407 protein-coding genes, 3 rRNA genes, 5 pseudogenes and 1 riboswitch (2 of these 416 only partly in view) are annotated in these 461,373 nt (G+C 47.8%); of the genes and pseudogenes, 193 read left to right on the top strand and 222 right to left on the bottom strand.

Features of this window, described 5'->3' with window-relative positions:
* The 4 genes from AOA63_RS07180 to AOA63_RS07165 all read left to right on the top strand — a co-directional run.
* Positions 1-745, top strand: the 3' portion of a protein-coding gene (locus tag AOA63_RS07180) for an adenosylhomocysteinase (protein WP_053959066.1). It extends 494 nt beyond the left edge of the window; the window shows 745 of its 1,239 coding nt (coding positions 495-1,239); its start codon lies off the left edge, out of view; its stop codon occupies positions 743-745.
* Positions 746-950: 205 nt separating this feature from the next.
* Complete coding sequence (locus AOA63_RS07175) at positions 951-2,192, top strand: amidohydrolase (RefSeq protein WP_242848290.1); 1,242 nt, start codon at positions 951-953, stop codon at positions 2,190-2,192.
* A gap of 69 nt (positions 2,193-2,261) precedes the next feature.
* On the top strand, positions 2,262-2,672 hold the full coding sequence (locus AOA63_RS07170; RefSeq protein WP_053959064.1) for a PaaI family thioesterase: 411 nt from the start codon (positions 2,262-2,264) through the stop codon (positions 2,670-2,672).
* Positions 2,669-3,661, top strand: a complete 993-nt coding sequence (locus tag AOA63_RS07165; protein ID WP_053959063.1) for a hypothetical protein — start codon at positions 2,669-2,671, stop codon at positions 3,659-3,661. The genes AOA63_RS07170 and AOA63_RS07165 overlap by 4 nt, the downstream gene beginning before the upstream one ends.
* Here the strand turns inward: AOA63_RS07165 and AOA63_RS07160 are convergent.
* Positions 3,658-3,984, bottom strand: coding sequence for a hypothetical protein (locus AOA63_RS07160; protein ID WP_053959062.1), 327 nt, complete (start codon positions 3,982-3,984; stop codon positions 3,658-3,660). The genes AOA63_RS07165 and AOA63_RS07160 overlap by 4 nt on opposite strands.
* Positions 3,985-4,099: 115 nt before the next feature.
* On the opposite strand from AOA63_RS07160, the gene AOA63_RS07155 reads away from it, so the two are divergent.
* Entirely contained in the window at positions 4,100-6,826 is a 2,727-nt protein-coding gene (locus AOA63_RS07155) for a helicase C-terminal domain-containing protein (RefSeq protein WP_053959061.1), read from the top strand.
* Positions 6,795-7,577 (top strand): 5'/3'-nucleotidase SurE, encoded by a 783-nt coding sequence (surE, locus tag AOA63_RS07150; protein ID WP_053959060.1) that lies wholly within the window; start codon positions 6,795-6,797, stop codon positions 7,575-7,577. Before AOA63_RS07155 ends, surE begins: the two co-directional genes overlap by 32 nt.
* Here the strand turns inward: surE and AOA63_RS07145 are convergent.
* Positions 7,567-8,055 carry a hypothetical protein gene (locus AOA63_RS07145; protein WP_053959059.1) on the bottom strand — a complete coding sequence of 163 codons (489 nt, stop codon included), beginning with the start codon at positions 8,053-8,055 and terminating at the stop codon, positions 7,567-7,569. The two genes, surE and AOA63_RS07145, sit on opposite strands and share 11 nt — an antisense overlap.
* 339 nt (positions 8,056-8,394) lie before the next feature.
* Here AOA63_RS07145 and AOA63_RS07135 point away from each other — a divergent pair, with 339 nt between their 5' ends.
* From AOA63_RS07135 to AOA63_RS07125, 3 genes are all read left to right on the top strand, one after another.
* A complete protein-coding gene (locus AOA63_RS07135) occupies positions 8,395-8,616 on the top strand; it encodes an alpha/beta-type small acid-soluble spore protein (protein ID WP_053959057.1) in 222 nt (73 codons plus the stop codon).
* A 147-nt stretch (positions 8,617-8,763) separates the two neighbouring features.
* A complete protein-coding gene (locus AOA63_RS07130) occupies positions 8,764-9,120 on the top strand; it encodes a TIGR04086 family membrane protein (RefSeq protein ID WP_053959056.1) in 357 nt (118 codons plus the stop codon).
* A gap of 75 nt (positions 9,121-9,195) precedes the next feature.
* On the top strand, positions 9,196-10,566 hold the full coding sequence (locus AOA63_RS07125; RefSeq protein ID WP_053959055.1) for a peptidoglycan-binding protein: 1,371 nt from the start codon (positions 9,196-9,198) through the stop codon (positions 10,564-10,566).
* A 68-nt stretch (positions 10,567-10,634) separates the two neighbouring features.
* Here AOA63_RS07125 and AOA63_RS07120 read toward each other — a convergent pair whose 3' ends face one another.
* Positions 10,635-10,856, bottom strand: a complete 222-nt coding sequence (locus tag AOA63_RS07120; protein ID WP_020373090.1) for an alpha/beta-type small acid-soluble spore protein — start codon at positions 10,854-10,856, stop codon at positions 10,635-10,637.
* A gap of 205 nt (positions 10,857-11,061) precedes the next feature.
* Here AOA63_RS07120 and AOA63_RS07115 point away from each other — a divergent pair, with 205 nt between their 5' ends.
* The 8 genes from AOA63_RS07115 to AOA63_RS07080 all read left to right on the top strand — a co-directional run bounded on the left by AOA63_RS07115 (position 11,062) and on the right by AOA63_RS07080 (position 19,102).
* Positions 11,062-11,256 (top strand): DUF4264 family protein, encoded by a 195-nt coding sequence (locus AOA63_RS07115; RefSeq protein ID WP_020373089.1) that lies wholly within the window; start codon positions 11,062-11,064, stop codon positions 11,254-11,256.
* On the top strand, positions 11,240-11,653 hold the full coding sequence (locus tag AOA63_RS07110; protein WP_053959054.1) for an NUDIX hydrolase: 414 nt from the start codon (positions 11,240-11,242) through the stop codon (positions 11,651-11,653). Before AOA63_RS07115 ends, AOA63_RS07110 begins: the two co-directional genes overlap by 17 nt.
* The gene (locus AOA63_RS07105; protein WP_053959053.1) at positions 11,650-12,432 is read left to right on the top strand and encodes a tetratricopeptide repeat protein; all 783 of its coding nucleotides are present in this window, start codon (positions 11,650-11,652) and stop codon (positions 12,430-12,432) included. Before AOA63_RS07110 ends, AOA63_RS07105 begins: the two co-directional genes overlap by 4 nt.
* A 35-nt stretch (positions 12,433-12,467) precedes the next feature.
* Positions 12,468-13,709, top strand: a complete 1,242-nt coding sequence (gene hflX, locus AOA63_RS07100) for a GTPase HflX (protein WP_053959052.1) — start codon at positions 12,468-12,470, stop codon at positions 13,707-13,709.
* Positions 13,710-13,999: 290 nt separating this feature from the next.
* A complete protein-coding gene (miaB, locus tag AOA63_RS07095) occupies positions 14,000-15,388 on the top strand; it encodes a tRNA (N6-isopentenyl adenosine(37)-C2)-methylthiotransferase MiaB (protein ID WP_053959051.1) in 1,389 nt (462 codons plus the stop codon).
* Positions 15,389-15,393: 5 nt separating this feature from the next.
* Complete coding sequence (locus AOA63_RS07090) at positions 15,394-17,019, top strand: sensor histidine kinase (RefSeq protein WP_053959050.1); 1,626 nt, start codon at positions 15,394-15,396, stop codon at positions 17,017-17,019.
* Positions 17,003-17,725: a response regulator transcription factor gene (locus AOA63_RS07085; protein ID WP_053959049.1), complete on the top strand. Its 723-nt coding sequence runs from the start codon at positions 17,003-17,005 to the stop codon at positions 17,723-17,725. Before AOA63_RS07090 ends, AOA63_RS07085 begins: the two co-directional genes overlap by 17 nt.
* A 231-nt stretch (positions 17,726-17,956) precedes the next feature.
* Positions 17,957-19,102, top strand: a complete 1,146-nt coding sequence (locus AOA63_RS07080; RefSeq protein WP_053959048.1) for a universal stress protein — start codon at positions 17,957-17,959, stop codon at positions 19,100-19,102.
* 47 nt (positions 19,103-19,149) lie between these two features.
* Here AOA63_RS07080 and AOA63_RS07075 read toward each other — a convergent pair whose 3' ends face one another.
* On the bottom strand, positions 19,150-20,340 hold the full coding sequence (locus tag AOA63_RS07075; RefSeq protein WP_053959047.1) for a glycosyl hydrolase family 18 protein: 1,191 nt from the start codon (positions 20,338-20,340) through the stop codon (positions 19,150-19,152).
* 190 nt (positions 20,341-20,530) lie between these two features.
* Between AOA63_RS07075 and AOA63_RS07070 the strand changes: the two genes are divergently transcribed.
* From AOA63_RS07070 to AOA63_RS06895, 36 genes and pseudogenes are all read left to right on the top strand, one after another.
* Positions 20,531-20,989: a hypothetical protein gene (locus AOA63_RS07070; RefSeq protein WP_053959046.1), complete on the top strand. Its 459-nt coding sequence runs from the start codon at positions 20,531-20,533 to the stop codon at positions 20,987-20,989.
* A 136-nt stretch (positions 20,990-21,125) separates the two neighbouring features.
* Entirely contained in the window at positions 21,126-21,851 is a 726-nt protein-coding gene (gene rpsB / locus AOA63_RS07065; protein WP_020373079.1) for a 30S ribosomal protein S2, read from the top strand.
* 67 nt (positions 21,852-21,918) lie between these two features.
* Positions 21,919-22,530 (top strand): translation elongation factor Ts, encoded by a 612-nt coding sequence (gene tsf / locus AOA63_RS07060; RefSeq protein ID WP_053959045.1) that lies wholly within the window; start codon positions 21,919-21,921, stop codon positions 22,528-22,530.
* Between the two features lie 53 nt (positions 22,531-22,583).
* The gene (pyrH, locus tag AOA63_RS07055) at positions 22,584-23,315 is read left to right on the top strand and encodes a UMP kinase (protein ID WP_053959044.1); all 732 of its coding nucleotides are present in this window, start codon (positions 22,584-22,586) and stop codon (positions 23,313-23,315) included.
* The gene (gene frr / locus AOA63_RS07050) at positions 23,308-23,865 is read left to right on the top strand and encodes a ribosome recycling factor (RefSeq protein WP_053959043.1); all 558 of its coding nucleotides are present in this window, start codon (positions 23,308-23,310) and stop codon (positions 23,863-23,865) included. Before pyrH ends, frr begins: the two co-directional genes overlap by 8 nt.
* 37 nt (positions 23,866-23,902) lie before the next feature.
* The gene (locus tag AOA63_RS07045; RefSeq protein ID WP_053959042.1) at positions 23,903-24,661 is read left to right on the top strand and encodes an isoprenyl transferase; all 759 of its coding nucleotides are present in this window, start codon (positions 23,903-23,905) and stop codon (positions 24,659-24,661) included.
* Positions 24,662-24,673: 12 nt separating this feature from the next.
* Complete coding sequence (locus AOA63_RS07040; protein ID WP_053959041.1) at positions 24,674-25,456, top strand: phosphatidate cytidylyltransferase; 783 nt, start codon at positions 24,674-24,676, stop codon at positions 25,454-25,456.
* Between the two features lie 18 nt (positions 25,457-25,474).
* The gene (ytvI, locus tag AOA63_RS07035; RefSeq protein WP_053959040.1) at positions 25,475-26,509 is read left to right on the top strand and encodes a sporulation integral membrane protein YtvI; all 1,035 of its coding nucleotides are present in this window, start codon (positions 25,475-25,477) and stop codon (positions 26,507-26,509) included.
* Between the two features lie 37 nt (positions 26,510-26,546).
* Complete coding sequence (dxr, locus tag AOA63_RS07030) at positions 26,547-27,701, top strand: 1-deoxy-D-xylulose-5-phosphate reductoisomerase (RefSeq protein ID WP_053959039.1); 1,155 nt, start codon at positions 26,547-26,549, stop codon at positions 27,699-27,701.
* Between the two features lie 30 nt (positions 27,702-27,731).
* On the top strand, positions 27,732-28,754 hold the full coding sequence (rseP, locus tag AOA63_RS07025) for an RIP metalloprotease RseP (protein ID WP_053959038.1): 1,023 nt from the start codon (positions 27,732-27,734) through the stop codon (positions 28,752-28,754).
* 81 nt (positions 28,755-28,835) lie between these two features.
* A complete protein-coding gene (gene ispG, locus AOA63_RS07020) occupies positions 28,836-29,927 on the top strand; it encodes a flavodoxin-dependent (E)-4-hydroxy-3-methylbut-2-enyl-diphosphate synthase (protein ID WP_053959037.1) in 1,092 nt (363 codons plus the stop codon).
* Positions 29,887-31,317: a proline--tRNA ligase gene (proS, locus tag AOA63_RS07015; protein WP_242848289.1), complete on the top strand. Its 1,431-nt coding sequence runs from the start codon at positions 29,887-29,889 to the stop codon at positions 31,315-31,317. The genes ispG and proS overlap by 41 nt, the downstream gene beginning before the upstream one ends.
* A gap of 26 nt (positions 31,318-31,343) precedes the next feature.
* Positions 31,344-31,985, top strand: a complete 642-nt coding sequence (locus AOA63_RS07010; protein WP_053959035.1) for a glycosyltransferase family 2 protein — start codon at positions 31,344-31,346, stop codon at positions 31,983-31,985.
* Between the two features lie 90 nt (positions 31,986-32,075).
* Positions 32,076-36,233: a PolC-type DNA polymerase III gene (locus tag AOA63_RS07005; protein WP_053959034.1), complete on the top strand. Its 4,158-nt coding sequence runs from the start codon at positions 32,076-32,078 to the stop codon at positions 36,231-36,233.
* Complete coding sequence (locus AOA63_RS07000; protein WP_053959033.1) at positions 36,220-37,404, top strand: MFS transporter; 1,185 nt, start codon at positions 36,220-36,222, stop codon at positions 37,402-37,404. The genes AOA63_RS07005 and AOA63_RS07000 overlap by 14 nt, the downstream gene beginning before the upstream one ends.
* 557 nt (positions 37,405-37,961) lie before the next feature.
* Positions 37,962-39,014, top strand: coding sequence for a transcription termination factor NusA (gene nusA, locus AOA63_RS06990; protein WP_053959031.1), 1,053 nt, complete (start codon positions 37,962-37,964; stop codon positions 39,012-39,014).
* Complete coding sequence (rnpM, locus tag AOA63_RS06985; protein WP_053959030.1) at positions 39,014-39,292, top strand: RNase P modulator RnpM; 279 nt, start codon at positions 39,014-39,016, stop codon at positions 39,290-39,292. The genes nusA and rnpM overlap by 1 nt, the downstream gene beginning before the upstream one ends.
* Positions 39,285-39,536, top strand: a pseudogene (locus AOA63_RS20570) (L7Ae/L30e/S12e/Gadd45 family ribosomal protein); the annotation flags it as partial. The gene rnpM and the pseudogene AOA63_RS20570, both read left to right, overlap by 8 nt.
* Before the next feature lie 64 nt (positions 39,537-39,600).
* Complete coding sequence (gene infB, locus AOA63_RS06980) at positions 39,601-42,261, top strand: translation initiation factor IF-2 (protein ID WP_053959029.1); 2,661 nt, start codon at positions 39,601-39,603, stop codon at positions 42,259-42,261.
* Between the two features lie 16 nt (positions 42,262-42,277).
* Positions 42,278-42,628, top strand: coding sequence for a 30S ribosome-binding factor RbfA (gene rbfA / locus AOA63_RS06975; protein WP_053959028.1), 351 nt, complete (start codon positions 42,278-42,280; stop codon positions 42,626-42,628).
* 31 nt (positions 42,629-42,659) lie between these two features.
* On the top strand, positions 42,660-43,526 hold the full coding sequence (gene truB / locus AOA63_RS06970; protein ID WP_053959027.1) for a tRNA pseudouridine(55) synthase TruB: 867 nt from the start codon (positions 42,660-42,662) through the stop codon (positions 43,524-43,526).
* Between the two features lie 3 nt (positions 43,527-43,529).
* Positions 43,530-44,453, top strand: coding sequence for a riboflavin biosynthesis protein RibF (gene ribF, locus AOA63_RS06965; RefSeq protein ID WP_053959026.1), 924 nt, complete (start codon positions 43,530-43,532; stop codon positions 44,451-44,453).
* 48 nt (positions 44,454-44,501) lie between these two features.
* Entirely contained in the window at positions 44,502-44,705 is a 204-nt protein-coding gene (locus AOA63_RS06960) for a hypothetical protein (RefSeq protein ID WP_037913452.1), read from the top strand.
* 27 nt (positions 44,706-44,732) lie between these two features.
* Positions 44,733-45,002 carry a 30S ribosomal protein S15 gene (gene rpsO, locus AOA63_RS06955; RefSeq protein ID WP_053959025.1) on the top strand — a complete coding sequence of 90 codons (270 nt, stop codon included), beginning with the start codon at positions 44,733-44,735 and terminating at the stop codon, positions 45,000-45,002.
* 81 nt (positions 45,003-45,083) lie between these two features.
* The gene (locus AOA63_RS06950) at positions 45,084-47,285 is read left to right on the top strand and encodes a polyribonucleotide nucleotidyltransferase (protein ID WP_053959024.1); all 2,202 of its coding nucleotides are present in this window, start codon (positions 45,084-45,086) and stop codon (positions 47,283-47,285) included.
* Positions 47,282-48,121, top strand: coding sequence for a deoxyribonuclease IV (locus AOA63_RS06945; protein ID WP_053959023.1), 840 nt, complete (start codon positions 47,282-47,284; stop codon positions 48,119-48,121). Before AOA63_RS06950 ends, AOA63_RS06945 begins: the two co-directional genes overlap by 4 nt.
* Before the next feature lie 126 nt (positions 48,122-48,247).
* Complete coding sequence (locus AOA63_RS06940; RefSeq protein WP_053959022.1) at positions 48,248-48,991, top strand: polysaccharide deacetylase family protein; 744 nt, start codon at positions 48,248-48,250, stop codon at positions 48,989-48,991.
* Between the two features lie 53 nt (positions 48,992-49,044).
* On the top strand, positions 49,045-50,358 hold the full coding sequence (locus AOA63_RS06935; RefSeq protein ID WP_139061515.1) for a M16 family metallopeptidase: 1,314 nt from the start codon (positions 49,045-49,047) through the stop codon (positions 50,356-50,358).
* Between the two features lie 23 nt (positions 50,359-50,381).
* On the top strand, positions 50,382-50,639 hold the full coding sequence (locus AOA63_RS06930) for a YlmC/YmxH family sporulation protein (protein ID WP_053959020.1): 258 nt from the start codon (positions 50,382-50,384) through the stop codon (positions 50,637-50,639).
* A gap of 71 nt (positions 50,640-50,710) precedes the next feature.
* Positions 50,711-51,187, top strand: coding sequence for a general stress protein (locus AOA63_RS06925; RefSeq protein ID WP_053959019.1), 477 nt, complete (start codon positions 50,711-50,713; stop codon positions 51,185-51,187).
* A gap of 244 nt (positions 51,188-51,431) precedes the next feature.
* On the top strand, positions 51,432-52,307 hold the full coding sequence (locus AOA63_RS06920; RefSeq protein ID WP_053959018.1) for a dipicolinate synthase subunit DpsA: 876 nt from the start codon (positions 51,432-51,434) through the stop codon (positions 52,305-52,307).
* Complete coding sequence (locus AOA63_RS06915) at positions 52,304-52,903, top strand: dipicolinate synthase subunit B (protein ID WP_053959017.1); 600 nt, start codon at positions 52,304-52,306, stop codon at positions 52,901-52,903. The genes AOA63_RS06920 and AOA63_RS06915 overlap by 4 nt, the downstream gene beginning before the upstream one ends.
* Positions 52,904-52,925: 22 nt before the next feature.
* Positions 52,926-53,927, top strand: coding sequence for an aspartate-semialdehyde dehydrogenase (locus AOA63_RS06910; protein WP_053959016.1), 1,002 nt, complete (start codon positions 52,926-52,928; stop codon positions 53,925-53,927).
* A 12-nt stretch (positions 53,928-53,939) separates the two neighbouring features.
* Positions 53,940-55,175: an aspartate kinase gene (gene dapG / locus AOA63_RS06905; RefSeq protein ID WP_053959015.1), complete on the top strand. Its 1,236-nt coding sequence runs from the start codon at positions 53,940-53,942 to the stop codon at positions 55,173-55,175.
* Complete coding sequence (gene dapA, locus AOA63_RS06900) at positions 55,172-56,086, top strand: 4-hydroxy-tetrahydrodipicolinate synthase (RefSeq protein WP_053959014.1); 915 nt, start codon at positions 55,172-55,174, stop codon at positions 56,084-56,086. Before dapG ends, dapA begins: the two co-directional genes overlap by 4 nt.
* 262 nt (positions 56,087-56,348) lie before the next feature.
* Positions 56,349-58,028, top strand: a complete 1,680-nt coding sequence (locus tag AOA63_RS06895) for a ribonuclease J (protein ID WP_053959013.1) — start codon at positions 56,349-56,351, stop codon at positions 58,026-58,028.
* Between the two features lie 224 nt (positions 58,029-58,252).
* Here AOA63_RS06895 and AOA63_RS06890 read toward each other — a convergent pair whose 3' ends face one another.
* The 3 genes from AOA63_RS06890 to AOA63_RS19315 all read right to left on the bottom strand — a co-directional run bounded on the left by AOA63_RS06890 (position 58,253) and on the right by AOA63_RS19315 (position 59,531).
* Entirely contained in the window at positions 58,253-58,726 is a 474-nt protein-coding gene (locus AOA63_RS06890; protein ID WP_053959012.1) for a hypothetical protein, read from the bottom strand.
* Positions 58,723-59,088 (bottom strand): YtrH family sporulation protein, encoded by a 366-nt coding sequence (locus tag AOA63_RS06885; protein ID WP_171822640.1) that lies wholly within the window; start codon positions 59,086-59,088, stop codon positions 58,723-58,725. The genes AOA63_RS06890 and AOA63_RS06885 overlap by 4 nt, the downstream gene beginning before the upstream one ends.
* 143 nt (positions 59,089-59,231) lie before the next feature.
* Positions 59,232-59,531: a hypothetical protein gene (locus AOA63_RS19315; protein WP_139061514.1), complete on the bottom strand. Its 300-nt coding sequence runs from the start codon at positions 59,529-59,531 to the stop codon at positions 59,232-59,234.
* A 359-nt stretch (positions 59,532-59,890) separates the two neighbouring features.
* Between AOA63_RS19315 and AOA63_RS06875 the strand changes: the two genes are divergently transcribed.
* The 4 genes from AOA63_RS06875 to AOA63_RS06860 all read left to right on the top strand — a co-directional run bounded on the left by AOA63_RS06875 (position 59,891) and on the right by AOA63_RS06860 (position 63,968).
* Complete coding sequence (locus tag AOA63_RS06875; protein ID WP_242848370.1) at positions 59,891-60,649, top strand: ClpP family protease; 759 nt, start codon at positions 59,891-59,893, stop codon at positions 60,647-60,649.
* A 5-nt stretch (positions 60,650-60,654) separates the two neighbouring features.
* Positions 60,655-60,867, top strand: coding sequence for a YlzJ-like family protein (locus AOA63_RS06870; protein ID WP_053959009.1), 213 nt, complete (start codon positions 60,655-60,657; stop codon positions 60,865-60,867).
* A 134-nt stretch (positions 60,868-61,001) separates the two neighbouring features.
* Positions 61,002-61,781, top strand: coding sequence for an undecaprenyl-diphosphate phosphatase (locus tag AOA63_RS06865; RefSeq protein ID WP_053959008.1), 780 nt, complete (start codon positions 61,002-61,004; stop codon positions 61,779-61,781).
* Positions 61,782-63,968: an FtsK/SpoIIIE family DNA translocase gene (locus AOA63_RS06860; protein WP_053959007.1), complete on the top strand. Its 2,187-nt coding sequence runs from the start codon at positions 61,782-61,784 to the stop codon at positions 63,966-63,968.
* 1,228 nt (positions 63,969-65,196) lie between these two features.
* Here the strand turns inward: AOA63_RS06860 and AOA63_RS06850 are convergent.
* Positions 65,197-65,811 carry a hypothetical protein gene (locus tag AOA63_RS06850; protein WP_053959005.1) on the bottom strand — a complete coding sequence of 205 codons (615 nt, stop codon included), beginning with the start codon at positions 65,809-65,811 and terminating at the stop codon, positions 65,197-65,199.
* Positions 65,812-66,381: 570 nt separating this feature from the next.
* Here AOA63_RS06850 and AOA63_RS06845 point away from each other — a divergent pair.
* The 4 genes from AOA63_RS06845 (at position 66,382) to AOA63_RS06830 (ending at position 71,393) form a co-directional block, all read left to right on the top strand.
* Positions 66,382-66,597, top strand: coding sequence for a hypothetical protein (locus AOA63_RS06845; protein ID WP_053959004.1), 216 nt, complete (start codon positions 66,382-66,384; stop codon positions 66,595-66,597).
* A gap of 454 nt (positions 66,598-67,051) precedes the next feature.
* Positions 67,052-68,191: a YeaH/YhbH family protein gene (locus tag AOA63_RS06840; protein ID WP_053959003.1), complete on the top strand. Its 1,140-nt coding sequence runs from the start codon at positions 67,052-67,054 to the stop codon at positions 68,189-68,191.
* A 1-nt stretch (position 68,192) separates the two neighbouring features.
* Positions 68,193-69,473: a SpoVR family protein gene (locus tag AOA63_RS06835; RefSeq protein ID WP_053959002.1), complete on the top strand. Its 1,281-nt coding sequence runs from the start codon at positions 68,193-68,195 to the stop codon at positions 69,471-69,473.
* Positions 69,474-69,497: 24 nt separating this feature from the next.
* The gene (locus AOA63_RS06830; protein WP_053959001.1) at positions 69,498-71,393 is read left to right on the top strand and encodes a PrkA family serine protein kinase; all 1,896 of its coding nucleotides are present in this window, start codon (positions 69,498-69,500) and stop codon (positions 71,391-71,393) included.
* Between the two features lie 17 nt (positions 71,394-71,410).
* On the opposite strand, the gene AOA63_RS06825 is transcribed toward AOA63_RS06830, so the two are convergent.
* The 6 genes from AOA63_RS06825 to AOA63_RS19310 all read right to left on the bottom strand — a co-directional run bounded on the left by AOA63_RS06825 (position 71,411) and on the right by AOA63_RS19310 (position 76,943).
* Positions 71,411-71,602: a hypothetical protein gene (locus AOA63_RS06825; RefSeq protein WP_053959000.1), complete on the bottom strand. Its 192-nt coding sequence runs from the start codon at positions 71,600-71,602 to the stop codon at positions 71,411-71,413.
* 573 nt (positions 71,603-72,175) lie between these two features.
* Entirely contained in the window at positions 72,176-72,925 is a 750-nt protein-coding gene (locus AOA63_RS06820) for a PspA/IM30 family protein (protein ID WP_053958999.1), read from the bottom strand.
* A gap of 211 nt (positions 72,926-73,136) precedes the next feature.
* Positions 73,137-73,787: a hypothetical protein gene (locus tag AOA63_RS06815; RefSeq protein ID WP_053958998.1), complete on the bottom strand. Its 651-nt coding sequence runs from the start codon at positions 73,785-73,787 to the stop codon at positions 73,137-73,139.
* 16 nt (positions 73,788-73,803) lie between these two features.
* A complete protein-coding gene (locus AOA63_RS06810; protein ID WP_053958997.1) occupies positions 73,804-76,032 on the bottom strand; it encodes a glycosyl hydrolase family 18 protein in 2,229 nt (742 codons plus the stop codon).
* Between the two features lie 417 nt (positions 76,033-76,449).
* Entirely contained in the window at positions 76,450-76,686 is a 237-nt protein-coding gene (locus AOA63_RS06805; protein WP_053958996.1) for an AbrB/MazE/SpoVT family DNA-binding domain-containing protein, read from the bottom strand.
* Between the two features lie 11 nt (positions 76,687-76,697).
* Entirely contained in the window at positions 76,698-76,943 is a 246-nt protein-coding gene (locus AOA63_RS19310) for a hypothetical protein (RefSeq protein WP_139061513.1), read from the bottom strand.
* A gap of 720 nt (positions 76,944-77,663) precedes the next feature.
* On the opposite strand from AOA63_RS19310, the gene AOA63_RS20565 reads away from it, so the two are divergent.
* Positions 77,664-78,479: an MFS transporter gene (locus AOA63_RS20565; protein WP_082343811.1), complete on the top strand. Its 816-nt coding sequence runs from the start codon at positions 77,664-77,666 to the stop codon at positions 78,477-78,479.
* Between the two features lie 9 nt (positions 78,480-78,488).
* On the opposite strand, the gene AOA63_RS06795 is transcribed toward AOA63_RS20565, so the two are convergent.
* Positions 78,489-79,343: an SPL family radical SAM protein gene (locus AOA63_RS06795; protein ID WP_053958994.1), complete on the bottom strand. Its 855-nt coding sequence runs from the start codon at positions 79,341-79,343 to the stop codon at positions 78,489-78,491.
* Positions 79,344-79,568: 225 nt separating this feature from the next.
* On the opposite strand from AOA63_RS06795, the pseudogene AOA63_RS20190 reads away from it, so the two are divergent.
* A pseudogene (locus AOA63_RS20190) lies at positions 79,569-80,467 on the top strand (IS3 family transposase); the annotation flags it as partial.
* Positions 80,468-81,103: 636 nt separating this feature from the next.
* On the opposite strand, the gene AOA63_RS06780 reads toward AOA63_RS20190, so the two are convergent.
* From AOA63_RS06780 to AOA63_RS06770, 3 genes are read right to left on the bottom strand one after another with little or no spacing between them, the layout of a single operon-like run.
* Positions 81,104-83,173 carry an ABC transporter ATP-binding protein/permease gene (locus tag AOA63_RS06780; protein ID WP_242848287.1) on the bottom strand — a complete coding sequence of 690 codons (2,070 nt, stop codon included), beginning with the start codon at positions 83,171-83,173 and terminating at the stop codon, positions 81,104-81,106.
* The gene (locus AOA63_RS06775) at positions 83,118-83,573 is read right to left on the bottom strand and encodes a hypothetical protein (RefSeq protein WP_053958991.1); all 456 of its coding nucleotides are present in this window, start codon (positions 83,571-83,573) and stop codon (positions 83,118-83,120) included. The genes AOA63_RS06780 and AOA63_RS06775 overlap by 56 nt, the downstream gene beginning before the upstream one ends.
* Positions 83,574-83,629: 56 nt before the next feature.
* Positions 83,630-85,594, bottom strand: coding sequence for a glycoside hydrolase family 15 protein (locus AOA63_RS06770; RefSeq protein ID WP_053958990.1), 1,965 nt, complete (start codon positions 85,592-85,594; stop codon positions 83,630-83,632).
* A 436-nt stretch (positions 85,595-86,030) separates the two neighbouring features.
* Here AOA63_RS06770 and AOA63_RS06765 point away from each other — a divergent pair, with 436 nt between their 5' ends.
* A complete protein-coding gene (locus AOA63_RS06765; RefSeq protein ID WP_053958989.1) occupies positions 86,031-86,981 on the top strand; it encodes an NAD(P)H-dependent flavin oxidoreductase in 951 nt (316 codons plus the stop codon).
* Between the two features lie 37 nt (positions 86,982-87,018).
* Here AOA63_RS06765 and AOA63_RS06760 read toward each other — a convergent pair whose 3' ends face one another.
* The 3 genes from AOA63_RS06760 to AOA63_RS06750 form a co-directional block, all read right to left on the bottom strand.
* On the bottom strand, positions 87,019-87,279 hold the full coding sequence (locus AOA63_RS06760; protein ID WP_053958988.1) for a hypothetical protein: 261 nt from the start codon (positions 87,277-87,279) through the stop codon (positions 87,019-87,021).
* Positions 87,280-87,521: 242 nt separating this feature from the next.
* Positions 87,522-88,802: an adenylosuccinate synthase gene (locus AOA63_RS06755; RefSeq protein ID WP_053958987.1), complete on the bottom strand. Its 1,281-nt coding sequence runs from the start codon at positions 88,800-88,802 to the stop codon at positions 87,522-87,524.
* A gap of 254 nt (positions 88,803-89,056) precedes the next feature.
* A complete protein-coding gene (locus tag AOA63_RS06750) occupies positions 89,057-90,250 on the bottom strand; it encodes a CaiB/BaiF CoA transferase family protein (protein ID WP_242848286.1) in 1,194 nt (397 codons plus the stop codon).
* A gap of 270 nt (positions 90,251-90,520) precedes the next feature.
* Here AOA63_RS06750 and AOA63_RS06745 point away from each other — a divergent pair, with 270 nt between their 5' ends.
* Positions 90,521-91,579 (top strand): hypothetical protein, encoded by a 1,059-nt coding sequence (locus AOA63_RS06745; protein WP_053958985.1) that lies wholly within the window; start codon positions 90,521-90,523, stop codon positions 91,577-91,579.
* Positions 91,580-91,688: 109 nt separating this feature from the next.
* Here the strand turns inward: AOA63_RS06745 and AOA63_RS06740 are convergent, their stop codons facing one another.
* The gene (locus AOA63_RS06740) at positions 91,689-92,585 is read right to left on the bottom strand and encodes a dihydrodipicolinate synthase family protein (protein WP_053958984.1); all 897 of its coding nucleotides are present in this window, start codon (positions 92,583-92,585) and stop codon (positions 91,689-91,691) included.
* Between the two features lie 83 nt (positions 92,586-92,668).
* On the bottom strand, positions 92,669-93,868 hold the full coding sequence (locus AOA63_RS06735) for a four-carbon acid sugar kinase family protein (RefSeq protein WP_053958983.1): 1,200 nt from the start codon (positions 93,866-93,868) through the stop codon (positions 92,669-92,671).
* A gap of 210 nt (positions 93,869-94,078) precedes the next feature.
* Between AOA63_RS06735 and AOA63_RS20560 the strand changes: the two are divergent.
* Positions 94,079-94,138: pseudogene (locus AOA63_RS20560) on the top strand (hypothetical protein); the annotation flags it as partial.
* 21 nt (positions 94,139-94,159) lie between these two features.
* On the opposite strand, the gene AOA63_RS06730 reads toward AOA63_RS20560, so the two are convergent.
* From AOA63_RS06730 to AOA63_RS19730, 3 genes are all read right to left on the bottom strand, one after another.
* A complete protein-coding gene (locus AOA63_RS06730) occupies positions 94,160-96,670 on the bottom strand; it encodes an FAD-binding oxidoreductase (protein WP_053958982.1) in 2,511 nt (836 codons plus the stop codon).
* 1,174 nt (positions 96,671-97,844) lie between these two features.
* Positions 97,845-98,192: a PucR family transcriptional regulator gene (locus AOA63_RS06720; protein WP_053958980.1), complete on the bottom strand. Its 348-nt coding sequence runs from the start codon at positions 98,190-98,192 to the stop codon at positions 97,845-97,847.
* Between the two features lie 24 nt (positions 98,193-98,216).
* Complete coding sequence (locus AOA63_RS19730; protein ID WP_171822637.1) at positions 98,217-98,369, bottom strand: hypothetical protein; 153 nt, start codon at positions 98,367-98,369, stop codon at positions 98,217-98,219.
* Between the two features lie 761 nt (positions 98,370-99,130).
* Here AOA63_RS19730 and AOA63_RS06715 point away from each other — a divergent pair.
* From AOA63_RS06715 to AOA63_RS06685, 7 genes are all read left to right on the top strand, one after another.
* Complete coding sequence (locus AOA63_RS06715) at positions 99,131-99,340, top strand: hypothetical protein (RefSeq protein ID WP_053958979.1); 210 nt, start codon at positions 99,131-99,133, stop codon at positions 99,338-99,340.
* 279 nt (positions 99,341-99,619) lie between these two features.
* Positions 99,620-100,426 (top strand): IclR family transcriptional regulator, encoded by an 807-nt coding sequence (locus tag AOA63_RS06710; protein ID WP_053958978.1) that lies wholly within the window; start codon positions 99,620-99,622, stop codon positions 100,424-100,426.
* A gap of 473 nt (positions 100,427-100,899) precedes the next feature.
* A complete protein-coding gene (gcl, locus tag AOA63_RS06705; protein ID WP_053958977.1) occupies positions 100,900-102,648 on the top strand; it encodes a glyoxylate carboligase in 1,749 nt (582 codons plus the stop codon).
* A 12-nt stretch (positions 102,649-102,660) separates the two neighbouring features.
* The gene (gene hyi, locus AOA63_RS06700; RefSeq protein WP_053958976.1) at positions 102,661-103,455 is read left to right on the top strand and encodes a hydroxypyruvate isomerase; all 795 of its coding nucleotides are present in this window, start codon (positions 102,661-102,663) and stop codon (positions 103,453-103,455) included.
* An 11-nt stretch (positions 103,456-103,466) separates the two neighbouring features.
* The gene (locus tag AOA63_RS06695) at positions 103,467-104,357 is read left to right on the top strand and encodes a 2-hydroxy-3-oxopropionate reductase (protein WP_053958975.1); all 891 of its coding nucleotides are present in this window, start codon (positions 103,467-103,469) and stop codon (positions 104,355-104,357) included.
* Positions 104,358-104,569: 212 nt separating this feature from the next.
* Positions 104,570-104,719 carry a hypothetical protein gene (locus AOA63_RS19725; RefSeq protein WP_171822636.1) on the top strand — a complete coding sequence of 50 codons (150 nt, stop codon included), beginning with the start codon at positions 104,570-104,572 and terminating at the stop codon, positions 104,717-104,719.
* Between the two features lie 342 nt (positions 104,720-105,061).
* The gene (locus AOA63_RS06685) at positions 105,062-106,057 is read left to right on the top strand and encodes a pirin family protein (protein ID WP_053958973.1); all 996 of its coding nucleotides are present in this window, start codon (positions 105,062-105,064) and stop codon (positions 106,055-106,057) included.
* A gap of 35 nt (positions 106,058-106,092) precedes the next feature.
* Here AOA63_RS06685 and AOA63_RS06680 read toward each other — a convergent pair whose 3' ends face one another.
* The 3 genes from AOA63_RS06680 to AOA63_RS06670 all read right to left on the bottom strand — a co-directional run bounded on the left by AOA63_RS06680 (position 106,093) and on the right by AOA63_RS06670 (position 111,353).
* Positions 106,093-106,743 (bottom strand): hypothetical protein, encoded by a 651-nt coding sequence (locus AOA63_RS06680; protein WP_053958972.1) that lies wholly within the window; start codon positions 106,741-106,743, stop codon positions 106,093-106,095.
* 66 nt (positions 106,744-106,809) lie between these two features.
* Entirely contained in the window at positions 106,810-107,814 is a 1,005-nt protein-coding gene (locus tag AOA63_RS06675; protein ID WP_053958971.1) for a hypothetical protein, read from the bottom strand.
* Positions 107,815-108,755: 941 nt separating this feature from the next.
* Entirely contained in the window at positions 108,756-111,353 is a 2,598-nt protein-coding gene (locus tag AOA63_RS06670) for a DEAD/DEAH box helicase (protein ID WP_053958970.1), read from the bottom strand.
* Positions 111,354-111,546: 193 nt separating this feature from the next.
* Here AOA63_RS06670 and AOA63_RS06665 point away from each other — a divergent pair, with 193 nt between their 5' ends.
* Positions 111,547-111,732, top strand: coding sequence for a hypothetical protein (locus tag AOA63_RS06665; RefSeq protein WP_053958969.1), 186 nt, complete (start codon positions 111,547-111,549; stop codon positions 111,730-111,732).
* A 665-nt stretch (positions 111,733-112,397) separates the two neighbouring features.
* Positions 112,398-112,643, top strand: a complete 246-nt coding sequence (locus tag AOA63_RS20555) for an alpha/beta fold hydrolase (RefSeq protein ID WP_171822635.1) — start codon at positions 112,398-112,400, stop codon at positions 112,641-112,643.
* A gap of 451 nt (positions 112,644-113,094) precedes the next feature.
* Here the strand turns inward: AOA63_RS20555 and AOA63_RS06655 are convergent, their stop codons facing one another.
* Both AOA63_RS06655 and AOA63_RS06650 read right to left on the bottom strand, forming a co-directional pair.
* Positions 113,095-114,996 (bottom strand): S9 family peptidase, encoded by a 1,902-nt coding sequence (locus AOA63_RS06655; protein ID WP_082343807.1) that lies wholly within the window; start codon positions 114,994-114,996, stop codon positions 113,095-113,097.
* A gap of 97 nt (positions 114,997-115,093) precedes the next feature.
* The gene (locus tag AOA63_RS06650) at positions 115,094-115,438 is read right to left on the bottom strand and encodes a c-type cytochrome (RefSeq protein WP_053958966.1); all 345 of its coding nucleotides are present in this window, start codon (positions 115,436-115,438) and stop codon (positions 115,094-115,096) included.
* Positions 115,439-115,706: 268 nt separating this feature from the next.
* On the opposite strand from AOA63_RS06650, the gene AOA63_RS06645 reads away from it, so the two are divergent.
* From AOA63_RS06645 to AOA63_RS06635, 3 genes are read left to right on the top strand one after another with little or no spacing between them, the layout of a single operon-like run.
* Positions 115,707-116,951 carry a metal-dependent hydrolase family protein gene (locus AOA63_RS06645; protein ID WP_053958965.1) on the top strand — a complete coding sequence of 415 codons (1,245 nt, stop codon included), beginning with the start codon at positions 115,707-115,709 and terminating at the stop codon, positions 116,949-116,951.
* Positions 116,948-118,138 (top strand): M20 metallopeptidase family protein, encoded by a 1,191-nt coding sequence (locus tag AOA63_RS06640; protein WP_053958964.1) that lies wholly within the window; start codon positions 116,948-116,950, stop codon positions 118,136-118,138. Before AOA63_RS06645 ends, AOA63_RS06640 begins: the two co-directional genes overlap by 4 nt.
* A 23-nt stretch (positions 118,139-118,161) precedes the next feature.
* Positions 118,162-119,394, top strand: coding sequence for an MFS transporter (locus tag AOA63_RS06635; RefSeq protein ID WP_053958963.1), 1,233 nt, complete (start codon positions 118,162-118,164; stop codon positions 119,392-119,394).
* A 48-nt stretch (positions 119,395-119,442) separates the two neighbouring features.
* On the opposite strand, the gene AOA63_RS06630 is transcribed toward AOA63_RS06635, so the two are convergent.
* The 3 genes from AOA63_RS06630 to AOA63_RS06620 all read right to left on the bottom strand — a co-directional run bounded on the left by AOA63_RS06630 (position 119,443) and on the right by AOA63_RS06620 (position 121,992).
* The gene (locus tag AOA63_RS06630; RefSeq protein ID WP_053958962.1) at positions 119,443-119,880 is read right to left on the bottom strand and encodes a DUF1992 domain-containing protein; all 438 of its coding nucleotides are present in this window, start codon (positions 119,878-119,880) and stop codon (positions 119,443-119,445) included.
* Positions 119,881-120,037: 157 nt separating this feature from the next.
* Positions 120,038-121,333, bottom strand: a complete 1,296-nt coding sequence (locus AOA63_RS06625) for a PQQ-binding-like beta-propeller repeat protein (protein WP_053958961.1) — start codon at positions 121,331-121,333, stop codon at positions 120,038-120,040.
* Between the two features lie 167 nt (positions 121,334-121,500).
* Positions 121,501-121,992 carry a GNAT family N-acetyltransferase gene (locus tag AOA63_RS06620; protein ID WP_206742816.1) on the bottom strand — a complete coding sequence of 164 codons (492 nt, stop codon included), beginning with the start codon at positions 121,990-121,992 and terminating at the stop codon, positions 121,501-121,503.
* Positions 121,993-122,208: 216 nt separating this feature from the next.
* Between AOA63_RS06620 and AOA63_RS06615 the strand changes: the two genes are divergently transcribed.
* Together AOA63_RS06615 and AOA63_RS06610 are read left to right on the top strand one after the other, a co-directional pair.
* Positions 122,209-123,378: an MFS transporter gene (locus AOA63_RS06615; RefSeq protein ID WP_053958959.1), complete on the top strand. Its 1,170-nt coding sequence runs from the start codon at positions 122,209-122,211 to the stop codon at positions 123,376-123,378.
* Positions 123,379-123,492: 114 nt separating this feature from the next.
* On the top strand, positions 123,493-124,368 hold the full coding sequence (locus AOA63_RS06610) for a MurR/RpiR family transcriptional regulator (protein WP_242848285.1): 876 nt from the start codon (positions 123,493-123,495) through the stop codon (positions 124,366-124,368).
* Between the two features lie 53 nt (positions 124,369-124,421).
* Here the strand turns inward: AOA63_RS06610 and AOA63_RS06605 are convergent, their stop codons facing one another.
* The 4 genes from AOA63_RS06605 to AOA63_RS06590 all read right to left on the bottom strand — a co-directional run bounded on the left by AOA63_RS06605 (position 124,422) and on the right by AOA63_RS06590 (position 128,939).
* A complete protein-coding gene (locus tag AOA63_RS06605; protein WP_053958958.1) occupies positions 124,422-125,774 on the bottom strand; it encodes an aminopeptidase C in 1,353 nt (450 codons plus the stop codon).
* 102 nt (positions 125,775-125,876) lie between these two features.
* On the bottom strand, positions 125,877-126,359 hold the full coding sequence (locus tag AOA63_RS06600; protein ID WP_053958957.1) for a flavin reductase family protein: 483 nt from the start codon (positions 126,357-126,359) through the stop codon (positions 125,877-125,879).
* A gap of 272 nt (positions 126,360-126,631) precedes the next feature.
* Positions 126,632-126,991, bottom strand: coding sequence for a hypothetical protein (locus AOA63_RS06595; protein ID WP_053958956.1), 360 nt, complete (start codon positions 126,989-126,991; stop codon positions 126,632-126,634).
* Positions 126,992-127,172: 181 nt separating this feature from the next.
* Positions 127,173-128,939: a proton-conducting transporter membrane subunit gene (locus AOA63_RS06590; RefSeq protein ID WP_053958955.1), complete on the bottom strand. Its 1,767-nt coding sequence runs from the start codon at positions 128,937-128,939 to the stop codon at positions 127,173-127,175.
* A gap of 167 nt (positions 128,940-129,106) precedes the next feature.
* Here AOA63_RS06590 and AOA63_RS06585 point away from each other — a divergent pair, with 167 nt between their 5' ends.
* The gene (locus AOA63_RS06585; RefSeq protein ID WP_171822633.1) at positions 129,107-132,283 is read left to right on the top strand and encodes a DUF2309 domain-containing protein; all 3,177 of its coding nucleotides are present in this window, start codon (positions 129,107-129,109) and stop codon (positions 132,281-132,283) included.
* Positions 132,284-132,575: 292 nt separating this feature from the next.
* Here the strand turns inward: AOA63_RS06585 and AOA63_RS06580 are convergent, their stop codons facing one another.
* Complete coding sequence (locus AOA63_RS06580; RefSeq protein ID WP_053958953.1) at positions 132,576-132,902, bottom strand: helix-turn-helix transcriptional regulator; 327 nt, start codon at positions 132,900-132,902, stop codon at positions 132,576-132,578.
* 283 nt (positions 132,903-133,185) lie between these two features.
* Here AOA63_RS06580 and AOA63_RS06575 point away from each other — a divergent pair, with 283 nt between their 5' ends.
* The 4 genes from AOA63_RS06575 to msrA all read left to right on the top strand — a co-directional run bounded on the left by AOA63_RS06575 (position 133,186) and on the right by msrA (position 137,924).
* On the top strand, positions 133,186-134,313 hold the full coding sequence (locus AOA63_RS06575; RefSeq protein WP_206742815.1) for an FAD-dependent oxidoreductase: 1,128 nt from the start codon (positions 133,186-133,188) through the stop codon (positions 134,311-134,313).
* A 231-nt stretch (positions 134,314-134,544) separates the two neighbouring features.
* Positions 134,545-136,209: an IS1634 family transposase gene (locus AOA63_RS06570; protein WP_053960636.1), complete on the top strand. Its 1,665-nt coding sequence runs from the start codon at positions 134,545-134,547 to the stop codon at positions 136,207-136,209.
* A 419-nt stretch (positions 136,210-136,628) separates the two neighbouring features.
* Positions 136,629-137,258, top strand: a complete 630-nt coding sequence (locus AOA63_RS06565) for a DUF4268 domain-containing protein (protein ID WP_053958951.1) — start codon at positions 136,629-136,631, stop codon at positions 137,256-137,258.
* A gap of 114 nt (positions 137,259-137,372) precedes the next feature.
* A complete protein-coding gene (gene msrA, locus AOA63_RS06560) occupies positions 137,373-137,924 on the top strand; it encodes a peptide-methionine (S)-S-oxide reductase MsrA (protein WP_053958950.1) in 552 nt (183 codons plus the stop codon).
* A gap of 1 nt (position 137,925) precedes the next feature.
* Here the strand turns inward: msrA and AOA63_RS06555 are convergent, their stop codons facing one another.
* Both AOA63_RS06555 and AOA63_RS06550 read right to left on the bottom strand, forming a co-directional pair.
* Complete coding sequence (locus AOA63_RS06555; protein ID WP_082343802.1) at positions 137,926-139,212, bottom strand: NAD(P)/FAD-dependent oxidoreductase; 1,287 nt, start codon at positions 139,210-139,212, stop codon at positions 137,926-137,928.
* 291 nt (positions 139,213-139,503) lie between these two features.
* Positions 139,504-140,070: a hypothetical protein gene (locus tag AOA63_RS06550; RefSeq protein WP_053958949.1), complete on the bottom strand. Its 567-nt coding sequence runs from the start codon at positions 140,068-140,070 to the stop codon at positions 139,504-139,506.
* A 260-nt stretch (positions 140,071-140,330) separates the two neighbouring features.
* On the opposite strand from AOA63_RS06550, the gene AOA63_RS06545 reads away from it, so the two are divergent.
* Both AOA63_RS06545 and AOA63_RS19720 read left to right on the top strand, forming a co-directional pair.
* Complete coding sequence (locus AOA63_RS06545; protein ID WP_053958948.1) at positions 140,331-142,430, top strand: FUSC family protein; 2,100 nt, start codon at positions 140,331-140,333, stop codon at positions 142,428-142,430.
* Between the two features lie 150 nt (positions 142,431-142,580).
* Positions 142,581-142,721: a hypothetical protein gene (locus tag AOA63_RS19720; RefSeq protein WP_171822631.1), complete on the top strand. Its 141-nt coding sequence runs from the start codon at positions 142,581-142,583 to the stop codon at positions 142,719-142,721.
* A 201-nt stretch (positions 142,722-142,922) separates the two neighbouring features.
* On the opposite strand, the gene AOA63_RS20180 is transcribed toward AOA63_RS19720, so the two are convergent.
* Positions 142,923-143,870: a glycosyltransferase family 2 protein gene (locus AOA63_RS20180; RefSeq protein WP_053958947.1), complete on the bottom strand. Its 948-nt coding sequence runs from the start codon at positions 143,868-143,870 to the stop codon at positions 142,923-142,925.
* Between the two features lie 23 nt (positions 143,871-143,893).
* On the bottom strand, positions 143,894-144,976 hold the full coding sequence (locus AOA63_RS20175) for a glycosyltransferase family 4 protein (RefSeq protein WP_053958946.1): 1,083 nt from the start codon (positions 144,974-144,976) through the stop codon (positions 143,894-143,896).
* A 173-nt stretch (positions 144,977-145,149) separates the two neighbouring features.
* On the opposite strand from AOA63_RS20175, the gene AOA63_RS06530 reads away from it, so the two are divergent.
* Genes AOA63_RS06530 through AOA63_RS06510 form a run of 5 tightly spaced genes read left to right on the top strand, consistent with a single transcriptional unit; the run spans position 145,150 to position 149,775 of the window.
* Positions 145,150-145,968 carry a DeoR/GlpR family DNA-binding transcription regulator gene (locus AOA63_RS06530; RefSeq protein WP_053958945.1) on the top strand — a complete coding sequence of 273 codons (819 nt, stop codon included), beginning with the start codon at positions 145,150-145,152 and terminating at the stop codon, positions 145,966-145,968.
* 14 nt (positions 145,969-145,982) lie between these two features.
* On the top strand, positions 145,983-146,729 hold the full coding sequence (locus AOA63_RS06525; protein WP_053958944.1) for a hypothetical protein: 747 nt from the start codon (positions 145,983-145,985) through the stop codon (positions 146,727-146,729).
* Positions 146,730-146,782: 53 nt separating this feature from the next.
* Positions 146,783-147,679 (top strand): galactose-1-phosphate uridylyltransferase, encoded by an 897-nt coding sequence (locus tag AOA63_RS06520; protein ID WP_053958943.1) that lies wholly within the window; start codon positions 146,783-146,785, stop codon positions 147,677-147,679.
* Positions 147,680-148,825: a galactokinase gene (locus AOA63_RS06515; RefSeq protein ID WP_053958942.1), complete on the top strand. Its 1,146-nt coding sequence runs from the start codon at positions 147,680-147,682 to the stop codon at positions 148,823-148,825. It begins immediately after the preceding gene.
* Between the two features lie 23 nt (positions 148,826-148,848).
* The gene (locus tag AOA63_RS06510) at positions 148,849-149,775 is read left to right on the top strand and encodes an aldose 1-epimerase (RefSeq protein ID WP_053958941.1); all 927 of its coding nucleotides are present in this window, start codon (positions 148,849-148,851) and stop codon (positions 149,773-149,775) included.
* A gap of 70 nt (positions 149,776-149,845) precedes the next feature.
* Here AOA63_RS06510 and AOA63_RS06505 read toward each other — a convergent pair whose 3' ends face one another.
* Positions 149,846-152,914, bottom strand: a complete 3,069-nt coding sequence (locus tag AOA63_RS06505; protein ID WP_278277064.1) for an efflux RND transporter permease subunit — start codon at positions 152,912-152,914, stop codon at positions 149,846-149,848.
* A 279-nt stretch (positions 152,915-153,193) separates the two neighbouring features.
* On the opposite strand from AOA63_RS06505, the gene AOA63_RS06500 reads away from it, so the two are divergent.
* The 3 genes from AOA63_RS06500 (at position 153,194) to AOA63_RS06490 (ending at position 156,605) form a co-directional block, all read left to right on the top strand.
* Positions 153,194-154,561 (top strand): CCA tRNA nucleotidyltransferase, encoded by a 1,368-nt coding sequence (locus tag AOA63_RS06500; RefSeq protein WP_053958939.1) that lies wholly within the window; start codon positions 153,194-153,196, stop codon positions 154,559-154,561.
* Positions 154,562-154,625: 64 nt separating this feature from the next.
* Positions 154,626-155,480, top strand: a complete 855-nt coding sequence (locus AOA63_RS06495; protein WP_053958938.1) for a dioxygenase family protein — start codon at positions 154,626-154,628, stop codon at positions 155,478-155,480.
* A 210-nt stretch (positions 155,481-155,690) separates the two neighbouring features.
* Entirely contained in the window at positions 155,691-156,605 is a 915-nt protein-coding gene (locus tag AOA63_RS06490; RefSeq protein WP_053958937.1) for a GNAT family N-acetyltransferase, read from the top strand.
* A 25-nt stretch (positions 156,606-156,630) separates the two neighbouring features.
* Here AOA63_RS06490 and acnA read toward each other — a convergent pair whose 3' ends face one another.
* The gene (gene acnA / locus AOA63_RS06485) at positions 156,631-159,336 is read right to left on the bottom strand and encodes an aconitate hydratase AcnA (RefSeq protein ID WP_082343798.1); all 2,706 of its coding nucleotides are present in this window, start codon (positions 159,334-159,336) and stop codon (positions 156,631-156,633) included.
* Positions 159,337-159,475: 139 nt separating this feature from the next.
* Here acnA and AOA63_RS06480 point away from each other — a divergent pair, with 139 nt between their 5' ends.
* The 5 genes from AOA63_RS06480 (at position 159,476) to AOA63_RS06460 (ending at position 164,494) form a co-directional block, all read left to right on the top strand.
* Positions 159,476-161,047: a peptide chain release factor 3 gene (locus AOA63_RS06480; protein WP_082343797.1), complete on the top strand. Its 1,572-nt coding sequence runs from the start codon at positions 159,476-159,478 to the stop codon at positions 161,045-161,047.
* Positions 161,048-161,080: 33 nt separating this feature from the next.
* Complete coding sequence (locus AOA63_RS06475) at positions 161,081-162,034, top strand: aldo/keto reductase family protein (protein WP_053958935.1); 954 nt, start codon at positions 161,081-161,083, stop codon at positions 162,032-162,034.
* A 443-nt stretch (positions 162,035-162,477) separates the two neighbouring features.
* Positions 162,478-162,981, top strand: coding sequence for an AAA family ATPase (locus AOA63_RS06470; RefSeq protein WP_053958934.1), 504 nt, complete (start codon positions 162,478-162,480; stop codon positions 162,979-162,981).
* Positions 162,957-163,406 carry an RNA-guided endonuclease TnpB family protein gene (locus AOA63_RS20550; protein ID WP_082343796.1) on the top strand — a complete coding sequence of 150 codons (450 nt, stop codon included), beginning with the start codon at positions 162,957-162,959 and terminating at the stop codon, positions 163,404-163,406. The genes AOA63_RS06470 and AOA63_RS20550 overlap by 25 nt, the downstream gene beginning before the upstream one ends.
* Positions 163,407-163,693: 287 nt before the next feature.
* Positions 163,694-164,494, top strand: coding sequence for a CPBP family intramembrane glutamic endopeptidase (locus AOA63_RS06460; protein ID WP_053958932.1), 801 nt, complete (start codon positions 163,694-163,696; stop codon positions 164,492-164,494).
* Here AOA63_RS06460 and AOA63_RS06455 read toward each other — a convergent pair.
* Positions 164,458-164,853, bottom strand: coding sequence for a MaoC/PaaZ C-terminal domain-containing protein (locus AOA63_RS06455; protein WP_053958931.1), 396 nt, complete (start codon positions 164,851-164,853; stop codon positions 164,458-164,460). The two genes, AOA63_RS06460 and AOA63_RS06455, sit on opposite strands and share 37 nt — an antisense overlap.
* Positions 164,853-165,284: an FAS1-like dehydratase domain-containing protein gene (locus AOA63_RS06450; protein WP_053958930.1), complete on the bottom strand. Its 432-nt coding sequence runs from the start codon at positions 165,282-165,284 to the stop codon at positions 164,853-164,855. The genes AOA63_RS06455 and AOA63_RS06450 overlap by 1 nt, the downstream gene beginning before the upstream one ends.
* 317 nt (positions 165,285-165,601) lie before the next feature.
* Between AOA63_RS06450 and AOA63_RS06440 the strand changes: the two genes are divergently transcribed.
* Positions 165,602-166,951 (top strand): amidase, encoded by a 1,350-nt coding sequence (locus AOA63_RS06440; protein ID WP_082343794.1) that lies wholly within the window; start codon positions 165,602-165,604, stop codon positions 166,949-166,951.
* Between the two features lie 29 nt (positions 166,952-166,980).
* A complete protein-coding gene (locus tag AOA63_RS06435) occupies positions 166,981-168,105 on the top strand; it encodes an FUSC family protein (RefSeq protein WP_053958927.1) in 1,125 nt (374 codons plus the stop codon).
* A gap of 16 nt (positions 168,106-168,121) precedes the next feature.
* Here AOA63_RS06435 and AOA63_RS06430 read toward each other — a convergent pair whose 3' ends face one another.
* A complete protein-coding gene (locus AOA63_RS06430) occupies positions 168,122-168,613 on the bottom strand; it encodes an inorganic diphosphatase (protein WP_242848284.1) in 492 nt (163 codons plus the stop codon).
* A gap of 218 nt (positions 168,614-168,831) precedes the next feature.
* On the opposite strand from AOA63_RS06430, the gene AOA63_RS06425 reads away from it, so the two are divergent.
* Complete coding sequence (locus AOA63_RS06425; protein WP_053958925.1) at positions 168,832-170,046, top strand: DUF445 domain-containing protein; 1,215 nt, start codon at positions 168,832-168,834, stop codon at positions 170,044-170,046.
* Here the strand turns inward: AOA63_RS06425 and AOA63_RS06420 are convergent.
* Entirely contained in the window at positions 170,034-170,879 is an 846-nt protein-coding gene (locus AOA63_RS06420; RefSeq protein WP_053958924.1) for a YihY/virulence factor BrkB family protein, read from the bottom strand. The two genes, AOA63_RS06425 and AOA63_RS06420, sit on opposite strands and share 13 nt — an antisense overlap.
* Positions 170,880-170,968: 89 nt before the next feature.
* Here AOA63_RS06420 and AOA63_RS06415 point away from each other — a divergent pair, with 89 nt between their 5' ends.
* Together AOA63_RS06415 and AOA63_RS06410 are read left to right on the top strand one after the other, a co-directional pair.
* Complete coding sequence (locus AOA63_RS06415; protein WP_053958923.1) at positions 170,969-171,796, top strand: sulfite exporter TauE/SafE family protein; 828 nt, start codon at positions 170,969-170,971, stop codon at positions 171,794-171,796.
* A complete protein-coding gene (locus AOA63_RS06410) occupies positions 171,780-172,100 on the top strand; it encodes a HesB/IscA family protein (protein ID WP_053958922.1) in 321 nt (106 codons plus the stop codon). The genes AOA63_RS06415 and AOA63_RS06410 overlap by 17 nt, the downstream gene beginning before the upstream one ends.
* A 31-nt stretch (positions 172,101-172,131) precedes the next feature.
* Here the strand turns inward: AOA63_RS06410 and AOA63_RS06405 are convergent, their stop codons facing one another.
* From AOA63_RS06405 to AOA63_RS06395, 3 genes are all read right to left on the bottom strand, one after another.
* Positions 172,132-173,364: a hypothetical protein gene (locus tag AOA63_RS06405; RefSeq protein WP_053958921.1), complete on the bottom strand. Its 1,233-nt coding sequence runs from the start codon at positions 173,362-173,364 to the stop codon at positions 172,132-172,134.
* Entirely contained in the window at positions 173,357-174,142 is a 786-nt protein-coding gene (locus AOA63_RS06400) for a hypothetical protein (protein ID WP_206742812.1), read from the bottom strand. Before AOA63_RS06400 ends, AOA63_RS06405 begins: the two co-directional genes overlap by 8 nt.
* 121 nt (positions 174,143-174,263) lie before the next feature.
* Positions 174,264-175,106: a damage-control phosphatase ARMT1 family protein gene (locus AOA63_RS06395; protein ID WP_053958919.1), complete on the bottom strand. Its 843-nt coding sequence runs from the start codon at positions 175,104-175,106 to the stop codon at positions 174,264-174,266.
* A 137-nt stretch (positions 175,107-175,243) separates the two neighbouring features.
* Here AOA63_RS06395 and AOA63_RS06390 point away from each other — a divergent pair, with 137 nt between their 5' ends.
* Positions 175,244-175,876 (top strand): SOS response-associated peptidase, encoded by a 633-nt coding sequence (locus AOA63_RS06390; RefSeq protein ID WP_053958918.1) that lies wholly within the window; start codon positions 175,244-175,246, stop codon positions 175,874-175,876.
* Here AOA63_RS06390 and AOA63_RS06385 read toward each other — a convergent pair.
* The 3 genes from AOA63_RS06385 to AOA63_RS06375 are packed head-to-tail and all read right to left on the bottom strand — an operon-like array spanning position 175,841 to position 178,255.
* Complete coding sequence (locus tag AOA63_RS06385) at positions 175,841-176,326, bottom strand: low molecular weight protein-tyrosine-phosphatase (RefSeq protein WP_053958917.1); 486 nt, start codon at positions 176,324-176,326, stop codon at positions 175,841-175,843. The genes AOA63_RS06390 and AOA63_RS06385 overlap by 36 nt on opposite strands.
* 21 nt (positions 176,327-176,347) lie before the next feature.
* Positions 176,348-177,031, bottom strand: a complete 684-nt coding sequence (locus AOA63_RS06380; RefSeq protein ID WP_278276942.1) for a peptidylprolyl isomerase — start codon at positions 177,029-177,031, stop codon at positions 176,348-176,350.
* A 48-nt stretch (positions 177,032-177,079) separates the two neighbouring features.
* Entirely contained in the window at positions 177,080-178,255 is a 1,176-nt protein-coding gene (locus AOA63_RS06375) for an MFS transporter (RefSeq protein WP_053958915.1), read from the bottom strand.
* A gap of 197 nt (positions 178,256-178,452) precedes the next feature.
* Between AOA63_RS06375 and AOA63_RS06370 the strand changes: the two genes are divergently transcribed.
* Positions 178,453-179,445 (top strand): NAD(P)H-quinone oxidoreductase, encoded by a 993-nt coding sequence (locus AOA63_RS06370; RefSeq protein WP_053958914.1) that lies wholly within the window; start codon positions 178,453-178,455, stop codon positions 179,443-179,445.
* On the opposite strand, the gene AOA63_RS06365 is transcribed toward AOA63_RS06370, so the two are convergent.
* The 3 genes from AOA63_RS06365 to AOA63_RS06355 all read right to left on the bottom strand — a co-directional run bounded on the left by AOA63_RS06365 (position 179,420) and on the right by AOA63_RS06355 (position 181,977).
* Positions 179,420-180,307, bottom strand: coding sequence for a DHHA1 domain-containing protein (locus tag AOA63_RS06365; protein WP_053958913.1), 888 nt, complete (start codon positions 180,305-180,307; stop codon positions 179,420-179,422). The genes AOA63_RS06370 and AOA63_RS06365 overlap by 26 nt on opposite strands.
* A gap of 31 nt (positions 180,308-180,338) precedes the next feature.
* Complete coding sequence (locus tag AOA63_RS06360) at positions 180,339-180,638, bottom strand: hypothetical protein (RefSeq protein WP_053958912.1); 300 nt, start codon at positions 180,636-180,638, stop codon at positions 180,339-180,341.
* An 88-nt stretch (positions 180,639-180,726) separates the two neighbouring features.
* Positions 180,727-181,977 carry an MFS transporter gene (locus tag AOA63_RS06355; protein WP_053958911.1) on the bottom strand — a complete coding sequence of 417 codons (1,251 nt, stop codon included), beginning with the start codon at positions 181,975-181,977 and terminating at the stop codon, positions 180,727-180,729.
* A 137-nt stretch (positions 181,978-182,114) separates the two neighbouring features.
* On the opposite strand from AOA63_RS06355, the gene AOA63_RS06350 reads away from it, so the two are divergent.
* From AOA63_RS06350 to AOA63_RS06335, 4 genes are all read left to right on the top strand, one after another.
* Positions 182,115-183,071, top strand: a complete 957-nt coding sequence (locus AOA63_RS06350; RefSeq protein WP_053958910.1) for a PLP-dependent cysteine synthase family protein — start codon at positions 182,115-182,117, stop codon at positions 183,069-183,071.
* A 100-nt stretch (positions 183,072-183,171) separates the two neighbouring features.
* Positions 183,172-183,522 (top strand): rhodanese-like domain-containing protein, encoded by a 351-nt coding sequence (locus tag AOA63_RS06345; RefSeq protein ID WP_053958909.1) that lies wholly within the window; start codon positions 183,172-183,174, stop codon positions 183,520-183,522.
* A 44-nt stretch (positions 183,523-183,566) separates the two neighbouring features.
* Positions 183,567-183,857 (top strand): hypothetical protein, encoded by a 291-nt coding sequence (locus AOA63_RS06340; protein WP_053958908.1) that lies wholly within the window; start codon positions 183,567-183,569, stop codon positions 183,855-183,857.
* A complete protein-coding gene (locus AOA63_RS06335; RefSeq protein ID WP_053958907.1) occupies positions 183,857-184,762 on the top strand; it encodes a DMT family transporter in 906 nt (301 codons plus the stop codon). Before AOA63_RS06340 ends, AOA63_RS06335 begins: the two co-directional genes overlap by 1 nt.
* Here AOA63_RS06335 and AOA63_RS18870 read toward each other — a convergent pair.
* From AOA63_RS18870 to AOA63_RS06325, 3 genes and pseudogenes are all read right to left on the bottom strand, one after another.
* Positions 184,731-184,946, bottom strand: a pseudogene (locus AOA63_RS18870) (thioredoxin family protein); the annotation flags it as partial. The gene AOA63_RS06335 and the pseudogene AOA63_RS18870 sit on opposite strands and share 32 nt — an antisense overlap.
* 15 nt (positions 184,947-184,961) lie before the next feature.
* Positions 184,962-185,369 carry a hypothetical protein gene (locus tag AOA63_RS06330; protein WP_053958906.1) on the bottom strand — a complete coding sequence of 136 codons (408 nt, stop codon included), beginning with the start codon at positions 185,367-185,369 and terminating at the stop codon, positions 184,962-184,964.
* 69 nt (positions 185,370-185,438) lie between these two features.
* The gene (locus AOA63_RS06325; RefSeq protein WP_053958905.1) at positions 185,439-186,227 is read right to left on the bottom strand and encodes a helix-turn-helix domain-containing protein; all 789 of its coding nucleotides are present in this window, start codon (positions 186,225-186,227) and stop codon (positions 185,439-185,441) included.
* Positions 186,228-186,350: 123 nt separating this feature from the next.
* On the opposite strand from AOA63_RS06325, the gene AOA63_RS19710 reads away from it, so the two are divergent.
* Together AOA63_RS19710 and AOA63_RS06315 are read left to right on the top strand one after the other, a co-directional pair.
* Complete coding sequence (locus tag AOA63_RS19710) at positions 186,351-186,581, top strand: hypothetical protein (RefSeq protein WP_053958904.1); 231 nt, start codon at positions 186,351-186,353, stop codon at positions 186,579-186,581.
* A gap of 75 nt (positions 186,582-186,656) precedes the next feature.
* Positions 186,657-187,733 (top strand): 2-hydroxyacid dehydrogenase, encoded by a 1,077-nt coding sequence (locus tag AOA63_RS06315; RefSeq protein WP_053958903.1) that lies wholly within the window; start codon positions 186,657-186,659, stop codon positions 187,731-187,733.
* On the opposite strand, the gene AOA63_RS18865 is transcribed toward AOA63_RS06315, so the two are convergent.
* The gene (locus AOA63_RS18865) at positions 187,651-188,034 is read right to left on the bottom strand and encodes a hypothetical protein (RefSeq protein WP_082343789.1); all 384 of its coding nucleotides are present in this window, start codon (positions 188,032-188,034) and stop codon (positions 187,651-187,653) included. The two genes, AOA63_RS06315 and AOA63_RS18865, sit on opposite strands and share 83 nt — an antisense overlap.
* A 205-nt stretch (positions 188,035-188,239) precedes the next feature.
* Between AOA63_RS18865 and AOA63_RS06310 the strand changes: the two genes are divergently transcribed.
* The 3 genes from AOA63_RS06310 to AOA63_RS06300 all read left to right on the top strand — a co-directional run bounded on the left by AOA63_RS06310 (position 188,240) and on the right by AOA63_RS06300 (position 192,104).
* Positions 188,240-189,880, top strand: a complete 1,641-nt coding sequence (locus AOA63_RS06310; RefSeq protein ID WP_171822627.1) for a formate--tetrahydrofolate ligase — start codon at positions 188,240-188,242, stop codon at positions 189,878-189,880.
* A 6-nt stretch (positions 189,881-189,886) separates the two neighbouring features.
* Positions 189,887-190,636, top strand: coding sequence for an HAD-IA family hydrolase (locus tag AOA63_RS06305; protein WP_053958902.1), 750 nt, complete (start codon positions 189,887-189,889; stop codon positions 190,634-190,636).
* Positions 190,637-190,802: 166 nt separating this feature from the next.
* Positions 190,803-192,104: an MFS transporter gene (locus AOA63_RS06300; RefSeq protein ID WP_053958901.1), complete on the top strand. Its 1,302-nt coding sequence runs from the start codon at positions 190,803-190,805 to the stop codon at positions 192,102-192,104.
* Positions 192,105-192,128: 24 nt separating this feature from the next.
* On the opposite strand, the gene AOA63_RS06295 is transcribed toward AOA63_RS06300, so the two are convergent.
* The 3 genes from AOA63_RS06295 to AOA63_RS06285 all read right to left on the bottom strand — a co-directional run bounded on the left by AOA63_RS06295 (position 192,129) and on the right by AOA63_RS06285 (position 196,051).
* Entirely contained in the window at positions 192,129-193,562 is a 1,434-nt protein-coding gene (locus AOA63_RS06295) for an APC family permease (protein WP_053958900.1), read from the bottom strand.
* Positions 193,563-194,315: 753 nt separating this feature from the next.
* On the bottom strand, positions 194,316-194,693 hold the full coding sequence (locus AOA63_RS06290; protein ID WP_053958899.1) for a hypothetical protein: 378 nt from the start codon (positions 194,691-194,693) through the stop codon (positions 194,316-194,318).
* A 704-nt stretch (positions 194,694-195,397) separates the two neighbouring features.
* Positions 195,398-196,051 (bottom strand): hypothetical protein, encoded by a 654-nt coding sequence (locus AOA63_RS06285; protein ID WP_053958898.1) that lies wholly within the window; start codon positions 196,049-196,051, stop codon positions 195,398-195,400.
* 376 nt (positions 196,052-196,427) lie between these two features.
* Between AOA63_RS06285 and AOA63_RS06280 the strand changes: the two genes are divergently transcribed.
* Genes AOA63_RS06280 through AOA63_RS06270 form a run of 3 tightly spaced genes read left to right on the top strand, consistent with a single transcriptional unit; the run spans position 196,428 to position 199,056 of the window.
* Positions 196,428-196,862, top strand: coding sequence for a MarR family winged helix-turn-helix transcriptional regulator (locus tag AOA63_RS06280; protein WP_053958897.1), 435 nt, complete (start codon positions 196,428-196,430; stop codon positions 196,860-196,862).
* Complete coding sequence (locus AOA63_RS18860) at positions 196,862-197,830, top strand: arsinothricin resistance N-acetyltransferase ArsN1 family A (RefSeq protein WP_242848368.1); 969 nt, start codon at positions 196,862-196,864, stop codon at positions 197,828-197,830. Before AOA63_RS06280 ends, AOA63_RS18860 begins: the two co-directional genes overlap by 1 nt.
* The gene (locus tag AOA63_RS06270) at positions 197,827-199,056 is read left to right on the top strand and encodes a hypothetical protein (protein ID WP_053958896.1); all 1,230 of its coding nucleotides are present in this window, start codon (positions 197,827-197,829) and stop codon (positions 199,054-199,056) included. Before AOA63_RS18860 ends, AOA63_RS06270 begins: the two co-directional genes overlap by 4 nt.
* A gap of 91 nt (positions 199,057-199,147) precedes the next feature.
* Here the strand turns inward: AOA63_RS06270 and AOA63_RS06265 are convergent, their stop codons facing one another.
* Positions 199,148-199,429: a hypothetical protein gene (locus AOA63_RS06265; RefSeq protein ID WP_053958895.1), complete on the bottom strand. Its 282-nt coding sequence runs from the start codon at positions 199,427-199,429 to the stop codon at positions 199,148-199,150.
* Between the two features lie 344 nt (positions 199,430-199,773).
* Between AOA63_RS06265 and AOA63_RS06260 the strand changes: the two genes are divergently transcribed.
* A complete protein-coding gene (locus AOA63_RS06260) occupies positions 199,774-200,487 on the top strand; it encodes an MBL fold metallo-hydrolase (RefSeq protein WP_053958894.1) in 714 nt (237 codons plus the stop codon).
* A gap of 101 nt (positions 200,488-200,588) precedes the next feature.
* Here AOA63_RS06260 and AOA63_RS06255 read toward each other — a convergent pair whose 3' ends face one another.
* From AOA63_RS06255 to AOA63_RS06240, 4 genes are all read right to left on the bottom strand, one after another.
* Positions 200,589-201,290, bottom strand: coding sequence for a class I SAM-dependent methyltransferase (locus AOA63_RS06255; RefSeq protein WP_053958893.1), 702 nt, complete (start codon positions 201,288-201,290; stop codon positions 200,589-200,591).
* A 47-nt stretch (positions 201,291-201,337) separates the two neighbouring features.
* Positions 201,338-202,465: a cysteine desulfurase family protein gene (locus tag AOA63_RS06250; protein WP_053958892.1), complete on the bottom strand. Its 1,128-nt coding sequence runs from the start codon at positions 202,463-202,465 to the stop codon at positions 201,338-201,340.
* Between the two features lie 536 nt (positions 202,466-203,001).
* Positions 203,002-203,217 carry a hypothetical protein gene (locus tag AOA63_RS06245; RefSeq protein WP_053958891.1) on the bottom strand — a complete coding sequence of 72 codons (216 nt, stop codon included), beginning with the start codon at positions 203,215-203,217 and terminating at the stop codon, positions 203,002-203,004.
* Between the two features lie 570 nt (positions 203,218-203,787).
* Complete coding sequence (locus AOA63_RS06240; protein WP_053958890.1) at positions 203,788-204,690, bottom strand: DMT family transporter; 903 nt, start codon at positions 204,688-204,690, stop codon at positions 203,788-203,790.
* 174 nt (positions 204,691-204,864) lie between these two features.
* Here AOA63_RS06240 and AOA63_RS06235 point away from each other — a divergent pair, with 174 nt between their 5' ends.
* Together AOA63_RS06235 and AOA63_RS06230 are read left to right on the top strand one after the other, a co-directional pair.
* Positions 204,865-205,443 (top strand): CGNR zinc finger domain-containing protein, encoded by a 579-nt coding sequence (locus AOA63_RS06235; protein ID WP_053958889.1) that lies wholly within the window; start codon positions 204,865-204,867, stop codon positions 205,441-205,443.
* A gap of 38 nt (positions 205,444-205,481) precedes the next feature.
* Positions 205,482-206,360: a DMT family transporter gene (locus tag AOA63_RS06230; protein WP_053958888.1), complete on the top strand. Its 879-nt coding sequence runs from the start codon at positions 205,482-205,484 to the stop codon at positions 206,358-206,360.
* Between the two features lie 51 nt (positions 206,361-206,411).
* Here the strand turns inward: AOA63_RS06230 and rrf are convergent.
* From rrf to AOA63_RS06205, 6 genes are all read right to left on the bottom strand, one after another.
* A 5S ribosomal RNA gene (gene rrf, locus AOA63_RS20545) occupies positions 206,412-206,527 on the bottom strand.
* A 35-nt stretch (positions 206,528-206,562) separates the two neighbouring features.
* Positions 206,563-209,466: ribosomal RNA gene (locus AOA63_RS06225) — 23S ribosomal RNA — on the bottom strand.
* Positions 209,467-209,551: 85 nt separating this feature from the next.
* A 16S ribosomal RNA gene (locus AOA63_RS06220) occupies positions 209,552-211,069 on the bottom strand.
* The 16S, 23S and 5S rRNA genes sit together here, the layout of an rRNA operon.
* A 364-nt stretch (positions 211,070-211,433) precedes the next feature.
* Positions 211,434-212,867, bottom strand: a complete 1,434-nt coding sequence (locus AOA63_RS06215; protein WP_053958887.1) for an NCS1 family nucleobase:cation symporter-1 — start codon at positions 212,865-212,867, stop codon at positions 211,434-211,436.
* Between the two features lie 172 nt (positions 212,868-213,039).
* Entirely contained in the window at positions 213,040-213,276 is a 237-nt protein-coding gene (locus AOA63_RS06210; protein WP_139061508.1) for a hypothetical protein, read from the bottom strand.
* Positions 213,277-213,453: 177 nt separating this feature from the next.
* A complete protein-coding gene (locus AOA63_RS06205; protein ID WP_053958885.1) occupies positions 213,454-214,158 on the bottom strand; it encodes a uracil-DNA glycosylase in 705 nt (234 codons plus the stop codon).
* Between the two features lie 81 nt (positions 214,159-214,239).
* Here AOA63_RS06205 and AOA63_RS06200 point away from each other — a divergent pair, with 81 nt between their 5' ends.
* Both AOA63_RS06200 and AOA63_RS06195 read left to right on the top strand, forming a co-directional pair.
* A complete protein-coding gene (locus AOA63_RS06200; protein WP_053958884.1) occupies positions 214,240-215,016 on the top strand; it encodes a TatD family hydrolase in 777 nt (258 codons plus the stop codon).
* 227 nt (positions 215,017-215,243) lie between these two features.
* The gene (locus tag AOA63_RS06195) at positions 215,244-215,825 is read left to right on the top strand and encodes a DNA-3-methyladenine glycosylase I (RefSeq protein ID WP_053958883.1); all 582 of its coding nucleotides are present in this window, start codon (positions 215,244-215,246) and stop codon (positions 215,823-215,825) included.
* 37 nt (positions 215,826-215,862) lie between these two features.
* Here the strand turns inward: AOA63_RS06195 and AOA63_RS06190 are convergent, their stop codons facing one another.
* Positions 215,863-217,359, bottom strand: coding sequence for a hypothetical protein (locus AOA63_RS06190; RefSeq protein ID WP_053958882.1), 1,497 nt, complete (start codon positions 217,357-217,359; stop codon positions 215,863-215,865).
* 503 nt (positions 217,360-217,862) lie between these two features.
* Between AOA63_RS06190 and AOA63_RS06180 the strand changes: the two genes are divergently transcribed.
* Positions 217,863-218,231 (top strand): SPW repeat domain-containing protein, encoded by a 369-nt coding sequence (locus AOA63_RS06180; protein WP_082343786.1) that lies wholly within the window; start codon positions 217,863-217,865, stop codon positions 218,229-218,231.
* Between the two features lie 131 nt (positions 218,232-218,362).
* On the opposite strand, the gene AOA63_RS06175 is transcribed toward AOA63_RS06180, so the two are convergent.
* A complete protein-coding gene (locus AOA63_RS06175; RefSeq protein WP_053958880.1) occupies positions 218,363-219,601 on the bottom strand; it encodes an MFS transporter in 1,239 nt (412 codons plus the stop codon).
* A 258-nt stretch (positions 219,602-219,859) separates the two neighbouring features.
* Here AOA63_RS06175 and AOA63_RS06170 point away from each other — a divergent pair, with 258 nt between their 5' ends.
* Both AOA63_RS06170 and AOA63_RS06165 read left to right on the top strand, forming a co-directional pair.
* Positions 219,860-220,264, top strand: a complete 405-nt coding sequence (locus tag AOA63_RS06170) for a hypothetical protein (protein WP_053958879.1) — start codon at positions 219,860-219,862, stop codon at positions 220,262-220,264.
* 142 nt (positions 220,265-220,406) lie between these two features.
* Positions 220,407-221,858, top strand: a complete 1,452-nt coding sequence (locus tag AOA63_RS06165; protein WP_197648380.1) for a purine-cytosine permease family protein — start codon at positions 220,407-220,409, stop codon at positions 221,856-221,858.
* An 84-nt stretch (positions 221,859-221,942) separates the two neighbouring features.
* On the opposite strand, the gene AOA63_RS06160 is transcribed toward AOA63_RS06165, so the two are convergent.
* A complete protein-coding gene (locus AOA63_RS06160; protein ID WP_053958878.1) occupies positions 221,943-222,218 on the bottom strand; it encodes a hypothetical protein in 276 nt (91 codons plus the stop codon).
* 382 nt (positions 222,219-222,600) lie between these two features.
* Here AOA63_RS06160 and AOA63_RS06155 point away from each other — a divergent pair, with 382 nt between their 5' ends.
* From AOA63_RS06155 to AOA63_RS06145, 3 genes are all read left to right on the top strand, one after another.
* Complete coding sequence (locus AOA63_RS06155; RefSeq protein ID WP_053958877.1) at positions 222,601-224,658, top strand: S9 family peptidase; 2,058 nt, start codon at positions 222,601-222,603, stop codon at positions 224,656-224,658.
* A gap of 205 nt (positions 224,659-224,863) precedes the next feature.
* A complete protein-coding gene (locus tag AOA63_RS06150; RefSeq protein WP_053958876.1) occupies positions 224,864-225,820 on the top strand; it encodes an aromatic ring-hydroxylating oxygenase subunit alpha in 957 nt (318 codons plus the stop codon).
* Positions 225,821-226,251: 431 nt separating this feature from the next.
* Entirely contained in the window at positions 226,252-226,833 is a 582-nt protein-coding gene (locus AOA63_RS06145) for a metallopeptidase TldD-related protein (RefSeq protein ID WP_082343785.1), read from the top strand.
* Here AOA63_RS06145 and AOA63_RS06140 read toward each other — a convergent pair.
* The 3 genes and pseudogenes from AOA63_RS06140 to AOA63_RS06130 all read right to left on the bottom strand — a co-directional run bounded on the left by AOA63_RS06140 (position 226,824) and on the right by AOA63_RS06130 (position 230,710).
* Positions 226,824-227,990 (bottom strand): RNA-guided endonuclease InsQ/TnpB family protein, encoded by a 1,167-nt coding sequence (locus AOA63_RS06140; protein ID WP_053958874.1) that lies wholly within the window; start codon positions 227,988-227,990, stop codon positions 226,824-226,826. The genes AOA63_RS06145 and AOA63_RS06140 overlap by 10 nt on opposite strands.
* Positions 227,956-228,610, bottom strand: a pseudogene (locus tag AOA63_RS06135) (IS607 family transposase). Before AOA63_RS06135 ends, AOA63_RS06140 begins: the two are co-directional and overlap by 35 nt.
* A gap of 375 nt (positions 228,611-228,985) precedes the next feature.
* Positions 228,986-230,710, bottom strand: coding sequence for a peptide ABC transporter substrate-binding protein (locus tag AOA63_RS06130; protein WP_053958873.1), 1,725 nt, complete (start codon positions 230,708-230,710; stop codon positions 228,986-228,988).
* A 370-nt stretch (positions 230,711-231,080) separates the two neighbouring features.
* Between AOA63_RS06130 and AOA63_RS06125 the strand changes: the two genes are divergently transcribed.
* Both AOA63_RS06125 and AOA63_RS06120 read left to right on the top strand, forming a co-directional pair.
* Positions 231,081-232,265 (top strand): 5'-methylthioadenosine/S-adenosylhomocysteine nucleosidase, encoded by a 1,185-nt coding sequence (locus AOA63_RS06125; protein WP_053958872.1) that lies wholly within the window; start codon positions 231,081-231,083, stop codon positions 232,263-232,265.
* A gap of 282 nt (positions 232,266-232,547) precedes the next feature.
* Entirely contained in the window at positions 232,548-232,799 is a 252-nt protein-coding gene (locus AOA63_RS06120; RefSeq protein WP_053958871.1) for a hypothetical protein, read from the top strand.
* Between the two features lie 45 nt (positions 232,800-232,844).
* Here AOA63_RS06120 and AOA63_RS06115 read toward each other — a convergent pair whose 3' ends face one another.
* The 4 genes from AOA63_RS06115 to AOA63_RS06100 all read right to left on the bottom strand — a co-directional run bounded on the left by AOA63_RS06115 (position 232,845) and on the right by AOA63_RS06100 (position 238,512).
* Positions 232,845-234,032 carry an MFS transporter gene (locus tag AOA63_RS06115; RefSeq protein ID WP_053958870.1) on the bottom strand — a complete coding sequence of 396 codons (1,188 nt, stop codon included), beginning with the start codon at positions 234,030-234,032 and terminating at the stop codon, positions 232,845-232,847.
* Positions 234,033-234,238: 206 nt separating this feature from the next.
* Complete coding sequence (locus tag AOA63_RS06110) at positions 234,239-235,681, bottom strand: FAD-linked oxidase C-terminal domain-containing protein (protein ID WP_139061507.1); 1,443 nt, start codon at positions 235,679-235,681, stop codon at positions 234,239-234,241.
* Between the two features lie 183 nt (positions 235,682-235,864).
* The gene (locus AOA63_RS06105) at positions 235,865-237,202 is read right to left on the bottom strand and encodes a (Fe-S)-binding protein (RefSeq protein WP_053958868.1); all 1,338 of its coding nucleotides are present in this window, start codon (positions 237,200-237,202) and stop codon (positions 235,865-235,867) included.
* A 2-nt stretch (positions 237,203-237,204) separates the two neighbouring features.
* Positions 237,205-238,512 (bottom strand): FAD-binding oxidoreductase, encoded by a 1,308-nt coding sequence (locus AOA63_RS06100; RefSeq protein WP_171822625.1) that lies wholly within the window; start codon positions 238,510-238,512, stop codon positions 237,205-237,207.
* A gap of 758 nt (positions 238,513-239,270) precedes the next feature.
* On the opposite strand from AOA63_RS06100, the gene AOA63_RS06090 reads away from it, so the two are divergent.
* Both AOA63_RS06090 and AOA63_RS06085 read left to right on the top strand, forming a co-directional pair.
* Positions 239,271-241,004 (top strand): ABC transporter ATP-binding protein, encoded by a 1,734-nt coding sequence (locus AOA63_RS06090; protein WP_053958865.1) that lies wholly within the window; start codon positions 239,271-239,273, stop codon positions 241,002-241,004.
* On the top strand, positions 241,004-242,911 hold the full coding sequence (locus AOA63_RS06085) for an ABC transporter ATP-binding protein (RefSeq protein WP_053958864.1): 1,908 nt from the start codon (positions 241,004-241,006) through the stop codon (positions 242,909-242,911). The genes AOA63_RS06090 and AOA63_RS06085 overlap by 1 nt, the downstream gene beginning before the upstream one ends.
* Here AOA63_RS06085 and AOA63_RS06080 read toward each other — a convergent pair.
* From AOA63_RS06080 to AOA63_RS06060, 5 genes are all read right to left on the bottom strand, one after another.
* A complete protein-coding gene (locus tag AOA63_RS06080) occupies positions 242,908-244,872 on the bottom strand; it encodes an acetate--CoA ligase (RefSeq protein ID WP_053958863.1) in 1,965 nt (654 codons plus the stop codon). The genes AOA63_RS06085 and AOA63_RS06080 overlap by 4 nt on opposite strands.
* 251 nt (positions 244,873-245,123) lie before the next feature.
* Positions 245,124-248,636 carry an AAA family ATPase gene (locus tag AOA63_RS06075; RefSeq protein WP_053958862.1) on the bottom strand — a complete coding sequence of 1,171 codons (3,513 nt, stop codon included), beginning with the start codon at positions 248,634-248,636 and terminating at the stop codon, positions 245,124-245,126.
* Position 248,637: 1 nt separating this feature from the next.
* Entirely contained in the window at positions 248,638-249,894 is a 1,257-nt protein-coding gene (locus AOA63_RS06070) for a metallophosphoesterase family protein (RefSeq protein WP_053958861.1), read from the bottom strand.
* A 173-nt stretch (positions 249,895-250,067) separates the two neighbouring features.
* Complete coding sequence (locus AOA63_RS06065) at positions 250,068-250,643, bottom strand: O-methyltransferase (protein ID WP_053958860.1); 576 nt, start codon at positions 250,641-250,643, stop codon at positions 250,068-250,070.
* Positions 250,644-250,778: 135 nt separating this feature from the next.
* The gene (locus AOA63_RS06060; RefSeq protein ID WP_053958859.1) at positions 250,779-251,036 is read right to left on the bottom strand and encodes a hypothetical protein; all 258 of its coding nucleotides are present in this window, start codon (positions 251,034-251,036) and stop codon (positions 250,779-250,781) included.
* Between the two features lie 123 nt (positions 251,037-251,159).
* Here AOA63_RS06060 and AOA63_RS06055 point away from each other — a divergent pair, with 123 nt between their 5' ends.
* The 3 genes from AOA63_RS06055 to AOA63_RS06045 all read left to right on the top strand — a co-directional run bounded on the left by AOA63_RS06055 (position 251,160) and on the right by AOA63_RS06045 (position 252,820).
* Complete coding sequence (locus AOA63_RS06055) at positions 251,160-251,891, top strand: alpha/beta hydrolase (RefSeq protein WP_082343783.1); 732 nt, start codon at positions 251,160-251,162, stop codon at positions 251,889-251,891.
* Positions 251,891-252,301 (top strand): VOC family protein, encoded by a 411-nt coding sequence (locus AOA63_RS06050; RefSeq protein ID WP_053958857.1) that lies wholly within the window; start codon positions 251,891-251,893, stop codon positions 252,299-252,301. Before AOA63_RS06055 ends, AOA63_RS06050 begins: the two co-directional genes overlap by 1 nt.
* A 135-nt stretch (positions 252,302-252,436) precedes the next feature.
* Positions 252,437-252,820 (top strand): DUF302 domain-containing protein, encoded by a 384-nt coding sequence (locus AOA63_RS06045; RefSeq protein ID WP_053958856.1) that lies wholly within the window; start codon positions 252,437-252,439, stop codon positions 252,818-252,820.
* 17 nt (positions 252,821-252,837) lie between these two features.
* Here AOA63_RS06045 and AOA63_RS06040 read toward each other — a convergent pair whose 3' ends face one another.
* The 8 genes from AOA63_RS06040 to bioA all read right to left on the bottom strand — a co-directional run bounded on the left by AOA63_RS06040 (position 252,838) and on the right by bioA (position 261,541).
* Entirely contained in the window at positions 252,838-253,086 is a 249-nt protein-coding gene (locus AOA63_RS06040) for an SHOCT domain-containing protein (protein ID WP_082343782.1), read from the bottom strand.
* 113 nt (positions 253,087-253,199) lie between these two features.
* Complete coding sequence (locus AOA63_RS06035; RefSeq protein ID WP_053958854.1) at positions 253,200-254,909, bottom strand: peptide ABC transporter substrate-binding protein; 1,710 nt, start codon at positions 254,907-254,909, stop codon at positions 253,200-253,202.
* A gap of 290 nt (positions 254,910-255,199) precedes the next feature.
* The gene (locus AOA63_RS06030; protein WP_053958853.1) at positions 255,200-256,594 is read right to left on the bottom strand and encodes a hypothetical protein; all 1,395 of its coding nucleotides are present in this window, start codon (positions 256,592-256,594) and stop codon (positions 255,200-255,202) included.
* A 402-nt stretch (positions 256,595-256,996) separates the two neighbouring features.
* Positions 256,997-257,449 (bottom strand): PaaI family thioesterase, encoded by a 453-nt coding sequence (locus AOA63_RS06025; protein WP_053958852.1) that lies wholly within the window; start codon positions 257,447-257,449, stop codon positions 256,997-256,999.
* 181 nt (positions 257,450-257,630) lie between these two features.
* Positions 257,631-258,056 (bottom strand): GNAT family acetyltransferase, encoded by a 426-nt coding sequence (locus tag AOA63_RS06020; protein ID WP_053958851.1) that lies wholly within the window; start codon positions 258,054-258,056, stop codon positions 257,631-257,633.
* A gap of 222 nt (positions 258,057-258,278) precedes the next feature.
* The gene (bioB, locus tag AOA63_RS06015; protein WP_053958850.1) at positions 258,279-259,280 is read right to left on the bottom strand and encodes a biotin synthase BioB; all 1,002 of its coding nucleotides are present in this window, start codon (positions 259,278-259,280) and stop codon (positions 258,279-258,281) included.
* A gap of 165 nt (positions 259,281-259,445) precedes the next feature.
* On the bottom strand, positions 259,446-260,168 hold the full coding sequence (bioD, locus tag AOA63_RS06010; protein ID WP_053958849.1) for a dethiobiotin synthase: 723 nt from the start codon (positions 260,166-260,168) through the stop codon (positions 259,446-259,448).
* Positions 260,165-261,541, bottom strand: coding sequence for an adenosylmethionine--8-amino-7-oxononanoate transaminase (gene bioA / locus AOA63_RS06005; RefSeq protein ID WP_053958848.1), 1,377 nt, complete (start codon positions 261,539-261,541; stop codon positions 260,165-260,167). The genes bioD and bioA overlap by 4 nt, the downstream gene beginning before the upstream one ends.
* Positions 261,542-261,790: 249 nt before the next feature.
* Between bioA and AOA63_RS06000 the strand changes: the two genes are divergently transcribed.
* Positions 261,791-262,741, top strand: a complete 951-nt coding sequence (locus AOA63_RS06000; protein WP_053958847.1) for a nucleoside hydrolase — start codon at positions 261,791-261,793, stop codon at positions 262,739-262,741.
* Positions 262,742-262,860: 119 nt separating this feature from the next.
* On the opposite strand, the gene AOA63_RS05995 is transcribed toward AOA63_RS06000, so the two are convergent.
* Positions 262,861-263,103: a hypothetical protein gene (locus AOA63_RS05995; protein WP_053958846.1), complete on the bottom strand. Its 243-nt coding sequence runs from the start codon at positions 263,101-263,103 to the stop codon at positions 262,861-262,863.
* A gap of 157 nt (positions 263,104-263,260) precedes the next feature.
* Between AOA63_RS05995 and AOA63_RS05990 the strand changes: the two genes are divergently transcribed.
* Positions 263,261-263,698 (top strand): DUF1284 domain-containing protein, encoded by a 438-nt coding sequence (locus tag AOA63_RS05990; RefSeq protein ID WP_278276933.1) that lies wholly within the window; start codon positions 263,261-263,263, stop codon positions 263,696-263,698.
* Between the two features lie 62 nt (positions 263,699-263,760).
* Here the strand turns inward: AOA63_RS05990 and AOA63_RS05985 are convergent, their stop codons facing one another.
* The 8 genes from AOA63_RS05985 to AOA63_RS05950 form a co-directional block, all read right to left on the bottom strand.
* A complete protein-coding gene (locus AOA63_RS05985; RefSeq protein WP_053958845.1) occupies positions 263,761-264,174 on the bottom strand; it encodes an NADH-quinone oxidoreductase subunit B family protein in 414 nt (137 codons plus the stop codon).
* A gap of 10 nt (positions 264,175-264,184) precedes the next feature.
* The gene (locus tag AOA63_RS05980) at positions 264,185-265,636 is read right to left on the bottom strand and encodes an NADH-quinone oxidoreductase subunit C (RefSeq protein ID WP_082343781.1); all 1,452 of its coding nucleotides are present in this window, start codon (positions 265,634-265,636) and stop codon (positions 264,185-264,187) included.
* A complete protein-coding gene (locus tag AOA63_RS05975) occupies positions 265,633-266,985 on the bottom strand; it encodes a proton-conducting transporter membrane subunit (RefSeq protein WP_053958844.1) in 1,353 nt (450 codons plus the stop codon). The genes AOA63_RS05980 and AOA63_RS05975 overlap by 4 nt, the downstream gene beginning before the upstream one ends.
* Before the next feature lie 6 nt (positions 266,986-266,991).
* The gene (locus AOA63_RS05970; protein ID WP_053958843.1) at positions 266,992-267,612 is read right to left on the bottom strand and encodes a hypothetical protein; all 621 of its coding nucleotides are present in this window, start codon (positions 267,610-267,612) and stop codon (positions 266,992-266,994) included.
* 3 nt (positions 267,613-267,615) lie between these two features.
* Complete coding sequence (locus AOA63_RS05965; protein WP_053958842.1) at positions 267,616-268,533, bottom strand: respiratory chain complex I subunit 1 family protein; 918 nt, start codon at positions 268,531-268,533, stop codon at positions 267,616-267,618.
* A gap of 41 nt (positions 268,534-268,574) precedes the next feature.
* The gene (locus AOA63_RS05960; protein WP_242848366.1) at positions 268,575-270,458 is read right to left on the bottom strand and encodes a proton-conducting transporter membrane subunit; all 1,884 of its coding nucleotides are present in this window, start codon (positions 270,456-270,458) and stop codon (positions 268,575-268,577) included.
* Positions 270,459-270,515: 57 nt separating this feature from the next.
* Positions 270,516-270,845 carry an ArsR/SmtB family transcription factor gene (locus AOA63_RS05955; RefSeq protein WP_053958840.1) on the bottom strand — a complete coding sequence of 110 codons (330 nt, stop codon included), beginning with the start codon at positions 270,843-270,845 and terminating at the stop codon, positions 270,516-270,518.
* A gap of 158 nt (positions 270,846-271,003) precedes the next feature.
* Positions 271,004-272,443, bottom strand: a complete 1,440-nt coding sequence (locus AOA63_RS05950) for a bifunctional metallophosphatase/5'-nucleotidase (protein ID WP_053958839.1) — start codon at positions 272,441-272,443, stop codon at positions 271,004-271,006.
* 235 nt (positions 272,444-272,678) lie between these two features.
* Between AOA63_RS05950 and AOA63_RS05945 the strand changes: the two genes are divergently transcribed.
* Positions 272,679-273,821 (top strand): PucR family transcriptional regulator, encoded by a 1,143-nt coding sequence (locus tag AOA63_RS05945; RefSeq protein ID WP_053958838.1) that lies wholly within the window; start codon positions 272,679-272,681, stop codon positions 273,819-273,821.
* 85 nt (positions 273,822-273,906) lie between these two features.
* Here the strand turns inward: AOA63_RS05945 and AOA63_RS05940 are convergent, their stop codons facing one another.
* The gene (locus tag AOA63_RS05940; protein WP_053958837.1) at positions 273,907-274,797 is read right to left on the bottom strand and encodes a proline iminopeptidase-family hydrolase; all 891 of its coding nucleotides are present in this window, start codon (positions 274,795-274,797) and stop codon (positions 273,907-273,909) included.
* A 247-nt stretch (positions 274,798-275,044) separates the two neighbouring features.
* On the opposite strand from AOA63_RS05940, the gene AOA63_RS05935 reads away from it, so the two are divergent.
* A complete protein-coding gene (locus tag AOA63_RS05935; protein WP_053958836.1) occupies positions 275,045-276,517 on the top strand; it encodes an NCS1 family nucleobase:cation symporter-1 in 1,473 nt (490 codons plus the stop codon).
* Between the two features lie 68 nt (positions 276,518-276,585).
* On the opposite strand, the gene AOA63_RS05930 is transcribed toward AOA63_RS05935, so the two are convergent.
* Both AOA63_RS05930 and AOA63_RS05925 read right to left on the bottom strand, forming a co-directional pair.
* A complete protein-coding gene (locus tag AOA63_RS05930) occupies positions 276,586-278,325 on the bottom strand; it encodes a peptide ABC transporter substrate-binding protein (RefSeq protein ID WP_053958835.1) in 1,740 nt (579 codons plus the stop codon).
* A 121-nt stretch (positions 278,326-278,446) separates the two neighbouring features.
* Entirely contained in the window at positions 278,447-278,818 is a 372-nt protein-coding gene (locus tag AOA63_RS05925) for a VOC family protein (protein WP_053958834.1), read from the bottom strand.
* 352 nt (positions 278,819-279,170) lie between these two features.
* Here AOA63_RS05925 and AOA63_RS05920 point away from each other — a divergent pair, with 352 nt between their 5' ends.
* Positions 279,171-279,818: a peroxiredoxin gene (locus AOA63_RS05920; RefSeq protein ID WP_082343779.1), complete on the top strand. Its 648-nt coding sequence runs from the start codon at positions 279,171-279,173 to the stop codon at positions 279,816-279,818.
* A gap of 42 nt (positions 279,819-279,860) precedes the next feature.
* On the opposite strand, the gene AOA63_RS05915 is transcribed toward AOA63_RS05920, so the two are convergent.
* Together AOA63_RS05915 and AOA63_RS05910 are read right to left on the bottom strand one after the other, a co-directional pair.
* Positions 279,861-280,622 carry a hypothetical protein gene (locus tag AOA63_RS05915; RefSeq protein ID WP_053958833.1) on the bottom strand — a complete coding sequence of 254 codons (762 nt, stop codon included), beginning with the start codon at positions 280,620-280,622 and terminating at the stop codon, positions 279,861-279,863.
* Positions 280,623-280,687: 65 nt separating this feature from the next.
* Complete coding sequence (locus AOA63_RS05910; RefSeq protein WP_053958832.1) at positions 280,688-281,995, bottom strand: PQQ-binding-like beta-propeller repeat protein; 1,308 nt, start codon at positions 281,993-281,995, stop codon at positions 280,688-280,690.
* A gap of 163 nt (positions 281,996-282,158) precedes the next feature.
* Here AOA63_RS05910 and AOA63_RS05905 point away from each other — a divergent pair, with 163 nt between their 5' ends.
* Together AOA63_RS05905 and codA are read left to right on the top strand one after the other, a co-directional pair.
* Positions 282,159-283,712, top strand: coding sequence for a glycosyltransferase family 39 protein (locus AOA63_RS05905; RefSeq protein ID WP_053958831.1), 1,554 nt, complete (start codon positions 282,159-282,161; stop codon positions 283,710-283,712).
* A 130-nt stretch (positions 283,713-283,842) separates the two neighbouring features.
* Complete coding sequence (gene codA, locus AOA63_RS05900) at positions 283,843-285,138, top strand: cytosine deaminase (protein WP_139061505.1); 1,296 nt, start codon at positions 283,843-283,845, stop codon at positions 285,136-285,138.
* A gap of 159 nt (positions 285,139-285,297) precedes the next feature.
* On the opposite strand, the gene AOA63_RS05895 is transcribed toward codA, so the two are convergent.
* A complete protein-coding gene (locus tag AOA63_RS05895; RefSeq protein ID WP_053958829.1) occupies positions 285,298-285,504 on the bottom strand; it encodes a YgaP family membrane protein in 207 nt (68 codons plus the stop codon).
* A gap of 216 nt (positions 285,505-285,720) precedes the next feature.
* Here AOA63_RS05895 and AOA63_RS05890 point away from each other — a divergent pair, with 216 nt between their 5' ends.
* Together AOA63_RS05890 and AOA63_RS05885 are read left to right on the top strand one after the other, a co-directional pair.
* Positions 285,721-286,080, top strand: coding sequence for a hypothetical protein (locus AOA63_RS05890; protein WP_053958828.1), 360 nt, complete (start codon positions 285,721-285,723; stop codon positions 286,078-286,080).
* Between the two features lie 347 nt (positions 286,081-286,427).
* The gene (locus tag AOA63_RS05885) at positions 286,428-287,612 is read left to right on the top strand and encodes a transglutaminase-like domain-containing protein (protein WP_053958827.1); all 1,185 of its coding nucleotides are present in this window, start codon (positions 286,428-286,430) and stop codon (positions 287,610-287,612) included.
* 102 nt (positions 287,613-287,714) lie between these two features.
* Here the strand turns inward: AOA63_RS05885 and AOA63_RS05880 are convergent, their stop codons facing one another.
* Genes AOA63_RS05880 through AOA63_RS05870 form a run of 3 tightly spaced genes read right to left on the bottom strand, consistent with a single transcriptional unit; the run spans position 287,715 to position 290,154 of the window.
* Complete coding sequence (locus tag AOA63_RS05880) at positions 287,715-288,059, bottom strand: DsrE family protein (RefSeq protein WP_053958826.1); 345 nt, start codon at positions 288,057-288,059, stop codon at positions 287,715-287,717.
* 29 nt (positions 288,060-288,088) lie between these two features.
* Positions 288,089-289,339 (bottom strand): MFS transporter, encoded by a 1,251-nt coding sequence (locus tag AOA63_RS05875; RefSeq protein ID WP_053958825.1) that lies wholly within the window; start codon positions 289,337-289,339, stop codon positions 288,089-288,091.
* Positions 289,336-290,154 carry an MBL fold metallo-hydrolase gene (locus AOA63_RS05870; RefSeq protein WP_082343778.1) on the bottom strand — a complete coding sequence of 273 codons (819 nt, stop codon included), beginning with the start codon at positions 290,152-290,154 and terminating at the stop codon, positions 289,336-289,338. Before AOA63_RS05870 ends, AOA63_RS05875 begins: the two co-directional genes overlap by 4 nt.
* Before the next feature lie 129 nt (positions 290,155-290,283).
* Here AOA63_RS05870 and AOA63_RS05865 point away from each other — a divergent pair, with 129 nt between their 5' ends.
* Positions 290,284-290,631, top strand: coding sequence for an ArsR/SmtB family transcription factor (locus AOA63_RS05865; RefSeq protein ID WP_051351013.1), 348 nt, complete (start codon positions 290,284-290,286; stop codon positions 290,629-290,631).
* A 36-nt stretch (positions 290,632-290,667) separates the two neighbouring features.
* Here AOA63_RS05865 and AOA63_RS05860 read toward each other — a convergent pair whose 3' ends face one another.
* Complete coding sequence (locus AOA63_RS05860) at positions 290,668-291,921, bottom strand: MFS transporter (RefSeq protein ID WP_053958824.1); 1,254 nt, start codon at positions 291,919-291,921, stop codon at positions 290,668-290,670.
* A gap of 189 nt (positions 291,922-292,110) precedes the next feature.
* On the opposite strand from AOA63_RS05860, the gene AOA63_RS05855 reads away from it, so the two are divergent.
* Positions 292,111-292,386 (top strand): 4a-hydroxytetrahydrobiopterin dehydratase, encoded by a 276-nt coding sequence (locus AOA63_RS05855; RefSeq protein ID WP_053958823.1) that lies wholly within the window; start codon positions 292,111-292,113, stop codon positions 292,384-292,386.
* Between the two features lie 13 nt (positions 292,387-292,399).
* Here the strand turns inward: AOA63_RS05855 and AOA63_RS05850 are convergent, their stop codons facing one another.
* On the bottom strand, positions 292,400-292,978 hold the full coding sequence (locus AOA63_RS05850; RefSeq protein WP_053958822.1) for a 2'-5' RNA ligase family protein: 579 nt from the start codon (positions 292,976-292,978) through the stop codon (positions 292,400-292,402).
* Positions 292,979-293,344: 366 nt separating this feature from the next.
* On the opposite strand from AOA63_RS05850, the gene AOA63_RS05845 reads away from it, so the two are divergent.
* From AOA63_RS05845 to AOA63_RS05835, 3 genes are all read left to right on the top strand, one after another.
* Complete coding sequence (locus AOA63_RS05845) at positions 293,345-294,550, top strand: multidrug efflux MFS transporter (RefSeq protein ID WP_053958821.1); 1,206 nt, start codon at positions 293,345-293,347, stop codon at positions 294,548-294,550.
* Positions 294,551-294,638: 88 nt separating this feature from the next.
* A complete protein-coding gene (locus tag AOA63_RS05840; RefSeq protein ID WP_053958820.1) occupies positions 294,639-295,163 on the top strand; it encodes an RNA polymerase sigma factor in 525 nt (174 codons plus the stop codon).
* Positions 295,160-296,641, top strand: coding sequence for a hypothetical protein (locus AOA63_RS05835; protein ID WP_053958819.1), 1,482 nt, complete (start codon positions 295,160-295,162; stop codon positions 296,639-296,641). The genes AOA63_RS05840 and AOA63_RS05835 overlap by 4 nt, the downstream gene beginning before the upstream one ends.
* Before the next feature lie 61 nt (positions 296,642-296,702).
* Here the strand turns inward: AOA63_RS05835 and AOA63_RS05830 are convergent, their stop codons facing one another.
* From AOA63_RS05830 to AOA63_RS05810, 5 genes are all read right to left on the bottom strand, one after another.
* On the bottom strand, positions 296,703-297,845 hold the full coding sequence (locus AOA63_RS05830) for a thiolase family protein (protein ID WP_053958818.1): 1,143 nt from the start codon (positions 297,843-297,845) through the stop codon (positions 296,703-296,705).
* Between the two features lie 38 nt (positions 297,846-297,883).
* Positions 297,884-298,207, bottom strand: coding sequence for an SCP2 sterol-binding domain-containing protein (locus AOA63_RS05825; RefSeq protein ID WP_053958817.1), 324 nt, complete (start codon positions 298,205-298,207; stop codon positions 297,884-297,886).
* A gap of 50 nt (positions 298,208-298,257) precedes the next feature.
* Positions 298,258-299,397, bottom strand: coding sequence for an acyl-CoA dehydrogenase family protein (locus AOA63_RS05820; protein WP_053958816.1), 1,140 nt, complete (start codon positions 299,395-299,397; stop codon positions 298,258-298,260).
* A 70-nt stretch (positions 299,398-299,467) separates the two neighbouring features.
* Positions 299,468-301,141: a DUF885 domain-containing protein gene (locus AOA63_RS05815; protein WP_053958815.1), complete on the bottom strand. Its 1,674-nt coding sequence runs from the start codon at positions 301,139-301,141 to the stop codon at positions 299,468-299,470.
* A gap of 52 nt (positions 301,142-301,193) precedes the next feature.
* A complete protein-coding gene (locus AOA63_RS05810) occupies positions 301,194-302,231 on the bottom strand; it encodes a CPBP family intramembrane glutamic endopeptidase (RefSeq protein WP_082343775.1) in 1,038 nt (345 codons plus the stop codon).
* 17 nt (positions 302,232-302,248) lie between these two features.
* On the opposite strand from AOA63_RS05810, the gene lexA reads away from it, so the two are divergent.
* Positions 302,249-302,839 carry a transcriptional repressor LexA gene (gene lexA / locus AOA63_RS05805; protein ID WP_053958813.1) on the top strand — a complete coding sequence of 197 codons (591 nt, stop codon included), beginning with the start codon at positions 302,249-302,251 and terminating at the stop codon, positions 302,837-302,839.
* Here lexA and AOA63_RS05800 read toward each other — a convergent pair.
* From AOA63_RS05800 to AOA63_RS05785, 4 genes are all read right to left on the bottom strand, one after another.
* Positions 302,804-304,021: a methionine gamma-lyase family protein gene (locus tag AOA63_RS05800; protein ID WP_053958812.1), complete on the bottom strand. Its 1,218-nt coding sequence runs from the start codon at positions 304,019-304,021 to the stop codon at positions 302,804-302,806. The genes lexA and AOA63_RS05800 overlap by 36 nt on opposite strands.
* Positions 304,022-304,108: 87 nt before the next feature.
* Complete coding sequence (locus AOA63_RS05795) at positions 304,109-304,720, bottom strand: GTPase domain-containing protein (RefSeq protein WP_053958811.1); 612 nt, start codon at positions 304,718-304,720, stop codon at positions 304,109-304,111.
* Positions 304,720-305,754 (bottom strand): AAA family ATPase, encoded by a 1,035-nt coding sequence (locus AOA63_RS05790; RefSeq protein WP_431607693.1) that lies wholly within the window; start codon positions 305,752-305,754, stop codon positions 304,720-304,722. The genes AOA63_RS05795 and AOA63_RS05790 overlap by 1 nt, the downstream gene beginning before the upstream one ends.
* A 162-nt stretch (positions 305,755-305,916) precedes the next feature.
* Positions 305,917-307,929 (bottom strand): prolyl oligopeptidase family serine peptidase, encoded by a 2,013-nt coding sequence (locus AOA63_RS05785; protein ID WP_053958810.1) that lies wholly within the window; start codon positions 307,927-307,929, stop codon positions 305,917-305,919.
* Here AOA63_RS05785 and AOA63_RS05780 point away from each other — a divergent pair.
* Together AOA63_RS05780 and AOA63_RS05775 are read left to right on the top strand one after the other, a co-directional pair.
* Positions 307,900-309,198: an MFS transporter gene (locus tag AOA63_RS05780; RefSeq protein WP_082343774.1), complete on the top strand. Its 1,299-nt coding sequence runs from the start codon at positions 307,900-307,902 to the stop codon at positions 309,196-309,198. The genes AOA63_RS05785 and AOA63_RS05780 overlap by 30 nt on opposite strands.
* 70 nt (positions 309,199-309,268) lie before the next feature.
* Positions 309,269-310,213, top strand: a complete 945-nt coding sequence (locus AOA63_RS05775; RefSeq protein WP_053958808.1) for a LysM peptidoglycan-binding domain-containing protein — start codon at positions 309,269-309,271, stop codon at positions 310,211-310,213.
* Here AOA63_RS05775 and miaA read toward each other — a convergent pair.
* Genes miaA through AOA63_RS05755 form a run of 4 tightly spaced genes read right to left on the bottom strand, consistent with a single transcriptional unit; the run spans position 310,210 to position 316,175 of the window.
* Positions 310,210-311,157 (bottom strand): tRNA (adenosine(37)-N6)-dimethylallyltransferase MiaA, encoded by a 948-nt coding sequence (gene miaA / locus AOA63_RS05770; RefSeq protein WP_053958807.1) that lies wholly within the window; start codon positions 311,155-311,157, stop codon positions 310,210-310,212. The genes AOA63_RS05775 and miaA overlap by 4 nt on opposite strands.
* Positions 311,141-312,868 (bottom strand): DNA mismatch repair endonuclease MutL, encoded by a 1,728-nt coding sequence (gene mutL, locus AOA63_RS05765; protein ID WP_053958806.1) that lies wholly within the window; start codon positions 312,866-312,868, stop codon positions 311,141-311,143. Before mutL ends, miaA begins: the two co-directional genes overlap by 17 nt.
* Complete coding sequence (gene mutS / locus AOA63_RS05760; protein WP_053958805.1) at positions 312,865-315,423, bottom strand: DNA mismatch repair protein MutS; 2,559 nt, start codon at positions 315,421-315,423, stop codon at positions 312,865-312,867. Before mutS ends, mutL begins: the two co-directional genes overlap by 4 nt.
* A complete protein-coding gene (locus AOA63_RS05755; RefSeq protein ID WP_053958804.1) occupies positions 315,420-316,175 on the bottom strand; it encodes a hypothetical protein in 756 nt (251 codons plus the stop codon). Before AOA63_RS05755 ends, mutS begins: the two co-directional genes overlap by 4 nt.
* 80 nt (positions 316,176-316,255) lie before the next feature.
* On the opposite strand from AOA63_RS05755, the gene AOA63_RS05750 reads away from it, so the two are divergent.
* From AOA63_RS05750 to AOA63_RS05740, 3 genes are all read left to right on the top strand, one after another.
* Positions 316,256-316,783 (top strand): transcription repressor NadR, encoded by a 528-nt coding sequence (locus AOA63_RS05750; protein WP_053958803.1) that lies wholly within the window; start codon positions 316,256-316,258, stop codon positions 316,781-316,783.
* Positions 316,784-316,833: 50 nt separating this feature from the next.
* Positions 316,834-318,069, top strand: a complete 1,236-nt coding sequence (locus AOA63_RS05745) for a D-alanyl-D-alanine carboxypeptidase family protein (RefSeq protein WP_242848283.1) — start codon at positions 316,834-316,836, stop codon at positions 318,067-318,069.
* A 113-nt stretch (positions 318,070-318,182) separates the two neighbouring features.
* The gene (locus AOA63_RS05740) at positions 318,183-318,779 is read left to right on the top strand and encodes a DedA family protein (RefSeq protein WP_082343773.1); all 597 of its coding nucleotides are present in this window, start codon (positions 318,183-318,185) and stop codon (positions 318,777-318,779) included.
* Here AOA63_RS05740 and AOA63_RS05735 read toward each other — a convergent pair.
* From AOA63_RS05735 to rimO, 16 genes are all read right to left on the bottom strand, one after another.
* Positions 318,718-319,317: a hypothetical protein gene (locus AOA63_RS05735; RefSeq protein ID WP_053958802.1), complete on the bottom strand. Its 600-nt coding sequence runs from the start codon at positions 319,315-319,317 to the stop codon at positions 318,718-318,720. The two genes, AOA63_RS05740 and AOA63_RS05735, sit on opposite strands and share 62 nt — an antisense overlap.
* Positions 319,318-319,326: 9 nt before the next feature.
* Positions 319,327-320,406: a glycosyl hydrolase family 18 protein gene (locus tag AOA63_RS05730; RefSeq protein ID WP_053958801.1), complete on the bottom strand. Its 1,080-nt coding sequence runs from the start codon at positions 320,404-320,406 to the stop codon at positions 319,327-319,329.
* A 61-nt stretch (positions 320,407-320,467) separates the two neighbouring features.
* Positions 320,468-320,686, bottom strand: a complete 219-nt coding sequence (locus AOA63_RS05725; protein WP_053958800.1) for a hypothetical protein — start codon at positions 320,684-320,686, stop codon at positions 320,468-320,470.
* Between the two features lie 148 nt (positions 320,687-320,834).
* The gene (locus AOA63_RS05720; RefSeq protein ID WP_053958799.1) at positions 320,835-322,301 is read right to left on the bottom strand and encodes a leucyl aminopeptidase; all 1,467 of its coding nucleotides are present in this window, start codon (positions 322,299-322,301) and stop codon (positions 320,835-320,837) included.
* 11 nt (positions 322,302-322,312) lie between these two features.
* Complete coding sequence (locus AOA63_RS05715; protein ID WP_171822624.1) at positions 322,313-323,293, bottom strand: dipeptidase; 981 nt, start codon at positions 323,291-323,293, stop codon at positions 322,313-322,315.
* A 13-nt stretch (positions 323,294-323,306) separates the two neighbouring features.
* Positions 323,307-324,086: a TIGR00282 family metallophosphoesterase gene (locus tag AOA63_RS05710; RefSeq protein ID WP_053958798.1), complete on the bottom strand. Its 780-nt coding sequence runs from the start codon at positions 324,084-324,086 to the stop codon at positions 323,307-323,309.
* A gap of 41 nt (positions 324,087-324,127) precedes the next feature.
* Positions 324,128-324,640, bottom strand: a complete 513-nt coding sequence (locus AOA63_RS05705; protein WP_053958797.1) for a hypothetical protein — start codon at positions 324,638-324,640, stop codon at positions 324,128-324,130.
* A 110-nt stretch (positions 324,641-324,750) separates the two neighbouring features.
* A complete protein-coding gene (locus AOA63_RS05700) occupies positions 324,751-325,041 on the bottom strand; it encodes a YfhL family 4Fe-4S dicluster ferredoxin (RefSeq protein ID WP_053958796.1) in 291 nt (96 codons plus the stop codon).
* Positions 325,042-325,043: 2 nt separating this feature from the next.
* The gene (locus AOA63_RS05695) at positions 325,044-325,517 is read right to left on the bottom strand and encodes a regulatory protein RecX (protein ID WP_053958795.1); all 474 of its coding nucleotides are present in this window, start codon (positions 325,515-325,517) and stop codon (positions 325,044-325,046) included.
* Entirely contained in the window at positions 325,498-326,535 is a 1,038-nt protein-coding gene (recA, locus tag AOA63_RS05690; RefSeq protein ID WP_020374861.1) for a recombinase RecA, read from the bottom strand. The genes AOA63_RS05695 and recA overlap by 20 nt, the downstream gene beginning before the upstream one ends.
* Positions 326,536-326,609: 74 nt before the next feature.
* On the bottom strand, positions 326,610-328,196 hold the full coding sequence (locus AOA63_RS05685) for a DEAD/DEAH box helicase (RefSeq protein ID WP_053958794.1): 1,587 nt from the start codon (positions 328,194-328,196) through the stop codon (positions 326,610-326,612).
* An 11-nt stretch (positions 328,197-328,207) separates the two neighbouring features.
* Positions 328,208-329,479 carry a CinA family nicotinamide mononucleotide deamidase-related protein gene (locus AOA63_RS05680; RefSeq protein WP_053958793.1) on the bottom strand — a complete coding sequence of 424 codons (1,272 nt, stop codon included), beginning with the start codon at positions 329,477-329,479 and terminating at the stop codon, positions 328,208-328,210.
* A gap of 133 nt (positions 329,480-329,612) precedes the next feature.
* The gene (locus tag AOA63_RS05675) at positions 329,613-331,082 is read right to left on the bottom strand and encodes an AAA family ATPase (protein ID WP_053958792.1); all 1,470 of its coding nucleotides are present in this window, start codon (positions 331,080-331,082) and stop codon (positions 329,613-329,615) included.
* Positions 331,079-331,600 carry a hypothetical protein gene (locus tag AOA63_RS05670; protein ID WP_053958791.1) on the bottom strand — a complete coding sequence of 174 codons (522 nt, stop codon included), beginning with the start codon at positions 331,598-331,600 and terminating at the stop codon, positions 331,079-331,081. Before AOA63_RS05670 ends, AOA63_RS05675 begins: the two co-directional genes overlap by 4 nt.
* Before the next feature lie 139 nt (positions 331,601-331,739).
* Entirely contained in the window at positions 331,740-332,246 is a 507-nt protein-coding gene (pgsA, locus tag AOA63_RS05665; RefSeq protein WP_053958790.1) for a CDP-diacylglycerol--glycerol-3-phosphate 3-phosphatidyltransferase, read from the bottom strand.
* On the bottom strand, positions 332,243-333,559 hold the full coding sequence (rimO, locus tag AOA63_RS05660) for a 30S ribosomal protein S12 methylthiotransferase RimO (protein ID WP_242848282.1): 1,317 nt from the start codon (positions 333,557-333,559) through the stop codon (positions 332,243-332,245). The genes pgsA and rimO overlap by 4 nt, the downstream gene beginning before the upstream one ends.
* A 132-nt stretch (positions 333,560-333,691) precedes the next feature.
* On the opposite strand from rimO, the gene AOA63_RS05655 reads away from it, so the two are divergent.
* Positions 333,692-334,480, top strand: coding sequence for a polysaccharide deacetylase family protein (locus AOA63_RS05655; RefSeq protein ID WP_242848281.1), 789 nt, complete (start codon positions 333,692-333,694; stop codon positions 334,478-334,480).
* Here AOA63_RS05655 and AOA63_RS05650 read toward each other — a convergent pair.
* The 4 genes from AOA63_RS05650 to AOA63_RS05635 all read right to left on the bottom strand — a co-directional run bounded on the left by AOA63_RS05650 (position 334,464) and on the right by AOA63_RS05635 (position 339,143).
* Positions 334,464-335,633: a D-alanyl-D-alanine carboxypeptidase family protein gene (locus tag AOA63_RS05650; protein WP_053958788.1), complete on the bottom strand. Its 1,170-nt coding sequence runs from the start codon at positions 335,631-335,633 to the stop codon at positions 334,464-334,466. The two genes, AOA63_RS05655 and AOA63_RS05650, sit on opposite strands and share 17 nt — an antisense overlap.
* A 58-nt stretch (positions 335,634-335,691) precedes the next feature.
* Positions 335,692-336,585 carry a helix-turn-helix domain-containing protein gene (locus AOA63_RS05645; RefSeq protein WP_053958787.1) on the bottom strand — a complete coding sequence of 298 codons (894 nt, stop codon included), beginning with the start codon at positions 336,583-336,585 and terminating at the stop codon, positions 335,692-335,694.
* Positions 336,586-336,666: 81 nt separating this feature from the next.
* Positions 336,667-337,959, bottom strand: coding sequence for an asparagine--tRNA ligase (gene asnS / locus AOA63_RS05640; RefSeq protein ID WP_053958786.1), 1,293 nt, complete (start codon positions 337,957-337,959; stop codon positions 336,667-336,669).
* Between the two features lie 5 nt (positions 337,960-337,964).
* Positions 337,965-339,143, bottom strand: coding sequence for an acyl-CoA dehydrogenase family protein (locus AOA63_RS05635; protein ID WP_053958785.1), 1,179 nt, complete (start codon positions 339,141-339,143; stop codon positions 337,965-337,967).
* 263 nt (positions 339,144-339,406) lie between these two features.
* On the opposite strand from AOA63_RS05635, the gene AOA63_RS05630 reads away from it, so the two are divergent.
* Entirely contained in the window at positions 339,407-340,024 is a 618-nt protein-coding gene (locus AOA63_RS05630) for an LON peptidase substrate-binding domain-containing protein (RefSeq protein WP_053958784.1), read from the top strand.
* A gap of 13 nt (positions 340,025-340,037) precedes the next feature.
* On the opposite strand, the gene AOA63_RS05625 is transcribed toward AOA63_RS05630, so the two are convergent.
* Complete coding sequence (locus AOA63_RS05625; protein ID WP_053958783.1) at positions 340,038-341,402, bottom strand: hypothetical protein; 1,365 nt, start codon at positions 341,400-341,402, stop codon at positions 340,038-340,040.
* A gap of 139 nt (positions 341,403-341,541) precedes the next feature.
* Between AOA63_RS05625 and AOA63_RS20355 the strand changes: the two genes are divergently transcribed.
* On the top strand, positions 341,542-343,335 hold the full coding sequence (locus AOA63_RS20355; RefSeq protein WP_053958782.1) for a peptidoglycan-binding protein: 1,794 nt from the start codon (positions 341,542-341,544) through the stop codon (positions 343,333-343,335).
* A gap of 20 nt (positions 343,336-343,355) precedes the next feature.
* Here AOA63_RS20355 and AOA63_RS05615 read toward each other — a convergent pair whose 3' ends face one another.
* Complete coding sequence (locus tag AOA63_RS05615) at positions 343,356-344,129, bottom strand: ABC transporter permease (protein WP_053958781.1); 774 nt, start codon at positions 344,127-344,129, stop codon at positions 343,356-343,358.
* The gene (locus tag AOA63_RS05610; protein ID WP_082343770.1) at positions 344,130-344,852 is read right to left on the bottom strand and encodes an ABC transporter ATP-binding protein; all 723 of its coding nucleotides are present in this window, start codon (positions 344,850-344,852) and stop codon (positions 344,130-344,132) included.
* 173 nt (positions 344,853-345,025) lie between these two features.
* On the opposite strand from AOA63_RS05610, the gene AOA63_RS05605 reads away from it, so the two are divergent.
* On the top strand, positions 345,026-345,421 hold the full coding sequence (locus tag AOA63_RS05605) for a DUF2250 domain-containing protein (RefSeq protein ID WP_053958779.1): 396 nt from the start codon (positions 345,026-345,028) through the stop codon (positions 345,419-345,421).
* On the opposite strand, the gene AOA63_RS05600 is transcribed toward AOA63_RS05605, so the two are convergent.
* Positions 345,405-346,169 (bottom strand): DUF3050 domain-containing protein, encoded by a 765-nt coding sequence (locus AOA63_RS05600; protein ID WP_242848280.1) that lies wholly within the window; start codon positions 346,167-346,169, stop codon positions 345,405-345,407. The two genes, AOA63_RS05605 and AOA63_RS05600, sit on opposite strands and share 17 nt — an antisense overlap.
* 69 nt (positions 346,170-346,238) lie before the next feature.
* Between AOA63_RS05600 and AOA63_RS05595 the strand changes: the two genes are divergently transcribed.
* Together AOA63_RS05595 and AOA63_RS05590 are read left to right on the top strand one after the other, a co-directional pair.
* Positions 346,239-346,970 carry a 2OG-Fe(II) oxygenase gene (locus AOA63_RS05595; protein WP_053958778.1) on the top strand — a complete coding sequence of 244 codons (732 nt, stop codon included), beginning with the start codon at positions 346,239-346,241 and terminating at the stop codon, positions 346,968-346,970.
* Between the two features lie 13 nt (positions 346,971-346,983).
* A complete protein-coding gene (locus AOA63_RS05590) occupies positions 346,984-347,784 on the top strand; it encodes a TrmB family transcriptional regulator (RefSeq protein ID WP_206742811.1) in 801 nt (266 codons plus the stop codon).
* Here the strand turns inward: AOA63_RS05590 and AOA63_RS05585 are convergent.
* From AOA63_RS05585 to AOA63_RS05570, 4 genes are all read right to left on the bottom strand, one after another.
* Positions 347,781-348,782 carry a G1 family glutamic endopeptidase gene (locus AOA63_RS05585; RefSeq protein WP_053958776.1) on the bottom strand — a complete coding sequence of 334 codons (1,002 nt, stop codon included), beginning with the start codon at positions 348,780-348,782 and terminating at the stop codon, positions 347,781-347,783. The genes AOA63_RS05590 and AOA63_RS05585 overlap by 4 nt on opposite strands.
* 110 nt (positions 348,783-348,892) lie before the next feature.
* Positions 348,893-349,897: an alpha/beta hydrolase-fold protein gene (locus AOA63_RS05580; protein WP_053958775.1), complete on the bottom strand. Its 1,005-nt coding sequence runs from the start codon at positions 349,895-349,897 to the stop codon at positions 348,893-348,895.
* Positions 349,887-350,342: a tetratricopeptide repeat protein gene (locus tag AOA63_RS05575; protein WP_053958774.1), complete on the bottom strand. Its 456-nt coding sequence runs from the start codon at positions 350,340-350,342 to the stop codon at positions 349,887-349,889. The genes AOA63_RS05580 and AOA63_RS05575 overlap by 11 nt, the downstream gene beginning before the upstream one ends.
* Before the next feature lie 32 nt (positions 350,343-350,374).
* Positions 350,375-350,755: a hypothetical protein gene (locus tag AOA63_RS05570; RefSeq protein ID WP_053958773.1), complete on the bottom strand. Its 381-nt coding sequence runs from the start codon at positions 350,753-350,755 to the stop codon at positions 350,375-350,377.
* A gap of 223 nt (positions 350,756-350,978) precedes the next feature.
* Here AOA63_RS05570 and AOA63_RS05565 point away from each other — a divergent pair, with 223 nt between their 5' ends.
* On the top strand, positions 350,979-351,902 hold the full coding sequence (locus AOA63_RS05565) for a ribokinase (RefSeq protein WP_053958772.1): 924 nt from the start codon (positions 350,979-350,981) through the stop codon (positions 351,900-351,902).
* Here AOA63_RS05565 and AOA63_RS05560 read toward each other — a convergent pair.
* Positions 351,899-352,555, bottom strand: coding sequence for a DedA family protein (locus AOA63_RS05560; RefSeq protein WP_053958771.1), 657 nt, complete (start codon positions 352,553-352,555; stop codon positions 351,899-351,901). The two genes, AOA63_RS05565 and AOA63_RS05560, sit on opposite strands and share 4 nt — an antisense overlap.
* 163 nt (positions 352,556-352,718) lie before the next feature.
* On the opposite strand from AOA63_RS05560, the gene AOA63_RS05555 reads away from it, so the two are divergent.
* Positions 352,719-353,222: a GNAT family N-acetyltransferase gene (locus tag AOA63_RS05555; protein ID WP_053958770.1), complete on the top strand. Its 504-nt coding sequence runs from the start codon at positions 352,719-352,721 to the stop codon at positions 353,220-353,222.
* Between the two features lie 168 nt (positions 353,223-353,390).
* On the opposite strand, the gene AOA63_RS05550 is transcribed toward AOA63_RS05555, so the two are convergent.
* On the bottom strand, positions 353,391-353,597 hold the full coding sequence (locus AOA63_RS05550) for a heavy-metal-associated domain-containing protein (protein ID WP_053958769.1): 207 nt from the start codon (positions 353,595-353,597) through the stop codon (positions 353,391-353,393).
* A gap of 67 nt (positions 353,598-353,664) precedes the next feature.
* Positions 353,665-356,091, bottom strand: a complete 2,427-nt coding sequence (locus AOA63_RS05545) for a heavy metal translocating P-type ATPase (protein WP_053958768.1) — start codon at positions 356,089-356,091, stop codon at positions 353,665-353,667.
* Between the two features lie 272 nt (positions 356,092-356,363).
* On the opposite strand from AOA63_RS05545, the gene AOA63_RS05540 reads away from it, so the two are divergent.
* Positions 356,364-357,941, top strand: coding sequence for a long-chain-fatty-acid--CoA ligase (locus AOA63_RS05540; protein WP_053958767.1), 1,578 nt, complete (start codon positions 356,364-356,366; stop codon positions 357,939-357,941).
* A gap of 305 nt (positions 357,942-358,246) precedes the next feature.
* On the opposite strand, the gene murI is transcribed toward AOA63_RS05540, so the two are convergent.
* The 3 genes from murI to AOA63_RS05525 form a co-directional block, all read right to left on the bottom strand.
* Positions 358,247-359,086, bottom strand: a complete 840-nt coding sequence (gene murI, locus AOA63_RS05535) for a glutamate racemase (RefSeq protein ID WP_053958766.1) — start codon at positions 359,084-359,086, stop codon at positions 358,247-358,249.
* Positions 359,087-359,162: 76 nt separating this feature from the next.
* A complete protein-coding gene (locus AOA63_RS05530; RefSeq protein ID WP_053958765.1) occupies positions 359,163-360,419 on the bottom strand; it encodes an MFS transporter in 1,257 nt (418 codons plus the stop codon).
* A gap of 277 nt (positions 360,420-360,696) precedes the next feature.
* Positions 360,697-362,232, bottom strand: a complete 1,536-nt coding sequence (locus AOA63_RS05525) for a PQQ-like beta-propeller repeat protein (RefSeq protein ID WP_053958764.1) — start codon at positions 362,230-362,232, stop codon at positions 360,697-360,699.
* Between the two features lie 275 nt (positions 362,233-362,507).
* On the opposite strand from AOA63_RS05525, the gene AOA63_RS05520 reads away from it, so the two are divergent.
* Entirely contained in the window at positions 362,508-363,479 is a 972-nt protein-coding gene (locus tag AOA63_RS05520; protein WP_053958763.1) for a LuxR C-terminal-related transcriptional regulator, read from the top strand.
* Positions 363,480-363,542: 63 nt separating this feature from the next.
* Positions 363,543-364,502: a potassium channel family protein gene (locus tag AOA63_RS05515; RefSeq protein WP_053958762.1), complete on the top strand. Its 960-nt coding sequence runs from the start codon at positions 363,543-363,545 to the stop codon at positions 364,500-364,502.
* A gap of 16 nt (positions 364,503-364,518) precedes the next feature.
* Here the strand turns inward: AOA63_RS05515 and AOA63_RS05510 are convergent, their stop codons facing one another.
* The 4 genes from AOA63_RS05510 to dinB all read right to left on the bottom strand — a co-directional run bounded on the left by AOA63_RS05510 (position 364,519) and on the right by dinB (position 369,444).
* On the bottom strand, positions 364,519-365,802 hold the full coding sequence (locus AOA63_RS05510; protein WP_053958761.1) for an MFS transporter: 1,284 nt from the start codon (positions 365,800-365,802) through the stop codon (positions 364,519-364,521).
* Complete coding sequence (locus AOA63_RS05505; protein WP_206742810.1) at positions 365,799-366,476, bottom strand: ArsR/SmtB family transcription factor; 678 nt, start codon at positions 366,474-366,476, stop codon at positions 365,799-365,801. The genes AOA63_RS05510 and AOA63_RS05505 overlap by 4 nt, the downstream gene beginning before the upstream one ends.
* A 609-nt stretch (positions 366,477-367,085) precedes the next feature.
* The gene (locus AOA63_RS05500; RefSeq protein ID WP_053958759.1) at positions 367,086-368,021 is read right to left on the bottom strand and encodes a nucleoside hydrolase; all 936 of its coding nucleotides are present in this window, start codon (positions 368,019-368,021) and stop codon (positions 367,086-367,088) included.
* Positions 368,022-368,343: 322 nt separating this feature from the next.
* Positions 368,344-369,444, bottom strand: coding sequence for a DNA polymerase IV (dinB, locus tag AOA63_RS05495; RefSeq protein ID WP_053958758.1), 1,101 nt, complete (start codon positions 369,442-369,444; stop codon positions 368,344-368,346).
* A gap of 210 nt (positions 369,445-369,654) precedes the next feature.
* On the opposite strand from dinB, the gene AOA63_RS05490 reads away from it, so the two are divergent.
* Positions 369,655-370,107: a YbjQ family protein gene (locus AOA63_RS05490; protein WP_053958757.1), complete on the top strand. Its 453-nt coding sequence runs from the start codon at positions 369,655-369,657 to the stop codon at positions 370,105-370,107.
* A 78-nt stretch (positions 370,108-370,185) separates the two neighbouring features.
* Here the strand turns inward: AOA63_RS05490 and AOA63_RS05485 are convergent, their stop codons facing one another.
* The 5 genes from AOA63_RS05485 to AOA63_RS05465 form a co-directional block, all read right to left on the bottom strand.
* A complete protein-coding gene (locus AOA63_RS05485) occupies positions 370,186-371,904 on the bottom strand; it encodes an ABC1 kinase family protein (RefSeq protein WP_053958756.1) in 1,719 nt (572 codons plus the stop codon).
* Between the two features lie 48 nt (positions 371,905-371,952).
* Positions 371,953-372,162 (bottom strand): hypothetical protein, encoded by a 210-nt coding sequence (locus tag AOA63_RS05480; RefSeq protein ID WP_053958755.1) that lies wholly within the window; start codon positions 372,160-372,162, stop codon positions 371,953-371,955.
* A gap of 121 nt (positions 372,163-372,283) precedes the next feature.
* Positions 372,284-374,332, bottom strand: a complete 2,049-nt coding sequence (locus AOA63_RS05475; protein WP_053958754.1) for a UvrD-helicase domain-containing protein — start codon at positions 374,330-374,332, stop codon at positions 372,284-372,286.
* A 178-nt stretch (positions 374,333-374,510) separates the two neighbouring features.
* Positions 374,511-374,801, bottom strand: coding sequence for a hypothetical protein (locus AOA63_RS05470; RefSeq protein ID WP_139061502.1), 291 nt, complete (start codon positions 374,799-374,801; stop codon positions 374,511-374,513).
* 140 nt (positions 374,802-374,941) lie between these two features.
* A complete protein-coding gene (locus AOA63_RS05465; protein WP_053958752.1) occupies positions 374,942-376,540 on the bottom strand; it encodes a DHA2 family efflux MFS transporter permease subunit in 1,599 nt (532 codons plus the stop codon).
* A gap of 303 nt (positions 376,541-376,843) precedes the next feature.
* Here AOA63_RS05465 and AOA63_RS05460 point away from each other — a divergent pair, with 303 nt between their 5' ends.
* Positions 376,844-377,035, top strand: coding sequence for a hypothetical protein (locus AOA63_RS05460; RefSeq protein ID WP_053958751.1), 192 nt, complete (start codon positions 376,844-376,846; stop codon positions 377,033-377,035).
* A gap of 134 nt (positions 377,036-377,169) precedes the next feature.
* Here AOA63_RS05460 and AOA63_RS05455 read toward each other — a convergent pair whose 3' ends face one another.
* From AOA63_RS05455 to AOA63_RS05415, 9 genes are all read right to left on the bottom strand, one after another.
* The gene (locus AOA63_RS05455; protein ID WP_053958750.1) at positions 377,170-378,363 is read right to left on the bottom strand and encodes an MFS transporter; all 1,194 of its coding nucleotides are present in this window, start codon (positions 378,361-378,363) and stop codon (positions 377,170-377,172) included.
* A gap of 734 nt (positions 378,364-379,097) precedes the next feature.
* Entirely contained in the window at positions 379,098-381,620 is a 2,523-nt protein-coding gene (locus AOA63_RS05450; RefSeq protein ID WP_053958749.1) for an adenosylcobalamin-dependent ribonucleoside-diphosphate reductase, read from the bottom strand.
* Positions 381,621-381,623: 3 nt separating this feature from the next.
* Positions 381,624-382,094 (bottom strand): transcriptional regulator NrdR, encoded by a 471-nt coding sequence (gene nrdR, locus AOA63_RS05445; RefSeq protein ID WP_053958748.1) that lies wholly within the window; start codon positions 382,092-382,094, stop codon positions 381,624-381,626.
* A gap of 269 nt (positions 382,095-382,363) precedes the next feature.
* On the bottom strand, positions 382,364-383,305 hold the full coding sequence (locus AOA63_RS05440) for a DMT family transporter (RefSeq protein WP_053958747.1): 942 nt from the start codon (positions 383,303-383,305) through the stop codon (positions 382,364-382,366).
* A gap of 65 nt (positions 383,306-383,370) precedes the next feature.
* Positions 383,371-383,562 carry a hypothetical protein gene (locus tag AOA63_RS05435; protein WP_053958746.1) on the bottom strand — a complete coding sequence of 64 codons (192 nt, stop codon included), beginning with the start codon at positions 383,560-383,562 and terminating at the stop codon, positions 383,371-383,373.
* Positions 383,563-383,614: 52 nt separating this feature from the next.
* On the bottom strand, positions 383,615-386,254 hold the full coding sequence (locus AOA63_RS05430) for a PQQ-binding-like beta-propeller repeat protein (RefSeq protein ID WP_053958745.1): 2,640 nt from the start codon (positions 386,252-386,254) through the stop codon (positions 383,615-383,617).
* Between the two features lie 196 nt (positions 386,255-386,450).
* A complete protein-coding gene (locus AOA63_RS05425) occupies positions 386,451-387,110 on the bottom strand; it encodes a hypothetical protein (RefSeq protein WP_053958744.1) in 660 nt (219 codons plus the stop codon).
* A gap of 123 nt (positions 387,111-387,233) precedes the next feature.
* On the bottom strand, positions 387,234-387,635 hold the full coding sequence (locus AOA63_RS05420; protein ID WP_053958743.1) for a CoA-binding protein: 402 nt from the start codon (positions 387,633-387,635) through the stop codon (positions 387,234-387,236).
* A gap of 44 nt (positions 387,636-387,679) precedes the next feature.
* A complete protein-coding gene (locus tag AOA63_RS05415; RefSeq protein ID WP_082343761.1) occupies positions 387,680-388,585 on the bottom strand; it encodes a branched-chain amino acid transaminase in 906 nt (301 codons plus the stop codon).
* Positions 388,586-388,802: 217 nt separating this feature from the next.
* On the opposite strand from AOA63_RS05415, the gene AOA63_RS05410 reads away from it, so the two are divergent.
* Both AOA63_RS05410 and AOA63_RS05405 read left to right on the top strand, forming a co-directional pair.
* Positions 388,803-389,408, top strand: coding sequence for a hypothetical protein (locus tag AOA63_RS05410; protein WP_053958741.1), 606 nt, complete (start codon positions 388,803-388,805; stop codon positions 389,406-389,408).
* 70 nt (positions 389,409-389,478) lie between these two features.
* The gene (locus AOA63_RS05405) at positions 389,479-390,549 is read left to right on the top strand and encodes a glycosyltransferase (RefSeq protein ID WP_053958740.1); all 1,071 of its coding nucleotides are present in this window, start codon (positions 389,479-389,481) and stop codon (positions 390,547-390,549) included.
* Here the strand turns inward: AOA63_RS05405 and galE are convergent.
* From galE to AOA63_RS05365, 8 genes are all read right to left on the bottom strand, one after another.
* Entirely contained in the window at positions 390,527-391,504 is a 978-nt protein-coding gene (gene galE, locus AOA63_RS05400; RefSeq protein WP_053958739.1) for a UDP-glucose 4-epimerase GalE, read from the bottom strand. The two genes, AOA63_RS05405 and galE, sit on opposite strands and share 23 nt — an antisense overlap.
* Positions 391,505-391,566: 62 nt before the next feature.
* Complete coding sequence (locus tag AOA63_RS05395) at positions 391,567-392,319, bottom strand: VIT1/CCC1 transporter family protein (RefSeq protein WP_053958738.1); 753 nt, start codon at positions 392,317-392,319, stop codon at positions 391,567-391,569.
* A 1,219-nt stretch (positions 392,320-393,538) separates the two neighbouring features.
* Positions 393,539-394,126 carry an NUDIX hydrolase gene (locus AOA63_RS05390; protein WP_082343760.1) on the bottom strand — a complete coding sequence of 196 codons (588 nt, stop codon included), beginning with the start codon at positions 394,124-394,126 and terminating at the stop codon, positions 393,539-393,541.
* On the bottom strand, positions 394,119-395,396 hold the full coding sequence (locus tag AOA63_RS05385) for a (Fe-S)-binding protein (RefSeq protein ID WP_053958737.1): 1,278 nt from the start codon (positions 395,394-395,396) through the stop codon (positions 394,119-394,121). Before AOA63_RS05385 ends, AOA63_RS05390 begins: the two co-directional genes overlap by 8 nt.
* A 6-nt stretch (positions 395,397-395,402) precedes the next feature.
* Entirely contained in the window at positions 395,403-397,991 is a 2,589-nt protein-coding gene (locus tag AOA63_RS05380; protein ID WP_053958736.1) for an FAD-binding oxidoreductase, read from the bottom strand.
* A gap of 292 nt (positions 397,992-398,283) precedes the next feature.
* Positions 398,284-398,877 carry a peptide deformylase gene (gene def / locus AOA63_RS05375; protein WP_053958735.1) on the bottom strand — a complete coding sequence of 198 codons (594 nt, stop codon included), beginning with the start codon at positions 398,875-398,877 and terminating at the stop codon, positions 398,284-398,286.
* A 34-nt stretch (positions 398,878-398,911) separates the two neighbouring features.
* Positions 398,912-399,244 carry a toprim domain-containing protein gene (locus AOA63_RS05370; protein WP_020374788.1) on the bottom strand — a complete coding sequence of 111 codons (333 nt, stop codon included), beginning with the start codon at positions 399,242-399,244 and terminating at the stop codon, positions 398,912-398,914.
* A 44-nt stretch (positions 399,245-399,288) separates the two neighbouring features.
* Positions 399,289-400,398 (bottom strand): glycerate kinase, encoded by a 1,110-nt coding sequence (locus AOA63_RS05365; RefSeq protein WP_053958734.1) that lies wholly within the window; start codon positions 400,396-400,398, stop codon positions 399,289-399,291.
* 166 nt (positions 400,399-400,564) lie between these two features.
* Here AOA63_RS05365 and AOA63_RS05360 point away from each other — a divergent pair, with 166 nt between their 5' ends.
* Positions 400,565-401,440 (top strand): aldo/keto reductase, encoded by an 876-nt coding sequence (locus AOA63_RS05360; RefSeq protein WP_171822620.1) that lies wholly within the window; start codon positions 400,565-400,567, stop codon positions 401,438-401,440.
* A gap of 105 nt (positions 401,441-401,545) precedes the next feature.
* On the opposite strand, the gene AOA63_RS05355 is transcribed toward AOA63_RS05360, so the two are convergent.
* The 4 genes from AOA63_RS05355 to AOA63_RS05340 all read right to left on the bottom strand — a co-directional run bounded on the left by AOA63_RS05355 (position 401,546) and on the right by AOA63_RS05340 (position 406,217).
* On the bottom strand, positions 401,546-401,914 hold the full coding sequence (locus tag AOA63_RS05355) for a PadR family transcriptional regulator (protein ID WP_242848279.1): 369 nt from the start codon (positions 401,912-401,914) through the stop codon (positions 401,546-401,548).
* Positions 401,915-402,009: 95 nt separating this feature from the next.
* Entirely contained in the window at positions 402,010-403,200 is a 1,191-nt protein-coding gene (locus tag AOA63_RS05350; protein ID WP_053958732.1) for an acyl-CoA dehydrogenase family protein, read from the bottom strand.
* Positions 403,201-403,304: 104 nt separating this feature from the next.
* Positions 403,305-404,660, bottom strand: coding sequence for a 4-aminobutyrate--2-oxoglutarate transaminase (gabT, locus tag AOA63_RS05345; RefSeq protein WP_053958731.1), 1,356 nt, complete (start codon positions 404,658-404,660; stop codon positions 403,305-403,307).
* A gap of 75 nt (positions 404,661-404,735) precedes the next feature.
* Entirely contained in the window at positions 404,736-406,217 is a 1,482-nt protein-coding gene (locus AOA63_RS05340) for an aldehyde dehydrogenase family protein (protein ID WP_171822619.1), read from the bottom strand.
* Between the two features lie 199 nt (positions 406,218-406,416).
* On the opposite strand from AOA63_RS05340, the gene AOA63_RS05335 reads away from it, so the two are divergent.
* Positions 406,417-406,725, top strand: a complete 309-nt coding sequence (locus AOA63_RS05335) for a rhodanese-like domain-containing protein (protein WP_171822618.1) — start codon at positions 406,417-406,419, stop codon at positions 406,723-406,725.
* Between the two features lie 346 nt (positions 406,726-407,071).
* Here AOA63_RS05335 and AOA63_RS05330 read toward each other — a convergent pair whose 3' ends face one another.
* Together AOA63_RS05330 and AOA63_RS05325 are read right to left on the bottom strand one after the other, a co-directional pair.
* Entirely contained in the window at positions 407,072-408,067 is a 996-nt protein-coding gene (locus tag AOA63_RS05330; RefSeq protein WP_053958728.1) for a heavy metal-binding domain-containing protein, read from the bottom strand.
* Between the two features lie 32 nt (positions 408,068-408,099).
* Complete coding sequence (locus tag AOA63_RS05325) at positions 408,100-408,906, bottom strand: heavy metal-binding domain-containing protein (RefSeq protein ID WP_053958727.1); 807 nt, start codon at positions 408,904-408,906, stop codon at positions 408,100-408,102.
* 142 nt (positions 408,907-409,048) lie between these two features.
* Here AOA63_RS05325 and hemQ point away from each other — a divergent pair, with 142 nt between their 5' ends.
* Positions 409,049-409,792: a hydrogen peroxide-dependent heme synthase gene (gene hemQ / locus AOA63_RS05320; RefSeq protein ID WP_053958726.1), complete on the top strand. Its 744-nt coding sequence runs from the start codon at positions 409,049-409,051 to the stop codon at positions 409,790-409,792.
* Positions 409,793-409,907: 115 nt separating this feature from the next.
* On the opposite strand, the gene AOA63_RS05315 is transcribed toward hemQ, so the two are convergent.
* Complete coding sequence (locus tag AOA63_RS05315) at positions 409,908-410,108, bottom strand: hypothetical protein (RefSeq protein ID WP_053958725.1); 201 nt, start codon at positions 410,106-410,108, stop codon at positions 409,908-409,910.
* A 53-nt stretch (positions 410,109-410,161) separates the two neighbouring features.
* On the opposite strand from AOA63_RS05315, the gene thrC reads away from it, so the two are divergent.
* Entirely contained in the window at positions 410,162-411,187 is a 1,026-nt protein-coding gene (gene thrC, locus AOA63_RS05310; RefSeq protein ID WP_053958724.1) for a threonine synthase, read from the top strand.
* 18 nt (positions 411,188-411,205) lie between these two features.
* Positions 411,206-412,144, top strand: a complete 939-nt coding sequence (thrB, locus tag AOA63_RS05305; protein WP_053958723.1) for a homoserine kinase — start codon at positions 411,206-411,208, stop codon at positions 412,142-412,144.
* On the opposite strand, the gene AOA63_RS05300 is transcribed toward thrB, so the two are convergent.
* Positions 412,113-413,120 (bottom strand): glycosyltransferase, encoded by a 1,008-nt coding sequence (locus tag AOA63_RS05300; protein ID WP_053958722.1) that lies wholly within the window; start codon positions 413,118-413,120, stop codon positions 412,113-412,115. The genes thrB and AOA63_RS05300 overlap by 32 nt on opposite strands.
* 11 nt (positions 413,121-413,131) lie before the next feature.
* Complete coding sequence (locus AOA63_RS05295; protein WP_053958721.1) at positions 413,132-414,190, bottom strand: glycosyltransferase; 1,059 nt, start codon at positions 414,188-414,190, stop codon at positions 413,132-413,134.
* A 426-nt stretch (positions 414,191-414,616) separates the two neighbouring features.
* On the opposite strand from AOA63_RS05295, the gene AOA63_RS05290 reads away from it, so the two are divergent.
* The 5 genes from AOA63_RS05290 (at position 414,617) to AOA63_RS05270 (ending at position 422,402) form a co-directional block, all read left to right on the top strand.
* Entirely contained in the window at positions 414,617-418,903 is a 4,287-nt protein-coding gene (locus AOA63_RS05290) for a glutamate synthase-related protein (protein ID WP_053958720.1), read from the top strand.
* A gap of 205 nt (positions 418,904-419,108) precedes the next feature.
* Positions 419,109-420,080, top strand: coding sequence for an SPL family radical SAM protein (locus tag AOA63_RS05285; RefSeq protein WP_053958719.1), 972 nt, complete (start codon positions 419,109-419,111; stop codon positions 420,078-420,080).
* Positions 420,081-420,300: 220 nt separating this feature from the next.
* On the top strand, positions 420,301-421,395 hold the full coding sequence (locus tag AOA63_RS05280; protein WP_053958718.1) for an NAD(P)/FAD-dependent oxidoreductase: 1,095 nt from the start codon (positions 420,301-420,303) through the stop codon (positions 421,393-421,395).
* A 295-nt stretch (positions 421,396-421,690) separates the two neighbouring features.
* Positions 421,691-421,993 carry an RRXRR domain-containing protein gene (locus tag AOA63_RS05275; RefSeq protein WP_053958717.1) on the top strand — a complete coding sequence of 101 codons (303 nt, stop codon included), beginning with the start codon at positions 421,691-421,693 and terminating at the stop codon, positions 421,991-421,993.
* Between the two features lie 61 nt (positions 421,994-422,054).
* Positions 422,055-422,402: a hypothetical protein gene (locus tag AOA63_RS05270; protein ID WP_053958716.1), complete on the top strand. Its 348-nt coding sequence runs from the start codon at positions 422,055-422,057 to the stop codon at positions 422,400-422,402.
* Position 422,403: 1 nt separating this feature from the next.
* Here the strand turns inward: AOA63_RS05270 and AOA63_RS05265 are convergent, their stop codons facing one another.
* Positions 422,404-423,864: a beta-N-acetylglucosaminidase domain-containing protein gene (locus tag AOA63_RS05265; RefSeq protein WP_053958715.1), complete on the bottom strand. Its 1,461-nt coding sequence runs from the start codon at positions 423,862-423,864 to the stop codon at positions 422,404-422,406.
* Between the two features lie 152 nt (positions 423,865-424,016).
* Between AOA63_RS05265 and AOA63_RS05260 the strand changes: the two genes are divergently transcribed.
* Complete coding sequence (locus AOA63_RS05260; RefSeq protein ID WP_053958714.1) at positions 424,017-425,315, top strand: sugar transferase; 1,299 nt, start codon at positions 424,017-424,019, stop codon at positions 425,313-425,315.
* 31 nt (positions 425,316-425,346) lie between these two features.
* Here AOA63_RS05260 and AOA63_RS05255 read toward each other — a convergent pair whose 3' ends face one another.
* The 4 genes from AOA63_RS05255 to AOA63_RS05235 all read right to left on the bottom strand — a co-directional run bounded on the left by AOA63_RS05255 (position 425,347) and on the right by AOA63_RS05235 (position 429,190).
* Entirely contained in the window at positions 425,347-426,642 is a 1,296-nt protein-coding gene (locus tag AOA63_RS05255) for an O-antigen ligase family protein (RefSeq protein WP_053958713.1), read from the bottom strand.
* A 119-nt stretch (positions 426,643-426,761) separates the two neighbouring features.
* Positions 426,762-427,541 carry a sulfite exporter TauE/SafE family protein gene (locus AOA63_RS05250; protein ID WP_053958712.1) on the bottom strand — a complete coding sequence of 260 codons (780 nt, stop codon included), beginning with the start codon at positions 427,539-427,541 and terminating at the stop codon, positions 426,762-426,764.
* A 367-nt stretch (positions 427,542-427,908) separates the two neighbouring features.
* On the bottom strand, positions 427,909-428,280 hold the full coding sequence (locus AOA63_RS05240) for a hypothetical protein (protein WP_139061501.1): 372 nt from the start codon (positions 428,278-428,280) through the stop codon (positions 427,909-427,911).
* A gap of 7 nt (positions 428,281-428,287) precedes the next feature.
* A complete protein-coding gene (locus AOA63_RS05235; RefSeq protein ID WP_053958709.1) occupies positions 428,288-429,190 on the bottom strand; it encodes a glycosyltransferase in 903 nt (300 codons plus the stop codon).
* A 193-nt stretch (positions 429,191-429,383) separates the two neighbouring features.
* On the opposite strand from AOA63_RS05235, the gene AOA63_RS05230 reads away from it, so the two are divergent.
* Positions 429,384-430,307: a LysR family transcriptional regulator gene (locus AOA63_RS05230; protein WP_053958708.1), complete on the top strand. Its 924-nt coding sequence runs from the start codon at positions 429,384-429,386 to the stop codon at positions 430,305-430,307.
* Here the strand turns inward: AOA63_RS05230 and AOA63_RS05225 are convergent.
* Together AOA63_RS05225 and AOA63_RS19700 are read right to left on the bottom strand one after the other, a co-directional pair.
* Positions 430,286-430,585, bottom strand: coding sequence for a hypothetical protein (locus tag AOA63_RS05225; RefSeq protein WP_053958707.1), 300 nt, complete (start codon positions 430,583-430,585; stop codon positions 430,286-430,288). The two genes, AOA63_RS05230 and AOA63_RS05225, sit on opposite strands and share 22 nt — an antisense overlap.
* A 116-nt stretch (positions 430,586-430,701) precedes the next feature.
* Positions 430,702-430,839 (bottom strand): hypothetical protein, encoded by a 138-nt coding sequence (locus tag AOA63_RS19700; protein ID WP_158026915.1) that lies wholly within the window; start codon positions 430,837-430,839, stop codon positions 430,702-430,704.
* Between the two features lie 271 nt (positions 430,840-431,110).
* On the opposite strand from AOA63_RS19700, the gene AOA63_RS05220 reads away from it, so the two are divergent.
* Both AOA63_RS05220 and AOA63_RS05215 read left to right on the top strand, forming a co-directional pair.
* On the top strand, positions 431,111-431,437 hold the full coding sequence (locus tag AOA63_RS05220) for a hypothetical protein (RefSeq protein WP_020374758.1): 327 nt from the start codon (positions 431,111-431,113) through the stop codon (positions 431,435-431,437).
* 110 nt (positions 431,438-431,547) lie between these two features.
* Complete coding sequence (locus AOA63_RS05215) at positions 431,548-432,945, top strand: FAD-dependent thymidylate synthase (protein ID WP_053958706.1); 1,398 nt, start codon at positions 431,548-431,550, stop codon at positions 432,943-432,945.
* On the opposite strand, the gene glgB is transcribed toward AOA63_RS05215, so the two are convergent.
* The 8 genes from glgB to AOA63_RS05180 form a co-directional block, all read right to left on the bottom strand.
* Positions 432,926-434,812, bottom strand: coding sequence for a 1,4-alpha-glucan branching protein GlgB (gene glgB / locus AOA63_RS05210; protein WP_053958705.1), 1,887 nt, complete (start codon positions 434,810-434,812; stop codon positions 432,926-432,928). The genes AOA63_RS05215 and glgB overlap by 20 nt on opposite strands.
* 274 nt (positions 434,813-435,086) lie before the next feature.
* Positions 435,087-438,332, bottom strand: coding sequence for a maltose alpha-D-glucosyltransferase (treS, locus tag AOA63_RS05205; RefSeq protein ID WP_053958704.1), 3,246 nt, complete (start codon positions 438,330-438,332; stop codon positions 435,087-435,089).
* Positions 438,332-440,314 carry an alpha-1,4-glucan--maltose-1-phosphate maltosyltransferase gene (locus AOA63_RS05200; RefSeq protein WP_053958703.1) on the bottom strand — a complete coding sequence of 661 codons (1,983 nt, stop codon included), beginning with the start codon at positions 440,312-440,314 and terminating at the stop codon, positions 438,332-438,334. Before AOA63_RS05200 ends, treS begins: the two co-directional genes overlap by 1 nt.
* Before the next feature lie 66 nt (positions 440,315-440,380).
* Positions 440,381-442,600 carry a DUF3536 domain-containing protein gene (locus AOA63_RS05195; protein WP_171822616.1) on the bottom strand — a complete coding sequence of 740 codons (2,220 nt, stop codon included), beginning with the start codon at positions 442,598-442,600 and terminating at the stop codon, positions 440,381-440,383.
* 260 nt (positions 442,601-442,860) lie between these two features.
* Positions 442,861-444,213: a cobyrinate a,c-diamide synthase gene (locus AOA63_RS05190; protein ID WP_053958701.1), complete on the bottom strand. Its 1,353-nt coding sequence runs from the start codon at positions 444,211-444,213 to the stop codon at positions 442,861-442,863.
* 219 nt (positions 444,214-444,432) lie between these two features.
* On the bottom strand, positions 444,433-445,092 hold the full coding sequence (locus AOA63_RS05185; RefSeq protein ID WP_053958700.1) for an SDR family oxidoreductase: 660 nt from the start codon (positions 445,090-445,092) through the stop codon (positions 444,433-444,435).
* A 216-nt stretch (positions 445,093-445,308) separates the two neighbouring features.
* Positions 445,309-445,485, bottom strand: coding sequence for a hypothetical protein (locus AOA63_RS19695; RefSeq protein ID WP_158026916.1), 177 nt, complete (start codon positions 445,483-445,485; stop codon positions 445,309-445,311).
* 130 nt (positions 445,486-445,615) lie between these two features.
* Complete coding sequence (locus AOA63_RS05180; RefSeq protein WP_053958699.1) at positions 445,616-446,722, bottom strand: AI-2E family transporter; 1,107 nt, start codon at positions 446,720-446,722, stop codon at positions 445,616-445,618.
* A 300-nt stretch (positions 446,723-447,022) separates the two neighbouring features.
* Between AOA63_RS05180 and murJ the strand changes: the two genes are divergently transcribed.
* Genes murJ through otsB form a run of 3 tightly spaced genes read left to right on the top strand, consistent with a single transcriptional unit; the run spans position 447,023 to position 450,834 of the window.
* Positions 447,023-448,510, top strand: coding sequence for a murein biosynthesis integral membrane protein MurJ (murJ, locus tag AOA63_RS05175; RefSeq protein WP_242848278.1), 1,488 nt, complete (start codon positions 447,023-447,025; stop codon positions 448,508-448,510).
* A 58-nt stretch (positions 448,511-448,568) separates the two neighbouring features.
* Positions 448,569-450,017: an alpha,alpha-trehalose-phosphate synthase (UDP-forming) gene (locus AOA63_RS05170; RefSeq protein WP_053958697.1), complete on the top strand. Its 1,449-nt coding sequence runs from the start codon at positions 448,569-448,571 to the stop codon at positions 450,015-450,017.
* Complete coding sequence (gene otsB / locus AOA63_RS05165; RefSeq protein WP_053958696.1) at positions 450,010-450,834, top strand: trehalose-phosphatase; 825 nt, start codon at positions 450,010-450,012, stop codon at positions 450,832-450,834. Before AOA63_RS05170 ends, otsB begins: the two co-directional genes overlap by 8 nt.
* Here the strand turns inward: otsB and AOA63_RS05160 are convergent.
* Genes AOA63_RS05160 through AOA63_RS05150 form a run of 3 tightly spaced genes read right to left on the bottom strand, consistent with a single transcriptional unit; the run spans position 450,776 to position 454,642 of the window.
* On the bottom strand, positions 450,776-452,668 hold the full coding sequence (locus AOA63_RS05160; RefSeq protein WP_053958695.1) for a bifunctional homocysteine S-methyltransferase/methylenetetrahydrofolate reductase: 1,893 nt from the start codon (positions 452,666-452,668) through the stop codon (positions 450,776-450,778). The two genes, otsB and AOA63_RS05160, sit on opposite strands and share 59 nt — an antisense overlap.
* On the bottom strand, positions 452,665-453,651 hold the full coding sequence (locus AOA63_RS05155; RefSeq protein WP_053958694.1) for a methionine synthase: 987 nt from the start codon (positions 453,649-453,651) through the stop codon (positions 452,665-452,667). Before AOA63_RS05155 ends, AOA63_RS05160 begins: the two co-directional genes overlap by 4 nt.
* 22 nt (positions 453,652-453,673) lie before the next feature.
* A complete protein-coding gene (locus tag AOA63_RS05150; protein WP_053958693.1) occupies positions 453,674-454,642 on the bottom strand; it encodes a synthase in 969 nt (322 codons plus the stop codon).
* Between the two features lie 145 nt (positions 454,643-454,787).
* Positions 454,788-454,890: riboswitch (SAM riboswitch) on the bottom strand.
* Positions 454,891-455,015: 125 nt separating this feature from the next.
* Here AOA63_RS05150 and AOA63_RS05145 point away from each other — a divergent pair.
* Positions 455,016-455,306: a hypothetical protein gene (locus AOA63_RS05145; RefSeq protein WP_053958692.1), complete on the top strand. Its 291-nt coding sequence runs from the start codon at positions 455,016-455,018 to the stop codon at positions 455,304-455,306.
* Positions 455,307-455,400: 94 nt separating this feature from the next.
* On the opposite strand, the gene AOA63_RS05140 is transcribed toward AOA63_RS05145, so the two are convergent.
* Positions 455,401-456,063, bottom strand: a complete 663-nt coding sequence (locus AOA63_RS05140) for a Bax inhibitor-1 family protein (protein WP_053958691.1) — start codon at positions 456,061-456,063, stop codon at positions 455,401-455,403.
* A gap of 221 nt (positions 456,064-456,284) precedes the next feature.
* Between AOA63_RS05140 and AOA63_RS05135 the strand changes: the two genes are divergently transcribed.
* The 3 genes from AOA63_RS05135 (at position 456,285) to AOA63_RS05125 (ending at position 459,076) form a co-directional block, all read left to right on the top strand.
* The gene (locus AOA63_RS05135; protein WP_053958690.1) at positions 456,285-456,677 is read left to right on the top strand and encodes a hypothetical protein; all 393 of its coding nucleotides are present in this window, start codon (positions 456,285-456,287) and stop codon (positions 456,675-456,677) included.
* A gap of 47 nt (positions 456,678-456,724) precedes the next feature.
* Positions 456,725-457,879 carry a trans-sulfuration enzyme family protein gene (locus AOA63_RS05130; RefSeq protein WP_053958689.1) on the top strand — a complete coding sequence of 385 codons (1,155 nt, stop codon included), beginning with the start codon at positions 456,725-456,727 and terminating at the stop codon, positions 457,877-457,879.
* A 72-nt stretch (positions 457,880-457,951) separates the two neighbouring features.
* The gene (locus AOA63_RS05125; RefSeq protein ID WP_171822615.1) at positions 457,952-459,076 is read left to right on the top strand and encodes a trans-sulfuration enzyme family protein; all 1,125 of its coding nucleotides are present in this window, start codon (positions 457,952-457,954) and stop codon (positions 459,074-459,076) included.
* Between the two features lie 45 nt (positions 459,077-459,121).
* Here the strand turns inward: AOA63_RS05125 and AOA63_RS05120 are convergent, their stop codons facing one another.
* The gene (locus AOA63_RS05120) at positions 459,122-460,657 is read right to left on the bottom strand and encodes a class I adenylate-forming enzyme family protein (protein WP_053958687.1); all 1,536 of its coding nucleotides are present in this window, start codon (positions 460,655-460,657) and stop codon (positions 459,122-459,124) included.
* 34 nt (positions 460,658-460,691) lie between these two features.
* Positions 460,692-461,373, bottom strand: partial view of a lipopolysaccharide biosynthesis protein gene (locus AOA63_RS05115; RefSeq protein ID WP_053958686.1) — the 3' portion only. Its footprint extends 521 nt past the window's final position; only the last 682 of its 1,203 coding nucleotides appear in the window; the start codon falls outside the window, past its right edge — the gene reads right to left on this strand; it ends in the stop codon at positions 460,692-460,694.

The raw sequence follows: 461,373 nt of genomic DNA, 5'->3' as shown, positions 1-461,373 counted from the left end.
GCTTCTTTACCCGATGATAGCCGTCAATGATGCCGATATGAAACATCTTTTCGATAACCAGTATGGAACTGGTCAATCAACATGGGACGGGATTATGCGTACCACCAACTTGTTGATTGCCGGGACGACTGTTGTTGTGGCGGGATATGGTTGGTGTGGACGTGGGGTAGCAGAGCGAGCCAGAGGGCTTGGAGCGCGAGTCATTGTCACAGAAGTTAATCCGGTGCGGGCTAATGAAGCCCTAATGGATGGACATCAAGTGATGACGATGGACCAAGCCGCGTCCTATGGAGACTTTTTTGTGACGGTTACAGGAAATCGTGATGTTATTCGTCCCGAACATTTTGTCAAAATGAAAGATGGCGCGGTCTTAGCAAATGCGGGTCATTTTGATGTAGAGGTTGATGTCAAAGGTCTACGCGCTATGGCTACCGAGGTCATTCCCGGTCGCAATGAAAATGTTGAAGGTTTTGTATTACCCACAAAGCAGACCCTTTGGCTTCTGGCTCAAGGGCGGCTGGTGAATCTGGCGGCTGGGGATGGACATCCCGTGGAAATTATGGATTTAACCTTTGGCCTTCAAGCTTTATCGCTGGAATATTTGTTAAACCATCCTTTAGAACCTGGGGTTTATCCCGTAGACCCGGCGGTCGATAGATGGGTTGCTGAAATTCGCTTAAAGGCGTTAGGTATTGAAATTGATACGTTAACTCCAGAACAACAACAATATATGGCCTCTTGGTAATAAGAATGGAAGAGGTACGGTTTGGTGCAAAGCATCCATCACCATTTTTGCTCAATCGTGCAGCGGGCGACGAGTATGGCGTGGGTGGGTTCCATTGATCACATAGGAAGGAGGGCGGTGGCGGTCTTTCCTGGTCCGAAGGTCCCGGTTTCCGCACCGCAAATATCTGATGAGATACCGAATTGAGACAGATACGGTCCTAACCATGGACGACGCATTTCGCATTTTTCGACCTGGACAACTTACCTGGGAAGATGGGAGGATTGTAAGTGTTGGCCCGGTAGAAGATGATGCGACTTCGGTGGATCAACTCATTCATGTAACCGGAGGCATTTTGCTGCCTGGTTTTTATAATGGCCACAATCATGCTGCCATGACATTGTTTCGAGGCCTAGCCGACGATAGCCCTATTTTCGAATGGCTTGAAAAACATATTTGGCCCGTAGAAGCTAAACTGACGGCCGAGGACATTTATATTGGCACGTTGCTGGCAGCGGTAGAAATGATCAAATCGGGCACGGTGGGCTATGCCGATATGTATTTCGAAATGGACGCGGTCGCCAAGGCTACAGTGGAAAGTGGCTTGAGAGGTTGGCTTAGCCGTGGACTTATCGGTCAAGATGACGAAGACGACAAACTAAACGACGCCATTGCATTTGCCACCCGTTGGAAAGAACATCCCTTGATTACACCGATGCTCGGTCCTCACGCTCCCTATACATGTTCGCCAAAATTTTTAGAGCGCGTTGCTGAGAAGGCAAAGGCACATCAATTAGGTATTCATATCCATTTGTCAGAGAGCCTGGATGAGGTGGCCCAAATCCGAAATCGATTCGGTGTCACGCCCATTCAATTAGCTGCCCAAACAGGGATTTTTGAAAACCGAACGCTTATTGCCCACGGCGTTCACATCGAGCCGGAAGATATTCCGTTTCTTGAACCAATGCAAGGTGGAGTCATTTCCTGTCCCGTGAGCAATGCGAAATTGGGAAATGGGATAATGCCCTACAATTTACTACAACAAGCGGGGATTGCGGTAGGGTTGGGAACAGACGGCGCCGCCTCGACGAATTCATTAGATATGTTTTTGGAAATGAAGGCCATGGCATGGATGCAAAAAGTGCGGGAAGGGAAACCGGAAAGTTTTCAGGCACAAACAGCTCTGATGCTGGCAACGCGGGGCAGTGCCAGGGTATTGGGGTTTCCTGGGGGAATATTGGAATCGGGGAGGCCAGCCGACTTCATCGTTGTGGATAATACCGCTCCTTATATGACGCCCGACATTGATACAACGGCCAATCTCGTCTATGCGGCGACAGGACATGATGTTCTCTATACGATTGTCAATGGTCAAATCCTTCTGGCTGAGGGGATGTTAACGACACTCGATGAACGTGCGATTCGTGCCGAGGTACAAAATCGAGTGGCCAGGCTTTTATCCATTTAGCGATTTGGTGAATCTTATGTGACATACGTGACTAAAGTGGATTTTACAGTCAAATGAGGTGTCTAAGCCATGGATGAATGGCAGAATAATCCTTGCTTTGTATGTGGTAACCAAAATGATCAGGGGATGCATGTGCATTTTACCTATCTACCCCATGAACATCTGGTTCGCGCCGAGGTCGTGGTAACGGAATCGTGGCAAGGCTTCAAAGGGATTGTTCATGGCGGGATTATTGCTGGACTTCTTGACGATGCGATGTGGCATATCCTGTGGAATGAAACGCATGTGGTGTCTATGACAGCGGACTTGAGAGTCCGTTACCGCAAACCGCTCTCTATTAATACCCCTTTGCTGGTAATAGGGAAATTAGTCGAATCAACACGGCGGCTTATGCGCGCCCAGGCTTTTATTGAACAAAATCAAGAGGTTATGGCCAGTTCCGAAGGTATTTTTCTTCCGGCCAAGGGTCTTCCTGAATGATTGATCCGTTTAATTTTTATGAGTACTCACTGTTGATTTACCAATTGGCCCGTGATGTTCCCGAATCAAGGCTTCTTCTTCATTTGCTCGACACAGCGCAACAAGAATCGGTGGACATTATCTTATCAGCACGATCCTTGTTAGCACCTGACACGATTGGGTATCCCTTGGAGGAAGGCTATTATGGCCGGGTCTTGCTACTTTGGGGAACGTGGGGGAAAGATTTGGGTGCGGATATTCTCCATCTTTGGGATGGGCGCGCCGAGCCCCTATGGCGACCAGAACGTGCGGCCGAAGATGTTGGTGGACCGTCTTTTATTCTGAATTCAACGACTGATTTCGAAGATCTTCCCATGGAATTTTGCGAAAAGACAGGACTCATGGGTTTGAACGTTTGGCCAAATTATTATTCTTTTAAGGGACATTTGGGCCTTTTTCCCTGGAGCCGTCCCAAAACATATGACCTCCTTAGAGAACGTCTGGCGCTTTGGGACCGTTGGATACAAAAAAAGCCTGTGGTGGCCATTGGTACCAATCTATGGTCTGTCGGGAGCGAAAAGGTCATAAGGATGGACCTTCCATTACGGACAATCCGCACGCAAGTCTTAGTTCCGCAACCTTTAACTTTCCAACACCTGGCGCACGACAAACGGCTCATCACAGAGGCATTGATAGAAGGCCGCGTTGATGTGATGTTCTCCCGCGTCGGATGGGAGAAAGGGTTTCGTTACTGGATTGAGCAGGGACAGCAAAGATATCCGATGGGCCGTGAAATGCTATGGCAACCCGGCCAAAAGTTAAAAGCGATCAGTCCTGTTCCATCCCAGTGGAAGATTTTCTGTAATGGCCAGGTGGAATATGAAGGCACAGGACTGGTCCAGGAATATTCAGTCCGTCAGCCGGGAACTTGGCGTGTTGAAGTTTACCGTGGACATCATCAGCCGTGGTTGGTTAGCAATCCTGTCTACATTCGAGCGTCAGAAGTCTAAAGTTGCCCGCCGAATTCCTGGATGGTGTGGGCCACATGATCGCGGTCACTTGCAGGCACTACCGCGGTTAAAATCCATGCTCCAACACTTAACCCCTGCTGAGACCATGCGCCAGATGCTGTCCATTTATCATCGAGGCGGCCAATGTCATAGCCATAACGGCCCCAATCAACCAACGGTGCATGATTTAAGATTTCATTTCCCATGTCTGAGGGCACTGCATCAATTTGGATCACGTCAAATCCTTGATGACGTAGGGCGTCTTGACATCTTTGAGCCTGTTCCAGAGAACGAAAAAAGGCTAAAATGTTTTTCTCTTCCATCGAAGAACCTCCTATCAACGGTGATGGAGGTAGTGTTGCTGATTTTGCGAAGGACTATGACCATGGGTGTGCTAGAATAATATTATGTAATGTGCGGATAGAGAAATGAGGCGTTATGCGAACAGATTTCGTCATTGTAGACCTCGAAACCACAGGCTTAAATCCTGAATCGGATCAAGTGATTCAAATTGCGATGCTACGGGAAATAAACGGTCAGACAGATACCCTGGCTTTTTTTATTAATCCGAATAGATCGATTCCCGCATTTGTAAGGCGGTTAACAGGGTTTGACACCATGGACTTTTCACAATTTCCGACGTTGGATGAAGTTATTGAGGAGATTCGAGACTTTATCGGCGATCGATTAGTGGTAGGACATCAAATTGGTTTTGATCTGGCTTTTCTCAAACGAGCGGGACTGTATATCGAAGCCTGTCTCGATACTTTAGAATGGGCTCGAATTGCGTTGCCAACGGAACCGTCTTACCGCCTTGAAAATTTAGTTCCAGAGGAAGGGCATTTTCATGATGCTCGTAATGATGTTCAAGCAACTTATCGCCTGTTATACCGCATTCGCACTGCGTTAAGTCATCTACCCGAAACAACACAACGAGATTTACGCTATTTACTAGGGAACGAATGGGATTGGTGGCAAGTGGAGGTTCTACCCAATACTCGCCCCTCACCTTTAGATCAGCCCCACGGGGAACCAAATACTGGGCGCGAGCTTGTGCCTTTCCCTCACGGATGGCAATCCCAAAGCTGGCTCAAAAACCCTACAAATATCGGGAAAAATTTTGAAGAATTTGAACAGCGTCCTTCTCAAGAATCTATGATGGCTGCAGTCGAGCAAGCTTACCAAGATCAGTCCATTTTGCTGGTCGAAGCAGGCACGGGAACTGGCAAGAGTCTGGCTTATCTCATTCCTGCTGTACTGGTGTCTTTGAAACAAGGAGAACGCACGGTCATTGCGACGCATACCTTAGCGCTGCAAGAGCAGTTGTGGAATAAAGATTTGCCGATGGCCCAACAGGATTTGCCGGTCAATGTAGCGTTAGTCAAAGGGCGTGGGCAGTATGTCTGTTTGCTGAAGTCTGATGAAATACGGCAAACCACGACAGTTCTCAATGAAAGCCGTGAGCGACGTATCGCTATTGCGCGGTTATTGACCTTTATTGCGCAAACGGACCGCGGCGATTACGACGCATTTAATCCGTTTTCACGAGAAGCCAAAGAGTTATGGCAAGACGTGATGGCTGATCGCCACGCGTGCGCTGGTCCTCGTTGTCCCTATGCGGGTCCATGTTTTATGCGCCAGGCCCGTCGAAAAGCGGAGGAAAGCCATGTTGTTATTGTCAATCACGCCTTACTAGCGTCTCATATGGCCAATCCAGTCGTTCTTCCGGAATTCGATCATGTGATTATTGACGAAGCCCATCACTTTGCCGATGTCGTCGAGCGGACTTTTGGGATGGAATTTGTGATGGCGGATTTTAGGCGGACATTAGCCGAAAACACGGCAAGAAATGGTCTCTTTGATCATTTGAAGACGCACCCCGACTTATTTAGTCCCATAGAATATTTGCGAGCGCAAAGTATCACTTTGCTTGAGCGTTTGGAAGTTTTAGAGAGCATGTTCATTGCGGAAACTCCTGCCAGTGATTATAACCGGCAAGCCGTGCGAGTCACTACAGAGAAGTTCGAATCATGGCAGGGAACTGAACTGGAAAAAGCGATGGGGTTGACCCGTGAGGCCATGGCGAATGTCGCACAGGCGTCACGAGATATTTGGAGTGCTGCCGAAGCGATATTTGGGGATGTGATTAAAAACGACCCTACCTGGTTACGTTTTGAGAAGTGGGCAGACGATATGTCATCGTATAGTCTGAATCTCGATCAATGGGGAGCCCCGACTCCGCAGCAGGTGAGCTGGTGGGAAGCCACACATTTAGACGCTAATCCGCAAATAACGTTGCGCTTTGGACCGGTCGATGTCGCTCCATTAGTCCATGAGACGTTATGGAGTCAAATCAAAACCGGTGTGCTGACTTCCGCGACTTTAAGTGTGGCAGGGGATTTTGATTACATGGCACGAAGTCTGGGTATTCCAAAGGAACGCATGCGCACTTTGCGATTGCCTTCGCCCTTTAATGTGCGTGCGAATAGTGTATTGGCTATTCCGTCGGATGTTCCTGATGTAAATCGCGTTGAACATCTCAAAGAGTTGGCCGAATTTCTTATAGAGGTCGTACCGCGGATTAATGGCAGGACGTTGGTTTTGACGACCTCGCACCGGAGTTTACGGGTACTGGCGGATAAAATACGTCCGGTCCTTGATCCTTTAGGTATCGTGACATTGGCCCAAGGGATTGATGGACCGAGTGTGCGATTAGTCGACCAATTTAAGCAATCGTCCCGGGCAGTTCTTCTGGGCGCTGCAGGATTGTGGGAAGGCGTAGATGTACCCGGCGCGGATCTTTCTTTGGTGGTGATGGCGCGCTTACCATTCGCGGCTCCGGGCGATCCTCTAGAGGAAGCCCGCTTGGAACGTATTGCTCAAAGAGGTCAATCTGCATTTTATCAAAGGACATTGCCCCAAGCCGTTTTGCGGTTTCAGCAAGGTTTTGGCCGGCTTTTACGCACCAAACATGATCGCGGAGCCGTTGTGGTCTATGATCCACGCATTATCCGCAGTCGGTATGGCGCCAAATTTATTCAGGCATTGGCGGGACCAACGATTTTAGTTCAGCCGGCTCATCAAGTACGCCAAGTGATTCAGAAGTTTATTGTTAAGGGAGGCCATGACGTTAATGAAACGCCAACAAATTTTAATTACGAATGATGATGGTATTAACGCGTTAGGTTTATCTCTTCTTGCTGGAACCATGAGTGAGGTAGCAGACGTTTATGTGGTCTCACCAGAATTAGAACGTAGTGCCATGGGTCATGCTATTACGATGCACAAGCCACTCCATGCCACTCCCGTGAGCTTTCTTACGGGTGTTCAGAGGGCATGGCGTATTAACGGAACCCCTTCAGATTGTGTGAAATTGGGCATAGAAATGTTGCTGCCGGAAAAACCGGACTTGTTATTATCAGGAATTAATCACGGGTCGAATTTAGGACGCGATATCTATTATTCGGGAACCGTCTCCGCGGCAATGGAAGGCATGTTTCTAGGCGTTCCGTCTATGGCATTGTCTTATAATGGAGAGGATGAAGAAGGACTACAATGGGCAGCGGAGTTTACCAAGAAGTGGGTCTTCAGCGAAAACTTTGAGCGACCTCCCAAAGGCATCTTATACAATGTGAATTTTCCTAGTATATCTCAAGGGATCCCGTCACAGCTAGCCTGGGTCAGGTTGGGGCGTCGTGAATACGCTAATGACTTCCACAAGCGGGTGGATCCCCGAGGGCGAGAATATTTTTGGCTTGCTGGCCACGTTCAAGATGTGACAGAGGATACAGGCACAGACGTTGGGGCATTGGCGGCAGGGTTCATTACGGTTACGCCGCTGCACATGGATGCTACAGCATATCACTTGTTGCCCGAAAATAACCGCATTGAAGTTCCATCATGGCCTAAGTTGTAGGTTTGTTCCAAGACTCAAGGCTTTGCGCCATAAGTAAAAAGGTATGCTCTGACTCGGAATGACCGTCGTACCACGAAATGATTTGCATGTGAAGACAAAAGGATGGCGACTCGTACCGGACAATTAATCCCGGGACAAATAATTTCTCGATGATATCATGTTCATGAACTTGTTCCTTGTCGATATGTACTTGACCACCGGGAAGAAGCTGCCACTGCCGGGTGAGCCATTCGGAAAATGCTGCTATGGATTGGTGTGCCGGTACCTCAATATGTTGCCAGCTTCGGGGTGATCCGCATGGCGTCACAATCAAGTGAAAACTGGCCGCCGTGGCAGGAGTACTAGGCAAGTGAAAATGGCGGCGACGACTTGCGCAAGCTTGTAAATGGCGAACCATTCCGGATTCAGGTCGCACTAATCCGCAGAAATGACACCGACCTAAGGAATCCGCGGCAATTTGAAGACGTGACTCGGACATCAAAATCTCCCCGGCTTAAAGACTTCGCTGTCATTCGAGTGTACCGCCTCAGGACAGATTCTGTCTAGCTCTTTCCTCTCCTCGTAAGAGAAATCGAAGAAGTCGAAGGAGGGGAAGAAGTATCTTACCGCGTTACGTCCATGAGAACAAATCGAGCGAGACAGAACCTCTTTGAGGAACATCATCTCTTGTCGAGGATTGCTTGTTCCATTATGGGTCTCCCAACGTCCTCAGTGCACGGCCAATATCGATCGACGGGAACTTGCCGTAATCAGTGAGAGTTTGGTAAAAGGTGACGCCATAGCATCTCCGATTAAGGAAACAATATAACCGGAGGAGGTGGTGCAGACGAGTTCCGATAACCGCCCGGAAGAACCTGAATCCGAAGAAGCCCTCGATCAGTTGAAGTTTGAAGTGGCCGAGGATCTGGGGCTCGATGATGATATCAAAAAACGCGGTTGGGCCAATATGACAACGCGTGAAGTCGGAAAAATCGGTGGCAATATGGTACGACGTCTCGTCCAAAAAGCCGAGAAGGATTTATCTCATCATGAACCGTAGCCGAACAACATTATTGCCAGCCGCTCTATCCCTGTTGATAGAGCGGCTTTTTTATCCGAATAGCGGTCTGTTTTCTTTGGCTAAATATGTCATTGAAAGAGGCACAAGCGCGTAAAGTGAACTAGCACATGAGAGGAGACAAAATCGATGAGTGTATCAGTGATTTTACGCGGGTTCATGGCAGGAGCTTTGGCAGCGGCTTTGATCGCCTTTATTTTAGCCTTAATTGATTTTAATACGGTGTTAAGCAGCGGCATCGTTTCTGTGGCCTTATGGACAGGGACGTTAATGGTTTCTGCCATTAGCGGGTGGGTTGCGGGGAGAGGAGCAGATCAGGCGGGCTGGATTCATGGCATGTTGGCGTCCCTGACGGTATTTCTCGTGGGAAAAGTTATCGCCGAAAATTTGCATATGGGTGCTGGCAATCATTTATGGATCGGAATGGCTGTTTCCATGATTGTCGGAATGATTGGCGGCATGTGGGGAGCCAACACGCAATACTGAGAAGATCATGATCAACAACAAATGAATAAATTTCGCCAAATGGTGCATTCTGGAAGTTAAGGAGGAGTGGACCAGATGGCGGGAATTACGTCAAATCTCATTGCGAGTGCGCTATCGTTGTCCTTGCTGTCACCGGGCAATCTCAAAACAACGCAAATGAATAACCCGGTGGCCGTGGCGTCTCTCCAAGCTGATCTCGATGCCTTGGGGTTCAATGCGGGTCCGATTGATGGCCAGATGTCGACGCGGACCTATCAAGCGATGGCAGAGTTCGTGACACAGTTTGGGCAAAGTCCGTCTCAATCGTTGGGACAGCAAGTTTCGCAGATTGTCAAATCTTTGCCGAATTTGGGAACGGAATTGTCCGGAACCAGTATTTTGGCCATGCAGACGTGGTTAAGCCGGTGGCATCTTTACCACGGCCCCTTAAATGGTCAGTCATCTTCTGGATTCATGCAAGCCATTCGGCAATTCGAACGGAAGACGGGAATTCCGGTGACAAACCAATTGGATGGCATAACCCTTGCAAGCCTTGCGCATTTGGCAGTGATCACTCAAGCAGTCCACCATCATTGGACATATGTGGCTGAAAAGGGCGACCAAATGCGCCAGTTGGCATGGGCTGCTGGTCTTCCCTTATCGCAATTTGAATCCCTAAATACTCTTCATGGCAGCTTATTATGGGTTGGACAAGTGGTAAATTTTTCATCCTCATCACTGTCCAGGAAATCCCACTTCAGTTCCCCAGACCTTCATCAGCATCTCGGAACGACGGCGCCTGACAACGGGACAAGCTCAGCCCAAGGGCACAATTCTTCTCACCCTGTCTCATCGACACCGTCACAAAACATCTTTACCCCGGCCCCATCTTCCGCTATCTTTAGTAACATTCAGCCCATTGCTGCCTTTGTGGTCTATAATCCCTCACGCAAGGTGTTAACGGCATTACTGCAAGCACAAAAACGTTTTCCGCATGATTTGATTGACGTGGCTGTTACCGGCTTATGGGCAGTGAACCATCCCCAGAGCATGAAGTCATTGGCTCAAAGTGGTAATGAAATTATCATCAGTGGATATACCGGGATCTCTTTGAATCAATTGCCAGCGTGGGGTGTGCGCCAAGAAATAACGTGGGCAAAACGTGCAATGCTAACGACAGCAGGCATCGCTCCGGTGTTTGTGAGTCAGCCAATTTCCTTTAATCAATCGACTACAAGCCTCATCGATGGCCTGAACATGATCGGTATGTCACCGAATGTGATGATGCCGTCCTCTTCGTGGTCTACCAACCTAGCGACGTCGATGTTGCTATCTCATGTGAATCAAATTGTGGGAACGACGGATTATCCCCAAAGCGTTGAACAGTGGGATAACTTTTTTAAAGCTCTTCAATCGCGCCATTTTGTGTTTTTGAACTTAGGCCAAATTTGGGCGAATGGAGCATAAAATTTGTAGGCCGACGACATATTACTCCCAGATGGGTTATCCATCTGGGAGTCATGCATGGGAGCTGTTCAGTTGCTGTCTTCCAATGCTTTTTCGGCTTCACGGATCATGACTTTAACCATGTTTCCGCCGATTTTTCCGCCAATTCGTCCTAATTGGCGAGTCGGCATGTCAGCCCATCCTTTAACGGCGATTTCGTGACTGAGACCGAGATCGCTCGCGATTTCATATTTGAATTGATCGCGGACACTTTCCGGTAACAATGATGGACCGCGCTTGCGTCGGGCCATAATAATCGCCTCCTCACGGGAATATTAGATTTTTGGGTTGCAAATCTAGTGTGGCGTAAAAAGCTTCGGGGCATGTTAGGAGGTTCATGACACTCCAAGACAGATTTGGTGAGGATATAAACTGTCATGGTCTTCTGATGCGAGGTGACAAAGGAAACTGCTATAATATCAAGACAACAGATCCTTGTGAGTGGGGGCGGTACAAATGAAGGTGTCAGCGGATCACGAAAAATTAGTTATGCTAGGGCAACGCCGGTTTAATGGTTTTACCCCTTATCAAGTCGTGACATTTCTCAATCAAATTTTAAAAGAGCGTGGTGTGATTTTCGGTTTACGTCAGTTGGGCGACGACAACGAATTAACCATTTACGACATCTCGGATAATGCCAAAGAACCCTAAAATTGGTGTGGCAGCAGTTATCAAAAATGCACAAGGCGAGCTTCTGGCCATTCGTCGCGGCCATGAGCCCGAACAGGGACGCTGGGCATTACCCGGTGGGCATTTAGAATGGGGAGAGACGCTCGTCGAGGCTGTCCAGCGTGAAGTGCACGAAGAGGTGGGCATAGACGTTTACCCGGAGCGTCTTCTTTATGTTGCCGAGATTAGGTTGCCCGAAGCTCATTTTGTTGTTCTGGATTTTGCAGCCCGAATTATTGGTTCGGACCATGTGAGATCGCAATCGGATGCCCTAGAAGCGCAGTGGATCAATCTGGCCTATTTAGACCAGATTGAGTGGGCACAAGGGATGAAATCTTTTTTTCAGGATGATACGGTGCGAGCTTATTTATGCATATGATAAAGAAAGCTATCGGCGTTGGGTTTCCATTATTACTACTTCCGTGGCTTAGTGCATGTGGAACGGACGCGTATTTAGTTCCCCCCCAAGCCCGAAACGCGCCTAAAGAGATTCTCATGGACCAACAAGCCGTGGAACAGCGGATGCAAAGTATCCAATTTAATTTGACGCGGGCTATCACGACCGAAGAAAGTGCGGTAATTCAAGATCCAACATACGCTGAAGGCTACAGTCGCTTAGCCCAGTTATTTTGGCAGAATCATGAACCGCAAGCGGCTTTAGTTGAAGCACAAAAGGCCTGTCAGCTTCAACCTAGTAACGTGACGTATTGGAATAATTTGGGGCAATTAGCCCTTAATACACATCATCTTAGAACGGCATCCACAGCATTTCATGAGGCGTTATCACACGATCCGACGAACTGGACGGCGTATGTGGGCCTTGGGCAAGTGGCGATTGCACAGCACCAGCCAAATCTTGCTCATGTCGATGCAACAAAAGCCTTAGAATTTGGCGGACCACAAGGTCCCGTATTTGATCTTGATGGACAAGTTAATCAACTTAAGGGTAACTGGAATAATGCGGCAACGTTTTACCGCGATGCTATTGCTGCTAATCCCAATTGGTGGCAAGGTTATTATGACTTGGCGGTGGTTGAAATTCATTGGGGTGAGATTTCGTTAGCTGAACAGAATCTACGGCAGGCATTAACGGATAATCCGGGAAGTTCTTCGGCATGGCTGTTGTTGCAGTCTTTGCCTCAAACGAACAAATCGTAGAATGCACAATGCCGTCTCACGGGGGGGAGGATGCGATGCAATCCGAACGAGTTATTCTTGTAGGTACCTCCGAAAAGGGAGAAGCGGCTAGAATCCGGGGATTACAAGAGTTAGACGAATTAGCGCTGCTCGTGGCTCAGGCTGGTGGTGAAGTCACATATAAATATTTACAATCCCGTGATAATCCCGATGACGGGTTAGGACCTGGAGCTCTTCACGACATTGCGGCTAAAGTGGAAGAACTCCAAAGTCCTGTGGTGGTGTCCAACGATGATCTTGCGCCGTCGCGATTGCACCAATGGGCACGCATTTTGGGCCCTGATGTCCGGATTATCGACCGCACCCAAGTAATATTGGACATTTTTGCTCAGCGTGCGCAGTCTCGGGAGGGACGTATTCAGGTTGAATTGGCGCAACTAAAATATTTACTTCCGAGGCTCCGGCAAAGTGGGAGAACACCGTCACGGGCAGGGGCCGGGATAGGTACCCGCGGTCCGGGAGAAACGCATTTGGAAATGGACCGAAGGAAAATCCGAACACGGATCAAAAATTTAGAAGAGTCGATTGCGATTTTGCAGCGGGAGCGCACAGCTCGCCGGCGAAGACGCCAATATCACCGTGTGCCTTTAATTACCATGGTGGGTTACACGAATGTGGGCAAATCCACCTTATTTGAACGGATGACGCGCCGTGCTCAACTGGCCCAAGATGCGTTGTTCGTAACGTTAGATCCCAGTGTCCACCGCATTTTGATCCCAGGTACTGGACCTGCTCTCTTAACCGATACCGTCGGATTTGTCCAACGTTTACCTCATACGTTAGTGGCCGCATTTCGCGCGACCCTTGATGAAGTTGTGGAAGCTGATGTGCTGTTAGAGGTCCTTGACGCATCCGTGCCGACATTAGATCAGCAGCAAGACGCCATCGAACAAGTTTTAGAGGAGATAGGGGCCCAGCACATTAAGCGCGTTAAGGTATACAACCAATGGGATAAGTTGCCACCTGATACAATAAGGCCCCAAGATGGTGTCGCCATTTCTGCACGTTATGATACCAATTTTACTGATTTATATACCGCGATAGGCCGGGCACTGACAGATTTTTACGTAGAGCGCTGGATTTTTGTGCGATGGGACGATGCGATGAAATGGCAGAGAATTTATCAAGATGTGCAAATCGTTCAGCGCCAAGACACTGAAGACGGGGCACGCTTATTGGTCCGGGCTCCTTCACATTTACTTCCTCTACTAAGTGGGGCGATGGAAGAAAGCCCCTAATGCTAAAGACGGCGGAAGGCGTTTAGACTATATCGCACACAGTATAGGGAGTATTTAATGAGTTCTGGGAGTTCTTTTGTTCCAGCAAGCTTATACTATCCGTGCTATAATTAAAAAATTGGTTGAGACTTGTGATGACAACAGGGATACTGGTTAGGTTGTCATAGCGTGAATATGATTGACCCGGATTATAGACGAAAGGAGGCAGCCTGGTACGTATTATGGCATCCTCACTGCCAGTGGCAAATAGGAATCCATAAATACGGGTGGAGTATACCAGGACAGTTCACATGAATTCCCAAACATTTTATATTAAAACCTACGGCTGCCAAATGAATGAGCGCGACTCCGAAATAATGGCAGGGCAACTCCGTCAAATGGGTTACCAACCTGTCAACGATGAAAAATCGGCCGAATTGATCATCGTCAATACGTGCGCCGTACGCGGAAGTGCGGAAGAACATGCCCTGGGATATATTGGTCAGCTCAAACAACTCAAAGACCAAAATCCTGCTATGCGTCTTGCAGTAGCAGGATGTATGTCGCAAGAACCAGGAACTATCGCCTGGTTAAAAAAGCATGCAGCGCATGTAGATTTGGTTTTCGGCACGCACAATTTGCACGAACTGCCGAAATTGCTGGATGAAGTGGAACAAAGCGATGAAATGGTGATAGATGTTTGGAAGAGTGCTGGGGAAGTTGTGGAACATTTGCCCTCTCAGCGGGCGGATGGGGTCCAAGCGTTTGTCAATATTATTTATGGGTGTGATAAATTTTGCACCTATTGTATTGTGCCATTTACACGCGGAAAAGAACGTTCCCGCGAGATTCCAGCTATTGTCAATGAGGTAAAGGCGTTAGCCAAAGAGGGATACCAAGATATTACGGTTTTGGGGCAAAATGTGAACTCCTATGGTCATGATCTGACGCCAGCGGTTGATTTAGCGGATTTGCTGGTCGAACTAGAAAAGATTGACGGCGTACGGTGGCTAAGATACACAACGTCCCATCCACGAGACTTTAGCCAAAAACTCATCGACACGATTGCACAAAGCCAAAAAATTACACATCATGTTCATCTTCCTGTACAATCAGGATCCAATCCGATCTTAAAGCGGATGAACCGTAAATATACGCGTGAACAATATTTGGACTTGATTGAGCGCGTCAAACGTGCCATTCCCGATGCTGTCTTGACGACCGATATTATTGTAGGGTTTCCCGGTGAGACAGAGGAAGATTTCGAGGCGACGATGGACTTAGTCCGGCAGGTACGATATGATGCCGCGTTTACATTCCTCTATTCTCCACGTGAGGGAACGCCAGCAGCCCGGTGGGAAGGGCGAGATCCGGTGCCGAATCCTGTAAAGAAGGAACGGTTGAATCGTTTGATGTCACTTCAATATCAAATCAGTTTGGAAGCGAACCAACAGCTCATTGGACGCACGGAACTGGTGTTGATTGAAGGACTGAGCAAGAAGAATCCCAATGTCTGGGCTGGCCGGACTCACACTAACAAAGTGGTGTTGATTGATCGCGATCCAGCGGTAGACCTGATTGATCGTTTTGTACCCGTACGGATTTCTCAGGCCAAGACATTTTATTTAACCGGAGAAGTGGTGGGTGCTCCCGTCTCGGATCCGTCCCCTCGCCGCCGTGTCGAACTGCCATTGGTCTAAACCCCATGCGTCACCGTTATCTTTGGGTCATTATTGGGCTAGCGGCGTTAGTCGCTATAATTGTCGGGATAAGTTTTTTCCGCCAGGCGTACTTACAGGTGCGCCAGGCTTTTTTTGCTTTGCAGCTGCTAACCGAAGTGCAAACAGATCTCCTAGCTCATCATAGTGCCCAAGCGGCTCGTCTTTTTGTAAATGCTGAAAGTTTATTGCGAGTTCCCATTCACCCTTTAACCTTTGCACAATTACAAACCACTCTCACTGTGGCTTATGAACGGCTTAGCCCGTTAACTTTAAGCCTTAACCCGAGCATGATTATGGTCTTTATTGGTCTCACCGGATTTGTGATTTTTGTGTTTTGGATAGAAGAACGCCGCATTGATCGTTTGCAAGAGGACAAAAGACATTTATACTCCCAGTGGATGGCCATCACGACGGCATGGACGGGTTATCGATTTCTTACACATCCAGAGGAACTGTTCGCACGTATCTTGGAACAGGTTAAGAAAGAAATGGGTTTAGATGGTGTAGAAATTTGGCAATGGCGTAGTGATCCTCAAAATGCTCTGACGGTGCTAGTCGCAACGGGATCGAGTATCTTGAGCGATGCCTTGCCGATTCCTCAAGCATTCCTTGAACCGTCGTTGGGATTATTGGGCACAGTGATCCAAGATCAAAATCCGGCATATTCCGGCGAAGCGTCAGAATTAAAGGCAATTTTTCCAGGACTTAGAGTTCCCAATATGGCAATATTGCCGTTATATCTGCAAGAAAACATTTGGGGTTTTTTCGTACTCTGGGGTCCTGAACATGCCTGGTATTTCCGACATCAAGATGTGTTAAAAATTATTGCCATGCAAATCAGTACAATTTTGACTAATACCGTATTGGAAGAACAAGCGAGACGGGCGGAAGTCTACCAACAAATGGCCAGGGGGCGTTCCGAATTACTCGCCAATGTGTCGCATGAATTGCGTACACCCTTGGGATTGATTAAAGGCTATGCGGAAACCTTGCTGAGTTTATTCGAGCGGTTACAGCCCGAAGAGCGACAAGAATTTTTATTAACGATCCTCGAGGAAAGCCAACAATTGGAACAGTTAATCGATAATTTGCTGAATATGTCCCAAATTGAAGAGCAAGGGATTACCCTAAATCTCCGCCGTTTTGCCTTGAAACCTTGGATCGAAGGGCTCTTACGCCGCATTATGCCGCAAGATCGTCAACGCATTCATATTTCCGTGCAAGATACGATAGTTTTCGGTGACCCTGAGCGTTTATTTGAAGCATTGATCAATATCGTGGAAAATAGCTTGAAATATTCATCTGGAAAAATCTTTATTATGAGTGGAATATCTAACGGATGGTGGACAGTGCGCGTGCGTGATGAAGGTCCTGGCGTTGCCGCCTCGGATTTGGAACGGATTTTCCAGCGGTTTTATCGGAGTTCGGGGGCTGCTCAATCCGATAAACGCGGATCAGGGCTAGGGCTCAGCATTGTGAAACGGATTGTCGAGGCACATCATGGACGTATTTGGGCGGAAAATGTTCGCCCTCAAGGTTTTTTAGTGGGAATTGAATTACCCCTTCAAGACGGCGCGAAAGGAGGGTCAGATAATGGCTACCCGTCCTGATATGACGTATCGGATTTTGGTGGTGGAAGACGAACCCAAATATCTTCGGCTGATGAGTACGCATTTGCGGTTGTCGGGATACCGCGTGTTGCAATCGCGCAATGGGTGGGATGCTTTGCATCAAGTGTTTACAGAAGAGCCGCATTTAGTGGTGTTAGATTTGCGGTTGCCAGAAATGGATGGATTTGAGGTTTGCAAACGCATTCGGAAAATGGGCACTGTTCCTATCCTGGTGCTGACGGCTCTTAATACCGATGAGGACATGATTCGTGCATTGGACTTAGGAGCCGATGACTATGTCACCAAACCGTTTTCGCCAGAAACCGTGTTAGCAAGGATACGAGCTTTATTGCGGCGTAGCTACGAATCAGCCATGGACATACCGTTGCCAGAATGTGGCAGGCTCCGTTTAGACGAAGAATATCACAATCTATTGGTTGATGATCGGACCATTCATTTGACGCCCACTGAGTGGAAACTGTTGAAGGAATTCATGATGCATTGTGGTAAAGTGTTGACACATGACCATCTTCTAGGGGCTGTGTGGGGACCGGAATATCAAGGAGACCATGAATATTTGCGCGTTTATGTGCGTAAATTGCGGTCTTACATCGAACCTAATCCCCGGCTGCCTGTATACCTAGTGACACAAGCAGGAATTGGTTATGTATTGTATCCCTCCCCTCATGGCCAAATTAGGGAATAGAGAGGACATTGTCGTGGTCTAAGATGTGGCCAGAATGTTATAATCCCCGGTAGATAACCTACCGGACCGGGACAGGTCAGGATCCATGGATTGTGGTGATTCAATAGGTTTCACGCTCGCAGACGAGAATGAAGACTCCGACATCAGGAATATCACAAGGTCCGGCTACGGCCCCTCCGCATTATTGGGCTTAGCCGAGAAACCCTTATGCAGAAAGGGCGGTAGAGGACAATGGCCTCTACATATAAACGCAGAACACCAGAAGAGATATTGGAAGATATTCGCCGGATGTCACGGGGAAAGCATCGTATCTATCTTGGTGCGGCTCCGGGAGTTGGCAAAACCTATACCATGTTAAGTGACGCGCACATTGCGAAAGAACAAGGCATTGATGTCGTCATTGGGGTTATTGATACGCATGGTCGAGAGGAAACCGCCGAGTTGACACGCGGACTCGAAGCGGTTCCGTTGGCCACCTGCACCTACAAGGGCCTCGAGGTGGGAGAACTCGATGTCGGGGCGGTCATGGCGCGGGGACCCGACGTCGTGTTGGTAGATGAATTAGCTCACACCAATGCGGATAATTGTAAAAACCGAAAACGCTATCAAGACGTCGAAGACTTGCTGGCTGCTGGAATCAATGTCTGGTCGACATTAAATATTCAACATCTCGAATCTCTTAATGATACCGTGCGGCAGATTACAGGCGTTAGGGTTCGGGAAACCGTGCCCGATTCCATCGTACGAGAAGCTAACGAGATAAGGCTTGTGGATCTGACTCCAGAAGCATTGATTGAACGCTTGAAGCGGGGAAAAGTGTACCAAGGACGACGAATTGATCAAGCCTTACAAAATTTTTTCCGAACGGGCAATATTACGGCGTTACGGGAACTCGCGCTACGGGTGGTTGCTGATGATACCGATGATCGCCTTGAAACTTATATGAACCGACATGCGATTGAAGGGCCATGGCCTACCCATGATCGGATTATGGTCGCTGTGACTCCTTCTCCCAACGGGGCCCGGCTGTTACGGCGGGGATACCGAATTGCTCAACGGTTAAAGGCAGAATTTTATGTGGTGATTGTTCGTCCCGCAGACGGTCGAGCATTTTCGGCATCCGATGAACAAACGTTACAAGCACATATTAATTTGGCCAAACAATTGGGTGCGCAAGTGGTGGAGTTGCGTGACAACAATGTTCCCCGGGCGCTCGTGAACTTTGCCCGGGAACATCATGTGACGGAAATCGTTATGGGAGAATCGTTGAGAACCAGGTGGCAAGAAGTCTTTAGGGGATCTGTCATCAACGAGGTTTTGCGTCAAACCAGCAATATTGATATCTTAGTGGTCGGCCACGAACGGGACCGCGACTAAGAGAAGGGCGCACATTATGAACCATCCCGCCCAAGGCGGGATGGGACTTACGTTTTATTTCGATGTTGGGGTGAGGCTTGTTTACTGCTTGAAGCCGTTGTGCCACTTTTTGTGGGAGCAGGCTGTTTGAGGGCTTTTGCGACCCGGTTCCACCATTTTGCGTCTTCGTATCCCACTCTCCAGAACGCGACCCCTCCCAAATGGTCTTGTTCCGCCAACTTAATCCGGTCCACAGCAGCCCGGTCATTGACAAACCAAATAGTGTAGGACACGCCCTTGGATGTGTAATGGTCATAAGCTTCCTTGTAGGTGGGATTCCAGGTGTAGGCGCCGTATTTGTGTTGGTACATCACTTTTAACGGGATCGTTGTTGCCTTAGTGGATCCGGCTTTCCATAAGTAGCCATAATTAGCAATCCCCAGATATAGTTTGGAGGGTTTGACTCCCGCCTTGAGCGCCAGGTTAATGCTTTGTTTGACCCAGTTAAAGGGACTAACGGGCCCTGGCGGCGTGCCATTGCCATGTAAGTCATATGCCATGAGCACCATGCTGTTAACATCTTTGTCTAACGCTCCCAAATCATAGGCTCCAGATTGTCCGGTGCCGGCCGTTAAGGGAATCACCGACATGGATATGACCTTATTCGCGGGCATTTTTTTATGCAACTCGTTCATAAAATCCACGAGAAGTGGGCGATCAGTCGGCTTCAATTTTTGAAAATCGATTTGGACGCCAGCGTAATTCTTGGATGTGACTAAATGGACAATTTGGTCAATCGCCTTCGTGCGCAAGCTTTGGGAAGCCAGCATACCATCAGTGCCCAGATAATTGTTGAACAGTGGCATGAGCGGCAAATGCGCCTGTTTTGCCAACGTGGCGGCATTGCCTTCCGGTTTGGCTATCACTGTTCCGGTAGCACTGACTTCATACCAAAACGGTGAAAGATAGGTGACAAGTCCCGGATGCGCTTTGACAAACGTGAAGGGATCGGGATGGACGTGGGTCATGGTTTGGTCATAAAAAGCAATGACCTTGAGTTGCCCTGTTGATGGTTTACCATGGGTCGTCGTTGTTGTTTTCTTCACCGTTTGTGTTGCTTTATTCGCGGCTTTTCGTGTAGATTGCGTGGTGTGCTTTGCCGGAGCGGGTTTTTGCGGTTCTGCATACAAACTGCACCCGCCAATCAATATTGTGGCGAAACTTAATGTGGTAAGCAACTTTAAATTGTGGACTTTCAACGTTTTAAACCTCCTCGTACACATGAACTTTGTCTGCGACAAAACTGATGGTTCAACGTGATGGACACGTTTTGATGCGTTATTTGATCACCTGACCGAACAATTGCAGTCATATTATGACGAGAAAGGGATTAAGCCATACTGGAAGTGTGAGGATATTGATCGTGTGGGACCGGGGAGGAACAGAGTTTTGACGTGGCTAAAAGGCATGCTTGTTGGCGGCGGAGCCGTGCTTGCATTCGAAATGCTGTGGTTGAGTGTCGTGGGAATATCGGTCGTTGTGCCTCCAAGCACGGTCTCTGCCGTGGTCCTAGGGACTATGAGTCAGGTCAAACGCGAGGGTTTAACAGCGAATCTTGAAGAGCAGATTAGGCCGTTGCTGAATCGTAGTATGATCCGCTTGGTGCACACGGTGAATATCCAGGTTGACGGTATTCCCTTAGGGATCAATCCTAACAATGAGGAGCAATTGCAACAGCAATTGATGCATGATATGAACACCTCTATGATGAATTATCTTCAGCGTCAAATGGGTTCAGGGCAATTGAGTCAGAATATCACACGGTTCGTTTTAACACACCCGCAAAAACTCGATGTCAGCGTTTCGTTCGGCCCTATCAGTATTCCTATACAGGTGACGATTCCTTAACGGCCATAGGCTTGCTGGGATCGGGTGATTGTGATATAATTCGCTAGGATTTTTTACCACACACGCAGTTCGTTTCCCTGGTGCTTAAGGTTCGAGTGATAGCGACTGCGGAGGACAAACCAGGAGGTATTAACCAATGGCTGTAATTTCCATGAAGCAACTGCTTGAAGCGGGTGTGCATTTTGGCCACCAAACCCGGCGTTGGAACCCTAAAATGAAACCCTACATTTTTACGGAGCGAAACGGTATTTACATCATCGACTTGCAAAAGACTGTACGGAAAGTTGATGATGCATACAATTTTGTTCGTCAAATTGGCGCGAGCGGTGGACGAATGCTGTTCATTGGAACGAAAAAACAAGCGCAAGAAGCCGTAGCAGAAGAAGCTCAACGTTCCGGTGATTTTTATGTGAATCAACGTTGGTTAGGCGGTATGCTCACGAATTTTGATACGATTAAAAAACGCGTCAAGCGTCTTGCTGAGCTGAAAGAACAAGAGGCTAGCGGGCAATGGGAACGCCTACCGAAAAAAGAAGTTAGCATTCTGATGCGGCAAAAAGAAAAGCTAGAAAAGTATTTGGGTGGCATTGAAGGAATGACCCAACTCCCCGCTGCGGTATTTGTGGTCGATCCCCGTAAAGAGCACATTGCCGTCACTGAGGCCAGAAAACTTGGAATCCCTATTGTGGGAATTGTGGACACAAATTGTGACCCTGATGAAATTGATTACATTATTCCCGGCAATGACGATGCGATTCGGGCCGTAAGGCTGTTAACGAGCAAGATTGCTGATGCTTTAATCGAAGGGCGACAAGGTGGCGTAACCGAAGAACAGCAAGAAGAGGTTGTTGAGGCCCAATAACTCGGTACAATTCCACTGTTATACGAGGGCGACCGTGAGGTCGCTCTCATTACGAGGAGGATTTTTTGTGATATCCGCGAATGACGTGAAGAAGCTTCGTGAAATGACGGGTGCTGGCATGATGGAATGTAAAAAGGCACTCGAACAAGCAAATGGGGACTTTGAACGGGCGATAGACATTTTGCGTGAACGGGGATTAGCCCAAGCCGCCAAGAAAGCTGGTCGAGAAGCCAATGAAGGCTTAATCGAAAGCTATATTCACTTACAAGGCCGCATTGGTGTCTTGCTTGAGATCAATTGTGAGACAGACTTTGTTGCTAACACGGCGGATTTCCATACATTGGCTCATGATATCGCGATGCATATCGCAGCAGCCAATCCCCGTTATGTGAGCCGGGAACAAGTGCCTCCGGAAGAAATTGAGCATGAACGCCAAGTCCTCAGCGCCCAAGCACAAAATGAGGGGAAACCGCCTGCTATTGTGGAAAAAATGGTAGCCGGACGCATCGAGAAGTTCTATAAGGAAGTATGCTTGTTGGACCAACCCTTTATTAAAAATCCGGACATCACCGTCGATCAATTATTAAAGGAGCACATCGCTCGACTTGGCGAGCAAATTGTTGTGAGACGTTTTGCCCGGTTTGAACGTGGGGAAGAATTGCCTGTCACACTGGCTTAACCAAAATGAAGGGCACATTGTGCCCTTCAAGTACGCTCAAGGGAGGAGCAATAATGTCCGAACAGCCAAAATATCGCCGCATCGTCCTCAAACTGTCCGGGGAAGCACTTGCAGGATCTGCCGGATACGGGATTGACCCCACGGTCGTGGATAGTATTGCCCGCCAAATCAAGGACGTGTTAAGTTTAGGTGTACAGACTGCGGTTGTTGTTGGTGGCGGTAATATCTGGCGGGGACAATCGGGATCTTCAAAGGGTATGGACCGCGCCACAGCAGATTATATGGGCATGCTGGCAACGGTTATCAATGCCCTGGCCTTGATGGATGCGTTAGAAAAACACGGCGTTCCTGTACGCGTGCAAACAGCCATTGAGATGAAAGAGGTTGCGGAGCCCTACATTCGCCGTCGCGCCATTAACCATTTAGAAAAAAACCGGGTGGTGATTTTTGCTGCGGGGAATGGGAATCCGTATTTCTCTACGGATACGACTGCAGCGTTACGGGCCGCAGAAATTGAAGCTGATGTCATGTTAAAGGCCACGAAAGAAGCGGGAGTTTATGATGCCGATCCGCGTACCAATCCCCAAGCGAAAAAATTGGACGAAATCGGCTATCTTGATGTGCTAAAAGAAAACCTTCGTGTGATGGATGCCACAGCGACATCATTGTGTATGGACAATAACATACCCATCGTCGTCTTCAACATGAATCAATACGGCAACATCCGGAAGGTAGTGCTGGGTGAACCGATTGGCACGTTTGTAAGGAGCGATCATCATGCTTAAGGATATTTTGAGTGATGCCGAGAATAAAATGAAAAAGGCTGTCGAGGTTTTTGAGCGAGATTTGAATTCCATGCGAGCCGGACGGGCCCATCCGGGTCTTTTAGAAAAGGTCCCGGTTGATTATTATGGAGCCATTACGCCATTACAACATCTCGCAGGAATTTCTGTTCCCGAATCCCGCACACTGATTGTTCAGCCCTTTGACCGGAATGCCATTCCGGCGATTGAAAAAGCTATTATGAAAGCCGATTTAGGAGTATCGGTCCGCGTCGATGGAGCGGTACTGCGGGTCAGTGTTCCGATGTTGACAGAGGAGCGTCGAAAAGATCTAGTTAAACAATTGCGTAAACGGCTCGAAGAAGAGAAAGTGGCCATTCGCAATATTCGCCGGGAAGCTTTGGATGCCCTTAAATCTGAACAAAAAGAGCACATCATTACCGAGGACGATGAACGACGGGGACAAAATGATGTGCAGAAACTGACCGACCGGTACATTAAAGAGCTGGAAGGCGTTGCAGAAGGACGCGAACGGGAAATTTTAACGCCCTGAGTTCTCACAATACCATGTCGCGCTTTTGGGAGGCCTGATGGACACAGATGCTCGACAACACCTTATGTTGGATTCACAAAATTCCGCTCAATACGGCAAGTTGCCCCGCCACATTGCCATTATCATGGACGGAAACGGCCGTTGGGCTCAACAAAGAGGTCTAAATCGTGCCGAAGGACATCGTGCCGGTGTAAAGGCGTTGAAGCCCATTGTCAAAGAGTGCGCTGCAATGGGCATCGAAGTCTTGACAGTCTATGCTTTTTCTACCGAGAATTGGTCCAGGCCTCAAGTCGAAGTCGAGGCTCTATGGGATTTATTAGTGGAATATTTGCGGTCTGAAACGGCCGAGCTGAAGGCTGAAGGGGTTCGTATCCAGACGATTGGGAATGTTGGAGCTTTGCCGGTACGGGCTCAGAAAGCCATTGATGCAGCTATGCGCGAAACCGCCGCTGAGACACGAATGGTCTTAAATTTAGCCTTAAATTATGGTGGGCGGGATGAATTGGTTCGCGCGGTCAATCGCTGGCTTGATGAGCATCGTCCTTTGTCTCCGGACAGCTATATGACAGCCAATGCGATTGCCGCTCACTTAGATACCGCAGGTTTACCGGATCCGGATCTATTGATTCGTTCGAGTGGAGAACTTCGCATTTCCAATTTTCTTTTATGGCAGCTTGCTTATGCGGAGATCTACGTCACGGAGACGTTGTGGCCAGATTTCAACCCGATGGAGCTCCATAAGGCGATTCGTGCCTACCAAAAACGCGATCGGCGTTTTGGCGGCCTTCGGGAATAAGGAGTAACGGGTGTGCTGGGACTTCGAATACTAACCGCGACATTTGGAATTCCCGTCATCATTCTCTTGGTGTATTTGGGAGGATGGTTTTTGGTGGCGGGTGTTGCCATTTTAGCGGCAATTGGTGTTGTAGAAATTCACCGAATGTTTCATTCCCGTGGCATTGTATTTTATCCCTGGCTGGCCATTTTATGGATTTGGTCTCTACTCACGGCAGTGGGGCTAGGTAAGCCTTTAATGTCGGTATTGGTTTTAGGGGTGGCTGTTGTTGCCGTTGTGGCCTTATTAAGTTCACCACAGGAAAGTCTGCAAGGAGCTGTTACCACGACGTGGGTGGCCCTGTATGTCGGGCTGTTTTTTGCGTTCCTTCCTCTGATTCGCGAGATGGTTCATGGACAATTCTTGGCGTATACATTTTTTGCTGTGATTTGGACGACGGACACCATGGCCTTCTTTGTGGGCCGCCGCTTTGGCAAACACAAATTAATGCCACGTGTCAGTCCGGGAAAGACATGGGAAGGAACGGTCGGAGGCACCGTGGGCGGTACCGTGGTGGCCATTGGCGCCTTTTATCTAATGCATACCCAGGTGGTAGACGGGTTGGTATTTGGCCTGGTGATCAGTGTCATGGGACAAATCGGCGATTTGTTGGAATCTGCCATTAAAAGGTACAGTGGGGTAAAAGATTCGGGAGGTTTATTACCAGGGCATGGGGGCGTACTCGACCGTTTTGATTCATCTTTGCTAACCTTACCCATTGCCTATTATTTGTTGCGAGGCTTGGGCATACATTAGCTGCATGGAGGCAGGCTAATGCGCAACTATATCAAACGGATGATCATCTGGATCGTCATGTGTGGCACAGTGTATGCGTTCTGGCGATGGTATAGTGGTCTTCTTATGCCATTTGTCCTCGCGGTTTTGTTGGCAGTGTGGTTAGATCCCATTGTGGGTAAACTGGAGCATTGGGGCCTTTCACGAAGTATAGCAGCACTTTTAGCTGTCATATCTTCGATTTTGGGATTGTTTGTGATCCTGACTGTGCTGGCGACCGTATTGGTGACGGAATTGAAGCAACTTATGAGAACGTTACCTGCGGTTGTGACCACAATCGAGCAGACTTTATACGTATTCGTTGACAAATTGGGACAGGTTCGACAGCCCTTTGGCCCAGGCCGTGAGGGGTGGCAAATGCAAATGGAAACCGTATCGCGTTTAGTCGAATCGATTCTTCGCATGGTAGCAAATTTTCTCGTCCATTTGCCGGATACCATGTTAATGTTAATGGTAGCCGTAATGGCAGCCTTTTTTATTATGCGCGATAAGGAGCGAGTAGCTCAGTATGTTGTAGCGTGGTTTCCGCCGCCTTGGCGTCCTTATGTGGCATCGATGCGCATGGATATCACTTCGGGTACTTTGGGTTTTCTCAAAGCACAACTTATGCTCGTGAGTTTGACTGCTCTAGGCACGATGACTGGGTTGTTGTTACTAGGAATGCATTATGCTGTGTTGATTGGCATTGTGGCTGGCGTTCTCGATTTTATTCCTTATATGGGTCCCACAACAATTTTGATTCCTTGGGCCCTGGTTCAACTGGTTACGGGTCACCCGGTAACCACGGCAAAGATTGTTATCGTGATGTTAGCGGTGGCATTGGTTAGGCAAATTGCTGAACCTCGCCTCGTGGGCCAGAATATGGGCCTTCACCCGCTTGTAGCCATACTCGCATTGTACTTGGGGGTCCAATTCTTCGGGGCGTCTGGCTTTTTAGTCGGACCGATCTCGGCAGTCATCATCAAGGTGATGGCACAAGTCTTTGATCCTCCCGCTCTTGATAGCAAAAGCTAACGAGAAGGAGAAAAATGCCAGGAAAGATGAGGCGATTATGACACAAATCATTGTTTTGGGGGCAACCGGTTCTGTCGGAGAAACAGCTTTTCGGGTTCTCCAGCACGATGCCGACCGTATTCGCGTCGATGGCCTAGTTGCGCACACCAATTTTGAGCGTTTGTGGGAAATGGGTACAACCCTTCATGCCAACTGGGTGGGACTAACAGATACAAAGGCCGCCTTGAAACTTCGATCCCAAAAGACATCCGGGGGGCCGCGTATCATAGCTGGATTCGATGCGATTTTGGAAGAAATTGCTTCATCCCCGGCAGACAAAGTCATTGGGGCCATGACGGGTTTTGCCGGGCTTTTGCCAACATTAACAGCCATTCGCCACGGCAAGGACATCTTACTGGCAAACAAAGAAACGATGGTGGCGGCTGGGGATTTGGTCCGGCAAGCCGCGAAGACAAGTGGTAGTCACATCATTCCGGTGGATAGTGAACACTCTGCGATTTTTCAATGTCTCGCCTTAGACCAGCCATTACGTCGTATCGTACTCACATGCTCAGGAGGTCCTTTTCGGGGACGAACTCGAAAGGATTTGGTTAATGTCCGCGTCGAAGATGCGCTCAAACATCCTAATTGGGCCATGGGTGCAAAAATCACCGTCGATTCCGCGACACTGATGAATAAAGGGTTAGAGATTATTGAAGCCCATCACTTATTTGATGTGACATATGATCAAATAGACGTGGTTATTCATCCCCAAAGTGTCGTGCATTCCCTTGTGGAGTTTGTTGATGGCGCAACGATGGCCCAGTTGGGATGGCCGGACATGGCGGTTCCTGTGCAAGTTGCACTCAGCTGGCCGGAGCGCTGGCCCCTTCCTCAACAACCGTTAGACTTGATCCGTCAGCCCTTAACATTTGAGCCGCCGGATACCGAGACGTTTGAATCCTTGCGGATTGCCCGCGAAGCGGGAAGAATGGGGGGACTTGTACCCACCGTTCTCAATGCCGCCAATGAAGTCGCGGTATCCCTCTTTTTATCGCGGGAAATCGGCTTTTTATCCATTATTGACATCATTAAAGAGGTTTTGCAGGATTTCCGGGATAACCGGCCGGTGGTAACCCTTGAGGATATTCTGGATGCCGACCAATGGGCCCGACAAGATGCTGCGCGGGTCGCTCGACGCTATCAGCAATAAGCACTGTACCACCCTAAGGGAGGGAAGCCGATGACGACAGTAATCGCCATAATTCTAGTCTTTGGTGTGCTGGTTGCCGTACATGAGTTGGGACACTTTTTAGTGGCCAAGGCCTTTGGTATGCGCGTTAATGAGTATTCTTTAGGTTTTGGCCCATCGTTGTATAAGCATAAGTGGGGAGAAACGCAATATGCCTTGCGCATCATTCCTTTAGGAGGATATGTGCGTCTTGCCGGCATGGAAGGGGATAAGACGGGCGATCCTCGTGAATTTCCCAATCGGCCTTTATGGCAGAGATTTTTAGTGGTGTTGGCGGGCCCTTTTATGAATCTGATTTTGGCTGCGGTATTGTATGCGATCAGCTTTGGACCTGTTGGTATTCCCACTGCGACCACCACGGTCCAGCAGGCATTGCCGCATTATCCGGCTTATGAGGCTGGCATCCGGCCCGGCGATAAAATTGTCAATATTGACGGCACTCCGGTGACCAATTGGGAAGAACTTGCTTCGGCCATCGTGGCTCATCATAATCACGTCATGGACGTGACGGTTGTCCGCCACGGTCACCGTCAAACGTTTCCCATGAAGACGCGCTATGATAAAACCCTGCATCAGTATGTTATCGGGATAAAACCGACAGTCATCACTATTCATCTCAATCCCTTTAAAGCTTTAGTTGCCGGGGTAACTCAAACCATCCAGCTGACCGGGGCCTGGTTCCTTGCATTGTTCCGTTTATTAAGCGGTCACGGTCCGTTCGACTTAACAGGCCCAGTAGGGATTGCCGAACTGGTGGGTCAAGCAGCACAATCGGGATTGGTGCAGCTTTTGCTGCTATCCGCTGCACTGTCGGCCAACTTGGGCCTCTTTAATATCTTGCCAATTCCCGTTTTAGATGGGAGCCGTCTATTTTTAATGGCCGTTGAGGGAATCAGGCACAAGGCTATGGATCCTGACCGGGAGAACATGATTCACTTTGTGGGATTTGTGCTTCTAATGGCGTTGGTCCTGGTTGTGACCTTTCATGATATCGAACATTTATTCCATGCTTGAACGCATCGGGTCGTGTTAAGATAAAATAAGAGGAATTGGAGCGATAAAGGAGGTGTGCCCGAATTTTGATTTCGGGCCCATATGAGCAAAGTTGTTCGAGTACGTGATGTCATCATCGGTGGCGGGGCCCCAGTTGTTGTGCAAGGCATGACCAAAACCGACACGAGAAATGTAAAAGCCACGCTGGATGAAATTTATCGATATGTGGACGTAGGATGTGAAATTGTTCGGGTCGCTGTGCCAGATCATGAGGCAGCTGAAGCTGTTAAAGAGATTGTGGCCCATTCACCGATTCCCGTTGTTGCTGATATTCATTTTGATTATCGACTGGCTCTGGAAGTCATTAAAGCCGGGGTCGATAAATTGCGTTTGAATCCGGGAAATATTGGCGGGCGTGATCGCGTCGAACAAGTGGTCCGGGCGGCCAAAGAACGCATGATTCCCATTCGCATTGGTGTGAATTCCGGTTCCATCGAAAAACATCTGTTGCAGGATTATGGTCGAACTGCCGAGACGCTGGTGAAATCTGCAGCAAGCCACATTCAAATTTTAAATGATCTGGATTATGACAACATCGTGGTGTCACTCAAGGCGTCTGACGTGCCGACTATGGTAGCGGCCTACCGTTTGATGGCGAAAACCTATGATTATCCCCTTCACTTAGGTGTCACCGAAGCCGGTACGCTGTTTCAAGGCACGATTAAATCAGCCATTGGCATTGGGACCTTATTAGCCGAGGGCATTGGGGATACCATTCGAGTCTCCTTGACTGCGCCAGGTGAAGAAGAAATTCGCGTCGCCTGGGAAATTCTTAAAAGCTTGAAATTGCGGGACCGTGGAGCGAATATTGTCGCTTGTCCGACCTGTGGGCGCTTACAATTTGACATGTGGCCGGTGACCAATGAGCTCGAACGACGGCTCGCGACGATTGCCGAACCCATTACGGTGGCGGTTATGGGCTGCGCGGTGAACGGGCCCGGTGAAGCCCGTGAAGCCGATGTCGGTCTTGCCGGCGGAAAGAATATGGGGTTGATTTTCCGGCATGGAGAAATCGTGCGCCGAGTTGATCAAAAAGATATGGTAGAAGAATTATGGAAAGAAATTTTGGATGCAGCTGAGGAGGTTCGTGCGGGTGGACAAAGTTCTGAAGGAAATCACCCCCAAGTCAAGTGATTTTTCCCAATGGTATGTGGATGTTATAAGAAAAGCCGACATGGTTGATTATGCGCCCATGAAGGGCTTTATGGTCATGAAGCCCTATAGTTATCGCATTTGGGAGTTTATTCAAGAGGCAATGGACCGCCGATTTAAGGAAACCGGTCACGAGAATGCCTATTTCCCGCTCTTGATTCCGGAACATCTCTTAGCCAAGGAAGCCGAACATATCGAAGGATTTTCCGCAGAAGTGGCTTGGGTCACAATGGGGGGACGTGAAGTCTTGCCCGAGAGGTTGGCCGTGAGACCCACTTCAGAAACCATTATTGGCGCGATGTACTCCCAGTGGATTCATTCCTACCGGGATTTGCCGGTGTTAATTAACCAATGGGCCAATGTTCTACGCTGGGAAAAGTCGACCCGCCCCTTTTTACGTACGACTGAATTTTTGTGGCAAGAGGGACATACAGTACACCGTACTGCTGATGAAGCCTTACGAGAAACCTTGCAACAATTGGAAATTTACCGAGAGGTTATTGAGGAATATTTAGCCATCCCTGTGATTCAAGGAGTCAAGAGTGCAGGGGAACGCTTTGCCGGAGCTGTTGATACCTATACCTTGGAATCGTTAATGGGGGATGGACGGGCCCTTCAGACTGCCACGTCGCACTTTCTCGGCCAGCATTTTTCCAAGGCGTTCGACATTCAATTTTTGGATGAAGATGGTGTCCTGAAATATGGATGGACAACATCATGGGGGAGCTCTACCCGTATGATCGGTGCATTGATCATGGTTCATGGGGATGACAAAGGCCTGCGCTTGCCGCCGAAAGTCGCGCCCATTCAAGTGGTCATTGTGCCGATTGGACGCGGAGATGAACGGGAAAAAGTCCTCGCGCATGCGAGAAATTTAGCCTCGAGTTTGACCGCCGTCGCGCGCGTGAAATTGGATGATCGGGATGAATTTACTCCGGGTTACAAGTTTAATGATTGGGAAATGCGTGGGGTACCCTTGCGCATAGAAATCGGGCCTAAGGATATGGCCAAAAACCAAGTCATGATAGCAAGACGCGACACCGGGGAAAAGATCAGTGTGCCGGAATCCGACTTACTGGCCAAAGTGCCCGAGTTATTAAATGCCGTTCAGGACGAATTATTTCGTCAGGCCAAAGAATTTCAACAATCGCACTCCTATGCGATTGCCAATTACCAGGAAATGGATCAATATGGATATCGAGGCTTTTTCCGGGGCGACTGGTGTGGAAGCGAAGAATGTGCAACGCGCCTAAAAACTGAAACGGGTATCACGATTCGGTGTTTGCCCTTTGGCGAATCTCCCGTAACAGGCCACTGCGTTGTTTGTGATGAACCAAGCCAATACCGTGCGTTGTTCGCCCGGGCCTATTAAGTTCATGCGAATGAGGGTGTGGGTCCATGTCGAGAGAACGCGTTGCTGCGATTGTGCCGGCTTATAATGAAGAGGCTAATATCGCATGTGTCTTACAAGTTTTGTGTCAGGTACCGGAAATCGACCAAATCATTGTTGTTAATGACGGGTCATTAGACCGCACGGGAGAGGTCGCTGCCAGTTTTCCCAAAGTGACGGTAATCGACCAAGTTGAAAATCAGGGTAAAGGGGCGGCTTTAAAAGTGGGAGCCGAAGCCGCCGATGCTGAAATTCTCTTATTCCTAGATGCCGATCTCATCGGCTTAACCGTGCCTCATGTGCAACAGCTGCTGAAACCGGTGCTAGATGGTGAAACCGATGCCACGGTGGGGATTTTTGACGGCGGCCGCACGAGCACGGACTGGGCTCAGGCTTTAGCACCGTTTTTATCAGGTCAACGCGTTTTGCGGCGTGCTTTATTGACTGGCGTCGATCACATCGATGAAGCCCGTTTTGGTGTCGAATTGCAGCTGCATCGGCAGTTAAAACGCATGGGTAAAGTTCCCAAAGAAGTCATTTTGAAAGATGTGTCACAAGTCATGAAAGAAGAAAAATTAGGACTTGCCAAAGGATTTGCGGCACGCATGCGCATGTATTGGGAGATCATTCGGGAAATTCCCCGAATATAAGGTCCGATTTTTATCATTTGTCAATTGATAAAGCTGTAAAAGATGCAATTCGATTCGCTTAGTTAAAGATGTCACGTGTGAGGGATTAAGATGCTGACAGACCGCTTACAAAGATGGCTATATGAGGAACAGATAGAGACCCTAGGCCATTTCGAACCGCTGTGGGCAGAAGTCAGCCAGAATCAAATTCGGATTGTGCTCGTAGAGAAATCACCCGAAGGAAATGAAGGGCTTCGCCGGTTAGCGGATTACCTGAGTAATCAATGGGGACGCCGTGTGGTTTGGGACGAATACCCGTGGTCATCTGAGCCCGGTGAACGCCTGCAACAAATCTTTTCACTGACGGGATCGGGGATTGGTCAATTGCTCGATCCCGAACAGGTTCAACTGGACTCTGTAGGGATTTTCGTGACCTTTCCCAATAACGTGGCCTATAAACTTTTTGAGCAATGGGGTGGCGTTGCTCGTTTGCAGCGATACTGGCCTGATATGCCTGCCTGGCATGACCACGTCTTAAGTCCGGCACCTCCTGAACCTGACCCTGTTCTTCCCGTCGATGTGTCGTCCTCAGCTTCTGACTCCAACAACGTCATTGGAAATGGCGTACCAGATGGAGAGCCCATGCCGATCGATGCCCTGCTGGAGGGTAAGGACGTGGTAGTAATGGGCCAAATTGTCAGTACCGACATCCGGGTAGGGCGCGATAATTTGCGTCACTGGAGTGCTGTTCTCACCGATATGCATCATGCTGTCCGCCTTCGTTATTCGGAACGCCGGGGTCAATCCTTCCCGGATCTGTCACTGATGGGTCCAGGCGTATTTGTAAAGGTCCAAGGTCAGGTAGAAGAAGACAAGTATAATGGCGAGAAGATTTTACGTGTCAAACATGCAGGCATTATATCCCCAATGAACGTAGAGATTGACAATGCGCCTCGCAAACGCATTGAACTTCATGTGCACAGTCGGATGAGTGCGGGCGATGCCCTGATCAATTTACCGGACTTATTCCAGCATTTAAAGAGTCTCGGGCATAGTCATGTGGCCATTGTAGATCATGCGGTGGTTCAAACCTATCCAGAACTTGAAAGCCTGAGTAAAAAGACAGGGATTCAGGCAATCTATGGGGTCGAAGTAAATATGGTCGACGACAGGATTTCCCCCTTAACGGGTTATGTTCCCGAGATTGATGGCACGCTAGAGAACCGGCCCATTGTTGTATTAGATGTGGAAACGACGGGACTATCTCCCCGCGTTCATGAGGTCATCGAGTTAGGAGCGGTAAAGATTGAAAACGGCACGATTGTGGACCGGTTTCATTCGATGCTGAAACCAACCAGAAAAATCTCTCAAGCGACGCAGGACATCACTGGAATCCGGGCCGACGAAGTCCTTCACGCCCCAGATTCCGAGACGGTCTTTCGCGATTTTTTTGCTTTCGCTTCGGGTGCTGTTTTGGCGGCCCACAATGCCCGATTTGATATGGGTTTTATGTCACGGGCGTTTCACCGCGTTTTTCCCCAAGATGCGTGGAGATTCCCGGTAATCGATACGCTGGCGTTGGCGAGAATCCGACTGCCGGAAATGAAGAGTCATGGGTTAGGACCGTTAACCAATTACCTCAAGATTCCGTTGTCCCAGCATCACCGGGCTTTGGCTGATGCGGAAGCAACCGGTTTACTCCTATTAAAATTGTTACAGCACCAAGACGGGACTTTAGGTGATTTATCGGCTCTAACCGAATCTGTGCCCATTTCCTATACCATTGGACGTCCCACCCCGGTCACAGTGCTCTTGCGATCACAAGACGGGATCGAAGCGCTTTACCGTCTTATCAGCACATCCCATCTCGAAACGTTTCACCGGGTTCCTCGTGTGCGGCGTCAGCTTCTCGAGGAGGGACGTCAATATTGGCTCTTGGGTTCGCCTCTTCATGGCGGTGAGATTCAAGACGCATTATTCCGGGGAGCATCGGACGATGACTTGGCCCGCTTGGCTAGGTTTTATGATTACTGGGAAGTCGGTCCAGTCAGTGCCGTCAAGTCGTTGATCCGTGAAGAAAATTTAGGAAATGCTGAACAGGTCCAAAAGTGGATTTCAGATTTGATCGGGCTGGGTCAAAAATATGATAAACCTACTCCGGCCGTATCCGATGCGCATTATATTCGGCCCGATCAAAAAATTTTCCGGGAGATTCTGGCGACTACGGCCAAAGGAGAATTACATGATGCCGATGATGACCTGCATTTTCGCACAACTGACGAGATGTGGGACAATTTCGATTGGTTGTCCGATGATGTGCGGCAAAAAATCGTGATTGACGACCCTTGGAATCTCGCTCAGCAAATTCCACCGATTAAGCCAGTACCCGACGGCCTATTTTCGCCGAAATTGGACGAAGCCGAAAAAACTATTCAAGACTATCCTATTGCACGAGCCAAGGCATTATATGGCGATCCTTTACCAGACATTGTTCAAGCCCGGCTCGACAAGGAAATTCGTTCAATCGTGCAAAACGGGTTCTCGTCCATTTATTACATCGCCCACCGCCTAGTAAAAAAATCGCTGGATGATGGATATTTAGTGGGATCGCGGGGTTCGGTGGGCTCTTCACTTGTAGCCACATTTTTGGACATTACCGAAGTGAATCCGTTGCCTCCCCATTATCGATGTCCGTCATGTCGCTATACAGAATTTGTGACCGATGGATCGGTGGGATCTGGATTTGATCTTCCCGCGAAAGATTGTCCCCGTTGTCAGACGCGACTAATCGGTGATGGACAAGATATTCCTTTTGAAACCTTTTTAGGTTTTGAGGGCGATAAAGTACCAGATATTGACTTGAACTTTTCAGGGGAATATCAACCCGAAATCCATAAATATACCGAAGTGTTATTCGGTGAAGGACACGTCTTCCGGGCGGGTACTATTGCGACGATTGCCCAAAAAACGGCGATCGGATTGGTATTAGCTTGGGCAAGGGAAAAAGGACGGGAGGTGTCTGGTGCTGAACTAGAATGGCTGGCGTCAGGCATCACGGGGGTCAAACGGACGACGGGACAACATCCTGGTGGTCTAATGGTTGTGCCCCGTGATGAGGATATTCACCATTTTTGTCCTGTCCAACATCCCGCGGATGATCGCAATTCGGATATTATCACGACCCATTTCGATTACCATTCCATCGAAGGCCGCCTGTTAAAACTCGATCTCCTCGGTCACGATGATCCGACCGCGATCCGCATGTTAGAGGACTTAACAGGCATATCAGCGAAGAGCGTGCCATTTCAAGATGAAAAAACTATGAGTTTGTTCCGTGATGTTTACGCCTTGGGCGTAAAACCCGAGGATATCGGCACCCCGGTAGGCAGTCTCGGAATTCCTGAATTTGGAACGAGCTTTGTGCGTCGGATGCTCATTGACACCAAACCGAAAACTTTTGCGGAACTCGTGCGTATCTCCGGGTTGTCTCATGGAACAGAAGTGTGGGCGAATAATGCGCAGGACATTATTCGTCAGAATCTCGGGGGATTATCCGACGTGATTGCGACCCGTGATGACATTATGTTGTATTTAATCGCCCGGGGGATTGAACCTAAAGCGGCATTTGCCATTTCTGAATCGGTGCGTAAAGGGCGAGGACTCAAGCCGGAACAAGAAGCCTTGATGAAAGAACATAATGTGCCAAATTGGTATATCGAATCCTGCCGCAAAATCAGTTACTTGTTTCCTAAGGCACATGCGGCGGCATATGTCATGATGGGATGGCGTATTGCCTGGTTTAAGGTATATTATCCCTTGGCCTTTTATGCGACCTACTTTTCGGTGAGGGCTTCCGACTTTGACCCTGAACCAGTCTTAGGAGGGCTGAAAGCCATCAACAAGATGCTGGCGGACATTGAGGAAAAGGGAAACCAGGCTACTGCGAAGGAAAAGGGATTGGTCACCGTTCTCGAGATTGCGCGGGAACTATTGGCCCGAGGATACCGGTTTTATCCCGTCAGTTTAGAGAAATCGCATGCGACACGTTTCGAAATTGAAGAGGACGGTTTGCGAATTCCTTTTGCTGCACTGCCCGGTTTAGGACAAGCGGCTGCAGAAAATATTATTCAGGCCAGACAAGAAGCGCCCTTTTTATCTGTCGACGATTTGCGCCAACGAGCACGGCTTAGCAAGAGTGTCATTGACCTCCTTAGGGCTCAAGGTGCGCTTAAGGACTTAGGAGAGACTAATCAGCTTGCATTTTTCTAATTCACAATCAAGGCGCGCTTTGTGGCCTTTATTGATTGCCACAATGGTCATCCAAAGTGGCTTTGGATCGATTTTGCCCTTGTTGCCATTGTTTGTTCGGCAACGAGGATTGCCACTAAGTTGGATTGGTTTAATGGCGGCACTTTATGCTTTGATTTCCTTTGTGGGGCAACTAATTTTGGGTCCCTTGTCAGACCGCTGGGGAAGAAAACGCCTCCTAATTGTTGGGGCATTTCTTAGCGCTTTGGGAACCTTTCTGTTTTTGTTAGCCGTGCCTCCCGTATATTATTTGTTGTTCCGGGCGCTTCAAGGGATTGGCGTGGCGGCTTTTCTTCCTGCAGCCAATGCTTTGGTGGCGGATTATGTGGAAGAAGAACACCGAGGACGCGCGTACGCGTTAATGTCGTCGTTCTATATGGCCGGATTTGCCCTAGGTCCGATGATTGGAGGACTTGCTAGTGCTACGGGCAGCTTAATGGCTCCGTTTTGGGTGGGGACAGTGCTAGATTTGGCGGCATTACTTGCCGTAATTACCGGGATCGCCAAGACACCAGTGGTGTCGCGCTTCACTAGACGCGCAAACAATACCGGATCACCGGCAGTGCCGTGGCGTTATTTAGTGGGTTGGCTCATAATCAATTTTGGATGGATGGGTTTAGGAGGCATGTATGATGCCACCTGGAGCATTTATATGCAAAGTATTGGCGCGGATTCGTTGCTCATTAGTTTGTCGTGGACACTATTCGCTTTGCCTTACTTACTTTTCAACTTTTTAGCAGGCCGTCTGGCTGATAATCCGGCCAGGCGCCCACGGCTAATTTATTCCGGTGCCATTTTGAATGGCGTTATGATTATTCTTTATACCTTATCTCGGTGGCCCTGGATCTCTATCTTGTTATCGTCGATTGAGGCGATTGCCATGAGTTTGATTACACCTGCGTTAAATGCCGATGTGATGGCTTTTGCCACGGATACAACGCGCGGCAAAATTCAGGGCGTTTTTCAATCGGCGGGGACACTGGGATCCTTTGTGTTGGCTTTAATGAGTGGTTACTTGTTGCCTAGGGGCGCTAAAGAGGCGCTCTTAGCCGGAGCAGTGGTCCTCTTCTTGTCTATTGGTCTGGCTTTCATTTGGCAGGGCACATTTGGAAGGCGCCCTTCAATGGATTAACTCCGAGCGGGTCGACAGGGTTATTCGCCACAACGAAAGGATTTGACGAGCAGTTAACATGCACCGGTATTGGAAATAAAGGAAGATGTTCGTGTATTCCCGACGAGGGGATGACCCAAAGTCAGAGATTTCCTGAACGTAAAATATTTTCTAGTTCTGCGGGAGACTAACTGCATGCACGGAACAGGGGCTCACGGTCCAGCTTTCGCGATGATACGGGAGGGAGGACTCTGCACTTCATTCCTAGGCGACGCATGCCATTTATGGCTTTGTCGGATTCGGGAGGAGGGCGCCGGTAAGAGGCTCTGCGGGGAAGGGTCCTATTCGAAAGGAGACAGAGCTCAGGCCGATAGGGGTAGTTGACAAGTATGAATCATATATTCCGGCAACTGCTGATACCACAAAAGGTTGTTCTCGTCTCGCTGACTGTGGTAAGATAAGGATGTGACACTTTTAGTAATTTTAGAGGTAGGCTGATCATTGATCAGGCTCAGAGTGGGATCTTCCCACTCTTTTCGCTTGACAGGGGCCAAGGCTCCTTTTAGGGGGGATATTGGGTGAATTCGGAATTGCTGAGCGCGTTAGATGATCTGGAACGAGAACGGGGCATAGATAAGGAAATTCTCTTTCAGGCAATTGAATCGGCGCTTATCTCGGCATATCGGCGTAATTTTGCCTCCGCCCAAAACGTGCGCGTACGTATTGACAGGCAAACCGGAGCTACACAAGTATGGGCACAGAAGACTGTCGTGGCAGAGGTGCAGGATCATCGTTTAGAAGTAGGGCTGGACGAGGCTCGTGAAATACGCCCTGGCTCTGTGGAAGGCGATATTCTTGAGTTTGAAGTGACACCCAAAAATTTCGGCCGCATTGCTGCTCAAACCGCTAAACAAGTGATTGTGCAGCGTATTCGTGAAGCGGAACGTGGATTGATTTACGAGGAATTTGTGGGAAGAGAAGGCGACATTGTCACGGGGTTAGTCCAACGGGCAGAGCGGGGCCTTGTCTATATCGATTTAGGACGTACTGAAGCCATTATGATGCCTAGTGAGCAGGTACCGGGTGAACGTTTGCGAGCTAACGAACGGGTCAAATTATATGTGGTGGAGGTCAAAAAGACCAATAAAGGACCACAAATATTTGTCTCCCGTAATCATCCGGGATTGATTAAGCGTTTATTTGAACTCGAAGTGCCAGAAATTCATGATGGTGTGGTCGAAATTAAAGGGATTGCGCGCGAAGCGGGAGCACGGACCAAAATTGCCGTATGGGCCGACGATCCCAATGTCGATCCGGTGGGATCGTGTGTGGGTAACAAAGGGACGCGGGTTCAAGCAATCGTTCAAGAGTTGCACGGGGAAAAATTGGATATTATTCGTTGGGATCCCGATCCCACAGTTTTTGTCGCCAATGCGTTATCCCCGGCTCAAGTCACGGAAGTGGTTGTCGAACCGGACACGCGTGTGGCTCGGGTCGTGGTCCCGGATAATCAATTATCGCTGGGAATTGGCAAGGAAGGGCAAAACGCTCGACTTGCAGCCAAACTAACCGGTTGGAAGGTAGATTTGCGTTCTGAGTCGCAGGTTTCCAATAGTGGGAGCTGGTGGTAATGAAAGCCAAGAAGATACCAATGCGGACCTGTGTAGCGTGCCGAACAACGCGTCCCAAGCGGGAGTTAATTCGCGTCGTGAGGACCCCCCAAGGAACGGTGACGATTGACGGGCGCGGTAAAATGTCGGGACGTGGGGCCTATATTTGTCCTACGGTAACATGTTTTGATCAGGCACTGAAATCCAAACGGCTTGAGGGAGCGTTAGAAGTGACACTACAAAGCGAAGTTATTGATCAGCTGCGACAGTTAGTGGAAAAGGAGCACGTCAGTGGATAACTGGTTAAACTGGATAGGTTTGGCGAAACGCGCTGGCCAATTGGCGCCTGGGCATAACCAAGTGCAAAAAGCTATGAATGAGGGTACGGCAAAACTCATACTGATTGCACTCGATGCCGGGGAGTCAGTTTATCGCAAGTACCACCTGTGGGCCCAAAACTTAGGGATTCCGTTGGTTCAAGCGGGGTCAATGATCGATATCGGACGCTCTATGGGCATGGGTCCGCACGCGGTACTTGCGATATTGGACAAAAACATCGCCAACCGCCTGGCTACCCAGTTGGGAGTTTCATCAGGGGGGATAAAGTTTGACAGAAAAAGAAAAAGTTCGAGTATACGAGTTAGCCAAAGAAGTGAAGTTAGACAGTCGACGTCTGATCGATCTTCTTCATCGTCTTCACGTCGAGAATATCAAGAATCACATGAGCACGGTCGAACCGGAAGCCGTACAAACGGTCAAAAACATCATGGAGGGAAAATTGCCACCAGAACCGCCAACCACTCCAACCGTGGTAAAAAAGACTGAGAGCCCAGCGGGAGAAGCCCCCGCACGGGACACAGCAGAATCGTCAGCGGTCCATCACAGCAGCGCCTCACCGACGCAACCCGCCTCCAAACGTCCAGCTCCTGCGTCTGCGGCAAATGCGAGTGCGAGTGCGGGTACGGGTACGGGTACACGTCCTGCGAATAGTGGTGCGAACCGTAATTATAATGAACGACGGGGAAGCCAAGCACCTTATCGCGATCATAACCGCTATGAAGCGGGGAATAATGCTCACCGTCCGAGTGGGGGTGGCGCTCCTAGCCGGCCACAGAACAGTGGGAGAAATCCTGCCTACGCAAATTCTGGACCGCGGCCAGCACCGAGCGGGGAGCGGCGTCAGGGGCCTGCAGGAAATTCGGCGGGACGTCCGCAAGGTGGCAATTACCAAAGGCCTAGTGCTAATTCGCATTCCTCGTCTGCTCGCAGTAGCACACCTTACCGCTCAGGCCCTAAGCCGTTGACGGTTCCGCCAGTGCCCGTTCCCCCGACACGGCCTAGCAAAGAGCAAAGTCGCCGTGGCATCCATAACAATAAGGATCGCCGGAATGTGCACGAGGAGATCGGGCGGCGTCGGGGCGAGTGGGACGAAGAACGCTATGGTAGCAAAAAGCGAAGTAAATCGCAAAAATCAGCGGCTAACCACCAAAACGAAACGGCCATGCCTCCGGTGCAGCGTCATATTGTCCTTTCCGGATCGATTATGGTGAAAGACTTAGCGGACCAATTGGGTGTCAAGGCCAATGAGTTGATAAAACGCTTGATTGCTTTAGGCGTTATGGCGGGTGTGAACCAAGAATTAGACCGCGATACGGCCGTGATTGTGGCTACGGAGCTCGGGGCTACCGTTGAAGAACGGGCGACCCAAGAGGAACAAGAAGAGTTAATTTTGCAAGGTGAAGACGATAGTCCGGAAAGTCTCACTGAACGGCCACCTGTGGTCACCGTGATGGGACACGTGGACCACGGTAAAACGTCGTTGTTGGATCGCATTCGAGCAACTCGGGTGACGCAATCTGAAGCCGGCGGCATTACCCAGCATATTGGGGCCTCAGTTATTGAATGGCATGACCGCAAGGTCGTATTTTTAGACACGCCAGGTCACGAAGCCTTCACCTCGATGCGTGCCCGCGGTGCCCAGGTGACGGACGTGGCAGTCCTCGTGGTGGCTGCCAATGATGGCGTGATGCCGCAAACAGTGGAAGCTATTAATCATGCGAAGGCCGCTAATGTGCCTATTGTTGTCGCCATCAACAAAATCGATTTACCAGATGCCAATCCGGACAAAGTTCGTACGGAACTCAGCAATTATGGATTAATAGCGGAGGAATGGGGCGGCGATACAATAATGGTGCCTGTGTCCGCCCGAACTGGTGAAGGTATTGACCAATTACTTGAAGCCCTCATTCTTCAAGCTGATATTCTTGAGCTTAAAGCTAATAGTCATCGGCCTGCACAAGGAACGATTATTGAGGCCAAATTAGACAAAGGGCGTGGACCGGTTGCAACGGTATTAGTTGCCAAGGGACTGCTTAAAGTCGGCGATGTGTTTGTGGCAGGATCGGTATATGGACGTGTTCGCGCACTCATTAACGACCGGGGGCAGCGCGTAAAAAGTGCTGGACCTTCCATGCCGGTTGAAGTATTAGGATTTAACCAGTTACCTGAGGCGGGCGATGACTTTGTCATTTTGGCAGATGAGAAGCAAGCCAAAAGTATTGCCGATGCCCGTCAGGAACGGCTCAAACGGCAGTCAGAATCTGCTGGGCGTGGTGTGTCTCTCGACGACTTCTTACAACGCCTGAAAGATGAAGCCGTTAAAGAACTGAATTTAGTGATTAAGGCGGATGTCCATGGCTCCGCGGAAGCGTTGGCGCAATCGGTGAGTAAATTATCGAATGAAGAAGTTCGTGTCAGGGTTCTCCATTCCGGGGTTGGTACAGTGACCGAAACCGATGTGATGTTAGCCCAAGCCTCTAATGCGATTATTGTAGGCTTTGGGGTTGGCGTTGAAAATAAAGCGCGGCAGATTGCTGAAAAAGAACATGTCGACATTCGGAACTATCGAGTGATTTATGATGCCATTGATGATATCAACAAAGCCCTTAAGGGGATGCTAGAACCGAAGTATCAGGAGGTCGTCCTCGGGCGCGCCGAGGTGCGAGAAGTATTCCGGGTGCCCAAGGTCGGTGCCGTGGCGGGTTGTTATGTAACCGATGGAAAAATCTTGCGTTCGGGTAAGATTCGTGTGATACGCGATGGGGCAGTAGTTCACGAAGGCAATATTGGATCGTTGAAGCGTTTCAAAGATGATGTGCGCGAGGTCGCCTCCGGATTTGAATGCGGGATTGGTCTAGAAAAGTTCAATGATATCAAAGTCGGTGATATCTTCGAAGCCTTTACGGAAGAAGAGGTCAAGGCCAGTTAAAAGTGAGGGACTGACGATGAATAAGGCGCGTGCCCAACGCATTGCGTTATCTATTCAGCAAGAGCTTGGGGATATGCTTCAGCGGGATGTTAAGGATCCGCGGATTGGTTTTGTCAGTATCACGCATGTGGATTTGTCGCGAGACTTGTCTGTGGCAAAAGTATATGTTAGCCATTTAGGTAATGCCGAAGAAGCCCAAGCGAGTTTGGCTGGGCTGAAAAGCGCCACGCCCTTTTTACGTGGGGAAGTGGCGCGCCGGTTACATCTTAGACTTGCGCCACAATTAGACTTTCGGTTGGATACGTCGATTGTGGAAAGTATGCACATTCAAGATATTTTGAAGACGTTGCCCGACCAACAATCATAAGACTCGGGTCTTCGTTAACTGAGGGATTGTTGTGCCAAGTGGATTCTTAAACGTCTATAAACCGGTGGGCATGTCCTCTCACCAAGTGATTCAGGAAATTCGGCGTTTAACCGGGCAAAAGCAGGTCGGTCATGCCGGGACGCTTGACCCAATGGCGGAAGGGGTTTTACCGGTCGCCATTGGGTCCTATACGCGTCTCTTAGAATGGACAAATCTAAAGCCTAAAGTATATCAGGCGGAAATGACTTTTGGAACCCAGACCCACAGTGGAGATCGTACTGGTTACCGAGTGGCCGAATCAGGGCCTCCTTATCCCAGTAGAGAGCAAATAGAGGAAGCGATTTTTTGGTTGCAAGGCGAGATTCGACAATTTCCTCCGCAAGTCTCTGCCTTAAAACAAAATGGCCGAAGGGCTTATGACATCGTTCGGCACGGCCACAGTGTATGGCTGGGACCAAGGCCCACGATAATTGAGCACATTCGGATTGTCGAAGGGCACAATGGCTATTGGACCTTAGAATTCACCGTTGGTCCAGGAACTTATATCAGAGCTCTGGTGCGAGATTTGGGTTTTTTGCTGGGTCAAGCAGCGACCATGCGGTCTTTGATTCGAACCCGTGTGGGATATTTTACGGTTGAGACCGCTTACCATCTAGAACAGATTCAAAACGAGCCGGATTGGACTCGCATGTTGCTCACGGGCCCTGCCCTGTTGACGATTCCCAGCGTGTGCGTCAACAGTCAGCAACGATCTGATCTGATTCACGGAAAATATTCAGGAATTCCCCATCTACCGGGTTTTCACGGTATTATGGGATTAAGCTATGAAGGCCAGGTTGTGGCGGTTATAGAAGGTCCACCTTGGCGCTTTCGCAAAGTTCTGGCAAAGGACGAGTAAAGCATGGAACTTTTGACGGGACCGGGTCCCGGCGTTTCAACAGTGGTCATCATTGGGAACTTTGATGGTGTGCATTTGGGACATCAGGCGTTGATAAATCAGGCGAAAGAAATTGGGGCGATGCATGGTTTGCCTGTGGTGGCATTAACATTTGAGCCGCACCCTTCTTTGGTTTTGCGTCCCAATCCCCCCAAACACTATTTGATTACTCCCCGGGATTTAAAATTGCATTGGTTAGATCATTATGGGGTAGATTTTGTTCGTGTCCTACCATTTGACCATAATCTGGCGATGGTCCCGCCCATGGCGTTTTTGGCTCTTGAAGTGCAACAAAAACTTCAGGCCCAGGCGGTTGTGGTGGGTTACAACTTTACTTTTGGGGCAGGGGGTCTTGGAACCGCAGAGACATTAAAACAATGGGGAGCTGCTACTCATGTTGGCGTCCGGATTGTGGAACCTGTTAACGCCGATTCCGTGGTTGTATCGAGTTCTACCATCCGGGCGCATATTGCTGAGGGTCGAATCGACCAGGCCAATGAGTTGCTGGGACATCCGTTTAGTGTTCAGTCAGTGGTCACTCATGGAGAAGGTCGAGGTGCGACAATTGGCATTCCCACACTCAATCTCTTGCCTGAAGACCAACAAATTATGCCCCCCTTTGGCGTGTATGCGGGTTACGTAACGATTGACGAGCAAAATCATGCGCGGTTGCCAGCTGTCGCCAACTGGGGAATTCGTCCTACATTTGGCGGCCACAAGCCGATATTGGAGGTTCATGTGATTGATCAGACGCTTCCTGATCTTCACGATGACGTTGTCCGATTTGATTTTCGGCAGGCACTTCGCGCGGAAGAGAAGTTCGAAACAGTGGATGACCTGATTCGGCAAATCCATTATGATGTTGATCGCGCACGTCAGTTGCTCTAAAAATATCAGCATGATACAATAAAGTGTCTTTGGATTGGAGGAAGCTCAATGCAAACGGAGACCTGGCAGGGAATGGTCAGCAAAATTGCTGCCATTTGCGTGACAGGCGAATTTAAGCGCTTGCAGCGTCAACTGGAAGAGCTTTATCGGCGGGCAGGAGTTACCCAACCGGCAGTACAGGCTTATCAGGACGCATTGCTCTCCATATTAGCAGAGGATGAAGACATGGGCGCGTTTTTTAACGCGCATTAAGTGGTTGTTCAGAAAGGGGGGAAATCGATGGCCCTAGAAGCAAAAGAAAAGCAGGCCATCATTGCGGCTAACCGGCTGCATGAATCGGACACGGGGTCGCCAGAGGTTCAAGTGGCGCTGTTAACTCAGCGCATTGCGGAACTCACTGAGCACTTGAAGGTACACAAAAAGGACCATCATTCCCGTCGCGGTCTACTGACAATGGTCGGGCACCGTCGGGCGCTATTGAATTACCTGCGAAAAACTGACAGCGCACGGTATCATGCTCTGATAGAACGGTTGGGATTGCGTCGATAGAGCGGGACTATCCCGCTCTTTTTTCCAACTATCGATGAGAATACGCTTAGTTTTGGATTGATGGAGTACAGGAGGGTACATATGGAGGCTATCACTACCGACTTTTTGGTAGGCGGCCGCACTTTGACACTGGAAACCGGAAAAATGGCCCGACAAGCCAATGGTTCGGTGGTTGTCCGGTACGGAGATACCGTCGTGCTCGTGACCGTTGTCTCGTCGCGAGAACCCAAAGAAAACTATGATTTTTTTCCGTTAACGGTCGACGTGGAAGAACGTCTTTATGCCGTTGGCAAGATCCCTGGAGGATACATCAAACGCGAAGGTAGGCCCAGTGAGTCGGCCATTTTGGCGGCACGACTGACTGACCGGCCGATTCGCCCGTTGTTTCCGGAAGGATTGCGCAATGAAGTGCATGTGGTCGTGAGTATATTATCCGTGGATTATGATCATTCCCCAGAAATTTGTGGAATGATCGGAGTTTCTGCGGCATTAAGCATTTCTGACATCCCATTTGACGGGCCGATTGGGGCTGTTCAGGTTGGCTATGTCGATGGTCAATTTATTATTAATCCCACGGCTGAACAGGAAAAGAAAAGCGATCTGAAACTGATGATTGCTGGTACCTATGACGCGATTTTGATGATTGAGGCCGGGGCCAATATTGTTCCCGAATCGGTCATGCTAGATGCTATACTCTTTGGACACGAGGAAATTCGGCGCATTATTGAAGGAGTTCGCCGGTTTCAAGAGATTGCTGGTAAACCCAAAGCAGATTATCCGTTGTTCCTGCCTTCTCCCGAATTGATGGCCGCAACCAGAGAACTGGCATGGGACAAGCTACTTGAAGCCATGCGCAATACCGATAAACAGCAGCGCGGTGCTGATATCGAACAAGTCAACAAAGAAATTACTCAAATGCTTTTGGAACGGTTTCCTGAAGAAGAGGCGATGATTGCCACAAGCCTCAAGAAAGTGCTGAAAGAGGTTGTGCGCCATGCCATCATTCATGACGGCATTCGTCCCGACGGCAGGGCATTTGATGAAATCCGGCCGATTTCGATTGAAGTTGGCGTCTTGCCACGCGTGCATGGTACTGGTCTCTTTACTCGTGGGCAAACCCAAGCCTTAACGGCAATGACCTTGGGGCCGTTATCTGATCAGCAAATGTTGGATGGTATTGGTGTCGAAGAATCGCGCCGGTACATGCATCACTACAATTTTCCGCCGTTTGCCACTGGGGAAGCTGGGCCGATGCGCGGACCGAACCGACGCGCCATTGGTCATGGAGCTTTGGCCGGTCGGGCTTTGGAACCAGTGATCCCTTCGGAGGAAGAGTTTCCTTACACGTTAAGATTGGTGTCGGATATCTTAGAATCGAACGGTTCGAGCTCAATGGCGTCGGTATGTGGAAGCACTCTGGCGCTAATGGATGGCGGTGTGCCCATATCGGCTCCTGTAGCCGGTATTGCCATGGGTTTGGTGAAGAATGAGGAAGGCATGGTGATTTTAACCGATATTCAAGGGTTAGAAGATGCGTTGGGTGATATGGACTTCAAAGTGGCAGGTACACGGGAAGGCGTCACGGCTATCCAGATGGATATAAAAATCCACGGACTCGACCGTCAAATTCTTGAGACAGCCCTGCAACAAGCCAAGAAAGCGCGACTGCAGATTCTTGATATGATTGAGGCGGTCATTCCCGAACCCCGCAAAGAATTATCCCTGCACGCACCCCGCATTTTAACCATGACCATTGATCCGGATAAAATCCGTGATGTCATTGGACCAGGTGGTAAAACGATTAATAAGATTATTGAGAGCACCAAAGTCGGCGATAAGAAAGTCGATATTGATATTCAAGATGACGGGACGATTTACATTGCTGCCATTAATCAAGATGTGGCTCGACGCGTCCAAAAAATGATCGAAGATCTCACGCGCAGTGTGCAAGTTGGCGAGGTGTTTGAAGGCCGGGTGACACGGATTATGAATTTCGGTGCGTTTGTCGAAATTCTCCCGGGTAAAGAAGGGCTCGTGCACATTTCACAACTTTCGTATAACCGGGTCAACAAGGTCGAAGATGTTGTATCGGTAGGCGATATGTTGACAGTGAAAGTGATTGAGATTGATAGCGCAGGACGGATTAACTTGTCGCATAAAGACACCTTGCCCGTCCCGGAAGGCTATGAACCGCCGAAACCGCGGTCGAGTCACGAGCGTGAACGCACATCGTCACATCGGTCATCATCCCACGGAATACCAAAGCGTGATTCCGCCAAATGATAGTTCTTGGCGGCCAGCTGTCGACAGCCAAAGGTCTTGATTATGCCATTTTTCATGCTGCGCAGTACGGACTTGGCACGCTACAGATTTTTTCAAGAAGTCCGGTGGGAGGACAAAGTAAACCACTTCCCAAAACGGGGACGGTAACGGGCTGGTTGGAGCAGGCCCACATCCGCCCGTTTTTTGTTCATGCCCCTTATTTTGTCAATCCGGCGGCAACGGATCCCCAGATGAAAAACCGCGCACGGGTTGTTTTGAGCGAAGAGATGATTCGGGTGAAACGTCTGCATGGTGACTATTTGATTCTTCATCCTGGTCATCAACAAGAGACTTCTGTCGAGGAATCTTTAGAAGCCCTTAGTCAAACGATTCGCTACATGCTCAAAAAGCCAGGATTTGTCTTAATTGAGAATGCTGCTGGCCAAGGCCGGGAAATTGGTGCCAGTTTAGATGATCTGGCCCGTTTGTTTTCTCACTTAAGACGCCTGCGTCGGATTGGATTTCTTCTGGATACAGCCCATGCCATGGCTTTTGGCTATGCCCTCACGACAGCGGATGATGTTTCGAGATTTTTTGAGCAACTCGATCAAAAAATTGGATTGGAACGGGTAAAAGGCATTCATTTAAATGACAATATGTACCCAGTAGGCGTAAAGCGGGATCGCCATGCCCATTTACTCACCGGCCAGATGCGTCCAGAAGGTTTACAGCAACTTTTATCACTGGCGGATGAAAAACATTGGCCAGTCATATTAGAAACACCGGGGAAAGACATGGCCGCGCGAAGCCAAGATCTTGCGGTGATTACGCAACTTATGGATATTGGGCAGAAATGAGCAGCCTTCTACTACCAACGGGTGTTTGACATCTCAGGAAAATCCCGGCTCGGGGGTTCTAGCTTGAATGAACTTGTCATAGGACAAGTGAGAACCCAACGATAGTCGGGAAGGAGATATTTCCTGATGTGGATTAAAGTCATATCCTTGCGCTCCCCTACAGCCAAATTGGTATCCTTGATGGCCATTTTCTTTGCTAGTATCCTGATTTTTAAAACTCCCGCTCCTTCGAGTGTGCCTGTCAACGCGTCCATTCCTGGTCCCGTGTACCGGGTAATAACGTCTGAGCGGGCCATGGCGCTCACCATTAATGTGGTGTGGGGAACTGAGTATGTTCCGAAACTGCTGGACGTGTTAATGCACTATCATGTCAAGGCGACATTTATGGTCGGAGGGGTTTGGGCCAAAAATCACCCGCAGCTCGTACAGGAAATGGTTCGTGACGGCATGCAAGTCGGCAATCACGGTTGGGCTCATGGTCATCCAGCCAATATGTCGGTGGCAGAAAATCTCACCGATATTGCCAAAACTAATGACGCAGTGAAACACGCTGCCAACGTCGTGCCCACCGTTTATGCCCCGCCTTATGGCGAACTAGGGACAGCGGTGTTAACGGCAGCAGCCGAACTGCACATGCCAGTGATTATGTGGACAATCGATACGATTGATTGGCGACCATCCTCGGATGTGCCTTATATGGTTAACAAGGTTTTGCAAAAGGCACAGCCCGGGGCTATCGTGTTGATGCATCCAACGAACCGTACTGTAGACGCTTTGGGACAGATTATCCAGGGCTTGCAAAGTCAAGGATATCGTCTAGTGACAATATCGACATTACTAAAAATGGGCACTCCCACGGGTGACGGTTAAGCTCTCCTCAAACTGGTTCGTCTGTGAGGCTTTTGGTATGATGTGAGGGATAGTTGGCGTCTTCACAGGATGGCCAAAATGCTCGAGCAATGAAAGGCAGGAGAACAGCAATAAATTATTTAACCACGTTGCCTTCGGGAATGTCGGTGATCTGGGATGACTATGGATCGTTGGGCACAACGGCTATCGCGTTTTACGTGAGAGCGGGATCTCGTGATGAACATGGCCATCAATATGGGGCGGCTCACTTTTTGGAACATGCGGTGTTTAAAGGGGCGGGTCCCTGGTCAGCGCGGGATATCGCGAACTTGCAAGATCAGCTGGGTGGTGAAATTAATGCTTTTACGACACGTGATTACACAGTCTATTATGCGAAAGTCTTGGCGTCGAAAGCCCCTCAAGCATTGCATTTATTATGGACATTAATTAGCGATCCGTGGCTAGACGATAACGATATTAGTAAGGAACGGCAGGTCATTTTGGAAGAATTACTCGAAGCCCAGGACGACTTGGAAGATCGGTCTGGAGAATTATATATGGCTGCGCTATTCCCTGACCCGGATTTTCATCACGATGTGTTGGGAACCAAAGAGAGTTTAATGCACTTTGATGCTCGCCAACTGCGAAATTTTTATCATCAGTTTTATTTCCCCAGCAATATTGTTTTAGTGTTGAGTGGGGAAGGCGTCGATGCCTTACGAGAACAGGTGCAAGAATATCAGTGGCCGCTGCGTCCACAAGGGTTACCGACCCCCAGAAAACCTTTGGTGGTGATGCCACGTATCCAGTTATTACGCCAAGCAGGGGAGCAAGTGCATTTGACCATGGGCGTTCCGGCACCGCCACTGGGTCATGTTGAATATGATGCCGCATTGATTTTGAGCACAATTTTGGCTGGACAGAATTCGTCCCGCCTTTGGCAACGGTTACGGGAAGATGAAGGGCTCGTTTACACGGTTTCATCGTCCTACTCTGCTTTGAAAGATTGGGCGGAATTATCTATTTATATGGCTCTTTCTCCGCGGTCTGTGCCCCGGGCATTAGAAGCAGTTCGTGAAGAAATTCAGTTGTTGATGCATGAACCGCCTTCTTTGGAGGAACGCGAGTGGGCTCTGACTCAAGCTGAAACCTCCATGGCGTTTGCTATGGAAACTCCGGATGGCCGAATGATGCGGCTTGGGCCTTATGGGCTTTATGGATGGGTGCCATTAGATCCCAAGGAGCGTCTAGCTCAGTTAGAACGCGTTACTTGTCCCGACATAACAGCCCTGGCCCAGCATCTATTTTCCCAAAATCCGTGGGCACTCGCAGCTTGCGGTCCCATTGGCAGCATCGAGCAGGTACTAGAAGGAGGTTTTAGCGCATAAGTTTTCCTAAGGAGGGACGCCTTATGCGTTTCAGTGAATTGGCCTCAAAAGAAATTATTAACTTGTCCAATGGCAGTCGGTTAGGACCATTAGGAGACACGGATTTGGAAATTGATCCCGAAAATGGTGCAATCCAGGCGATTTTGGTCCCGCCGCGGGGACGTTTTGGTCGTCAAATCCAGCAACCCACGCAAATTCCCTGGCGATCCATTAGACGCATTGGGCCCGAAGTCATGATTGTTGATTTAGATGATGATCTTTCTGCTCCCGCAGATTCGTAAAATTGATAGCCTCTTTTTTCGTGTGGCGGACATACTAAGTCCGACCACGTGCGAAAAGGAGGGATACTAACGTGGAGAAAACTGTCGTGGGTGCATTTAAAAACCATGATGATGCTGAAAAAACCGTCGATGAATTAAAGAAACGCGGCGTTCCGGAGAAAGATATTTCTTTGGTAGCCCGCCATGATGGCCATACACAAGCTGGTCATCCGGACAGTGACATGCACAATCTGTCAAGTGGGATTGGCTGGGGCGGAACCTTGGGTGGAGTTACCGGCCTTTTGGCCGGTGTCGGTGCCTTGGCAATACCTGGGGTTGGCCCCATTATTGCGGCAGGACCTTTGGCTGCTACGCTGACAGGGGCTGTCGCAGGCGGGCTTGCGGGTGCTTTGATGGATTATGGCATTCCGAGCAACGAAAGCCACGAATATGAGACCCGCTTAAAAGAGGGGGATGTGCTTTTAATGGTGCGAGCTGATGCACCTGAAGTAGACAAAGCCAAAAAACTCTTCCAAGAGCATGGCGCTACTGACATTCACGTCCACTAACCTTAATAACTTGCAGCGCATCCGGGAGATATCTCCCGGATTTTTTCGTTTTCTGCATGGTAATTTATGGAACTGTAAAAATCGGAACGGTCTAGCTATTCCTTCCGTATAGTGGGCTAAGAAGAGTAACTGGTGTTCCCCTTGATGAACGGGGAATGACTCTCAACCCATTTCATTTTAACAACGGTAAGATAGGTCATTTTTATATACCCGTAACGGGTGTTCGAGGAAGGATGAGAAAACTGTGTCAACACAAGTAGTCGTGGCTGGTGGAGATGCTCGCGACGTATGGTTATGCCGCTTTTTAGAGGATCAAGGATTTGTCGTTAAATCCTTTGGTTTTCATGTTGATAATGTTGAACCATTTCATCTTGGTGATAGAGCACCCCATATTTTCATTGGGCCGATGACGGGAATTCGCGGTGACGGCTCCATGACAACGATGGACGGTCAGGTCACCCTAACACTGGACATTCTGAGCGCGATGGGGGAAGGAGCCGTTTTAGCGGCTGGGCTAATAGCTTCACCCGTCAAAGAAAAAGCGCAGGATTTGGGGCTTAAGACAATAGAATATCGCAATCAAACGACGTTTATGTGGTTGAATGCGGTTCCAACAGCAGAAGGCGCAATTAAATCGGCAATCGGACGGTCCGGATTTACGTTATATCACCGACCCATTGCGATTTTGGGCTTTGGGCGCGTCGGTTCCATATTGGCTTTACGTCTTCAGGCGTATGGTGCCATTGTCGAAATTTTTGACCGTTCAGTCGAAAAACGGGCGATGGCTTCAGCCATGGGTTTTCCCGTCCATCCCTTGGACCCTCGCTGGTGCCCTCCCGTCGATGGGGTGTTTAATACCATTCCCGCCCCTGTTTTGACCAGTGAATGGGCGGAAGCGACAGATCCGGCGTGGATTATTGACCTCGCATCTAAACCGGGGGGCTTACATCCGGAAGTGGCAAATAGCCCCGCAGTTTTGTCCCGCTACGAATCGTATTTGGGAGTACCAGGCCACATTGCACCTCGAAGAGCGGCTGAAATCATTTGGGAGACATTGGCATTTATTTTGCAAGACAAGGCTGATCGGGTCACGCATCCGAGGAGGGGGTCAGCGATATGAGCGAAAAAGAACTAGCCGGCATAAAAATTGGTGTGGCAATGGCCGCTTCCCATTGCAATATGCATCGCGCTGTCGCTACAATGAGAATATTGGTTGAGCACGGAGCAATTGTGACACCCATTGTGTCGCCATCAATATTACATGTTTCGACCCGGTTCGGGTCTCCGGATTACTGGAAAGACGAAATTACGAAGGCAACAGATCAGCCAATTTTGACGACAATTCCGGAAGTAGAACCCAGTGGACCGAAACATTGGTTTGATATTGTGGTGGTCATGCCATGTACAGGAAATACGTTGGCCAAAATTGCCAATGCCATCAATGATTCACCTGTCACGATGACCGTTAAGGCACAATTGCGCAATGGGGGTCCTGTTTTATTGGCCATCACGTCCAATGACCTTTTGGGGATGAATGCGATGAATTTGGGGAGGCTCCTCAGTGCACGCAACATCTATTTTGTACCATTTGGGCAGGATGATCCAATACGCAAGCCGCGCTCATTGGACGCACATTTAGAACTCATCATCCCATCTATTCAGGCCGCATTGAAACACGAACAAGTGCAGCCCATTTTAGTGCCATGGGATCGATAATAATAAGGGAGTGAATGTTCCGGTGAAAGGCGTGCGGGTCGCAATTTTGGGAGCAACGGGTCTAGTGGGACAAAAAATCTTGGAAATTCTTGCGGAGCGAGAGTTTCCAGTGAAAAGCCTGACGGCTCTTGCTACGGAAGGCCATGGAAGAACCGTCCAGTTTCGCGGCGAGGAGGTACCCGTTCGCGGTGTAGAATCGATGGATTGGTCAAGCGTTGACGTGGCTTTTTTTGCGGCGAGTACTGAGGCCAGTCGCACCTATGCTCCCATAGCTACGGCCCATGGGGTCACAGTTGTAGACAAGTCGAGTTATTTTCGTATGGATCCCTTAGTGCCCTTGGTGGTGCCAGAAGTCAATATTGATGCCGTGGGTGATGCCCGGCTTATTGCCTCACCCAATTGCTCAACGATTCAAATGGTGGTGGCATTAGAACCTATTCGTCGTGAATATGGCTTGAAACGCGTGATTGTATCAACATATCAAGCCGTTTCCGGAACAGGACGCGAAGCCATGGAGACGTTGACCAAAGAAACCCATGAGGTGCTCGAACACCAAAAGGTTATTCCGACAACCTATCCCACGCCCATCGCGTTTAACGTGTTGCCCTATTGTGACAAGTTTGGTGATGACGACTATACCGGCGAGGAATGGAAATTGACGCGGGAGACACAAAAGATTTTTCGCATGTCTCTTCCCGTCAGTGCCACCGCAGTGAGAGTGCCCGTCTATATCTCACACGCGGAATCCGTGTACATTGAAACGGAAAAATCATTTGAGCTTTCTCAGGTTCGTGAACTTTTGGCGCGTTCTCCGGGACTTCGTGTTGTTGATGATCCCTCTCAGGGTCTGGTCCCGATCCCCTTGGATGCGGCTGATCAAGATTTAGTATTGGTTGGGCGCATACGCCGCGATTTGTTTGTCGACAATGGGCTGCACATGTTTGTGGTAGCCGATAACCTTCGCAAAGGTGCGGCGACCAATGCAATTCAAATCGTGGAATCTCTTATGTCACGATGGGCATAGAGGAGGACGGGTGTGGCAATCGTTATACAGAAATTCGGTGGGACATCAGTTCGTGATGCCAGCCGCCGCGATGTGGTCGCCAAATGGGTAGTCAAAGCGATTGCAGCGGGCGACCAGGTTGTGGTGGTCGTATCAGCCATGGGACGACGCGGAGACCCCTATGCGACAGACACGTTGCTCGACTTAATCACCGAGGCAGATCTCACCCCAGCCCCGGAACGCGACTTGTTGTTGTCCTGTGGGGAAATTATTAGTGCTGTCGTTCTAGCTTCTCATCTCCGTCGTCAAGACATTCCTGTGAAAGTCTTGACCGGTGGAGAAGCGGGCATTATTACTGACAATAATTTTGGCGATGCTCGAATTTTGGAGGTGCAGCCTAAAGTCTTGCAGAATCTTCTGGAAGACGGCATTGTTCCTGTGGTAGCAGGTTTTCAAGGGCGGACTGTGGATGGAGAAGTGACCACGTTAGGACGAGGGGGGTCGGATACCACTGCCGTGGCACTTGGCGCGGCCCTGCATGCTGCAGTTGTTGACATTTTCACTGATGTTGACGGTATTAAAACCGCTGATCCGCGAATTGTTCCTGACGCCCGGACGATTTCACAATTGGATTATGATGAAATTTTTCAGCTGGCTAACTTAGGTGCGCGGGTCATTCATCCCCGAGCTGTGGAGATTGGACGGCAATTTGCCGTGCCTATTCGCGTTCGGTCGACGTTTTCTGAATCCCAGGGAACACTTATCGCTCCGGGACAGGGAACCTTAGATCCGTGGGGACATCGCGATCCCGATCATGCTGTGACGGGTATTACCCAATTAGATCATTTGATGCAATTTCGGGTCACACCGCCTTCAGCTATGCACAAAGATTGGGCATATCATCTATTTATGTCATTAGGGGAAAACGGAGTCTCGGTGGATTTGATCAATTTGTTTCCTGACCAAGTTTACTTTTGTGTTCCCCCTGAGAAAACTCAGATTACCGAGCAGACCCTAAAGGATATTGGGTTTGGCTATGAAGCATATGATGACCGCGCTAAGGTTTCCATTGTTGGTTCAGCGATTCAAGGATTGCCAGGAGTTGTTGGCCGCGTGATGGCTGCCATGGCACAGTCTCAGATTGAAATATTGCAATCGGCCGATTCACATTCCACCATTACGCTGTTGCTACACCGCCGCAATATGGAAAAGGCGGTGGCAGCTTTACACAAACAATTTCATTTGGACGAGGAGGTGCCAAAAACATGATATGGCCACGAATTTTTACGGCAATGGTGACCCCTTTCACTGACGAGGGAGAGATTGACACAGAGGCTGCCGCCGGACTAGCCCGATACCTTCGGGACAACGGGTCCGGCGGTTTGATTTTGGCGGGATCAACGGGAGAAGCATTTAGTTTAACGGCCGCAGAACGCAAAACGCTTTACAACGCGGTGAGGGAGGCCGTACATTTTGACATTCCTGTATGGATTGGGACAGGAACTAATGACACGCGAACGACGATTGAACTGTCCGTGGAAGCTGCATCGTGGGGAGCGGATGGCATTTTATTGGTATCGCCTTATTACAATAAGCCGACGCCAGACGGACTGCTTGCGCATTATATCAACGTATCTCAGCACGTAAGCTGTCCGATGATGCTTTATAATGTGCCGGGACGAACGGCTAGCATGGTCGATGCAAATACCATTATCGCGATTAGCCAACAAGTCGCTGTCCCGTTTGCCGTCAAAGAAGCATCCGGTTCGCTGGACCAAATTATGCGGCTGCGGACAGGCTTATCCCCTGACGTTCCCATTTACTCTGGAGATGACGGCTTGTATTTTCCCTCATTGGCGGTGGGAATCCATGGAGTCGTCTCAGTAGCCTCTCATGTCGTGGGCAAGGAAATGAGAGAGATGACAGAACGTTTTCTGCGGGGGGATATTCAGGGAGCACAAAGTCTTCATGATCAATTGTGGCCTCTGTTTAAAGCTTTATTCGTGGTGTCTAATCCGCTTCCTTTAAAGTGGCTTTTATCGCAGTTACATTTCATACGTCCTGTGGTCCGCTCTCCTTTGATAATGCCTGATGATAGCATTTTTGCGCCGGTGTGGTCAGCCTATACCCAAGCAAAGCACTTGTCGTCTCTTTCGTCCAGAAAGACCGCACAAGCTTAATCCGTGAGGATTGAAGAGAATATCTTGTCTTGGAGCAGACCGAAGGTCAGTGAAATTGATTATCAGCGATTGCATGCAGGGCTGTTACCGAGTTATACTATTGGTAACGACTTAGTGCTCGGTGGTAAATAGGTGTGAGCGGGTTGGCACAGGACGGGACGGGGGCCAATACCGCCGCCTCAAATCAAATTGCCCCTGGCATAAGTCCCTAGCCGGACGGCTAGGGGCATTTTGATGTGCTCCGTGTGCGGAAAAATAGGAGGTGGGGAAACTGGCACGCCCAGGACCCGGAAAATTACAATTTATTCCCCTAGGGGGATTAGGTGAAATTGGGAAAAATTTATCTGCTGTCGTTTATGGCAATGACATCATTTTAATCGACTGCGGATTAGCATTTCCAGAACCTGATATGCCCGGAATTGATCTGGTATTACCCGATATCACGTATTTACTCGAAAACAAAGACCGTGTTCGTGCGATTTTCTTAACACACGGCCATGAAGACCATATTGGCGGAATCCCTTATTTCTTGAAACAGATTCAAGTGCCGATTTATGGCACGCGGTTGACCTTAGGCATCGTGGAAATGAAATTACAAGAACACCAAATTAGTCTCCATCCTAAATCGCATCCCGTTGACCCTGGAGACACCATTCGCGTCGGAAGCTTTTCCGTCGAATTTTTCCGTGTTAACCATTCAATTCCGGATGCGACCGGTCTCATTATTCGAAATCCGGTCGGTACGATTGTTCATACCGGCGACTTCAAGTTCGACCACACCCCCGTCGATGGCCACGTTGCGGACTTTCATAAATTGGCGCAAGTGGGTTCGGAAGGGGTGTTATTGTTATTAGCGGACAGTACCAATGCGGAGAGACCGGGATATACGCCTTCTGAAAAAACGGTGGGGAAGACCTTGGATCGGATTATTGAGCAAGCGACGGGGCGTGTGTTGGTATCGTCGTTCGCGTCGCAGGTTCACCGTATTCAGCAAGTTGTCGAATCCGCCGTGCGTCATGGCCGGCATGTAGCTGTTGTTGGTCGCAGTATGGAAAATGTCGTGCAAAAAGCGACCGAACTTCATTATCTCGACTTTCCTGAAGGCACATGGATGTCCTTAGATAACATCTTAAAACAACCGGCCAACAAAACGTTAATTTTGACCACGGGGTCCCAAGGAGAACCCATGTCGGCTTTGACCCGAATGTCGACCTCAGACCACAAAAAGGTTGAAATCATGTCTGGGGATACGGTGATTATTTCAGCGACGGCCATCCCTGGTAATGAGAAAATGGTTGCACGAACCGTGAATAACTTATACCGTCTCGGAGCCGAAGTGTATTATGGGCCCAATATTGGAATTCATGTATCCGGTCATGCTTGCCAAGAAGAGTTGAAACTCATGTTGAACCTGGTCAAACCAAAATTCTTCATTCCGGTACATGGAGAGTATCGTCATCTTGTGCATCATGCGCAACTCGCGAGGGAAGTAGGTATTGACCCATCTCATGTCCTTATTGGGGAAAATGGAACGGTGTTTGAGTTAACGAAAGATTCGGCTCAAATAGTGGGGCAAGTTCCCGCCGGCAAAGTGCTGGTTGACGGGTTTGGTGTGGGTGATGTTGGCAACATTGTCTTGCGTGACCGCAAACAATTATCCAACGATGGCATATTAATTGTGGTCGTAGGCATGGATGCCCAATCCGGTCTTCTTGTGTCGGGACCTGACATTGTTTCCCGCGGATTTGTGTATGTGAGAGAATCCGAGGCCCTCTTGGATGAAGCCCGTGCCCGGGTCAAATCTGCTTTAACGGCGATGGAAGGTGGCAATCTCAGTGAATGGTCTGCCATTAAGGCCCTGGTGCGAGATACATTAGGACGGTTTTTATGGGACCGGACCAAACGACGTCCTATGATCTTGCCAATTATCATGGAAGTCTAGGACTATCAGAATCTTTTCGCTATGGCTCTATCATTTTTCTTAAATCCCCAGGGTTTTTTCCCTTATGGAACCTGGGGATTCATCCTATAGGCTTTTACCTGTCGCTGCCGACTTCGCACATCCCCCGGTCAATGGGCACTCATCTCGCACCGGTTAGGTACCTCGTCAGACGTCGTAGAAGCAAAAAAGAGCTCGCGTATTGAATCTAGCTTGACGAAGGGGAGTTATAAGGACTGCGCGGAAGGATCAGGAGATACCGAAATGATTAATTCGGTATGGGGACCCAATAATAAGGCGTGCACTCGAATTTGATACAGACGCGTTCCAATGACAATAATCCGGTTGTTGAATAAATGATAAATTACGGGTAACTTCAGATATTGCAATGACAGCCCCAGAAGCGCTTGGGTATAAGGTGCCATTGCTTCAATCACTTGGTCTTTGGGTACCGGACTCTTAACAATCTGCACAGCAATATCTTGGATATAAAGTTGCGTTTCCGATTTGCGATTGATGGCCCCTAACTCATTTTTTAATTGGCTTGCTTCCTTCTTCCAATAATTTGCTTCCATATGCCATTTTTCCAAGGCGGATGTCGTCCGCATCCTTTCTTGGGCGGTAACGCCTTGCATCAAAGACAGTCCCGTTAAAAGGCCTAATGTGAATGCGGACCAATGCCCTAATCGTAGAATTTTCATGGCTTTCCAAGCTGGCTTAATAGCCAATATCCACTTTGTGCTCCGAGATAGGCCATAGTAATAGCCAAGCCATCACGCAAGATAGCTGGAATGGCTCGCGCAGACAATCCCCGTTCCAGATTTTCCAATGCCGTCAGTGTTCCACCAATAGCGATGGCGACGGCCCAGATGCGTATACGATAAGCGGTGTTAGCGGGATCTTGGGCTCCTTTTCCTGCCATCCACAGTCCTAAAGCACCAAGCAAACCGCCTCCTAAAGTAACGCCTAATGCGAGGAAATACGGGGGAACGCCGACGCGAATGAGTTTTGTCACATATTGGATAATATCGGGCCAAATTTGTGTCAAGGTTGCCCAGCGCATCTTTGCCACCTCTTTAGTACAAGATATGTTGTCGGTGGGGATCTATCCCTACGTGCGAGGAAATTTGGTTACCCGTATTGGATTGAGAAAGATGCCGTTTTGCTCAGTGCGATGATCGACAGGGACGAGTCAATCTCCTCGGTCTAAAAGATGACGTTTAGGACTGCGCTCTGCCACAATTCCCAAAACCTTTCCAGGCTTAACTGTGATTTTAACATCCGGTCCATCAGAGCCTGATTGACAAACGGCCCGTCCTCGTCCCGTCTGCCAAATAAGAGGCGTGCGGTCCCGGTACCGTGTAGCCGGACGAGATGTGTCGTCACCAACACGATTCCTGGCTCTTTGGCGTAGAGGTTACCCAGGCGATTCAAGAGGGGAGATGATGAGAGTGCGGTGGGTAAGTGAGCTTTGGCCGGAAGTCTTTTTGAATCTCGTGCAAACATCTTTCAGGGTCGAATCATATTTTCCGTCTCGTTAACAGGGAGCATGGTAATGGCGATTACATGATTGGTGCAGGCATTTGAAGGCCTAAGAAGATTTCAAAGACAGTTCTAGACTGTAGGACTGAAAAATTCCTCCGTATGCATCTTAGCGTGACAGAGCGCCAATGTACATACAAAATTGCAAAAAGGGTGTTTTTCATTGGATTCTATTTTTCAGAATGCACAAGAAAACATGTGATACGGAAAAGAGTTGTGGGGCCGTATGAAAGTCTTGGTTTGTCAAACACTAGGAATGAAGGAGGGTAATGCGATTGCGACATTCCAGTTATCAGGTTAGTGATGAGTCAGAGGAACCGCAGGTGACAGAACCGGCCAAGAAAAAACGACAAAATCCCGCTGAAAATATTCAGGAACTGGGTACGACCAAAGTTCCTACAGCCAAGTCTCGAATCCATACTATGGTGATCATTGGCCAAATTGAAGGACATGTCGTTTTGCCTTCGCAAAATAAGACCACAAAATATGAACATGTGATCCCGCAATTGGTCGCTATTGAAGAAAGCAAGGATATCAAAGGTCTTCTCTTGATTTTAAACACGGTCGGCGGTGATGTGGAAGCTGGTCTAGCGCTGGCGGAGATGATTGCCAGCCTCTCTAAGCCGTCGGTGTCTTTGGTTTTAGGGGGTGGGCATTCCATTGGCGTGCCGGTGTCGGTGGCTACGACCTATAGTTTTATTGCTCCAACCGCGACCATGACGATTCATCCTATTCGCATGAATGGGTTGGTAATTGGAGTACCACAAACCTATGAGTATTTGGACAAAATGCAAGATCGGGTGGTGAATTTCGTCACCAACCATTCGCACATTTCAGAGAGCCATTTCCGGGAACTTATGTTTCGCACAGGTGAATTGGCCCGGGATATTGGCACTGTTTTGGTTGGCAAAGATGCTGTAGATGCCGGACTAATCGATGAAGTAGGAGGAATCGATCAGGCTCTTCGGCATCTTAACATGCTTATTGATGCAAAAAGTTCCCGGTCGGTCCGTAAGGCACGCACCGAGAAAAAAGATGATAAGGACGGCACCGAGAAACCAGAAAAACGGGAGGTTCACTAACTTCGATGTTATATACGCCGTTGGCGATGGAAGACATTTTTTCTTCTCAAACAGAGACTCCGTGGATGGGCGAATGGTGGATTGATGGGAGACTTTGTCTCGTACGCCGCGATGCCGACGGTTATGTGCGGCTAGAACGGCTACTATCCACCGATCCGCAAGACTTTTTAGACAACCGGTTTCAACCTAACCGCATTGTCGCGACTATTTTATTTTGACAAATATGTAACAACGAAAAAATATGGAGCTTTCCAGCATTCTTAGAATTTCGATTGAGTAAAAAAATTTTCCGCCATACGTCATATTTTTGTCTCGCTTCCGATAGGCCATTACAAGGGAGGAGGAGACAGGCGTGTGGCGGATTATGATCCTGGGGTTAGTACAAGGACTCACCGAGTTTTTGCCCATAAGTTCTTCAGGTCATCTCATCGTTTTACGAGTTTTCTTTGGCTTATCGTCTCACGGAGCTGAAATGGAAGTGGCTTTGCATATAGGCACCTTATTAGCGATTTTTGCAGGATACCGGAATGATTTACTGAACCTTCTTCAGGGACTGATCGACAAGCAAATGTGGGCGCGGCGCACGATGGCACTAGTCATCATCGCCACGGTTCCGGCTGTTGTGATAGGTTATGTTCTTGAAGAGTGGATTAGTCAGTGGTTCTTTCCTTTGGCAGTGGGTGCGGGATGGTTGATGACAACGGCTGCATTATGGCTCACGCCGCCAGCCACGCGTGGCGACAAAGTTATTACAAACCTGACATGGGGAAGTGCCTTAGTGATCGGTCTGGCTCAAAGTGTGGCGTTATGGCCAGGGTTATCCCGTTCTGGTACGACAATTTTTGCGGGACGGGTCTTAGGTTTGGCGCCGCAAGAAGCAGCTCGTTTTTCTTTTTATATGGCCATTCCTGTGACTTTGGGCGCTAGTGTACTCATCTTGATTCCAGGAAACCAACTCCTTTCTGGGGGATCGAACTGGGCTATTGTTTTCGGTATGGGAATGGCTGCCATAAGCGGGATTTTTGCGATAGAATGGGTTAAGCATGCGCTCGCGACCACGCGATTATGGCGGCAGTTTGGGTGGTATACGTTAATTTTAGGGGTCGTGACTTTTTGGTTAGGAGGATTTTGAATGTTTTCCGTGCTCAAACAAATTTCCAAGGACATGCGTCGTGAGATTGGCGGCATCCTGTTGGTAGCCTTGGGATTGTTGGGCTATTTATCATTGATATTTCCGCATTCGGGCCGACTAACGCGGGATTTGGCACACGGGTTGACGTTTAGCTTTGGCGTGCTTGGATGGTTGATTCCGGCCTTTGTTCTCGTTGCGGGGGCTTTGCGTTTATTAGGTCGGCCATCTTTTACTGGTCACCGGCGCGGCTGGGGCGCCGTGTTAATGTTTTTAGGTCTTTTTATTTTAATGCCTATGGTAGACAAGCCTATCGCGGGTTTTATGTCCACATGGCTTGAAGACAAACTCGCGCAAGCTATTGCCCCAGGGGGAACGTTCTTGTTGTCCGTGGTGTTACTGGTCATAGGTTTGATGCTCTATACGGGCGCCAGTGCATTAACCTTGGGGACAGGAGTGGCCCGATTTCTTCGTGGATTATTGGAAATTGTTTATCGCGTCATTTACGCCGTTTATTCGGCGCTTCGTGACTGGATTTATCCTCCAGAAGAAGAAAGCCCTGTGCCTGTTTCCAAGACCACGGCACCGAAAACGAGACCGGGTTCGAGAAGCCAGGTGCCACTAGAAAAGCCACAGAACTCACCAGATATTCGCGGATCGTCACGCAATATTTTTGATGATCTTCCCGGAAAAGACGATACCATCCCTGATACACCGGCGATGGCCAGTGTGCCCAAAACGATAGCTCCCGTTTATGCCATGAATTACTTGCCGCCGCCACTGAGCTTGCTAGCCGCTCCAGATCTTCATAAAGGAGGCCGGCGAGGGCAAAGTGCCAAGGAGCGGGCAGATATTTTGGTGAATGCGTTGCGACAATTTGGCATCGATGTGACTTTGGGTGAGGTGAGTCAGGGGCCGACAATCACGCGATTTGAAATCATTCCGCCTCCCGGAGTCAAAGTGTCCCGGATTGTGAATTTAGCGGATGATATTGCCTTATCATTAGCCGCTACGGGTGTGCGCATTGAGGCCCCGATTCCTGGCAAGTCTGCAATTGGCATTGAGGTGCCAAATGATGAAGTGACCCCCGTTTTGTTACGAGAAGTGTTAGAAAGTGACCAGTTTGCCCAGTCGCCTTCTCCTCTGTCGGTTGGCTTAGGGCGGGACGTCGCCGGGGCTCCTATTGTCACAGGGCTAGATCAGATGCCCCATTTATTGGTCGCTGGTGCCACGGGATCAGGCAAAAGTGTTTTGATTAACGTGTTGATTACAAGTCTCTTATTTCGCGCGAGTCCTGACGTAGTCCGGCTGTTATTGATTGACCCTAAAGTTGTGGAATTATCAATATATAATGGCATTCCCCATTTGTTGAGTCCTGTGGTCACCGAGCCCAAAAAAGCGGCCGGAGCACTACGCTGGGCCGTGGCAGAAATGGAACGGCGATACCGCTTGTTTGCGGACGCGGGAGTGCGCGATGTTAGCCGTTATAACCAAACAGCTGAAGAACGACTCCCATTAATTGTGGTGATTATCGATGAATTAGCAGACCTGATGATGGTCGCTCCTCAAGATGTGGAAGAATCCATTGCGCGCTTAGCGCAAATGGCCCGTGCAGCGGGCATTCACTTGGTCGTTGCGACGCAACGCCCTTCCGTGGACGTTATCACGGGAACCATCAAAGCCAATATTCCTTCGCGTATTGCTTTTGCTGTATCCAGCCAAGTGGATTCACGCACGATTTTAGATGCGGCGGGTGCGGAAAAGCTGTTGGGACGGGGTGATATGCTTTTTCACCCGGTAGGCGCAGCCAAACCACAACGTATCCAGGGAGCTTTTATTCGTGAAAAAGAAATCGAAGAAATTGTGTCTTTTGTTATCGATCATGCTCAACCGCAAGCATCTGTTGAACCCGTCGAATTTCAGGAAACAGGAGACACTGCCAGGCCTCTTGTGCAAGAGACCGATCCATTATTCCCCGAGGCGGTCAAAATTGTCGTCGAAAGTGGACAGGCTTCCACCTCAATGCTTCAACGTCGCCTTCGCGTCGGCTATACACGGGCCGCGCGATTAATAGACGCCATGGAGGAACGTGGTTATATTGGGCCGTCAGACGGGGCTAAAGCAAGGGAAGTCCGCATTACGATGTCTGAGTATCATAAGGTGTTTATGGATGAATCGCCTTCGGCGTAAAGCTTCAATTGGGATTTGGAGATGCACCTCGTTTCCAGATATAGTTGTACCTCGCCACCCTAAAGGGGGAGATTATGGAGGACCGCCCTGATTGCGTCCATGGATCGTGAGGCCCTGGAGTGGTTCTCCGGACTCGCCAGAGCTTATCCCGCCAGCAACGTGCCGGGGTTCAGCCGGACTACGCCTTGGCGTTCCCCGGAGGGGAACAAGACGGCGATACGTGATCCGTGGCGGAACTAACAACTCCCCGGGCGAATCGCCCCGTGCATCCCCGTTGAGTCAGGGTTACGACCTTGTCATGAACAGAAGAAGGCCGTAACATGGGCGGAATTAAGTGGTGAGAGAGTGATGGTTGAGATTGTCCGGAGGATGGGAAATCCCATATCGTACCTAATCATTCAGTCTGTCCAAATCCTCTTTAGAAAAGGATGACGAATTAAACATGCATAGCGACTTAAAGATTATGAAGGACCAGGAGGACTCGATGCCGAACCTGATGTTGGTGAGGATTTGAGCGACAATTCAGTTGTATGGGTTTTAACCGCGGGGACAGATGAGGCGGTCTAGAGATCCTCGAAGGGATGGCAATGTGGTCAAAACAGCCGACAAGAAGCAAACTGCCGGAAAATATGACGGCCATTAAGATATGCTGAGGCCATCTCCACCGGGCTTCCGAGCGTATTGAGGGAGAATCCGCTGGCCTTCAGGGAATAGTTGCGATTCTAGACGAGATCGAGCGCCGGTTTCGTGAACTGAACCCGCGTCCACGAGTGCCCGTTGGCCAGAACGCTTTTGTAGCGAGCAATGACGGTTTTGATCACCGATTGGCCCATCTGGGATCGCAAGGGACGATAAGTATCCGCGTGCAGAATCGGATGCTGGACGTGGCGCGTTGCATATACAATTTCCGAGATGAAATGGCATCCTTTGCGAAACGCGTCGAGGATTTTCTGGAGCAACACGGTCTCTTTTGGGGTCGGATAGACTTGAACTTTCGCGGTTAAGGTGACCCCATCGTATGTATACCTCCAACAATTCACTAATCATAGTATATCACCAGGCTAGTGAGAATAATTGAGGCGACTTAAAAAATTTGCTGTTTAATTTTGAAATTCACGTCTCGGATTCTTATAGGTATTGTAGTGCATAGAATATTAGGAATTATGTTTAAACTTTGGGAAATATTTAAAGCTCATTAAAACTATCCAAAATGATTATTTAGCACTCTTTAAAACCGAGACAAGATTTGGGTCAATCGTGACCACAAGCTGATTTTCCATGTAACCGGAGGGAGAGCAACATGGGTTGGACATGTTCCGCGTTGCTGACTGCCTGCACATAGCATAAATTGATCAGGTAAATACACGGTGTAGGTGTTGTGATTCCAGCGATATCGGACCAACAAGCCGTCAACAATGTATACCCCAGGCCGCGTTGCCTCAAGTCCTAATGTGGGAGTCCAGCCATTTGCCCCGCGTTGGCTGTCGAAAGAATGGGGTAATGATGTCCAGTACATAGGTTTCCATCCAAAGGCGACACCTTGTGCAGGAGGAATTGGAGCGACGCCGCTTTTCACAATAGTATGGGGTGGAATGTTAGTCGGTACCACGGATAACACCGTTTCAGGCAAACCCGTGCGATTGAGAATGGGATATCCTTCAAATGTTACGGGTCGGTCGGTCCATCCTTCATACCCTTCCATAAAAGAACCAGCGTGATAAGCCCGGAGTTCAGCACCAATGGGGCCGGATGCTATGGGTAGAGAAATTAGTGATAATGTAATGAGCACAAGTACAATGATGCTAAGAGAAATTCCTATGGTCCATCGTTGTCTTTTGCGCATCGTCCATCCCCCTTGAGTGACACCACTTTAATGGCAATAGAATAGATGGAATCCGAATGATTTTACGTGTTATTGGCTGGTCCGTAACTAAGCAAGACCACAAGCATACCGTGCACAAATTCATAGAAGAAGGCCATCACGAAAATTTCTCTAACAGAAAATTCTTCCGGGTAATCTCAATTTCGTGTTTTTTTTGTAAGAAAAATTTGTTTTTGCTATCCGATATACATAACTTAAAATACCAAAAAAGAATAGATGTTTTCTCAACTGAAAATTTGATTGTTGCCATTCCGCCCGCGGATTATCCCTCTCTCTATTTTTTCCTTTTATTAACACGAATGGCACGGGCGCATTTTTCGTCGATTCGTAACTGGAGGTATCCTGTATGCTCTATGGGGGCGTTAAGATCGAAAGATGAAGGCCGGCCAGGAGGTCATCTTTATTGGCAACCCTGTCGAATGTCGTGAATCTCCCTGATCCTCTGCAGAAGGCATTGTTATAATTTGTGCATGGGGGAACAGGCAATGAAACGCAATATGATGCTGATTTTTGTATTATACAGTGTAGCCGATGTCTGCGACCGGCTTTTTGGTCCCGTGGCGCTCTGGATGGCACCAAGCACGGACACGAGAGTCCATGGTGCATTGCCTGGTCAGTTCTCAGTATAGTAGCGCCACGTTATGTGATCTTTTACGGCATTATGCTGTTGTGTGGGCGGGATTGGCGTTGCTCATGGTCGGTTTCGGAAACTTTCTCGTGGAATCGTACTTGACAGCGTTTTGGTAAGAATATGCACCGGAAGGACGCCGTCCCCAATAATTCCGGTCGCTTAATTCGTAAATGTGATGTACGTGTTCTTTTGGAATCACTAATATATGCCCTGGATTAAGGTCGAACGTCCAGAATTGCTAAAGTCGTGTCGTCTTCAAAGATTGCGTGGCATGCTGTTTCGCCGTTTATTATTTGGCAGAAAATACACATCATCAGTCCCTCACGTTTTGCCCATGGAATGTGCTTATGTTTACATTGTGGGACGCTTGCTGTGAGGTTTCAAGAACTGATGTTTCTTCCGTTTGCTTTTCCAAGCCAAGATATTGGCACGGTAGCAGCATTGATTTTGATTGGGGTCACAGATCTCTTGTTCGGCAAGATGTGCTCTAGAAATATTTTTACAGTGGCTGTCATGGACTTCTAGGTGAGGCATAGGATACTTACTACCTAACCGGTCAAGGAGGCGTTAATGAGTTTGCAGTCTTTCCATACTGACTGGGATTTGGAGCGTCAAGGTGCGTTGGACCAAGCTCGTCATCAACGACGACTCCGTGAGGCCATTAAAGCGCAATTGTCTGAAATTATCACCGAAGAACATATCATTACGGCACAAGGTGGCAAAATACTTAAAGTTCCTATCAAAACGCTGGAACAATATCGATTTCGCTTTGATCCTTATCGGGGAATCGATGTCGGTCAGGGTAGTATTCCATTGCCAGGAGATAATGCGGTGACGATGTCGTCTGCTCCTCGCCCGCAAGGAGGGCACCCTGGGGGCCAGGATATGACAGGAGTGGATTATTATGAAGCAGACGTGTCCATTGACGAAATCGATGACGTTTTATTTAGCCAACTGGGATTACCTGACTTACAACCTAAGCCTGTTCGTGCGAGTTCCGCGTGTCAACCGCGCTTTAAGGATGTGCGGGAACGAGGTTTGATAGCCAATTTAGATAAACGGCGGAGTTTGCAGCAAAATCTTTTGCGTCATGCTCGAGCAGGGCAGCCCCAAGTGGGATCGTGGATATCGCACGATTTACGATTTAGAACATGGCAGATGGAATCGGAACCGACACATAATGCGGTAGTTATCGCCATGCGGGACATTTCCGGATCTATGGGTGATTTAAAAAAAAGAGTGGCGCGTACTTTTGCCTCCTGGATGCTGAAATTTCTTCGCACGCGTTATGAATCGGTCGAAGAGATTTTTATTGTTCATCACACAGAGGCCCGGGAGGTGGATCAGGAAGACTTTTTTGCCTTAGGAGAAAGTGGCGGGACAAAGGTCTCATCGGCCTATGCATTGTGTCAGCATGTGATAGAAACACAATATCCCCCAGAACAATGGAATATTTATGCCGTGCATTTTTCTGATGGAGACAATTGGTCGGAAACAGATAATCAGCGAGCCCGTGACTATCTCGAGCAAATATTACCGGGAGTTAATTTATTTGGCTATGCGGAAATTCGTGAGGGCTCTTATCCGAGTACCCTTATGAATCAATTTCGCCATATTAAACATTCTCACTTTAAGACGGCTATGTTGTCGCATCTTAAGGACGTCTATCCGACATTGCAACATTTTTTTCCGTTGTCTCAGGAGAGCTGATATGCCACGTTCCTATCCTACAGATGAAGATATAGAAGACCTAGCTCGCAGTGCCGGGCTCGATCCATTGCCGGTATGCTTTGAGGACGTGCCCCCATCGATTTTATATGAATATGCTGCCTATTGGTTGCCCGGACGATTTTCTCATTGGTCGTTTGGAAAGCAGTACCAATTACTTAAGACGTCCTACGAATATGGTTTTAGCAAGATTTATGAACTGGTTTTGGACACCTTTCCCGCTTATGCATTCGTATTGGCGCATAATTCGCCTTTAGAAAATATCTTGGTTCATTGCCACGTTATGGGTCACGCTGATTTTTTTGGGAATAATTTTCTGTTCCAATCGGATAAAAAACATCTTTTAATGATGGTTCGCGCTCATGCACGAAGAATACGCCATTATGAATATCTTTATGGCATTGACGTAGTAGAACGATTCTTAGATGCCGTGTTATCCATCGCAGAGCACGTTGCGTATTTTATGCCAGGGCTTGCTTCGGCACGCCTCGAGTCTTCGCCTGGGTGTGCTTCGTTCTTAAGGCATGTCATCCAGCACCATGATTCTGATCCGGAGGATATTCTGGGTTTTATTTCGCGCCATAGTCCGGTATTGAAAGATTGGCAACGCGATATTGCTTCGATGATCGCAATGGAAATGACGTATTTCTGGCCGCATAGGCGCACAAAGATCATCAATGAAGGGTGGGCTGTCTTATGGCATGAATATTTAATACAGCACATGGATTTGGATGAGGCGGATTACTGGGATTTTGCGCGCTTGCATGCCCAGATTCTTTCACCGAGGGGAAACCAAATCAATCCCTATGCACTAGGTTATGCCATTTTTCAAAGGATTGTCCGTACCCAAGGGGTCCAAGAGGCTTTTGTGGTTCGTCAAATTCATGATGATGTGAGCTTGATCCGCAACTATTTAACTCCTGACATTGCACAAGGGCTCGGATTATTTGTTTATGAAAAAGAACAGGGAATAGCCCGGGAAATTGGACGCGATTTTAAGGATATTCGTCGGTACCTGCTGCAACGTCTGACTCATGGAGGAATTCCGGTTATTCATGTACGAGATGGGGATTTTCATCACCGGGGCGAACTCTATTTAGTTCACCAGCATGACGGGCAAGATCTTGACTTACTGTACGCGGAAAGAACATTAGCCTATGTGTACGAGTTGTGGGGGCGGCCTATTTTTCTGGAAACGCTTCACGAAGGACGCCGGATGATATTGCAATACGATGGGATGGTGAATACCCGGCTGATGAGTTAGTGCAAGTATAGTGGAGGCGAAATCATGGATTTATGGGAACGATTACGGGAATATCAACAGCGAGAACAGCAGTTGAGCTGGCACGGCACTTTTCGGGAATATTTTGAACGAGTCATTCAAGATCCCCGGTTATGTCGATTGTCTCACGCCCGTATTTATGACATGGTAGCCGAACAAGGCATCGAGTGGGATGACACCGGGCAGAAGCATTACCGGTTTTTTACAAGGGAATTGTTTGGATTGCAAGAGGCATTGGATCAACTTGTCGAATATTTTCAATCGGCCGCTCAACGTTTAGAGGTACGCAAGAGAATTTTGCTGCTTATGGGCCCTGTGGGTGGAGGAAAATCTACCGTGGTCACCTTATTGAAACGCGGTTTAGAACGCTATTCACGGACCAATCAGGGAGCTCTATATGGATTAGAAGGCTGTCCGATGCATGAAGAACCATTACATTTAATTCCGCCAACACTACGTGAGGATATCTATCAGGAGTACGGCATTTATGTTGAAGGAGAACTCTGCCCGGTCTGTCGCAAGCGGTTAACGGAAGAATTTCGCGGGAGCATTGAAGAATTTCCGGTGGAACGTGTTGTGCTTTCCGAAATGAATCGGGTGGGGATTGGCACTTTCTCGCCTAGCGATCCCAAAAGTCAAGATATCTCTGAATTAACCGGGAGTATCGATTTTGCGACTATTGGCCAATATGGATCCGAGTCAGATCCCCGCGCATACCGCTTTGATGGCGAATTAAATATTGCCAATCGGGGTCTTATGGAATTCATTGAGATGCTCAAAGTCGATGAAAAATTTCTCTATGGCTTACTGAGTCTGTCTCAAGAGCAACAAATCAAAACCGGCCGTTATGCCATGATTTATGCTGATGAAGTATTGATCTCACATACTAACGAAGCCGAGTATCAACAGTTTATCCAAAATAAAAAAAATGAAGCCTTGCGTGATCGCATTATTTTAATTCGGATGCCCTATAATTTACGCGTATCCGATGAGGTGAAAATTTACGACAAGCTAATTCGGGAGTCCGCTCTTCGTAGGGTGCATATTGCTCCTCACACTTTGCAGATAGCCTCCATGTTTGCCGTTCTGTCCCGGCTGAAAGAGTCCAAAAGGTCAGGTGTGACCCTGTTAAAAAAGTTGAAACTTTATGATGGCCAATTCGTCGATGGGTTTACCGAAGCAGATATCCGAAGCCTCAAAGATGAGTGGCCTGATGAAGGCATGACGGGTCTTTCACCGAGATATGTTATCAATCGTCTGTCCCTTGCCCTCGGCAAAAGCCACGTACCGTGTCTAAATCCCTTAGATGCATTGCGTGCCTTAAAAGATGGTCTAGGACAACAAAATGGGTTCACTGCACAAACCCGTGAGTCTTTGCTCAACTTGATTTATGAGGTGCGCCGCGAATATGATGAGCTTGTCACCCTTGAGGTACAAAAAGCCTTCATGTATTCTTTTGAGGATACCGCGCAAATGCTCTTAAACACGTATCTCGATAACATTGACGCTTATGTGAATCACAGGAAGATTATGGATCCGTTGACCGATGAGGAAATTGAACCGGATGAAATGTTAATGCGGTCCATCGAAGAATACATTGGGGTGAGCGAAAATGCTAAACGTCCTTTTCGCGAAGAGATTTTAATACGTATTTCTACCTTATCCCGCCGTGGTCAGCACTTCGACTATCGCTCCCACCCGGGACTTCAGACGGCGATTGAGGCCAAATTATTTACCAATCTCAAAGATATTGTTAAAATCACGACATCTGCTAACGTTACGGATCCTGCTCAAGAGAAAAAACGAAATGAAGTAGCCGAACGTTTGATAAATGATCACGGGTATTGTTCCCATTGTAGTCATGCGGCCCTCCAATATGTCGGTCACTTACTAGGGCGATAAACATAATTTATGCGCCGTTATTCGCTTTCGTGGTGAGGATCTGTGCCTTTTTCCCATAAAGACAATTGTTCTTCGTGACGTCGTAACCAATCAAGGCACGCCACCGTGACGATGGAATTGATGGTCAGTCCCGTGCGTTGACTGGCTAATTCCAACCGGTGGTAGATCGTGCCAGCAAAACGAATGGTGGTTTGCTTGGTTTCACTCATCGGGGTACCTCCTTGGAATCCAAATGGGCCTATCTTGTTCAATGGTCAGCTGATTGAGGCGACAATGGAAGCAAATAACCCGTAATATAATACGGTCTTGCCAATTGGGATGATCTTCCTGTAAAATTTTAGTGTTATCATTATGCATTCACTCCTCAATGCGACAATCATCAATGGCGTCTTGATCTTATCAGCACCGAGATGTCCATTCCTACGGGTTTATCCGTAAAATTCGTCGTTTTGGAAGAATATTTAGGATACTGCACAGACTTGTGGGATTAAAATACTATAAATCCTTCACAAGCTGTCCCAAACGCCATAAAAGACACGGCTGTCGTGTACGGGCTAATGATGACGGCAAAAATGTGGGGCATGACACGACAACCGGTTTCGAGTCTAAACCTTATCCAAAATAACAGACTCAGAAGATTTGGTCAAAACTCTAATCCTCAGGTTAAATGTTTTCCAGCGCTCTCCATAACTGATGGGAGCTATGGAAAGATCAGACAAGGGAAGACTGTTGACAGCGGAAAAGGAGCCACATAGTGCGGCTCCTTTTGAATGGTTTCCATCTCATTGTTCTTCCTGGTTGTCAGAAGAAGGGTTTAAGGGTTTAGCAGTTTGTTGCATTTCCTGTTTTAATTTCGCGAGTTCTTCTTGTACTGCCGAGTCTTGGCTTGCCTTATTAAGTTGTTGGCGAATACTATCACTATTGGATTCGGGTAAGGCGCTTAGGTCGGGTGAGGATTCTAATTCGTCGAGGGCGGAAGCTTTAGCTTGCATATGAGCAATTTTGTCCTGGGCTCTTTGCAGAGCACCGGAGATATCTTCGGCGTGCTGGGTAATGCCATGAACAGTTTCTCCAACTTGGACTTCCGCCTTAGCTGCAGAATATTGAGCTTTCATCACTTCTTTTTGGGTACGGAAGGTTTCGATTTGTGTTTCTAGCTTTTGTTGTGCTGCGGTGAGTTTATCTTGTTCTGCTTGGGTCTGTTGGATGTGCGATTGAAGTTCCTGAATTTGTTGTTCGGTTGTGGCCTTTAGGGATAAGGCTTGCGTGGCCAAGTCATCACGCCCGGCTTGGACCGCATCTTTGGCATCTAATGCATATTGATTGGCTTTTTGTTGCAAGGCGGCGACTTGCATTTCGAGTTGTTTCTTAGCCGTAGCCACTTCAAGGATGTGCCGCCGAGTTTCTTGTAGGGCGTCTTGCATCTTTTGATAAGAATATTCAATCGTCTCGGTGGGATCCTCAACGGAATCCAACACGCGATTGGCTTTTGAACCGAGAATGGTCTTGACCCGCTCTAATAATCCTGCCATATCGTATCCCTCCTCTGTATTCTTAGCACTTAGTATAGCCGATGTGTTCTTAGCATGCTGGACACATGGGGAGGGAATCCAAAGGAAAGGGGAAGAAGTCCTGAATAGTGAAATTTGGCAGTGGTACGTGAGATGCCCGGATGACCAGGAGCCATCAAAAAAGAGTCCGAACACTGAATCTCAGTGTTCGGACTCTAACCTCTTTGCCTTCTTAAGAAACGGAAAAGGTTGCAGCGGGCGTGGAGGAGTCGCCCCAAACAATTTGATAGGCCGAAGACGGCGGAACCATGACCGTAATAGTGCCACTAATGTTTGAGCCCGGTTGGATGTAGCGCACCACACTGGAAGGGCTAGAGGAATCAACCGGTAGCGGAAATAACGAGGAACTGGCGGTCAATGGCGAATGCATGACATCATTATATGAATAGGTATATGCCGAGGCATGAAGCGGCTCGACACTAAAATCATTGAGCGCTAAGGGAATCATCGCCGAAGTCGGATTATGAATCGATACGGTTAAGGCGTAGACGTTCACACTTTGGCCATTGACCATCGCGTGTCCTTCTGCAACCGCGTGAGAGACCTGGATGGTCATCTCCGAGTAGACACCGGCTTGCGGAGGAATGGGCGTACTCGGAATGGTCATCGTGGTCGTATCCGAGGCTTGACTGGGTTTAGGGGACACTGGCGTGGCCGATGCCGGTGCCGCACTCCTTGATGACGGAGGGCTAGGTGTCTTTGCGGTCGACGCACCGAATGTGGCAGTGGAGGGTGTGGCCGATTGTTGCCCGCAACCTGCTAAAAGCCCAATACCGAGACTAAATCCAAGGCCTATTAGGACGGAACGGTAAGAAACCTGCATACAGTAAATTCTCCTTTTATGGCTTCCAAATAGACGTCAGGGACGTTAATGTGCTCCAATAATTTGTCGTTTCAAACGGCAACCGCCAGGAAGCGACTCCAGCCAAATGGTCCTGTAAGGCTAATTTTAACAAATCAGCAAAGGATCGGGAGGTTTGATCCCACCATTGGGTTTGACCAATCTGATATTGACTGATGACTTGAGCCAGGGCTTGTGCCGTTTGTGTATCATATATCCCACTTTGTGCGTTTTCGACGTGAAAGTCTTGTTGAAACATCGCGACGGCTCGGCTGGTTTCTGAATCATAATAGCCATTGGCCCACAACAAAGGCGGTGCGGGAAGATGATGCGTGCTGGCATATTGTAACAGAACCACATTTAAGATGGTCTGGAGATTGGCGACTGCTGGAGAAGACTGGTTAACATTATAGGATAAGGGGGCCGGAGGCGTTTGAGCTAAAGGTCCCGTGGTAAAGACAATGGCTTTTTCTGTTGAATCCCATAACGGCACGATATGATGGGTATCAATATAGTTTTTGATAGTCCGATTAGATTCATAGGAGTTAGGAGTATGTCCCGAATTAGTATAAGTCCAGGAGTGACCATACGGGGCGACTCCTAAGATAATTTGCCCGGGATTGACTCCGGTGGCTAATGCGTTTTGCACTATATTTTCAAGCCAAGGAAAGCCCTGAGTCGGTCCGGGGGGCGTGGAACTGTTGTGTTCTGGATAGGCCATGATATTAATCCAATTCACATAAGGAGCTAAGGCTGCATAATTATAAATGGTGTGGGGATAGGGACTTGCGTATACGGCAATCATTAGTTTCTTGCCGATAGCGTGTAGGGCAGCACCTAGTTGTTGAATGAATTGGGTATATTGCGTTGACGCGGCACTCACGCTCAAATTACCGGATCCTTGGCTTTCAAAATCGATGGTGAGCCCATCATAATCGTTTTTTTGGACAATCGTCACGAGTTGCTGTACGAGTTGTTTTTGTTCTGCTGGAGTCGTAATCGGACCCGATGACGGATTATAGTAAATTCCTACCGAAGGCATAACTAACACGCCTTGATTATGGGCAGCTTTCGTAACGACTTGAACGTTCTTTTCCCCATTTATTGTGGGAATAGAACGTGTCCAATCGTTCACTATCCATCCTCCCTGTGAGGAAGACTGCACAAAATACCATACGGGGTTAATCACCGATAAGGCATTGGCATGGTTTAACAAATCAAGATAAGATGAGTTGTTTGGTCCATTTGGTTCATTGTCAGCATAATATCCATATCCCATGGATAAGAATGCACTGAGAGGCGGGGTTGGGGACGAGGATGGAGGCTGACTTGGTGACGGCGATGAGGAAGGATCGCCCGGGATGATGGTGGAATCCAAAGGCGGGCCCATGGTGTTTCCGCCCAAGTTCGAAACATGGAGAATTTCGCTAAAATGATAGCCCAATTCATGAAAAATGGTGGGATTTGGGATATGGCGTAAAGTTCCCTCTTCGTCGACATACACGGCACGATGTCCATCGAGTTGTAATATTGTCCCCGTGGGATATTCGCGAAGGGGTTGTGTCATCGCGGCTCCTATGGGATAGGGTAATTGAGACACGACTTTGACATCAGACCAATGATAACCTAATTGGTGAAATAGATTCGGAGAAATTATATGGGAGAGTGTCCCATCTTCTACTTCGTAGACTTGTGGATGCCCCGATTGCCGTAGGACAGCTCCTGACGGCCAATAGCTCATGGGACGCGTAATCGCAGAGCCGACAGGCCAATTACTCATGATCTGTGGAATCGCATGAATAGCGTTCCAATTTAAATGCATTTGATTGAAAACCTGAGCCGTAGCGATAGGCCGCAGTATTCCATGAACAACCAGGTAGACTGTCGGTGCATTAAATGTTTTTAGGAGTGTGCCTGATGGATAAGGCACCACCATTGGCAATCCTAACGTGTCGCCATTCAATGAGGATAGGCTTTGGACATTTGACCAGGTACCCCCTAGCGCAAAAAATGTCGCGGGATTAGGGACGTGATACAAAGTCTTATGCGATAACACAAAAACCGGCTTGGTATTAGCGAGTCGTACATATTGAATGTGATTTAGCGAAAAAGCTTTGGCGCCAGGGTTGGTGAGTAAGGTGAACGACCCTGTGAACAACAGAGAAAGCCCTAAAAGAGTCGACATCTTAGAGCGTTTACGATATCGCCGCGATTGGTAATACTGCATGAACAACCTCCTAGTAGAAAAGCCACAGACAATTCGCAGATCTTGTCCACTGATAAGGAGAACAAGACAGATCCAAAGCATTCTTGATGGTCGTCGATAGCTATGACAATTCCTGTCAATATTTACCGGAACTGTCATTTGCTCCTTTCATATATTTAGCGGTGATTCGACGAATTCCTGCTTCGTTGGACACGTAAAATCCTCTTAGCCTAATGACATTAAATAGCAGCGTTAAAAACCCGATAAGGATTGAAATAGCATGTTTTATTCTTTGCAATGTCATTTGAGGGTCGGCGTTGATGTTGTTTGGCGATCTCAGCCACCATCACAATCGCAACAAGGCATGCGATGTCCCTTCCGAGGACGCGCTGCCCGCAATGATCACATCAGCATCAAAAAAGACGCGCAGAGGCGGAATCATGCGTCCTCGGATTGCGGGACATCCGCGCCATAGCGTTCTTGGTCCCAGGTCCTTAACAGGTCTTGAACCGACAGACCCGCTGCAGCGCGTTCTACCGCAATTTGTTTAGCCAGGTCAGTGACGACCGGAATGCGGGGACTCAAGATAAAAACCCCATTCCAATCGACCAATGTGAGCGGCGTATCGGGCCCCAGCCCGTAGTGCTGGCGCACGGCTTTGGGTAAGGTCACCACGCCACGGTCCCTCAGCTTTGCTCATCTTTATAGAACTCCAGAGTATCTTCGCGACAGCCAAACGCGGCTTGGGGATCAAAGCATTTATGTTGAAGTTTTTCGGCACTCGACACCGATTGCCCTAATACCAGTGGTTCTTTTTCAAGAAGAAAGCGGGTATTCCCCGTCCAACCCTCACCAAATAGTAAGAGAGGCTTTGTCCAGCGATTGGATACACGGAACGGTAGCCGCGAGTGCCATTCTCTTTGCGTGGCCATGTCCTATTCTTGTTAACACATCAGATATTGAGTGACCAACAGTGATGGCTTTACTCAGAACACTCTAAGGAAGAATTTTGGTGTCAGGTATATCGTGTTTGCATTGATGTCGTCTTTAGATGATCCTTTTCTGATAGCACCTTCGAACCTGACGTACCCGTCCACGTAATGCCCCACAAGTTATACGGCGTATTAGACCTCGAATCTTACGGATCTTTAGATGGGATACCGCACTTCGCTATCCAGAAACGCTCGGCGCTCCTTTGTCGTCGAAGAACGGACTCTTCGCCGGTGGGGTGTAAAGATCGAGCAACAGCCCATAAGTGCATATCATTCGTTAGAAATCGGTGTTCTCGGTGCCAACGTGTTCGAAAAATACGGCACAAAGGTTGACCCACGCGTTCTTGAGTCATTTGCCAAGCATCTCGACGCGACTTATGGGCATGCTGCTGGACTTTTCACGGCTGTTCAGGACTCTGATTTATTGTCCTTCTCTCTTTATGTGGTGGCGTGTTGCATCTGAAAATGTTAAGCCGAAATTACGAACTCGATCGATACGGCACATACTTTTCAGTCGGATATCATGCGCCAATTCAGTTCGGATTCCGTCACGGATTGCGCTTTATCGACTATGGTCCAGGGGCTCCTGGGCCTAAGCAACGTCGAGGAATAGAGATGATTCGGACTTACGCCTACGTTTTTAGTTAATCGGTGATCGTCATGAGACAGTTGTTGCTGACCCTCAAAAGCATGGTACCTGCCGTATGGACTATCATAGTGGGCCAATTCCTTATTAACCTGGCTTTTTACTCTATATACCCATTTTTGGCGTTGTATCTACTACGCAATCACGTTAGTACTGCAGTAATCGGTAGTATCTTAGGAGCACGACCACTCGCAAATATGTTAGGAACGGTGGTTGGTGGCTGGTGGGGCAATCGTACCCCATCGCGCTGGGTCATGAGCCTGGGATTCTTTGGCGCTGGAATGGGGGACTTCATCATGGCTGCGACGACATCGAGCATTATGGCGATCGGGGGCTTATGTGCCGCCTCCTTTTTCTCTGGAGTAGCCTATCCGGCAGAGAGTAAAGCCCTACTGGAAAACACAACTCCAAAGAACAGAACAGAAATATACAGCGCTTTACGCATGGTAATTAATTTGGCGGGCGGAGTTGCACCTTTGTTGGCTTTAGCGTTCTTTTTGCCGATGCCTCGATTTTCATTTGGAATGTTTGCTGGAATAACCATTACATATGGTTTGAGCGCTTTGCGATGGATACCGTCTCGCGTCGGAGAAAACAGGGTATCACAAAGCAGGTCGGGGTCGTACCGTGCGGTTTTAAGTAACCAGTCGTTCATGTGGACGCTGTTGTCACTGACCCTTAGTAGCATGGCATATTCGCTGCTTGTAATGCTTTTGCCTCTGTTCATGAGCTCCATGTTCCCCGTCTATGGGCATAAACTTTTATGCGATAATCTTGCGGATCAATATTATCATGGTGATTTTCTTACAACTCCCCACCACCGACGATAGCACGCCTCTTTAGGTGTTCTTTGGTAAATCGCTATGGTGAAGGGGTTGGTTGAGTCGAAGTTGGAGCCCGTATTTTTTCACCAAATCATACACCAGAGCATCAATTTTTTTTGTCAAGGTCTTTAATTTGTCTGGGGTACGATAGAACTCCGCGACACTCGGATCGCGGTCGATGGCAGGGGCAAGTCGTTTCAGAATATATGCCGACATGTTGACGTGCTCGGCAAATACCTGAGATACCCCGACTTCGGCAAGTTGCTGAAATAACGATTCGAGCTTCTCCACCCTCAAAAATAAATGGGGGAAAATCGGCCCGACGAACGCATACGTTTTGATCCCGGCATCGTGAAGTTTTCCTAGGGTTTTTAGTCGTGTGCTCACAACGGGGGCCTGATCCTCTAGTGATCTGCTAACGCTGTCATCTGTGCTCGTTACCGTCATTCCAACTTCAACGTCAGGAATCTGCCTGAGGATGCTTACATCTTTAAGAACCAAAGGGGATTTTGTAAGAATGCTAACTGGACCCGAGTACTGTTCGGCTGCAAAGATTTGCAACGACTGCCGAGTCAAATGGTAGTGGGCCTCGGCCCCTTGATAGGGATCGGTAACTGAGCTAAGGAGTATTTTTTTCTTCGTGCCACTAATTTTCCTGAACTCGCGCTTCAGTACTACCGGTGCGTTGATTTTTGCATAGATGTAGTTTCCCCAGTCTTCGATGGAATGGCCATTAAAGCGTCCCATAAAACTGGCGTAACAATAAGAGCAACCGAATTGACAGCCAACATAAGGGTTAATCACATAATCGGCGTCCGGTAATTTTGACTTCGTTAAAATAGACTTGCACTCGATTTCTCCTACCGCCATATTCGCACCTTCTAACGAAATTATCAAATGGGGGAGCCAACGCGGATACTCAATTTCTAGAATTCCTCATTTTGTCTAAAAAATCAACTTATGTTTCACAAGACGATGGGCCGATCCGTCGTGGCCATGGGTGGTCGCCCCTTTCATCTATTCCGAAATATTGGCTGGCCCGAGCCCTCAAGACTTGTCAACGCTTGATACTATGTGGGCGATGCGGCCGGGACATTTGCCGAAATTGGCAAGCTCTCCACGCAGGTCGAATGGCTCAACAAAATCTGGCCTCGACCCTGTCTCGCGTTGAGCGAAAGGCGTTGCTGGATGGAGATGCGGCGGTTTTACCCCGCACTGTGCAAACCCAACTCTTGAGTCTGAATCGTTTGAGCCTGTACTACCGGGCCGTCGGGCCGGATCCCGTGGAAGTGATGTGGAAACACCGTATCGATGACATTGATACGGATCGACCCTTTTACGGATTGCGGCGGATGACGGCGCGATTGCAGCAGGAAGGCCATGCCGTCAATCGCAAACGGATACCGCACGATATGCGCGACATGGGAATTTGGGGTCTGTCTCCCGGACTGCGCACGAGTAGGCCGCATGCCAAACATCCGATCTATCCCTACTTGTTAAAGGAAGTTATTCCGGCTTATCCCCATCATGTGTGGGGAATCGACATCACCTCTAGTCGACTGCGGCAAGGCTGGCTGTATCTTGTCGCGATGATCGATGGGTACTTGCGCTATGTGGTCACCTGGGGATTGTCTGAGACGTTGGCATGATCTTTTGTGATGACGGCCGCGCAGCGGGCGCTCACGATGGCCGTGCCCACGATTGGGAATCATGACCAAGGAAGCCATTTTAGGCATCCGACTTATACCGCTCTCTTACTGGATCAAGAAGTGAAAATCAGTATGGATCCCCGCGGACGGGCATTCGACAATATCTTTACCGAGCGGCTCTGGCGTTTCGTCAAGTACGAAGAAGTCGATCTCCACGATTATGCCTCACCACGTGATGCCTATCGGGGCCTGACCCGGTATTTCACCTTTTACAATGAAGAACGTCTGCATCACGCGTTAGAGTACTGCACGCCGGCAGAGCAGTATCATCAGCATCCTTCAACCATCAGCCCCTTTGCGGCGCCGATTCGTGGAATCGAAGAGAACAACCCGAAAACTGGGACTCGGTGGATGCCGACGCATCCCCAGAGTAATTCACCAAAATAAGACCAAAAAAGGAGGAACAGTCTCACACTTTAGGGCCCAAAAATTTGTCTGAACAAAGGGGCTCACCTTAGCTTGAGGGCTGTGAGCCGTTTGTCCAACTGCAAGCGGGTGAGGTCCTGACCTTGGGTTTGATACGTCTGGGTCGCTAGGGCTCAGCCCTATAGGATGGCACCATTTTCGCTAAACCACAATCCTGAACGACTTGCGGAGCATCAAGCCCCTTGGTCGTTGCGTCTGATATCCCCAGACCTGAAGGTCTGCCTGACGGCCCATTTTGGTAATCACGAGCCGCTATCTTAATGGGCAATCATCATGTGAAGTGAACGGCCAGGAAATGGGGGAGGCTAGCGTTGTCGCGCGGTTGAAGTGATCGCACAGGGGAGCATGGCTCTTGGAGGTAAGAGCCATGAAGCAATCTGCTGGATGAGAATTGGCAATCTATTAAGTAAGCGCACTGGATTACGAGAAGGTTTTCAGATGGAAGCTGCCTCTAGTGTCTAAAAAGAGGCAGCTTGAGATTACGACCTTTCGTAATTATTCTTGGCGCAGAGCATCAACGGGATTTAACGATGCTGCATGGGAAGCAGGAATGGCGCCGGCAACAATGGAGACACCGCCGCCAAATAAGAGCCCGAGCCCGCCAAGCCATAGGGGCAAACTAAAAATCCCGTGGCTGACTTGACTATTTTGCTTGACTAATACATTGATGATAGCACCGACACCGCCTCCCAAAGCAATGCCCACGATTGCGCCTATCAGCCCGATAGATAAGGCTTCGAGTAAAAATAAGCGAGAAATATCGCGGCGTCTAGCGCCTATGGCGCGTAATATGCCAATTTCACGCCGTCGTTCTAATACCGCCATACTCATGACAACTCCAATCATGAGTCCAGCTACGACTAAGGCAATGCCTCCGACGGCACCTAAACCGGTTTCTATAAGGCTGAAACTTTTGTTGATGGAACGAAGAGCCTGTTGGAGCGTGGTTGTGCTGTAGCCCATGGCGTCGATACGGTTGGCTAAAGATGGAACTTGGGACAAACTGTTAGCGAGAACGGTTGCGCCGGGATAATGCACATCGTGAGGATTGGCGGCAAAACTCTGAATCCAGTTGAGGGCTGTAGGGTAAGAAACGTATCCAATCCCGGAGTTCACAAATCCAGTAATTATGACCTGTTGTGGGGGCAGGGGATGAACGGGACCGGATAAGCCCTCTCCTGCAAAAAGTCCACCACTCATGGTTTCGATATGGAGGATGATGGGTTTGTCCAACAGTTGCCTAATATGGGGATGACGGCCGCCTATAAGCGCTTTGGCAACGCTCAAGGGAATCACGATATGCCGAGAGGCATTGGATAAATGACCTTGCACAACCGTCGGGAGAACCCCTGAAATGGACCATAAGTTACCTGGGGGCAGGGGATTGAGGGCGGCAGTGGTAGATCGTCCGTGATAAGTAACGCCCGTTAAAAAGGTCGCATTGATATAGGCCGCTCGTGCCCCAGGCAAATGGGCAAACTGATACAATGTATGAGCGGTAATCGCATGAGACGGGCCGGAAACAACTTGAGGTCCAAAGGGTCCTGAACCGGCTTTATTGCCATGGGGTGAGACATTGATCGCGGTTAAGGGTCCCAATGAAACAATTCCCTGAACGACATTCGACTTTAATCCTGTTCCTAGACCAATGAGCAATACCATCGCCGCAACACCTATGGCTATCCCTAATCCCGTTAATAGTCCCCGGGTTAAGCGTTTGACAAGAGAATGCCATGCTAACTGATATAACGTCCATAAACGTATATGGCCCAGTGTTTCAGGTTGAATGTTTGAAGATGAAATGTTGTCATGGCGGATTTCTTCATGAACGATACCGTCACGGATGCGTAGAATTCGATCGGCATACCGAACAAATTCTTCATTGTGCGTCACAATTACCACACAATGACCGTCCTCATGAGCCAAAGACGTGAGAAGATCCATAATTTCTTGACCGCTGGTACTATCCAAATTGCCCGTCGGTTCATCGGCAAGGATGAGCGGAGGATTGGCTGCCAGTGCCCGGGCGATGGCGACGCGCTGGGCTTGTCCGCCAGAGAGCTCGCCAGGTTTATGGTCCCACCGATCACCGAGTCCCACGCGGTTTAGCAGTTCGATAGCACGGCGACGGCGATCTTCTTTAGAGACACCAGCCAGCATCAACGGTAACTCGACGTTTTCTAAAGCGGTCATATTGGCAATGAGATGAAAGGATTGAAAGATAAATCCAATGGTTTCCCGTCGGTATTTGGCTAACTCGTCTGACGACCAGTGACTGATATCCTGGCCTGATATCATGACATCGCCAGAGGTAGGTCGATCCATGCCGCCCAGAATATGCAATAGGGTCGACTTACCTCCGCCTGAGGGGCCTAAAACCACCGCTACAGTTCCATAGGAAATAGCAAAAGACACATCATGAAGAGCAATCACGTTTTCTGTGCCACGGTGATACACTTTATCAACGTGGCTGAGACGAACCAAAGGTTCGGATGAAGTCGCTACAGGGTTAAATGGCATCGCGATCACTCGGCTTTTTGATGACCAGTCCGCCAATGGAACCAATAATGAGTGTGAGAATCCCGTAGGTTAAAACCGATAATAGCCAATCTGTAAAATGTGCGACCGGCGAATTGGCGATTTTCACAATTTGTTGGAGTTGCGCGGAAGAGACCACATGGTGATGCAATTGTCGCTTCAAATCGTTTGCTGTGATGGTCACAAAGAACGGCGTGATCCCAGCCAAGAATCCATAAATAGCTCCGGTTGCGGAGGCAAACCATCCCGGATGACCCGAGGAAATTTTAGCATGCTGCCCTGCGATAAAGGCGACAACAAGAATTAAGAAATCCAATATGTAACTGATTACAATGGTATGAAAGGGTGCAGCTAAACCGATGAGGAACTGAATAATTCCTAGGATGGCGGCAACTAAAAGATATTGCCAGTTTGGACGTGTGAGCATGATATCGATCCTTTCGGAAAATCGCGATAATTATTTATTATACCCCGAGGTTATCACTAAAAACTGGCGTTTACGAGTGAGCGGTAACGGTCAATATAATGTAAAACGGTCGAGGCTAGCGCGGCGTGAGACCAGGTTAACGGAGAGACAGACAAAGCTTCACCGGTGAGGGGATGCAACTGTTCAGGGAGCAGGCCACTGGGAAGCGCATGATTGGCAACCCAAATCAAAGTCTCACGGGGAGCCCGTAAGTCGCCAATGGTACGAGCCTTGGCAATTTTCCAATCCGCGACCCATAATGTGGAGATGAACCAGGGATTAATGGGAGCGTCATCGTCTCCAGAGCGAAAATAGCTATCGCCTTCATATCGTCCAATGCCCCCTACCTCCGTTTTGACGGTTAATGTCGATTCAACGGCTTCCATAGTGCGAACGATTCGCTCATCATCGGCCGGCAATACATCAAACGCCCATAAACCAAAGACACTGCTATCAATGGTCTTATCAAAAACCCAGCGGCCATTTTCCCGAACTAATCCTCTAACAAAAATGCCCCGTTCTTGATCGTAAAGCCGGGATAGGATACCGCGTTTAACCATTTGCGCAGTTTTATGGTAACGCTCACTAAGGTAATCGTTGCCATAGAGGCGGAAGAAGTTGGCGGCGGCAATTAGGCCCCCATAGACCGCACTACTTGTAAACGTAAAAATGCCGTAGCGTTCTTCCCACAGATCATAACTGGGTTTGGGCAACTCAAGAGCATTATCAATATAGCGAGCCAAAAACGCAGCAGCGGGCCGGATAAGGGTGTCATAAACGGACTGGGGAAAGTCGATTTCTTGGTGATGCACAAAGTCCCGCCAGAGCGCGATAAGGGTCAGACCGGTTTCGTCCTCTTGGATAGGTAAGCGCCGTTCTTTTTGGACCACGTAAGGATGCCAACTCGAACCGACAGTTCCATCCGGATTGTATTTGTGTCGCAAATATCCTTCGTCGGTAAGAGCATCCGCACAAAACCGGAAGAAGGGACGGACCATTCCATGGTAACCTGCTTCCGACATGGTAATGGCCGCCAGTGCCCCGTCACGTGGCCAGACGTAATTATAGTGATCCCGGTTGTACTGCAGAATATCGGAGTCCAAAGCAGCCACGATCGCACCATTGGCATCGGTGTGGACGCGCACCATTAATAAGCTCATATAAAAGAGGTCACGCACTCGAGAGGGTAAGTCTGCGAACCATGTGCCGGATTTTTCTGCCCAGCGTTGCCAATAGACAATCACCCGATCAAGGAGCATATTAACCCCACTATCCTTAACATATTCGTCAAGATCGGTGACTTCGTCAAGCGTTGAACCAATGGCCATCCAATAATTTAAGAGCTGGGTTTCTCCGGGTTTAAGAAACAATCGAAAACTGATCACACTGTCGACTGATCCTTGGGCAATGGGATTTTCCATGAGTTCTCCATCTTCTGCATCTCGCCACGTTCCTTCACTGTGATTGAACCGCTTAACGCCCGTAGAATACTGGAACAACCTGGTGCCTTCGGTGGCACCATTAAACAAGAAGTAAGTGCCGCGCTTATAATGATAAATGACGTGACGCTCGGGATCATACACCGCGGTGTCACCGACCTCTGTTTCCGAAATCATTAAATCATTATTGAAAAAGACGCGAACTTCGCGCCCTTCAGGGGCAAGGTTAGTAATAGTCATCCGTTTAAGATACACGTTAAGACGTTGATGGACCGCATCTTCTGATGTGATGCTTAACTCCATGCCAGGATGTGTTGCGCGGATATTGGTGACCAGAGATTTTTCATGGTAACCAAGATCAAATTGCCATTCAGGATCGCGCCACCACGAAAATTGACCGTCAACCCACACGCCAATGGCACAGCGGTGCCCCCCTACGTGGTTGAGCTCACCCACATAGGGATAATAGATGTCGCGAATTTGTGCGGTATCATCAAATCCGATAGCAATGTGTCCATTTCCAATGACTAAATGTCGTGGCATCTCTTTATTCCTTTCTTTATCCGCTTGGTTTTTCTCTATGCGTATCATATGTCCTTGGTATATTGATGGTCGACGTCGGATAGAGCCGTGTTATGTGATGTCCTTCATTTTTCACATTATAGGGGATCAGGATAATGCCCTCGGACCCTTTGCGAAAAGATCTTGGCCCCCTATTTATCGGGACGTGGATTGATTGACTGGGTAGCGAACGCACCTACGATATGGACAGTTATTCAACATATCGCAGCATTGATCAACCATTTCAAAGATATGCTTCGCCAATCAGCTCACCGTATTCCTTTGGCAAAACCGAATGAAAGTGGTATTTTACCTTCTCTTAGTGCTAGTCTTATGTCAAAGAATACCACGAACGATGACGATTCCCATAATCTATTCCGATAGAAATGTCATCGAGTAGGGAAAGGAGGCTGGTCATATGATTTCCACGAAGATTACCCAACAATGGCATTTACGTTATCCCATCATTGCTGCTCCCATGTTGGGGGTATCTGGGGGAGCGTTAGCCTCTGCTGTAAGTTCTGTGGGGGCTTTGGGGATGATCGCCGTAGGACCGGGCCAGGATGACCATTGGCTTAGAACCGAAGTGGCCAAGATCGCATCGGGATTGAATTTTGGTGTGGGATTTATTGAATGGGACCTGGCACGCCGTCCAGAAATATTGGAGGAGACTTTACGGCTTCAACCTTTTTTGGTTTCGATTTCCTTTGGGTCTGTGAAGCCGTACGTTGCTCGGATCCATGAAGCTGGGGCAGTTGTTGTCACGCAAGTGAATAGTCTTGAGGATGCCCAAAGAGCCGAGGAATCCGGAGTTGACGCGGTGGTGGTTCAGGGGCGAGAAGCCGGAGGACACACCGGGGAATTGTCGACCCTTACGCTCTTACAAAGTGTTGTTCCCGTGATGAACGTTCCCGTTTTAGCGGCTGGAGGTATCGCGACACCTCAAGGCATTTGTGCGGCTTTCATGGCGGGGGCGGAAGGAGTCTGGATGGGAACCCGGTTTGCAGCGTGCCAAGAATCCCTGTTAGTCGACACGGCTATCTCCTATCTCATCGCAAGTCATGCCGAAGATACCGTCGTCACCCGTCTCTATGACCAAATTCTTCATGCCCCCTGGCCCGGTAGATATCCGGGGCGTGTACTGAATAATAAGTTTGTCCGTCGATGGCTATCTCAAAACATTACAGATGATGCGGCCAATGAATTAACACAGGGACTCCAGTCTCATGATCCCGAAACGATTCCGATTTATGCTGGGGAAAGTGTGCAATTTGTTCAAGGACGTGAATCGGCTCACGATGTTGTTGTCCACTTGATGCAACGAGCCGAGGCATGGTGGAAGGAAAGAAGCCAAGTCATATCAAGCTAAACAGCCGGTTCGGCCGTTTAGCTTGTTGGCTGGACAATTAAAGCGTAGCAGGGGGTTCACTATCTGCAGGGCTTTGGCGTCTAGTGAGTTCTTGCTGGATCATATCAATGGCGTCATTGAGGGTATCCCGACGGGCCGTTAGACGTCTCAACATGGATCTTAATGTGAAATCATCAAGTTTTCCCAGCGTGTCTTGTGAAAAGGATGCAAAGGGAATAAAGCGGTGTAACAAATCCTGGATACCTGCATCGAGCCGATCAAAATCAAAAATGGTGTCATCGTTAAACGTGAATTTCATTCACGATCCCTCCTTGAGATATCTCTCCCCAACACCTACAGTCTTATTGTATCATTCTGCCAATGAGAGAATGGTGAGGATACCACTTTTTAGGCAGGGTTCCGATGTAAGCGGCGTGAATCAAGACTTTTTCGGGAGCGATTAACTGACGGATTGCTTGACACAGCCTATAAGCCATTTGACCACGTACTTCCTTTGCCTAAGTGAGAACAAACGTCTAGAAAAACGTGAGAATTTCCGAATTACGGCTTTATAACGATTTGCTTTCGCTGGGGACCGACGGAGATGTAGCGAATTTTCGTGTCAATCAGTGTTTCAATTCTCTCTACATATTGTCTTGCGGAGGGAGGCAAATCCTCGTAGTGTTGAATGCTTGTAATATCTGTTCTCCACCCAGGCATCACTTCGAACACAGGCTGTGCTTGGGACAGTTCGGCCGTTGGCGGAAATTGTGTCGTGGTCTTGTCGCCTAAAGTGTATGCCGTAGCAATGGGAATTTCTTCACGATAACTTAGGACATCTAAATTTGTGAGGGCGACTTCCGTAGCCCCTTGGATCATGCACCCATAGCGTGTAGCGACGGCATCAAACCAGCCAACGCGGCGAGGGCGTCCTGTGGTTGCTCCGTACTCACCGGCGTCGCCGCCTCGTTCCCGTAGCGCATTGGATTCGGGGCCCATCAATTCGGTCACAAATGGCCCGGCTCCCACACATGTCGAATAGGCTTTGGTCACGGCGATAATTCTTCTGATCGCGTAAGGCGGAATTCCAGCTCCTACACTCGCAAAGCCGGCCAACGGCGATGATGATGTTGTGAAAGGATAGATACCATGATCGGGATCGCGCAATGCACCGAGTTGGCCTTCTAACAAAATTCCTTGGTTGTTCTTTAACGCGTCGTGCAGCAGCAACGTGGTATCACAAACGAAAGGCGCTATGACGTCGGCATAATGCGACACGATTTCTGTGATTTCAAGCGGATCTTGAATGGGCAGTTGGTAAGCCGTCGGTAATAAGAAATTCTTTAACGCTAAATTGCGTTCAATACGCTGTCGTAATCGATCCTTAAAAAACAGATCAGCGACTTGTACCCCGATTTTAAGAAATTTATCCGCATAAAATGGGGCGATTCCTGAACGAGTGGAACCAAACTGATTGGCGCCGAGACGCATTTCTTCGGCTTGGTCTAGCAAGATGTGAACGGGAAGAACGACTTGGGCCCGGTCAGAGATATGGAAGAATGAGGGAACAAGTCCGTGGTCTTTAAGATATTGAAGTTCCTTGGCCAGTCCTACAATATTCAAAGCGACTCCTGGTCCGAGAACATTATGGACATGCGGATAAAACACACCCGATGGCAACATATGCAGAGCAAATTTTCCAAATTCGTTCAGAATTGTGTGACCTGCATTACTTCCTCCTTGGAAACGCACTACGAAATCCATATCTCGTGCTAAATAATCGGTAATCTTGCCTTTACCTTCATCGCCCCAATTAGCCCCAACAACGGCTGTCACGGTCATTCGCTCGCATCCTCTCTTCTCAACGCTCTGAATATTGAGGACAATGCACTTTATTGCATTACTGTCCTAAATTATATGTTTACTACTATGACATTTTATGTAGCGTCCACGCAAGTGGTTGGGTTAAAGAGGTTAACCGTGATTAGATACGTTATCGCGCGTTTTTGTCATCCGATTCATTTGGTGGATAATCTTACGATGATGGTTTTGCAATCCGAGGACAATCAAATTTTGGTGCCAACGCGATCTGATGACTAATCTGAGAGGTGATTCTTGGTACTGGTCCGAGGCGAAGATGATTTCAGGCCGAATTGTTCCAAAATCATTTGCGTGTGCTCTCCGAGCAAGGGCGGGGGATTGCAATTGGGTGACGAATCCGGTCCGGCCAAAAATCGCACAGGGGATGCAACTTGCAAAATTTGGCCCACTACAGGATGCTCAATCGGGAAAAGCGCATGACGCTCTGTGACGTGGGGATCATGATATAAATCGGAGAGATGATAAATAGGGCCGGCGGGAATTCCAGATTCTCGAAATAGATCGACCCACGTATTTACGGACCTCTCCCGAAAAATTAACTCTAAGGCGTTGACCAGTTCTTCACGATGTTCTACCCGGTCGACATTGGTACGAAACCTATTATCATCCTGCCATTCGGGATGATTGATAACTTGGCAGAACTTTTGCCACAATTTTTCATTGCCCACAGCGAGATTAAAATAGCCATCTTGTGCGGGAAACGTTTGATAGGGACAAATGCTAGGATGCGCATTGCCCATGGGACGGGGATCTTGGCCCGTGGCGAAATAATTAGTCGCAAGATAGGTTTGAAAAGCCATCATCGATTCCAACAAGGAGATGTCAATCCACTGAGGTTCGGGGCAAGTGACTCGTCGATGTAACGCGGTGAGGATCCCGATAATGGCCCACATTCCTGCACTAATATCGGCTAAAGAAAACCCCGCTTTCATCGGTGGCCCTCCGATTTCTCCAGTGATCGCCATCAGCCCTCCCATACCCTGGGCTATGACGTCATAGCCTGGATCTTGAGCATATGGTCCGCTTTGGCCGAACCCGGAAATCGATGCGAGAATAATTTGGGGATTAAGTTCCCTGAGGGTCTGAAAACCCAACCCCAAGCGTTCGAGTGTTCCGGGTCGAAAATTTTCAACGACGATATCGGCATGGCGTATGAGCTCGGATAGATGCGCGCGATCGGTATCGGTTCGTAAATCGAGAACGACGCTGCGTTTATTGCGGTTGATGCTGAGAAAATAGGTGCTTTCGCCGTCAATAAATGGGGGGCCCCAGTGCCGGGTATCATCGCCCTGAGGGGGTTCGATTTTAATGACCTCTGCGCCTAAATCGGCGAAGTACATAGTACAATAAGGACCACTGAGAATGCGCGTTAAGTCAATAATGCGAAGTCCCTCAAAGGGTTTCATCATGACCTCCTGATAATTCAACCTTAGATAGAATAGATTGAACAGGGCAAAGTGAAATCATAAGTTTCCGTCAATCTCTTCTTAGTTTCCGAAACCTATTATAGTAAAGATGACTGTACTGTGACAGAACAGGAATATTTGCTAGGCTATTGTGACATTGCGAGGTGTACCTGTTGGGACACTCACCTTAACAAGGTGTCGCTTTAAGTCATAGGGGAGGAATGATACGATAGATGGGATTTTTAACGATGAATTCAATGAGGAGGACAAGTTATGAAAGAATGGCTCGGTCCCATTGCGGTATTGTATCCTGCCGAACAAGAGACACAGTCGATCCTGCGACAACCACCACAAGCCCGGGAAACAACGGCGGATATAGCTTACGCTCTCCAAGAACGTCATGTTCCCATTATTACGCCCGCCGCTACACCGGATCCACATGACGCATATCAATGGAGTTTCCCGGATACCAATGACGGTATCAACCAGGCGCTCAGTCAAGGTGCCCGTATTTTATGGCCATATGTGCCCATGGATACAGAGCATCCATTATCATCGCGACTGGAAGAAGGGATGGGGATTACGGGGCAAATGCCCGTGCTAATTGACCCATTAGAAAGCAAAGCTTTTTCCCATAATGTTATTCAACATGGTGGCATTGTGATGCCTTTAGCAACTTCCGCAGATGCCAAAGACATTATTAGCCAATTCGATATTTATTCAGCTCCCTATGGTATGGATTTTCCTTTAATTGTCAAACCAGTTCGCGGCTATGGTCGACGCAATGTGCGGCTTGTTCATAACCGTGAAGAGTTAATGGATATTGTTGAACATTGGGACCGTTCCATTGCGGGTGATGAAGTCATGATTCAAGCTTTCTTGCCCGGAGAGGAAATTACCATCGTGGTATTTCCCCCAGGCGATTATCAGATTGACGAAACGGAGATTCAAAAGACACGATATTGGGCGTTGCCGCCAGTTCACCGCATCCATCACGTCGATCACGTCTTGCCACCGGATTTGCCGCTATTAGAGACTGTCGAACCGTTTGAACCAACGGATGAGGTGACGGTTCGCGAGGCCGCCGCCCAAGCGATGAAACTTGCCGATTTAGTACAGAGCCGCAGTGTGATTACGGTGGATTTTCGTCAAGATGCAACAGGGCAGTTTCGGATTTTTGACGCGAATTTTGTCCCCGATTTGGCAGGGGGAAATCGTCCGGGCCGGGAACAAGCCCAAAGTCTGGTGGCTTATGCGGCCCAAGTTTTCGGTTGGCAGTATCCCGAACTCATTGAGAATCTCGCTCGCCAATGGTGGACATTCGAAGAATAAATCTCGCCTGAAACATTCACCAAAGCATTTACGAGTGCATAAGCAAGCCCACGAGATGCTCGTGGGCTTGCTCTCCATGCTCATGATCTAGATTCTGCGCGTTCCGTGATCACTCCGAAATCAGGTGATACCGCTTAAGAACATCGCGAATGGCCAGAGCAGCGGGAGCATCTTGGGGTAGCGGTTGATAAGGCGCCATTAAATAACCCAGATGGTGATCAATGGCGGCAGTGGCAAATTTAAAACCTCGGACCCCATCGGTTTGGCGCAGGGCCGTTGCTAAATCGATGAGTTGGTATTCTAACTGGCGTGCCTCTGGCCAGCGGTTATGGGCCACATGCTCCGCGAGTTCCACGATCCATTGGGGCACAATATTGCCTGACCCGACTACGGCGCCATGTCCTCCCACGGCTAAGGCGGGAAGGACGAGTGTTTCCGTCCCGATTAATACTTTAAAGTCGGGTATATCGCGAGTACGGTGCAAAACCCTCAGGAAGTAGTCGAAATCACGACTACTGTCCTTAATACCCATAATATGAGGATGGGTGGATAATTTGGCAACGACCTCTACCGGAATGCTGATTTTCGTGTAGGGGGGAATATTATAGAGCATGATGGGAAAGGGAGACCGATCAGCTAAAGACAAATAAAAGACCTCGAGATCTCTCGCAGTCATCGGATAATAAGAGGGCGGGGGAATCAAAAGCCCTGCTAATGGCAGGTCGCGGCATGCATCCAAGTCCTTGACGATATCCTCTTGAACGGTTCCCACTATACCGGAATATACCGGTTGTTGGCCGTTTACACGTTCCAAAACGGCTTCCCGCACTTGCCGTCTTAAGGACAGGGAAAGACTTGCGCCTTCTCCGGTCGAACCTAAAATGGATAGACCAATGTGTTGAGCTGCCAAAATGCGCTGAATTAATCGTTTGAGGGCCAGAGTATCGAGATGGCCATCGCTTGTTAATGGGGTAATCATGGCTGTTTGCAATAGATATGCTGACATGCTGCTCTCCTTTATCGATGACGATACTTACGATGAATAATTGCGTGTTGTGACATCTTGCGCTGTGTTTTCTTATCAGTATGCTATAGCAAGCGCCGAACAAAGTCGATAAAAAATGGGGCAGAACCATAACTGCCGGATTTGGACACCAATGTCCATGGGCTCTTACGAAAAAGCATTCGGCTTTGCACAATGCCGGGTTCCCATTGCATCACGGGCTCCAATTCGGTTATTCCTAAAGCACGGCACAATGCAGATGTCATATCTCCTCCCGTTGCGGCCAGCGCAAACACCCCCTTCATGTCATTGATAAGTCGCTGAGCAAGCTGTCCAAGAAATGCGGTTACGGCATTGGGATCAATGCGGGGCTCCGGACTGACGGAGAGCAGGGCAAAATGTGAGGTCGAAAACCAATCGATAAGCCTAAGTGTTACGGTGTTAATCAGTTCCGGCGTATGGTGTGAAAGTAAGGTACTGTCTATCTCCCAAAAGTGGTCCGGGAAACGGGTCCGAAAATAGTTAATTTGTTGTTGAGTTGCAGGATGCAAGCTGGCACTCATTATGAGCGCCTTATCGGCCTTGGCTGTTACTGGCACGGTTAAAGTCTGAGATTGAACAAGATAGGGGCGCAATTGTAGGGCAAGAGCCAACGAACCACACGGTAAAACGTTCGGATGTTTCGATAAAATCTTCGCAATCTGTGCTAAGTCGTCATCGGTTTCTGCATCGACCACAACAATTTGCCCAGTCGAGTGACGAGTGATGCTCTGATGCACATGTTCAGGGTGATGGCGTAATGTGTTTAAGGAAACGTATTCCGCCCTGAGTGTAGTGGTTTCTCGCAAGAGAGCCTGAATGTCGCCGGTGCGCAACGGATTTCGCGGATCCGTACCCAGTGCTGTGGTTTCCAACGGTTTCCCATCCACATAAAGATGTCCGTCTTTTACAATTTTGTTGACCGTGGGAAATGATGGACAGAGCACGGCGGTTTTCATCCCCGTCAGATGCAACAAGGTTTCGATTTCAGCTCCGACGGGTCCACGGAGCGTTGCATCCACTTTTTTGTATAGAGGCCGGATCTTAAGGGGATAGGGGAGGACCTGTTGCAGATTGCGCCGGGCTTCATCAGCAGGGAGATGACGCGATTCGGTTGTCCAGGCGAGGACGGAGGGCCCGTCGAAAAGATGTTTAGGTAATTTAAGAACAACCTTTGTCGGAGTCAACCCCGAAAAAATGACACCGGTATCTAATGCTCCACTTAAATCGTCTGCAATGATTAGCATAGCGCGTCCTCTTTTCCTACTCGATAGCTTGAACTCTATACCTGTGCATTCTCCTTCGTAGACGATAGCCCAAAGGGGTTAAGCGAATGGCACCTTTGACCGCCAGATCGGTCGCATCCGCTGTTCCCTGAAGTCTCGGGTATGGTCAATTCACGCGAAAACGGCTGTTCGTGAAAGATTGCCGCAATGCTTAATGGATAGCGATTCCGTTTGTCCCCTACAGTCGATCTGCAACAGATTTTGTTGCGGTGGATCGGATTTCAACGGTTTATCTATAACACAATTAGCATATTATGGCTTTCCAAATATGTTGTGGGGATCGAAATATTGTTTAAGGCGCTGGGTGATCTCAATCAAGGATGGATCAGGAAGGTTGATAACTTGCCAACCTTTGTGATTCAACACGCGGCAGCCGTGAAGCTGCAGCCGTTGGGGGGCATTTTCGGGTTCTTTTGGCATAATCCATAAACTGTCATCGAGGGCGTGAAATGCAGGGGTAATAGAATGGGGTAATGGTCCCACTCCAAATACATATCCTGAATGGTCGCGCCGGGCATGATCAAAGAGTGTTTGCAGTGTTGAGTGTGTTTGGGCGAGAACATCTGAGGCATCATGACGCTCATAAGGAATACGAATATGATCGCATACCTGTTCGATATATTGGTGTTGGCTGGGAAAATCATGTCCATCCACATAGATAGCAAGATGATGTTCCATGGTCCATAGACCCTGGGGTCCTGGAGCCCTTGTTAGGAGAGCACGAATCAAGGCTTCGTATTGCTCTGGACTCATGTTCTGATGATCTATGATATAAACAACCTGTTCGGAAAATTTGGGAAGTAAACGCAAGATCACGGTGGTAATCAAACCAAATTGGCCCAAGGAGCCAATAAATAGTTTTGGCATATCCAATCCTGCGACATTTTTCATAATCTTACGGCCGAATTGTAACTGCCGACCGGTTCCGTCGACAACAGATAGGCCAAGAATCCAGTTTTTCACGGGACCATAGCCCAAATGCGCCAGATGGGGCAATCCTTCGGCAACTAAACTGCCAAGAGTTTGGTCTTTTTGTAGAGGAATTACCGGAAACATCAGATGATATTTGTCCAAAAGGGATTGTAGGGTTGCATAAGACATCCCGGATTGCACTGTGATGGTCATGTTGTCCGGATCAAAATCCAGGATATCTTGAAGATGACTCAGATCTACACGGCAAGCGCCTTTATGCACCCTATGCTTGTCCAGGGTAAGGCAAACCTTTTGGATGTAGGCTTCGCGTATGGTATCTCGCAGTTCATCGACTGTGCGGGGTTGAACATGCCCCGTGATTGCTGGCCCTGGGCCAATATCAGGAATATAAGACATGTCCTCAACAGGATAAACGGCCTTACCGGGATTTAAGATATTATGGGGATCAAAGGCCACTTTGAAGGCGTACATGGCGGCTAATTCGTCGGCCGAATACATAAGAGGTAATTCATGCAGTTTGTCAATGCCAATGCCATGCTCTCCCGTAATGGATCCGCCTAATTCCGCTGCTTTTTGCAAAATTGCGTGATCGGCCTGCCTCATTCGTGCCACTTCCTCGGCATCATCCGGATGATACGGAATCAAGGGATGCAAATTACCATCGCCAGCATGTGCCACGGTGTTAATTACCAGCGAGAAACGGCGAGATATGGCCAGCACATGACTCATCATATCTGCTAAAAGGGGCCGGGGAACGGTCACATCCTGCGTCCAGACATGGGATGCAAGTCGTGCGGCAGCTCCATAAGCCGATCGTCTAGCTGCCATCAATTGATGAGCATGTTCGGGGTTTTCGGCAATGATCACGGGATCGGCATGATATTTTTGTAATACTTCAACGAGCCGTTGAATTTGCGCTTGAACGGATAAGGGCGAACCATCGACTTCAATAAGGAGCACAGCATCTGAATCCGGATATCCTGCGTCCATGAACGGTCTGACGGTATCTAAGGTGGCTTTGTCTAATAACTCTAGGGTAGAGGGAATCATTTGTGCCTGAATAATCCCAGACACTGCCGAGACGGCGTCAATCACAGACCGAAATCCCGCAAGTAGTGTTCCGGAGTTAGGAGCTTTGGGCAATATTCGCAACGTTATTTCGGTAATGATAGCCAAAATGCCCTCCGAGCCTGTTAACAAGCCAGGCCAATCTATAATCGACAAACTTTCTTGACAAGTGATGGGTGTTCCGTCGGCAAGCAAAGCTTTAATTCCTGTAACATAGTGGCTAGTTGTACCATATTTGACGCAGTGGGGACCTCCTGATCCCTCGGAAACATTGCCTCCCAGTGTTGATATGCGGTGACTGGCGGGATCGGGAGGAAAGAAGAAGCCATAAGGTTCTAATGCCTCTTGTAACCTGGCATTGACAACGCCAGGTTCCACGTGCGTTCGCCGTCTTCGAAGGTCAATAGATTTAATCTCTTTAAAATGCGTTAAAGATACGACGATGCCTCCTGAGATGGGCAACGTGCCGCCACTGATGTTGCTTCCTGATCCCCGGGCAATAACCGGCATGTGATAATGGCTGGCCGTTTGCAGCACATATTGCAATTCTTCTTCGTTCTCGGCAATAAAGGCTGCATCAGGCCTATGCCGTTGCGACGTTGCATCATAACTATAAGCTAAAAGGCGACTGGCATCGCGGATGATACGCTCACCGAAACGCTGGGTGAGCGCGCAAAGAAATTCTTCCTTTTGCTGAGCATCTGGTCCAGAACCTTGATCCGGGATTTGTTGACAGGAAGAACTCGGTAAGGATATCAGCATAATTTGGCCTCGCTTTACTATGTATCATTAGTGAGAAAATACACATATGAAAAATGATATCAAAAATTTTACTAAACTTACCATGGGGTGCGAATGTTCCTAATTTTGATGCATGCCTCTCTATGCTACTGAAAAATCACCGAAGCGACGCATGAGACCACGGCTTTTCGCTAGCTGACTGGGAGACAGAACATTTGAAGTCGCCTTCAATGGTTTGCATAAGGAGAACATGATGGCCATGGCGGATTTATTCATCAGTCTTCTAGACGCGTTTCGCCGACTAATCGTCCGGTAAACGGGATCATCAAATGACGGAAGAGCGTGTGCTTAAGGCATGAGACTGGGCGAGAATTCACATCGAGCGCTGCCTACCCGTTAGTTAAATCGGGGAAGAGAAGATGCAGCCATTTCTCACGTACGCCCCAACTGCGGCCTGCCCGCGAACATCAAGCACAAAAAGCCTGGTTGGTAATTCACCAGCGACATAGCCTCGGGGATGATCGTACCCTGGACGCGGCAGAAGTATCGGATCATGTGCGAGTCGCTATCAGCTTATGACATCCCAGAGGTCACATCGACTATATGAGGGATGAACAAATATTGTGTTGGTTTTTCTAATCTCGCATCAACTCTTTGACTGCAGGGATTCTGAGGTTGTGGCGGATTTAAACGGCAGATGTGTTCTTGGGTGGGTGATGTCGATGCATCACAACGTTTTATGCCAGGGTGACTCTGTATTGTGCTGAGTTGATTCCCCGCGATCTCGGTGCGCATCTTTGACTATCAAATCATCAGCCATAATTCCCATGCTAAAAGCATCTGGCGATTTAGAGGAATAGTTAGGTAAGATGATAGACCTACCGGAAAAAATTGAGGTCGAAAGGTGAAAGAATTCTTCAAAGGTGATAATGCCATGGCTTATCCATTTGGCGGCTTAAAGCATATATAATGCTCCACTTAGGAGATTTTTTGGTTATGGCGATATTTTTGCTAGGATTGTACGGCAATCCATGTAATGTCGTCTATATGCACTTCACCCATGCCGTGACAAATTCGGCAGACGCTGTAGCCTCGGTGCTCACAGTGTACACATCCTTCGCCTTCACAGTCCTGACAAATGTCTTCACCATAACCGAAACATTGTGTACATTCTTCCCAGATTCTCGGGGATGATTTAAGAAATATGGGTGGTCTTCTCGATTTTGACATCATCTTTTCCTCCGTTCTCTTGGATTCCGTTATAATAAAAGGTTAGGGCCAATCGTAAATCTGTGACGGTGTCCAAATTCTTGAGATCGCATCCCAGCAGTTCTTGCAATCGGGCTAACCGGTACGCTAGGGTGTTTCGATGAACATAAAGACGTTTGGCTGCTTCTCCTGCCTGACCATTGCTGTCTAGGTAGACTTTCAAGGTCCAAAGCAACTCGCGACTATAGGTTCTCTCTTCCAATAAGGCTCCTAATTTTTCTTTGACAAATGTGGACTGAGCAGATGCTGGTATCGAATCAAATAAACGTGACAACGGCCAGAACCTCCTTTACCAAGTTCAAATCGTCAAGATGTTTTTGCCGTGATCGATAGGAGATAGGCGATGAATAAATGCCGGCAGATGTGCCTCTTGAGTTTGGTATTTCCATCCTGCCAGACTTAGATAATCTGTTGGCCATTGAATTTCACCTTTAACCAATAGTTGCGTCATACTGGTTCCCCGAGGATTGCAATTTGAGGATAGCATCAAGGGAGTCCGTCGACTAATACCAAAAAACAAAAGTAATTATAAAAACTTCATGATACGTACAGGTTCTAACAGAACAAAACCTATCAGAAGGAACATTCTCGTAACCCAATTGCCCTAAGGGTTTGCCTGGGATAGACGTGTCTATGACGTCCATGACGAAACGCTAAAAACGTTATCAAATTCGTTCTGTGTAAATAGTGACGTGTCACCATTTTTCATCTCAAGGGATCGCCAAGAATAATCATTCGTCCCATGATGACATAACTAGCTTAAATGGAGCGTCCGCGACATCGGAGGGATGCTTTTGCCGTGTAAAGATAGCTTTCGTCTAGACAGGGGAGAAGGTCAAAGTTTTCGAATCTTAACACAAACGAGGGAGGTCGGCGGCCCTGGACCTTTGCTTTTCGGTATTTGGCCATCAGTGAGGGTCACCAATAGCGATGTGCTATGGATCGTGGAAATGAGTTTTTTCTCACGAGATGGTGGTAACCGGATATATTTCTGAAAACTTATAGTTTGTTTTGTGTTTTGGTATTAGTCAATATGTTTCAGGGATGGTACGCTGATTATGCACTTGCACTACTCTTAATCATTCCCAGGAGATGGATTTCATCAATCCCCATGAATGTTGTGGGGTCGGCATAAAAATTTTCGTTAATTGTCCCAAAGAGTAGGAGACAGGCTTAGAGATTCGCCGAATATTCTAAACCGGGGATTAATTTGTGTTCCATCAAATCTTAAATTCGGTTCAGCACCTAGGATTAACGCCTCTATTATTGTTTCCGGTTTCTCGATGGGCGGGTCCTCCCTTACCCGTCACCGGGCCTTTGGTATCGTTCATGCGTCTCTTGCTGTTGATGAAGGTGTGGCTGCCCCGGTGGAAATTGGGTTTTGGTGGGCTTAATTGGGACGCGGTGGCGGCGAGCCCGTAATGAAGCACCGCAGCTTACTTCGACTGATGTCTGGCTTGTTGGACCTGAATAGCCTACGGCTGTGGCCTCGTAGTTCGATGTCTTCTTGATGTATACCGTGAGTACAACTTAGTAACGAGGTTATATCACCAGAAACGACCTGAACTTCCTGGTTTCATGCTTAAGAGGTGCCCCTAAGTCTCTCATAACCATCAAGACCGTATCAAAGCTGCTTTTTTAAAGATGGCGGCTACGGTATGATGGATGAAATCAGCGAGATAGAGACATAAGGAATTAGAGGTGAGTTCGGTGGGACTAGGGGTACTCCCTCCCGAATCAGACGGGCAAGTACGGGTGCAGTCTGTGGAACGGGCATTTCGACTATTGGAAAAGCTAGTGCTACACAACGAAATGTCCCTCGGGCAATTGGCCGATGCGGTGGGTATGCATAAGAGCACGGTTTACCGCTTGTTGCATACATTAATGGAACTTGGTTACGTAGAGCAGGATGGGGAACAAGGCAGTTATCGCGTGGGTATCCGGATGGTGGAAATGGGTGGAATCGCCACTCGATCCTGGCCGCTACACCGGGCTGCTGAGCCGGTGATGGACCAGCTAGCAGAATTTCTGGGAGAAGCGGTCAACCTGGCGGTGGAAGATGGGATGAATATGGTCTATATCGCCACCGTAGATGCTTACAATCTTTTGCGGATGCAACTGAACATCGGTCGTCGTGCGCCGATTCATTGTACCGCAGTGGGGAAAGCTCTGTTGGCGTATCGACCGGAATTGGTGCAAAGGATGAAGGGAGCACATCCTCAGCTGACCTCATATACCGCTCATACCATTACTGACTGGGCTGCCTTGGAGGACGAATTGGTCATGGTCCGCCAACTGGGCTTTGCGGTCGATGACGAGGAACAGGAAGTCGGGGCTCGCTGTGTTGCGGCCCCGATTGTGGACAGCCGTAACCATATTGTGGCGTCTATCGGCATATCAGCGCCAGCCGCCCGGTTGTCACGGGAACGAGCGATGGAAGTAGGGCCAGAGATTGTAAAGGCCGCGCAGCAAGTATCCGAACGATTAGGGTCTTTGCGGAAAAAATAAGGTGTTCGACCCTAAAAATAGCAGGATTTTTTTGAAGATTGGAGAATATCCGTATAGCAAAACACTGTTTCGCAGAGTGAAACTTAATCTGGTGGGTGGCCATTCTGGCTCGAACACGTTTGGGATAATACGGCTTCGCTTAATGCTCCTCTAACCAGCGTGAAATTCTTGCCAGCAGCCGGATATGTCAAGTTCGAGATGCTGGATTCAAACCGTTTTGGCAAAGTGGTCGGGACTAATAACCTAACGCCTCGAGAAATGACACAAAAATTATTCGAACGGAAACGGAAGATATGCGTATGGAATCCCGGGATACAGGTATCTCACGCGCATATCCCATGCGGTCTTCAACGAAGTTGACTAAACAACGGCAGTTCATCTGCTCGATCTAGTGCCGCAAGCGTATCAAAAAACTGGCTATCTGAAACGGGAATGACCCCGGTAGGGCAATCACACAAAGGTGGGATGTAATCATGCTGAAAATGCCGGCAATGGACGCGGTGGTCTCAATTTTAATGGATGAAGGGGTTGAGACCGTTTTCGGGATTCCTGGAGCGGCGATATTACCCCTTTATCAATCATTATCGAAGGTGTCAGATAGTATTCGAGCGATTACTGCTCGGCATGAAGAAGGGGCGACTCACATGGCCGATGGATGGGCGCGGATCACAGGACGAGTGGGCGTAGCCATCGGTACTTCTGGACCGGCGGGAACCAATATGGTGACCGGACTATACACCGCGTGGGCGGACTCCATACCCATGATTACGATTACTGGCCAGGTGCCGCGGTCACAATTACATCGCGAGGGGTTTCAAGCAGTTGATATCGTCAATATCGTCAAACCAGTGGTTAAGAAAAGCTTTTTGGTCATGGAGGCAGCCCAAATTCCCTGGGTGTTTCGTGAGGCTTTCCGAATTGCCCGCGAAGGCCGACCAGGTCCGGTGCATATCGATTTGCCACTCGACGTCCAAAAGGCGGAAATCCTTTATGACCCGTCGGTTGACCAGTCGTTGCCGGTCTTTCGCACACCACCGAATCCGGCAGCTGTACGCCGGGCGGTAGATCTGCTGCTTGAGGCCCGGCGGCCGCTCATTTTGGCCGGAGGCGGAGTTATCACTGCCGAGGCGGAGGATCTTTTACGACAATTGGCCGAATACCTTCAAATTCCAGTGTCGCCGACCTTAATGGCGTGGGGGGCACTGCCTGCCAATCATCCGTTGGCCGTCGGCACGGTCGGGATTCAGACCCACACGCGGTCGGCCAATCGGGTCTTTCTGGAGTCTGATCTCGTACTGGCGGTCGGCGCGCGATTTGCCGAGCGTCACACTGGCGATTTGGCCATCTACACCCGGGATCGGCAATTTATTCAAATTGATGTAGATCCGGGGCAAATTGGTCGCATCATCGAGCCAGCGCTCGGAATCGTGAGCGATGCCAAGCTGGCCTTGGAGGCAGTATTGGCCGAGGCCAAAAGTCGGGTTTCTCCAAAGAGTCCCGGTGACTGGGTCGACCGTGTGCAGGTGCTGCGCGATAGCTATGACCGGGTCATGGATATTGACACGGTACCGATTCATCCCGCTCGGGTCTTTAAAGCAATCAATGCATCTTTCGGTCCGGACACGGTATTCACCACCGCCATTGGCCTGTACCAAATTTGGTCCGGACAGTTTCAACGCGTTTACCGTCCTCGTCACTATCTGGTGTGTGGGCAGGCAGGACCCTTGGGCTGGGAAATTCCGGCTGCCATCGGGGTCAAGTTGGCGCGTCCGCAACAAGAAGTGGTCGCCGTGGTCGGTGATTACTCCTTTGAGTTTTTGGTAGAAGAGATTGCTGTAGCCGTCCAATATCGCATTCCTTTAGTGATGGTCATGCTTAACAATGGGTATCTGGGACTAATCCGCCAGCCGTCCAAATACCAGTATCAAATGAACTACGGAGTGGATATCAGTTATGACCATAACGACGGGATGGGTATGGATAATGTGGCCATAGTTGAGGCGATGGGCGGCATGGGACGAAGGGTAACAGTTCCCCAGGAGCTGGAGCCAGCGTTAAATTGGGCACGTCAGGAAGCCGAGGCGAACCGTTTACCAGTGCTGGTGGAAGTCTTTATCCAGCGGGAAGCAGATGCGGCCATGGGTCCAGCGTTGGATCAGATCCGGGAATTTGGGCCGGTCATAGATCGCGAGCCGGAACTGACGGGACCCCGGCAGGGATAAGGAGAGGACAATATGCTGAAATTTGCCGCGAATTTAACAATGTTATATACCGATGTTCCGTTTTTGGAACGGTTTGGCCGGGCCCGGGCGTCCGGATTTGATGCGGTGGAATTTTTGTTCCCCTATGCGGACGGGCTGGAGGCAGTTAAAACAGCTGCGCAAGATGCGGCATTGACCATTGCGCTGTTTAACTTGCCCTCCGGGGACTGGGAACATGGGGAACGGGGCATAGCGATTTTGCCAGAGCGCCGTGCGGAATTTCGTGAGGGGGTGGCGGAGGCCATCCGTTATGCAACTGAGCTGGATGTGCCACGATTAAATTGTCTAGCGGGCCGCCGGCCGGATGATTTGCCGAAAGACGAGGCGTGGGCGGTGTTGCGGGACAACGTGCGCTATGCTGCGGACGAGCTCGGCAAAGCCCATCTTACGCTGATGCTGGAACCAGTCAATCCGTACGATATTCCGGGATTTTTTCTCAACCGGACCTCAGATGTGGTCGATTTGATTCGGGAGGTTGGCCGGCCCAACGTTGAGATTCAATATGACATCTATCATCTGCAACGGACGCAAGGAGAGATTATCGGAACGTTTCGGACATTAAGGGACCATATCGGACACGTCCAAATTGCCGACAATCCGGGCCGACATCAGCCGGGAACGGGTGAGTTAAATTACGGCCGGATTTTTTCGGCCCTGGACGAGGCCGGATATACCGGGTACATCGGCTTGGAGTATATTCCACCAGGACGCACCGAGGACAGTCTAGAGTGGTGGCGGCTTTATCAAAACGGACAATTTGCCGGGTAAGGAGCGAAAATATGGCAGAAACGCGAATAGGGTTTATAGGACTCGGGATTATGGGCGGCCCAATGGCCATGAATTTGCTACGGGCGGGATTTCCGCTCACGGTATACAACCGAACACGTAATAAAGAGACATCCCTGGTAGCCGAAGGCGCGGTGGCTGCCGACAGCCCAGCAGCTACCGCCGATGCTAGTGACGTTGTTATCACCATGTTGCCTGACACCCCGGATGTAGAATCCGTCTATTTTGGGGTGGACGGCGTGTTTAACCGCGTTCGGCCCGGCCATCTTCTAATTGACATGTCGACGGTCAGCCCGGCAATTGCCCGCAAAATCCATCAGGCGGCCGTGGAACGCGGTGCCGACAGTCTGGACGCACCTGTCTCAGGCGGGGATGTCGGGGCCAAAGCGGGGACATTGTCCATTATGGTGGGCGGGAGTGTCGATGCGTTCGAACGGGCGCGACCGATATTTCAAGCCATGGGGAAAAATATTGTGCACGTCGGAGATGCTGGTGCCGGGCAGGTCACCAAAGCGTGTAACCAGATTGTGGTGGCTTTAACGATTGAGGCGGTCGGGGAGGCGCTGGTTTTGGCTAAAAAGTCCGGTGTGGATCCTTCCCGCGTGCGCCAAGCCTTGTTGGGCGGATTTGCTCAAAGCCGGGTCTTGGACGTCCACGGTCAACGGGCGTTGGAGGGGCGGTTCGAACCCGGGTTTCGAATTCGGCTGCACCGCAAGGATTTAACCATTGCTCTGGAGGCTGCTCAGCAGCTGGAAGTGTCGGTTCCTGTGACCGCTATGGTCCACGATATGATGAACAGCGTGTTGGCGCAGGGCTGGGGTGAACAGGATCACTCCATCTTAATTTACGAACTGGCGCGGCGAGCGAACATCGATATCAGTTAACCAAAGGACCGAAGAGAGTGAAATTAACGGCAGCAAGGGGAGAACGGCAAATGGGGTTATTGACTTGCGCGGCAAAACGAAGATTACCCGTTACGCGTGGTGGGACGAGAAGTTTCTTTACGGTCAAGCTGGGGCTAAGGAAAGGATATCACTGGAAAACGAGGACCGCCTAGGGGCCTTCTAGCCATCAGGTAGTAACCTTTGAATCCAAGATGATGCGTTTTGCATTAAATGATCATCTGGGTATTGCCGGCCAATGGATTTCACTGACCGTGGCCGAACTGGGTCAGCGGCCTGGTGGCACCGGCAAAAGAACGAATATGGTCCATTCCGTGACCGCGTGTTATTTCTTCGGGTGCTAATTCTCAGATTTGGGGCCCAAATGGTGAGAAGTGTCGTGGGATATAATTTTCCCTCGCTATTTCTCGGCTTACGTGGCGGGTTCGAAGTGACTTTGAAAGTTTTTGGCATTTCCCCCGTCCGCCGCGTTTGGATCTGGAAAGGGGAGGAGTCTATAACCCATCGGGCCGATCAATTGGTGAAATGGGGGTCCTCTTGGGCTAGTCTCCTCGGTGGAATGGAAAATATTTCTCCAGTGCTTCGCCTGTGATTGAGACAAACCCAATGGCTTCGCTCGAGGAGTGTTTGGCTCTTTGGTCTATAATAGGAGTTAGACAGGAAGAGCGAAAGGAAGCTTGATCGGCATGCCAGCAGTAGAACCAGACAATATTTTGTTGTTGCCTCGTCTTGAAGAACCAGATGTCATAGGAAGAACCAAACCCGTGATTGTCCACACAACTGCACCTAGCCTTTTAGAGGGAGCTGGATTTCCTGTGAGAAGGCCGTTCCCTTCTCGTGACATTCCTTTTACCATGAGTGATCCGTTTCTTTTACTGGACCACATGGGAGCTGTAGAATACGCGCCTGGGGAGGCTAAAGGCGCACCGTGGCATCCTCATCGCGGTTTTGAAACCGTCACCTACATCTTAGATGGTGCGTTTCGGCACCGCGACTCTCATGGCGGTGGGGGACTCATTACCAATGGAGCAACACAATGGATGACGGCTGGCAGTGGAATTTTACATGATGAAATGCCTCCAGAGGATTTAGTCCAAAAAGGCGGCCTCTTTCATGGTGTGCAGCTTTGGGTAAATTTGCCGAGAAAACTGAAAATGATACCACCCCAATATCAGAGTATTGAAGCCGACGCCGTACGCTTATTGACGTCTCACGATGGCACCGCCATTATCCGTCTCATTGCTGGAGAATTAGGCGGCTATCAAGGCCCAGGTAAAACACGCACGCCGATTACCTATGCTCACATTAGCCTTCAGCCTGGTGCGCAACTTCGGGTCTTGTGGCCGACGGGATTTAGTGCGATAGTTTACGCCCTCTCAGGACAGGGAACTGCGGGGGAAGGGGACGTCCCCATCAAGGAAGGGGAAGCGGTGGTCTTTGGGGCGGGTGATGTTGTACAAGTGCGAGCCGATAAGATACAAAGTGCAAAGAGCCCGCGACTTGAAATCTTGGCACTTGGGGGAGTGCCAATTCGTGAGCCCATTTTTTCTTATGGACCCTTTGTGATGAATACTCGGGCCGAAATTCTACAAGCGATCGAGGATTTCCAATCGGGACGGATGGGACATATTCCGGCAGCGAATCTCTTGGACGGTGATAGTTCCTCCCCTAACGAGTTCTAGCACTTGTCGAGTCCGTGAGAAACGAATGGTATCGGTTAAAACCACCGGGGCTGCAACTGATTTATAGCCGATTGGAGGTCTCTTAAAATTAACGCTGGCGGATAGCGGGCGGGTTCACGCTGGGACACGTACCGATCATAATATTGTCCTTCGGTGTTTGCTGGTTGAGAGTCAGAATCCATGGACACCTCTTGTGGTTGCCAGTCGTGCACAAACTGGGCATAACCAATGTGCGGAAAGCTAAAATAAATGAGGGGACCATTGAGACTCATTCGGATTTTCCGTTCGCTCACGGGTGTTAAATCCCACAAAAGGGGAAGAAGCTGATCTAAAGAATCGTGTATTTGCTGAGAATCTCCTTCCCAATGGAGTAAGATGAGCAATAAAGTAATCCAAGGTCGTTGATCATCCAATAATCGGAGACGCTCGGCAACATCCCTGAGACGTGTTGCCGGACCTGTTCGAACTGTGGAACGTGCGTAAAGCGCATTGGGATGAGTATGAAGCCAAGAAATTAATTGGTTGAGGGGAATTAAACGCATGGGCGCATACTGTGACCCGTGAGGATTAGTGACTAGCCGAATGGGCAATACTCCTTCTGCCATGAGATTTTCTACAATCTTTGGTGAACAATGAACAAGTTCAGCACCATGTCGAGGCGTCACCCAAATTTCTTCAGTATCCACAATTTCCTCCCAAGACCCTTGTTGGCTAGCTTGAGTTGATTATACAAAATTTAAAGCTGTGAAATCTTAATAATGATTCCATGAAACGGCCATTTTAGCCGTATCGACCGGATTTTGAAACGATGGAATTCGGGCGTCAATATGCATTAAATAGCGTCCATCGATCCAGTCCATATGTGTAACGGCCGTTGTGTTGCCCTGAGGACCTTGGTTAATCACATCAATCATAATGAGACCGGGAAATGGGGGAAGATAATGGGCGTGCAAGTAATTGACCAGCTTAAACGCTATGTCCTGTTCGTAGCGTGGACTTCCACCAGTGATTTCGATCGTCCAATCACCTTCTTGCCATGTCAATTTGGCATCATTAAAAGTGCCATGAAATCCATAAGCGACGGCTCCTAAGGCCGCATTGCCTCCTCCGACAATGATGTGTTCCTTGCTGGTTGCATTCAGAATGCTTTGATTGGGACGCCAAAGAGGATTAAATTGGCGTAAAGTCGTCATATCGAGTGATGGGGTGCCCACTTGATTACTGGCTAATTGCCGAATGCCAAAGGATCCGACATTCGGCAGGGAACTTAAAACCTGCCCGATATTTGGCGAATTGACAGGCTCTTGTTGGGTCGTGTCCCGTAAATGCACCGTCCAGTGATTCGGTCCGGTTGATGTCAAAGCCGTTAAATAACCGCCAGCGAAATGGTAGATCGAAGGTGGAATAATCTCGGGGGCCTCCAAGGGTAGCGCTGTAAAATTCTTGATGTCACCCATAGCTTGTTGCACCACAGGATTGAATGGAGAGTTGATGCTCGAGGTGGCGGAAAATGTCCCAGATGATGGCGGAGATGATACTTGAGAATTGTTTGCATTTTGTGCGGAGGCATTGGATGGGGAACTCGTCTCGGGGGCACTATGCTGTGTTTGGTTCCCGCCTGAAGTGGTTACGGTACCGGAAATATTATAACTGCCATTGTGGGTCGGTGTGATTTGGGCTGCTCCTGACAAACCACAACCCGTTAGCGAGAGGAGTGCCAAAGCACTACCTGGGATGTATAACGATCGTCGTTTCATGTCTTTCTCCTCCTCTGTCTTCTGTTGAATATAACGCCTTAGGAGCACGTCGGGTTACATGACAGTGTTGGAACTGAGTTGAGGAAAAAGTCACTATGTATGGTAGTGCATAACGAGCCCAGCAGGATCTACCGAAGCCCTATTATATCCAAGTGATTGCTCGAGAGAGCCGGTCGTTGATGGCAGGTGACTTACACTAAGAGTTCCTAGGGGCCATATCCACTGGGCTTATGAATCGCCGGAAATCATGGTCCGGCGGAGGACAAAGAAGAACTTACGAAACGGCTGGGTAAGGTGGCCCCCCCATTGTCAAGACCGGTTTTGACCCCCGAAGCGGGAGACAGGCGTCCTTCCTTTGAGCTCTTCATCAGAACCACTACACTCCTGTTGGGGCGAGCCGTTGTGTTGGCCCTGTCGGCATACAGGAACCCTAGCCTGCAGGGCTGTCAGGGACGTAATCGTCTTAGCGTAAACGAGATCGTCAAGGCCCATATTTTGCGGAATCGAAACCAGGGCCAATCCACACCTCGAGAGTAGCGGTGAATTCGGCGGCAATGGGCGGCTGATAATAAGCCAAGCGGTCTCCGACTCGGACGCGTTTATTTCTCGGAGTTTGCGATTACCAAGGTGCAGTTGTTTCGCACTGAGTCCGCGGGGACCATATGATTGAGGTCTGCTGAACTCTCTGACCCGAAACTCATGGACATGTGTGTACGAGAGTCTTTGAGTGCTTCACATTTCTGGGTTGTCATGGATATTTCCCTCCATTGTGGAGATCGTTGCAACTAGTATACGGGGTCATTACTGTCGGCGATGGACAACCCGAGCGTCTAGGCGGCACCAACCGGCGTCTTTTTCATATGGCTAACCAACTTCACAAGGCCTTCTGCGCCTCGCCTCCTATGGTCCGCTGAAAGTGCTTCCGAATCAATCCCGGGGATTCATATTTTTATCACTTGCCCGGTATTCATGTCGTAGTATACAAACTCGGATATTCCATCAATGGGGATAACCTCGTCAAAGGACCAGATTATGTCCGGTGGGTTGAGATGATTTGGCGGATCGTTGGGATAGTCGACACGATAGGATAACTTTTTTAAGGGATGAAAGAAAATATCCTGAATGATCACTTCCTGGTTTGATTTACCAAGTGCGAGCCCCATGCTGCCAGGCGCAATCACCCGGATCCGGTTTGGTTCATTATCTAGCAGCAACGTATTTTGGGCGTATGGTGAATACTTTTGACGGGGCTTTAAGAACTCTTTATAGAACAAATCCACGAGGCCAAGAAGATCCTGAGGATATAATCCGTCGTAGTCCGTCTCGATAATCGCTACACAGTTTTCCAGCAATTTACCGAAAACGTCAGTATCCATAAGACGGCTACTTAAACGAAGGCTTCCATAGGTTTGATCAAAGAGCGCTATAAATCGATCATTCAATCCAATGCGGTTCGCTTCCCGCCGATGACGACCGGATCCGTATCCGATATCTTGTCGTTCAAAAGGAATAGTCATTAAAAACCCTTCGAATAATAAAGATGCTAGAGAGTCTAGCTTTGCATTGTCTAGATTCCGCAGTTCTGGGTGGTTGAAAATAACCCCGGACGAAAAATAATATCGGTAAAATCTGGGGCTGCGAAATTGAATAGAGCCTCCTAATGGTAAAGGATAGGCATGATGGCTTTCTGCCCGGCCGCGCCGCTCAGTAAAACCAACCACGACGTTATGAATTTGCAGATTACACTCAATGCTTATCAGATCGCCGTGTAGGAAAGCTTGATGAACATTGCCTTCGGTTAAATTTGGGTAAATCTGAGTCGGTAGCGATGAAGGCGAAGTGGTATAGTGCTTTTCTGGGCGAACCGTAATCAGACGGCGAACCGTGTCTACACGCGTGACGCGGTACGGTGCGGTCGCGTAATAGTAAACCGCGCCGGGATATGCTTCCCGTAAAACTTGTCCGTAAGATAAAGCGCCCAGACTATCGTGCGGATTATTATTTAATATCACCTTAAATTGCAGGTCAACGTCTCGCAATGCATAGGCCAGGTTAGGCCGATCTCCACCATGTTCTTTCATGGTCTGAAACTCTACCGGGATCGTTCCTGTGCGTTCATCCTGAACAATCTCTGAAAATCCTTGGGGCCAATCAATGGAAGATTCTAACTCAATTTCTTGGTCTTCTCTAATCCCAATAGCTAGGTCGTGTTCTCCTCCTTGTCGAGCCAAGGCTAAGGCGTGGATATATTGAATCCGCCGATTTTCTAAGTAAAGAGCCCCTTCTGACAACGGGCGAGAAAATAAGGACTTGGGATGACGGAAAACCACGTCATCTAAAGGATTTCCGGATTTAATAACGATGACTCGACCGGGTGCGTGCCGTCCGATACGGCCAATTCGTTGCTGGAAGCTCGTCGCGGAATTTGGTACCCCAACCAAAACACCAGTTGAAAGTGCCGGTATATCTAGTCCCAACTCAAGGGCGCTGGTACTGACCACACCAATAAGATTTCCTGATGTGAGCCGTTCTTGAATCTGGGTTCGGTCATATTCCTCATAACCTGCTCGATAGGGAAGGACATCTAGGGTTTCCAATCGCCGGATATACGGGACATTATCTAAATTGTTATTGGCCATCCGAGACATAATCGTGGCGATTTGTTCAGTCTGCTTGCGGCTATCTACAAAGGCGATAAATCGCTCGCGGGATGATGTCAGATGAGATAACAAACTAACCACTTGTGTTAAAAAGTCGCCGTTCGGGGGAATAACCATTTCGATTTGAACATCGTGCTTGGGGGAAAAATCCTGATCAATGATTTCAAAAGGAACACCAAATAATTTGTACAGATGTTCTTCGGGGTTCGCAATGGTAGCTGATGCGGCCATATATTGAAAATCGCTGCCGAGTATATGCGCGGCATGGTGGAGACGCCTAAAGAGATAGGCAGAATTAGACCCAAAAACTCCCGTAAACGAATGGACTTCATCAACAATGACAAATTTCAGGCAGTGAATAAAGTTTCTAACCTTGCGGTTGTCAAGAGTGGCAAGCATCCATGTGTGAATAACATCCGGGGTGGCAACGAGAATATGGCTCGTAACGAGAATTTCTAGACGCCGTGCGCTCGGAATGTCGCCATCGATACGCCCTACCTGAATTGGCAGCCCCGATCGCTGTAGTGATTCCCGCCATCGTTGTTCTTGTTCGTAACCCAATGCCTTGGTCGGATATAGCGCGAGAATCTTTGCCTTGGGATCCAATGATAAAATGTTCATGGCGGTTATCATGAAAGGGAGGGTTTTACCAGAAGCAGTTCCCGTGGCCAAACACAAATGCTGTTTTTTAATCACTGCAGCCCATATTGCATCGTGTTGATGCAAGTATATCCCTTGAGAAAAGTTTTCCCGGAGATACTGACTTATCACGGGAGAAAGCGCTAAATCGTCGGTGGTCGTATATTCGGCATTTCGCGAAGAAATATTGTGCCGAAACACCACGTTCCATTCATTGGCCAAATAGAATTCATCATTCATGTTGTTTCCTTGTCTCCATTCACATAATAAATATGTTTTTGATGTTTTTTAGAATATTGTATGCGAATCTTTTTGACCAGAGGGATCGTTGTGATTCATCACAAAACGACGAGCTGTATTACGCCGTCGGTAACCATGAAATTCGTCAAGATTAATCCGTCTCATGTGGTAACTCACAAACGATGAGGATGTGATGAGGCTAATTCTAGATCGCCCGGTTGTGCGGCTCCCTTCACTCGCGATGCGCAGGATTCCGCCCGGACCGACGGGGTATCCAGAATTAGCTGTGCCGCTAATTCTCAGCGATCTCTGGGGAAAAAATACGTCGAAACGAGCAAAGGAGCTCTTAGAATGCACCATCGATATCGTCGGCTATTAACCCCTAAGACGATGAGACAATTTCGATCTCTGGCAAAGTCTTGTGGTCCGGAAAACTAGCCCGCGATAAGAGGCAGGTTTACCGGCCGTATGCCCGATAAGCGAGTTCATCAGCCATAACTTGACCAAAACAGCTCTTGATTTGACTTCATACAAACAGCGGTTACTTATAGGACCAGATATTGAAAACTATGGTCGAATCCGACCATGTGGATACACAATAGAAGGCCTATCAAAATGATGGTATGGGGGAGGACAAGCTTCGTGGGATCGAAACGTTGCACAAATTCCATCTTCTACGCGATGTCTCGATTCATCGGCGCAACCTTTAACCGGGAAACCTCCCTCACGGTCCTGAAATCACGACGATCCGCAAGCCGTGGAAGAATGCATCGATTCTCCAATTGGCTATCAAATAAAGATAGAGGAAAATATTAATAAATCTGAAGGCCTTTAAGAAGGGACAAAAGGATACTCAGAAGATAACCGCGGAAAAGGGGAAACGCGAATGTATGTGCACGTCGGTGACATCTCGGTGTCTTTCGACGTCGTCGGTTACGGGCCAAGACCTTTGGTTTTTTACATGGTTGGTTAATGTCTAAAGAAAGTTGGTACTCCTTGCTGTAGCATTTGTCCTTGGATGAATACCACGCATTTATCTGTAACGTGCGGGCATTCGGAGATAGCGACAAACCGCCTCAAGAGTATGCGATTGAAGATCATGCACGGGATATTGTGCGGTTAATTTGTGCTTGGAATATCAAACCCGTCCTTATTTGCCATTCGTTTGGTGGCGCGGAATCGTTGTATGTGGCTGCAAAAGTTCGCCGTTATATTGATTCCCTCATTGTTTTGGACACATTTTCCGGTGGTGGATCCCAAAACCCGGCATCATTTTCAACGGGTTCGTGAATTGGTTCAGAAAGCTCCTGAACATAAACAGGGGCAAGTTTTGCAGCGGATTTGGCTTCAAGCCTTTCATAGACTGCCCAGTGCAGATGTTTTGCACATCCAAGGTCAGGCCCTCAATAAAATAGAACAAATCCTTTATACCAATTTGACGACGAATATTGATCGGCTGTTCCCCGCATTCACCCGACTTTAGTCATCAGAGGTGAACATGATCACATGTTAACGCCAAATGTTGAACCTTTAGAGCGTATTACTCATGCGGAATTTATCCAAATTTCAGCGTAGTGGTTACTGTCCCGGGTTAGAAGCGCCTGAAGAGGTTGCCATACGAATTGATGATGTTTTACGGCGTTATCCGAGTAGACGCCAAGGCCCATAATCGTCGGCTGAGATTAGTGAAGATGACAACATGAGAACAAGGAGGGCGGGATGATTATCCCGCCATTCAGCCTTAATCGTTCAGGGATTTAAGCGAATCCTGCAAAAAATCTTCGAGGTCGTGATAAAATTGTGCGACGGTTTTGGGACTATGCCATCCATGACCCTCGCCTTCGAATACACGGTAAAATACCGGAACATGATGGGACTTTAAAGCCGCAATCATTTCCATGGTTTGAGACAGTGGCACCACAGGATCTTGGCTACCCTGGAAAATCGCCACCGGATCCTGAATTTTATCGGCATGAAGCACGGGGGACCGATCATTGTAGGTCTCGGTGGCTTCCGGCAAGGGGCCAATTAAAAAGTCTTGATAATGCCGTTCAAACTTGTGTGTTTCATTGGAAAACGTCCAGAGATTAGCAACTCCATAAAGAGTGATTCCCGCCCGAAAAACTCCAGGGAAATGAATTAAGGCATTATAAACTGTAAGGCCGCCTGCACTCGAACCCATGATATATATGGCATCACGGCGCGCCAGTCCTTCTTCTATACAGTACTCAACCCCTGAAATACTGTCTTCAACATCATAAATTCCCCATTGATGACGCAAACTTTCCCGGTATGCTTTACCGTAACCTGTGCTGCCCCGGTGATTGACCAATAATACGGCGAAACCGCGAGTAGCTAAAAACTGAGCTTGGGCACAAAACATCATGAAGGCTTGGCCCGTGGGGCCTCCATGCAATAGCACAACCATGGGCGGTGGGCCGTGATCTTCATACTGCGGATGCGTTGGTGGATAATAAAGACCATAGCGCATATGCGGGTGTTGCCCCCATCTTAATCTTTGCGCACGGGAATAGTAACACCCCGGTATTTCATTGGATGTGGTGTAGCGTATCACATGCCAGGGAGTGTCGATGTCGTCATCAAGAACAATAATGCGCTCCGGCTGGGTTGTGCTGACAGCGCGCATGGCAATTCGGTTATCTTTAGGCGAGACCGCAATTTGACGGTAAACATCAAATGGTAAATCTGTGGTCAGACAGATATGATTTTTCCCCTCAACATCGGTTCGCCAGACATTCATTTTTCCTTCGACGTTGACAATGTAATAGATATGCTGACTGTCTCGGTGCCACCCGATGGTTCGGACTCCTTGGCGCCATGCGGGCATCGCCAATTCGCCATTTTGATGGGTCAATTGGCGCGTTTGATGGGTTTGTAAATCACATAGGAAGAGTTGTGTGAGATCATCCACTTCTCCAACATATGCTAAATACCGGCCATCCGGGGAGAATTCTGGCTGAAACAAAATCCCCTGATCCGGACCTTGTAGGACGGTTACCTGGGTGATTTGAGGATATTGTAGGTCTGTGGATACATCTAATAAGAGCAAGTAGGGGCTATCCCAAGGCATAAAGGGATGATTCCAGGCAATGACTGCTATCTGCTGTCCAGTGGGATGCCATGTGGGCTGCATAAAGAAATCATACCCGGTTAATAGTACGACGGGTTTATGGGGCCCGGGGAGGGCGGGTACGACGGCTAACCCATCTTCTTCTTTATTGTTATAAACAAAACAAAGCCATTGTTCATTGGGCGATAAGGTCGGGGACGCTGGTTGGAAATTCCCTTTGGTTAGCGCTTCAGCTAATCCGTCATCCAATGGTTTGCGGTAAATACGGCCTCTCGAAACAAAAAATACGGCATCGCTTCCGACCGTATACTCACCACCACCATAATTCACGCGTACTACCACAGGATTGGTGCTAATGAGATCGCGCGGGAATCCAAAAGTCGGATTGATTCGAAGCAGACGGGACTGTCCTTCCCGTTTCTCAAATACTACCACGTCCTGGCCTCGCCGGTCCCATTGTACGTCAAAAACTTTGGTCAATTCGACCATCCGTTCGGGCGTTAACACGCTAGGCCAAAAACCATATGGCATGAGTTTTTTCGTATTCATCATAAACCCTTTCTAGAGAATCCTTTACGGTCCAGTGTAGCACATGGCGATGTGATAGATGTTTCATAAAATGAACGCCGCTTCTTGCTCTTCGCAAGAATCACGTACGGTGATTTTGATGCCAAATGAAAGATGCCACACTTTGCGCGCTTTTCGGGGACAGGGAACCGGGATTATCCTGGGGCATATTCGTTTGGATAAATGAAGCGAGGTCGGAGAAGTGGGTAAATCCCGCTGCAGCCGAATTAGGTCCCCATAAAGCCGGACCCGTAATGCCTTGCCCATTTTGACCATGGCAAGGTGCACAGGTTTGTTCAAAAATTTTCTGGCCTCGACCTATCCACTGCGGTTGATAGGTGTAAAGCTTAGCATGTGGCGAGGGGACAGCGGTTCCGCATCCACTGACCAGCACGATGATTGCCAGGATTGTCGATATTTTGCGCATCGCTCATCTCCCGTGTTTTTGGCTAGTCTTTCCCATTTTCCGGATCTCATGCTAGACGATCCAGCCCAGAAGGGGCGGCAACAACTGGTTCGATCGCGATCGGTTTCATGATTTCGTTCATCATTCCGTGAGGTTTTGTAGGGATTTACATAAACAGACGGGGATTTTTGTAACGGTGCATATAGGAAGCAAAGGCATTCTCTTCGTACGCTTAGGCTATTCCTCAAAGATACAGGATATATCGGCAGGAAAATAGGAGCGATGTTTAGTGGAATATTTATTATACAACATTCATTTAGTTGACGTGTCTCATCGTCAAGTGCGCGATGAACCATGGGCTCTTGTATGGGATCACGATGGCATTATTCGTGAGAGCGGCCCCGAAAAGATTATCGGCGTTCGTTTTCCGCATGCGACGCGGATAAATGGACAAAACCGTTATGTGTTACCAGGGTTTATCGATTGTCATGTTCATTTTTCTGCTGCCGGCCATCCAAATAAATGGGACGACTTAACCTTAACCGTTCCTGAAATGACAGCACGCGCCTTGGTGCACGCGAGGCGCACACTCTTCAGAGGTATCACTAGTGTGCGTGACGCCGGTTCGCCTTTTGGCATTGGCGTTGGCGTCCGCCGCGCTATTGAGCACGGCTGGCATGAGGGACCTCATATGCGGGTGGCCGGGACACCGTTTTCTATTACGGGAGGGCATGCCGACCCCGCTAATGGATTTCCCGCGCACATCCATTGGGAGGGTGGCGCTGTTGTCGATTCTCCAGATGATGCCCGGAAAGAAGCACGGCGGCAGTTGCGTGAGGGCGTCGATGTCTTGAAGTTCATGGCATCTGGGGGGGTCATGTCAACAGGAGATAAAAGTACCGAACGTGGCTTATTGTTGGAAGAGATGGCCGCTGCTGTTGCGGAGGCGAAAAATCGGGGCAAAAAAACTATGGCCCATGCCCAGGCTCAAGAAGGCATTGAAAATGCCCTGAAAGCTGGAGTTGATTCGATTGAACATGGATTTTATCTATCAGATTGGGCGATTGAAGAAATGATTAAACGTGAGGTCACGTTAGTTGCGACCTTAACAGCTGTGCAACAAATTATTGACCATGGCGTGGAATCTGGGATTGCCCCGGCGTCGGTAGAAAAGGCCAAAATTGCCAGAGAGGCCCACCAAAATAGTTTGCAGCGGGCCTTTCGTGCCGGGGTACGCTTTGCCATGGGGACGGACGCCGGCACTCCCTTTAACTATCATGGAGACAATGCCCAAGAAATCCGCTATCTCTTAGAGGTAGGGTTAAACATTTGGGATGCCTTAGAAGCCGCCACCATCCACGGTGCTGAGTTATTGGACATTCCTACTGGGGTTATTGCGCCGGGTTTCTGGGCGGATTTGGTTTTGTGGCCCGATAACCCCATTGAGCGTCCGGCCACGTTATGGACCCCAACTGACCGTCACCAGGTAATCAAAAAAGGAGAACTTTTGAACAGCAAGGAGGGAGCCGTATGATCCCTGACAATATTCAGGCTTTGGCCCCAAATATGGTTCAATGGCGCCGCCATCTCCATACTCATCCCGAATTAGGCTACGAGGAATATGACACCCAAAAATTTATCCTGTCTACGTTGAGAGCGATGGGGCATCATCCCATCGTCGCAGGAGATACCGGCGTCGTTGTGGATATTGGTACGGATGGTCCGATCGTATTGGCGCGTGCCGATATTGATGCGTTACCCATTGAGGAAGAATCCCCTATCGATTATCGTTCACGGCGCGAGGGAGTCATGCATGCTTGTGGTCATGATGGACATACGGCCATGTTACTGGGAGTGGCGCAGGTGTTGCCGCAATTTCTTGACAAAATTCCCGGGCGAGCCCGCTTGATTTTTCAACCAGCGGAAGAACGGCATCCCGGTGGGGCATTGAAGATGATACGTGATGGCGTGTTAGATGGCGTGATCCGGGTTACGGGATTGCACTTACAGTCGGAGCTGCCTGCTGGAAAAATTGGGGCTCGGCCCGGGGTGCAGTCAGCTAACTCTGATCGCTTCGACATCCTGATCGAGGGGAAAGGAGGACATGGATCGGCACCGCACCATACCATTGATCCGATTCCTGTTATGGCGCAAATGATCATGGCTATGCAAACCATTATCTCGCGTCAAATCAATCCGACAGATGCGGCCGTTCTAACCATCAGCGCGGCTCAGAGCGGATCGGCATACAATGCCATCCCCAGCCGAGCAGAACTTAAAGGGACGGTCCGTACATTTAACCAAGATGTTCAAAACCGAATAATCGAGCAGATGAGGCAAGTTATGGAGGGCACGGCCGAGACATTTGGGGCTCATGCGGAACTGCAGTATCGGAAAGGTTATCCTTCGGTCGTGAATAGTCAAGAAGAGTGGAAGATTTTTAAAGATGTGGTTGAAAAGTTTGCAGGGCGTGATGTTTGGATTGACGTGGAACAGCGTATGGGTGGAGAAGATTTTGCTTATTACCTGCAACAACGGCCAGGTGTGTTCTGGAATTTAGGGGCGCATGATCCCCGTTATCCGTATCCCCATCATCATAGCCAATTTAATTTTGCGGAATCGGTGATGCCTTTAGGCGTATGGATTATGGTGCAAACGATTTTGGCATTTATTCGAGAACCCCTATCGCCAAGTGGCGCACGACAGACAGAAAATTCTTGAACGCTACCGAGGAGGTTTTGAAATTGTCAACGAATACCAACAGAGCCGCAGAAAATCGGGCTGAAAGGACTGTGCGATCGGTCGCACGACAAAGCCCACTATATTTCTTTATTATTGTGCTGGTTTCCGCTATTCCAGCGTTTTTGGAAGGATTTGACACCAACTTATATTCCTTTGGTTCACCATACATTGTGCAAAATGTTCATGGATCGAGTGCCTTGTTGGGCGAAGTGGGTACCGGATTTGCTTTGGGCATTGCCATCTTTAGTATGGTCGGAGGCTATTTATTTGACCGATTCTCAGTAAAGTATACCGTAATGGGTTCGGTAATCATTTTTGCGGTATTTACCGTGGTTACCGGATTTGTGACGAACTCTGTTGAATTATTGCTCGCTCGCTTATTGGTAGGGGTCGGTATTGGTATTTTCCAACCCGCTATTATCGCTTTGCTTGGCGATATTTTTTTCGAAACCCGGGGCCGAGCTGTTTCCGCATTCGCGGTATTTTTTGGTGGAGGATTATTTGTGGGTCCGTATTTGATCACACCCTTTTTGCCCCACTACCAGATTCCCTTTATTATCTCAGGGATTGCTAGTGCTATTGCCCTGCTTATCTTTTATGGCGTCATCCCCAAAACCTATAAAAAGATTGAAAAGCGGCGTATCGGCTTTGCCGGTATTTTTCACCGCAATGTCGTCATTTTGTCCTTATCCATTTTTCTCTTTGGGATTGCGTTATTTGGCTACTTGGGATACTACTCGGATTATCTCTTGAAAGGTTTAAATTTGGCTCCTAGTCAGGCCGCAGAAGTTGCGTCAATGGGTGGATTAGGCGGATTAATCTGTGCTTTTCCCCTCGGTTATTTAGCCGACCGCTTTGGCCGTAAGTATTTGGTCAGTGTCGCGGCATTTCTCATCATGATAGGGAGTCTAGGCATGTTTCTGGTCGCCAAACAGATTGGGCTCTTAACGGCTTTGACGTTTTCCTTTGGAGCTGGTTGGGGGATTTATGTCGATTTGGTTGCGACCATGGCCCAGGATTCGGTGGACGATGCGATTGCAGGCACCGTAACGGGTTGGATTTTTCTGGTCTTTAATATCGGAGCGTTACTAGGCGGTCCCTTATTTGCCTTGCTGCTACCACAGGGATTTGTTGTGGCAGGCGTTGTCACACTAGGATTGTCCAGTACCGTCTCTTTGATTCTCACCTTATTCACAAAACGTATCGACCAAAGTAACATTTTAACTGTGGAATAGGTTTGAGCTGAGAACGAGACCACACGTCTTAGGAAACCGGTTCAATTCTCATTCTCCAGACAAAAACTGATCAGGAGTTCTGGGGCCTCGTTGCAGTGATGGCACCGGAACTTTCTGGTTATAGAGACGGAGCAAGACCTGCCGCGCATTACATAAATTGGTCACATGTTCGCGTAATGCAGGAGTCACCGGCTTACCATGCAAAACCTGTTGGCGGATTGTTTGCAACTCCTCATCAAAACGGTCTATATCATTTCCCAATACCATCCATTCTGGAACATACCCGTGATCTTTAAGGAGCTTATTCGCCCAATATTCAGGATGATGATGAGACTCGATGAATTGGGGTTTGCCTTTGCCTGGCAAGTTATCGAAAACGCCCTGGTTCATTGCCTTAACAATAAGCTCGTCGACATAATGCCATGGGTGTTCCAAATCGGATACAAGATGACGAAGGCGTGCCATCACTCGCGTTTTTTCGTTCACGATCGATTCCCCCTGAGCCATTGATCGGGGCGGACTCTATTACGTGTCCAATCGATTTCAATTATGCCATAAGGCACAGGAACAGGGATCACGTCTAGCAAAACTTGTCCCTGTTCCCAAAGCTGAGTTCTACATAAAATGCATCATGGTGGGATCATTATTGGATTGATGATAACGGAATGGCCATGAACTGACCTAAACGGGTGCCTGTAAAAATCGTTTGACCCACTAAGACCGGTGATGAAGGCATAAAAGGCCCTTTAAACTGGCGATGCCCTAATAATTTTCCTGTCGAGGCATTAATTGCCCAAAACTTACCTGTAGTATCGCCTACATAGAGCACTCCATTGTAGGCGATAGGAGACTGCATCAGAGTTCCTGTCAAGTGATCTTTCCATAATAACTGCCCTGTTTGCGCATTTAATGCGTAGAGGACATTATTGAGCGGGCTGCCGACATAGACGGTGTTGTTATAGACGAGGGGAGCTACCGTTTCATCTCGGGGACCACCATGAGGTCCCTGAGGAATAGGTCCAGTTCCTTCATCAAATTCCCATTCGATATGACCGTTTTGCGCGTTGAAGGCGTAAAAGATTTCGTGAGGTTGGCCATTTCGGGCCACGACTACATCCGCATAAACGTTATTCCTGTACACGGCGGGTGAGACATCATCGGATCCCCCTAATGGGTGAGAAAAAGGATGCATCCACTGAATTTTGTGAGTTTCAATGTTCACGGCATACATAGCAAAAGGATGCGCTCCTCCAAAGTACAAGAGATTGCCCGACAGTTCGGGAGATGACATGCTGACGTAAGACCCGATGGGCAATCTCCATAGGGTTTGTCCGGTGGTGGCATTTAAGGCTAACACTTCATCGCTGCCGTTGGCGATATATAACGTATTGTTTTTATAGACAAAGGTTGGCATGTTTTCGCCAGCAGTTTTGCGTTCCCAAATGATTTGTCCGGTTTTCGCGCTGAGAGCATAGATAGCGTTGGCACCATTGCCACGGATAATATCCGTGCCATATTGGGGCACATGGCTCATCGGATAATTATGATTCCCTGAGCCCACAAAGACTTCGCCATGAACGACGATAGGGGTAGTCATAATTTGATTATCAACTGGTGTTTTCCAGATTGTTGCCCCAGTTTTCGCGTCTAGAGCGTACACAGCGGGATTTTGGCCGATACCGCCCACATAAACGGTGCCCCGCACGACGGCCGGCTGCATTAAGGGTTGAGAGAACTGTCGAATCCAATTGGCGGTGAAATGGCTTTGGGGTGCAATAACAGCATTATGGGTGCCGCCCAATCCATAACTTGTCCAGTCTAATGCTCCAATTTGGGTATCCGCCACCGTGGGCCATCCGGGTTTTCCGGCAAAAAGTCCACAACCAGCTAATACGCTTGTACCTACAATACCTAGAGCCAATAAGCGTAGAGGCTTCATGTACACGATCCTTTTTGTGTTTTTGTGATACGGCTCGGAATATTTAATAAAAATCTCATCAAAAATTCATTTTAGATTATATAAGGTTTTGCGGATTTCAATCTGAAGATTTCCTGAATATCAATGAAAAATCGCCAAAATTTTGTCTATCTATGAATTAGCCGCGGTTATCTTAGCGTAATTTCCATAAACCTTGCTCCAGCGACAGGATTAGAATAATAAGGTGGAATATCTTTAAACCCCAATGCAAGATAAAGATGAATGGCCGCTGTCATAGACGGTACGGTGTCAAGTCGCATCACGTGATAGCCGTCATTCTTTGCGATGGTCATGAGTGTTAAAATTAACTGCCGGGCAACGCCGCGTTGACGGTAAGCGGGCCGTATAAAGAGCCGTTTTATTTCACAAATCTTTGGCGCCAACTGGCGATAAGCCACACATCCCACGGCTTCCGTGTTTTCAAGCGCCACAATAGCGACGCCGTTCGGACGGCAGTAAACACGGGAAAGATTGGCGATTTCGGCCGAAAAGTTTTGAAATTCCAAGGAAAAATCCAGACTTCTTGCATACGCCTCGAGAAGTGTTCGGAACATATTCCATTCGTTTGGGGTACATACTTCTTTGATAATCATAAAGAGTTCTTGCCCTTTCATTCCCATCCATCTCATCATCCATAGGATTGATGGTCAATACGCCATGATGATGGACCGTTAATGATACCACGATGATGATTGTGCGATAACCTTCTGAATTATGGGTGTCCGCTAAAGCAAAAATTATCGACGACAATTTTAAGATACACGCATCAGAACTTGATAGAAATAAAAAGTTCAGTATACTGATAATAACAGTAAATAAGGAAAGAGGGCGGAATCATGGTGACCACAGAGACAGTGGCCGTACCGAGTCGAAAACGCGGTGCCTGGAAAACTGGATTTTTTACTTTTGCTCATTTTTTAAACGATTCTTACCCAAATTTATATCCGGCTTTGCTACCGGTTTTGATGGTCGCCATGCACTTTTCTGTAGCATTAGCCGGACTGTTAAGTTCAATTGCCGCGTTGACCACGCAGTTGTTACAACCTTTGATGGGTTTATGGGCGGATCGGGTTGGTACCCGGTATTTCGTGGTCGGGGGTCTTATGGTGGGAAGTATCGTATCAGCGGCAGCATTAGCCTATGCGCCCACTTATGCGATTTTTGTGGTGGCATTGCTGGTGGCCGGATTGGGTAATGCCGCATTTCATCCGCATGCGTCAGCGCTGGTCGGGGACTTAGCTGGATCGCGCAAGGGGCTCGGTATGAGTTTCTTCATGATTGGGGGAAACTTCGGACGCGCTCTTGCGCCGATTGCTGCGACCACGGCTTTTCTGTACTGGGGACGGCAAGGGCTATGGGTTCTGGCGATACCGGGGATGGCGATGGCCGGTATCATGTGGTGGGTGATGCGTCCTGCCCCGCGTCCTCAAACTAGGGCTGTGAAAATTTGGACACCGGCGTTTCGCCAAGGGTTAAAGCACTCAGGAAATTTGCTCGTTGTGGTCATGCTGAGAAATTTGGCGAGCATGGCGACTGTGACCTTGGTCCCCATCTTATGGCACTCGTTGCATCGTTCATTGAGTGAAGCGGCAGCCCTATTATCTGTTCTGTTTTTAGTGGGGAGCTTAGGGAATATGACAGGAGGTGCCATTTCGGACCGCATTGGAGCCAAACCTGTTCTCATTGGATCAGCCCTAGCTTCGACGATTTTTCTTTTGTGGTTTTTGCATGCTCAAGGCATATGGATTTGGATTACGATAGGTCTTCTCGGGTTTGCTTTATATTCGACCGGATCCGTCGTGATGGTAGCCGGACAATCGCTGTTTCCCGACAATAAAGGCATGGCATCAGGCCTCACCTTAGGTGTGGGCAACACTTTAGGGGCACTGGCTGTAGGGGCGATAGGTATTTTAGCTAAACATACAAGTACGGAGATCGCTTTGAACACGACCGCATTATTACTGCTGCTAAGTATCCCCTTTAGTATGCGCTTGCGAGCGTTGTGAAAATTGGCAGCAAAATTTCCGGGAAATTATCATGTGGTGATTGCTGCTAAGGATGTTGCTCTCTATAATAGATGCGGATGAATTACGGCATTGACAAACACATTAGGAGACAACATGGTGCGGACAAAGCCTATCACCTTGGAAACATTCCATGCACAAGTCGCAGCGGCAGCACAAACATCATCAATTAATCAGCAGATTGCGGAGTACGTCTCAGAACATTATCGGGAAGCATCATTTATGACAGCGAGTGAATTAGCGCATGCCATTGGCGTCAGCCAAGCGTCCATCACTCGCTTTAGTGTCGCCATGGGATTCTCCGGATTTACCGACTTTGTGCGCACGCTACAAGGGCTGGTGCGAGAAGAGTGGCACACGCCGGAACGGGCCGTCTATGTCCATTCTGAATGGGCTGGCCAGAAAGATTTATTAGTGGAACAGGAAATTCAAAATTTGGAAGGTCTTCCCGATCTCATGGCGGACAGTCATGTCGAAGCCATGGCGAAAGCCATTGCCTCGGCAAAGCGAGTCATTCTGGCTGGTGCCCGGGCATCCTCCACAATTATTCCCTATGCTGCCTATTTCTTAAGCAAGGTCAAAGACGGGGTGGAAATGGCGACACCAAATACGCCTGTCTGGGAGACTTTTGGTCTCGATCCGGATCCGGATTCACTGGTGGTTGCCTGGGTTTTTCCACGGTATCCTTTATCGTTAGTGACATGGTTGGAACGTTTGCGGCGACAAAATATCCAAGTGGCGGCCTTTACAGATCGCTGGGTATCGCCCGCAGTCCATTTGGCGGATCCGGTGGTTGTGGTGCCCGTGGCTAGTGCCTCGTTGTTTGATTCTTATGCCGCGCCATTTGTCCTGATTAATTATATTATTCGCCAAGTTGCAGCGCTGACGCCAGGATTACAACAACGCCTCGAAGCGTTGGAAGCTCGGGATCAAGCCAATCATGCGTTTTGGAACCGCCCTAATTCGAAATAAGGGTATAAGAAAGAGGGAGCCGTGCGGGTTACGGCTCCACGAATTGCTAACAGTTAATATGCTAGCGAGCCCATAGGATCCCATGGGGGTAATACAATCGGGTCATCATGCAGCGCTTCGAGCAGCTCGTCTGATAAGTACTTTTTGTGAACGACGACTTGATAAAGATATTCATCAAACCACGTGTCACTCATGACAAAAAATCCTTGGTTGCCGGGTTCAGTGCCCCAACTATTTTCGACTTTCCAGCGGTTCGGTTTGCCCTCAATAAGATTTACGCCGGTCAGAACCATCGCATGGGTCATCTGACTTTCTCCATATTCCAGACGGGTTGCCTTGTCCATGGTGAAGGGCACCCCTAAAGTGAGGCCATAATCAAATAGATCCGGATCCATAATCCCCGTTGTTCGGTCAGACATCTTGCCCACGTCACAACCAAACCATACGGGTTCATCGTCTAGTATCTGAGCTTTGGCAGCCTCTTTCAGGACGGGTATTTCGACATTGAGATAGCGAACGGGACGCCCTCCTTTGACGTTGCCTAAGAACTGGACAGTATAAGTTCGTCCAAACGGCTTATCCGCTGTTGGCGCGTGAATTAAGCTGACATATTGGTTAAGATCAATCCCAATATATTTGTCGTAAAATGCCTGGGGCGTCAAATTCACGTCTTGATGAAATTGATTGTCCTCGTCACGGAATTCAAAGGTGAACTTCCGGGGCGGTTCTCCTAAAAAATGCACCAGCATCTGATAGATATCCGCAACCATTTGCATCTTGCGTTCGGAGAGTTGAGAACTGTCTTCTCCTACCCGGTATTTTTCCCGCAGGATAAAGGCGTCCTCTCTGAGTTTAAGTGTTAATAAGCGGTTCATCAGCATGGATTGGCTACTATGGAACGTTTCCGGCATGATATATTTGGGCACGACACCGTATTTCTGAATCAAATTGACCAACATATCCCATTGGCCACCATCTTGCACCGGAGCTTGCAAAAGCCACGCAATAAGACGGCCATCTGTGGGTTCGTCTAATGTTTCCAAAATATTTTCCAAAAAATAATTCGCTTTTTCTAATTTGTCCCAGAACATCAAATAGGTTTGGGAGATTTCAAATTCTTTAATTTTATTCTGTCGCATTAACGGAACCCGTAGGGTGTTTAACCCTGCAAAGATCCAGCAGCGACCACTTTGACGCTGATGTGTGATGGGCCCAGAAGAAATTTCATGGGAAAAGGTAAAGGGAATCTCGGTGATATGTTGCGGATTGAGGGCAGCCGCTTGAATACCATGTTGTTGGACAGCATTAGCGACACGTGTGCGTAAGGGATCTTTGTGATACCGTTCGGAAAAGGTTTCAAGCCACTCAGGGGTAATGGCCGGATGGTGCTCGGTGTCGAGTTTCATGGTCGATAAGCCCTCCTTTGGCGTCAGATGGAAATCTATTGTGTCTGAAAGGAACAATCCGAAAGAAACAATAACAGGTCCGAGTCATTATCGGACCTGTTGTTAACCGCCATAAAACCATCCGGTGTCTCGCATCACAAGCGGAATCGCGTCAGCTTGCCGGACTCCGGCGTCTGTAACCTCCCCGACATAAACCGTGTGATCGCCTCCGGGCACGGTGGCTGTGACTTTTGCTTCAAACCACGCGGGGCATTCGGTTAACAACGGATACTGATAATCAGGTGAAAATTCAAAGGGATGGCCATTCAATTGACCTCCTTCGACCTGGGTGGGGCGGAAAAAGTCTGAGGCAATATTTTTCTGATCTTGTGCCAGCACACTAACCGCAAATTTTTGGGTTTTTTCAATTAAGGTGTGTAAGTGGCTATCTTTTTTGACTCCAACCATAATAAGCGGAGGCGTAAATGAGGCTTGAGAGAGCCAGTTGACCGTGCCTGCTGCTAATTCCTCACCATCCTTCACCGTGAGAATATAAAGGCCATACGTAATCATGCGTAGACTTTTCTTTTTGGCTTCTTGATCCATGAAGCATAACCCCTCCTATAGTGTAGCTGTGATTCATTACCATTCATAGCATATCAAAAAAGATTTGGCCATTTTTCTAATAAAGAGGGTTAAAACAGACTAGAAAACCAAGACAGCTCAATGGTCATAAACTGTGTTTAACGCGGCTAAAGACTATATGTGAGGGGGATAGACGAGGATCGGATTACCATCTTGTACCCCACTGAGCGGGGGACAAGCAAAGAGGATACGAAGAAATAAATCATCTTTCGTATCGTCTGCTTGTGCGCGCGTTAGGCGGCATTTTCGGTAAAATCTTGTTTTCGATGATGAGACAGCCGCAGTGACTGCCAAAGGGCAACACTAATCACGTCAATGCCCGCCATTACCGTCACAATCGTCATCGAGGGAGAACGTACAAATCCAATGTATAACGGAGATACCATCCATAAAGCTCCCAGTGCCGCACGCCAGAGGCTTCGCGACATCAAAGGCTTTTTATCCATAATGGCCATGATACTCAAGACAGTGATAGCCGCTGATATGACAAGACCCAAAATCTCATAGGACAAGAGATGGAGAGGGTCCATCGCTAAGACATCAAACCCAATCACCGCACCGAACACGATAAGACCGATATTACACCAGCGCATAAGTCTTTCACCTCCCAATTTTTCTTTTTCTTTCATTCCTTATACTTATAGTATAGCGCGTTATTAAACCTCTGTGGATAAAAGTTCCAGAAACTTAAATAAAAGTTTCTATCATGCCAATAATTTTGACCGGTATGCTGTACGACCATTTTGATCCCGGAGAGCCAAAGGCCTGCATTGCTTATCGGGATTTGAGTCCTGATATCTGATCGTGTTCCTCCTGGGGCTCAGCGTGCGTCCCCGACCCCAGTTTGCCAGATGAGACGGACGATAAGGTTAATGACCGCCGGCCAAGATGCGGGCCGAGACCTAAAGGCAATCTCGCCGTGACGAATCGTAACGGGCGGCTCACTTCATTGATATACCATTGATTGGCAGAGAAAACATATAACGTCTTTTTGAGTTCGTTAATGTGGGAGGCAAACGCATTGTCAGTGGAGAGCTGGGATAAGGGAAATTTGATGGCTAATGAGCTGATGATAAGAATTACCACCATGAGTACCAGCATGCCATATCCGCCTGGCCATCCAAAGTGGGAGGGTGAGGCAATGGCCGCTGAAAGAAAACGCTGAAAGGCGCTGACAGCGGTGAGATAAGCTGTGACGACAAGAGCTAATATTATGGAAAGCGATAGCGTCTGTCTCCATGAACGGGAATAGCGAAAAATTCCCAAGGTCGCTTGTGTAATAGCCGCCCAAGCAAACAACAACAAAATGCCTTGGCGCTGCCAGTCTATGATGGCTTGCCCCGTGATGTGAGAAATGCCGTAAAACACAATGGCGGGAAAGATTAACCCTAAAAACCAAATGGACCATGATACGGACCGCTCTGGCGAATTGGAATGGGGATGGGACACTTTACCCGATCCTAAAAACATCGTGGCTTTGAAGATGCCATGACTTACTAAATGGAAAATGACAAAGGCATAGGCAGCCAGACCGGCTTCCATGACCATAAAACCCATTTGTCCTACCGTAGAAAACACGAGACTCCGTTTTATGTCGTTTTGGGTTAACATCACACTGGTTCCATAAAATGCTGTCAAAAAACCCACGAAAAAGATAATCGACATCACCGAAGGTACAAGTATAAACAAGGGGCTCAAACGCGCTAGCAAAAATCCCCCCATGTTCACAACTCCGGCATGCATCAAAGCAGAAACTGGTGTTGGGGCCTCCAGTGTGTCAACAAGCCAAGCATGCAAAGGAAATTGTACCGTGCGCGCCATAATTCCGCCGAAGATTAACAGGGTAGAGATGGTTAAAAGAGCGGAGCTCGAGAGAGATAACACGGGTACCGGTTGAGTCTTTGACGATCTGAGAAGGTGAAAAAGAGCAAATTCATTTGCCGTGCCGTAGCTTACCGAGATGGCTAGGACTCCAAGCCCGAAAGCTATGTCACCGAGCACGTATGTTGCGAGCATGCGGCGTGTGGCCCGGCACGAGAACCAAGGGGTCGAACAATTTAAAGATACAAGATAGATAACCGACAGCCCCGTGAGCACCCAGAAGCCATAAAGCATAACAAGATTATTGGCCATAACCAACATCACCGTGGATAAGGTGGTCACGGTTAGAGCTGGAATAAACCGGTGAACATAATTTTCGCCGCGCATATAACGCATGGCATAGATGTGTACGAGCATGCTCACTAAAGTTACTAACAAGAGCATGACCGCTGTCAGCCGGTCGATGTAAAATCCAAAAGGCAAAACGAGGACCCGATGAAGAGACACAGATGTGTTGATGATGATCGGGGCTTTAATGGTACCCAGGAAAACTGCAAACGATAGGATGAACGAGAGAACCACCGCCGCAAAGGCAATGGGATACCGTGCAGAGTTAGACCGTGTCACGCTTAGACGCAGAACGGCAATAGCCACAAATAAAGACACGGGAATCATCAGCGCAAGAATATGGGCCCATTGCCACAATATATCAGAAACCAAAATGCCACCATCTCCTTGGCCTGAGACGTAAGACCGGGGTGCGTGCTCGGTACTTGCCTCTCGCTATGCTACTTCGTTATAATAATCACGATTTATTATTCACGACATAAACTTCATATGTCAATGCTTTGGTATCAAAAATAGGCCGGTTCACCATGGGCAACCCGATGGCAAATCCAGTAAGGAAAGGTGGGTCAACAATCAAGACCACAACGAGGGACACGTTACAAGATGATATTTATCACCCGGTTGGCCCTATGGTCGATGAGGCGGCGAAAATCATTGCACCTTTATGGCCGATACGCACGTTCATTGCCCGCAATCCCTTAATGGGTCTGGATGACCGACCTTTTCATGAGGCAGTGCAACAGGGCTTTGAACTCTTAGGACGACGAGGTTATCTTTCTGAGTACCAATTTCGCGAATTTTACCAATCCGGACGCATCACAGATGATGATCTTGACCGCGCGTTAGAAGTGTGGCACCATCGTCAGTCCCAAGAATTAGGTCGCGAAGCGAGCACACCGCGGCTTATCACCATGGGACTGCGTGAATGGATGCGCCGATTGTTTTTGACTCTTAGCGATCAATATGTCCCCGTTTCGTATTCTTCATTCCTCGGGAGTCCACAGGGTACGAATCGGGATTCAGCCACTGGTCACAATCAACACCTTGCGGGAGACAATGATAACGTGCTTTGGAGTGTTCTAGTTGACAAGCTCTCCCGAACATCCTCTTTTTCGCTAGACATGGCAAAAGAGAACGCAGCCGACGATTTCCTTCATCATTTTGCAGAGCAAAAATGGGATGCGGTCTTTTCCCAAATCATAGAAGACGATGTCCATCAAATCGGTCCGAAGATGACCCTTGGAGAATGGTGCGATAGCCTTCTTAACACGGATACCGTGGAGCAAATTAATGCGCAACTTATCAAGTGGTGTGCAGCATTTTTAGATGAGGGTCAGGCGGCCTGGCCTATGCCCGGCCGAGAAAAGGGATTATATCAAACGTGGAAGGAACTGGCCACTCGCGATCTCTGGGGACGGATTTTTGGGATTCGTGACTTTTCACAAAAAATTCAGCAGTTGCCTGACGACGCGGAGAAAGCTTTGCTCGCCCTTTTAACGCAACTGGGAATTGCTCGGGAACACTGGACGGCATATTTATCCCGTCATTTGGGTCAGCTTCCTGGGTGGGCGAGCTTCATTAAATGGCGTGCCGCCCAATCCGATTATATCTGGCAAACGAAATATCCAGCAAATCTTGTAGAGTATTTAGCGATTCGCCTGTTCTATGAAGCGGTTTTGGTCGAGACTGTCTGTGCTCAGACATGGGGCATAAAAGGATCTCTTCCTGATATCACGACCTATTTTCATAAACATCGTGCCGAATATTATGTCCGCCGAGAAAATAGACGGGAAGGGACAGCCTGGTTGGCATCGCCTTCTTTGAAGCGCCTGTTGGCCAAACACTGCGAAGGGACAGACCGTCGGCGTCAGAAGACCCCAGAGAAAGAATGGCAATTTCTTGCATCGGGAATTTACCGTGAACGATTGATTTATGATCAATTCCGCCAGGTAGAACACGTGTTTCGTGTCGTCAAGGACCTACATTTGGAGTTCGACCAGGTCAAAAAGTTATCAACGAGCGACCTCAGTGAACTGCTTTGGTGGATTAAGCTCTTTAACGATGAGGCCCGTGCCCAAATATGGCTTGAAGCCTTTGAGGAGCATTTTCGGCATAAGTTGTTACAAAGATTATCGGCCACGCCAAAACCGGTCCAACGGCTTCAGACGGATCGTCCGATAGCCCATATCGTATTTTGTATCGATGTGCGCTCGGAAGGATTTCGTCGCCATCTCGAAGAGATGGGACCTTATGAGACGCTGGGAACGGCTGGATTTTTTGGAGTGCCTATTCGCTTTCGTCCGTTTTCGGAACATGAGGAGCGCCATCTTTATCCGCCCTTGTTGTCATCGAATACCCTAATCGTCGAAGAAGCCCAGCCCGGCCAATTTAAGTCCATCAAGCGGCATATGAGCTTTTTCTGGGCAAAGCAGTGGCTGGAGCATCTCATTGCAGTGTTGAAGTACAATTTGATGGCGCCGTTCACATTTATTGAGGCTAGCGGTTGGACATGGGGAGTAAAAGCTGTTAGCAAAACATTGTGGCCCCGGGCTAGCGGTCAAGTTCGCGGTTGGCTTGGGGAACGGCTGGATCCCCCCGTTAAAACATTTTTGAGCCTTGGACACGGTTCAAGGGGCCGCGATCCCATTCACAGTGCTCAGGGCATGCCACAAGGTTTTTCCCTGGAAGCACAAGCGCAGATGGTCCGCAATGCCCTGAGTGTGATGGGAATCACACGGAATTTCAGCCGTTTGGTATTATTTATGGGGCATGGCAGCCATTCGGAAAATAACCCCTATGCCAGTGCTCTGAATTGTGGTGCCGTTGGAGGACACCATGGAGGCGCTAATGCCAGGGCTCTCGCTACGATGGCCAATAATCCAGATGTTCGCCGATTGCTCGGGCAGCAAGGTCTTATGATACCGGACGATACGCTATTTTTGGCGGGAGAGCATAATACGACTACTGATGAGGTCACTCTTTATGATCAGGACGCCGTTCCGCATTCACATCGTCAAGAATTTATCCAGTTGCGCCAGGCGTTACATCAGGCGGGAGTGCAAAATGCGCGGGAACGGTGTCTAACGCTGCCGGGAGCGTTATGTCGACCTGACGGATCCCGCGCGGTGCAAACGGTTCAGTATCGCAGTGAAAATTGGGCAGAGACGCAGCCGGAATGGGGATTAGCGGGTAATGCGGCCATGATTATTGGTCGGCGTGCCCTTACTGAGGACATCAATTTGGACGGACGCGTATTTTTGCAATCCTATGATTTCGAAGAGGATGCAGAAGGACAATCGCTGGAGGCCATCATGACGGGCCCCATGATTGTTGCGTATTGGATCAATATGGAATACTACTTTTCGACTTGTCACAACCCCGGATATGGCAGTGGCAGCAAAGTCACTCAAAATGTTGTCGGACTCATTGGCGTCATGCAAGGAAGTCAGAGTGATCTGCAAACTGGTCTCCCTCGGCAATCTGTGATGGATGGGGCCCAATTGCGTCATGAGCCTATGCGGCTTCTCGTGATTATCGAATCCCCGCCTTCTCGGATTGTAGCAGTTCTTGAGCGTCAGGCGTCGGTCGCACGCTTGGTGGTGAATGAATGGATATATGTCGTTGCCCGAGATCCCGGCGACGGTACCTATTGGCGCATTCGAAGCAGTGGGCAGTATGAGAAGCTAAATGTTGAGGCTCTCGAGATCACACGTTGAATAAAGGCCCTGGGGGGTCATGGAACTTAGGCTCTCGCTGTTCTGATGTCTTGGCTCTTGACGTCTTAGTCGGGTTCTGTTAAGAGTTCGCGGGATATGGCGTTCTTTTGGTCTTTCAGGGGATTTTCCTGCGAACTCTTATAATCCCAAGTCATTAACAATGAATTATGGGGGCACCTATCGTGCCGATTAAAGAAAATCCGAGAGATTTGCTGCCTATTTCGGTCTCTCTTGCTGGCGTAAAAATATGTGCTACCCTCTAGTCACGCCACGGCGTTATGGCATGGATGTTTTATTCTTCCCTAGGCGCATAGTGCAACGGCAGTTCGTGACCATTTTCGGATAGGGCCAAGATGGCCAACAGATCTTTAACGGCGCGTCCGCGCTGGGCAGGATGGCGCATGGGGAGTTCAGGATGAATTTCGCAACGATTACGTCGACCGTCCCGAAACCGACTAATATAGCCCTCCTCTTCCAAATCGTCGAGAATTCTTTGAACCGCCCGCTCCGTGATACCGACAATGGTTGCAATTTCTCTGGCCGTCAACGGGTTCTTGTCATTGCGAGCCAAACACAAGAGAACCTGAGAATGATTGGTGAGAAACGTCCAGTCTGACATAACGCCTTCCTCCATGTCTTCTAAAATGACGACATTAATTTCATGATAAACTAAAATCCCTTTGAGCGCCCAGAGATATTCGGCGCGTCATCGTCTTTCTTTTGGCAGCAGTGCCGGTTGAATAGGGCTATCGTTGGAGACGCAGAAATGACGACGAAGGACTCCGCGTTGTCTGAAGATGTCGCGGATGTTAGAGTAGGCGGGAGTACATGTTTTCGGTTATGTCGAAGGCTGTGGCTAGGGACAGAGCCGAGTAAAACTATCCATGTCGGACAGGGTGACGATGATGAAGACGAACAAAGGATTTGATGTGGCGATTATTGGAGCCGGAATAATCGGCCTTTTCGCGGCTTATTGGGCACGGCAAAAAGGCTTGCACGTCATTGCATTTGACCAGCATCATCCCCCGCACCGTTACGGTTCATCTCATGGTCTGAGCCGCGCCATCGAATATATCTATCAAGAACCGAGTAGACAGTATTTGCCTTGGATAAAAAGAACCTGGGAATTATGGCGGTCTATGGATCAGGCATTTGCTCCCTTCCATCTTCTGGACGTGAAGGGGGCTGTGACAATTTTTGATGAAGGCGATCCCCGAATAGCCCAACTGCAAACATGGGCTGAGAACTTGCAAGTTCCCTGTAAAATCTTGGGACCCTCTAGCCTCCGTTCACGCTTTCCTCAGTTATCCATTTCCCGTCATGTGGTGGGAATTGAGGAACAAAGTGCCGGAATCATTCAGGTAGAACCTTTCATAAGAGCCCTGATAACCTGGGGACAGGAGCACAATATTCAATGGCAATTTAATAAGAAGGTGCTAGCAGTTAAAGCCCATTCGGATCATGTTGAGATTAACACCGCAGAAACTGATTATATGGCGGCCCGAGCGATTGTGACTCCCGGGCCGTGGGTATCTCAATGGGATTTGGGGCTTCCTATCACTCTGTCTCGTCAGCTAATGCTCTGGGTTCCTAAAGCCTTGTTACCTCTCGCCTCAATGGTCAACATTGACCTCCGCGAAAAAGTTCGCATTGCATTTTTTCCACAGACCCAGAATCAGGGGGGAACCAAAATCATTGCCAATATACTGCTAAAAGCGGATGAGAAGTCCGGTAGTGCCATATCGGTGGAGGACATTCTGACGGTGAATGACCAAATTAGGCCGATTTGGCCCGGGATTGACCGGGCTCCTTTGATCCATCATGAGCCGTGTATTATGAGTATCACACCGGATCAAAATTTTTATATTGATTATTGGCCAGGCACTCAAAAGATTGTTATAGGAGCGGGATTCTCGGGTCGCGGTTTTAAATATGCACCGCTGGTTGGTCAATGGCTTGTTCATATGGTGATGCAAGAGACAATAGAAGATGATTTGTCGCTGTTTCGGATAAACCGCTTGGGCACTTGATCTTAAATTGTTGATCGTTGGGGCAAACCTAAGAGGATAAGGAAAAGACTAAGGTCTTTGATTATCCAAAGGAATATGTAAGGATAATAGATAGATGGAATAAAATTTGTTTGTAACAATATAAAAACTTACTTTCCGCACGTGGCGGGAACAAAAAAAATTATTTTTTTTGGGCTGATCGCAAAGGAGATTGGGTATCGCGTGGCGAAGTAATCTCTTATGAACACACCCATGCCGACACCTGTTGTTGTGGGGGCTGGACCGGTCATCCGAGCCCTCTGTGAGGAAATTGGATTCGTCGAGGCCATAAATCAGACCGTTGCGTGGGATTCGCAGCGTTGCCACCTGTCGCCCGGCGAACGGATTTTCGCGCTCGTCGTCAATTTGCTGACCGCTCGTCGACCTCTGTATCGCGTCCATGAGCAATTTCAGTTAACCGATGTGCCCTTGTTGTTTGGATCCGGCCGCACCGCGGCCGATTTTACGGATGATGCCCTCGGACGGGCTCTGGATAAAGTCGCCGCTGCCGGTGGCGCCACCGTCTTCAGTGCCGTTGCAACGCGAGCGCTCTTGCACGACCACGTGTGGACGCCCGATAGTCCGGTGTTTGTCCACTGGGATAGTACGACCCGCTCGGTCTATGGCACGTATCCGGACACCGGATCCGAGACCGGAGTGCATCCCACCTATGGCCATTCCAAGGATCATCGTCCCGATCTGCGTCAAATTCTCCTGACGCTGTTGGGGACCCGAGAAGGCATTCCGGTGGTAGGCACGGTGCAAGACGGGAATCTGAGTGATAAAACCCTCAATGCCGAGATGATTGCGGCCTTAGACGATTACTTTTCGCCTCAGCAACTGCAACAACTGGTCTACGTGGCCGATTCCGCTCTCATCACAGGTCCTAACTTAAAGGCAATGGCTGACCGTTCACTCCGCTTTCTCTCGCGTTGTCCGGAGACATTTCGAGCCGCGCACGATGCGAAGACGGCCGCCTTGGCGGCCAACGCCTGGGTTCCCCTCGGCAAAATCGGGGAGCGGGCCGATGCGGCCACCTATGCGGCTGCCGAACAGACCGGCGAAATTGAGGGCCGATCCTATCGGCTCGTGGTTTATCGCTCTGATCATCTAGCTGAGCGGAAAGCTCACACCATTGCCCGCCAGGTCGAACGGGCCCATAACCAGTTAACCCGGGCGGCGACTCGCCTCGCGGAGACCGTGTTTGCCTGTGCTCATGATGCCGAAGCGGCCGTGGCCGCTTGGCGGGCCACCGCCCAATGGCATCATGTCGAGGCGACGGTTGTCGCGGAAACGCAGGTCCCCAAACGCACGACCCGCGGGCGTCCCCGCCACGATGCCTCCGAACCGGCTACCACCACGGTATACCGGGTCCATCCCACCATTGGGGCAGTCGATGCGCAACGCGTGCAGGCGGCACAGGACCGGGCGGCGACGTTTGTCTTAATCACCAATCTGCCGGCCTCCTCCTTTGATGCCCGCCGATTACTCGAAGAATACAAAGGCCAGACGGTCATCGAACACCGTTTTCGCTTTTTAAAAGACCCGGCCTTTGTGGATGCGCTCTATGTGCACAAGCCGGAACGGGTGGAAGCCCTAGGTTATGTGCTCTTGCTCGCCGCGTTGGTGCTCAGTCTCATCGAACGTCGGGCCCGGCAGGCCCCGCCCCTTCCCACGCCGACTCGCGGTCTGTTGGCGCGGCCCACCGGGCAGGAGGTGTTACATCATCTGCGCGGACTGATTGTCGTGCCGCTGGATGCCCAGACCCGTCAACTCTTTGTTCCGGCGGTTCATACCCAATCGGTGGCGGCCATTTTGGCCGCATTAGGTTTTACGGACACGATTTACACGCAGGTGCCCCCTAGACCCTCGGGATAAATTCCACGGCTTTCACCCATCACGTGCGGAAGAGGAGTAAAAAGGTTATTCTAACAGTGTTAATAACAAAAATGACCATAAGGCCATGGCTAAGCGGAAGAGAAATCATAGGTCGCAACTTATCAAGATCCATAACGTGACCAAGGTCATACTGGGTCAATTTGTGCTGTGAGATTGTGTCAATCCACGGGATTCATGAATTTTCGAGTAAGTTGCAGATTTATGAGTGTCCAGCCAATGTGAGAGCCCTATTCTGCCAGAAGGTGGTTATGAGGGCGTTGTCATGAGTCTTTCGGAAGCGACAAGTCATTACAATAATCACATGATAATCATAGAAAAAACAAAGAGATGATAACAACATTATATATAGAATCATATAATATAAATTATTATAAGAAGAAGTTGTTTTTGGATATGAAATGTTTGATGTCGAAAAGGAAGAGGATATGGCCGGTTATTTAAAGCGATACGCTCGTTTTCAGCAGGCACAGGAGCACGAAGAGATAGTCATTAGCCTTCCCAAAGGGACCGCACACCAATTTCGTGTGTATCTTAGTCAGTTGAACTTATCGATGGATGAAGCAATCCAGTATTTGATTGAAGAGGAATTGCGGGATCATTCAGCGCCTGGGTCGCGTGCGGAAAAATATAAAGAGTTTTGGGCGTCAGTGATTCACGATATGGGAATCGAACGCACCCCATTGCCCCAGTCTTGGTATAGTTTTGCCTCTGGACATAAGGGCATTAGTTATACCTTATCTTTTGGACGTGATGGCCGAATCCGAATCGAACTCTCGATTGATACGGGAGATAAAGTCGCCAATCACCGCGTTTTTGAGGCTTTAAAAGCTCAGCGTCATGACATCGAACAGCATTTTCCGCGGGCCTTGACGTGGGAAGATCATGATCACCGACGTGCATGCCGGATTGCCTTGTATCGACCTGGGCGGATTCATGATGATAATCTTGAGGAATTACGAGCATGGTTTATTCGCGGATTATCCCTCTTTCAAGAGGTCTTTTCGCCTCTTTTGAAAACAGTGGTCTAGGTCATCAGGATAGAGCTTTCACCGCCGAATGTCTTGGTGATTGCCAGAAATTTGTTGGTCAGCATCCGTGCTATACTCAAAAACACAAGGCGTCAGAAGAGAGGAGCGGTGTAGATGGCAGCGAGCGACATGCAACCCGTGAGCGTTGCGACTTTTGCGGGTGGATGCTTTTGGTGTATGGTACATCCCTTTGATCAAATGCCTGGAGTCCTCGAAGTCGTTTCCGGATATACCGGGGGAACAACGGCAAATCCTACTTATGAAGAAGTTTGTTCAGGAACCACAGGTCACTATGAAGCGGTCCAAATCACGTTTGATCCGCGTAAAATCACATACGACCAACTCTTAGAAGCATTTTGGCGCCAAATTGACCCAACGGATAATCAAGGTCAGTTTTACGATCGTGGTCCGTCTTATCGTCCGGCCATTTTTTATCATAATGCCCAACAGCGTGAGTTAGCCGAGCAATCCAAAGCCCGTTTGAAGGCGAGTGGCCGGTTTCCGGCTCCCATTGTTGTTCCGATCCTGCCTGCTGGACAATTTTATCCCGCTGAGGCTTATCATCAAGATTTTTATCAAACCCATCCCGAACACTATCAACGGTATCGCCGTGCGTCAGGGCGGGATATTTTCTTGGCACAATTTTGGGGCCCTTCATCCGAGTAACTTATGACGACGCGGCATCTTGGGATTGGGCAAACAACGCAGCATGCTGGCCAGCAACGTAGCCCGTGGAAAAAGCCACAGTAATATTGTAACCACCGGTGTGAGCGTGGACGTCAATCACTTCTCCCGCAAAATAGAGTCCGCGGCATCGTTTAGAGGCCATTGTGCGGGGATCAATATCTTTAATTGACACGCCCCCACCTGTGACGGTGGCTTTTTCCAAAGGGAGGGTGCCTGTTATGGTTACGGGAAAGTTCTTGATGGTGTGCACCAGGGCTTGAATTTGGACATTAGATAATTGAGCGAGAGGAAGCGAGCTTGAAATCTCGGCGCTTTCTAATAAGACCTCGGTTAACCGTTCCGGCCAGGTTTGGTTCATCATAGTCTTCACTTGCCGCTTGGGAACTTGATGTCTGGCGTGGTAAAACGCGGTTGTCAGGTTATCGGTAAGCTCATGAGGCGCTAAATCAATCCAGGCGATCATTGCGGCATGTGGATTGTGGCGCAAGGCCGTGGACACATAATGACTCAGCCGTAATGCCACCGGTCCGGTTAAACCGAAGTGACTAAAGAGTAAATCACCGGATTCGGTGGTTAAGGTTTTGTTATGGTCGGTTAGACGCACCATAACATTTTGTAATGATAAGCCCTGCAATCGTCGCTGAATGATGACGGCGGCATTACTGGTGAGGGGAACTTCTGTGGGATAGGGATCGACTATGTGATGTCCCAACGCACGAGCCCACGGATAAGCGTCGCCGGTACTGCCGGTAGCGGGTACGCTGGCACCACCGGTTGCCACGACGACAGCCTTGGCGTGTAGAAGGGAACCGGAAACTAACTCAATTCCATCAATCATCCCGTCGCGTGCCTGTAAGGCTGCGACTGGGCTGTCTTGGAGAATTTTGACACCTGCCGTTAACAGCTGGTCGACCAGGGCCTTGACGACCGTGGAGGCCTTGTTGGATTGTGGAAAGACGCGTCCGCGGTCTTCTTCTTTTAAGGCTATGCCGAGGTCTTCAAAAAATTGGATAATTTCGCGATTACTGAACTGTGATAAGGCAGAATACATAAATCGGCCGTTACCCGGAATGTTTTTTATCAATTCATCCAAGGGCTTGGCGTTGGTGACATTGCATCGTCCTCCCCCAGATATGGCTAATTTGCGTCCCAGCTTGTGTCCTTTTTCCACTAATAGAGTCGTGGCCCCAGCGTTTTGGGCCGTAATCGCGGCCATTAATCCACTAGGACCGCCACCAATCACAATGACATCATAATGTGTGCTCAATCCACTGTCTCCTGATACTCCTGATATATCCCTTGGCGAAATCAATTATCTTTTGACTATACCATGATGGTCGCCAAGGGGTAAAGAACACCAGTATTGCGCCAATCTTTAGGACGGGCTGCGAATCGGGGCAATGGAGTACAGAGGGACATTTTCCTGAAGAGCGTTTGCTCATGGCAAGTGATAAACCAGAACGAGATGGAAGAAGGGGAGAGAAAAATAATCATAAATGCTTAGGCACAGTCACCACCATATCTGAAATTTTTATATCACCATCCATATGAATCCCCATCATGGGATGACGATCATGACCCCGAAAATGAGTGCTAATAATGTGATTTGCATGCGCATAAACGGTAAGACCTGGCGATGTAAGGCAGCAATAGCCTGAGTATTTGCCGAGGGCTCTTGGCATAACTGTAGGATTTTTTGATTGGCTGGGCGAATTTTTAAAAAGCCAATCACGAACATTATGGTCAATAAAACACCCAGTCCAATAATGTACGGATTCGTCAGGAGAGCCCCGGTTCGCGTGGTATTGGTGACTAAAGCGACACCGCTTATCACAGTGAGAAGGGCAACCGATGGATTGAAAGTCATCATACGCGGCAAAAACCACCGGAAAAAAGCGGTTTGCGCGGGCAAAGGGGTTTGTAAGAATCCCGGAATCAGAAAAAGGGTGACGAATGTGTCAGTTCCGAGCCAGAGACTCGCGAACAGCACATGGATATAGAAAAGGCCCATGAATCGTCGCAGCCTCCAAAGCCCGATGATGATAAGCATGAGCACAAGTCCGAACCCGCGATAGACATTTTGGGGAGATTGCCAGAACCATAATGTTCTAAATTTCTTAGCCATTAGCTATGGGCCGCCTTTGCCACTTGAAAAGTTTCGACAGGATAAGATTCGGGAAATTCGTATCATGTCAAATCCATTCCCGTGTTTAATATGATACGCTAACTCTCAACCTTGTCCCAGACGTCTCATCCGAAAATCGATGGGCCCACAGAGCTCGTTTTTGTGTTTATAACCTAGACATCCAATAGTGATTCGGGTCGGTAGGGGTTGTTGTACGGTTCTGGTATCATACAGGAGGACATGACACAGGAGATTGGAATGTGAACACAATCAATACCAAGCGTATTTTGAGCAATTTGGCTACGCATGACCCGGCCCAGTTGCACGTTACGGCAGGATTTCGTAATGCCCTTGGCATTGTTTTGCCGCTGCTTGTGGGGACATTGACGGGCCATGTTTCAACGGCCGTTGTGATGGCTGTGGGAGCTTTAGTTTCGGGCCTGGCCGGTTTATCAGGCACAATCCGCCAAAGATTGCGGACGATGACCTTCGCAGTATTATGGATTGGCCTTGCTTCGTTCTTAGGGAGTGTCGTGGGGCATTCCCTTATGGGCATTATGATTGTGACGATGGTTAGCGGATTTCTAGCGGGCATGATGGTCGCATTGTCTCCGCAGGCCACACAAGTAGGAACATTAGCAACGATAGGATTAGTCATTTTTTCAGGATTTCCAGCCACGCCGTATTTCGCGGGCATTCAAACATTACTAGTTATCGCCGGCGGCATGTTGCAACTGATATTAATGATAGTGTTGGCGATGATTGTGCCTCAGGCCACCGAAACGGATAGTGTGGTGGCCGTCATCAAGGCACTGACCGACTATATCCAACATCCCACCCGGCAATATGACTTAAACCTGTCTTATGCCTTGGCTATGGCCGAAGGTCAAGTGCGAGATTCCCTGATTTCGCCCCGTTACCGGCAATATTTGTGGGATGTGCTACGTCAGGTACAACAAATCCGTTTGTTGTTTGTGGATCAAATTTTGGAGACTAAAGTCCGAGATGGAACGGCTGTTGTTCCTATTGTTCCTCGTAACATGAAAAGCATTATCTCAAGTCTTGAGATTGCGGCCCAAGAACTTCGCCGCAAATCTAAAAATGTGCGTCTTAATCGTCCTTTTATGAGACATCCTCTCATGGGCCAAAGGCTAGATTCCCGCTCACCCGTGTCTTGGAGCTTAGTGCCTCTAGGCCCCTTCTCCCCTAAAAATCATGTTACACAGGCGGTAGAAGACCTGGTGACATTAGCTAAAGCGCCGCCGAATAATATTCTTGAGGATGGCAATACCGTTCTCGACGTTCCAGTTGAGCCGATTATTGAACCGATCGCGATGATGGTGACCACGTTGAAAGCAAATCTGACGGGGCATTCGGCAGCATTTCGTCATGCCCTGAGAATGGCGGTGATTTTGGGATTTGCAGTATGGCTTTATGGGACATTGGCATTGTCACGGGGGTACTGGGTGCCGTTAACAACATTAGTCATTCTGAAACCCGATTTCTTTTCGACCGTGGTTCGGGGCGTGGCGCGTGTTCTAGGGACGATTGGTGGCGTCGTGCTGGCTACTGGGTTAATCGCGTTGCCCCTGCATCCGCTCATCTTGACCTTAATCTTTTTGGTCGTGTTTGCCGTGGGGTTGTATACGGTATTTTCCTACAATTACACATTATTTAGTGCCTTTATGACGGCAGAGATTGTTGTGCTCCTGTCATTTTTTGATCACTTATCACCTGTTAAAACCGTACAAGAACGGGTTATCGATACGCTTATTGGTACGGCATTGGCCTTAGCCTCGTATTTATTATGGCCCCGTTGGCAAAAAACCTCGGTGGCCGCAGCGATAGCCGACCTGGTTCAAAGTCAGCGCCTGTATTTTCAATTCCTAATTATGCACTGTGAAAGCACTATTTTAACGTTGGATCAAACGGCTTTTTATCGTTTGCAAATACAACTGGCGCGCACTAATGCGTTGTCCTCTCTGAATCATGTTTTGAGTCGACGGGACAAAAGGCCAGTCGATGTTGAAGCTGCCTCAGGCTTATTGACGGCGCTTCATCGATTTGGTGAAGCGCTGCAGATTTTTCATACATATTGTGTGCAAAAATCGTTACGGGTGCAAGATAAGACGAAACAGGCGGGGGAGCTGACGGCCCTAACGAGGTCTTTCGTGGAAATACTTGAAGGTATCGAACAGACTTTACGAACCGATCCGAGACACATTCCAGCGACGCTGATAAAACGTTACCTGGACCTGCAACCCGGGCGTGACCCGAAGACCTTGGAGACCCACGAAGCGTTCGTGGCGCAGGCGCTTTACAGTCCGATTGGAACGATGATGCGCATGTTTCCCTTATGATTTCCTGTATTTTTCAGCATCAAATTTAAGACGAATGGCATCGAAATATGGCATAATAATTGTACAATTATCGCTAAACCATGCCTGTTTTACCGGTAAAGGAGAACGCTTACGAAGTACCGAGGGAATTTTCGTCAAATTATTCACGTCTTGGAACGACGGTTGTTACAATTTGCGCTCAAAAATATTTCGCAGGCACAATTGATTATGCGGCAGTATTTGCTATGGCGGTGGTATTACCGCTTGGTTTTTCCGCAAACACTGGCGCCACTCTCCATAATTTCTCGCTAATCTTTCTTAAAATTAGCGTTGACGGCGGCGCAAAGAGAAAAAATGACTTCGATCACTTGTGGAGATTAGGGATAAGCTCGTTGTACTCAAATAGTCTTTTGCAATCCGAGGTTACTTCCCTCCCTAGGACCCAAGCATGCCTGCTGGGGATTTTTTGCATCCAGAGATTACTACCACTCTCTTTTTTAAGAATTGTAGAGGCTATGTTGAGGGCTTCTCATGCAAGAAACCCATATGGGGAGGGGGGACTGTGGGATTATCCACGGAATACTGCGGACCATTAGCATTAAACAGAAAAAAGAGATCCTCCGCATATTGCACATATAGATCCCGGTTTTTTTGCACAATCAATCGGTATAAATATTGTTGATTAGCCTGGTTAAATTCACGCGACATGGAATGGGGGCGTACCCGATAAAAGAAATAAGGTTCGGGTATGGCTACGCCGTGACAGCCGTGACGTAACATCCGGATCAGACTTTCGTAGTCTTCCATTCCATATTCCATGTCGGGATCATTTTGGCCATAGGCTAGGAAATGGTCGCGAAGATACACTAAGGCACTCGTATTAAGAGGATTATGGAAAAGGGCATAGGGCGGTTCAGGATTCCACGTTGGCCAAATATGCTGATCGGCTCCAAAATATTGTGCCCAACAACCGACAAAACTGACGTTATCATAGTGCTGCAAAATTTTGATGGCCCGCGGATAATATCGGGGATCGACTTTATCATCAGCATCAAGAAAGGCCAAAAAGGTTCCGGTCGCTTTTGAAGCGCCAAAATTGCGGGCCCTAGCGAGACCTTGGTTCGGTGTGCGATAAATTGTCGTATCGGGATATGTACGGGCAGCCTTGCGTAAGGCAGCAATACTGACCCCATCCGTTGAGCCGTCATCGACGACAATGATTTCTTTAATCAACGATGAGGGAAGCTGCATGAGACTATCTAAAGTTTCGAGAAGATAAGACCCCAAGTTATAAAAGGGAATGACAATGCTTAGGTATCCTTGTTTGGAGACCGGTTTAAGTTCGGACAAGGGAGTAGGGCGGATGACGGGAAAGGACCGCGGCGGTTCTGAACGCCGCAGCGAGAGGAGATAGTCCATTTTCTTTTCGTAAATGGATGCGGGATCGGTCCATTCAGCCACCCGAATTCTAGCCTGCTGTCCTATTATGGCTTGCTGGTCCGAAGAAAGTTCCGTGGCTTTTTAATTGTGTGCCCCAATTGTTCTGCCTGACACAAAAAGCCACTTTCACCGTCAACGATGACTTCGCTTTGCCCTCCACTTCGGGTCGCTACCACCACGCATTCATAACTCATCGCTTCTAACAAAACGTATGGCAAATTGTCAAAACGTGAAGGCAAAATCACACAGCCAGCTTGCGCATAAAGAACCCCGAGTTTTTCCGGCGGCATGGCCGGGTGCAAATGGATTAAATCTTTTCGTAAATAAGATTCATATCGCTTTTGGATATAGGACTTAAAACGGGTAGCTTTGAGATAATAAGGGCTGTCATTGCCGACAATATCCAGGGGCCAGGCAAATCCATTATTCCATAAGGGCACTAAAGCTTCCAACAAGTCTAAAATTCCTTTAAAAAACTGCAGCCGGCCGACATATAATAGCCGTTTTTGGCGTGAGGTGTTGAGAGGTTGTGAGGGCAAGCGATAAGGATTTGGAATGACTGTCACCCGAAGATCAGGAAGACTTTGGGTTAACGCTGTTCGTAAAAAAGCCGAAGGGGAGATAACCCCATCAGCGGCCCGTAAACTAAAGCGCTCTAACTCACCCGTCCAATAATCGGGAAATTGATAGGTGGGGGCACGGTCAATGGGATCTAGAAGAAATTTGGGATTGTGAGCCGTTATGATTACAGGAATGTTCACAAACAGCGGATCCAAAGTGCGTTTACGCTGTAATAAATGCGCACCAATACCTAAATACTCCTGACTCTCGATGAAATCCGGAGGGCCTTCACGGATAATCAAATCTTCGACAATCTTCGCATAAGAATAACTGAGTTTGGCAGCAAATCCGAGCATGAGATGGGAATCGGCCAATAACGACGAAAACCGGATGACACGAATTCCCTCGATAACCATTTCCTTCCGGCCTTGTGCTTGCTCATCATATACCACGACCGTAACTTCATGTCCATGGTCCTTAAAAATCTGAGCGGTTAAACCCGCATAAGTAGCAATCCCACCGCCGAAAAAAGGGGGGAATTCTGTGGTGAGTAACCAAAATTTCAACGTTTTTGTCCTCCAGTCATCATGCAAGATGCCGTGAATTCGCCATAATGGCCTTATGATACCAAAAAGGATCAACTATTGCCTGACGTCATACTTTGAATCACATTAAATAACAAAAATCTGTGATTATCTGTGAGAAAAATGCTATGATATCACGAAGGAGGCAAAAACCTTTGAGACCCCGGGAACGACAAGAAAAAGTGTTAACCTGGATTGCCAAACATGGGAGTGGTTCGGTCAAAGATCTCGCCCGGGAACTGGGCGTTTCGGAGATGACGATTCGACGGGACCTGCGAGTATTACAGCAGCACCGTTTGTTGGAACATGTTACAGGAGGCATTGAGGTTAAGCGCAGTGCCACGGAATTGGCGTTCGAGGTCAAGCGCCGGCTTTATCAAGCTGAAAAACAAGCTATTGCCAGGCAAGCGATTCAATTGATTGAGTCAGGGATGACCATTGGTTTTTCTGCGGGCACCACAACCTGGGCCATTGCTCATGCTTTGCGGGGATTTCGCCATTTGACGTTTGTGACCAATTCCACCAATATTGCATTGGAATTGCAACAACAGGGATGGTCTCACATTATTTTGACCGGAGGCAATTTTCGGACGCCGTCTGACGCCTTGGTGGGACCTTTTGCGGAATATACAGCCCGCCATTTACACACGGATTTGTTGTTTTTGGGCGTTCATGGTCTGGATATAGAAGAAGGAATGAGCACGCCGAATATTCAAGAGGCCGCTATTGACCGCGTGTTTATTCATCATGCTGAGCGAGTGGCCGTTGTCATGGATCCCACCAAATGGGGAATCAAAGCCTTAGCGCATATCGCTCCCATCGAGGAAATCGATACGATCATTACTTGCGAGAGTCCATCGTCTCGCCTTTTTGCTCCGCAGGTAGCAGAAAAAGGCGTGGAGATCATTCTGGCTCCGGTCAATTCAGGAGAAATAGAAAATGCCCATAATCCTGATACATCCGAAGAGGCATAAGAAGGGCGGGATGTGTGACGACATTATGGAGATGTGAAACCAAAAATCATGAGGATGGACGAAAAAGATGGTATTACACGGCAATGCCGCCAATTGCACCGCGTAGCCGGATCAAACCGCTCGCTACGGTTGTAACAGGATCTCAAATTTTAGCCCAAGAGCTGGCGTGTTCTTTGGATTCGTCTCAGCCAGTAATTCTTGTCGGAGCAAAGCCTATTGCGAATTCATCGATTTGGTGTTTGCCCCCTGTCTGGACAACGCCGGAAGTGTGGGAGTTGATTAGCCATCAATATACTATTCACACGATTTATCATTTGGCGCCATGGGATATGGTCGACATCAACGATCCAGCCATTGTGTTTGAACGAATCCTGTCAGAGAGCTCAATGTTGATGGCGATGGTCAAATCCTTGGCAACGGGTGGCTTATTGATGATCACTCCTGACACAAACAGGTGTTCTCTTGTGCGCAACAAGGCGTTCGCCGAAGCCATGGGTCAACTCGAACGCCAAATTGTTTATGTGGCACAGACCGAATTGTGGCCATACGCATTGTTGCGTTGGCCGTTTTGCGGGGAAGAACCGGATACCATGTCCCCAAATTCATGGGATGTCATCAGGGCGTGTAAAGAGGTCGGGCAGTGCTTAAACCAGGCCATAAACCAGGGGATGATGTCGCCATGTTCACTCGCCAGTGGGGGTCCTGCCATGACAGGCGCTGTAGAAATTTTCGTGCCGGGTGTGTCTCAAGAGACCAGATGATCTCCCCATTATACCTATCCCAATCCCAATCCCAATCCCAAGGAGGGAACTGAGTGATTGTCTTGCGGCAAGATCCGTTAACGGAAGAATGGGTCAGTTTAAATGCCGACCGTCAGGAGCGCCCATTGACGGCCGGGCAACGGATGGGCTGTCCCTTTTGTCCAGGGGAGGGAACTGAAGTGGGAACGGTACCTTTTGATGTGGCAGTCTTTGAGAATAAGTTTCCAGCATTTCATGCGCCGGGCGCATCCGAGGTCGTGGTTTATTCTCCGCACCATCACGATGATTTAGCCTATGTGTCGCCGGAGCATGCCACTTTAATTTGGCATGTGTGGATGGATCGGACAACACTATTGAGGCAAGACCCGAATGTCCAAGCCATCGTCGTTTTTGAAAATCGGGGTGGTAAGGTAGGCGCTAGTATTGCTCATCCTCATGGCCAAATTTATGCATATCCGTATATTCCCCCGCGGTTACAGCGGGAACAGCGGCAATTTATGTCAGTCTGCCCATTGTGTGATGCTCACAAACCGCATGGTCCCCTCATCGCCGCCAATGAGTTCTGGCGCATAGAGGTTCCTTATGCTCTGCGTATGCCTTATCAATTGTGGCTAGTGCCTAAGCGCCATGTGCCACATATAGCGGAATTAACTGACGAAGAAATCTGTGAAGGTGTGCGGATGATGCAGCATATTGTGCGCACCTATGATACCTATTTTGGACTTCGCACAGCGTTGGTGATGGCCTTGTACCAGGATGTACAGAAGGATTCCTGCTACCATTTTCGCTGGGATTTTCTTCCGATTGATCGCGGGTCGGGAAAAATTAAGTATTTGGCGGGATCAGAGCTTGCAATGGATGCTTTCGTTGTCGACATGACTCCAGAATTTGTCGCGACCTCCCTCGAACCGATTTTCCACCGGATTCATCAAGAAAAGAGGATGAATTAAGTGCCAGTAAGAGAAAAAACCTTCGTCAATCACTTCGCCCAGTTATTTGGGGAATCGCCTCAAAGTGTGTGGGAATCTCCTGGACGCGTCAACCTGATTGGCGACCACACCGATTATCAAGGCGGCTTCGCTCTTCCGATCGCGGTGCCTTACAGCACGTGGATTGCCGCTCGTTTACGACCGGATGAGGAAATTCACGTATATAGCGACTATCTTCATGATCAGCGGGTTGATCTTTCCCTTAACGCCGTATCTCAACTGGCCAAAAACAAGCCGTTGTCCGGTTTGTTGGGCTTTGTTGTGGGAGTATGGGATTTATTAGGTGTGAATACGGGTGCGAATATTCTCTTGATGTCTACCCTGCCTGTGGCTAGTGGCCTCTCGTCGTCGGCCTCTTTGTCCTTAGCCCTATTAGCCGCCCTATCCGATCTCACCGAACATCCTTATGATGCTAAGACGCTGATCCGTCTCGCCCGCCAAGTCGAGAATGTCTATTTAGGTGTTGAGTCAGGAATTTTGGATCCGCTGGCTATAGTGCGTGGGCAAAGAGATTGTGCCATATTCGTCGATGCCCTTGCGGAAGAGGGACAGCCGGTTGCCTTTCATTATGCCCAAGCCGGTAAATTGCTTTTTATCATTGATACGCGAACACCGAGAACTTTAGCAGGAAGTGGCTATCATGAGCGTGTTAAGGAAACGCAGCGAGCGCAAGACATATTGGGAATACCTTGCCTACGTTTTGCATCAGCGCACGATATCGATCAACTGACTGACCCTGTTTTGCAAGCACGTACGCGGCATATTGTCAGGGAAAATCAGCGAGTACAATCGACTATCGCAGCGGCAGAACGGGGCGATTGGAATCAGGTCAATCAGTTATTATGGGATAGTCACCAGTCCTTGTCGCGAGATTTCATGGTCTCGACACCGGTATTGGATGAAACCGTGGCCTGGTTACAAGACATGGGAGTAGGGGCTCGCATGACGGGAGCTGGATTTGGCGGCTCAGTCGTTGCCCTTGGCGATAGTGACCAATACACGGCTATTGAATCTGTGTTGACCCGGCGTTACCGAGAGCAACGTTGGACATTACCCCGCGTATTGACCGTTCCCCGCCCCGCCGACGGGCTGCATAAGGTCTTATGAACCAGAAAGAAGATGATGGATGAATGATGGACCTCGTTCATCTCGAAAATTCCTATTGGGCCGTCACCGTGTGGCCACAATGGGGGGCCACTATAGGGCAACTGATTCACGTACCCAGTCAACAATCATTAATCCGGGGGCCTTTGACTTCGCAAAAACTCGATCTGGAACCCTATTTATTCGGGATGCCTTTATTGTTTCCTGCTGGGCGCATAGCAAACGGCCAATTAAGCTATGGGGACGAACACTGGCAATGGCCTCGTAATGACACGGCGGGACCCAATCATTTACACGGTTTCTTATGGAATCAGCCTTTTGACATCCAAATCAGATCGTCGACCCATTGTGTTCTGAGCCCCTCTCCCGACACCCTATCCGTCCTCACCCATTACATGCACCAACCTTTAATGGTCCGCGTGGAATATGCCTTAGCGCAACAGTTTTTTATGATGCGCGCCTCATTTACCAATTTCGGTCGACGTGTGGTTCCTTTTGGTTTTGGATATCACCTCAATATTTGTCTTAAGACTCCATGGCAATTATCGCTGCCGCCCGGGCGCCCTTGGATTATGGGTCCGGACTTAATGCCTGTCCGTTTGGCCATGGCCGGCGAACTGGCCCATGCTGAATTTTTGACGTCGCGGTGGAACCCAAGGGACCTGGTGTGCGATGTGTGTTATACGGTCCATACGCCTCAACACCATGTGGTGGAACTTGAGGATGCCGAGCGGCATCAAAAGATTTGGCTGCACGCGTTTTCACCGTTTCGTCACTGGGTTTTATATAGGCCTCATGAAACCGCCGACTTCATCAGCGTTGAACCGTATACCTGGGTCCACAATGCTCCTCATTTGGCCTACCCAGCAAAGTTCACGGGCTGGCGCCTCTTAGAGCCCGGACAAAAAGTCGACACCTTATTAGTCTGGGAGTGTGCCATGGAAAGAAAATGAAAAGAACAAACCCTCACCGAACGTGATCGAGGTTTCCGGTGAGGGGAGCTTGTGGCGTTCAATCATCACCTTAGGCGGTTTTGATTTGGGAATCTCCAGGATTTTGTCGTGATCGATGTAAAATCCGGTACATAATGGGAACGACGACTAAGGTTAGTAGGGTTGATGTGAATAGGCCACCAATGACCACGACCGCTAAAGAGGCCGAGATGAGACTTCCTTCATTGGCACCGAGTGCTAAAGGTAAGAGCGCGCCAATAGTGGCTAAGGCGGTCATAAGAATGGGACGAAGACGGGTTGAACCAGCTTGGAGCAGGGCGTCATCTAATGCCATGCCCTCGCGGCGGTGCTGCTGGACGAGATCAACCAGCACAATCGCATTGGTGACCACAATACCAATTAACATCAAAAATCCAATGAGGGCCGGAATGCCTAAAGGTTGATGACTGAGATATAAACCCAAGAGGGCACCGATGACGGCCAAGGGTAAGGAAAACAAAATTGCCAAGGGGGCTAAGGCGCCGCCAAACGCTAGGACCATAATCAGATAAACTAACACGATAGCGGCAATAATGGCCTCGCCTAACTGGCTAAATGCCTGTGCTTGTAATTGCGACACTCCTCCCATGACTGTCGAAACGCCCGAAGGAAGATGGGCTTTGGCAATGGCGTGTGCGATTAAGTGGCTAACCTTTCCCACATTTTGAGCGGTGATCACGGCAGACACTGTGGCCGTGGGAATGCCATTAGTTTGAGTAATCGTGGTTTGGACCGATTGCATCGATACGGTGGCCACATGGCTTAAAGGAACACTATGGCCAAGAGGAGTTTGAATGGGCACATCCTTGAAATCGGATAAAGTCATGGTCGAATGATGAGGCAGTTGGAGATAAACAGGAATTGCCGCATTTTGAACCGAAGACAGGGTTCCTACTGGACTGTTCACAAAATACGGGGAGATTTGGCCCAAAATATCGGATGATGTCAAGCCTAAGGCCCTGGCGGCGGAAGGCTTAACCTGCACGCTAATTTCTGGTTGATTGGTCGCTAATTGATTTTGGACCTGACTCACCCCCGGTTGTTGCTGCATAATTCGGGCAACTGTTTGACTGGCTGCTGCTAAATGCGCAGGATTGGATGATTGCACTAAGACTTGCAGTTGATTGGTGCTTGACCCACCTCCAAAGGAACTGCCGGGAGCGACGGCAAACGTGGCCCCGGGTAAATGCAGGGCATTTAAGCGATTATCCAACTCGGTGGCCAGATTTTGAGGATTGGCCGCCTTTGCTAAACTGATAAAGAAATTGGCGACATTGCTTTGCACGATGGATTTGGAGGCTTTGGTGGGGGCTCCTACCGTTGTTTGATATTGGAGGACTCCTGGCAAATGGCGAATCACCTTTTCAACCTGCAGACTATCCGCATTGGTCGCGGTCAGAGTGGTACCAGCGGGTAACACCATTTTGGCATTAAGCGAAGGCGTCGACGTCGGCGGTAAAAAGGCGGTACCAATGGTGGGAACTAATCCGAGACTTCCTACCAGCAAAATAGCCGCGGAAGATAACACTACTAGGGGGTGATGAAGGCTCCACCTAAGAATTTTGCGGTAAAGGCGGGCGGGAGCCCATTCATGCTTCGTTTCTATCTGTCCTTTACCCAAAAAGACATGAATGAGTATGGGATTGACCACTAGAGCTACAAACCACGAGGCAATGAGGGAAAAAACCACCGTAAAGGCAAAGGGCCGGAAAAACTCGCCGACAATCCCACTTACCAGGCCAATGGGGAAAAACACGCCAATCGTGGTCAGAGTCGATGCGGTAATGGCAGAAGCCACTTCTTTGGCCCCGTGAATGATGGCGTCAGCTCCCCGTTGCCCGGTAGCTTGCATTCTTCGGTAAACGCTTTCCAACATTACGATACTATCATCCACCACACGCCCCACGGCCACGGCCATGCCGCCCAAAGTCATCATATTCAAGGTGATGCCTATGGCATGAAGCACAATCATACTAATAAAGATGGACAAGGGGATGGCGACAACCGCAACCAAAGTCGAGCGGCCATTCCATAAGAAGAAAGCAATCACAATGACGGCCAAAATCGCCCCTAAAATCGCTTCACGAGCCATGCCGTTGACCGAGGCTTTAATGTTGGTAGCTTGATTTTGAAGGACAGATAGTGTCACACCTTTGGGCAACTGAGATTGTAAGGTGTTAATTTGTTGCAAAACATTATGCGCGACGTCGACGGTGTTCGCATCAGAGGTTTCGATTACATTCAGGGTGACACTGGGATGACCATCAAGACGGCTGATCGTACTCGCTGGAGCTTTTACGGTGTTGATGGTGGCTACACTTTTTAGGGTCAACGGATTCGCTGATAGCTTCCCATGAGGCATCGTGGATGTGTCTTCCAGCGACGGATTTGTGGCGACAATCGGCAAGTTAGCCAGTTGTTCTGGCGTATGGGCAGAAGGAACGGCCACAACGGAAATCCCTTTATTATTCATGACAGCTTGCCCTAACGGAAAGGTTTTTAACGCGTCTTGCACATCCGTAGAAATTTCTTCCGGACTTAAATGATGTGCCTGGAGCGCTTGGGGATTCAAAGTAATTTGAATAGCAGGACTATCAACGCCAGCCACCGTCACAGAAGATACACCACTCACGGAAGATAGCGCGGGCGCTATGATATGGTTCGCAATGTGTCCTAATTGAGACAATGAGGGGCCGGATAATGACAGAATCATAATGGGTAAGGCATTTAAATCTAATGTATTAATGGTCGGCGTCAAGGCGCCTTGAGGTAAGGCAATACCTTGTAATGCACGCGTTACGGCACTGTCGGTTTGCGAGGTGTTGACGCCGACATTAAATTCTGCCGTGACCACCGAATAGCCCTCACTCGATGTCGAATTAACTGAAGAGATGTTAGGCAGCCCAATTAACGCTTCTTCGATGGGCGCTGTGACGTCTTGAGCGACGGTTTTCGGCGGTGCTGAAGGATATTGTGTTACAATATTGACAACGGGTGCATTAATACTGGGAAAACTTTCTATTGGCATTTGAAATAGTGACCAGATGCCTCCGGTAATACCTATAACCACCAACAGTATAATAAAAGTGACATTATTCAGTGCGGCCTTCGTCAGTCGGTAAATAATAGACCCTCCTTCAACCCTGTCGGACCAATGGACGGGGCAATATCTTGAAATAATCCGTTAGTACAACAAATCAAATGAATGTTACAAGATTTTTAGCAAAACTGCAAACGCTCTATCACCCGGGTGATAAAGATTTTCTGTGAACATTACAGGGGTGGACAGGGATTAGGTTCAGAATTAAAGAAAATCTGGAATAGGGAAACGTTAGCGGATAAGATGATAAGGCGGATGACGAAGGTGAGGAGGGGCACCATGGAGCAGCCATGGCGCAAGCAAATTCCATTAATGGTTAGACGCTTATGGTCGCAATTACAGACACCTCATGTGCCGACATATTTAGTCGGAGGCGCTGTAAGGGATTTGTTGCGCGGTGTGAGGCCGCATGATTACGACCTGGCGTCTTCAAGGACGCCCGAACAGGTAATGGACTGGGCGCATCAGCATGGGTGGCGAGTGATTGCCACGGGACTACGGTTTGGCACAGTGAGCTTGTATGATCCACATTCACCGCATTGTATTATCGAGCATACAACTTTGCGACGGGAAGGGCGCTATCATGATGGGCGTCATCCTGAACAAGTCGTCTGGACCGATGATATTGAAGAGGATCTAGCGCGGCGGGACTTTACGATGAATGCCCTCGCCCTCACCTGGGAAGGGCGTCTGATTGACCCATATGGAGGGCAGGACGATTTGAAGCGGGGAATTATTACCTGTGTAGGGGATGCCCACCGTCGATTGTCTGAGGATCCTTTACGAATCTGGCGGGCCCTGCGCTTTGTGGGCATGGATCACCACGGCCAACCATTTCAACTGGCACCATCTCTGGAGTATGCAATAGGACACTTATGGCCGCAATTGACACGGATCAGCGTCGAGCGCCAACGAGACGAGTTATGGCGTCTGTTACAGTCTGTGCATTTTGCGCGGGCGTTGTGGAAAGCGGAGCGCTTGGGCTTATTGGCAGTCATATGGCCCCACTGGCGCATGACGCAAGGATTTGTTCAGCGAAATCCCTATCACCGGTATATGTTAAACCACCATTTATTGTATACTGCAGGGGAAGGTCCGACGCCTTTATTGCGGTTAGCCGGGCTCTTACATGATATTGGCAAACCATGGACCTATACGCTGGATGCAAATGGACAAGGACATTTTTATGGTCACGCTGAAAAAGGCGCGGTTTTGGCCAAAAACCTGTTGGAATCGCTGCATTTCGATCACAAAACGATTGCAAGCGTTACCGCATTAATTGCTCATCACATGTATCCCTGGGAAAACGTACAAGCGAAAACGTTGAGGCGTATTGCCCGAGAATGGGGAGACGAGCACGTTCAACAATTGTGGATCTTACGCAAAATGGATATTATTGGAGCCGGATATCAAGATCATTGGGTCTCTGAAGAGATGGTGAAACGCCGCTGGAATGAGGCTTTCATTCATTCCTCTTCGCGAAGACGCTTAGCCATCAATGGCAAGGATATTATGCGCTGGCTCAATCTCTCCCCGGGTCCCGAGGTCGGGAAATGGCTCAAACAAGTACAGATGTGGGTTGATGACGATCCGGCGGTTAATGACCCATATATTCTAAAGGAGCGAATTCTTAAGGCCATAAAATAGGATCGGCAGGGGATCATGGGCCAATGGTTCTCTACCGATCCGCCGGGAAAAGAGGTGGCATCTAATGGCCCTTTTAGGCGGAATTTATGCACCAAACACGCCAACCTTGATTGGCGATCTGGGAATTCGTCACGAGGCGACGGAACAGGCATTGAAAGATCTGGGTCAGCGTATTCAAGGTTTGTCACCTATTGACGCGGTTGTCGTTATTTCGCCGCATTTTGTGACAGGAACAGGTTTTGGTCTTGTAAACTCTTCGCCTTTGCGGCAAATCTTTGATTTTGCAGGATTTCCGTCTTCATTTTATCAGGTGCATTATACACCGCCCGGCGCCGCTGATGTGGTGCAGGCATTAGAGCAATTATCACGGCAAGCACAAATTCCGATCGCAATCACAGACCAATGGGGACTAGATCACGGGGCATGGGCACCGTTATATCACCTGTTCCCTGCCGCAAATATTCCTGTGGTCCCGATTTCCATTTGCCCGGAATTAGGCCCGGTCGCCCACGAGGCATTAGGACAACAAATTCACCAATTGGCCAAGAAATTTCATCTTTTGGTCCTGGCGACAGGATCGTTGATTCATCGCTTGGATTTGTGGAATCAGGATATGTCGAGTTATCCCGACGATGCTCGCCAATATCTCAGGGTGGCAAAAGAAGCGTTTGGGTTAGGGCAGTGGGAGATTCTATGGAATGCTCCAGAAGTCTGGCGAGAGCAAGCTGCTCCTGAAGGAGGAGAATTGCCCTTGCGGGTCTTGGCTGGCGCTATTCCTTCATACTGTGCGGAAATTCTTGCCGAGGAAGAGGAATTTTCAGCCGTTTCGTTGACGACAGTTTTTTTTGAGCCCACTGGTGACAAAGACGCGTGTGATGAAAGAGGTTTTCGGACTAAGTCCATTAGCGAGGATTTTTAGACTGTGCGTCATCCTTTCTCTGGGGATGTCAAAGACATTGTGCTGGGATACACACATCACAAGACCTCCTGAACTTTCTGGGGCGAGAAATGCCGGAACACAGCTTATCTTGGGCACGTGGTGAGAATTAAATAACGTCATTTTTTGACACGACGATCTGAGACCCCAGTAATGAGGATTGCTCGCTTGCGGAGAAAGTGAGGATGGATTATGAGAAAACTTCAAGGGCCCCGAGAAATATCTTTCCCTGACTTTACCTGCCGCGTCCGGGACTATTTACTGGAATCAGAAGCCGCGCATAATTTGCTATGGGGATTAATCGGTCAGTTGAGTAGGGATCCCTTAATTGCAGAGAAAGCTTATTGGGTAAGTATTGAGAATGAGAGCGGCGCCGTTTGTGGGGTGGCATTGCGCACAGAAGGCCATCAACTGGTTTTATCCGATTTTCGCGACGAACAAGCGGTCGCTGAGCTAGCCCGGGAACTGTATCATGATCATATTGATTTGCCCGGAGTCCTTGGACCTGCAGCCGTGGCCAAAATATTTAGTGAAACATGGACGAAGCTGATGGCTTGTCAATCTCAGCTGTTGATACGTGAACAGATTTATGAATTAACGGCAGCTTCCTTGCATGCTCAATCCCTGGCTGATGGGGAAGAGATGGTTCAGCTGACAGATCAAGACGATGTAGAATGGTTGGTATCATGGATTCATGAGTTTGAACGGGAAGCGATGCCGGAATTCGTTTCGAGTTTGGAACAGGCCAGGACACTCGTTCAAAATCGATTACGAAATTCTATCCGTGACGGAGGGTTTTTCATATTAAAAGACGCTGGGATGCCCCGGAGCGTTGTGGGCTATGCTCATCCTACGCCGCATGGGATTCGTATCGCCCCAGTTTATACTCCGCCATGTTGGCGCAACTACGGCTATGCGAGCCGCCTTGTTGCATTGAGTTGTCAAAAACTTTTAGAGTTCGGATATACTCACATTTATTTATTTGCTGACAAGGCTAATCCAGCTGCTAATCGTGTCTACCAGCAAACGGGTTTTCAGATGGTGCGTGAGGTCAATCAATATCAATTTACCGAAGTCCATTCTTATGCATCCGGCGAAGACGGATAAGGGTCTTCGCCGGGGTTTTCAGATGTTAGGCCAGATGATTTAATACGGTTTGAAGGATACCATTGTTGTGGAAATACTCAATTTCTACGGGTGTGTCTAACCGGGAGATGACCGCAAAGCTCTTTGGAGTTTGCGTGTGCGGTGAGTAAATGTTCACGCTGACTCTGGCTCCTGGGGTAAGCGGAGACGGCAAGATGACATCCAATGTTTCGTCTCCAGTCAATGCCCATGATTGGGCGGATTCACCCGGCATAAATTGCAAGGGCAAAATGCCCATACCAACGAGATTGCTTCGGTGAATGCGCTCAAAACTTTCAGCAATTACCGCGTGCACGCCCAGCAATTTGGGACCTTTCGCTGCCCAGTCCCGGGAACTTCCCGCTCCATATTCTTTACCCGCAATAACGACCAGAGGGATCCCTTGAGCCTTATAAGTCATGGCCGCGTCAAAAATCGGTAGCACCTCACCAGATGGGTAGACGCGGGTAATTCCGCCTTCACTGCCTGGCACCATGAGATTATGAATCCGGATATTGGCAAACGTCCCGCGCATCATCACCTCGTGATTACCGCGTCGTGATCCGTACGAATTGAAATCATGCGGAGCCACCTGATGGGACAAAAGATACTGTCCGGCAGGACTATCAACGGGGATGTTACCGGCCGGGGAAATATGATCGGTTGTCACCGAGTCGCCGAAAATGGCAAGAATACGGGCATTATGAATATCCCCGCTGAGTCTTTCCTGCACGTCGAAAAACGGAGGTTTTTGAATATAGGTTGAGGATTGATCCCATGAATAGGTGCTGCCTGAGATTTCGGGTAACTGATTCCATAATGGGTTGGCCCCAAACACTTCCTCATATTGTTCAGTAAACAACAAGGGCTGGAGTGCTTTTGCCAGCGTATCTTGAATTTCGTGATTACTGGGCCAAATATCGCGGAGGAATACGGGGTGGTTTTCGGCGTCATAACCTAATGGATCGTCATGCCAATTAATCCGCATGGTGCCCGCTAAGGCATAGGCCACCACCAGAGGAGGCGACGCTAAATAATTGGCCTTGACTAAAGGATGCACACGGCCTTCAAAGTTGCGGTTTCCGCTTAAGACAGCGGCCACTGTTAAATCATGTTCTTGAATCGCTTGAGAGACTAAAGGGGGTAAGGGCCCACTATTCCCGATGCACGTGGTGCAACCATAACCGACAATGTCAAAGCCTAATTGTTCCAAAAAGGGTAATAAGCCAGCAGCTTTTAAGTAGGCTGTAACGACACGCGAACCAGGGGCTAGAGATGTTTTGACATAAGATTTGACCTTTAGGCCACGTTCGACAGCTTTTTTGGCCAGCAGTCCTGCGCCGATCATGACAGAAGGATTAGAGGTATTGGTGCAGCTAGTAATGGCGGCTATTACCACAGAGCCTTGACCAATCGTTTCTTGATGTCCATCTTCCCAGGTAATGGTAGCGGTTTTGCGGGTTTGATCGGGGGTCAGACCGAATCCTCGTTGGCTAACATCTTGGCGAAGGGATTGTTCAAAGGCTTCAGGCATTTCGGTGAGATCAACGCGGTCTTGGGGACGTTTGGGACCTGCCAAACTGGCGCGAACATCGGCCAGATCCAGTTCGATGACTTCTGAGAATTGAGGATCTGGCGCATCCTTTGTGCGGAAGAGTCCTTGTTCTTTAAGATACCATTCAGTGAGACGGACATGCTGATCATCCCGTCCGGTTTGTCGTAAATACCGGATGGTTTCATCATCGACCGGGAAAAATCCCATGGTCGCCCCATATTCTGGCGCCATGTTGGCAACCGTGGCACGATCGGCAATACTCATTTGCGCCACACCAGGACCAAAAAATTCTACAAATTTGCCGACAACGCCATGCCGGCGGAGAATCTGGGTAATCGTCAAGGCCAAATCGGTAGCGGTAACCCCTTCACGGAGTTGACCCGTTAATCGGAATCCGATCACGGCAGGGGCCACAAATGACAGGGGCTGACCTAACATATTGGCTTCGGCTTCAATGCCGCCAACACCCCAACCTAGAACACCCAAACCGTTAATCATGGTGGTATGAGAGTCGGTACCGACTACGGAATCCGGAAAGACCAGAATCCCGTCCTCGTCCTCACGCTGGGCCACGACCGACGCGAGATATTCTAAATTTACTTGATGAACAATGCCCGTACCCGGAGGAACCACGCGGAAATTGCGAAAGGCTTTTTGCGCCCATTTCAACAGGCGATATCGTTCATTGTTCCGTTGAAATTCTCGTTCTGTATTAATTTGCAATGCGGTGGGTGTTCCGAACGCATCGACTTGAACCGAATGGTCTATGACTAAATCAACTGGGATCAAAGGATTGATCTGGGTGGGATCTTTGTGAAGACGAAATGCCTCATCACGCATGGTGGCTAAATCGACAACTGCCGGCACCCCTGTGAAATCTTGTAACACAACTCGAGCCGGTTTAAAAGGAATGTCACCACTAGCGGAAGGATTAAGCGGATCCCAGTGAGCTAGACGCAAGACATCGTCTTTGGTGATTTGATGACCATCCATTTGTCGTAATAAAGATTCCAACAAGATTTTTACGGAAAAAGGAAGAGTATTAATGGAGGTCGAATTTTCTGAGTTTAGTGCATCAAGACGATAATAAATAATCGGGAGGCCTTCGAAATCCGTCTTAACGCGGGCATTAAATTCATCATGCTGCCTGTCTTTCAATGTCTGTCACCTCGATTTTGAACTCTGTAGACAGAAAGAGCCATGACTATTGTAAACCACTTTTGCTTGTTGTCGATGTGTGAAGCGGCGTTTAGGATGATATAATTTACCGGTAATCATCAGAAGGAGCGGGAATATTGTGAGCACGTTGCAAGATAACATTGTGTCTGGGCGAACATTTGCCATCATTTCACATCCGGATGCTGGAAAAACAACTTTGACTGAAAAACTTCTCTTGTTTGGTGGTGCCATCCGTGAAGCTGGGGCGGTAAAAGCTCGCCGGCAACAAGCTCATGCCCGTTCCGATTGGATGGCCATTGAGCAACAACGGGGAATTTCTGTCACATCGACCGTTTTGCAGTTTCATTACAACGGATATCGGGTGAACTTGTTGGACACTCCTGGCCACCAAGACTTTAGTGAAGATACATATCGTACGCTTTTAGCCGCGGATAGTGTGGTCATGGTAATTGATGCGGCCAAAGGTGTGGAACCACAGACGGTGAAACTTTTTCAAGTTGCCTCGAGCCGTCACATTCCGGTCTTTACGTTCATTAACAAGTTAGATCGGGAGGGGCGGGATCCCTGGGATCTTCTTCAAGAAATTGAGCAAGTCTTGGGGATCCAAACATATCCCATGAATTGGCCTGTAGGCATGGGATTAGATTTCCGCGGCATTTATGATATTCATCATCAGCGGTTTGAACATTTTGACCGAGCGAACCAGGATTACCGGATTGTGGATTACGCCGCTATGCAGGATCAAATTCCCGAAGATCAACGGCACGCCTTGGAAGAGGCCTTAGAGTTAATTATGGATGCCGGAGAGCCTTTTTCCGAACAGAAGGTCACGCAAGGACTGTTGAGCCCCGTGTTTTTTGGAAGTGCCATTGCGAATTTCGGTGTCAAGTCCTTTCTGGACACGTTTTTGAAGCTTGCGCCGCCTCCAACACCTCGTCCTAGTACGATAGGCCTCATCGATCCAGCTCGTGACGGCTTTAGCGGTTTTGTATTTAAGATTCAGGCCAATATGAATCCCCAGCATCGCGACCGCATTGCTTTTGTTCGCATAGTCTCGGGACGTTTTGAAAGGGGCATGGCGGTCAACCATATCCGTTCGGGACGGATCATTCGATTAAGCCAACCCCAGCAATTTTTAGCACAAGACCGGTTCATTGTGGAAGAAGCTTTTGCGGGTGATGTGATTGGGTTACATGATCCTGGCCTTTTCCATATCGGGGATACCTTGACGGAAGGCGAACAGTTTGAATTTACTGGGTTTCCCCGGTTTAGCCCCGAACACTTTGCCGAAATCGAACTCAAATATGCCCTGAAACACAAACAATATCAACGCGGTCTCAGCGAATTAACGGAAGAAGGATTGATTCAGGTCTTCCATCCCATGGATTTAGGGCCCCAAATCTATTTAGGCGTAGTCGGACCACTGCAATTTGAAGTTTTGGAATACCGGATGAAAATGGAATATGGGGTCGATATTACCATTCGTCCCCTGAACTATTCCATTGCACGGTGGATAGAAGGCCCATTACCCGAACTAGGCCGTTTTGATAGGGCACGGGTGGTGTTAGACGCCGATGAACAACCTGTACTCCTCGTAGAAGACGAATATACCCTAGCACGCTTGCAAGAAAAACATCCAAATATGCGATTGCACGAGTCGTCGCTATTGGTTTCACCATATTTGTCATAAGCGGATTGGTCGACATTTAAGGGGGATTGTTCAATGAAGTATCGACGATTAGGAAGGGCCGGAATCAAAGTCTCAGAGATTGCCTTAGGAAGTTGGCTGACTTATGGGACAGTCACGGAACAGAATACAGCTGAAGCCTGTGTTCATCAGGCTTATGAGCTCGGTATTAATCATTTTGACTGCGCCAATGTGTATGGTAGTACTCCGCACGAGGCCGAGCGATTTTTGGCCAAGGCCTTGCAACCCTTTCCCCGTGATTCCTATGTGCTGACGACTAAAGCATTCTGGCCGGTGGGACCGGGAGTCAATGATCGGGGCCTCAGCCGAAAGCACCTAACTAGTCAATTAGAGCAGAGCTTAAAAGCCCTCAACACGGATTATGTCGATATTTTTTACTGTCACCGGTATGATCCGGACACCGAAATGGAAGAAATTGTGAGCACTATTGACGACTTTGTACGGCAAGGTAAAGTGCGTTACGGTGGAATTAGTGAATGGCCAGCGGAGAAAATTGCTGAGGCCGTGCAAGTGCAAAGTGTATTAGGAACACATCCCCTGCGCGCCAGTCAACCCGTTTATAATATGTTTAACCGATATATCGAACAAGCCGTTTTACCGTTATGCGAACAATATGGGCTTGGCGTAGTCGTATTTTCTCCATTAGCTCAAGGACTCTTGACGGGAAAATACCGCAAAGGCCAGCCATTGCCTCCGGGTTCGCGGGCAACGACTGAAAAAATTAGTCATTTCATTACTCGGTATCTGACTGACGAAAATTTTGCCAAAGTGGAAGATTTGTTGTCCGTGGCTAACGATTTGGGAATATCTTTAAGCCAATTAGCTTTAGCTTGGGTACTACGCCAACCTGCTATTTCTAGCGCCTTGATTGGAGCCTCAAAACCCGAACAGGTGGTAGAGAATGTTAAGGCGGTCGATGTCCAGTTACCCTTGGATGTATTAAAACATATCGATCAGATTTTGCAGTAATTCCGGTTCTCTGAGCGGGGCTGAACCTTTTCGGGACAGCCCCTTTAATTTACCTTTCGTGGAAAGGTGGCGGAGAAGATACCACAATCCTCTTTACTGTGCGCTAATCCTTGTAATGACGATGTTCCTTGAGTGTTACCGTTGAGATTCCCGATCCTCCCATGATTCGCCGCGAAAACCAAGCGGTGGTCGGGGAAATTCGCGTGGCCATGAGTCAGAGCCCAGCGCATCCCTAATAAGCCATTTTATAACTGCGAGCCAGCCATAGGTCCAAAGTTGATTGAAATCAATGTTGACTCTTCTGATCTACGGGCGCAAGTGCATTGCTGTCTTGTCTGTATAAAAACCTAAGACATAGGAGTCTTCAGAAGAATCGTGTGCCCATATTAGTTTCCATCAATAGTCCCTTAACGTCTACTACTAATTCCTGGAGAGGTGATCGGATGTATATCCTCGTCAACGGCCTACCCGGCTCAGGAAAGAGCACATTAGCAGCAGCCTTAGGTCACGCTTTACAGTGGCCGATTCTTGAAAAAGATCAGTTCAAAGAGATATTGTTTGATGCGTTGGGTGTAGGCGACCGGGAATGGTCTCGTAAGCTCGGCATTATCAGCATTACATTAATGTACCGTCTTGCAAGAACATTGCCTCATGCCATTCTTGATAGTGTGTTTGATCGCCATCTGGCGCCCAGGGATTTAGCTGAGTTGAATGGCCCGATGGTGGAAATTTATTGTGCTTGCCCTCCGGAGATTGCTGAACAGCGGTTTCATGCCAGACAGCTACATTCACGCCATGAAGGCCATTTCAGTGGGGGTATAGATTTTTCTGAATGGATAGCTAAAGCTGGGGAACCCCTGGCTATTTGTCCTGTGCTTCGTGTCGATACAACAAAACCAATAAATATAATAGACACATTGTCATGGATTGCCCAATACAATCATTGAACGAGATGATCAGTAGAGGCGGTTCTGGTAGTAGTAGGGAAAAATACTGCCGACGACGCCGTTCTTTCTGCGGAATCCAACATGTCTACGACCATGTGGCGAACCAGCGCAAGGACCATTGGCACAAGGTCAGCCGATCATTGGTAGACCGTTACGAGCTGGGGTGCATGGAGGATTCGCCAGTGAAAGGGATGATGAAAAATCATCGTCTGGCACAATCCATTGCGAATGCAGGATGGGGTAAACTCGGAGCCTACTTAGAGCACAAGGCACAAAACGCAGGAAAGCAACTAATTAAAGTGTCACCTCATCACACCACGCAACTCTGTAGTGGAGGTTGCGGAACCTTGGTAAAAAAAGACCTATCGATTCGTATGCACAAGTGCCCGACATGCGGACGGGAGATGGACCGAGATGTCAACTGAGCGATCAACATTCTACATCGAGGGTTAGAAATCCTACGGCCAGTCAGCTAACTGGTCTGTATCACATAGGCAGGGAACGGGCCGAATTGACGCCTGTGGAAATCATGTAAGACCTGCTTCGGCAGGCGGTGGTCGATGAAGCAAGAAGCTCTCGCCGCTATGCGAAGCGAAGACGGGAGCAGTTCACTGTGGTTGATTTCTTTGTCGGATGGACAACATGAAGGTTTAGGTAGTTTATTGGCATAGAATCGTGACGGATCGATTATGCATGTACAGGGTGAATTATTGTGAAGAAACTGCGATTACTTGAGAAATTTTGGCCAGGCGTATTCACTCCGCCGGCCCAGACCTTTCTCCAACCCATGGCATCCATTGCAGCCTGGCGTGTATTTCTTGCCACTGTAATGGGTGGTTGCGCGGTGTTGATCTTGGGCAATGTTACAAAAAGCAGCATGGCGGGTTATGGATATGGAGCGGTGTTGTTTACAGCGTTGAGCTGGCCTTATGTACCGAAATTACTCAAAACGATTCACTGGACAGATGCGACAATAGCGCAATCGGTCTTATTGCTCATTGCCAGCATAGGATTAGGAGAGGCGGCCCAGCGTATTTTGGGCTTCAATCCACAAGCCCAGGGCATGAAACATATGAATTGGCCAATTGCTATTCATTTATTGTGGCAATTTCCTCTGGTTCTTCCCGTTGAAAATCTTTTGTTAATCGGATCCATGGCGTGGCTTTGGAAATTTCTTCGACCGGTGTCGCCAGGAAATCGATTGGGTGTCGCAGTTTTAAGTGCGGCCTTATTTGGATTATGGCATGTCCCATTCTGGGGTGCATGGACAATGTGGACTATCTCTTTCAGTGTTTTGCCATGGACGGTATATATGATGGCCACGGGTGACATCCTTGTTCCCCTTATCGCGCATATCTTGATGGACGTAATCGCCATGATTTCGACCTTTGCTCCCCCTAACCGCTTCACGACCCATCTATTGTGGCCGCTTTTAGCAATTGGGCTGATTCTCTTGGGCTTAGCCCATTCTCTTTATCAAGACTGGCGTGTTAAACGGCGTAAAATTGCCTGACCGATGACAGCGGGCTTGTCGGCATCAGATACTTGGATGTTTAAGGCGACATGAAGCGTTTCGTCATCGATACGCTTGACGGTTCCTGAAAAGATCAGGGATTCATTGGGACGGACAATTTGACGGAAACGCGCAGAAAATTCCTTCAGGACAAACCCTTGAGCATAAAGCGGTGTTAAAAGATTGTCGAATAATCCCATGTTGAGCATGCCGTGAACAATGACACCAGGGAGATTGTACTGTTTTGCGATCTCGGTGTCATAATGAATGGGATTAAAGTCTCCCGACGCAGCCGCATATCGAATAAGTTGTTCACGGGTTATGATTTTTGTCCATGGGCCAAGTTTTTCTGGGATCATTAGACCGGCTCCTTTAGAGTAATAATGAACAACGAGCGGGACACAAACACCATGTCACCCAGAAGATTGTGTGCGACAGTCTTTAAGGTTAGAAAAACGGTTGATCCCCGCTTTTTCAGGTTGTCGACGCAGGCTACGACTTGTATTTCATCTCCCGCTGTGAGAGGAAGAGCATATTCGAATTGTTGCTCACCGTGAATAATTCCGGCAGCCGGAAGTTCAAACCCAGGAATTTCCCCCGCGGTTAAAGTAAAAGCAAAGGTCGGTGGGGCAATGATATCCCGGTATCCTTCCGACTGCGCGGCTTCTTTATCGAAATATGGGGGATAGGTGAGTTCGAGGGATTGGGAAAATTGTTTCAGCATCTCCCGATCGATGTGATAAGTTTTGGGGGATGAACATCGTCCAATGAGATCCTCCGTCCATTTCATTGTTGTCATCCTTCCTGCTCATTTGTGACTTTCCATAAATCAAATAATTTTACGCGGGCGCGGGCTGTCGCTAAGCATTGGCATTGTATACTAAAACTATCAAAATCATCAAGACATTCGGGGAGTTGATGGAAAACGGTGGATGACGAAAAGACCGTTCGGACGATGTTACGGGACATTCTATTACTCGATACCGAGGCATGTTTGCAGCCTCTTTGGAAGGCTTCTGGGATGGATATTCTTCTTCATGGATTAACTCCGAGGGCTCTTAATCCCTATGAGCCGTGGTCCCCGCGAATCTCTCGGCAAGGGGTGCGATGATGCCATCTCAAATTAAGGCAATCCATCAAGCATTTGTAACGGGACAGCATGATCCTGTGTCCTGGCTAGACCAGTTGACAGATAAGATTCATCAGGTGCAACAACGGACAAATGCATTCATCCATTTAGATATCGAGCGGGCCAGGACGACCGCTGAAGCATCGTGGCGACGCTACCGCAGCGGCACAACTTTGAGTGTCTTAGATGGTATAATTGTTGGCCTTAAAGACTTGTTTGAAACCGCAAATATGCCGACGACAGCCGGATCACAAATTCTTCAAAATTATCGCCCTAATCATGATGCCGTTATTGTTTCACAGCTACGCCTGATGGGTGCTAATCTCGATTTAGGCAAACTCAACCTTCACGAATTTGCTTTTGGTCCAACCAGCACGAGTTCATTTTATGGGCCTGTTCGACACCCTCTAGACGCTTCGAAAATGGCTGGCGGATCGAGTGGCGGCTCAGCAGTCGTGGTCGCTACCGAGCTCATGCCCCTTGCCTTAGGAACGGATACCGGAGGATCTGTGCGGATTCCTGCGGCCTTGTGTGGAATTATTGGATTAAAACCGACGTACGACCGGATTAGCCGACAAGGCGTTATTCCTTTGTCATGGACTTTAGATCATGTGGGACCCATGGCCAAGGATATAGAGGACATTGCGTTGTTTTTGGATCTTCTATTTCCTGAAGAGCGGTTTCAAGAACACATGATGGCTCAGTGCCCGTCATTAAACATTCTCGTGCCCAGTGGTCCTCTTGGTATGGCAGTAGACCAAGACTTACAGCACCGGTTTGAACACGCCCTTGAGAGGTTATCCTTAATCCCGGGTGTTCATATCGATATCGTTCCCTTGCCTGAATTGGAGCGTATTCGGGCCGCTCAACTTGTTATTATTGGCGCCGAAGCGGCCAATTATCATTGGAAATGGTTACAGGAACGGCCTTTAGATTATCAGCCAGATGTTCGCGAACGCTTAATCTCGCGTGCTTCCTATCTTGCGGTGCAGTATATCGAGGGCTTGCGTGCTCGTCAGGAATTGCAAGACATTTACCAAAAGTTATTAGATCGTTACGATGTTATGATTTTACCCACGGTTCCCATTTATCCGCCTGATCTCACCGCCCAAGAAGTGCGTGGCTATGACGAGCACCCAGTCGATGTCAGGAACTTATTGGTGTGGATGACGTCGCCATTTAATCTGCTAGGATTACCGGCTTTGACCATGCCTGTCGGCCATAACGATCAGGGTTTTGCAGCCTCGGCGCAAATCGTGGGGAACTATGGGCACGAGGGAAAGTTGTTGCAGGTTGCAAAAATGTGGCAAGATGCGCTGTCTGCATAGAGAATTAACGAGAACCTCATGCTACAACTATGAGTCAGCACCTATGGTCTTCATTACGGAGATTATTAGCCACCGGAATTGATGCACAAGTTTTAAAAACGGGAATGGCAGCCGGAACATCGTGGTATTTAGCTCAGTGGTTGTTTAGGACGCCTCGCCCCTATTTTGCCCCATTGGCCGCGATTTTGTCTTTACAAGTCAGTGTCGCAGATTCCATATCTAAGGGGATGCAACGGGTTGCGGGTGTCGGAGCAGGCATAGCTGTTGCGATCTTTGCAGGGCATTTTTTCCGTTTGTCTGCCTTGTCCGTTGGCATTGTCGTCTATATTGCCGTTTTTTTGGCCACGCGGTTACATATGGGACCTCAAGGCATTCCGCAAGCCGCTATCACAGCATTATTGGTGATGACTGTGGGACGTTCGGCGTCGGGTTATGCCTGGGTGCGAGTTGTCGATACGGCGATTGGTGTGATGGTGGCGATTTTAGTCAATGCGTTAATTTGGCCTCCCGATGCTACGAAGGCAGCAGAATCCGCTATTATTACGCTAGCGCACGCGGTTGCCGACGTTGTTGTAGCTATTCGTCAAGATTTAATAGATGGCTTAAGTGCGGCTGAAGCCAATCGGCATTTGCTCCGAGCCCGCCATGTTGATGAGTCCCTCGAAACGGTACGCGATGCCATTCGTCGTGCCGAGAAAAGTTTGAAATGGAACGTGTTAATGGTGAGAAGGCGCCGGCGGCTTAAAACCCTTCGCCAAGTGGCTATCGTGTTAGAACATACTTTGTCTCAAGTCCGGGGCATTGCCCGGAGTTTGTTTGTGACCGTGGAGCGCGATACCCAGGATCCGTATTTGGCGCTACCAAAATCGATTGCGACTCAACTGGCGGACTTATTAGCGTTGATGGGAACAGCCTTGCAGACTTATATTCGCATAATTGTCGGAGTACATCCGGATGCTGCTTACCAACTTGAAAAAACACTGAAACAGGCGTCAAAATTACAACGCCTGTTATTAGAAGAAATTCGTGTTTCGGCAGGGGACTGGTTAGACCTGGCAGCGGTCTTAGCGGACATTGAAAAAATGACCGAAGACTTATTAGTGTCTGCCAGGTTGTTGGTTCCTTTAGTGTTTCCCAGCATGGGAAAACCCTAGATGCTTCAATTTGCCGTTAGTGCTGGGTTTTGGCAAAACGCTCTTGACTTTCCTTTAGCACACGTTCTCCATCTTCATGGTCCCGCCATCCGCCAACATGCGATTCCTTACCGCCCTCGAGCTCCTTGTATGTTGCAAAGAAATGGGCAATTTCTTTTAAAGTGTGGGCAGGCACATCGGAAAGGGTTTCAATGTAATCCATGCGGGGATCATCAGCGGCGACCGCCAAAATCTTGTTATCAATGCCGTTTTCATCCCGCATCTCTAACAGTCCCACGATGCGGGCCCGAATAATACAGCCAGGGAATGTACTTTGGGACATGAGTACCATCACGTCAATGGGATCTCCATCTTCGCCCAAAGTATTTTCTACAAATCCATATTCGGTTGGATAGTGAAACGGGGAATATAATACCCGATCTAACCGAATGCGACCTGTTTCATGATCCACTTCATATTTATTTTGACTGCCCCGAGGGATTTCTACCACAACATCAACAACCATCATATTGACCTCCTTTTTTGAGCATGGGTCTTCTCATATGTAACACAACAGCGTGAACTTAGCGTAGCCAGATCAGGTGCTGGTGTCTTTGTCCATTGTGCGAGAAGACCTAGCAAAAATCAATGCAGAATTAGCAAGCAGGGGCGATTTGCCTTCAAAACTCTAAGGCATGCTTTGCGTTCTATGACGGGGTTCGGTAAGATGAGGCGGGAGGGAACAGTGTGCAGCGACGGTGGGCCAATATCACGTTAGGAATTGCTTTGGCATTATTTTTGATTGCCCTGGCGTTTCATCGCCAGTTTTGGGCGCCTTATCTAGAGTCGATGGCCTTAGCGGGCTTGGCTGGTGGTGTTGCGGATTGGTATGCCGTCACCGCTTTGTTTCGTCATCCCCTAGGAATTAAATGGCTGCCGCATACCTCAATTATTTCCGCCAACCGGGACCGGATTGTGGATGCTATTTCGACATTAGTGGAGACAGAATTATTGTCTGTCTCATTTATTGAAGCGAATATTGAGAAACTGCAGATTGGAAGAAAAATCGTCGAGTTTTTGGATAAACCGTTGAGTCCTGTCGCTCAGCAGCAAATTACCGAAACACTGAATCAAATAATGGACTTCATCCCTGAAGACCGGATTGCTGCCTATTTGAAATCTTTTAGTAGCAAAAAAATTGAGGACTTACAAGTTTCTGATTATATTGTGCGCTTCATCAAATGGTTAGTGCAATCGGAAAATGACCGGGCTCTGTTTAACTTTTTAGCACGCCATGTTGTCGATGTATTAAATAGTGTGGAATTTACCGAGGATATGGAAAATCGGCTAAAGGATATGCTGGAAAAATATACTAAGACAACGACGCAAAAACTGGTGTTGGGTCTCTTAGAATCTTTGGGGACTGTTGATTATAAAGATCTGAGTGTGACCGTTAAAACACAACTAATTGACTGGTTAAAATCTGAAAAGGCATTTGAGCAATTTGAGTTAGCCATTGTGCGCATTATGATTACGGTACGCGATGATCATGATCTCCGGTTAAGGATTGAAACCGCTAAAAATGACCTCGCCCGTCATATGCCATGGGACCGCGCCGTGAATTGGTTGATGACGGAGGTGCGAACTCATCTGCATGATGCGCAAACCTGGGAAGGTGTCGGTCATTTTTCGCATGAAATTGCTGATGTATTGCGTACGTATCCCGAACAGCAAGCACAACTGGAAAATATGATTAAACGCCTAACCGTATCCCTCCTGCGACGTTATCATCCCGTAATCGGCCGACTCGTTCGCGATAATCTCAATCAAATGGACGAACGAGAATGGATTGATAAACTCGAATGGTATGTTGGCCGGGACCTTCAATGGATTCGTGTCAATGGGGCTATTGTGGGTGGACTAGTGGGGTTAATTTTAGCAGTGCTGATTCACTTTTTCTGAGAAAATTTGTGGTGCTGATGATATAAAAGAGCATTCACTTCTGCTCCGAGTAATATGGCTAAGGCAAACAAATACAGATAGAGAAGCAGTAAAATGACGGTGCCCAAGCTCCCATACATTTTATTGTAAGAATCAAAATGGCTGGTATAAAGGGAGAAGCCCCAGGCGAGCACAATAAAGACGGTGGTAGCTAAGATGGTCCCGGGACTCATAAACTTAAAGGGAACATGGAGATCAGGCAAAATGGTATATAACATATCAAGACTAAACACTAAGAGAATGAGCAACATGAACCAATGCAGAAAGAACGATGCAACGTGATCGATGGGCCAATGGAGCACGGAATTGAGTAACCAGTGGGTAAACAGTGTACCCCCGGTGGCTACTAAAAGCGTCGCAACGAAAAGAAGACCAAAGATAATTCCGGTTCCTGCGGCTAAAAGATACCGCTTAATAGTGCCGCGTTTGAAGGGATAGGTCAATTCATACGCATGATTAAAGGCATCAATGAGTTCCATAAAAGCGCCCGACATGCCCCATACAAACCCCACAATACCTAATGACAGTACCGTGGGATTTTCGTGGTGAATGGCCACGGCGATGGCGCTGCGTAACAAACTTAAAACTGATTCTGGCACCAGAGTACTCAAAGGGCCTACGATGTCGGTAATGGTTGTCGGTAAATGCATAAATCCTAAAAGTGCTGTTAAAAACAGGACCAAGGGAAAGAGCGCAAACAAAAATTTATACGCCAGGGCTGCTGCATACGACGTCATATCGTCTCGGCTCATGCGTTCCATTAATAATTTTAAGAAACGTAGTCCATTCTTCACGGATTATCCTCCAAATACATGATTTTCAAGATGTCCGCGCATCCTATTGTGCATCACTTCAATCATGAAGATGCAGGGAGGATGCGCCGGTGCTGTCTGGTGCCATTATTGCCAGTGTGCTCGCTTTTTCCACCGGTCTTGGCATTGGCTTCCTTTTAGCGGCGGCTGGAGGCGGCACACTCATATTGTCAATCATTGTGCTGCATTATTTGTTTGGTTTGACCCATGCCGAATTATTCGGGACAGTGGCCGCACTGACGTTCGTGCTGACTGTGGCGCTGTTTCTTGTGCGCCGGGATGCGCACCGGGGTGCAATAAGGCCGGCATTGTGGTTTACAGTGCCTGGACTTTTCACGATGACGATCACAAAGCTGATACCACATGATCTGACGACGCATATTCGTTTGGCTTTAATCGGCCTATTATTAGTGATAAATACCCTATTATCACTCATCATATCAAAGTTTTTGGCCCGCACTCGGAAGATTCATCGCAAGCGATTGGCCATGCTGGGTGGGGGCGTTGGATTCCTAGCCGGATACTTTGGGGTCAATGGCGTTTTCTTAGCACTCCCGAGCATGTTAATGAGTGGATTACCGCAAAATATTGCTGTGAGCAGTTCGACATTAACGATTGCGAGTTTTGCCTTAACCACGGCGATACGTAATATGGTGCGAGCTAGCATCGATTGGCGAGTGCTCATTCCTTTCCTTCTGGGATCTCTTACGGGGCTGATGATCTCCCGGGTGTGGTTCCACTTTAGACAGCCATCATCACGGACAGGGTGGATTACCACCGTCATTGTGTTGGCAGCTGGTCTCTTTTTATTACAACAAAATTGGTTTGGCCTTTACACCCCTTCACTAGCCCTTTATGATGGGATTAAAGGAGGGCTATGGAATGAGTTTACAAATTGAAGTGACACCTCAAGCGGTTGCTAAACTGGCGGAATTAGGCACGGATAAGAAAGCGGATTATGTCAGGGTGAGCGCTCAACAGGCTTGTGGGTGTGGTCGTATCGGCTACCGTATGGCGTGGGAAGAACACGTATCGGCCGATGACGAGCAGTTCCAGGCAGCTGGAGTGACCTTGGTCGTGGATGCTAATAGCCGGCCATATATCGATGGAGGCGTGTTGGATTATCAAGTGGATTCCATGCAAGAAGGCTTTGTTTTGACTAATCCCCATGCTCAAAATGGTTGTAGTTGTGGAAGCCATTAACACCGCGGACACGCGGTGTTTTTTTTTTGAGCTATGCCACCCAGTGAGCCGTAGCAAATAATGCGACAAACAAGATACCCAGGGGCAATGCAACCGCAAAATATATCACACGCCGGAGCCGACTTTGGTTAATAAATAATCCCAAGGCGATAAATACCGGGAAGGCTTCCATCACGAGACGCGGCAAGGACATGAGCGGGTTCCCCGTGGCAGGATAGGAAAAGGGGACGGCGATGGCTAAAAGTTCATACAGCCACAAATAAGTGGGCAAATATTTTAGTGATAAAACTAACATGGCGATGAGAAAAATGGCAAACAACCAATTATAAAAATTGCTGGCATCCAACGAAGGCATGCCCGTCGCAAATAATTGATGGATATTGAGAGCCTGTCCCAGAACCTTCCAGGCTTTTATCGTCGCGACCCACAATGTAGCCCCGAACCATTCAAAATGTCTTCCCCAATTGCTTTGCGCATGTTCAAAGACCAACGGATCACCAAAGCGAATGAGAAGAAACACCATGTAGATGGCTAAACCTAAAGGTGCCCATAAAGTATGCCACAAGGGTTTAATTCGGTGGTGTTCTTGTTTCCAAAGGAGCAACAAAAACGGGGCGGACAAGAGAAGACCATACATGCTTACGAGTGTTGCTCCCATCGCTAGTGGTCCAGCGATAAAGTAGCGGCGCGTTCTCGCAAAATATAAGGATCCTATTGCAAGTGCCATGAATAATGGTTCCGAGTAGACAGCATTCGCATAAAACGCCGTAGGGAAGAAAGCCAAGACCAATACCGTATCCCAAGCAATCTGGGGACCAAACTCCAATTGGGTCAAACGAAACAAAAACCACAACGTAAAAGAAAATGATACTAAGCTAATGAGAACGCCCGCAACAACGCCGCCTCCGAAAATGTGGATGAGGAACGGATACAGGGGAAAAAAGGCCGTAGCAGTGGGACGGTTAGTATAGCCAAAATTGGCAATGGATAAATACCATAATCCATCCCAGTGAGCCCACAAACCGAAGGTCACATGATAAAGCAATTGACCGGTGGGTGGCAGTGTGCCTGGGGGCGACTCAATCCAGGCATGTGGCAAATAGATATAAGCTAAGCCGCCAATTTCCATAAAAAACGCCCGAGAAATGAGAAAAAGCCAAAGCAGCAACCGGACAACAGGCCATTTCACATGCGGTGTCAAGTGTGTAAGTTGGGCTTTGGGATTGACAATGACTGCCGAGTCGGATGTCAGGTCTTTAGCCATGCGACCTCCTGACGGAATGTTTTAGTTGCTTTATCGAGCCTAATTGTAATGCGTCGCCACGAATGTAATTGGCTAGGGAAAAGACTTGATATGCCGTTAAATTGGTGGTGGAATTCTTCGTCATAGCCAAGAGTTCACCGGCGACCAGTGGATTGACCTCAGGCAATGTATCCACCATTTTTGACAATAATTTGACCTGGCCTTGGGGACTGGACACACCATCAGGATATCCAAAGGTTGCTAGCATTGAAGTGGGCGTCAATAATTTCGGCCAATGATGATCGCTATGATAATATAGGGCGTTCATAACCATCAATAAATCATTCGTCGTAAAATAAAAATAATGGTGAATCGGTATCCCGGTGGCTTCAGATACCATTTTTGTGACCACTTGAGGACTTTCACCACTAATAGCGCTATATAACGGCATCATTTTTCCGTTAGGACCCAAAATAGGTTTATCACCTGACAACGGAATCACGGTAAGAATTTGACTGTTTGGCTTAACCACAGCTAAAAAACCAATAAAGGCTGGTGCCGTAGCTGTCCCCCGAACTCCTACAAGGACTTTAACCGGTTGTTTTTCGTTAATTGCAATCGTGCTAATTCGACTGTGGATTCGTGCATGCAAAGCAACGGACAAGGCCACAAAGATTGCGCCCAAAATGGCAAGAATGCCAGTAATCCATCGCTGACGGGGGGTAAAACCTATGGCTGGTTTTTCAGTCCGCGTTTGCATTGGCATCCAATCCTTTTCTTGATGTAATACCTCAGTCACTTCGTATCGGTCCTGTACACAAGACTAAATTGTACCACGAATTATGCGCAAGCGTATGGGATTCCGGAGTGGTCCAAAAAGCACCAAATCGTCTTTATAGGATTTCCCAAATTGAGGGAATTTATTCCTTCAACCATGCCACATTGGTGTTGCCCTCAACCCCTGCGAGCCGAGCGGAAGGAGGACACTTCGCGCGGTATAAAAATAGCGCTGGGACCTGGAGATTTCGGTGGGATAAGGCTTCGAGATTCGCAATCCCTTTAATGATGACCCCGTCATATTTTTCTTGCCATGCTTGAAGGTCCTCATCAGATAATTTCCACATGGTAAAATCCTCTCCGAAATCCAGCACGGTATCAGCCACGCTAGACAAACCCATTTCCTCGACATCATCACGTGTGACATCATTTAAAAAAGTATGATGTCGCACCAGAATACTGACATGCCATCCCTTATGGCGTAAACTCCGAATTAATTCGCGGTCAAAAACAATTTCCCCTGCATTATCGCTAATATAGAGGATTTTCCCTGATGCGGGTATGGCCTGAACAAATTTTTGAATGTCATTGCGTGCAAATCCTTGTTGGATCGCCCGATCTAATTGCAGGAAAAGACGCTGGGTATTGTCACCTAATCCGGCATCAATAATATTGGCAGCTGCCGCATATAAAAATCGACGCTCCAAATCATCTATGGGGATGGGACGCTGCTGCCAGTATGTCTCAGCCATGCTGTTTGCGAGTCGTTTGTCTTCGCGGTAGGGATCTTTCACCTTGTTGTTTTTCTGCGCAATTTCATACATGAGATAAACGGCGATGCCAGGATTGTCTAATGTTTCCCATTGGGAAGCTAAGCGACTCATGACTTGAGCTTGAATGGCCACATGGTTATTCACTTTTTGATGGTCCAAGGTTCGCATGAGTTGCAAGTAGACACATGCTGCACATTCAGACGATATTTTCATGATTCACCTCCACATCTTGGGCTTTTCCGCCTTCTAGTGTAACATGGAGGCAAGACGGATTTTGAAATCGATTTGTTTGGCATAATACATGCATCATTGAGCGACGTGACTTACGATCCTTTAAGGAAGAGTCTAGCATGTGCGGACGGTTTAGTGCGACATTTTCTTGGCAAGATTTAACAGATAGATGGCCGGTCGAACACGACCTTAATCCTCCATGGACTCCACGCTTTAATGTTGCTCCAACTCAGAATGTGTTGACGATTGGTCAACGCGTAAATGGGCAATGGAAAGCGGCATGGGTGCACTGGGGTGTGTCTGTTCATCATTCATTGTTGATTAATGCTCGCCGTGAATCAGTGTATAACAAACCTCTTTTTCGTGAGGGCTATCACCACCAAAGAGTGATTGTTCCGGCGGATGGATTTTATGAATGGGAAAGGTCGACACGTCAACCTTTCCGCTTTACTTTAGACAGAGTTTTTGCCATTGCGAGCATTTTAATCGCTTCACCAGCGCGCGATTCTTGGCATGTCGTTCTTTTAACCACCCAAGCGGATGGTGTCATCCGCCCTATTCATGACCGGATGCCATGGGTCTTAACAGACGAACAGGTGCCTTTATGGTTAGCTCGTCAAAGTGATGCTTACCAATCGTTAACGGTCGAGTCAAATTCATGGCATGTTTATCCCGTTTCGAAGAAGCTTAATGACGCCCACAATGATAGTCCCGACTTAATTCTGCCGTGCCCGATCGATGGCCACTTGTAAAAAGTTGTCGAGCGCTTCTTCTAATAAAGCATAAACGTGCTCAAATCCCCCCGTAAAAAACGGATCGGGGACATTGCGCTCAGCGCTAGAGGAAAACTCGAGGACCTTATGAACATTTTGGGCTTCTGGCATCAAGGCTTTCACATCGTTCCAATTGTCTTGATCCATGACCAAAATCCAATCGAAATTTCGGGCATCATTGGCCTTTATTTGGCGGGCGCGAATGCCGTCAAAGGCGATATGATGTGATTTCAATATCGCCTGCGTTCCCTTATGTGGTAATTCCCCAACATGCCATGAACCGGTTCCCGCGGAATCAATAACAAATTGATCCGCTAACCCTTTTTCCTGCACTTTGGCCCGGAAAATAGCTTCCGCCATTGGAGAACGGCAAATGTTTCCGGCGCAGACAAATAATACGCGAATAGGTTGTTTAGCATTCACCCACATGTCCGTCCTTTGCTCCGTGAATTATTGTGATCCGCCGACGGAAATGGTCACGGAAGTAATGTAATAGGGATGAATGGGTAATGAATCCTCACCAGTCATGGGATTGGTTTTCACGGGTCCGCTGGCAATTTTTTGAACAACATTCCACCCTTTGGTGACGCGTCCGAGTTCTGTGTAAATGGGATCTTGATTTAAACTGGTGCTTTCAGGCCCAGTACAGACGAAAAACTGACTACCATTGGTGTTCGGATTGTTGGCATTAGCCATCGCGACGATGCCTGGTTGATAAGGAAACGTCGGTTTTTCTCCATTCCACTGGTACCCAGGACCGCCTGTTCCGTTGTTTAACGGATCACCTGTTTGAAACATGAAGGGTTTAATCACACGAAAGATTTCATCACCATTGAAAAAGTTGTGGTCGGCTAGGAACACGAAATTATTTACGGCTACCGGGTCTTGCTTAGCAAATAACGTAATGACAAAACTTCCTGCCGTGGTATCAACTGTTGCTGAATAATGTTTATTTGGATTTATAAACATTTTGGGTGGTGCATTCCACCGCAAATTTCGCCCGCTGGCTACTTGCTTGGGGTGCGTGGGAGTTTTGGCTGCTTGTTGCCCACACCCGGCAGTTATAGTGGCTAAAGTGCTGGATACACCTACAATGCTCAAAAAACGAAAGAATTTGGCTGTCAAAGTTTTCACTCCAAAGACATATTTTCGCCGCTCATTGTATCATGTTCGGCGTCCTCTTCATACCGATTTCATCAGAGGAAGCCGTCTCAGGCTGGCAATGTGAGTAATTATCGCCACACTAAGAAGGCCTAGCGCGGTGAAAGTTACTCCTGTCCAGTGTGCATGGGCCCAAGCTAAACTGGCTACTCCCGAACCCACGGAACCACCTAAAAAATAAGTGGCCATATATATGGTATTAACCCGGGCTCTGGCATCAGGACGCAGCGCATAAATTCGGTACTGATTCGAGATTTGTCCGGCTTGGACGCCTAAATCCAGGAGAATAATGCCAAGGATGAGGGCCCACAGATGAGATGACAACGGCCACATCAATAGCCACGACAGGGTCACTACGACTATAGCCACAGTAATGGTGATACGCGGATCACGTTTGTCAGCCAGGCGGCCTGCAATAGGGGCGATACTGGCCCCCGCAATGCCGAGTAAGCCAAACAACCCAATGATAGACGCCGTATAATGATAAGGCGTTGTATTTAAACGAAATGTTAATGTGGTCCAAAATGCACTAAAAGTTCCAAAAAGTGCAGCACCCGTTAAAGACGCTTTGACCAATTCAGGTTCTCTCAGGATGATGGGACCTAAAGAGTACAGCAATTTTCTGTAGGTTAAAGGTCGCGTGTGTGGCCTAGAGATGGGGAAAATGGTTATCACGACGATCACAAACATCATCATTAAAATACCAGCGAACCGGTAGACGGCCTGCCATCCTAACCAATCTCCGATTACGCCGCTAATCATGCGAGCAGATAAAACTCCGATCAGTAATCCGCTCATAACAATCCCTACTACGCGACCTCGTTGACTGTCGGGAGCTATATCTGCGGCTACAGGTACGATCACTTGCGGTACAACCGTTACCGCTCCCAACGCAAAATTGGCTATCAAAAATGCTGAAAACTGTGGCAGCACCGATACAATTTCCAAGGTCACAGCGGTTAGTCCAAATAATCCGGCGATTAATTTTTTCCGTTCCCATAAATCGGCTAATGGAACGAACAGCAAAAGGCCAGTCGCGTATCCAATTTGTGTCAGCATGGGCACAACGCCTATAGCGGCCGGGCCCACATGAAAGGTTCGGGCCATCAAAGCCAGCAAAGGCTGATTATAATAAAGATTGGCGACACTTGCTCCGGTGGCGACAGCCATCACCAGGACCAGGGCAGAAAAGGACATGGCATCCTCCTGATAAATTCTGTATTATGATTTTGTTCTTCTTAGCATTGTAAAGGATTTTGATCAAGAAGTTTCTACCCTCAATAAGAAGAGGAACTATGTGCGGCAACAAAAGGGCAAAATCGTAGAGTAGATTACTATGCGGTTTAGCGTTAACCAACCACTGGTGTACGGCGGCAAGATGAGGAGGAATTTAGGTGAAGGCCATTGTTTTAAATGAATTTGGAGGTCCGGAAGTCTTACAGGTTCAAGAGATTCCCATTCCTGAATGCGGACCTGGTGACATTTTAATTCGCATTCACGCTGCTGGTGTCAACCGCGCTGACTTATTGGAGCGCCAAGGGTTGTATCCACCTCCAGATCCTAAGCCCGAATTCCAAATCCCGGGTTTGGAATGTGCGGGAGTTGTTGTGCAAGTCGGCCGACGCGTAACCCGTTTTCATGAAGGTGATCGGGTGATGGCCCTCGTTTCAGGGGGAGCCTACGCCGAGTACGTTGCCTGTCCTCAGGACAACGCTTGGATCATTCCTCAGGAGTTAAGCGATATTGAAGCGGCAGGGATACCCGAAGCCTTTCTGACCGCGTATGACGCATTATTTGATAAGGCTCGGCTAACCATGGGCCAAAAGGTCTTAATTCATGCCGGCGCTGGAGGGGTCGGTTCCGCCGCGATACAACTAGCTCACCAGGCCGGTTTACACGTGGCCACCACAGTGGGATCCGCGGCGAAGGTTCAACGCGTGTTAGGCTTTGGTGCGGAACGAGCGATTAACTACCGGGAACGAGATTTCGTCGAAGAGGTGCGTGAATGGTCTCACGGAGCTGGCGTCGACGCCGTATTAGATTTTATCGGCCAAGATTATTTATCCCGTAATTTGGCGAGTTTGAAAACGGGAGGCGTACTTGTCATAATCGGGACTTTAAGCGGTGGTGATGCATCAGTCAACCTCCGAGAGGTCTTAAGTCGCCGTCTCAATATTCGTGGAACGGTTTTACGGTCGCGTCCCGATTATGACAAAATGCACTTGATTCAGGAATTTCAAGAAAGAACCATGGCGTTTTTTGCCACGGGTCAATTACGGGCGGTGATTGATAAAACCTTCTCTTTAGAACAGGCCGGCCTAGCCCACCAGTACATGGTGACCAACCAAAATGTCGGGAAGATTATTTTGACAGTCTCTCAGAGTTAAGACGCAAATAGTTCGCAATCCGTTCCAGGACGGCTCGGGCTGTTTCTTGGTCATAAGGTCCTGGCAGATCGAGCCGTCCGCCGGCAGCACGGGCATGACCTCCACCGGAAAATACATCTTCCATCAGTTTGGCCGCATCGACCCGTACATCACTGCGGGCGGATAAACGGCCATCGGGCTTGATAAAAACCACAAGAGCAGCTCCTTCAGCCAATAACCGGTGGGCAAGTTCATTGGTTGCTCCTTCTTCACTAAGTGCAATAGCAACCATCGGTAGTGGCGACCAGATTTTCACAGAACGCTTGAGTTGCTCTCTCATGTATTGTTTTTCGCGGAAGATGAGATCCGCCAGCAGCGCTTGCTCATGAGACTGATAGGGGTTCCAACCTGCGGCAAACCGTTCCCGATACCAATCATAGCCCAATGTATGAAATAGTCGGTTAAGATTTTGACCGGGTTCATGCGCAGGTTTCCACAAATCATATCGCTCGACCGTGTATACGAGCCGTTCCCACTCGGGTGTAGGCCTTAACCATCCTTGATCCACGGCGAATGTGTAAAAAAGATGGGATCCAGATTTACTCAGGTCAATCAGTACATTGGGGTAATGGCTGAGTGGCAAGGCTGATTGATGATGATCCAATAGTTTTGCGATACGAGACGATACTCCTTGATAGTGCTCAGGTTTAAGAGACACATCAGCCAAGTAGATCGGAGCATCATCGGCAATCATGGCCAATCCGTCCAGGACGCGGTCCGGCTCGATGAAAATCGGAGTCAAACCAGACTGTTCGCCGACGATGGCAGCAGTGGCCCCATCTAGACAGTTTTTGTGCGTTATAAGCCATCCACGCTGTGTCATGCTATCCTTCCTCCGTCGTCGTTCCTGTGCATCACTGACTCATCTTATCATGGATAAGCACGTCGATGCGCGTAGCGCTTATGGTATGGCCCTTTAAGACGCCGGCTAAACGTACGGTTGTTCCCGCTTGCAGCAAGTAAATATTGGAAATAGCCGTGTCGTTGTGCAATTCAATCGTGTAGAGCCCTGGTTGGTTTTGGGTTGAATATGCTAATAATCGGCGGGGTGTGCGGCTATTTCCTGACGGCACAATATGATGCACGGAAGTAAGGAGGGTTGCCGTCATCATCATAATCACAAGATGTTGTGACGTTCGTTTCCGTGTGGCCATTACGGTCCCTCCAATAGCATAACAATGGATAAGTAATTCGTGAGGAGCTATCAAAACTCCTGCTAATTTTTCTTGGGTTTGGGCAATTTTATGCGGCTGTGCGCACGCGGTAAATGAGTACAGAACCGGTTCCAAAATAAAGAAACGTGATTAAAAAGAGCAAGCGGTAGGCCTGGCCCAAGGGCATAACATGGGATAAAGAACCGATTAAGAGGCCAGCAATAAACCCAGCGCCAACTTGGCCCAAATTAAAAGACGCTTGCCATAATCCCATGCTACGTCCCTGGGTTGGTCCCGGCGGTAATACATCGACTGCCAATGCCCAATCTGTCGACAAATAAATCCCATAACCCACGCCAAAAACTAAGCCCATGGCTAAAATGAGAAACATGCTGTGGGTGAAAACAAACGTTAAGGCTGTCGCCCCCATTAACAATCCTCCTACAAATACGAGTATTCGGCGTTTATGCACTCGATCCGATAGCCATCCGGCGGTAAGCACAGAAATTAATGACCCTAAAGTTAATAGTGCCAATAACCGAAAGACAGTGGATTCCGGATCGTTAAGACCAACGGTAAATTTGAGATAATAAAACAAATAATTCTCCAAAGTGGCAAAGCCTAACATGATCATAAGCCGTGTGACAAATACCCACCAAAAATCCGGAAATGCGCGAGGAGAGATCCATAATTGGCGAAGTCCTTGAGCAAAAGTTACTCGGGGAACCACAAACTGACGCGAGTCCATCTCATGAACGCCAAACTGTGTCACACCCCAACCGAGCACTAATAGGGCCGAAAGGATCCAGTAAATGGCTGGATCCCCAAAATAATTGGGGGCTAACGCCCCAAAAATGATAGCTAGTTGCGTCATGAATCCCATCCATCCTGATGCTAATCCTCGTTGTTCTTCCGATACCAAGTCGGGAATGAGAGCCTGATACGCTGCTTGAGCAAGATTTGAGAAAAATTGCACCATTAAGTAACCCAAGGCAAATAGGAGTAAGGAATGCCCGGAGTACGCCATAATAATCAGCCCGAGCACATTGCCTGCTGTGCCCCATAAAATATACGGGCGACGCCTGCCCCATGCATGGCGTACACGATCGCTAATCCAACCTGCCCACGGCTGTACGAAGGTGGCAATGATAGACCCTAATACGACAAGCGAAGACAAAACACTAGTGGATGCACTACGACCCACAATATATAAAACCGCGCGGGGCACCACAATAATGATCAGAGCGGTCCATTGAATGTTTGACGTTAACCAATAGAAGCTCAAGGCTAGATTTTGTGACAAGGACAAGCGCGGTTTTACGGGCTGAGGATGTTGCACGAGTTCCGCCGCCTTTCTAACAATTATGATGGCTATTCGGCAATGGTCGCGAAAAGTCCTTCTGCTTTGCTATAAATCCCAAACACGAAAAGGAAATTTCGTATAATGGGAGAGAACATGAAGGGGGAAATCAACACATGCCTGATAAGGGCAGCATCTTACCGAATATCCTCGGGGCGATAGGGCATACGCCCCTGATCGCATTACAACGGATCGTACCGGAGAATGGCGTTCGTATTGCCATTAAATTTGAAGCCGTAAATCCTGGAGGTAGCATTAAAGACCGCATTGCGCCGGCGTTAATCGAGGTGGCAGAACGAGAACACCGCCTAAAACCCGGGGGAACCGTAATCGAAGCCACCGCGGGTAACACAGGCATTGCTTTAGCAATGGTGGCAGCCGTCAAGGGCTACCGCGCCTTGTTTGTTGTGCCAGATAAGATGAGCGCAGATAAAATTGCGATTCTTAAAGCTTACGGAGCCGAAGTGAAAATTGTCCCAGATGTTGGTCGTGACGACGAAAACAACTACCAAAATGTGGCAAAACGGTTAGCAGAAGAAATTCCAGGGGGATGTTATATGGGCCAGTTTGAACAAGAGGCCAATCCCCATGCCCATTATTTATCGACTGGTCCTGAGATTTGGGAACAAACTGAAGGACAGGTGCGTGCCGTTGTGGCTGGAGCGGGTACTGGTGGAACGATTACAGGCATTGGGCGCTATTTGAAAGAAAAAGATCCGAACATCTTAGTAATTGGTGCGGATCCGGTCGGTTCGATTTTTACGGGGCCTGTAGCACCATTTAAGTTAGAAGGTATGGGGGAGGATTATTATCCCCAAACCCTGGACATGCGTGTGGTTGACCGCTGGATAGCGGTCTCTGACGAAGAAGCTTTTGACATGACAAGGCGATTAGCGCGGGAGGAAGGAATTTTGGCGGGAGGTTCTTCGGGAGCTATGGTACATGTTGCCTTAAAGATTGCTCGGGAATTAAATCCCGGCGCTTTAATCGTGGCTCTTGCGCCGGATACAGGGCGTAATTATCTCAGCAGCATTTTCCATGGTCATGGACATGGCGATGGATTTTTTCAATGATAGGAGCGGTTAAAAGTCGCTTGCTTGAATGATACAATGATATTTAAAGATTTCATAGCGAAAGAGCAGATGGAATACCGGAAAGAAAGGATGGATGGACATGTTAGAATGGCTCATCGGCAAGCGTCGGGAAAATACAACACCCCGTGTCCCCGCTACGATAATGCCCGAAGAAGTGATCGCGTTACTCGAACAAGGTGAGAAGGTTGTCATCCTCGATGTTCGCCAACAGCATGAGTACCGTAGTGGTCATATAAAAGGAGCCCAATTGATTCCTTTGATGGAGTTAAATAAGCGCCTGCATGAATTGAAAAAGGATGCCACCATCATCACCGTGTGCCACTCAGGTCGCCGGAGTGCACAAGCAGCCCGGTTATTGCGTGCTGAAGGCTTCACCGTTCGCAATATGGTGGGGGGCATGATGAAATGGCCCGGGAAAGTTGTCAAGTAACGGCATGACATGGCATATCATGCAGAAAGGTGGACCAAAGCGACATGTTTGTTGATCAAATTATTGTCCGCGGCGCTGGGGCCTTGGCCATTGTGGGCGGAATCATTTTTTTTGCTATTGGGGTACCTCAAATCGGGTACTATTTGGTGCCTGTCGGCATCGTCTTTTTGGCCTTCACGATAGGATGGAAAGCACGTTATGAACGCGTTTTAGATGACCCTCCACCAGGTTACGAACCGACCGGAGAAGTGTATGTGAATCCGGGAGGGCCTCCTGTTGAAGTCTGGCATTCAGGTATTCGGCGCGTTTATGTACGCCATAAGGTGGCTGAATAATGCGGTGGAAATTTATTCTTTATTTGATTATGGCTAATATTTTATGGGCCGGTAATTATTTAGCCGGTCGGGTTTTACGTTTTAGCATGGGGCCATTTACCCTCAATGGCGTCCGCTGGATTATTTCGGCGGTCGTCTTATGGCTCATCGTCCGGAAACGCGGTGAAATTGTGCCCTTGCTACAGGAATGGAAAGCCTTCTTGCTTTTAGGCTTTATTGGTATGTTTTTGTTTTCGAGTTTAACTTATTGGGGATTAACGATGGTGCCTGCGGGAGAAGCGGGTTTACTGTCAGGATTTACACCGCTTGCGGTCCTGGTTGCCGGGTTTGTCATTGCACGGGACAAAGTCCGCTTGTGGCAATGGCTAATGGTCGCGGTCTCGATTGGTGGTGAAATCTTGTTGCTAGGTGGAGGGGCTAGTACTCAAACGGGCAGCATTTTTGGGGCCGTTATACTGATTTTTGCTGCATTGTCGTGGGGAATTTATACGGCGCTGGGCAGACGTTACCGTTACCGATTTTCTCCCTTGGTGTTAACTACAGGGGCAGCGGTGTGGGGAGCAATTCCCTCTGCGTTGTTGGGCATATGGAATTTGTCTACTCATCCGGTGACGTTGAGCATAAACAGTAGCTTAGCTCTGTTATATGTGAGTACCATGGCATCGGTGGTAGCATTTATGATGTGGAGTGCAGGAGTTAACCGGCTTGGCAGTGGCACAGCGGCGCCTTACATGAATTTACTTCCCGTTTTTACAGCCTTGCTGGCTGTACTATTGTTACATGAGACATTAAGTGCCACACAATTAGAGGGAGGATTGATTGTGGTGGCCGGCGCCATCGGAGCGGGTTTCTCTCGCACCGTGCCTGTGACCGTTAAGGAGACGCAGACATCGATGCTTGAATGAGGTAAGCCGCGAAATATTCTGGAGATACCGTACCGGTAAAGACATAGGGTCCGGGTTCGCACCACGTTGTGGGAACTCCCATAACGTGGTGTTTTTGTGCCAACTCGGGAAAGTCTTCCACTTGAATGATTTGAGCATGGATCAAGGGTTGCCGGATAGCAAATGCAATGGCCATGTTCACGACATGGGGACACCGGGTTCACGTCGGAGAGACAAAGATTTTAGCCATCACCGGTCGCTGGATTTCATGCAGTAGACGTTCCCATGACGGGTGATCAGGCGGTGAAAGCCGGCTAAATGCGGCAATGGATTCAATAAAAGCAGCATATTCCATGCCACTAGGCGCTCCCACAAATTGGATGCCAAAGGTACGGCCTAGGCCATTGCTAATAGTCACAGTGGGATCAAAAACTTGTGCCTGATCGGTCGTAGCCAGTTGGCGCATAATTTTTTGGGGCATGAGACTCACGGTATAATTAACCAAGTCGAGGGTAGCTTGCGTTTTTGCACTTTCCCATTGCTCGCTGTGTACGGTAAGAATTACCGGATTCGGTAATGTTGAAAGACTGTCCATCACGGTTTTTTCTTGTTGGGGATCAAGAAACATGGATATATATCTCCTTGTTCTAAATGCCTTGATTTTTCGCACGAAAGCTTTTGACAATCTGACCGTCATCTACCCGCTAAAGTCTTGCCAACACCATTTTTCTGTGACCACATCAATCGGATAGTAATGCGTAATAATCAGATCAGGGCGATTAGGAACAGGCACCAAATTGGAACGAAAACGCAAAATCCGATGATCATCATGAGCTCTTAGAACGACGACTTCAGATGTGGACGGAATAGTTCCCATTAGCGCCTGGCAATAGGTATTAATCAGTGTCTCCCACGGTATCTTTGTTCGCCGAGAAATATCGTCTTTTAAGCGGGTAAGCCAGGGTTCATTTTCATAGGGTTGCCATTGTACGAGGAGACGATGCAACATCCGTGTCAACAATTCTTTTGGCCACTGTTCGGCCAAAAGAGCATCGGGAGCAAATAATTGCACAATTAAATTTCGTTCCAGACCCTGTAAGGCTCCCTGTGGCACCTGAAAAAGACGCGCCATCGTCATGTTCCAATCCCTAAGAAACCACCCGATATCTAAAAGGGCGGCAGGAAAGGGATCAAAACGGGATAGCCATAAACGGTATTCGTCCGGTAAATCCAACAAAGGTTCAACATAACCGCGATAACCGAAATGATACAGCCATTGATTCAACTCGCCATTGATGAGTGGCTGTTTTAACGCTCGTCCAATAAGAATGACCAAATCACGGGATAAGTCCATGACTTGGGATTGTTCAATCCGCGAAAGCTGTTTTTGTGATAGTGCAACTTTGCGTGCTAATTGTGTTTGTGACCATCCCAAGTGTTCGCGATAAAATCGTATCCGATGCCCGACGGAATAAGGTTCAGCCATTCTCGTGAGTTTGCGGCCCTCCTTAAGATATCGATAGTGTATCATTCGCGGATAGGTCACGGCCAGCTTTTGCATAATCGCTGTCCCAGGAGCCAAGCTAAAAGTAAAAAGGAGGTATGGCATGTGATGAAAATTAAAGAGTTCCGGTTTACGGGAAAATTTCCAAACTTCGAAGTCCATAGCATTTTAGTGGATAATGACAATAAGGATCATGACCTCGAATTAGGCAATCTCGAATATGTTGGTACGTTGGACGAAAAACAACTCAAAGAATTGATTCATGAAACGTTCAAAGCGCATCAAGAACCGAAATTGACTGAGGCCATGCATCAGCTAATCGGCAAATCTCTCTAATTGAGATTGTGCAAGAGACCAAGGGAAAAGATGCTACAATCGAGCCATGATAAATGATTGTGAGGCGAGTGGTTAATGACTTACCGCGAACAAAACCGACCCTTGGTCATCTCTTTCGCCCAACAACCTCTCATCCGGCAAATGGTCAGCCATTTTCCGCTATTGGATGTTCGGTTTGTGGATGATATTGCGGCGTCACAAAGGGTGGGAATTTATGATCAGGCCGTTTGCATGATTGCCGCCGGCAATCCAGTTAATAGTCATACTTTAACACCCTGGCGTCATCTTCAATTTGTTCAGACCCTTGGGTCGGGATATAACAATCTGGACATGGCAGAATTACGAAAACGGGGAATTGTGGCAGCTCATAATCCAGGTCATAATGCTCATGCTGTGGCAGAACATGTTTTAATGTCCGCCATGTATTTGCTGAGAAATATGGGAGCTGCCCATCAGATGGTCACACAAGCCCGGTTTTCGGAACGCCAATATCTTACAGGACAAATTCGTGATCTCAACGGATTGACCCTGGGTATTTATGGTTTTGGGTATATTGGGAAAGCGTTAGCGCGATTGTCACTGCCCTTTGATGTACACGTTCTCTATCATCAAAGACATCCTGTGCCGGATTGGGAACGTCAATATGGGGTTCAATATGTATCGGCGGAGGATATTTGGCGATCATCGGATATTGTTGTGTTGACTGTGCCTTTGACTGAGGATACGTACCACTTAGCCTCGAGTGCACAATTCGACATGATGAAGCCAACAGCTATTGTGATTAACGTGGGACGGGGACCCGTAGTAGATGAAAAGGCCTTGGCGCAGGCTCTTATTGATCAAAAAATTGCCGGGGCAGCATTAGATGTGTTTGAATCCGAGCCTATTGATCCCAATAGTCCTTTATTGCATCTGCCTGAGCTTATTCGCCATCGGGTTCTCTTTTCCCCCCATGTATCTGGTGTAACCCGCCAAGCGTTACTGAAAATGATTAAGGGAGCCTTAGATAATGTGCAACGGTTCGTAAATCACGAGCCTTTATTGCATCAATTACTCCCCGAAGAACATATTAACCCTTGGGATTGGCGAGACGGCGTCCTCCAAAAATTATCTGCCAGCCATCCGAGTGGGGAATCAGTGGACATCCATTAATGCACGCGCTGATACTGGTCCATATAACTGGTCCTTTGGCCCATGATAAGCCATAGTGGAACCACAATAAACTGGATACGAGGGCCATCGCCAAGTCGACCAGAACTCCTGCCATGGCAATTTGGCGATGGGCCTTCACATTAAGACCCGTCATATCAATCGCCGTCGATAAGCGGCCAGAACGCCAACGAAGGCCTACCCAATGACCACCCAGGTGACGAGCGACGATGCCGTGCGCACTTTCATGAGCCAAGGCATTCACAATGGCAGCAATGAGGACGGATAAATCTAGAGTTAGCATGCGCTATGACCTCCTTTGCCATGTCGTGAACCTCTTCATTATGGCATCTTGCGTCATTATTCCCATTTTAGAAAGACCTAACCGCACGCACCGACCAAGACACCGCAAATTTAAAAGTGCTCTCCTTACAAGAATTCGTCAACGATTGCCATCTTAGGGTATAGTAACGGTGGTGTTAAATACAGCATATAGGGGCCGATTAGTGATGATGAGTCAAGATTTGAAGCCGATTACCGAAATTGCTACGAAAATCGGATTATCCGTATCCGACATTATCCAATATGGTACGTTTAAAGCCAAAATTCCATTGGACATTGTTTATCAACAACCCCGTCGTGCGAAATTAGTCCTGGTCACCTCGATCAATCCGACGCCCGCAGGAGAAGGCAAAACAACCATGTCTGTAGGTTTATCTCAAGCGCTTCACCGGATAGGCGTTAACGCTACAGCCGTGCTGCGTGAACCTTCTATGGGACCAACTTTTGGTATGAAAGGCGGTGCAACAGGTGGAGGCGCATCCCGGGTGGAACCCTCGACCGCCATCAATCTTCATTTTACTGGTGACTTTCATGCGATTACAGCCGCCCATAATCTTTTAGCGGCCCTCATTGACAATGAATTATTCCACGGCAGTCGTCTTCAACTGGATCCTAAGCGCGTTTTATGGAAACGTGTTCTAGATGTCAATGACCGCGCTTTACGCCATGTCATTGTCGGACTTGGCGGACCGGGACAAGGTGTGGTGCGCGAAACCGGCTTTGATATTACAGCAGCCTCCGAAGTAATGGCCGTTCTGACCTTGGCCCGTGATTTAGCGGACCTTAAAACACGGCTTAGTAAAATGGTCATTGCGAGTCAAGGCCATGATATGATTACTGTGGCTGATCTTGGTGCTGAGGATGCATTGACTGCTATTTTGGATGAGGCTATGATGCCCAATTTGGTTCAAACGCGTGAACAGACGCCCGTTATTATGCACGGTGGTCCTTTTGCCAATATTGCACACGGATGTAATAGCATTGTGGCCACAGAAGCGGGTTTGCGATTCTCGGACGTGGTTATTACAGAGGCTGGTTTTGGAGCGGATTTGGGGGCAGAAAAATTTCTTGACATTAAAGCTCCTGAAGCGAATTTGTCGCCGGACCTGGCTGTAGTGGTCGTGACCTTGCGTGCTCTCCGCTATCACGGTGGACAATCATTAAAAGAGATTAATCGCCCTAATTTGCACGCATTACATGCGGGTATGGCCAATTTGAATAAGCACCTTGAGAATTTGCGTCATTTTGGACTGCCGATGGTGGTGGCAATTAATCAGTTTCCTGCGGATACCCCTGAAGAAATCGAGTGGTTACTGAAAGAGTTAGCTGATCAGGGTGTTCCTGCGGCCTTGGCTGATGTTTTTGGGCAGGGAGGATTCGGAGGAGAACATCTAGCACACCTGGTGATGCAGCAGTTGGATGAATCGAACAGTCACTTCGCTCCGCTTTACGAAGAGACCGAATCATTAGAAGAGAAAATCGAAAAAATTGTTACCTCAATTTATGGGGGAATCGGCGTGGATTACGCCCCAGCCGCCTTAAAAACATTGGATCGTTTGCATACTTGGGGAGAAGACCATTTGCGGGTGTGCATTGCCAAAACTCAATACTCTTTAAGTGACAACCCCAAACTTCTTGGACGCCCTGAAGGATTTCGTGTGACGATACGTGATATCGATATTGCTCGTGGGGCGGGGTATATTGTGCCATTAGCAGGAGATATGATTCGTATGCCAGGATTGCCTAAAGATCCTGCGGCATACCGGGTTCATGTCGGTGATGACGGCATGATCACAGGGATAGAGTGATGCCTTATGGTTCTTAAAAGTGTGATATTTGATGTCGACGGCACTTTGGCAGACACTGAATTAGATGGCCATCTGTGGGCATTTAATCATGTATTTCAACAGTGGAAGTTGCCATTTAGGTGGTCCATATCATTGTATCGAGAGTTGTTAAAAATACCCGGAGGACAAGAACGTTTAGCCTATTATCAAATGCTGCATCCCGAACGGGTTCCCCTGTCCGCTGCGCAAATTGCTGAAATCCACCAGGTCAAGACATCGCTTTTTATTCAAAGAGTTCGGGCCGGCGCTATTCCACTCCGTATTGGCGTTCGATCCCTAATTTCGGCGTGTTACGAACAGCATATTCCGGTGGCGATAGCAACGACGACGCAATATGCCAATGTCGAGGCGTTGCTGATAACACATTTTGGTCCGCAGTGGCGGAAGATTTTTCCGGTCGTCGTAGCCGGCGATCATGTGGTACAGAAAAAACCGCATCCGTGCGTTTACCACGAATGTTTACAGCGCTTAGGAGTGGCTCCAGATGAGGCCGTGGCCTTTGAAGACTCTGCCGTCGGTTTAATGGCTGCAAGACAAGCGGGTATTCCAACTGTTGTCACTATGAATATTTGGACTTACCATCAAAGTTTCCCAGATGCCTTAGGCGTCTTGACAGGTATTGGAACCTACAAAAATCCGGCCTTTGGGCGAGGCCCTCACGGTTGGGGACGTTATTGCCTGAATCCTAAGCAACTTGAAGAATGGTTGACTCAATGAGTGAGGGATGGCAAGTTTGGGGTGAATCCCTAGTCCAAACCAAGCCCCTGGATAAATAAGCTGAAGAACATGCCGGCTTTTTCTTCAATGAGGAAAAGTCGGCATCTTATTCTTTTGATAATGAGAAGCATTATCATCTATAATATGGAGAGTAAGAAGGTGAGGGATGGACGTGGATAGTAACCGTCGTGTTATTATTGCGGTGAGCGCCGGGGTGTTTATTGGCACTTATGACGTGGCCGCTATTTCCGTAGCTTTGCCGAAAGTTGTACAAATTTGGCATGTATCATCCTCTGGTATGGCATTGTTAGGTTCGTCAGCTTTTATTGGCATGATGCTTGGGAGTTTATTAGCGGGATTTGCTGCCGACTACGTGGGACGCCGCTTAATTTTGCTGGTGGATTTTTTGGCATACGGCATCGCCTCTGTGTTAAGTGCTGTCAGTCCTGATTTGACGTGGTTGATTCTCAGCCGAATGATTGTGGGGCTTGCTGTCGGAGCGGAATATGCCGTAGTTTTTCCCTATCTTGTCGAATATATCGGTCAAAAGGACCGAGGAAGAATCATGGCGTGGGCATTATGGGCCGCTAACTTTGGCATGCTTTTTGCCTATGGTCTCGGCGCTTTAACGATTAATTATCCAGGGGGATGGCGTATACCGTTAGCATTTGGCGCTCTATTGGTGATCCCCATATTATGGTGGCGTCGGTTCCTACCGGAATCACTGGAATGGGCATTGCACCGGGCCGCTTCATGGCATGATGTGATTCATATTTTAAGCGTTCCCCAGTATCGCAAGATCGTAAGCCTATCAGCCCTCATCTGGTTGAGCTATCAAGTCAGTGATCAAGGCCTTACCATTTTTCTTCCCTGGATGTTTGTCAGCATATTTGGCACGAGCATCTCTTTAGCCGCATGGCACAGTGTTATAGTCAAAGCTGTAACCATTCCTGCAGCGCTTATAACAGTATGGATGATTGACCGGGTGGGAAGACGCCCTCTGCAATTATGGGGTTTTTGGGGTCGGGCGTTTGCGTTGCTTGTTTTGGGTATGTTATTGGTAGCAGTGCACGGAGATATAGGACATGATCAGGCTTTAGTCGGGGTGGCATGGATATTGTTAGTCTTGGCATATGCGGCAGGTGCCGTAGGTCCTGACAAGACAACAGTTATTACCACAGCCGAGCGCATGCCGACAGAAATTCGCGCCTCTGCCCAAGCGATTGCGGAGTCTAGTGGCAGACTCGGAGGAATTGCCGGGGTATTGGGCTATAGTTTTTTATCAGCGTTGTGGGGACCTGGCGCGGGACTTATTTTCTTTGGGGCTATGGCGGCTATTGGCACGATCTTGACGTGGAGCTTTTTGCCTGAAACCCAGCACATCGCCATCTATGCATATCAGAAGACTCCTAGCTTCCGAGAAGGAGAACAACTCATACGGGTCAAGAAGAGTGCAAAGAAACCCTAAGAAATGTTATGAAATAGTTGGCAGTCATTTTGGTTTCTTAGGTGCTGCAGGAGCGGGCAATCCCAAACGATGTTTTTGGGCAGAGGTCACACGTCTACTGACTTTGACAATGTAAATTACGGAAGGAATCAGGACCAAAAGCCAAATAACGGCCGAAAGGCTTAAAGGATAGGCGATAGGCCAAACCGACTCATAAAGCACCCACCAGAACAGAACAATAGCCAAAATGGGGAGCACAACATGTTGAAGAAAATGTGATTGTTGATGTTCTTTGCGAAACAGCCTCATTAATGAAATATTCATAAGCGTGTGGGCGGAGACTAAACCAAATAATACGGCCGTCGTCATGACATTGAAGGCTGTGCTGGGACCAAGCCATGAGGCAATACCTATTCCCGTAAACACAGCAAATCCGGCCAGGACGCTTACGCTGCGAGCTGGGGCTCGGCGCCCATTAACTTGCGCAAAACCGGTGTGGATGAGTTCATCTCGCCCAATGGCGTAAAGAACTCGAGAGGAACTTGTTAATAGCGCAATGCTATCCGCTAAGGCACTATTAAGAGCTAAAATGACTAAGGATGCGGCACCAATCGGTCCTAAATACCGGAAAAAAACGGTCACACCGGGTGCATTGGCGGTAGAAAAGGAATTCATGCGAAACATTCCCCAACCAACAGTTAAAGCATATGCTGACAACGTTAAGGCGGCGCCCGTCAGCGTTAAAGAGACTAACGCAGCTTTTCCAATTAAGCGTCCACGCTGGGTTTGAACGGCTTTGGTTTCTTCACCCAGAGAACTATGACTGCCAATGCCAATAAAACTAGTAATAGCAAAGACCATACCCAATGACACGCCTCGAATACCCACAGAACCAATTTCAAAGGGCCGTAGGGGAGTGGGGGGTGCGGCCTTAATCATTATGATAATAGACGCCACGATCAGAAAACTGATTTCGATAAGACTGGTTGTGGCAAGCACTTTGATACTCGGTCGAATACCCATGACGGCCAAGAGCCAAGGGACGCCAATAAAAAATAAGATGGCAAAAAGCCAAAATTGGTGCGGCAATACGATGTGCAAACGTGCTGCCAGACCGGGTAAGAAGACTCCACCAATATAGACAGGAATGCCTGCTACACTGAGAGTTTGATAAAAAATGACCATAAAACCGGTAAGTAATGATGCCTTAGGGCCCAATCCTGCCGACACATAGCTATAGTAGCCACCAGCAGATGCCCGGTCCTTAGATAAATGGTATAACGTATTCACTTCAATAAACATGAGGGCGAAAGCCAGCAAATAGGATAACGGTAGTGCCACTAACGCAAAGGCCGCTCCCGCCGTCATAAATGCCACCACGTCACAACTCGGTGCCATGCCCGCTAAGCTCTGACTTACCAGGCCCCAAAACCCTACGACATTGGCGTGTAACTCATTATCCACAGGTTTCCGGTCCAAAATTTGCAAGCCTCCCAGGTTGTTTCTATATCAAATGCAAAAAATATGCATAAGCTAAGTATAGTCTGTTAGAATAAAATTGCCAAGAAAACGACGCCATAACCATCGACGCATACACTAAAAATTATTCCCCTTTTGGTTAGTACTCACTAGTAGCATGGGCTTCTCGTTGGTTGTCGAAAGATTTATTCCCACGATCAAATTCCGTTAGCATGGCTCAAAAGAAATAGGCTGTCTGGCCGATAGCCATGGTCGAAGCCATTCAACTGTTGAGATAATTCCGCAAAAATGGTCAATAAGAACGCCATTACTGCGGGGTGTTGAACAGAGTACAACGATCAAACGTGATTGCACAAAGAAGATAACAGGTGTACTAACAAGCACCAACCAATGCATCAGCAAGTGGGATAGGGCGCACAAAACAATTGGAACGACGATTGTTCTAGAATTCCGGCATAATACACCAACAGCAGGGACGCCATTCCGTCCCAAACGAGAGTACCTTAAATGCGCTTATATTATTTTAATCCGGTAAGACAATCAGGAAGTGCAATTTTGAATTGCTTATGAGACCTCTGGGAGTATGGGTTTGACTGCCATCACCTTATACAGCGAGGCAACGCTGCACTATTTCCAACGTGATACGTGAGCCCGTGATTCTTCACTCTTTGAACTGTTGAAATTACTAGGACAATGCAAAGAGGCGAGGGCGGGTTTTGGCATCGGTAAGTTTTATGTGAAACGCGGCAGCCGTTAGTGGCTACGTAATGGTTGTCCGTACCATGAAACCGGAGGAGGGGGATTGTAATATGAAAAATCGGGCGTCAAAACAACCCAAGCATCATAGCGAGTCCCAAAGTAATATTGATTGTCAGCTCCTGAGTAATAGAGAGGCGGTCGACCAACGGTAATCCATGCTAATTGTTGGTTGGCAGGGCAGTAAGACAACAACGTCGCTTCCTTTTTGAGGAGCGGCGAGGACAAATGAGAGAATAACCCAGGAATCGGATGGGATAAAGGCGTAGAAGGCTGAGAGGAAGCCTGATGAGAGGAATGAAAGAAAAATGGCCACAAATACGCAATAAGAGAAACGGCGAAAAGAAAAGGAAGCACTACATTTGAGCGAGACATTCTATCACTCTCCTTGACTCAGAAAAGAAATGGAATTAAAAATCCGAGACAGAACCACCTCATTCAATCCATGAAATGAGATCCATTCGGACCCCGGCCAATGGGCTAGATCCTAACACGCTCTACGCAGACATTTTGGATCTGGCTCCCGCAATATTTAAGTGGGTACCCAAACTATTGGTTCCGTGCCAAGCGATTAGCCAAAGTGATTTATATGATCCGCAATGCGTTGCCCAACCGGGTAATGAATGTTGCGGCTATAACTGTCAATAATCAAGTGTAAAAAGAATTACTGAAAAGGACGACCATACCATGCGGGGAACGGGGAGGGATTGAGCATACTAACGAAATCTGGTGTTAAAACCACTGAATCCGTGATATTATTTCGAGACCCGCCAAACTCCTCAAAATAGTAATACTGAAATTGAGGCGACCAGTAAACCGGGGGCCTGCCACTATCTACCCAGGCTTCTTGTTGGGAAGGTGGGCAATAAGAAAGAAGAACAGCTTCTTGATCGATGAGGGCAGTACCGTGGCGAGGATATAAGTCTGCAATAGGATGAGGACCATACGGATCATTACGAGAAACATGCGCATGAGGATGAGGGGAAGGAGAATGAGAAAAAAAAAGGAACCATGTAAATCACTAGACCTATGAGAACTCCAAGAGTGGTCATGAATAAAGAGCGAGACATACCATCACCTCACGAAGAAAATGAAACCGATCCCCAGATATTCGAGAGAACGACCACATTCGGACCCGAAAAACTGACCCATTCCGCACCCGATTGGGACGGCGTTGTATAGACCTCACCCCACACACCAGAAGAACAGCGGAAGGGATAAATAGGAGCGTCTGAGTTAGTTGTAATGCCACATCCCGCATTCAGAGCGGCATTCGGATCAAAGGGCGAATTCTGATTGAGTACATTATGATTGGAACCATAGGCGGCAGACCAATGAAACGTTACGCGATTCGCACCGGACGGACTCGTCCAGGTCAAAGAACCCCCAGATCCACCCCCAAAGTTAACGACAGGGGATGGATTCCAATTGGTGGGGATCTCCATTGATCCGAACGTAGAGCCGTTAAATTGGATAGGAATAGTCTGATAAGAAATCGAACTAGATGATGGCGCGCTAGCTTGTTGAGAACTGGATGATGGAGGACTGGACGACGGCGAGGAAGAAGAAGGAGACGGCGACGTCGAAGGAGAAGGAGAGGTAGATGGAGAATGGGAAACGGGTCCGGCGGCGACGGATCGGGGAGCGTGATGATCTCGCGAAGCCAACACGCCAAGTCCTGACCCAATGATAAACGCGGCACCCGTTGCAATGGCAAAGACACACCGTTTCATGCGTTCTCATCCTCTTGATTATGATTTATATAAGTTTACGACCCTATGAACGATATAGCGATTACAGGCGTTACGGTCAAGCGAAAATTAAAAAATAAACTATCCCAATTAGTTGTGAATTACATAAAAAATTTCCATAGACCGAACCGTTTCATTCACGAAATACCAAATCTCATAATGATTAGAGGGTCTATGAGTCCGATAAGAGAGATTATGTAAACTTCCTATGGGTTTTTTGCTTGAAATTCGTCACAACTACCAACACAATAGTGATCTTCATCATCAGGAAAATATTATATAATTGTATTATACAGTTATTGTAAATCTTACTTATATGGAGTTTGTTCCACTATATTCACAAACGGGAGACAAAAATATGTCGCAGAAGTCCATGCATATCTTACGTCGTATTGCGCGACGTTTTTCCCTAATTCAACGTAAAACATGGGCTTGTTGTACCCCAGCTTCGGAGACACAATGTTTAATTCTTACAGAACTTGATATGGAAGACGGCTTATCTATTCGAGATTTGGCTGAACGACTAGGAAGTGATCCTCCATGGATTAGCCGAGTTGTTGAAGAATTACGGCAGCGTGGATGGGTTAATCGCACACAGGATTTGCGGGACCGCCGATTTGTGAAGATTCAACTTACCCCGGAAGGTCGTGTCGAGGCCCAGCGCTTGCAAGAGGTGCTCAATGCTCAAGCTGAAAGTCTTCTAGGAGGTTTATCTCCTCAAGAGCATAACCAGTTATTAGAAACATTAGAATGGCTAGCCCATCGTTTGGAACAAGAGGAGGAACCCCATTGATGGATGGCATAGCGATTGAAGAACAACAAGGATTTACGGTTGAAGATACCGAAATTCGAGAGTTATGGAGTTCAGCTGGTCTCCCCTTTCCTTCTGGACCTTGCAAGCGTCAGTGGTTCATCTTGACAACGACTGACAATCGTCACGTGGGCGTTATTGGGGTGGAACCGTATGGATCTGCTGCGCTTCTTAGATCTTTAGTAGTGTCGCCGGAATATCGAGGTAAGGGATTAGGAAGTAAACTCGTATGGTATGCTCTCGGTCAGTTGCAGGCAACCAATGTTCAAACGGTGTTTCTTGTGACGGACACCGCTGAAAAATTTTTTCGTGAATGGAACTTTGCTGTCGTTGGCCGAGAAAAGGTCCCGGCACCGATGCGGACTGCCGATGAATTTTCGGGCGCGTGTCCGCACACCGCGACAATTATGCAACTGTCATTATTACATCCTCTGGTTCGAATAAGGCGCGCCCATCTTAGTGACTCACCGGCCATCGCACGTATTTATAATCAAGGAATCGCTGATCGCGTTGCGACATTTGAGACAGCTATGAGAACAAGCGAAGAACGGCGCCAATGGCTCCAAGCGCGTTCAAATCGGTATGCCGTTCTGGTAGGCGAAACGATGGATAATCACGTCGTAGGGTGGTTATCTCTCAATCCTTTCAGTACCCGTCAGGCATATCATGCAGTGGCTGATATTTCGATTTATGTGGAACGTAATCTGCGGGGACAAGGCATTGGCAAACGGCTATTACGCACCGGAATCGAATGGGCACGTGAACATGAATTCCATAAATTGGTATTAACACTCTTTCCGGAAAATGAGGCAGCACGGCACTTATATCTTCAAGCAGGTTTCCGTACGGTAGGTATCCTCCATGAACAAGCCCAACTAGAGGGACGATGGCGCAATACAGAACTGATGGAATATCTTATTTTACAATCAGGAGATGGCATAAAGCCGTGATAGAAGTAAAAATCATGCAGCGAATAGGATGGTTAGCTGCTGTAAGTACATTCGCGGACGTTACAACTCCGCTCATTCTTCCCTGGTACGGATATGATTTGAGTCATTCTTTATCAATCATGGCGATGATGTTTGTAGCCGAGGCTCTAGTGCCATTAATTGTAGGATGGCTATTGTCCTCTTACATTAGCCATACGCAGGCGGGAGACTTGTTTCGTTTTGGCCAAGGAATTCGTGCGATTATTTTCCTGGTATTACTGAGCATACCGCTTGATCAGAATTCATGGATTGTAGAGGTGGGACTAACTATATCGGCTGGCCTTAACGGATTCGGGAGTGTGATGGCCGAGGCTGCGATGCAGACTGCGCTGCCAGGACAAGGTCCCCATCTTACAGAGCAGGCAAACCGTCTACAACGTGTCATAATGATCGTTCGGGTTGTCGGTGCCCCGACTGGGGGACTTCTGATGGGATTAGTTGGCTCTGTCGTAACTCTAATGATTCTTGCTGGACTGTCAGCCATTTCCGGATTTTTGGGACCCTTATGGATTCCCCAATCAAATACCAGTTTGATTGTCGGTCGGAAAATGACTTATGCACACAATGGACTAACCCAACTATGGCGCATGCCGGTGTTGCGCTCGTTAGCAATTCAAGCGATGATTGGAAATTTGGGATGGACGCTTGTGATGAGCGGTTTTCTGTACTATCTATTGAACCGCTTGCATCTCGCTTCACAAGCTGTTGCTATGGTTTATTTGTGTATAGGCATTGGAAGCATCGCTGGAACTGTCGTGGTTATCCCATTACTTTCGCGATTTAGACGTGGCCAACTCTATCCATTGTTTTTAAGTGGAGGTTTGCTGGGTCTGCTTATTTTACAATGGAATACTGCTTGGGCTGCTGCCATTGGTGAAGCCCTCGTCGGATTATGCGATACGGCGTGGGTGGTACTTAGTGTTGGGGTGCGATTAGAACTTCTAAAACCGGAACAACGCAATAGTGTCTTAACCGCATCCCGACTTTTGTCGAATATGTTCATCCCTATAGGAGGAGGAATCGTCGCGTTCTGGGGTATCCGGCTGGGATTCCCTACATTATTTGCCATGGCTGCGATGATTAAGGCCATCGAAATCGGCTTTGCTAAAATGACCGAAGTTGGTCGTATTGATGACGGGTCATGTTGTGCAATCATGGGAATGCGACGAAGTGTGTCGTCATTATAGTTATACAAATTGGAGCCATCGTCCATTTACCTATTGCGCTTCGAAAGGAAGAGTTGACATAGATTTTTCTCTAGTATTTTGGTATGCATTCTCAGAACGTTTGTGATAGAAGGTAAAGATTAGCTGTAATGGAGTATTCATCTATTAGCCACCGAATTTCTGTCCACATAAAATGACTGTCACCCCACCGTTTTCCTTCAATGATGCAAGTTAATATCATATCGTTAAAGAAAATTGTTTGGGCTAGAAAAATCATGACTTTGGCAAAATTGGGGCTACCAAAACGTCGGATAAAGGACCGCGTTACGACGTAGCAAAAGTCAGTCGTAGACTCGCGGTGCTTAAATAGCCCCCAAATTCCAATGCGTTTCATGTAGGGCTCCTGCTCATTGTCGAACGAATGGCTTCTGACGGCTTGGGGACACAACGAGATCCACTCTGAGTGTTCCTTTACAAACACATCCAAAATGTAGATGTTAATATGTATAAAGATCCCCCTATATCTTCACTCACGCTAAAGGGGCTTTTCATGACTCAAAAAAGCGTTCACCAAAGACCTGTTCCAACGACCTGTTAACGCAATAACTGGCCTGATTAACCTGTAGTCGAAAAAAGAGTAATGACCGCAATCCGGTGTCCTGAAAATATTTTTGTAACATTGATAATCATGAGTTTTAGACAGCCAGGTCGTATTATCAGGTAAAAGGAGTGTCCGAGATGAACAATATGCCATTCGTAATCTCAAAAGTCGCTGATTCAGTCTTTGGTATCGCGCTGTGGGACTCGTCATGGAATTCATACAATAACTGCTATGTCATCAATCGAGAAGGAAAGACGCTTTTGCTCGATTGTGGCAAGCGAGAGCAAAGCAATCAGTTGGTTGAGGCTTTGAGAGAAATCAATGTGCATCCCGATGATGTCGATGTCTTCATTGCGACTCATGGACACATTGATCATATCGGTGCAACCGCTACTTTTAGGAGGGCAGCAAAATGGATTCACGCTGATGATTGGGATCGCTTGTCAGAGGAACAAACAAGCGAATTCAATAAGCTTGATTCTGACATAGGCGTAATGTATGGACTCTCCTTTCTCCGAGTGGGACATCACACGAACGGATCAATAGCCATCTACGACGTCAATACGCGTTGCCTGTTCTGTGGGGATTATATTTGCTTTTTTGGCGCTAAGCTTGTCGACAATAGCCTAGTGACATTTGGTAATGATCTCCGAAAGAAATACCATGCTTTTGTAATGGCCTGGTCACAATCTCCAGAAAACCGCAACAAGTATCATTATGAGAGTTTTGCTTGCGGCCTTAAGGTGATATCTTCTTTCAAAGAAGCCATATTTTTGGCAACAGGGCATGGTCCTATTTTACACAATAACATTATTGATTTTATCAACGAATTAATATCAATAAATAATTAAAATGAAACTGGGATGTTTTACCTTGATGGCCTATAGCGACTTGGAATCATTATCACGCTTTAGGTCTCGCCTACTTTGTACAGTACGTCTTTTGGATCTTTTCACAGGCTGCCACAATCTTTTCGATCAAATCGTAATCCAATGAAACCTGCTTTGTCTAACGGCCATGTTTTTCGCCGTTGAGATTCTATTTCCCAAGCAGTATCTAAATTAGTAAATTCGTTGGGACTGACATAAAGCCCACCTTCAATGCGGACTGGAAAGCAATGTAACAATTCATAAAGTTCTCTTACGGTCCAAAAATGAGCATGACGATAAACGGTTGATGGATCCGTCTTAGCTCGTATTTGATAATATTGTGCCCAAGACCCTAATCGCTGAATAAGGCCTATGACCAATCGGCCTGACGGCCTTAACACACGCAGTGTTTCTTTTAGGACCTGAGGTGCATCCTTTACGAACTCCAAAGTCACTTGAATCAACGCGCCATCAAAAAGTCCATCTGAATAAGGAATGCAACTGATATCTCCGGAATCATATTTAACAGTTCCTGAAATGACAGATTTCATTCGAGCCCGTTCGAGCATGGATTCTGACTCATCGAGCCCGATGACATGACAACCAAATGATGCCAAGGCTATACTGTATTCTCCCGTACCGCAGCCTAGATCAATCCACAATTCATCAGGCTGAGGTGAGCTCAGGGTAAGAATAATCTCCCGTTCCACTTTGTTGATAAATTGGCCTAATGGTGTATTGCAAAAGGCTTCGTAACGCGGCACAACATCATCAAAGAGACTCATAAATATTGTCACCTCAACGCCAAACAGGTTTTATGGGAATCTATCCATCAATTCCGTGATCTGATTGCTTGAAGGAGAAGATATGCAGCGCGAGAAATTTCTCTGGCAGTTGTTTGCCTTCCCAAACTAATACGCACCAAACCGCGGGCCAACTCGGGTGGAAATCCCATTGCCCGTAAAGTTGGTGCGCCTTCATCTGTTAACGAATGACAAGCTGACCCTGTGCCAGCTCGCAATTCGGGACATGCCGCTAATATCTCTGCTCCAGTCCATCCTTCTATGGCAAATCCCAGAGTATTAGGCAACCGCATCGTCGGATGTCCAAATACATGGCATTGTGATATGGATGACATTAAGTCATTTTGAAGTTGATCACGGAGAATAGTCTGTTGTGACGGGCCGTCATGATTAAGCCAATCGCTAGCTAATTGTGCAGCGACTCCTAGACCAATGATTCCAGGAACGTTCTCGGTTCCACTTCGTTTACCTTGCTCTTGGCCACCTCCCCATACCCATGGAGAAAAATCTAATCCGGGCCGTATAAATAAAGCCCCTATCCCCTTAGGCGCATAGACTTTATGGCCAGCAACAGTGAGCAAATCGACATCCAGAGACGGTACGTTCACTGGAATTTTGCCAATAGCTTGAGAAGCATCGGTATGTACAAGAGCTCCTACCCTGTGTGCGCGTTGGGCCACTTCTGCGATAGGTTGAATAGTACCAATTTCATTATTAGCCAACATCACACTCACTAGGGCTGTTCGTTCATCCAATAGGGTATCTAAATCTTCTATGCGAATCATGCCATCCTCATTAACAGGAATGACGCGTATTTCTGCACCTTGTGTTTGAAGGGCTAATGCCGTTTCCATTACCGATGGATGCTCGATGGCTGAAATCACTATGCGACGGCGCTTTCCCCTCCAATACCACAAGCTACGCGTAAGGGCCCAGTTATTACTTTCTGTTCCACCACTTGTCCAAATAATTGACTCACTGACTGTTCCGAGCAGTGTCGCCAGATTGGACCGTGCTTTAGACAAGGCTACGCTAATTTCTCGGGCCTCCGAATAGGAAGAAGACGGATTATAAAATTTGTCAGTAAAATAAGGGAGCATGGCTGTAAGTACTTCAGAGGCAACCGGAGTTGTTGCATTGTAATCTAAATAAATCATTGGAAGAATTTCCCTTCTTTACTGTAATTAATAAAATGATATCAAATAATTCGCTGGGTTCTTCACAGGCTTATTGGATTTGTGAGGCAAGCAGATCGGTAACCGTCTTAGTTGAAAAAGCCCTATGCCATAGAGGAGCAAAGAAATAACAACAATTAACCTACCACAATTGTACCATCTCAATGTGGCTCAGCGACAGGAACATAATGGAGTTGGAGTGGTTCTGCTCAAATCAGGGAAACCGAGCCAGTTCCACTCGTCAACAAGCTTCGAGGCATTGGGCATGGCGTGTATGCACATAAAAATGAGTTTTGGTACTTAAGTAATCCTTGAGTAAATTCGCCCGAATCTAACACTACAGTGGATTCTCCCTGTTTCTTGAGTACATCTCGCTCATAATCGTGCCAAGACACGGGTTCCTCTTTGATAAAGATGGAGATACCACAGTTGTTTGTTGTCGAGCGGGGCTGTGTATGATTCAGCTTTTGAATTTTGAAGAGGACGATCACATTGCCGCCGTGGACTTTAAAAGACTATCATAGACGAAATATTCCGAAAAGAAGGCCCGAAATTAGTTCTAAGCGGAAAGCTTGCCAATAACGTAAGCGGGTCCACCCAAATAGTTCAGGCATAGTAGCATTCCATACCCACATTAGCAAAGCGGGAATACCAAATGTTAAAACAAAAAGGATAACTAAACCGACAATACCGATAGAAAAAGGACTAAAGAACCGAGATCCGATAAGAGTCATTGATTTCACTCCCTGTCTCGTTTATATGATTTATTGAAAATCGTTTGCTGTTTGATCCTTTGTATACCTCAAACACGATCTTTGGTCTCATTCTCACAGATGCTGTTGGTGAGAACTTGATGTTTTCATTGAAAGGAATTGAAAGAAATTATCAATTCCATCTTATCTCAAAGTTTTCTTTCTTGTCAGCAATACCGCATGGATGGTTGCAAAGGTTGGTTTTATCTTTAATATATTTTAAATTGCTTTCAACAATAACTGAGTATTCCGAAAGTATCAAGAAACGCGGAACTTAATAAGATAAGCGCGACACAGTAATAAATTTAATAGCAAAAGGTTTGCTTGACCCTGGACCCATCTGCAATGTTCCGCGCGACCATTGACCTTGCATCACAGTCAAGACAAATTCCTTAGACATATAACATTTGAGCGGTAGAAGAACTCACGTGATATGGTCTATTGGCCGGACAAAACGGCATCCAAAAAGAGAGCAAAGGCACCTAATACGAACACGCTGGCAATTTAGATTCACCTGAGATATGGATAATCTTTTCTATGTTATGTAGACACTTAGGTATCAGAGCTAGTTCGTGATGAGGTATTTAGCCCTCCATGCTGACTAAGGACCCTCCGGTTGGCTAAAAAGAGCCCAAACATAACCAATATACTGGCAATCATGTCGTAGAAAGTGAGAGCTTCGTGGAGAATGAGAAAACCCAGAACATAGCCAATAATGGGTGTGAGAAGAAGCCACATACTCGCTTTAGCCGCACCTTGCCGTAAAAGGCGGAACCACAACAACATCGCACCAATGGACACAGCTCCTACTAACCACAACAGCGAGCCCCACCAGTCCCCATTCCATTTGATGGGCTTAGAAAAACTCACAAGAAGCGCAATCGGCCAAAGAAATATAGCTCCCCAAATTAATTGCCAGATATTGATGATGATAGTAGAGCCAGGAATTCCAACATGATGAAAATAAATACTTCCTAACGCCATTGCCATTTGCCCCCCAATGACTAAAATTAGACCCCATAATGGCGTGTGAACATGAGTTAGGGCTTGCCATGATCCTATGCCAAGCCCTAGGACAGCGACTATGAATCCCCACCATTGTGTCCGTCGAATTGTTTTTTTAAGCCATGTGAATTCCAGAATTAAAACAAAAAATGGATTAACCGCGACAAATAAATTAAAAAGTCCTGCAGGTACGACCTGAAGAGCCATGAATGATGCGCCTAAATAAAGCGTTGTATTAAGAAACCCAATCATAGCCAACGCGCCCATTTGTTCGCGCTTTGGCCAAACACCTCGGTGCAATAGCCCATTGACGGCTAGTAGTATAAGTCCTGCTAGGCTAAAACGTATCGCGGCCAACATCAGCGGCGGTCCGGATTTGAGACCAAATTTAGTAGCAACAGAAGCCGAGGACCATAAAAAAGTATAAAGCAGAGCAAGAAACGTTTCCATGGAGTTCGGGCCCCTTTTGATAACATTGAGGTTTCTCATAATCATCATGATATCAATATAACCTTTTAATTTATGTTGTCCAGTTAGAATTTAATTTGTCAATCTGGATATTTTTGGCCTTATAATGAAAGAGCGAAAGTGATTGACAGACTATGACGAAAATAAGGGCGTCTCATGAAACAACCAGACTTTACCAATCTAGGAGATCATTTGGTTCTAAATTTTCTTAACACGCTGCAACATTACCGGGGACAGGAAATAGATCTGATTGACTCACCGTCCCACCTTGTGCAATGGATTCTCTATATGGAACAGCACCAATGGTTATCGGCTAGTCAGCGCGAGCGGCTGATAACTCAAGGCACCTGGGATTTGACCCAAGTGCAGCAGTTTCGGCAGTATGGGCGAGCATTTCTTGGCGGAAGTGCATCGAGAGTATTGTTTTTTAACTATCTAAGCGGTGTATCGCAACAATGTCCGTTAACCTTTTCTCTTGTAGATCATGGTACCCATGTTGAACGCATTGCTGTTCCTAATCGCGGTGGCACCGCTGGTTTGTTATCGCTGTTATCGTATGACTTTATGGGATTGATAACGAGTGATATGCTTTCTCGTACAAAACAATGTGAAAGTTCGCGATGTATAGCGTACTTTGTCAACCGAAGTGGCAAACGCAAATGGTGTTCGATGGAGACATGCGGAAATCGGCAAAAAAGTTTGCGGCATTATAAGCGGCGTTATACCTCACATTGAAGTCATTATCTGCGGGTCATATAAGGAGCGCTTGACTTTTGATTTCATCGAGAATTTGGGCTAATAGTATCTTGCTATTGGTGACGTTAATTTGGGGTGCCACATTTACCTTAACGAAAGCGGCTTTAACTAAAATCCCTGTCTTCCCTTATCTGACGATGCGTTTCTTGTTAGCGACTTTGGTCATGGGTGTGTTTGTTTTTTTGGATCGAGACCGTATAAAAAGTTTGCATAATCTTAAATTGTGGATGACTGGAACGTCATTGGGGGTTTTGCTGTTTTTGGGATATGCATTACAGACCTTGGGATTACAAACAATTGACCCGGCAGTTTCGGCCTTTTTGACGGGATTAAGTGTTATTTTGGTTCCTATTATGGCCATTTTCTTTTTACGCCAACACTCACAATGGCGAACATGGATTGCTGCTATGATCGCGACCGTCGGTTTAGGCTTTTTAAATGGGATTCACCAACTAGGCCACTTTTCTATAGGCACCGTCGAAACTTTAGCCTGCGCTATCTTCTTAGCCATGCAGATTGTCGCAGTGGATAAATGGGCTATTGACTATGATTCGATAAGTCTTACCACCATTGAACTCTTGACTGTGGCCTTATTAAGCTTCGTCATGTCCCTTCATGCTGGTCTTTATGGCTTTGGTTACGGCACATCGGGGGTAGTGCTCGTCGCAGTTATCGTCAATGGACTTTTGGGTACTGCGTTTGCTTATTGGGCACAATTACGTTTTCAACGTTTAACCTCGGCTTCCTATGTGGCCGTGATTTTTACCATGGAACCAGTTTTTGCCGCTGGAATTGCTTTTATTGCTTATCACGAGACGATGAGTCTTTCGGCACTTTTGGGTGCCGCTCTTATTCTCGCCAGTATGTTATTAGCTGAGGCTGTTCCTAATATCTAAACTTTATAAAAAAACAACCCGCTGATGGATATTCAGCGGGTTTAAATAAGCAGTCGGCACGACTGGGCCTCCCAGATCCCGACGGATCCAGTACCACCAGCGGCGGCGTGGGGGACGACCGTGTGCGAGATGGGAACGGGTCAACACACGCCACCTGAGGCACCGACAATACGTGGAGGGTCTCGGACCCTCACAACTTCACAGGAGAAAGATCTCGACCGATTAGTATGGTCTCGCTCCGCCCGTTACCGGGTGTCCACGGACCACCTATCTACCCACTGGTCGTGTGGGGGTCTCGTGGCGGACCCACAGGTCCGCCTCGGATACCTCATCTTGGGGTCGGTTTCGCGCTTAGATGCGGTCAGCGCTTCTCCGCTCCGAACCTAGCTTCCCAGCGCTGCATTGGGCAACACAACTGGGCACACCAGCGGTTCGTCCACTCCGGTCCTCTCGTACTAGGAGTCGCGCCCCTCAAGTATCCTGCGCTTACGACGGAGAGGGACCGAACTGTCTCACGACGTTCTGAACCCAGCTCACGTACCGCTTTAATTGGCGAACAGCCAAACCCTTGGGACCGACTTCAGCCCCAGGATGCGATGAGCCGACATCGAGGTGCCAAACCTTCCCGTCGATATGGACTCTTGGGGAAGATCAGCCTGTTATCCCCGGGGTAGCTTTTATCCGTTGCGCGATGGCCCTGCCACGCGGTGCCACCGGATCACTAAGCCCGCCTTTCGGCTCTGCTCGCGTTGTCACGCTCGCAGTCAAGCTCCCTTGTGCCTTTGCACGCCCTGCACGCTGTCCAACCGTGCTGAGGGAACCATGGGGCGCCTCCGTTACCCTTTAGGAGGCGACCGCCCCAGTCAAACTGCCCCCCTGCCACTGTCCCGCGCCGGGTGACGGCGGCGGTTAGATCGTGCACGCCGTGAGGGTGGTATCCCAAGGATGGCTCCCCCGCCGCTGACGCGGCGGCTTCTCCGCCTCCCACCTATCCTGTACACACGTCGCGCGCGTTCCATGGCAGGCTACAGTAAAGCTCCACGGGGTCTTTCTGTCCAGTCGTAAGTATCCTGCATCTTCACAGGACTTGCAATTTCACCGAGTCTCTCGTTGAGACAGTGCCCAAGTCGTTACGCCTTTCGTGCGGGTCGGAACTTACCCGACAAGGAATTTCGCTACCTTAGGACCGTTATAGTTACGGCCGCCGTTGACTGGGGCTTCGGGTCGGAGCTTGCACCCCTCACCTTAACCTTCCAGCACCGGGCAGGCGTCAGCCCCTATACGGCGTCTTACGACTTCGCAGGGACCTGTGTTTTTGGTAAACAGTCGCTTGGGCCGCTGTAGTGCCCCCGGCCGCGGGCGCGGCCGGGCCCCCTTCTCCCGAAGTTACGGGGGGAATTTGCCGAGTTCCTTAACGAGAGGTCACTCGCGCGCCTGAGGCTCCTCGCCTCGCCTACCTGTGTCGGTTTCGGGTACGGACACCCGATCACTCCAGTCGCACTTTTCTCGGTGGTCCGCCGAGCTCTCTTCCGTACTGTCTGTTCCGTCCCCCTTGCGGGACGCCCACCACCAACGGGGCGCAGACCCCCGCGGACCACGTCCTGCTTCCTTCGCCGTGATCGGCTGGTCACGGAATCTCCACCGTGTCTCCATCGACTACGCCTGAACGGCCTCGCCTTAGGCCCGACTAACCCGGAGCGGACGATCCTGCCTCCGGAACCCTGCGGCTTTCGGCGGGCCCGATTCTCACGGGCCTTTTCGCTACTCATACCGGCATTCGCACTCCGCCGCGGTCCACGCACGGTTCCCCGCACGCTTCGCCCCCCGGCGGACGCTCCCCTACCACCGGCCTCCCGTGGGAGGCCGATTCGCCGCTTCGGTAGACCACTTAGCCCCGCACATTCTCGGCGCCGCGCGACTGCGACCAGTGAGCTATTACGCACTCTTTCAAGGATGGCTGCTTCTAAGCCAACCTCCTGGCTGTCTCGATCACGCGACGACCTTTGCCACTCAGTGGTCATTTGGGGACCTTAGCGGACGATCTGGGCTCTTACCCTTTTGACCTTGGAGCTTATCCCCCAACGTCTGACTCTCTCCCGCCTACCGACGACTTTGTCGTTTGCGAACAGGCAGTAATCCTTCACGGACCCCTTCCATTCACAGAGCGCTACCCCGTCGGTATTGGTCGGGGAGGCTCGCCCTCAAGCGATTTCGGGGAGAACCAGCTATCTCCGTGTTCGATTGGCATTTCACCCCTAGCCGCCGCTCCTCCCAGCCCTTTTCAACGGACACGGGTGCGGCCCTTCATCCCGGCTTAAGGGGATTGCAGCCTGGCGCCGGCTAGATCACACGGTTTCGGGTCGACCGGCGGCCACTGGCCGCCCTCTTCAGACTCGCTTGCGCTCCGGCTCCCGACCTCCCGGTCGTTAACCTCGCGGCCTGCCGGTCACTCGCCGGTTCATTCTTCAATAGGCACGCCATCATGAGGCGAACCCCACTCTGACGGCTTGACAGCACACGGTTTCAGGATCTCTTTCACTCCCCTCCCGGGGGGCTTTTCACCGTTCCCTCACGGTACTTTCCACTATCGGTGACGGATGGTCGGGAGTCTTGGGCGGTGGGCCGCCCGGCTTCCCACGGTCTTCCACGAGGACCGTGGTACTCTGGAACCTGTCCCGGCCTCCGGACCTCTGCTCCGACGGGGCTCTCACCCGCTCGGGCGCTGCATTCCAACAGCTTCGGATCAAGGCCGGAGGGCCGGTGTCGGTCGACATACGCCGACAAGACAGGCCCGCAACCCGTGCGCCGCGCCGGTATGTCCGGTCACGCGGTGCACGTTTGGACTCGTCCCGGTTCGCTCGCCGCTACTACGGGATTCGCTGACGCTTTCTCGACGCAGGTACTGAGATGTTTCAGTTCCCCGCTTTGGACTCGGTTTCGCCCTGTGGCGAACCGTCCAGACCTGCCGGTCTGGGGGTTTCCCCATTCGGTAACCCTCGGATCGTTGCGTGCGACGCCGCTCCCCGAGGCCTTTCGTGGCGTGCCACGACCTTCTTCGCCCCATCCGCACCCGAGGCATCCCCCGTGTGCTGGTTGTCTCTTTCTCCTGTAAAGTTGTCAAGGTCCGCCGGCCGCGGCGCGAACGCCGCCGTCGGTCCTCGGAAACCATATCGTCATGGGAAGCTCCCTAGAAAGGAGGTGATCCAGCCGCACCTTCCGATACGGCTACCTTGTTACGACTTCACCCCAATCACCGACCCCACCGTCGACGGGACCCTCCGCGGTTGCGGTTGGATCGCCCGGCTTCGGGTGTGGCCGACTCTCGTGGTGTGACGGGCGGTGTGTACAAGGCCCGGGAACGAATTCACCGCCCCATGCTGATGGGCGATTACTAGCAATTCCGGCTTCATGCAGGCGAGTTGCAGCCTGCAATCCGAACTGAGATCCCGTTTGAAGGATTGGCTCCGGCTCGCGCCGTCGCATCCCGTTGTCGGGACCATTGTAGCACGTGTGTAGCCCAGAACATCAAGGCCATGCGGATTTGACGTCATCCCCACCTTCCTCCGGTTTGTCACCGGCAGTCTCGTGTGAGTGCCCGGCCGCACCGCTGGCAACACACGACAAGGGTTGCGCTCGTTGCGGGACTTAACCCAACATCTCACGACACGAGCTGACGACAACCATGCAGCACCTGCGCGCGCTCCCCGAAGGGCCCGCCGCTTTCGCGGCGCTCACGCGCGTGTCCAGTCCTGGTAAGGTTCTGCGCGTTGCGTCGAATTAAACCACATGCTCCACTGCTTGTGCGGGCCCCCGTCAATTCCTTTGAGTTTCAACCTTGCGGCCGTACTCCCCAGGCGGGGTACTTAGTGCGTTAGCTCCGGCACCGCCCGGTGGACCCGGGCGACACCTAGTACCCATCGTTTACGGCGTGGACTACCGGGGTATCTAATCCCGTTCGCTCCCCACGCTGTCGCGCCTCAGCGTCAGGGCCAGGCCAGTGCGCCGCCTTCGCCACGGGTGTTCTTCCTGATCTCTACGCATTTCACCGCTCCACCAGGAATTCCACGCACCTCTCCTGCCCTCCAGCGCGACCGTTTAGCCGCCCTCCTCCGGGTGAGCCGGAGGCTTAAAACCGCTACGTATCGCACCGCCTACACGCCCTTTACGCCCAGTAATTCCGGACAACGCTTGCCCCCTACGTCTTACCGCGGCTGCTGGCACGTAGTTTGCAGGGGCTTCCTCCGTCGGTACCGGCTCCCCGGCCCTCGCGGGCCGGTCTTCGTCCCGACAGACAGAGCTTTACAACCCGAAGGCCGTCTTCACTCACGCGGCGTTGCTCCATCAGGCTTGCGCCCATTGTGGAAGATTCCCTACTGCTGCCTCCCGTAGGAGTCTGGGCCGTGTCTCAGTCCCAGTGTGGCCGTTCACCCTCTCAGGCCGGCTACCCATCGTCGCCTTGGGAGGCCGTTACCCCCCCAACTAGCTAATGGGCCGCGAGCTCCCCTGTGAGCGCCTGTTGCCAAGCTTTCTTCCGGTTCCCCGGAACGTATGCGGGATTGCCGCGCCTTTCGGCCCGATATCCCCCACTCACAGCCCGATGACTCACGTGTTCCTCACCCGTCCGCCGCTGACCCGAAGGTCCGCTCGACTTGCATGTATTACGCACGCCGCCAGCGTTCGTCCTGAGCCAGGATCAAACTCTCCATGACTCGTTTATCTGCTGACATCATTGATGCTGTCTAATCTCATCTTCACCATGACGATATAGTTTTCAAGGACCGACTACCCGAGGCCTTCACCTCGTGGCCGTGCTGCCCTGTCGGACAGCTTTGATATAATAACACCGCCTCAACCATGCTGTCTATATCTAAAAATTCACCAAAACAAAGTGATTCTCCCGAATAAAGCTATTTACAAGCAAATGTTAGTCATATGCGCCAAATTGCTCAAAATTGATTACTGATTCTCGCTTTCAACATATCCAACTTCGCTTGTCTTCATACCCATGACTAACAAATTCAAAAAAAATCCCGCAACCATCGGTCGCGAGATTTCTCACACATGCCACACGGGTCAATTCGATGCCATAGACGAACCATAATGGCTATACATCAATATTAAGTAAACAATAAAAGCCACAATAAATCCGACAAACCATGAATAATTAAAGAGCCAACTCAATGACGGTACCACCTTACCAATCAGAGAAACGATAATTCCTGCAACTAAAGCCCAAATAGCTCGAGGATTGTAGCCTTTTAGATAAAAATATTGACCGTGATGCTCATAAAGTTCCTTCACATTAAGTTGTCTATGACGGAACACCCAATAATCTGCAATCAGGATAGCGGCGATCGGACCAAGAAATCCCGAATACACATTTAACCACGTAAAAATATAAATATGTGGATTCGAGATGAGTAACCATGGAGCCATGAGTATTCCCAAAATACCAGTGATAAGGCCACCTCGTGCAAATGTCAAATGCCGCGGAAATAATTGAATTAAATCATAAGCAGGTGACACAATGTTCGCCGCGACATTGACCGATAACGTGGCCACGACCACAGCTCCTAACGAAATGACCAAAATCCATACATTATGAAAATGACCTAAGAGTGTAATGGGATCGGAAATGGCATGATGAAACACCACAATCGTCGCCGATGTGACGAGAACACCAATCCCCGAAAATATGGTCATGGTTAACGGGAGTCCTAGTGCCTGACCCCATTCTTGAGCTTTTTGACTCTTAGCAAAGCGGGTAAAATCCGGAATATTGAGAGATAAAGTGGCCCAAAATCCGACGACACTGGTTAACGCGGGAATTTCCACGGCCCAAAATGCCGCACCATGCACTTTTGCTGGTGCTTGCAGCAACGGTCCAAAGCCATGAGCAGCTGATACAGCCCAAATTAACAGACCAACACCCAATAATAAGACGAGAGGACCAGCCCATGCTTCAAACCGTTTAACCGCTTGAATACCGTGATAAATAATCCATACGTTAAGAAACCAAAATAATAAAAAGCTAATCCATCCACCCAAATTCATTCCCAGAAATGTTCCTGTGTTAGAAAAGTGATTCCAATCAGGAACGATGAGTAAGAGAAAAGTTTGGATGGCCTGTCCTCCAATAGCAGTTTCTATTCCGAACCATCCGGCCCCAACCAAAGCTCTCAAAACAGCTGGAATACCTGCACCGATAACGCCAAAAGACGCTCGCGCCAAAACAGGAAAAGGAATACCATATTTGGTCCCAGGGTGAGCATTTAATAGAATGGGGATTAAAACAATTAAGTTTCCAATAAGAACGGTTAAAATCGCTTGCCACCAACTAAGACCCAGAACGATAAATCCACCAGCCATAAGATACGTAGGAATATTATGCGCCATGCCGATCCATAAGCTGAGATAGTTATACAGTGACCATTGTCGTTGCGCGGGAGTTGTGGGGGCAATGTCTCGATTAATATATGTCAGGTCGTCATTTGCTTGAGAAACCATTACGGTGTAGGCATCCTCCTTCAATACCACTGTCGCATAGATGAGCGCAATATACACATGCGGACATAGTATGTCCCAAAACATCATACGCGAAGTCAAGGAGGATGCCTATGGGTGGTTTTTAATCTAATTTTGTCTGGAACAACTTGGCCAAATTTAGAAGTCTTTGACTTTATGAGACCTGATGACGTCGAAATCGAGGATAGAGAACTGTATGATGACGAGAACGGGTTGGGATCCCTCTCAACCCTTTTTGTTCTTGTATATACGTATTAAGAGCCGTCACAGCCGCAGTTAATTCGGCGTTGGCTTGCTCTTGATGCAAAGTGTCTGCCCAATCCCATTGTTCCCATGCAAGTTGATAACGCGCCAATAACCGTTCAAATTCACTAAAGTTATCCACCATCATTCACCCTCCTACCTTATAGAAGTTGTGCATAACGCCACATAGGGTTAAGGTGTTAAAAAGTTAGCAGTGAACGCACGCAAAGCATGGATTGTATTGCCAATAATTATCATCATACTATCATAAATTGACAAACAAATTAGATTTTTATTTGTGCATAGTGCTTATATTATTGGGTTTTCAATAACAACGGGCTTGGTCATGTAAAATGTTTTGCGCTCGTTGAAAAATCTCTAGAAACATGTCGCGGGTTAATTTTTTCGTCTGCGTATTTTGGCGGCTAGGATGATAAGACATTAACAAAGTAAGCGTGTGAGAATTAATCGTCAAAGTTTCTTGTTTTCCATGAGTAAAGCTGAGTGCATGGGTGTTTATGCCGCGATTATTAAGATATCGGCGAAAAGCTTCAAAAGCAAAGCGGCCGAGAACTATTACGATTCGAGGTTTAAGAACGTCCAGCTCTTCAACCAAAAAGTGAAAACAATTGGCAGCTTCTTGGCGCGTAGGTTTATTTTGTGGTGGCGCACAACGCACTGCAGCCGTGATATACACATGGTTTAGCACCAATCCATCATCTTTATGTTCGCTTGTTCTTTGATTGGCAAATCCTGTCTCATATAAGGCATTGATTAGCCAACTTGCCGAATCATCCCCCGTAAACATACGACCAGTACGGTTGCCACCATGAGCAGCAGGGGCAAGACCAATAATGACGACTTGAGCATGAGGATCGCCAAATCCAGCTAGTGGCTTCCCCCAATACTCTTGATCGCGAAACCGCTTGATCTTTTGGGTGGCGACCTGTTCTCGCCAATGGACAAGACGAGGACATTGACGGCACATAATCGTAGCTTGTTGAATCTGAAGCAGTTCGCTATCGTCCATCTCAAAAATCCTTCCTTGTTCAATAAATTTTCAGTGGATTATGTTCTGAATCTCCTACAATAAATATGCCATAATGCAGTTATGGAAATTTGGGATACACATGTACATGTAGAACAAATTCATTATCTCAAAGATGTCGGACAACGCGCGGTCGACCGCGGTGTCACGCACTGGGTACTTGTTGCAACAGGGCCTAAAGCCTATTACCAGCAATCGCAAAGCCTTAAAATCCTGGCGCCACTTGGTTTACGTTTTTTACGCAGTATTGGATTGCATCCCGAGTATCCTTATTCGCTAAATGATATTCAAGAAGTTGCTCATCTTCTTGAGCAAGAACCCATTGCTGCTATAGGCGAAATAGGGTTGCCAACTTACCGATTTTTAACACGGCAGGAATTCAACCGGAATTGGGACGGGCTATATATTCAGCTGGGATGGGCAGAACGCAAAAATCTTCCGGTCATTATTCATGCTGTTCATGCCAGCACTGAACCAATGCTAAGGATTTTAGAAGAGTTCCCTAATTTGCATCGCGTTGTCTTTCACTGGCTGAAAGCGCCTAAAGAAATTATCATAGAAATTGTGCATCGCCAATATTTTGTTGGCGTGACTCCGGATATGATTTGGCGTCAGCGGGATCAATTCTTATGGTCGTTGCTTCCCCCTACGCGTATCGTACTCGAGACAGACAGTCCGTGGCCTCATCATCCTGACAAATCAGTCAGTGAACCAAAAGACATTGCCGAACTGGTCCATTACTTAAATCACACTTTTCCTTATCGGCACGACTGGGCATGGCAAACAACTTTAAATGCCCGTAGGTTATTTAACCTGGAACTGCCAGATCACACATCATAAGTGGGCAAATAACCACTAACGCTACTCTCAACACGCTCTTTCATTGAACAATTAAAATCATTTAGTATGTTATCGGTGCGAAGGGACCTGGAAATGGTCCATGATTCACTAATCCACGCACAAAATGGTGATATACGTTCGCCTAAGGTCAGAGTCTGCCACGACGGAGTATTCGGCGGTAAGAAGGCGCAAGTATATAGGTACTTGAGATTAGGAGAGGGTTATCGATGGCAGACTGTCGTTGGGCCAAAAAGGATCCCTTATATCAAGCGTATCATGATGATGAATGGGGGGTTCCGGTTACAAATGATAACAAACTATTTGAAATGCTAGTGTTGGAGAGTATGCAAGCCGGATTAAGTTGGCTGATCGTGCTCAAAAAACGCAAGGAATTTCGGCGAGCCTTTGGTGATTTTATCCCTGAACTTGTCGCCCAATTTAATCATACTGATATGGAACGATTATTATCGAACCCGCTGTTAATTCGTAACCGGTTAAAAATGCAAGCGGCAATCAATAATGCGAAGGCTTTTATACGGGTCCAAGCGGAATGGGGATCGTTTGCTAAATATTTATGGTCATTTGTTCACTACATTCCAGAAATTCATCAATATGCGTCGTGTGATCAAATACCCCCTTATTCATCACTGTCCAACCGCTTGAGTCGCGATTTAAAACGCCGGGGATTTCAATTTGTGGGGCCTACAGTGTGTTATTCTTATTGTCAAGCTGTTGGTGTGGTGATGGATCACATCACCAGTTGTGATCGCTATTCCGTGCTCAGTCATCCCAAGACTCTTCATGTGTGAAGATGTGTCATGTGACCCATCGCTGGTTAATTGGCTTCTAGTGCCCTTCGGGCTTAAGAATAGAAGTCGCGATGTCAGGTGAGTCAGAGGATCGCGTTCGCCACCAGGCAAAAATCATAAATGACATGCCCAATACTAAGAGTCCGAGACCGGCAAGACCAGGAGAAAATATTTTGTATTCTGCCTTAATCAAGAGTATGGCGAATAAAAGCCAAAGTCCTGTCCCTGCGAATGCAGAGCCATATTGATGCTGCGTCAACAAACGGGAAAGTGCGAGAATAATAAAGCTGGTTGTGGCGGCGGTCCACATTGGATTAATGCCCCAGACAAAATGTGTCACAGAAAAATCTGTCCACGCATTAAAACCCAATCCCACGCCAATACCGCCTATAATCGCTATTGTCACAGCGGTGGGATTTAAATCATCCCATAGAATAACAGCCATTGTTGGCCCGACAACCGCGGCATTACGAAGAGTCAGGCCAAACACACGCCACCATGCAATATTATCAGGGCGCATCGTGGTATATAACACCATTAATATGGCTTCGATAATTAGGGCCCAGCGAAGCGTGCGCACACTGCGGGAACGGTTGATGACATCGCTGCCAACGCTAATTGCTCCTGAAAAAAGTAATGGTCCACACCAAGTGAGGGCCAAGGCCCATACACCTAAGCTGAAAATCACATCAAAACCTGATGAACTACCTCGGAGTATAAGATTAAAAAATGCCATTAAACCGTCTTGGTTTGAATACCCCATTAATATGCGGGCTTGAATGCCTAGCCAAACGCTAATGATGGTAATTAATATGAGTAAGGCCGTTGATAACCAAATGGCGCGTTGGCCAGCGAGACGCGTTTTCGATGCTGCCACGGTTTGAATTTCTGCTTGAGCGGAGAACACGTTTAAAATATTCATGCCAAACCAAACCCAAATGGTCCCATGGCTAATTCCGAAGAGATGCCAAAATGTCGGCCTCGGAATATCAAGAAATGGCCCGTGATGGTGACGAACCTGTTGGGCAAGTTTTATGCCAGCTAATATGAGCGAGATAATAACCATCGCTAAATTCATGCCTTGTGTCTTGGCTAGGGACATTATGCCGGCAAATTGGATATAGGCTACCAATGACGCGGTCGTAATCAATAGTGTCACCCAAAGCGGCCAGTGCAGCAAGATATGCACGAGAGCTCCGGCGGCCAAGGCATTGGACAATGCAAAAATAGGAAAGGTTATCCCAATAACGATGCCGGTTAAACGTCGGACAGTGCCCCCAAATCGTTGTCCTAACAAATCGCTGTTGGAAACGTAATGATGGCGGAGAAACCACGGAATTAATAGAGAAACCAAGAGGGACATTAGACCAACACTAATCCCATACCAGATGGCTCCCACGCCCCAGCGGTATGCCGTGTCAATCTCGACGACAATCACGGACGAGCTCCATAAAGCGGTAACCATGAGAAAGATTGTCCATGATCCAAGCTGCCGATTGCCTTCTCGAAATGCCTCAATAGGGATGGTCTTCATATCGCTTCGCCGAGTTATTAGGATTAAGAAACCCGTGTAAAGAAGGAAACTGCTGAGAACAGCCAATTGTACATGCCCCTCAATTCCTGTGCAATGCCTTTATTGGCATAGAGTTTCCGTGGTGTTAAAAAATATGCATCACTTCCTCCCTCTCTGCTCTGAACGCCTTTAAAGGCAACTCGTGACGTTCTTGATATTCCTTGGATTGGGAAATCCACATTGGCTTAAAAACATGTTGTTTGGAAAAGACACGTGTCGTGACTTTTAACGGCAATGGTCCGGTCCTCTCATTGAAAAAAAAACAAAAAAATCCCGTTTTAATGCGAAATACCGATGTTTTTCTTAATTTTTTGTTGTCTTTGACTTTATTTACCTTTTATTGCCGTTTATCAAATTTTTCCATGCCGTATTCTTATGATAAATACAAGTTAGGGCGAAAGCCCTGAACCTCGTTCTCTTCGAATCATTAAAACCGATTGATTAAGGGTAAGGAGGTGGAGATTATGACCTGGCGAAACATCGTTATGGCGGTTGTTGGTGCTTGGTTCATGATTTCAGCGTGGGCCCTTAATCCCATGCACTCCAGCGCCTATACTACCACCGCAATTATTTTAGGACTTTTCATTTTGGCAGGAAGCTTGTGGGCATTGCGTACCACTGCAGGCATGATATGGCGCTATTACCTACTCGCATTGATGGGTTTGTATATGGGTTTGACGCCCTTCTTTTACCACTTTGAGCGATTTGTTGGCGCCTTATGGATTACGATGGTAATGGGGTTCGTGGTTTTGGCGGTTGGACTTTGGCAAATTTTTGCCATCCGTCACGCATCAGGCGAACATGAACAACCTGGGCGACATCACGTGGCATAATCATTTACACATGCCAAGGCCTTAACGCCCTATAAAACAAGCAAGAGCGTTCACGATTATGACCGTGAACGCTCTTGCTTATGAATGGGAATAATAAGTTTTTAGATTTTGGGGCGTAGTCGTCAGTGAGGCTATTTGAAAGCACGCTGGGATGTAGATGATTCTGTCACATGATTGAAGGGAATTAATACCGTTGCAGAGACAATGAATACTCCTAATACAGCCCATGAATAAAATGTGGTGATTACTCCATAATGATTTGCCACCACTCCAGCAAGTAGCGTACCGAGTCCTGCACCGGTAATTAAAAATAAACCTCGTAAAGACATCACTCGTCCCAACAAATGTTTTGGTGTATATGTTTGAATCCATTCAGAAATGGCGCGTGATGCCACCGCATTAGCGATTCCGGCTAGGACTAAGATAACCATAGCAATCGCAATAAAATGCCACGTTCCTAACGCGAAAAATGCTAAGGACAAGCCAGAAAATCCGATAATGATTCGCCCTTTGGAGGTTAATTGCTGCACTTTGGGAGTACCGATTAGGCGTCCGCCTAGCCATTGTCCTATGGCTATCGCTAACAAAGCCCACCCATATCGAGCGGTCGGCTGATGCCACACCCGGCGCATGGCGGGGGCGGTTAACACATTGGCACCAAACACCAGAGCTGCTCCAAAAAAGCTAATGACAGTTAATAACGACAACGTGCGGTTGGCTTGAAAAGCGATAAAAGCTTCACGATATTGTTGTTGTGTGGATGTCGCCATAGCGGAGGGATCTTCATGAGGTAGCCATGATGCTTTGTCTACTGAAATGGTACCAATACGCACTGCGGAAAGAATAAATAATATGGCAGCCAGTGCAAATATCCATGGAATAGTATTCGATTTGACAAAGCCCACACTCACGATAATATAAGCAGCTGCACTAGCTAATGATTCCCATTGTTGAATGAGACTTATCATGCCTTTTAGGTGACTGCCTGATAAGACAGGAGTCATCGCTTGAAATGCACTGTTATAAAGAGCCGCCACTCCAAACAACAAAAAATATCCAATGGTGTCGCCGACTAATGACGGAATGATCGCAATAGCGAGCACAATGACCGCACGCAAAATATCTCCCCAAATCAAGACTACGCGACGGGATACACGATCAATCCACGCTGTGCTTGTTAAATGACTGACAATGCCCGCCCACCAGGGCATTGAGAGCACCAGACCCAGAGCCGCTGGACTATGGGTTCTATGAAGAATTAACAGGGCGATAGCCACTTCGATCATGGCATCACCACCGGCAGCCAATGAACGAGCTTGTGCTAGTTCACGAGCTTGTCGAGGTACAGGTGATGAAGCGGGTTTGGACATTTAGAGACTCTCCTCCTATTCTTTACCAATATGAATTATGCATAGCATGACAGGTTGTGTCATTCAGATTTTGTCGAAAAATCTTGAACATCCCGATGTTTTGTCTTCTAATTACAGAAATTGCGCTCTTTAAGCATCAAGCCTCGATGCTTGTGCAGATTCGAGACAACCTCCGGGAAAATTAATCGTAGAGATAATAATAGGCACGGCACCAAAAACACGTTAATCTACTCTATATGAAAGAGAGGAAGTGACGGGATGCTCCTCCTACAAATTCTCATGATTCTTCAAGGAGTCTATGCCGTTAACCGGCTTGTCCGTCTACATTTTCAAGGTGACTGGCCGTACCGGTGGCAATCATCCAGTATAGAAGGATGGGCGTGGCTTAAAAAATGGCAAAATGTATACCGTACTGTTTATACATTTTACAGTATGTTATTAGGTCAGACGATTTTATGGCTTATTCTTTTAAAAAACCTTTCGCCGTCCACATTAAATCTATGGCTTCTTCTGAGTTTGGGCATGTTTGTCGTTATCTTCGTCATATTGTCCCGGCATATGCAAGTTTTGGTTCGGCAAATCTTTGAACATCCCATAGTACCCCCTCCCTCTTTTGACGTACTTTATCGGTTTCTCATTCATCCTCCTGCTATCGATCAGTAAAACAAACGGGTTATTGGCAAAAAAATTGGATACGGTTCCAAAAATGTAAGACTTTTAATCGGATGCATCTAATATATGTTAGAATTTTGAATGACACCGCGTAATTATGTTAAAAACAATAATGAGAAAAGGGGGAGATGGGGTGGCATCTGATCCAATGATTCAAAATGATCAGGCGTTTCAGATTGAGACCGAAGGCATCGGCATTATTGCGCCGAATAAACGCCATGGTACACCCAAAGAACTGTTTTTTGTGTGGTTTGCTGCTGTTTTAACTTTCACTGGAGTGATTATCGGACAGTTATTCACTGCCCTTGGTCTCAATGTATGGGAATCCCTCGTTGCTGCTGTTTTATGTTCGATTTCCTTTGCTATTTTAGGTTGGGCTTCAGCCACTGGGCCAAAATCAGGTACTGTCACTCTGACAACCTCTCGGGCGGCATTTGGTGTCAAAGGCAATGTCGTTCCCGCGTTTTTTAGTTGGCTTTCGGCCGTTGGTTGGGAAGCAGTAACCATGGTTTTGACGGTCTATGCCTTGTTGAGCTTGTCACAAATCATGGGAGGCCCCGGTTCCGGGACTGTACCAACCATTATTGCCCTGATCGTCGCCATTGCGTTGACCTATATTGTGCCTTTATTTGGTCATGCGACCGTTGTGCTCATGCAGCGGATTCTTGCCTATGCCTTAGCCGTCAGTGGAGTGTTATTACTTATCGGTGTAATTCCCCATGTAAATTGGGGCTTTTCCCCCTCCGTGAAATCTATGGCTGCCGATGGACCATTCCCCACTTTTGTTCTTGCCCTATCTATTGGATTAATTTCGACTGTGTGGGGCTGGACCAATTTTGCTGCCGATTACTCCAGGTATTTACCGAAAGACACGTCATCCAAAAAAATTGTTTGGTTCACATTTTTAGGCGGAGGTGTTGCATCATTTATTGTGATGACATTAGGCATTTTGTTGGGAACCTTTATCAATGCCAAAGCCTATGCACAAAATCCTGTCCTAGCAATCACGCATGCAGTGCCGACTTGGGCAGTTGTTCCTTTTCTCGTTGTCGTGATTCTTGGCGATGTCACCGCAAATTATTTGAATTCGTATAGTTCAGGAATGAGTTTCTTGTCCATGGGTATTCGGATGAAGCGGTATGTTGCTGTTATCGTAGATGCGGCCATCTGCACACTTATTGCATTATATGCGTTATTTATTTCACCAGGCTTCGTGAACTTTTTTGAGAACTTTTTAAGTCTCAATATTTTGGTCATTGGACCGTGGACGGCCATTTATCTTGTTTACTATTGGATGTACAAGGGCCAATATCACAGCGCCGATCTCGTGGATTCTTCACCCCGTAGTGCGTATTGGTATAGTGGAGGCGTGAATTGGCGGGCTTTGATTGCCTTATTTGTGGGGGCTTTCGCCACTTTTTGGACCGTTAACTCGGCTTTGTGGGTCAGCCCTTTGTCAACGCATTGGTTTGGGGGCGCAGATTTAAGCGCATATTTCGGACCAGTTTTCACGGGATTGCTTTTCTTTATCCTTATGCGGAATTCTTCCCAAGAACTATCAGTGATGCAAGCTAAGGCGCAATAGATATTCTTCTTAGTGAGGTTGCGATAAATTATGGCTTCAGCTCATTATGACGGGCTGAAGCCACTTTGATGAGTTGGGGGGTGACTAAGGAACATCGGGATAATAATGATTCCGCAACAGAATAATCCAATAATGCATAAACCGTCGATTCGCATAATACCGCTGTGAGGGCGTAAGATCATCGCCGTTGAGATATGTTCGCCACCACTCTAAATGTTTTTCGACAAGACCGTAAATAGAGGGACGGTGCTTTGTTCGCTTGCAATGCCATGATTGGGGACGAGCGCGTTTAAGGCACGTTAAAATGTATTGATAGCCTGACAGTGAAATACGGTGATGACGATGCGGAGTCGGTTTCATTATCGTTAGCGGCGCCCACAATGGCGCTTTTCATGGGACTGGTCTCGATTTTGGGGTTTCACGATTCCAACAGCCTCCTCGACATGCCATGAAATGTCATCCTCATTATGCCCCTTCGCATGGACCTGATGCGTTAAGGCTCAAGCATTGTAGGTGGGACTTGCACTTTTTTCTTCCGGCCGTTTTGCATGGTCCTGGACTTATAGAATTTGTAAGAGAATCATAAGACAGGACCTCGCATGAATTTCAGCCTCCACGCATTCCTTGGCTTGATTTGTGCATCTTTAATGGGAAATCTAGCAGGAATGTTTGGGCATCATCACGAAGCTATACAAGACATATTTACAGATAAGCGACACATAACGGGAGGATAATCAAAAATATGGTTAACCCACCAAAAGCCCCAAAGAAACCCTATTGGCATCAGTTGCACGGTGACATCCGTCCTGATGACTATTATTGGCTTCGCGAACGAAATAATCCAGAAGTTATAAGGTATTTAGAAGAGGAAAATCAATATTTTGAATCGGCCATGAAGCCTCTGGAGTCCTTGATAGAAAAGCTTACTCAGGAGATTCGCTCGCACATTGCCGAAGACGATTCTGAAATACCGGTGCAAGATGGCCCGTATTTTTATTACAAGCGTGTGGTTGCCAATTTAGAGTATCCCATCTATGCTCGGAAGAGGGCCAACACACGCCAAGAATTAGCACAGGCTTCTGAAGAAATTATCCTTGATGTGAATAGTCTAGCAAAACCTGGCGAATTTCTCAGCGTTACGGTACAAAAAGTCAGTCCCAATCATCAGCTTTTGGCGTTCTTAGAAAATCACGATGGGACAGATCGGTACACACTACGTATCTTGGATCTGCGTAATCACCAATTTCTTCCGGATAGCGTTCCCAATATATTTTTGAACCACAGTGTAGAATGGGATGCATCTGGCCAATTCTTGTATTATTTGAAGGTTGATGACAGTCAACGCCCTTTTCAGCTGTGGCGTCATCGTCTCGGCGATGTCATAACGAAGGATGTTCTGTTGTACGAAGAAACTGACCCTACTTATACCCTATCTTTAACGAAGTCCTTAGACGGACAATACCTGTTCCTGACGTCCCAAAATAAGAGAACGAATGAAATTCGTGTACTACCGACTCATGAACCAGAGGGACCGTGGACAGTATTTTGGCCACGAGAAACCGGTGTTTTGTATTTTATCGAACATTGGCATCATCAATTTATTGTTTTGACCAATAAAGAAGCGCGCAATTTCACGCTATTATCCTGTCCGGATAGTCAACTGTCATCGCCAAATTGCACCGCCCTTGTCCCTTACAACGACGATCAATACTTGCAACACGTGTATCCTTTTGCACAATGCTTAATCGTATCAGGACGCGAAGATGGACTAACGCAGTTATGGATTTATCACGAAGGTCAATTAACTCGCTTACAGTGGCCGGAATCCTTGTACTACGTGAGTATGGGGCCTAATCGTGATGCTGATGCTACAGACATTCTGCTTTATTATGAATCCTTTCTGACTCCAACGATTACCTATAGCTTAGACCCGAAAAGCAGGCAATTATCCATTTTAAAACAACAAGAGGTACCCGGAGGATACGATCCACAAAATTATGAACAGAAACGGTTATGGGTCACGGCGTCCGATGGCGTCGAAATACCTGTCTCTATGGTGTATCGCCAGGGACTTTTCCAAGGCGATCCACATCCGTGTATTCTCTATGGATATGGATCTTACGGCATGAGCACAGAACCTCACTTTGATCCTAGCAAGCTTCCCCTGCTTGATCGCGGGGTGATTTTGGCGACGGCGCATGTTCGAGGCGGATCAGAACGAGGGCGCTGGTGGTATGAACAAGGAAAACTGATGAATAAGCGTAATACCTTTACGGATTTTATTACAGTGGCTCGCTATCTGATTGATCATGGATTTACCGTTCCCCAAAAACTTGCAGCGCGAGGACGGAGTGCAGGAGGCTTATTAATGGGAGCGGTATTAAATATGGCGCCTGAATTATTCCAAGTTGTTGTACCAGGCGTTCCCTTCGTTGATGTGGTCACCACCATGCTTGACGCAACGATTCCTCTAACCACATTGGAATGGGACGAATGGGGCGATCCGCATTTTCCGGAGGACTATGCCTATATGAAATCATACAGTCCTTATGACAATATTGAAGCCAAGGATTATCCTCACATTTTTATCTATACGGGATTAAATGATCCCCGTGTCGGATATTTCGAGCCGGCAAAGTTCGTGGCACGATTGCGAGAAATGAAAACAGATACCCATCAATTATTATTGAAGACCCACATGGGTGCTGGGCATAGTGGAGCCTCTGGACGTTATGCCCGAATCCGGGAAACAGCCGAGGAATATGCATTTATTCTCGATAAATTAGGCATTCACCATTAGCTGGTGCTAAGGCGTCTATAAATTTCACCCATCCTCTTTTGATCATGGTTGGCAATAAACGATTAAAATCATGCTTATTGCCAACCATTCGCTGTCTTTTGTCAGTTTGCACAAAGACGGCAACAGCCAATAGACAGATTCCAAGAGCCTATGCCAGGATAAAGGCGCTTTCTGGACAAGTGGTGGTATTTTCTTGGAGGGCAGCATGGCAGAAATGGACATGGAAATAGCACAGTGGTATGCCGTGGCAGACATGAGGAGTCTAGCAGATAACACTCCGATTGCTATCAAAATTCTTGACCAAGCTATTTTCTTATGGAAGTCGCATCACCAACTTTATGCGGGATATGATTCCTGTCCGCACCGAGGAACGCCCTTATCGCTTGGATCTATTCATCAGGATCACATTATTTGTCCCTATCACGGATGGCGATTCGATACCTCGGGACAATGTACAAATATCCCAGCCCAACATCGGTCGCCTCCTCCCCGGGCGCGATTAACGATGCTACAAACACAGATCTTCCATGACTTAGCTTTTGTCACTTTATCACCTAAGATCCTGAAAGGACCCGATTGTCCCCTGTTTCCAGGACGTACGGTGCTTTGTGGGCCTTATGATTTTTCCGCGAGTGCCCCCCGCGTCGTAGAAAATTTTCTCGATGTCGCTCACTTTTCGTTCGTGCATCAAGGTCTATTGGGTTCCATCGACCGCCCTGAAATTGTTGATTATTTGGTTAAAGAATATGCTTGGGGTATTGAGGCCTCTGAAGTGCGGGTCTTCCAGCCCAATCCGGAGGGGTCGAGTCAACCTGCTGAGGTATCCTATACCTACCGGGTTCTCGGGCCTTATACGGCCCAACTAATCAAGAAGACGCCTTCAGGATATTTTGGCTTAGATTTATTTGCCACCCCACGCGACACAACGCATACCCAGGCGTGGATGGTGATTCACCTAGCATACCATGATAATGCGTTATCGGATGAAACGCTGCAACAGTTTCAAGATGTCTTGGCAGAACAAGATCGCAGGATTGTTGAGTCACAAATTCCCAAATTACTGCCCTTAGATGACCGGGAACTGCATATTCGAGCTGATCGCTTATCCGTCTCGTATCGAAGGTGGTTAAAGACCCATCAGGTGCGCTTTGGCACATGTTAGAGAACTTTACCGGTTACAGCAATTCCTTAATGTAATGTAAAGAGATGATGGCGGAATTCTATAAGGAGTTGTAGTCTAGCTTTCTCCCCTGCGCCTATAACTGTATAATATGCGCCATAGAACGCCCACGAACCCGTCATGAGGTGGCCCATCTGTTTGGGGTCAACATCAAGACCATTCGACGTTGAGATCGGGAGGGACCTCTCAAGCCCGCCGGCCGTATGAACGGGCCCTCGCTATTATACTGAAGATCAAATCCGGGCCTTCTGACGTCAGCAGCCCAAGCCTGCGACCGGATGTGAAGAAACAATGGACAGAAAAGCAGATTGCCATCCCCGATGGACAATGTCCTATCGTGTTTCTGCCTACCGTAGGCATGAGCTTGCTCTTGCCCGTCCTATCCCGGCTAAGCGATCCGCATTTAATCAACCATTGTAGCCCATGGGAAGACAGGATTTGATGAACAGGTTTTATCGCCCTATTTCTCCTTAATTAGCGATCCCACATTAGCCGGAACCAGTTTGTACGATGATGAAGGTCATCTCGCTTGTGTGCAGCCGCTTATCCAAGACGGAATTTTACGATCGTTCGTGTTAAATCAAGCTTCCGCCAGTGAACTAAACGTATCATCGACCGCCTTGGATTACCGTCCGGCTATCAAACAACTTCCTCAAGCCCTTCCGGCGAGTTTGGTGGTTCAAACAGGACCATACCATTTGAGTGATCTCATGAATGTGGTTCGCCGTTGTTTAATTTTGGGCAACTGGATCGGCGGGCGGTCCACTAATCCCTTACGAGGAGACATTGCGGGCAACGGTAGTGACCTCTATTACGTTGATCCTGAAGAAATCTTGGGACGAGTCAAAAATTCGGTTGTCAGCATTGATATCTTTTCCGCTTTACGTGATCAATTGCTTGCTGTGGGACGTCGCACTGGATTCCAGCTGGAATGTTGCAACCGGCTCCGGGGTACCTTCCTCCGTTCTTTCAAACCTACTCAAGTCTACGCATAGGTAGCTTTGACGTTAAATTCCTGCTTCGTTGAGGCTGCCTCTGCAATAGCAGGTCTTACGTCCTCTCCACAGGCTGTCACCGTGGAACTCACGGCCCATTTCATCAGATTCCTTGCAGCATTCACGTCTCGATCATGATGGGTTCCACACTCCGGGCATGTCCACTCGCGTATCGACAGTGGCATATTTTTTTGTTTCGTCCCACACTCTGAACATATTTTACTGGAGGCAAACCAGCGATCCACAATGATGAGTTGTCCACCACGCATTGATGTCTTATACGCTAACTGCCTACGCAACTCATGAAAGCCCCTGTCTCCCACAGCTCTTGCCAAACGATGATTCGCCATCATTCCTTTGACGTTCAAATCTTCGACGACAATCACGCCGTATTGATTCGCTAAGCGGGTCGTGAGCTTATGCAGTGCGTCGTGGCGGATATTGGCGATCTTTGCGTGGAGCTTCGCGAATTTGAGTTGGGCTTTTGCTCTGTTTTTCGAGCCTTTGTGCTTGCGAGATAGCGAACGGGACAATCGACGTAAACGATTCAAAAGGGCCTGGTGAGGCTTTGCGCCTGTCACAAAGGTTCCGTCAGACAACGTAGCCAATCGGTTGACCCCCAAATCCACGCCGACTATCGCTTGGTTTTCGCACATCGCCGGCGTCTCTTCCGTGTCTACCGTGATACTGACATACCATTTGTCTGCTTTTCGGGAAATGGTGGCAGACATGATCTTGCCAGAGAACCGCAAGGTTTCTCGCATTCGTACCCATCCGAGATGGGGAATACGTATACGCTTGTCACTGACGGCAACCTGATCATTCGTGAGCGTGAACCTGTCATGAACGCCTTTCTGTTTGAAGGTTGGAGACTTCGCATCCCCTCGAAAAAACCGTTGGAACGCATTACCGAGGTGAATCAAAGCCATTTGTGGCGCGTTTTTCGTGACTTCGAGCATCCACGGGAACTGTTCACGCTTGATGGCATTCAGTTGCCGACGAAGGGAAGCTTGCGTGGGTTTTTCACCGGCCTCATATTGGCGCTTCCACTGTGCAAGCCCCCAGTTGTAGGCAAACCGAGCTACACCACAGGCTTTGGCAAAATAGGTAGCGTGTTTGTTATTAGGATCCAGTGCAATTTGATGGCTTCTCCGCATCGTCAACCACCTTTTTCATATCTGCGATCAATTTCTGATTCTTACGTGAACGAGAACCATAAAGGCGTGCAGAAAATACCGTGATGATTTCCAGCACATCCTTGGCAAGGTCTTCTTCAAACGGAGTGTCTTCGCTTTGATTGAGAATGACCACTTCCACCTCTTTCGCCTCGCAAAGGGCAAAAACCAGTTCTGCTCCCAAACGCAAGAGACGATCGGTATATGTAATGACCAACCTGCCTACTTCGTCCGGTAAAATGGTATTCAATAGCCGTTGTAAGCCTTTCTTGTGGTCGTTCATGCCTGATCCAAGATCAGCAACGACCTCATATGTCCATCCTTGAGCAGCACAATACATTTCCAAAACTTGTTTTTGCCGTTCTAAATCCTCCTTTTGATCATGACTTGAAACTCTTGCGTACGCGACGGTTTTTCTGTCACTGCGTTGGAGTCGGAATAATTCCGGACGCAGTTTGCAGTTTGACGACATCATATCGTCGGTGACCGCCGGGGGTCATTGCATCCGGTTGCAAACGGCCTTCTTTTTCCCAGCGCCGGGGTGTGGTGATGGAGACGCCAAGCACTTTTGACGCTTCACCTATCGTTACTAATCGGTCCATATGGATAGTATGGCATAGTTTTGGATAGATTCAATTAAAACTGTTCAAACCCCTTCTCTTAGATGCTATTGCTATGGCCAGGAAACAGAGTTCTTAGTACTGGTCATAATACCTCCATCGACAAATTTCATTACCGTGACGTCAACGTGACGTCGTGCTGACCTTTAAAAAGCTGAGAATACCCCGAGAAAATCTTAGTTAATCATCGTTAATCATCGGAGGATAGATTTTAGTTAATTCAGGCTATGAGACAACCTCCCTATTCGCGTTATGATTTCTCCGGCAGCAGACGAAGAATGTCATGATGGACATGATGAAAGCAAACCCGCGGACAAGGTATCAATCCGCGGGTTCAGTATGTCTACCGGAGTCAGTCTATTTTGTTGTCGTCCAATAGTTTGGATAGTACAAGTCTGTAATGGGGTTGAAGGTTGACTCGACATGGTGGACCGTATTGGCCGTTTCATTAAATTGTGCAATCCACGGAAACCATAAATACGGTATATCTTTGACAGCCCATGCTTCATAAGCAAATAATGCTCTTTTGGTCTGTGCAGGACTACCTGGAGCATAAGAGGCTTGGATGAGACGATTCATCGTCGCCGAATTGTAATGACCCGCATTGGCCGCAGAGCCCGTTGCAAACAATTCCCCTCCGGTGGGGTAATAATCGGGTTGATAGGTCCACCCACCACCCCAAAACGCGGCATCCCATTTGGCAGGGTTCGAATGCATGGTTTGAATCACGTTGTCGAACGGTGCTGGCACAAGAGTAACCTGGATGCCTTCTTTAGCCCAATCAGTTTTTACTAATTGCACCACGTCGGTAATAGTGTTGCTACCGGATGTATAGATGAGAGGAAATGCGAGTTTAATACCATTTTTGGTCATCACTCCGTTAACCATGTGCCATCCGTGTTCTTCAAGCAACTTTTTCCCAGCCTGCGGATTAAAGGGATAAGGAGCTTGGCTTAACGCCGAATCATAAAATTGAGTGGGTGGTTTGGAAGGCACCGGGCCATCCTCTGTGACCCCTTGACCATGATAGAAACTGTTAATAATACCTTCTTGATCGATGCCCATTTCTAACGCGGCCCGCACATATCGTTGACTGAAGACCGGCCCCAATCCTCCCAAGGCATCGGGACTTTGATTAACCCGTGCCATATTAAAGCCAAAAGCATAGCCACTCCAATATCGGTCGACATGGCTTAAGGAGGATTTGGAATCCCATAAAGATGGTGGTAGATATCCAACATCAACTGTGCCGGTTTTCAAGCCGGCAAATTCATTCGCCGACGACGTTTCGTATTGAAATTCAATCTTTTTAATCGTCGCTTTTTTACCGCCGTAATGCGGATTGGGGGTAAACGCCCAATAATTGTTGGGCTGCATTTGAGAAAACTGAAACGGCCCGTCGACGATTTTGAAGGGAGCAGCCGTAGGGACATTGGCAATGCTTTTGATATAGGTCAGTTCTTGGTTCATGTTACCAGGATACTTGTCCCACGCACTTTTGGGGACAGGAATAATTTGGGCGAGGCCATTATGGATAAACCACGATTGGTTGGCCGGATGAGCTAAGGTGACCACCACCTTATTGGAACCGACAGCTTGCACGCTTGTCCAATCTGAGGGAATTCCTCCGCCCCCCGCACCCCCATAAGACCATGGTGCATTATTTTCACTGGCCGCTTTGATAATATCCCAAGTAAATACCACATCTTGAGCGGTAACAGGCCGACCGTTTGACCAACGGTATTTAGAACCTAATGTGATGATATAGCGCGTGCCTGAACTATTATATTGGATATTGGTTGCCAGCGATTTGGCATAGTCAATCCCATCTGTTTTACTGATATATACTAACGGTTTATACATCATAAAATTCATCTGGCTATTCGTATCTGTAAAGCCAGTTGAGGCGAGGACTGGAAAAAACCAATTCGGCGCCGTTTGCACCGGCAAAGCCACCACGACCGTCGAAGGCGCTGGCGATGTCGGTGTGGAAGATTGCGCGGTCGTCGAGCTCTGCCCACAGCCAGCCGAGAGCAATCCCAGAATTGTGGTACCGAGAATAAAAGGTGAGACCTTCTTCATGGACAACCTCCCGCAGCATTTGCAATGAATATAGAAACAAGGGTACATAAATGATCGGTAGATATCCCGATTCAGTATTTTTCTGTCGACAAAATCATCAGGATAATGATAGGTAATGCCTTGAAAATTTGTGATGTGATTGTGAGGAATACACCGTATTATAGTCAATAATTGTCGAAAAGCAAAGATTATTGTTAGATCGACAAAACATAATGATTATGGATTGATCACATTGTAAGAAAACTGGAGAGATTATTGGGCAAGACTACAAATTTTCATTGAGCCTCTTAAAAGTCCTAGAGGAACACGGTACCATGAAAATATCTTCCAGGTTCGTAATTCCCCACTACTAGAATGAAGGAGACGTGGCATGAAATCATTGTCCTGGATGGCATTGCTTTTGGTGACGGTATCCTTTGGGATCACCACTATTGCAGCCTCTTCCCCATCCTCTGCTGCGACACCAACGCCGCAAAAGGAATCGAATTTTTGGCAAGTTCCGCGAATAGGTATCATTAGTCCGATGGCCATGGAACAAGCCCCGATATTGGCGGCGATGAAAGTCCAAGACACGATTCGCAAAGACGGATATATATTTTATGTAGGCACAATTGCCGGTCAACCAGTGGTAGACGTACGGAGCGGTGAAAAAGAATATGCCGCGGAACTTGCCATGACCTTAATGGCTCTTACCTTCCATTTAAAAGGTGCATTGCTGGCCGGTACCGCTGGTGCCCGCAATCCCTCCATACACGTGGGCGATGTTGTGGTGAGTGGATTTGTCGTCGATAAATCGTCATTACATTATCATAATCACGGTGATGCTACGCCTTATACCGGGCTGGAAATGCTCACTACGCCCCATTCACTTGATTCCCATGCGATCGTTGGCGGGTATGGTATTGTTGGACCGAATCCCCAAAATGCGGCAAATTTTGGTTATGGGTCCTCGCATCTCTCAACTGAGTATGTCTATTTCGAAGCGTTATCAGGTTCTCAAGCTCTGGCCACGCTGGCATTGTCTTCTCAAGCAGTACTGGGAACCACCCCCGTTAGCGACATTACCGGCAACCCTAAACAGTCGGGATCGCAACCTGCCAAAGTCATAGAAGGCGTTATTGGGAGTGCCAATCAATGGACAGAGCCCCTATCCTGGATGGCTGCCCAAAATGCTTTGTACCCATCAGACGCGGGCGAAAATGAAGGAATGGGCTTTGCTTATGTGACAACACAAATGGGTATTCCCTGGCTCATTGTGCGGGGCATTTCGGACTCCCCCTGGTATCCCTCAACATATCATGGCGTCTTAGCGGCCGATCGCGCTGCCAAAATTGTTGAAAGTGTGATCGCCCACTGGCCAAAATCCTCAGTGCTCCGAAACACCGCCACGTTTTCGAACTTGTCACCCGAAAGCAATGCGAAAAAATGGGGTTACATCGTAGGCAATAAAGCGTTCTACCAAGTGGGGCCGGTCACACAAATTGTGTATACCAACTCTCATGGCCAAACCGTAACTATCAACTCGCCTAACGAGTCAGAATATATCATGCCTTAGCTCGAGTTTTTTCGCATTTCACCTCAAGGCTCTCCATCGAGGATTATATTCAGCGCTCCTTTTTCTCTCAGAGTTTAGAGGAGCGCTAATTATTGCCCGATCCGCTATGGCTGAAAACATGCGGTTACAAAGCATGGGGACAGTGTGAAAAATTATTCTGGAATTTTGTCGACATTTTGATGGGCAAAGGATTCAAAATATGTTTAAATTTGACTAATGTGTATTTTTACACAGTAAAACGACAACCCAGGGATTTATGAAACGAATGAGGAGAGGATTCGCGTGATCATTTTAGAATTGATCGGGGTGGCCTTATTTAGCTTGGCGGTATGGGACGTGACATTGCAAACGGGTGATTATGATCGCAAATTAGTCCATGAGTATCACCAGGCACAAAAGTTGGCTCAATTGACTGGGGAAAAGCCTCCAACCTGGGATGCTTTTCGGGAAGCGCCCATCGACTTCAATGTTCGCCTCATTACAGCGCCTCTTGTGGCAGCCTCCGGATGCGATACCTGCTCAGATGAGGTCTAGTCGGTTGCAAGGGCATCACAATTTGAATGGAGCTGGAAAATTGTTTTATACGGACATCTTGGCTTGATTGCCCGCTATATGACGAGAATAGTACAAAAATCCGACAACGGCAGCACTAATCATCACCATTCCTGTTAAAATCAAAACCGTTTGTGGATGAAAGACTTTGTATAATGCGGCCATAATACCAAGACCCATCACTCCGAGGCCAGACATGACAAATTGTTGGACCGCAAACACATGTCCTTGATCTGACGCGGGAATATGCTCGCCAATATGGGTATCTAAGGCCACATGCACTGCTGGAGACGCGATGGCTCCGATCATCGCGGCGCCCAGTGCCCAATAATAAGACGGGCTTAAGGCTAACAAGGCAAAGCCGGTTCCTGTCATCATCCACGATACGAAATAGAACTTTTTGAGAGATGCCCGGATTCGGGGAAGAAGCCACACCGCACCAATAATCGTGCTCAATCCCCATGTAGACCGTATAACTCCATAACCTAATGACCCATGGTGCCATTGTTTGAGCACCAACAAAGGGATGCCTAAAGTAAAAGCCGGCCACAACAGGTTGTTTAGCCCACGAATCGCTAATGCCAAACCAAGAAACGAATCATGCGTTATCTGACGTACGGCCAAGAAAAACGGCTGAAAAGACTGTGTTTGATGTACTGGACGCGGTAATCCAATCCATGCGGTAGACAGCGGCCGGATTAGCAAAAATGCGATGGCCAGGACTACGCAAACAGTCAAAATAAGTTGTGAAAATGATAGATTTGCCAAACCCCACCCCGCCGCTAACGGGCCCAACAGAATACCAAAACGCGAGGCCAATTCATAACCGCGGGACGCATGGCGCAAGTGGTCCACAGGAGTATGACGCATAAGATGTGCTTGGAGCAATGGAACAACGCGGCCAGATAACCACCCATTGATTAAGGCAATAACTAATAATCCGACCAAAGATGATGGTGCTAATATAACGCCCACACCCATGATGACAGTCTGAAAGAGCATGATGCTCGCTATCGATTGTCCTCCCCCTCTTTGGGGTCCAAGCAACCCAACAAAAACATCAGAAATCGTACCTAACATTAGGGCAAAAGCCATCCATACTGCTGAATGGGTTTTTTCCAACACGCGCCATAACAACAGAACGGACCAGCTATTTTGCACGAAGTAATTGAGAAATACAACCCATAGAAATTGACGATAGTGCGCATAAGGCATTCGTTGTCCTGCTTTCGAACCGGTATCATAACACTTCGATTTCGAAGTGTTATGATACTTTCGTATTCTTCCCACCCTGTCATGAGATTATCTGTTTTGCCTTCTTGCGCTTCATTATCGAACGTAGCAATCATTGGAGGACAATTTGGCTGCATCATGGAATATCATCCTATTCTGCGCAATCCCAGAGTCTCTCATCATCCGCATTAGAGAGATGATGGAATACTCATAACAACATGACGTGTAGGCCGGTCCCCACAACTTTGTGGCGTGGGCAGAATTTTTCCTGGATTACACAATCCTAAAGGATCAAAAACGTATCTTAGGCGTGATTGAGCCTCCAAATCGAATTGATTATACATATAGGCCATGTGTTGGATCTTTTCAATACCGACTCCATGTTCCCCGGTAATACTTCCCCCTACATCAACACACAACTCGAGAATTTGTTGTCCGAGCATGACCGCCCGCTGTAATTCCTCCGGATTTCGAGCATCATAACAAATGAGAGGATGTAAATTGCCATCACCAGCGTGAAAAACATTGGCCACACGCAATCCGAATTTCTGGCTAAGTTCCGCAATTTTTTCAAGAACATGAGTCAATTGACTTCGGGGAATCACTCCATCTTGCACTAAATAATCGTTAGAAATACGACCAATAGCCGGGAATGCCATTTTTCGGCTTTTCCACCATAAATCTCTTTCGGCATCGTTGGCCGCAAGATTTACGGTGCGAACATGATGGGCGGTGCAGACATGAACGACTTCTGCTGCAACATCATCGACACCCGCTTCAAGTCCATCGACTTCAATAAGCAATACGGCCTCGATATCATCGGGATATCCGACATGATAGTGACTTTTATCGACCGCATAGAGTGTGAGTTTGTCCATCATTTCGCAAGCTGCTGGAATGATACCATGGCGTATCAGGGCTGATACCGTATCTGATGCATCCTCAATACGGTCAAACAAGGCCAAAAGTGTCTTGACGGATTCTGGCTTTTTAAGAATTTTGACAGTGATTTCCGTCACTATGCCTAAAGTGCCTTCGGAACCCACAACGACGCCTAGCAAATCATAGCCCACGGCATCTCCAAAATTTTCACCGAGTTCCACAATCTGACCGGTAGGCAACACACATTTGATGGCTACCACATGGTTGGTCGTGACGCCATATTTCAAACAATGTGATCCCCCCGAATTTTCGGCGACGTTTCCGCCAATCGTACATACTGATTGACTTGACGGATCGGGAGCATAATAAAAACCATGGCTCGCAATCCTTTGAGTCAAATGTAAGTTAACAAAACCCGGTTGAACAACAGCCCGGTGATTCTCATAATCAATACTCAGTATTTTATCCATCTTAACCAGACTAATAATGACTTCATGATGGGTGGGCATCGCTCCTCCACTAAGCCCCGTCCCCGCCCCTCGAGGAAGAAACGCAATACCGTGTTGGTAAAAATACTGTACAAGCAAAGACACCTGTTCAGTCGTTTCAGGAAAGACGACGGCGCTCGGTTCGGCTTTTTCTGCCGTATAACCATCACAATCGTAGGCTTTAATCCGGGCCGGATCATATAGCAGATTATGCTCCCCTACAATACATTGAATAGCCTGAATACTTTGCGTATCGAGCATTCTCTTCCCTTCTTTCATCTAGTTGCGCACGGCGGTCGAAACCGGATTTATTCCCCAATTGCGAGATTCTTTATCCTCGGGAGTGACACAGGTCCCATTTTGGAACTCATGATCATGTGTCACGTAACGCTCCATTTCGTCCGTTCGCGATAACATGTGGGCTGACAAGTTCTGCTCTTGCAGTCAGGACTCGTGACCAGATTCTTGTTGGTAGGCTAAATCGAGCAATTCCACCGTATGCACCACTTTTACGTTACGGTGATGCTTGTTTAACCCCGCTTTGATCTGCAAAAGGCATCCGGGATTGCCTAGAACCACCGTATCGACATCTGGCGGAATATCCTCGACTTTTTGATCCAATAGCTTTCCCGCCATGTCGGGATGGGTTAGATTGTAAATCCCTGCACTTCCACAACAGCGATCTGCATTGGGCATTTCTTCAAACTGGATTCCCGGAATGGATTGAATCAAGTACCGGGGTTGATGCCGGATTTTTTGCGCGTGGCACAAATGACATGCATCGTGATAGGTTACTGCACCGGAAATGGCCTGTTTGGGTGGATCAAAGCCGGTTTCGACCAAAAATTCCGAGACATCCCGCACTTTCTTGGCGAACCGAGTGGCCAAATCATATTCCTCTTCCGGGAGTTCCTCAAATAAGTCGGGATATTCTTTCATTGCTGCCCCACACCCAGCCGAGTTGGTGACGACGTAATCCACATCCTCCTCGAAAAATGCATGGATATTGGTTCGGGCCAAAGACCGGGCCGTATGCCGATCACCAGCATGCACATGCAAAGCGCCGCAACAAACCTGTTGTGACGGAATCACAACTTCCCAACCATTATGAACGACAACACGTATGGTCGCCTCATTAATAGGTGACATGAGAGCATCCATGACACAACCTGTGAGGAGTCCGACCCGGCCCTTAGGCGAAGTTTTGGGAGAAGTTACAGGGGGCCATGTTGTCAATGTCGGCGAGGACGGCGTTGGCAGAATTTCTTCGTAATCCCGTAGATGCTGCGGCAATAATTTGGTTATTTGGATTTTGTGAGCGAGGCCACGCCAACCAGAACGGTGATAAAATTGTAGAAACTTGCCAGCCCATCTCAAGCGTTTGGGATGGGGAAAGAGATGATGGAGCGTAAACTGTTGAATGCGATTTAGCCGCCCTTGCTCGGCCTGCCAAGCATAAATTTGCCCACGGGCATGTTCGATGAGATTGCCCACCTCGACTCCCGACGGGCAGACGCTTTCACACGCCCGGCAATCCAAGCAGCTCATCACTGGATCAATGACAGCTTCATCTAATGGAATATCACCGAGAGCCGCTTGTTTAATCAAGTATACGCGTCCTCGCGGGGAATGATTTTCATCGGATGATTGTTGGTAAGTGGGACAAACTTCCAGGCAAAAACCACAGTGCACACATTTTGAATATTTATCGGGCTGCGGCGGCTCTGGGTAACCAAACGCTGTTGCCCGCTCGTTATTCGTTGATGCCAATCTTTCTGCCATAGTTAGATCCCTCCGACAAATATTCCCGGATTGAACAGGTGCTGCGGATCGTACTGGTCCTTTAATAAGTGCATAAGTTCTAGCGCTCCATCTTGGAGCCGAGGACTGTTAAAAACCTCAACGCCTTGGCGTAATGCTGGAGGAGCCTTTTCAATAACTAGGGCTCCATGCTGGGATTGAACATATTGGCTAAGACGAGTCATGGCGCGTTTTGCCTCGTCAACCTGATCGGTATTGAGATATAAGCGGCCTATGCCTTCGGGTAGTGTCAGCGAGACCTGTGACGGGATATTATGCTCGGCTTTAAGTTGGTGTTGAATATCCGAAGCCAGTGATGCGATATGGGTCGGTTGCGCTTGCAAGCGCAGCACGATGTTGGCGGCACCGAGAATTCGCCGGTAATCACGCCAAAAATCTTCCACCTCCAAGGGCCCTATGACTTGCCATGACCGTCCAGTTAACTGGTGCAACTTGTCTCGTTGGAACCGTGCTGAGGCTTCATTTTCATCACTGCCAATGATTAAGGTCCAGAGAGAAGCCTTGGTCACCTTTCCCGACAATGGAGCTATCTCTCCCATTAACTCAAAACAGGCGGGAATCAAGGATGAGTCCATAATCGCACGCTGCCAGCTGATAACTTCATTAAGAGTGCCCGACAAAGCACAAAGTTCGCGGTAGCGCGGAATCGGCTTCACTTTCAAGGTGCACTGGGTGATAATTCCTAAAGTCCCCAGAGACCCGATGAACAACTTGCTAAGATCATAGCCCGCAACATTTTTGACTACCCGACTTCCCGTTTTGACCGCATTTCCGTCACCCAGTACAACCCGAAGTCCCGTAACCATGTCGCGTAGAGTGCCATAATGCGCACGGTAAGGTCCCGATTTGGCAGTCGCCACAATCGCACCAATGGTCGTGGCTTCTTCATTGCACACGGGATCAAGTGCTAACATTTGTCCTTCTTGGGCCAGGATGTGTTGTAGCTTGCGTAATGTCATGCCTGCTTCGACCGTAATTAGCATATCTGCCGGGGAGTAATGAATAACGTTTTGGAGATATTGGGTATCGAGAACAATCACAGGTCTTTCCCGCGGAATATTGCCGTAAGACCACATCGACCCACCCCCACTAGGGGCAATCTTCCAGCCTTGAGTCCGGGCCATCTGGACAATCTGCACAATCTCACTCTCCGAGGACGGCAATACTCGAATAAAAGACCAAGCCTGTTCTTCTTCAGTCCCATCAACAACGAACTCTTCAATTCGAATATGGGAGGAGCTGAGAAACCGTTCTAGACGATTCGCTATCATTCGCAAATCGTTGCGTGTGAATCTGTCCATAGTCACGCCCTTTAGATGTTGTCAGTGAAGACGAGAGTGCATGCGTATGTGTGAACATGTTGTTCTCTACATTTGAGATGGTCCTATTTTATCTAACAATTTGAATTCTTGGCAATGAAAAAATGTTTTGCCGATTGAATCTCTTGGCCCTAAGAGCGGAGATTCTGGGGGGAACCACCATGGAGATTTACGGCGCATTTGATAAAACATAAGACACCTAACGCCTAATGCCATCGTGGAATGACCGGAAATAAGAAAATTTTTATCGTCGGCCATGACAAGGCCATGCATAAAAAAATAAGTGACAAACATTTGTTCCGATTATACATGGAGTCCTGGTCTCCGGCAAGCGACTCCCGGCATGACATGGGGTGGAAGAATTCGATGGAAAGCAGGCCTATGGACACTGGCTCATCCCTGACTCGCCTAAGGTCGCGATTTCTCGACGGGTGAATAGCCTCAAGCCCAACGCATCCGTCAGAAGCCCTATCCGAGCTGGCGCTGGCGTGGGCGCTGTGAAGCAGTAGCCTTGGGTCGACGAGTTATTTTGTCGGATCGACTGGCGGAGCCTCCCTCTGCATCAAGTTCCCCAGGGAATTTCCTAAAACATACGATGGATATGGGGAGTTCAAGGGCGTTCAACATATGCTATGATTTGTACTAACAATGAGTTTCTCATCAACTGGTCATGTACCAGGGCCTACGACCATTCCAAATGGAGTGACATTATGACACGGTTATTAAAAATATTACGTCCAGCATGGCTCTCCATCAGCTTGATTATCCTATTGACGTTTTTTCAGACCTTATCGACCTTATATTTACCGCGACTGATGGCCAAAATGGTGGACCAAGGGGTCGTGAAAGGCAATATGGCCGAGATTTTTGCTATCGGAACTCTGATGTTGATCGTTACGTTTTTGGCAGCGGTTTTCTCTATTGGTGCGGGATATTTGGCATCGAAAACTTCCGCAGAATTCGGGCGCATTGTGCGAGGACAACTTTTTCGTCATGTTGAGTCATTAATGCCGCACGAATTTGATCAATTCGGCACCTCCTCCTTGATTGTGCGTTCAACCAATGATGTCATGCAAGTGCAGCAGTTTGTCAATATGCTGCTTCGCATGATGGTAATTGCCCCGCTCATGGCTGTTGGCGGCATCATTATGGCGGTTACTACTAATGCCAAATTGTCGACAATTCTGGTTGTGGTATTACCTCTTTTAGCATTAGGGATCTATCTCATTTTGAAACGCGGTCTGGCTCTGTTTCACTTGATGCAAGAAAAGGTGGATGTGTTAAATCGTATTGTTCGCGAGAATTTGACTGGCGTGCGGGTGATTCGGGCTTTTAATCGGGATAGTTATGAGCAGTCTCGTTTTGAACGTGTTAACGGTGATTTGACCCAGGTTTCAATTCGGGTTTATACGATTATGGCATTATTCATGCCATTGGTGATGATGATTATAAACTTATCGACTGTAGCGATTTTATGGTTTGGCGGACGAGAAGTGGGCACCGGCACTCTGCAGGTGGGAAACTTAATGGCTTTTATTCAATATATCTCTCAAATCATGTTTTCCATCATGATGGTTTCGGCTATGTTTTTTATGATCCCCCGAGCCCAGGCATCGGCCGCACGCATTAATGAGGTACTGAACCTCGTCCCTTCTGTAACTAATCGCGATGATATGATAATTCCAACCCTCACAACGTCCTCATCAACACCACTAATTTTTGACAGGGTGTCCTTTCGCTATCCGGGAGCTGAAGATATGGTTTTGTCCCGTCTTTCCTTCGATGTTCCTTTCGGCCAGATCACGGCAATTGTAGGAGGAACAGGATCAGGCAAGACGGCTCTATTAAATCTAATTCCGCGGTTCTTTGATGTGAGTGAAGGAGCCATATTATTACATGGAATCGACATCCGTAATCTTCCTCAACAATTTGTTCGGTCAAAAATTGCGTATGTTTCCCAAAACGCGGTGATCTTTTCTGGAACCATTGCCGACAATATTCGTTTTGGTAATCCCGAGGCCTCGGATGAGGACATTGAAGAAGCTGCCCGAATTGCACAAGCCCTCGAATTTATTGAGCGGCTCCCCGACGGGTTCCAATCGCCAGTCACCCAAAATGGAAATAACTTGTCGGGAGGTCAGAAACAGCGATTGGCGATTGCCCGAGCCCTGGTGAAAAAAGCAGACATTTACCTCTTTGACGATAGTTTTTCAGCTCTCGACTACCAAACGGATCAGCGACTGCAAGAGGCTTTGCGAGAATCCTTACGAGAGGCCGCTATTATTGTCGTCTCCCAAAGAGTACAAACCGTGATCGATGCGGATCAAATCCTGGTTCTTGACAAGGGGCAAATTGTTGGGCGTGGCCGACATGAAACCCTTATGCAAAGCTCAGTGGTTTATCAGGAATTTGTTCGTTCACAATTGTCAGAGGAGGCCAGTTGATGGCTGATCAGAACCGTCCCCGCCCATTTATGCCTATGATTGGATCTGGCGGCCATGGTTGGAGTCAAAATTTCGCCATCCCCAGCGAAAAGCCGCAAAATTTTCGGGCGACGCTCATGCGGCTGATGACCTATTTATTCCCGTATAAATGGTCACTGATATTTGTTGTACTCAGCAGTATTCTCGGCACAGTGTTTGCAATCTTTGGGCCCCGTATCATGGGGATTATTACTACCCAGTTATACCAGGGGTTCTTACACAAAATGCATGGACTGCCCGGAGTCAATTTTGTTACCATTGGGCATTGGTTGTTTGTCTTAGCCGGGCTATATATCATCAGCGCGCTATTTAACTACCTTCCCCGGTATATCATGGCCCATGTGACGCAGAAATCAGTTTTCGATCTCCGTCAACAATTAGATCACAAACTATCGAGACTTCGGGTCAGTTATTTTGACACCCATCCTCATGGTGATATTTTAAGCCGGTTTATCAATGATTTTGATAATATCAGCAGTACCTTGCAGCAATCCTTAACGCAAATACTTCAAGGTTTAATTACCTTTATTGGGATCATTGTGATGATGCTGACAATAAGCCCAATAATGACTCTCACAGTCATTGTGACCTTACCACTGAGTTTTTATTTCACGCGCATTATTGCTAAACGCTCTCAGAAATATTTTGCGCTGCGACAAAGTATTCTCGGGCAACTCAATGGACACATTGAAGAAATGTATACCGGACATCACGTCGTCAAAGCCTTTGCCCGGGAGGACGAAGCTATTAGGCATTTCGACCAAATCAATGATCAATTGTATGAGGCGACATGGAAAGCCCAATTTATTACCAGCATTATCATGCCCCTCATGAACTTTATTAGCAATCTTGGCTATGTATTAGTGAGTGTCACGGGGGCGATCTTAGTGACCCAACGACAACTACAAATTGGCGATATTTTGGCATTTATCCAGTATGCCCGTCAGTTTTCCCAACCCATTAATCAACTTTCGGGCATTTCTAATGTCATCCAATCGACGATGGCATCAGCCGAACGAATCTTTGATTTGCTTGATGCTCCAGAAGAATCCTCGTGGACTCATGTCGCCTTTGTAAACCCTATTCAAGGTCATGTCCAATTTGACCATGTGGGTTTTGGCTACACACCTCATCACCTCATTATTCGGGACTTTACCTTAGATGTGGAACCGGGACAAATGATTGCCATCGTTGGCCCGACGGGAGCCGGGAAAACCACCGTGGTTAATTTATTAATGCGGTTCTACGACGTGAGTCAAGGTAGCATTCGCATCGACGGCAGGGACATCCGTCAAATACGTCGAGATGAGCTGCATCAGCTGTTAGGGATGGTCTTGCAAGATACCTGGTTATTTCATGGCACCATCCGTGAAAATATTGCCTACGGTAAACCAGACGCTCCGGATTCCGCGATTAGGGACGCGGCCCAAAAGGCCCAGGCCGATCATTTTATTCGTACCCTTCCCCAAGGATATGATACCGTGTTGAACGAGGAGGCCATCAACATTTCGGGAGGACAAAAACAATTATTGACCATCGCCCGGGCTATTTTAGCCAACCCCCCGATTTTGATATTGGACGAGGCGACGAGCAATGTCGACACCCGCACTGAACTACTTATTCAACGGGCGATGGATCAATTACTGAAAGGGCGAACGAGTTTTGTTATCGCCCACCGCCTTTCGACTATTCTCAATGCCGATCGCATTGTTGTCATGAATGCGGGTAGTATCGTAGAACAAGGTACACACCAGGAGTTGTTACGCCGGCATGGTTTTTATTGGAACCTTTATCACAGTCAATATCACGGTGCCCATTCCTCCCTCGCTTCTTCGAGCAGCCTAGGCACCTCAACCGAAGCATTTTAGCTGTCTTCTTCCCGATGGATCGCCTCTTGTAATTGAGCAACTAAGGTCTCTACAATTTCGGGATTTTCCATGCCAGTGCGGTCCCCTTGAGCTTGACCTGTTGTCACAATCTCTTTCAGGAGGCGGCGAACAATCTTTCCACTACGAGTTTTGGGCATCGCATCAATAATATAAACCTGCGCGGGTCGCGCAATCGCTCCAATTTGTTGGCTGATTTGTTCTCCAACTTTGGCATTCCAGTTTTCCTGTTTTAACGAATTGTCCCGTAGGGTCACAAAGGCCACGGGCACTTGCCCCTTGAGGCTGTCATCTACGCCAATGACGGCGGATTCGGCTACGCCCGGTAATTGAAGAATCACACTTTCCATTTCCATGGTGGATAAGCGGTGAGCGGCTACATTGATCACATCATCAATGCGTCCTAACACCCAAAGGTGGCGGTTTGAATCCTCTATGGCCGTATCAAAGGTGTTATAACGACCGGGATATTGGCTGAAGTACTGGGAGTAATATCGTTCGGGATTTCCCCAAATTCCCCGTGTCAAGGCGGGGAACGGCTTGGTTAACACTAATGTGCCGGCAGTATTCAACGCCTCGACTTCCCCATTGGCATTAACAATTTGATAAGCATGACCGGGTAAGGCGGGACCGCACGAACCCGGTTTCATTGCCGTGACCCCCGCAATTCCTGACGCCCAGGCACTGCCCGTTTCACTTTGTCCATAAGTATTATTAATATCGACCTGACCCGATCCTAGGTGTTGACGTACCCACTGCCATGTATTGGCGTCTAATGGTTCACCAACTAAACCAATCAGCTGAAGGGCGTCTAACCCATATTCATGCGCCAAAGATTCGCCAAAACGCGCCAGCATACGTAACCACGTCGGAGCTGTAAAGATTTTGGTGACCTGGTTGTGAGACAATATTTGATAAAAATGAGCAGGGCTAGGATAATCCATGGCGCCTTCATAGACGATCATAGTGGCCCCGTGCGCTAAACCGCCTACCAGCTCAAAAATTGGAAAAGTAAGCCATCCGGTATCGGCCGTACACCAATAGACATCATGCTCGCCCAAATCCAACGTAAATTTCACATTGTGATAAGCGCCCACAAGAAAACCCGCGCCACTATGAATGAGTCCTTTGGGTTTTGATGTAGTTCCAGATGTATAAATGATAAAACCGGGTTGGTTCGCCTCAATGGGAAGAGGCTCTTGGTAGGTGCTCACATCATGCAAAATGTCATCCCAAAATATGTCACGAGGTCGCATCATGGTTACCGCCATGTTGGCACGCCGAATCACAATAATATGTTCGACACTCTCAATCCGTTCCACGATCTTATCCAACGTTTGTTTTAAGGGAATGACACGTCCCCTACGGTACGTGCCATCAGCTGTAATAATAATCCGAGGTTGCGTTTCGACTAGCCGATCATACAATGCTTCTTGGGAGAATCCCGAAAAGATAATATTGTAAATGGCACCAATGCGATAACATGCATGGACCGCCGCAAATGTTTCGAGCAAATTGGGAAGAAAAATAGCCACCACATCACCGGGTTGGATGCCCTGTTGCCGTAAAAAAGATGCCATTCTTGCCGTTTGATCCAATAACTGGGCATAAGTCCATGTTTTTTCCTCACCGGTTTCACTGATCCATTTCAAGGCTTGCCGATGAGGATTGCGCTGTGCGTGACGATCGATGCAGTTGGCGCTGACATTAAGATATCCGTCTTTAAAGAATTCAAAGTTGGGTAATTCTCCTTGTAAATCCTCACGCCAAACTTGGTCCCATACCAATTCTTGAGCCACGCTGGCCCAATAAGCCCCTACATGTTCAATCGAATTCTGATAAAAGGCTGGGTACTCTTTTTCCGAAGAAATGGGCAAGCGAGACGATGGACGGTAGCTGGGTGCAATCAGGGGGACATCGGTTAACGAAAATGACGATCCCATTTCCTATCCTCTCCATATCATAAATTTCTTATTATTCTATCATTCCGAGAAATCGGACACTATAGACAAAAATATTTTGGAACCATTCTGTCATCTCAACAGAAACTGTCACCGACTATTGTTTCCTTTGCGACGGTCCCCGGATTATCATTGATCAGCACAGGGCGAGAGGAAAAAATTTGTGACTAGACTGTGGGGTCTCAGGCGTCCAAGACCCCACCACCCAGTCCTTTCAACAAATGTTCGTCCCATTAGACAAGCTGTGCCAGATCATGGACTTGCGCCGGCCTAGGATGTAAATCTTGCGCAAGATTTACAACCCATTGATGATGGGTAAAGTAGATGACCTGGGTGCGACCTGCCATTTCATTTAAAACTTCCAACGTCGCTTTCGTTCGATCATCATCAAAATGAACCAAAATATCATCTAAGATGATTGGTAATGACTCACCGTTCTCGAGATGTTGACCGATAAATGCTAGGCGTAACGCTAAGTACAATTGATCTCGGGTCCCATCGCTCATCTGCCCAACGCGGCGCTTATGGCCCTTGTGGTCGCGAGCTTCCAAATACGGAATATTGTCATCATAATCAATCATTAGGTCTTCATAATGGTTTAATGTGAGCCGGCGGAAAAATTGACTAGCTCTGTCAATAATTGACGATTCGTTTTGTTGGCGATAGAGTTCTATGGCCCGTTGCAATAATCGCCGCGCCAATTCAATGCGCAGATATTCTGTCCATAACCTGTCAATGTCCGCAAGCAGATACTGTGCCCCTTGTGCTTCATCAGCAGCCGTAGCACGGTCTCCGCTTAACGCTTGAAAGGCTATCTGCATTTCTTTCAACCGTTCCTTTTCGGCGTCTTCACGTATAGCGATCTGGTCAATTTGTTCGGTCAGACGATCGATTTCCACTGACAAATCCAGTGCGGGGTCGACCTCATTAAATTCCTGTTCGAGTTCAGCCACAGATAAACCGTCACCGGCTTGGCGAATATTGGTTTCCAATGATAAAGCATGATTGTAAGCGTTTTTATATCGCCGGGATTGCTCAATGATGCCTCGCAAAGAGAGAATATCAGGACATTGATACAGAACCCCCAAGGTATTTAACTGCTCGTTAATTGCGTTCTGTTCTTGACGCAAGTTTTTTAACGCCTCTTCGATGGTGTGAATTTGACGAGAAACCTGTTGTCGCTGACTAGCAATGTTCTTGGCGTCGTCGAGCCGAGCTAGTATGGAAGAAACCCACGAACTGATGGATGTTAGTTCATTAATTGAGTCGCCCAATTGCTCAGCTAAGACGCGGGTCTCGTCCTCAAATCGCTGACAGGCTTCCTCTTTATTGGCAATTTCCTGATCCAGTTCACTTTTTCTCTGGCTCGCTCTAAATATTTCATGAAGTTGTTGAAGATAACCCGCAGCAATTTCAGGTTCGTGAGGAATTAACGGATATTTTTCTCGCCACTGAGCCCATTGAGTATAAAGAGCTGCTAACTGATTGTCGTAGCCTGCCAGAACCGTTTGCTGCCGGACTAATCTGTCGGCAATCGTCTGTAAATCTTGTTGATACGTCTCGGCAGTTTGGGCCTTTTTCTCCATGTTTCGGACAAATTCTTCACACTGGGCCAGTTGTTCGTTCAAGGAGGCATCTGCCAAAGTCAGTTGAAATGGTTCTGCTGCATTTATCAAACGCTGTTGAAAGGTGGCCTGCTGATTTAACAGTCTGTTCAGTTCCTGTTGGTAATTGGCCAGCGTGTCAAGACCTTCACGGAGAGGGTAATAAAACGTGGTAAGCCATTCTTTCATTTCAGCAGGATTTTGGACTGTTAACCTGGTCCCCTCCCACTGTTTTTGCCACTTGTGTTGCAAAGTTGCAAACTCGTTTTGCAATTGCTCGAGACGTTGACGGTCTTGTTGTAATTGACGGGTAAGTTGATTGCGACGGAATAACAAGTGGGTGCGCTGAGCGGACTTGTCCGCCTCTTTGCGTAAACGATCGGCGATGGTATCCGCCTCTTGCACTAGGGTTTCAAAGACTTCTTCGACACTGAGTCCTGGATTACGATCCGATATTTGTGCCGTAATGTCTTCATGCAATAGCCATTTTCGTTTGAGGAGTGACCAGGTTTGATTGCGTTGATGACGAACTTGCATGAGGTCATCTTCCACAGGGACATGACCTTCAAGTTCGAGTCTTTCTAAATCCCTGACCAACTCGGCCAAGGTTTGCTCTTTGTGGGCAATATCCCGGCGTTGTTCTCGCAATTCCCCTTCCAGCGTGTCCCAAACATTATGAAAGGCGTTTAATGTCGCTTCCAAGGGTAATGGAAGAGTCTCGAGATGTTCCAAATCACCGTCATAAATGGTTTGTTGGTGACGCTTTTTCTCAAGCGTTTGGCGCAATGACTCCATACGCTGGCGTAAAGATGCAATCTGATTGTCTAAAGCCCCTGCTTGGCGAATCTCTTCTAAGATTTTTCGTAACGGTCTGACGTCATCCACTGTGCCTAGATGGTGCAATGCGTTTCGTTTTTGATCTTGCTCAGTTAACAAATCTTGGTACCGCTTCTTTTCGATTTCCCGATGGGGTGTGGTCTCTTGTAGTCTTGCAATCAGTCTTTTGATCGATTCCATCGCCTCATAAGGTATGCGAACGCTGTCGACTGTGGCATGGCTAAGATCAGGGACCAGAACCTTCAGGCGGTTGGCGATATCGCTCGATACCTGTTGTTCGGCTTGCCGCAGTTTAGGCAATTCTTCGTTGCGCCAGGTCTCATATTGCGTGAGGGCACGACCTATCTTTAAAATCGCATGATTGTGGGTTAACAATTGCGATTCGGGCACAAGTACCTCGAGTTGGTCGCGCTGTTGTTGCAATTGTCCTTCCAGATCTTGGATTTTTTGAGCGATGAGTTGACGCATGTCTAATAGCTGTTCGATCTGCTGTTCATGTTCATCAGGAAGCGGGATGACAGCACCAAGTTCCTGAATCTGATCTCGCACACGGTGTAAATCGGGAAGCATCGTCTTGACACGCTGCACCCGTTTAAATTTTTCCCGTTGCTGCTCCAGGTCGTGCCGCTGTTGCTTAATCTGGACTAGTTCATGCTCCAAGGCGGCAATAGAGAGCTTTTGTTGGTTCCAGTCATCAGAACGAACACTGTTGGCACGAATTTCTTGTTCAGCATCCAGGTACTCTTTCCATCGTTTATTGAGAAGTTTGGCAGAACCCCGACGAAAGGATGGATCGACGAGACCATTAGCTCGTTCATCCAAATAGCGCAAAAAATTGTGCAGATGCTGGATACCGCCTCCGGCTTCAAATAACGAGACTCCAGCATGCCCCCCAGATTGTAATAGACTCTCACCCCCCTCACGCAATCGCTCATGGTCTAACCCAAATAACAACATAAACCGTTCCTTGTCATATCCTCCCAGATATAATTTCAGATCGTCTTCTGATACCGATGTATTCGCTAATTCCAGGCGGGAATAGCGTTTTTTGCGACACCATGAAATGGTCTTGCCGGAAGCATCTTCGATGAGGCCGTCGAGTAGGGTTTGACTGTTATAATGGTCGCGAAACGGTTCTGAAATCGTTCCACCATAGAGCCAATCAATCATCACATGAAGTAATGTTGTCTTGCCTGTTTCATTCGGGCCATAAAGAATATGCAGGCCCGATGGTCCTTCATCAAATGCAACGTGCAGATGGCGGTAATGCAAAACATTGGAAACGGTTATGTGTCGAAGTTTCACATTAATGCCCTCCTTTCGTCATCAGGGCCAACAAGACATCGTGAGCGTCCCCTATTAAGGTTTTTACATCCTGCAGCGAACGAATGACTGTAGCCCCTTCGGATTTGGTGTAGGCTTTCAATCGGACCTGAATGCGTTCGATATCATGAAAAAATTGTTGGAGAAAATCCTCATCGTTTTGCGCATCTTTTATGTACATCTCCAATTTGGATAGCGCATTGATTTGGGAAGACAACTGCTCCGTTTTTACAGGATAAGAAGTCAAAAATTTCACTTTTTCAATCCAAATTCGGCTCGGTGCAGTCATGGCTACCGCATTATCAATTTCATGAAAAAAGTATTCCGGATTGGCTAATAAGTCTCCATGCAATGTTGTTAGCCCGTAAAACTGTAAGCGGAGAGCTAAGGGTGAGTCCGGGTTATCATCAAGATATTGCTGAAATATCTTCACAACACGCTCCACAAAATCTTCATGTTGTTCAGCACCGGTCAAATCAATGTCTACGAGATACCACCGTAACACATCCAAGGCACGATGTTCGAACGTCACGTCATGCCCGGTAACTGTGACAACCGTACACCCTTTTTCTCCTGTTTCCCGAATATGCCGTCCTTGTAAGTTGCCCGGATAAAGAATACAGGGATTGGCGTCGCGAATAACCTGCCTCTTGTGCACGTGCCCTAGGGCCCAATAATCATAATGTTTGGAGACAAGATCCTCGACCGAGCATGGCGCATAGGTTTCATGGCCTTCATGTCCTTCTAAGGAGGTGTGCACTACCCCGATATTGACATAACCTGGTAATGGCTCGGGGTAGTGTAGAACCATGTTTTCGCGCACTTCTCGTGCGGCAAATCCTTGTCCATGAAGCGCAACCTTGACATCCGGGATTACAAATGTTTGGGCATGATCCGTGGCAAATTGATGAACGTTCGGCGGCAAAACAAGATGGCGAGTGATGTTCGATGCAGCATCATGGTTGCCCTTCGCAATGTAGACATCAATGCCCAAATCTTTGAGCTTTGACATGATGCGATTAAAAAATAGGCCAGTTGAATAATCGGGCCAATCCCCATCAAATAAATCGCCTGCAATAATGATAAACCGGACATTTTCCGCGATGGCGAGGTTAACCAAATTTTTAAAAGCTTCGCGTGTCGCGGAACGGATCATGTCGACGGGCGCATCATCGCGAGCCGATAAGCCTCGCATGGGACTGTCTAAATGCAAATCAGCGCAATGGATGAATTTGAACATGAAACCTCCCACAACATTATTATCGATTGACTATCGCCAATGCTTTGGTATTAACATGGTTTCCATTATAACAGGCCTATTTGTCCCATGAAGTAACGAAAGATCCTCGAAGACGATCTGCAAGATGTTTTTGCCGATGGCATGGGATGGCCCCATTTTGAGAAATCTTGCCCCTATTTTGTGCGCCGGGCTAAAATCGCTGCGTGGCGGGCCGAGGTACGTATTTCCACACTCCACAATTGACTATGGTTCAGCCACATATCTCTAAGCGGATCGCGTTTGTTCTTCCAGGCTTCCGGCCATAATTCGAACGGTGTTAAATCATCCAGGAATATCAGGCCTCCCTCTGCACATGCGCTAATAATGGCATCAATGCCCGCATATTTAGCAGGCTTCGCATCAACAAAAATTAATTGAAAGGGCCCGTGCGATAAAATTTGTGTCCAGTCTCCGGCTAACACGTGCACCCCCGAATGATGCGCAAACAATTGCCGGACCCGGTTCACACGCGAAATATCGTGATCGACCGTAAACACATCGACAGTAGCGGCGCTTATTAACCACGCTGTGCCAACGCCGCATCCCGTGCCAATTTCGGCGATTTTTCCTGTGCGAATATGTCCAGCCAGTAGGGCTAATAACTTGCCCACTTCATCCAAGCATGACCCCGAAAACGCTAACTGTTGCGCCACATATAAGGCTTGCAGGACGATTTCAGGCTTGTTAGAGCCAGGTGGAGTATTATCCATTAGACCAACCTCGTTTGAGTTAATTCATCATCATTTCCCAATCATGGAAGGCACCGACAGGAGTTGAGAAATCTAGATGGATAAGCTATAACCTTATCGTATCTTATTTTATTGCCTCTTAACAAACAATCTGGCTTATTCCCATCCCCTTAATAATACCGGAATCGCCCAGTTGAGGATGATGTCGTGATCATTAGCCCAGTTCACAAAACTTTTTAGGACCCACGCATACTCGTCTCCGTCGCACCATTGCCAGCCATTTCCGGCCCATTGTCCCAGGAGGAATGCCGCCTGTTGACACTGCGTTAACGAATAAGTTTGGCATAATTCATGCAGCCATTGATCCACAACCCTTCCCATATCGGCATTATCATCTGTTGTGAGATACTGCATCCACCAATCCCCTCTCTTCAAGCTTGCGATATATTAAGAATATCAGAAAGTTTTTACACACTTTCTGTATAATTCGACGTCAAAAGACAAAACCGTTATGCCATGACTGAAGAGAAGGGATGAATGATGATGAATATTTTTCCTATTCAATTTGTATCGGGAGGGCAAGTCATTCGGGGACTCGGGTATGGGCCACATGGAGGTGCTCCAGAATCGATTCGGGCCATCTTAATTCATGGATATAGCTCATCAAAACATGCCCTTGATCCGGTGGCCACAGCATTAGCTAAGGCAGGCTATCCTGTCTTGTCAATCGACCTGCCCGGGCATAAATTGGGATCTAGTGGGGGCGCCCTCATCAGCTTTGCTATGGTTGTGCAAGCAGCCTTAGACGCCAATAGCCAACTGCCATCTCCATGTCGTCCCGTCTATATTGGTCACAGTATGGGTTCGGCGGCTGCTTTAGTCGCTGCGAGTCGGGACCCGCAAGCTGTGGGAGCGGCCAGTCTTGGTTTAGGTTATCCCGTGACAGTTATGCGACCCGACCCGGCGATCATCAATTATTACTTGGAACGCTGGGCATGGGTCGATGGCGCCAGTCCGATTGAAGTGGGCTTGGCAATGGATCATGATATTCCAGAGGCTCTCACACGATTAAAGGGCCGCCCTTTTTTGCTTATCAGTGGCACTTTCGATCAAGAATTACCTCCTTTTAGTGCACAAACCTTGTTTCAGATGGCTCATGAACCCAAATCCCACAAGAGCGTCGACAGCGATCATTCTGGTGTTCCCTTAAAGGCTGCACCTCTGGTCGTGGAATGGCTAAACCAAATTCGAGATACCGGGACCGAATAATGCGAGCGCGACTGAGTCATATTGAAATCTATGTCAAGAGCCTTGAGCGGATCAAGGACTTTTGGGATTGGTTCTTCGAACACATCGGTTGGCAGCGTTACCAACAATGGGCGCAGGGATGCAGCTGGATCGATGGTGGTGTCTACATTGTTTTCGTCGAAGTCACGACTGCATCGCCCGTACCATTTAACCGGCGAAATCCGGGACTGAATCACTTAGCTTTTCGTGTGGCTACGCCGCAAGAAATCGATGACCTCACGAACCTTTTGCGGATTAAAGGAATTCGCATACTGTACGAAGATCGTCATCCTCATGCCGGAGGACCATCATATTATGGGGTGTTTTTTGCCGATCCGGATGGGTTGAAAGTGGAGGTCTTTGCGGACTCATGGCGCAATGACCCGCCTTGAAGCGAAGCATGGGCAAAACGCACTCTTTTACGCCGGGGAGAGACATTGGGTATACTATCACGTGTGGGCTTGTCTGGTTCCTAACCCTTATAATGGGAAGAGTCTTAACCATTTCACATTCGGCGAGGTGATTTTATGTTTCATTATACGGTCGAAACGACGAAAAACGTTCCGGACGCGATTGAATCTGTCGAACAGCAGCTCAAGGCTAACGGATTTGGCGTGCTGTGGCATATGGATATTGCTCAAAAGCTGCAGGAAAAAGGCGTCGATTTCAATCAAGCCTATCACGTGCTTGAGGTCTGTAATCCTGTCGAAGCCAAATCAGTACTCACCCAGAATTTGTTAGTCGGTTATTTTCTACCCTGTAAAGTCGTAGTTTACGATGATCATGGTCACACGAAAATTGGCCTAACAAAACCCACGACTCTCATCAACTTAATTGAGGATAAAGAATTGGAAAAGAAGGCCAAAGAAATTGAAGAAAAACTTATCAAGGCACTGAACAACGCCATATAAGTAGATGCTGGACCGTATCACTTTAACGGTTTTTCTGTGCGGATTAATCGATCTGCGATAGCATCAAATTCGTCTTGGGAAATTTCACCGCGTGCAAAACGCTCCCGGGCAAGTTCTAAAGGATCGGGTCCGGGAGCCATCTCATGGTGGTCAGATCGTGGTTTTCCCAAAAGACGGAACAAAAATATCCATAGAAAAAATCCCATGAGAGTCAAGCCAATCAACCCCAAAAACGGAAACATGCGCCCCATCGGCCACATCATCATGCCTCTCCCCTTTGCTTTATTGTATTTCTATTATACGCGTTTTTCAGGCCAGCTACGGTGGGGCATGATGATGGCAGCGTAAGACAGGGCGCTTTTGTTGCGCACAATGTTTCTTATTGCGAGAATGTCCAATAGTTGGGATAAATCAAAGCCGTAATGGGATTGAATGTTTTGGCGGTACCGTGAAGGGTATTGATGTGCTCATTAAAAGTCGGTGTCCACGGGAGCCAAATCACCGGAACTTGTTGCCTGGCATAAGCAAGATACGCATCTAATGCGTGTTTAATTTGGGTTGGCGTCCCGGGTTTATAGGAATCTTGAATCAACTGGTCCATTTCTGGATTATTGTATCCGCCTTGATTGGCTCCGGCTCCGGTCGCGTAAAAGCTTCCACCCGTGGGATAATAATCAGGCTCATAAGTCCAGCCTCCTCCCCACCATGCCATATTCCATTTTGTCGCATCCGTTTGTTGAGCCGTAGATAATACCGTATCAAAGGGTTGGGTTTCCAGCTTCACTTGAATGCCTTCTTGAGCCCAATCCTGCTTAATGAGCTGCACAATACTCGTATCGGTATTGCTCCCGGAAACATATAACAAGGTAAAAGATAAGGGAATACCATTTTTCGTCATGACCCCGTTATGCAACTGCCATCCGTGTTTTTCCAGCAACCGCTTACCTTGTTCAGGATTAAAAGGATATAGCGGTTTTTGTAAAGCCGCATCATAGAATACCGTGTGTGGTTTGGGAGGAATCGGGTCGGTTTCTGTGACACCATATCCGTGATAAAACGTATTAATGATCCCTTGCTGATCGATTCCCATTTCCAGAGCCTGGCGAATATAGGCATGGTCGAATACTTTACCCAATCCCCCCGGAGCACTGGGATTCAAGTTGGGTTGCAAGTAATTAAAACCAAACAAGTATCCTGGGAAAAAGGTATCTTGGGTGAGTTGGTGACGCGAGTTCCACAAGGAGGGAGGGAGATATCCATAATCAATTTTTCCGGTTTTTAATCCCGCAAATTCGTTGGCAGAAGATGTTTCATATTCAAAGACAATGTGCTTCAACGTGGATTTGTGCCCATCATAGTGACTGTTCGCCGTAAACATCCAATATTGGTTCGGTTCCATTTTGGTGAAATGATATGGACCATCGACCACATTATAAACACTGGCTTGAGGAGTATTAGCGACTGATTTGATGAATTGCAGTTCCGCTATCATGTTGTGAGGATATTTATCCCAAATGGCAGCGGGAACGGGCTCAATTTGTCCCAATCCATTGTGTTCAAACCATTCGGGATTCGCTGGCTTTTTTAAGGTGACCACCACCGTGTATGGGGATTTGGCGACCACGCTAGCCCAATCCGTCGGAATTCCTCCTGTACCCGCTCCTCCGTAACCCCATGGCAGATTCGAGGCACCGGAACTCGTGGCTTTCAAAATTTGCCAGGTAAAGACGACATCACGCGCCGTAACAGGTTGGCCATTTGACCAATGATATTTTGGATTCAGATCAATGGTGTAGACTGTCCCGTCGGCATTATGGCTAATTTTTTGCGCTAATGAACGAGAAAAATCGATACTATCGGTACGAGAAATGTGCAAAAGCGGGACATACATCAAGGCATTCATCTGTAAATTGGTGTCGCTATAGGCCGAAGAGGACAAGACCGGAAACCACCAATTGGGAGAGACTTGGGGTGCTAATGCAATCGTCGCTGTGGTAGGCAAGGCTGGCGAGGACGTAGTGCTTTGGGTACCACATCCGGCAGCAATCAGCACTAAAGGGGTCATCGCCGCAAGGGACTTTTTGTTCATGAATTTTGCTTCCTCCGTCGTTTCCCTCGAACTGGTGATGAGGGGATCTCATAATTTGGAATGACGAAAAATACAGGATTCAGAAGGATTCGTCCCTCAAATCTTATCGTTTTTTATCCCAGTTCTCCATGATGGGATACTCACCCTACATTTTTTTGGTCAACGTAACAAACCTCACAGGTATCAATCCTGCCTCATTTATCGGGGAATAAGTTGCGATTTAAATCTATTCCGGTTTTGCCTATCGCCATGGTCGATCTGTCCTGGTTCGGTTCTTTTCTTGCGCTTATTTAGGGGATGCATGCGTTTAACTTATCCCACTGTTGCAGAATTGTGGCGGTAAGGGGGCTATCTGTTATCGATTGGGCAATGACGCGTGCGCCCGCAGATAAATGGATCCAGAACGCATCTGACCGGGAATGAAGGGTTTCGTTCAATAGTCCCCATAGCATTTTGACATTGTGAAGGGCATCAAAAGGCTCCTCCGTGGTTAACGCTGTTTCTATGAACAGTCGCGTTAACGGTGTAGGATCCCCTCCCGTTTGAAGATATTGCCGGGTGTAGGAGGCGGCCTCGAAACCCGTTCGATCTGTATACAGACTCTTGATAATATCATCTACGGAAATGACTTGCGACCCAGGAGATATTCCCTCGTGTCTGACTTGTGTCACCAGATCATTCGGGATCCAGTGCGCCCGTTTTTCTTTTTGTCTTCGCGTCCGCGAACTGGAAAGAACCAGAGCCCAGCCTAAATGCCGAATATCGGCGGGGCACGTTTCGTCGCGCAAAAGGTCCATGACACAATGAATTCCTGTAACGGCATGGGCATCAAACCCGGATACAAACATCAAGGTTGAGGCTGCTAAGGAAATGGCTTCTAATAAAGTGGGGTGATTGGTATTTTGAGAAATGGCTGCGATAATCTGTCGGGATTCTTGCCCAAATTCACAATGAATCAAAGCCTCCCGTATGGTCTCCGCCTTCTCGACATCGACAGGTCCTTCCAAACAAGGACAGGTTGTGCCCGGCCAATCCTCTAGCACCCCTGTCGTCATGTGAACGTCAGGCCGGTGGCCTAAGTACTGGATGGCAGCCCGAAAAAATGCTTCCGCATAATGCCACCCATTTGTGTCATCCAAAAACTCTAAAGCCCGTTGAACGATTAATAACCGGTGTTCATTTTCCGGATATTGCCTGAGAGCGGCTCGGATCATTAACCATCTGGCGTTACGTCCCGCTAGGGTCGCAAGCTCGGCGGCGCGGTTTTCAGACAATAGAGGCATCTCTCCGGTTTCCAAATCGGGAATGAACCGGTGTTGAATGTCTGGCAGGCTTTCTTGAGGTCGCAAATGGTCTACCATGAGATACGGTCCATAATTGGGATGTCTTAACAATCCTAATACATAATGGGCCATGTGCAGCAACGCAAGATTTTGAAAGGGCGGAGAAAGCAATGTACTGGCTCTCATGACCGGTCCACCGTTAAATGTGCCATGGCCAATTAAGGGACCATGATGGTCCACCCACCGTGTCGCAGCTAAAGCGAGGAGGAGATACATGCGCGAGAAAGGTAGGTGTCGTTGCTGCCATTGGCAAAGAAGTTCGCTCGCTTTGTCAGGCGTTGTATTTTGAACTTCCTGTAACCTAGTCTCCGTTTCATTATCCCACCGCAACATGGTATGCATCGAATCATCCTTCCTTCTTGCCTTCTTGCCTTCTGCCCTTGTGTCTTTTGGTCTTTTTGCACGTCTACCCCTATTAATCCGCCTTTTTAGTATCCTGGGAACTCAATGAATAAAGCATCTCATGGCTATGGCGGTTCTGCTATTGGTCAAAGGTCCTAGTTCCCGGCTAAGATCAAGCTCCGACTCAATCATCTTTACATCTTTAGAACAAGTCTTTCCACCATTTTGCATTAAGCGTTTATTTGGGCTATGACGATGTCAAGGTAGGTAGCTAGAAATAGAGAATTGCCGTAAAGGCCTAAAGAATATCGTGAGATCATGAAAACAGCCAACCCACAAGGATTAGCTGTTTTCATCATGTGTCTGCAGACAAGATTTCTCCCCTGAGACAGGTCAGTTTTCCTACTCTCTCGATGACTTTTTCCGAAATAATTTAAAAATCCCTGTGCACTTGGCACAAACCTCGCCAGATTCATCCAAAATTTCACCATCAACAAACACGGTACTGGAGCCTTGACGCACAACATGTCCATGTCCGACAATCCGCGATTTTGCCTGGATCATCCGTAAATATTGAATGTTTAATGTGATGGTAACCTGACTAACAACGTCGTCCGTCCATACCGAACGCACTGCAGTGCCGAGAACTCCGTCAAACATGTAAGCGACGATACCGCCGTTTACGGCATCTGTGCCGCCGCCTCCCCTATGATGATGTTGAACATCAAGTTCGACTGTAGATCGGCCATTGGCCGCCTCAGTAATCCGAAGGCCTGCCCATGAATAAAATGGATATCCGTTAGCGGCACTAGGCGGTAACGGAAGCGTTTGTGTTTGGTCATTGTCATGCTGCATCACGAACAAGCCTGCCTTTCATAGTCATTTAGGTAATTGGATATGCGGATTATCCCAAAATGTCTTGGACAGATACCCGATGTGCATACTTCTTTGCGGTTGAAGACACGACATACAGGTAGTCCAGGAGTGAACAAGATATAGCTTAGAGGATACAACAAAGTGAAAATTAGAGCAAACCCTAATAGATTTCCTGAGAACGGATAATCTTTTCCATGAAATGGTTGTCCGCGGCGTTATATCCTAGACGTGAATAAAATTGCTGAACGGCCAAATTATGCGGCTCGATCAACAAATTAACTTTCAAACACCCCATGTGGCTCAAAGACGCTTCGGCATGTTCCATTAAGCGTCGTCCCAATCCGCGACGCTGGAACTCAGGATGAACGGCCAGATGGTAAATCCATCCCCGGCGGCCATCAAATGCGGCCAATACCGATCCAATGATTCGTGATCCTTCTTCCAGAACAAAATAGTGCTGGCCGTAATGCTGAAGTGCCCACGCGAAATCCTCTTCTGCATCCCCTATATCGAAACTTAGATGGGCGGCTTGCCACAAGTCACACAGAGCCCGGTAATCATTAGGTTGAATATGACGAATGACCATCCGTTGCGTCCTCCCCTCACCCTACGGACCTGACACATTGTCTATGGTTCTTCATACCATATGATGGGAAATGACAGGTGTGAGAGGTATTGCACAGTCCAGCCGTCCAACCAGAACTTTTCAAGAAAAGCACCGCAACTGATAGATGTTGTGGTGCTTTGTAATTTAATTTTTAATTTTTAACAGAAGCCATGCTGCAAACCGTACTTAAATCCTGACCGGCTACTCCCTAAACGGGGTGATCAACGGAAAATCTTGAGGTTCCACCTCAAATCCCATATCGCGAAGCATTTGATGGTCAGCCTCCGGCTCTTGACCAGGCGTCGTCAAATAGTCCGCTACAAACAAGGAATTGGCAACATACAATCCTAATGGTTGAAGAGAGCGCAACTGGACTTCGCGGCCTCCTGCAATGCGAATTTCCTTGCGCGGATTGACAAAGCGCATCATCGCCAGCGAACGTAGGCATTCGGCTGGTGTCATCAATTCCTGATTCTCTAACGGCGTCCCGGAAATGGGAATCAGAAAATTCACCGGAATGGAATCGACATCAAGGTCTTTCAACGCAAAAGCCGCTTCCACGCGATCTTCCCAGGTTTCGCCCATGCCGAAAATAACGCCAGAACATGGAGAAATCCCGGATTCTTTAACTTGTTCGATGGTGTGTACCCGATCTTCGTAGTGATGGGTACTCACAATCGATGGTGAATAATGGGACGACGTATTGATGTTATGATTGTACCGGTCAACGCCTGCCGCCTTTAGTCGATCAGCTTGCCCTGGTTTCAGAATGCCTAAGCAGGCACAAATTCTTAAGTCATAATGTTGTTTGACCTGGGTAATGCTGTCAATTAATCCGTCTAGTTCATGATCGGTGGGCGAGCGTCCACTAGCCACAATACAATAAGTTGTTGCTCCCAAGGCCTTGGCCCGTTCAGCTCCCTGTAGAATCTCGTCCGAGGTTTTCTGCGGATACTTGGGGATATCTGCACGCGAAATATGAGACTGCGAACAATAATGACAATCTTCCGGACATAGTCCGCTTTTCGCATTCATCAAATATTGGAAACGCACATAATTGCGATAATAGCGGTACCGAATTTTATATCCTGCAGCCAAAATGGCTAGCAGATCTTGATCATCTGAACGGAGGATACTTAAGGCTTCCTCCCGCGTGATACTGTCCCCATTTAATACTTTGTCAGCCAGTAAATTCCATTGCATATAGATAACCCCTTTATGCGAGCTATTTCATGAGCATGCGTCATATCAAAGATCTCGCTAAATTTCAGCTGGCCTTTTGCTGGCAGCATGCCTCTTCCTGTGCCTTGTGTCCTATTTTTCTTCATCCGGATTATGTGTCATATCCCCTTATCCACTGCTTCTTGTCTAGGTCATTTTCCCGCCTTGCAAAGGATGCCATGCAATGCGCTGCCCCGTCTGTTCCCATAAAGTCGTTAAATAATTTTCTGGAGCATCATCGTTGACCGGCTGGAACGGCACCACGCTCCAGACTGGAATTCCGGTGAGCGATTCGATCAAAGACGGGTTGAGTGTTGTCGACACGTCTTCTGGCACCTCATTCACCGCATTCATAATAATGCCCAGAATCTTGACGCGGTGGGTCTTGGCGTATTCCACACTCAATACGGTGTGATTAATAGTCCCCAGCGCCGTTCGGGCCACCAAGATCACAGGAATATCAAGTTCCTGAGCAATATGAATCATGTTATGGTCAGCATCAATGGGAACCGCTATCCCTCCAGCGCCTTCAATCAAGGTCACTTGATGGCGGGCAATCACTGCCCGTGCCGTTTCAATAAGGTGATTCCAATCGACGCGTTTGCCCGTCATTAAGGTTGCGGCCCACGGTGATACTGGGGGTTCGAATGTATAAGGGACGACGAATTCTTGGGCGTCCGCGGAATGGGATGCCTGCATCAGGGCTTTTGCATCATCCGGCCACATAGGTCCCTTAACGCCGGTTTCAATGGGTTTCATAACCCCCACATCATAACCTTGGCGATACCAGAATGCTGCCAAGCTGGCGGTAATCCAGGTTTTGCCCACACCGGTATCGGTGCCTGTAACAAAATACGCGAATGGGGTCATAGAAGAGCCTCCAATAATGATTGGCTGGCCACTACCGCATCGCACAAAATATCTACCATCTCGCTAATCTCCGTAGATGAGGATGCAAGCGGTGGCATAAAAATCACCACATTGCCAATGGGCCGGATGAGCATACCCTTTTGACGCGCCAGATATTGCACCACGCGTCCCGCCTGTGCCGCATAGGGGAATGGGGTGCGTGCTTCCGTGTTTTGAACCAGTTCAATGCCAATCATGAATCCTTTTTGCCTGATATCTCCCACATAGGGAAGAGAACGCAGTCTATCCAATGCTTGTGCGATGTTAGGTGTTTGTTTTTCAACGTTCTCAATGATATGGTTTTGCCTAATAAGCTCCAAATTCGCCAGGGCCACATTAGCCGCCAATTGATTACCAGCATAGGAATGACCATGATACAAGGCCGTTCGATCGCCAGCACGTCCATAAAATTGTAAATAAATGTCCTCTGTTGCCGCTGTCGCGGAAATGGGCAAGTATCCCCCAGACAGACCCTTACCCATACACAAAATATCCGGACTGATCTCTTCATAAGATGTGGCCCACCATTTGCCTGTCCGTCCTATGCCAGTCGCCACCTCATCAACAATGAGAAGCACATCATAGCGCGTACATAAATTCCGAAGTCCCGCTAAATAACCTGACGGCGCAGGAATAATGCCACCAGCTCCCTGCACGGGCTCGATAATCACCGCCGCTAGTTCGTCTTGATGCTCACTCATGACCGATTCGGCCAGATCTAAGCAAGCCAGGTGGCACCGATCAGGGGTCTTTTGTAAGGGGCAGCGGTAACAATAGGGATAAGGGGCCCGGGGCTCTTTGGGCAAATACGATAGAAAGGGCCAGTGAAAAGTGTCATCAGGGGCCACAGCCATGGCGCCCAAAGTATCTCCATGATAATTGGATGTGAATCCCATAATTTTTGTTTTTTGGTGCTGTCCCTGGTTGGCCCAATATTGTACAGCCATTTTTAGAGCGACCTCAACCGCGGAAGCGCCCGATTCCGAGAAGAAGAAGCGCGTTAAGTTGCCCGGCATAATTTCACTTAAGCGGTGGGCCAGTACCGTAATGGGCACATTGCCCTGTCCCAGCAATGTCGTATGGGCCACGCGAGACAATTGATCAATAAGGGCATGGTCCAGTTCAGGCACATGATGACCATGGACATTCAACCAGACGGAGGAGACCCCGTCATAATACCATCGCCCCTCGATATCTTGCACTTTGACGCCTTGCCCTGCTTGAATGATGACTGGATCGCTGTCATCATAATCTTTCATCGGAGTAAAGGGATGCCAAACATGCTGTCGATCCCAACGTCGTATTTCATCAGGTGTTATTGATGAATAATCCACATCATTACCTCACTTATACAGATGCTTTTGGGCATACCATACCATGCTTCCCACATAGTGCCTGAAGCTGTGAGCCTCGTCAACCAGTTGCGTCCCGTCACTATTTTTGCTAAGGAAATCAGCGCGACCTTTAAGACCTGAGCCCCATGATGTGTCTTACGGATTTGGATAGTTGACGATGCCGGTATCTCCAATTTGCTACAATAACTCCATTATAGTGTAGACTGTCTATAAGGAGCGATATCATCCATGGCGGAACGACTGCCTGTCATATTAGATGTGGATACGGGAATTGATGATGCCCTAGCGATTCTTTATGCTCTATCCTCGGAGACGCTGCATGTACTCGGGATCACGACCTGCTTTGGTAATGGCGACATCACCAATACCACTCGCAACACTCTTACCGTCGTAGAAATGGCTTCGCATACAGTCCCGGTATACCAGGGGGCAAGTCATCCCCTGGTCAGTCCGTGGGAATCCACGGCGGAAGCTTTTCATGGGCCGAACGGTTTAGGTGGCACACAATTATTTCATCCCCAACTGAGACCCGAATCGGAATCAGCGGTAGAATTTCTTCGTCGCAGCATCGATCAATATTTCCACGACCTGGTACTGATCACGACCGCACGCCTCACCAATATTGCCTCATTACTCTTGGCTTTTCCCGAGATTAGCGCAGGCATTCGCCGCATGGTGATTATGGGCGGCGCTGCCTTCGTAGCAGGAAACGTGACGCCAGTGGCTGAGGCGAATATCTGGGGCGATCCCGAAGCCGCTTGGGTCGTCTTTCATTCGGGTATTCCCATTACAATGGTGGGGCTTGATGTGACCACGCAAGTGCCCATTTCCGACTGTATGCTAAAAAGTCTAGAGCCAACGGCTCCTTATTACGCTTTACTACAGCAAGCCGTAGACTTTTATTTAGGTGCCTATAATCCCGGAGCTCCCAGGGGAGATAGAAAGGCGCCATTGCATGATCCCTTGGCCGTGGCTGTTGCCGAAGATCCCTCATTATGTCGAACTCATCCTTATCCTGTAGATATTGAATTGCGCGGGCAATTAACACGGGGAATGACGGTGGTCGATTGGCGTACCCGTTCTACAACCCGACCAAATGTCGATGTCGCCGTCGAAGTCGATCGCGCACGATTTCTCACCGCCTTTGCACAACGCCTACGTTTTACCAAAGTTTGTTAAGAAATAGCCAAAAATTTAACGGTTGACGATCCATGGACATGTTGAGGACGCCCTATGAGGCGTCCTCAACATACCAAAAGCCAAACCCAAGACCTTTTGTATAGGCGAAAACGGAAATTTTAAGGCTTCTCTAAGCGGATATCAATAGGATAACGATTACTGAGGTTTCCCACCTCTTGTTGAAGTGCTGCCCAGATGGATGCCATAACGTCGTCATCATTGGCACGTTCCTCAAGCCACTTGCGTAAGTCCCCTAATGTGTGCAATCGTTGAGCCGCTTCATATTCCTCAGATTGAACGGGCATTATCACACTAAAATCAGGATCGGACTCTCTAGACACAGTAATCAAAGCGCCGTACACGGGATGCACATCCTTTGTTTTTTCTCTATTGTACACAGGAAGATGAGCGGTATGGATGCTGTAAGGGAATACTTAAACAATTCTTAGGGGAAATGCGCAACTTTTAACGGGTTAAGCATCATTTTCTTCATGATATAATGCTTTGTGGTGATGGATATTGGCTGCTATTCGGTTACGAGGACATCATATTCTTTGTTTGTTAGGTTACCGAGGCAAAGGCTATTCTGAAGAATTTGTCAGAAATATGACAGCGATTCATCAATGCCTGCGTACTGCTCCCACCACTCCCATAGTATTAGTAGATGGTCCTGATGACCTCTGCTGCAAGTTTCCCTTATCGCAAGAATATCACTGCGAGGATTGTAACGTGTTCGAACGCGATCAGCGCGTTGCCGAGTCGTTAAGCCTTGTGTCTGGGCAAGAGATTCCCTGGGGTGACATTGAAGCCCGCATCATCGAACGTCTCAATCCCGAGGATATCGATCGGTGGTGCGCGAGTTGCCCATGGCGACCTTATGGCGTCTGCGCTCAGGGAATCCGGGATCTTAAACAGAAAAAAAGTTTATCAAATATTCCCTTTGCACTATGGACGTAACCTGCCAGTTGGCTGCGTTCTCTTCACCCAAGTCTTTTTCTAAAGAAGGTTAAATAACGTGGTCAATTCCCCGAAGCCTTGTGGCGGAGTTGATTTAGTGCATCCAAAATCTGTCGTGGTTCGGGAGGACAGCCTTTAACGACCACATCAGGCGTTCTTAGGGCTTTTGCTACGCCGCCATGACTTGCATATGCTGATTGAAACACGCCACAACCTGCCGCACAATCCCCGATGGCCACAAGCCATTTAGGGGATGGAACAGCTTCCCACACGGTGTGCAGAGCAAGATACATCGTGTCGTTAACAGGGCCCGTGACGATTAGCGTATCGGCTTGTCGCGGCGAGGCCACAATGTCCAATCCTAGATGTTGAAAATCATAGACGCGATTACTTAAGTGGGTTAATTCCTGTTCACATCCATTGCAACTGCCAGCATCCACATGCCGCGCTTGTAATGTTCTCCACATGGGATTCATCTGCCATCTCCTATCGGTCATTGCAGCTATAACAAAGCTCAAAACTCTTATTGATTAATGGAAAATCCGCGATGCCATTTCCTGTTGCTGCTTTTGCTAGCAAGGGCCAATTACGGAAAGCCCCCGACCGGATATGATAACGGCGAATTTGGCCTCTGTCTAATCTAACCACATGACAATTTAAGCCGTGAGGGGATTCTGAAAAGGTCACGGCATCTCCTGATAGATCCGGAGGAATGGTCCACAGTGTCTCAGAAGATGAAAGCATCGGCGCAAGATGTTTAGCAGCTTGCTGAATAATTTTCCAAGACTGTTCGACTTCATCCAGTCGCATTCTGAACCGCGCGCTCACATCCCCAGAACTGTAGGTCGGTATAGCCATTGATACTCCGCGATATAGCGGCATAAACGACCGGGCATCAAGGAGAACGCCGCTCGCACGAGCAATTACACCCGCTCCGCCTAACCGCAATACATCCTCCGCGGTAACGGTTCCCACGCTTTGCATACGGTCTTGAAATCCGTGATGATTTTCCACCATCTGGCGCCAACGTGCCCATGATCTTTGGATGGTATTGACAAGCGCTAAAACGGTGGGAATATCAGCCTGTTTAGCGAATCCTGGCTGAACGGTGTCGAACAATAGGCGGTGACCAAACACGTCTTTCATTCCTTGTTGCCAAATTTCTTTTAAGACAAGCCCATGTTGGTGAGCCACTTGAAAACCAACACCGGCAGGAATTTGTGCTAAATCATTGAGATGACTTAATACTCTTTCCGATTCCAACAACATAATGCGTCGCCAAGCAAGGGATTCATCCATTACGAAGCCCGCCATTTGTTCCACCGCCATCGCCCAATTGGTTTGATGGGAAACCGAATCAGCACCGCAGATGCGCGACAGCACGGTAGCAGCATGTGACAGCATGGTATGCTCTAAAAGTGCTTCCACCCCACGGTGAGTTTGAAAAAGGTGCAAATCTACATGGAGCACATTCTCGCCCATAAGACTAAATAAAAACCGCCCTGACTCAATAATGCCGGCATGCACGGGTCCCACACCCATCATGGTTATGCCGTCGCCCTGAACTTCAATTGTGGGATTGTCCGGGCCCACAGCATTCCATGAACTCTCGGGATTGTCCGAAGCCAATGGAAAAAATTGCGCAGGCCAGCGAGGCGTACGCACTAAAGGACGTAAGTCCAAATGACCTTGAGGAAAATAGCCGAAGAGGTCATAAATTTCTCGCTCATCCCATGCCACTTCCGGCAATACGGGAGTAAGCGAAGGAAATTCATCTGAATCAATCTGCAACCAACCTTCATGTATCTGACCATTGGGATGCAACCAATGGCTTATCAATGTCCCGTTTTTCAAGGCTGTGAGCGCTAAAAGCTGGCTGCCGGTTTGTTTACATTCCTGATTAAAAGGACGCCAGTGATTCACCTTTATTGTGTTCACAATATCACGTCCCCTTTTACATCCTTGACCTCGACTAGTGGATTATTGCGAGAAACTTTGGGAAAAAAGAGATCGCGCGATCCCCATAATTGGCGTAATAAATGATACATTAGCGCCACAAACGTCAATAATAAGGATAGGGCCATGATCAGCAATAACACGATGTGGCCATCCCACAACGCAGCCAGAATTAACCATTCACTATAAGCCAGCCCCAATGGCGGTATGCCCGCTAACGCAAGAATTCCCAAAGCCCAAAGAATCACAAGAGCTTTGTGGGTATGTCGGATGTTGACCAGTTTATCCAAGTCCTTGGTGTGGTAGATCACACTCAAGTGTCCGCCCGCATAAAATACGGTCGATTTAACTACTGCATGAAAAACAAGCTGTAATAACGCCGCGTAACGGGAAAGCGGTGTGTCGATGCCCAAAGCCACGGCAACAATTCCCATTTGCTCTAGAGATGAGTAGGCGAGTAGCCGTTTCACATCACGTTGGACCAGTAAGGCAAGCGATCCAACCATCATCGATAAAGCGCCAAATAGCGTTAACAAGTGATATCCGGATAGGACTGTCCCACCGGGCAGGATAATACTCGTAACGAAACGTTCGATCGTGATCAAACATAATCCCAAGAGAACACCCGACAACAATCCACTTACCGGTGAAGGTGCCTCGGAATGAGCATCCGGTAGCCATGTATGAAATGGTACTAATCCTACCTTGGTACCTATCCCACTCACAATGAGAATTGTCGCCACTGTTCGAACAATGGGAGGAATAGCACGATAATGGTGAGCGAGATTCATGTAGTTTAGTGTTGTCCATCCCATATCTTGAAACTGAAGCGCCGCATACAAAAAGATAATGCCGACTAATCCCAAAGCTAGTCCAACGGAGGCAATGACGATATATTTCCATGCCGCTTCTAAGGCTTGATGACTTCCCATCAGAAGGATTAAGGCACCCGATGCCAGTGTGGAAAATTCGATAGCAACCCACGACACGGCTAAATTCGAAGAACCGGCAATCAGGATGAGAGATGCCCAAAACAATGCCCACCCGAGATAATAGCGTTGGCTAGGGATTTCCGGATGTTCATGTAACCAAATAATACTATCCCATGCGCTTGTCATGGCAATCAGATTCGTCATTACGAGCAAAATAGGCGTCCAATGCCAATGACCCTTTGCTAAAAATGACCACTCCTTGTAAAAGGTGAAGAGCAACACCAACGTCACCCATATGGCGATGACATATGTCGTCTGCTGGCGTTTTAAAGTTCGTTCCAACATGACCCCTACGATCACGCCAATCGGTCCTAAAGCTAATAACCCCAAAACTTCCATCGCTTGTTACCCCCTTAAGCGCTCCAGTGCTGTCACATCGGTACTCTTGAACTGTTGATGAATGCGTCTAGTCATCCACACGAGAATGGCAGCAGCCACTAGCAAGTCTCCCAACATGCCTAATTCCATAAAAATGGGCAAAGACCCGGCGACCGAGTAGGCTAGAACGACCAGGCCGTTTTCTATACCAATTAAGGCTGTCACCTGAGACAACACATGACGACGGCTGACAATCATTAACAGGCTTAAGTGAATACTCGCCAGCCCATAAAAGAATAAGGTCCGGTGTAAGATGAGATGGGTGGGTGCTAAAACGCGAATTACATGATTGACCCCTAATACTAAAATAGCGGCAATGGTATAAGCCCAGAGGGGTAAGGGAGAATCTTGCCGAAATTCCGCAGGCCACTTTTGCACGACGCGCCATATTGATCCGGGAATTATGATCGCTTTAATCAGCAAAGTGGCAGCCGCAATAGCCAAATCAGCATCACTTAAAGAGCCTAATAACATCATTACGGTGAGCGCTAAGCCATCCGTTAATAGAAATACGGATGCGTAAGAAAGGTTCCGAGACCATAAGAGACCAGCTGATGACAAAAACACGAAAAATCCCGCGGTATCCATAATTTATCGCACTCCCCCAGACATTGCCAAATAAAAGCCGAGAAGTCCAATTCCTGCGCCCAAGGTAAAATAGCGTGGCAAGTGGAAATACCGTAATTTCACAAACCGGCTTTCCATCCAGGCAAGAACCATAGCTGAACTCCCTATTTCCGCCACATGGAGGAGCACATTCACCCATGGGGATGGACCAACGGGTCCTAACCAGACCCAACCTAACCCGATAATGATGGTAAACTTCATCGCCATAGCCAGTTGCTCCTGGGCCAATAAACGCCCACTATACTCTAAAAGGGTCGCTTCGTGCATCATCGTGAGTTCAAGATGCGTATCCGGATTGTCTACTGGCAATCGTCCTGTTTCGGCAATCACAATAAACAGATAGCTCAATACAGCGAGTCCCCAAGGAAGAAAACCTGATGGCGAAGCATTCGCAAAAAACGGAGCTACCGTTTCAATTTGTGTATGTCGACTGACAACCCACAGTACCCCAAACGCGGCCAACATCGCTGGCTCAACACCACTGCCAATGGTGGCAATCCGGCTTGCGCCGAGTCCCCCGAATGTGGTTGCGGAATCGAGACCCGCTAAAGCAACACTGAATCGCTCCAATCCTAATAGGAAAAAGACGCTAAGCACATTGTGAGGCCAATTAGTCGGAACCTGACCCGCCCAGGGAATGGAAGCGGCAATGACAATTAGGGTGGCAACATTCACACTGGGACTGAGCCGAAAAACCCACGAACTACCCTCGGGCACGACTGTTTCTTTATTCCACGTTTTGGCAAATATCTGGTAGGGTTGTAGCAAGGAAGGTCCTTGACGCCCCTGAAAATGGGCTTTTGTCTTTTGGGCAATCCCCCAAATTAAGGGTGCAAGGCCGATGATGGCCATAACGGACACGATTTGAATAATCCAGAGCATTTGATCACCTTCAATGGGGAATGTGAGACAACATGAAGATGCTAATGAACAAACCATAACATGAGTCCAATAGTGGCCAATAAATAGGTCAGATACAAGCGGACTGGCCCTGCTTGAATCTTGGTACTATATCGACTGATCATCCAAACCCACCGATAACTGGGGCCATAAATATAACGCTCCCAAAATGGTGTTGTGCCGCCCTTGTACACCAGTTTTTCCGGAAAATCACGGGCATAAAGACCTATTCGTTCTAGACGCCGGTGAGGACGATAAATGAGGGCAAATGTTGTTCTTACAGCTTTGGTAAATGATGCCGAGGTCCATTGCATAGATGGTTTGCTCTCCCGCCCACATGCCCAACGGGGTCTAATCGTGACATCCCAGGGGCGAGAGATGACGACGAGTACACCGATAATGAGAGCCAGCATGCCTGCAATCACCGGAGCGTGTAAAGAACGGGTGACAGAAAATGGCACGGCAAGAATGACATGAGGATCGGTCCGGGCCATGATCCCAAACAAGGGATTGGGGTAAATTCCGATCAATAAAGCCAATCCGGCTAAAATGCCAATAGGCCACCTCATGGTCTGAGGCACCTCACATTGGGCTCGTTTTGCACGAGCTTGTCCCAAGAAGGTCACGCCAAACGCTTGAACAAATCCTAAGAGGGCTAGGCTAGCCGTAAGGACCATGATGAAGGCCATGATCATAAAAAAGATAGCCGTAAACCCACGGAGATATTGGGTAATCTCCAAGAGGGCACGTAGCGTCATCCATTCGCTGATGAAACCATTAAATGGCGGAATGCCACTAATCGCCAAACTTCCGACCAAAAATCCGGTAGCAATAAAAGGAATCGTGCGCTGCAATCCGCCCAAATGATCCATATTCAATGTGTGCGTATGCTTTTCCACTGCTCCTGCAGCCAAAAACAATTGGGTTTTGAAGATCGCGTGATTAAGGGAATGAAGAAGACTTGCAATCAGTCCTAAGCTAATCCATAGCGGCTGGTGAGTGTCAATGCCGAGTGCCATAGTGCCTAACCCCAAAAAAATGATGCCCATATTTTCAATACTGGAATAGGCTAGGAATGTTTTCAAATCACGTTCCATCAGGGCGTAAAGAACTCCTAACAAACCCGAGATTGCCCCAAAGGCTAACAAGGCCAATGCGGTTCCTTTGTATAAGGGTCCCAGATCGATTAAAACAAATTGGATAATCCCGAAAACACCCAGTTTAATCATGACGCCGGACATCAAACTAGATACGGGAGCCGGAGCCACCGGATGTGCTCGGGGAAGCCAAATATGAAAAGGGACAATCCCGCTCTTGATAGCAAAACCGGTCGCTAACAGACTAAAAATCTCCAACTTGATGTGAGGCGGCAGGTTCACCCCGCCCTGATACCAATCACTAAAATTCATCGAATGAAGGTTAAGGCCCATGAGTAGCAGGCCCAAGAGAATACACAATGCACTCACTTGAGACATGACCAGGTAAACAAAACCTGCCGGGATAACACCCTCCCGTTCGGGATGAGACACGACTAAGAAAAATGAAGTTACCGTCATAAGTTCCCATGACGTCATGAACAACCAAACATTTTGAGCCACTATCACCGTCATCATACTGGTTACGAACATCACAAACCAAAAGCTGCCGTTGTGGGTCGTCGCTCTTTGTTCCGGCTCATAACCAATCCGGTACCATGAGGAGAAGCTAACGCCTAGACCTAAAATCATGAGAAACCATGACCGTAAAGGGCTCAGTGCCAAAAAATTGTCTCCGATATGAACGAATAAACCAGCAACCGCAACACTCACCATCGTCATGCCCCAGACAATAGTGAATCCATAAGTTCTCCGGCGCATGAGGGCCAATAACGCCAAAATCATGCCACTCAACACGAGCCCTACTAGCATCACTGACCCTACCCCATTCGTTGATTATTGACGGAAGAATCATAATCCGTCAGCAGCCTAGGTCCGTTCACGTTCCTCTTCATGTAATAAAGAGTTCATATTAGCGACTTGGTTTTCAAAGATTTTTCGTGCGATATCCATCAGGTCGAATATCAACGGGTCCCTTACCGAATAAAAAACGTTCGTACCGCTTTTTCGCGTATCCACTAGTTGGCCTCGACGCATCACGGCTAACTGTTGAGACACGGAAGACGCTTCAATATTCAAATCGTGTTGTATTTCGGAAACGGTTTTTTCACCTGTCCGGAGGAGTTCTAAAATTTTTAAGCGGATTGGATGCCCTAATGTTCTGAACAATTCCGCCTTAAATTCATGCAATGCACTCATAATTTTCATCCTCCTCAACAGGATTATAACATGTAAATATGAAAAGATTTAAAGCTATTTCGATTATAAAAAATCGATGTGTTAAAAAATCAAGGCATCCGCTGGGGTGCCTTGATTATGCCCTTGTCTATGGCCGAAAAATTGTCGTCGCCCGGGAATTAGAGAGCTATCACTCGCTGGCTATTTGACACCGTTACAGGCTTATGCCGTTTAAAATAATCTCGAACCACATCGTGAGCTTGAATATTTAAAGAATGCCGAGGGACATCAATCCCCTTTAATCCTTGGGGTCCTGCCGACACCACACGATAGATCTTACGCATTTTCACTTCTTGGTTGTTGACGGCTAAATATTCAATGCGGTGCCCCTTAGGATTGTAAGAGCGGAAGGCCATAATGAGCCCCGCACTTCTTACCACATATCCACCTTTTTGATGAAACGGATTGGAGGCAAATACATTTTCTAAATTTTTTTCTAAGAAGTCATGTAAGGTTGCCCCGTCCAACTCGGTGGAAAAAAGTTCAGGATTGGTGGGCAGCATACCGTAAAGATCGCCTTGCGTAAATACCCCAGGAATGATGGGGGCTCCATATCGCCAACCATGGGAAAAAGCAACATCAGCTTCAGAATATGCCAGATAGGCATCCGTAATCACATCATCCATCGGCGCGTCTAATACGGTCATGCGGTGTAGTGGTGTGCCCAATTGACCAATCGGTTCAGCCATAGATTCTTGATAAGGTTCTAATAACTGCTGGAGCAGATCGACGATGTTTTTATCCTCGTCCACATTCTCTAACGTCAAAAGTTGATGCGCAATGTCGTCAAGCCGGCCCTGGGCATTCACCGTAAAAGAGAGAATCCCCAGAAACGATCCATTAGCACCCGACTGCATAACCAACGTACCATTCACTTTCATTAACCGGTGGAGTCGATCATGACTATGCGCACTTAAGATAATGTCAATGTTGGGCACGTCCCGAGCAAGTTGCAGATCCGCTGGGAGTCCCATGTGGCTAAGGACTATTACAATCTCCGCTTTTTCGTTTTCACGAAGATGAGACACGGCTTGTGAAACCTGTGGAATATCGAGATCAAAAGTTAATCCTTGCGAAAACTTCTGCGGCATACTTTGGCTTTCTTCACTGTACGTGAGCCCGATCAATCCTAGGCGTACGTCACCTAGATCCATCACCATAGAGGGCGGCAAGAACCCATTGCCGTGACTGTCACGAACATTCAAAGCCAAAGCCGGAACATCACTTTCAAGGATCAATTGCAACAATTTTTCGGGGCCGTAGGCAAAATCCCAATTCCCGGGTACCATGACATCAATATCCATGGCTTTCAATAACGGGGGAACAATCGCTCCTTGACTCAAAACCACGGGTCCGGTGCCGTGAAACACATCTCCTCCATCAACAAACAATACATTTTCTCTTTTTCTCAGTTCCTGTACGATATGGGCTGTTTTAGCAAATCCGCCAATCCCTTGCTTAAAAGATGGAGAGGGGACAGTCCAAAACAATTCGGGGTGAGACCAAAGATACCCATGACTATCGTTTTGTTGCACAATGGTTATACGCCGAGTTGGCATTTATTTCACCTCGGCCTTAGTATGTCCCCGGAACAGGTCCGTATTACGGCAGAATATTACAGTTGTTGGGAATGCCATGTTAACAAAACCGTTCAAGCAAAATTGTGCCAAGTGAGGAATTTTATTATTCCACATAATCCCCTCACCTTCTGGAGCTATAATGATAACAAAGATCAAGAACATGTCTTAGATTTTATAACAAAATGTTCTTCAAATAAGGCGTGTGGAGTGTGCGATGACTGTACAAGATTTATTGCAACTTCTGCCGTCATCATTTATTAAGGTGGCGGCAGGTCTTGGAGGCCTCGACCGGGAAGTTAAGTTGGTGGGCATTATGGACGCCCCAGATATTGGGGACTGGGTCAAACCCGGAGAATTCTTGGTGACAACTGGATATCCCTTGCACAGTGATGTAGACCGATTTTGTGAACTGATTATTCATCTGGCCCAGGCAGGTTGCGCCGGTTTCGGCTTAAAAATGCGCCGGTATTGGAACGAATTTCCCGAAGAGGTCCGGGCATTAGCCAAAGAACTCCGTTTCCCGCTCATTGAAATTGCGCCAACGATTAATCTGGCGGACATCGTCGATGCTATCCATATTGCCCAAAAATCTGAAGCCACAGCATACTTAGGGGGCTCATTATCCCTGTCTGAATTTCTTCTGCGCTTACGCAATGGTCATTTATCCTACGCCCAAATTCGTTACTGGGCAAATGAGTACCGCATTGATTTAAATCAACCGATTGTCGCGTTTGAACTCAAACATCCCATGATTAACGAGTTACCCATTGGGCGATGTTTCGAAGAAGTGTTTGGGCCCGACGTGATTGTCCATCACACCATGGAACAATCGAATTTGTCGGTTGGGTTTATGAGTTTTCCTCATCGCCTGACAACAAGTCTCATCTTTAATGATATCCCCTGGCAGTGGGGCACCTTATATTTGGGGACTCACGGTCTCTCGCTGTTTGACTATGGTTCGAGCGCGAGAAAGGCAGAAGTCACCCGCTATGTCGGGAGTGTCATCCGTCCTCACGCTCGGGTGGTGACTTATGACGATATTGCTCCCTTTGCCACGTTACGAACGAGTCTTGATGTTGAACGAGCCCACAGCATCGTCGAAAAAACAATTTTGCCCATTGCTGAATATGACCAACAACATCACACAGACTGGTTACCGACCTTAGCAGCTTATTTTGACATGGGAAAAAATGCCCAGGAAGCAGCACAAGTCCTCAATACGCATAAGAATACGGTCATGTACCGACTTAACCGGATTCAAGAGCATTTTTCCTGGGATTTAAGTGATATGCCGACCACTTTTAAATTGTACTTAGGATTGTTATTCTACCGTCTTCAACATTTGCCCGTGGATTAGCCCATCAATCCCCCTCTTGCATTGTTCCCGCGGTCAATTTTCCTGAAAATCTGGGAAAATGTCGACCAGACTCCATATGTTGGGTCTAGGAGAAATTAGCTGTTTCACAGCTCGCAATAAATTCCTCAACTGCGGGATAATAAGTCTCGGGATCATCCCACATCGCCATGTGACTTCCATTTTCACAAATGACACTATACCCTTGAGGAATCATTTTCCCCATTTTTTCAAGAGCAGCTGGATCCATGGTGTCGTATCGGCCGCCAATGACCAAAGCAGGAATCGTAATGTGATGGAGGTCTTGCCACCGGTTCCAATCTTTGAATGTTCCGGTTACAACAAATTCATTAGGCCCTTGCATATACTCATAAATTTTTGTATTCATGCGGGAGAGACTGCGTGTTACTGCTTCAGGCCAAGGATCGAGCCGACACAGGTGCTTTGTGTACAAATGCTGAAGAACGAGTTCTTGGTATTGAGAATCCTGATACGCTTCCATAGACTCATAACGCTCTAGGGCATCTTGAATGTCTTGGGGAAGTTGACGTCTTAAGGTATTTAAATATTGTACGTAGCTATCAATACTGGCCACCATATTAGAAATAATCACGCCCTTCAAATAGGCTCCATATTTCAAGGCATATTCAATAGCCAAGAGACCTCCCCATGATTGGCCTAAAAGATAAAACTGCGACAAATTGAGAGCACGGCGCACATCTTCGATCTCATCAACAAAACCCTCGACTGTCCACAATTCCGGATTTCCGGGTTGATCAGAATAATACGAGTCAAGTTGATCAAAAAAGTACAGCGTATACTTATCCAAGGGAAGATATTGACTGAAACATTCCAAGTATTCATGAGTGGCCCCCGGTCCTCCATGCAACAACAAAATGGGGATGGAGCCGTGGCCTACCTGCCGGGTCCAAACATGGTACCGAGATCGTACGGGAACAATACGGGTTTGTCCTTCCATTGCATGCGCCTCGCTTTATGGCAAGTTGTTCAGTTTATTGTTTTAGTTACATACGACATCATGTGCCTGTTATCCTGCTGTCCGTTAGCATATTGACCAAAAATCTTGATTTTCCCTATTCCCGATCCGGATTTTGTATAGACTGCATAAACAATCTTCTCAGCGTGTTCGTATGATTAACCCAAGTTCCTCTGTGATGGCTGCTGTTAACGCTGACATTCAAAGGACAAATCAAAGGAGGATACGCATGACACATCCGTCAGATGAAACTTTATACAAATATAATGCCGACTTAGCTCCTGTGAAAGCGTCCCAAAAAACCTGGACGGCATACAATTTTTTAACTGTATGGATGGGGATGGTGCACAACATCATTTCCTACGAAGTGGCAGGCGGTTTAATTCTCCTCGGAATGTCGGCTTGGGAAGCCATTTTTACCATAATCGTGGGAAATTTGATCCTGCTCGTTCCGATGTTGTTGAATGGCTACCAAGGCACTCGCCTGCGCGTGCCCTTCCCTGTCCTTATACGCTCCAGTTTCGGCGTAAAGGGCGCGGTAATTCCCGTTATTCTACGGGCCATTGTCGGCATTGGGTGGTTTAGTGTACAAACATATTTTATTGCGACGATTTTCAATTCGTTATTAGCGCTTCTTTGGCATGGATGGACGCATATAGGAGGCTCCTTTAATTTTCTGGGAATGAATTTAACGGGATGGATCACATTTATGTTGTCATGGTTCCTAAATGTCCTGATTTTGCGCCACGGCATGAATTCGATCAAGCGCTTTGAGGCGTGGGCTGGACCGCTCGTGCTGATATTAGCTTTGGGCCTCATAATTTGGAGCGTGCGTGTGAGCCATGGATTCGGTCCACTTTTTCATCAGGGTGCCCATTTTCCTAAAGGACAAAGCCTATCGACAGTTTTTGTACCGGCGTTGACTGGAGTCATTAGTAGTTGGGCAACATTGGTCTTGAATATTGGGGATTTCACTCGCTTCAGCGAAACCCAACGCGCACAGATTGTCGGTCAATCGTTAGGCTTACCGGGCACAGCGATTGTGTTTTCGTTCATGAGTATCATGATTACCTCAGGAAGTTTGGTTGCCTTCGGCCATGCCATTTGGAATCCTATTACCTTGTTAACGCATTTTCACAACATTGTGATCTTAGCTTTAGGCGGTTTTGCGTTAGTCATTGCAACCATTTCGGTTAATGTGTCGGCAAATATCGTTTCGCCCGCCTATGACATTACCAATTTGTTTCCCCGCCATTTAAATTTTGTTTCAGCTGGTATCGTGGCGGCAACTCTGGCAATTTTTTTGATGCCATGGAAACTGATGCAAAATCCGACAACATTGTTTACATTCCTGGGGGCAATTGGTGGACTGTTAGGGCCCGTTGCTGGGGTGATGATCGCAGATTTTTGGATGATCCATCACCGTCGAATTCAGGTCATGGCACTCTATCAGCGCCATGGAGCCTACACTTATTGGCATGGATTCAATTTACGTGCGTTAGCCGCCTTAGGACTCGGCGTATCCACCTCGGCCCTGGGGTATTTCAATATGTCCTTGCACTGGCTTTATTCGTATTCCTGGTTTATCGGCTTAGGTCTCGCGTTAGTGGTCTATTGGGGACTGTCACGGATATGGCCTGCTAATGCACAAGAACTTTCCTCCACCAATAAGATCATCAATGCGGCTTTGTCTAACGAATAATGTCTCAAAACACACGATAGAGAATCATAAAAGCAGCCCCAACACCGTGGGGCTGCTCTAAACACGCCTTAATTTGATACAGTCCAGTAATTCGCATAAAGAAAATCCGTTACGGGATTAAACGTGCTGACCGTCCCATGCACATTATTCGAGTGAACCGCAAATCCGGTCATGCGGGCATAACCTTGTGGGAACCAGGGCATCCAAAGCACTGGCAGGTGTTTGGCCATAAATTCTTGATAGGCGTTCATACGCGCTTGAATTTGCTGGGGAGTTCCCGGCGCATATGTGGCCTGAATCAATTGATCGAGGGTGGGATTGGAATATCCACCGGAATTTTCGCCCGCGCCAGTCGCAAACAGGTTTCCTCCGGTAGGATAGTAATCTAGCTGATATGTCCAGCCCGCTCCCCAATATCCCATATTCCATTTCGATGGCGAACTCTGTGAATCTTCGGCAAATAACTGGTTAATGGGTAACTGCTGTAATGTTACCTGAATGCCTTCTTTTGCCCAATCGCTTTGCAATAACTGCGCCACATGCGATAAAGTTGTACTAGCTGAGGCATAGGTAAAGGTAAAAGCCAACTTTTGCCCATTTTTAGTCATAACACCATTAACCTCATGCCACCCGTGTTCTTCCAATAATTTCTTTCCGGCTTGAGGATTAAAGGGATACGGATTATTGTTCAGGGCCGTATCGTAAAAAGCGGTATGGGGTTTGGACGGAATGGGTCCATCTTCAGGAACACCGGCACCATGATACATCGAATCAATCAATCCTTGTTGATTGATTCCCATTTGTAAGGCCTGGCGGACATATAGTTTCGAAAAAATCGGTCCCATGCCATTTGGAGCCTGCTTGTTGAAGTTAAGAATAATATAGTTAAAACCAAAAAGATATGACTGCGACAGCGTGTCATTAGTCAGTTGATTACGCGTACTCCACAATGACGGCGGCAAATATCCCACATTAACCTGACCGTTCTTGAGCCCCGCAAACTCATCAGCTGATGACGTTTCATATTGAAAAATCAGTTTGGAGATGCTTGCTTTGTGCCCACCAAAGTTTGGATTCGGAACCAATTCCCAATATTGATTAGGGGCCCACTTCGCAAATTTAAAGGGACCGTCCACCACATCGTACAGGGGATTGGTGGGCTCATTGGAGACCGACTGAATAAACTTCAATTCTTGCGTCATATTATTCGGATATTTGTTCCATACGAATTCGGGAACCGGGGAAATTTGACCGAGACCGTTGTGGATAAACCATGCCGGATTGACCGATTTGTCTAAGGTAATCACCACGGTGTTAGGACCTTCAGCCGTCACACTTTTCCAGTCTTTAGGCACTCCGCCACTTCCTGCTGGGCCATAAGGCCAGGGAGAATTCGGTTGGCTCGCCGCATCCATCAAATCCCACGTAAAGACAACATCTTGGGCCGTAATAGGTTTGCCATCCGACCATTTGTATTTATGATTCAAGGTCAATGTAAACTCGTTATCTTGGGGATTGACCTGAATTTTGCTGACGAGAGATTTGGCGTAATCTACCTGATTTTCTTTATTCAGGTAAATTAAAGGGCGGTACATTAGAAATTGAATCTGGGCGTTAATTTCGGTATAAGCGGATGAACTAAAGACGGGGAAAAACCAGTTCGGTGGCGTTTGTGGTGCTTCGGCTACCACGACGGTTCCGCCCGTGGTTGAGTGCGTATTAGCTGAAGCATTGGACGTGCCGCAGCCCGCCAACGCAGTGACGCCGATTAATCCGACAGCTGACATAAGAGCCAAACGACGCTGCATGTACGATGTCCTCCTGCTGAATGAGTTTGCAATGTGTGCATAAGAATGAATAGACATACGATTCGACAAATTATTCGACACTGTTATGACAAATTCCTTCTAAATTTGTAAATGTTTTTGCCTAATCACACGAAGGATTCAGAACGCTATAATCCACAAATCCCCATATGTTGCCAAATGGATCTTGCATTTGACAGACCATAGGCCCGTCCATTCCCCGAATCGGACCTCGGTAAAGACGACACCCAGCATCTTGAAATTTCTTTATCACATGCTCCATATCATGAACATGCCAATACGCCACTTGCCCGCTTCCAGTCCCTGAATTTTTTTCATCACGTAGATGAAGACCAATTTTGGTATTACCGACCAATACCGCGCAATATTCGGGAGACTCAAAGACCACAGGGCACTGCAAGAGATTTTGGATCCATCGCTTTACTTCTTCGATATCCTTAACAAAAAATACCACTTCATCAACGCCTTGGAGCATGGTCGTGTTCCTGGCTCATTAGCATAACGGGGTATCTTACCTGCTATAACCCCTCCAGTACAAACCAGGAATTCCTCCTTTCGTCATGTATGTCTTCGTTTTTTTTCGATCGTTGCTGTACTTTTGTCACTTATCGATGGCTTCGGTTCATTTTGCATCCATCTTCCGTTCCCTGTTTTGTCGGACGATCATAGCGCAAGTGTAGCATGAAACGCGTAACCTGAATGGTATTTTCACGCCAGTCAGGCCATCCCGAGAACAAGCCCTAATTATTGCGTATAATATAAATGCCTGTCCCAGACAGTTAAATTTCTGATTTGGGCGGGTGACAATATAGGTAGGAGGTAAGTGTATGGACGATGCTCGTGTGTGCCTTCCCGGAATCGGGGATCCGGCGCCCGATTTTGAAGCAAACTCAACGCATGGCCCCATTAAACTCAGCCAATTCCGCGGCAAATGGGTGGTCTTGTTTTCGCACCCTGCAGACTTTACCCCAGTCTGAACATCGGAATTTGTCGCGTTTGCGCGACGAGCTCCCCAGTTTGAGGAGCGCAACGTTCAGCTCATCGGTCTCTCCGTTGACTCAGTCTATTCCCATTTAGCATGGCAAGCAAATATCGAACAGAATTTTGGTGTGCAAATTCCGTTCCCGGTCATTGCCGATCTCGATCAGAAGGTGTCCCGCCTTTACGGAATGGTTGCTCCCGGAGCGTCTGCGACCACTACCGTGCGAACGGTTTTCTTCATTGACGATCAAGGAATTGTCCGGGCGTTGATTTATTATCCCCTCAACCTCGGACGAAACATCGACGAAATCTTGCGGGTTATCGATGGTCTGCAAACCAGTGCCAAACAAGGCGTCGCCATTCCTGCCGACTGGACCCCGGGACAACCTGCTATCGTGCCTCCCCCAGCCACGACAGACGAGATGCATAAACGTCTTCAAGAAAAAGGGGAAAATCAAAAGGATTGGTATTACCGAACCACCAAAGTCGATTAACATAGCGAAAGGCCGCCAGCGGCCTTTCGTTTTTTCATAACGCTATAACAAGCTGGATATGTGGCTTGTTTGCGGGGGAGCATAAATATCATGCACCTCCCACAACTGAAAGCCCATTTTCGCTAAAATCGGTGCCGATGTCTCGTTGTTAGCATATGTTGCAGCAAAATCGACTGCCCACTGATTTAGGGCGATAAAAAGACGGTGTTCGACCACAAGACGATACCACCCGTTTTGCCGAAAGTCGGGATGCGTTTCCCCGCCCCATAACAATGCCCACCTGTCGAACCGGGTCAATCCCCCTGCCGATATTACCTGGTCCCCAGCTGATACATAAAATAATCGGCGGGAATCCGGCTGCAATCGCTGTAACTCTTTGTGCAGATTTGCTCCTTCTAACACCGGATCATGAAAAACGCGATGATCTAATGCGTTCACTCCAGCTAACTGCTCAGGGGTCAGCACTTCTTGAACCAACGGAGAATGCGGCCGCGTCGGTGCATGCCCAGACCAAATCATGAGCATTTGGCGCTCGTGCAACCGGTATTGATGGTCAATAAGCCAACTTGTAAGTCCAGGTGTTTCTCTAGGACTGACGCGTACCAATGGTTTCCTACGGTATTGCTTCATCAAGGCGTCAAGCCGTTCTGCCATGATCCGGCGTGGAACCCGAAATCGCATAATTTCACTGCCTAGCCCAGCACCATCGGGAAACGTGCCTAAACTTCCCCATTCATCATGCCACAACGTGGATCCTGGCCAAATTTCAGGTGTTGATTGTTCTATAACGGCAATATAATCCATAAACTTATCACTCCCGAACAACGCTTTGCGTTACACCATGAGGCCAGTAATGTCCATGCTCGTTTCTAAAGATGGGCATCAATATTTTCCAAGGGAATCGCATAAGTGGCTAATTTTGTTCCTATGAATAATGACCCATTAACTATTTGGGGGACGCCCGGAACAAATGGTGTTGGCTCTTTCAGCGTCGAAACGATACGTCCTGTTTTGGCATTGACTACGATAATATCTCCGATACTATCCCCGGCGATAATATGCCCATTAACCCATATCGGGGCCATGGTAATACGGCCAATAGCTCCACTATCTGATGTATTCCATAAAAGTTTTCCGGTTCGCAAGTTCAAGGCATATAATGTGCTAGTCACCGGAGACCCTAAATACACCACGTTCCCGTGAATAATGGGCACTCCTGCCGCATTGGTGGGAGAACCATCTGGCGCCCGGGGAATGCTGCCAGGACCGAGATCGGTGGCCCATAGAACCCTCCCAGTGTGCACTGACACCCCTGCCGCCATGGCATGGATTTGATTACCAATCAAACCTTCATAATCGATAACAAGAATGCCATCAGCAATAGCGGGCGGGCAATCATCTATACCCCCCAACGATGAGGGAAGCGTAGTCGTAAAAGCGATACGCAGATGAGGAATGTCAATGGCATAAAGTTGGTAAGGTAAAGCTCCCCCGAAATACATCACATGGTCCACAATTTCCGGTGATGACATACTCACATAACTCGGGATCGGGAGTCTTTGTAAAATCTTGCCATTCAATGGGTTAATCGCTAAGACTTCATCACTGCCTCCCACCTGATATAAAATTCCATTATTGATGACCGGTGTTGGCATGTTTTCTCCCGGTGTGTTGATTGACCAAAGAATCTTTCCGGTATTGGCAGACAATCCCAAGATTTGATTAGTCCCTGTCCCTCGAATACCGTTGCTTTGAGGGCCAGGCCAATCACGATTCCCCGTTCCGACGATGACGACTCCACGGTAGACTACGGGGGTAGTCATCACTTGATTGGGGACTGATACGGACCATTCCATTCGTCCGGTCAAGGCCGACAATTTGTCCACGGCATAAGGGCTGTGAACCGTTCCACCATAGACCGCTCCATCCACCACCGCAATTTGCATAAGTCCCGTTGTCGGGTCCGTCCAACTAATTGGCCGGGTCAATTGCATAGGAAGACTAATACTTATCAGTCCATTATGATTGGGTTGACGACCAAATGCTAAATTGTGGTGTGGCCACAATTTTCGGTGAGGTAATGTACCGGGATTCAATTCGTGAGGAGTGATTAATAAGAGGATCAATATCATTGCCACCGCAGTCAACCATCGGATCCCGCGAGTAAAGTTCATCATACAAACCCATTACTCCTATATGCAAGTTCTATGTACTGACAACACCCACCGCATGTGGACGTGTGATTGGTTATTGCATTTCATTGGTTTCATTGTACCATGGCGCCATGAACACCGTGATAGGATAAAATCCAAGACGAGATCCCATCATTAGGAGGTTTGCATGAAGCAACTATTCCGTAACAAATCCGATAGCACAATGGAAAATATTATCCTGGTCGCCGCCATTATTGCGGTGTCGTCCGCTGTCATTTTTCATCATTTGGGACAGGGTAGTATTTGGCGTGATGAAGCATTTTCAGTGGAATTATCTAAAGAATCCTTAGGTGTCATTTCCCATGTATTGTTCACCATTGAGGGCAATATGTTTCTGTATTATGTAATTTTGCATTTTTGGTTATCCATCTTAACCCTATTTCATATATCATGGTTGGCTTTCCCAGTAAGAATTCCTAATGCTGTGGGTTATGTATTGGCTTCAGTCGCGCTCTATGCCTTATTACGCACGATGTACCATACAAAATGGTTTGCCGCTTTAGGCGTTGTCTTCTTTTTGGGTTTTCCATATATCGTGACATATAGCCAACAAGCTCGGTCCTTTTCCCTCTTTTTACTGTTCACAGTCCTATCCTATCTATCCTTGTGGCAATTTCTCAATGCTCCAAGACACCGCAGTTTGTGGTGGATAAGTTATGTCCTGACATCGACTCTCGATTTATATTCCTTTTTGAATAGTCTTTTTTATTTCGCTGCCCAGTTTATTTTGGTGTGGATTTTGTGGCGGAAGAACGACACCGACCGGTCCCATTTCCTTCAGTTTCTTCTGGCCTTGGCTCTAGGGGCCGTATTAGGATTGCCTTTACTACCACCCATTTTAGCGGGAGGGCAAGTCGGGTGGGTTCCTTTGCCAACCTTCAGCGAAGCGATTCACCTCATTCCGACCTATCTTGAACAATCGTTGACAAGTCCTTTGATGATATTGATGGTATTTTTAGGCAGTTTGGCCATCATTGCCTGGGTTCGCCTGCCCTCAACGGTTCCATCATGGTTGCAAATAACTCATCGTGATGAAATGGCATTGTGGTTTGGTTTAACATGGATGTTGTTGCCTCCGGCGGAAAGTTATGTGAGCTCATATATCCGAAACTATCATGTCTTTGATCCGGTCTATCTGCTGCCAACAGTAGAGGGTCTCGTCATCATACTGATCGGTGGGCTAAAGGCTATACGATCTGTGCAAACCCAGCTCACTCTCATCGCTCTTTCCCTATTTTTGGTTGTGCCACAGTGGATTCACGGCCAAGGGATTTCGTTGGAGAATTGGCGCCATCCGGTACTTACCTGGGCCCATGATTATCGAGCCGGTCAAGAGATCGTGTGTATGGATAACATTGCAGGCTGTCAATACACCATTCAATATTATATTGATGCCTATCATCTACCTATTAAAATTGGCAACTATCCGGGGCATTTTACCTGGAACGAATATATTAATCTCCCTGGCAAAGGAGCGTATTTTGCGGAAGCGGTCAATGTGAATAAATTGAAACAGGCAGGATATTTGAAACCCGGCCGTAGCATTTGGTTTATTTTTAACAGTGTCCCCCCTCATGCCACAGCGTCTCTCGATCACTGGCTTCATCAACATGCCATCCTAATCAAGCAATTGTCGGGCCAGGGATGGCCAGTATCTTTCGCTCTTTACCATATTCAATAACTGTCTGCGATGGAGTCGCCGAACCCCCATCCGTTCTCTATACCAATCTTGAGAATTTGTCCGACATTTGACAATTATTCGGTATGATGAATACAGATCGTTCAATGATAACTTTTTTGAGGTGATGATTGTGACCACATTCAGTTTTCATCATGTCCGGATTCCTGGCCATGATACTCTGCATGATCTGAGGATACAAGATGGGAGGATAACCCAACTTGCACCGTCTTTGCCGGCTTCGTCAGCTTCCTATGATGCTGAAGGCGGTCTTCTCCTCCCCCCGTTATCAGATCCCCACGTTCACCTCGATGCCGTGCTGACGGCTGGCGATCCCGAACCTAACCGCTCTGGCACGCTCATTGAGGGGATTGAACGGTGGAATCAACGCAAAAAAAAGCTCACCGAAGAGGACGTCGTGCGACGGGCTCGGGAAGCGATTCGCTGGCATATTGCACACGGTGTTCTTTATATCCGTTCCCATGTTGATGTTTCGGATGATTCCCTCACCGCCCTAAGAGCTTTGTTGCGGTTGCGCCAAGAACTTCCCCAAGGGGTCATTCTCCAACTCGTGGCTTTTCCGCAAGATGGGATATTTTGCCGTCCTAACGGACCCGAATTAATGGAAGAAGCCCTTAAACTTGGCGCCGACGTCGTGGGTGGAATTCCGCACTATGAATGGACGCGTGAAGACGGTATCAAAGATATTCAATTAGCGTTTGATTTAGCTGGCAAATATCAAAGGCCTATTGATATTCATTGCGATGAAACCGATGATGATCACTCACGGTTTCTTGAAACCATGGCGAAACTAACACTCGATAATGGATGGGCAGGAAGAGTTACCGCAAGTCATACCACCGCCATGGCATCTTATAACGAAGCCTACGCCTTTAAACTCATGCGTATGCTCAAAACGGCAGGCGTTGCGATTATTGCCAACCCACTAGATAATATCGTCTTGCAAGGCCGTTTTGACCGATACCCCAAAAGGCGGGGCATGACCCGGGTTAAGGAATTGTTACATTCAGGCATTTGTGTAGGCGCGGGACATGACTCCATCGTCGATCCATGGTATCCCTGGGGAACCGGGAACCCACTGTTTGTGGCCAGTATGTTGGCGCATATTGCTCAAATGACGGGCGCTGACGAGTTAGAGGCCGTATTATCCACCGTCACCACGAATGCGGCTCAAATTATGATGATCCCTTCTTATCCATCAACCTTAATCCTTCACGAAGGACAACCAGCCAATTTTGTGATCTATCCTGTGGCGGACCAAGTTGATCTCATTCGTCTTATGCCACCGCCCCGGTGGGTTGTAGCCGATGGACGCATTCTTGCCCACACCGAACCTCAAGCCTCACAGTTAGCATGGTCACCGGATCAATTTGAGTCCGTGTCCTTTCATTCTCCAAAATTCTCATAAGGCATCAGCAACGCGCTACATCTTGTTTCCCGCATCAAAATGCGCAACAAACTGGCATTTTGATGCAGGGCCGCGTTGCATAACAAACAAAAAACCGTCTAGGAGGTCACTCTAGACGGCAAGACTAAAACAAAATAAGAGGAAAGACCCAATAGTTTTTCACGGTTTACGAATGGGACAAGTCCGAATGCCGACTAAGCGATACAACCCACAAAATCCAGTGATTCCTGTAATGATTGCGACGACCGCTAAAATGCCAAAAATCCATTCCCCCACACTGCCTCCGACTTTATAAAACGCTAAAATAGCGAAAATCACGCCGAAAACCACACGCAAAATCCGGTCTGTTCGTCCTTCATTAATCATGATGGTCGCTCTCCCTTACTCATTTTTAGTAGTTATGCTAATAACTCCGCTGTTAAGTTAACAGTATTCTCCATGATGCCTCTTGTCAATGGGGTATCTTAAGCTTTCGGCCCAGAAGCCTGGTGTCTTTGCGTCGCCTTATCCAACGTCCAAAGGCTGTAAATCGTGATACCATGTCAATAGAGCATCACATCAAAATCCAATGGGAGGATATATATGTCCCAACAAAAACCTGTCATCGACAACCAAGTCCCCATTACTCCCGACATGTTGCGCCAATTGGAAGTTTTCATTACCCAGCCCGATCGTCGGAACAGTGATATTTTTGCCGAACGCAATTTCCCTCTTGATCCCCATCTTAATCTTCACTGGGTTATTAAACATGACATTTTTGAAGGCGTCGTGATGCATCTAAGCCTTATTGACACGGATGAATACACTCACCTGGCAGGATTCGATAAAGCCATTGCCACGGCTCATGATATCGAAGGCGAGTATGTTCTCCAAAATTCCTCGGCCATCTATCGTCTGCATGTTTACCAGTCCTCCGATGGATCTAGCGGCAGAACCTTTTAAACGCACCCCATCATGTCACCCGGGTCAGGATTTTGCGACAGCAAAAAATAAGGCGCACCCGAAGTTGATGAGGATTATGTTTGCTGCCAGAGGCTTTAGCGCAGGGTAATTTCATGGTAATTTCTTAGAACACGTTTAATAAACGTTCATCCAAATTTGTCACAATAAAAAATCACTTAATGTTTGTTGATTTTATCCCATCACGAGGAGAATAAGGAGGAAAGTGATGGTCTAGGAATAAACGCGGTCTTATCAAGTGTATGGACAACTACAAAGATGAATGTGTTTTCCAAAAACTACATAACGGGTATTATAATACGTATGTCAATTATTGGGGAGGCGAGATCGTGAAACGGAGCCGGTTAGCAACGGGAGCTTTAGTCTTGGTGTTTTCCGGAGTCATTACCCTCACGCCACAAGCGTATGCCGCCAACCAAACTATAAATATTTCTTCCCCGGATGCCGTCACCTCATTACCGGCCCATTATGTTTTTACCCAAACCATCACTTTGACGAATACCGAAAACGCATCCGCCTATGATGTCAAAGCGAATATTGTTTTACTGCCTCCCGAGACCAGCTATTCACAAGTTTCGCTCACGGGAGAAAGCATCAAGCCGGTGGCGGTCCACCATGATCAATACGGGAATTTAATTGGCACCTTTGTGTGGAGTACCCTTGCGCCCCATCAAACGGTCTCCTTAACATTGCATTATTCTGATACATCTTATGATGTCAATTACAAGCTTCCCAAAGTTTATCCCGCATATAATACGCACAGTACGGTCTATCAAACCTACACCAATCCTCAACTCGAAGCGCAGGAGGTCAACACCGATTCCCCTGTCTTGGAAAATATTGTCGCTCAGGTTATTCAACCTGGTGAGAACCCCGAACAAGAGGCGCATGCGCTTTTTGAGTGGATTGTGAAAAACATTCGGTATAACTATACGCTGCAAGCCTCAGGAAGTGCCGTAGCCACTGCAGAGAGTCATTTAGGCATCTGTAGCGACATTGCCGATCTTTATGTGGGCTTATTGCGGACAGCCCATATTCCCGCGCGCTTTGTTGGGGGGTATGTGACCAATAATGGTAGCGGACAAGGAGGCTTTCATCAATGGACCGAATTTTATTTGCCGAGTGTGGGCTGGGTAGTGGCCGACCCCACATGGGGAGCCTATGGCTATTTTGCCGCGTTACAAGACAATTGGCACATCGCCTTATATGATGGCATACGCAAGGACATTGTGATTCATTGGTCCTATTCTCCCCAATTACTGTCTGCTCAAGACGCCTCACATCAAATTCGGATTCATTACCAATATCATTTCTATGCATCGGCACAACAAGCGGCCGCCCCTTCAGAACAAGCACCTCCCATTGTGCATCCTCAAAATGCCAGTGCTAGTGTGTCCCATGATCCGCCTGCTGCGGCCCCCACAGGTCAGCACGAGCCATCATTATGGCAACAAGTGACGCGCTGGCTCCATCACACGGCGACATTGCTTGTCCATTGGCTCGGCCATTTATAGGGCACCATGCGAGAACAATCCCATAACAACATCTCTCGAATCATGCAGCCCGGTCAGGCAATAAATTGGGAACCGGGCTGCGTATTTTATATCTGTCACGATTTAAAAACTGAGAATGGCATATCCTTCACGGGCCCAACGGGAAAATGTTTGATTGGCCATGAGCAATTCGATATTAAGTGCTCGGGCCGCATCTTCTACCTGGTATGATTTCACGAGGTTCGTACATGCCTCTAAAAGAATGCCTCTCTGCCGCAGATCCTGCATCATGGTGCGGATATCATCAGGAGCCGTAGCCAAAAGGGCTGTGGATTCTGCGAAGAAAAAAACTTCTAGATCGTCCGGCCGTTCGGCTTCCGGCAATTCTTGAGTGTGTAAAGCGAGAGACAAGGCCACCCGAACGCGCTGGGGATTATCCGATGCAATCATTATGCCTAGCTTTCCCATATTAACTCTCTCCTTCCTTGTTGCACGTTTTACCCAATTTTCTGGTGTTGATGCACAACTAACCTGGGCAAAGTCTCTGGTAACCGCCACCAACTTAAGATGGTGGTCATCAATAATAATATCCCCACGACTAAAATGGTCATATGAAGCGAACTCGCTGTACTAATTGCGCCCAATAAGAGAGCGGCAACAGCATAACCTCCATCCCGCCAAAGCCGGAAGACACCGGTGATGCCACCCCGGTGAGCAGGAGGTGCAATATCAGAGACTGCAGATGACAAATTGGGATAAAGCAATGCGGTTCCGAGACCTCCCAAACCCGCACTAAAAGCCCACAATCCCACATGGTGAAAGAGATATAATCCCAGAATCCCGACAGCATTCAAAGCCAATCCCATCAAAATGGGCTTCCGGCGTCCAATATGATCGGATAAAAGACCCGTGCCAAATTGCGCTAATCCCCAGGTGCCAGCATAAATCCCCGCCACGAATCCAATTTGGGGCAAACTCACATGTTCACTAGTCAAATACAACGGGATAATGCCCCACATCAACGTATCAGACCATTTATTAATTTGGCCATCCAAGGATAACGTCGATAATCCGGGATTTTTCCACGTTGTCTCGGCAAAAGCATCTTTTAAATCGAGTGGTAGTGAATTTTTGCCATGAGAACTCTGCGTATGCTCTAATAACGCAAACTCTCGTGTCTCTCGTAATAAGGTTATCGTCGATAATAGACCTAACAGAGCGACGACTTCAGCCAAGACAAAGGGAATTGGCCGCAACCCAAATCGTGCCGCTAACAAGGCGGTAGCCCAGCCGCTTGCAGCCAACCCCAAATACCCGGATCCTTCATCAATCCCCACCGCTAATCCCCGTCCTTGCGGCCCCACCAAATCGATTTTGGCAACACTCGTCATTGTCCAGGCTAATCCCTGATTAATGCCTAACAAGACGTTTGCTCCAATCACCCAATTCCAATCTGGGGCAAACGCCAACAACACGGGCACCGGCAATCCGATAATCCAGCCCCACATTAAAACCTTTTTACGGCCCACCCGATCTGACCAATGCCCTGCAAATAAATTGACAATTGCCTTACTTAAACCAAACGTTGCGATAAAGCTCAAAATCAACATACCATTTGTCAAATGGAATGTGTTCTCAGCCATAACGGGTACGATAGTGCGTTCACTTCCAAGCAAGGCGCCTACAAAGATCACAAGCAAGACCAAAAGCAAAAATTGTGTGCGGTTAGCTTTAATCCCCAATTTCATGAGGACATACCATCCTTTATTATCACACTCACATCGGCTGAGTGGCTCAGTTCAGAACCCAGAGCAGCATCTAAATATTCCCGTGGATCCGCATTGCCCCGGTTGATTTCGCGAATTAAATGAAATTGCTTGGGTTTGGGAGGAAGATTTTGTAACAGAAATTGTTCGAAATCACTCACATTCAGATATCGAAAAGCCGGATTAGTCTTGCGTTCATATCCTAAAGTACTATGAGGTTTGCCTGATAGGCCCCGACCGCAGACGGAGCCTGCATAAGCTCCGGGCCACACTTCAAGGTAATCCGGTAACATATTGAGCCGATCATGCAGCGTTTCGTACATCGATTTTGCCGATTCTTGGGGTGCAAGATCGGGACGGCCTACATCGCCCACCATAAGACTATGTCCTGTTAACAAGAACCATGGCATATCAGGATTGCGGCTGCGGTCTGTTCCCAACAGCGCAATATGTTCTGGAGTATGCCCTGGGGTGTGCACCACACGTAAAGCCACGTTTCCCACTTCTAAGATATCGCCGTCTTTAACACGGTCAACCGGATAAACAAAAGGGGCTAATTCGTGGGCAACCAAATGCGCATTAGTTTCTGCACATAAACGTCTGGCTCCAGAAATGTGGTCAGCGTGAATATGGGTATCAAGGACCAAGGTAATTTTTAAACCGAATTGCTCTGCATCTTGAAGATACGGTGAGATGTCCCATGCCGGATCAATGACGGCCGCCACCCCTTTTCCAGGACAGGCTAGAAAGTACGAGGCTTGAGACTGCTCGCCCCACAAATGTTGGCGAAAAATCATGGCATATACCCTCCATTCATATATCAATCTATGTGGATACACTAATGTTTTGCGTGCTATACTGTCAATAGCGTGTTACCATGAGTTATAAAAAGAAAAATTTAGGTATCTAGAAGGGAATTATGAGGAATGACTGAACCGATTCACCGAGCATCCATTATCCAATCATCTATTTCGTTTGATCGCGCACTCAAAGTCTTGAGCGATCCGACGCGCCTGGAAATTATGCGTTTATTAGGCAATTCCGGTGAGTTGTGTTGCCGCACTGTTCCGATGGATAGTGATCACCAAGAAGTGGGATTGTGCGTGCAAGACTTAGTGACGCATATGAAATTACCTCAATCGACGGTTTCTCATCATCTAGGCATGTTGCGCAACGTTGGGCTTGTCACGACCTATAAAGACGGGGCGTGCGTCTATTATATTCGTAATGATCAGGCCTTAAACGCCATTAAATCCGAACTGAATAAATTGTGAGAGTGTGTTCTCCTACGGGTTTTATGCGGGCACACCTTAGGTTAAAGAGGATTTCGATACGGCCCGAGTCGGATCATATTGACCCATAACCCGCGGAAAAATCACGATGTATCCCAGTTGTAGGGCAGATGCTAGCACAAACGGCCAAGCAAGAGATCCTATACCCATCAGCCACCCGCCGATCGCGGGGCCAATGGAAGCTGGAACCGTCCAGGACACGGCATTGAGACTCGACGCAAATCCCCGTCGTTTATCACGAACCAGACTGACACTAAAAGCTTGCCGTGTTCCCATCGAACCGCGGTTAACCACCGAGCGAACAATATAAAGAAGGGCCGCAGGAAGAAATGACGGCATAAAAGCCATCGCAATGAGCGCGACAACACCGACCAATCGGGGCCATATAATTGATCCCATGAGACCAATACGCTGTGAAACTTTGCCGATGGCCAACGAGGACAGACCTGTCAATATGAACGTGACTCCATAGACAGGTCCAATGGCTTTGGGACCAACGCCAAAGCGAACTGAAAACCAATAGGGCAACAATGGCGCAATCAGTCCCACGCCCAAAGAATTTATGGTGTTAACCAAGGCCAACAATGATAGAGCTTTATTCTCCTGGCGTCTCACCTGTGTTTCATCGACGTTCGATGCACCTCCGGCCATCCGGTCAGACATTTGGAGTTGTGGCTCGGGAGTCAACAAAATTTGAACAGCATTGATGATTGCAACGACAATGGCCAACCAAAACAACGGATCGAAACGGACCCTAGGTTGAGATCCTGTCAAAAAGCCCGGTAATATGCCAGCTAAAAATGAGCCGATTGCCATCCCCCAAAAGGTTAAAGCCGCATTCACACTAAATAATGACCCGCGTCTAAGAGGTGGAATCACACTCGCCAACCATGCCTGTTCTGCAGGAGCAAATGGCCCCGAAGATCCATTCGCTCCCCGTCCAAATGCAAAGAAAATCGCTACCACAATCAGTACGACACGGAGATGGGTAAAGACAATCAACAACGTTCCCAAGACCAGCCCACATTCGTAAAATAGCAAGAACGGCTTACGTCCATAGTGGTCACTAATTAATCCTACAACAATACTCAAAAGAGCGCCCGTGAGACCACTTGCCATTAATAACAAACCGATCGCGGCTGCTGACCAATGCATTGCATGAAGATACAGGACAAAATCGACAGCTAAGGCTCCTTGGGAAACACTTCGCAAAAACCTGATTGTCATCAATGACCGTGCTACAGGAGGAATATCTCGCCACCATGAAGTCATCTGCTTCACCCTCTTCTTCATCCCAGTGTAATGGCGAGCGCACGAATACTCAACTCGCTTGCCATTGCAGGAAATAAGAGGAATCGATACACTAAAAAGAGAAGTTCAGCCAATCCTTATATTTGTCAAAATATTTCCTAGGAACTTTGGGCTCTGAGATTTTAATCATTTTTCGCAAGGAGGTCACTGATGCGTCTAAATGCAGAACAAGTCGTCCAGCAACTTCAGAATATGACGGGATGGGAATGGATTGGCAATGCTATTCGCAAGGAATTTGTTTTCCGGGATTTTACCCAAAGTGTAGCCTTTGTCAATCGCATGGTTGAGCCTGCCAACACCATGGATCATCATCCCGATGTCGATATTCGCTATAACCGCGTTCAGGTGACCTTAACCACGCACGATGAAGGTGGTGTGACCGAGAAAGATCTGCAACTGGCTAAAGAATTAGACGCCTTGAGTTAATCTTGGACTACGTCTAACGTGCCGCTTTGCGTTTTAAAGGAAAACTCCCGAGTATCCTGCACCCGGGCACTCCCGGCTGCACATTGACCCACTCAACTTCGGATATTTCCCAGTGCAACTCGTTGCGATGTTGCTCCACGGCCTCCAAAAGACGTGCGATTTTCTCTTCTGGTACAGGTCGTGCATAACGCGCAAGAGTAATGTGAGGAACAATAGTTTGATGTTTTCCCTCGTAGGGCGGATAAGCACGAAATTTATTCCATATAGTGTGGAACAATGTGACCAGTTGGGGCGTTGAGGAGACTTTCAAGTAGTAAATCACTTCGTCGGGCATGTCAAAATGATCGAGGCAATCAAATTGAATCTGAAACGCCTCAATTCGTCCCACTAATTTTTTCAGTTCTGGCGTGACAATTTTTGTTTTCGGTTCGTCCGCGAACGGAAAGTGCACCGTAACATGAGCGGGCAATTGCCGCGCGGAGGGATCACCTTCTAGACGTAAACGTTCCAGAGCCTCGGGCAAAGCGACAGGAATAATTAAAGCATTGCCGTCAATGCTTAATGACCCTTTCCCTTTGTCCGTCCGCCACAAATATGGTGACTTAATCCTGGTCAGCTCCTTTAATCCACATGGTTCACAAAATGTGCTTAACCACTGTCTTCATTTTGCATGATAGCCATTATTCTACAAGGCATTGCGTCATTCGCCAAATCATTTTTTGTTTACGGACTAAAACATGAGGATCCCCACCATGACACGACAATCTCCACGGGATATAACCAAACATGTTATCAAATTTAGCATTTCCGGTGCAAATAAGGTATGCTTAAAATCAGTATCGGGTTAATATCAGGACATATTTCGCCCTATGTATTCTGATGAACACGGGCATATGATAATCCATTTGGACAATAGTCTGTCGCGGATAATGTGACACATGGAGTGAATCCTTAACACATGGAAGCATGGAGACGCAATTTATATATTCTATGGATCACCAATTTTATCATGGGATCCAGTATGAGTCTCGTGATACCATTCCTGCCCATCTATATTCAACAATTAGGGATTCATCAACTGAGTTCATTGGAACGTTGGTCTGGTCTTGTATTTTCAGCGACCTTTATGGTTTCTGCCTTCGTCCAACCCCTATGGGGTCGTCTTTCCGACAGAGTGGGACGTAAAGTCATGCTGATTCGCAGTGGTATGGGAATGGCTTTGGTCATGGCCTCGATGGGATTTGTGCATCATGTCTGGCAATTATTTGCACTACGCGGGTTATTAGGGGCCGTTGCAGGCTTTATTGTTTCGGCAACCGCCTTACAGGCCACCCAAACCCCTCCCGAGCAGGCAGGACGAGCTCTGGGTACACTGCAAACTGGGGCGGTTGCGGGCAATCTCATTGGCCCGTTTTTGGGAGGGATTTTAGCAGATACTATAGGAATTCGCCATGTTTTTTTCTTAACCGGTGTCCTCCAAATTTTGGCAACGTTATTGGTGATCTTCTTTGTTCGAGAAAATTTTCGACCCAGCCCAGCCGCCACTCGCATGTCCGACCGCGAATTTTTGCGTAAAATGCGTCAAACAGGGATTATACTGCCTTTGTTTGTGGTCACCTTGGTAATTCAAATGGGATATCTTAGCATCGAACCCATAGTGACAATTTACGTCCGTCAACTTGAACCCCATGCCAAAAATATTTCCACTTTGGCCGGGGCCACCTTTGCCGCCATCGGACTTGGTAACATCATCAGTGCACCGCGCCTTGGAAAATTAGCGGACAAAATTGGCGCGCAACGTGTGCTTTTAGTTTCGTTGGTCATAGCTGCTGTGCTCTATCTCCCTCAAGCTTACGTACATAATGCTTATCAGCTCATGGCGCTGAGGCTGATTTTGGGACTCGCTGTTGGCGGTTTGCAACCCTCTGTACAAGCCCTCATCCGGCGGTATACACCGACTTCCTTACAAGGACGCGCATTTGGCTTTAATAGTAGTTTTCTTTTTGCGGGAAATTTAGTAGGCCCTTTATTAGGCGGGTTTGTCAGTAGTATCTGGCACATCCAAAGTGTATTTTATGTGACAGCCATCCTTCTCTTCATCGACGCCATGTGGCTCTATTACGCGATAATCCGTTTTCGTTCCCGCATCTTGCCCGCATCCTAAAAAAGAGTTGTTGTGATGAGGCACCTTGATGTAACCTTTTCGTAGCGTGGTACGTTATGTTAGATGAAATGAGATCGTCTTAAAGGGGTTGCCTTCAACGAACGCGCAAGATGAACGGCATTTTACGCAATTTATGGAGGAATATGGGGACAAGGCATTACGGTATGCTTTCGTTACCTTACATGTTCGCGATGATGCGGAAGATGTGGCTCAAGAAGCTTTTGTTCGCTTATGGCGTCATGCCAAGCGCCACGGAGTCGAAAATTTGAGTCCCGCCTTACTTTTTCATACATTGACAAACTTGTGTCGTGACCGCATGCGATATTACAAACGGCATCCAGAAGACCCAACAGATATTTTGGAGACGACCCAGCAATCCGCGATCGACGAGATTCCTTTACTCATGGATGATATGAACGTCCTTGAAGCGGTTATGCAATTAGGCGTAGCAGAACGTCAATGCATTCTCCTGTTTTATTATATGGATCGCTCTTTAAAGGAGACGGCTACAGCGCTTGGCGTGAGTGAGCAAGTTGTTAAGACGCGGTTATACCGCGCCCGGCAGCATCTACGTCCCCTTCTTGAACCTATCTGGAAGGAGGGCCTATTATGACCGATCATTTGCACGACAAGTTAGGGGAACGTCTAGATCACGCTCTTGGCGAAGGAATGGGATTGTATTTTAATACTAATTGGCATCCTAAAAAAGTGATGCGTCGCCAAAGCTATCTCCGCCGAACGGTATTGGGTGCAGTCGCTGCATCAGTGGCCGGATTAGTGCTAGTGCCTCATCTCCACTCGATCCGCCAAAGCCAGGCCTCCAGTAGTGAAAGGACTTTGGCGGCTCCCGCTTTATCGTCATCGATTAAGCAAGTGTTGCAGCAATTTTCCGATGAACAGGTTCAGGTTATCGATATGTCCCCGGTTTATGCCAAATATCCCATGGCGGTTCCGACCGGTCATGCCTTAACACTATCCGGTAAATTTACCTTGGGTCAAATCACTGGAACTTCCCTGGTGTTAAAGTTGGATAATCGACGCCATGTTTTGGGAGGCACGCTATTTTCCCAAGGCGTTCCTATTTATGACTTCGTTGGCCATGACGCAACCAATGGGCAAGTGATCAGTCCTCATCCCAGTTCAACCCCGTTAAAAGGGACATGGGTTGCCGGGCTCCCGACACCTATTACATCATTTGCGGCAGCTGGTCCCTATATTTATTTGACGCACAATAATACTTGGGCGGTATTACACGGACAAAGCAAAGCATATTGGGCGGTATCTCCGGGACCTGGGACCAATAATATGATTGATACAATTTCGGCGCTACCGACTAAACCTAATGACGTGTTATTAGTCGAGGAAAATCCTTCAGGTCAATCAGTAGGATATGTCAGTACAGACCGTGGACGTCATTGGACAACATGGGCCATCGGCTCCGCGACCTTTTCCAATGTTGTGGCGATGGACCATCACTATTGGGCCATCGTCAATGGTACATTGCAAGTCAGTCAGACGGGGATACGGTGGAACTCCCTGCTCCCGTTGAACACCAAACGTTGGCAAGTTGAGGATTACGCGATCAATCCGGCCAATTCCCAACAAATTGCCGTGGCCTTGGTACCCGTAGCGGGGACAGGAATCGGACCGGTATTAGAAACGCAAAATGGCGGACAAAGTTGGCACCAACTTCCTCATTTTCCGGCATTAGGAGCCGCACCGTCTAGCATGGTCATGTCCCCTGCCGGCGGAATTTCCGCACTCGTCAATCTGTCTAATCCTGTTCTGGTGAGATATTCTCCCACCAGCCACCGATGGACAGCAATCGCCGTGCCCAGCAATGGACAACAAGTTGGGGTCGGACAGTTAGCCGCTTCACCCAATGGCGACTTATTTTATGGATCCCCGACCGGAGCTATTTATCGTTGGGTAAAATCCGACTCCCAGTGGCAATACATTGCCCCTCCATCGGCTAGCGCGGCTGACTCGTCAGCACCTTATCCCCTAGAAGCCATTGGCAACCATCAAATTCTCGCAGGCTATGCAGATGGATGGTCAATCTTTGTAATTTCGCCGTCACCTGCGCGATAAAACAAACCGCCCGACATAGACAGTCGGGCGGTTTCCTTGTAGGCTTCTTATGTCAACGCCGTTAAACCCGTTCGATAATGGTCGCTACGGCCATTCCCCATCCAATACACATGGTAATCAGTGCATACCGACCATTCGTGACTTCTAAGTGATTTAAAGCAGTTAAGACTAAGCGGCCTCCTGAAGCGCCGAGAGGATGACCAATCGCAATAGCACCTCCGTGTGGATTGACCTTATTCCAATCCGGATGGTACTCTTCTCCCCACGCTAGAACCACCGATGCAAACGCCTCATTGACTTCGAAAACGTCGATATCATCAAATTCCAGTCCCGCTTTGTCCAACACTTTTCGGGTAGCCGGAATCGGGCCGGTAAGCATGATGACGGGATCAACTCCCACCACACTCATGGCCACAATTCGGGCACGCGGCGTATACCCATAGCGGGTAATCGCCGCTTCCGAAGCAAGTAATAATGCACTGGCTCCATCACTGATTTGGCTGGAATTGCCGGCTGTTACCACGCCGTCTGGTTTAAATGCCGGACGCAAATTCGCCATTTTTTCAAGATTTGTATCGGGTCTTGGACCCTCATCGGTCCGGACGGTATGCATCTCCCCGTCATCTCCCAAGACCGTAACATCGAAGGTTTCCTTATCAAAATAGTGGTCATGCTGCGCGGCAATCGCCCGCATATGACTTTGATAGGAATAGGCATCTAGTGCTTCCCGGTCCAAGTGCCACTTTTCAGCAATGAGTTCCGCGGAAATGCCTTGGGGAACAATTTGATATTGAGCGAGTAGTTGGTTGCTAAAAGTCGAACCATCCGAACCCATCGGAACCCGTGTCATCGATTCAACCCCAGCCGCAATTACCACATCATGCGTATCTGACTTGATAGCTTGGGCCGCTTGATTTACTGTTTCCAGACTTGAGGCACACATACGGTTTACCGTTGCCCCTGGCACTTCGACAGGAAATCCGGCAATTAACGGCGCAAGCCGTCCAATGTTAAATCCTTGCTCACCGATTTGTGTGACACAACCTAAACGCACATCTTCCACGGTTGCGGGATCGGTATGCGTACGAGACACCAGTTGTTGTAATGTGGCTGCCGCTAAGTCATCCGGACGGACATTTTTTAACATGCCATTGCGACGACCAAATGGGGTGCGAACGCCATCAATGATATACGCTTCGGTCACTTCGGCTTCCTCCTTTGAATGTGAAGCAATGTGCCGGCTTAACTAATCAATGTTTGGAGTTTTAAGGCCATGCTCATATCCCCTGTGACGGATAATTTACCGCTCATAAAAGCACTCATGGGATTTAATTTGCCTTCAGCTAAATCCTTAAAATCTTGCGCAGCCATCGTAATGGTCACACCCGCATCATTGGCCTTGCCGGGTTCTACGCGGGCCCCATCGGCATTAACCCGCACACAATACTCACCCGCATCATCACCGGTTAAAATGAATTGATATACCCCCGTAGAGCTAGCTAATTGGGTGTTAGTCTTCTGAGTTAAGCGGTCTTGAAGTTGATCAAAAACTTCCTTTGTCGTCATCTGCCTGTCACACTCCCTCAATGAACTTATTAAAACCTGGATTTTCACCATTACATCATGCGGGTCATCACGCGTTTTTGAATTTGCGTTGTGCCTTCATAAATAGACATAATTTTGGCATCTCGTAACCATTTCTCAACGGGATAATCACGCATATATCCATAACCACCTAAAATTTGAACTGCATTGGTGGCGACTTCCATGGCCATGTCTCCACAAAAGGCCTTGGCCATGGATCCTTCCATATTACATGATTTACCTTCATCGGCTAACCATGCGGCACGATAAGCTAATAAACGGCCCGCTTCAATTTTGGTTAGCATTTCGGTTAAAGTAAACGATATGGCTTGATTATAATAAATCGGCTTGCCGAATTGGACCCGTTCTTTTGCGTAAGCCAAGGCATATTCATATGCGGCTCGCGCCACCCCTACAGCAGCAATGGCGACCGTAGGTCGCGAATGCTCGAGCATTTTCATCGCCCCAATGAAGGCCATATTTTCTTCACCCAGGCGATTTTCGATGGGTACATGCACATCATCGAATCGGACTTCCGCCGTATGACTAGCCCGCAAGCCTAATTTTTTAAATTTCTTTCCCGACGAAATGCCGGGGGTTTTGCCGTCGACGATAAAAGCTGACACGCCCGCATAACCGGCCTCGGGATTCGTCTTGGCAAACACGACGTAGACATCGGCAATGCCTCCGTTTGTGATAAACGTTTTGGTGCCATTAATGATATATTCATCACCGTGGCGCACCGCTCGGGTCGTCATGCTCACCACATCGGAACCAGCGCCAGGTTCTGTCAAGCACATGGCGCCTAAGCGAACCTGATCCGGATCGCAAAACATCGGCAACCACTTTTTCTTTTGCTCTTCGGAGCCCATTTCCAAAATCGGAATTGACGCTAAGCCAATCCCTCCTATGGCTGTCGCAATACCAGCGCAACCCCAAAACAATTCCTCTCCGACCACTAAACTAGAAATGAGATCAGGTACCCCATTGCCCCCGTATTCCTCTGGAATGGTATAGGACAACAAGCCCACTTTCGCAGCTTTCTTTAAGACATCCCAAGGCATTTCTTCGCGCTCATCATAATACGCGGCTACAGGACGAATTTCTTTTTCGGCAAACGTATGAGCCCATTCTTTTAACTCGCGCTGTTCTGGAGTTAATTCGAAGTTCATGAGACTCCCTCCCACCCCAATAACTTGCAACCAGACTTATTTTACCATATCAAATTTATGCAGAGTACAACTATTTGGGATCGGAAAACAGAAGTTTCTCCAAAACCGGGAACATCGGCATACCGTGACTCAACAACCCATCGTGAAATCGTTGTAACGTAAATTCAGATCCCCACCGTTCTTGAGCCTTACGCCGCAAACGGAAAATTTGAAGCTTTCCCCATGTATAAATCAAATAAAACGGGTCTTGTGTTCCCCTTAACGTTTCTCTTTTAGCACCGACAGCCGTCATAAAGCACTCGGTTTCAAAGAAGCGTTGGGCATCGTCGAGGGTGAAATCTCCCCGGTGTAATCGGATCGCCACAATAAAGCGACCAAGGCGTTCGAGGGCTTCCAATACGTAACTGATTTGTAACGCTATATTGCCATCACCGTAACCCTGTTCGATCATAAGTTCTTCGGTATAATGAGCCCATCCCTCGACAAAAGCCCCGGAACCAAAAACACGGCGGACCGTGCTGGACGTTTTGGGAATCTGCAAAAATTGCACGAAATGACCAGGATAGACTTCATGAATAGAAATCATCTGCATCGTGGCTTTATTCAGCGTTTGCAATTGAGCTTCTTGGTCCTCGACTGACCAGGAGGAATCTGGCAACGTCACTTGATAATAGGCCTGGGGCGATGACTGCTCAAAAGGTCCGGGAGGGACGATCGAGGCTAATGTGGTAAGTCGCATAAACGCGGGAGTTTCGACAACATGAGGATGAAGGCTTTTCGGGATGCTTACAAGTTGGTGGCTTTCCACAAAATTACGTAACTGATCTAAAAGCTGGCTTGTATGTTGAAGTAACGAATCACGCGACCAATGGTCGTGCCGAATTTGGGCAATCACTTGTCGGATATTGGCCGAAGGTTCATATTGTGCAACGAAGTCTTGTAATTTTGTCTGCAGACGTTCTAGTTCCGCATCCGCTGTATTCAGTAATTCATCCAAAGACGCTTCGTTGCCCTCAAGCCAATAGAATTTTTCCCAATACCGCTCAGATCCTAGGCGATAATCTCCATGGGCTTTGGGTTTTATTTTCGTCTTTAATTCATCTACAAATTTTTCATAAGCTTTCGCGGCTTGTTGACTCGCCTCTGCAATATCTTGTCGTAAATGGCTGTTGACCTGTTGGAATGCTTGCGGAATATCGTAAAGGAGAAAGGGAAGGGTCTGGGAAAACTGTTCGATAGCCATATCCACATACAATTCTGGTGGATTATCCAACTGTTTGAGACCGGCCACAAGAAAACCGGGCACTTGACGCAAGCGTTGCCACAAGGCATAACCTCGCGTGTCAGCGGTACCAAATTGACCTCGTGCGAGACTTAACAAACTTTCACTAATCACCGCGTTAAAAAGATTAGGATCTTTTCGTTCTGGATGATCGCGGGTCACATCGAGCCATAAAGACTCAACATTAAATTTTAAAGTCATATAGTCCGCCCAATCTTCCAGATTCAGGGTGTCTGGATCAATCAAGTTCAGTGCTCTGCGCGCTTGATTGAGTGTCCCCTCGAATGCTTGGAGGGATGCTTCGCTGACAGGAGGCAATGCCTCATCCCAATCATGTAATCCCAATTCTGTGGCGACGAACGGAAAGTATTGCAGATAGACTTCTAATGTCATTTCGGCTATACGGCGTAACTCTTTATCTTTAGGCAATCCCGAATAAAATTCTTGGTTGCTAACCTTCATCAACATCTCCCCTAAAAGGTTCTTGCAAACAATCGTAGTGAACAACAGAACGCTAATGAAGTGCCAAAAGAGCGATGACAACCGACAATAAGTTTAAAGTCGCGTGAGCAATGGTTGATGGAATCAAAGACCCGGTTTTCCAATACACCAAGTTTAAAATCATCCCTGCGAGAGCTAATGGAATTAACAAGGTTAGGTTCATATGCGCGACGCCAAAAAGAAAACCGGCCACAACTGTGGCCCAACCTAATCCCCAGGCAGGTTGCAAGGTCCCAAATAAAATACCGCGGAACAAAATTTCTTCGGCAACGGGCGCCATGATGACAATCGCCACAATCATCAAAAAGGCAATCAGTCCTAAGTGTCCATTTAATCCTTTAGCAAAAACAAACGGATTATTAGACCGAATCCTGATATGTGCCGCCTTTATTTCCCATTCTACCACTAGTGCTGTAATAACCGACATCATGATGCCGATAGTAATTCCCCACCCCACCAACGGAAGAGTTTTAGCGTTCCATTGGTAGTGACAGCGCAAAAAAGAACGGGTCAAATGATGGCGTGTAAGAATCATCAATACGATTAATACCTCCGTCGGCGGCGTCAGCAAGTAGGCGGCAAGAAGTAAGGACAAATTCGTCGATAATGTAGTGGGATGGCTCACGAGTAATGAAACCGATAAAGCCATTGAGACCAAAATAAGAATTATAAAACCTAAGAATCCATCCCGAGGTCGTAAACGCCCAATCTCAGCCCGTTGACTCCACCACGCGATTATTACACCGAGAAGAAGTTCAGTGAGGGGAAGGAGCAAGCGGTCCACCATTTTCAACGGTGATAGCCAAATGCTCCACATGGCCATCCCAATCATTATTGCTGCCACCTCTGGACGTCTGACGACAAAGCTGAGAGCCCCAGCAGAGATGCTCACGCCTAATGCAGCAATGATGATCATGCTGGGGTTTAAGGAATGCGCCAATAGATCAGATAAAATGCCCATGACCAACCATAATACAACGGCTCCAATCGCTTTCTTCAGTCTCTCCGCCTCCTCTGTCTGTCTAGTATGGTACAATATTCCTGATATCATGAGGAGGATGATAAAATGTGATTGGAGAACGCCAACAAAAAATATTGAATTATATTCAAGACTTTCTTGCGAAAAATGGCTATCCTCCCTCCGTACGCGAGATAGGCAAAGCGGTCGGACTAAGCTCAACTGCCAGTGTTGCCAGACATTTAAAGGCCTTAGAACAAGAAGGGTATATATCGCATCCCCCCGCTAAGCGGCGAGCCTGGACTATGGGCAATAGTTATAACGCCCAATCAATTTCCCTTCCCTTGGTTGGAAATATCACCGCCGGGGTTCCCATTTTAGCGACTGAAGTGATCGAAGAACATTTGAATTTACCGGCTTCACTCTTTCGTGTCCATCCGGATTTTCTTCTGCGGGTTGTGGGCGATTCCATGATTGGTGCCGGAATTTTTGACGGTGACCTGGTTGCGGTACAAAGCACATCCGCTGCCCATGACGGAGACATTGTCATTGCTTTGCTAGGCGATGAAGCCACCGTCAAATATTTCTACAAAGAGCCCCAAGGCATCCGTCTTATGCCGGCTAATGAACGTTATCAGCCTATTATTTCCTCAGACGTTCAAATTTTAGGTAAGGTCGTGGGTCTTGTTCGCAGTCTTTAACGCAGAGATTCCCGCGTCAACCGCCATTACGGTATGCCATTTGGACAAGCCTCCCTGTAAATACGCGATATAAGGCGGCCTGATCGGGGCATCACAGGATAATTCCAACGATCCACCCGCAACAAAGCCGCCGGCAGCCATAATGACAGGATCAGCATAGCCCGGCATCGACCAGGCTTCAGGAATCACATAGCCGTCGATGGGCGAGACACGCTGCACCGCTCGGCACAAGATTTCAATTTTCTTTGCATCACCTAATTGAACGGCTGTTACAATGTCACTTCGGGGAAATTGCTCAGGCAAAGGATCAACGGCAAAACCTGCAGCCGCAAATGCATGGGATGCATAGATTCCGCCCATGAGGGCTTCGCCCACTATCATGGGTGCCAAAAACCATCCCTGGGCAATCAGACGTAATATAGATCCTGTAGGTCCGACCTCATGACCAATTCCCGGAGCCAGTAACATATCTCCCACGGCCTCAACGAGGGCTTTTTTACCTGCCACATAAGCCCCGGTTGGCGCAACTCCACCGCCCGGATTTTTTAATAAACTGCCCACAATCAAATCGGCTCCCCAATCTGTCGGTTCTTCCTCTAAGGTGAATTCTCCATAACAATTATCGACCACCAACCACGCGCCAAACGAGTGCGCTTTTTCCGCGATCTGACGAATTTCGGCAGCTTGAAACGAGGGCCGCGACTGATACCCCCGCGAACGTTGAATATAGACCACACGCGGAAAGATGGCTTGCTGGGGCCAAATGGGCATTCCTGTCTTGTCCGTGGGCAATACCCTAACGTCTATTCCTCGACTGGGCAAACTGGTTCGTGAATTGCCAAAAATCAGAGGTTGAAGCGTGTCATAAATGGGACCATTGGCCAACCATAAATGATCTCCCGGGCTTAAGAGAGCACGCAAGGCGGTGGCTAACGCGTGAGTCCCGGATGCCCATTGAGGACGGACCATGGCCGCTTCCGCATGCATAATTGTGGCGACAATATGATCTAACCGTTCTCGTCCGCGGTCGCCATAGCCATAGCCGGTACTCCCCCCTAAATCCGAAGTGGACAGGCCACTTTCACTAAAAGCCTTAGCCACCCGCGTGACATTCGCCGCGACAATGGCTTCAACGTGGAGCCATGTCTGGCGGGCCTGCTTTAAAATATCAGAATTTCGCAAATTATTAGGCCTCCTACGCCAGATTCATCGTCGGTATCATACACTATTTTGATCCATGGCGAAAATGGCGTAGACCGTCCGAGCGTATTACGCATCCAGATGACGTAAGGTAAACGCTTTGACCTCTTTAAAACCCCGGCGCGTTAGAGCTGATACGCCAATGACGGGAATACCCTTAAAGTGTTCGCGCACGGCGTGCAAATTATCGACCGCCCCAGGTTTATCAATTTTATTACCAAGAATGAGATACGGCACTAAACGTTGGGCATACTTGGCCATCTCGTCATCAAGCGGTCCTAAGGATTCGATGCGTTTTGATCCCACACTGCTTAGATCAATCATATGCAAAATCAAATTGGTCTCCCCCATACGGATTAACGTATTAGCCATGGCTTGGCGAATCTCCGCTTGATGATGGATGCCCTCTGTAATACCAACACTATCGACAATCCACAGGGCTTTCTTTTGTCGACCCGTAATAATCTCAACGCTCAGACTTTGAATCGTCAGCGTCTTGTGAGGCTTTTGCGACACGAGTTTATGCCGCGCTTCATCTAAAGACAATAATATTTTCTTGGTGGGAACGCCTTTGCGTTCTGTCGATTGCAGACGAATCTCCTTAACGCCTAAGTATGCCGCAAAGTTGATAACAAATAAGGATTTACCGACATTAGGCTTTCCGATGACTAGGGCCTCCATTACCACCCTCCTTCCACGTCAGCCCAAGTCAGGGTCATGAGATCGTCACGACTCGTCGAATCGATATGGCTAACTAATCGCACGGCCTGCCGTCGAATGGCCCGTTCTATGATGTTGCGAACCAGACGCGCATTGCCGGCATTGGTATGCCAGTGTCCATGGCTGCGTGTCAGAAATTCTGCCAATTGACGATCCGCTTCGGTGGTCAAATGATACTGGCGCTCTAACAACATAGAGCGGGCTATCGCCATCAGTTCTGCGGCGGCATAGTCGGGAAAATGCATATGAATGGGAAACCGCGATAATAAGCCGGGGTTTGTCGATAGAAACCATGCCATCTCATCGGGGTATCCCGCCAGAATCAACAAAAATTCATCGCGATGATCTTCCATCGCCTTCACCAGGGTATCGATCGCTTCCTTCCCAAAATCTTTTTCACCGCCCCGCGCCAGCGAATAGGCTTCATCAACAAACATCACCCCTCCTAAGGCCCGTTTAATAACTTCCCGGGTTTTCTGTGCCGTATGCCCAATGTATTCTCCAACCAAGTCTGCTCGCTCTACTTCGAGCATATGGCCTTTAGGCAGGACATCAAGGGCCTGAAAGAGACGGCCAATGATTCGCGCGACTGTTGTCTTACCAGTGCCCGGTGCACCCGAAAAAATCATATGCAGTGTCTGCGATGCACTTACGAGCCCTAATTGTTGCCGACGTTGTTGGACCTCGACATAGGCACGGATTTCATGCACCATTTGCTTGACTTCTTTGAGTCCTACGAGGTCATCTAATTCGCGTAAAACGCTCTCTACGCGTTTATGGCGGCTTTCCCCATTAAAATGGGTCGCTGTTCGCTGAAACGGATTCGTATTGGGACCACCGCGCGTATCCAGTTGCGCTAAATACCGTACTGCCTTGTCCGACGTCAAATGTCCGGACTCGAACCACGCTATGACTTCCCGCGAAGTCAAAGGGTTTTTAGGATATTCAGGATCATTCATCGCATCCAGCATGATTTCCCCTCCGCCAACGGACATCACTAATCTATACGCTTGGGAAAAGAAAATGCTGCCTGTCCAGGAAAAGACCCGAAATGAAGGGCCTTGAAGCCGCAGCTCCTTCCCCCCAATGCAAAAAGATATTTGAGGCAAGCCAATGACCTGCTGCGATCGACGCCATTAAGGCAAAGGCCGCGTTAATTAAGTCTTCGGAGAAAGTCCTAATTGGCGAAACTGGAAAGTCCAGATATCGGTTTCTTCTTCTAGTTGTTGCTTGCGAGTTTTTCCTACGCCATGACCGGCTTGCGGTTCAATTCGAAGAAAAACCGGATAAGATGACCCAGTGGCCTGCTGTAGACGCGCGGTCATTTTTCTGGCGTGCAACGGATGCACTCGATTGTCATGCGCTGAGGTAAAAATTAAAATTGCGGGATATTTTGTATGAGGAACCACATGATGATAGGGGGAATAGCGTTGCAACCACTGCCAATCGGTCGGATTATTAGGATCTCCATATTCACGTTTCCATAACGCTGCCACCAAAAACCGGTCGTAGCGAAGCATATCTAATAAGGGCACGCCAATGATGGCAGAACGGATTAATTCCGGGTGCTGCGTGACTATGGTGCCAGTCAACAAGCCCCCATTGCTACGTCCAGTAATCCCCATCATATCGGGCCGGCTATATCCTTGGGTTACTAAATGACGCAAAACACTAACCATATCGTCAAATACATTTTGTTTTCGTTCCCGCATACCCGCTTGGTGCCATGCCTCACCAAATTCGCTGCCACCGCGTAATCCGGCAACGACATATAATCCGCCCGATTCGAGCCACAGATGGATTCCCGGAGAATAAGCAGGTTGATAAGCAATATTAAATCCTCCATATCCTCCCACAATGGCTGAACGGACCCCGGTTGGGACACCATCTTTCTCGGCCAAGAAAATGGGAATTAAGGTACCATCCTTTGATTTTACAAATTCCTGCCAGATGCGAATTCCCTCGATACCTTTGGTCTGGGCTCCCCAATACTTTAATTGGGGAGCCCAGACAGCCCATGTATAAACTTGGGGCGGCTGATCAAAAGAAGTCCATTCGATAAAAAAGCGGTCATGTTCCGGGTCTGATTGCAGTCCTATAACTGTTCCCACACCGTGATGAGGCAAATCGATAGGCGTCATTTCGCCATCGTTGTCAATAAATGCCAAATGGCACCGGGCCTGCTTAAAATACAGAAGCACAAGGCCGCTATCAAGCGGCACAACAGATTGAAGGGGCTCAGCGGGCGAGGAAACCCATAATGTGGCCCACCGGTTTTCAGAACGATTCCATTTCCATATTTGAGACGGCTCACTAGGATGATGATAAAGGCCAAATAATTCCCCGCCACGCCAAAATGGCTGAAGTCGCTCCCTAGTCCCACTAAAAATGTCAACAGGCATGATGGTCGTTGTTTCTAGATCGTCCATCTTCCATGTAAGTAATGACAGCCGGTTAGCGGTCCATCCCCGGTGGGTTTCAATGACAAGTTGGCTACCATCTTCAGCACCGCTCAGGCGAAATGTTGTCGTGGGATCGGGGTCAGAAAACACTTCTATGTCATCAGCGTAATCCGTGCCCAACCGATGACAATAAACCCGCTGACCATAGTACTGTGGACGACCGCTTTCATCGACAGGATAGCGCGTATAATAAAATACTGCGTGATTCATGGTCATAAATACAGAAGCCCAGCGTGTACCGGGAATGTTGTCATCTAAGAGCAGATTATGCGTCCAATCATAAATATATAATGTACTCCATTCGTCTCCTTGATTGGAAACACCAAAGAGAACAAACTTTCCATCTTCGGACAAGGTAAACCAGTCAATCGCTTGCGGATGCTCGGCTTGATTGGGGTCATAGATGGTTTGGGAATGGGAGTGACCTGGGGAAAGACACTCTAAGGTCGCTTGGTTCGCTCCGGGCTTACGGTGTACAAAAGCCATGACGCCTTGACGGACTTGAGGTACATGGGTCTCCTCATGCGTCATGAGGGTATCAAGTCGGTGATATATGGGCTCCCAAAACGCATCGGCATGCAAAGCACTGATGGTCTTTTGATGCTGTTCCGCCTCAAAGTGCCTAGTGTCCTCTGTATCGTCTTCTAAAAATCGAAAGGGATCATAAATCACAAATCCATGCTGGTCATCATCGTGTTTTATCGTCATACAACCCCCGGGCAATTTATGACTTCTAGCTATCTCATTAAAGAATTTATTCGCGGACTATTGACTCCTTTCCTGCCTCAATACATATCTTTCCTGTCATTTTGTCATCCTAATGGCGTTTTAAGGAGACGAGTTAAGGGGGCGATCGGGGCGATTATTCCGTTTCCACGGCAACTTCATCCTTTGTGGTTTTTTGGCCAAACCTTTGTCATCGGGTTGGATTTATACATTGTCTCGCCACTATTGCCAGCCATTTCCCGACAATATCACCAACCTCCTAATATGGTGAGTTTCCTCGTCACCGTATTTGCTCTAACCTATGCCATCTCCTCTCCCCTCTGGGGCGTATTTGCCGACCATTACACACGGCGGCGCCTGGCTTTGTTGGGATTAGGACTCTTTCTGGCAGGTGATTTCCTGACAGCTCTCGAGCCCCCCTTTCGCTATCTGCTCTGGAGTCGGGCCATCGCTGCGGTGGGTGCCGCAGGTTTTACGCCCAGTCTTTATGCCTATATTGCTGATACTACCTCAATTCATCACCGGGGACGAACAATGTCTATTGCTTCCGCGGGTTTTTCTTCCGCGACCTTTTTAGGAATTCCCTTGGGGCTAGTCATCGCCGACGCTTGGACATGGTCTACCGCGTTTTGGCTGATCTTTGTCTTAAGCCTTTTATCATGGGGTGTCACGTGGAAATTTTGGACCGTGTCAAAACAGGATACCAGTCACCAAAACCAAAGCATTTGTCCTGACAGCCGTCTCGCTGTGAATTATCTGGTCACTGCATTCGCATATGCAGGTTTTGGAGCCGTTTACACCTATCTACCATTAGATCTCACGCAATCCTATCATTTTAGTCCCCTTCGTTTGACAGCCTTCATGATCGCTTTTGGTTTATTTGGGTTGTTAGGCACTTTAGGAGCTGGATATCTGAGTGATCGCGTTGGCCATTTACGGGTCATCCGCTGGGCCCTCCTTGCAGAAACATTGATTTTACTAGGATTGAGATACCCTTGGAGGGGAGCGTTCCTCTGGCTTGGATTATTGCTGTTTTCACTGGTGACCTCATATACTCCTGTCCTTAAAGCATTGGTTAGTGCCAAAGGTGCAAAAGGGTTAGCCTTGTCCTGGAATAATGCGGCCATGTACTTTGGATTGTCTCTTGGTGCGTTAGGCATGGGCATGCTTTGGCCCTATGGCATGGCCACAATTTATTTAAGTGCCACCATGTTCACCACCATTGCCTATGTCATGACCTTGAGACTGTAAAGGATTTGGACATGTTTTCCACTTTTGGATCATATCATGAACTAAATTTACTAATGACGGAGGGATGTGAATGATTCAAGCGCCGCCTATGCGCACGTGGGTTAGAAATGCGAGTCGTTGGCCGCTTCGTATCATTGCCGGGGTTTTTGCCCTGAGTTTAACCACCGTAATGCACGGCACACTCACCCCCAATGTCAGCCGGTCAAATCCCACGGATTCACCCAAACCAACACATGTGGAACCAGCACCGATTCCTAAAAATCGTCCCCTTCCCGTTATTAAACCGATGCCTAAACCCACGACCCGGCCACCACGGGTGTATCATATTCAATGGGGGGATTCGCTATGGGCCATTTCAAACAAATTTCATGTATCGATTCAAGAATTGGAACAACTCAATCATTTGACCTCAACGACCATCTACGCCGGCCAAACCCTGCTCATTCCTCAAACCTATGTCGTTAAACCCCATGACACATTAAATACCATTGCTCGTCAATTTAAAGTCTCGTTGGTCGCCTTATGGCACGAAAATCGGTTATTGAGCGACAAACTGCAACCGGGCCAAACATTAGTCATTCCCTACACGGGACAAGCACTCGCTAGCTACCAAGCCCCTGCCGCGCCGCTTGCCTCGCCCACAAGCTCGTCTCTTCCCTATTCACGGGAGGATTTTCGCTTACTTGCCCATTTAGTGCATGCAGAAGCCGGGAATCAGCCATTCATTGGACAAGTTGCTGTGGCCGCTGTCGTCCTCAATCGTCTGAAAACCCCTGGCTTTCCGAAAACCATTCCCCAAGTTATTGAGGAACCCGGGCAGTTTGAATCGGTAAGCAACGGCACCATTTGGAGTCCCGCTAACTCGATGGCCTATTTAGCCGTGAGTGCGGCCCTAAAGGGCTGGGATCCGACCCACGGTGCCCTCTTTTACTATAATCCGTCATTACCCTATGATAACTGGATGAATAGCCTGCCAGTCACAGCTGTCATCGGCGACCAGGTATTTTGCCGTTAACCGGACAAATCAAAGGTTTGGTGCGCATGTTGAACAATTTGTTGAATCACACGCTCTGGGCCAAACAATGACAAATCCAGCCATCGAGCCATTTTTTCTGAGCGAAACCAGGTCAGTTGCCTTTTGGCATATTGTTTCGTATGCAGCATAATCAGTTGGTCACGCTCTGTATCCGAAGACAAGCCATAAGCCCAGTCAACCGTTTCTCGATAACCGATTGCAGATAACGCTTGTGATTTCCGGGGAACCCCTCGCTTTAACAAGGTCAGCACTTCATCAGGAAGCCCGGCTGCAATCATTTGTTCTGTCCGTATCTCGATTCGGTGATGCAGTTCCCGTAAAGGTCTGGTCAAAACCCAATACGCCACATGATAAGGACTTTCGTGACCGGTCCGGGGAAGAGGTTTGCCAGTGCTCCAGAACACTTCTAATGCACGGGTCAGCCGGTGATGATCTTGCGGCGCAATAGCCTCATAACTTGCCGGATCCACTGTTTTAAGCAATTCACGAATGAGTTCCCAGCCATGTTCATCACCAATCATCCGAATATGGCGGCGGAGAATTTGCGATAACTCGGGATTTTGCGGCGAAAACAAATAATTTTGAACAAGAGCGCGAATCCATAATCCCGTGCCTCCGACCAGAATCGGCAGATGGCCTCGGCTAGCAATCTCAGTAATCACTTGCTTTGCGTAAGCTTGGTAATCTGCAACAGAAAAAGCCGACCATGGACTGACAAGATCGATACCAAAGTGCGGAATGTTTTGACGATCGGCAGGAGAAATTTTAGCCGTGCCAATATCCAGTCCTTGAAAAACTTGTCCTGAATCACAGGACACAATCTCCCCATGGAGTTCCCGCGCTATGGAAAGGCTGATTTCCGTCTTTCCCACGGCCGTCGGTCCGGCCAAAATGAGTAACGGCTGTTTACCCCTTTCGTCCAAAACGGCGGTCAACCTCCTCTAACGTCAAATGGAGTGTCGTAGGGCGTCCATGGGGACAGCCCCTGGGATCATCAACAGTGGCCATCATATCCAGCAAGGCTTGCATTTCTTCCATGGTTAGCACCCGGTACGCTTTGACGGCCGCCTTGCATGCGGCCAAAGCATATTGAGTTTCTTGCGTCCAAAATATGGGATGATCATGGTGGTGTAAACCATCAGCTAAGGATTCCAGAACGGTACGGATAATACCACCGCTATCACTGGGGGAATTCATGAGACCTTGAGGAATCGCCCGAACCATTAGGGTGGTCCCCCCCACTTCGGTGATATCAAAACCCATTTCTAAAAACATGTCGCGATACTCGCGCCATTTAGCCCATTCTCCCGGTAAACAAGTATAGGTATAAGGAATTAACAATGGTTGTGCCACCAGAATTTCTTGGCCCTTACGGCGAAACTGTTCATAGTATACCCGCTCATGAGCAGCATGCTGATCAATGAGATAAAGACCTAAAGGGCCTTGCGCAATGATATATTTCGCTTGCCACTGAGCCAAGGGAATTAAGGCTTTGTATTCGTCGTGTAAGACTGGGACAGCGTCTGCATCCATCTCCGAGGGCCAACGCCATGACGGCTCCAAAGACTCCGAATCTTGCCACGACACATAAAGTTGTGAGGGCTTCTCCGTCTCAGCCGCGGCGAGCGATAACGGTTCCGACGGTGAATGCGCCGCCAATGAGTCTTGTACCGCATGGTATAGTTTTCCAGCAATAAACCGTTCATGGTCTAAACGCACTTCCGATTTGGTCGGATGGGCATTGGGATCCACTTCCGATCCATCCACAGTAATGAAAAGCCAAAAATATGGATAACGCCGCTCGGGAAGATGGGGACGAAATGCTTCTTCAATGGCATTTCGCAACACCCAATTGTTAACCCAGCGCCGATTAATGTATAAACTTTGCCCCTGCCGTGTTCCCCGGTTTTTCATAGCGGGACAAATAAATCCATGGATGACTAGTCCCTCTTGTTCGTAATGGACAGGTAATAAGCTATCGGCAATTTCGCTGCCAAATAATTGAAGGATAACGTCTTGAACTTGCCCATTACCTATTGTGTGCCACAAGATCTTTTCCCCATCGCGAAGGGTTATGGCTACATCCGCATACCCAATGGCATAATGCTGCAATAATTGCTGGATGGCCCCGAGTTCCGCATGAGCCGATTTAATAGCTTTCAATCGCGCTGGCACATTGAAAAATAGTTCCTCGACCCGGATTACTGTACCTTCCGCCATGGCAGTCGGGACTAATTCGCCAATGTTGCCACCATCAACCACCAGATGAAATCCATAAGACTGATCGTGAGGACGGGAAAATAAATGCGTATGACTGACCGCGGAAATAGCCGCCAGGGCTTCTCCACGAAATCCCAGGGTCATCGACCGGGTTAAGTCATCCAAAACCTTGATTTTTGACGTTGCATGTCGGCGAACCGACAAGACAAGATCCTCCCCATCCATTCCCAGCCCATCGTCTTGGACGGCAATGAGCTGCCTTCCACCATCGTCAATTTGCACATCAATATGCTTCGCCATGGCATCGAGACTATTTTCAACCAGTTCTTTGACAACAGATGCGGGACGTTCCACCACTTCACCGGCAGCAATCTGATCGGCGACCAAGGGATCGAGAATATGGATCCGACTCATCCGCTACTCCTTTCATCCAGGCTCGAGCGCTTCACCCGCTCGCGCCAGTCTTGAAGCCATTGCCATGCCTCACGAGGAGATAGATCATCCAGCTCGAGAAGTCTTAAGGCATCTAGCAATTCTTGTCCTAAGGGATCGGGACGAAACCACGTAACTTGTTGTACGGGCTGGGTTAATTCTTGCGTCTGTTCTTCCCACATCGTTAACAGATGACGAGCCCGTGTCAGCAAAGTTTTGGGGAAACCCGCCAATTCAGCCACTTCAACACCATACGAACGCGATGCGGCACCATTGATGATACGGTGGGTAAAGACCAATTGTCCGGTTTTCGGATCATGAATCACTTCCACCGTAAAATTGACCATGCGTGGATGGCTCGTCGCCAACTGGGTGAGTTCATGATAATGAGTGGCGAATAACGTTAAAGGGGCGGCAGGGGTGGCCAGGCGTTCGACAACGGCCTGAGCAATCGCCATCCCGTCAAAGGTTGAGGTTCCCCGTCCCAACTCATCCAAAATCACCAGACTTTCGCGATCGCTTTGGCGCAAAATCCACGCCATCTCCTCCATTTCAACCATAAACGTACTTTGGCCTCGGTAAATGTCATCATCCGCGCCAATCCGGGCATAAACACCGGAAAAAACGGGAAGATGCATATGCTCGCACGCAACTGGCGCTCCAATGTGGGCCATAATCACATTAAGAGCTAATGCCCGCATGAAAGTGGACTTGCCCCCCATATTCGGTCCGGTAATCAGTATGACCCGAAGATCTTCAGGTAACGTAATCGATGTCGGCACAAAATGCGGCGTGAGGGTCTCTAAAATGGGGTGCCGCAATCCCGTGATTTCCATATCTCGTATGGCACTGTCCTGCCACTCAGGAAAAGTATAAGAACGCATGACCGCGACTTCAGCTAGCGCACTATACACATCTAAAGTTGCCAACCAACGGGCTAGCTGGTTTAAGGGTTCGCTATGCGTTTGCACGAGTAAAAGGAGTTCTCTACCCCGTTCGTATTCGAGCGTCTTGACCCGGTCTAGGGCTTCCAAAATCGTCCGCTCTAGTTCCAGTAGCGCATCACTCGTATACCGTTCGGCATTCGCCATAGTTTGCCGCCGTCTCCAGTCATCAGGAACTTTATGAGTTTGTCCTCGGCTCACTTCCAAGTAATAGCCAAAGGTGCGGTGATATCCCACTTTCAATGTTTTAATTCCCGACCGATCTTTTTCTTCTTGTTCAAGGCTCGCTAGTGCTTCCCGCTGATTGGTAATGACCGACCGTAGACGATCGATCTGTGGATCAACCCCTTCTTGAATAATGTTGCCTTCATCCCATTTGTTAGGCACGTCCTCTTTCAGCACCCGTAAATGTAACAAGATATCTGAAATCACATCCAAAGAGGGGAAGACCGGTAAAAGATCGTGTGGCATGTCCTGTACCGTGTGGTAGATGTCCAATGTTGTGGCTAGCGTTTTAGCAATCGCAACGAGATCTTTGGGTGTAGCCATACCTAGGGCCACTCGGGAAATCTTTTTGGAAAGATCACCTATGATTTGTAACCGTTCGCGGACTTGTTTACGGATAGCAAGCTGCGTCATAAACCATTTGATCGCCTGTTGGCGCAATAAAATTTGGCTTTTACATGTTAACGGTCGCTCTAACCACGATGCTAACAAGCGTGAACCCATTGGTGTCAGCGTCTTATCTAAAATGGAGAGAAGACTGGGACCATCACTAGATAACACATGTAATTGATGCAGGGTTCTCGCGCTCACCGCCATTTGTTGGCCAGGATGGTACCACAAAATATTGGTCAAGTGCACCGGTTCGCGGTGTTCCAAGTCGGTTAAATAACGCCACAACACATAAAGCGCAGCCTGCGCTGTAGGATGTTCAACCAGACCAAAGGTACGTAAACCGGAGGTTCCGAACTTCTGCGCTAAGTATTGTTCTAAATCCCGAGGCGACAAGATTTTATTAAACCATGATCTATCCGCAACAGCCTTACCGGCTAAAACAACATCCGTTTCCCAATTCGTCAAATATTCTTGGGGATGCCACCGTTCCCACTCTTCTTGTATCCAGGTCGTCATGCGGGAATTAATCCGTTGTTCCGTAAAATACACCGATCCCGTGGCTAATTCCGCGATGACCAAGGCCCATTCGCGCTTAGCCACATAGAGAACAGCAAAGCGTGTAGGCTGTCCGTCTGATTCATCAACAAAGGTCCCCGGTGAGACCACCCGGATAATCTCGCGGTCCACCAAGCCTTTGGCAAAGCGAGGATCTTCCATTTGTTCCGCAATGGCGATGGTAAAACCTTTCTCAACCAATTTGCGCAAATATTGATCTACTGCGTGATAAGGAACTCCACACATCGGCGTCACTTTATCCCGGGTGGTTAATTGCACATCCAAAATCGGTGCGGCAATTTCTGCATCCTCACCAAATAATTCATAAAAATCGCCCAAACGGAAAAACAACAAAGCCTCCGGATGTTGTTGTTTCAGTCGCTGATACTGTTCTTGCATCGGCGTCAGTTTCGCGGTCATAAATCACCGTTCCCCGTTTTCTGATCCTTGCCCAACGCACAGGCCAACCAAATCCCTTGGAGAAAGCCATAAGGGGAATAGGTGACCTTAGACCAATGATAATGTCGCATAATCTCCTGAATGACCTTAAGGCCATTCGGAAAAATAGTCCGTCTCACGGGATCCATAAAATTGAGGCGTTCAGGGTGGTGCACGATCTGTTCCGCTACGCTTTCAATGTCCGTCAAGCGCATGACCCGTTGCCCAGTGAGTAATGACAGAGCGTGGGCTGTTCCTCCCACAACATATGGCTCTTCGGCGTGGATATCTTGAGGCCATGGAATTTGACGAACGGTAGTAGCTGCCCCAATAGGCAGGGAGATAATATGCTGGGAGGAGGCAAATTCCGTACTCCCACCCCCAATATCAATAATCCAATCCATTTGCGGTTCTAATGCTTTTACAGCAAACCACGTTAAATGCCCTTCCATCTGTCCATCAACAGGCCACAGAGGCCATCCCCAGTGACGAATAGATGTCGCAAGATGAGGCAACTGACGAATCGCCTCTCCCCCCGCCGCCAATCGTCTCGGACAGTGCCACTGGTCTGATAGTTGCGTAAATCGTGCCAGGGTTTGCTCCAACTGGATGGACGCATCCTCGGCAAATAGGTTCACCACCGATTGCTCATAGACTAAAGGTGTAGAGAGATTTTTGGCAATCAATAAAGCCGTCGTCGTCGATCCAATTTTTAAGACTGCGATGGCACTCATGGTATCTCCTTATCTGTGATAGATTGCTCGGCTGTCTTCAATGTGTCAGTATTATAGCAAATTCTTGTTTAGAGGCAGGCATGAGTATGACCGGAGAGGAAAGACGAGCATGGCTTAAAGATCATCTCAAAGGCACAACGCCTATCGCAGGTCATGAATTATCGGCGTTGTTAGGCGTGAGCCGCCAAGTCATTGTCCAAGATATTGCCCTGTTACGAGCGGAAGGCTATCCTATTATCTCCACGCCCCGGGGATATTTATTTTGGGAAAAACCTACGGGCAGCATCCGCACGGTCGTTGCGGTGAAACATGCCTCATCCCCTGTGGTCGTGCGCGAAGAATTAACCACCATGGTGAATAGCGGCGTCACGGTAATTAATGTCATTGTGGCTCATCCTTTATATGGGGAACTCGTGGGCAACTTAAACTTAAGCACTCTAGATGACGTCGACCGTTTTATGCAAAACATGCAACAGATGGGCGCAAGCTTGCTATCGGAGCTCACCGATGGTGTACACCTACACACCCTCGAAGGGACGCCCGACACAATTGAACGTGCAAAATGGGCTCTCGCGCATAAAGGATTTTTATTGCAAGCCACTTCATAACGCGGGTAAAATAAACAAATGGAATTTTCGCGGGAAGGAACTGTCATAGGTTGAACACAAGACGGAGAATTGCATTAGCCCTTACATCCATACTGAGCACTTTTGCTCTGTCCACATCTGTGTATGCGGCGTCCACTGTGCCGCCAAGTCCTCCGTCACTATCCGCCCAGGGAGCCATTTTGGTGGATGCCAATACGGGCCAGATACTTTATGGTCGCCATATCCGGCAAGAATTTTATCCAGCATCCATCACCAAGATTATGACAGCTTACCTGGCCATTACTCACGGCTGGAACAAAACCGTGCGGGTGTCGGTTCAAGCCCAAAACCAACCAGGATCAAGTTGCTATCTACGCGCCGGACAGGCGTACCCCATGCCCCGGGTTGTAAGCGCGATGATGATGGTCTCGGGTAATGATGCCGCCTACGCCATTGCGCAGACTGTTGGGGGAACCGTTTCTCATTTTGTACACATGATGAACCAGACGGCACACAGGTGGCACGCGCCGGGAATTCATTTTGCCAATCCCAGTGGTCTCCCCAATCCTCATCACGTCGTGAGCGCATTAGGCATGGCCATTATCACCGAGCATGCTATGGCTAATCCCATCTTTCGTCAAATCGTGGCCACCAAAGTCGCGTCATTACCACCTGATCCTGCTCCCCGAATTTATTACAATCAAAATCGTCTGCTCTATACCTACCCTGGCGCTATTGGGGTCAAAATTGGATATACCATCGAAGCTGATGAAACCATTGTCGGCGCAGCCAAGCGTCACGGTATTACCCTCATTGAAGTCTTATTAAAAGATACACCAGCAGGCTTATGGCCCGACGCCGCCAACTTATTGAGCTGGGGATTTCAGCATTTTTCATTAGTGCATCCCATCCAGGCTGGAGCAATTCTGGGTACGGTTGACATCGGCCATCGCCCGATATTGGTGAAAAGTGGGGCAAATTTAAACTATTTGGCCTATCCGGGCGAATCGATCCATCCCGTCCTTCACTTTGTCCCCGACACGCACCTTGTATCCAAACCGATCACGCGCAATGAAATGGTTGGCTCGGTTCAAGTCACTATTAATGGACAAGATGTTGGTTCGTTACCCCTCATCAGTTTGTCCTCCATGGCTCCATATCACCAATCCCCCTTCTGGCGCTGGAAGTGGGTGGAATCGATTGTAGCTGTGATGATTTTAATAAAATTGCTCTCTCGCCATCGCTATCGCCGGAGGAAAACCTTGAGGGTAAATCCATGGCATCTACGAGGCAGTGATTCGCGGTAAAAATCGCCCCAGCGTTGTTCGATATTCAGCATTTTTTCATAAACATAAGGTATTCTCGCAGAGCGAAATGCGTGGTGCTGGTTAAAAACCGACAAACGAAAAGGAGACTAACCGTGGCGATAGTGCATAGTATTACCAATGGACTTTTAGCGCTGGGTGTGATGGGCGTATTTATTGGTATGTTTTTAGAAAGCGCTTATATCCCAGTGCCTTCGGAAATCATTTTACCCTATGCAGGCTATCTCGTCTTTTTACATCGTGCCACACTATTAGAAGCCATGTTGGCCGGGCTCCTTGGGGGAATTTTTGGTGCTGTATTTGCCTACTGGATAGCTCGTTACGGCGGGCGTCCCCTCATTGAACGTTATGGCCGTTACGTCTTCATCCATCACAAGCAAATTGATCGCGCAGATGCCTGGTTCAGGCGGCACGGTGATGGCGCAGTCTTTTTTGGGCGGCTATTACCCGGTATACGCACCTACATTTCCTTACCCGCTGGCGTTGCAGCCATGCCATTTGGACGCTTTTTGCTTTTCTCTCTATTAGGTGCGTTGCCATGGACGGTGCTATTTACCTATATTGGATTTGTTCTTGGTCATAATTGGCAGCACATTGGCAAGCTCGGTGAATATTTTGCAGGATTCGTTCTTATTCTCTTCGTGGCCTGGCTGGCCATGCTGTGGAAAAGTCGTGCCAAAGCCAATCACTAATTTCCCACCAAATGAGCCAGGGAATCATCCACCAAACATGGGGAATGGGGGGCATTGATAAAGGCCAAAGAGCTCGGCTTAAGTCTTCAAGCCCCACCGCTCCTAAGCTAACGATGCGAAGAACTTCACTCCACCAGGCCAATGGATTTAACCAATCTTGCAGTGCAAAGGGCAGAACAAGCCCAGCCAGAAAACCCGCGAAAATTCCCACCAGATCACTGGTTCCAACCATCAACATGAAGAGGGTGCCAAAGGCTTCTAGTGGTTCTATCCACGTGGCCGTCAGGATCCGGTTGGCTGTTTGATGCTGATGGATGTCCATGGCCGCCTTTGTCACCAGGATGAGACCGGCAGCAAACCACCATCCTTGTAGGGATACACTCGCTGTAGTATGCCACAAGACAAATAGCAGCATAAACGTGAGAATCCAAGCAATCACGGTAGAAAGATGATGCCCGATACGTCCTTGTTGATATAGCGCCGTGCCACCTTGAAATCCGACAAGCAATGCCAATCCCAACACCCAAAATTCCTTCACGCTATTCCTCTACTTTCGTGGAATTACGGACCAAAAACTCGGCTCTTCGAACCCCAAGCGCCATAACGATATTCCTGCCAGATGATCGTGGCGGGCCAAATTAATGCGTGCCTGTGCCGAACGTGTCCCCATGTAATATACAATATGCTTGACGCCCCCGGCGGCAGTATAAGTAAACCAGTTTTGAGAATCCAGATAATTATAGTGTGCATGGACTCCATATTTTCGGAGCAACTGGGGAACCTCTTCATCAGGTACTGTATTGGCGGGACCTGCGCGTCCGTTATCAACCCAGTCATAACCGTACATGCCGATTGCCAGAACAATTTTACTGGCAGGAACCTTTTTCAATGCAGCCTTGATATTGTCTTGAACCCACCCAAAAGGGGCTACGGGACCAGGTGGTCCCCCGCTATAGTGATGATCATAAACCATTACCACCAAATAGTTAGCCGCCTTCGCCAGAGCTGGATAATCATCGGCTCCATTGATAGCATAGGGTAATCCCACCAACGGAAACACAGAGACCCCAAGAGTTTTATGCAAGGCATGCAACTTGCTGGCCAAATCCGTCACAAATAAAGACAAACCTGTTCGGGCGCTGGGCTTAAGTAATTCAAAATCGATATTGACGCCATCAAGGTGATCGTTTTTTACGATCGATAAGATATTTGTAATGGCTTGTTGCCTCAAGGCGGCCGTCAATAGGACTTGCGAACTGCCTCCCGCATTAGTAAACAGGGGGACCACTGCAACATGATGCTGATGCGCGAGTTGGACAACGTAATTGTCATAGCCGATATCCGTAACGGTTCCACTGGGATTAACCTGAAACCAGCGAGGGCTTACTGTAGTAAGTTGGTTGATATGAGCTTGAAAAGAAGTCTCCGAGCCGGGATGTCCACTACCCGGCGAATAGTTTTGATAAAATCCAATTACTTGAAAGTGCGATGAAGATGACGACGGGTTGACGCGTGATGGATGGCGTGTCAAGGCAATCAACAACATTATGACCAAAAGACCGCCGAGTCCCCACGCGACCCAATGTTTATATTCACGCCACCATATTTCCCACGGTTTGTCCATCATATGTCTTCCCCCGTCCCTGATAATCTTTCTCTTGTAGTATGGTCGGGAGCAGACAGTTCATTCAGCCACTAGGGTGCTGTGCATGATACTGGCGAAGACGGGTCCGCAGAAGACGATTTTCGTGTTCAAGCCGCTGAATTCGCCATTGTTTTTCTTGGCTTTGTACGGTTAATAAATGCATGAGAATCCGGCGGCTAGACCGAAGACGTAATAGTTTTTCCTGCAACGCCGCGATCTCTCCTTGTAACCGGATAATTTCTTCATTCGGATCGCGATACATCTCTTTGTCCCTTCTTTCCGCCATATGGTTGTTCTTGACCTAGTATACCGTTTTGCCTGGGAAAATATTCCTGACCTGGGGAGCGCAAAATGCTAATCCCCTGGAACCATTTAGTGGTCCAGGGGATTGGTATGAGGCAGCAAGACACTTAGGCGAGCGTATGGGCTAATTCCACAAAAGTGCGGACCATCACGCCCGTGGCACCATCCACGGCATTCAGTGGTCCTTCTTTCGTCCATGCTGTTCCGGCAATGTCCAAGTGGGCAAAGGGAATACCGCCCGCAAATTCCCGAATAATCATGCCCCCGGTAATTGTGCCAGCGTCCCGTCCGGGCGAATTTTTAATATCCGCCACTTTTGATTTGTACAGCTCTTTGTATTCGGGATAAATGGGTAAGCGCCAAATGCGTTCGCCTACCCTGTCCCCGGCTTCGATCACCTGGGACGCCAGGTGATCATCGTCCGCGACAAGTCCCGTGGCCTCATGACCCAACACGACCAAAACGGCCCCGGTCAAGGTCGACGTTTCCACAATCCAATTGGGCCGCAAGTATGCCGCATAACTAACGGCATCGGACAAAGCGACGCGTCCTTCCGCATCTGTATTGGTAATCTCGATGGTCTTCCCATTAAAGGCCCGAACGACGTCACCGGGCTTGTAAGCCGAGCCTGATGGCATATTTTGAGCAATGGCCATTAAACCGATAACGTTCACTGACGGTTTAGTATCAGCAATCGCACACATCGCACCTAAAACAGCTGCGGCACCTAACATGTCATACTTCATTTCTTCCATTCCGGCAGATGGTTTCAAACTAATGCCGCCGGAATCGAAGGTAATACCCTTGCCGACAAGGGCTAAAGTCTTATCGGCATGGGCATCATAACGCATCACGACGAGACGCGGTGGATACACACTGCCTTGTCCGACCCCTAATAAGGCCTCCATGCCCAATTCCCTAAGGCGGGTTTCATCAAATACTTCTACACTAAACCCATGGCGGCGCCCTGCGTCCACAGCTTCTTCCGCAAGAAGTTCTGGATACAATTTATTGGACGGGCGAAATCCTAAATCCCGTGTATAGTTCTGGGCATTGGCCACAATTAAACCCATGTTGACACCATCTTGCGCCGATTCAACATGGCCAATATTGGACAAATAGAGATCGGCAACATGCCGCTCGACAGGTTCTTGATGATATCCTGCAAATTTCCATGATCCCAAGACCCATCCCTCTGTCGCAGCCAATGCAGCATCTTTTTCTGAAAAATTTCCTTGCGGTAAACCTGCTGCCACCGATTGCACTTTCATTTTTTCGCTAATCTGGGCAAGTTGTCCAAAAACTTTTCGTACAACATTGGTCGTCAATTCACTTTGTTTTCCTAATCCGATAAATACCACGCGCCGGGTCAGTACACCGGGAATAGGCAATGCCGTCAGGGTCTGTAACAATTTTCCCTCAAATTCCCCTCGTGCCATGGCATCGGTTAAAAGGGTTTGGTAGGCTTCAGGAATATGTTCTCGGTCGGTCCCGTTCTCATTTTCATAGACTCCTACTGCCACGAGTTCAGCGGGAACCTTAAAACGGTCATCGACCTTTAACTGCACTTTCACGTTGTATCCTCCTATGTGTTTGAATTGAAGTCAGACCACCGTTCCAAAAAGAATCGGAGATAATTTCCCCCGAAAATACGCTCAATAGTCTCATCGGAAATTCCTCGATCACTCATATGGTCCGCCAATATAGATAAATGGGTAACATCTTCGAGTCCTGTCACTGGTTTTTCGACGCCGTCAAAGTCAGACCCCAAACCCAGATGCCGATCATCCCCAACCAAATCTAAATGATGTTGGGCATGATCTACCACTCGGTCCACATCCTGCGCACCGCCTAAAAACTCGCGCACAAAAGTTAGGCCTTGTATACCGCCATGACGGGCAAGAGCGAGAATTTGAGCATCAGTCAGGTTCCGACGATGATCAGCCAACGCGCGGCAATTGGAATGCGATGCTATCACAGGCTGTTCCGAAATCTCCATCACATCCCAAAACGCTGCATGGCTTAGGTGCGACACATCTAAGACCATTCCGATCCGGTTAATTTCTTGGATAATCAGGCGCCCAGCACGGCTAACCCCACCCCCTCCGGGATCTTCCCCGGCTCCATCCGCCAACGCGTTGCGTTCGTTCCAAGTGAGACTCATGAGACGAAAGCCGAGACGATATAATACCCGAACGAGCCTGGGATCCGTTCCAACAGCTTCCGATCCCTCGATAGACATTACCACTCCTATCTTATCAGAACTCAGGACCCGGTCGAGAGAGGCTTTATCAAATACGTGAACGACGTCGGGTTGAGCCGCTTCGACTTCGGTGTAAAATTGATCGACGAATGTCAATAAACGGGGAAGAGCGCGCTCAGGCTTAAATTCCGGTTCGACCCAACAAGACAAAAATTGCAGTTTATGACCGGCTTGTTTCATGCGGGGAAAATCAAGCTGTCCCTCTTGACTGGCTTCAAACAAATGACGCTGACCTTTTAAAGCCGCTAATAGACTATCCGCATGGGTATCCACGACCGGCATTTCATGACCGTGCCACAGCACCGCCTCATCCTCCTTATTCTCGATAAAAAATTCTTTTGACCTCACGTGCTCGGCCGGAATGTTCATCGATATCAACAATAAGACCACCGAATTGCCCCGCACCGGTAGCCGTATCAAAGCGTACGGGCATTTGCGTTTTCAATTTTTGAATCACTAATTCGGTTTTCACGCCAATGACAGAGTCCCTGGGACCTGTCATACCTAAATCCGTGATGAAAGCCGTACCTTGAGGCAAAATACGTTCATCCGCCGTCTGCACATGCGTATGCGTTCCTACCACAACCGATACTTTTCCATCTAAATACCAGGCCAAGGCTGCCTTTTCTGACGTCGTTTCAGCATGGAAATCCACTAAAATCACGCGCACTTCAGGAGCCAAACTGTCCAGAACCCGATCCATGGCAGCAAACGGATCATCATATTGAAAAGGCATAAATGCTCGCCCCGCGAGGTTAATCACCGCCACAGGAATGCCGTGAATGCCTGTCACCACATAACCATGTCCTGGAGTTCCCACAGGCAAATTCAGAGGCCGCAACAGAGCCGGTACATCATCGAGAAACTCCAAAACTTCTTTTTTGTCAAAAATATGGTTGCCCGATGATAACACGTCCACGCCCGAAGCGAGAAGATCATCCATGATTTCGTGGGTCAATCCATTCCCGCCGGCTGCATTTTCCCCATTAGCCACAACCAGGGTTACGCCATTTTCTGCCTTAATAATGGGAATAGCCGACTTCAACATACGCCGGCCTACTTTTCCCACGACATCGCCTACCAATAAAACCTTCATTCTATCCTGCCTTTCACCGTGAGCAGATATCTGTTTGTTGTCTATGTGTTAAACACGACCACCCGACCTTCATCGCGGAGCGCCACAAGATGACCGTGCGCGTCTTGACTTAAGGCCTCCAAGTTGGCTTGAATTGTTTCTTCTTGGAGCATGAGTTCTTCTTCCAATAAGTCATGGGTATCTGTCACCACATCTTGTTCAAACCAGTCATGGAGTACTTCAATCATCATGCCCACTTCTTCCACCGATACGGTGTCAATGTCGCGGCGGAGTTCAATAATGGTGGCGGTATCCCAATCTAAACGATCTAATTCAATCAGCGACAGAGGCCGACCTGTAACCCACCGGTAAGTTTGCAACACATCAACGAGCTGATCAGTTAATGCAGACCACGTTTCATCACATATTGTTTTTCGAACAATAAATGTCATATTCAATGTTCGATCATCCGGATTAAACTGAACACTATTAATCTCCGGATAGCGCATCATTACTGTAATTAAAGCTCCCAGTCCTCGTGTGCTGCTTCCCCAACCTGACGATGATAGGTTCATTCGGCACCCTCCCTTTCCGGCCGTCAAACGCCTTTATGCTATCATACGTATCATCCAACGAATCAGTCAGTTTTTCCTGTATTTGAGTAATGGATATTCCCTCCAACATATTATAAAGTGGGAGGTTTCCATTTATCGGTATTTTCCAAATGACCATCAGGATATAACGACAGAAATTTTTCTTTTAATTCGACAGCTGTTTCAGGATATTTGTCGTCTTTCACACAGGCTTCTACCGGACACACATCCGCACATTGCTGGGTTGTATAAAAACCGTAACACTCCGTACAATGTCCGGGATCAATCACATAAATATCTTCTGCCTCACTAATGGCTCCATTAGGGCATTCGGGTTCGCATGCCCCGCATGAGATGCATTCTTCAATGATTTTAAGAGCCACAGTTAACACTCCTTTTCTGTTGCTGGCGCATTATCCGGGCCTGCTAACTGCCATGCCACTGCCGTGGGGAATCCTCGACGGATTAAGTAGCGGCCAAACCGAAGTCGTTCCCGCGGTTCGTTCATATCGTACCGCTCCTCAAGAGCTTCGGCAATCTTTAGCCAATCAATCGCCTGGATTCGTTCATGAAGGATATTTTCCCAAATTTCTCTAGATAATCCTCGTGACATCAGGCGGTGGCGAATTAAACCCGGTCCCATCGTTTGTGTCGCTAGACATTGCTCAATAATCTGGCGGGCAAGCCGGACATCATCTAACCACCCTTCATCGATGAGTCGGCTTACCGTTTGTTCTACAAGAGGATAATCATAACCCTGTTCTTGCAGACGTTTTGCCAGGCACGCACTGCTATAGTCGCGATATCCCAACCAGCGCAGTGCTTGAATATAGGGATCTTTATTCGATGTCCTGCTCATCAGGGGTCCCTAAAGACACTAAAGACGAACTGGCTTGGAAATGCTGGCGGATCTTTGCGTCCAATTCTTGCGCAAGTTCGGGATTGTTTTTGAGAAATTCCCGGGTGTTTTCTCGCCCTTGGCCTAAACGCAAATCTCCATAGGCATACCAGGCGCCACTTTTTTGCACGAGACCAATTTCTACCGCAAGATCTAAGATACTGCCTTCACGAGAGACGCCTTCCCCATATAAGATATCAAATTCTGCCTGTTTAAAGGGTGGAGCCACTTTGTTTTTTACCACTTTCACACGCGTTCGGTTCCCTACAACCTCGGTGCCTTGTTTTAAGCTATCAATGCGTCGGACTTCTAGCCGAATGGACGAATAAAATTTCAGGGCTCGTCCCCCAGGCGTTGTTTCCGGGTTGCCGAACATGACCCCAACCTTTTCACGTAGTTGGTTAATAAACACGGTCACGGTATTGGACTTGGAAATCGCACCCGTTAACTTCCGCAACGCTTGAGACATTAACCGCGCCTGCAGTCCCACATGGGCGTCACCCATTTCGCCCTCAATTTCTGCCCGCGGTACAAGGGCCGCCACCGAGTCGACCACAACAATATCTACGGCGCCAGACCGGACAAGTGCTTCAGCAATCTCCAGGGCTTGTTCGCCAGTATCTGGCTGAGAAATTAACAAGTCATTGAGATTCACGCCAAGTTTCCTCGCGTATAGCGGATCTAACGCGTGTTCCACATCAATAAACGCCGCTACGCCCCCGGCTTTTTGCGCTTCAGCAATAGCATGCAATGCTATAGTGGTTTTTCCTGAGGACTCTTGTCCATAAATTTCCACTACTCTGCCGCGGGGCAATCCCCCTACTCCCATCGCAATATCAAGGGGAAGACAACCGGTCGAAATCACATCGATCGCGGTTTGCCCTGATGCCTCCCCTAATCGCATTATCGATCCCTTACCAAATTGCTTTTCAATTTGTGCGAGCGCCAGATCCAATGCCTTGTTCCGGTCCATCGCCATAGTTTCTTTTCCTCCCCTTGCTAACCTAACTCAGGAAACTATTCGCTAGAACCTCAATAATCTCCTCTATCTTTTTACCGCGGCCGGGCGGGCTCCATATTAACGGATTTTCCGCGAATAACAATAGAGCCCATGTTTTGGAGAACTTTTGCAGCGGCATCCTTCGGCATTTCAACGAAAGTAAAGCGGTCATAAATGTCGATGAGCCCGATGACACTGCCAGAAATATGAGCTCCTTCCGCTAATCCCCGAACAATATCCGCTGGAGAGACACGGTCCATTCGACCAAGGTTCAAAAACAGCCGAACCATGCCGGGCTCAGCACCCGTCTCGCCAAATTCTCCCTCAACGGGCTGATCATGCCCTTTATCGAGCATTAATCGTAATGCAGCTGCCGCAATATCTACGCTATCATAAGATTGAGCTAATTCCATGACAATATCTTGGTAGGCTGGCAACACGCCCCGTTCAATTTCATCAGCCAATCGATTTTTCAAGGCTTCGCGTTGTTTCTCCGCAACATCCTCTTGGGTCGGCAAAGGACGGCGTTGTAATCGCACCCGCAAAATCCGTTCCATCTGGCGAAATTGGCGAAATTCTTTGGGCAATACGAGAGTAATCGCGGTACCACTTCGCCCTGCCCGGCCTGTTCGTCCTATACGGTGCACATAGGTTTCGGTATCTTGGGGAAGGTCATAATTAATCACATGCGTGACGTTATCGATATCGAGACCACGTGCTGCCACGTCGGTCGCTACGAGAATCTCGCTCGCACCCTCTTTAAACCGTTTAAGCACACGATTTCTTTGAACCTGGTTCAAATCGCCATGAATAGCTTCAGCAGAATATCCCCGAGCTTGCAATCCTTCAGCCAATTCATCGACGCGTTTTTTAGTTCGGCAAAAGATAATCGTTCTTTCGGCGCTTTCCATATCCAAAATACGTGATAGCCCATCAAGCTTTTCGTGCTCCCGCACTTCATAGTACACCTGTTCGATTTTGGGAACCGTTAGCCGTTCCGGACTGATCGAAATATGCTCGGGGTTTTTCAAATATTTCCGTGCTAATCGCGAAATTGCTTCGGGAACGGTCGCCGAAAATAACATGGTCTGCCGTTCCGTGGGAATATTTTGGAGAATAAACTCAACATCTTCGATAAATCCCATATCGAGCATTTCGTCGGCTTCATCTAAGACCACCATGCGCACCGAATCCAGTTTCAACGTGCCGCGGCGGATATGATCCATGACACGTCCCGGCGTCCCAATCACGACTTGAGCGCCATGTTCTAATGCCTTAATTTGACGATCATAAGATTGTCCCCCATAAATGGGTACGACCTTGACCCCAGAATGCCGCCCAATTTTTGTAATCTCTTCGGAGACCTGAATCGCCAACTCCCGAGTTGGTGCCATCACCAAGGCCTGGACCTTTTTGCTTCGGTGATCTAATCGTTCAACAATTGGCACGCCGAAGGCTGCCGTTTTTCCTGTTCCGGTTTGGGCCTGACCAATCAAATCATGGCCTTCCAAAATTAAGGGAATAGTTTTGACCTGAATGGGGGAAGGCTCCTCAAATCCCATTTCCTCCAATGCTTTGAGCACAGGCAAAGATAACCCCATGCTCTTAAATGTTTCGAGTTTTACGGATTCCTGTTCCATTGACGACTCCTTTATCGTGTGTTAAATACCTCAAAATTGGGACGAGCATAAGATTCGGACAGACCTAGCATGTCCCATAACAAAGTCAGCGCCATTTCCACAGCGGCTTCCCGTACGCCATCACGGTCAGCAGAAATGACGCGACGCCTCACTTCACTACCTTTTGGGCCTGCGACAGCCGTATAAAAGGTTCCCACCGGATTATCCGAATCTCCGCCCCCTGGTCCTGCATAACCGGTCGTACTGACACCCCAATGAGTGCCATACTTTTGGCGAATACTTTGTGCCATCGCGACAGCACATTCAGCACTTACGGCTCCGTATTGTTCAAGAATACTTACGGGAACACCGTATAATGCTTTGATGCGATCAGTATATGCAACCGCTCCTCCAGCCACACATAGAGAAGCTCCCGGTACGTTAATCAATGTGGCCATGAATAATCCACCGGTTAAAGATTCCATGGCACTGATAGTTTCTTGTCGTTGACTGAGCGTCTCAATCAGAACCGTGGTACGATCAACATGTGTTAACTCGTACAAGCGGCTCGTCACCCGTCCCCTAATCCAAGCCACGGCCCGTTCATTCAGTACCCACTGCTGGGGCGAAGTTGATGACTCCACCCGCACTTCGACATGGCCCGGTCGTGCATAAATGCCTGTTTTGGGATGTTGCCCTGAAAGCAAGGGTAGCAATTGATGTGCGATAACCGACTCATCCATATCAAAAGATGTTAAGGTTCTCCGAATCACCGGATGGTTGAACGGCCCTTGACGCAACCACGGCAACAAAAAATCATGAGCTACCCCTTGAAGTTCTCTGGGAGGACCAGGCAGAAGAACGGTCACGCCTGACGCATCCTCAATGAGTTGCCCCGGGGCTTGCCCATGGGGATTTTGCCAGATTGTCGCTCCCGTAATCACTTGTGCTTGTCGCGACACAGATTCCTGCCAACCTATACTCCGTCCATGATGGGCAGCTATATGATCTATCGTGGTCGAATCTACGATGAGATCCCGGTGATAATAGCGAGCTACGGCGTCTTTGGTCAGATCGTCGGCGGTCGGGCCTAATCCTCCTATCACAATCACGAGATCCACATGCTGATGCATCCACTCTAATGCTTGCGATATGGCCGTGACATCATCCCCGACAACCATGTGCCATCTGGTATGAATTCCGACCGATAACAGCTGTTGTGCCAGCCACGCGGCATTGGAATTGATCACTTCACCGCTTAAAACTTCATCGCCTACCGCCACGAGGCCGGCAAGATTAAACACGCCTGTCCCTCCGTACTATCAGGTATTATGATCATGCCATATTTAGGGTAGAAATACAACTGTCTGACAAATCCGGTGGCTTTTGGTGGGAGTCAAAGAAAAACGGGCGCGAACATCCCGCGCCCGCGAGTTGTCATGAGGCTACTAAGGACCGAACAGCCTCACCCGGTAATGTTTCATGTTCTAAAAGATTGTCAGCTAGCGTTAATAATTCTTCTTTGTGCTGGCTAATCAGTTCATCCACAATGGTCTGTTGTTCGGCAATAATGTCTCGAATCGTCTGATAGAGTAGATCAGCCGATAAAGCTTCCTCATGAATTACACCGAGCGGCGATAATCCTGATAGAACCATCTGCCGAGCCACATCCCACGCTTTTTCAAAATCATTGGCTGCTCCAGTACTTTGTTCTCCCAAAATGGTACGTTCTGCCGTTGAACCGCCCAACAGCACTTGAATCTCCGCTTTCAATTCCGATACTGTCTGAAGCAGCCGGTCATCCTCGGGAGCATGACGTACAAATCCCAGCGCCATTCCGCGTGGAGCGATCGTAATGGATGACACGGAACCGGGGGAAACCAGTTCTCCCACAATCGCATGACCACTTTCATGGATTGCAACACGCTTGAGATCTTCATGCCGCAGTGTCCGGTCCATACGTTCACCAAGCATCACTTTGTCTACGGCTTGACGTAAATGATGGGTAGTAATGAATTCCGCGTTGTCACGCATCGCCAAAATTGCCGCTTCATTACACACACTTTCAAGGTGAGCCCCAGAAAAACCAAATGTCTCCCGGGCAATAGTCTCAAGATCAGCATTCGCATCTAAGGGCTTGTTACGCGTATGCAATCGCAAAATACTCAGGCGTCCTTCACGATCAGGCAAGTCGACGCGAACCAGCCGGTCAAACCGTCCGGGCCGCATTAAAGCCTGGTCCAATAAGTCGACGCGATTAGTGGCAGCCATGACCAAAATTCGTACATCATCGCCATGAACTGGCATCCCATCCATTTCTACAAGCAATTGATTGAGCGTTTGATCATATTCTAAATGGGATTGATTACTGCCCCGTTTTCCCGCCATCACTTCAATTTCGTCGATAAAGATAATCGCACTGGTTTTGCCTTCTTTACGCGCCAGGTTGCGAGCATCTTGAAACAACTGTCGCACTCGTTGCGCGCCAACTCCTGCATACATTTCAACAAATTCCGACCCCGACGCCGAAAGAAATACCGATTCGGTATATTGTGCTGCGGCCTTGGCCAATAAGGTTTTTCCCGTTCCTGGAGGACCGGTTAATAAGATTCCTTTCAAAGGACGAATTCCAAGGCGATTGATGACTTCCGGTTTTAAAATGAACTCGAGTGCTTCCTTTAATTCATTTTTGGCCGTTTGCTGGCCCCCAATATCTTGAAACGATGTTGATACTTGGCTGACCTGAATTTTTCGAGTATTGCGCGTTCCCAACCTGTTCAAAATGCCCGTGGCATAGACAGCAATGCCGAGACCCAACAATAAGACCAATGGCCAAATATCGACCCCATCAAGACCTAAAAATACTAGAAGAGCTAACACTGTTCCGACGATAATTTCCCTTATCATGCTCCCCCACCCCCTAATCTTAAGGGCATAACTTGATCCAGCCAATGATTATGCGATTGTAAGGTCACGAAAATATGATGGTTGCCTAACTCGACCGTAGCAGTCATGTGATGATCTTTAGCTAAAGTTTGAATGCTTTTATTCATCGCGACATATTGTCCTGTCGCTTCTCCCTGCGCAATGATTAATCGTAACGTATTGACCATTGCATTCATCGTAGGACTGGCATGGTCGCGGATAATAATCTGACGGGGATTATGTCCTGTAATTTGGGAGCTCGTATTGTCAATCGCCTCATAGGTTGTCATAAGGTTGGCATCTTTTGTTAAAGTGACCGTCACGATATCTTGCGGGGACACCTGAACCTGGCGTACTCCATGAATCCGACTAATGGATTGCATCAGAGGCGAGCGGATGGCAGAGCGAAGATAAATCCATTGGACACCTCGTAAGATAGCAAAAACCGCAATAAATACAACAAAAATCATGAAAACTTGTTTGACAGAAAACTTCATCATCCCGACTCGCCTCCTTTACGATTGAGTTATGAAACTGAATAAAACGCTGAACACTGGGCAGTATATCACAGCATTATTCTATTTGGTTGCGTCAATGCTTGTCTAAATAGGAGGAATCCAACAAAGTTGGGCAAGGTTATCAGTTTTTAGGCCAATAGTGGTAAAAATACTCCCAACCGGTCCAAATCGTTAAAATGATAGCCACAGCCCAAAATCCATCGGCCACCCATCCCCCCAATACAGCGGAAGCGCCTAAGGCAAACAGCTGACTAGTAGTTTTCCATTTTGCGGGATAGCTCGCCGCCATCGTGGTACCCGGCGGTAATACCGACCGCAGACCCGTGATGGCTAATTCGCGCAGTAACACAATAAAAAGAAGCCAGGCGGAAAGCCGGCCCGTGGCAATTAATGCTAAGCCGGCTCCCAGAACTAAAATCTTGTCGGCCAGAGGATCCAGATAAGATCCAACTCGCGTCGTATGCGTAAGATGCCGGGCGAGTCTGCCATCGATAAAATCTGTCAATCCCGCCACAATAAAGATAGCCAAGCCAAACCAATGCCACTGGGCCGATGGCTCAAGCCAGCAGGCGATCACTACCGGCGTCAAAACAACCCGGGATAACGTCACATAATCGGCGACGTTCACATCAAAGCCTCCGCTGTCAAGTCATATTCGCGCGTTCCAGAAATTCGAACGGGAATGACCTGTCCAGGAGCATACCGTCCCTTCACATAGGTCACGCCATCGATCCCCGGAGCATCCGTAGCTCCCCGTCCCACGCTCACGGTATCACCCGTTTCTTCAATCAATAACGGCATGACGCGACCGATATGACGCCCCCGCACTGATCCCACCAACTTTCTTTGCACCAACATGGCTTCGCGACGGCGTCGTTGTTTGACCGATTCTGGAACCGGGTCACCCAATTTTTCGGCGCGGGTTCCTTCTTCATGCGAATAGGTAAAGACTCCAACATGATCGAATTGCATCGTTTGAATAAATTGTAACAACGTCTCAAAGTGTTCGTCAGTTTCACCCGGAAACCCGACAATAAATGTCGTGCGAAGCGTAATGTCAGGAATTGCGTCACGAATCATGTGAATAACGCGTTCTGTCTTGTCCCGACGAAATGGCCGGCCCATTTTTTGAAGTAAATCGGGATGTGCATGTTGTAAGGGCATGTCGAGATAAGGAGCTACTACCGGCAAATCGCGCATCGCGTGCACTAATTGCGGAGTAATTTGCGTTGGATAGCTATACATAATACGCACAAAGACCAAATCAGGAATTTCCTGCAACGCATACAACAAACGTGGCAGCTCGGGATGTCCATATAAATCATGACCCCAAATGGTAGAATCTTGCGCAACCAGGATTAATTCGCGGACGCCCGATGCAACGAGTTGCCGTGCTTCGCCAATGATGTCCTGAAGAGGGCGACTTCGATATCCCCCACGCATTTGAGGAATGGCACAAAAACTGCAGCTGTGATCGCATCCTTCGGCAATTTTTAAGTATGCCGTGTAATGGGGTGTGGTAAGTTTCCGGGACGTCTTCATGCCGCTCACCGGCATTTCTCCCCAAAAATGGGGTCGTGTACCGTGCAATGCCCCTTCCACCGCTTCCACGATCCGGTGGAACTCACCAGTGCCGACCATGGCATCGACCTCCGGCAAATCGTCCCACAGGGTTTGTTGGTATCGCTGGGAAAGGCATCCCGCCATGACGAGTGCTTTAAGTTGTCCCTTTTCGCGATATTGATTCATTTCTAATATGGTATCAATAGATTCTTGTTTAGCGGAATTGATAAATCCGCACGTATTGACAATTAACACATCCGCTTCCTGGGCTTCTGGAGTTAATTGATAACCAGCTTCTTCTAATAGTCCGAGCATCACTTCAGAGTCTACTCGGTTCTTGGGACAGCCTAAAGACACCATCCCAACTTTTGTCGTCACGACAATCACCTCGCACGTATCATAGCGTAGCCAAGCGGGAAAATAAAGAGGCAAACTCTTGTCGACGTTCTATTTGCAAAGTTTGCCAACTATGATGCTACTATGCAGGACATTGTGATCGTTCCCCCTGCTATGAGCGTGAAGGAGGTTTTTATTGTGCGCATTATCACGGTTAGTCGCAAGGCATTGCGTTACCTGATTGTTGCCGTAATCATGGCCACCGTGATGACAGTCGGCTTATGGGCTACAGGTTACGACATGACGACCTCAGCCCAAGCTGCGACATTACCCCCCCAAGATCGGTACTCGCTGCGAGATGTTGAAACCAACCAAAAAGTCGCAGCCCTGACCTTCGATATTTCATGGGGAACAGTTATGCCTCCCAAAGTTCTTGCGATTTTAAAAACCGACCACGTACCCGCCACCATTTTCGTCTCCGGGCCGTGGGCCAAACAGCATCCGGATATTGTTAAAGCCTATGCACAGGCGGGCATCGAAGTCGAATCGCATGGTTGGGCCCATGTCAATTATTCGGGACTATCCAACCAAGGCATTGTCGATAACCTGATGAAAACCGATCAGGTTATCCAACATATCACTGGGCAAAAACCCACTTTTGTTCGGCCACCGAATGGCGATTTCAATAGCCGCTCGATTTTAGCAGCCCGGTCAGTTGGCTATACCACGGTCACCTGGGGAACTGACTCACTAGATTGGATGAACCCAGGCGTTGCCACCATTATTCGACGGGTGACCACCCGCATTCATCCCGGCGATATTATCCTGATGCATGCTTCAGACACATGCAAACAAACCGATATAGCCCTTCCCACGATCTTGCAATCATTACGTGAAAAAGGCTATAAATTAGTGACTCTCAAACAATTATTGACCTATGGCAAACCTATTTACCGCGGCTAAACCGGGAACGGAGCCATTGGCCAAATGACTGTCGCACCGTTTTCACGCCATCAGCCTGCATTGTTTCCAAACTTGTCACGTAAGCCGGCTGGCCGGTGGCAACCACCGAGACAAAACCCGCTGGTTGATGGCGTTTAACAGGTGCATTCAGCGCAATGGGGCGCACATAGATCTGATAGGTTTCTTGATTAGGCAACGACAACCATACGGGTTTCGTTACCTGCACTGGCACGGTGGGGCTTTGGCCTTTTCGCACCAAAACCCGTGCAACTTCCTCGCCAGGACGCAAAATTTCCGCTGTTGACCAGTGTTCAAATCCCCACACTAATAAATTTTTAGCATCCGCATAGCGATCCTGACTATGTAAAACCACAGCAATCAAGTCCTGACCATTGCGCGTGGCCGATGCGACTAAGCATTTACCGGCCGCATCCGTGGTTCCGGTCTTGATGCCTGTAGCATCGGGAAATGTATAGAGTAACTGGTTGGTATTGTGCAGGATTCGTTTTGTTTTGTGACGCAGTTCCATGATCTGCCCTTCGCGGGTGGCCACAATCTTACGAAATACGGGAAGGGTCATCGCATAGCGTGCAATCAACGCTAAATCATAGGCCGTCGAAAAATGCCCCGGCTTGGTGAGTCCATTAGGATTCTCGAACTGGGTATTAAATGCTCCTAATTCTTGCGCTTTCATGTTCATTTGCGCAACAAATTTTGAGACCGAACCAGCGTCAGCTTCAGCCAAGGCCACCGAGGCATCATTGCCTGATCTCATTAACAGTCCATAAAGCAGGTCATTGATGGTATATTTTTGTCCTGGAGCAATATGCAGTGCAGATCCCACCGTATAGGCTGCATTTCGCGATATCGTCACGGTCTTAGATAGATGGCCATGTTCAATAACTAAAATGGCTGTCATCATTTTGGTGACACTAGCAGGATCCAGTTGCCGAAATGCATCTTTCTCATACATGATAGCTCCCGTTCGCGCATCCATAAGAATGGCCCCACGCGCGGTAATATGCGGGCCTTGTTGCGAAACGACATGGGGCTGAGAAATGGACCGAGAAACCGCCGATTTAATGGAATGGTGATAAGCGGCTGGTCTTGTTGTCAACCCAACCGCTATAAGTGTGGAAACAAAATTCAGCATGCTCTTCCCTCACTGTCGGTTTTTCCTTATTGTGACCGACTTCATGAAAAGCATGCGATTACCCTTGAAAAGTCATATCGAGCACATAACTCGGACTCGGCAGCGGAACATTTTGTCCATCCACACTCACGTTAACCGCATGGGAACCCAAAATCACGCCGACCGACTGTGACCCACGAAATGTCACCTGTTGTCCTCCATAATACAATTTCCCTGGTTGGGGCACCCCATTCACGATGCCTTCAACCCAGCAATCATTGGTAAAGCTTAAACTGACTGAAATAGGTGTCTTACTGACCGTGTAATTCGCATAAAAAAGTTTCCCACTTTGACTCGTGCTCTGAAGGCTAATATTCACAGAATTGGCGCTTGTACTATGGTGCGATGCCGATGTTGTCACCTTTTTCGCGTGATGCGTTGATGAAGGCTGCGCCGGTTTTGTTGCCACATGCGCATGAGTATGGCGAGCAGAATGCTGCAGCATAATGAGTCCTCCCACAAACAGTACTGCCAATGCCACTAACAACCACACTAAAATAGACGGACTGGAATAGTCGGGGGCTTCTCCCGATTCGCGACTAAACCGGCGTTTGCGTGGAGGGGGTTCTGAACGCAGTGATCGGCTCGTACTATGCGTATATAATCCCGTTCTGGCCAGAGGCTCCATCGGCAAAATGGGAGGATGATCGATGGGCTGTCCAATTTGACGTCGGCGTTCTTCCACAAGTGCGTCCCCATCGAGATCGACAAGTCGCCCATAATTCTTTAAAAATCCTTGCCCATAAACTTCTCCAGGCAAATCATCCCACCGGTTTTGTTCCAGAGCGAGAATATATTCGCGACGGATATGCAAGGCTTCACTGACTTGATCGATAGATAGACGCCGCCTAATGCGGGCCTGATTAAGAACTTGGCCAATGTTAACCGGTCCGTTATTGGCTGACGTATCCAAAGTGTTCTCTCCCTTCTTATTCCCGTTCACGTTCTTTTGAGAGTCTAGGTGGGATCGACCTTGAAAATCGCTAACAAGGCGTTAAGGCCACAAGCGATTGAGAGTTCGCGCAAAGGGAATTGTTTCGCGAACATGATCCAAGCCGCAAATCCACGCCACGACTCGTTCAAGACCCATCCCAAAGCCACTGTGTGGAACAGAACCATAACGTCTAAGGTCAATATACCAACTATACACCGCGGGATCCAGGTGATGCTGACGAATTCGGTCTTCAAGAAGAGCCAAGTCATGAATCCGTTGGCTGCCCCCAATGATTTCGCCATATCCTTCGGGCGCAAGCATATCGGCTGCAAGGGCTAACTCAGGATCTTGAGGATCAGGTTGCATATAAAAGGCTTTTAATGACACCGGAAAATGAGTGACAAATACTGGACGATCAAACATTTCTGCTAAAGCCGTTTCATGTGGCGCTCCCATGTCTTCTCCCCATTGCAAATCAAATCCCACGGATCGTAAGCGGTCAAGTGCTTCACTATACGTAATACGCGGAAAAGGCGGTTTCACCTGCTCTAAACGCGTGATATCGCGTTCGATGGTTTGCAATTCATTGGCCCGGGTTCGCAAAACAAATTGCACGATGTAGCTGACGAGTTGTTCTTGCCACATCAAATTCTCTTCGAATTCGCAAAAGGCCATTTCCGGCTCAACCATCCAAAATTCCATCAGATGCCTGCGCGTTTTAGATTTTTCTGCGCGAAAGGTCGGACCAAAGGAATAGACGCGGCCTAATGCCATGGCTAATGCTTCCATGTAGAGCTGGCCGGACTGCGACAAATATGCTCGATCATCAAAATAATCAATGGGAAATAACGTCGTGCTCCCCTCCGCAGCTGCCGGTGTAATGACGGGAGGATCTGCCACGATAAAACCATTGTCGTCTAAAAACTGGCGGGTGGCATGAATTATGGCGGCCCGAATCCGCAAGATCGCGGCTTGCCGTGGACTTCTAATCCACAGATGACGATGATCCATCAAAAAATCCACTCCGTGCTCTTTAGGAGCAATCGGATAATTCTCACTAAGGCTAATTACCCGCAGGGATTCAACTTCCAATTCTACTCCGATGGGAGCCCTTTTGTCGGCATGAAGATGTCCTTGAACCCGTACAGCGGTCTCTTGGCTCAATTCAGACCAACTGTTCACCCCATCTAAAACCGCGTCGGGGCTCTTCACCACACATTGAATCACCCCTGTACCGTCTCGCACAACAATAAAATGAATCTTACCCGAAGATCTGTAATGGGTTACCCAGCCTTCAATCGTCACATCCTGGCCGACATAATCTGCGCTCGCATTGATGTAAACTTTGTTCATTCCTATTAAAAGCCCCCATGTTCCATATTGCGAAAGATGACAAGCCGTTGAATTTGATTGGTTCCTTCATATATTTGTGTGATTTTGGCATCACGCATCATGCGCTCTACTGGATAGTCGCGAATGTATCCATAACCACCTAATAATTGCACCGCATCAGTCGTCACGCGCATCGCCGTATCCGAACACATCAGTTTGGCCATCGCCGAATACCGGGTAACTTCCTTACTAGCGTGACTCTCAAATCCCGCTGTTTCAATGATTTCCGCTGCACGATACAACAATTGCCGGCTGGCTTCAATTTGGGTTTGCATATCGGCCACCATAAATTGCAAGCCTTCAAATTGGCTTAAACTTGTACCAAACTGCTGCCGTTGATATAAGTAATCTAAAGCTACATCAAGAGCTCCTTGTGCGATACCTAGAGCCTGCGCAGCAATACCTGGCCGTGTGCGGTCCAAAGTGCGCATGGCTATTTTAAACCCTTCGCCTTCTTGTCCTAAGCGATTGCTAGCATCAACCAACACATTATCAAATATTAATTGTGCGGTTTGGGATCCTTTAATTCCCATTTTCTTTTCGATGCGGCCTACAAAGACACCTGGCTGATCGAGTTCCACAATAAACGCTGAAATCCCGCGAGTTCCTTGCGACGGATCAGTGGAGGCGAAAACGACCATCGTCTTAGCGAGTCCCCCGTTGGTGATAAAGACTTTACTGCCGGTTAGACGATAGTGATCGCCCTCACGAATGGCACGTGTTTTTGTGCTCCCCGCATCGGACCCCGCTTCGGGTTCTGTTAACGCAAACGCAGAAAGTCTTTCACCCTGCGCTATGGCCGGAAGATAACGGCGTTTTTGGTCCGCGTTTCCGGCAATAAGAATGGGCATAGCTCCCAGGTGTTGTGCAGCAATGATGAGCGCGGATGTTGCACAGACCCTGGCGATTTCTTCCACTGCAATACAAAATGTCAGTAAGTCAGCCCCACCCCCGCCATATTCTTCCGGCATCGCCACGCCAAGCAATCCATATTCTCGAAACACCTCAACAATATCCCATGGAAATTCGCCCGATTCGTCGATCTCTTGAGCTCGGGGTTTGACCTTATCTTCGGCCAGCCGTCTAACTGTTTCCCGAAATAGTTGCTGTTCGTCACTTAATCCAACATTCGTAAGATTCGCCACGGGTGTCTCCCCCTGTCCGCCAAATATTCCAGTTTATTTTAGCATGTTTTCGCTGTTACAAGGGCAACGCCCCCGCTATCTCCGGCGGTCACCGGGTTACTTGGTCTTCGACCCATTCACCGGTGTAAGAATGTTTTTCATCATACGCCCCTGGATTTTCTTTGTGTGATTTCGCGAAATTCGGTAAAATAGTGGGTAAACCCGTAGGAATACGGAAAATGATTGTGGCCAGTCCATTAGGTAGGTCTATAGGGGGTGGCGTCATGCCTGCAAGCCGAGAAACCATTAGCATGCCGATATTACCAATCAAAGGTATTCTTTTTCCGGGCGCGAAAACCCGGCTGCGGATCCAGGATCCTGCGCACAAACTGATGGTGAACTACTGCATTCAACAAGATACCGCGCTGTGCGTTTGTAAAGAACGAGTGGGCGATGATAATCGGTCACAAGACATAGAACCATCTAACATCGGCACATCTGCGCGCATTTTACAGGCCCAAGACATCGAAGATGGTTCAATAGACCTCGAACTCACAGGGATTAGCCGCATTAGCCTCTTGTCATACCGACATGGCAATAAGTATATGGTTGGTCAATTCAAATATCTTCCCGACCTAGATGATTCTGTACCCACGTTGTTAATTGACGAAGCCATTGCATTAAGTTCTGAAATTTGGAGTTTTGTCACCACCGAAAGAACTCGACCGCAATTACCGACTGAACCAGAGGCACTATCCTATTGGATTGCTGCCCATGTACCCTTGACCGTAGAAGCCCAACAAGAATTGTTGGAGTTGCGTACAACCCGAACGCGATTGGCAAAAGAGGTTTCGATTTTACGATCACTCATGGATCATATGCGAACGGAACAAACCAGTTAGTCACGATAATGTCTTAACGATAATCATCGGAACTAAAAATCCTCTCAAGCACCGGTAAAATATGGTGAACAATCACCGATGCCCAATACCGGCGATTCAACGAAAACCGATCAATGTCTGAGCGAGGATCGAGGTCATAAAGGCTTGCCGAAATCTGGTTCAGAAAAGTCACCGTAAGATTTCCGGCATGATTTTTTCTAGGCCAATGAATTTGGACCGCCAACGGAAGAGTACGGTGGCGAATGGTCCACACGCCTGTATGTGAGCTCAGCTTATCAATCATCCAGGAAGAGCCCAAACGTATCCGGCGAGGAATACGCATTGCGGACAACCGCGGCCAAGAATATCCTTTCAAATTTTCTGTGGCCATTTCTTTCCAACGGCTTGCCCGTGCCCGTTCCATGAGTGACATCCATGTATGCCGTTCGCCATAAACATCAGGGGTCATTACGGACTGTAAATGAAAGATTGGAAAATGATGCATTTCTTGGCGCATGATTTTCACAGCATGGCGAGTGAGAGGCCTGGAATTTAATGTGTAATGCGCTTCGAGCCTGGTACCTTGTTTCCACCGTTTCAAAGACACCTGAGTGGACCACCATGGATTCCAACGGGGACTCGACCACTGCATTGTAGCCCGTAGTCCTCGGGGTTCAGGCCAATGAGAGACTCCGTCCCAAAATTGCGATTGATCACCAGAAATTTTCAGGCCTAACCAGCTGAGTCGAACGGGCAGACCTAAGATAGTATTGGGATTATGAAGCTGCTCTTGGCGCCAACTGACTTTCACAGGACGCGTGCCTAACCGATTGGCGAGTTGTTGCCACCATAGTTGTAATATGGGTTCATGGTTGTCTGCCGCATTAATACGCCATTCCTCCATGCCATAGGGATGCTGCCATTGTTCAAACACACCAAAATCCGTCCGAGCCGCTTGTTGTAGGCGCCCTTGCTCCCACCATTCAATCTGATCGAGTGTCCGCCATCCGGCCGGATCCCAACTATCAATAACATGCGACCAAATCCATGAATTGTGGGGAGCCCGGACAATCACAGTCCGTGGATTCCAGGCAATCCAAGCATCGCCCCCGCACGGGATAAATAGACTATCAGGACCTGATGCTACCAAAAAATGTAACAAATAACGCCAAGTTAATTGAACCTCCATGGGATTCAGCCAACCCTCCAGCTCGAGGGGGGACTGAGACCATGGAAGCCATGGCTCCAATTGTGTCAGGGTTTTTCCCTTTAATAGTAAGGTCCGCGCTGTGATATCTTTTTGAAGGCCCCTGAGCCATTCTTCCGTTTGCTGAACATCTGTCCAAAATCCTCGCGTAATCGTTGAGATGTTCGGCGAGAACTGCGCAATTAATTGCAAGGAATCTCCCACCTATGACCGTTATGACGTTATGACCAGTATATCAAAGTCGTGCCCGTTTCTTCGCCGGATCTATTCATCACGTGTCGTAGTCACCTTTTGGCGAATCGTGCATATGTTTCCAGTAGGAGGGAAAAAGATGGCAAATTTTCAAGGCAATTTGCCGGAGTATGCGTTCGGATCGCGGACGCTCCGGTTCGAAGTGCCCAATATTCGGGGCACCGATGTGAAAGTTTTTCAACGGATTTACGACACCATGTTAGAACTGATGAATCCGCCCCTGGGCCCTATGGGTTCACGAATTCTCATTGACGGAATCTTTGGTCCAGAAACTCACCAAGCCGTGTTAAATGTTCAAAGCTATTTTGGCATTGGCCAAGACGGCATTATCGGTCCACAAACTTATAACGTGTTAGGCCAAGACACCAAAGCTTATGGCGGCCCGGCATTTGGCAGTCGCCCTCTTGGTCTTGGTGACCAAGGCGGTGATGTGACGGTTCTGCAAAACCGTCTAAATTGTCTGTGGTACGCGGAGAAATTATCTGCGCCGGCTGATGGGCTATTTGGCAATCATACACAACAAGGTGTCCTGGCTTTTCAAGGCGATAATCTCACCTATCGTCATTGGACATTACCCTTTGATGGAACAGTCGATGCCTCGACTTTCAATATTCTATGGATTTCGGCGTTCACTGGCGGTCGCAATTTGCTTGAGGGAAGGAATGGATTTGATACCGCTGGATTACAAGTTATTCTGAAAAATCTGGCGTTTTATCGCGGACGCATTGACGGATATTATGGTCAAAAAACCCAAGACGCTGTCAAATCCTTCCAAAAGGTTGCCGGAATTACGGTCGACGGGATTGCTGGTCCCCAAACCTTTCATGCATTAGGTATAACCAACCGGGTTTTTTGGTATTCATCTGATGAGCGTCCCCGCTCTCTCATCAGTACATTGAATACCATTGTCGAAATTTCTTCCACCATTGATCCCATTAACCACGACAATAATCCTTACGCAATTACCATTGCGCCATACACCTTCGATGACACGAATACCGTTCTAAAACACGGCGACTTGGTGGTTTCAAACATTAACAATGCGTCTGGAGTTATGGGATTAGGAACGACGATAGAACGTATCGTGAATGGCCAACCTCAACGATTTTTCGGGGAGGCGAAATCCCCTATTGCTGTCGCTATCAGCAATTTAGGTCCACCCTGGATTGCCGATTACGGCTTGAATCCTAACGGTTCCGACGGAGTGGTCCAGGTCATTACCCCCAACGGGACCTTGTTTAGTGGAGGGAATATCCGGCGCCCGCTGTTTGCTGGACCCTGGGGCATGCAGTTCAATTTTGGGGAATTTTACGGCCTCGCTCCCGCCTTCTTTTCAACCAATGTGCTTACGGGTACCATTGATAGAATGACGCACTTTCACCCGTCCAATTTTAATGGAGATACCGTGGTTCGGCAAATCGGGTCAGGATTTGCCCATGTTGGCACAACCATTTCAACGGTTTTCGGCCCTCAAGGACTCGTGTGGCTTCCCATGGGTGACGTCCTGTACGTGGCCAATGGAGCGGATAGCCGTATTAGCGCTTTGTCACCCGCCACGACGACCTCATCTGATCTGAACAATGGGTTAACCGTTTATCATGGCGCTCCGTTAAATAAACCGGCCGGACTGGCATTAAATCCGGAAAATGGGCATCTTGTCGCGGTAAACCAAGGCAACAACGAAGCCATCGAACTAAATCCACGAACAGGACGCGTCATGTCACGAAAAACCTTGGACCCTACACCGGTAAATCCGGTGACGGGTCAAGGATCCGCCTTATTTGGCATTGCTATTGCTGTAGATGATAGTGGCGACTTATTAGTCTATTATACGGATGATAATACCAATACGCTCAACTTACTCAAACGCTAAGCGCATCGAGGGGCCCCTCTCTAGGCTCCTCGCTCCGTGTCAATCAGTTGTTGGGATGGCGTAAACGCCACACGGGATAAAGTGAATCCTAGCAATGTACTGGTAATCATGACAGCCGTAGCGAGTACTAACATCACCATAATCTGTAATTCCACGGCGGAGATAGGATTATCTCCAGCCAAAATAGCTCCTGTCATCATACCCGGCAAGGTAACCAGACCTACCGTTTTCATAGAATCGAGAGTCGGAATCATTCCGCTTTTTATGGACGGAGACAGGACTTGTTGAATGGCCGTTTCGGGTGTGGCCCCAAGGCTTAAATAGGTCTCGACCCAGTCCCGCTTAATTTTTAGGTCTTCAAGAAACCGGCTCAAAACCAATCCACTAGCAATCATGGAGTTGCCAATAATCATCCCGCCCACTGGAATAACATAGCGAGGAGTCGATTGGATAATGGTCAGAGCTAATAAAAGGGCTAATGTTAAAATGGTCCCGGAGGCAATCGCTAAAGTCGTCCACCAAAAAATTCTAGGAATTCCCCGACCTCGTCGACTGGCATTTTGACTGGCAATCAATATCATGAGCAATAACATTAGTAAGGTCCAATACCACTGGTTAGCTTGAAAAATGACATTAAGCACTAACCCGACAAGAAACAGTTGCCCAAAGGTGCGTACCGTTCCTTCAAGCAGATCCCGTTCCAGACCATACCGCCGTATGCGAGAAATGATCATGCCCATGGCAATAAGAACCAGCAACAAAATCAGTTTGCCTGGCGCCAAAGCTAAATGCATTTACGACAACACTCCTTGCTGAGAGGTCCCAAAGAACCGCTCAGTAATGTCCTGACCAATTTCATGCCATTGCCCGTGTAAAGCAACCGTCCCGGATTCTAAATATAAAATGTCATCCGCGTATCGCTCGACTTCATCCAAAAAATGACTCACCCAGATAACTGCTAAGCGACCCTGCCATTGTCGAAACAAATTTTGAATCAAATCCCCAATTTCAATGCGACTTTTCGGATCCAATGCCGCAGTGGGTTCATCGAGTAAAATCACATCGGGACGGTTGGCCAAAATTCGGGCTAGTGCAACCCGGTGACGCTCGCCTCCGCTGAGTTCACGAGCAGAGCGCTGTAAATAACTTTTGGGTAGAGATACCATATCCAGATAGTCTTCGGGATTGACTGTTTCTTTCCAAATCCGGGGACCGGCCAGAATATTATCCAATACGCTGCCTTCTAGCATAACGGCACCCTGCAACGCCAGACCCACGCGTTTACGTAAGAGAGGAATAGGCCATTGTTCGTAGGGTTTATCCATAAACCATCTTTGCCCGTGGTTCGGATCGTCTAACCGGTTTAAGAGCCTGAGCAACGTACTTTTTCCTGATCCCGATGGACCAACAATCATCAGCAGTTGGGACCGTTCGAGTTGAAAGGAAATATCACGAAGAATATCTTTTGGCGCATTTGAAGGCCGAAACGCTAAATGTTCGCACATAATAATACTCATGATGTTCTCGATTTATAGGGAAATCGAGTGCTTATCCCCCTTGCCAGATCATGTCTCAATCTCAACCCATCCAAAATCGCCACACACACAAAAACATACCTGTCAGAGAAAGTCCATGGGAACGCTGAAATTATTGACGCCATCGGATAATATAGACGCAAGAGGTGACCCATATGGCGGATGTTGATCAAAAAGAACTAGATTTATGGAAAAACTTTTTTACCCAGCATCCTATTGCTTATCAATTAATGGTCCATACCAAATTATATGGACCCGATACTCCCATGATTGTTCACAAGAGATTATTAGGACAGCGAAGCGGTTTGAGCATTGAAGAAATTCGCGATAACTACCAACTTTTATTAGAATTCGGCCTGATGGAAAAAACATCTGGCAAAGAATTAGACCGTAATCATTTGACGTCTTCAATAAAGAAAACCCTAAAACGACGCCAAAAATATCACACGCCCCGAAAAACCCATACCTATTATCAATTATCCCGCAAGGGAGAACTTGTCATCCGAAACCTGATCCAACGCAATATCCCTGATTCTATGGACGAGCGGTAATACTATCCACGATCGCATCAAATAGGGCGATACGCTGTGTCAAGGCAATCCGTGCAACCTCCCAGGCGCGTTGGATTTTTACGGAGTCGTGATGGCACAAATGATCGACCAGTTTTTTCGCCAAGGGTCCGTGACTATCGCTGTCTACCGCTATATGTCTGACCAAATAATAGCGAAAACGCTCCAGTTCCTGTTCGTTTCCTAATTGGTCAACGATTTTTAGAAACATTTGGGGAATGATATCTTCACGACCAAAAAAGAAGGCTGCCGCTACTTCATAGAGTTCTCCAGCCGTGGCGAGGGATAAATCCCAGTGCACAAATGTCTTAACCCGTTCATCAATGTTCATCGACCTTAAGGCCGCTTCCCAGTCTTTTTGGTGTTCCAGGCGAGAAATCCATGTCATAATCGGACGAATGTCCGCATGGACAGCTTTCATCGCTTCAAGATACAGGCTGAAATGACTGCCGTAACCGCCCAGTCCATCTTCATCAGATTCTTCCCCTAAAACAATTTCATTGACAAAACGGGTGTATAGTTCGTTCTCCCGGGGGATCCAAGGTATTGTAACCGTCGTCAATTCTTGCTGAAGCCTTTTTAAAAGACTCATAAAATCCCAGACGGCAAACACGTGGTACTGCATATACCGGCGTAAATCCTCCATATGCCGAATATGACTATAGACAGGATGTGTCAATAAGCTCGTGCGCAGTTGTTTCAGGTCATCGTCGATGTGATTATTAACCACTTATCTATCGTCTCCTTAGCGTTTACATCTTATCATAGTCTTGTGCCATCTCTTGAGCAGTGTATACTAATGACAAATGCTGTGCTAGTAGGTGAAACGATGTTAGTGGCATCTCAAAGATTTGAGCGTGTCAATTGGTCCAGTGTTGAATGGGATATTCGACAAAAAGGGTATTCAATTATACCGAAATGGCTAACAAAAGCTGAATGTTACACGTTAAGAGATTTATGGCAAACACCCGATTGTTTTTGCCCCCCTGTAGAAATGGAACACCATCATTTTGGTTATGGACAATACCGATATTTTCATTATCCCTTACCCGAATTTCTGCGGCAACTTCGTGAAAAAATGTATCCCTACTTGCGTGATATGGCTCACCATTTGTGGGATACACCCAAGAGCTATCATTATCCAGAAACGCTAGATGAATTTTTGGATCGCTGTCATAACGCAGGCCAGAACCAAGCAGGAGTCATGATGCTGCATTATCCCACTGGCGGATACAATTTGTGGCATCAAGATCGCCACGGTTCCCTGCTTTTTCCTTTACAAATCATATTAGTGCTTAGTGAATCTGGGCATGATTTTGAAGGAGGAAAACTCCTGGTGCAAGAAGAATATGCCCATAAACCCCCAGAGCGTCATATTATTGGTGGGAATATTGGAGATGTTGTTGTCCTCTGTACAGCTAGCCGTCCAAAACACGGCCACGGTCCTAAAAAATCAGAATTTTATCACGGGGTCTCTAAAGTTACAGCAGGTGAGCGTTATTCCCTGAGCTGTCTGTTTCATGATGAATGATGAGCCATCCCGCATGTCTGAGAATAGCGGTGAGGCCCGCTGTAGCACGCCAACACCACAAAACCGATGGGACAAGAATGCCATGAGCAATGAGCAGATTATTGAACAACTACAATCGTTTGGTTTTTCCCCAATTGAAGCCCGGGTTTATTTGACACTCGCAAGTGAGAAGAGCGCACTAACCGGTTATCAGATTGCGAAAATGGCTAATCTACCCCGTCCCAACGTTTATCCGGCCCTCAAGCGGTTGGTCCGCCGGGGAGCCTGCGTTGAACAACCGGAAGGCTCCTCGATTCGTTATATGGCGGTCCCCTTTACCGTCGTGGGCCAGAGTCACGTCAAGAACCTGCAAATGCAAGTCGAACAATTAGCTCAAATGATTCCTGAGCCTTCCGAGGAAAATATGGTCACACGAGTCGAGGGAACCGAAGCTCTTCTCGTTCATGGGCGCCGGCTCATTGAACGTGCCACAACCCATCTCGATGTCGGCTCATCCGTGGGGTTGATTACCCTGTTTGTCAATGACTTGGCTAAAGCCCGTGAACGGGGAGTCCATCAGCGCTATTTATGTTTTGATAATTGCCCGGTGCCTGGATGCGGATTATGTGTCGCCCCGCTTCCCATCACATTAGAAAATTTTCGCCAAACCGGATGGCTAACCATGATCCGTGATAAACAAGAAGCCTTAATTGTTACTGGCTATCCTGCGCGTCCTCAGGTTCTTCTCACAACGATGGAACCTGTGATTTTCAGTCTCAATATGCTGATTAACTTGCGAGAATCTCTGATATCCGTATCGAAAACACCGCATTAAAGATTAATATTTTGCCAAGGCGTCCAAGGACTTTGGATTATGACGGGTTGAATCGGTACGGGCCAGGATCCAAATCCTCCCCAATTTTGGAATCCCGGTCCGTAACCTGATTCCGTTATCGAAAATCCTGGGCCACTAATGCTAAAACTGGCTCCGGGTCCTTGCCAAATGACTCCTGAACCTGGTTGCCACTGATGGACCAGGTAACGCTGGCGCATCGCTCCCCGAACATCTTGAGTCGTAAACGCCCCTTGCTTCATCAACGTCGGTTCGACCCTCGCTTGCCCCGCTGGACCCGTCATAATGAGCGCATTGGCACTCGTAATGGCTTGACCATTTGCTTCGACATGTGAAAAGGTCACAGGTTGTGTTCGGGCTAAATGATAAAGGGACCCTTGCGTATTCGCCGGATCCTCAAAGATCCATTCCGCAGAGGTTTCCATCCCTTGGGCATATTGAGGGGAAACATTCATAGTGACCGTTTTAGTCCGGGACTGTCCCTGATAATTGGCAGTAATACTCAAATTCCATTGATTGGTACCAGCTGGGGCAATCGAAGCCGTGATGCTCGACCCAATGGGCACTGTCATAATATTTTGAGCATGATCGGGAAGTTTCTCGACAAACACGTCGGCTGTTGGGCCATTAGGGGTTTGTTGCTCAATCGTTCCGGTCTGCAACAAATCGTGACTATTTACCCCACCAAGCCCAATCCATTGGGCCGCAACTCCACGAGCACTGGTCAATTCCGGCACTTGCCAAGAAGCCGAAACACTTTGGTATGTCCCAGAATTCACCTCATATCCAGCCCAATTTTGAGAGCTTTGCACCGATGCTAACTTGGTCACAGGCGCATAGCTCACGGTATTGGCCGTCGGTGAAACAGACGACGGCATGACATTACGACTCAAAAGATGACCGTGTCCGTATAGTAAGAATGCTTCGATTCCGACTAATACGCCACCGGCGACGATTTCTTTCACGATACGTGTATTCATCTGACCAACCTCCTTCGTCCAAATCGCCCTCGTTCGTTATGTCTATCTAAACGCCTAATCGTTGCAAAACTGTTAACAAACGCGACATTTTGCTGAGGGTTGGCTGAAATTCATGTGCGTAATGTCCATAACGCGTTGGCAATAAGAGGCAAGGAATGGTCAAAACGATGATTGGTACGAAAATGATTCCCATCGTAGAGTTCATATTGATGGGAAATTTGATAGGTCACTAACTTTTGATGCAATTGAGTCGCACCATATTGCAATTGAAATTCATCAAAGCGTCCGGCATCAAAATATAACACCTGGAGCGAGGATAACGTATTCTGAACCGGGACTTGGTCAACGAGCCGAAGGGGATCCCACGCTATCCACTTCTGCCACACTTCTTTATCCATTTCCAGCGTGTCAAACCGCAATGGAAAGTCAGCGGGAAAATCTCGCTTCGACAAATTGGGACTATACACGGCTGCTAAACAAATGATATTCATCGCACTAATCCATGAAGATGGTTTATCGTCCCGCTTCAAAAACGCTTCGATAAAGGGCCCAATTCCTCCTTGGCTGTCTATTATTTGGTAGGCTTTAGGAAAATCGGGTAGATAAGACCATTCAAAAAACATGTCCCCTGAATGCGACGCCAGAGCTTGAAATAACTTGGGACGCATAATGACAGAAATCAAAGCCCCAAATCCTCCTGACGATTTTCCGACCACTGCTCGTGCAGAAACGGCAAAACGGGATTCAATTTGGGGACGCAATTCATCCCACAAATAAGTGGCATAAGGACCGGTCACGGGAGAATCTAAATACTGGCTTCCCCCAAGTTTTGTAAAGCAATCTGGCAGAACCGCCCGGATAGGACGCATTCCTTGATGAGTCAACCGAGTCAGACGGTCCAAAAAATTTTCTTGCCAGGGATTGTGGTTTAAATACGCGATTCCCCGTCCCGTATATCCTGTCAAGACCCATATCATGGGGAGTGGCTCATCAGGAGGAATATCCTGGGGGGACAAAACTACCGTTGTTCTTTGCGTGGGATCTCCTAACAAATTATCTTTTAAAGAAACACTATCTAGTGTAACAAAATGCGCCTCATATATATCACTTTTCATAATTCTCATGAATTCCTTCTCGTTCCAATTGCTGATGGGCCCACGCAATAATGGCATCATCCCCAGGATGAATGGGCGGACTTTGGATAATGCGTTGCCAGGTGACAACAACTTGATCATGCTGCCCTAATTTTTCGTAAGCTTCAGCCAAAGATTGCAGTACTTGAGGTAACGAATACTTATCCTCATCCGGAACAAGAATGCGTTTCCATTTCCGTTTTTGGGAGGTAATCTCTGTTGCCTTCTGATACTGCTGAACGGCTTCTTCAATCCGACCGAGTCGCATAAATAAATCTCCCAACCGTTTTCGGGCTGGTATTAAGTCTTTTTTTATACGATTGGCCATTCGATATTCGCGAATAGCATCTTCGATCCGGCCCAAATCTTCATAATGAACGGCGCGTAGATAGTGCGGTTCCGCTTTATCAGAGAATTTTGTCGCCACAATATCTCCCTCCTGCCGTTATTGTAGCACCGCTAGGATGATGACGCAGCAGAAGTGTTCGAGCCCTTCACTAAAGGAATCCAATGCCGCTCATGAGGGAGTTGATAATAGACACGTCCCATCCAATCAGGCCGTTTCGGATTAACCACAATCCCGACAAGTGTATTACGGGGTAAAGATAATCCCATAAGGCTAACACGTCGACGCATAATATATACTGTCATCGGATGATGATGCGGAGATTGGCTTAACCCAATTAATAAAATATAGTCTTTAGGCTTGAGACGGTGGTCGATCCAAGCCACGGCGCGTGGGTATCCACTGGCTCCGATTCTGGGGGCCAATACCGCACCACACCCCGTTAAAATAAGTAAAGCACTCAACACCATGACGAAAGAGGCGATTCCTTTCATATCGTTCTCCCTCCCTTCTAAGCTCTTCTCTTCTATTTTAAAAGTTTTGTGAGCCGGCAAACATTTCTTTGCGACAAGAAATTCGTTACTCCTCGGCATAGGAGTTGAAATTCTCCTAGTTTTTCAGGACAATAGCCAAAATAGCACAGATCAGGCGTGCCCCATAATTAATCCCTTGACCTTATGGGTAAATAAATACTTTTAAGAGGCAGGTATAATAATTGTGAGTTATGATATTGTAGTGGTAGGTAGTTTAGTCGTTGATCTTCCGGTTTATTTAAGTCACAGCCCACACTTAGGGGAAACCGTAGTGGCCAAAGACTCTCATGTCTTTCCCGGTGGGAAAGGAGTCAACCAAGCCGTTCAAGCCCTAAAATTAGGAGCCCGAGTGTTTTTTGTGGGACCTATTGGCCGTGATCCCCTCGGGGAGTTTATGCAACACGCCTTAGATGATATCGGACTCAAGGATCGTATTCTTCTGACGACTGATGCAATAACTAGCTATGCAATTCCGGTGATTGCACCGGATTCCCATTACATCATTCATGTACCAGGAGCCAATCAGCACATTACAGCGGAAGATCTCTTAACATTTGAGAACTCATGGCCTACAAGTCGCATCTTACTTCTCCAAGGCGAACTAACCGAAGCCGCCAATATGACAGCAATTGCCCTCATGCGGCATATGAATCCCCTTATTTTGCTAGACCCATCGCCAGTTGAACACATCAGCGATGCATTAATCCAATATAGTCACATTTTAACTCCCAATCAAGAAGAGTTAAGACAACTCGCGTCACGCTATGGGTGGACATCCCAAAATCCCGAATGGATTTGCAGACAGTTACTGGTCAGATTTTCTAACCTACACGCTGTGGTGGCAACTCAAGGCCGTCAGGGAACATTGTTGGTGACGAGAGATAATATTGAGCATATTTCAGCACTTCCTGTTGAAGAAAAAGATCCTACTGCGGCAGGCGACGCTTTTAATGGCGCCTGCGCTTATGCCTTGAGTCAAGGGGATTCATTGTATAATGCTTGTGTGTTAGCTAACACAGTAGGAGCCTACGCTGCTTCTCATTTGGGGGCCGTCACCTCTTTGCCGTCTTGGAACGACCTGAAAACCTTGTCTTCTCAGCGAAATTAAGAATTGTCTTTCAGGGTACTAGGACGTGATCGCCCCCTAACGCGCCGAAAATAATGTAAAGCCACCGGCGTAAGAATTCCTAGTCCGCCAAGAATTACAAAAAAGACATCAACCTGGTTAAATCGCTCCATCACCGCCAGAATTTTTCCGCTAAAAAAATACCCAGATAATGCCCATGCACTCACCCACAGTACTGCACCCAACACGTTTAAAGGAATAAATCGCGTCCAAATGATGCCATTAGCTCCAGCAATCCATCCATTTAACTGGCGAAGACCGTCAATAAATCGGGCAATGACGACCAACCACACGCCCCGGTGTAAAATCCAATGATTGAATCGTCTGAGCCATTCTTGACGTAATCCAATATACTGGGCAAAACGGATAAGCAAGCGGTGGCCGAATCGTAATCCCAAAAAGTATCCTAGAGTATCCCCGGTAATCCCGCCAAGAGATGCAATCACGATGACATCGACAATATTAAAGACTCGCTGACCTGCCAAGATACTGGCCGTTAGAACAATAGTTTCTCCAGGTAGAGGTAACCCAAAGTCTTCTAACAAGACCCCAAGGAAAATGGCGAAATATCCATAGTGGTGCAAAAAGGGTTCAACAGCCCGGATGAACCCCGGCAGAGCAACAGTATGATGCATAATGCCTCCGGTCATCAACTTGACGTCTGATATAACTTCCCTTCCCATAATGCCGACATCAAGTGAGAACGAGATGAAAATTTCCAAGCATAAATTCTTTATGATATTGCATAAAAATGCATATTGCCGTACACTGATAGAAAATTTTTAAGGAGCGATTTGTGTGCTCATTAGAGCAGCCCGTCCCGAAGATTTAGAAGATATTTACCGGCTCGTCACATACTACGCTAATCAAGGTGCGTTGCTTCCCCGCACACGCGAATCGTTGACGGCCCATTTGCCTCACCTGACTGTAGCCTATCAGAACAACCAATTGGCCGGAGTTGTAGCCCTTCATCGGTTAGAACCGACAGTCAGTGAAGTGCGCTCACTCGCTGTAGATCCGGCGTTTCACAAGCAGGGCATCGGACAAAAACTTGTTCTTTATGCTGTCCATCAAGCTGAAGAAGAAGGTTATCATAAAGTTATCGCCTTCACCCGGCAAGTGATCTTTTTTGAACACTGTGGTTTTCATGCTGTGCCGCGCGAAAGCGTTCCCGGAAAATATTTTATTGATTGCGTCGGATGTCCCATGTTAACGCATTGTGACGAAATTGCCATGGAAAGAGTGTTAACAGTGGACGCGGTTCGCACATCGCTCACCACAACGCCAGCGTCCTTGACCTAATCATTCCGATTAGCACCGGTTCAATAAACTATCACGCGCACATAGCCGTCATGGACGTAGGATCGCCACAGCTGCAAGCTGTTCTCTTCAATATGGTTCAACCCGGAAAAAATTGACAGACCTTATAACGCGGCAACGCCGGGTGGGGGGCGCGCCGCGTTATAAGGGTTACTCTACTTGATACCCCGCTGCAATCACGGCTTGTTTTAGTTGTTCCAACGATGTTTTGCTTTCGTCATATGTAATTTTTGCTAATTCTTGATCGAGACTCACGGACGCCGTTTTGACTCCGTCTACGCTTTTTAAAGCATTCGTGACCGTCATAACACAATGGTTGCAGGTCATACCTTTAACTCCGAGGCTAACTCGTTCCATAAAGATCCTCTCCTTTTCTCATCTTCATCTATTGTCGAATCCGTGGGAAAGATTGTTGCCCGCCACCTCATGCCTCATCAATAGCCATCTGACGGAGCATTAAAGAATTCGTCACAACCAAGACCGAGCTGAAAGCCATGGCAGCTCCGGCCAGGGCTGGTGAAATAAAGCCAAAGGCCGCTAAGGGAATACCAATAATATTATAACCTAACGCCCAAAACAGATTTTGACGAATTTTTCTCATCGTCCGGCGGCCGATGGTTAACGCTTGCCAGATCGTGATCATATGCGGTTTAACCAGGGTCACGTCGGCCGTATGTATGATTACGTCATTTCCATAGGCCACAGCTATTCCTACAAAAGCTTGGGCTATTGCAGGAGCATCATTAATCCCGTCTCCGACCATGGCCACACGGGCACCAAATTTTTGCCAAAGTTCGACAAGACGCGCTTTGTCTACCGGGGACAACTCCGCATGGACATCACGAATGCCAAGAGACCTGGCCACGGATCGTGCTGACATTTTTCGGTCACCTGTCAACATACTGACGCGGTAGCCATCAGTGAACAATCGTTGTATAGTTCTTCGCGCATCGTCCCGAATCGGATCAGCAATGGCGAGAGCGCCATATACTATCCCACCCACTGCTACAAAAACGATCGTGGCACCGCGTTTCATCAGCGATTCCATCGGCGTCTGATCCCATTGCCGAGGCAGAAATACCCCGTACTCGGTTAGCAGGGACATGTTCCCAACCAGGACCGTTCCTTGACCGTCTAAGGACTCGGCTACCATTCCTTTGCCTGGCTCCGTAAAAACATTATCTACGGCGGGAACATGCTCTAATGAACCGGCCACTTCTCTTGCCCGTTGTACTATCGCCCGACTCAACGGATGATTGGACTCTTTTTCGACACACGCAGCCCAGTTCAGAATATCCTCTGCGTTCATACCCTCCACTGGAAAGATTGCAATCACCTGGGGATGTCCAACAGTAAGAGTCCCTGTTTTATCCACTGCCACATAGTCAACCTGGCTAAGTCGTTCCAAGGCTTCACCATTCCGGTATAAGATACCGTGACGTGCTCCGACTCCAGACCCCACCATAACGGCGGTCGGCGTGGCTAATCCTAATGCACAGGGGCACGCGACCACTAACACCGCAACCCCATGAAGCAAGGCGTCTGTCCAGTCCCGGGTTAAGGCTCCTGTAATCAAAAACGTTACCATCGCCAGAGCCATCACTGTTGGCACAAAGACATTACTAATACGGTCGGCAAATCGCTGAATCGGGGCCTTGCCTGCCTGAGCGTCTTCCACCGTCCGCACAATTTGGGCCAAGACAGTGTCTTGGCCAATCTTCTGTGCCGTCATAACAAATGCCCGTTCACCTTGGTGAATAGTTCCTGCCATAACATATTGTCCAGGATCCCGGACCTGCCACTCGGGTTCACCCGTTAATAACGACTCATCAATGAGCCCTTGACCTTCTCGAATCATGCCGTCGACGGGAATTTTATCCCCAGGTCGGATCTGAATATCATCCCCAATTTGAATTTGATCAATATCCCGCAGGACAAATGTATTCTGTCCCGGAGATCTGACAGGCGCTTGTTCCGGCCGTAAAGCCAATAAATCGGCAATGGCTTGGCTAGTTCGCCCCTTTGCGACACTTTCCAAATACTTTCCCAATAAAATCAATGTAATTAATGTGGCCGAAGAATCGAAAAACAAAGGCCCATGTGTGATCCAATTTACTGTCGAGAATCCCCACGCAGACAATGTTCCCATCGCTACTAATACATCCATATTGGCATTGCCATGACGTAGATTTTGATAAGCTCGTCGGATAAAAGTTAATCCCGGGCCCCACTGAATAATCGTAGCTAAAACAAATTGCCAGGTGGTATTCGCCAACCACCTGGGTCCCACGGGAACAATCATATTCAGCATAATAAGCCATAGCGGCACGGTCAGACTCAAAGACAATATCAGGCGATTCAACGCTCGCGTACGTTCCTGTTCCTTAGAATCTTTGCCGTGTGAGCTCCGCAATGAGACACTAAATCCGTGATCCTGTAATATATTCACCACATCATCTATCGATGTAACTCCTTGCAATAAGGATATCGTAGCTGTAGAATCGGCGACATTCACAACCACCTTATATACGCCATGAATTGCCATGCACGTTGTTTCAAATTTCATCCGTAGGGGTGTCTCCTCTAATCCCCCCACAGTTAATTGGTAGTTTTCAAGGCGGACATGATAGCCGATCGCGTTTAATGCGTCGACAAATTGGCGGGGATTCACCTGTTGCGGATCGAAAACAATATTGGCCTTTTCTAATGCTAAATTGACTTCTGCCCGTCCGACTCCCGGTAAGTGATTCAATTCTTTTTCGACACGCAAGGAGCAACTGGCACAAGTCATTCCGCCAATATCTAGACTAATTTGATGATGGGATTTACCGCGCGAGGCTTGTTGTGCCATTGATGCCACCTCTTTGACAACAGTTTGGCGTAATCCTGGATGTTCTAGGGACCGAAAATGATTAATCCCTGGCACCGTTGTCCAATATTGTTATGTTGTATGGGTATGCTTGTTTGCTCATATCATGTCTTCAAAGCTCATGATTTTTTGCTGAAGTCAAAAAACTTCTCGATTAGGAAGAGTTTTCTTCAGCGTTTCTAATTATCTGTATAATGAAACTGTTGAATCTTTTTTGGCTTTTATGAAGTTGCTTCTGAAAGGAGGCTGCAGTAATGGAAGTCCCTATGTTGCCTATGCGCTTTTTACATCGCGCCCGGTCTCTCTATCCCCAGAAAACAGCAATAATTTGTCATCAAGTAGAAGAAACCTATGAAGATTTTTCCCGTCGCGTGAATCAATTATCCCAGGCACTTCACCGTGTTGGGGTAAAGCAAGGAGACCGCGTAGCCTATTTGGCACTAAATTGTCACCGAATGATTGAGGGCTATTATGGTGTTCCTCAAATTGGCGCCATATTGTTATGCCTTAATATTCGCTTGCATCCTGAAGAAATTGCATTCATTATCAATGATGCTAAGCCCAAGGTCCTTATCGTCTCGCCTCAATTGCTCCCGTTATGGACGGAAATCGCAGACAAATGCCCGAGTGTACAACATGTCTGGCTCATGGAGCCCAGTGTATCTCCTAGTCTCTTGCCAACCTATGACGACATGCTGGCTTATGAATCTCCCGAGCCCCCTAATGTCCCTGTCATTGATGAAAATGATGTCGCTGAGCTTTTTTACACATCAGGAACGACCGGATCCCCCAAAGGCGTGATGATGACCTATAGAAATTTGTATGCTCATGCTCTTAGCACGTTGGCCACCGTCAATTTTAATGATGAGGTTATCCAAATCGTCGGCACAGTCCCTCTTTTTCACGTCAATGGATGGGGTTCTCCCCATTATTTAGTCGCAGTCGGAGCGACCCAAGTTGTGGTTCCCCGATTTGACCCTGAACTATTTGGTGAGGCTGTCCAACGAACCCGGGCTACGCATGCCTTACTGGTCCCTACAATGCTCAATAGCTTGTTAAATTCACCGGCTCTGGACCATTACGATTTCTCTTCGCTACAGCAAATTCTTTTAGGGGGAGCAGCCACTGCCTATTCCCTTATCGAAGAAGCGCGCAATCGTCTCGCATGTGAATGCATTGTGGGCTATGGCTTAACCGAAACGTGCCCTATTGTTTCCATTGCCTATGTTAAGTCATCGCTGAGGACCTTGCCGCGCGCAGAACAAAACCGATTGCAATCCCTAACCGGTTTACCGGCCGTAGGTATTGACGTCGAAATTTTTGATTCTTTGGGACAGCCGTTACCCCACGACGGTCAACATCCAGGCGAACTCGGGGTGCGTGCGGATAGTGTGATGAAGGGCTATTGGAATCGACCTGAGGATACCGCCAAAGCATTTCGAAATGGATGGTTTTTGACAGGCGACGTCGCCGTTATTGATGCGGAAGGCTACATCAATATTGTTGACCGCAAAAAAGATATTGTCATTTCGGGCGGTGAAAATATCTCCAGTTTGCATGTCGAAGATGTTTTATATGCACATCCTGATATCTTAGAAGCCGCGGTAATTGGCATTCCCGATCCCAAATGGGGAGAAATTCCCCATGCTATTATCGTGCCTAAAGCAGGCCACAACATATCCCTGGATCAATTGCAAGCGTTTTGCCGCGAACGCTTAGGAGGATTTGAAGTCCCCAAGTCATGGGAAATCGCAGAAAGCTTACCCAAAACAGGCACAGGCAAAATCATGAAGCATGTCTTACGGGAGAAGTTCCGGTCCCCATCACGATAGTAATGGCGATAAGCTGCCTTGGCCTGGTAATAGACTATGGGCCAAGGCAGTGTCCTTAATCAACACGGTCAATTAGACTCGTCCGCGGAGCCTAACTTGCTTGAACATCTTGCCATTCTCAAAAGCCACTCGGCTGGGATAGTTGAGGGCACTTTGATACGCCTTAGCCATATCCAACAGGCGTCGATCACTCTCGGACGTCGTATCCAGTTTGAGCTCGGCGGTCAGTATTGTCTTCACAGAATCGTTCTACAAAAAATCCTGAGAATTCAACAGCAAGAGCGGTGAACGGCTTCTTCATCGGCCTAAACGCCGAGGTTTCCGCGCCGTGAGATCGGTTGAACTTCATAGCCTTTTGGGGTCCAAACCAGCTTTTGTGCTTGTATATCCATGTGTGGCCATAAAACCGTGGAAATCCGGTTAAACTCTGTTGTCGAGCCAGTGGTATAAAACGTTAACGATCCCCCCGGCGAGACGCGTAGCGGCCCCAATACTTCTTGTAAATGTTTGGCTGTTTCATAACCTGGATCAATAATCACAGCCCGGTTTCCCACTTCCTCATAAAAAATCCGCTCCATATGCGGAAAATGAGTACAACCTAAAACTACGGTATCCACCTGATGCATAAACACGGTATGTAGACATTCTCGCACAGCCATCCGAGCCTGTTCGGTTTCGGTTTGTCCAGATTCGGCCATGGTCACCAATACGGGGCATGGCCACTGCACGACATGCGCCTGATGATTACATTGTTCAATAGCCTTGCGGTACACTTCAGATTTATAGGTCGCATACGTCGACAATATCCCAATGCGCCCCGTAACACTTGTATGCACCGCTTTTTCTGCCCCAGGCTGCACCACACCAATTACAGGGACAGGAGATTGTGCCCGGGCAATGTCTAATGCTGCGGCCGTCGCCGTATTACATGCAATAACGACGGCCTTCACCTCTTGCTTAATAAAGAATTCTAAGAATCGAAGAAATAAGTCACGCACTTCATCTAAAGAGCGTGACCCATAAGGAAAATGATCGGAGTCCGCACCATAAATAAAGTGTTCTCCGGGATAGAGCGCCCAAGCGCGCCGTAAAACTGTTAATCCACCCTCTCCGGAATCGAAAATGGCAATGGGTCGGTTGGCCACAGACATCCTCCTACGGTTCAAGACACATTGGCCCTATTATACCCAAGAGCGCTGGGGACGCAATCACTATCGTGAATTATTTCACGACAGGATGCGTGAGGCGACGGGTCGGATGAGGCCCATTTTTCTCCTCAGGAGGAACGATATGCCGAAAAGCCAAATAATATGCTAAAACATTCAGGCTCATAAAGAAAACCGCGCCATAGATAGGAAAATCTAAAAACGATTCCATTTCGCTTCCGCCGATAACGGGAGAGACCATCGCCGTCAATTGCGACGGCAAATTACTAAAAGCAGCTACACGGCTCCGGTAGCGTTTGTCCGCCACGCCCATTGCGTAAGACTGCCTCGCGGGCATTCCCAAGGAATTAAAGACCATCCGTAGAAGGTAGCTGAATCCTGCTAACCAAAACGTTGGCATAAAAGGCATTAGGGCTAACCAAACAATGCTAATAATTCGGGTATAGGTTACGGCACGTACCGCACCCAAGTATTGGCTGATTTTCGAGGATAACAGGTATGGTATGGCGGTGGCTAAATTAATGATGGTATAAAGTGTGCCTAATTCCGCCGGTCCTGCGCCATAACGGCGATAGAACCAATATGTAAGAAGTGGACCCAAAAAGCCAAAGCCCAGACCATTTAACGCATTAGTTAACCCTAGACGGCCCGTCAGCTGTTTAACATTAATCGGTGCAGATTCATTAGTCTCAGGGGCCACATCCCCGTGACCAGTTCGAGATTCACGGATGGGCCAGGCCACAATCATCATGAAAATCGACAATACGGCACTGAAGGCAAATAACAATTGATAGCTCGTTCCCCAAGAAATGCCTTGATCATGCAATAATTCGGGAACAGCCGCGACCAATGAGCCTAACGCGCCTGCCAATACTCCCACAAACGAAATGCGACCAAACACTTTCGTCCGGTTTTCTGGGGTCACCGCTTCCGCTAATAAGGGTTGTTCAGCGGGAAATAACGGTCCCCACGATCCGCCACTGCCAGCTCCTCCGCCTTTGCCGACACCCCCTAAACCCGATGCCAAGACAATAAGCCAAAAGTCTCGCGACGTGGCCATCACGAGACTACCCAAAAACGATAATAGACTCAAAATAATGATAGCGCGTTTTCTCCCGACTTTATCACCAAAGATGCCAACTCCCGCCAACAATAACACGCTGATAATTCCTGATAAGGTTAATACCATCCCAATACGCGCTGCAGAATATCCCGAAACCGCCAAATAGAGAGGGAAGATTACTGTTAAAAATGCGGTTGCAAAACTTCGTAAGGCGCGATTGGCATATAACCACTTAAGATTTTGAGACACTGACATTTCCTCCGTACCCTGCAATTTTCATGGTTAAATATAGCACTCTTTTCTAAACCATGACGCATTCTCATTCGTTTTGGGGAAATCCCTAGTTTATCCAACTTATCCATCCCCTCCCTTTACGCGGCGTGATGACGACAACAAGAGAGCGCTCACCCATGTCTAGGCATGATAAAGCGACGCCACAGGGCTTCGTGCTCGATTCAGACGATCGACCCTGCGGCATCCCATAACACTCATTCAATTCTAAAGGTTCATCTGCATCAGTTTATGATCAAATTCGGATTAGGCATGATACACGCGACACGGGGGTGGCGAGTACCCAGTCCCACGAATTTCCCAAATAAATCGTTCCCCCCACTATGACGGGATTAACAATGCCAAAACGTCCGCCTAAGGTTTCATGGCCTAAAACCTGTCCAGTTCGCGGATTTAAGGCATAAATACTGGGACCTGTCGAAACATAGAGAGCCCCTTGATAATATGTAGGAGCTCCCCGCCCAGCTCCAGCCGGTCCGGCATGGGGAACATGCCACGTCCAAAGTAACCGCCCGTTCATCAAATTGTACGCTTGATATACACTATTTACCGGACTGCCAACGTAAATGACATGATCATGAATCATAGGGACACCCCCCTTAAACGCCGGCGGCAATGGGCCCCGTCCCATCTTCGTCGTCCATAAAACATGACCATTTAAGGCATTGACAGCAAAAAGTATGGTATTTACGGTTTTTTGACCTGCAATAACCTTGGGATCAGCCACGGCATCCATCACAACAATATGATCGGCCACTGCAGGGGACACGTCACCCATGCCCGTATTGACGACACCGGGCTGAGTCACTTTCCAGATCACCTGACCGGTTTTGGCATCAAGACAATACAGCCATCCCGGAACGGAAAGCGATACATAAACCTTGCCATTCACCACACTTAAGCTCGACATATTGTCGATACCACCAACAAAAGTATCCCAGACCGATTGACCAGTGGAAGCATTAACGCAATGAATATGCCCACTGCCCGTAGCAAAATAAATATAGCCATCTTTGACGACGGGAGTGGCCATGGCTTCACCGACCGTTCCATACCGCCACAACAACTTGCCGGTTTGGGCATTAAGAGCATAAACGCCATTAAAACTGACATGTTCTCCCCGAATGGCCGGTTGATGAGCCGCATACTTTTGAACTGCGGAAAAATTAAAGCCCACACTGCCTGCAGAAATATAAACGATATTGCCCAATACCACAGGATCGCCCATTAAATGATTGCCGACAGGACTGCTACGCCATATGAGTTGACCCGTTTTGGCATTAATTGCGTAGGCAAAATCATCATCACTTTCCGCGTATACTATCCCTTTAACTACCGTCACACCCGTAGCATTGCCATAAAATTGCGTAATGGTCGGTAAAGCACTGCGTGCCCCATAAACACTGGTGTCATAAGCATTGGGGTTAGACAAAGGCCATGCTCTCGCTTCAGGAAAAAACCACGAGACGCCATTTTTCATCCATGCCGGTGCCGCTCGGGAAACTTCGAAAGCCGCATTGTGTTGCGCGTTGGCATAAGCATGCGTCCACGTGGCTGGATAGTACTGTGCGATCCGGGCTGAAGGCATATCTTGGGGCAACACTACGCGTGCAAAAGGACTGGCTAATAGACGGTTCAAAGTCACGAGAGCTTGCTTATCAGAAGCTTTCCCTAAATGTGGCGCACTAACACTTTGCTGTCCACATCCACTGGCAGCGATCATCATGACCCCTAATACCAAAGACGTGAATTTTTGCCGTTTTGTTATCATCCGGTTATCATCCTTCCTTCACAAAACACAAAGAATAACACAATGTCAACAACACACGGAGCCACAAGTCATTTCGTGGATTGTCGTCTAGCCTAAGGCGGGTTCATTTTATGATGGAAGAATTCTGAAAAACTATAGGGTCCTCTTCTGATTTAATTTCAACGTGTCTTATGTAATCTAAGACCGCTAGTTTAGTAAAAAAATTTCTTCCTTGTCCCGTTGTTTTGTTTATACTAGTAACTAGTACAATCTGCCTACGGAAAAGGAAGGGTCTAGTGGTGAAGCTCCCGGCTCAGATTGCTCCCATATTATTTGTCCGATCTGTAATTCCTGTCATTTGCTTAACCGCTTTCTTATGTGTTCCCACACATCCCCTGGTATTTAGTATCATTGCAGTGATTGCGCTTATAGATATTGCCGTTCAATTTGTCTCTTATTTTCATCATAAGGGAGTTATGGATTCACATTTCCTCATAGCCTTCAAAGGATCGTGGATTCGGGACTTGGCTTATGCCTTAACCATATATGGCATCTATTTTCGCTATCCGCAGATTCCCGCATTGTCGCTCAGTCCAGTCGCTGTAGCCGAAGGAATGTTTTTCGCAGCTTCATCCCAACTCATCGGGATGCTGTCGTTATTCGGAGGACTCATTATAATTCGTCGGATCATTTTTGCCTCGGTGGGTTTACCGATGATCCATATTAGCTGGCTATTTTTCTTGATTACGGCATTAATCATGGCCATTGCTATGGGCTGGTTAATGACTCAGCATCAAGAAACGCAACAACGCCTAGAATCGACTTATGGACAAAGTCAAAAGATTCTTTCTGCCATTATTGACAGAATATTAACAATCAACAAAATCGTATTAGGAGAAGAAGAACGTATTCGTTTAAATCGCCTTATTCAGGCCGTATGTGAGGGAGATGACAATACTGGAGACTGTGATAAGTTGAGTCATACCATTTCTCAAACATTACAGCAACGTCAGCAGGCTTTAAATCTTTTGACCGAGCGTGAGCGAGAAATCTTGAGTTTGATGGCACAAAATTTGTCGTACCGGGCTATTGCCCACAAACTTCATGTCAGTGAAGGCACAATCCGTGCACACGCTAGCAACATCATGCAAAAAGCCCATGTACATAACCGCCAAGACGCCGTGATTTGGGCTCAATCATGGTACCTGTTGCCAATCAACGGGTCCCTTCGCACTGAGGTCTTTCAGCATCATTACAAGACCGAGTAAGCCTGTGCACAGACATCCATTCTAAGCTACAATAATGGAAATGTTGTAGCGGAAGAGAAGAGGATGCAAACGTTTTCGACGCGAGTTAAGTGGGCATTGGGCTTGATTACAGCCGTGTTGACTCTTGGCACGGTAGGATTTCATCAGATTTACCATGTGAACTGGCTTCTGGCTTTTTATTTTATTATTGCCATCATGTCGACTGTCAGTGACTCCCGAATTACCCCTCATGGAACACTTCAGTTGGTCTTTAATGCCATCATTATTATTATCGGGACGGGCGTGTGGATTTTTGGTTTATCCCTGATTGTTTCATATTTTTTGGAATCTGATTTGGGTCATTTTAAGGAGCGACGCACAATGCGTGAAATCGAACGCATGATTAATCACTTTGTTATCATCGGAGCGGGTCGTGTGGGAGAAAGTATTGCGCGCGAGTTGGTTGATCTTGGAGAGACCGTCGTCATCTTGGACCCTGATCCCACGCGCATCGAACGAATTCGGAGTAGTGGACTGCCTGCTCTAACCATTAACGGGTTTAATGCGGATGCATTAAACTTGGCACATTTGGTAAAAGCGAGAGGCATTGCCCTCGCCTTGCCGGATGACGCCCAAAATTTATATGCCTATTTAACGGCACGCGACATCAATCCCCATCTTCAAGTTGTGGCTCGAGCCCAGACTCAGGAATCCGCACATTATTTAAAAAATTTGGGTGTTGACCGGATCATTCTGCCCGATCTCATTACGGGTAGGCGCCTGGCTAGAATGCTTGCCAAACCGGTGGCTCAGGATTTGTTGATGGCCCTTCTCAATGAAGAAGGCGTGCATGTTCAAGAAATTTATGTCAATGATTATGATCCCATCGCCAATCAACCGGTGCAAAATATTCGTGACATCTATGGCGAAGCGGTTACATTAATCGGCTACTGGCATGAAGGAAAATTGCACATGGCACCGCGGGCTCAGGATATTATCGTGCCCGGCGACACCGTCATACTCGTCCAAGTAGATGAAACCTGAACTCTCAAAACCGTCTTTATAGGGTCGGTTCCGCGGATTTTATCGGTTGTTGCCAACGAGGATGCTGTTCCATCGAACGAAAATCACGCTGAAAAATCAAGGCAGCACAAAATATCGCGACAATCATTCCTCCAAGAAGCATCAAGTTAGCTGGCCGCAAAAGATGGGAGTGCAGGACGAGAGCTGAAAGTGCATAACTAAGTGGCGTCAATCCCACTGACATCAAACTGAAGAGGGACATCACCCGTCCCAACATGGCCTGATCGACAATAGTTTGAACATATGTGATGATAGGAATATCCGTTACACTAATAGCAACGCCTGACATTCCCATAAATACGATGCCCAAGAACCAATGATGAACGAGAGATGTGGCCGCAAGACCCACGCCAATTCCCGAGGCGGTGATAGCCAACCACCGAAAATGCCCACGAAGCCCATTAAACAGCCCCACGACAATACCTCCAAGGACGGCTCCTAGTCCTAAAGCAGACTCAAAATCACCGTAAATCGTTCCTGACCACCCGTGATCTTGAACGAAACTGGGCAAGCCAATATTGGCCGGGCCCATAAAAAACAGATTAATCAGCATGGACGCTAACATAAGAAATAAGATCACACGAATTCGAAGCACATAGCGAATGCCCTCGACAAGATTGACCAATAGTCCTTTGATACCGGGATGTTTTTTAGGCTGGGAAAGTCGAGAATATGTCAAATGCACCATCGTAATAATCGCGAAACTTATGCCATACAAGCCAGCAATAATCATGAAGATCATTGAAAAATGTGTCATCCGCAATAACAGGCCTGCAACCAGGGGTCCCACAACGATACTGAATTGTTGACTGGTTTGAATCAAGGCGTTCGCACGGCCCAGATTCAAAGCATCCACAACAAAAGGTACCATGGCATTTTGTGTTGGCCAATAAAATGCATCGATGACACCAAACAAAAAGGCGATCATGTACAAGGGTACTATGGAGGAGGAAGTGTCTATGGGAAGCTGACTCACCACCAAAAGAATTCCAGCTCGTAAGAGTAACGACACCATGAGAATAATTTTAGGATTGAACCGGTCGATTATCACTCCTCCCACTGCCATGAAAACCAATCGAGGCAGAGACGCCAATAACAACGTGGTGCCCAAATCCGCGGCGGAATGTGACAATTGTAAGACAAACCACGCCAAGACTACATAATATGCGCTATCTGCTAACGATGCGAAAAACGATCCTATCCATAGGGAAACAAAAGAACGAAAGAAAAGAACAGACCGCAACCGCACCGATCCATTCATGAGCCGATCCTCCGTACCAAACCTCTACCCGCCCATTGGTAGCCGGGAGGCAAATCATGATCCTCCGTCACAAAATATTGCGTGGGAGTAACAAAGCCAACGTTTTGAAGAAAGAAAACCTCTCCTGGATCCTTCCGGGGATTCCTGTCGATTGTTTCACGAAAAGACCGGTCCAACTCTTCGAGTTCCTTCAATAAAGAACGATATTTGATGATCCATTGCTGCAAATCTTTGCGTTCCACCTTAAATTCATATGCATCTCCTATGAATGGCGGCTCTAGCGACGCACCTTCGACATGTTCCACAATGCTAGGAAATGAGTCAGCCGGAGTTTCTCGAATGCGGCCAATAACCATATGGAGCTGGGTGATTAAGACTTCTTGCAATAATGTCGGTTGTGAATGAATGATAGGAAGTAATTCTTCATCAATGACATAATCGAAAGCCACGGCACGATAAAATTTTTGGACAATGCCATTTTTTTCTTCCGTCCGCACAACCTTTACTAACCCTTTATCTTCCAGTTCCTTCAAATGGTAGTGAATTTTGGGTGGGGCCAACTTCATCAAGTCAGCGATTTGCTTGCCTGTATACTCATGGGCAATTAAATATCCAAGAATCTGCATGCGTAGAGGATCACTTAAGATCCGTAGTGTCTCGTAATCTTTTATCACAAAATAATGTTTCAATATGTTTATCCTTTCTTTAACATTCAATTTTAGTTGACCGTTCTACATCAATAAACTAATCGCAAGTGCTAACTCTGTCAACACCCCTTTGCGAAAATCGCATCCCGCGAGGTCTCTCGCCTGCACGTTCCATTTTGGTCAACCACGGGTAGACACAGGGGGTTCCAGATTAAGTCGTGTTACAATAATCTGGTCCTAGAATCACGCAACACATGGACTCAAAGCCATGCGACAAAATACTCAGTTAAACGCTTGTTGAGGCATTCCCGTTGGAAAAGACCAGGGAACAATAATATCCTGTTGGGAATGATTGTTCTCCACATTCTTTTTGCTATATTCAGACTCCGTAACCGCCTTTAAAGGCAGACGTTACCACATGCAAGGGCCAATCCATAGAATCACGGACCAATCGTTTAGGGATTAGAATCTGCTGCAAAAGCGTTTCGATGAACCAAGGCCACTCTGATATGGCGTCAAAACCCTGTCACTCTCGCCCATACAGGGATGTTGGGCTTTTTCCATGGATTTCGCTGAAGTTGGAAAATAACCTGACCCCAACAAAAAGGGCTCTGCATAGCGTCTTGCTGACTCACGTCAAGATGACCGCGCATAAGGTTCCAACATTTCCCACATCCATGCAAAGAATCCGTCAACATCGATATCAATTGCGACATCTACTCCGCCATCGGCTTCCCCGGAACCCGGCAAAACAATCACTTGTCCGCGGTGAACGTCATGACATCGTTCCACCCTGATATTCATAGATTGCCAACTAAAAAATTCAGGATGAGCCACGGCTGCCACAGCTAACACATCGTGGACTGGGGCACCACCGGGCCCAGCATGGGGCTCGTGGTCAAAATAAAAGGTGAAAATATCATGTAACATCGTCCCCACTTCTGATCCCCATGCCAAAAACCGCTCAAGCGCTTCTTTGGACAGTAACGCCTTATGGGTGACATCTAATCCGACGAGACGAATAGGAATGCCCGATACCATCAACCAGTCGGCCGCATCGGGATCCACATAAAAATTGAATTCAGCATATGGGGTAATGTTCCCCTCATTCAATGACCCTCCCATGATGGCCAATCGTTCAATAAGGGGAATGAAATGGGTATTGCCCATGAGAAACGCTGCAACATTAGTCAACGGGCCTGTGGCAATCCACGTGATGGGATCTGGATCGCGTAAGAATTCAGATGTTAACCACATTTGGGCGTCATCCAGAATCTCGTCTTCCCGACTGCGGGGATGAAAACGATATCCATCGAGTCCACTAGATCCGTGCACATGACTGGCGGTCACTAACGGTCTGAACAGAGGATGCGCATATCCCTGATGCACGGTAATGGACTCATAATGGGCTAAGTCCAGGACTCGGCGCGCATTACGGTATGTTTTGTCCACCGTCTGATTCCCGGCGACAGTCGTCACTCCTTTAACGTGAAATGCCGTTAATGCAACCAATAGCGCGAGAATATCATCATGACCCGGATCCATATCCAGATAAACAGATTTCATCATCATTTGGCGTTAATGCCTTGCTCTATGGCTCAGCAAAGACGCCTTCTCCCCTCTCTTTCTCCCCACGGTATTGACAAAATCGCGAGGAGTTTTTCCATTTTTTCCGTAACGATGGCAATCAATAGACTACGGATCTACATGTCATCCAATTTTCAGGAAATGCCTTCGCGGGGAACACCTCGTATCCCATGCCCCATGAGTTTTCTCCCTACAGTGTCTTGAAGAAGTCAACCACATTTTGAGAACCTAGCGTTGTCATAACGTCATTCTTTTCGGCGCCATGGATGTCCTCGCCACGATAAGAATCCCACGTTGACAATTTGACTTACCCATCCCAAAAGCGCAATTGTGGCGAAGGTGTTTCCAGTAAAGATACCGTAACACCAATTAACCGAACAGGACGATTTTCTGCAACGTGTAACCACAATTGCCTGGCAAGACGGTAAATGCTATCAGCACTTTGCAACGGCGAAGACGATGACAGCTGTTTACTATGTAACCTGAAATCCGTGGTTCGCCATTTAATGCCAATCCGGTAGCCCACCAATCCCAACTGCAACAAGCGGACGCCGATCTCTTGTGAACATTGCTGAAACAAATCAAGGATGTCGGCAAGTCCCGATAAATCCTGCGCTGTCGTGTGTTCGGCACTGACCGACCGCCGGTCAGTGAAGCGCGGATTTACCACCGGTGTGTAATCATCGCCTTGGGCTCTCAGATACAATGCTAGACCATGCTGGCCAAATTGATGGAGAATTGCCGATAAAGGTTGCTGCGCAAGATCGCCAATGGTTTCTATTCCTAAGCGCGCCATTTTCTTGGCTGTCGCAGGTCCACATCCAAACAACTCCGTAACAGGACGCGGCCATAATCTTTCGGGCAACTCTTCTTTCCTTAGTATCGTAATGCCTTCGGGTTTATTCCAATCGCTAACTTGTTTGGCCAACATCTTATTCACGGAAATCCCTATACTAATGGTGATGCCTAAACGTTCTCGAACTTGCGCCTGCAACGATGCTGCTACCGGTTCCGGATTCTCAGCAAAGCTCACCTGATCACTAATGTCCAGCCACGCCTCATCCAAAGCGAGAGGTTCAATAATCTGAGTGTATTGTTGAAATATGTGATGCAGATGTTCTGAATACCGACGATAAAGGGATTTATCAGGAGTAATCGCTACAATTTCCGAACATAATTGACGAGCTTGGTTAAGATTCATCCCTGTTTCTATACCCATTTGGCGTGCACGATAATTGGCCGTGACAATAATTCCATGACGGGTTCTAACCTCTCCTGCTACAACCACGGGATATTCACGTAATTCGGGTTGCTCCGCCATGTGACAGGATGCATAAAACGCATCAGCATCGCAGTGCAATATCCACCCAGATGCTGGCTGTCGAAAAGGATCAAAATGTCGCGACACATTGTTCACTTCCGCTCTAAGGAACCTTTACCATTGGCCCAGGTTAAAGCTTTTCCCTGTACACCCCTGTCTATTATAGCGTGATGCCGTCTAATACCGCATACCGGCCCCGTACGAATTTCAAGATGATCTCGAACACACTTCCAGCAGGACCTGACCGGAAAAATTTGTTAACATATATCAGGAATCTGAAATAAGGAGGATCCGCAAATGGCTTTTCTGGGTGGTAATAACAATCAATTAACGGGAATGGGTGAAATTGAAGAAGAATTAAAACAACTGCAAAGCCATCCCGGTGCCGCAACCAGTAATTTAAGTGCTATGGATTTCTGGTTGCTCGTTGATGCCGGATATCAACCCTTAGGATTCGTTTTAGGCAATTCGGTCATGAGCATGGGCGTGTCAGGTGGAATTGCCACCGCTTTCAAAGGGCTTCAACGTGGTGAACTTAAGCAGTTGACACAACTCATGTATGCGGCCCGCGAACTATCCTTGCAACGCATGAAAGCCGAAGCCGACGCATTAGGGGCTGACAGCATCATTAATGTCCAGGTGGAAATTATTCATCGGTCCGAAGAAATCATGGAAGTTGTTGCAACAGGAACCGCAGTCAAAAAGGTGAGTGAACTCTCCGGTCGCCAAATCACCTTGCAAGTGAAATAAGTTAAGAAATTTTTGGGGCTATGCTATGGGAACAAATCAACCATCTATAGCCCTTCTTTTTCTTCTCAAAGACACAACTTACTGTTGCCGTCTTCGGGAATGAAAACGTCTCAATTTAAATATTTTACCCAGGCCTATGATGGCGAGCAATCCACTAGCCACATAAAAGATTCCAGAGAATCCCCATAAATGGTGACCATGCCATAAGGCCGCTAAAACTGCCATGACTCCGGCTGACCCTAATAAGGTTGCCAAAGTAAGTTGCTGTGATAAGTAATCCAGTCGTCGAAGGATGGCCGTGACATCCGGACGGGTTTCGATCGCCCCATAGGCAACGCGTGATAGACTTTTGTCGAGGGTTTCGGGTAAACGCAAACCGATTTGTCCCCATTGCACAACTTTTTGGGCACTACGATCCCATAAAAGTTTTCCGGTAGGACCAAACAATCGTTCCACCTGTTCCCGTAACAATTGATAATAGCGATTATCCCATAACACACGTCGTTCGTTAATCATGGGCAATGCCTTATCTTTTAACAATGCCATCCAATCTAAATCGGGATCTAACGTCGAAACCAGACCAAATAACATGCCGATGGCTCGACCTAAAAACATATAATGCGCAGGAAATTGTAACGGTTCTTCATAAAGAAAATCTTGAAAATCGTGCACTAGAGCTGTTAAGGCAGGACCTTCTTGAAGCGGAACACCTGCAATACGGGCTAACATCACGGAAACAGCTCGCGTCAATACTTCTAAATTGGCCGACGGACGCACAAAGCCCAGGTCGATCATGCAATCGACAACGCCATGGGCATTTTGTGCCAACGCATATTCCACCAATCGCCCGAACACATCGATGTGTTCGGGCACAATGTCACTCATCATGCCAAAATCTAGGAATATCAGTCGTCCATCAAATCCTGCCAGAAAGTTTCCAGGATGTGGATCAATCTGCACAAAGCCATCCACGACAATTTGTTTTAAATAAGCTTCAATGAGTACCGAAGCCAATTGATGAGGATTTAATTCATGTTGACGTAATTCCTCGATGTCGGTGAGTTTGATCCCCTCAACATATTCCATCACTAGAACAGTAGAATGGACATAATCCGGGTAAACATTAGGCACTTTAATCATTGGCCAATCTGAAAAATTCTTCTTAAATCGTAACAAATGTTCTTGTTCTTGAATGTAATCAAGTTCTCGGTAGACGGATTGCCGAAATTCCTCAAAAAGTTTAACCGTATCAATGCGTCGGCCTACCTTGGTCCACCGCCGTAAGAAAGCCATGACGCGTGCCAGGGCTTTGAGATCTGTCTTGGCTAACTCCCGTATATTGGGACGCTGCACTTTGACTGCGACTCGGTCATTCGTCCCGACGAGACGCGCCTTATGAACTTGTCCCAATGAAGCGGCAGCAACCGGTACCGGCTCGAAGTCCGTAAAAATTTCTCGCAAGGGTTTGTGAAAGGTGTTTTCAATCAATTCGCGAATATCTTCAAAAGGTGCAGCAGGCACTTGGTCCTGCAACTGTTGTAATTCCTTGGTGAAGGCTAACGGTAACACATCCGTCCGGGCACTTAAAAATTGTCCCACTTTAATAATGAGGCCTTGTAAATGCAAGGCCTCCTGGCGAAATCGAACTCCACCTTGTCGGTAAATGTCTTGAATGACTTGTTCGGCATCCGGCGGCTTTTGTCGCTCGACGCGTTCAATTTTCCGGTAATCCCGCCAATAGGACAAGGCCAAACGAAAAATCGCTAACGTCCGTTTCAGTTGTGAGGGCAACGTCACAGTCCATCCTTTTATTGATCTTGTTCATCAATCTTCGTTTTTGTAACCTTATGATTCCGGATTGATATCCTCAGGCTCATCCCAAACCGCATAGGCTTCATCTAATTTACGTAAAAACTCATGCCGTTTACGCCGGTAGTTTTCGCGCCGCTCGTCGGACATGTTACTCCACAACCCACGTCGGACCCAACTCTTAAGACCGAATAAGACTAAAAACCAAACCCATAGGGGCACACGAGGACGTCGTCGAAACCACATAAGTATTTCCTCCCTTTATCGTCTTGTTTTTCATCTCAAAAATTCGTACTGCTTACTAATTTGTATTATACTGCTTTATGGTTTGAGTGTCGGAGGCCTTTTAATTAGTCCTCCGTTACGCTCACTCATGGCATAAGGACTCATATATGGTTTGATAGTGTAAAGGCGTATGCCCTAACCCATACATCATAACTTCTTCGCGCGCCCGAGAAATGGCCGTGTACAATTGATATGCTCCACCTAATACGGGTTCAAAAGCTGTCGCACTCTCGGCAACCAATATAGCCGCATCAAATTCTAATCCTTTGGCATATTTTACGGTGCTGATAATCACTTGGTATCCTTCTGGATCTGCAGGTTCTACCGCCATTTTAAGGGGTTCGGGTTGCAAGGCAAACAGCTCTTCTCGCAAATAATGAGGAATCTTATTGGCAAAAATTAAAGCAATTTGGCCGGAATATCGATTCCCGAGACGCTCAATTTCGTGCATCAATTTTTCTGCTGCGTGGTGTCGCAAAGAATATGGAGGGTGAATAATCCCCCCAGCTCGCCGGGCACGCTGTTCGATTCCAGCAGGATGGGCCGCATTAGCTAGTTGGACGACTTTAGCACGGGAACGATAATTGTCTTTGAGAACAATGTACCGAGCGTGTAATTGCTGAGCTAAAGTTTCCCACGATAGCGGTTGAGAAAAATCTGTTAAATGCTGATAGGGATCTCCAACCACGGTAAGGGATCCATTCGCTGTTAAGAGTTGACGCACCAGCGCGAATCCTACGGCAGGTAAATCTTGAGCTTCATCCAGAACAATGAGGGCATAGTGCTGCTGCGGAGAAAAAATCTTCGTAGACAAATATAATAGCCCCAGAGCATCGGCTAATCCCCATGTTCCCTGTAACGACAATGGTGATGATATCCCAAATTGTTTACGGACTACGCTATAAAGAGGTTTGATCTCATTCATGTCCCCAGGCACGTGAGCACTAGCCAGCCACGCGGTGAACCGTTGACCGGCTTGACTCATGGTTGCTTGAAATTCGTGAGATTCCGAGCCAATCAGTGCGGTTTCCACAACCGATGTCCACCGCTCGCGAAGCAATTCCACACCGTGAGACAACGATTTTGCCGAAGCAAGTATACGAGTCAGATCTCGGGACGACAAACTGGCTATCCGAGTTTGTTTACCACTCAAACTGTCCACGACAAATTCCATCTGTAAAGGACCTAATTGCTCAGCAACTTCTTCAAGATACCCTGGAAACCACCGGTCCAAAAAATCTACAAATGCGGGGTCATATAATTTGCTTTCCTCTTGATACATCATCTGAGTGCGAACAGGCATGCCAGCATAGGACGATACCCACGTCGCCACATCATGTAAAACAATATCTGTTGCATCCAGCGACGGCAAAATATCAGAAACATAGCGCAAAAAGGGCGCAGACGGACCTAAATACAAAATTTGCTTAGCCGTTAGGGATTGGGAATGCAATAAATGAACAACACGATGGAGCGCTATTTCGGTCTTGCCGCTGCCAGGGCCCCCATTAATCACAAGGCTTTCCAGCATGGGTTGAACAATTAAGTCATATTGCTCTTCTTGCAACGTCGCTACAATATCAGCCAGTTTGCCTCCAGAACTTTTCTCAAACATATGGGACTCAATAAATTCTCCTGTATCCTCCAAATCGGGAAGGCTGGCATCGCGATAAAGATCTGTCACTTCATCAAGCGTTGCCGCCTGAATAACAAGACGTGTAACCCGTTTCAAATCCCATAGATCCGACACAGACCGGTGCGTGATATACATTTTGGCCACAGGCACGTTCCATGGTATCACAGTGATAATGCGTCCCGTATCATCACGAAACGATAAAGAACGCTGGGATTTACTGATATAAACCACTTCGATCATATCGTTTGCATCGTGATCAATATATTCCAATCGTCCATAATAAGGGCTAGCGCGATGCCGATTCCATTCTTCAAACCATTTTTGTTCTCCCCGCGCCACCGCCTCGTAGACAGCAATGTCATTGGCTCCCGTAACCGGCTGACGATCGGCGGTTAATAGACGCTCCAATCCTTCGTCAATGGTCCTTAAGACGTAGGATAATGTGGTCTTTTCTGCTAAAAACACTCTTGACGATTTTTTAAAACGATATTCCATAGCATTCACCACCTTAAGACCAGGACGCACAAAAAGACCCGAACTCAATGCAGATTATCTTAACAGAGTGACAACAAAAATTCTAATCATTGGCCCGTGCAGTCGATTCTCACAAAAAAGAGCCATAAAAAATCCGCCATATCCATGGCGGGAATAGATCGGTGAGAAATATATAGGGTTAAAGCCGTTTGCGAAAATCGGCCAATGAGGTCGTTTTATGCAACGGCACCATGGTATCAACCATTTCCTTGGCCTCTAACAAACTGCATTGTCGTCGTTCGCGCAGTAACCGGATCGCTTCGACGCGTCGATTTTGAGCTAAAAGCATCCGAATATCAAAATCGAAATCCCCTAATTCCGGATCCATGCCAAACATGCCTAACAATTGGTGTTGCTGCCGTTCCAATTGTTTCAGCCGATAATGCAACCAGGCGACCATTAAGAACAATCCTAACCCCGTAATTATCATGACTCCGATCACACCGGTTCACGCTCCCGATAAGGTTATCTGATTAATAGTGTAAAGGATTACCCAATAAAAAGCATGTTTTAACAGTGATTAATAATTCATGCCAATTACCGTCCTTTATTTCGTCGTTATCAAACTGCCTACACTTCCATTTGCTGCCGAGTTGGGGAACTAGAGGGTTGAAAGGAGCTTTGAGCTGATTCTTGAACGGCATGATAACTCTTCAACATAATCGCGAAAATTAATCCGGTTAAAGTAATCCATGACGCCAAGACAAAAACGTCATCCATGGCCATGACAAAAGCCTGTTCCAGAACATTTTCATGCAGCAGAGTTAAGGCCAGTGGGTTTACTTGATTCAATGGCACGCCCAACGACGCAAAATATTGGGCCAAAGTATGTAAAAAATTTTCGGCAGCCGGTGAAATGGGCGTATACGCCGAGGACAAGTAGACTTCATGGACCGCTTCTTGATGGGTAAGAACCGCTGTCAACACCGCTAATCCAAAGGAACCAGCGACGCGTTGCACAATGTTATTAATAGCTGAACCCGTTCCGACCAAGGCCGTGGGAACGCGGGACATCCCAGCGGTTATTGCTGGCATCATGGTTAACCCAATGCCTAGTCCACGCAAACTCAACCATAACACCACATCGCTGACGGGAGTATTCACGCTGAGATTATGTAACAGGTAAGTGGTATACGCTAAAATTAGCAAGCCCGGAATAACTAAGGGCTTGGCGCCAATTTTGTCATAAAGACGCCCGGATAAGCCCATGGTTAGCGCAGTGGCCAGCGCACTGGGCATTAACATAAGCCCCGTTTCGAGAGCTCCATAACCCACCACTGTTTGTAAAAATAACGGCACATAAAAAATGCCAGCAAACATGCCCATGGTGACAATGACGGTGATAATATTGGCTACGGCAAACGACCCATGGGCAAACACACGCAAATCCAGTAGAGGATGGGTCGTGGTCAGTTCCCATAACACAAACAGTATCAATAATAGACTGGACCCGCCTAAAATAAGAACAATCGGTTCAGAGGTCCATCCCCAAGTTTCTCCCTCAGATAATCCGAGCAAGAGGCCGAAAAGTCCGCCAGCGGCTAAAATAAATCCCACCGTATCCAATGGAACTTTCGAGGTCGGCATAAACGGGGGGACATAGGCCAAACTTAGAAACAGACCCATGATACCTATCGGCACGTTGATATAAAAAATCAGGCGCCAATTCACATATTCAACCAGATATCCCCCGAGTGTAGGCCCAATAGCCGGCGCAACAATTGCAGTTAAACCCCAAATACCCATTGCCGTTCCGATACGATTGCGAGGAACCATGCGGTAGAGCATGGCCATGGTAATGGGCATAATCAATCCCCCACCAGTTGCTTGTAGGACACGAAAGACCATGAGACTGCCCAAATTCCATGACAATCCGGAAAGCGCTGAGCCCACTGTGAAAACCGCTAAGGATGTCATATAGATTCGGCGATATCCAAATCGTTCGCCTAACCATCCGGCAAGCGGAACGACCGCTCCCAATGTCAGAAGATAAATTGTCACAACCCATTGCACTTGTTGCGTATTGACGGAGAAGACGCTTTCCAATTTGGGAATGGCAATATTGACAATCGATGTATCCAAAATCGCCATAAATCCCCCAATAACTAACACAAATAGGGCTGGTCCCCAATTAGCAGTGAGTTCAGTTTCGTTCATGCGACTTGCCATGAAAGCGCAATCCTCCTTCTTACCCGCTCTCGCTTACGGCACCTTCAAGTGGTACCTCACCTCGTCCTTTCCCATTCATTATAATCATTGGGAGAGATATGGAGCTTTTAAGACAGTCTAAGAGAAACCAGAATACACCAAGCTCATGACTACGATAAAGCCTATGTTCCTCATTGTCTCTCACAGATCCTCATACCGGACTGAAATGCCTAATCCACGATGATGAAGCGCATAACCGGTAATCAAAGTGTGCTACACTACAATGAATCGAAAAATTTTTATCATAGCTCTAAGGAGGCTATCATGACTGCGCCTTTATTGCCCATTTCGCAAAGAAGTTTAACTCGTCAAGAAACCGCGGATCTTTTACGTGGATTATCCGATTTCGTAGAAACCTATCCCGATAACGAATTTATCGTGTCCATCGATATCTTTCCTCAATCAAATCAACCATCACGAACCAAAGCCAAGCGTAATACGCGTAAATCGGTATAGCACTATGAAGACGAGCACCATCGTTACCCAAGACTAGAACAGAGTGGTTATAATGTCTTCATTCTGTCTACGAAACTTTCCCCCTCGAATCTACCACAAATTGTGTGGAGATTGTGGTACAAAATGGCAATGTGCTACTCCGGTATAGTTAGGGAATGATGCCGGTCCACTGAGCGGAGCATCCACCATACCACAATACCCCCAAGGCTTAATAAAACAAGGCTCACATAGGAAGCCACAGCGACCGTAGAAATCATGTGTATCCACGTAGCCATGACTACTGGTAACGCTCCGATGGCTAGCACGGTGCGATAGGTGCTTGATGTTCTGCCGTAATACTCGGGCGGTACCGTTTTTTGTAAATACGTGCTCACAACCACATCATGAAAATCCGCATTCATGCCGGTCATGAGGACGGCGATAATAATGCCCGTTGGGCTAGGAATCCATATAAACAGGGCAAAGGGGATCAGATTGACGAGCTGCGATAATAAAATCCACCGAAGGGGATAATCACGGCGATAGTGAGACAGCACCAATCCCATCGCAATGGAACCCACGGCACTTACACTGTAGGCAGGACCCGTAAGACCCGTTCCGAAGACGGTGGCGTGAGACAAAGCGGGAACCAAAATTTCCACCATGCGCCACCCCCCGGAAGCGGTCGCAGCCAATACAAAGATCGCGAGCAGATCTTTTCGCGTCCGGGCATATTGCCAACCTTCTTTGAGCACCGTGTACACCGTGTGGTGATGAGCGGAAACACATGGGAGGATCACGCGACTTCGAAGGGAACCCCATCCTAAGAAAAACTGGGCGGCCGAAAAGGCAACGATTAAGGGAACAATGCTTCCCGCCTTAGTAAGTAGTCCCGCGCCGAGTGCCGGACCGGCAATCGCAGCACTTCGGGTGACAGCAAGACGTAGTCCATGAAAGTGATTAAGATCGGACCGAGAAAGCTCCCCTTGAATAAGCTTTTGCAATCCGGGGGAACTAACCAATTCGAATATCTGAAAAATCATCACGAGGGCGAGCAGCGCGAAAACTGACGGACCCCTTGCACCGATCCAGATGGCACCAGTGAGCCCAAACCATCCGGACAAAAAATAAGCCATCCACACCGCCCGTAATGATGGGGAGCGGTCGATGATGGTGCCGGCAATGGGCTGAAGAAACAGCCGCACCATGATGCGAATGATCCATATCGCACTTAACAGCGCAAGCGACTGTGACAGCTCATAGATTTCAATGCTCAGACCAGCGATCCATGCACCACTCGTCAACGTCGAAAAACCCAACCCGTAAAGAACCCATCCAACCTTGCGCAAATGTCTGAGACCTCCGGTAATAGGGCGAGGCGACAATGTGCTCCAGGATCTTGTACTCTTGTGCCCTGTATGGAGTTAAGGAGATATCTTTATCCTACCTTAAGCCGCAGGAAAGCCGCAGTGAACAAGTCAAATCTATTTTCTCAAACGACAGTTCCGGTAATTTCCCAATCGGCAACTTTATCAATAACGTATTGTCTCTGTCGAAATCGACCAATATTGCTTACTTATGTGAAAAAGGAAGTGTACGGAATTCATAACCAAGGAGATCTATTCGTAGTATCGACATTTGCCCCGAACGATGATGACATGTGGAGACTTTCCTCAATGACCTGGCCTTTTATTTAACAAGAGCCAGGGAGTTTGCCGTCTTTCATTTCATTCCTAGATTTTTTGCTTTCTGACAAAACTGCTGGATATCGCAAATACTATACCACGAACGACTTGTCCGCGGCCAGAGTTCTTGAATTACCCTGCCTTCTGCCGTCGTCAGGCAACTTGAGGGAAAACCGTTAAACGCTGAGCCGTCTTGCCGATTGCTTGCCTATTGCTTACCTATTGCAATTGAAAGAATTTCTTCCTGTTCCCTCACTTCATGATATACCATTTCAAGAAAATTACTTTGCCTCATACACATAAAAAATTAGGGATTCGGGAGACAACCGAGGTCATATCCCGAATCCTTAGGTTTGTTTCCGTCCGTTAGTTAGCCACGACTCATTCTCACACTGACTCTAGCACTTGGAATAGCCACATGACTGACAATGCTGACATCCTTCTTCGTAAACCAGGGTAGGTGCGTCGCATTGCGGGCACAGGTCTAAGTGAAGTGAGGTATGACGGGTATCATGTTCCTGGGCTTTTGCCGTGACAGGCATGGGAGACGTGGTCGTTGCGGCCTCTTCTCCCGGACGTTGGCGCAGGTGGGATTCCAAGAGTTGTCCAATAGCGTCAACAACGCTGAGTACGCGTCCTGGTCCAAATCCCATTTGGTTTGCCCCACCGATACCTTTTAGTTGTTCCGCTACCAGTTCAAGTCGGCGTCTTGGCGTGAGATTGCCGTTTGATCGGAGATAAAGACTAATTACGCGCCCTAAAGATTCCATAAAGGACTGAACCTCGGATCCCGCTCGCCCTAACAACATGAACACTTCAAAGGGATTGCCATCCACTTCGTTAATAACCACCCGCGCCGTCCCGGCCGGTGTTTCCTTTCGATAAGTCCGCCCATTAATCAATTGGGGCACCGGATAGACTTCAACATCATCAGACATTGACGGCATCTTTTCGGAAGTCGTAGCGTTGGCAGCATCATTATTACTCGAAGACTCCTCACTCAAATGAAGAACCTGTTCAGTCCGACTCTGATCTCGGTAAATTGTCACACCCTTACATCCCAGGTCATAGGCTAATTCATATAGCCTGGCTGTATCTTCAACCGTATACGTGCTCGGGGCATTGGCCGTCTTGGAAATGCTCGAATCCGTCCAACGCTGGATCGCCGCTTGCACGTAGACATGTTCTTCAGGGGTTAGATTCATAGCACCTACGAAATATGATGGAAGTTCCATACCCGGATGGGCTTCTTTCCACTCAGCGGCCACCGGCACATATTGTTCGTCATAGCCTAAACGCGACTGACGGAAATAGGTTAAAGCATAATACGGTTCAATTCCCGTGCTAGTTCCGACCATGGTCCCAACGGTTCCGGTTGGAGCTTGCGTCAAAATGGTGACATTGCGAACACCATGTTCTCTAATGGCTTGCCTCACAGATTCCGGCAATCGTTTGATAAAACCGCTTTGAAGATATAATTCCGCATTAAACGCAGGAAATGGGCCTTTTTCCTTCGCCAGTTCAACATCATATAAATAACTTTCTACCGCAATAAACTTATACAACTTATCGATAAAATCCAATGATTCGGGACTACCATAACGCAATCCCAGCCGAATTAGTAACTCCCCAAGCCCCATGGTTCCAAGACCAATACGACGCTCTTTCTGTTGATTGTCATAATTTTGTTGAAAGAAGTATGGTGTGGCGTCCACAATATCATCAAGAAACCGAACGCCCATCCGAATCGTTGTCCGTAATCCATCCCAATTCACATCGTTGGTTTCTCGATCATAAAAGGCGGAAAGGTTGATATGACCTAAGGTACAAACTCCCCACGCTGGCAAAGGCTGTTCGGCACAAGGATTGGTACTGATTAAAGGATTGAAATACCAACTGTTGGAATCCTTTTCGTGGCGTTCATCAAACACGATACCAGGTTCAGCAGCCTGCCATGCTCCCTTAATGATTTCGTTCCAGATTTTTCTGGCTTTAACCGTTTCGTAAACAATAATGGGCTTGTCCGCTTTTTTCCAATTCTCTAGATTTCCATCCCATAGCGTATCGTAATCGGGATCCGTCGTATCAGGAAAGACCAAATCCCAATCATCGTCATTTTTGACGGCTTGCATAAAACTATCGGAAATTCGAACGCTAATATTCGCATTTTCCACCATTCCTGGCGTTTTCTTGACATCTATAAATCGCCATATATCAGGATGCCAATCTTCAATTTGTAACATTAATGCACCGCGGCGTGAGCCACCTTGCTCGACCAGTCCTGTAGCCCGGGAATACAGATCCATCCAGGATACCGCCCCAGAAGACCGTCCGTTAACTCCCCGAACTGCTGCACGTGCCGGACGTAACGAGGAAATATTAATTCCCACCCCGCCTCCCCGGCTCATAATTTCAATCATCTGCCCGAGAGTTTCCACAATCCCCTCTCGACTATCGCGGGGACTCGGTATCACGTAACAATTAAAATACGTTAGTTTTTGGTCGGTTCCTGCTCCTGCCCAGATTCGGCCTCCTGGCACAAAATGCAACGCCGCAATCTCCTTGGCAAAGCTATCTTCAACGTCTTGCCGTACTTTAGCTTTTTCAACTTTAGCCACCCCGCGTGCAATTCGGCGGGCCACTTCATCGATGGTCTTTTCGATGGGCCGATCACAATCAACCACCCGGCGCTCGATGAGATCCCCTTTTTGAGGACCGGTTAGAAGTTCAATGGACAAATGTCCATCGGGAAGAATGTCCCGGACAATACCCACGTCCTTTTTAGGCCATTTGGGATGAGGCTCGACCAATGCAATTGCAAGATCCCCCACTTGAAAATTCCGATCAGGATCTTTCAATGTGTAGCGATCGAGAAATATCTTCCAACTCAGTTCTGATGAAAATCCTGTAGACAATTCCAATCCTTAGCCCTCCTGATGAACATGCGGATGAAGTAATTTTTCTAGCTCTTGGCGAAATCCTTCAATGTCTGTAAATTGACGATACACGGATGCAAAGCGAACGTATGCCACTTGATCGACATCTTTTAGCTGGTTCATAACAAGTTCGCCGATCCACCGCGAGGAGACTTCGCCTAAATGATGGTCACGAATTTCTCGCTCCACGGCATCAGCGATCATTTCGAGCTCGCTTAATCCAATAGGACGCTTTTCACAAGCCGTGAGAAGACCACGAAGGATTTTAGTCCGATCAAATGATTCTCGCCGACCATCTTTTTTAATAACCCAGATAGGTATTTCTTCTACACGCTCATAAGATGTAAATCGTTGATGACATTGTAAACATTCCCGGCGGCGGCGTATTTCACGACCCTCACGGGCCGGCCGGGAGTCCAAGACCTTGCTGTCATGATAATTGCAAATCGGACACCGCATGATTCATACCCCTTTATGTAGTACATCATTAATTATAGAACCCCAATATATTGATGTCGAGCAAATAGAGGCCCATTGAATAAATTTTGGTTAGTAACCCAATAACGTGTGCCTTCCCAATTTATCTCCCCATCTTAGACTCTGCAAGATCTTGACGATTGCCAAAATCCATGAACCCATCACAAGAACAATGTTTAGCACTGAAGATGTAATTTTTGAAAAAGATAAAAGAAACGATGACTTTTCCTCGTCGCTCATTGTATCCCTATTTACTTGCGTGAGGGCTGCCGCAGGGCAAGGATGACCACCGCGCTCACAATCGCTAAGCCCCCCACTGCCTGTATGTTGTCAAGATGCACTCCGAGCCACATCATGGATGCTGCGGTCGCGACTAGGGGTTCGGCGCTGGTTATTACACTGGCCGGTCCCGGTTCAATATAATTTAAACTCGCTAAGTACAGCCAAAACGCTAGGAGAGTTCCAACCAGTACCACAAACGCCACAAAAATCCATGCGGTCCACGGCCACCAGGTCCGCGGGCCTTGCCAAATCGGGAAAATAAATTGCGAGGAACACGATCCAATAACCATCCCCCAGCCCACAATCACACTCGACCCCCAACGCTGAAGCAACTGCCCGGGATAAAGGGTATAAAACGCCAAGGTCACTGCCGATAATAATCCCCAAATCAGTCCACCCAGGGGAATATGTAAACTGTTTAAGTGACCATTGGAAACTAAAAGCCACGTACCAAGCAAAGAAAGTCCCACTGCCGCGAACTGACGAAAACTGGGACGTGCCCGTTTGCGAACAATAAGGTAAAGCGTGATAAGTGCTGGACCCGTATATTGAAGTAATGTTGCTGATGCTGCATTCCCATCCTGTATGGCTGCTAAATAGGAATATTGAACTGCGAACAATCCGAGGATTCCGAAAATTATTAGTTGAAGACGCCAGTGGCGGGATCGCCAAGGTTGCCAGACGACATCAATTCCCTGTCTCCATGCCGTCACCAACAATATTAAAACTCCGGAGATCCCCATACGCACCGTAACAAGCCATCCCGCGGAAGCATGATAAGTCATAAAAAGACGTTGAGCCGATACTCCAGACAAACCCCAGAATATTGCTGCTAACAAAGCCATCGTAAAGCCTTGCCACTGCATACGGCGATGGGATAGATCCACCAGCCGCGTTGATGGCGTTACCATATTTCGATATCATCCTTGTCAATCAGTTTCATAACCAGAAATGCAAATAACGATGGTATCCGCAATTAATCATGAGGTTTTGACAAGATACTATAACCATAAATCCCAAATCCTATGATGAGAAGGATTCCAAGCCAAAACGTGCCCATTCCCACAAGTCCCCCGCCCGTGAAGAATGCTCCCGCAAGCTCTCCCCATTTAACCCATTTTAATTGGGGACGTTGCCGTTCTAGTGTTGCCCATCGTTTCGTAAGCATCTTGATACCCTCCTCAACAAAAATGGATTCATTTTAATGAATCTCCCACGATTCACCGTACTGGAATCATGGCCACATTACCGGTTTTACTAGCCGCCAACAACGCGTGCGGAAAAAGAATTAAAGCTGCCGGACCAAAACCACCTAGACCTTCTTGGGTTGTCTCCTGAATATGTCCATCACTCGCTTGGATTTGTACAATCATTCCATTGTGAAGGCCGATCCACAATATGGAATTTTGTAAAATCGGATTGGCAACCGCCGATGATGGTAATAACGTCCTCCATATCAGCCTACCACTTTTTGCGTCAAATGCACTTAAATTTCTATTAGCAGGATTTGCAATAAACACAATGTGATGCGTGACAAAAGGAATACCTTCTTCTTCTTCATCAAGCGGAAGAATGCCTCCTCCTGTCTCGCGGTGCCACAATATGTGTCCATTTTGCGTAGAAATCGCAAACAGTTCATTATTCAACCAGGTTTGCCCCGTCTTTAAATTCACTATACGAGGCACCCCAGCAATATACAATATATTGTCTGCAATAGCAGGACTATTATCAGATAATCCACTAGTTACCGGCAAATCAATGTGCCACACAATTTTATGAGTCAGAAGGTTAATGTCCCAAACTGTCGATGATGAAGCCGGATAGGATTTCATATACACGTTGGTGGCCACAAATAATTGGTTGCCGTATATAATGGGTGAGGACATACTATCGAATCCTGCTAAAACCCGTGACCATAATACATGACCGTTGGAAGCGTCCACGGCTAAGAACTCTCCCGTTCCGGTTACCTCATAGATAATTCCATGCCAAAGTGCTGGCGTCGGCATATCTTCACCAATCGTCGGCGTAAACCATAATTCCTTGCCCGTTGTGCGGTTAAAGGCCATTAGGCCATTGGTCCCTGTCCCTCTCAACCAACCTTGTTTCTGCGAATAGCTTCGAAAAGCCTTATTTCCTAAGCCGACAATTACCTCATTATGCCAGACTAAGGGTGTCGTCATAACCATATTTGGCAATGTATCGGTCCACAAGCGACGTCCTGACAATAAATTCCAGGCTATCAATTGGTTATTATTGCTCCCAACATAACCATCGTGACCCACTACAGCCGGTTGATCGGCTACCGGACCTGTGTGCAGGATATAGCCTGTCTGAAGGGATACGGGATTATCCCAATTAAATACCGTATTATGTTGAAGTCCCGTTTCAAATCCAGTCCATTTTTGGGGAACGGGCTGATCGGCATCAAAAGAGGCAGCGGTTTTGGTGACAATAGGCATCACGTGTGCCGTCACCGACTGTGTACTTTGGGGTACCGTTTTAGGTTTCGCATTCCATGTCGGAGACCAAAAAACACTATGATAGAAACCATTTGGCATGGGCAATCCCACCCAGAGAGGAAACAGATAGAGTGTCGTAATGCCGACGCCCAATCCCTCAGTGATCGCTAGCCACCGCCAACGGCCACCGCCCTGAGTCATATGAAATAGCTGAACCATGCCATAAGCCATACTCATAATTAACATGGGCATCATGGACAAAAAATAATAATTAAATTTCGATCGTGGGGTTAACAACCATGTCCCGTAAAATACTAAAAACCATACCACAAAAAATAGCGTCGGAGGGCGCAACCTATGGGTTGTCTTAATATCTCTCACGACCATGATTAATAAGCTCAATAAGCCCAACCAGATCACAAGAGGGTTAGAAAAAGCTAATAAACGAATGGTGTCATGCGCCCCAGTAATCCATAAATACGCTGTGGGTCGGGGTAATCCCAACCAAGTCCAGGCGTTCGCCGTCCAGGGATGATAAAATTGCAGCGTCCACATATTTTTTAAAATCAGCCACTGTAGTTTAGCCCATGCCATAAATACGTTATGAGGAAGCCAGGATTGGTGAAAACCTCCCGGAAATGCATAGGCATACGTCAAAAAATAAACGACAAGAGGGATGACGGTCACAGCCGCAACATATAATATTCGACGTGATGAATGCCGAATTCGATGCCATGACAGCACAAAAATAATCCATGACATGAGAATACTTTGGGCACCAATCCATTTGGCCGAAAACCCTAATCCCAATGTGATACCAAACATCCATAAGGTCTTGCGTGTCACCGCTCGATTATTATTCAAATCATCGTATAAACGCCAGAGGACAAAAAGATTCCAGACAACCAATGGAAATGCAATCGAATCGAGCAACGCTAATCGACTGGTACTCACCATTAAACCGTCGACCGCTGATAAGCCCGCCGCAATAAGTGCCACGTACCGATTATGAAATATTGCTTGGGCGAAAGCATAAACGACGATGGGCACGAGTGTTCCCAATAAGGCCCCGGGTAAGCGCCATGCCCACGGATGGTTACCAAAAGTAATAATAGCGGCCGCAATCACTTCTTTGGCGAAGGGCGGTGCGGATAACAGATTAGGATCAATGCCGTAAATTAAAGGCTTAACCAGAACAGGCGGCTTATGATGAATTAATACGTCGGCTGCTGTAACATAATAATATTCATCATAGATCAGGCCATGATAACGCCCTAAACCAATAAAGCGCGCCAAAAATGCCACTATTTCAATGGGAATCAAAACCCACCATTGCGGTAATAAACCAGGATAAAGACGAAGATGACGGTAACTTTGTTCTTTGGATAATGAAATCATCCGCATCCCCCTTTACCCAGAATTTAACCCGAGAATGTTGAACATATTATAACGTGGAATCAAACACTACTTGCCGGCTAAAAATTTCCTAATGATCCACCGGATATTCGTGATTAACATGGGTCTTCAGACCGGAAGGAGCGCCGCGTCTCTCTTCACGGATGGCGAGGGATCCGGATGTGTCCGCTCCATGGCATTATTTCCATAAATCCAAAATGGGTTCCAAGAGAGCAAAAACATTAGATTCTGTAATATGTTCCTGGACAATCCCCCAAGAGAGTGAAACCCAGTACCATGGCCATTCTCGCAAAGCTTGCAACCGTTTTACGAGATCATGAATAAGGGTGACTTGCTGAAGTTCTCCCACTTCACTCACATCAAATACCGGATCGGCTAGTGTCAATTGGCCTTTTTCATTGAGACTCCAGTGAAACTGATGGTGATAGGGACTGGTCAAGGGATTAAACCCGGGCACAACGCCATTGGTAACTTGTAACCACAAATGAAGAGGGATCTTTTGTGCCGCCTCCGTAATACGCTTGAGACGAGTCAAATCACCCGTTACCTGCATATAAGGCCACAGATCATACATAATGAATGAATGTGGAACATTGTAGGATCGGGCTTGGCGGCCCAACCCTTTATCTAGACGAATCCGTACAGAATGCGTATCAGATTGTTCCAGAATTTCAACTTTTATGCAACGCCAACACTTGTGCACGGGTTGGGGTGCGAACATCCATTGCATTACATGAGCATCTGATAAGGATTCAATAAAAACCGGAGACACTTGATTGCGTTCGAGTAAATTGTTAACCAGTAATACTGTTGGATGCGATTCACTTAATGCCATCATGTTAATCGTCTGTCATTTCGCCTTGCGAAACGGGAAGTAGAAAACAGCTTCCTTCTCATGGTAAGGCCTGTTTTCCACTTCCTTGACGACCTCCTTCCTATTAACGCCGGGAAACAGACGTGATTAATCCAAAAGACGACAATATTCGATCTTCATGCACCGATCTTCAACCACTTGCAGACCCGCTGTTTCAGCAATGGACCGTGCGATTTCATTTTGAATACCCAGTTGTAACCACAATACTTTAGCACCGATGCGCACAGCACTCTCGGCTACAGTAGGAGTATCCTCCGGGCGTCGGAACACGTCCACAATGTCAATCGAAAAAGGAATATCTTCAAGACGTGGATAAACCTTCTCACCCAATATGGTTTCAGCGTGAGGATGAACGGGTACGATATGATATCCATGGTCTTTCAGAAACTGCGCCACTTGAAAGCTTGGGCGATCTTCTTTTGGCGACAAGCCGACAATAGCTACATGGCGATATTGCTGTAAGATTTGGCGAATTTGTTCATCGTCCACCTGGTCCAATCCCTCCTGTGCCTGTTCCCTATTAATAAACACGTTTATTCGACGGGAGTTAACCAATGACGGTATTCTGGGATTTGGCCACGAACAGCTTGGTTGTAGTGGGATTGAATCCGCTCGGTAATGGGCCCGATTTTACCGGTACCGACTTGGCGGTGATCGATTTGGGTAATCGGCGAAATTTGAGCACCTGTTCCGACTAAAAAGAGTTCGTCGGCTATATAGAGTTCAGTACGATCAATGGCCCGCGTCGTCACAGGGTACCCTAAATCGTGGGCAAGATGCATAATCGTTTCCCGCGTAATGCCTTCCAAAATGTTTTCACTAACGTCGGGGGTAATTAATGTGCCCTCTCTAACCATAAATAAATTCGCGGCACTGCCTTCGGCAACATGTCCGTTTTCCGTTAAAAAGATAGCATCATCAAAACCGGCTAGGTGAGCATCTGTAACGGCCAGAGCGGTATTGACATAAGATCCGGTGACCTTTGCCCGAGAAGGAATGGCATTATCTTCAAGCCGTCGCCACGCCGATACCATGACGTGAATGCCGGTCGTCGGTATATAGTCTCCCATGGGCATCGCAAAAATAGCAAATTCATCGCGAATACCGTCCAGGGTTACTTTAATGACAGGTTCTGCTTTAAAAGCCAACGGACGAATATAGACGTCTTGACGAAACTCTTGCCGGCGCAATAATTCCACTGTCCGTTGCATCATTTCTTCAACACTATGCCCAGGATCGATTCGCATGATCAGGCACGAACGCCAAAACCGTTCAAAATGCTCGCGAAGCTTTAAAATAAACAATGTATCTTCTTCCGCACTATAATAAGCCCGTATACCTTCAAAACATCCTGTGCCGTAATTTAAAGCATGGGTTGCGATTGACACTGTAGCCTGTTCCAAGGGTAAAAATTCGTGTTTGAAATACGCTAAAGGCACAGATATTCCCCCTATTCATCAGTCCATATTTTAAAACCCATAATAACAGGAACTTGTTGCCATGAAAACTCAAAGTCTATGAATATTCTCGTTTGCCGGACAGTAACCTGCTCATTTAACCGAACACAATTAGGATTTCTTAAGGGATTTTGATATCATGAACGTATAAATTCTTAACATGGCCTCATCGGAGTACAAGCGATGAAAGGAGCACAACATGTCCAAAAAGCCGATTTCATTTAAAAGTCATAGTCGACGTCGACGGTTAGAAAAACAATATCGTCCCCGTAAAACGGTCCATGAATGGGATGATTTAGTCGACTATTGGCGTCTGTTTATTCCCAATCCGGCGCAACTGTCTGACCGGGGGCCGTGGACAGAACGGATGTTGTGGAGCAATGCCATTCTTGCTGGCTTAATTTCGGCCCTGCGGATTTGGCTTTTTGCTGGCTTTCACCTCCTTGTTATGTTAAGCGTTGCGATTAATACGTTATTTGACATGTTTCTGTTTTACTATGCTTTAACCTGGATTGTGGTGTGGATTCTGAACCGTACCGAAACAGCCCACAAACGTTACGAAGTCGATACGTTGCGCAAACAAGCTATTGCCTATTCTGGCTGGCTCGTCATCCTCGTTGTAGCCGCTTGGATTCCCGTCCCTTTTCTGTCCATCGGGATCGGGCTTATTATAGCCGTATTAGGCATTCGCGCCGTCCATTTCTTATACGGTGTCAATTGGCTACGCTCTGCTGCTAGTGTGCTAAGTGGTTCAGCAACCATTTGGATGTTAATCATGGTTTTGAACCGCATTGCTGGTCTTTAAATAGTTCTTTCCCGCTTGTCTGACCATGAATCACAACGAGCTCGCATTTATTGAACAGGGAGGATAAGTCTTGGTAAACTTGGCCATTGTTACCCGCAGATTGTCCGGGCGCGGTGGCATGGAGACCGTCATCAAAACGGTCGCACAAATGGCTGAAACTGATCGTCTTCCCCTATCACTATGGGCTATGGGCCGTCTTCTTGACACACAGTGGCTCCACAACATTTCCTATCGCGATGTCAATATTGATCAAGGTACAGGGCGCCGGTTGCAGTTACGCGCCAAATTACCCCTGTACATCATGGCATTAACGCGCCTGCTTAAAGAAAGTGATGTCGATACCTTATTGGTTACGGATCCTACCTTTGTCGAAGCGGCTTATTGGGCTCGCCAGATAGTGCGCCGGCCCCTGCGCATTCTATCATGGGTGCACTTTTCTCTAGACAAATTAGCAAATATATCAAGCCTCCGACTCGCCGATGGACATTTGGCCATTTCTCAAGGGATTCAGCGCCAACTCGCAGCTATTCCAGTATCTGCACCCATTTTTGTCGTCCATAATCCTTTACCATATGACTTCCAGCCTCTCCCCCCGGGATCCATGGTTCCTGGTCAATTATTGTATGTGGGACGATTGAACAATCACCAAAAGCGTTTGGACTTGCTATTTGAGGCCCTCGCCCAAATTCGTGAACCGTGGCAGTTGAACGTGATAGGCGATGGTCCTGATTCTTCCTGGCTGAAAGAACTGAGCCACGAATTAGGTATTGCCAACCGCATCTATTTTAACGGGTGGCAGTCCAACCCCTGGCGTCTTATCAATCCGCGTGCACTTGTCCTGACTTCTGACTTTGAAGGCTTTCCAATGGTACTCGTCGAAAGCCTTGCCCAGGGAATACCTGTCGTCGCAACAAATTGTCCCACCGGTCCTGAAGATATTGTCGAAAACCATAAGAATGGGTTATTAGTTCCGATTGGATCAATACCAGCCATTCGCGATGCCATTCGCATAGCATTAGCTCGCGAATGGCCATGGCTGCTATCTCCCCAAGAAATTCAACGCGATATTTTGTCGCGCTTTAGTGCATCTCATGTCTTTAGAATCATGCTCAATGCCATTAATAGCGTTCCTCCGCGGTAAATAATGACCATGTATCCCGAATCATGCGATCAATATCATGGGAATATTGCGGGTCGAAAGACAGTTCCGTGCGCGCTTTATTAATATCGGCCACTAATACCGGCGGGTCTCCAGCCCTTCGCGGTAAGCGCTTGGGATTCACAGGCAATCCCGTGACCCGTGCAAAACCTTCCATAACTTCCTGGACTGAATGGCCGTGACCCGATCCAACGTTAAATGCCGTAGAAGATCCGCCATCTTTCAAATATTGCGCAGCCTGAAGATGAGCTTCGACTAAATCATGCATATGAATATAATCACGGATCGCGGTACCATCCGGTGTCGGATAGTCTGTGCCATAAATTTCTGGCTGTTCGCCTTGAATGAGAGCATTAGCAATACGAGGCAATAAGTGCGTTTCCGGAACATGGGATTCGACTACATTATTCACGCTGCCCGCCACATTAAAATATCGAAGAGCAACCCAGGGCTGCACATACGCTTGATCATAAGCCTGTAATATTTCTTCAAATTGCCATTTGCTCACGCCATAAGGACTAATGGGAACTTTAGGAGCCTCCTCCGGAATAGGGACTATTTCTGGTGTTCCATAAACCGCGGCTGAGGAAGAAAAAATCACGGGAACAGCTCCCATATCGTGAAGATAGTTTAACATCGCCAGAGGAGCCACAAGATTTTCTTGAAAATAACGTGCGGGTTCTTGTACGGATTCCGACACGACAATGAGTCCGGCGCAATGGTACACAACATGGATGCGGTACTGGTCATAAATTTGTTTCCAGATTTGTTTATCGCCAATCGATCCATAAAAAACCGGCACGTCCGGCACTTGGCTCGGGATATCCCGGTAGTCAACAACAATAGGAATTTGACCACGCTCTTTTAGGACGGCTGCTAACGATTGTCCCACGTAGCCTAGTCCACCCGTCACCACGACGGCATCAGGTTTGGACATAGATGTAAAGGCCTCCCTGTTTCAGTTAATACCGTAATGGTATCACGCTTTAAGTGGGGAAGCTACGCACCTAACAGTCCCAATGCCCACCCGATTCCAGCCCCGACGGCTGCAGACAGTGAAGCTAATATCCCAAATTGCAAACTGCTCCGTACCATGGAACTGCCGGTTAAACGGCCTTTTATAGCCCCTACTGTTAATGCCGCCATGAGCGACAACGCCCAGGCTAAATCTCTAGCGGTTAAGGTCGGTAGTGGCAAAAGAAATGGTAAAATCGGGGGACTTGACCCCACCATGACCGCGATAGCCATTGTCACGGCATTGGCTAATGGGGTTTCTTGATGGTTTGGATGAACCCCTAAAGCCTCTCGCACCATAAATTTTAACCACCGCGGCCGGCTTGAAATGATATCCTTGCGAATTTGTGCGATAGAACGGTCAGGAATCCCGATGTCTTCTAACAGTTCCGTAACCTCCTGAGCCTCCTGGTGCGGGTGATTCTGGATATCCGCCTGTTGCTCTTTGATTTGCTGGCGAACCCAGTCATTTTGAGATACTGTAGCCAGATAGGAACCGACACTCATCGAGACCATGGCAGCGCCCACCGATGAGAGACCGGCAATCAGGATCGAACCATGCGATTGATGCGACAAGGCTTCACCCGAGACCAAGCCGATTGTCGCAACCAGCCCGTCATTGACCCCAAAGATCGCTTCTCGTAATAAAACTTGTAAATTCCAATGATATTTTGATGTTTCGCCTTTGAATTCTGATCGAGGCGATTTAATTCGATTGCCCTGTGATGTTGTTGACATTTAGCCGCTGCTACTAAAAACATAGACGTATATATCTGGTGCTAGAGTTTGTCTGTTTCACTGTGTCCCGCCTCGCAAAAAGCTCACTCCTCGGGTCGATGCGACATTCCGCAGGCGTAATCCCAAGGCAGGTCCCATACACTAGCTTGCTAGCTGAGGGCGAGACATTCTTTCGCTTGTTCGAGATGGCGGCATTGAAATCACCGTCTATAGCCAATCTATAGGATTCACAGGAAAATATCCTTTCCGCCAGCGAGAGCTACACTTTCTTCAGCTCACAGCAACAACACAATTTGCGGGAAGGAAAGAACCCGGAGTCTTGCCCCCACTTCAGGCTGGGTTGTGCATGGATGTTTTTATGTTTTGGCCCAAAGTCTTTAGACTCCTTGATTCGCAATCAATCTCCTCAAACGCGAGTGGTCACCATGCCCTTAATATTGAGGTTTTTGATAGTGATAAAGGCCGACTTGATTTTCGCCAATTCGCTCACCACAAAAGCACGTTACGTTTCATATTGGCTAAGCGACCGTAGAATTTTTGTCCTCTCAGCACGTTTTTGTCAATGTTCCTTCCGCACTTAGTAGCAGGATGTTCACCTCATTTCTGTTGATATGCAAGCTTTCCCGCTAAAGCACGCTGCTCGCCCTTTAGCTTCTTCTCACATTTGTGAACAGCGGAAGTTGTGTTCACATCACTAATGGCAAAATTTTTTGCGTCCTCAGTCTATCCCGGTGTCAAGACGTTTCGGTGGCAGAGGGGACAAAGATTCTCGTATGTTTATTGTCACACGAACATCCTATCGATCAGATTTTTGCGATATAATGCCCCCCGTCACTGTTACACCAAGGGGAATATAACCAAATTCTTTTAATTTCATCCCTACGACGATAGGGACTGTGATAATATGGCGCCCGTCTGTTCAGGGGCTGTTATTCTTCTTTGGAAAATAGACTGTCATTCTTGATTTTCTAGAAGTTTGGAAATCCCGTTTGCCCTTCAGGAACATCCTCAAGAGTTTTTCACCAGGTACAATGATTGGTTTAACCGCTTTACTATCTACTTTCTTGATTCACAATTAGGCGAGATAGTTTGGAATAGAATCTGTCCTCAGTCAACTGAAGAATTCGATTCCCCCAGCACACCATTTTTCGTTTTCGTCGATCGCCCGATTGTGTGGCAGATGGAACTCATCGCCAAATCGCCAAATACCTAGGCTTTTTTAATTTTGTTCATTTGTTTCGGGGTCACCATTTCCGTTTTGACAGCGCGGAACAATTTCACCATGCTCCGCGATCCCGTTCTTCCCCAGTCCGCCAGGATTTTGCCCTTGAAGATAGTGTTGGATAATACTGATATCATCCGTATTCATTTGACTCAGAGGAATTTGGTCAAGAGGCCACCATTTCAAATCTAACAGCTCATGGGGTTCTGGTTTCAATTCCTGAGACGGCGAAGCAGCATTTTTCTCTACCTGATAATAAAAACGCAGGGAATGAAACGGGTAATGAAAAAATGCAATAAAACTTTCTCGCAGGCCGAGAAACTGTTGAACATGCACCATAAGACCCGTTTCTTCAAAGAACTCGCGTGTGAGTCCGGTCTCTAACGATTCCCATGGTTCAATGCCTCCACCCGGCAAATCCCATTTTCCACTGAAGCGGGATAGGGACAACAAAATCTGCTGATCGTGAACAAGAACACCGTATGCCGCAGGACGAAAGCGAATGTTCTGGGGAGAAAATTCATGAAAGTGCCCATATAAATCAGGAATTTTGACGGGTCGTGAGGGAGGTTTGGGTCTAGGCATCCGCACGCTCTCCTGGCTCTGCCATGCGTTCCGCACGCTGTGCAGCCCGCTCCAAATACACGGCCAAATGCTGCACGCTGTTGGGATCCAAATGATAGCGCGTCATGCCCCAGCGCATCTGCAAGTGACATCCGGGATTGTTAACAATAATAATGTCCGGATGCTTATCCGCAAGAACTGTCATTTTTTGTTCAAGAATACCCAGAGCCCATTCCCTTTGCTCAATATTGTACGTCCCAGCTGACCCACAACAGCTGTCTTGACCACTGTAAGGCACAAAGATATCCCCTGTGACAACGTTAAGGAGATCCACAGTATCCTGTCCCGCATGTTCAACGTTTACTAAATGACAGGAATTCTGAAGGGCAATCCGCTGCCCGCTTCCCCTTAAGGGCACCTTATGTTGCACCTGTTTAAAAACTGTCGCCCAATCCCGCACTCGTGCGCTAAACTGGCGTGCATCGTCAGCGTACTGCGGATCATCAGCAAGCAGTTCGCCGTACTGCATAAGCATTGCCCCGCAGCCTCCGGCCGTATTTACGATAAGCTTTTCACTATGCCGAAATGCATTGATGTTCTGACGAGCCATTGCTTTGGCTTCTTCGGTGAATCCACTATGAAGATGTAACGCCCCACAACAACCTTGGTGAATAGGGCTATCACTTGGGATGCCACCACGCGCCAATAAATTTTTCGCCGCCTGGTTGGCATCTGCAAATTGTGCCGACATAATACAACCTTTAAAAAATTCGACCGCCATTGTTGCCGTGGACGATGAGATTGTAACCTTTGCGATCTGTTGTTCAGTATAGCCTAAAAAAGGCGTCAACGACTGTAATGGTTTAGGCAGAGAAACCTTGTTGAGCCGGTTTCCTACGCGTACCGCACGCCTCAGCCAATGCGGCTTTTTCACCAGTTTCAGAATCTGTTGGGTGGCAAAGGATAATCGTTTTCTGCCTTTACCATAAGACGGCGATTGCAACATATCACGACCCGCCTCCAAAATTCTGTGATAGCGAACTCCGGAAGGGCAAGCCGTTTCACACGCCCGACAGTCCAAACAATGACTCAGAGAATCCTCAAGCCCCTCACCAATTTCAATTTCCCCCTCAATCGCCGCTTCAATCATGGCAATCCTTCCGCGGGGCGATTGCAGTTCGTTACTCGTTAATTGATACGTGGGGCAAACCGGCAGACAAAAACCGCATTTGTTACAATGTTCAATATCCTCGGTCGCAATAATCCACGATGGCTGAACGTTGATTGTCATTTCCCCCTATTCATGAATTTTCGAAAAGATGTCATATGGATCAAATACATACTCTAGTCTTTTCCGAATTGTTTGCCACGCTGCTTCTACAGGTTGTTCCCAGTACTGACCAGATCCTACAACCCGCTGTAAGCCGACTATATCGGACCGGAACGACGATGTGCCATAGATTTCAAAAGCTCCGCTTCCGGGATAGACAATCCACGACACCACATTGTTGTCTCGCTCTAGCACATTCACAAGGGATTCAAGCTGGGACGGTTTCAGGCCTCCCTCACCATAAATTCCATCGTTCAAGGCTACTTGGATTAGATTTTGTCGGTTCCCCTCCCATTCCGCCCATAGTTCTTCTTCGCGCCATGTGATATGAAACCCTAATCTCTTACAGACGGTTTCCACGAGACTCTTGGTCGCGTGAATTCCTGAGGACTGATGCGAAAACCATAGACAGGGATCTTTATCCAGCCAATGAGTGAGAACCATCCCTTCCGGCCGATCATAATGACGACTTAAATCGAGACTCATCCTCAGTAACGCTTGAGCATCGCTATGCGACACATATCCGAAGAGCCGGTGTTTGGGATAGGGTCGTAATCGTAAGATGACTTTGGAGATGGCTCCCAATGTTCCCCATGATCCAATCGCTAACTTGGTGACATCATATCCTGCGACGTTTTTCATAGTCTTCCGTCCAAAGCGCAGCACGTCACCACGCCCGTCAATCCATTCCACCCCAAGCACGACATCACGCCAGCCGAAAAGAAAACTATTACGCCAATTACGTGCATTCGAGGCGATTAACCCGCCGACTGTGTCTTCCCCGGTATAGGGCAACAGAGGAACGTCTAACTCTTGTTGATGCAATAAAGCCAAAAGCTCGGACGCGGCAAATCCCGCTCCGACCTCGAGAGTCAAATTGTCCGGGTCAAAATCCACAAGTTGATTCAATGCGGTCATTTCAATGTGGGTATGAGGAGCTCCCCCAACCACCGGCCACCTTTGAAAACGCCCTCCAACAGATAGCCGGACATGCTTCCCAATGGCGGTTCTTATTGCGTCCTGAAGATCCTCATTGCTCGATGGTTTCCATACACTCGGTCTGGTTCTTGCTTCCGTTACCGCGGCTCTATCCGCGGTAACGGTTTTTGGTGCTACCACCACCTTCAAAGGGTTGAGCAATTCTTTAGGATCGAAGGCCCGTTTAATATGAGCCATAATCTGCCGTTCTTTTGGACCATACATCAAATCCAGGTTTTCCAGTTTATCAATTCCTACCCCATGTTCACCTGTAATAGCTCCACCTCGAGCAACACAGGCTTGAAGAATGGCCCGATCGGTTTCCTTTAAACGCCGTAATTCTTCCGGATTGGCAGGATTATAAGTGATGATTGGATGCAGATTCCCGTCGCCCGCATGAGCGGAGCAAAAGATATCAAATCCATATTGATGGCCAATTTCCAGCACATCTTGCATCATTGCTGCCAACAAGGGTCTTGGCACCGTAACATCCTGGATCCACAGATGCGGCGCCAACCGGGCCGCAGCACCGTAGTGGGACCGGCGTCCCCGCCACAACGCATCCGCTTCTAAATCCGTGGCAGCGATGCGAAAATCTGTTGCTCCCTGTTGCTGGACAATCTCTTGAATGCGTGCCACTTTTTCCGTTACATCATTTAACGGTCCATCCACTTCGATGAGCAACACGGCTCCGGCATCCACAGGATAGCCCGCATGCACAAACGACTCCACCAACTGCAAAGATTTTTTATCTAATAATTCCAATGTCGCAGGAACAATTTGCTGAGCAATTAATGCCGATACCGTGTCTAGGGCTTGTTCCACCGATGAGAATACACCTAACATCGTTTTCATGGTTTCCGGCTGAGGCCAAATACCGACGACAATCTCCGTAAAGATCGCCATAGTACCTTCTGATCCGACCAAAATACCAGTAAAGTCTAAATCGGTACGGTAATCCCTTGCCGTAGGCGTCCACACCTTCGTGCCATCGGCTAAAACTACTTGCAGTTGAACCACGTGGTTGGTTGTTACACCGTATTTGACGCAATGGGGCCCTCCAGAATTTTCCGCGACATTGCCTCCCAATGTGGCAATTTTGTGGCTGGCCGGATCGGGGGGATAGAAAAATCCGATGGAATTTAGGACCTGCTGCAAGTCCCAATTAATCACACCCGGTTTTATTCTAACTTCACGGCTCACCGTATCAATATCTAAGATGTCCCGTTGCGCCGTTAAAGAAAGAACGAGTCCCCCTAAAATAGGAGTCGTGCCCCCACTTAAATTGGATGAAGAGCCCCGGGGGATGACATAAATATGGTGGTGGGCACATGCTCGTATCACTTGTTCGACTTCGTCGGCCGTCTTAGCAAATACCACCACATCTGGAACATACCGTTCACCAGTGGCATCATAACTAAATGCCATGCGCTGGTCGTAATCCACTATCATTTGCTGTGGTTCCAAAAATCGCTCAAGTTCGTGAATTAATTCTTGTAATGCCTGCTCATCGACACCAGGATAGAGCTCCGTTAGATGATGCCGGTCCAATTGCCCTGCTAATGACTTGCGGCCCATACAATTCTCCTAAACATCAGACCTCTTGACCGTAATACAGCACATTGAAACCCTCAACCCTCCGTGTCATTCACCGTTATCCCTGACTTTTTAGAAATTTCTCACGCCATCAATCCATCCTCTATGGCCTTGGACCAAAAGCAGGCTCTCTTCTTTGGTCAAACCCATCATCGCTGCTCGTCCCGCCACGGTGTCAGACCAATACGTGAGCCATGGGAATCGATCATCGCCATAACATTATGTGGTTGAGACTATACTCCAGAATGAGAAAATTACATAATAAATTTCGCAACTACCAAATCAAAGCATGGCCTGGCAAGGACCGCCGCCGGCTTTCAATAAAATGTCGCAAATCGTCAGTGAGGGGTTTCTTTTCATATTGAGGTTGACCGTCTTTACCCCGTTCGGCGAGTTCTTCCAAGGTATAGAGATCATCAAGGGAATCAATTCGGTCGATAAACAAGACACCCTCTAAATGATCGACTTCGTGTTGAATAATGCGGGCATCAAATCCTTCAAATCCCCGGCGCCATGGCTGGCCATTCATATCCGTTCCGGAAAGTTCAATGTATTCTGCTCTCCGTGTTGGACCATAAATTCCTGGCACACTAAGACACCCATCATAATCTTTCAGTTCGCCTCGTGCTCGAATGATTTTGGGATTGACTATAATCTCGGGATCTTGCATTGTTATGCCCTTCCATATAAAAACACGTCGAGGAGAACCAATTTGTGGCGCCGCAATACCATAGGCCGCTACCGTCGGCCAGGTATCAAACAAATCGGTAAATAATTGCCTGACCTCATCCGTAAATGATTTAACCCGTGTTGTCCTCATTCGTAAAAACTCATTTTGCGTACTTATCGTCCAAATTGCTTGTTCCAATAGACTCTCCCTCATCCGATCGCACGTATAAATTTTAATCCCATTCGAGGATACCCAAACGCTTAAACCGCTCCATGATGTAATCCACAGGAGTATGTTCCACTCCATTATAACCAGGTTTTGTATAAACGTTCAGAGCATCCGGAAAAGCTTCACGTAATATCCGGCGAATGCGCCGGCCAGCTGCGTCCGCATCCGTAAAGATCACAACTGTATGATGTTTGACCGCTTTGCGAATCCGCTCCAAGCGATCCTGATTTGGAATTCCAAATGTCGGGATAATGGGAATTTCAGGGGGAAGAACAGCTTGCAGCCGTGAACGATCATTTTTCCCTTCAACAATAATCGCAAACGTTTCATCAGCCATGAGCAAATGACCTCCTTGGGAACAGTCACGGGTCTTGCATCAAATTAGGGATGGCACTGTTCCAAAGTAAATCCAACGTGTATCGCAGCGTCTCGCATATAATGTCGAGCATTGGTCATTGCCTCGTCTAGCGACAGAGGACCCGGAACTATAGGATAGATTAAACGGACGCCTTTTTTGTACAAATCATCAACTCGTCCTGCTCGACTTCCGACAATGGCCACCACGGGTTTCTTTTGCAAATGACTACGTTCGGTCACCATATTGACTAATTTCCCTTGCAACGTTTGTGAGTCGAGTTTACCCTCACCCGTTATAACCCAGTCAGCCCAATTGATCCACTCGTCCAGCGCAACCCATTTAGCCACCACTTCAGCGCCGGACTGAAGAGTCCCTCCCAAGGCCAGTATGGCAAATCCCATCCCGCCTGCGCTACCTGCCCCAGGAACGTCATCCCAATGATGATGGGGACCCTGAACCATTTGCGCAAAATGCGCCATATCGTGATCCAACGCTTGAAGACGCTCGAAGGGAACCCCTTTTTGTGGACCGAACATCATAACGGCCCCATCGCTTCCCGTGAGAGGAACATTAACATCCGTCAATCCCATCAACGGCTTTGTGATGCGTTGGAGTTTGGCCTCCGTAACACGGCTAAGACAACTACCTAAGGGCTCGACAGGATTGTGATCTTGATCAAAAAAAGCGCAGCCTAGAGCTTCCATGAGCCCAATGCCGCCATCGGTACTGCCACTTCCGCCTAGGGCCACAATGACCCGGGTCACGCCAGGATGACTGAGAGCTTCGCGAATCAGTTGGCCGGTTCCATAACTGGTCGTAGCATCACCATCTCGCAGTCGGTTCTCCGGGTTTACAAATCCTGAAGCAACAGCGACCTCGATAATCGCCATGTCGTTCCATAAAACCCAATATCCTGAATGTGATCGACCATAAATATCCTGACATTCTGCTGGGACAATTTTGCCGCCTAAGAACTGGGCCACGGCAGCGGTACCTTCCCCGCCATCGGCAACAGGAAGAACACGAATATCCCACGATGGAAAGACTTCTAGGAGCCCGCTGGCAATGGCACGACCAGCGTCCAGAGAAGACAGCGAGCCTTTAAAGGAATCGACCGCAACTAAAATTTTCACCTACAAGCCCCTCCTGGTAGCTATTTTACCATTGACAGAGAAGCTTTCCATCTTCCGTAGGAACTTATCGGTCGGTTTTGGCACCCAGAACGAGAATGTACAAAAGCCTTTGCTATACTGTAAACAATACTCTATGCATTATGCATTTTTCGATTCTCCAAAAGCCATGCAATCAGAAACGGAGGGCATTATGCGAGTCGTCAGTTTTGGCACAAATACCACTTATGCAGCCCTGGGACAAGGCACATGGCGCATGGGTGTTGATCTCAATTTATTTACACATGAGGTCAAAATGCTTCAAGAAGGAATTCAGCACAACTTGCGCGTCATTGATACAGCGGCTATGTATGCCGATGGTGGCGCCGAACGAGTGGTCGGCCAAGCAATACAGTCCTGCCGGGATGATGTATTTGTTGTCACGAAAGTATGGCCCACGCACGCCAATTATGAGGGTGTCATTACCTCATTAAAAAATTCATTAGACCGTCTGAACACCGCCTATGTAGATTTATTCCTTCTTCACTGGCCCAGCAAGCAATATCCACTCCAAGAAACGATGCGCGCAATGGTTACGGTGTATGAAAAAGGTTGGGCAAAATCTCTCGGTGTGAGTAATTTCAATGTTGAGTTATTAAGACAAGCCCAACAATTCTTAGGGAATATTCCTCTCGTCGCCAATCAAGTTGAATACTCACTCACAGCCCGGGCGGCGGAACACAGTGTCATCCCGTACTGTCAAGACCACAATATCACCGTTATGGCTTATTCGCCTATCAAACATTTAAATGCATTAGATCCTCATGGTCCTCAACGTCTTCTGTTACGCGAACTGGCCAGCAAATATCACTCTACTGAACATGTTATCGCTTTAGCATGGGTTATCCGTCAACCGCAAGTCATCGCCATTCCCAAAGCTTCTCAACGTGAGCATTTATTAACCAATCTTTCGGCCTTAACCCTGGATTTATCGCCCGATGATGAAAAGCGCCTTGATACCTTGTTCCCTCCCTCTTCGCATGATTTAACCATAAAATGGTTGTGAAAACAAAACCACATGCCCCTTCTTGAGTGATAACCAAGAAGGGGCATGTATCGCCGCTCGAAAGGATCAAGGGAATCATTTGTTAGAATTCCAGTGCGCATTCCACTATTCTTCAGATTTATTGGCTTCTTCCCACCACGTTAAAAACAAATCCATTGAATTTCGACGCACACGTAGTTCGGCCGCCCATTGTTTTAACCGCTCAATTCCCTCGTCAGTAATCCGGTAAAACCGTTTGGGGGCTCCCTGATCCTCGGTAATCCATGATGACGATACCGCCCCTTGATTTTCTAAATCACGCAATAGTCGGTACACTCCACCGCTATCGATAATCCATACTGGGGGCAATTCATCTTGTAAACGTTTTAATATGGCACCCCCATGCATGGGTTGTTGATATATAAACAGTAATATAAATGCTTCAAGGTGTTTGCCAGTTTGATATCGTCTCCCTGGCTCCATTGCATTTGGCATCAAAAGTCCCTCTTTTTTCATGGAATTCTCCCCTTACCTTAACAAAAAGCGAGACCTGATGCCATGATTCTTCGGACCCACTACGAGGAATTTACTTAAAACGCCTCTTCGCCAAGAAGATTTCGGCCAACAATCAACGTGTGAATCTCATAAGTTCCCTCATATGTATCCACGGTTTCTAAATTCGCCATATGACGAATCGATGCATAATCGGTACTAATCCCATTTCCACCAAGCAATTCGCGAGACATCCGAGCAATTTCCAACGCGGCCCGGGCATTATGCCGCTTCGCCAATGAGACATGCGCATAATCAAGCTGGCCATTTTGATATAGCCACCCCAGTTGGCGGGCCATTAATTGCATATTAACTAACCGCGTTTGCATGTCCACAATGCGTTCTTGCACCAGTTGTGTCGCGGCAATAGAGCGACCAAAAGCCACGCGGGTTTTGGCATACGTGGCAGCCTCGACTAGGCAATCCATAGCTGCCCCTATAGTTCCCCAGGCAATGCCGTAGCGAGCTTGAGTCAAACAACTTAGCGGTGCTCCTAAACCCTTGGCATGGGGAAGTTGTAGGCTCTTGTCGACATGTACATCATCTAAATAGAGTTCGGAGGTAGCCGACATACGCATAGAAGCTTTCGTGTGAATCGGACGAGCCGAGAAGCCTGGCGTGTCGGTCGGCACGATAAACCCACGAATCGTCCCGGTATCATCCTTCGCCCATACAATGGCAATGTCTGCTAAATGACCGTTTGTAATCCAGCGTTTAGTCCCCGAAAGCACATACTCAGACCCTATTTGACGGGCCTTCGTCAGCATTGAAGCAGGATCAGAACCCGCATCCGGTTCGGTCAGGCCGAAACACCCGATCATCTGGCCCGAAGCCATAGCCGGAAGATACTGACAGCGTTGCTCTTCTGAACCATAACGATAAATCGCGTACATCGCCAACGCTCCTTGAACAGAGGCAAAAGACCTGAGGCCGGAATCCCCACGTTCTAATTCTTGCATAATCAGTCCATAAGATAGAGGAGATAAGGCACTTCCCCCATATTCTTCAGGTAAATTAGACCCCAATACCCCTAAACGACCCAATTCCGGTATCAGTGAAACCGGGAACTCGCCTGCTTGCCACCATTGCCCCGCAAAAGGTTTAATCTGTTCGTCAACAAAATGACGGACTGCACGCTGAACATCTCTTTCTTCTTCCGTCCATAGTCCAGATATTCGGTAGAAATCTTCAACTTTCGCCACAATATCGTCAATATCTTTTGTCACCATTGGTTCGCGACTATCCTTTCCTGGCCAATATCGTTGCTATTCCTATTTCTTCATGACGAGATCTCCGGGCATGTCTCATTCTCTTCAAGGTAAGAAAGAGGGCCTTAGTGCTGGCCCTCTTGTTCAAATGCTTTTTCCAAAATATTTAACGCCTCTTCTAGCATATCCAACGGTGTATTTAACGGTGCTAAGAACCGAATCACATTGCCATAAATGCCGGCCTTGAGCATGATTACCCCATGATGTAATGCGTAATTTAATATGCGCGCCGTCAAATCACTATGAGGCTCCTTGGTTTGTGGATCTTTCACCAATTCAATAGCAACCATGGCTCCTAATCCGCGAACATCCCCAATCACTGGATACTTTTTTTGCATCGCGGTAAGACGCGCCATTAAATATTCTCCTTGTTTCTCAGCCTGTGAAAGAAGGTCCTCTTGCTCAAAAATATCCAAAACGGCATTCCCAGCTGCTGTAGCTAACGGATTACCCACATAGGTTCCGCCAATCTGAGAATCTCCTGGTCCATCCATGACTTCAGCACGGCCCATGACCCCAGACAATGGCACACCATCGGCAATAGATTTTGCCATAGTTAACAAGTCTGGGCGGATATTCGCATATTCGGTGGCAAAAAACTTTCCTGTACGGCCAAATCCGGTCTGAACTTCATCCACGATTAAGAGAATTCCATGACGTTCAGTAAATGCTCGCAACCAGGGTAAAAAGCTTTTAGGAGGTACCACAAAACCGCCTTCTCCCTGAACCGGTTCCACAATCACCGCCGCCACATCTTCGGGAGCAACTTGAAGGATTAATGCTTGTTCAATGGCTCGGTAACAGGTTTCGTCACATTCGTGTTGCAAGGAACCCTGGGCATAGGGACAGCGATAGGGATAGGGAAAGGGAACACGATAGACCTCGGGCGCAAAGGGTCCCATGCCCGCCTTATAGGGGTGAACTTTACTCGTTAGTGTCATGGCCATCAACGTGCGGCCATGAAATGCCCGCTCAAATGCAATGATCCCTTTACGCTTAGTGTAAGCCCGGGCAATTTTAATGGCATTTTCTACGGCTTCGGCCCCGGAATTAAAAAAGACGGTCGTGGCAGGACCACCACCTGGAAACTTCGCATTAAGCCTTTCTGCCAACCGGACGTAACTTTCATAAGGCACGACCGTGAAATCTGTATGTAAGAACCGGTCAACTTGTTCATGCAAGGCTTGTCGCACTTTATCATGCGTATGTCCTACGTTTAATACTCCGACGCCACCTGTTAAATCAATAAAGGTGTTGCCGTCTATATCTGTGAGCAAACTGCCATGTGCTTTATCAATCACAAGCGGCGCATATACCGATGTTGCCCGCGGCGTCGCCTTATCGATACGGGCTAGGACCGATTGCGACCGAGGACCCGGAATTTCTGTCTTAAGTTCAATATATTTTGTCGCGGTTGCCATAAAAATCCTCCTTAGAGTATCAAGAGAGTTCAAGATGTCGTCGGTAAATTGTCTCTGCCACAGAAGAGAGATATTTTAGTCGTCTATCTGTGCTCGTTGAAGTTTGCCACTGTAATCCACATAAACCGCTTTCCATTCCGAAAAGAAATCTAAAGCGGCCGTTCCGGCTTCCCGGTGACCATTACCAGTCCCCCGCGTTCCGCCAAATGGAAGATGGATTTCTGCGCCAATGGTGCCAGCGTTAATGTACACTATGCCAGTCGCCAAATCGCGAATAGCTTGGAAGGCTGCATTAACATCGCGCGTAAAGATGGAAGAACTGAGTCCATATGTGACTTTGTTATTGACCTCAATAGCTTCTTCAAGAGTCTTGACTTTGATCATAGATAGTACTGGACCAAAAATTTCTTCTTGTGCTATGCGCATTTCGATGGTGACACCCGTGAAGAGGGTCGGAAGATAAAAATTGCCATTCGATAAACTACTGTCATGAGGAACATCTCCTCCGATTTCCAAACGAGCCCCTTCTTCTTGTCCTATCTGAACATATTTATGAACTTTTTCGACAGCCTGGCGATTTATCAAGGGTCCCACATCGGTGCTACCATCCAATCCTGACCCCAAGCTGAGTTTCGCAATACGATCCTTTAAACGCTCCCGCAGGACATCATAAATCCCCTCTTGCACAATAAGTCGGGAACAAGCCGTGCAACGTTGGCCAGTCGTGCCAAATGCACTCCAAATAATACCGTCAATAGCTAAATCCAAATCGGCATCATCGAGCACAATAATGGCATTTTTTCCACCCAATTCTAAGGATACCCGCTTCAATTGGGATCCAGCCACTTGCGCCACATGTCTTCCCGTCTCATTTGATCCTGTAAATGATATTAAGGCAACATCAGGGTGACTGATTAAAGTTTCCCCGACTTCACTTCCCGATCCGAAGACAAGATTAACAACCCCGGCTGGAATTCCTGCCTCTTCCAATATTTTTACCAGTTCATAGGCAAGTTGCGGAGTTTCTGACGCGGGCTTGAAGACTACAGTGTTACCGGCCACTAGCGCGGGAAATATTTTCCACGTGGGAATAGCCATAGGAAAATTCCAAGGAGTTATAATCGCGGCCACTCCAATAGGATCACGGACAGCCATCGCAAATTTATTAGGAAGTTCAGAGGGAGTGGTATAGCCAAAAGAGCGGCGGCCTTCTCCAGCCATGTAAAAGGCCATGTCAATGCCTTCTTGGACATCGCCCTCTGCTTCTATTAAGACTTTTCCCATTTCTTGCGTCATTTTCTTGGCAAGTTCTGACTTGCGTTCCATTAATAATTGTCCTACACGAAATAATATTTCACCCCGTTTGGGCGCTGGAACCAGTCGCCACGATTGAAAAGCCTCTTTTGCTGCAGCCACAGCACGATTGGCATCCTCTCGCGAAGACCGTGGCACTTCCACAAGTACTTCGCCAGTTGCCGGATTATAGTCATTATGATATTGGCCATTAACGGGTTCAGACCATTGCCCGCCAATAAAATTTAATAGGCGCACATGCATCCTCCTCTTCCATCATAAAATTGAGAAAATTTACGCAAGGGATAGGACTTATTAGTTTTCCCCTACTCAGTATACTGAAATCGCTGGCCTTGTGCTTATATCGGAACCGTTTTCAGATAGCTTTGGCTTATTGCCAGTGAATTTGTTCATTGATACAATTTTGTTATACACAAGTTCAATGTTTTGATGTGTGAGGAGGATGAAGTTGGTTCACCATCTATCACCCGAACGGGTCGAAAGCATGGCGCGGAACGGACAGGCCATTGTGGTTGACGTGCGCGAATCAAGTGAATACAAACAGGGTCATATCCCCCGGGCACGCCATATTCCGCTCAGTCAGTTACTTCACCGGTTAAAAGAAGTAAGCAAATCGCATACAGTTGTTGTGGTGTGTCAAAGCGGCAATCGGTCTGCGCGTGCCTGCGAAATGCTACAACAAGCCGGATACACGAAAGTATTCAACTTGTCGGGCGGCATGAATAACTGGAAGGGCCCTGTCGAACGATAAAAATCGCCTGCCAATGATCCCGGCCTAAAGGCCGGGGCTTGCAGGTATTTCGCAGGGACAGAACCTCGGATTCACCGCCCAACAACCTACAGCCTATAGAAAGAATAGATAGACGTGATCCCTCGCACAACCAGATCGGCGTGGTGATCTTCATAAGCCATAGACATTGGACATGGATGATACCATACGAGGACGCAGGCAATCATCATTAACGATGACTGGACTTCTGAAGACCCCTTTCGTGTCGTCTGCACGCATCGTGCTCCATATTCTTCCTCGATTAAGGAGCCATTTGCAGGATCTGCAGCGATATTATTCACGGTGATCTCAATCGCCCACATCCCAACTAATTTAATAACAAATAATTTGCGATATCTGATTTGGTCACTTGACCTGTGCTAAGGCGAACGATACTTGCCCCCGTCGCAAAGAATTCTGTATTAAATGCTGGCACTTCTGCTCGCCCCATATCATCATAGGGATAAAAGGTTCCATCGATAGTCAGCCCATTGTCAAACAAACCATTCCGCACAAAAATTATCTCCGTTTCCTCTACCGAATAATCAATCTTGACCGCCACAAAACCCGATACGGGATGATGACGCGCCCCGTCTTGTCGCATTTTTTGAAGCGCTAGATCCCGGCTTTGCATGAACTTTTTGCTTATCGCGGTAAATTCTTGATTGTACCAGCTTTGCGCAATACCATATTTCGTGGAAAATCCTACGGGCATACAATGCCAGTGATAGCCTAAAGCCATGTTGACCGGTAACCATCCCCGCTGCAGTAATTTATAAGTGTCTTCCCCATTTAGTGGACTGACCAAGGGTTTAACCGGCGGATTCATTCCGACAAAACGCACAGCGGTGCCGAGTACAGTAAACGAGACCACGGTTTCATCACGTTGAAAGCGGTAACGCGCATTCAGTACGGCATGCGCTCCAACCGCCGTTGCCTCTTGAAGCAAGCGGTTAATCGCCTCATCTTTAGCCCGGTAATATGCTCGTACGAGGTTTGTCGCATCTAAATTGCTATCGAGAAAGATGTGTCCTTGACTGTCTGTCGCGGCATGAAAGTAACAAGCTCCACTCACTTGAACTAACGGTTCAATACGAAGATGCTCTACCAAGAAAAAATCGGGTGTCGAATAAGTACTCATCCATGGCAACTCACCCGATATAGTGCGGTGTAAACGCACTTTGGCTTTATTGGGTAAATCCCCTGATTCCAGTGCCTGTAGATCAGCTTGCACCTCTTCCGGACGTTGGCTTTCATAGACTTTATCTGTCAAAGGCGTCCGTGGCGCATCTTGCGGCTTGGAGGGCCTGCGAAAAAAAGGCATAGAAAAACCATCTCCCTTCTCCGGTGTCTACCCTAATCCGTTGTATTATCATTCAGGGGCAGAACCAGGCTCGGTGGAGTCATGACTCTATCCTGGAACTTCACTACTGCCGTACCCACAGCAAAAAATTCAAGAATATGCGAATCCCAACTGTGATTGTTTTCATGGAGATGCACACCCACAATGCCTTGCGCTTTCAATTCTGCGGCTTCCGTTTGCATGCGCTCCATGGCACGTTCCCTCGCATCGTAAAGCCCTTGGGTGTATGGAAGTAACTCGCGGTTTTGCCCTAACTGGCGTATTGTCGCCAACGTCCCTTGATGGGCAACATGATAAACACAAGAGCCCATCGCTAAGCTGACGGGCCGGTATCCCGCTTGCATTAATAAATAGAAATCTTGTCCTGAAAGATCGGAGGTAAAGGGTTTGCCTTTAATTGTGCGGTGGCTTGACCCATCCTTGGCTTTGACAGCCGTCCCAATGGCAACAAATTCTGCAATATGCTGTCCCCATTCCCGATGACTGACTTGTAGACGCACACCAATAATTCCATCCGCCTTGAGTGCATCAGCCTCTTCCTCCATACGGGTCATCGCGAGTTCGCGGGCATTGTACATCGCCTGCGATAAAACCGTCATTTCCTGGTTTTTTGTCCAATTGGCCTGCTGATAACCAATGTGGTAGATAGATGATCCCATAACCATGCCAAGAGGGGTGAATCCTGCTTCTTCAACCAAAATGAACTCGTTGACCGAAAGATCACTGGTAAACACGAAATGATCAGGTTCTTGCTGTAATCGCGATAAAGCATCTTGGGGCAGATCGGAATATTCAGCCATTTTTAATTGACCCGTTCTATAAAGGCTCTTCCAGGTCGTCCTCCCTTCCAATTTCTTGGAATCAGTATAGCAAATTAGAATCAGCAATGTGGGGGGATTGGTGTGGTATACTACTGGCGATATGACAGCGGAGGCGACGAACATGGCAGATGCAATCGAAACAATCGAAGGCTGGTATGCCTTGCACGATTTTCGCCAGATAAACTGGCCCTTATGGAATTCCTGTACCTCATCAGAACGGAACGAGGCGATTCAATCATTACTGAAAATCATTAACCAGTGGATAGCTGTGGAAGAAGCGGGTCATGGCAGCACAGGCATCTACCACATTATTGGGCACAAAGCGGATCTGTTGTTTGCCAATTTTCGTCCCACGGTTGATGAGTTACTTCAAACTGAGTTGGACATTGACAAATCGCCCATGAGTCGCTTTTTCACCAAACCCTATTCTTATTTCTCCGTGGTGGAATTAAGTAAGTATCTGGTTAAAGGACAAGTTGATCCCTTGACATTGCCCGGCACCAAAGAGCGTCTTTACCCTATTTTGCCGAAAACACATTATGTGTGTTTTTATCCGATGAATAAGCGGCGAGTAGGTCAGGATAACTGGTATATGCTGAGCAAAGACGAACGCCGGGAAAAAATGAAGGGACACGGCATCTTAGGTCACAAATATGCCGACCGTGTCACCCAAATCATTACCGGTTCCCAAGGGCTTGATGACTGGGAGTGGGGTGTCACCCTGTATGCCAATGACATGTTAGATTTCAAAAAGCTTATCTATGAAATGCGATTTGATGAAGCGAGTGCGCGCTTTGCCGACTTTGGCCCGTTTCTTGTTGGCAAACGCCTGACTCAGGAATCGCTTCAGGTTTTATTTGGTTAGATCGATGACTGTCCCCATTTTCTCTATTTCTCTTTATTTTCGAGAGGTCAGAAAATGGGGATCTGTATAATCTGCTCAATGGCGCGTGCGCTTGTTTGAACAGCTTTCTGCCGTGCTATTGGCCTTCTTTCATCTCTAACTTAATCCATCTCCTCTTAATCATAATAACTGAACAAGTTTCATCATTTTCCACCGAAAGCCAGGAGAACACCCCTGAATCCGCAATTTCATTCGCTCGCCCACCTTGCGCCTCTTCATTTGGATGTGTTTCTAACGATATCATCAAGTTGAACAAATTCTCAAAATGGTTGAGCATCAGGCATTACCTATGCTAGCATGTTTACAATCTTTCTCAGGAGAGTGCCCATTATGCATATAGGATTGATTAATCGTTATCATGAGTGGTTAGGACTACCAGATTTAGAGCCCGTAACGATCGGAGAAGGCAATACGCCAATGGTTCACTGGGCAACATGGGATGCATCGCGGATCTGGTTAAAACTCGAAGGATGTAATCCGACCGGATCTTTTAAGGATCGCGGCATGACAGTTGCGGTCAGTCAGGCACGATATACGGGAGCCAAAGCGGTAATTTGTGCATCCACCGGAAACACCGCAGCATCTGCAGCCGCTTATGCTGGCAGAGCCGGTCTTAAAGCATTCGTCGTCATTCCCAACGGCCAAGTAGCCTTGCCCAAAATGATTCAAGCAAGTGCGTACGGCGCCACCATTTTGGCCATCGAAGGCAACTTCGATCAGGCATTGAACGCCGTGCGAGAAGTCGCCGAACAAGAGTCATGGATTGCTTTGGTAAATTCCGTTAATCCCTGGCGTCTTCGAGGACAAGAAACAGGCGCATATGAAATTCTTGATGATTTAGGACATTGTCCCCATGCTTTGGTTTTACCTGTCGGCAATGCTGGCAACATCTCCGCATATTTTCACGGATTTCGGCGCCGTAATGAAGGAATTCCCCAAATGTTTGGCATTCAAGCCCAAGGTGCCGATCCTTTGGTGCAAGGTCATGAACTCGATAACGTCAGCACGGTGGCATCAGCCATCCGCATTGGACGGCCTGCTAGTGCCCATTTGGCCAAAGAAGCTGTCCAAGAATCTCATGGTTTATTTTATTCGGTGCCGGACTCGGCGATCTTGCAGGCCCAGGAAGAACTAGCTCACGGTGGTGTGTTTGTTGAACCAGCTTCTGCTGCCGCTTATGCAGGCCTCAAGGCTTTGTACCATCAGAGACGACTACCTCAGGGAGATATTGTCGTCATTTTAACGGGAAATGGTCTCAAAGATTCTCAAACGCCAACAATGTGGGCGCACGTTGAACCTCATGTTGTAGACAGTCATAACTTGTTAGATGCCATTGGAGAGTTAATGAATTCCTAGAAAGATGGTGAGTACCGCGTGTTAGCAATTCAAGTGCCTGCGACCAGTGCCAATCTCGGCTCGGGTTTGGATAGTTTGGGTTTGGCGTTGTCACTCTATTTAAAATTAACCTACTGTTCGGCACCCACGTTAACGATCGAACCCTTCGGCGAAGGCGCTGAGCTATTGCCTCGTAATGAAGACAACCTCATATGGACAACAGCAAGCCGATTGTATTGGGAGATGACAGGTTCAATCATACCCCCAGGACATATCACGGTATCCAGTGAAATTCCCTTAAGCCGGGGTTTAGGTTCCAGTGCCGCAGCGGTTGTGGCGGGCTTATTATTGGCCAACGCATTATTGCCAGAACCGCTCAGCATGGACCGCCTCTTACACACAGCCACAGCAATCGAAGGACATCCCGATAATGTCGCCGCTGCTCTCTTTGGAGGATTTGTGCTCGTCTACCGGGATCGCAACAGTGTTATTCGTGTCAACCGTTATACACCGCCCGCACTCACCAGTCTTTTAGCTATTCCGGCGTATCCGGTTCCTACCAAAGATTCGCGTGCGATTTTACCACCCCAAGTCTCTCGTGACGATGCCATATTTAATGCACAAAGAGTGGCGTTATGGATTCACGCCGTTTCACAAAATGATTGGAGCGTTTTGCGGGATGCCGCCGATGACCGTCTCCATCAACCCTATCGGACAGTGTTAGTGGAGGGACTCGATGAATTAATTCGGGCGAGTTATGACGCGGGAGCCTTTGCTGCGACACTCTCCGGCTCAGGACCAACCGTGATGGCGTTGACGGATTCCGAACATGCACTGGCTATCGAAAAGGCCTGGCAACATTTAGCGTCAAACCATCATTGGCCGCTGACGATTCGTTATGCACGGCCGATTGCCGAAGGTGCTCGCGTTCAGTGGATCGATACCATTAAAAATGAAGCTGCTGTAGCCGACGAGTAACGGGATAACCGTTGAGATCAACCGCATTAAATCCGGCGTGGGCCCGGAACCCATAAATCGTTGGATCTTGCAAAAGATTTACTTGCTGCAGCCATTCGCGAGGAGTCGTCGCAACAGCAACGGCGGATTGTACCCTGGTCGGCAGCGCTTCCCATGCTAGTGGACCGGTAATTACTGGGCGCCCATAACCGAGAGCTTCAAGAATTTTATTTTGGGTGCCCGTTCCCAATTCCACAGGACTAATGCATATTCCCGCTTGGACATAAAGAGCCCGCAAATCATTGACGAAGCCGTGGGTTATCACACCAGGTGCTTTAATTCGCTCTGTTCCGGGCCCTGCCACGTGTAAGATATATCCCTCATTTACCAATACCGGCCATATATTTTCTAAAAAATGGTGTAAACCCAGTCGATTCGGTAAATACGCCATATTGGCCACAAACAATAGCTCGCGCACATTGCCGGGGGGCAATAAAACTTTCTCTCGAACCGCGTTGGGAACCAAAACCGCTGAGATACCGCGATTGTTCAACCACTGCTGATCTTGCCAGCCGCTTACCCACGCTTCCGAAAACTGGTTTGACCAAAAAATCTCTAGTTGGTCCACCCGCCATAGCATGATTTGCCGTAATATCCCGGTATGAAACAGTTTTAACCGGCTTCGAAATAATCCCAGGCTGTCCGTCAAATCTAATATGTGGACAGGAGCACGACATTTTAAAGCATAGGGAGCCATTCGTAGTTGAAAAGCAATGACAAGATCATAAGACCGTGATGGACAATCTCCTATAGAATAAGCATGGCGAGCCATATACAAGGATCTGAATTTGACTAATCTGGCGATCCGCGTAAGAGGTTGGCCAATCATTCGGGGCTGCCATAATTCCGTGGGGCCAAGAGCCCCGGCTCCACGGACAATATTTTCCAATCGCAAACGTTCGCCTTGGGGGGGACCATGGAGATCAACGGCAGACACAATTAGAGTTCTCACGATTCCACCACCGCTGTTAACAGCCTGGCCGTTTGTTCAAGTTGATTGTTAAGATTATAATGATCTTTAACAAGACGATAAGAAGATTCCGCAATCTGATTATAATGCTCAAAAGCATAGAGAATGCTCTCAACCAAAGCCTGGACATTCCCTACCGGACAGAGCAGGTGAATATCAATTGCCCGGAGAATTTCATTTAAAGCCCCCACAGGGGTCGCCACCACCGGGATTCCTGCCGCCATAGCATCCAGGACAGTATACGGCAGGCCTTCCTTATATGACGGCTGTACGAGCACATCGATTTCACTGAAAAACTCATCAATATTCTCGATCCACCCCATCCACTTCAAATTGGGTAAGCGTTCGGCAGCGTGCGTGATTTGGGACCGAAAAGGACCATCCCCGGCAATAATCCATTGCCATGGCATCGTCTGTTCCGCCGCTTTCAGCACGACGTCCAGACCCTTCTCACGAGAAAACCGACCAATAAACCCAATACGACGCTGACATCCTAGCTGTTTTGCAGACAAGGCTCGCACGGGAACCCCATTGGGAATTTTTTCTACGATAGCGCGGGTTTTCACTGAGCGCATAAACTCATAATCCATATTGCTTAAGGTAATAATTCCCCGACTTCGTTTTGCTGCCCAGGTTTCTAAGAGTTGATAAAATTTTCGACTTCGCCGTGAACGCGTGGTATCAAAAAAAACTAGACCATGAGATGTATACACAACAGGAACTTGAAGGATTGTGCCAACCAGGCGCGATAAAATTCCTGCCTTGGAGCTATGCGCATGGATCACATCCGGCCGCAGATTCCTTACAATCCCCAATAAAGCGGTAAACGCCATCATATCATGCCATGAGATATCCCGCTGCAAATGACGGAGATAATAAACGGAAGCGATATTTTTGATGGCCTGACTTAACCAATGCCCACCGCCATGAACAACGGCGACTTGATGTCCTTGAATCGCCAAATATTGTACAAGTTCAAAAACATGACGCTGAGCTCCGCCCGGCTCTCCTCCCGTAATTACCTCAACTATACGCACCGAGCGCCTCCTGCCCATCCAGACTACCGTCATTGTAGCGAAGACCAAACAAATTCGCCATACCCGCTCGCGGAGAATTATGACAAAGAATTGAGTCATGTTCCCAAATATTTTCATAAAATATCACAAAATCATGGGATAAACCTCTTGGAATGTCAGGTCTATTCGTGGTATTCTAAGAATGATTTGATTCTGATGTAATTTTATTCGAATGATTGCATTGACAGCTTGTTTTCGATATATTCTAAGGTAAGAAGATTTGAGCAACCGCCGTTTAATTGCCCACAAACATCGCGTGTAATTACCTTTGCGTTCAAATACAGGATTTTAGGGCTACTTATCGCTGTTTAATGCATTTTCATACAATGCAATGAATGATTATTTATTGTTTTGCTATCACGCTCCAGAGAAAGAAGGGTCTCCTTGATGAATTCGCGTTCTTTTTCATTGCTCAAACATATTGGCATCGAACATGATGCTTGTGCGATTTATGCGGCGATTGCCAAAGAACCTGTAACATTACAACAAACCGAACGCTTATGGCGTGTCGGTATTGACTCTTTACGCCAAATGGATCATCGAGCCGGATGGATTGATGGCCGGAGTGATGGAACAGGCTTATTAGTCGATATTCCTCGAGATCTTTGGCAGCAACGGTTAAAAGAGCACGGAGTGTCTGCATACTCGGCCCATGATCCTAGATTTTGGATTTTACAATTGGTCATCCCTATTTCATCGCGGCGCGAATCTCTCCAAACATTAAACCAATTGCTCCCTACCCTAAATTTCCGCCGTCTTGTCTCACATATAGATTTGACCGATAGTGTCCAAATCCTCGACTCTCATGCATTATGGTATGAGGGCAATCTCCATGAGACAGAAAACATCTTTGCGGCCCTTGAGGCATTGGAGTTGCGTTTTGGGGGACTTATCGCATCGTTTAGCAATTCCCACATTGTTTTAAAAGTCACAGAAGGCCCTGATGCTCTGGAGCCTCTTCTTGCTGAACAGCTTGGCTCACATTTTCAACCACGGGCGGTCATTGGCCACAATCGGTTTTCTACTAATACTGCGACTGATCTATCACGCGTGCAACCATTTTTAGGATTGGCCCACAATGGTGAAATTGACACGATTGACCGTTTGCAACACGAAATGGCAGCCCATGGGATAAAGCCAATCCCCCAAGGAAGTGATTCCCAGAATCTCGACCGCCTCTTATCTGCCTTGGTCTTACGGGATAAACTCGGCCACGCCGAAGCCGTCCGCGTCGCCATTAGCCCTTCACCAGCGGTCATCGAACAATTATCTCCCTCACTGCAAGCGTTATGGCGACAAATTCGCGCAGTATGGGGACCCTATGCGCAAGGTCCAGCCGCTATCGTTCACCGTTTAGGGAACAGTATTGTGGCTGCTGTGGACGCGATGGGACTCCGACCGTTATGGGTCTTAGAAACGCAGGAATATTTCATTTTGTCATCTGAACCCGGCATTACTTCTCCTGATAGTTGGATTAAGGAACCGCGTGTACTAGGCCCGGGGCAAATGGTTGCGTTTGAGTGGACAGAAGACGGACCCGTGCATGTTATTGAGAATGACACAGTAATGGCCCGCTTAGCAAATAAACTCACGGGGGAAGCACCTCAAATATGGGAAGCCTCACGTCGTGGCCACGTCGGTCACTCCTATTCAACGGGCATATACCGAGCCAATGGTTGGAACAAAGATGACGAACAACTCATTAAAACTTTCGCTGAAGGGCACCGCGAACCAATTGGGTCATTGGGATTCGATGGGCCACTAGCACCATTTTCTGAAACGCCCGTCAATATCAGTGACTACCTGCAAGAAACTGTGGCCGTGGTTACCAATCCTGCCTTAGATCGCGAACGGGAGGCAGAACATTTTTCGTTGACCACGTTGCTGGGTGCGAGACCACAATGGCAAAATGTCAAAGCTGTTGTCCCCCAACCCGTCTTACTCACATCACCATGGGTCAATGATGAGGACATAGAGCACCTAACGGAATATTTTGGTTCGCACATTACCGTATTGAAACTGGCAATGACTCCTTTTCAAGAAGAAATCCAAGTCGTGAACCAATTAGCCCAGGAAGCTGTTTCCGTTGTCAAAACCGGCACCTCAGTTCTCATTTTGGATGATCGCGAGAGTTTTGGTGAAAACTCAGCCGGACTTGATCCGACACTCGCGGTGGGAGCTATTGATGCAGCATTAATTCACCATGGATTGCGGAGACAATGTAGTATTATTGTCTGTTCTGGCATGATTCGTAATCTCCATGATAGTGCCGTGTTGCTGGGGTTAGGAGCTAATGCCTTAAATCCCTATCTCATTTGGGACATTGCCGCGGATCAATATGAGGCGGTTAAAACCGTGATGAATCATGGCCTGGAAAAAATTATTTCCACCATGGGAATTCACGAATTACAGGGTTACGGCCGTGTCTTTTCTGCCATTGGCCTACCGGAGCCCATCGCCGAACTTCTACAAATTAAAACGTTCGCTCCCGCTCCCTATCAATCATGGTTGGAACACCGCAACCAGCAATTGGCGGCCCGATTGTCCTACCGGGATGAAGCCACGCGTTTGTTACCTATTCCCCGAGCAACCAATCATGTATTCAAAGCTGTGAAAAAACTGGCCAATCGTTCGATGACAGCCCGGGAATATGAAGACCAGCTTCGCCATGTGGAAACCAAATATCCTATCGCACTTCGTCAAACTCTCACTTTTGACGCGACCCATTCTCTCAATGAGGATGCACCCGTCTCATTAGAGGTCGGAGATCATTCCTTACCATTTGTTATTTCTTCGATGTCGTTCGGATCCCAAGGGGAAACGGCATTTCGCGCCTATGCCGAAGCGGGTAAACGCCTGAACATGTTATCAATGAATGGGGAAGGCGGGGAAATCCCAGACATGATTGGCCGGTATTATTACTGGCGTGGTCATCAGATTGCCTCGGGTCGTTTTGGTGTCAACACAAATTTGCTAAATGGCGCCCGTTATGCGGAAATCAAAATCGGCCAAGGAGCCAAACCTGGCGAAGGTGGACATCTACCGGGGAAAAAAGTATCGGTCAAAGTAGCTCATGCCCGTAACGCAGTACCCGGCGTCGATCTCATTTCTCCCAGCAATAATCACGACTTGTATTCCATTGAAGACCTTAAAGAATTAATTGACGAACTTAAAGAAGCGAATCCGGAATTACTAGTTTCGGTGAAAGTTCCTGTCGTCCCTAACATTGGAACAATTGCCGTGGGAATTGTTAAAGCTGGAGCCGATGTCATAAGCTTATCAGGTTTTGAAGGTGGAACAGGTGCAGCACGCGTTCATGCTTTACGGCATGTTGGCTTACCAGCAGATATTGGCGTTCCTCTTACACATGCCGCATTGACTCTCGCGGGTTTGCGAGACCGAGTCGAAATTTGGGCCGATGGAGGATTGCGTAGTGCCGCCGATGTAGTCCGAATGATATTATTAGGAGCTAACCGGGTCGGTTTCGGCACGTTAAGTATGATGGCCTTAGGGTGTACAATTTGTCGGGGCTGCCAACTCGACACCTGTCATGTAGGCATTACAACGCAAATTGAATCCCTTGAGGAAGCGCAGGAAAAGGGACTTAAACGATTCATCCCCCAGGATTTTGAATCGGCAGTGGAAGGACTTGTCAATGTATTTAATGGTCTTGCCGAAGGCGTTCGAATGCATTTACGGACTCTTGGCTTTACCTCTATTCAACAAGCAGTCGGGCAAATGCACCTGTTACGACAAACAAGCTGGCAGGACCTCGTCGGCTATGAAACATTCTTAAATGAGCTGAATGACTTAATTCAACAAGATGAATTAGTCGCAGAAGGTAACCAAGCTGTAGGAATCGTCGCTAAGAGTGATCTGCGTCGTAGTTCGATGCGTCTTCGCAATAGCCGATCCATTGGAACCAATGTATCTGGCCAGCGGATTCGTTACAAAGATATTAAGACGCCGATTTTAAACCCTGTTGAACGGGTCGCCGGTCAAGGATTTGGAGCCTTTCTCAGTCAGGGTGTTCACCTCATTGCTCATGGTGGCGCCCAAGATGGCGTAGGTAAAGGGGCGTCAGGAGGACTTATTGCTGTAGTCAAAGCCCCCAATGCACAAGGACGTTATTATGGAGGTCATGTCGGAAAAAGTATGGCCTATGGAGCGCAAGCAGGGATATTTATTGTGCAAGGTGGAGCCGATGCTCGGGCTGGTATCCGTTTAGCGGGCGCTGATGTTGTGATTCTCGGTGATGGTATTCCCACACCTAAAGCCGCTGCTAGTTCATGGGACAGTGCGGTGATCAAAGGCTTTGGGTTTGAATACATGACTCGCGGACGTGGTCTTATTCTAGGAGATCCCGGTCCATGGCTGGCGTCGGGTATGACTGGTGGGGTCATTTATCTCCTGCACCAACCAGAGGAAGGGTTAACACGCACATATCTAGAAAGTCGGCTCGCACGTTCGGCAAAAGTTGCTATCGTTCCAATTAATGATCACGATGTCCATGACATTAATGAGCTATTAGAACCAGCCTTGCGTGTTTTAGTAACCACTAACCAACATCAGATGGTAGCACGACTTCGAGACATACTAGCCCAGGCCCTAACCCGCTTCCTGAAAATCGTTCCTGCTTCTGAACAAATGGATCCGAGCATTTCAACGGAGTGAATCACTTTGTTCGAAAAAGCCCTAACCTCAATCGGTTGGGGCTTTTCATTTATGTAGTCCTTGACTTGACAGACCATTTATCACTCTGCCGTGAGCAGACGGATCATCCTATCTCTAAAATCAGAATACTTTGTTCTCTTTCCCTTGTGTTTCTTATGTCGTCAGTCTATAATACGAACAAATGTTTCTTTAAGGAGTCGAAGGCATGGCAGAAATTTTTCATATCGCTTCCCGCCAAGCACTAAATAAGACCCGTACAGAGTTTATGGGATTTGATTGGTCTGCGAATCCTTACCGAGGTTGTTCCCATGCCTGTCATTATTGCTATGCCCGGGATACCCATCGATATCTCAATTTAAGTATCGGCCCGGATTTTAGCAAAAAGCTATTCGTCAAAGACAACTTCCATCTCAGACTCCGACAAAATTTATGCCATGTTCCTATCGATAACATTATTACCCTGGGGACAGCCACAGATCCCTATCAACCCATCGAGGCCAAATATCGGATCACCCGGTCAATTTTAGAGGTGTTCCTTGACACGGGGCATGCATTGACCATTACCACGAAATCACCACTCATTTTGCGTGACTTAGACCTGTTGCAAGTGTTAGCGCGTCGGGGCCAACTACAAGTGCACGTCAGTTTAATTTCCCTCAATCCTATACATTTGCGAATTTTAGAACCCGGAACGTCCCATCCCCTGAGACGGGTCGAAACAATGGCTCAGTTAATTGAAACGGGTGTACCCACGGCCTGGTTCTTAGCTCCCATTCTTCCTGCCATTACGGATAACGATAATGACTTGGACTCAATCTTCATGACGGCGCAATCCATTAAAGTTCGATGGCTTATGGCCAGCATTGCCCATTTTACCCCATCCACGTATACATATTTTTGCCAAACTCTTGCCCATAGTCCCCTGGCTTCTCGACTTTCCGTATTTTCACGCGCTTACCACCCATCCAATTACACCGTAAAAAGCTCTTACCGGTCCCAGCTGCGGCACAAACTCCAGCAACTCTACCTTAAATATGGGGTTGCCGCGAGTGCTGAAGGCCCGCACGGCTATCGAGCCATTTATCAAGACCAATTTGCATTTGGCCGTCATTCCGTCCCGAACACAGCACAAACGCTCGACAGTAAACCTCCTGTAGCCAATCCTGTCTCGGGATAGTTCAAAATCGTCGGGACCGACAAAAGATATTAAGTTTTGATATTTTCCGGCCTGCTTCGTTAAATATGTATCACAAGGATCATCCAAAACGCTGAAGACCCTCTAAAACACTTCACATACAAGTCCTTAGCGATTCTCCTAATTGATTCGCCATACATCTTGTGGCATGATTAATAAATATGGAAGTCGGCAAAACGCCCGATGCAGGAGGCAAAAGGTCGTGCAAAAAATTGTGGTTGTAGGGGGCGGCTATGCCGGATTAGGGGCAATTGGCCCTCTTCAAAGATTGGAAGAGGCTGAGCTTATATTAATTGAGCCAGGTACTGGTCATCAATTAATTCCTGAACTTCCCGAAGCGCTTGCCAAGCATGATAGTATCGAACACCATGTCGTTCCGTATGAAAGACTTTTTACAGAAACGCGCGTCCAACACGTTCGTCAATATGCAACCAATGTCGATTTAACACGCCGTACTGTTCTGTTAGACAACGGTGATGATGTGAAGTATGATTGGCTGATTTTGTGTCCCGGTTCTGAACCTTCGTTGCCTCCTATTCCTGGACTCCGTGACGTGGCTCACACCTTGCGTGATGCCTCAGATGCACGAGGAATCAAGGATGCTTTGAAGTACGGTAAAGACCAGCGAGTTGCGGTCATTGGTGGGGGCTTAACCGGTGTCGAGGTCGCTGGCATGTTAGCTCATGACCATGATGTGATTCTAGTAGAAGCCTTTGACCGATTATTACCGGCTCTCGGTTTAGGATTATCGCAATATGCATACCGCCGGTTGGTTGCGGCGGGTGTTACGGTGGTCATGGGTCAAAAGTTAGTTCGGGTCAATCCTCCACATATTGAACTGGAAAAAGACCATTATGAATATGATGTACTCATTTGGGCAGGGGGTATCACCCCACCTCGGTGGATCCGTCAAACTGAACTTCCCTTAGATGATCGTGGGTATCCGCGGGCAGATTCTTATGGTCAAGTTCTCCCCAATGTGTTTGTTGCAGGAGACCTTTGGCATGTGGTCGTCGATGGTCAGGAGATCCCGGCAACAGCGCAATTAGCGGCTCTTGCGGGTGATTTTGTAGGCAATACGATTGTCAATCGGATAACCAAGAACAATCCAGGCCCCGAATTTCGTCCACGACTGCGAGGCATGCTAATTTCACTCGATGAAGGTCAGGGAGTTGGGTGGGTACTACACGGGGGAATTCCCGTGCGAGGATTTAGCGCCCGTACCCTGAAAAATATCTCTTTTCAACAATACCGGTTAAAATTGTCGAAGATCTTTGATCGGCCCTGGCCATTATGAAGGTCCGCAATATGGCGATCGGCAGAAGGTTCTGAGTTAATTACGCCGGCCCGATGGCCGGAGCTTGTACAACCTTCTGGATAGACTCTCGTGCCGCCTATTCGCGGAGGTGGCCGGAGGCGAACGCCTCCCTTATGCCGCTCAGGACACCAGGGAATGTGTCGGCCGTTATTAAACCGCGAGCTTGGGGGTAGCGCAAGCCGTGTGGCAGGCCGAAAAGCCGGTATAATCCCGGCGAAGAGAGACTCCCGGCACGTGAGGCATTACCAGTCTCGTAAGCAAAGGATGTGTGAAGATGGCAGTATTTGTCTTCGGTAACCACTACAAGCCGCTCATGTCGTGTTCCGAAAAACGCGCCAGCATGTTGCGGGAGCACGACCGCACATACGTTTTCAAACTATCGCCATTCACCATTCGTTTGGTCGACCGGGATCAAGACAATTCGGTTTTGCAACCCCTGCGGTTGAAGCTTGATCCCAATGCGAAAAGCACTGGGAAGGCCATCACGCTCAAAGGAGATCTGCCAGTCTCTTATCGTCATTACCGCGTTTTCCAACGCGAAAACGAGTGGCAATACTGTCAACAATCCATTACGTAAGAAGGGAGAAAGGCGGCGCTCCTCTCAGCTGTAAAACGGGAGGAGTACCGACGAAAATCTGATGAAATATCTGGCCTTTGTTTTAGGAATTCTCGGCGGAATTACCGGCATTTTGGCTGGCCTTTTTGAACACATTCCGGGGGTTTATGATGCTTTGTTGAAGCATCTGAGCCGTTATGGGCTCACGTTTTCGCATATCACCGTGATCATGGGCGTATTAGGATTGATTTCAGGAATTTTGTTCCTCATCAATCCGCGTTGGGCCGCATGGATAGGCCTTATCGCCACGGTGGGCGGAGCAATTGGCTCTTTTACACTATGGCTCTTACCAGGCAGCTTTATTTTCATGGCTACGGTCATTGGTTTCTTTGAATTGGACAAGAGCCCTCACAACAACGAAGTTCATTAAATTAATTAGTAAAGGGTACATGGGCAAACGCGTCGGCAAACCAATTGCTTAGGATAGTATGCACTCCTAACCGGTCTGCCGATGCGTTAATTTTATCCTGTCGGCTGACAATAGATTGGATTGTGACCGTCTTAGCACCAGACGGATTATTTAAAATCCGAATCATCGTGATTCCGAGTTGCGCCTCAACCTGGTAAATCTTTACCCATGGTTCAATTTGTCTATAAAAAGATCGCGGCAGTTTTTCCTGAAGAATCCGTGCATTATGATTCCAGCGGACGAATTGTTGGTATAAAGCTGTATCCAGCAAATTATCATGATGATTGTAACTACTCCAAAACGCTGTCACATGGCGATTAATATGATCCAATGGGCGGGTGTTCATAAAACTTACCGAGTTAGCTGCTGCAAAGCTTTGCAATGCCCCTTTAACCGGTCTGCCCCATTGAGCGAAAGCTTGGTACCAAGCTTTCATCGGCTGGTATGTACTGGGATGTTCTAAATACGCGGCGCCAGTGGATAGCGCCACTTCAGATGCACAAGGTTGTAACATCGGATTAAACAAATAGCCGTGAACGCCTGAGATAAGGTGGGGACTGCGGCCCATCACCGGTCCCATAAATAACTGAGGATGATGACTAATAACATATGTATAGTCATTGACAGGATAATTGTCCCAAATCACCAGAGGATGCCCTAGGTCCTGCTGCACTGTCTTCGCTTCTGTTTCAGTAATTACTTTGGACAAAACCCATGGACCCGTCCATATTACAGGGATATGCACATTTAAATACGTCTTCAACGTCGTCCAATAGAGGTTATCGTGGACGCCCCAATAAACTGTTGGCGTGAACAATAACTGAATAGCATGACCGTCTTTTAATTCATCCTGATAAATCTTGTCAACCAATTTACTTTGTGCCAATGCCAAGTTGTCATGATACACTTGCGCATCTTTTCCGTTTAACTGGTCCGGAATATCATCAAAACTTATCATAAAAGAATGAATGCCAATGGACCATAATTGATTAATTTTCGCCAACAATTGTTGCCGGTTGCGGCGGGATGAGTACTCTATGGACAAACCTGGGCTGATGGAACAAACAAACTGAATGTGATTGTTTTGAGCTACAACAACCAAATGATGGAGAGCATTCAAAGCTTGCGCCGGAAACAAGACATTCCATTGCGCCCGTAAATAGGGCGCATTCTTGGGGGCGTAGACGAAAGTATTGAATCCCTGACGATGCATGAATTGTAACATCTGCTCCGTCGCGTGAAATGACCACTGGGGTCCATAAAACCCTTCAACGACGCCCGCCATTAAGTTTTTCCGGGAAATGTGAGGAAAAGAAGTCACAGAGACGCGCGGTTTCATGGGTACAAAGGAGTGTATTTGATTTTTTGACTCAGCATGCCAGACGACTCCAACGCTCACTCCCAATACAGCAATAATGCCCACAACCCAAATTGCCCGTTTGATGACGATCTCCCTCCATATCCTCTAAGCGAAACATCGTAAAACAATGTATCATAGATTCAGCAAGCTTGTTGCTCATTTCAGTCGTTTGCGCGAAAATGAAGTCGAATAATGCCTAACCAGGGGAAACGTTCATGAAACGATGGGTATCAAATTGGTTTTTAGTACCGCTAATTGATATTTTGGCATTTAACGGAGCCAACATCTTCGCCTTTTTGATTCGGTTTGCATTTCGCTTACCTCCTTATAATTTTGACGCATTTATACGGCTTTTCCCTTTTGAGACAGTATCATTACTTGTTCTTTTCTACTTTTATGGGTTATACGATCGGTCCGCATCGAAAACATCCCAAGAAGTTATAAGTTCTGTTGTCACCGCAATTATTGTCAATACATTTTTTGCGACTATGTTGTCCTATGTATTGGCTAATATCGGCTTTCCCCGGACGGTTTTCTTCATTTCTGCCATGTTGCAAGTCATCTTGTTTCTCGCTTGGCGATTAATGTACCGCTCTTTATCTCTGCGAACAGCTCCTTCGGTTCATGTGATGGTCGTCGGGCCCGAAAAAGAATGGCCTGAACTGACGATTCGCGCAGGAAAATATCTACCGAGAATTCGTGTCCACTACCGCCTACCCCATGACTCTCTGTCATCCGCATTATGGCCTTACATTGGCGCGGTAATTCTGGGCAATGTCGATCAAGAAACAAAATCCCGGTATTTCATTGAATGCATGACACGGAATATCCCATGCTTATGGAAACCCAATACCTATGACTTATTGGTGGCTGGTTCCGAATTAACTTCACTGGGAGAAACCCCAATGTTTTCTTTAGCTTCTATCCGCACACGTCACGGGTCTGCTGCCGTAAAACGCTTAGCCGATATCACAGTATCTTTCTTAGGAATCATCACCTTTTTCCCGATTTTGCTGCTAATTGCTTTGATTATTGTTATCGATTCGGGCCGTCCTATTCTTTATCGCCAAGAACGGATTACCGCCGGAGGACGACATTTTATGCTTGTCAAATTTCGTACTATGGTACCTGATGCAGAAAAGAGTACAGGACCAGTATTGGCAAAGGCCGATGATCCCCGGATTACGCGCTTCGGTAAATTTTTACGGGCCACACATTTAGATGAATTACCACAGCTGTGGAATATTCTGAAAGGGGACATGTCTTTAGTGGGGCCACGGCCTGAGCGCCCAGTGTTTGTCGACCAACATCGCCGGAATATTGCCTTTTATGAATTACGCCATTTAAGTACACCAGGGTTGACCGGCTTAGCACAAGTTGCTGGCAGCTATACCTCAACGCCAGAAGAAAAAGCCACTTATGATTTGGCATACGCCAAAACCTGGTCGTGGCTCAAAGATCTTTCTATTGTGATTCGCACCATCATTCAGATTCCCTTTAAAAAAGACCAATAACTATTGAGCACCTGTTCATCCGCGTCTGCAACTAACCTAACAGCGCACGCCGAGACAGTCTGTTGGAACGAAGAGAACGATTCTTAGGGACCACCCAAATTCTATACCATGCCAGTCCTAAGAATACCGTGAAAAAGAAATCCCCAAATGACACACCGCCAACAAACAGAGATTCGACTACTTGCTGAGCTAAACTAGCTAACATGATTGAAAACAATGCGTTATCGTCCCAGTTGTGCCAGGGTCGTCGCATGAGTAGCCCAATCATCGCGATCCCCACAAGAAGAAGCCAAAGGCCTAAGCCCACCAATCCCAATTCCACAGCTGATCGCAAAATTGAATCGGAGGGTGTCAAGCCCGCGTAAATGGCCGGCACAAATGGTTTCAATGCAAGTGGCGAGTTACCAGGCCCCACCCCCCAGACCCAATGATGATGCATTGCGTCAAGTCCCGCTTTCCACAAAACAATGCGTCCGTTAAGGCCTTTATGCCATAGCAGTTGCCATTTGTGTAATCCGGTTTTCGCAATGAGTCCTGCGAGAAGCACAATACCGATGCCAAACATCGCCAAGACGCCACGTTTGCCATAATAAAACGTTACAAACATCATGACGCCAATCATACTGGCAATCCATGATGACCGGGAATAACTGAGGGCTACGCCGATAAATAAGAGCATACTGGCCATGAACCAAAAAATGCGGATAATACCATCTTCACGATAGTCAAGCGCGAGATAGACCGAGGCCGGTAGAGCAAAAGTTACAAGCATCCCAAATGTATTCTTGTTGGCAAAGGGCCACTGCCATGCTAACAAAATATGATGACCTACTGGAACCGGAAATCCCAAATGATCAGCTATCGCAGCAATCCCAGCCGTTACTGTAAGAACCACGCCCATCAATGCAATGACTTGCAATAGATTTTTTAAGGCTATAAGGCGCTTTTCAACAGACCAGGGAACGATCACAACGGCAATGAATAAGACCGCAGGAACGCCTAAGGCATAACGTAGTGAGGTAGACACGTGAATGCCCATTAGTGTAGAAATTCCAATGCTAATAAAGTACAGCCCGTAAACCGCCATCCATTCTTTATTATGCAAAATAAACTGCCACCATTTTTTCCATGCACTAGGACCCGCTTGAAGAATTCCCGCGAGAAAGACGGCGATCCACGGAAAATATTGACCAATGCCTGCATACCAGTGGTGAATGATTTCGACTCCAACCGCCGTGACTAAGAGGTTCATGATAAATAACCGGGGATAAATCCATACACTCATTCCCAACAATATCCCGATTACAGCACAAATCACGAGCGCCACACTGTCACCTCAATATCTTTGACGTTAGACAATTTCCTGTCCAATTGTAACACGCCACAATCCGACAGATTGTGGCGTGCTAGAAAGAATTATACAATCGTGAAAAAGTCCAGCCCGATTTAGGCGTTCAATGTCAGCATATAAATACCGACGATAATCACAACCCCCGAAAAAACAAAGTTCAATAATCGCTTTTGTTTACTGAGTTGGTTGGCTAGGCGCGTGCCTAAAACACCACCGATTATACCTCCACCAACATATTCAACAACCACAAGCCATAATACCAAACCGGATAACGCGTAATTGATAGCTGTCGTTAGCCCGAATGTGCCTACAGAAAATAATGAACTTCCAATTGCATAAATCATGGGCATTCCGGTTGACATGATGAGTCCTGGAACAATTAAGAAACCCCCACCAATGCCAAAGAAGCCCGACACAAATCCGACAAGCAATCCCGCTGGAATCACCCGCAATAACATTTTATGTGTCCAATGAAAACTGGTGGTCGTACTTTCACCTTTCTTGGGTTTTAGCATCAATATTGCTACAACAATCATGAGTATGGCAAACAAAAACAACAAATCTTTGCCGTTTACCATCTTGCCGATTGTTGATCCGATAAAGGCTCCAATGGCACCCGGAATAGCAAATCCAATAGCCGCCCCCCATTTGACGTTACCGCTTCGCCAGTGAGGAATCAGATTCAAGTAACTATTCACCGCTACTGCCAACGCAGTGGTCCCAATAACTAAATGAGGATCATGAATGCCGACGAAATATAGCAACAAAGGCACGGCCATAATAGACCCGCCGCCGCCAATTAATCCTAAACTGAAACCCACAATCACTCCCGAAATAACGGCCAACACTTGTTGTATGGCCGTGACATGAACCATCGAAAACATCTCCTACCCTGCATATTTCTGACCCCTATTTTACTCTTAATAATGTCATTTGACGACCACTCTTCAAGAAAAATTAATCGACGTATTTCACAATTAAACATTTATCATCAGTTGTTAAATCATATTTGATTATTCATGTCTCGTGCTTCGTAGCTATTTGCCAAATTTTTTGTGCCAAAATCCATTCATTAGCGGTCAAGGACATGAGACTCTCATTAAAAGCAAAGGTTGGTACTGTCTGGATCGACAAAATATTTAAGAGATCTTTCGCCTTATCCAAATCAATTGCGAATAGGTTAATGCGTGGATTCCGTAAACTCATGGCACCAATCAGGCGAACTGCCTGAGCACATTTAGGTCAACTTGGCGTGGTGAACACGGCAACGTGGACAATTTCTCCAATGCTATCGACGATGTTTTCGGTCATCGGCGTCAATAGTTTTTGCCCACGGCCCACGGCTAAGACTAAATCTCGCCAACTGCTTTCTTCCTGACCAATAGGTTCACCTACAAACCAGATATGTGCCGCGGAATCCTCTTGGGCAATGCCGTAGACCGGCAAATGTTGGGGAAACCATGGCCACACAATATCGGGAAGCTTGTCCACCATTTCCCAAAAAATCCATTCATTGTCCGCAAATTGTTGGATAAATGCAGGATTCCCTTGACCATATTGCATAATATGAACAGGTTGCATCAAATTATCCAGCCATGGTAGGGTCGACATCATGTCACTCCTAATTGGATTCGAGCACAACGCTTTGTCCCGAAATTTTTTCGATAGTACTTCGCCATCCCGTGATGACTATCTCTGTTTCATGCATCTGGGCAAATTCCATTCCCCGCCGGATCAGCACTTCTCGTAAACGCGTATTATCAATGACTTCTTGAATCGCTTCACCCCATTGGTTACCATCATCGCTCGACACTAATAGCGCGGGATATCCCCAAATCTTTCGTGTTTCAGGGGTATCCCGTAATACTACGGGAAGACCGTGCGCATAGACGTCTATCAACTGGTATAATTGACCAGGATCACGATCAGGATACACCAATACGTCAGCCGAATGATACAGGCCAGATAATTGACCAGGCGATAACGGAGGAGCAAAAATGACCTGTTGGGCCAAACCTAGACGAGCCACAACGGGTGCTAATCGGTCACGGACAGCTATTCCTCCAATCAAAATCGCCTCCCCTTGCACGGTCAAAAGATCCTTCATAGCCCCCAGGAATGCCGTCAATCCCGCTCCGTCCTGAAAAGACCCTAAATATAAAATTCGTGGTCTTTCCGATAACCGCAGTTCCCGGGTAATAGCGAAGACATTCTCATCCAGTCCCATTTCTTTGGGAGCATACGCTGGTAATCGTAAAAGATTTTTGGTTGCGGACGTCTCATGGCCCCACACCAATCCAACAGGATTTGGCCACTCAGTATGAATGTCTCCTAAGGGATGCACGATGAGATCCCCCACCCGGGCATGTTCTCCCACCGCAATGGTAAAGGGACGAGAAGGAATCCAGGAACGTTTCGGTATCGTTAACCGCCAGGTTTTCATTATCGGCATAAGACGCTCCACAACTGCTTGATCAAGACTGGTAGGGTGAGAACCTAGATGAAAACGTATGAATCGTGCCATGAATAAACTCCTTGCGTCTACTAGTGACAAGACCTCGTTATTCATTAAGACCTGTAGGTAACGTAGTCAGTCACCTTAAGTTACTGTATAATTTATATCATAGTTAAATATTATCTAGTTATTTCGTAATCCGCATCCGTATCTCGCGATGGACTGTAGCATCATTTGTAATAGCATGGCCAAGGAGTTTACGATGAACGAGCAATTATGGACCACATTCAAAATGGTCGCCGAAGTCGGATCCTTGTCACAAGCATCCCGGTCCTTAAATCTGTCCCAGTCAGCAGTAACACAGCACATTCATCAACTCGAACAATATTATCAGTGTTCCCTATTTGTACGCACTTCGCAAGGAGTCCATTTAACTGAAGCGGGGGAAATTCTATACCGGTATGTCAATGATCTCTTGCATATTGCTCATGAATCCCGTGAAGCTATTATACGTTCCCGTAGTTCTCGACCCCAAAGTTTGAGCATCGGCGCAAGTTTTACGATCGCAGAATATTTCCTCCCGGAGATTCTGCCGCAATACTGCAAGAGGCACAGCCAGTGTAGCCTTTCCGTAATGATGGCTAACTCCCGTGCCGTGTTTGAACAAGTTCTTCATAAGCAATGTGATGTGGGGTTAATCGAGAGTACGTTGCACCATCCCCAGATAGCCGTGCAGCCCTTTTTTTCCGATTGCCTCCAGGTTATTGTAGGAAAAAATCACGCATGGTTTGATCGTGAAGACATCAGTCTGGAGGAATTTGTTCAGGAGCCTCTCTTTATCCGGGAACCAGGTTCGGGTACGCGCTCAGCGTTGGAAGAAGCATTAAAAATTATAAACATGGACATCCAACAATTAAATGTCCGCTTAGTCTTAGCAACAACTCAAGCCATTAAATCCATGGTCAAACAAGGTTTTGGGATTAGTGTTCTTTCTCCTTTAGTCATTACGCCAGAAGAAGACGCGGTTCTTCACCAACTTGAGATAAAAGGTTTAACGATTCTCCGCAATTTTAGCATTATCACGCATCACGATGTCCTGCCATCGCACGTTAATCCTTTTATCCATCTCGTTTTGGAATCATCATCCCACATTAACGCGCGCCTTTATGGACTCAAAAGATCTTGAATTTCCTCAATTCTCGAGGCACTCATAACTTGATCCATCCAGGCGTATAATTGTCCTGCCCGATTTTCCGATGCGACCCGCAGTCTAAAGGAGTTGCTTGTCGATCCGAAGCGATGATTCGTCATACGCAATAAGGCGGCTCTTAAGGCTAAGAGCGTTCCTTCCTGCAATCCGGTTTCTAATCCTTCTTGCAAACCATCAGCATGTCCTTCTAAATATCCACTCTGACGCGCTTCATCTAATGCCATTTGCGCGAACTGGTCGAATTCATCAGACATTCGCATCGCCTCCCTCCAAACTTTGGCCCGAGTATCATCGAATCAGGTTCGTCAATAGGGTAAGCAAGTTCTCTTTTAGCATACCACCTTTATCATTTTTTTTGCATCCTGCTCTTTTAATGGATAAATAGTGACAGAAATCCGCCAAACATTAAAGACAAAAAGACCACGGCAGTGAGGATAGCAAACCATTTTTGCCATCCAAATTGTCTTCTCGGTTCCCAACTTTCCCGTGATGATTGGTGATTTCGCATAAAATTGTTCCCCTTTGGCCATTTCTGTGTGCCGAGTGCCTGCGTTAGCAGGCGTCCTCGTCGCTCCGATGCTTTAGATAAAGTCTATGTCAATCTACGGTAAATATAAATCATATAACACTTAAGACAAATCACGCCACGGCAAAATTCGCTAATGTAGTAGCTTTTGCTTTTCTATTCGACCTTTAAAGAGAAATTCCAATCTTTGCTTTTCACATTCGACATCTATTGCGTTAATATATATGAAGAATGTTCCCAAAGGAGGCAGTTTATGACGACTTACCAGTATCTTGTCGGACCTCATATCTGGGTTAAACAGACTCCTCAGTGGAACGCGGTTATCGAGACCTTTTCTCTTCCAATGTTTACAGACAATCAGCGCGCCCGGTTGATGCAATGGGTCGATCTTGACAACCGTTACGTGGATTGGGAAGCCATCCATCGTGAGGCTACTCACTACTCACCCGAACAACGAACCCTGTTACGTATCGCTCATGCTCTTCATCAAGATGGGGATTGCCAGTTGTCCGAACTCGGTCAATTATCGAGTGCAGGACGCTCCGCAGCGATTATGCTCATTGGTCTCCGGTATCGCTGAGTCAGTTCACCTCGTTAACTCGCCACTGTGATACCATATCTTTGTCACCATATTGAGGGCGCTGTCGGTAGCGCCCATTCCTGACTTCAATCGTATCAAGGGAGAGAGCAATGCCACATATATATGCTGTTACAAATGTTCCGCCCGAAGTTCTAGCTTACGGCATGGCCAAATATTCGCGATCAGACCGTTCACTAGCCGATAATTTAAAAGATCTCACAGAAGATAAGGCCGCGAAATTTCTAAACACCTTTTATTTTGATTATGGCCACGCTTCCATAGCGGATTTAGCCCATGTCGCCGTAGCTATAGAAGACATTTCGTTGTTGGCTGCCATGGAAATTGTCGATGAACCTTTATGGGATGGACAAGAACGTTCAACACGGTATCAGAATTTCGATGGTTCGGACTACTATCGTCCAGCAAGTGCCCCTTCCTCCTATGATACGGCCACACACAAGCTTTGGGCCTTATATCATCAGATGCAGGAGCTGGGCACAAACCTGTTAACCGAACAATATCCTAGACCGTCCGATATGCCAGAAAAAAACTATGCTCGTACCATTCATGCCAGAGCCTTAGATATTGCGCGTTATTGCTTACCGCTCAATACTCTAACGAGCCTGGGGCAGATCACCAGTGCCCGCGTTCTAGAACAACAAATTCGGCGACTTTTCGCATCGCCTTTCTCAGAGGTCCATGATATTGCACGGGAACTCAAAAAGAGCATTGCCGAACAACCCGCTGTCGATTTAATGTATCAAACCAACCATCCTGTATTACCAACATTGGTTAAATATACAGAAGCTGATGCCTATTTAATGGCTGTGCGGAAAATTCTAGAACCCTTAGCAAAACAGGTCCCGTCTTTGCCTGCGCAAGCCGTTGAATTAACGGTTCAAGCTCCCCTTTTAGATGCCCAAATTGCGCAATTGCTCTATGCTTTTGGACAAGCTTCTTATCGATCCTGTCTCCAATTCGCTAGTACCTTAAGCACTGCAGAGAAACAAGAATTGATTTCACTGGTTTTTTCAGTGCGTGGCCCTCATGATGAATGGCTGCGTCTTTTGCGCCAAGCCCCCTTGCAATTTGATTTAATCATGGATGTGGGGGCTTTTCGAGATTTTAATCGGCACCGCCGAACTCACAAAATTGCACAGTCCCTTAATCCTGATCTTCAATTTTCCATCCCATCCCCTTTAACCGAGGCCGGCCTTGATTATGAATTCATCACAAGGCTTTCGGCGTATTATGAAGAACTCTCGACCTATTCGGATACTCCCTCACTGCCGTACTTACTGCCCTTAGCGCATAAAAGAAGAGTGTTGATGAGCATGGATCTTGCCGAAGCAGCCTATATTATTGAACTCCGTAGTCGGTCCCAAGGCCATTTCAGTTACCGCCAAATTGCGTGGGAAATGTATGAAGCGTTGAGACAGCAATTGCCCGATTTCGCGCGTTATATTCGCGTAACACCCCCTAGCGAATTTAATCCGTTTCAGCGGTAACTTTCTTCAAAAACAAAGCCCCCAGGGGCGGCAAAGTTAAAGATAGAGAATACGGCCGTCCCTGCCAACTTTGGCCGTCACTATGCACCCATCCCCCATTTCCCAGATTACTTCCTCCGTAATAGACACTATCCGTATTAAGGATTTCTAGCCACTGGCCGGGTTGGAAAATTCCTAATCGGTACCCATAACGCGGCACGGGGGTAAAATTGAACACGCATAAGATGTCTTGATACGCCCCGTGCCGGAAGAAACTAATCACGCTGCTGTCCCGATCACCGAAATCACACCATTCGAATCCTCCCACATCATAGTCCAAAGAAAATAAAGCATGATTCTGATGATATAGCGTGTTGAGATCTTTTACCAAGCGAGATATCCCTTCGTGATAAGGATCAGCCAGTAAAAACCAATCCAGTTCGCGATCATGGGACCATTCGCGCCACTGGGCAAGTTCGGCTCCCATAAAGAGTAACTTTTTACCAGGGGTGGCATACATATAAGCCAAGAGTAGTCGTAAATTCGCCATTTTCTGCCACGTGTCCCCAGGCATTTTATTGATTAATGAGCCCTTCCCATGAACCACTTCATCATGCGACAAGGGCAGGATAAAGTGCTCAGTTAAGGCATACATGGGGCGAAACGTTAACTTATCGTGATGATAACGACGGTAAATTGGATCTTTACTCATGTAATCTAACGTATCATGCATCCACCCCATATCCCACTTAAAATCAAAACCTAATCCGCCATCTTCCGGTCCCCTTGTCACATGAGGCCACGCCGTAGATTCCTCTGCAATCATAACTACCCCAGGAAACCGTTGGTGGACTGCTTGATTCAGTTGCTGCAAAAAGCTAATCGCCTCAAGATTTTCATGCCCGCCATAACGATTGGGAATCCATTCACCAGCTTGCCGACCAAAGTCTAAATACAGCATGGAACTTACCGCGTCCACTCGTAATCCGTCGGCATGGTAATAGTCCAGCCAAAACATCGCACTCGATAGTAAAAAACTGCGGACTTCATTGCGTCCGTAGTTAAATAAATAACTATGCCATTGCGGGTGGATTCCTTGCCGTGGATCAGCATGTTCATATAAATGAGTGCCATCGAACTCGGCTAATCCAAAATCATCCGTCGCAAAGTGTGACGGAACCCAGTCTAAAATAACCCCGAGACCTTGTTGATGACATTGATCGATGAAATACATGAAATCTTGCGGCGATCCGAAACGTGACGACGGCGAAAAATAACAGGTTGTTTGATAGCCCCACGATCCATAATAGGGATGCTCCATAATAGGCAACAATTCAACGTGGGTAAATCCCCGGTCCTTCACATAATTAACAAGTTGATCCGCGAGTTCTCGGTAGCTTAATGACATGCCATCACGATGCTTACGCCACGATCCCACATGCACTTCATAAATGCTTATGGGTTTTTCCATGGATGAGGTTTTTTGGCGCGCATTAATCCACTCATCATCATGCCAAGCATAATCTAAACGGGTAACAACCGACGCTGTTTTTGGCGGAATTTCCATGGCAAATGCCAGAGGATCCGCTTTTTCCTTGGCAAATCCCTGAGCAGGATTTTCAATGAAATACTTGTACAATGTTCCCGGTTCTATATGCTCTATGATGGCCACATGCACTCCCGAATTACCTAGGGGTCTCATTGGATGCTTTTTAGGATCCCATCCGTTGAAATCACCCACCACGGAAACGCGCTGCGCGGCAGGAGCCCACACCGCAAATTGCACAGTATTTTCATCTAAGTACTGTGCGCCAAAATGCCGGTACATCTGGGTTAATGTGCCCTCATTAAATAAATACAATGTTTGTTCGTCCAGTCTGTCCTGCATGCTTGTCACCTACCTTCCGGATATTACTAAGTCTTGGCACGGACCCTGTATTCTCCAAATGATCCCGTGCACAAGGCCGTCTTAAATACCTTCTTCCTTCTTCCTTCTTCCTTCCTCCATGACGGGCAGACCAGTCAGTAGGAGACCGGTCCGCCCATAGGGCTAAAACTTCATTCAAAGGGCGTCGATAGGATCCTACCTGTCCTTTGGAAGGCAACGATCCCGGCCTAAAGGTGAGGTATCTGCAGCGCCGTATTACGATGACAACATGGCCTTACGAATCCAAATCCAACAGGTTCAAAATTCCTTCCATAGGGATGTGAACCCATTTAGGCCGATTGTGCAGTTCATAATGCAACTCGTACAAAGCCTTCTCCATGAGAAATGCGGACAGCCACTCAGAATCTCTTTCTGGCAAAAGGCGTGCATCCATATGATCCTGGTATGCTTCAAGAAATCGGCTGGTAGCAATTTGAAACCAGGCCATAGCCCATCGTTTGAGCTTGTCTTGCGGCATCCCGAACTGACGCTCATGCTCAACTTCAGTAAATGCCGCATAGTGGAAGGACCGAATCATCCCTGCCACATCTTTCAACGGAGATCGCTTAATCCGGCGACGGCTTAACGGAACCAATGGTTCACCCTCGAAGTCGACGATCACAAAATCTCTCCCTGTGTAAAGGAGCTGGCCAAGATGATAATCACCGTGACACCGAATCTTAGAACCCTGCACCGTTTTACGGGCCGCTTGTCGAAAAATCTCTTCGATGTGTTCGCGTTTATTGAGTATTTCTTGAGCCATGATTGCTACGTCCTCACGGAACAATCCTAACGCTCTTTCTAACTCCGTTAAGGTCCTGTCGGCGTTTTGACGCATCGATTGGTACATGGCACGTTGGTCCAGTGCCGAAAAAGGTTCCGGACGAAAATCGGGATTGTCGGGATCCGAAGCCAATAACATGTGCATTTCGGCCGTCTTTCGTCCAATGAGTGCGGCTTGTCCGCTAAATTCTCCCATCACCGACAGCAAATTTTCATCAGGGTGAATCTCCGTATCGCTCCACCAATTCCGGCAACTGGAGGGCTGTACAACAAGATCTTGAGCCGCAATGGCTTCGAAATACCGTCCTAGATGATCTAAGGTATAAGTCCATCCATCGCCTTGGTTAGCAATATACTCTTGCAAAATCGCCAACTGGGAGGTCACCCCTTGATGACGATACTCAAAACCCATCCAAGTTTGCGGGGCAATACCGGCACCGCGGTGCTCTGTCATAAATTGCCCGACTTCCCAGTCTGGATTCACGCCATCTTCCAACCGCCGGAAGATCTTCAGAATCCACTGCTCTCCGTAAGCTACTGAGGTATTGCTTTGTTCCACATGCAAAGGCGTCGGTTCAAGCTCCTCGGATTTAAGCCGATTGCGGCCTTTCCATCCTTGACTCGTTCGCCTTTCAATGTGCCGTCCCGTGACCCGTTCAGGAAAAATCCATTGCTGCGCGAGATGGCTCCAAAATACTGGATTATCACTCGCTTCTCGAATATTGCCCTCCTGTTCTTGCATCATAAAAGTTACCAGGGCATTGTCATCAGTGCCCCATTGCCAGATAAGCGGCAAGAGATAGCGTTCTTCGGCCCCTCCTTGGTACCGCACCCGAACAATCCAAAATCCGCCTTGTTCCCATACCGGAATCCACCTTTCGTTAACAATTTGCATGATCCGCGAATCCTTGCCAGCAAACCACCGCTGGTGTGGCAAATAAGCCGCTAACGGTTTGAGCATGTCTTCGAGAATATCAGGAAAAGGATTCGGCCCATCCACTTCAATCGTCGGAGGAAGTTGTGCATTCACCTCATCAAGAACCTCTGCATCTTGCAATCGAAACAGATAGAAATCGTGGGGTCCCAATGTATAAACTGTTGACGGCTGTGTAATCGGTGGAAAATTGCTTTGAGAAAATAATTCAATGACGGTTTGCCCTATAAGGTCCTGGGTTTCAATGGTTACGGCTTGTACAAATCGTGACAGGTTAGCTACCACTAAAATCCGATCTCCTTCAAATTCTCGCAGGAAAACCAAGACTTTTGGATTATCGGCATTAAGAAAGCGCAGTGTCCCGCGGCCAAATGCTCGCGATGATTTGCGCAACGCAATGATCCGGCGCATCCACCACAAAAAACTAGAGGGATTATTTTGTTGGGCCTCGACGTTGACAGATTCGTAATGATATTCGGGATCCACGATAACGGGTAAACATAGGCGCTGAGGATTGGCCCGAGAAAAACCTGCATTGCGGTCTGGACTCCATTGAAATGGTGTACGGACTCCATCGCGATCTCCCAAATAGACGTTGTCACCCATTCCAATTTCGTTCCCATAATACAATACCGGCGTTCCCGGCAAAGTCATTAGCAATGCATTCATGAGTTCCATGCGGCGTCGATTATTGCCTAAGAGTGGGGCCAAACGGCGCCGGATCCCCACATTAATGCGGAACTGCGGCTCTTTCGCATAAACCCGGTACATATAGTCCCGTTCCTCATCGGTCACCATTTCCAAGGTCAATTCATCATGATTCCGCAAGAAGATCGCCCATTGCGAGCAAGGAGGAACCGGAGGCGTGTGCTCCAGAATATCGATAATAGGATAGCGATCTTCCATATAGAGAGCCATGAACATTCGCGGCATCAAAGGAAAATGAAAGGCCATGTGGCATTCATCGCCATTGCCGAAATATAATGCAGCATCTTCCGGCCATTGATTCGCTTCCGCTAGCAACAAACGATTCGGATAATGCTTGTCGATATGCGCACGCAATTCCCGTAAGAACTGATGCGTCTCCGGCAAGTTCTCACAGTTAGTCCCTTCCCGCTCAAAAAGATAGGGAATGGCATCGAGCCGGAGACCATCGACGCCCATATCCAGCCAAAAATCAAGAATTTTAAAGACCTCGCGTTTGACTGCTGGATTGTCGAAATTCAGATCAGGTTGATGGGAATAAAACCGATGCCAATAATAAGCCTGAGCCACATCGTCATAGGTCCAATTAGAGCGCTCAAAATCTTGAAATATAATGCGCGCATCCGCATATTTGTCGGGTGTATCGCTCCACACATAATAATCTCGATATCGGCTATGAGGAGGAGAATGCCGGGCTCGTTGAAACCAGGGATGCTGATCGGAGGTGTGATTGATAACTAATTCCGTAATAACTTTTAAGCCCAGTTCATGAGCACGACGTAAGAATCGGCGGAAGTCCCTTAGGGTACCGTAATCGGGATTAATATTCATATAATCGGCAATGTCGTAGCCATCATCTTTTAACGGGGATGGATAGAACGGCAATAACCAAAGCGCCGTAACCCCTAGATCCGCCAAATAATCTAATTTTTGAGTCAACCCCACAAAATCGCCAATTCCATCCTGATTGCTATCATAAAATGTCCGAACATGCAATTCATAAATAATTGCGTCCTTGTACCAATCCGGACGTTCGACCTGGTTCTGACCGTTATGCATTATATCCCCTCTTCAATTCGCAATATGTGTGCATTATAACCATCTGGATGTAGTTCCACATAATTATATGGACCATTCCATGCATAACGTGCCCCTGTAAGCAAATCGTGGACCATGTAATGGGCATCCTCATGAAGTCCCAACGGCTTCATATCAAGTGCTGTCCATCCAGATTGGGTATAGACCGGATCCAGATTGACGACCATCAATAACCTCGACTGGTACGCTGGATCTCGCTTGCTGTAGACTAAAAGTTGTGGATTATCAACGTGGTGGAAGGTTAAAATACCATTGTGCTGCAAAGCCAATTCTTGATGACGTATGGCATTAACCTTTTTTATCACTTCCTGAATGTTAGGTTGTTGGGAAAGATTCCATTGGCGGATCTCATATTTCTCCGAACGGTTATATTCTTCACTTCCCCAAGACAAAGGTTCATGCTCTAATAATTCGTATGCGGGTCCATAAATCCCATAATTTGGTGATAATGTCGCAGCGAGAATAAAACGCACTGTAAAGGCTGCGGGCCGTCCAGTCTGTAAATATCCTGGAAGAATATCCGGAGTATTAGGCCAAAAATTGGGCCGGAAATATTGGCTTTTCTCCGTATAGAATAGCTCGCTCACATAATCGCGGAGTTCTTGAGCTGTATTGCGCCAAGCAAAATACGTATAGGACTGGGTAAATCCTACTTTTGACAACGCCTCCATCAACTTAGGACGGGTAAACGCTTCGGATAAAAATATGGTATCCGGAAAACGATTTTGCATCTCCATGATGAACCATTCCCAAAACACTAAGGGTTTGGTATGGGGATTATCGACGCGAAAAATCCGCACACCACGTTCCGCCCAAAATTGAGTAACTTCAAGGAGGGCTCTCCATAACGCTTGCCAGTCCGGGGTGTCAAAATTTAATGGAAAGACATCTTCATACTTTTTGGGCGGATTCTCCGCATATTGGATACTACCGTCCGGAAAATGGCGAAACCACTCGGGATGTTCTTTCACCCAGGGATGATCCGGAGAACATTGGAACGTTAAATCCATGGCTAGTTCCAACCCCAAGGCCCGAAGCGTTTGGTGAAAATGATCGAAATCAGCGAGTGTGCCTAATTGAGGATGAATGGCCATATGTCCGCCTTCTTCATTCCCAATCGCCCAGGGACTTCCCGGATCATCAAAGGAAGCTATTGTCTGATTATTGGCTCCCTTACGATGTTGGAGGCCAATGGGATGAATCGGCGGCAAATAAACCACATCGAATCCAAGATCGGCGATATACGGAAGGAATTGTTCGCAGTCGCGCAACGTACCATGCCCATTTTTCCGGGTTGGGCAGGAACGCGGAAAAAATTCATACCAGGCGCTAAAACCTGCTCGTTTCCGGTCAACACGCATGGGAAATCGGCGTGATTGACCAGCATGTGATAAATCCGGTAACTGCTGCATAATCTCCTTTAATTGAGGATCTTGCATCAATAAAACACGCCGCTCCTTCTCGGAGGTCTCATCGAACTGGTTCAAAAACCGGCGCAACGCCTCTACAAGCGCTAAATCGTTGCTCTTGGCCTTCTTGAATTTCGCGTAGAGCGCAATCCGGTGCTGAATCAGTTCGCGACCCATCACCAATTCGGCATCGATATCCTGTCCTAGAGTCCATTTCTTATCCAACCGGTGACGCCAGGTGAGAAACTCGTCAACCCACCCTTCAATGCGATATTCATAAAAGCCCATCTCTGTTAATGGAAAAACTGCACGATAGCGATCATTGTCTAAGGATTGTAAAGGAACATAGGACCATGGTCTATTCGGTAATATCCTCCATCCTAGACGTCCTTGAACGACGTCGTGTCCATCAGCGACGAGATCGGCTTCCACCGTGAGTTCCTCTCCTACAATGCGTTTGATAGGAAACCTTCCTCCATCAATAACTGGCGTGACATGAAAAATGTAGACTCGTTTGCGTCCATCTTGATTCATTGGGTTCGCTCCTCATTCATTGACACATTCTGCCCTGAATCTCTGTACCGCGTCATCAAGAATCCTTTATGTCCGGCGAATCGCTAACAATTCATCTAATTGGTTTATGTACTGCTCCCATTGTCTTTGTACAGCGCGATGTTCGGGACTCCATTGTACGGTTAACCGAAAAACCACCAATTGTGCTTCCTCTAAGTTAATCTGTAACGACTCTTGCTGGGCGATTTGAACTGCCTCAATAAGAACTTGAAGACGTATGAGGTCCGTGGGATTTTGTTCCAGATCTCGGCTTAACTTCTTAATAAACATTTCATATTCGTAGGGTAAATCTGTCCAGTCACTCAAGAGATTCCACTCTCTAGCTTCTGAAAGCAGTCGGCGTATTTCTGCAAAATCTACAGGATCAGTGATTAGTTGTTGATGTATCTGCTCACGAATTGAAATCCCCGCTGCATCGCGCAATATGGGAGGAATCGACTGGCCCATATCTTTCAAAAACCGCATTAAGGATGCACTATGTTCATAAATATGGCGGTTGTAGGTTAAGGCTTCCTGTAAAGCATTTTCCACCAGTTGATCCATGACCCGCTCTTGTTCGTCCCGGAACAAATGACGCAACGAATTCGTCTGCCCTTGAAAAAACTGGTCGAGCAGGCGAATGACTTCGGGAAATTCGGCCGCTTGAAAAGCCTGTGCTAGTTGCTGACGCATGTTTTGATACAACTCTGGTCCCCGGTATCCTCTGACGCCGGCAATGACATTGTGATCTCCCAAATGAAGTACCCCATAATTAAAAGTGGCCCGATCGAGAGTAATTTGCGAAACAATTTGAACCTGTCCCACGGCCATTTTGACCGCGCCAGAACGCCATAAGGCATCATCTTCCACGTGAACATCGTAACAATAGATGCTACTAATTTTCTCACGTTCCGCCTGGGTTAACATGTGCATCATACTATAATGAAGAGCGACACGGGATAAATTTACCATCCGTTCTTTCACTGTGGTAACGAAGATTTGACGACCATCTTGGGAATCCTGATTGCTTCGAGCCTGTTCTAGCAACCGCAAAAAAGTTGATTCCATGGGCACATCGAATAGTCTTTCGGCCAACTGAATGGCTCTGGCCGCATATTTCATGACTTGAATAGCTTCCAAGCCGCCAATGTCATCAAAAAACCAGCCACAACTGGTATACATCAGCAACAAATGCCGGGACAACTCCATCAATTGCAAAACATGGATAGTATCCTCCAAATCTAAGGCATGAATTTGATGATTGACAAGAAATTGATTAATGGTATCGTGATGGCGATGTAAAATCACATCAATATAATCATTACGGGCGATCCACGGATCTTTTAACCAGCGGGGCGCCAACGCTTCAATAAGCGGCGTCACCGTGTCTCTAATATAGTCGACGGCTTGGCGTAACGGTGTGCGCCATTTCTGATTCCATGTTGGATGCAATCCCGTTTGACATCCACAGTCACTCCGCCAGCGTTCGATACCGTGAGCACAGCTCCATGAGGTGTTTTCGAAAATTTCCACTTTGCGTGTCGGCACATTAAACGACAAATATTCGCCATAATTGGTTAAACGTACATCTGGGCGATGGTCTATCACATCCAAAGCATAAGCCAGGGCCATCTCTCCAAAGCGGTGATGATGCCCATACGATTCACCATCGGTAGCGATATGAACCAGTTGATTGGACGAAGACGAATCTGCTTCAAATCCCCCAATCAACCGCTCCGCAAAATATCGTCCATCGTTCAGCAAACCTTCAAACGCTACCGCGCGTGACAAGGGCGCATGATAAAAAAATACTGCTATTGTTTGACCATTGGGAAGATCGACCCCATAAGGCTGCCTAGTATCAATCGTTCCCCCTTCGACACTCACCCATTGCCCACTCGGTTCTTTCACTCGCAACGCTTGGTCAGGGCTTAGAATCGTAAAACGTATTCCATGTTTTGATAACAGTTCCAGCGTTTCATAATCGACGGCAGTTTCTGCTAACCACATGCCTTCCGGATAGCGATGGAAACGGTGCACAAAATCTTTAATCCCCCAGATAATCTCCGTTTCTTTGTCCCGTCTCGATGCTAAAGGCATAATAATGTGATTATAGATTTGAGCAATCGCAGATCCATGCCCGCTAAAACGCTCTTGACTCAGTCGATCTCCATCAAGTATGGCGGAATAAGTAGCTGGATCATGACGTTCGAGCCAAGCCAATAAAGTTGGTCCGAAATTAAAACTCATCCGCGAGTAGTTATTCACAACAGCTCGCAAGCGTCCATCTTCATCTAAAATGCGCGCATGGGCGTTGGGTGCATAACATTCTTCGGTAATCCGTTGGTTCCAGTCATGATAAGGCTTCGCTGATTCTTCACGCTCGACGCTATCGAGCCAAGGATTTTCTCGTGGTGGTTGATAAAAGTGGCCATGGATGGTGATATACCGATTAATGCCGTGTCACCCCGTTCTTCTCAATAACGCTAACTCTTGAGCAATCTTTACCGCTTATGGTATCACAGCTTTTATGACAATGATTCTATCCAGTTCTTAATAGCCGGAATATTAGATGGAAAGTAAAGGTGAGCATAGCCCGCTAAGACGTTGGCGGAAGCATAACCTGCTAACTGTTCACCGGTACGTCCTTCTAATTTGTATGCAGGGGAAGAGTCTGAAAACACGGAACAAGAATAATGGAATTCATGTCCGCGAAATACCGTACCTTCAGGAAAGTGCGTCTGGGACAACATCGTAATTTTGCGGTAACCAACTGCCTGCAACTGCTTCTGCATCAGGACTCTATGGGGTATGAGGCCAACCATGGGATGATGCTCTCCGGATTGGTCCACTATGTGTTGGGATAAAAACATGTATCCTCCACATTCGGCTAATGTTGGAAGTCCTTGGGCAATGCGATTATAGTAATGTTGAAGCACATCTCCATGCGTACTTAATTGTCTCGCAAATTCTTCAGGAAATCCCCCACCAATATAGAGCGCATCAGCAGTGTCTGGAATTTTCTCTCCTGCTAGGGGACTAAAAAAGACGAGGGAGGCTCCCAACTCCTGCAACAACTCCAAATTTTGAGGGTAATAAAAATTAAAGGCTTGATCCGACGCTACTGCAATAATTGGATGCGATCCGAGAGAAAACACTGCAGGTCTCGGAGGAATATCGATAGACGGTGCTTGGCAACCTAATTGAAAAATCCGATCGAGATCGAGTTGCCGAGTCAGACCGTCACGAAGACGGTCAATAATGTCCCGGGTCTGAGAATTTTCCGCCGCTGGCAAAATGCCTAATTGACGATGCTCAATCTCTAAATTTTCATGATAAGGTAAAAATCCAAAACACGAAAGCCCCGTTTCCTGTTCGATGGCCGCGCGAAGCAAATCATAATGGCGTTGCGATTTGATTCGCGAAATAATAACCCCTTTTAAATAATCGGGAGATGCAAATTTTTGAAACCCTAGAACGACAGCGGCCAAACTTCGCGCACTATGTTGCCCATTCAGGACGAGGAGAACCGGCGCACGTAATATCGCAGCCACATGATATGTACTGGCTTCGTTGGTTAAAGGATCTTGTCCATCGAAATATCCCATGACCCCTTCAATAATGGCAATATCGGCGCCTGTCATACCCTTAACAAAACTGTTCAGCACATCGTCAGGACGAGGTTCCATCCAGGCATCCAAATTTCTGCCTTTTCGGCCTGTCGCCCATTCATAGTAACTGGGATCAATATAATCGGGCCCCACTTTAAATCCTTGCACCCGAACGCCACGTTTTTGCAATGCCGCCATCAGAGCTAACGAGACAATTGTTTTCCCTTCACCACTACTCGGTGCGGTCACAATGAGTCGAGGAAATTCCAAAACGACTCTGCCTGCCTTTCTAAATATGTCGAAAACCGGGCACAATGCCCTAAGATAACAGTTCGGTAACACACGGCGATTGAGAGGAAGCGAAGCTTCAAGAACCGCCCTACAAATAACAAGCGCATTCACACGGATGCATTGGCTGTATGGTGTATCAGTACACATGGCCAATGCAATTTTACGGGGATCACATCCTGCATGAGTTATCCATAATAGTTAGTTTACCATCATAATTGTTCCGGATGGTGGCGAATTATGAATCATTTCCCATAGCGCTTCCGCCACATCTTCCGGCGCAATCCATTTTTTACTCGCGCTCTGTTGAATTACCCGAGATTTTTGCTCCTCCGTTAAAGATTTGGCCCACCGGGTCGCTACCCACCCTGGCGACAGCACATAAACCCGGATTTTTGGCATCACGGACTTAGCAAAACTGGCACTAAAACCCAAAATAGCTGCTTTAGCGGTGCCATATAGCGATGCCGAATCCCCTGGGGCTCCACTTAAAGCTTCGTCCCACGCCACATTGATAATCGTTCCCGTATTTTGAAAGTAAGGAATTACCGCGCGGCTACATTTTATAGTTCCTAAAACGTCTACATCCCATAGTCGTTGCAATCGTTCTAAATATGATTTCTTTCTATTATCTCCGCTTAATATGTCAGCCCCGGCAAGATTGATCCATACATCATAACCTGTCGGTGCGGCCTCGCCAATACGCCGAGAGATCTCGGATTCGTGCATCGTCACATCGAGAAGGTATTGCAGAGGTCCGGGCTGACGAGCAAACCCAATAATGTCTGCGCCTCGTTTCCCAAAGAGTTCGTTAACCGCTTGCCCGATACCACCGGTGATTCCTGTGACTCCAACGCGCAATATTGTCTACATTCCTTTCCACCAGAATATGTGTTGACAAAAATTCAGATAAGTGTTAAAGTTGTCACTGTGGGACGCACCATTAGGATTGAGGGGTGCCAGAGAATCGGCTGAGGGATCGGATTCTCATGGATATGGCTTCAACTTGAAGCCATATATATTTATTTTAAATACAATTTTTAAAGGACGGTTAACCCGCCCTTTTTTTGTATCGTTTTATATCTGATGAGGAGCTAAAGGATGTTGAAACCGTGCTAACATATTTGACACATCTTGCCACGAAGTGGCCTTAAACCGACACTTTGGATATTGGGAACAGACAATGTGAGTATTTCCATCGGGAGCTTGCCATTCTGCTAAAATGCCTTCTTGACACAACGGACATCGCATCACGTATCCCCCCCTATAAATCTAACATTTACCGACGCAATAACGCACGTAACCTGGTTTTATTATACCGAAAATGATCATAAAAATCACAAACCAAGGAAGAGTTGTTTCAGTTGATGTTCCCCATAAATCGTTAGTCAATCGGCGGGGTAGGTTGGGAAGGAAGAACTACTTTTTCTCGCCATACACGGACTCCTGCAACCCATGCTGCAACGAGGATTCCGGCAATGGGTACGGCAAATAGGGCGCCTAAAATTCCTCTGAGCGATGCCCCAATCATTAACGCCAACACAGAAATCACAGGATGGACACCGACTTGACTCCGAATGATTTTAGGACCCAGAATTTGAGATTCTAACAAATGGGCGGCAGCTAGCAATACCAAGACCTCAGGAATTTGGACCCATGGATGGTTAAACAGTGCTAACAACACCGGTAAAATCGCCCCTAATACAGGACCTAACAAAGGAATCAGCTCCATAATGGCCGCAAAAACGCCAATCACAAGCGGATACGGCAAACCAATAAGCCATGTGCCAAAGCCAAAAGCGGTCCCCACAATCAATGACAAAGCCATTTGCCCGCGCACATATCCTCCAATGACGCGAGATAGTGTGTGTTCAACTGCCAAAAGCCCTTCGCGTTGGTGATGAGGAATCAGGCGCAGCAGAGCTGCTTGAATCCGATTGGCATCCAACAAAAGGTAGACCGTAATAAATATAGTGATAGCGCCATCGACAATACTATCAATCAGATGGGTGACAAAGGTTACGGTTTGAGTGACCAAAAACGTGGAGACTTGACCGAGACTACTAAATAGGCGGCTTTCTAACTGCAATATATTGACTTGGATCCCGGTATGCCGAAACCATGCCATAAGGCCTGGTGTAGTTTGCGTCAATGTCTGGACTTCATTAGGAAGTTTGGCGACTAACGTGGCAAGCTGGCCAGCAATGACCGTTACTAATAAAATGCCCCCAACCACAAAAATCACCACAGTCCCTAATACCACAACTAACACAGCCAACGGTCGGTTCCAATATAGTGCCAGCCGATCCACCATAGGACTCAGGGTAATTTCAAACATGCCTGCCATCATCAATACCACGACCACATTGCCTAGACGGCTTAATACCCACCACAAGGCCATCAAGACAATACCGGTGCCCAGTACAACCACTACCGCATCTCGTCCGATAGCTAAACGCGCCGCCCATTTGCCTGGTTCATTTCCGCTCATGACGCTCCTCATTTCTACCGGCCAACAATTTTCTTGCTCTATAAGTTTTATTCTATAGGCTACCCGCGCTTGCCGTCCACTAACCCCGTTGCCAACAGAATTCATCCGATTTTCCTCTAGTTATTCGTATTGTTGGTATACTAAAATGTAATTTCGGACGGTATTGGCCCTATTTGGGAAGGCGGGATAACACTGGATAGTCGTCGCTCTCAACAGACCGTAAGCAAGCGAGGACGAAGCATCGGAATTTCAGCGGGGATCATTTTTGTCGCAACGTTAATTAGCCGTCTTACCGGCTTTTTGCGAGAAATCGTCATGGCGGCTTATTTCGGCACATCTGCGTTGAATGATGCCTGGCTTATGGCTTCGGTGTTGCCCAACTTATTGTTCAGCACCATAAATGGAGCCATTTCCGTTACCGTAGTGCCCTTGATGACGCAAGCCGATGCCCAATTGTCAAAGCGTTCGGTACAGAATTTTATCAATGAAGTCTTTACAGCCATTGTTCTGGTTTCAACGTTTCTTATCGTATTTGGCGAAATTTTTGCGCCGGAACTCATGCGACTTGTGGCTCCTGGTTTTCACCACAAAGAACTCGCTCTCACCGTGTCGATGACGCGCATCATGATTCCCACCATATTGTTTTGGGGTCTGGCGGGTTTAGTAGTGGGGATTCTCCAAGAACGAGAAGAATTTTTATATCCGGCCCTATCACCTGTCGCTATCAATATTGTCCGCATTGCCACCATTGTTACCTTAGGCCACTTCTTTAGTATTCAAGGGGTAGCCGTGGGCTTCTTACTGTCTGTTCTCTCCCAGCTCTTTGTGACGATCCCAGCACTCAAACGCGCAGGCCTGCATTTGCATTTCCGATGGCATTTTAGTCATCCTCTGTTACGCAAGATGATCCGCATGTCGGGTCCATTTTTTGTCACCAGCTCCGTCGGGACCCTTGGGGTGATTGTCGATAGAATTTTGGCCTCTTCTCTTGTCACCGGAAGTTTAGCAGCCCTTAACTATTCGTATGTATTGGTGCAAATTCCTGTAGGTCTATTAATTTCGTCCTTGACCACCCCGATTTATACGCGGCTCGCTCAACATCAAAGTCATCATGATTTGCTCACGTACCGTCAACTTGCCATGCGTGGTTTTCGGTTGGTCATCCTCATTATTGTACCGATCACGCTATGGTTCATGATCTTATCCATACCCATCTTACGTCTTATTTACCAGCATGGAGCATTTTCCAATTATTCCACCCGTATCACCGCCAGCACCCTGTTGTTTTGGTCTATCGGTTTACCGGGATTTGGCTTGTCCTTTTATTTACAAAAGTTGTTTTTTGCCACACAAGATACCAAAAGTCCGGCCCGGTTTAGTATTATTACTATTCTGTTCAACATCGTGGGGGATCTCATTTTAGTCCGCTTTTTGCAAGCCGACGGACTCGCCCTAGCCACCGCCTTAGCAGCCTGGGTGAACACAACTCTTTTAACCATTAAAGCCCTTAATCCGCGGCATAATAGCGACTTATTGTTTCGCCCCTTTGTTCTAAAAATTGGTATCACAGCGGGAATCACGGCTGTTGTGGTCTATGGACTCAGAGAATGGTTTTCCTTGGACTACATTCATGGATTCTTCCCCTTGGCCTTTGCTCTTAGCTCAACTGTTATCGTCTCAGCGTTAGTTTACCTCACCCTCTTAACCCTTTTTCGTTTTCCTGAAATTCGTGAACTGTTGCGACGGCTCTTGAAAAATCGTCATAAGTTACAATCCTCCGAGACCTGATCTGCCAAATTTCTTCCATAATATTATGTTACAATGTTATGTAAGAGAGGTGACGATCATGGCCATAAAGCAACTGATCGAGGCTCCTCTTGTAGTGGTGACGAATAGGGAGCCTTACGTTGACGAGCGCTCCAATAACGGAATTCGAACCATACAGAAAGCGGGAGGAGTGGTATCAGCCTTAGACCCGCTTCTACAGGACATTGGCGGACACTGGATCGCATGGGGAAGTGGCAGTGCTGATATCGAAGTATCACCCGGAGGAAAACGCCAAGTTCCTCCTGAGCATCCACGCTATACGTTACACCGGATTATGTTAAATCAAGAAGAAATTCAAGGCTACTACGCTAAATATTCCAACCAAGGACTGTGGCCGCTGAGTCATATGTTGATAGAACGTGCTCAGTTTTCTCGGCGTGCCTGGCAAATTTATCGGAATGTTAATCAAAAATTTGCCAAGCGCGTAAGTGCTGTAAGTCCGGAAGGTGCCTGGGTTTTTTCTCATGATTATCAATTATCCTTGCTGCCGGCGTTTGTGCGCAAATCACGGCCCGATGTGGCCATAGCTCACTTTTGGCATATTCCTTGGCCGCCATTAACGATTTTTCGCTTATGCCCTCAGCATCAAGAAATTTTACGAGGCTTATTAGGCGCCGATGTGTTAGGGTTCCAAAGCGAATTGGATGTTGACAACTTTTTAAATGCCGTCGAACGAACGTTAAAGGTGCCCGTAGACCGTGATTCAGGAATGATAACCTGGCAAGATCGCCACGTGCATGTAAAATCATTCCCCATTTCGGTGGATTTTGCAGCCATTCAACAATTGGTTGAGACACCCCGGATTCGCCGGTGGGTACGCGGCATTCGTCGTCACATTGAACACCGCGATCAAATTCTGGGCATCTCAGTAGATCGGGCCGACTATACGAAAGGCCTCCTGCCGCGTCTCGATGCCATAAAAGAATTCTACAGTCTATATCCTCAGTATCGTGAACGGGTAACCTATTTGCAAGTTGTGGTACCATCTCGCACTGAAGTCGCGGAATATCGGCGGTTTTATGATCGGGTGGCAAAAAAGACTCAAGAAGTTAATCAACTCTTTGCCACGTCATCATGGACCCCCATCATCACGCTACCGCACAGTATTGATCGGCCGCGTTTAATGGGCTTATTTCGGGCAGCAGATTTTGCTGTGGTCAGTTCCTTAGTCGATGGCATGAACCTCGTTGCTAAAGAATTTGTGGCCGCGCAGGTCGACAAACGTGGTGTGTTATTACTAAGTGAAACCACTGGGGCCGCGAACGAATTAGAAAACGAAGCGTTTCCCATCAACCCCTTAGATCCTGAAGGATTTGCCAACACGCTCCATGAAGCGTTATCCATTTCAGCTGATGAACGCGCTGCCCGAATCTCGACCATGCGGGCACATTTGATGAAGCATACCATCTATGACTGGATGGAAGACATTTTCCTCACATTAAAAATGGCAGCTCAGTCCTATGTGTAAATCTTTGCTAACGGTACCAATTCTCGCCAATATTTCACAACAGCATCACAGTCAAAGTTGGATATGGTTTTTAGACATTGACGGAACATTACTGGATATCGCTCCGACACCACAATCGGTCGAAGTCTCTCCGGAATTAGTGCAAGCATTGGCACGATTGACGCAGAATCAGCGGCACCGTGTCGCATTAGTGAGTGGACGGTCCTTGCAAGATATCGAGCAATTGTTTCCTATTAATGGATTAAGTAAAAGTGGAAACCACGGGGCCGAGTATCAATGGGCCAATGAATCATGGCTGCATGACTCGTCCCAGCGGTTTCTTTCTGTCCGGCCCCAGATCTTACAAAGGCTTATGTCTCTTTCGTCTCTTTTTCCAGGACTTTATATCGAAGACAAACAGTACTCGATTAGTGTGCACTACCGGCATGTCGACCATTCACAGCATCCGCAACTGGCCGAACAATTGCAACAGCGGTTAGCTTTTTCTCAGGATATTGTGATTTATCCCGCAAAACTGTGCTGGGAAATTCGTCCACAACCCGGGCCCACAAAGAAGGATGCTGTAATCACGTTATATCGCATTCTGTCCGCTGGACTGCCCCAGCCCATTTTGCCGATTATAATGGGCGATGACCGCACGGATGAAGATGCCTTTGGAGCGCTGGAGTCTGGGGTTACAGTTCATATCGGACAGAATGCGAGCCGCGCACGGTTTTGGCTGCCTTCTCCTCAGCATGTCCGAAAATTATTGGCAGAGATTAGTTCTCACCCTGAACTTTTGCTTTCCACGGATCCTGGCGCCGGAGGTACTCTATAATCGGTAATAATGGTTCCACTCGATTAAAGGACGGCACCAAATAAACCCCCTGAATGAGCGGCATAAGCTGCTCCATCAATTTCAAGGCCAAATCGATACCTAACGCTGTTCCGTCTTGAATATTCTCGAACTGTTCAAGAATGTTTTGCCCAATGATGATACCAGGCACTTCATTATGCAAATACACAGCTTGGCGGTAGGACACCAGGGGCATAACACCTAATAGCAAAGGCACTGGCAATCCTCCTAATTTGTCCAGAAACCTTTCGAGTTGCTCAGGTTGATAAATTGGTTGTGACATCACGAAATGGGCACCGGCCTCTAACTTTTCCCGAAACCGTTGTAATTCGTGATCCAAATCATCGGCATTAGGATTTACCCCAACACCGATATCAAACGCCGTATGACCCCCAATTTTTTGACCGAGAGCGTCCTGTCCCGCATTAAATGCATTCAGCACCTTGACTAATCCGATGGAATTGATGTCATAGACAGCCGTCGCATGCGCATAATCACCTAATCCCGGTGGATCCCCGGTTAAGGCCAGAACATTGCGAATGCCTAATGCATGGGCCCCTAAAAGATCACTCTGCAGGCCCATCAAATTTCTGTCCCGGGTGGTAAAATGCAATATGGTTTGCACTGGGAGATGTTCAGAGATCAAACGTGCTGTCGCTAAAGCACTCAACCTCACACGCGCCATGGGGCTGTCTCCGATATTAATACAATCGGCTCCATGCTCGGTTACAACGCGCGCTGAATCCAATAGTCGATGAGGATTCACACCACGCGGTGGATCTAATTCAACGCTAATGATAAATCGTTTGTAAAAAAACTGGGAAATTCCCTGGTCATGACTTTCACTATGACTAATCTCTAAAGACGCACTGGCATCGGTGATATCTCTCACCGAAGGTATGAGTTGAGGTTTTGAATCATGACTTAATGTCATTTGAAGCGCTCGAATATGCTCAGCAGTGGTCCCACAGCAGCCCCCAATGACATGGCATCCCGCTTCTCGTAGGGCAGAGGCAATCGTGGCCACATAGCGTGGCGTAGCAGGATAATGAACATGTCCCGCAACCAGACCAGGCTGACCGGCATTAGGATAAGCTGCCAAAGGAATACCTAGTTCCTTGGCCTTAGGTGCCATCCGAATAATGGCATCTAACAGGGGAGCTGGTCCGCTACCGCAATTTGCCCCCACTAAAGCCGGTAACCCACCTGGCAAAGATGCCATGGCTTCAATGGCTTCTTCAGGACTGAGCCCATAGCGCGTGGTCCCTTGTGGAGAAAAGGCAAAAGAAACGGCAATAGGCAGATTTGTCTCAGAACGAATGGCCTCAACCGCAGCACGCACAGTCGGTAAGTCGGACATGGTTTCAACGATAAATCCATCAACACCACCCGCTAGCAAGCCAGCAACCACCGGGCGAAAATATTCGAGTGCCTCTGCATAGGGTACGGAAGGCATCACCTGGGAATCAACGGGTTGGGCCAAAGGACCCACGACGCCAAGAATCCATGCTTCGCCGCCAAAAATATCACGAGCATGGCGGGCAATTTGAGCGGCCCGGCGATTTAACTCCACCACATCGGCGTCAATACCCAGCGCTGCGAGTTTATGTCCGTTAGCAGAAAACGTATGCGTTTCGATTAGTCGTGCTCCGGCTTCCAGATATTTCAGGTGTAAATTCATCAACACGTCGGGTTGGCGTAAGGGAACTAAGGGTAGAGCAATTGACTCTACCCCTTCATCCATTAAAGCGGTTCCGACAGCCCCGTCACCCAAAATCCAGCCCGCATCTTGCAGCACTTGGCTTAAGGTCTTCACTGCAACCCGTCCTCTTCACGGACCTCTTGTACTGCTTGCGCCATTACCCGCAACTTCTGCTCAGCTTCTTCCCAAGTCCGGGTTTTTAACCCGCAATCCGGATCAATTAACAAATTATCTAGGGGAACAATTTCTAATGCCCGGCGAATTCCCGCTTTGACTTCGTCAACGGACTCAATCCGGTGAGTATGCACGTCGACAACGCCTAAGGCTAGTTCCTTAGATTTTGGCCAACGATAACGACCCAATAAGTCAAGCAACGCAAAATGTTGATTAGCCGCTTCCAAATCTAATTGATCGACGGGCAAATCAAAGAGACCGGGTAAAATCGTCTCGAAATCCCCATAACAAATGTGACTGATTGTTTTAGCACGAAGTCCCTTGGTCACAATGGCCATTGCTTCGATCGCCAAATCTAACTCCTCAGGCCGTGTGGAAATAGCGGGCTCATCAATTTGAATATATTGAGCACCGGCATTCTCCAATGCCACCGCTTCTTCGTGCACTAAATGGGCCAAGTCCATAACCAACGAACGGCGATCGGGATAATACGCGTTAAATGACCAGTCGCAAATAGTATAAGGCCCTGTCAGCATTCCCTTCACGGGTTTATTCGTCATTTGCGAGGCCTTTTGCCATGATTTTACCGTCAGTCCAACAGAATCCCCTAGGGCCACCACATTTTCCACAATCGGCTTGCGATAGTACCGATTACCATATGAACGGACCGGCAACGATTCAGAAAATCCTTGCCAGTTCTCAGCGAAATAGGCGACCATATCGCCCCGTTCCATTTCACCGTGCACAAAAATGTCAATGCCTAATTCTTCCTGCAAAGCAATGACTTGGCGTGTTGCCTCCTCTTCGGCTTGTTGTAACTGTTCCAACGAAATTTGGCCCCGTCGAAATTGAGAACGTGCCGTAATCAACTTGCCAGGTTTCGGAAAACTTCCCACACTGGTGGTTAATAAATGTTTTGCCATCAAGGTCCGTCCTTTCTTTCCTTTAAGCGTTAATCAATGTCTTGATATCTTTAAGTAAACGGACCTTTTGCTCGGCCCTGTCGGGAGGCAAAAATTCCAGTCCACAATTCGGGTGAATCCACACTTTGCTAGCGCCTTGTCTGCGAATAATCGGCTCAAGATGATGCAAGACCTCACGAGGTTCTTCTAGCCGCACATTCCGTGCATCCAAAAGACCGACGCCTACGTCCATTGGTAGCGCCGTTTGAGATAAAACATCTAAAATACTGGGATCGCTGATTGCATCAAAATAAATACGTGAAAACGGCAACGCTGATAACCGTTCAAGCCACGGGCTTGACTTTCCCCAATATAGGGCAATCGATTGTTCTAAGGAAATACCGGGATCAAGTAAAGCTCGATAGGCTTCTTCGACTTGATTTTGAGAAAGCGTAGCGTTACGGGCCAAGGCCGGCTCATCCCACTGCAATTCAACAATGCCGGTATCCTCTAAATGCTTGACGGTTAACCGCATGACATCGATCAAATCGGCTAATAAAGCGTCTTGATTCGCATAACTTTTGTCTTCCGCCAGTTCGAGAAATGTAAACAGACCGGGTAAAGCCACTTTCACCGGCACTGGAGATCGTTTTGCCGCTTCCCGGGACCACGCCGCTAATGTTCCTCCTTGATATTGCAGGCGGCCAGTAATTAAAGGATGACGCACGTAAAAATTGTTGTCAAACAAACGAATTAATCCGGCACTTTGTACGTTATCCAAGTCTCGCACAACCGGGTCAAATAAGTCGTACCAGCGAATTTGTCCATCGGTTGTCCGGTCCAATTGCGCTTCAGCAGCGAGATCAACTACGCGGCCAATCACTTGGCTATAGGTGTCAAACAGTTGGCTCGGAGTCAACAGTCCTTTTTCGAATCGCTGAATGGCTGAACGTACGTTGGGCCCGGATCCCGCAGGAATTTTCGGATATGAGCCCATGACAGTCGTCTTCATTTTTCCAGTATCTCTCCTATCGTGCATGATTTGATACCGTGAATATCGGTTATCATGCTTGTCTCATCTTCTTAGGATCCGGCATGGTGCATTTATGCGCATGACCATAAAAAAAGCGCCTATCACGAGAAGAGGCGCAATGCTCTTCTCATCTTAAAGAATACAAAGTATTCTTCCGGAATTGGCACCCACCCTAAAGGGGTTGCCGGGCTTCATCGGGCCAGTCCCTCCGCCACTCTGGATAAGAAGTGTTCCTATAGAATTGATTAGCAAAATACCATGGCCTGTCCGTATGGTCAAGAGGACAAATGAAAAAATCTATAATTGCCATTTATTGCCATACGTGATAGGCTTCTATCTAGGAGGTGGTACGATGTCTTCTCCCGGGTCATCGGTTTCCAAGGATCGGCAACATGGCGGTTTGGTTACTAAATCTAAAAGGTCGCGGAGCCGTCTCATCCTGCGTCGTGTTTTCCTGCTCATTTTCATTCTTGGCGCCTTGATATTATGGCAACTAAGTTTCGTCATTAAAGAGCTGGGCAATCTCCAACATGAATTAGAAACATGGAAAACAACTCGGGCACTGCTGGGAGCATTTCTTACCTATGTGTTAGCCCAAATTTCCCATTCGGTTCATAGTCTCTGGGTCGATGTTTTTCATTAAGTGACGTCAGGCCCAGCCTAATAAAAAAGGGCTGCACGTTAAAGGGTGCGGCCCCATTGACTTAGTTGACAAAGAAGAATCTATGACCCATAGTTTAACGACGACCTAAACGCAGCAAGAATAGGAACAAATTGATGATATCCACTAACAGTGACACCGCCAGGACAATTGCTGTCCCATTAGTCGGTAATGCGCGACCCCGGTACCGCATAATCGAGAAATCAAGCAATAAATACCCCGTGAAAATAACCACACCAATCAAATTATATGCTCGCGAAGCAACGACTCCGAACATACTTGGTAAGAAAAACGATAGCAAACTCGTTATGATAAGCATCAATAAACCAAGAAACAATATCGGCGCCAATTTCGAAAAGTCCCAAGGAATCCATGACACTATGGCAGCGGACAACAACATGGCCACCAAAATAGCCCCTAGTGTCGTAATAAAAAGATGATTTTGGTACAAGATGGCATACCAAAGAATAGGGGCAATAGCAATTCCCAAACCAGCGGCTACAACAATGCCCCAAAACAACGCAGCCCCGGCATTAGCTTGATTACGCGAAACGAAAATCGTTCCTACCATTGCCGCAATGAATCCCATCCAAATTCCTAATGACCCCAAGCTAACTCCAAATAAACTCGCCAACATGAGAACGACTAATAATAAAGCCAAATATCCCAAGGTACGAGCCATTAAAGACCCTTTAATTCCATCAGCCACTGAGTAAGTATAAGGTGTCCGGTTATACATAGATCACTCACCTCCTGTACAATTTTGTCATACATCAAAAGTCAAGAAATGTCAAATAGTTAAAATGTGCTCTTCCGTACGAAGCGCTTGCAGACAACGCCATCTTCCGGGAAAATAGACCTGATGGTGAAAATGATACGTTGTTGCGTCTTATGGCTATTATTGCCACGGGCATCATGTTTTAAACGATAACGTCGCGTTTGAGAAAGAAGGCGTGATTGATGGCTGATCAAAATGATGGCATGTCTTTTGAAATTTTAGCCGCGAGCATTCGGGATATTCGTCATGATATCCCCCTTCTCCTATCGGTACTGGCAAACAAGTTTGAACAAGCGTTGCCCGAACGCGTACACGTCACACGTCATTCAGGGTTGTTCACCCGAGACAATTCCATTACGTCCATTACTCTCGAATTCGATAATGTCCATTACATGCTGAAGCACAAAGCCGGACGTCTGGAACCGCTACGGCAAAAAGTCGTGCACGATGTCGTGTTAAAGACAGAAACACTAAGTTTTGATGATTGGATTGCTGAGGTCTTGCAACAACTCATTCAAGAAAGTGATCATAATGAAAATATACGCAACATGCTCGATCGCTTTCTCACTTCGTAAACCTGTGACGCAGTTTATTTCAACAGCATGGAAAGGACGATAATAACGTGCCGGCACACGAATCTCGCGATTGGCATCTAGAAAGTCTAGCCGCTCACTCTGGAGTCGGACAGGACCGTCTCTATGGGGCCGTCAGCACACCAATTTATCAAACTGTCACATATCGGCATCCAGGAACCGAATTAGGTCCCTATGATTATAGCCGGACCGAAAATCCCACCCGGCACGCGGCCCAAGAAGCGATTAACCGGTTAGATAATGGTGCAGGAGCCCTCCTTTATAGTAGTGGCATGGCCGCGCTGACTGCACTGGTGCACACTTTACAACAAGGCGATCACGTCATTATTACTGAAGATGCCTATGGCGGCACTTACCGTATCATGGTTGACATCTTTTCCAAATTTGGCATCGCGTCGAGCATGGTTAATACCCGCGATATCGACGAGGTCAAACAACATATCACCTCAAAAACACGCCTGTTCATTGTGGAAACGCCGAGTAATCCTCTTTTGCGTATTAGTCCTCTAGAGGATCTTGCTGAGCTTGCACATGCACATCACGCCGAATTGGCAGTGGACAACACATTCATGACCGCTGTTCGCCAGCGTCCACTGGAACTTGGAGCCGACTACGTCGTGTATAGTGCAACTAAGTACTTGGCAGGCCATAATGACGTGTTAGCGGGTGCCATTGTGTGTAAAACCGCGGAACAATATGACAAACTTAATGAACTAACCAATGCAACGGGTAGCGTTTTAGGACCATGGGACGCGTGGCTACTTCTTCGCGGTTTAAAAACCCTTGCCATTCGAATGGATCGCCAAGAAAGTAATGCCCGCCGTATTGCTAATTTTCTATCCCATCATCAAAATGTGCGTCACGTGTATTATCCTGAGCTCGCGGACAATGATATGAAGGAACGGCATTTACGCCAGGCTTCGGGCTATGGGGCCATGTTGTCATTCGTTCTCACACATCCTGAAGACTATGCATCTGTCATGGACAGGCTTCAAGTGATATTACCAGCGGTTAGTTTAGGTGGCGTAGAATCCTTAATTACGCATCCTTATAATGAAACCCACCGGGAACTGCCAGAGCCAATGAGACGTCAACTTGGCATTATTCCAGGACTCATGCGCTTATCCGTAGGCATTGAGCACATTGACGATCTGCTCACGGATTTAGATAATGCCTTACGCTAAAGGTCATGTTGGAATACGCATTATGAACCATTTAAGGAGTGAATAGCGATTACAGACAAGCGCACTCAGTTTGTGCATACCGGTTACGAAATTGATCCGGCCACTCAGGCAGTCACTCCTCCCATTTACCGGGCGACTACCTATCATCAAGCGGATCCTTGGGATCCTCCCCCCTATGACTATGCTCGTTCAGGGAATCCCACCCGTCATGCCTTCGAACAAGCGATGGCCGATTTGGAACACGGTGTGAAGGGATTTGCGTTTGCATCGGGAATGGCCGCGTTAACCGCAGCATTTATGCTGTTATCTCAAGGAGATCATCTTATTGTCACCCGCGACTGCCAAGGAGGCACCCAGCGCGTTCTACGGGGCGTTTTTAGTCGTTTTGGCATTCAGGTGAGTTATGTGGATACAGAAGATTTTGATGCCCTGGAAAAAGCCGTAAGACCCAATACTCAAGCGATTTTGGTCGAAAATTTCAGTAATCCCTTTTTGCATGTAACCGATATGCCCCGTTTGGCACAATGGGCTCACCAACACCAGTTGCTGGTGATGGTTGACAATACATTCATTACGCCATATTTACAAAACCCATTAACACAAGGTGCCGATTTGGTTATTCATTCTGCGACCAAGATGATCGGCGGTCATTCTGACATAACCGCGGGGGTTGCCGTGGCTAAAGAAGAAGACCTGGCCCGACGGCTGTACTTTATCCAAAATGCCTGTGGGGCCATTCTATCACCCGACGATGCCTACATGAGTTTGCGTGGACTCCATACATTGCCCGTGCGCATGGACCGCGCCCAAGAAACCGCAATGCAACTCGCAACGGCCCTTGTGACCCATCCCCGGGTGCAACGAGTCTATTATCCCGGCCTGAAGACGCATCCGGGACATGAAATTGCCAAACAAACTATGCGTGGATTTGGGCAAATGCTCACCATCCGTTTAAAGGATGCTGGCCTAGTCCCAGAATTGGCTCATCATCTCCGCTTAGCCCGGGTTGGTGCCGGGTTTGGTGGGACTGAGACCATTATCTCCTTGCCCGAATTGCACTGCCATGCCGCTTTGACCCCGGAAGAGCGCTATGAACGGCAAATCACGCCGGATGTTGTCCGTATTTCGGTTGGTCTGGAATCCACAGCAGATTTACTTCATGATATTCTCGATGCCTTGGATAAGGCCGGATCGTAAAAGGCCAGGGAATAAACCCCTGGCCTTATTTTGGTTTTTCTTTCATCAGGAACCGGTCTCATTGCTGTGTTCTTGTAACCATTGCTGTTTGGCTAAACGCCGAACCACCTTCCCCGATGGTCCAATAGGTAATGAATCGACCACATCAATCACATACGGGCGCTTGTAATCAGCAAGTAGGGTCTTCGCCAACTCATGAAGACTGTCAACATCAATGGTGTGGTTAGCGCGTGGCACGACGAGTGCTACTACCCGCTCCCCACGTCTGGCATCAGGAATACCAAAAACCGTCGCCATCGCCACATCTGGACTCCGGGACAAAACTTCTTCGACTTCAACCGGATAGACATTTTCTCCCGAAGTGATTATCATGTCTTGCTTGCGATCCACTAAATACAACAAACCTTCTTCGGAGATATAACCCATGTCGCCAACCGTAAGATAGCCATCATTCGTAAAACTTTCACGTGTTGCTTGCTGATTATTGAAGTATTCTTTCATCAATGACGGACCTTTGACAAATACTTCCCCAATTTCACCGGCCGCGAGAGGCTGCCTTTGGTCATCTAGTATGCGAATGCTTTGACCAATGATGGGATAGCCGACCGATCCCAACGGTCCATTGAGACGGTGGCGAATAACGGTACATGCGCCATATTCGGTTGCCCCATAAATATCATAAAGGCGAACATGGGGAAAACCCAGAAGAATACGGTCCCTTAAGGTACTATCCAAAGGCGCTGACGCGGTGAGGATGACACGTAAAGTTTGGGCATCTAGCTTCCCCGCTTCCACGGCATCGGCCAAAAAAGTTAATAATGTCGGAACAAACATACTATAGGTCACCTGGTGCTTATTCATCTCATCCACGATGTGTTGAGGATGTATGCTGCGGTGAGGATAAATAACACAGGTGGCCCCAATAATGACAGATAATGTAACAACCCATAAGGAATTTACATGAAACATGGGGAGGACGGCCAAACCAATATCATCGGACGAAATGCCTAATTCCGCAACAAGTGTCAACGCAATCATTAAATTGCTAACGTGACTTCTCACTGCCCCTTTCGGTTTGCCTGTTGTACCGGAGGTATAAACAATGACCCACGGATCCTCTTCAGAAATTGTTAGGGAGAGAGGCGCGTCATCTGCTTGACTTACTAGGTCTTCCCAAGACCGGGAGCGGTCTTCCCCTTCAAGATGTGTATAATAAACCGGAAGTAGATTTTCCACCGCATTGAGTGCAGGTCGCAGGTCTTTATCCGCGACGATCAAACTAATTTGACTATCCATTAAAGCATAGCGAATTTCATCCGGTGACCACCGAAGATTAATAGGTACACCAACTAAACCGGCTTTAGCTAAACCAAAATATGCTTCTGCCATGTCCAACCCATTTGGCAAAAGAAGACCAACGCGTTGTCCCTGCTTTAATCCCTGCCCTAAAAGCGCTCGCGCAATTTGGTTGGTCTTGTTATCCAATTCAGTAAATGTTAGGGATTGTTCGCCGAAAACTAAGGCTTTCTTATCTTTATATCGAATTGCCGCACCATGGAGTGCCTCTCCTACCGTTAACACAATGTCCTCCCATATTGAGTTAGTTAAAGGTTGCTCAAGTTTGCGGCCGCACTTTTAGCCGCATCTCAAAAACTTGGGTAACAGCCATTGCTATTACTGTTATACACATAATAGCGAACATGATGTGCGTCGTCGATACAACAAAACGCCCTAAGGTATGATCATGAACCAGGGCCCAAATCCAATAGAGCAAACCAACTCCTGTCGTCAATACCACTTCCCAGCGACGCCGGGCCACAGAATATAACATGGCGATATTAAGGAATCCAAGACAGATCATCCCCCATCCATACTCGGCAAGCCATGGCACCACCGGGAAAAAACTCTTTCCCAGAACCATTAACACTAAATTGTGCCCATATACCACAAACAACCATTCTCCAATCGCCGCTAGCATTCCATATAATCCCACGGTCATAGCCGCGTAGCGATAACGGTGTATGGGATCTGCCAGCACCGCTGTTAACATGACGGTCCCAAGACTCCCCGACACAAATTGCAAACTATGGCCAATAGTTGCCAAACCCGTATACTGTCCCGCTGCAACGGGCGACAACGCATACTTGGCTGCCAATCCATCAACGAGCGCAAATAACACATTGATAATGCCAACAATCGCTGTGCCCACGATCACACCGGATGGAGTCTCCTCGCCTTTTAAAGGCACGTGTGTGGTCATCACGCGACTAACATACCAAGTAACCCAGGCCGCAATG

It is taken from the genome of Sulfobacillus thermosulfidooxidans (assembly GCF_001280565.1).
Classification (GTDB): Bacteria; Bacillota; Sulfobacillia; order Sulfobacillales; family Sulfobacillaceae; genus Sulfobacillus; species Sulfobacillus thermosulfidooxidans_A.
The sequence above is the reverse complement of the archived record's forward strand: the minus strand, read 5'-3'. Positions and strand labels throughout refer to the sequence as shown.

What these genes read in the sequence shown, in the direction of transcription:
- AOA63_RS07175 (WP_242848290.1), top strand. Translation starts at nt 951, where the DNA reads ATGGACGACGCATTTCGCATTTTTCGACCTGGACAACTTACCTGGGAA.
- AOA63_RS07170 (WP_053959064.1), top strand. Translation starts at nt 2,262, where the DNA reads ATGGATGAATGGCAGAATAATCCTTGCTTTGTATGTGGTAACCAAAAT.
- AOA63_RS07165 (WP_053959063.1), top strand. Translation starts at nt 2,669, where the DNA reads ATGATTGATCCGTTTAATTTTTATGAGTACTCACTGTTGATTTACCAA.
- AOA63_RS07160 (WP_053959062.1), bottom strand. Translation starts at nt 3,984, where the DNA reads ATGGAAGAGAAAAACATTTTAGCCTTTTTTCGTTCTCTGGAACAGGCT.
- AOA63_RS07155 (WP_053959061.1), top strand. Translation starts at nt 4,100, where the DNA reads ATGCGAACAGATTTCGTCATTGTAGACCTCGAAACCACAGGCTTAAAT.
- surE (WP_053959060.1), top strand. Translation starts at nt 6,795, where the DNA reads ATGAAACGCCAACAAATTTTAATTACGAATGATGATGGTATTAACGCG.
- AOA63_RS07145 (WP_053959059.1), bottom strand. Translation starts at nt 8,055, where the DNA reads ATGTCCGAGTCACGTCTTCAAATTGCCGCGGATTCCTTAGGTCGGTGT.
- AOA63_RS07130 (WP_053959056.1), top strand. Translation starts at nt 8,764, where the DNA reads ATGAGTGTATCAGTGATTTTACGCGGGTTCATGGCAGGAGCTTTGGCA.
- AOA63_RS07125 (WP_053959055.1), top strand. Translation starts at nt 9,196, where the DNA reads ATGGCGGGAATTACGTCAAATCTCATTGCGAGTGCGCTATCGTTGTCC.
- AOA63_RS07120 (WP_020373090.1), bottom strand. Translation starts at nt 10,856, where the DNA reads ATGGCCCGACGCAAGCGCGGTCCATCATTGTTACCGGAAAGTGTCCGC.
- AOA63_RS07115 (WP_020373089.1), top strand. Translation starts at nt 11,062, where the DNA reads ATGAAGGTGTCAGCGGATCACGAAAAATTAGTTATGCTAGGGCAACGC.
- AOA63_RS07110 (WP_053959054.1), top strand. Translation starts at nt 11,240, where the DNA reads ATGCCAAAGAACCCTAAAATTGGTGTGGCAGCAGTTATCAAAAATGCA.
- AOA63_RS07105 (WP_053959053.1), top strand. Translation starts at nt 11,650, where the DNA reads ATGATAAAGAAAGCTATCGGCGTTGGGTTTCCATTATTACTACTTCCG.
- hflX (WP_053959052.1), top strand. Translation starts at nt 12,468, where the DNA reads ATGCAATCCGAACGAGTTATTCTTGTAGGTACCTCCGAAAAGGGAGAA.
- miaB (WP_053959051.1), top strand. Translation starts at nt 14,000, where the DNA reads ATGAATTCCCAAACATTTTATATTAAAACCTACGGCTGCCAAATGAAT.
- AOA63_RS07090 (WP_053959050.1), top strand. Translation starts at nt 15,394, where the DNA reads ATGCGTCACCGTTATCTTTGGGTCATTATTGGGCTAGCGGCGTTAGTC.
- AOA63_RS07085 (WP_053959049.1), top strand. Translation starts at nt 17,003, where the DNA reads ATGGCTACCCGTCCTGATATGACGTATCGGATTTTGGTGGTGGAAGAC.
- AOA63_RS07080 (WP_053959048.1), top strand. Translation starts at nt 17,957, where the DNA reads ATGGCCTCTACATATAAACGCAGAACACCAGAAGAGATATTGGAAGAT.
- rpsB (WP_020373079.1), top strand. Translation starts at nt 21,126, where the DNA reads ATGGCTGTAATTTCCATGAAGCAACTGCTTGAAGCGGGTGTGCATTTT.
- pyrH (WP_053959044.1), top strand. Translation starts at nt 22,584, where the DNA reads ATGTCCGAACAGCCAAAATATCGCCGCATCGTCCTCAAACTGTCCGGG.
- frr (WP_053959043.1), top strand. Translation starts at nt 23,308, where the DNA reads ATGCTTAAGGATATTTTGAGTGATGCCGAGAATAAAATGAAAAAGGCT.
- AOA63_RS07045 (WP_053959042.1), top strand. Translation starts at nt 23,903, where the DNA reads ATGGACACAGATGCTCGACAACACCTTATGTTGGATTCACAAAATTCC.
- ytvI (WP_053959040.1), top strand. Translation starts at nt 25,475, where the DNA reads ATGCGCAACTATATCAAACGGATGATCATCTGGATCGTCATGTGTGGC.
- dxr (WP_053959039.1), top strand. Translation starts at nt 26,547, where the DNA reads ATGACACAAATCATTGTTTTGGGGGCAACCGGTTCTGTCGGAGAAACA.
- rseP (WP_053959038.1), top strand. Translation starts at nt 27,732, where the DNA reads ATGACGACAGTAATCGCCATAATTCTAGTCTTTGGTGTGCTGGTTGCC.
- ispG (WP_053959037.1), top strand. Translation starts at nt 28,836, where the DNA reads ATGAGCAAAGTTGTTCGAGTACGTGATGTCATCATCGGTGGCGGGGCC.
- AOA63_RS07010 (WP_053959035.1), top strand. Translation starts at nt 31,344, where the DNA reads ATGTCGAGAGAACGCGTTGCTGCGATTGTGCCGGCTTATAATGAAGAG.
- AOA63_RS07005 (WP_053959034.1), top strand. Translation starts at nt 32,076, where the DNA reads ATGCTGACAGACCGCTTACAAAGATGGCTATATGAGGAACAGATAGAG.
- rnpM (WP_053959030.1), top strand. Translation starts at nt 39,014, where the DNA reads ATGAAAGCCAAGAAGATACCAATGCGGACCTGTGTAGCGTGCCGAACA.
- rbfA (WP_053959028.1), top strand. Translation starts at nt 42,278, where the DNA reads ATGAATAAGGCGCGTGCCCAACGCATTGCGTTATCTATTCAGCAAGAG.
- ribF (WP_053959026.1), top strand. Translation starts at nt 43,530, where the DNA reads ATGGAACTTTTGACGGGACCGGGTCCCGGCGTTTCAACAGTGGTCATC.
- AOA63_RS06960 (WP_037913452.1), top strand. Translation starts at nt 44,502, where the DNA reads ATGCAAACGGAGACCTGGCAGGGAATGGTCAGCAAAATTGCTGCCATT.
- rpsO (WP_053959025.1), top strand. Translation starts at nt 44,733, where the DNA reads ATGGCCCTAGAAGCAAAAGAAAAGCAGGCCATCATTGCGGCTAACCGG.
- AOA63_RS06950 (WP_053959024.1), top strand. Translation starts at nt 45,084, where the DNA reads ATGGAGGCTATCACTACCGACTTTTTGGTAGGCGGCCGCACTTTGACA.
- AOA63_RS06945 (WP_053959023.1), top strand. Translation starts at nt 47,282, where the DNA reads ATGATAGTTCTTGGCGGCCAGCTGTCGACAGCCAAAGGTCTTGATTAT.
- AOA63_RS06940 (WP_053959022.1), top strand. Translation starts at nt 48,248, where the DNA reads ATGTGGATTAAAGTCATATCCTTGCGCTCCCCTACAGCCAAATTGGTA.
- AOA63_RS06930 (WP_053959020.1), top strand. Translation starts at nt 50,382, where the DNA reads ATGCGTTTCAGTGAATTGGCCTCAAAAGAAATTATTAACTTGTCCAAT.
- AOA63_RS06915 (WP_053959017.1), top strand. Translation starts at nt 52,304, where the DNA reads ATGAGCGAAAAAGAACTAGCCGGCATAAAAATTGGTGTGGCAATGGCC.
- dapA (WP_053959014.1), top strand. Translation starts at nt 55,172, where the DNA reads ATGATATGGCCACGAATTTTTACGGCAATGGTGACCCCTTTCACTGAC.
- AOA63_RS06890 (WP_053959012.1), bottom strand. Translation starts at nt 58,726, where the DNA reads ATGAAAATTCTACGATTAGGGCATTGGTCCGCATTCACATTAGGCCTT.
- AOA63_RS06885 (WP_171822640.1), bottom strand. Translation starts at nt 59,088, where the DNA reads ATGCGCTGGGCAACCTTGACACAAATTTGGCCCGATATTATCCAATAT.
- AOA63_RS19315 (WP_139061514.1), bottom strand. Translation starts at nt 59,531, where the DNA reads ATGTTTGCACGAGATTCAAAAAGACTTCCGGCCAAAGCTCACTTACCC.
- AOA63_RS06870 (WP_053959009.1), top strand. Translation starts at nt 60,655, where the DNA reads ATGTTATATACGCCGTTGGCGATGGAAGACATTTTTTCTTCTCAAACA.
- AOA63_RS06860 (WP_053959007.1), top strand. Translation starts at nt 61,782, where the DNA reads ATGTTTTCCGTGCTCAAACAAATTTCCAAGGACATGCGTCGTGAGATT.
- AOA63_RS06850 (WP_053959005.1), bottom strand. Translation starts at nt 65,811, where the DNA reads ATGCGCAAAAGACAACGATGGACCATAGGAATTTCTCTTAGCATCATT.
- AOA63_RS06845 (WP_053959004.1), top strand. Translation starts at nt 66,382, where the DNA reads ATGTCTGCGACCGGCTTTTTGGTCCCGTGGCGCTCTGGATGGCACCAA.
- AOA63_RS06840 (WP_053959003.1), top strand. Translation starts at nt 67,052, where the DNA reads ATGAGTTTGCAGTCTTTCCATACTGACTGGGATTTGGAGCGTCAAGGT.
- AOA63_RS06835 (WP_053959002.1), top strand. Translation starts at nt 68,193, where the DNA reads ATGCCACGTTCCTATCCTACAGATGAAGATATAGAAGACCTAGCTCGC.
- AOA63_RS06830 (WP_053959001.1), top strand. Translation starts at nt 69,498, where the DNA reads ATGGATTTATGGGAACGATTACGGGAATATCAACAGCGAGAACAGCAG.
- AOA63_RS06825 (WP_053959000.1), bottom strand. Translation starts at nt 71,602, where the DNA reads ATGAGTGAAACCAAGCAAACCACCATTCGTTTTGCTGGCACGATCTAC.
- AOA63_RS06820 (WP_053958999.1), bottom strand. Translation starts at nt 72,925, where the DNA reads ATGGCAGGATTATTAGAGCGGGTCAAGACCATTCTCGGTTCAAAAGCC.
- AOA63_RS06815 (WP_053958998.1), bottom strand. Translation starts at nt 73,787, where the DNA reads ATGCAGGTTTCTTACCGTTCCGTCCTAATAGGCCTTGGATTTAGTCTC.
- AOA63_RS06810 (WP_053958997.1), bottom strand. Translation starts at nt 76,032, where the DNA reads ATGCAGTATTACCAATCGCGGCGATATCGTAAACGCTCTAAGATGTCG.
- AOA63_RS19310 (WP_139061513.1), bottom strand. Translation starts at nt 76,943, where the DNA reads ATGGCCACGCAAAGAGAATGGCACTCGCGGCTACCGTTCCGTGTATCC.
- AOA63_RS20565 (WP_082343811.1), top strand. Translation starts at nt 77,664, where the DNA reads ATGAGACAGTTGTTGCTGACCCTCAAAAGCATGGTACCTGCCGTATGG.
- AOA63_RS06795 (WP_053958994.1), bottom strand. Translation starts at nt 79,343, where the DNA reads ATGGCGGTAGGAGAAATCGAGTGCAAGTCTATTTTAACGAAGTCAAAA.
- AOA63_RS06775 (WP_053958991.1), bottom strand. Translation starts at nt 83,573, where the DNA reads ATGCTCACACGTCCAAACTGGCAATATCTTTTAGTTGCCGCCATCCTA.
- AOA63_RS06770 (WP_053958990.1), bottom strand. Translation starts at nt 85,594, where the DNA reads ATGCCACGACATTTAGTCATTGGAAATGGACACATTGCTATCGGATTT.
- AOA63_RS06765 (WP_053958989.1), top strand. Translation starts at nt 86,031, where the DNA reads ATGATTTCCACGAAGATTACCCAACAATGGCATTTACGTTATCCCATC.
- AOA63_RS06760 (WP_053958988.1), bottom strand. Translation starts at nt 87,279, where the DNA reads ATGAAATTCACGTTTAACGATGACACCATTTTTGATTTTGATCGGCTC.
- AOA63_RS06755 (WP_053958987.1), bottom strand. Translation starts at nt 88,802, where the DNA reads ATGACCGTGACAGCCGTTGTTGGGGCTAATTGGGGCGATGAAGGTAAA.
- AOA63_RS06750 (WP_242848286.1), bottom strand. Translation starts at nt 90,250, where the DNA reads ATGATGAAACCCTTTGAGGGACTTCGCATTATTGACTTAACGCGCATT.
- AOA63_RS06745 (WP_053958985.1), top strand. Translation starts at nt 90,521, where the DNA reads ATGAAAGAATGGCTCGGTCCCATTGCGGTATTGTATCCTGCCGAACAA.
- AOA63_RS06740 (WP_053958984.1), bottom strand. Translation starts at nt 92,585, where the DNA reads ATGTCAGCATATCTATTGCAAACAGCCATGATTACCCCATTAACAAGC.
- AOA63_RS06735 (WP_053958983.1), bottom strand. Translation starts at nt 93,868, where the DNA reads ATGCTAATCATTGCAGACGATTTAAGTGGAGCATTAGATACCGGTGTC.
- AOA63_RS06730 (WP_053958982.1), bottom strand. Translation starts at nt 96,670, where the DNA reads ATGCTGATATCCTTACCGAGTTCTTCCTGTCAACAAATCCCGGATCAA.
- AOA63_RS19730 (WP_171822637.1), bottom strand. Translation starts at nt 98,369, where the DNA reads ATGACGCAACTATTGGTTAAAGGTGAAATTCAATGGCCAACAGATTAT.
- gcl (WP_053958977.1), top strand. Translation starts at nt 100,900, where the DNA reads ATGCTGAAAATGCCGGCAATGGACGCGGTGGTCTCAATTTTAATGGAT.
- hyi (WP_053958976.1), top strand. Translation starts at nt 102,661, where the DNA reads ATGCTGAAATTTGCCGCGAATTTAACAATGTTATATACCGATGTTCCG.
- AOA63_RS06695 (WP_053958975.1), top strand. Translation starts at nt 103,467, where the DNA reads ATGGCAGAAACGCGAATAGGGTTTATAGGACTCGGGATTATGGGCGGC.
- AOA63_RS19725 (WP_171822636.1), top strand. Translation starts at nt 104,570, where the DNA reads ATGATGCGTTTTGCATTAAATGATCATCTGGGTATTGCCGGCCAATGG.
- AOA63_RS06685 (WP_053958973.1), top strand. Translation starts at nt 105,062, where the DNA reads ATGCCAGCAGTAGAACCAGACAATATTTTGTTGTTGCCTCGTCTTGAA.
- AOA63_RS06675 (WP_053958971.1), bottom strand. Translation starts at nt 107,814, where the DNA reads ATGAAACGACGATCGTTATACATCCCAGGTAGTGCTTTGGCACTCCTC.
- AOA63_RS06670 (WP_053958970.1), bottom strand. Translation starts at nt 111,353, where the DNA reads ATGAATGATGAATTCTATTTGGCCAATGAATGGAACGTGGTGTTTCGG.
- AOA63_RS06665 (WP_053958969.1), top strand. Translation starts at nt 111,547, where the DNA reads ATGAGGCTAATTCTAGATCGCCCGGTTGTGCGGCTCCCTTCACTCGCG.
- AOA63_RS06655 (WP_082343807.1), bottom strand. Translation starts at nt 114,996, where the DNA reads ATGATGAATACGAAAAAACTCATGCCATATGGTTTTTGGCCTAGCGTG.
- AOA63_RS06650 (WP_053958966.1), bottom strand. Translation starts at nt 115,438, where the DNA reads ATGCGCAAAATATCGACAATCCTGGCAATCATCGTGCTGGTCAGTGGA.
- AOA63_RS06640 (WP_053958964.1), top strand. Translation starts at nt 116,948, where the DNA reads ATGATCCCTGACAATATTCAGGCTTTGGCCCCAAATATGGTTCAATGG.
- AOA63_RS06625 (WP_053958961.1), bottom strand. Translation starts at nt 121,333, where the DNA reads ATGAAGCCTCTACGCTTATTGGCTCTAGGTATTGTAGGTACAAGCGTA.
- AOA63_RS06620 (WP_206742816.1), bottom strand. Translation starts at nt 121,992, where the DNA reads ATGGGAATGAAAGGGCAAGAACTCTTTATGATTATCAAAGAAGTATGT.
- AOA63_RS06615 (WP_053958959.1), top strand. Translation starts at nt 122,209, where the DNA reads ATGGTGACCACAGAGACAGTGGCCGTACCGAGTCGAAAACGCGGTGCC.
- AOA63_RS06610 (WP_242848285.1), top strand. Translation starts at nt 123,493, where the DNA reads ATGGTGCGGACAAAGCCTATCACCTTGGAAACATTCCATGCACAAGTC.
- AOA63_RS06605 (WP_053958958.1), bottom strand. Translation starts at nt 125,774, where the DNA reads ATGAAACTCGACACCGAGCACCATCCGGCCATTACCCCTGAGTGGCTT.
- AOA63_RS06600 (WP_053958957.1), bottom strand. Translation starts at nt 126,359, where the DNA reads ATGGATCAAGAAGCCAAAAAGAAAAGTCTACGCATGATTACGTATGGC.
- AOA63_RS06595 (WP_053958956.1), bottom strand. Translation starts at nt 126,991, where the DNA reads ATGCGCTGGTGTAATATCGGTCTTATCGTGTTCGGTGCGGTGATTGGG.
- AOA63_RS06585 (WP_171822633.1), top strand. Translation starts at nt 129,107, where the DNA reads ATGGCAAATCCAGTAAGGAAAGGTGGGTCAACAATCAAGACCACAACG.
- AOA63_RS06580 (WP_053958953.1), bottom strand. Translation starts at nt 132,902, where the DNA reads ATGTCAGACTGGACGTTTCTCACCAATCATTCTCAGGTTCTCTTGTGT.
- AOA63_RS06575 (WP_206742815.1), top strand. Translation starts at nt 133,186, where the DNA reads ATGATGAAGACGAACAAAGGATTTGATGTGGCGATTATTGGAGCCGGA.
- AOA63_RS06570 (WP_053960636.1), top strand. Translation starts at nt 134,545, where the DNA reads ATGCCGACACCTGTTGTTGTGGGGGCTGGACCGGTCATCCGAGCCCTC.
- AOA63_RS06565 (WP_053958951.1), top strand. Translation starts at nt 136,629, where the DNA reads ATGTTTGATGTCGAAAAGGAAGAGGATATGGCCGGTTATTTAAAGCGA.
- msrA (WP_053958950.1), top strand. Translation starts at nt 137,373, where the DNA reads ATGGCAGCGAGCGACATGCAACCCGTGAGCGTTGCGACTTTTGCGGGT.
- AOA63_RS06550 (WP_053958949.1), bottom strand. Translation starts at nt 140,070, where the DNA reads ATGGCTAAGAAATTTAGAACATTATGGTTCTGGCAATCTCCCCAAAAT.
- AOA63_RS06510 (WP_053958941.1), top strand. Translation starts at nt 148,849, where the DNA reads ATGATGGACCTCGTTCATCTCGAAAATTCCTATTGGGCCGTCACCGTG.
- AOA63_RS06500 (WP_053958939.1), top strand. Translation starts at nt 153,194, where the DNA reads ATGGAGCAGCCATGGCGCAAGCAAATTCCATTAATGGTTAGACGCTTA.
- AOA63_RS06495 (WP_053958938.1), top strand. Translation starts at nt 154,626, where the DNA reads ATGGCCCTTTTAGGCGGAATTTATGCACCAAACACGCCAACCTTGATT.
- AOA63_RS06490 (WP_053958937.1), top strand. Translation starts at nt 155,691, where the DNA reads ATGAGAAAACTTCAAGGGCCCCGAGAAATATCTTTCCCTGACTTTACC.
- AOA63_RS06475 (WP_053958935.1), top strand. Translation starts at nt 161,081, where the DNA reads ATGAAGTATCGACGATTAGGAAGGGCCGGAATCAAAGTCTCAGAGATT.
- AOA63_RS06470 (WP_053958934.1), top strand. Translation starts at nt 162,478, where the DNA reads ATGTATATCCTCGTCAACGGCCTACCCGGCTCAGGAAAGAGCACATTA.
- AOA63_RS20550 (WP_082343796.1), top strand. Translation starts at nt 162,957, where the DNA reads ATGGATTGCCCAATACAATCATTGAACGAGATGATCAGTAGAGGCGGT.
- AOA63_RS06455 (WP_053958931.1), bottom strand. Translation starts at nt 164,853, where the DNA reads ATGATCCCAGAAAAACTTGGCCCATGGACAAAAATCATAACCCGTGAA.
- AOA63_RS06450 (WP_053958930.1), bottom strand. Translation starts at nt 165,284, where the DNA reads ATGAAATGGACGGAGGATCTCATTGGACGATGTTCATCCCCCAAAACT.
- AOA63_RS06440 (WP_082343794.1), top strand. Translation starts at nt 165,602, where the DNA reads ATGATGCCATCTCAAATTAAGGCAATCCATCAAGCATTTGTAACGGGA.
- AOA63_RS06435 (WP_053958927.1), top strand. Translation starts at nt 166,981, where the DNA reads ATGAGTCAGCACCTATGGTCTTCATTACGGAGATTATTAGCCACCGGA.
- AOA63_RS06430 (WP_242848284.1), bottom strand. Translation starts at nt 168,613, where the DNA reads ATGATGGTTGTTGATGTTGTGGTAGAAATCCCTCGGGGCAGTCAAAAT.
- AOA63_RS06410 (WP_053958922.1), top strand. Translation starts at nt 171,780, where the DNA reads ATGAGTTTACAAATTGAAGTGACACCTCAAGCGGTTGCTAAACTGGCG.
- AOA63_RS06405 (WP_053958921.1), bottom strand. Translation starts at nt 173,364, where the DNA reads ATGGCTAAAGACCTGACATCCGACTCGGCAGTCATTGTCAATCCCAAA.
- AOA63_RS06395 (WP_053958919.1), bottom strand. Translation starts at nt 175,106, where the DNA reads ATGAAAATATCGTCTGAATGTGCAGCATGTGTCTACTTGCAACTCATG.
- AOA63_RS06390 (WP_053958918.1), top strand. Translation starts at nt 175,244, where the DNA reads ATGTGCGGACGGTTTAGTGCGACATTTTCTTGGCAAGATTTAACAGAT.
- AOA63_RS06385 (WP_053958917.1), bottom strand. Translation starts at nt 176,326, where the DNA reads ATGTGGGTGAATGCTAAACAACCTATTCGCGTATTATTTGTCTGCGCC.
- AOA63_RS06375 (WP_053958915.1), bottom strand. Translation starts at nt 178,255, where the DNA reads ATGTCCTTTTCTGCCCTGGTCCTGGTGATGGCTGTCGCCACCGGAGCA.
- AOA63_RS06365 (WP_053958913.1), bottom strand. Translation starts at nt 180,307, where the DNA reads ATGACACAGCGTGGATGGCTTATAACGCACAAAAACTGTCTAGATGGG.
- AOA63_RS06360 (WP_053958912.1), bottom strand. Translation starts at nt 180,638, where the DNA reads ATGGCCACACGGAAACGAACGTCACAACATCTTGTGATTATGATGATG.
- AOA63_RS06350 (WP_053958910.1), top strand. Translation starts at nt 182,115, where the DNA reads ATGCCTGATAAGGGCAGCATCTTACCGAATATCCTCGGGGCGATAGGG.
- AOA63_RS06345 (WP_053958909.1), top strand. Translation starts at nt 183,172, where the DNA reads ATGTTAGAATGGCTCATCGGCAAGCGTCGGGAAAATACAACACCCCGT.
- AOA63_RS06340 (WP_053958908.1), top strand. Translation starts at nt 183,567, where the DNA reads ATGTTTGTTGATCAAATTATTGTCCGCGGCGCTGGGGCCTTGGCCATT.
- AOA63_RS06335 (WP_053958907.1), top strand. Translation starts at nt 183,857, where the DNA reads ATGCGGTGGAAATTTATTCTTTATTTGATTATGGCTAATATTTTATGG.
- AOA63_RS06330 (WP_053958906.1), bottom strand. Translation starts at nt 185,369, where the DNA reads ATGTTTCTTGATCCCCAACAAGAAAAAACCGTGATGGACAGTCTTTCA.
- AOA63_RS06325 (WP_053958905.1), bottom strand. Translation starts at nt 186,227, where the DNA reads ATGGCTGAACCTTATTCCGTCGGGCATCGGATACGATTTTATCGCGAA.
- AOA63_RS06315 (WP_053958903.1), top strand. Translation starts at nt 186,657, where the DNA reads ATGACTTACCGCGAACAAAACCGACCCTTGGTCATCTCTTTCGCCCAA.
- AOA63_RS18865 (WP_082343789.1), bottom strand. Translation starts at nt 188,034, where the DNA reads ATGCTAACTCTAGATTTATCCGTCCTCATTGCTGCCATTGTGAATGCC.
- AOA63_RS06310 (WP_171822627.1), top strand. Translation starts at nt 188,240, where the DNA reads ATGATGAGTCAAGATTTGAAGCCGATTACCGAAATTGCTACGAAAATC.
- AOA63_RS06305 (WP_053958902.1), top strand. Translation starts at nt 189,887, where the DNA reads ATGGTTCTTAAAAGTGTGATATTTGATGTCGACGGCACTTTGGCAGAC.
- AOA63_RS06300 (WP_053958901.1), top strand. Translation starts at nt 190,803, where the DNA reads ATGGACGTGGATAGTAACCGTCGTGTTATTATTGCGGTGAGCGCCGGG.
- AOA63_RS06290 (WP_053958899.1), bottom strand. Translation starts at nt 194,693, where the DNA reads ATGTCTCGCTCAAATGTAGTGCTTCCTTTTCTTTTCGCCGTTTCTCTT.
- AOA63_RS06285 (WP_053958898.1), bottom strand. Translation starts at nt 196,051, where the DNA reads ATGAAACGGTGTGTCTTTGCCATTGCAACGGGTGCCGCGTTTATCATT.
- AOA63_RS06280 (WP_053958897.1), top strand. Translation starts at nt 196,428, where the DNA reads ATGTCGCAGAAGTCCATGCATATCTTACGTCGTATTGCGCGACGTTTT.
- AOA63_RS18860 (WP_242848368.1), top strand. Translation starts at nt 196,862, where the DNA reads ATGGATGGCATAGCGATTGAAGAACAACAAGGATTTACGGTTGAAGAT.
- AOA63_RS06265 (WP_053958895.1), bottom strand. Translation starts at nt 199,429, where the DNA reads ATGAAACGCATTGGAATTTGGGGGCTATTTAAGCACCGCGAGTCTACG.
- AOA63_RS06260 (WP_053958894.1), top strand. Translation starts at nt 199,774, where the DNA reads ATGAACAATATGCCATTCGTAATCTCAAAAGTCGCTGATTCAGTCTTT.
- AOA63_RS06255 (WP_053958893.1), bottom strand. Translation starts at nt 201,290, where the DNA reads ATGAGTCTCTTTGATGATGTTGTGCCGCGTTACGAAGCCTTTTGCAAT.
- AOA63_RS06250 (WP_053958892.1), bottom strand. Translation starts at nt 202,465, where the DNA reads ATGATTTATTTAGATTACAATGCAACAACTCCGGTTGCCTCTGAAGTA.
- AOA63_RS06245 (WP_053958891.1), bottom strand. Translation starts at nt 203,217, where the DNA reads ATGACTCTTATCGGATCTCGGTTCTTTAGTCCTTTTTCTATCGGTATT.
- AOA63_RS06240 (WP_053958890.1), bottom strand. Translation starts at nt 204,690, where the DNA reads ATGGAAACGTTTCTTGCTCTGCTTTATACTTTTTTATGGTCCTCGGCT.
- AOA63_RS06235 (WP_053958889.1), top strand. Translation starts at nt 204,865, where the DNA reads ATGAAACAACCAGACTTTACCAATCTAGGAGATCATTTGGTTCTAAAT.
- AOA63_RS06215 (WP_053958887.1), bottom strand. Translation starts at nt 212,867, where the DNA reads ATGGTTTCTCAAGCAAATGACGACCTGACATATATTAATCGAGACATT.
- AOA63_RS06210 (WP_139061508.1), bottom strand. Translation starts at nt 213,276, where the DNA reads ATGATGGTGGATAACTTTAGTGAATTTGAACGGTTATTGGCGCGTTAT.
- AOA63_RS06205 (WP_053958885.1), bottom strand. Translation starts at nt 214,158, where the DNA reads ATGGACGATAGCGAACTGCTTCAGATTCAACAAGCTACGATTATGTGC.
- AOA63_RS06200 (WP_053958884.1), top strand. Translation starts at nt 214,240, where the DNA reads ATGGAAATTTGGGATACACATGTACATGTAGAACAAATTCATTATCTC.
- AOA63_RS06195 (WP_053958883.1), top strand. Translation starts at nt 215,244, where the DNA reads ATGGCAGACTGTCGTTGGGCCAAAAAGGATCCCTTATATCAAGCGTAT.
- AOA63_RS06190 (WP_053958882.1), bottom strand. Translation starts at nt 217,359, where the DNA reads ATGAAGACCATCCCTATTGAGGCATTTCGAGAAGGCAATCGGCAGCTT.
- AOA63_RS06180 (WP_082343786.1), top strand. Translation starts at nt 217,863, where the DNA reads ATGACCTGGCGAAACATCGTTATGGCGGTTGTTGGTGCTTGGTTCATG.
- AOA63_RS06175 (WP_053958880.1), bottom strand. Translation starts at nt 219,601, where the DNA reads ATGTCCAAACCCGCTTCATCACCTGTACCTCGACAAGCTCGTGAACTA.
- AOA63_RS06170 (WP_053958879.1), top strand. Translation starts at nt 219,860, where the DNA reads ATGCTCCTCCTACAAATTCTCATGATTCTTCAAGGAGTCTATGCCGTT.
- AOA63_RS06160 (WP_053958878.1), bottom strand. Translation starts at nt 222,218, where the DNA reads ATGAAACCGACTCCGCATCGTCATCACCGTATTTCACTGTCAGGCTAT.
- AOA63_RS06155 (WP_053958877.1), top strand. Translation starts at nt 222,601, where the DNA reads ATGGTTAACCCACCAAAAGCCCCAAAGAAACCCTATTGGCATCAGTTG.
- AOA63_RS06150 (WP_053958876.1), top strand. Translation starts at nt 224,864, where the DNA reads ATGGCAGAAATGGACATGGAAATAGCACAGTGGTATGCCGTGGCAGAC.
- AOA63_RS06140 (WP_053958874.1), bottom strand. Translation starts at nt 227,990, where the DNA reads ATGCGGAGAAGCCATCAAATTGCACTGGATCCTAATAACAAACACGCT.
- AOA63_RS06130 (WP_053958873.1), bottom strand. Translation starts at nt 230,710, where the DNA reads ATGAAGAAGGTCTCACCTTTTATTCTCGGTACCACAATTCTGGGATTG.
- AOA63_RS06125 (WP_053958872.1), top strand. Translation starts at nt 231,081, where the DNA reads ATGAAATCATTGTCCTGGATGGCATTGCTTTTGGTGACGGTATCCTTT.
- AOA63_RS06115 (WP_053958870.1), bottom strand. Translation starts at nt 234,032, where the DNA reads ATGCCTTATGCGCACTATCGTCAATTTCTATGGGTTGTATTTCTCAAT.
- AOA63_RS06110 (WP_139061507.1), bottom strand. Translation starts at nt 235,681, where the DNA reads ATGCTCGATACGCAAAGTATTCAGGCTATTCAATGTATTGTAGGGGAG.
- AOA63_RS06105 (WP_053958868.1), bottom strand. Translation starts at nt 237,202, where the DNA reads ATGGCAGAAAGATTGGCATCAACGAATAACGAGCGGGCAACAGCGTTT.
- AOA63_RS06100 (WP_171822625.1), bottom strand. Translation starts at nt 238,512, where the DNA reads ATGATAGCGAATCGTCTAGAACGGTTTCTCAGCTCCTCCCATATTCGA.
- AOA63_RS06090 (WP_053958865.1), top strand. Translation starts at nt 239,271, where the DNA reads ATGACACGGTTATTAAAAATATTACGTCCAGCATGGCTCTCCATCAGC.
- AOA63_RS06085 (WP_053958864.1), top strand. Translation starts at nt 241,004, where the DNA reads ATGGCTGATCAGAACCGTCCCCGCCCATTTATGCCTATGATTGGATCT.
- AOA63_RS06080 (WP_053958863.1), bottom strand. Translation starts at nt 244,872, where the DNA reads ATGGGATCGTCATTTTCGTTAACCGATGTCCCCCTGATTGCACCCAGC.
- AOA63_RS06070 (WP_053958861.1), bottom strand. Translation starts at nt 249,894, where the DNA reads ATGTTCAAATTCATCCATTGCGCTGATTTGCATTTAGACAGTCCCATG.
- AOA63_RS06065 (WP_053958860.1), bottom strand. Translation starts at nt 250,643, where the DNA reads ATGGATAATACTCCACCTGGCTCTAACAAGCCTGAAATCGTCCTGCAA.
- AOA63_RS06060 (WP_053958859.1), bottom strand. Translation starts at nt 251,036, where the DNA reads ATGCAGTATCTCACAACAGATGATAATGCCGATATGGGAAGGGTTGTG.
- AOA63_RS06055 (WP_082343783.1), top strand. Translation starts at nt 251,160, where the DNA reads ATGATGATGAATATTTTTCCTATTCAATTTGTATCGGGAGGGCAAGTC.
- AOA63_RS06050 (WP_053958857.1), top strand. Translation starts at nt 251,891, where the DNA reads ATGCGAGCGCGACTGAGTCATATTGAAATCTATGTCAAGAGCCTTGAG.
- AOA63_RS06045 (WP_053958856.1), top strand. Translation starts at nt 252,437, where the DNA reads ATGTTTCATTATACGGTCGAAACGACGAAAAACGTTCCGGACGCGATT.
- AOA63_RS06040 (WP_082343782.1), bottom strand. Translation starts at nt 253,086, where the DNA reads ATGATGATGTGGCCGATGGGGCGCATGTTTCCGTTTTTGGGGTTGATT.
- AOA63_RS06035 (WP_053958854.1), bottom strand. Translation starts at nt 254,909, where the DNA reads ATGAACAAAAAGTCCCTTGCGGCGATGACCCCTTTAGTGCTGATTGCT.
- AOA63_RS06030 (WP_053958853.1), bottom strand. Translation starts at nt 256,594, where the DNA reads ATGCATACCATGTTGCGGTGGGATAATGAAACGGAGACTAGGTTACAG.
- AOA63_RS06025 (WP_053958852.1), bottom strand. Translation starts at nt 257,449, where the DNA reads ATGCAGCATGACAATGACCAAACACAAACGCTTCCGTTACCGCCTAGT.
- AOA63_RS06020 (WP_053958851.1), bottom strand. Translation starts at nt 258,056, where the DNA reads ATGGTCATTCGTCATATTCAACCTAATGATTACCGGGCTCTGTGTGAC.
- bioB (WP_053958850.1), bottom strand. Translation starts at nt 259,280, where the DNA reads ATGCAATGGAATTTACTGGCTGACAAAGTATTAAATGGGGACAGTATC.
- bioD (WP_053958849.1), bottom strand. Translation starts at nt 260,168, where the DNA reads ATGACCCCATTCGCGTATTTTGTTACAGGCACCGATACCGGTGTGGGC.
- AOA63_RS06000 (WP_053958847.1), top strand. Translation starts at nt 261,791, where the DNA reads ATGGCGGAACGACTGCCTGTCATATTAGATGTGGATACGGGAATTGAT.
- AOA63_RS05985 (WP_053958845.1), bottom strand. Translation starts at nt 264,174, where the DNA reads ATGAATCCCATGTGGAGAACATTACAAGCGCGGCATGTGGATGCTGGC.
- AOA63_RS05975 (WP_053958844.1), bottom strand. Translation starts at nt 266,985, where the DNA reads ATGGAAGTTTTGGGGTTATTAGCTTTAGGACCGATTGGCGTGATCGTA.
- AOA63_RS05970 (WP_053958843.1), bottom strand. Translation starts at nt 267,612, where the DNA reads ATGGATACCGCGGGATTTTTCGTGTTTTTGTCATCAGCTGGTCTCTTA.
- AOA63_RS05965 (WP_053958842.1), bottom strand. Translation starts at nt 268,533, where the DNA reads ATGCTCTGGATTATTCAAATCGTGTCCGTTATGGCCATCATCGGCCTT.
- AOA63_RS05960 (WP_242848366.1), bottom strand. Translation starts at nt 270,458, where the DNA reads ATGCTAGTAGGGCTCGTGTTGAGTGGCATGATTTTGGCGTTATTGGCC.
- AOA63_RS05955 (WP_053958840.1), bottom strand. Translation starts at nt 270,845, where the DNA reads ATGAGTGCATTGCATGAATTTAAGGCGGAATTGTTCAGAACATTAGGG.
- AOA63_RS05950 (WP_053958839.1), bottom strand. Translation starts at nt 272,443, where the DNA reads ATGCCAACTCGGCGTATAACCATTGTGCAACAAAACGATAGTCATGGG.
- AOA63_RS05945 (WP_053958838.1), top strand. Translation starts at nt 272,679, where the DNA reads ATGACTGTACAAGATTTATTGCAACTTCTGCCGTCATCATTTATTAAG.
- AOA63_RS05940 (WP_053958837.1), bottom strand. Translation starts at nt 274,797, where the DNA reads ATGGAAGGACAAACCCGTATTGTTCCCGTACGATCTCGGTACCATGTT.
- AOA63_RS05935 (WP_053958836.1), top strand. Translation starts at nt 275,045, where the DNA reads ATGACACATCCGTCAGATGAAACTTTATACAAATATAATGCCGACTTA.
- AOA63_RS05930 (WP_053958835.1), bottom strand. Translation starts at nt 278,325, where the DNA reads ATGCAGCGTCGTTTGGCTCTTATGTCAGCTGTCGGATTAATCGGCGTC.
- AOA63_RS05925 (WP_053958834.1), bottom strand. Translation starts at nt 278,818, where the DNA reads ATGCTCCAAGGCGTTGATGAAGTGGTATTTTTTGTTAAGGATATCGAA.
- AOA63_RS05915 (WP_053958833.1), bottom strand. Translation starts at nt 280,622, where the DNA reads ATGGATTATATTGCCGTTATAGAACAATCAACACCTGAAATTTGGCCA.
- AOA63_RS05910 (WP_053958832.1), bottom strand. Translation starts at nt 281,995, where the DNA reads ATGATGAACTTTACTCGCGGGATCCGATGGTTGACTGCGGTGGCAATG.
- AOA63_RS05905 (WP_053958831.1), top strand. Translation starts at nt 282,159, where the DNA reads ATGAAGCAACTATTCCGTAACAAATCCGATAGCACAATGGAAAATATT.
- AOA63_RS05895 (WP_053958829.1), bottom strand. Translation starts at nt 285,504, where the DNA reads ATGATTAATGAAGGACGAACAGACCGGATTTTGCGTGTGGTTTTCGGC.
- AOA63_RS05890 (WP_053958828.1), top strand. Translation starts at nt 285,721, where the DNA reads ATGTCCCAACAAAAACCTGTCATCGACAACCAAGTCCCCATTACTCCC.
- AOA63_RS05880 (WP_053958826.1), bottom strand. Translation starts at nt 288,059, where the DNA reads ATGGGAAAGCTAGGCATAATGATTGCATCGGATAATCCCCAGCGCGTT.
- AOA63_RS05875 (WP_053958825.1), bottom strand. Translation starts at nt 289,339, where the DNA reads ATGAAATTGGGGATTAAAGCTAACCGCACACAATTTTTGCTTTTGGTC.
- AOA63_RS05870 (WP_082343778.1), bottom strand. Translation starts at nt 290,154, where the DNA reads ATGATTTTTCGCCAACATTTGTGGGGCGAGCAGTCTCAAGCCTCGTAC.
- AOA63_RS05865 (WP_051351013.1), top strand. Translation starts at nt 290,284, where the DNA reads ATGACTGAACCGATTCACCGAGCATCCATTATCCAATCATCTATTTCG.
- AOA63_RS05860 (WP_053958824.1), bottom strand. Translation starts at nt 291,921, where the DNA reads ATGACTTCATGGTGGCGAGATATTCCTCCTGTAGCACGGTCATTGATG.
- AOA63_RS05855 (WP_053958823.1), top strand. Translation starts at nt 292,111, where the DNA reads ATGCGTCTAAATGCAGAACAAGTCGTCCAGCAACTTCAGAATATGACG.
- AOA63_RS05845 (WP_053958821.1), top strand. Translation starts at nt 293,345, where the DNA reads ATGGAAGCATGGAGACGCAATTTATATATTCTATGGATCACCAATTTT.
- AOA63_RS05835 (WP_053958819.1), top strand. Translation starts at nt 295,160, where the DNA reads ATGACCGATCATTTGCACGACAAGTTAGGGGAACGTCTAGATCACGCT.
- AOA63_RS05825 (WP_053958817.1), bottom strand. Translation starts at nt 298,207, where the DNA reads ATGACGACAAAGGAAGTTTTTGATCAACTTCAAGACCGCTTAACTCAG.
- AOA63_RS05820 (WP_053958816.1), bottom strand. Translation starts at nt 299,397, where the DNA reads ATGAACTTCGAATTAACTCCAGAACAGCGCGAGTTAAAAGAATGGGCT.
- AOA63_RS05815 (WP_053958815.1), bottom strand. Translation starts at nt 301,141, where the DNA reads ATGAAGGTTAGCAACCAAGAATTTTATTCGGGATTGCCTAAAGATAAA.
- AOA63_RS05810 (WP_082343775.1), bottom strand. Translation starts at nt 302,231, where the DNA reads ATGATATCAGGAATATTGTACCATACTAGACAGACAGAGGAGGCGGAG.
- AOA63_RS05795 (WP_053958811.1), bottom strand. Translation starts at nt 304,720, where the DNA reads ATGGAGGCCCTAGTCATCGGAAAGCCTAATGTCGGTAAATCCTTATTT.
- AOA63_RS05790 (WP_431607693.1), bottom strand. Translation starts at nt 305,754, where the DNA reads ATGTCCGTTGGCGGAGGGGAAATCATGCTGGATGCGATGAATGATCCT.
- AOA63_RS05780 (WP_082343774.1), top strand. Translation starts at nt 307,900, where the DNA reads ATGCTGGTCATCATCGTGTTTTATCGTCATACAACCCCCGGGCAATTT.
- AOA63_RS05785 (WP_053958810.1), bottom strand. Translation starts at nt 307,929, where the DNA reads ATGACGATAAAACACGATGATGACCAGCATGGATTTGTGATTTATGAT.
- AOA63_RS05775 (WP_053958808.1), top strand. Translation starts at nt 309,269, where the DNA reads ATGATTCAAGCGCCGCCTATGCGCACGTGGGTTAGAAATGCGAGTCGT.
- mutL (WP_053958806.1), bottom strand. Translation starts at nt 312,868, where the DNA reads ATGAGTCGGATCCATATTCTCGATCCCTTGGTCGCCGATCAGATTGCT.
- mutS (WP_053958805.1), bottom strand. Translation starts at nt 315,423, where the DNA reads ATGACCGCGAAACTGACGCCGATGCAAGAACAGTATCAGCGACTGAAA.
- AOA63_RS05755 (WP_053958804.1), bottom strand. Translation starts at nt 316,175, where the DNA reads ATGAGTGCCATCGCAGTCTTAAAAATTGGATCGACGACGACGGCTTTA.
- AOA63_RS05750 (WP_053958803.1), top strand. Translation starts at nt 316,256, where the DNA reads ATGAGTATGACCGGAGAGGAAAGACGAGCATGGCTTAAAGATCATCTC.
- AOA63_RS05730 (WP_053958801.1), bottom strand. Translation starts at nt 320,406, where the DNA reads ATGATGGACAAACCGTGGGAAATATGGTGGCGTGAATATAAACATTGG.
- AOA63_RS05725 (WP_053958800.1), bottom strand. Translation starts at nt 320,686, where the DNA reads ATGTATCGCGATCCGAATGAAGAAATTATCCGGTTACAAGGAGAGATC.
- AOA63_RS05710 (WP_053958798.1), bottom strand. Translation starts at nt 324,086, where the DNA reads ATGAAGGTTTTATTGGTAGGCGATGTCGTGGGAAAAGTAGGCCGGCGT.
- AOA63_RS05705 (WP_053958797.1), bottom strand. Translation starts at nt 324,640, where the DNA reads ATGAACCTATCATCGTCAGGTTGGGGAAGCAGCACACGAGGACTGGGA.
- AOA63_RS05695 (WP_053958795.1), bottom strand. Translation starts at nt 325,517, where the DNA reads ATGAGCAGGACATCGAATAAAGATCCCTATATTCAAGCACTGCGCTGG.
- recA (WP_020374861.1), bottom strand. Translation starts at nt 326,535, where the DNA reads ATGGCGATGGACCGGAACAAGGCATTGGATCTGGCGCTCGCACAAATT.
- AOA63_RS05685 (WP_053958794.1), bottom strand. Translation starts at nt 328,196, where the DNA reads ATGGAACAGGAATCCGTAAAACTCGAAACATTTAAGAGCATGGGGTTA.
- AOA63_RS05675 (WP_053958792.1), bottom strand. Translation starts at nt 331,082, where the DNA reads ATGATAAGGGAAATTATCGTCGGAACAGTGTTAGCTCTTCTAGTATTT.
- AOA63_RS05670 (WP_053958791.1), bottom strand. Translation starts at nt 331,600, where the DNA reads ATGATGAAGTTTTCTGTCAAACAAGTTTTCATGATTTTTGTTGTATTT.
- AOA63_RS05655 (WP_242848281.1), top strand. Translation starts at nt 333,692, where the DNA reads ATGAGCGTGAAGGAGGTTTTTATTGTGCGCATTATCACGGTTAGTCGC.
- AOA63_RS05650 (WP_053958788.1), bottom strand. Translation starts at nt 335,633, where the DNA reads ATGCTGAATTTTGTTTCCACACTTATAGCGGTTGGGTTGACAACAAGA.
- asnS (WP_053958786.1), bottom strand. Translation starts at nt 337,959, where the DNA reads ATGAACAAAGTTTACATCAATGCGAGCGCAGATTATGTCGGCCAGGAT.
- AOA63_RS05630 (WP_053958784.1), top strand. Translation starts at nt 339,407, where the DNA reads ATGCCTGCAAGCCGAGAAACCATTAGCATGCCGATATTACCAATCAAA.
- AOA63_RS20355 (WP_053958782.1), top strand. Translation starts at nt 341,542, where the DNA reads ATGGCAAATTTTCAAGGCAATTTGCCGGAGTATGCGTTCGGATCGCGG.
- AOA63_RS05615 (WP_053958781.1), bottom strand. Translation starts at nt 344,129, where the DNA reads ATGCATTTAGCTTTGGCGCCAGGCAAACTGATTTTGTTGCTGGTTCTT.
- AOA63_RS05610 (WP_082343770.1), bottom strand. Translation starts at nt 344,852, where the DNA reads ATGAGTATTATTATGTGCGAACATTTAGCGTTTCGGCCTTCAAATGCG.
- AOA63_RS05605 (WP_053958779.1), top strand. Translation starts at nt 345,026, where the DNA reads ATGGCGGATGTTGATCAAAAAGAACTAGATTTATGGAAAAACTTTTTT.
- AOA63_RS05595 (WP_053958778.1), top strand. Translation starts at nt 346,239, where the DNA reads ATGACAAATGCTGTGCTAGTAGGTGAAACGATGTTAGTGGCATCTCAA.
- AOA63_RS05590 (WP_206742811.1), top strand. Translation starts at nt 346,984, where the DNA reads ATGTCTGAGAATAGCGGTGAGGCCCGCTGTAGCACGCCAACACCACAA.
- AOA63_RS05585 (WP_053958776.1), bottom strand. Translation starts at nt 348,782, where the DNA reads ATGAATACACGTATCGTGAAAGAAATCGTCGCCGGTGGCGTATTAGTC.
- AOA63_RS05580 (WP_053958775.1), bottom strand. Translation starts at nt 349,897, where the DNA reads ATGAAAAGTGATATATATGAGGCGCATTTTGTTACACTAGATAGTGTT.
- AOA63_RS05570 (WP_053958773.1), bottom strand. Translation starts at nt 350,755, where the DNA reads ATGAAAGGAATCGCCTCTTTCGTCATGGTGTTGAGTGCTTTACTTATT.
- AOA63_RS05560 (WP_053958771.1), bottom strand. Translation starts at nt 352,555, where the DNA reads ATGCATCATACTGTTGCTCTGCCGGGGTTCATCCGGGCTGTTGAACCC.
- AOA63_RS05550 (WP_053958769.1), bottom strand. Translation starts at nt 353,597, where the DNA reads ATGGAACGAGTTAGCCTCGGAGTTAAAGGTATGACCTGCAACCATTGT.
- AOA63_RS05545 (WP_053958768.1), bottom strand. Translation starts at nt 356,091, where the DNA reads ATGGCACAACAAGCCTCGCGCGGTAAATCCCATCATCAAATTAGTCTA.
- AOA63_RS05540 (WP_053958767.1), top strand. Translation starts at nt 356,364, where the DNA reads ATGGAAGTCCCTATGTTGCCTATGCGCTTTTTACATCGCGCCCGGTCT.
- AOA63_RS05525 (WP_053958764.1), bottom strand. Translation starts at nt 362,232, where the DNA reads ATGATAACAAAACGGCAAAAATTCACGTCTTTGGTATTAGGGGTCATG.
- AOA63_RS05515 (WP_053958762.1), top strand. Translation starts at nt 363,543, where the DNA reads ATGCAAACGTTTTCGACGCGAGTTAAGTGGGCATTGGGCTTGATTACA.
- AOA63_RS05510 (WP_053958761.1), bottom strand. Translation starts at nt 365,802, where the DNA reads ATGAATGGATCGGTGCGGTTGCGGTCTGTTCTTTTCTTTCGTTCTTTT.
- AOA63_RS05500 (WP_053958759.1), bottom strand. Translation starts at nt 368,021, where the DNA reads ATGATGATGAAATCTGTTTATCTGGATATGGATCCGGGTCATGATGAT.
- AOA63_RS05490 (WP_053958757.1), top strand. Translation starts at nt 369,655, where the DNA reads ATGGCTTTTCTGGGTGGTAATAACAATCAATTAACGGGAATGGGTGAA.
- AOA63_RS05480 (WP_053958755.1), bottom strand. Translation starts at nt 372,162, where the DNA reads ATGTGGTTTCGACGACGTCCTCGTGTGCCCCTATGGGTTTGGTTTTTA.
- AOA63_RS05475 (WP_053958754.1), bottom strand. Translation starts at nt 374,332, where the DNA reads ATGGAATATCGTTTTAAAAAATCGTCAAGAGTGTTTTTAGCAGAAAAG.
- AOA63_RS05470 (WP_139061502.1), bottom strand. Translation starts at nt 374,801, where the DNA reads ATGATAATTACGGGGTTAGGATTGTTCTTAATGGTCGCCTGGTTGCAT.
- AOA63_RS05465 (WP_053958752.1), bottom strand. Translation starts at nt 376,540, where the DNA reads ATGGCAAGTCGCATGAACGAAACTGAACTCACTGCTAATTGGGGACCA.
- AOA63_RS05460 (WP_053958751.1), top strand. Translation starts at nt 376,844, where the DNA reads ATGACTGCGCCTTTATTGCCCATTTCGCAAAGAAGTTTAACTCGTCAA.
- nrdR (WP_053958748.1), bottom strand. Translation starts at nt 382,094, where the DNA reads ATGCGGTGTCCGATTTGCAATTATCATGACAGCAAGGTCTTGGACTCC.
- AOA63_RS05440 (WP_053958747.1), bottom strand. Translation starts at nt 383,305, where the DNA reads ATGGTAACGCCATCAACGCGGCTGGTGGATCTATCCCATCGCCGTATG.
- AOA63_RS05435 (WP_053958746.1), bottom strand. Translation starts at nt 383,562, where the DNA reads ATGCTTACGAAACGATGGGCAACACTAGAACGGCAACGTCCCCAATTA.
- AOA63_RS05430 (WP_053958745.1), bottom strand. Translation starts at nt 386,254, where the DNA reads ATGATTTCATTATCCAAAGAACAAAGTTACCGTCATCTTCGTCTTTAT.
- AOA63_RS05425 (WP_053958744.1), bottom strand. Translation starts at nt 387,110, where the DNA reads ATGATGGCATTAAGTGAATCGCATCCAACAGTATTACTGGTTAACAAT.
- AOA63_RS05410 (WP_053958741.1), top strand. Translation starts at nt 388,803, where the DNA reads ATGTCCAAAAAGCCGATTTCATTTAAAAGTCATAGTCGACGTCGACGG.
- galE (WP_053958739.1), bottom strand. Translation starts at nt 391,504, where the DNA reads ATGTCCAAACCTGATGCCGTCGTGGTGACGGGTGGACTAGGCTACGTG.
- AOA63_RS05395 (WP_053958738.1), bottom strand. Translation starts at nt 392,319, where the DNA reads ATGTCAACAACATCACAGGGCAATCGAATTAAATCGCCTCGATCAGAA.
- AOA63_RS05390 (WP_082343760.1), bottom strand. Translation starts at nt 394,126, where the DNA reads ATGCCTAGACCCAAACCTCCCTCACGACCCGTCAAAATTCCTGATTTA.
- AOA63_RS05385 (WP_053958737.1), bottom strand. Translation starts at nt 395,396, where the DNA reads ATGACAATCAACGTTCAGCCATCGTGGATTATTGCGACCGAGGATATT.
- AOA63_RS05380 (WP_053958736.1), bottom strand. Translation starts at nt 397,991, where the DNA reads ATGGGCCGCAAGTCATTAGCAGGGCAATTGGACCGGCATCATCTAACG.
- AOA63_RS05370 (WP_020374788.1), bottom strand. Translation starts at nt 399,244, where the DNA reads ATGGCTGATGAAACGTTTGCGATTATTGTTGAAGGGAAAAATGATCGT.
- AOA63_RS05360 (WP_171822620.1), top strand. Translation starts at nt 400,565, where the DNA reads ATGCAATCAGAAACGGAGGGCATTATGCGAGTCGTCAGTTTTGGCACA.
- AOA63_RS05355 (WP_242848279.1), bottom strand. Translation starts at nt 401,914, where the DNA reads ATGCCAAATGCAATGGAGCCAGGGAGACGATATCAAACTGGCAAACAC.
- AOA63_RS05350 (WP_053958732.1), bottom strand. Translation starts at nt 403,200, where the DNA reads ATGGTGACAAAAGATATTGACGATATTGTGGCGAAAGTTGAAGATTTC.
- gabT (WP_053958731.1), bottom strand. Translation starts at nt 404,660, where the DNA reads ATGGCAACCGCGACAAAATATATTGAACTTAAGACAGAAATTCCGGGT.
- AOA63_RS05340 (WP_171822619.1), bottom strand. Translation starts at nt 406,217, where the DNA reads ATGCATGTGCGCCTATTAAATTTTATTGGCGGGCAATGGTCTGAACCC.
- AOA63_RS05335 (WP_171822618.1), top strand. Translation starts at nt 406,417, where the DNA reads ATGAAGTTGGTTCACCATCTATCACCCGAACGGGTCGAAAGCATGGCG.
- AOA63_RS05330 (WP_053958728.1), bottom strand. Translation starts at nt 408,067, where the DNA reads ATGCCTTTTTTTCGCAGGCCCTCCAAGCCGCAAGATGCGCCACGGACG.
- AOA63_RS05325 (WP_053958727.1), bottom strand. Translation starts at nt 408,906, where the DNA reads ATGGCTGAATATTCCGATCTGCCCCAAGATGCTTTATCGCGATTACAG.
- hemQ (WP_053958726.1), top strand. Translation starts at nt 409,049, where the DNA reads ATGGCAGATGCAATCGAAACAATCGAAGGCTGGTATGCCTTGCACGAT.
- AOA63_RS05315 (WP_053958725.1), bottom strand. Translation starts at nt 410,108, where the DNA reads ATGCTCAACCATTTTGAGAATTTGTTCAACTTGATGATATCGTTAGAA.
- thrC (WP_053958724.1), top strand. Translation starts at nt 410,162, where the DNA reads ATGCATATAGGATTGATTAATCGTTATCATGAGTGGTTAGGACTACCA.
- AOA63_RS05290 (WP_053958720.1), top strand. Translation starts at nt 414,617, where the DNA reads ATGAATTCGCGTTCTTTTTCATTGCTCAAACATATTGGCATCGAACAT.
- AOA63_RS05285 (WP_053958719.1), top strand. Translation starts at nt 419,109, where the DNA reads ATGGCAGAAATTTTTCATATCGCTTCCCGCCAAGCACTAAATAAGACC.
- AOA63_RS05275 (WP_053958717.1), top strand. Translation starts at nt 421,691, where the DNA reads ATGGCAGTATTTGTCTTCGGTAACCACTACAAGCCGCTCATGTCGTGT.
- AOA63_RS05270 (WP_053958716.1), top strand. Translation starts at nt 422,055, where the DNA reads ATGAAATATCTGGCCTTTGTTTTAGGAATTCTCGGCGGAATTACCGGC.
- AOA63_RS05260 (WP_053958714.1), top strand. Translation starts at nt 424,017, where the DNA reads ATGAAACGATGGGTATCAAATTGGTTTTTAGTACCGCTAATTGATATT.
- AOA63_RS05250 (WP_053958712.1), bottom strand. Translation starts at nt 427,541, where the DNA reads ATGGTTCATGTCACGGCCATACAACAAGTGTTGGCCGTTATTTCGGGA.
- AOA63_RS05240 (WP_139061501.1), bottom strand. Translation starts at nt 428,280, where the DNA reads ATGATGTCGACCCTACCATGGCTGGATAATTTGATGCAACCTGTTCAT.
- AOA63_RS05235 (WP_053958709.1), bottom strand. Translation starts at nt 429,190, where the DNA reads ATGGCACGATTCATACGTTTTCATCTAGGTTCTCACCCTACCAGTCTT.
- AOA63_RS05230 (WP_053958708.1), top strand. Translation starts at nt 429,384, where the DNA reads ATGAACGAGCAATTATGGACCACATTCAAAATGGTCGCCGAAGTCGGA.
- AOA63_RS05225 (WP_053958707.1), bottom strand. Translation starts at nt 430,585, where the DNA reads ATGTCTGATGAATTCGACCAGTTCGCGCAAATGGCATTAGATGAAGCG.
- AOA63_RS19700 (WP_158026915.1), bottom strand. Translation starts at nt 430,839, where the DNA reads ATGCGAAATCACCAATCATCACGGGAAAGTTGGGAACCGAGAAGACAA.
- AOA63_RS05220 (WP_020374758.1), top strand. Translation starts at nt 431,111, where the DNA reads ATGACGACTTACCAGTATCTTGTCGGACCTCATATCTGGGTTAAACAG.
- AOA63_RS05215 (WP_053958706.1), top strand. Translation starts at nt 431,548, where the DNA reads ATGCCACATATATATGCTGTTACAAATGTTCCGCCCGAAGTTCTAGCT.
- glgB (WP_053958705.1), bottom strand. Translation starts at nt 434,812, where the DNA reads ATGCAGGACAGACTGGACGAACAAACATTGTATTTATTTAATGAGGGC.
- treS (WP_053958704.1), bottom strand. Translation starts at nt 438,332, where the DNA reads ATGCATAACGGTCAGAACCAGGTCGAACGTCCGGATTGGTACAAGGAC.
- AOA63_RS05200 (WP_053958703.1), bottom strand. Translation starts at nt 440,314, where the DNA reads ATGAATCAAGATGGACGCAAACGAGTCTACATTTTTCATGTCACGCCA.
- AOA63_RS05180 (WP_053958699.1), bottom strand. Translation starts at nt 446,722, where the DNA reads ATGAGCGGAAATGAACCAGGCAAATGGGCGGCGCGTTTAGCTATCGGA.
- AOA63_RS05170 (WP_053958697.1), top strand. Translation starts at nt 448,569, where the DNA reads ATGGCCATAAAGCAACTGATCGAGGCTCCTCTTGTAGTGGTGACGAAT.
- otsB (WP_053958696.1), top strand. Translation starts at nt 450,010, where the DNA reads ATGTGTAAATCTTTGCTAACGGTACCAATTCTCGCCAATATTTCACAA.
- AOA63_RS05155 (WP_053958694.1), bottom strand. Translation starts at nt 453,651, where the DNA reads ATGGCAAAACATTTATTAACCACCAGTGTGGGAAGTTTTCCGAAACCT.
- AOA63_RS05150 (WP_053958693.1), bottom strand. Translation starts at nt 454,642, where the DNA reads ATGAAGACGACTGTCATGGGCTCATATCCGAAAATTCCTGCGGGATCC.
- AOA63_RS05145 (WP_053958692.1), top strand. Translation starts at nt 455,016, where the DNA reads ATGTCTTCTCCCGGGTCATCGGTTTCCAAGGATCGGCAACATGGCGGT.
- AOA63_RS05140 (WP_053958691.1), bottom strand. Translation starts at nt 456,063, where the DNA reads ATGTATAACCGGACACCTTATACTTACTCAGTGGCTGATGGAATTAAA.
- AOA63_RS05135 (WP_053958690.1), top strand. Translation starts at nt 456,285, where the DNA reads ATGGCTGATCAAAATGATGGCATGTCTTTTGAAATTTTAGCCGCGAGC.